The organism is Hymenobacter sp. YC55, assembly GCF_029433095.1.
In the GTDB taxonomy this organism is placed as follows: Bacteria; Bacteroidota; Bacteroidia; order Cytophagales; family Hymenobacteraceae; genus Hymenobacter.
In genome coordinates this window covers 2,707,931-3,169,303 of sequence record NZ_JARNTX010000001.1, presented here as the reverse complement: position 1 = coordinate 3,169,303, position 461,373 = coordinate 2,707,931, and the positions used below count along the sequence as shown (strand labels likewise).

The window sequence follows — 461,373 nt, the reverse complement described above, 5'->3', positions numbered from 1 at the left end:
CCTGCACTCGCTGGCCGGGGTGACGGTGGGTGAGGCGTGCCGCCAACGTATCGGTAAGGTGTTGAATGCCGTTGCGCAGCGTGATAATGCGGCGCCGCCCGGCACTACCCCCGGATTTAGCCAAGCCGCGCAACACCGAGCCGTATTGCTGCTCTAGAGCCGCCACTTTGCTAAACGTCTTGTGAATTAAGAGTTGTGCCGGGTCGCCGGCATAGATACCGGAAATGAAGGGATTGACGGCGTAGTCGACAATCTCGGGTCCGAAGCGGCGGCGAAAAAAAGCGGCTACCGTTTCGTTGGGGTCCAGTGGGGCGGCAGGGCGGTTCAGCTCCCGCAGGATGTTGAACTTTGCTTTCCAACTGAAAAAACCGTTGGTAAGCAGAGCGGGCGGTGAGCTAGGCAGTTGCTGATAACGGCCATTGCGCAGCACGTAGCGGTGCTTGCTTACTTCGGCCGCATCCTGAATTTCGTCGGTTAGGTCTAGCTCGGTAATTAGCTCCAGCAGTTCGTCGCTTAGTTGCAACGAGTTGGGGCCAGTTTCGAGCAAATACCCATCTTGGTGCTGCACCGAGGCAAGCGAGCCACCCGGCGTGGCTTCGGCTTCAAATAAATCGTAGGCAATGCCGGCTTTCTGAAGCTGCCATGCCAGTGTGAGGCCCGAAATACCGCCGCCTAGGATAGCTATGGTCATGGGGAAGTGGTGAGTGATAAAACGGCGAACGAAGGAGGTATTAACAGTGCCGAATGCAAAGCTGCACTACATTTCGTTCTGAGGCGGAAGCTTTCCGTCACAGAACAAAGAAAACAACCAAATTCGCGCTTCGTTTACGACCAAACTTCCGCGTTTCACCAACCCAGCGCCATGCCTGCTACCAACAAAGCCGTTTTCCTGGACCGGGACGGCGTCTTGAACCACGAAATCGGGGATTATGTGTGGCAGCCAGATAAGTTTGTTGTCATGGAAGGAGTGCCCGAAAGTCTGGCGCAACTCAAGCAGGCAGGCTATTACCTAATCGTGGTTACCAATCAAGCAGGTATTGCCAAAGGCCTCTACACCGCAGCCGACGTGCGCGCCTGTCATGCTAAACTGCAAGCGGCTTGTGGCAATTTGCTGGATGCGCTGTATTTCGCACCAGCCCATCCGAGCGTTTCGGAGTCGTTGCTCCGCAAGCCCGATTCGTTGATGCTAGAGAAAGGACTTGCTCGTTTCCACCTCGACCCTGCGCAATGCTGGATGGTCGGCGACCGGTACCGGGATATGGAAGCTGGTAGAAAGGCTGGCGTGCGCAGCATCCTCGTCGGCGAAGAAGAAGTGGTGCAATATCAACCGCGAGTGAAAGATTTGCCAGCGGCTGTGCAGCTAATATTAAGTTCGTAGGCTGTAGCACGAAGCCTGAGCTTCGCGCATAGTTGCACGACTGAAACCACGTCGTAGCATTGTCAATCGTTCCACGAAACGCGAAGCTCAGGCTTCGTGCTACAGCCTATGGCTCTTGTATATGAGAGCAACCAATTCATAACTCCCCATAAGCAGAAAGCCGACTTCTACAACGAGAAGTCGGCTTTCTGCTTTACGTAACGACGTGACTTTTACTGCCGCGCTACAGTGGGTTGAGCGACGCTCGCCGTAACTGGCGAAGCAACCTGCGTAGCGGGTTTAGTGCTGCTGTAAGCAGGACATTTGGTGGTGCAAGAGCTAAGACCAGCAAGGCCTAAGGCAACAAAAAGCAGAGCTGTTTTCATATATAAATGCAATTTTTTTAATGTTCGTGTTAGGCCAAAACGCTATATAGTAACGCTTTCTGTGGAGGTAACGTTAACAAACCCTCGAAATTGTTCTGACCTTCTGAAGATACCAACAAAGTACCAAAAGAAAAAGGTCAGCTTCCGCATAAAGCAGAAGCTGACCTTTTTAGGTTCCGAAACTCGGAATAGTATTTCTACTCGGGCTTACTGACGGGCTGCTGGAGTAGTAGCCGTGGAGGCCGTGATAGGTGTAGAGACGCGGTTGGCGGCTTTCGTGCTAGAATAAGCCGGACAGTGCGTTTTGTTGCATGCGCTCAAACCCAAAACGGCTACGGAAGCCAAAAGGAGTAGCTTTTTCATCATCAAGTAGTTGAATTAGATTTTTATAAAAGAAGATCAGCCTCAAAAATAGGATTTTCCAGCGGGACAGCCAAACCAGCCCGCTGGAAAAATCAACTACTTTATTTATTGATAACCTAAGATGCGCATCATCGAAGCGCTATCCTGTTTTTCCGCAAATACACGGTCGGTTAGGTTGCCTTCTTCGTCCCGATCCAAGATTACTAGCTTAGGAGCCGGAATCAGGCAGTGTTTGATGCCACCGTAGCCGCTCAAACTCTCCTGATAAGCACCGGTGTGGAAGAAGCCTACGTACAGCGGCTTCTCGTCGGCTGGCTTGCGCTCGGGCAGGAAAACCTGATATATATGCTTCTCGGCATTATAATAGTCCTGTGAATCGCAGGTAAGGCCGCCGAGCTGAATGCGTTTGTACTGTTTGTTCCAGCCGTTGAGAGCCAGCATAATGAAGCGCTGGTTCAGAGCCCACGTATCGGGGAGGTTAGTGATGAACGAGCCATCAATCATGTACCACAACTCTTTGTCGTTCTGAAGTTTCTCATCCAGAATAGAATAGATAGTAGCACCCGATTCGCCCACCGTGAAGATGCCGAACTCAGTGAAAACGTCGGGCTCTGGCACGCCCTCTTCTCCGCAGATGCGCTTGATGGTACGCAGCACCTCGGCAATCATATAGGGGTAGTCGTACTCGGGCTGAATCGAGGTTTGGATGGGCAGGCCACCGCCGATGTCAATGGTGGTTAGTGTGTCGCACACCTTGCGCAGCTCGCAATATTTGTGCACAAAGCGGCTCAGCTCCGACCAGTAGTACGACGTGTCCTTGATGCCCGTATTGATGAAGTAATGCAGCATCTTCAACTCGAAGCGCGGATCATCCTTGATGCGCTGCTGATACAGCGGAATAGCATCGGCGTAGCGGATACCAAGGCGCGAGGTATAGAACTGGAAGCGTGGCTCCTCGTCGGAGGCCAGGCGCATTCCGAGGTTGCACTTTTCCCGCACGTGGTCGTGGTAGTACTGCACCTCGTTCGGCGAATCCAGAATAGGCATGCAGTTCACAAACCCATCGTTAATGAGGTCGGTGATATCACGCTTGTATTCCTCGGGCTTGAAGCCGTTGCATATGATGAACGTATCTTTGGAGACCTTGCCTTTGGCGTGCATGGCCCGAATGATGCTGATGTCAAACCACGACGAAGTTTCGATGTGCACGTCGTTCTTGAGCGCTTCTTCTACCACAAAGGAAAAGTGCGACGCCTTGGTGCAATACGCATAAGAGTAGCGTCCCTGGTAGCCAGTTTGCTCGATTCCTTCTTTGAACCACTGTTTGGCGCGCTGAATTTGGGAGCTTATGCGGGGTAAGTAGGCAATACGCAGCGGTGTGCCGTGCTTTTCTACGAGAGCCATCAGATCGATGTCGTGGAAGCGTAGCTCGTTCTGCTCTACGCTAAACTCCTGGCTCGGGAAGTCGAAAGTTTGGGAAATCAGGTCGTGATAAGTATCCATTGAAGGGGTTTAGGGGAGGCTTTTATAAGGGCAGCTGTTATCCTCAACAGTTGCCACATGACTTTCTCCCGCGTGAACACGCCGTTGCCAAGACTTGTTCTGCGGGTAATAATAAGATCATTTGCAAGCGCAAGGTGACCGATGAAAAAGTAGGAAATTGCCGTTGAGGTTGAATTTCTAAACTCGACGGCTTTTGTCGAACTTGCGACCCGCAAAGATACCCCTCCCATGGGGTTTTGGTTGTGCTAAGTTCGTTGGTCCCGGCGGAAGGTCCGTTGGCGCCAAGCCTGACCGGGCCGTGTCCCGCTGTCAATCGGCCAGCATATAAACCACTCTAACTTTTTTTCTGCTATGTAATATGCGACGCATCAAGCTTTTGGAAGTGCGGTCCGAACTCGGAGCCGGTACCCGAGGCGCCAGTATGGGCGTTGATGCCCTGAAGGTGGCTTGTCTCAACAAAGGGTGCGACTACTTCCGCCGGTTTAACTCGGTTGTCGTGCCCGACCTAAACCATGTGCTCTTCGAGCCCAACCAGTTTCCGTACGCCCGCCACATCGATTCGATTTATACCGTGCAACGGGCCGTGGCCAGCGCCGTCGAGCAGACATTGCGCTTCGGAGAGTTTCCGCTAGTGCTATCCGCCGACCACAGCAGCGCCAACGCCACCATTGCCGGCATCAAGGCCGCCTACCCGCACAAAACGCTAGGCGTTATCTGGATTGATGCCCACGCCGACATCCACTCGCCCTACACCACACCCTCAGGCAACGTGCACGGCATGCCTCTGGCCGCGTCTCTGGCCGAAGACAACCGCGAGTGCCAGCGCCAGCAGCCCGACGAGGAAACCGAGTTTTTCTGGCAGCGCCTAAAAAACCTGAGCGTGCCCGGCCCGCGCCTGCGCCCCGAACACCTGGTATACGTAGCCGTCCGCGACACCGAGCCCGAAGAAGAAGCCTTGATTGAGCGCTTGGGCATTCGCTGGATTCGCCTGCCCGAGATTCAGCAGAAAGGCTCCCGCCAGCTCACCCGCGAAATCTATGAGCACCTGCGCTTCTGCGACATGGTCTACATTTCATTTGACGTAGACAGCCTCGACGCGAGTTTCAGCCGGGGCACCGGTACGCCCGTTGCCGATGGCTTGTACTTGTCGGAAGGCGAAAACCTGTGCCAGGACTTGCTGGAAAACGAGCGGGTGGTGTGCTTCGAGATGGGCGAAATTAATCCCACGCTCGATATCGAAAACACCATGGCAAACAACGCTTTCAACATCTTGGAAAAAGCTACTGAAGCCATTGAGCGCCGTCTGCGCATGGAGGAGGTCGTGAGTAGGTAGTAGTGTTAGGGTCTAGCAGCTGCTCAACAAGCATTTCGAAAGACTTATCTGCACAAGTTGATAGTTAACAGTAAAACCGGTTATGCTGAGCGCAGCCGAAGCATCTCGCGTGCTGATGCAGGAGTAGTATATACCACACTAGCGAGATGCTTCGGCTTCGTTGCACTGCGCTCAGCATGACTGTTCTAGTTGGAAAGCCAGCGTTGAGGGGTATTGTATTCGACTTTTTTTAAGGAGAGTCAATATGAGCAAGCACTGGGAGAGCGGCTTGCAGCTTATATCATCTTTTTCCGGGCTATCCGGCCGGGGTTTTTACCTTTGCGGCAGTGGAAGCCCGGCGTGGCAACCCATATACTGTTTATGAAGCCGATTTTCAGGAGCCAAAATCAACGACGACTATAGCGTAAGCCACTTACACCAACCGGGCGCGGAACTATAAAACGGTTCCTGATAGCCTGTGGTGCAAGATGCAGCTTACGCCTCATCCGTAGTTCGTCTCCTAAAATTCATCTTCCCGAAGCTGTTTTAGCTTCTTTTAAGCGTTCCGCTTTTCCGTGCAACAACTCGAACAGAACCTCAAAACCGCGCTTGGCGCGGCTTTCCAAAATGTATTTGGCACCGAGGTGCCCGCCGCCCAACTGGTATTGCAGCCCACGCGCAAAGACTTTGCGGGCTCGTTTACGCTCGTTACGTTCCCGTTCACCAAATCCCTAGGCAAAGGCCCCGAGCAAATTGGGCAGGCAGTAGGGGAGTGGCTAGTGGCCAATGAGCCAGCCGTGAAGGGCTTCAACGTAGTAAAGGGCTTCCTGAACCTGGAAATTGCCGACGCGCAGTGGCTAGCTGTATTCGAGCAATTGCGCCAGTTGCCGGCCGATGCGCCCGTAGCCACGGGTGGCCCACAGAACGTGGTGGTAGAGTATTCATCGCCGAATACCAACAAGCCCCTGCACCTCGGGCACTTGCGCAACAACTTCCTTGGCTACTCGGTGGCCGAAATTCTAAAGGCCACCGGCGCCACGGTTACCAAAGCTAACCTCGTCAACGACCGGGGCATCCATATCTGTAAGTCGATGCTGGCGTACCAGCAGTACGGCCACGGCGAAACTCCCCAAAGCGCTGGTATCAAAGGCGACCACCTCGCGGGCAAATACTATGTTCTGTTTGAGAAGCACTACCGCGAGCAGATAAAGCAGCTAGAAGCCGAAGGCGTGGCCACCGACGTAGCCAAGCGCAAAGCACCCATGATGCTGGAAGCACAGGACATGCTGCTTAAGTGGGAAGCCAACGACGAAGAGGTGGTGGGCCTGTGGAAACAGATGAACGGCTGGGTGTACGAAGGCTTCGATGAGACGTACAAGAACATCGGCGTCGATTTCGACAAGTTTTACTACGAGTCGCAGACCTACTTGCTGGGTAAAGAACGGGTGGAAGAGGGCTTGCAGAAAGGCGTATTCTTCAAGAAGGAAGACGGCTCGGTGTGGGTGGACCTGCAAGCCGAAGGCCTCGACGAGAAGCTGCTGCTCCGCGCCGACGGTACCTCCGTGTACATCACCCAAGACCTAGGCACGGCCGAGCTGAAGTACCAAGACTTCCACTATGATCTGTCCGTGTATGTTATTGCCGACGAGCAGAACTACCATATGCAGGTGCTGAAGGCGGTGCTAGCCAAGCTCGGCAAGCCCTACGCCGATGCTATTTATCACCTCAGCTACGGCATGGTAGACCTGCCTTCGGGCAAGATGAAGAGCCGGGAAGGCACCGTGGTAGACGCCGACGAGCTGGTGCGCGAAGTGGTGGAAGCCGCTAAGCAAGCCACGCTGGAAAAAGGCAAAATCGAAGGTCTCTCGGAAGAGGAAGCCGCGCAACTGTTCCACATGCTCGGCTTGGGCGCGCTCAAGTATTACCTGCTGAAAGTGGACCCCAAGAAGCGGATGCTTTTCAACCCCGAGGAATCGGTGAGTCTGGAAGGCCATACCGGCCCGTTCATTCAGTACAGCCACGCCCGTATTTCCAGCATCCTGCGCAAAGCCGCCGAGCAAGGAGTAGGCGTTGATGCGTCGTTAACCAGCCTCTCGGAGCTGCACGATACCGAGCGGGAAATGATTCAGGAGCTAGGTCGCTATGCCGCCGTGGTGGCCGAAGCTGCCCGCGCGCAGTCGCCGGCTTTGGTAGCGCAGTATGCCTATGACGTGGCCAAGGCCTACAACCGTTTCTACACAGAGGTGCCGATTTTCATCGAGCCTGATGCAGCTAAAAAGGCCTTCCGCGTTGCGCTTTCTGCCCAAACTGCCCGCGCCATCAAGAACAGCATGGGCTTGCTCGGCATTCAGGTTCCAGAGCGGATGTAACGCTGTTCACTTCCTACGGCGAAGCGGAAAGCTGTTCTCCTGCTCTTGCCGAAGGTTTCCTAAACAAGCAAGCCCTTGCTGGTTATGTACTCAGCAAGGGCTTGTTTGCTTCATTGAAGTTTTAATTACAAAGAGGAAGAAGTTAGCATGCTTCGACCTGTTAAAAATAACCTCCTATGAAAAGCGTTGCCGTTTATTGCGGTTCTAGTGCCGGAACAAATGAAATTTACACGCAGCAGGCGCATGAAATGGGCCGTGTACTGGTCGAGCGCAACATGACGCTGGTGTACGGCGGGGGCCGCGTGGGTTTGATGGGCACAGTGGCCGACAGCGTCATGCAGCACGGCGGCAAGGCCATTGGCGTCATCCCCGATTTTTTGGCCAAAAAGGAGTTAGCTCACAACGGCCTAACGGAGCTGCACATCGTGAAAACCATGCACGAGCGCAAACTACTGATGGCTGACTTGGCCGAAGGATTTGTAGCCATGCCCGGCGGCTACGGCACGCTCGAAGAACTATTCGAGGTCCTGACATGGGGCCAACTCGGCTTGCACCGCAAGGCCATTGGGCTGCTCAACGTGGAAGGCTACTACGACCACCTGCTCCGCGCCCTCGACCACATGGTGCAGGAAGGCCTGCTCCGCGGCGAAAACCGCCAGCAACTGCTCAGCAACCCCACTCCCAATGGCATCATCGACCAGATGCTGGCGTATGTGCCCGTAGAAGTGCCCAAGTGGCTAAGCCCGAGCACAACCTGACCGTCGTTTCATGTGTGTTTGCCACCGAAATGCCAAGTTAAAGCAGTAGACTTAGCTGCAAACAAACTTGGAGGCCACTGCGCGGTTTACTGCTGAAATCCAGGTTTCTTTGTTGAGCTGCCGAACTCCTAGTGCGAGGTACAGCTAGCGTCATCAATCAACAATCTGCAACTTCTGTGATATGAAAAGTTTACTACTGCTTGGTGTATTGGCCGCCTGTGGCCTTTCTTCCATTGTTTCCAAACCCACCACTAGCGCCATTGCCATGACCGAAACCACTGCTGCTGCCACCGTGTACGATTTCACCGTTAAGTCCATTGATGGCAAAGATGTGAAGCTAAGCCAGTACAAAGGCAAGAAGCTGCTCATCGTGAATACTGCCTCGGAGTGCGGCTACACACCGCAGTACAAGGAGCTAGAGGAACTCTACAAAAAGCACGGCGACAAGGTGACGGTACTCGGCTTTCCGGCCAACAACTTCGGCGGCCAAGAGCCCGGTACCAACGAGCAGATTTCCAGCTTCTGCGAGAAAAACTACGGCGTAACCTTCCCGCTCTTCTCGAAAATATCAGTGAAAGGCGACGACACGGCACCCCTCTACAAATTCCTGTCTGACAAGGCCAAGAACGGCGCCGTGAGCGACGCCCCAAGCTGGAATTTCTGCAAGTACCTCGTTGACGAGCAGGGCCATGTAGTGGGCTTCTATCCGTCGAAGGTGAAGCCGATGAGCGAAGAATTGGTGGCCGCTATATTGAAGTAATCACCCGCATTACGCAGTACCTTTGCATCCTCGGTTGTGGCTTTTGATCTGACGCTTGCCGGATAAAAAGCCACAACCGAGGATGACGCTTTTTATCCTGTTATGGCTTCCTCCAACACTAGTTCTCCTGTTGCACCTATCAGCCCAGCCAAGGCCTGGGTTTCCGCTTTCCGGCCACGTACGTTGCCTTTGGCGCTGGCTAGCATTCTTACAGGTGGTTTCCTGGCGGCCTCCCACGGTCAGTTCCGGGGCGAAGTAGTGGGGTTAGCGGCCCTCACCACCATTCTGCTCCAGATCCTGAGCAACCTCGCCAACGACTACGGCGACTCGCAAAACGGCGCGGATAGCGTGCACCGCGAAGGGCCGCAACGGGCAGTGCAGAGCGGCGCCATCACGCCCGAGCAGATGAAGCGCGGCATGGGGCTCTTTGGGTTGCTTTCGTTGCTGAGCGGGTTGGCGCTGTTGTGGGTCGCGCTAGGCACGGCGGGTGCCTGGATCTTCGCTACGTTTTTCGTGCTGGGCTTAACTGCTATCTGGGCTGCGGTAAACTATACGGCGGGCTCGAAGCCCTACGGCTACGCGGGCCTCGGCGACCTGTCGGTGTTTATCTTCTTCGGCCTAGTGGGCGTGTGCGGCACCTATTTCTTGCAAACCCGCACGTTGCCGCTGAGTGTACTCTTGCCAGCGGCGGCGCTAGGCTGCTTTGCCACCGCCGTGCTCAACGTAAACAACATCCGCGACATTCGCTCCGACGAGCTAGCCGGCAAAATCACCATTCCAGTACGATTAGGCCCGGCGCATGCCCGCCGCTACCACTGGCTGCTGCTGCTGCTTGGCTTTGGCTGTGCGGTGGTGTACGTGGCGCTGTCGTATCATTCGGTGTGGCAGTGGCTGTTTGTCCTGGCGGCTCCGCTGTTGCTTTTCAATGCCCGTGCCGTGTGGCATCGCCAGGATTCCATGCAGCTCGACCCGCTGCTCAAGCAAATGGCGCTAAGCACGCTAGTATTTACATTGCTCTTCGGGATAGGGCAAGTCCTGTAAGTGAATTAGATAGCAGAAGAGAAACCGGCTACGGCCGGTTTTTTTAGGTTTGAATTTTATTTGCAACATAGTTGCATGTTGTATAGATGGGGTATATTGCATCATTGTTGCATTAAAAGAAAAAACATGAATCCATATGACGTTATTATAGTAGGCGGAAGCAATGCCGGTTTAAGCGCCGCCATGACACTAGGGCGCTCCTTACGCCATGTACTTGTACTCGACAACAACCAACCCTGCAACCGCCAAACGCCCCATTCACATAACTTCCTAACCCGCGACGGCGAAACGCCTGCTGCTATGGCGGCCATTGCCCGGGAGCAGGTACTACACTATCCAACGGTGAAGCTGCAAACTGCTACGGTAGTAGGAGCTACAGCCGTAGAAGACGGGTTTGAAGTGACAACTGCGGCAGGTCAGGTGTTCCAGAGCCGCAAGCTGCTGTTGGCTACCGGGCTGAAAGACGAGATGCTACCTATTCCGGGCTTTGCCGAATGTTGGGGCATTTCGGTGCTGCATTGCCCGTATTGCCACGGCTACGAGGTGCACGGCCAGAAAATCGGGCTCCTCGCCAACGGGAACATGGCAGCGGAATTGGTAAATCTCATCTACAACTGGAGCCGCGACTTGGTGCTGTTTACCAATGGCCCTGCTGATTTCACTGCCGAGCAAGCAGCCATTATGCATGCGCGTAATATTCAGGTTGTAGAAATGCCGATAGCTGAGCTAGAGCATCACAACGGCCGCCTGTACGCGGTGCGCACTACCGATGGTGCCTCGCATGCGTTGGAAGCCGCTTTTGCCCGCGTTCCGTTCCGTCAACACAGCGACTTGGCCGCTAAGCTTGGGTGCACTCTTACCGATATGGGCCTTATCCAAGCCACCGAGTTTGGAGAAACCAACGTGCCCGGGTTGTTTGCCGCCGGCGACAACACAACACTCATGCGGCAGGTTGCCTCAGCCATAGCCAATGGCAGCAAAGCAGCCGCTTGGATCAACAAGGAGCTGATACAGCAGGGGATATACAGCCAAGTTGTCGCACTACAGGAGTAGCAAGCGTGCTACGCTGTGAAGTTGTGAAAACCCTCCTGGAGTGTCTTTCCGGTGTAGAGACGCGACACTTCGCGTTTCTATACCGAGCGGCTATTTATTAACTATTTTAAAATTCTTACTCTTGTTGGGAACAAGCTGCTAATTGCCTTAATACAGCTCTAGATATGGCCAACGTCCTCGACCAACTTGCGACTTTTCACCCGCTGACTTGCTCGGAATGGCGGCAGTGGCTGACCGAACACTACACTAGCTCGTCCGGAATCTGGCTGGTGTATTATAAAAAGGCGAGTGGCAAACCCCGCGTCAGTTATGAAGATGCCGTGGAGGAAGCCCTTTGCTACGGGTGGATTGATGGCCAAGCCCGCCGCCTCGACGGCGAGCGGTCTATGATTCTTTTCACGCCGCGCAAACCGCGAAGCGTGTGGTCGAAGCCAAACAAGGAGCGAGTAGCCAAACTCATAGCAGCAGGGCGCATGCAGGAAGCCGGCTTGCTGAAAATAAACGTCGCCAAGCAAAACGGCTCTTGGGATGCCCTCACCGACAGCGACGCACAACTTGTTCCTGCTGACCTAGCCGAAGCCCTACAGGCAAACCCAACTGCTCAGCAGTATTTTGCGGCCTTCAGCCCGTCAGCGCAGAAAAACATTCTGGCGTGGATTTCCAGTGCTAAGCGCGCCGAGACCCGTGCCCAGCGGGTGCAGGCAACGGTAGCTTCCGCCGCTGAAAACAAAAAGGCTAGTCCTTACTACAAGTGAAATTTTCTGGCTCAACCCTAAAAAGCAAAAGCTCCCGATTTATCGGGAGCTTTTGCTTTTTGATACCTACTCTGCACTTGGAGTTACAGGAGCTGCTGTTGGTGCCTCGGATGCCGTGCTGGCTGCTCCGCCTTCCGGGCGTGGGCCGCGGCCTCCGCGGTTACGGCCACCCCGCTTGCGGCGGCGCTGGCCTTCCTGTCCTTCGGCGCGGGGCTCTCGGGCTTGGCTTACGCCTTCCTTCGATTCGCCTTCGGGGCGAGGGGCCCGAGGTTCACGCGGTGGACGCGCTTCTCTAGCTTCACCTTCTGGCCGGGGCGCACGAGGTGGGCGCTCATAGGGAATAGCTGGCGCTTGGCCGGCATCCAGGGCCGCTAAGGCAGCTTGGGCTTTGGCTATACGCTCCTGGTGCTTGGGGTCCTTGGGGTCGGGAGCACCGGAGCGGGCCGGGCGGTTGCCGTCGCGGCCACCGCTGCGGGGGCCACGGTCGCCTTCCGGACGTGGGCCTCGGTCGCGGTTACCCCCGCCGGAGCGGCCCCCCCGTTCGGGCCGACCGCCCACTTTGCCGTGCAGGCCAGCAAAGCGCTTGGGGTCGAACTCCGGAGCAGGGCCCAAGCCTAGCTCCTCGGTGATGGTTTGCTTTTCTACTTCGCGCTCGATGAGCTTTTCAATCTTCACTACCCGATCCTGGTCTTGGTCGGCAATGAAAGTAATGGCCGTGCCTTTGGTGGCGGCGCGGGCCGTACGGCCAATGCGGTGTACATAATCCTCAGCGGCCCGCGGGATGTCGTAGTTCACCACGTGGCTCAGTGAGTCGATGTCGATGCCGCGGCTCAGCACGTCGGTGGCCACGAGGATGGGAAACTTCTTGTTCTTGAACTCGCGCATGATTTGCTCACGCTCCTCCTGCGTACGGTCCGACGAAATGCCGTGGGCTTCGTAGCCGAGCTTGCTAATAGCCCGCACGATGCCGGCTACTGCTGCTTTCTGGCTAGTGAAGAGTACCATGCTTTGCACATCCTGCGTTTTAAGAATGTGCTCAAGTAGATAGATCTTCTGGCGGTCGAAGGCCATATAGAACTGCTGGTCGATGCCCGCCGCGGGCTTGGATACAGCCAGCCGGATTTCCTCGGGGTCTTGCAGAATCTGCTTAGAGAAGTCCCGGATTTTGTTGGGCATGGTGGCCGAGAACAGCAGCGTCTGCCGCTGCTTAGGCAGCTGACGCACGATGTTCAAGATGTCATCAGAGAAGCCCATGTCCATCATCTTGTCGGCCTCATCGAGCACCAGATACTTCAGGGTGTCGAACTTCACGTACCCCATTTGCAGGTGCGCAATCAGGCGGCCCGGTGTGGCAATGATGATGTCGGCGCCGCTGGTGAGCGCGCGCTTCTGCTGCTCCCAGTTCTCGCTTTTGCCGCCGCCATAGATGGCAATGCTGCTGGCTTCTACAAAGTAGCCAAAGCCGGTTACTTGCTCGTCGATCTGGGTGGCCAGCTCGCGCGTGGGCACCAAAATGAGGGTGGAAGTAGTGCCGTGCTTGGCGTGCGAAATCTTGTCGAGTAGCGGCAGCAGGTACGCGGCGGTTTTGCCGGTGCCCGTTTGCGCGCAGGCAATCAGGTCTTTTCCTTCAATAATTTTGGGAATGGCTTGCTCCTGAATAGGAGTGGCATTCTGGTAATTCATGGCGTCCACGCCGGCCAGTAGGTCGTCGTGGAGGTTGAACTCGTGAAACGTCAAGGTGTAGCTAATTAAGATGAATAAATGGCTGACCTTGCTTTCCCGGTCAGCTGAACCGCTTGTATTCCTGTAACAAAGATACGAGAAACGGCGGCGGCAACGCTCAGCTTATGATTGCAGGATCTCCAGTTGCGTCCGGAGGTCTTCTTCCGTAATTGGATACGGCTGCCCCGCACGTATTGCTTGGTACACCGCTTCGAATAAGCCCATGTAGTTGCCGCGCAATGGCTCTAGGATACTAACAGTTTTTTCGCCGGCCTCGTTCATCAACGTGAGGGTGCCAGCGGCCTCCGCAGGTTCAACTCCGTACGTGTCAGCCAGCGGCGAAAGGCCCCCATCTAATTGAGGCTCCTGCACGTCGGTGCGGCCTTTGCGTAGGCTGCCACGGGTGCCGTGCAGCACGTAGGCCGGGCCAGGGTCGGCTACCAGCAAGCTAGTGGTCAGATATACGTTCAGGCCACTAGGGTAAAGCAGATGCGCCTGGAAGTAGTCGGTCACGCGTGAGTTGGGGCGGAAGCTGCCGAACGTTCTGCGAAACTCCGCAGGAGGGCCAAACAGGCTGAGGGCTTGGTCGAGGATGTGCGGCCCTAGGTCGTAGTTGAGGCCGGCGCCCGGCGTGGTGGGTTCTTCCTTGAAGACTTTGGTATGGATGGCTGCTTTGTATCGGTCGAAGCGGATATGAACTTCAATCAACTGCCCAAGTTGGCCGCTTTCTACCACTTGCCGCACGGCCATAAAGTCGCTGTCCCAGCGCCGGTTCTGGTAGCCAAACACATGGCGATTCATTTCGCGGCCCAATGCGTACAGCGCATCAATGTCGGCGGCCGAAGTGCCTACCGGCTTTTCAATAAGCACATGTTTGCCGGCCCGCAAGGCATCCATGGCCAAGCTGAAATGCGAATCATTGGGTGTATTCACCACGACTAGCTCAATAGCCGGGTCATTGAGCAGGTCTGGTACGCTGTCGTAGCTGATAACGTGCGGATAGGTGGCCTGCATCTGCTTGCGGCTGCGCTCCACCACGGCCCGTAGCTCGAAGCCAGCATGCGCGGCCAGAAAAGGCGCGTGAAATATCCGCCCCGACATACCGTAGGCGAGCAAACCAGTTTGAATAGGGGTCATTTTGTTGAATGCTGGTTGTTGATTGTTTTCAGGGCACCTGTGGCTATTACTTCCACTTTTTCCGGTCGGCCCAATATCGGCAGTCCTGCGTTTCCGTTACTTACTATTTATTGTTAATCATCAACTGCCTCATGCTCGACCGTTTCTCTGCCCAAGCCGAACTCTACGCCCGTTACCGCATCGATTATCCGCCGGAGTTGTACGTGTTTCTACTGGCCCATACAGCGCGCCGCGGGCAGGCATGGGACTGTGCCACCGGCAACGGGCAAGTGGCCGTGGTGCTGGCCGAGCATTTCGCGCACGTACACGCCACTGACATCAGTGCTGCCCAATTGGCGCAGGCCCCTGTGCGCCCCAACATCACCTACCAAGTATCGCCAGCCGAACACACGCCCCTAGCAGCCGCTTCCGTGGATTTGGTGACGGTTGGGCAGGCCGTGCACTGGTTCGATACTGAAGCCTTCAACCAGGAAGTGCGCCGCGTAACTTGTGCGGACGCCACGGTGGCCGAATGGGGTTATGGCCTAGTGCAAGTGTATGAAGACCTGGACCCGCTTATCCGACAGTTCTATTCGGAAACGATGCGGCCGTATTGGGACGAAAACCGGTGGCACATCGACGATGAATATGCGCGCATTCCGTTTCCGTTCGAGGAGGTGCAGCACGCGCAGTTTCTGGTGCAGCGGCAGTGGTCGGCGGAGTGGTTTCTGAACTACCTGCGCACCTGGTCGAGCGTAGTGAAGTACGAAAAGCAGCACGGCCAAGACCCGGTGCTGCTCATTGCCGAGCAACTGACGCAGCTGTGGGGCCAGCAGGAGCGGGAGGTGCGGTTTCCGGTGTTTTTGCGGTTAGGCAAAGTAAGCTAAGACAAGTGCTATCCGCCGATACGAAAGTCGTGCTGCATCTTTGCGTATGCCTGAACTCTCAACGCTACCTTTCCAGGGTCTCTTTGTTCTTGAACTTGCCTCGGTACTGGCCGGACCACAGGTGGGGCAATTCTTTGCCGAACTCGGGGCGGAGGTGCTGAAAGTGGAGCCGCCCGCTGGCGACGTTACCCGCTCCTGGCGCACTCCGACAGAGCCTCAAGGCACCACCGTTTCCGCCTATTTCAGCTGTGCCAATTGGGGCAAGCAGTCCGTGGTGTTGGACTTGACTACTACCGAGGGGCTTGCCGAAGTGCACCGCCTCGCCACCCGTGCCGACATTGTGCTGGTAAGCTACAAGCCCGGCGACGCCGAAAGGCTCGCCGTGGACTACACCACGCTGGCTAGCCTTAATCCACGCCTGATTTACGGCCACCTCACGGGCTATGGGGCTGCGTCGGCGCGGGCTGGCTACGATGCGGTGCTGCAAGCAGAAGCCGGCTTCATGCACCTAAATAGCTTGCCCGGACAAGAACCGCTTAAAATGCCAGTAGCCCTGATTGATTTGCTGGCCGCGCATCAACTCAAAGAAGGGCTGCTGACGGCGCTTTACCAACGTGAGAAAACGGGCACAGGCTCTTTAGTGCAAGTGTCGTTGCTGAACAGTGCCTTGGCCTCGCTGGCCAATCAAGCCGCCACCTACCTCGTGACGGGCAACGACCCACAGCCGTTGGGGTCGGGCCACCCGAGCATAGTTCCGTATGGCACCGTGTACGAAGCAGCGGATGGCGTGCGGCTGTTGCTAGCCGTAGGCGCAGACCGGCAGTTTCAGCATCTGTGTACTGTATTAGGCCGACCAGAATGGGCTCTGGACGCACGCTTTGCCACCAACAACGCCCGTGTAGCACACCGTACGGAACTAGAGCAACTGTTGCGCGAAAGAATAGCCGCAGTGAGTGGCACTCCCTTGCTACAAGAGCTAGAGCAGCGGCTGGTGCCAGCGGGCGCCGTACGTACCGTGGGAGAGGCCCTGAGCCATGAGTCGGCGCAAGATATGTTGCTGCCGCCAACCACTGAGTTTGCGCACCCCGGGCTGCGCACCGTGGCTTTTCAGAGTAGCAGTTGGCCGGTGGCTGAGCGGTTGTCGGCGCCTCCGGCATTGCCCTGATGCGTAGAAGATGCCCAGCAACTGAAACTACTGGTTTACTACTTTGCGTAGGTGAATAGTACTTGCTTAAGTTAATTTCCTGATTCAACTTATCGTGCCGCCGCTTGCTGTGGTGCGTTATTCTCTTACTGCATGGCTAGAAAGAAGAAAGAGCCCGTCCTGATCGACACTCAAACCGACGACGGTACGCCCGGTGCGCCCCAGGCACCCGCTACCACCGGCTCCACCAACACCGACAATGCGGCCCCAAACGCTGCCGGTGAGCCCGCCGATGCGCCCGCCGACCGCCTCGACCAGATTTTCGAGGGCCTCAAGCAGAAATCTTCGGCCAAACAGTCCATCTACCGCAACACCATGTCCACGTTCGACTTGCTGCGCAAGGTGACGCAGGAGCTGGTAGTGGAGCTGAGCCGGAAAATCACGCCCGTCGATTCCACAGTCATCATCGAGTACCGCCCCATCAACGACATGGAGTTCCACATCCGGTTCTCCGGCGACTTGCTGGTGTTCGTCATGCACTCCAACATCGTTACTTTCCCCGAGGATTACGGCCCGATGCCCACCAAGTATGTGGAGGCTGATTTCCGGCGCCGGTTCTTCGGGCACATCATGGCCTACAACTTCATGGCCGACAGCATCAAGTACCAGCGTATGAATGACCCGGGCTACTTAGTCGGGCGCTTGCTCATCAACATCGACAACCACTACTTCCTGGAAGGCGTGCAGCAGCTCGAACTACCTGACAACGATATGTCGGATAACGTGGTGACGGCTGAAGGCATGAAGCTATTTGTGGAAAGCGCCATGATTGCCGCCGTCAACAACGACCTTATAGCGCCGCCGCTCGACGATATTCAGAAAATATCGGTGAAGCAAAAGCTGGAAAACCAGCAGGTTAGCCGCCCAAGTAAAGTAGGTTTCAGCTTCTCCCACGAGCAGCAGCTACACCATATTCTTTAGTGAAAGCAGTGTCTACGTAAAGTAACGGTCATGCTGAGCGCAGCCGAAGCATCTCGCGTGCTGATGTTGCCAAACTATATCGGTCATGCTGAGCGGAGCCGAAGCATCTCGCTCGACTCGTTGAGTTTAGTACCACAACCTCAGCACGCGAGATGCTTCGGCTGCGCTCAGCATGACCGTTACTTTGACGACATCAGCCTGCAAGAGGCTTCGGCCCGCGCTCAGTACAACGGCCTGTTTCACTTAAGGAGTAACTTACCGCCGTAGGTAACCTACTTTCTCGCGCACTTTGTTTAATACCTCCGAGCCATAGGCTTGCGCTTTGCGGGCACCTTCTGCCAAACGGGCGTCTATTTCGGGCAGGTTGTTCATGTAGAAGTTGAACTGCTCCCGCTCGACGGCAAACCGGCGTAGGATCACCTCGTAGAGCGCCTGCTTGGCGTGGCCGTAGCCGTAGCCGCCGGCCAAGTAGCGGCCGCGCATGTCAGCGGTTTCTTCGGCAGTAGCGAGCAGCGAGTACAGCTTGAAGGTGATGTCGGTGTCCGGGTTCTTGGGCGCTTCGAGCGGGGTGCTGTCCGAAATGATGCTTTTGATGCTCTTAAGCAGGGATTTATCGTCAACGAAAATGTCAATGATGTTACCGTAGCTCTTGCTCATTTTCTGGCCATCAATGCCGGGAACGGTCATCAACTGCTCGTCTACCCGCGCTTTGGGCATCACGAAGATTTCACCGTAGCGGTTGTTGAAGGCTGCAGCAATATCGCGGGTGATTTCCAGGTGCTGCATCTGGTCTTTGCCTACGGGCACTATGTCGGTGTCGTAGAGCAGAATATCGGCCGCCATCAACACTGGATACATGAAAACGCCAGCATTTACCTCCGAGAGCCTATCCGACTTGTCCTTAAACGAGTGCGCATTGGCCAGCATGGGGTAAGGCGCAAAACATGATAGGTACCAAGCCAACTCCGCCACCTGCGGTACATCCGACTGCCGATAAAACATGTTTTTCTCGGTATCGAACCCACAGGCCAACCACGAAGCCGCGACGGCATACGTGTTCTGGCGCAGCAACTCCGCGTCGCGGACCGTGGTCAAGGAGTGTAAATCAGCAATAAAGAGCAACGACTCGTTGGCGGCACTCTTCGACAGTTCTACGGCCGGAAGGATGGCGCCGAGCAGGTTGCCAAGGTGCGGGCGGCCCGTGCTCTGAATGCCGGTAAGGATGCGGGACATGGAATAGTTGTTAAGTACTTGTTGTCAATTGGTAGTTATGCAGCTGCTAAACCACTAACATCTGATATCCTACAACTGACAACTTAAGATTTATACGCTGACATTGGCAGCAGCTTCCTGCTGCAGCTCGGTGGTAGCTTCTTCGCCCAGATACCGGTCGATCAGGAAATGGGCGAGGTAAAGCACCGGCGTGAGCAGGATAGCAGCAGCGAATTTATACCAGTAATTCGTGTTCGCCACGCTCAGCACTTGATCCAGTGTCCAGTTGCCGAACAAGTAGAAGGCCACATAGAGCACCACAAACGAATCGACAAGCTGCGAGATAAGCGTGGAGCCGGTTGCGCGCAGCCACACGTAGCGGCCTTTGGTAGCGCGCCGTATAGCTTGGAAAACGGTAGCATCCAGTACTTGCCCAATCCCAAACGCGGTGATGGAACCGGTGATAATACCCAAGCCCTGCCGGAATATGCTTTGATAAGCGAAATCGATGTTGAAAGGCCGTCCTTGCGCATCCGTCTTGTTCACGTCCAGCCAGAATGCGGCGGGAGGGAGCTTGGTGGTGGCGTAAATCACGACGAAGGCAAACAAAATCAGCGCCACCGTAAGGTAGCTCACGCGCAACACTCCGGCCCGCCCGAAATACTCGTTGATAATATCAGTGGTGACAAATACCACAGGCCAGATCAGCACCCCGGCCGTGAGGTTGCCGGGCAAGCCCAGCAGAGCTTCCACCGAAAATATCTTCACCCCAATTATTTCCGCCAACAGCGCATTTACAATGAAAATGCCGCTCAGGACCAGGTAAAGCTGCTGCTTCTTGTGAGACATACTATTTGATATAAAAATCTAGCCGCCAAGCGTAGTCTAGCCTCTTCTTGCCGAGGCAACGCTACGAAAATAATGCTCAACTGTAGCCGTAGCGTTTTCCAGCGCATAGATGCTGAGCGAAGCTTGCTAGTTTCTTGCGCGGTTACACACTCACCGTTAAGCCTTCCGTAGCTAGCTCAGTCCATTCAAACATGGTTTGAGCCTCCATCAACAGGGGCGTTAGGTCGCGGTAGCGGCTGGAAAAATGGCCGATGAGCAGGCGCTGCACTTGAGCCCGGCGAGCCAGCAAGCCAGCCTGGCGAGCCGTGGAGTGATGCGTAGTCTGGGCCCGGTCGCGCATCTCATCCAGAAAAGTAGCCTCGTGATACAGCAAATCGACACCGTGCACTAAGTCGGCGAGGCTTTCGGTGTAAAGCGTGTCGGAGCAGAAGGCGTAGCTGCGGGGCGGTTTGGGCTCAGTGGTTACGTCGAGGTTGCGGATCAGTACGTTGCCGACTTCGTCTAGCACGTCTTCGCCGAGCGTAAGACCCGTGAGCTGGGCGGGGGTGAGGCCAGACGGTAACTTCTCTTTGACCAAAGGCCGCCGCTTGGGCAATTCCCGAAACAGATAGCCACAGCACGGAATTCGGTGCCGCATGGGCAGCGTGTGCACCGTTACGTGCTTGTCTTCGTAAACCAAGGCGTGCTGCGTGGTATCAACGACCGTGAAATTCAGCTCGAAACTCAGTTGCGTAAACGAGTGCCGGAACTGCATGGTCAACACTTCATCGAGGCCGCTGGGGCCAAAGAGTTGCAGCGGCTCGGTGCGGCCGTTGAGGTGCATGGTGCCGAGCAAGCCAAACAACCCGAAGTAATGGTCGCCGTGCAGATGGGAGATGAAAATGGTTTGGATGCGCTGATGGCGTAGCTTGTACTCCATCAGGCGGCTTTGAGTGCCTTCGCCGCAGTCAATCAGGTACTGCGCGTTGCCCACGGTTAGTACCTGCGCCGTTTGGTGCCGGTCGAGAAAAGGCGTCGCCGACGCGCTACCCAAAATTTTCAGCTCAAACTCCATGTAAATTGATGAATGGTTGAATTATTAAATGGCTGCCTGTTCAACGAGCCGTTTGAACGGTCAGCCATTTAACAATTCAACCATGCAGCCATCCAACCATATAAAGCAAATTGGTTGCCTGTTGTCAGTTACGGGAACCTGACAACTGACAACCAACAACTAATACCTTTAAACTCTATTCCTTGCTGGTCAGGTCACGCTCGATGGCGTGCAGGAAAATGCGGTCAATGCCTTCTTCCACGGTGGGTAGGATATGCAGTACCGATTCGAGCTTACTAATGGTGATAAGCTTCATCACGTGGTCTTGCAGACCGGTGAGTACCAGCAAACCACCCGTAGAGTTGCACAACCGGTTGGCAATCAGAATGGAGCTGAGCCCTGACGAATCGGTATACTTCACGTTGGTGAGGTCCAGAATCAGGTTGTTGATGCCTTCGGCATTCAGCTTCACAAATTCCGATTTCAGGTCAGGAGCTACGGTTGTATCTAGCTTCTTCTCGTCAATCGTGATTATCGTGTACGTTTCCTTTTTATCAATCGAGTACTTCATACCGTCGGTGGTTCGGGGTTTTTAGGGAGTTGCGAAGGTAACAAAAAAATGTTCGTTGGCAGCGTGTTGAGGTACCAACGAAAGAGGTTTAAAAAGGCTGCATCAACGGCTGGAAATTCCCCTGAAACCGAACGTAAGGGTGCTCCAATTACTTTGCCAATCCGCTTCTGGCAGCTTGGCAGGCATCATTCGGACGGTACTTACCATAAACTGACCAGGGTTGGTTAATCGAAACAGCACACGGCCGTTTTGGTTACTATAGAGCCGGATAATTTTTACTGGCTGGCCTACCGAGCGTTGCCACACCTGCACTAATTGGCCGGCCTTGGGTTGCCCGTCGGCCAGCACTCGAATAGTGAGCGAACTGCCGGTCCGCAGGGTGTACGGATTTTGCTCGGGTACTAGTTCTAGTGGCAGGCCCGTAGGCCGGCTCCAAGCCCGTGCAGTATCGGAAGCGCCCGGGTTACCAACTTGGACCAATGTTTTAGTACACCGGCTGTAGGCTTCCCGGCCTGGCTTGTTGAGCGCGCCCTGCTGCTGACGCTGCATCAAAATATAATCGAGCCCTTCTTCCTTCAGGTAGGCGTTGAATTTCTCGGCCTCAAGCGTGATAAAAGCATTATTGGTCGCAAGAGCCACCATGTGCGTACCGGGCTGCGCAAACGTGACGTTCGGGTGCAGCGTATCGGCGGTGGTAGCTGTGGCCAGCAGGTCTTCTGGGCCAGTTGGCGCGTAGTGTACCAGTTGGGTAACGCGGCGGCTTTTGCCTGCCCACCGCTCGCCAGTGAAGTTTTCACCCACAAAAACGGGCAGGTTGAGTGTAGTGCCCGGTGCTATAAAAAATTGGGGTGGCATCAGCCAGAACTCGTGCGCCGCGGCCGTAAGGGCGGCTGTGGCGAAAAGCAGGGCAGCAGCGCACTTCTTGTGCAGGTTGGTGGTAGGCAAACGGAAAAGTATGTTGCTACGGCTCAAGAATCCAGTTTGCTTTCAGAGGGGGCTCGGCCTGCTTACGGACAAATTGATAATTTGATTAAATCTGCATCATGAATTAAGTAAAAACAGGAAAGCTGAACAACAAAATTTTATAAGTGCTTATGCAAACATTCAAATAGCGGTATTGATTCTGTTTTCACGTTCTGTTTAACTTTTTAACCTCATAAGTTACACAAATGAAAACAGCTTCCCTTTTCCACTCCTTTCCCTTTTTACGGACGTTGTGTTTGCTGCTCACAGGTATAGCGTTCAGTTTGGGCGTCACATCTTGTGATGATGACGATGACACGCCCTCTGGCGGTTCGCAGCAAAACATTGTGCAGGTAGCCCAAGGAAATGCGGACTTCAGTATTCTGGTAGCTGCCGTTACGAAAGCCGACTTAGCTGGTACGCTAAGCGGTGCGGGTCCATTCACGGTGTTTGCGCCCAACAATGCAGCCTTTGCCAAATTGGCCGGCGGCCCTCTCGATGCCTTCAGTTCAGCCGCTAAGATCAACGCCGTGACGGATGCCAATCAGATTGCGGCCCTCCGCAATGTGCTCCTCTACCATGTGCTAGCGGCCAATGTGCGAGCCGCCGACATTGCCGCCGGGACTAGCACCGCTACTACCGCCAAGCCTGCCAGCGGGAATGGCGTCAACGATAACACGCTCTATCTATCCAAGTCGGGTACCACCGTATCCATAAACGGGGGCACGCGGGTAGTAACGGCCGATATTGCGGCCAGCAACGGCACTATTCACGCCATCGACAACGTGCTGCTGCCGCCTAGCCAAACTATAGCGGCTATAGTAACTGCTAATGCAGCGGCCAATCCGGCGCAGTTCACGCAGTTGTTGCAGGCTCTGCAGCGCCCGGCGGCTTCGGCCCTGCTGGCGGCGGCGTCCAGCAACTCTTCCAACATCACCGTGTTTGCTCCTACTGATGCAGCCTTCCGGGCGGCGCTGACGGCGCTTAATTTGCAAAGCCTGAGCCAAGTGCCGGATGCTACGCTGGTTGCCATTCTGCAGAAGCACATTGTGAGCAGTGGCCGGGTGTTTTCATCGGATTTGGTGCCCGGCAACGTGGCTACCCTCAATGGCAACATCACTGTGGCAGCGGCGGCCAACGGCTTTACTGTACGCGGCGGCACCGGTACAGCTGCCAATATTGCCACCGCCAACGTGCTAGCAACCAACGGAGTAGTGTACATCATTGACCAGGTGCTGCTGCCGTAAGAACTGGCAGACTCAAATGAGTGAAACAAGAAGGCCCGGCTGTATATACAGCCGGGCCTTTTAAATGAAATCAAACGGTGCTAGTTAGTCTTTACTGCCGCTCTAATGCCAAGGTATAAGCTCGGTCGTAGTAAATGCGCAGGTTTTTCCAGTCGAAGATTTCCGAGTTGCTCTCCACCTTGTTGCGCTGCATGATTCGCTCGCGGCGGGAGAGGAGCACGAAATTCCAGAGCATTTCTGTTAGCTCTTCAGCCGACTCGTCGAAGCTCTTTTCCTGGCGCTGCACCACGTATATGCCTTTGTCTTCGTGAGCATCCACGTTTTGCATCACGTAGTCGCCGAAGCCGGAAAGGTCGGAGGTGACGGCTGGTACGCCGCGGGCCACACATTCGAGCGGGGTATAGCCCCAGGGCTCGTAGTAGCTCGGGAACACGCCCAAGTGGCAGCCCCGCACAAACTGCCCGTATTCCATGCCAAACAAGGGCGAAGTAGGTGACACGAAATCGGGGTGATAGACAATCTTCACCCGGTCGTGCTTGTGGTTTATGAGGCCAGCCTGGCGAACAAAATTGAGGATGTCGTCGTTTTTGTCGTCCACCAAGTTGTGCGTGATAACCGAAGGCAGGTTGTTGGTTTTCCAGCTTTGCAGCGTACGGCGGTAGCGCAGCTTCCAGTAATCATCAACCATAGTCGACAGATCGGGCAGGCGGTGGTCGGTGGACGCGGCGGCGGCATAGAACAGCCGCTCGCCTACCTGCCGCTCAATAGCCTCGCAGGTTTCGTGTACCTCGTCGAGGATGGCCCGGTTTTGCAGAATCAGCGGGTTGATGCTGGTGAAGGGACGTTTGGTGATAAAGAACATCACCACGTTGCCTTCCAAACCGCTTTGCTGGAGCCGATAATTCAGGCGCGCCAAGGCTTCCAGCGTTAAATCGAAACCTTTGTTGTGGTACTCGTAGCGGCCACTCGTGAACAGGTACAGCGTCTTGTCCAGATCGAAAGAATAGCTCTGGAAAAAATGCGCCATCACGAATTCGTGAATTTTGGCTTTGTACTGCTGGTGTAGATTCTGGAACTCGTGCCCCGCCACAAACCGCTCGATATTCAGGCCGTTTGGCAACACGGCATCCGGTATTCTGTCGAGCAGATAGATACATTCGCGCACCGTCAGCTCGCTCACCGTTGTAAAGACGTGGGCACCGTGGGCCGCCGCGCGCTCCATCGTTACGGCCGTCTCGATGTTGAAGTGCCGGGCTTCGGGCAGCCAGTCCACTTGCATAAGGTGGTCGTAGAAATTGGGGTCGTTCATGGCCAGATAGCGGCCCAGCAGCGTAGCGTGCGTGGTAAACACGATGTGCAGTGGCGTCTGGTCGCGCCGCAGGCCCGGAATGGCTACGCCCGTCATCCACTCGTGGAAGTGGGCCACTACCCGCTGCGGCGGCACCACTTCGGCGGCCAGTACCTGCAAAAATATCTTGGCCAAGTGGCCGAACGCCTCCACCTGGTGCAGCAAGTCGTCGTTGTCGGGCGTGGGGATACGGTGATGGTCCCAGAGGTCGTATTTGATCTGGCCGAGCTGCGGATACGCCTGGTAGGGGTTGATGAGTACCGTACGTGGCCGGCCCGTCACGAGCCATACGCCCAGGCACACGTCGTAGCCCATTTCGCGCATGCGGCGCACTGCCCCGGCAAACGGGTCGGAGAGAGAATCGAGCTGATAATCGTCGTAGGCCTCGAACTCGCCCTGCGCCTGCTGCGAGAAGTAAGGCCCTAGCAAACAGTAACGGTCTTCCCAGCCTTGCATGGTGGCCGGTACCTTGCTACGAATAACCGTGTAAATGCCGCCGACCTGATTGCAAACTTCCCAGGCTACTTCAACGAGTAAGGCATCGGGTGCAATGGGGGTGGGAGCGGAAGGAGGAACTTGCATACGGTGGACGCTAGAGTGGAAGGCGGCAAGTTAGGTTTCTTGCGGAGTTTACCTACTGTTGCTTTACAGTGTACAGGATATAAAAAGCAGGGTTTCGTGGGGCTTCCAAGAAAAATCTGGAAGCCTCACAAAACCCTGAGTTCTAGGCAGCGCAATCAGGCAAGAAATTCTATCCGGGCTCCTGCGAGATAATCAGCACCGAATAAGGCGCCAGTCCAAACGAACCGTGGAACGGCTGGTCGTCATAAATACCTTCTTCGGCCTGCGTGTCCATGCTCTCGAAGTTACCAAACTCCTCGTCGTAGCCTTCCCAGTCGGAGTTGAACCGCACGCGCCAGTTACCACCGCGGGGCAGGCCAATAGTGTAGGCCTCGTGGGTGCGGTTAGCAAAATTGGCCAGCACAATAGTGGTGTCGCCGGGGCCGCTTTGGTCGCGGCGGATGAACGCCAGCGTTTTGTCGTCGTTGTTGACGTGGTGTACCTCGGTGTGCTGGCCCAACAGGCCGCGCGTGTGGCCGGCCAAGTTGCGGCGTAGCGAAATTAGGTCGCGGTACAAGTGCACCAAGCCGGCGTGTTGTTCGGCGTGCTGCCATTCCAGCGGCAGGTCGTCGGAGAAGTAGCCATCGGCTAACATTTCCTGGCCCTGAAACATCATGGGGATACCGGGCGCGGTGAATACCAGTGCCGCGCCTAGCGTTGCGCGCTTCTTCGGGAACCAGCCGTGGGCGTCGCCGGGCATGATTTCTTCGGTTACGCGGCTTTTGCCGTTGGCTACTTCGTCGTGGCTTTCGGTGTAGATGACGCGCTGAAACGCATCGCCGTTGTAGATGCCGGTAATAGTTTCGGCCACGCGGTGCAGGTCCCGGTCGTCGTCGTTGGGTGTTACTATGGCATCACGCACAATGTTGACGAAAGCCGCATCCCATTGGCTGGAAAAGCCTTGCCCGCCTTCTTCAGGGCTGCGGGTAATGTACTCGTTGCCTTGCAGGTCTTCGCCAATGGTGATTTTCCAAGGCATCCGGTCCCGGATTTCCTCGTTGATCCACTTCATCAAGCTCCAGCCTTCGGGCAGGTCGCGGGTAGGGTCGGACGAGCCATCCACGTTGCGGATGTGGGAAATAGAGTCGCAGCGCAGGCCATCTACGCGGTAGTCCTCCAGCCACATCAGGGCGTTGTCGCGGATGTAGGCCCGCACGGCGTCGCGCCCGTAGTCGGGGCGGTTGTGGCCCCAGGGCGTTTCGGCGCGCCAATCGTTGTAGAAGTAGATACCGCCACCGTCGTTTTCCTGCCAGCCGTCGAATTGCCAGAGGTCCAAGTCACCGGGGCCGAAGTGGTTATATACCACGTCCAGGATTACGGCAATGCCGTGGCGGTGCGCTTGCTTTACAAGTTCTTTGAAGGCCTGCGGTCCACCATAATCGGTTTCGAGGGCGAAGGGGTGCGAGGGGTTGTAGCCCCAGGAGCGTCCGCCCGGAAACTCGGTGGGCGGCATTATCTCGATGGCATTGATGCCCAATTCACGCAGATAATCCAGCTTTTCAATTACGTCGAGGAAGGTGCCGGGCTGCTCGGGATTGGGGGCGTTGAAGGTGCCAACGTGCAGCTCGTATATCACCAGCTCGTTCCAGGCGGGCATATCGAAGTGGTCGTCTTCCCAATCGAAGCTATGGTCGGGCACGATGGAGTTGCCAGCCGAATGCGTGACTTCGCGGGCATAGGGGTCGTTGCGGGTTAACTCACCGGAAGGCGTATCAAGCCAGAACTTGTATTCGTTACCTACTTTTAAGTCAGGAAAATCAGCAGCCCAATAGCCATCGGTTTCGGCGGCAAGTGAGTGGGTGGTATGGTCCCAGTTGTTGAAAGGTCCTACCACAGATACAGCTGTAGCAGCGGGAGCCCAAACGCGAAAAGTTGTGCCGTTGGTATGTGGCAAAGCACCCATGCCGGTTTGCAGCACGGATGCGGAAAGAGGAGCAGTATCAAGCATTGGAGTAGAAGAAAATCAACCTTAAAGGTCGATGGTTGAGTCTTCTACTGTTAAGGTTGGCTTTTTGTTGGGTTTGGCATTATAATCTGTTGGTACTGGACTATATACAGCTGGTTGTTGAGCTGCTGCAGATGCCAGTTGAACATTCAGCTGGCAGCAAACGGAACAGTAGATCCAGCGACATTTACTGAGGTAAGTTCAGAAAGCTGCGAGTTAGGAAAGGCAGTACTCGGGCGGTTTACAGGCGGGAAAATAGAATTGCAGAAGCAAGAAAATATGCTGTGTTTTCCATATGAACAATCCGTCTGCTACTGGCCCTATTACTCTCTACCATAAGCGCCGCGCCCGTATAGAGCGCGCCAAAGGACTAAGCCACGTAGTGCCGGCGCTGGTGTTGCTAAGTGGTGTGTTCGGAGTGATAACCGGCCAAGAGCCGTTCACGCTGCTGCTTGGGTTGGAAGTACTCGTGGGCGCGGCTTACGTACTATTGCTCCTGCGAGAAATTCAGCATTTGCGCCGACACCCGAACCACCATGAACGGGTTGCTTGGTTGGAACTAGCAGCAGCCGGTATTTTCGCCATTGAAGGCTACCACATCTGGCACCGCCACCACGAAGCGGCTTTGCGTACCGGAGAGCACAAATTTCATGTTTTGCCGTGGCTGTATGCAGCGTTGGCCGTCTGGTATGTGGGTATGGCTTTCGGTATTGCCCGGATTTATGAGCGGCGCCACCTACACCTACACGCCAACGGGTTTAGTGGTCGGATGCATCCATTCCGGCGCGGATTTTCTTACACGTGGGCAGAGGTGGACCACCTAGAACCAAGCGGGCCGACCGACGTGCTGGTGCATCGTAGCAACGGCCAGCAGCAGAAAATATCTTTTGCAAACGTGTACAATGGGTCAGCCTTGCGTGACCAACTACTCGCGCACCGACAAGCCAAAACAGCAGATGCAACCTGAGTTATTCATTGTTTGTACTGTTACTTCTTACAGCGTGCTACAATAAAAAGAGCCGCTAGCAACACTGCTAGCGGCTCTTTTCATGGGCACTTACTGCCACATAACTGGTGCGGGTTCAGGAGCCACGGGTTGGGGTGGTGGCGCCTGCGAGGCTTGTTGCTTGGCCGACGTTTTCGTGACGGCCGGGCTCCATTTCGAGTTGTCGCAACGAGGGCAATGCTTGGTTGGCATGTGGGAGGAATGAACTACGTTGCCACACAAGGTGCAAGCAAACTGGTCGGGTACGCGCTGTTGCTGCTGAATGTAGTCTTGGTCCCAATCAGGGGCCAAAGACAGGCCGGGTTGGGGTTCGTCTTGCTCGATAACCGTGAACGAACCATTGGCTTCCATGTAGAGGCGCTGTACTTGGCCTAGGTTATCGAGGCCTTGGCCGCGTAGCTTGGCGAAGATGCGCTCCTGAGAAAGCAGACACTCTTTCATGGCATCGTATTGCAACCGGCCGTCCTCCACCAGAATGCTTACATCAGCCTGCACAATTTTCTCGAAGTAGCTGCTACGAAATGTGGCGCGCGCCAACAAATGCTGGCCGGCCACGATGATAATGGCCGCAATCAGGGGCGCTAGTATGCCCCGGTCGGGGGCTAGCAACGGGACGCCGCCTGCTGCTGCCAACGACACCATGGCGGCCATTTCGGTGCGGTTGAGTTGGCTGCCCATCCGCTTGCCCATTAGGCGCATCGAAAGCAGCAAAATGGCATAGATAGCCGAAACCCGAATAACGGCCTCCAGCATAAAGCTCCAAGGCACATCGCCCAGAGTCATTCGTAGTAAATCGAAAGGCTTGAAATCCGGCATAAAATGGTGTGTTGAAAAGAAGGATTGTGAACAGGTGGCGCGCAACGCTGCCGTACCGCGGGGTTTGCGCAGCGCAAGCGGTTATCGAATAGGGGTGAGGCCTGAAAAAGCAAAGGGTAAAGCAAGCAGAAGAGCTAGTGGGAAGCCCGAGCGTTGCTATCTGCTTTGGTTACTGAACGGCGGTAGTCCACTGCTCTTTGCCGCAGTTAGGGCACTGGTTGCCCGAGTGAACATGCTCATTGGCAGGCTGGCCGCAATTGAGACACACTTTCTGGTTGTCGACGGGCTTGAGCGTCTGGTTCAAGGTCTTGTCTTTGACGGGTAGCACGCTCAAACCAGCTCTTGGCGAATCTGCTTTGAACACACTGAAGGTCCCGTTGCCTTCGAAGTACAACCGTTTTACCTCGCCAAGCTGCTTGATTTTCCGGTCGCGTAGCTGCGCAAATACCTCGTTGTTGGAAATGGAGTCGTTGCGCATGTGGTTGATTTGCAGCACACCATCCTTAACCAAGATGGTTACGTCGCCTTGCACAGCCAGTTCTATCTTGCGCTTTTTGAGCGACAACCAACTCAGGCCCCGCTGATAAAACAGCACGCACAGCAGCACAACTATTGCGGGCAGCAAGCCCCGGTTAGGTATTTGCATGGGCACCGACACGATACCCCCGAGCATAATCATCACGGCCAATTCGGTGATGGTCAGCTGCGCACTCATGCGCTTGCTGAGTAAGCGCATCACCACCAGAAAGAAGAGGTAAATAATAATGGTGCGCACAACTACTTCCCACGAGAAAACGCCGGGCGTGTCACCAAACAAAATCCGGTGCCAGTCGCCCAGATGGATATCTTCCTTTTTCATATAACTCGTTGTAGCACATTGGAATCTATAAGGCTAAACGAGGCCTGTGGAACAGGCGTTACAGCGTAAACAACCGAAAAACGTCCGTATAAACCCTGATTTCATTTCAAGCTTCCGGCTGGCCTTGCTCCACTGGCAACCTGCCGCACGAGTTTTTAGCCGGTTTCGCAACTTGCAGCCGCCGCCAGCGGTTCTTGTATCCCAACTAGCAGTTTTTATCCGTGCCCCGCCCCAAACCTGTCATCTACGGCTTGTATTCCTGGACGCCTGAGTATGGCCTCCGTTACATTCATCCTGCCAACCGCCGCACTTTTGAGTGGCTGGAACCGGTAGGCAAACTTTTCGAGAAAATCGATGAAACCGAAGACTGGATACTGCTGCGCTACGACGAGCAGCAATTCAAAGTCAGCGGTGAATTGTTCAAGGAACTGTACAGCAAACCGCCCTTCAGCTTCGGCGACTTGGTGGAAGAAGTTAGCCCCGAACCCGGCCAGCCCGCCCACGAAGGGCTGGTATCGGATGTATATTGGGACGATGCTACGCACACCGCCCGCTTTCAAATAGTAGAGCGCAAGCGCAAACTGAAGCGCATCTTCGAAGCCGACGAACTGCGGCTTAAGTAAGAGTGAGTAAGGGAGCAGCGGAGTAACTGAGTAGTATCACCGAACAGTTTACTCCGCTACTCCTTTACTTTATAACCCCATTACGATACCCGTGACAATAGCCACTACCGCTAGCAGCAACAATCCTAGGTAAAGCGGCAGCGCGAACTTCAACCATTCGTCGAAGCGGACGCCGCACACGGCCACAATAGCCATGAGGGCGCCGTTGGTAGGCGTAATTAGCTCGCAAAGGCCCGCGCCGTACTGAAAGGCCAGCACCGTAACCTGGCGCGAAAGTCCAATAAGGTCGGAGAGGGGCACCAATAGCGGCATCGTGAGCACCGCCTGCCCGCTCACCGATGGCACCGGCAAGTGCAGCGCCGTGTGCAGCCCCACCATACCTAGCGCCGACAACGTAACGGGCAGCCCCGCCAGCGGCGCCGACAGGGCGTTGACGATGGTATCAACAATCTGACCTTGTTCCAGCACCACAAAAATCGCACGGGCAAAACCAATCAGGATGGCCGAAAACGCCATGTCGCGGCAGCCCGTAATGAAGCTCTCGGCGGTGCCGGTGAAGCCTAAGCCGCCCACCAAACCGGCCGCTATGCCCAACGCGAAAAACAAGGCCGCCATTTGCTCGAAGTCCCAGCCGAGTTGCAGCACTCCGTAGGCGAAGATGGTGAACGTGACCAGCAGTAAGGCCAGCACGAGGCCGTGGCTGCCAGCACGGGTGGCGGCGGTTGTATCTTCTTCCGCCTCGGGGGCTACACGATTGCGCACGGCGTAACGCACGGTCCCAATAATCCAGAAAGCCACGGCTACCAGCAAAAAAGCCAGTCGGAAGCCGCCTCCCGAAAGCAGCGGCAATTGTGCCAGCTTCTGCGCCACGCCCACCTGAAACGGGTTGAGCGGACTAAAGGCCGCGCCTACGGCGGCCGAGCCCAAGCTAACGGCGGCCGCCGTAATGGCCGGATAGCCAATGCGGCGCATAAGCACGAGCAGCACCGGAATCAGCGGAATTATTTCCTCCTGCATATTTTCCAGGGCGCCCATCGTGGCAAAAAGCACCGAAATAATAGGAATGACAATGGCCTCGCGCCCCCGAAACCGGGCCAGCAGCCAATCGACGCCGTGGCGCAAGGCGCCAGTATGGTCCACAACGGTGAAAGCCCCGCCAGCCAAGAATACTAGGAAAATAACGGAAGCCGCATCAATCAACCCCTTCGGAATATCAACCAAGGCTTGCAGGGGACTGACGGGGGAGGCCGCTACGCGGTGGTAGGAGCCCGCCACTACTACGTCGCGCCCCGTGGCCGCGTCGGGGTGGCGCTCAAACACACCGGTTGGTAGCACATAACTTAGCAAACAAGCCAGCAGAATAAACCCAACCAACAAAACCAGCGGGTGCGGAAAGCGAATCGTCTTCATGCCACGAAGGTAGTGGCTGAGGAATGTACAATTAAGTGCCAGTTTGAGGGGCACACGAGCACGGCCAAATCCTTTGGGTTTGTATCTTCGGGTTTCATTACGCCTCTCATGAACCTGCTTGTCTTCAAAAAGCTCCCGATGGGTCAGCAGGCCGACCTCTTGCGTCGGCATGGCCACTTTTTGGCCGAACGGCGGGAAGACAGCTTTCGATTGAGCCTGTATGCGCTAGGTGATTTTTACGCCGAGGAATGGCGCGTCCACGATGAAGACCATATTCTCTTCATCCACCTTTTCCAGCATTCCGGCGGACTGAACGAGTATTTAGCGAAAATCCGGCTGCCGGAAGTGTGAACGGCATGAATTGGAAGTGACTAAGTTGCTGGTGCTTTGCAATGACTATTACTTAGCTCTTCTATGACAACTATACTCTCTTGGTTTGCAAACCTGCGACGTTCAGCAAAGCCAATTGCTTCCCCAGTAGTTTCCTCCCAAGACTCCGAGGTTACAACTGCTGAGCAGGCCAAGTTTCTAGAGTGTATAAAAGCAGAGATTCAAGCACAGCATCCGCACCTCCATATAGAAGAACAAGGAGATGTGCTGCATATTCTGCCTGTTCAACTACAGGTTAGAGCTCAAATAACCACCCGTACAGTCCATGCCGATGCCGTGGTGGAGTGCCAAGTAGTGCGGTTATACCAAGACCAACTAATTCCAGGCTATGTGGAAGACGTGTTTGCTGGTATTGGTGAAAACAGTGTGGATGCCGCTCATAAAGGAGCTTCAGTCTTTACAACAGGAGTCTTTACCACGATACTTGAGGCTCTTGAAGGGCGGCGCCAACCTGAGTATGACTTCTACACGGTTGAAGCTGATCAGCAGATTCAATGGCACCAAATATTTGGGCCTGTGATGGTGCAAGGATTCTGGCGTAACCACATAGAAGAAATTAAAGAAGAATACTTAACTGCTTTGCTACGGCCTCTGCTCCACGACAAGCTGCCGAACCAACTGCTCAGCTGGATGAAGATGTATGTATCTCGGCTACCAAGTGGAGAATTGATAGTTGAGTGCTTGCTGAATAATCAACATTGGCCAGAGGCCGTCACCCTGCTGCGACGTGAAGCCGAAATGTGGCCAACGGTAGATGAATTTATGGCACAACGTCAATTCGTCGCGTTTCGTCGGTGTAGGTAAAAGCAGGACCTGCCATATTTCCGAATACCTATATTGAAGGCATGAAACCGTCTCGCCTTCTGCCTCTGCTGCTCGCGCTACTCAAATTTGTGTCGGGCTACTTACTGGCTAGCCGTGCCTACGAGCTGCACCGCGACGAATATCTTTACCTCAACTACGGCAGGCATTTGGCCTGGGGCTATTTGGAAGTGCCGCCGCTTACGGCGCTGCAAAGTTGGGTGACCTTGGCGCTAGGTGGTGGCTGGGGCTGGGTGAAGTTTTGGCCTTTTTTGTGGGGCAGCCTCACGGTGTATCTGGTGGCGCGGCTGTTGCAGCACGTGGGTGGGGGCTGGTTTGCGGTTTTACTGGCGGGTATCGGCTACATGGTGGCGGCCTATGCGCGGCTCAACTTTTTGTTTCAGCCCAACTCGTTTGAGGTACTGGCTTTCACGGCTGCTTCGTACGCCTTGGTGCGCCACGCGCAAACCAGCCGCCCCCGCTACCTCTACCTGCTAGGCGCGATGCTCGGGCTCAGTTTTCTCAACAAGTACACCACCCTGTTTTATACGGGTGCGTTGCTGGCCGGCTTACTTTTCACGCCGCAGCGCCAACTCCTTTGGAACCGCCATTTGTGGGGCGCAGCCGCCGTGGGGCTACTGCTTTGGCTGCCTAACCTGATTTGGCAACTTGCCCACGGTATCCCGTTCCTTCACCACATGGAGCTGCTCCACGATACGCAGCTCGTAAACATGTCTGCCGCCGACTTTTGGAAAGAACAACTCCTGATGTGTTTTCCGGTGGTGTGGGTCTGGGTGCCGGGGCTGCTGGCGCTGTTGGTTTATCGGCCGTTCCGGCCCTACCGCGCCATTGGGGTCATTTACGTGGCAGGCCTGCTGATTCTAACCGTGATGCACGGCAAAGGCTATTACGCTCTCGGGTACTATCCGGTGCTGCTTTCGTTTGGGGCGGTGTGGCTGGAGCGGCAACTGGCGTCGGTGCGGTTTGGGGTGGTGGCGCGGCCGGTGCTGTTGGTTTTGCCGGTGGTGCCCCTTATCTGGTTTATGCCGTTTGTCTTCACGCTGTACTCGCCAGCGCATATGCAGCGTATCGGGCCGCGCTACGCAAGCCTAGGACTTTTGCGCTGGGAGGATGGCAAGAACCATCCCTTACCGCAAGACTATGCCGACATGGTGGGCTGGCAGGAACTAGCCGACAAAACTTGGCAGGCCTACCAAGCGCTACCGGCCGCCACCCGCGCCAACACCCTCATCAAATGCGACAACTACGGCCAGGCCGGCGCTATCAACTACTACAATCGGGGCCGCGCCTTGCCCGTGGCCAACAGCTTCAATGGTAGTTATTTGTTTTGGTTTCCGCCTCGGCCAACCCAAGCGTTTCGTTATATGCTGCTCGTGGGCGAAGGAGAGCCCGCCAAGCTGGTGCCTCACTTTCGGGAATTTCGCAAGGTGGGTGAAATAACCAACCCCTATGCGCGCGAGAAAGGCACGACCATCCACCTCGGCACCGACCCAGATTCTGCTATTCTAAACTTAGCCTACCGAGAGCACCGCGCCGAGCTGGCCGCCTGGGAAGGGCGCAAGTAACGGCGCGGGTGCAAGGCGTGGCACGATCACAGAGTTGAAGTGGCTGTGTTGACGCCTATTTTGTTTGTGGCAGCAACCAAGTGACTGTATGGCCGTCCAATAACTTTGGCCGAAGCACCCCGTACCTCCACCTACTTGTCAGAGTGCGGTGCTCTCGGCTTCCTTCTTATTGTTGTCACCGACTAGTGCCTAAGCAAGCCGTATGTGGATAGTTTTTTCTTTGCTCGCCGCTTTATCGGCTGCTGTAGTGGTTACGCTCTCCAAGGCGGGCATCAAAAATGTGGATTCGAGCTTGGCCTTCGCTATTCAATCGGTGCTGATTGTGCTGGTGGCTTGGGGCGTAGTGGCCTGGCAAGGCAACCTACCCGACGTAACATCCATTGACCGTCGTAGCTGGACGTTTCTAATTGCGGCCGGTGTAATCACCTGCATTTCGTCCTTGCTGTCGTTTCGGGCGCTTTCGCTCGGCAATGCTTCCCGCGTATCGCCTATCGATAAGGTGTCGTTGGTGTTTGCTATTGTGCTGGCTGCCGTTTTTCTGAAAGAGAAAGTAAGCTGGCAGGTGATGCTCGGGGCCGGTCTAATGGTACTTGGCGCAGTGGTCATTGCCATGGCCAAGCCTGCCGGGGAGTAAAGAGGAAATTGCAAAATAGCTTGCTCTCGGCAAGGCGATTACCCATTTAGGTTAAGCCCAAAACGTGTATTCAAGAAGTGGATTTTAATCGGTATCACCCGCTCTTCACTATACCTATCTAAATAAGTGGATATTTTCCGGCAAGGCGACGTAAGCTGAACTATATTGCTCGCTTCTTGTCCGTTATCCCCTTTCGCGTTCTGTCCTAAATGCTTTCGCGCTTTCGCTGGTTTTCATTGCCTTTGGTTTTGGTGCTGCTGTTGGGATGGAAAGGCAAGGCCAGGGCCCAAAGCCCCGAACTCGAGAGGCTACGTGCCCAAGTACAGCGAGAACAGACGGACAGCAGCCGGGTGCTGCTAATCTGCAAAATCAGCGACCAATATTGGGCTCTCAATACCGATTCGGCCGCGGTGTATGCACAGCAGGCATTGTCGTTGGCCCGTAGCATCGGCTACCGCCATGGCGAAGGCGAGGCGTTGAACCGGCTAGGTGCGGCCCTGCGTGAAAGCAATTTGGCCCGCGCGCTGCAGTTGTTTCAACAATCGTTGCACTTAGCCGAACAAACCCAAGACCGGCCCCTACAAGCCCAGAACCTACGCAGCATCGGCATCATTTACGTGTACCTGCGCGAGCGGCAGCAGGCCATGTCGTACTACTTTCGGGCCTTGCGCATCGGCGAAGCGCTGCACGACGAGCACCGGGTGGTGATTGAATTGAGCAACATCGGGCTGGCGTACGATGTGTTCAACCAACTCGATTCGGCTCAATATTTTCAACAGCGTGCGTACCAGTTGGCTAAGCGGCTGCACACACCCACTAATTACATTCTGTACGGCCTCGCTAACGTAGCCCGCAAGCAGGGCCACCTCGCGCAGGCCCGTGCTTATTACCAGCGCAGCATCACCGAATCCGAGACTTTACACCATTTACGGAGCAGCAATTTCGCGTACGTAGGGTTGGCTACGCTGTACCAGTTGCAAGGCGCCGCCGATTCCAGCCTCTATTATGCGCGCTTGGGCTGTAAGGCTGCTCAGGCCAACGGGTTTTTGCGGGGCGTACTCAATGCCAGTACCTTGCTTACCCAGGAGTTCAAAAGGCGCGGACCCGCCGACAGCGCCCTCAAGTACCAGAGCCTGATGTTGGCCATGAAAGACACTTTGTTTGGCCAGGAGAAAGTGATGCAGCTGCAAAATGTTGATTATCAAGAGCGGCAGCACGAGCAGGAAGTTATCAATGAAAAAGCCATCTTGAGGGCCCGCTACCGCACCTACGGCTTGCTAGCAGGCCTGGTGGGGTTGCTGATTATTATTGGCCTGTTGGTGCGCAACTACCGATTGCAGCAGCGTGCCAATACGGCACTTGAGGCCTCGTTGGCCGAGCTGAAAACCACGCAGTTTCAATTGGTGCAGCGCGAAAAAATGGCGTTTCTGGGTGAGCTGACGGCCGGGGTGGCCCACGAGCTGCAAAACCCGCTTGGGTTTGTCAAGCAGTTTGCCGCCGTTAGTACCGAGCTAATCGATGAAATCAACGGGGCACAACAACTGGCGCGCGACGGCAAGCTAGAACGGGAAATTCTGGATGGCCTCAAGCAGAATATGCTGAGCATCAGCCAGCATGGGCAACGGGCCACCGCCATCATCAAAGGCATGCTGGAGCACGCCCGCATGGGTAGCGGGCAGCGCGAACTTGCCAACCTCAATCAGCTGGCAGAAGAAAGCTGGCAGCTAGCGTACCAAGGCGTGTGGCACGAGCACCCTGCTTTCACGGCCACGCTCACCACTCACCTCGATCCGGACTTGCCACGCATACCCGTCATTGCGCAAGATCTGAATCGGGTGCTGCTGAACCTTTGCACCAATGCTCTTTACGCCGTACGGCAGCGTCAACTCACGGCCGAGGCGGAGTACCAGCCCGAAGTGCGCATAAGTACCCGTTTGCTACCCGGCAGCGTTGAACTCACAGTCAGCGACAACGGTACCGGCATTCGGGAAGATGTTAAGGCGAAGGTTTTCCAGCCTTTCTTTACCACCAAACCGATTGGCGAAGGCACAGGGCTCGGCCTTTCGCTCAGCCACGACATAGTAAGCACGGGCCATGGCGGCACCCTCACCGTAGCATCGGAAGAAGGGAACGGCACCTCCTTCACTATTACGCTGCCACAGAATGCTGTAGCATAAAGTTTATTGTATCTTATAACCGGACCATATGAATGTGCGGAATACCGTCTTCGAGGTAGCCTTCACCGTGCTGCTGAAAGCGGAAGCTTTCATAGAATTCCTTCAGATACAGTTGGGCTCCAATCTGGATGGGTTGCTCCCCGAATAGCTCCGTTACCGCCGCAATAGATTGTTGCAGCAACTCCCGGCCCAAGCCATAGCGCCGAAACTTCGGGCCGACTACCACCCGGCCGATGCTGGCTTCGGGGTAGCTGAGGCCAGCATCGAAAAGGCGGGAGTAAGCGGCTAGCTCGCCGGTTTCGGTATGACCTAGCAAGTGATGGGCTGCTTGGTCTTGGCCGTCTATGTCCTGGAAGGCGCAGGTTTGCTCTACCACAAACACTTCGGAGCGCAGCTGAAGTAGAGCGTAAAGTTCGGATAGGGTGAGGGAGGCAAAGGGCTTGGTAGTCCAGGTGAGCGTCATAAGCGAAAAAGGAAAGTAGGGATGCACAAAGATGCGGGGAATAGCGGAACGCCGGCATGGCCTAGAGCAAGCTCTACCATAGCGCTAACGGTACTTTCTGCGTATAACACGCTCAACTCTGGCCGCTTGACGGCCCCTCAACCACACTTCGCATGGATTATATCCGCTTGGGAGGCACTGGCCTCAAAGTATCTAAAATATGCCTAGGCTGCATGACCTACGGCACCCCCACCGACCGTTGGCCCTGGGCCCTGAACGAAGAGCAAAGCCGCCCGTTCATTCAGCAAGCCTTGGAGCTTGGTATCAATTTCTTCGACACTGCCGATGTGTACTCCAACGGTGCCAGCGAAGAAGTGGTAGGACGAGCCCTGCGCGACTTTGCCAAACGCGACGAAATTGTGCTGGCCACCAAAGTATACAACCCCATGGGGCCGGGACCCAACCAGCGCGGACTCTCGCGCAAGCACATCATGAGTGCTATCGACGCCAGCCTCCAGCGCCTCGGCACCGACTACGTTGACCTCTACCAGATTCATCGCTGGGATTATGATACGCCTATCGAAGAGACCTTAGAAGCACTGCACGACGTCGTGAAGGCTGGCAAGGCCCGCTATATTGGTGCTTCCTCGATGTTTGCCTGGCAGTTTGCTCAAGCACTGTACCTGGCCGACAAGCACAACTGGACGCGTTTTGTGAGCATGCAGCCGCATTATAACCTAGTGTACCGCGAAGAAGAACGCGAGATGCTGCCGCTGTGCCAAGACCAAAACATCGGCGTGATTCCCTGGTCGCCGCTGGCGCGTGGGCTGCTTACGGGTGGGCGAAGCAAGGAGCGCAACGAAACCGAGCGCGCCAAAACCGATGCCTTTGGCAAGAGCCTCTACGGCCGCGACGACGATTTTACCGTGGCCGACCGGGTAACTGAAGTTGCCAAGGAGCGCGGCTTGCCCAATGCCCAAGTAGCCTTGGCTTGGATGCTGTCGAAACCCGTCATTACGGCTCCTATTGTAGGCGCCAGCAAACCTGGCCACTTAGAAGATGCCGTGGCAGCGGTGGGGGTGAAGCTTTCGGGCCAGGAAATCAAGCGGCTGGAAGAGCCGTATCAGCCGCATCCGGTGCTGGGCTTCTCGTAAGGATTAGGTGGCACTTAAGTTATGGGAGTAAGTGGCAGAATGGATTACTGCACTACCTGTTCTTATTGCTTAAGTGCCGCTTACACTAGCAAACTGTTCACTTCAGCTTTTCCTACCTATGAAAACCTTCTTATTGCTGCTCCTAGTGGCCTTTACGGCTTGCTCACCGGTGCGCGTAGAGTCGACCAGCCAAACGCCAGGCGTCAACTTTTCGGCCTACAAAACCTACAACTTCATGGACGTGACGGCCCGTAACGAGGCCGCATTTCAGGGCCCTGGCACGGGCATCGAAGAACTGAAAAGCGCCGTGGCCCGCGAGCTAGAGCGCCGCGGCTACCAGCGTGCCGATTCTCCGGACCTCTTGGTTAACATTGGCGTCGTGACTCAGGAGAAAGTACAGACCCGCGAGACGACGATCTATGAGGCGCCGCGCTACATCGGGCAGCGCCGCTACCGGTGGCAAAGCGAGGAAGTGCCCGTAGGTCGTTATGCAGAAGGCACCGCCACGGTTGATGTGGTGGACGCCACTCGCAACGAGCGTATCTGGCAAGGGGTGGCGGCTAGTACGCTTTCCAAAGACCCCGAGAAACTAGCCTCCCGAATCAACGAGGGCATCACGGAGATGTTCGAGAAGTATCCGGTGACGCCTAAGCAATAGCGTAAAAGGTTATTCTAGTAGGTAGGCGAAGCCCTTTGCCTCGCCAGCTGACGTTGCCAAACTAACGGTCATGCTGAGCGCAGCCGAAGCATCTCGCTAGTGTGGTAACCCCCTTAACAGTGCAACGATTCGAGCAAGATGCTTCGGCTTCGTTGCACTGCGCTCAGCATGACGGTTACTTTAGCAATGGCAGCACGCGAGATGCTTCGGCTGCGCTCAGCATGACCGTTTTTAGGCCGTTCTAACCTCTATCAGTCAACCCTAGCCTTACCGGAAAAAGTGGGGTTGACGATAGATGTGCCTTGGCAGCTTTTTCTGCTTACTTCTTGACGCTTACTTTATCGAAAACGGCCACTACGTCTTTGGTAGAAACTTTCTGGCCGGTTTCGGCGGCGCGGTAAATGGCTTCGATGATCTGCATGTCGCGAAGGCCCATTTCGCCGGGTACGCGGGTGGGCTTGTTGTTGAGAATGCAGTCGGCGAAGTCGTCCATTTGGCGGGCTTGTTGGGGCACGTTTTCGACGTTCATGGGGCCTTGGCTGGTGCGGCCATCGAGGCCCCCGTAGCCGTAGGCGGGTTGCAGTTCCATCCAGCCCTTGGTAGCGTCGGCGCGGAGCAGGCTGTTCATGTTTTCGGCGTAGCTGGTGCGGCAGTTGGCTACGGCTCCGTCGGCGAACTGCATCTGCCAGTTGATGCTGGCCTCCACTTCATTGAATAGCACTGGGTCGGTTTTAGGTCCGAACTTGGCCGTGACGGATACTGGTAGCTCGCCTTTGGTGTAGATGACGCCTTGCACGCAATAGATACCCATGTCCATGAGCGGCCCACCGCCCGCCAGCTCTTTGTCTTGCCGCCAGGTTTTGCTGCCCGCCTGGAAGCCATTATCCGCCGTCAGTTTTTGGATGGGGCCGAAAACCTTCTGCTGGCCTAGGCGCATCATTTCCTGATTGTGCGGCTCGAAGTGCAGGCGATACCCGATGCTGAATTTTTTGCCCGATTTCTGCATAGCCGTTATCATTCGGCGGCAGTCGGCGGCGGTATTGGCCATGGGCTTCTCGCAGATGACGTGCTTGCCAGCCTTAGCGGCCCGCTCTACATATTCGGCGTGCAAGCCCACGGGTAGCACAATGTATATAATGTCGATGGCCGGGTTGTCGGCAATCCGGTCGAAGGTTTTGTAGTCGTAGATGTTCTGATCAGGAATTTGGTACTGCTGTTTCCATTGCGCGGCTTTGGAAGGCGTGCCCGTCACGATGCCGGCCAGCTTGCAAAGCTTGGTTTTCTGCAAGGCCGGGGCCAATTGCCCGGAGCTATAGCCCCCCAAACCAACCAGCGCCACTCCCAACTGCTTGCCAGTCTGCAGCGCCTCTAAGCTGGCTGGCCCGTAGCTAATTTCGTCTAGCCACGACAGCGACCCACCCAAGGCCGACGTGCCTGCCAGCGTGGCGCCAACACCCAACGACAATGTGCGCATAAACTCCCGGCGGGAGGCAGAAGATTGAGGATCAAAGGTTTTCATAGCAGGGTTTTGGAAGTGTCATATAGTAAGCAGAGCTACTTACAAATGTTTGATAAGCAAATGTCTGTACTCAACTCTGGCGGCTTGGTGCTACTAGTTCGTTGCACCACAACAAGGTACCCCAATCAGCAGCCGAGGGTTACGCACAAAGCCCCGGCAGTTTATATAACCGCCGGGGCTTGCGTTGCTTTATAAGGTCAATAAAAGCATTTGCGCTATTTGCTGGTGTCACGCTGGCCTTTCACCAGAAGAGGTAAGAAACTCAAGAGAAGGGTAAGAGCAGTTGGCACATTGGTCGCAGACCTTATGAGTCACGACTTAGACTCCGCCATACACCTCCACTATGGTTACTTCTACTTCTTCAATGGGCGCTGAAGTTGCATCCGTCAGATTGGCTTCGGCCGTGCCGTTTGCCTCAGTCGTAGTGGTAGTTTCGGTCCTACTGGTCTGGCCGTCGCGAGAAGATTTGCCGAGCATCCAGGCGGCGGTACCAAGGCCGGCAACGGCCGCCGCAGCTAGCAGTGGATGTTTTTGCGCTTTCACGTACCAGCTACTCGACCGAAACCACCCTTCGTGGGAGCCTCGTTCGTGCAAGCCATAACCGGCATGATACAAGCCAGAGGTTTCATGGTTGCGCGACGGGCGCTTGGGGTCTATCTGCGTCGGGTAAATGAGGACTTCCATAATCTTGTCCATGAGCCGCGGCGCGAGGTGGCCTACGGCCGCCAGGGCTTTGGCTTGGAAGCCCACGTACATGTCGCGCTTGGGGTGCGCGGCCGCAAACAGAATAGCTTCGGCTACAGTTTCGGGTGGGTACACCATGCCCCGGTGGGCTACTTGGTGCTGGTAGTAGCTTTGGGCGTGCTCGTTGTAGGGCGTATCGATGCGGCCGGGGTGGATGAGTGTAACCGAAACCGGAGCTTTTTCTATTTCCAACTCCATCCGCAGCGCATTGGTCCAGCCGTGCAGCGCGTGCTTGGAGGTGCAATACGTGGATTGTACTGGCGTGGCCCGGTCGCCGAAAAAGCTGCCGATGTTGATGAGCGCACCGGGCTCGTCGCGTTGCTTATAATGCTCCACGGCCAGGCGCGAGCCGTATACTGTGCCCCAATAGTTGGTATCGAACATGCGCTTCATGTCGGGGATGCTCACCTCGTCGCAGTGGCCGAAGATGGATACGCCCGCATTGTTCACCCAGGTATCGAAAGTGCCGAACTCGGTTACGGCCGCGGCCGCCAGCCGGAACATATCTTCCTCGCTACCTACGTCGGTGGGTACAGCTAGGGCACGCCCGCCCTGGCTGATTATTTCGTCGGCAAGTTGCCGGATAGCGTCAGCGTTGCGGGCGGCCAGTACTACCGCCGCGCCTTTCTTGGCCGCCATGCGCGCCGTTACGAGCCCGATGCCGCTGGAGGCTCCCGTAATGACAATTACCTGTTGGTTTAAGGGTTTGAGCTTCATGCTTGATGGAAGTGAAAAGTCTGGTTGGATATAGTGCCTTCCTCAGACCTACGACCTCAAGAACAACTAGTTATAGACGAGTAAGCCGCCAAATAGCCCTAATCTTAACAGTAAGGGCCACACCCTTTTGCAATTGTAAGAATCTATACACTAGGGAATTGACCAACAAAGAAGGCTGTGCTATATACGGTAGCGCACCTTTGATGCAGCTCAAATAAAATCGTGGCCATTTGGCGGACGCAAATCGGTGCCAAGCCTATAGCGCCCGCACATAAGCTGCCATTTTCTCCCGCGTGGCTTCATCCGGCATTTCGCCTGCGCCGGCCAGGAGGTTGTCGGCCAGATGGTTGGGGTTGCGGGTGCCGGGTATTACGCACGTAACGGCGGGGTGGGCAACGATGAACTTGAGTAGAAACTCCGCCCAATTGCTAATACCTAACTCCGTAGCCCAATCTGGCAGGGCTTTGCCGCGCACCCGCGCCAGCAAGTTGCCTTCGGTGAAAGGCCGGTTGATGAGCGTGGCTACCCCGCGCTCTGCCGCCACGGGGAGCAGCCGCTTTTCCGCGTTGCGGTCGAGAATGGAGTAGTTGAACTGCACAAAATCGATGGTTTCAGTGGTCAGGATACGGGCCAGTTCGTCGTGCATGGCGTCGGTGTAGTGCGTGATGCCCACGTACCGAACCTTGCCCGCGGCCTGCCAGTCGCGGAGGGTGGGGAGGTGCGTTTTCCAGTCCACCAGATTATGAATCTGCATCAAATCAATAGCAGGACGGCGCAACTTGCGCAACGAATCTTCCATCTGCCGTATACCCGCTTCGCGTCCCTGCGTCCATACTTTGGTAGCATAGAAAAAGGAAGCTGGATCTTCTGTCTGGCTGGTTAAGTCGCCAACCACTTCCTCGGCCCGGCCATACATTGGCGAAGAGTCGATTACGGTGCTGCCGGCCGCGCGTAGCGTAGCCAGAGTTTGCTGCAACTGCGGATAAGCGGAAGTGCCGCGAACATCAAACGTCTGCCAAGTGCCCAACCCGATAACGGGAAGCGGCTCCTGGCTGCAAGGTATCAGGCGAGTAAGCATGGGAAGTGGTTGGAACGCAAGTAGGGAGAGGCTTAGTACTTAGCCGGAAAACCCAAATACACCAGAAATAGCCTGTCATGCTGAGCGCAGTCGAAGCATCTCGCTAGTGTGGTAAACCCTTTGCCAATGCAACGAGTCGAGCGAGATGCTTCGACTGCGCTCAGCATGACAATAGTATTACAACATCAGCACGCGAGATGCTTCGACTGCGCTCAGCATGACAGGCTTTTTTTACATTGTTACGAAATAGCCGAAGCTCACTGCTGCTGGAGCCCGGCCAGTAAGGCGGGTGCTTGCTGTTGCGCCTCGGCTTTTTCCTGCGCGGTCAGGACGGGTTTGAGCAACAAATCGAATACTGGGCGCTGGGCGGGCGGCAAGCCAGCACGCTTCACGCGGCGGTCCTTGGGCTTGAGCTTCTGCACCATCGTCGTGGCTTCCCGTAAGGCCATTTCCGGGCTTGGCGCCTTCCGATCTGCCACCGAGGGGGTGGTGGCTGAGCCGCCGCTTACATACGTGTATTCCAGGATACAGCCCTTGCACACAGTGCCCTTGGGAGCCTCCTGCGAGGGGCCGGACGTGACGGTGGCGCTGTCGGTGGCGAGGTAGAGCTTGGTGCCGTCGGGCGAAACAGCCAGGTCACGGTACCGCACGGGAGCCTTGAAGTACATTATCGTGTCGCTGGCTACGGCAGTGCCGTTGTCGTTTAGTTTCAGGCGCACCAGCTTGCCTCGTTTCAGGGTCGGAATCAGGAGGGAGTTTTGCCAGCCCGGAATAGCCGTAGCCGTGTATACCGCCAAGCTGCTAGGCGCTTCCGATTTCCAAGTGGGGTCGTCGGGGTCGTGGTTGCGGGTGCGGGTGAGTACGGTGGTCAGAAAATCGTGGCTGAGCGGGTAGAGCGTAGCTAGCGGGTCGCGGTAGGTGGCGCCGAGGGCTTTGGCGTTGGCTTGCTCGCTGGTGATAGTGGGGTAGGTGGTATGCCAGGGGCCCGGCAAATCAGTGTGTTCGGAGGCCGCCGCGGCTAGGCCATCGTAGTTGCCATCGGCAAAACCGAGCACCAGCGGATGCCCATAGTTTTTGCCTTTCTCGATGAGGTTAAGTTCATCATCGGAAAATGGGCCGTGCTCCGATGCGTAGATTCTGCCAGTGCCACCCACCACGGCGTACGCCAGCCCCTGCACGTTGCGGTGGCCGAGGCTCCAGACGGCGCTTTGCTTTTTGGTGTTGAAGGGGTTGTCGTTCGGAATCCAACGCAATTGCGGGTTGGCATCGGCGTCGGGCGCCAGGTTGAAGCGCAGCACTTTGCCTTCGTAGGAATTGATGCTTTGGGCGTGGTTGGCTCGGCCGCCGTTTTCGAACTGACCGGCGCCCAAGTCGCCCACCGAATAAAACAAGTAATTGCGGCCAGCTACCGGAGCTATCAGCAGGCGGCCGGAGTTGTGGTCGTTGCTGGCCGGAATGGTGTCGCAGAGCACGAGGGGGCGCCGGAGCGTTTGGGTGGCGGCATCGTACTCGTAGCGCACCAAGCGGGCCGTGAAAAAGTTGCCGCCGTGGTTGGGGCGGCTGCCCTTACCGGGCTGGTTGGCGCCCTCGAACGAATGGATGTAGGTAAGGTACACGTAGGGCTGCCCTTGCAACAGTTGCGGGTGCAGCGCCAAACCCATTAGGCCGCCCTGCGGCCAGGGCTTACCGCCGTCCAGCGAATCCGGAATTTTGTCATAGCGGGGGAAGTGGCGCTCCTTGCTCAGGTCTAGCAGCACCTTCCGGGTGCCCGTGGCCGGGTCGACGCGGCTGACGCGGTACCCTTTGGCTTCGGTCATCCACAGAAAATTGTCGGGGCCGTAGGTGATTTCCCACGGGTCGCTGAGCTGGCGGGCCACTACTCGCTCGGTGAACTGCTCGCCCTGCGGGCCCGTAACGGTTTGAGCAAGTGCCTGACCGACTAGCAGGCACGCTATACTACACAAAACAACAAGTCGTAGCCGCATAAATTCGTAAGAGGTTCGGATAGGAAGCTTTCTTGAAAGGCGGCTTTCCTTACTCTACGGCAGCTGATTAAGTTATAGTCGAGCCGGCTTTTGGACGAGTTTGTAGGACCAGCCTTCAAACCATTGCCGGCTTCCTTAAGCTTAAGCGATTTTTTGGGAAGTCGCAGAGGGCGACGCTTTTAGGAGCCAGTAGGCTAGAAACAGTGCATTGATTCAGAAAATTGGCATCACAACTGCCGCTGCTGCCGTATAAATTCACCTACAGCGCGGTCGGGAAGGGTTGTTGCGCATTCTGCTGCCTACCGACTACCGCCTGTCACACCTTTGTAACAGGCTTTCTCTACCAAGCCTTCATTCTTAATCAAGCTCTCAGCTCCACCTTATGGCTAAGAAAAAAAACAAGTCCAAAAAAGCAAATGGCCTCGGCAACCTGCCTAACCTGAAAAACTTGAACCTAACCAAAAAGCAGAAAAATGCTTTGGTAGGGGTGGGCGTAGCGGCCGTAACCGCTGGTGCTTATTACCTAACCAAAGGCAAGGTTGACTGGTCGTTCCTGACTGGTAAAGGTGGTGCCAAAGCCTCGGGCAGCCCAACGGCTCCCAACGCTGAAGCTCCCGTAGACGTGGCTCTGAACCAGGAAGTAGCCGAGTCGACCGTGCACAACCCCAACAACGAGGGCGACTTCACCGACGACGGCGCTACCGGCAACGCCGACTAAGTAATCTTGCTAGTCAGGCTCCCTGCTTGGTGGCGTAGTATCTATCACGTCAGCTTGCTACGAACCCGATAACTAGCTAACCCTAGCATACACAACAACGCCCGTACCGCAATGGTATGGGCGTTGTTGTGTGTAAATAACTGGCTTAAAAGCTTCCACCACTCAGGCTTCCAAGGGCAACTCGGTTGTAATGGCAATGCGGTTCCAGACGTTGATGGTGACAATGGCCATGATGGCCTGCGCCAAGTAGTGCGCATCAAACAACGCGGCAGCCTGCTGGTAGGTAGCATCGGATACATGCTGGCCGATGAGGGTTACTTCCTCGGTGAGAGCCAGCAAGGCTCGCTCCTCGGGGGTGAACAGGGTGGTTTCGCGCCAGGCAGATAGCAAATACAACCGCTGCTCGGTTTCGCCGGCTTTGCGCGCATCACGGGAGTGCATGTTGAGGCAGTAGGCACAGCCGTTTATCTGAGAGGCTCGCATCTTGATTAGTTCCTTGTGCGTGCCGCTGAGCTTAGAAGAACCAAGGTACTTCTCTAACGCAAGCATGGCTTTGTAGGCTTCGGGTTCGGTTTGCTGGATGTTGAGACGCATCTTCCTGAACTTTAGTGGGTTGAAGTATGCCTCAAATGTCCGCCGTAGCAGACCGAATAAACTTAATCTAGTTCAAGAAATGGCGGCTTGGCCGTTAGTCCACTTTCGCCCTGATTTTGCTGAGAAATTCCGGCGTAAACCCTAGATAAGAAGCCAGCATGTACTGCGGCACCCGCTGCACAAAGCCAGGAAAAGCGCTGTTGAAATGACGGTAGCGCGCCTCGCCCGACAAGCTAAAGAGAAACTTGATCCGAAACAGCGCCGCGGCGGCCGACTTCTGCAGCAGGATGCGGAAATACCGTTCTAGCTGCGGCAACTGGCTCAGCACTTCCTCCTGCACCCGCTTGTCGAACACGACCACCTCCGTGGTTTCCACCGCCTGAATAAAGAATTGCGACGGCGTCTGCAGATCGAGACTGGCGTAATCGGTTAGCCACCAGTTTTCGATACCGAATTGAATGGTTTGCTCGCTGCCTTTCTCGTTGACGAGGTAGGTGCGCAAGCAGCCCCGCAACACAAAGTAGTTGGCGGTACACACCTGACCTTCAGTAAGTAGATAGTCTTTACGGGCAATGGTCTGCTGCCTTAGATACGTCTGAAGTAAGTCGGCATCGGCAGTAGTCAACGTTACATACCGGGCAATATGCGCAAGCAAAGGGGCATACAAGCTAGACACAGGGCGTATGATCTAGGGTGGTGCAATGCCTCAGCACCGCAACGGAAGGCTACTCATCCTCGGGAAACTTGCCCATGCCACCGCTTTCAAAATCGGCAATGGCTTGCACCAGTTCCTGGTTGGTGTTCATCACAAAGGGCCCATACGTAGCCAGCGGCTCCTCAATAGGCGCCCCGGCCACCACCAGCAAAACGGTTTCCTCGGTAGCCGTAACTTGAATGTCGGGCGAGTCCCACCCGAATACCACCAGTTGTTTGGTAGCGGCGGGTCGGTTGCCGTGGAGCGTAATGGCGCCTTTCACTACATAAATGCCCACGTTGTAGTCAGCGGGCAGGTGTAGGGTGGCTTCAGCGCCTGTGGTTAGGTGCACGTCCAGGAGCGTGATGGGCGAGAAGGTTTCGGCGGGGCCACTCAGGTTTTCATAGGTGCCCGCAATGACGCGGATGTGGCTCTGCCCATCGGGCAGGGGCAGGCTAGGAATGCTGGCGCTCCGAATGTTTTGGTAGCGGGGCGGGGCCAGCTTGTCCTTCTTGGGCACGTTCACCCAAAGCTGTAGCAGCTCCAGCGTACCGCCCTGCCGGGCAAACTCTTTCTCGTGGCGTTCTTCGTGCAGCAGGCCCGCGCCAGCCGTCATCCACTGCACATCGCCGGGGCCAAGGGAGCCGCTGTGGCCAGCCGTGTCGCGGTGGGCGAGGGCGCCCTCATATACCACCGTCACGGTTTCGAAGCCGCGGTGTGGGTGTGGTGGCGTGCCCAAGGGCGCATCGGTGGGCGCAACCTGCATGGGGCCGGTATGGTCGATGAGTAGGTAAGGGCTCAGCTGGCGGATACGTGGGCCCGGCATGGGGCTGGTTACATCGAAGCCGTCGCCGACGAACTTCTTGTTGCCATCGATAACCTGAAAAATGCGGCGAAAGGAAGTGCTCATACAATTGATTAAGGTAGATGTCAAGTAACTCCAACCAAGCCGCCGCGCTATAGCGGGCAACGGCTTGGTTGAGGATACTTACGTCATTCAACAAAAATCAACGACTTGCTTCTAACATCAGCGTGAAGCGCTTGCGCCAAGATGCCGTCAGATACGGCATGTCCAGAATTTCCTGAATCTTGTGCGGGTCGGGGGCCTCGGAAGCACCATTGTCGACTATGTCCTGAATGGTGACGTTGTAGGCGGAGCGCTGCACCAGCGTAATGACGTCACCAGCTTGGACTACGCCTTCCTGCTGCACCCGAAAATAGATGCCGCTGCGTCGCGCCCTTTCGAAGCGCTGTACCATGCTGTCGTCTTGCAGCCGGATGCCCAACTTAAAACAGGGCTGGCGCGGCTGAAAAGCCAATAGCACGGCCGTGCCCATCTGATATAAGTCCCCTATGCGTACTTCGTTTTCCAGCAGCCCAACAGTGGTCAGGTTCTCGCCAAAAGCTCCCGGCACCAGCTTTTCGGCGGGCAGGTACTCTTGCCAGAACGCATAGTGCTCTTGCGGATACGCATACACGGCTTTGTCGGGGCCGCCGTGCACCCGCAAGTCGGCCTGCCCGTCGCCAGCCAAGTGCTCCTGATAGACCTGTACGGGCTCCAAGGTGGGTTGCTTGAAGATGCTGGTTCGGACCAATTTGCTATTCCAGACATATTCCTGCGGTAGTCCGATGTTGAGAGAGGCGATGTGCATGGCGTTACAGTGGTTAGAGGTAAGCTAGCACAAGATAGGGAGCAGGTACGGGATGGTTGAGGTAAAGAAAAAGGCTGTTATGCTTGCTTCGGATTCAATAGCTCCCGCACGCTGGTATAACTGTCGAACAGAACTTCATCACGAATTTTATTGGGTAGCACACCTCTTCTAAGCATTATTTCCACCACTTGTCCCCGGTGAATACCGCAATTCATGCGGTGGTATATTTTATTCAGCGGCTTAAGGCACTGCTTCGTCTTGTGCTTTCGGTAAATAAGGCAGTAGCTGCTAGCTAAGTTTTCTATTTCAAGTTCAGTTTTGGCTTGCTCCGCGAGTTGGTGAAGTAAGGTATGGTCACCTTGGCGATAGTGGTTGATCAGTAAATCAACATATAGGGAAGGAGTTTTAGAAGAGTTTAGAGCTACCAGTGCAAACTCGCGTATGGCTGGTGCTTTAAAGAACTGCAATGCCATAACAGCATCTTCTACTAACCGGTCATTGGGGCGAGGCGGTTGCTGAGCTAGGGTCAGCAGCAACTCGTATCCGTAAGGGAACTTTACGTAGCGAAACACCTGCATATAAATGCTCTGACGAGCCCGGTCAGTTTCTAACATGCAGGCATCAGCTAGCTCGCGTACTTGCTTTCGGGTTAATCTATTAGTCACAGATTTAAACAGACGTTGCTTTAGTTTCTGCGCGATAATCTGTTGGATAAATTGGAAGCCTAATGCCGTTCCCGGGGGCTGTTCACTTTCTTGATGCCGTGATTTGTTAACAGCGACCAGGTACCGAGCAATGTACTCATTGGTTTGAGCTGCCTTATGCAGTTCATCTTCCACCCGAACGCCAGGATTTTCATCCTGCGTGTATTTAATAAGGCTATCATCCTCTGTTTCATTATAATCAGTCGCTAACACCTGCCCTATAACTTCGGCTGCACGCTTCATTCCCTCTATTCCATCAAGCTCAACTGCTTCGTATATGCCCGCGCAAGCATATTCTGGTAGGGAGCCCAACGCCAGCCGTTTGTAGAAGATAGTACGTGCTTCCATATTGCCGGCCTGTGCTAGAATTCGAGCAATATCAAACAGCTGGTCGAGGCCCCACGTATTTTCCTTTTGTTCCAGCAGCTTTTGAAGAACCCGTTGTGTAAGGATTTCCTTCTGCGTGCACATGTTAATTAGCTCGACAATGTAAGGCCCGCGGCTTCCTTCGCATTGCGGGTCATAAGCGTAGTTGTTGACGGCAGCCTTCAAAATTTCGTGCGAGAAATTGACTTTCGGATAATCACGAATAAGTAAATGCGCCCGGCCTGTACCGCGCTGAATAACGTTTCGAAAAATGCGTTTGATACGCGTGGTTTCATTCATTTGCAGTAGCGGAATAGCTGTCTTAGTACAAGCAAAATACGTCTTAAAACCACATCTAATCCGTCTGCCCGACGCTTCATCCCTCTAATCCTACGCTTCGGTAACCGCAAATTTCATTGGCTTCGGCAGTGGCTCACATTTGAGCATCACTTAGCTGTTACCGCCATGAAACGTCTGCTACTCGCGTTGCTTTTGCTGCTGGCCTCCACCTCGGGGCTGCGGGCCCAATCCACTACCATTCTCAGCGGCACCGTCCGCGACGCGGCGGGGCAGGCCCTGCCGGGCGTGAACGTATTCCTGCGTGGCACCTTCGACGGTACCAGTACCGATACGCTAGGCACTTTCCGGTTCGAGACGCAGCAGGCCGGGGCCGCTACGTTGGTGTTGAGCTTGTTGGGGTATCAGCCGCAGGAGTTGCCGCTGGCTTTGAACGGGCAGCCACTGAAGCTGAGCTTGAAGATGAAAGGCACTCCGCATGCCTTGGGCTCGGTGGTGGTAACGGCTGGCGCCTTCGAGGCCAGCGACGAGAAGCGCTCTGCCACCCTCAACACCCGCGACGTGCAAACCACAGCCGGCGCGCTAGCCGATGTAGCGGGCGCGCTCAACACGCTGCCTGGCACCACCAAAGTAGGAGAGGACGGCATGCTGTTCGTGCGCGGTGGGGCCGCCAATGAAACCAAAGTGTACATGGATGGCCTACCCGTGCAGAACTTCTACGCCGGGTCGGTACCCGCTGTGCCCGCCCGCGGCCGGTTTTCGCCCACGCTGTTTCGGGGTACGGTGTTCAGTACGGGCGGCTACTCGGCGCTGTACGGGCAGGCTTTGTCGGGCGTGCTACTCTTGAATTCCACAGACTTGTCGCAGGAAACGCAAACGGGGGTATCGGTAAGCAACTTGTTTGTGGGCGCTTCGCGCACCAAGCGGTGGGAGCAAACTTCGCTGGATGTATCGGCCGATTATACCAACCTAACGCCCTACACCGGGCTGATACCGCAGAACGTGGAATGGGTGCAGGCGCCCCGCTCGGGCAGTGGGTCCGTCAAGGTAGCCCACCGCACTGGCCAGGCGGGCATGTTGAAAGTGTACGGCACCTGGAGTGCGCAACGCTTCATCATCCGGCAGCCTAGCCCCGAGCCCGCCGGCCAGCAGACCGTAGCGCTGCGCAATGGCAATGGCTACCTCAACACCACCTTCCGCAGCCATCTGCGCCGCGGCTGGAGCGTGCAAACCGGCGTAGCCCTGTCGCGCGACGACAAAGACGTGCAACCCGATACCCTGCGACTGCGCACCCTCGAGCAAGCCCTGGTAGGCCGGGTGGTGCTGACCAACGATTCGGCGGGCTCCCGCTGGAACCTCAAGCTCGGGGTAGAAGGCCTAGGACAGCAAGTAACCCAACAGTACCAGCCTCAGGTCATCGACGCCGATACGCGTTACGAAACCAGCTTCATTGAAAAGCGGGCTGCTGGCTTCGTGGAATCGGATTTCCAGTTGAGCGACCGGCTGGCGGGCCGGGTTGGCGGACGGGTGGAGTATTCGGCGCTCCTTGGCAAGGCCAACACCGCTCCCCGCTTGGCCCTGGCTTACCAAACCAGCGAGAATAGCTCGGTGTCAGGTGCGTACGGCCGGTTCTACCAAACGCCCGACAACAGCTTGCTGCTGGTGCAGCCTAGCCTGCGCTTCGAGCAGTCTTCGCACTCGGTGCTCACCTACCAATACAACCACGACGGCAAGCTGCTGCAAGCGGAAGCCTACCACAAAACCTACAATCACCTCACCCGCTACGACGGCCAAGACCTGCGCAACCCCACCACCTACGACAACGGCGGTACCGGCTACGCCCGCGGCCTCGATGTGCTCTGGCGCGACCGGAAAACGGTGAAGAACCTGGAGTATTGGGTGAGCTACGGCTTCCTCGATACCCGCCGCCAATACCGCGCCGACCCCGTGGCTGCCGTGCCCACCTTTGCTGCCCGGCACAACGTATCGGTGGTCGGCAAGTATTGGATGCCCAAACTCAATACGCTTTTCGGGGCCACCGCCTCCTATGGCAGCCCCCGCCGCTACCACGACCTCAACCAGGAAGGCTACAGCCAAAGCGTGCTGCCCACCTATCAGGAAGTTAGCCTGAACGCCAGTTACCTCACTCGCCTGTTCGGCCAATTCACCATCGTCCACGTTTCGGCCTCCAACCTGCTCGGCCGCCAGAACGTGTACGGCTACCGCTACGCCAGCACCCCCGATGCCAGCGGCCAATTCAACCGCGTGGCCGTGACGCCCACGGCGCCCCGCATGCTGTTTGTGGGTGTGTTCGTCTCGATAAACAAGAAAAACTCCGGCGACGTGAACGAGCGGCCCGAATAGGTCAGCTCCGCTAAGTTTTATCTGATAAGCATTCAAATTCCTTTCAGAATAAAGAAGGAACTAGAGGTGGTTGACCCACAGTAGAACATATACATAAACGTCATGCTGAGCGCAGTCGAAGCATCTCGCGTGCTGACACAGGAGTAGTATATACCACACTAGCCAGATGCTTCGGCTGCGCTCAGCATGACCGATATAGTTTGGCAATGGCAGCCACAGTTTTAATTGCCCCTAACCCCCTTCATCATCTGAGAGGGGAGTTAGTATCCTCTACCCTATAGAGCTAGAATTCGCTCGTGGCACTAGCAGCTAGGTCACTTAGGCGAATTGCTAAGTCCCTCCAGGCTACGCTTCATCCTGCTAATCCGACGCTTCAGTAACCGCAAATTTCCTTGAGGTGCGGGGCCGTGCACCTTTACAACAGTCAAACACCATACGCCACTTCAACTTCTTCCGCATCATGAAAAAGCCCTTCCTCGCCCTCGTTCTTTGCGCTGCCTCTTTCGCCGCCGTTGCGCAGGCGCCCGCCACGTCAACTTCCGCAACGACTACTGCTACCTCCGATGTGTACACGCAGATGATGACCGCCACCATCAAGGAACTGTTGAGTACCAGCAACCCCGCCGCTACCCAACAAGCCGTCAGCAAGTTTGAGCGGGCAGCGGCCGTAGCCACCAAAGACTGGTTGCCGCGCTACTACCAAGCCTATGGTTACGTGCGGTTGGGCTTCCTTACCAAAGACAGCGAGCAGCAAGACAAATACTTCGACCAGGCCCAAACGGCGCTAGACCAGGCGCATGCGTTGCCGGCGGCCGATGCATCGGAGCTAGGCGTAATGCAAGCCTACCTCTACCAGGGCCGCATTATGGTGGCGCCGATGACGCGGGCCATCAAGTACACGGCTATGGTGGGGGAAAGCCTCGGTCAGGCCGAGAAGGCAAATCCGCAGAATCCGCGCGTGTACTTGGTACGGGGCAACGACTTCAACTTCCGGCCTAAGATGTTTGGGGGCGGTATGGAAGCTGCCAAGCCGCACTACGAGAAGGCAAAGGCGCTGTTCGCCATGTTCAAGCCAGCTACGGCACTGAGCCCAAATTGGGGCGAGGCGAACGTCAAGGGCCTGTTGGCGGAAAGCGCCGCGCAAACCGCTGCCAACTAATCCTGGCTGACCCGTTGGAGAAAAGCAGCGCACTACGTGATGCTTCCCCAACGGGTCTTTTCCTTTACTTTGATGGAAACTTCCTTGCCGTTGTCCGTGGCGCAATCCAACCCCTCTTCGCAGCTTACCACTGGTTACCAGCCCCTCTCAAATTCATGGGCGACTACCTGGAAAGCGTTCCGGATGTTGGTGCTCATCTCGGCCTTTCTCACGGTGGTGTTGAACCCGGGAGCCCTTACGGATGGAAAGCGCCTAGCCCTCACCTTTATAATCACCTTTGCCTACAGCGCCGGGCTGTGGTTTGTCAACTGGTTGGCAGTTGAATGGCTCAACACCCATATCCCGTGGGCCGAGCGGCCTTTACACCGGATGCTGGTCACCTTGGCTTTGCAAGTAGGTGGGTCAGTGCTGGTTGTTCTGGTAATTCAGACGGCTTATCTACTGCTTTCGCACCAGTCGTTGGCGCTGCTGTGGCGGCCGCAGATGTACGGCCAGGTATTGGTACCATTAGGCGTTACCATCATCATTTCGCTGTTCAACCACAGTCGTTCTTTTTTCCTGAATTGGCGCGAGGCAGCCATCCGGGTCGAGCGGGTGGAAAAGGAAAACGCCGTGGCCCGCCTCGACTCCCTGCGCCGCCAAGTGGACCCGCACTTTCTCTTCAACTCGCTGAACGCCCTAACGTCTCTCATCGAGGAAGAAGACCCGGCCCGCGCCTCGCGCTTCGTCCGCCAGCTGGCCAAAGTCTACCGCTACGTTCTCGACAGCCAAGAGCAGGAAGTGGTGACGCTGGACGAGGAGATGCGCTTTGTGGAAGCCTACGTGTATTTGCAGCGCACCCGCCTCGGTGAAGGGCTGCAAGTGGAAATCAACCTGCCGCCCGCGGCCAACCTAGACGAGCTACTGGTGCCGCCGCTGGCCGTGCAGTTGCTCCTCGAAAACGCCCTGAAGCACAACGCCACCAGCCAAAAACAGCCTCTGCACATCCGCATCACGCTCGATGCGGCGGCCCGGCAGTTGGTAGTAAGCAACGTGCTGCGCTACCGCCGCGTCCCCGACGATGAATCCACCGGCTTGGGCTTGCGCAACCTTTCCGCTCGCTACGCCTTCCTGACCTCGCGCCCTGTGGTGGTAGAGAAATCCGAAACCGAATTCACCGTCACGCTTCCCTTGCTCGAAGTCTCCACCCTTTAACTGTGCCGTTTTTGCACGACATAGGCCCTATATAGAGACGCGACACTTCGCGTCTCGTCGTTGCCGACGTTGTTCAGAATGCAAGTAACAGGTCGTTTAACCTCGAGACGCGAAGTGTCGCGTCTCTACATAGGTAGGATTTGCAAGCTGCTGACAGCGCCGATGAGGTAAGTTTCTTCTTGCCGACTAGTGCAGTAGCTTGCAGTTGCCTAAACTTTCTGCCAATTGGTGGCTGGTTTGTACAAACCAGCCACTTTTACTTCAGCTACAAGAACCTTGGAAATGCGCGCTCTGATTGTTGAAGACGAACCGCTGGCCGCTCGCCGTTTAACTGAGCTATTGAAGAAGCAGTCAACGCGCATGGAAGTGGTAGGCACCGCCGAATCGGTGGCGGAAGCAGAAGCACTCCTCCAAACCCTGCGGCCCGCGCCCGACGTGCTGTTCCTGGACATTCATTTGGCCGACGGGCTTAGTTTCGAACTGTTCGAGCGACTGGAAATTCGTATACCCGTCATTTTCACCACCGCCTACGACAAGTACGCGCTACGCGCTTTCAAGGTGAACAGCGTGGACTACTTGCTTAAGCCCATCGACCCGGAAGAGCTAACGGCCGCCCTTACCAAACTGCAAAAGCTGCGCGAGGCGGCTACGCCCACCTTCGATGCGGCGCTACTGGCCCGAGTGCTGCAACAAGCGCAACCCGCCAAGGAATACAAGTCGCGCTTCGTGGTGCGGGTGGGGGAGCATCTGAAAGCTATTCCGGTAGAGCAAATTGCTTACTTCGCCAGCCTGGAAAAGGTCACGCTGTTGCACACCCGGGAGGGCCGCCGTTTCGTGGTTGATTACACCTTGGAGCAGCTAGAACAGATGCTCGACCCCACCGAATTCTTCCGCCTCAACCGTGCCTACCTGGCCCACGCCGACTCTATCCACGACATCATCCACTACACCAACTCTCGCCTCCAAACCATCCTCAAACCCGCTGCCCCCGAAGGCGAAACCGTGCTGGTAAGCCGCGAAAAAGTGGCCGCCTTTAAAGCCTGGCTGGACAGATAAGAACTGCATGATGATTTCTGCACCCGTGCGCCGTTTGGCGGCGGTAATTTCCTGGGTGGGGCACCCGCTGCTTACAAGCACTGCGTTTGTGAGTTTCATGGCTTGGCAAAAGCTTGACGACGACCCAACGGCCAAATGGAGCCTAGGCAGCGTAGCCATCATGGCGGCACTCATCGGCATCTGGAGCTTCCGCCAAACGTATCGTGGCGCCTACTCCAACTTCGATATATCGCAACAGGAGCAGCGTCGGTCGTTTTATCCAGTGCTGCTCGTGTTGTTGGGGCTGGCCACTGGCGTTCTGTTTTGGCAACAGGCGGGGCTATTCCGGTACGGCCTGTTGACGGCTTGGCTGCTGCTGCTGACTTGCTACGCAGTCAATTTCTGGCTGAAAATCTCGCTGCACGCGGCATTGTCATTTTTTCTGGCCTGCGTAGTGCTGCACTTGTATTCTAAGTGGGGCGTGCTGGCTTTGCTGCTGGCAACAGTAGTAGCGGCCTCGCGGCTGGTGCTGCGGCGTCATACGTTGCCGGAGCTACTGGCTGGTACCGTGGCTGGCGTAGTGGCCGGGGGCGGACTGGCTTGGTTTCTGGCCCATGCAGCAGTCAACGGCATGGGTAGCTAGCCTTCCAGCCACTGCTTCACGGCATTGGCTTTCTCGCGGCTTACCAGTACTTCCTCGGTGGGGGCGGGTTGCAAATCGAGCAGCAGCTTGCCGTTGAAGTGCGGGTGCAGGCGCTGCACAGCTGGCAATTGGGCAATGAACTGGCGGTTGAGGCGAAAGAAGTGCCGCGGGTCGAGCAGGCTTTCCAACTGTTCCAGCGTGTAGTCGACCACGAAGCGGCGGCCGTCGGTGGCAACGAGGGTGGTGTTTTCGTGGCGGCTCTGGAACCATGCTATTTGACTAACAGATAGCGGCAGCAACTGCTCGCCGCTCCGGACGAGAAAGCGGGTTTTGTACTGCCGGTCGGGGCGGGGCAGGCTGTCGAGGAGGCGTTCGAGGCGGCTGGCCGTATCGTCGGCCACGCTGGTAGGTTGCGGCGAAGCCGCGGGGCTGCGCCACTCCCGTAGCTTCGTGAGAGCCGTTTGCAGCTCGGTTAGCTTCACGGGTTTCAGTAGATAATCGACGCTGTTGGCCTTGAAAGCCCGAATGGCATAGGCATCGTAGGCCGTAGTGAAGATGACGGGGCTGCGCACAAGTGTTTGCTCGAACACTTCTAGGCTCAAGCCATCAGCCAGCTGAATGTCAGACAAAATCAGGTCGGGGGCGGGGTGGGCGGCCAGCCAGGTTAGGGCGCTGGCTACGCTGTCGAGGGCGGCTAGCACCTGCGCTTCCGGCGCGGCTTCCAGCAGCAGCCGTTGCAGGCGCTCGGCGGCTGGGTATTCGTCTTCGAGGATCAGAACGGTCATGCGAGGCAGCGAAAGGAGAAGTTAGGAAGGCGCGTTGCTTAGCACAAAGCACGGAGTTGGCGCGCAAACTGGCGGGCCTCTTCCTCGGGAAAGGGTTGCTTGAGCGACCGGTACAAACTGCCCTCAAACGTCATCTTGAAGTACTCCGCTGTCCTCCGGAACGGCACCTCAAACCCCTCCGGCAAGTCTCGGTCGGAGCCAACGGCGAGCAGGAACGCATGCTTGCCGGCCAGCTGGCGGCCTAGCTGCTTGTGCATGTCCGTAAGGTTCGTAAACCGGTCGAAGAATTGTTTCATTACCCCGCTCATGCTATACCAGTAGACCGGCGTGGCGAAAACAATGACTTGGTGCCCGAGCATTAGTTCAGCTAGCTGCTGAAAAGCGTCTTCGCTCGGATAGTCGTTCTGGTAGTTGTACGGCGCTACCGGCCAATCCAGCAGCTCAACGAGTACGTGTGGAACGTCGGTTAGTACCTGCTCTACCAGCCGGTGCGTGTCGCCGGCTTGGCGGGCGCTGCCAAGGAAAACCAAGGGTACAGTATCGGCGGATGCAGGTAAGGACACGGCGAAGGCTAGTAAGGAAGGCTTGCCAGGGGAAGAGCTGCAGGCAAGTGCACGCTAAAATACCAGGTCCAGGCAATGAACAATAGCTGCAGCGGAATCCGGAACCACAAGTAGCGCGGGCCGGGGCCATCGGTGGTGCCTTTTTGGTAGTTGATGTGGTGCATGGCTGCGTAGATGTTGCCGGGCAGTACCAACACAAAAAACGCAATCAGCAACCACCCGACCAGCGGCCGCAAAGCCGGTACGAGCAACCCCACGGCCGCTGCCAGCTCCACCACTCCCGTAAAATAAACCCACGCTTTGCGGCCGGGCAGCCACTCAGGCAGCATCAGTACCATGCCGTTGGTGAGGGCGAAATGCGCGGCGCCCGTAAACAGCAGCATCACGGCCATGGCTACGTTGCCGGCCAGCAGGAAATTCAGGCTGCCCCCGAACAAGCGGGTGGCGCCCAAGGCCAGCAGGAAAGCTCCAAGCAAGACGAATAAGGGTTTCATAAGCGTGTGGTAAGAAAAGAATGCTCCGCGCTTATTCGGCCAGCAGCGGCAATTGCACCCGAAACCAGCCCGCCTCGGTGGAAACGGTGACAGGGTGGGGCGCTTGCAATAGCTCGTAGCGGTGGCGCACGTTGGCTAAGCCCATACCCGTGCCGGGCGCCAAACCCGCCGTACGGGGGCGTAGCGTATTTTCCACCGTGAAATAGCCAGTACCGTCCGCCAGCAGGCGAAGCTCCAGCGGAAACTGCCGCGACGCCACATTGTGCTTCAGCGCGTTTTCAACCAGCAACTGCACGCTCAAGGGGGCCACGCGGGCTGTAAGGGCGGCGGGTGCCACCGTGGTCGTCACCCGGAGGTTGTCGCGGAAGCGGACTTTTTGTAGGGCTAAGTACGTGTCGACAAACGCTAGCTCCTCGGCCAACGACACAGTGGTTTTGTCGCGGGTAAGGAGCACGTAGCGGTACACGTCGGCGAGCTGCTCCACAAACTCTTGGGCAGGCTTGTTGCCCGGCTCGATAAGGGCTGAAAGTGTGTTCAGCGTATTGAACAGAAAGTGCGGGTCGAGTTGGCTTTGCAGGGCTTCGAGCTGGCTTTGGACCCCGGCACTCTGCAACTGCTCGGCCCGGCGCAGGTTCTGCTCCCACTGCCGAAAGAAATAAATCGTTTCGTAGAGCGTCAGCACGGCTAGCGTGGGAAACAAGTTGAAAAACGTGCCCGCCATCTGAGACTGGAAGTCCAGCCCAAAGTATTGGGGAAGTAGCCAGTGCAGCGGTAACCGGAGCAGTACCGTAGCCACACTGGTGCCTACCACCGACAACCCGGCTAGGCTCCAGAGACGCCGCTTGGTTTGATCTACGTGCGGCAGGCGCCGTAGCAGCCAGTTCCACAGGGTTCGGTTGCCAATCCAGAGGAAAGCCGTGAAATACAGTGAAATAGCCCAGCTGACAGAAAACAGCGGTACCGTCCAGGTCTGGTGATCCGGCGCCATGAGCAGCGTGATAATCAGGCTCAAAGAAGGAATGCCAAAGAGCAGGAGGCGACGGTCGTTCATAGTAGCGGGCAAGATACAGGCATTCCATAGCCACCGTACCGGCCGCTTGCCCACATTGCCGAAAGTCGATGGGTACAGAGCAAAGTGTCTCGGTGCACAGAAAGCGGATAGAGCGGGCCGAAGGGTTTATTTGACAGCAATCAGCGGTACGCCCTGCATGGCTTGCACATACAGCGCGGCCACGGCACCAGCATATAATGCGGCGCCAACCCATGTCAGGAGTGTGGCGCGCCGGGGCACGTACCGGCTCAGCCACCAGCCGAGCAACGGCACCAATTGTAGCGCGTGCAGCCCCAGGAAATGCGCAATGCGCAAGTCGCCGGCGCGGGTGCTCCAGCCCACACCGAGTAAGCCAGGGCCACCGTCGGCGGCTCCTACGGTGTGAGCTAAATTTCGGATCATGGCTCCACCTACGGCGCTGCCTACCAAAAACAGCAGCAACCCCAGCCGCACGCCCCACACGTAGCCCGCCGGGCCATGAGGCCGGTGTCGCCACACCAAATACACGGCCCACACAATCAGCACGGTGTTGAGCATGATGAATACGCCCATCAAGCTAAATAGCACGCCGTCAAGTGGCGAAGCAATGTTGTAGTGCGAGGTAGTGCCGCGGGCCGCCTGCAAAAAAACGATAATGATTTCAATCCCAATGGCTACCGCTACGCCCCAGCTAATCCGGCGTACCGCTCGTAGTGCGGCGGCCGGTAAATCGGCCAGTACCCAGCCCAGCCCCCAGAGGTAGATGATGTCCGAGAAAAGGAATTTCAGCGGCTTAATCCACGGATTCACGTTCGTTACCAGCCGCTCATCAAGCACTAAGCCTAGCAGGGCTCCCGGCAGCAGCAGCAGATGCAGCCACCCCGTCCACGACAACACCGGATTAGCGCGGTGCAACACCACAAGCCACGTGCGCACGGCGGCAAACGCCGACGATGAACCAGACTCAGTAACCCCATCAGCAGTGGGGGCAGCGGAAAAGGCGAGTGTTTTCATAGTTGAAAAGGGTAGGGTGGATTACAAAACCAAGTCACTAGCTAGCCAAGGCCGGGGCGGGGTACCAGCGCCGAAGCAGCGCGTACAGCAGCAAACCCAGCGGCCCGAAAAGGAAGGTGAGCAGCAGCGCCGGTACCAGCAGCAAGTGTGGTACTCCGCGTTTCTGCGCGTCGTGAGTTTCCCAGATGCCAATGCTCAGATCGAAGCAGAGGTAGTGCACCCAGCCCGCCAGCAACGCCCACGGGTCCCGGAAGAGGGCCGTTACCTCTTGCAAGGAACTGAAGCCGCCCTCACTGGCGCTGGCCCCGAGGTAGTGGCTGCCAATCAGTAAGACGTAGGCTACTGCCAGCACTAGTGGCAACGCACCACTGAGCACCAAGCGGCGCGTCAGCGACCAGCGTGGCGCTACCAGCAACAACACCCAGCCCACCATAGTAATGGGGTTGGCGAAAGCAAACAGAGAATCGGGGGTGATGGCCATAGGGAGGTGCGCTTAGTTGATGCCTCTAAACTACACGCTACCTGATGCCCTGGCACTCGTAAAAAGGGTGAACCAGCATTCATGGCTTATGAAGCGTAGCCTCTGGTCCGGTGAAGCGTAGGCTATGGTAAGCTCCAACAAGTAGGCTGCAATACAATTTCCCTCGTGTCTGGTCGTAACTTCGCGCCGTGGTACTGTTATTTCAATACAAGTGGCGGTCAGCTCTGCTGGCTTTAGGAGTAGGACTTAGTTTGCCCCAATCTCTGCAGGCAGGCACATCCGATTCGGCCGTGTACCAGCTCCACGACAGCGTAACGGTTCGGCAGCCCCACCGGCGGCCGGTGTTTCAACTCGACATTCGCAACTCCATTGTTAACCGCCGCTTTGTGTCGGTACCTGGGCTAAAGCTCGGAATTGAATGGCGGGGCCGGTTGCGGACCGGTATCGGGGTGTATCTGCTAAGCAATGGCATTCCCTCGCGCCAACCCATCCCAACGGAATTACCGGAAAACACCAAGGCAGAACTACGCCTGCGCTATGTGGCCGGCTACGGCGAGTACGTAGTGCTCGGCAATCCGCGCTGGGAAATAGCCACCCAGCTTCAGTTGGGCGTGGGCAAAACCTATGCCCACTACACCCTCCCCGACGATACCCGGGTTCGCTCGCCTAAACGGGTCATTTGGCTGGTCGAGCCTTCCTTGGCAGCCCAAATGCGTATTTACCGCTGGCTCGCGCTGGGCTCGGGGCTAGGCTGGCGGCAACCCGTGTTCGTCGATAACCTGACGCAGCGGGAACTGAACGGCCCTGTGTTCTACGGCCGCGTTAAGCTTTCTCTTGGCGACTTATACAAAGTGTTCCGGGGCCGCCAACGCCTCTTCACCCAGAAAGGTCTACGCCGCGCCGACTGGTAGTAACGGCTTCAGAAGCCTTCAGGATCAGCAGTGCTGAGCCAGACTTACGGGTGTGATTTGTGCCAACTGCAGCGGAGGAGTAGGCCGTGGCTCTGGCGGCACAGTATTGGCGCGACCCAGCGCAAATCCAAAAATAAAGGCCGTAAGGATAAGACAGGGTAGTAGATATTTTTTCATCAAGCGCTAACTATATACTACAGGTATAATGAAATTTAGTGAGCTTCAACAGTGTAGGAGCCCACATAACTTCGAACTAAGTTCAAGTTATGCGTTGCTGGCGGGTAAACTTATACATCCATAAAACTTATATGAAAAGCCAAGTCGTTTCCTTTTTAGATGCTATTATTTGGTTAATGCACGCCTGCATGTAAACATTTTGCGACACAAGTGGAAGGCGTAGGCAACCGAGGCGAAAAGAAGACATAGTCTATCCTGCGCAGCCGAAAACCGAAAAGCCCCAGCTCTGTCATGACGGAGCCGGGGCTTTTCGGTACTTAGGAATCTTTGGGGTAAGCTATTCCTCGGTTTCGGTGGCTTTGGGGAGGCTTTGCAAAGTAGCTCGTCGGTTGAGCTTACCGGAAGCCGTAGTACGAAACTCCCCGACGTATACCAGCTCGCGGGGCCGTTCGTATTTGCTTAGCCGCTTACGAAGCAAACTCAAAAGCTGCTGCTGCTGCGCTTCGGGCAGTGGTTCGCCTTCCAAGTACGCCGTTACCTGCTCGCCCAAGCGCGCATCGGGTTGGCCAGCTACAAACGCCCTACGGACGGGCAGGTTCAGTTCCAACAGCGCCACTTCCAGCACCTGCTCTACTTTCTCGGCCTGCACTTTCACCCCGCCACTATTTATCACGAAGTCCAGCCGGCCTAACCACTCAAATGTGTGAGGGTCTAGCAGCTTCACGTGGTCATTGGTCGTGATGAGCTGATTGTCGGTTACGTCGGCGCGCACGGTGAGGCAGCCACGGGCGTCCTGCCCGACGTGGATGCCGGGAAGCACGCGATACGCCGTGGTAAGGTCGGGGCCGTTGAGGCGGCGCAGGGCAATGTGCGAGGCCGTTTCGGTCATGCCGTACGTCAAGTACACGGGTACCGTTAGCTGCCGAATTTCTTTGGCCAAGCTCTGCTCCACGGCAGCCCCGCCCACCAAAATGGCTTTCATTTGGTTGAGGCGCGGGGCGTGCCCAGCCGCCAGCACCGCCCGTAGCTGCAAGGGCACAAACGAGGCAAACGTGAATTCTGCCTCGGCCGGTACCAGCGCGAAAGGGTCGGCTTGGGGCTCGACAATGGTGAGGTGCATACGCCGCTCGAAGCCGCGTACCAGCATCATCATGCCGCCCACAAACTCGCAGTTCAAGCATACCAGCATTCGGTCGCCGGGGCCAAGGTCGAAGTAGTCGCCGGTGCGGCGGGCCGAGGCTTCCAGCTGCTGGCGCTTCATCAGCACGGGCTGCGGCTGACCCGTAGAACCGCTGGTATGCAAGGCCACGTCCTGCGTGCCGTTCAGCCATTGCCGGCAGAAGTCGAGCACCTTGGCCTCGTAACCGTTCAAGTCGACGGGCGTAGTGGCCGGGTACTGCTGAATGTCAGTGTATCGGAATTCACGGCCATTAAGCAGCAGCGAATCGGGGAGTAGGTCGGAAGAAGAATTCATAAGAGTAGAAAGAAGTCAGCGAAGTAGCCAATCAGCCAGAATAAGAGGCCCTAACTGAGCAACCAGCGCTGGTAGGCTTTGGCCGAAGGTACCGTGAGCAAACACAATGCTAGTAGCAGCACACCGCACGCTATCAGTTCCAAGGGGCTGCGCGTAAAAACATAGGAAACTAGCAGCGGCAGCCCCAGCAGACTTAATAAGCTGTTGCGTAGCAGCATGCGACTCTGGTACACGCGCAAGTTCTGCTCGGCGGGCCGCCGCAAGTTAGGTGTTAGGCGCCGGGAAATCAGGTACAGAAGCACTCCTGCCAATGGTAGCAACGCGCCCAGCAGCAAGAGCAAAGGCCACGAGGCCAGGGCCGGCTGCGCTGAAGTTACTGCCGCTGCTTTATTGCCACCGGCCAGCACCAGCGCCCCCATGAGCAGAGCCTGGATGGAGTAATGCAGCCAGTGTCGCCAGCGGATACGCCGGATAGCTCGGTGAAAATCAGCGTCGGTCATGGCAGCAAAGAGGAGCCTGGCGGTTTATGGCGTTTGAAATAAACAAGCTAGCAAACAACCAATCAGCATACGAAGCTTCTGCCCGAAAGTCAGAAAAACCGGCGGACCCTTGATATTCAAAGGATTAAAACCGTATCTTATGCTGCTCACCAATCCCCACCGCCATGCAATACACCATCCCAACCCCATTTGTAGGCGTCCGAACCTTTGTTTTCCGGCGCTATATAACGCTCCGTTATCATTTCGTTTCGCCTGCAGCGGAGCTAGCTGCCAAAGCGGCCCGTCGGGCCCGCAAGCTGCGGAAGAAAGATGCCAAAGACGAACGTCTGCGTAATTTTTTCGGATGGTGTGAGGGGTGTGCAGCGTATGCATCAATATTCTAGAGAAATTACTTATAATACAAGAAACGCCGCCTGTAATTAGGCGGCGTTTCTTGTATTATAATGATTGTTTTTTTGCTGTCATAAGCCTGCTGGTTTCTGTTTGATATATATTTAAAATATAATTAGATAGATAATTGAATTTTGTATTGTTCTATAGATTCTCTAATTGTATTTACAAATAGCCAAAAATCAGTATTAGTAGTTGTTCTTCTTTTGCTGCGGCTATTTATACCATGGAGTGATGCGCGAAAAGAGGTTGTTAGCTCAAACTGCGCGCCGGCCTGACGTTTATTTTTGTTGATAATATTTTTAGGTAAGTTGCCGTCAAGCATATTTTGATTGGTAATGTAAGCATTAAAGCCAGCTCCCGACAATTGTGCTTCCAGTAATTCCTTAAATAGCCTATCCACACCTCCGATTAAGCATGCTTTATAGCCAATGCCGGTGCTTTCATTGGGTTGTTCATCAGTACAGCCATGAAAAGAGAGGCTGATAAGGCTGGTTTTTACTAATGCAGTAGCTACAGGGTCATTATAACGAGAAGCGGTTACATGTAATTTGCCATTTTCCTTGTTCGGATTAATGCCATTGAAAATAAAATAATCGTAAGTGTCCGATGTGGTGGGCTGACCATTGAAACCGTTGGTAAAGCCCGCAGTTGCTAGTGTCAGCTCCGTTGTACCACTTTCGATACTGCCACCATGAGGAGCCATGATAAATATTGAATTCTCCTCGTTGTAGTTTTTACCTGTTTCATAGCGCCGAAGGTGTCTGTACCATTCCGTGGTGAAATTAGTGCCTTCAACTTCGTTAGCATACAAGTCTGTCATGCTGCAATAAAAATCACGTCCTTCTGGCATAACTTTAAATTTTATGTGAGGGAGTAGACTCCAATTCGAGGCTGAATGGTTGTAGTGTAAATACTACTTATATCAGGTAGGGTATTTTTGTAAGTAGATGCATGATAATTAATTGAAACAACGATAGTGCTTTCTAGTATTATAATAAGTTGAGGCACTTGTGCATTGCTAAAAGGGTAGCACGAGTAATCCTGATGTTTACATTTTTTCGCCACATACCACTATCGTCCCATAATCAAGGGTAACTTGTTTATTAGGAAATTTTTCGTTTAATAAGTCGAATACTTCCTTCTTGATTTTATCTTTTGTGTTGCTGTCAGTTTTGCTCAAGGCTGCAACTACTGGTGCAGCTACATCATTCATAAAATTCCAATAATTGTCGCTGGTGCCGCAATTAAGTTTGCCGTCTATTCGCTTTTCTGTGATATGCGTAAAGCCAGCTTCAGCAAGCAAACCAGATAATAAACCAGGCGCTGCACAACGGAACATACCTGGTGCGCCCGGTGGGGGCTTAGGCAATTCCACGCTTTTATTAATTGTGCTGAGCGTGGTGGTAATCCATATATTTTTTTCGGGAGTACCCCACACAGCCGCGGCTATTCTTCCGCCTGGCTTAAGTACTCGGGCCATTTCCTTTGCAGCCATCAGCATGTCGGGGAAAAACATGAATCCAAAGCGGCAACTCACGGCATCGAACGTTTCGTCATCAAATGGTAATTCACAAACGTCGCACCTGACAAGTTCGCAATTCGTAATTTCCTTCTTCGAGGCGTTATCGCGGGCAACATCCAGCATGCCCTCCGCAAGGTCAGTTATTACAACTTTTCCATCCCTGACGATAGCGGCTATGGTTAGGCCCGGCTCGCCGGTACCAGCAGCAATATCAAGTACCGTATCAGTGGGCCTCAGCTGCAAGGAATTGATAATCTCAGTTCCCATCGGCCTTAGCCAGTCCATCGTAAAGTCGTCCCATTTGCGCCAGCCCGACGAAAACTTGTTCCAAGTTTCTTTCTGCTGCTCCCGAATTTGTTCTAGTTGTGCTTCCATAGGGCGGGGTTGGTTTGTGGTGATGCGTGGCGATACAGCCAAACTCCAGTCATGTATAGCCTAGCTACATGGTCGCCATCACTGTTCGATCCTAAAGGGCATAGCCTTATCTACTATTAATATAGTAAATACTTAATATTATAACAAGAGCGTGCCGATTTATTAAGCGTATAGTGCCTCTGCAGGCCGAAATACCGCTTTTTCAAACCCCAAAAGCCTACCCACGACAAAGGCGCTACCGCTCATAGGTGAAGCTTTTGCCATGGATAGGCAATACCTGAAAGTAATTGAAGCGCCACCTTTATCTGAAGGCAGCAAGGCCCACAACCAGTGGCAGGAGTTCGCAACTAATCGCCAGGCACCGGGTACAGCTGCCAAGGAATGTCGCGCCACGGGCTGTAGCGTGCCTCTATCAGGTAGCGCGCTGTTTCGGCAATGTGGTCGTGCATGTCATTGTCGGGTGCCCACATGATACGCCCGGCTACGAACCCAGCCGCGAAACTATCCCACGAATCATAGGTGCGTAGGGCCGCTTGAGTGGCATCATCAATGTACTGCCAAGCTTCCTCCCATGTCAAATAATCGTAGTCATAGCACCAGCGTGCCACGTTCACTTGGCGCGCATAATCCCAAGCGGCGACGTTGGTTACGGTGCGGTTCTTAAGAAAAGGATTGTCGACAAATAGTGCTTGCCAGTGCATCGGCTGGCTTTTCAGCTGGCTCTGGTATTTGTGGCGGTGTCCTTCCTCGCGGAGCCATTGCAGGATGTCAAGCGCTTCTTCCGTGTTGCTGATACCCCACCAGTCGGCCGTTGCAGCCTTTCGCTCAGCAAGCGGCTCGGGCTTGATGCGAGGTAACAGCTTAATTGGATTTGCGCCGACAAAAAATAGAATGGCGCCAGTGGCTAAGCCGCGTATTTCGGTAGCAGTAGGCTGCCGGGCCGTTTGGTCTAAGTCGAATTCAGATAAGTCCTGCGCGCCATATCGCCGGATATTCTCGTTTTCCAGCGCTATGGCGGCCATCTTTTTGCTATCCAGCATGGTGGCAATTGTGCGTAGCCATTCAAACATAAAGGAAAGAGTAGGGGTGTTATTCGGAATGCTAAGTGCTAGATCGTAAAGGTGCTAGGTCGATAAATAGCCCTTATCATGCCTTCGAGAAACTAGGCTGGTGCTTTTCAAGGAGGTTGTGCTTGCCTTTAGCTTTTCGGAGGAGCAGCGTAAACACTAGGCAAGGTCCCGGGCCATCATGGGGAGGATTTATTTCTCTGCGTACACTTCCTTGAGCTGCTTGGTCAAATAGTTAAACGAAAGGGGGATGTCGGTGCTTGGGTTACTGGTGTTGCCCTCGATAAAAATATGACCCTTGTAGTTCGCCTTTCTTAAAGCTCTTAAATAAGGTTTGAAATCATCGCCTTGCACACCTGGAAAAGAGCGGCTTTGTTTCTCGGCAATCTCGCAGTGGACTAGCAAATCCTTTGCGTCGATAATGCTTTGTGGCGATTCGCCTCCGCGCATCATGTGAAATATATCGGCGTTGAGCTTGAAGTTGGGATGGTTGACCGCACGTACAACCTCAGCGGCCGACTGTAGGCTAGTCAGAAAATTCGTTTCGGAAGCTTGAAGGCTTTCAATGGCAATCATTATCCGGTGCTTCTGAGCCGCAACAGCCAACTTGCGGCACAAGACCACAAAGTCGGCTTGGGCTTTTTGGGCATCGTAGCCTTCCGGAAGCCTGCGTGCGCCGCCGCTGCCCAAAACGATAACGGGTATACCGGCCTGCTGAGCTCTCGAAAAAACGCTGTCAGCATACGCTACTACCCTGGCATCGTCGACGGTAGGACCAGCAATTTTGATTTTACCGGTGAAGAGAATATTGCAGAGGTATACTTTGCACTTCGCCTTTTTTATGCGGGCAAGATTCAGCTTGAACTGTTCTTCCGATAAAGAAGGCGCAATCATGCGACCCACAGATTCGCCTAGCATTCGAAAACCGGCGGCGTATAGCAGGCTATCCTGCTCGATTGGTGCCACAAGGCCTATCTGCGGAATAGACTCTTTACTTGGGGCGAAGCTAAACGAAGCAGTGAGTGCAACGAAGAAGGCCAACACGGTTATGAATTTCATAGAACAGCTGTGTTTAGATGAATAGCATAAAGTAAATATAAAGTTGAGCCTTTGCGCTATCCGACTGATACGGCCGTAGGATATTGTCTATCACCTGTGTTCCGTTGGTGCTGGTTTGCAGCCTATATCTGCCTACACGACTGATTGAAGAAGCTCTTGCAGAGCGTATACAGTCGCGCTGGCGGGATACGTATTTAAGCTGCTTATTCTTCTTAAAATCAAAAGGCGCCATACCCGCCTGATGGGATATAGCGCCTTTCATGTATTCTGTGAATGCTAGCCGATTACGGAAACTTCGGAAACTTCGAGAAGTCGGGCTTGCGCTTTTCCAGGAAGGCATTCTTGCCTTCTTTGGCTTCCTCGGAAAGGTAATAAAGCAGCGTTGCGTTGCCAGCCAGTTCCTGAATGCCAGCCTGCCCATCGAGTTCGGCATTGAACGACGACTTGAGCATGCGCAGCGCCAGCGGGCTTTTCTCGAGAATCTTGTTGCACCACGCCACCGTGGTTTCTTCGAGCTGCTCCAGGGGCACTACTTTGTTTACGAGGCCCATGTCGAGGGCTTCTTGCGCGTTATACTGGTCGCAGAGGAACCAGATTTCGCGGGCTTTTTTCTGGCCCACCACGCGGGCGAGGTAGGAGGCCCCAAAGCCACCGTCAAACGAACCTACATTGGGGCCAGTCTGGCCGAAACGGGCGTTCTCGGCGGCAATACTCAGGTCGCAGACCACGTGCAGCACGTGGCCACCCCCGATGGCCCAACCGGCCACCATTGCCACCACTGGCTTGGGGATGGAGCGGATCAGCTTCTGCAAATCCAGCACGTTGAGGCGGGGCATGGCATCGTCGCCGACGTAGCCGCCGTGGCCACGCACACTCTGGTCGCCACCCGAGCAGAAGGCTTTGCCCCCCTCGCCAGTCAGGATAACCACGCCAATGTCGGTCCGGTCGCGACAGATGTGCATGGCTTCAATCATTTCCTGCACCGTCAGGGGCGTGAAGGCATTGTGGACCTGCGGGCGGTTGATGCTGATTTTGGCAATGCCGCCTGACTGCGTGAAGAGAATTTCGCGGAACTCTTTGATCGGAGTCCAAGTGAGTTGTTCGGCCATAAGAAGAAAACAAGGAGCTTATCTGTCATCCTGAGCTTGCGAAGGACCTTATACCCACAGAACAAATCGTAGTTACACCTGTCGTTCAATGGTGAGGAGGTCCTTCGCAAGCTCAGGATAACAAATGATTAGTGGGTTAGAGTTAAGCAAAGGCAACTTTTACTGCTGCGCGATACTGTTCGAAAAACTCGGCGTTGGTCTTGCTGTCGGTGGTAATTTCCAGCAAAGCCGCGCCGGTTTCCAATGCAAAGAAAACCGGTAACGCCGACTCTAGTTCGGCGAACGACGAAACTTCAAAGTATCGCAGTCCAAAGTCCCGAGCGGTATTTTCGGCAGTTAGCGTCTGGCGAGTCTCAAAGAACTCATCCAATTCGGGCTGCTGGCGCGGCCCATCGATGATGCGGAAGATGCCGCCCCCATGGTTGTTGAGTAGTACCACCCGCAGGTTGGGGGTAGGATAGTTGTGCCAGAAGGCGTTGCGGTCGTAGAAGAAGGCCACGTCCCCGGTCAGCAACACAACGGGCCGCTCTGGATCTGCCAAAGCCGCCCCAACTGCTGTGGAGTTGCAGCCATCAATACCGCTGGTGCCCCGGTTAGCGAATACTTCTATGTGTAATTCGCTAGGCAGCCCGAGGATATTGGCGTAGCGCACTGCCATGCTGTTGGCAAGGTGCAACGCCGTGCGGTCGGGCAGGGCTTGCAGGCAGCGGTATATGGCCGTAAACTCGTTGAACGGCTGAGTGGGTTGCTGCATAAATGCCTGTAGAAAATCGGTAGCTCGGTTTTCTGCCGCCAGCCATGGCTTTAGGTATTCTGCTCTTGCTGAAGATAGTGCCTGCTGCAGTTGGCCGTTGCTGGACCGGGTTGGGGAGCCAGTCGGAAGCAGAGGCGTTGCTACCCGGGTGGCATCTGGTGCAGCGGTGTGGCCAGGCAAAGCAAGAGGTGCATCAAGAGCCTCTGCAGCTTCTGTACTAGTCTCCGCACTGCGCGCTTCCTCTACTAACAAGGAAGCAAAAAAGTCGGCTGGCTCCATCGGTACCACTTTCGTCAGTGATTGGAAGGTATCGGCTGCGGCACCGGCTGGCTGGACGTGCCAATGTTGGGCGGGCTGTGCATTGCGCAGGTAGAGCTTAAGCGCCTTAGAGATAAGTGACTGCCCGAAGGTGATAAGCAGCTCTGGTTTCAGAGCCTCCTTCAGTTGCTGGTCCGGCGTAGCCATAAGTAAGTCTTGGCGGCCAAATGGACGGGGACTTTGCTCCTTGCCAGACACAGGCAGGTGCAGGTTGGCAATCAAATCACCCACCACGGGCACCTGGAAAGTAGCCGCAAACTGGCGTAGCACCACCAATAGCTCCGCATCGGCAGGATGCTGACCGGCTACTACCAGCACGCGACCAGCGCTCCGAATAGCGTCGAGCAGTTCGCGTAGTACAGCTGCGCTCAACTGTGGTCGGGTGGGTAGCTCGCGCGTGGCTTTCACCTCCTGCTCGTACCGGATTTCCTCGCCCTGCTTTGGGTAGAAAGGCTCTCGCAACGGCACGTTCACCTGCACTGGTCCGGCGGGTCCGACCTGCGCCAGGTTGATGGCCTCGTTAACAATGCGCGCCGCGTGCCATTTGGCGTGCGCGTGCGTGGTATCAACCGGAAACTCGAACGCGCCTTTGGCGTGGGCGCCATACAGATTGTGCTGGCGGATGGTCTGGCCATCGAGCTGATCTATCCACTCCGGGGGACGGTCGGCGGTGAAAACGACCAGCGGAATATGCTGGAAATAAGCTTCTGCTACGGCTGGCGCGTAGTTGAGGCCCGCCGTGCCCGACGTGCACACCAATACCACCGCCCGCCGCTGTGCCTGCGCCATTCCTAACGCAATGAAGGCCGCCGCCCGCTCGTCGGTTACCACCCGCACCCGCAAATCGGGGTGGCGGGCGAAGGCCAGCGTCAGCGGGGCCGAGCGGGAGCCAGGCGACAGCACCACGTCTGTAATGCCATGCCGGGCGCAGATTTCAGCAATATTATGAACAGCCTGCATAAAGTAGCTTAGTAGTAGAGCAATGAAGTGATGGAGGTAAAAGCTGGCCGCTGCTGCATGCTGAGTTACTTACGCAGATCCTGCTCTTCCTAGCTTATACATTCGACGAAACCATAGGGTATAAAACCGCCCCGGCGGTGGTTAGCTTCAATTCGGTTTCTTGCCATTCACGATCTGGGTCGGAGTCGACGGTGAGGCCGGTGCCGGCGTAGAGAATGGCCTCAGTAGGTCGCAGCTGGAGGCAGCGCAGGTTTACGTAAAGCCGCGAGACGCCGGCCACCGGCAAGTTCACAGGGCCTAGGAAGCCGCTATAATAGGCTCGGTCGTAGCCCTCGTGCCGATGCAGAAAATCCAAGGCTGCCTGTTTGGGCATGCCGCCCACGGCCGAGGTGGGGTGCAGCAACCGCAGCATATCGGTGCCCAAATTCGGGAACGGCACTTGGCGCAGGTTGACCTCGAAATCAGTGCGTAAGTGGAGCAGTTCGCCCGCTGCCACGGTACGGGGCCCGGTTTCGTCGTATTCGCGCAGCCGCAACTGCTTGAAGCAACTCACGATATAGCGGGCTACCAAGGCTTGCTCTTCGATTTCCTTTTGCCGCCAAATAGCCGTGTTGGGAGCCTGCCCGTGAACGAGAGGCTGCGTGCCGGCCAGAGCCATGGTGCGGAACGTACCGTCGGCCGTTACTTCGGCCAGTACCTCGGGCGTAGCGCCTAGCCAAGTGCCTACGCCCGGCACGCTCACCAACGACACGAATGCCTGCGGGTATTTTTCGCATAGGTCGGCAAAAGCTACCAGCGGGTCGAAGCCCGACGGCAAGGGCCAGCGGGCCGCCCGCGACGACACCACTTTCCCCAAGATCTTCGCCTCAATGGCAGCCACACCGGCGCGAACCAGCGCCGAGTACTCGGCCTTGGTGGCGGCGTGCGGAACCGGCTGCGTACTGTAAGGCCACACCAACGGCTCGACGGGCGTAATGGCGAGCCAGGCTGTTAGCGCCGGAACCAGCGACCGGGCCGCTGGCGCAACTGCTACTGTATTGGGTTGGGCGGTGTCGAACAGCACATCAGCAGGCAGAAACAGGGCCGGGTTGTGGTCGGAGTCGCGGAAAGGGAAAAAGGCGAAGCCGGCCGGGGCAGTAGCATCAAGGGCAGGGGGGAGGCCCGTATACGCAGCTTCTAATGTGCGAGCTACCACAAGGCGCGGGTGCGTTGTGCCTGGCTCGCGCCACACGGCCAGCGGCCGGCCGGTGCGCAATGCCCCCGTTACAAGGTGGCGCAGCCGGGCCGAGGGGTTCAGGTCCATCGTGGCCACCGGCCAGGGCAGCTGCCGAAGTTCGTTGGGTTGGTTCATGCTTGCGGCTGGGCCGCGGGAGGTAAGTCGACAACGGCCATGGTAATGCGGCTGATACAAACCAGCGCGCCAGTTTCTTCGTGCGTGATGCGAATTTCCCACACCTGTGTGCTACGGCCTACGTGCAGAGCGGTAGCATGCCCCACCACGTACCCCGATTTCACGCCTTTCAGGTGATTAGCATTGATTTCCAGCCCTACGCAGGCTTTTTTGCGTATATCTACCTGCAGGGTAGCCCCGATGCTGCCTAGCGTTTCGGCTAGGGCAACGGAAGCACCCCCGTGCAATAGGCCCATGGGCTGGTGAGTGCGGTGGTCGACGGGCATACGGCCAGTTATCGTCCGCTCACCCACTGCCGTTATCTCGATGCCAAGATGTTCACCTAAGGTGTTCTTAGCCCACGCGTTGATTTGGGCAGGATCGGTAGGGAATTGTGCCATATGCAATGAAAAAGTGTAGCATTGGGGCTTGTAAGGCCAGAAGCAACAATACTTTTAAAGGATAAACAGCAAAGCTAGCCGGAAAGTGAGCGTCAAAAAAATATACCTAATCCGCCACGGCCAGACCGACTACAACGTGCAAAACATTGTGCAGGGCAGCGGCGTCGACTCCGACTTAAACGAAACCGGCCGGCGACAGGCCGAGCAGTTTTTCGCAGCCTATCAACACATGCCGTTCGACAAAGTCTATACGTCGGTACTGCGTCGTACTCACCAATCGGTGCGGGGCTTTCTGGAAATGGGTTTGCCGCACGAGCAAACCACGGCCCTCAACGAGATTAGCTGGGGCGTGCGCGAGGGCACCCGCATCACCGCCGAAGAAGATGCCGAATACCAGGGCGTGCTCGACCAGTGGGACCGAGGTGAAACCCACGCCCGCCTCACCGGCGGCGAGAGCCCCGACGAAGTAGCCGCCCGGCAGCGCCCTTTCATTGAATTGCTGAAAAACCGCCCCGAAGAAGAAAACGTGCTGGTGTGCATGCACGGGCGCGCCATGCGGGTGCTGCTCTGCCAACTGCTTAATTATCCGCTGAGCCGGATGGACGCCTTCGAGCACCGCAACCTGTGTTTGTATAAGTTGCACTACACCGGCTCTATGTTCACGGTGCGCAACTTCCTGGATGTAGCCCACCTCCAATAAATGCGCATCGTGGGCCAGCTTGGTAAAGCTGGTTCTGCTGTTCTTTCGCTTAGTTGCTTAAACAAAACAACTCCATTGCATTTCCAATTATCAACTAGGATGCTTTTGCCAGTTGCCGCCTTGCGTCGGTTGTTGCTGCTGTTGCTGCTGAGTGGCAGTGTGGCTGGTGTTGCGCAAAAAGCGCCGGTACCCGTTGGGCTAGGCTGGGCGCGCAACAACGTGAACGGGGCTGTGTTCCGCAAAAACTCCGTAGTGACGCACAAGCAAACGCAGTACACGGCCTTCTATGATTCGGTGGGCTACGTTGTGCTGGGTCGGCGCACGTTGCCAGCCGGGGCTTGGCAAGTGCAGCGTACGCACTACCAAGGCAAGGTGTCGGACGCGCACAACATTATTAGCTTGATGGTGGATGGCGCGGGCTATCTGCATCTGTCCTTCGACCACCACGGCAACCCCTTGCGGTACTGCCGCAGCGTGGCGCCCAATTCGCTGGAGCTAACCGACCTGCTTCCCATGACTGGTAAGCAGGAATCGAACGTGACGTATCCGGAGTTTTATCGGTATCCCGACGGCGACTTACTATTCGTGTACCGCGACGGAAGTTCCGGCAATGGCAACATGGTGCTCAACCGCTACAGCACCAAAAGCAAGCAATGGACGCGGCTGCACGACGTACTAATTGACGGCGAAGGCCAGCGCAATGCCTACTGGCAAGCCACGCTCGATGCCCGCGGCACCATCCACGTTTCGTGGGTGTGGCGCGAGTCGCCGGATGTGGCTTCCAACCATGATATGGCTTACGCCCGGTCTTTAGATGGGGGCAAAACCTGGCAGAAAAGCACGGGCGAGGTTTATAAACTGCCCATCACTGAAAAAACCGCCGAGTATGCCTGCCGCATTCCGCAGCGCAGCGAATTGATCAACCAAACTTCTATGGTGGCCGACGCGCAAGGCAACCCCTACATTGCCACGTACTGGCGACCTGCTGGTTCCACGGTGCCTCAGTACCAACTCATTTATCTGGCCAACAAGCAGTGGCGCGTGGCGCAAGTTGGGCAGCGCACCACGCCTTTCAGCTTGAGCGGCGCCGGCACCAAGAAGATTCCGATTTCTCGCCCTCAAGTGCTGGTGGGCAACAGCAAAAGCAACCCGCCTGTGTACGTGCTATACCGCGACGTTGAGCGGCAGGATCGGGTTTCGATAATGCAGTGCACCGACTTAAGTAAAAACCAATGGACTACGAAAGACCTCAATGCTGAGCCCGTTGGTAATTGGGAGCCGAGCTACGATACTGAGCGCTGGGTGCAAGCTGGCCGCCTGAATTTGTTTGTACAGCGTACCGGCCAAGGCGACGGCGAAACGCTGGAAAAGCTGGCGCCGCAGCCCGTTTATATTCTCGAATGGGCTCCCTGATTTGCTTGCTGTCGAAAGCACACGAATATTGCCTTAGAGAATTGATGCCCATCAGCTAATTCGAGCTGCAAAACCCTGGCTTAAGCTAGGTGGTATGCATAATCCTGAGTTTCCTAATTGCCCAGCGGTTTGCACCGCCGGATTTTCGGGCTAATTTTGACGCCCACTCATTTCAACAGCAGAAGCAGATGGCCGAAATCATAAAAATGCCCAAAATGAGCGACACAATGACGGAGGGCGTCATTGCTACTTGGCTCAAGAAGGTAGGCGACAAAATAAAATCCGGCGACGTGCTGGCCGAGGTAGAAACCGACAAGGCCACGATGGAGCTGGAAAACTACGAAGATGGCACCCTGCTCTATATCGGCCCGAAAGAAGGCGAATCGGTAGCCGTAGATGGTATTTTGGCCATTGTAGGTAAAGAAGGCGAGGACTTTTCGGGCTTGCTATCTGGTGGCCAAGGCGGTGCCCCTGCGGCGGCTGAGGCGCCCAAAGCCGAAGCAGCTCCTGCACCTCAGGCCCCTGCTGCCCCGGCTCCCGCGCTAGAACCAGTGGCCACTCCGGTTTCTGCACCTGTAGTGGCTGCGCCTGCGGCTCCGGCCGGCAACGGCAAGAAAGCCACCGTGGTGCGGATGCCCAAAATGAGCGACACCATGACCGAAGGCACTATTGCCTCTTGGTTGAAGAAAGTGGGTGACAAAGTGAAGTCTGGCGACGTGCTGGCCGAGGTAGAAACCGACAAGGCCACGATGGAGCTGGAAAACTACGAAGATGGCACCCTGCTCTATATCGGTCCGAAAGACGGTGAGGCTATTGCCGTAGACGGCGTGCTGGCCATAATCGGCGAAGAAGGAGCCGACGTGCAAGCCCTGCTCGGTGGACAGAGTGGCGGTAGCGCCGCCCCGGCGGCTGCCCCAGCACCAGAAGAGGCTGCTCCGGCTGCTACGGCCCCCGCCGCTGCTACCACTACCCAGCAACCCGCTGGTGGTCGTTTGCTGGCCTCGCCGCTGGCCAAGAGCATTGCCAAAGAAAAAGGCATCGACCTGAACACCATCAAAGGGTCTGGCGAAAACGGCCGCATCATCTCCCGCGACCTGGAGAGCGTGCAGCCTAGCGCCGCTCCCGCAGCTCAGCCTGCTGCAACTCCTGCTGCGCAGCCGGCTGCTGCTCCCCAGGCCGCTCCGGCGGCCCCATCCGCGCAGCCAGCACCACAAGCTGCCGCTAGCGCGCCTGCCTCGCAAGACTATACCGACACGCCTGTGTCGCAGATGCGCAAGGTTATTGCCCGCCGCCTCTCCGAGAGCTTGTTTACCGCTCCGCATTTCTATCTGACGATGGAAATTCTGATGGACCGGGCTATGGAAGTACGCACCCAGCTTAACGCCCTGTCGCCGGTGAAGCTTAGCTTCAACGACTTGGTGATTAAAGCCGCTGCAGTAGCTCTGAAGCAGCACCCCGCCGTAAACTCCTCGTGGCTTGGCGACAAAATTCGTCAGAACAAGGTGGTCAACATTGGCGTGGCGGTAGCTGTAGACGAAGGCCTACTAGTGCCCGTGGTGCGCAACGCCGACGGCAAAGGCCTCTCGACCATTGCCACCGAAGTGAAAGAACTAGCCGGAAAGGCGAAGAGCAAGAAGCTGCAACCCGCCGAGTGGGAGGGAAGCACCTTCACCATCTCGAACCTAGGCATGTTCGGCATCGACGAATTCACCGCCATCATCAACCCACCGGATGCGTGCATCCTGGCTGTGGGTGGCATCAAGCAAACCGCTGTGGTGAAAGATGGTGCGCTGACTATCGGCAACATCATGAAAGTAACGCTCAGCTGCGACCACCGCGTAGTAGACGGTGCTACCGGTGCCGCCTTCCTGCAAACGCTGAAAAGCTTGCTCGAAGACCCCATGCGCATGCTGATCTGATAAAAGGTCGACAGTACATGCATTCTAAAAAACCAGCCTGCAAGGGCTGGTTTTTTTATTTATTCACTTTCTTGAGAAATTAATATGTTTTCCTGCCCTGCTTACCTGCACTACCAAACTTTCACTTCATTCATAATCACGCTATGAAACACTTTGTACCAATCGCACTTATGTGCTTGACGAGTATGGCTGCTGTAGGGCAAGGCCAGGCGCTAACGGGGCAGGTGCTCGACGCGGCCGGTAAGCCGGTAGTAGGCGCCACGGTTGTCGAGAAAGGCACCAACAATGGTACGGGCACGGGCGCCGATGGCCGCTTTACGCTCCGTGCCCGCTCCCAGTCGCCAAAACTAGTGGTAAGCTCCATCGGGTTTGCTAGCCAGGAAGTAAGCGCCAGTGGCGGTGCGGTAACCATACGCTTAGCCGAGGCTAGCACCAGCCTCGACGCCGTGCAAGTAGTAGGCTCGCGCAGCCAGAACCGCTCCGTTACCGATTCACCCTCGCCGGTCGACGTAATCGACATTCGGGAGGTGACGGCCAAAACCGGCCAGCTCGATGTAAACCAGTTGCTGCAATTCGTGGCACCGTCCTTCAACTCCAACCGCCAAACCGGCTCCGACGGTGCCGACCACGTAGACCCGGCCACTCTGCGCGGCCTCGGCCCCGACCAAACCCTGGTACTGGTGAACGGCAAGCGGCAGCACCAGTCGGCGCTCGTGAACTTGTTTGGCTCGCGGGGCCGGGGCAACACCGGCACCGACCTGAACGTGATTCCGGCAGCCAGTATCGAGCGGATCGAGATTCTGCGCGATGGGGCGGCTGCTCAGTACGGCTCCGACGCCATTGCTGGCGTTATCAACATCGTGCTCAAGAAGAGTGTGAACGAGCTGACCGTAAGCACCAACTATGGCGCCTACGACGCCAAGTACCGCTTCGACGACAAGAATTTTGATGGCGGTAATTTCAATGCCAACGTCAACTACGGCGTTGGGGTGGGGCAGAACGGCGGCTTCGTAAACGCCACCCTCGACTACAACCAGCGCGAGCACACGCAGCGCGCTAACGTACCCGCCGAGGATGGCATTGCCCGCCGCCAATACGGCGACCCGGAGGTGAAAAACGCGGCGGCTTATGTCAACGCCAAATTTCCGCTAAGCAACAAAGCCCACATCTACACCTTTGGGGGAGTAAACAAACGCGGCGGCGACGCTTATGCTTGGACGCGCTTTGCCGACGATGACCGCAACGTGCCGTCCATCTATCCCAATGGCTACGACCCCATTATTACCAGCGATATTTGGGATGGTTCGGCGGTGGTGGGCTTGCGCCTGCTAGCCGGCGACTGGGACCTGGACCTGAGCAACAACTTCGGTTCCAACCGGTTCGAGTACGGCGTGCGCAACACGCTCAACGCTTCGTTGGGCGCTAGCTCACCGACGTCGTTTGATGCGGGTGGTTTCCAGTTGCAGCAGGATGTGATAGGGCTTAGCGCTACCCGCAACTACAAAACCGTACTGCAAGGCTTGAACGTGGCCGTTGGGGCAGAGTATCGGCGGGAATGGTACTCGTTGTTTGCCGGCGAAGAGGCTTCCTACCGCAACTACGACCCGGCCGGTACGCCTGACTCGCTCAGAAAAGCGGCTGGCTCACAAGGCTTCCCCGGCTTTCAGCCTACCGATGCCATTAAAGCCAAGCGCAGCAACATAGGCGCCTACGTGGATACCGAGCTAAGCGTAACGCAACGCTGGCTACTGGCCGCCGCCCTGCGCTACGAACACTACAGCGACTTCGGGAGCACCCTCAACTTCAAAGTAGCTACCCGCTACAACCTGACTGAGTTTCTGACGCTGCGCGGCACCTACAGTACCGGTTTCCGGGCGCCTTCGCTGGCGCAAGTCAACTTCAACTCCACTTTCACCAACTTCATTGGTGGGCAGCCCGTGGAAGTGCTGCTGGCCCGCAATAACAGCGCCGTCACGCAGAAACTAGGCATTCCAAGACTCAAACAGGAAACCTCGAACAGCGCCAATATTGGCTTAACTAGTCGGTTGGGTTCGTCGTTGAGTTTGACCCTGGACGGCTATTACATCAAGATCGACGACCGGGTGGTACTGACCAGTCAGTTTTCTTCGGAGGACCCCGTAATCGGCGCCGACTTGCAGGCCCTGAACGTAGGGCAGGCGCAGTTCTTTGCCAATGCCGCTTCCACCAAGTCGTTGGGGTTGGATGCCGTATTGAGCCACACGCTTACACTCGGCAGCGGCCGCCTGAATTCCATACTAGCCGCCAACTTCAACCGCCTGCGCATCGACCGGGTGCAGACTTCGGGCCGGCTGGCCGGGCGTGAAGACGACTTTTTCGGTCCGCGCGAGCAAGCCTTCGTGAAGGCCTCGGCCCCGCCGTCCAAAATCAACCTCACCTTCGATTATCAGATGGGCCGCTTTGGGGCGCTTCTGCGGTTTGTGCGTTTCGCCGAGGTGACGCTGATTGACTACGACGGCGAAGAGCAGGTATACACGCCGCGTACCACCACCGACCTTTCGCTCAGCTACGCCCTCACCGACCATTTGCAGCTGTCGGTGGGCAGTTCCAACCTGTTCAATAAATACCCCACGTTCTTCAACCCGCAGGTCACCGAAACCGGTGGCGCTTGGGATCCGGTGCAGATGGGCTCGAACGGCCGGTTTTACTTTGCTAAATTGCAGGCCCGTTTCTAAGCAGGTGCCAGCCAAGAATCATCTGTCATCCTGACGAAGGAAGGACCTTATTCCCACGGAACGACTGTCGTACCAACGACTTGTTCAATGGGGATAAGGTCTCTCCGCTTTATACGCGGAATATTCGTTAGGATGACTGGTATTTTCCAGCTGCTGCCAAACCCAAACTGATAAACTAGACATGAGAATTCGCTCCACTACCGTACTCGGTGTACGCCACAATGGCGAAGTTGCCCTCGGCGCCGACGGTCAGGCGACAATGGATAAGCACGTAGCGAAAAGCAACGTGCGCAAGGTCCGCAAGCTCCAGGATGGCAAAGTCGTGACTGGTTTTGCCGGCTCCACGGCCGACGCCTTCATGCTGCTCGACAAGTTCGAGGAGAAGCTCAACGGCTACGGCGGCAACCTGCGCCGCGCCGCTATTGAGCTAGCCAAGGAGTGGCGCAAAGACCAGTACCTGCGCAAGCTCGAAGCCATGATGGTGGTAGCCGACCGTGACGAACTGCTCATCATTGCCGGCTCCGGCGACGTGCTCGAACCCGATTCCGAAGTGGCCGCCATCGGCTCGGGCGCCATGTATGCCCAAGCCGCCGCGCTGGCCCTCAAGAAGCACGCCCCGCACCTGACGGCGCGCCAAATGGTGGAAGATGCTCTGCACATTGCCGCCGACATCTGCATCTACACCAACCACAATTTAATGATTGAGCAGCCGGTCTAAGGCTGTATTTGCAAGCAACCCAGGCGCAATTGTGCGCTATTCAGAATCTTCGATATACCATTCAAATATTGAACGATTCCACGCTGCAATTTGATTGTATTCCGCACACCCACAATTACTGAACCTACGATTCGATGAACGTAACAAACTTCCTCAAGCACCATTACCGCCACTTCAACGCTGCTGCTCTGATTGATGCCGCCGAAGGCTACAACAAGCACCTCGCCGAAGGGGGCAAGATGATGATAACGCTGGCTGGCGCCATGAGCACCGCCGAAATGGGCATCCAGTTGGCCGAGCTGATTCGGCAGGACAAGGTGCAAATCATCAGCTGCACCGGTGCCAACTTGGAAGAAGATATCTTCAACCTGGTAGCCCACGACTTCTACGAGCGGGTACCGCATTACCGCGACCTAACGGCTGCCGACGAGCAAGCCCTGCTGGAGCGCCACATGAACCGCGTAACTGACACCTGTATTCCCGAAGAAGAGGCCATGCGCCGTTTGGAGCACTCGGTGCTGAAGTTCTGGGAGCAGGCCGATAAGGCCGGCGAGCGGTACTTCCCCCACGAGTTCTTCTACCAGATTCTGCGCTCGGGTGAGCTGGAGCAATACTACCAGATCGACCCGAAGGACAGCTGGATGCTGGCTGCCGCCGAGAAAAACCTGCCGATCATCTGCCCCGGTTGGGAAGACTCCACCCTGGGCAACATCTTCGCGGGTCACGTCATCTCGGGTGACATCAAGAACGTGCACACCGTGCGCACCGGCATCGAGTACATGATTTACTTGGCCGAGTGGTACACCGAGCAAGCCACCGAAGAAAGCAAAGTAGGCTTCTTCCAGATTGGCGGCGGCATTGCCGGCGACTTCCCCATCTGTGTAGTGCCCATGTTGCACCAAGATTTGCAGCGCACCAGCGTGCCGCTGTGGGGCTATTTCTGCCAGATTTCGGATTCCACTACTTCGTATGGTTCGTACTCCGGTGCTGTACCGAACGAGAAAATTACCTGGGGCAAGCTGGGTCAAGACACGCCCAAATTCATCATCGAGTCGGATGCTACCATTGTAGCGCCGCTGGTATTTGCTATGGTGCTGGGGCAATAATTGCTGTCAACGCAATAAGTAAAACGCCCGCCGCTGAAGCTTCAGCGGCGGGCGTTTCTGCGTTTGAGCAGGTAGCCTTGGTCTAGCGGACCCGCGTTGGAGTGGCGGGGCGGGCGCCGCGGGCCTGCTTCTGCATTTCCTGCTTCTGCTGCTTTTGCTGCTTCATGGCGGCCACAAATGTCGACCAGTTGGCGGCGTACATGGTGATGACAAAGACCAAAAAGGTCACTACATAGCCTAGGGCAAATGCCATGAAGCCGCACCACAGACGGCGGGCTAGGCCCAGGGTGGTGTGGGCCAGCACGCTGCTGTAGGCCCAGGTAGAGTAGGCCACCACCGGCACCACAAACCACAGGCTAACCGTGTAATACTGGGGCGTGCCACTGGCCCAGTACAGCACCGGCAGAAACAGCACGGCAAAAAAGTTGCAGATGGCAATAATGAAGGCGGCAATAATGAGGCACTCGGCGTAGTTGTAGCCGCTGCGCCGCAAAAACCAGCGTGCAAACAGCGCCCATACCGGCACCGAAGCCACATAAAACCAACTCAGGTACTTCATCATGAACGTCATAGACGTTTTCTGCATCTGATACACGGCCTCCGGCATGTTGGAGTCTCTGGGCATCACCATCTCTATGTGCAGCACCGAGTGCAGCAGGGCATACAGACCCGTCACCATGAATAGCAGCGATAAGGGCCGGAAATGGTCGACGCGCTTGCCCGCCAAGTAGGCCTGGATGGTGGGGCCGGGCCGAAGCACCATGCATTTAAGCGTATACAGAATGCCCTTGTCCACGTGCCAGATGGAGTGGAGGATGTCGTGGGGCATGTCCTTCAGGGTGAGGCGGTGCGTATGATGCGCATCCTGCCCACAGTGCCCGCAGAATCGGTCAGACACCAGCGTATTGCAATTCAGGCAGGCCGTGGGGACGTGGTGTACAGTGGTGTCTAGAGCTGCACTATGTACCGAGTGGGCTAGTTTAGGGTCGAGAGCAATGGGTACGGTAGAAGTTGGATGCATAGCCGATGTGAGTGAATGTGTTTGAATTAAAGTTACTTAAAGCACAATAGCAAGTAAAAAATCCCGCCCCTGAAATCAGCAGCGGGATTTTTTACTTGCTATTGCAAGCTCATCTATGCAAAGCGGCGTACAATGAAACTAGAAATTGCAGGCGTCATTGGTGTTGGTTAGTTCGGCCTAACGTGCGCTGAGGAATTTGGCGTAGCGCAAAGGAGGCAATCCATAGCTGCCGATGGAATAGCCTTCGTTCATTTCTACCACCAGGGTAGTGCCTTGGTCAGTAACGCCAATATCTAGGGCGTAAGCCTTTGGCGCATCTTGGTAAGCAGCAACGGCCGCTTCCACTACAGCAGGATTGAACTGCACGCGCCAGTCGCCTCGGTAGGGTTGAACTGCTAGCACTTCACCGTAGCGCACAAAGCAGCGCCACTCCGCAAGGAAACGTACCGGCTCGGCACACCATACGGGCGTATTTTCGGCTTGGTCGCCGCAGCCTATTAAGTCGCGGAAGTGCCGAACGAGCACTCCTGTAAATTTCTTGCGGGCCAACACGGGCTTTACAAATACGGGCCACTGGGTAGGGTCGGCAGCAATGGCATTAATGGTTGATTGCCACATGCGCCGGCCCAGAAAAGGCTGCAGACTTTCTGGATAATCGAGTACGGGTGGCACGGAGCAGTTCAAGGCCCGCAAGGCATCTTCTACATCATCAACATGGCTCACAACGATGTCAGCTGGGTCGTCGTGTGGTAGCTCCGTGAGCTTCTCAAACAGAATAACTTCCCAACCCATTTGCTTGAACCCATCAGCCGCGGCATAACAGTTGGTATTGTCCCATTCACCGGAACCGTCTTGCTTGATATAAGCACGCATTAATGACAGAAGTATTGTTTTGAACAAAGAGAATAGGCCTTACTAAACTCAACCACACCAAAGTATGCATATGCGCTGTGCTTGCCGTATTTATAGGGTCATGCGCCAACAAAAAAGCCTCCCTGTGTGTGCGGGAGGCTTTTTTGTATGTCGTTAGTGGCTAGACTTAGATTCCCGAAGTATTTAGCCACAGTTTCAGGCCGGGAGTGGCGGCGTTGGTGCGCTCAACAAAAGCCTGGATTCGTTCAGCCGGACCCTGATAGTTGGCTAGGAAAACCAGCGCCCTCGTTCCCGCTGGAACCTGCGGTGGTTTTAGGAAACCATATTCAGTGATGGTGAATTGCGGGTAGGTACCTGGGGTCAGGGTGAGCGGAGTAGCGCCGAGTTGCAGTAGAGAGTCGCGCAGCACCCTTGCCGATACTTCCGTTGGAGGAAGGGAGGTAGTGGCGTATCCCCAAATGATATGGGGGGGCTGAAACCGCAACTCGGGCGTAGACACTTCCACAACGTCCGGGTCATTGCTGCGCAAGATGAGGTAGTCATCCTGTAGCTCTAGCACGCCCATGGTGCTTTTGTTGCCCACCTTCAACTGCAGCGTGTAGGTGCCAGTAGCCAACTCGGAAATATCAACGGATGAGTTGGCAGGGCCGGTGGACGTGGTGCAGACGCCATTGGGTTCTGTAACTCCACTAAAGGTGAAATTTAGCTGCTTTTCGTCTAGTCTGTAGCCGGTAGTAAGGTTGTAGTTAGCGCACTGATACTGATGATCATCATGAAAATTGAGACGCAGCTGGTGCCCTGGTCCGGCCTTGGCCTCCGTTGCACTCATCCACACACGGCCGCTAATACCCGAATCTGGCTCAGGCGCTGCTGGTTTCTCACAACTGCTAATAAGTAGCGTTGATAAAAGGAGAGAGGGAAAAAGAAAAAGTTTGTACTTGTTAAACATGTAGCTGTTGACTGCTATATAGTGCGGCTAAGGTGCCACGGTGTAGAGCCGAGAATCTGGTAGAAGGTTGCATAGCTACCCCGCAATATTCATTGCTAATGTGCAATCTTCAGGATATCAGGCAATTTGTTTTATAGCAAATCTTCGGCCAGTGTTTTCCAGAAATCGAAAAGAAGATAAAGCTGCCGTATACCCTGTTGCTTAGTAGTCCCCGCTACCTTTGCTTGGCATGCCACCATTGCCTTTCAGCTATGAGCCTCGACTCCGCCAGCTTTTTCCAGTACACGCCCGAAACCGAGAAAACCACCATCTATGTCCAAACCCCCGACGGTGAGGATATGGAGCCGTGTGATGCCTTGCTGGTAGCCCAAACCAAGCACCAGAAACTGTACATCACCTTGGAGAGAAAGCGCCGCTACCTCTTGTACACCCAACTTCCCGACTCCGACGAAATCGAAATGGAGTTTCTGCAGGATTATGAGGAAGTGGAGGTCCTCATGGAAGATGCTGGCCTCGACGGTATCCACGATGGCGAGCAAGGTATCGTCTATCATAATCTGCTATTTCTGTTGATGAACCCGTACTAGCACGAGCAGTTAAGGGCTGATACACCTTACGCACCACCTTCTGGCCAACAGACAAAAGCCCGCCACTGTGCACAGTGACGGGCTTTTGTCTGTTGGCTAGGAGACACTACGCTTCCACGAAATTGGTGGCGGTAGCCTGTTCTTGCCACTGCTGCTTATCCTGCTGCACGGCGGCTATCTTCTGCTCGGCTAGCTGGTAGGCATCTGCGCCCAAGAACAGGTGGAGCGGTTGCTGTTCGGTTTCGCTCATCTGAATCAGGAGGGCAGCAGCTTTTTCCGGGTCGCCGGGTTGATTGCCGTTGATTTGCTGCTGGTGGCTGGCCTGGGAGTCGCGCACGGCCTGGTACTCGTGTATCGGGTGCTGGGGCGTACCCAACGAACCACCCGTCAGGAAATCAGTACGGAAATAGCCGGGATATACCACGCTGGCCTGCACCCCAAATTCCTGCACCTCGGCCGCGTACGATTCGGTAAGGCCTGCAACGGCAAACTTGGTAGCGCAGTAGATGCCCCAACCGGGAAAATTGCCCGTGAAGCCTCCCACGGAAGAGATATTGAAGACGCGGCCCGCGCCCTGCTGCCGCAGGTGAGGCGTGGCTTGGCGCAGCACATGCAGCAAGCCAAACACGTTAACGTCAAAGTTTTTGCGGGACTCTTGGTCGGAAAGCTCTTCTATGGCGCCGAGCTGCCCGTAGCCTGCATTGTTCACTACTACATCAAGCCCGCCGAGGGTGCTGATGGTGGTGGCTATGGCTTGTTGCACGCTTTCCTCGTTGCCGAGGTCCATGTGCAGGGGTAAGAACCGACCGTCACTAGGCGGCACGGCTTGTTTCAGTTCCTCCAGGTTGCGGGAGGTCGCCGCCACCGAGTAGCCATGGGCCAGTAGCTGTTGTACCAAGGTCAGACCTAGGCCCTTCGAGGCGCCGGTCACGAACCAGATGTTCTTGGAATTCATGCTCTTGATAGGTTTCGTTGTAAGAAAGAGAATCGTGTAAGGCTAAGCTTCCGAATAAGTAGAGCATAAGAAAAAGCAATTGAAAAGTGAGCAAGTAGGGGTAGAGACGGTTGGGACTGCTTTTTACCGTACGCGGAAAGCAAAAAGTCAGATTTACCCAGCGCCAGAGGTAGCGCCACTTTTCTAAGCTTGTGTGCTGCTACTCCGCAAATTCAGTGGAGACGGTAAGGGCTTGCCACGCCTGCATCTCCCGTCCGAAGGTTTCGAGCTTCTGCGTGGCTCGCCGGTAAGCATCTGGGCCGAGCAGCAGATGCAGCGGCGGATTAGCTTCGGAGGTAACTTGAATGATGGCGGCGGCAGCTTTTTCCGGGTCGCCAATCTGCGCACCGTTCATGGCTAGGTATTTTTCGTGCGAGGCGCGCACAGTTTCATAAGCTGCAATAGGCTGCTGCGGCAAACTTAAAGACTCAGGCGTGAGGAAGTTGGTGCGGAAGGCGCCCGGCGCCACTACAGTTACCTTAATCCCAAACGAGGCTACGTCTTGCGCCAGCACTTCCGAGAAGCCTTCCATGGCAAACTTGGTGGCCGCATAAATAGCCCAGCCAGTGGCCGCGCTGATACCCGCAATAGAGGAAATATTAATGATGTGGCCCGCACCCGCCTCGCGCAGATGCGGCAGCGCTTTCCGAATGACGTTGAGTGCCCCGAACACATTCACGTCGAAGGCTTGGCGCGTTTCTGCGTCGGTTAGTTCTTCGATGCTGCCGCCAATGCCGTAGCCCGCATTGTTGACTACCACATCTATGCGGCCAAAGGTGCGGATAGCTTGCTCAATGCCCTGCTGCACACTTGCTTCATCGGCCAGATCGATTTGCAGAGGCAGAAAAGCAGGGGAGGCAGTGCCTACTGCCTGCACGAGGCTGGCCTGCTTGCGGGAAGTGGCCGCTACGTGGTGGCCTTCGCGCAGCAGCCGTTTCACCAGCGTAAGGCCAAGGCCTTGCGAAGCGCCGGTGACAAACCAAATTTTGGGGTTGTTCATAGCTTGCTCTGTTTGTACAGTGCAAAACTAGAGCAGTTAGGAGCCTAGGTGCTTACCGCAATCAAACCAATGCTTGCAAAAATCAAACAGTGCGTATGGCCGATGGCGTAGTGCCCGCTCGTTTCTTGAAAAAGTTGCTGAAGTGGGCCGGTTCCTCGAAGCCCAGCGAATAGCTTATCTCCGATACGTTCCAGGCGGTGTGCTTCAACAAAGCGTGGGCTTCCTGCACAAGGCGGTCGGCAATAAGCTGGGAAGTGGTTTTGCCGGTTACTTCTTTCAGCGCCCGGTTCAGGTGGTTGACATGCACGGCCAATTGCCCGGCAAAGGCGTTGGCGTTGCGCAGCCGCACTTGCTGCCCCGGCGACTCAATCGGGAATTGGCGCTCCAGGAGCTCCGTAAACAGCGAAGCAATGCGCGTAGCGGCGCTGCTGTCCTGGTAGAGCGTGGCCGCGGGTTGCAGCTTCATGGCACTGTGCACCAGCTCCAACACATACGCGCGCAGCAAGTCGTACTTGAACGTGTAACTGGACTCTAATTCAACAAACATTTTCTCGAACAGCAGCTTGCATTCTGCTAGCTGCTTGTCGTTCAACGAGTAAAGCGGTTGACCGCCAGGTTTGAACATCGGCAAATCGAGCATGCTGGCGTTCAATGGACGTTGTAAGAAGGCCTCCGTGAAGATGCAGAAGTAGCCCGTTTGCTGATCGTCGAGCGGCTCCCAATCATAGGGTACCATGGGGTTGGCAAACAGCAGCGCGTTGCCCCGAACTTCCACCGTCTTGTCGGCAAAGTGGTAGTTGCTGCGGCCCGTAACGAGCGTGATTTTGTAGAAGTCTTTGCGACTATAGGGCAGGTGGCTGGCTTTGGGCCCCACGAAATCATCGAGCCGAAACACGTTGAAGTGGCCGATATCCTGCTTCAGGTTTTCGGGCATCCAGTGGATTTTGGTTTGGTAGAATTCTTCGAGGCTGATTGGCTTAGACATAAACCAAAGTTACGCAATTCAAACTATAGCAACTTCCTATTGCTTTGCTGGTATCTAACCTACAACCCGCTACCTTGGTTTCTCTAGCTCTATCAGCCTGCTTATGCCCACGACAACCATCCCCAAGAAACTGCTGGCCCGCCAGCACGAAATAACCGCCGATTTTTTGCGCGCCGTGGACCAGCACCTAGCCGATGTGGTGGCCGGCCGCGCCACCGAAATGCTGGAAATCAGAGACTTTGCCGACCAACTGCACATTCATCCCACGCACCTTAGCAACACCATTAAGCTCACTACGGGCAACTCGCCGTGTTACTATTTTGAGGCGCGCATCATGGACGTGTCCCGACAACTCCTACGCGACACCAACCGGTCTGTAGCCGACATTGCCGCTAATCTCACCTACGACCCTTCCAACTTCACCAAGTTCTTCAAGCACTTTGAAGGCTGCACGCCCAAACAGTACCGGGAACAAGTATGGGCGGAGCGCCATACTGGCTTTGTTGGAAGTACCTCCTCTAACGCTATTTAATATGGCGAATAATGAGTGCGAACGATAAATTAGAAGTACGTTTTTAATTACTAAATCGGCTCATGCTAATTCAGTAGTACCTTGAGCTTTTCATTAAATATTTCTAAACAGTGAATTCTGATCTTTTTGACCATGCAGGTGCCTATGTTAAATCAGGCAACTTAAAACAAGCTATTGATCAAGCAGAATTAAAGCTCAGAGGTTTAGACGAAACGTATTTTCATCCTATACTTGGGTCCAATTTGCTTCATCAGAGCGAAGAGGTAGTCAACTGGATTGATAGCTTCTACAGTGAAGTCTCGCAGAAGCGGCCTGTGCATGCCCTGTACTTCGAGATGAACGGGTTCGACATCAATACTGATCAATGGTACATTGATGGATTTGCTTATGAAGAGGCTGGTACAAGTGAAGATGTAGATTGGCTCGCAGATTGGAAGGAAGATATGGCGACACATCAGCCTTTTGTATTAACCGGTTTCGAGCTAATGCAAGAAGCATTTGAAGCTTATATGGATGAGGAGGAGCCTGATGAATTGGAGGAAGCGCGTGACCTAGCCGAACTATTAGTGGTTTTACGGCTACAAGAGCTGCTAGCTCAAGTGCATCAAGTAGCGAAAATTAAAAAGCTAGCATGGGGTATAGTTCCCTTATTTGCCACAGCTCATGACTATGATATAGTATTTGAATCCAAATAGAAAGGTTAGCAATATCCTTTTCCAAACAGTAGTAGAAAAATACGCTATGGGTATGTATTTGTAAAAGCAGCAGTTAAACGGGCGTTTACGAGACAAAAACGGAAACTGTCACCATTTAAACTGAAGCTGTCACCATGCAAACGGTGAGTGGGGGCACCACCTTTGTGCTGTTATCTTAATCCCTGTAAGCATGAGCACAAACAAGATAGCCCTGGTAACCGGCGGGAGCCGCGGCCTCGGCAAAAACAGCGCCCTGAAACTGGCTGAGGCCGGCCATGACCTCATCATCACGTACCGCACCAAAGAGGCGGAAGCCCACGACGTAGTAGCTCAGATAGAAGCCCTTGGCCGTAAAGCCGTAGCTCTGCCACTGGATACCAGCAAAGTTGCTACGTTTCCGGCGTTTGTTGAAGTGGTTACGCAGCACTTGCAGCAAACCTGGAGCCGCAACACCTTCGATTACCTCGTCAATAATGCGGGTATTGATTCCAGTGCTCTTTTCCCAGAAACGACGGAAGAGGCCTTCGACAACCTGATGAACGTGCACTTCAAGGGCGTCTACTTCCTGACGCAGGCACTACTATCGTTGCTAGCCGATGGGGGCGGCATCGTGAACTTCTCTACGGGTTTGGCTCGCTTCACTACGCCGGGGTATTCGGCCTACGCCTCTATGAAAGGCGCGGTGGAAGTTCTGACAAAGTATATGGCCAAGGAACTAGGCAGCCGGGGCATTCGGGCCAACGTGGTGGCTCCGGGCATCATCAAAACCGACTTCACGGCGGCGGCTCGGGAGGCGCATCCAGAACTCGAGCAATATATGTCTTCCCAAACAGCCCTGGGCCGCATCGGGGAGCCCGATGATATTGGGAGCGTAGTAGCTTTTCTGTGCTCCGACGCTGCCCGCTGGGTGAATGCGCAGCGCATTGAGGCATCGGGTGGGTATTCACTGTAAGCTTACGTTGAAGCTGCGTACTGTCGCAGAGTCAGTAGTGGCAGCTGGCGGCATAGTGCATTACTTTCTTAACCATAAAAAAGCCCTCATCCGTAGAAGATGAGGGCTTTTTTATGGTAAGCGAGCTAGCTAGTAGCAGGGGGCGCTTAGAAGCGGAACAGCGGGCGAGCCGGGTTCCAGATGCCCCACGGAATCATTAGGAGAACCAAGATCAGCGCTATTAGAAACCAAGTGAAGGCTTTCTTGTGCTTTAGCACTGGGTCAGTGGCTTTCTTGGAAAGAGTACGACCAATTTGCGCCGCAACTACTGCTAAAATCATAGTGGCAATGTGCTCGACGCCCCAGAAGCGACCCACTGGGTCTTTCATGACTGCTCCACCGGCCGTTTCAAATGCCTTCAGTCCGTAGGGGCTCAAGCCCAGATACAGAATCAGGCCTAGCAGCAGTTGTAGGTGCATCGAGCCCACGAAGGCAGCACCCATGCCATTGTCGGCGCCTACCCACGCCCGGCGGCCCTGCCAGCCTCCAAAGGCCCGGAAAAGGGCAATCAAACCGAAAACGACCACCAGCCAGCGCGACCAGGAGTGTAGAATAAGTACAGCAGAGTACATAAGCGAGAGAATGGTTGTTGGAAGCGGTAAAGGTAAATCACGGATTGCAACCAACTTGGTTGAGCTGCCCAGGCGCAGGAAAAATATCGGTGTCGGCTAGGGCATGCCGCCAAACCGGGCGCGTTGGTATGTCGGCAACCTAGCAGAAGCTTGCTTGGTATTCCGCTTGATTGAACCGAGGCCGAACGCTAAAACAGCAGAGGCGCCTTATTGTGTTTGTGGCCTTCCAGTGTGAAGCACTTCTCACGCACAAACAACTCGTTTTCCTGCCGCAGAATGGTGATGTTGTTGATGCTAATCTTGAGGTTGAAGGTCTCCTGGTTGAGGTATTGCAGCACGGGACCGAGCAGCTCGGGCGTGGTGTCGTGCAGGGCCAGCGAAATATGAGGGAGCCAGCAGTCGGGTCCGCTGAACTTGTCGGTGCGCAGGCAAAGGGGCTTGGTAGCTTGCAGAATGCGCTGGTGCAAGTGGTTGAGCTCGTTGGAGCGCAGCACCGGAATATAGATAACCGGATTGGGTCCCGGAAACAGGCCCAAGCCGGTGGTATGCACCACAAAAGGGGAGGTGTGGCGAGCTACATCGCGCAGCACCTGGTTGAGGGCCGAGAGCTTGCGCACGCCTGCCAGTTGGTACGTAATGTGCGGATCGGCCGTGGCCTGCACATCGTCGAGCCCAAATTCCGTTTCCAGGCTTTTGATAATGCGGTTAATCCGCTCGGCGTTCTGCGGATTTAGCAGGGAGGTTATGGCAAGCATTGGCGCTTCAAAAGCAAGTTCGAGAACAAGGTGGAACGTGAAACGGAGCGGTTCTCCAGTCTGCTGCGTGCGGCAAGATAATGGGCCGCCGTTTGGATGCAAGGATCAAGTTACTGAGTCCCGAAGAAGAGAAATACACGTTGCGTCTGCTACCCTAGCTACTGGCCAGGCTCTCAGCCTGCTCTTTAACTCGAAACACTCACACTTGGTTGGAAGCGTTTTGCATCTGCTGCGTGAATTGTTCGCTCTGCCCACGCGGAATACTAAGCGTTTGCCACTCCGCGCCGCGCAGTGCTTTGGCCTGCACTACAATCTGCCCCACGTGGTAGGCGTAGTGCATTACCTGCCGCTGTATGGCTGCTAGCACGGTATACGCTTCGCCACGAATCCTGACGGTGCGAAGTAAATCGGTGGGTTGCAGGGCATCGAGCAAGTCGAAGAGCAGCAGCCAGGCCTCGGCCCATTGGGTTTGCAGCGTAGCTACAGTTTCCAGCGAGGTAGGCTCTATGAATTCTTTGTCGCGCTGGCGGTTGGGCTTTTCCCCATCGGAGGTAAAAAACTGAGTGAAGCGGGAGTTGAGGTTGCCCACCATGTGCTGCACAATGACGGCAATGCTGTTGCACTCGGGGGCAGGCACGTGCAGCCAATCAACCGGCGAAAGTTGCGCCAGGGCCCGGTCAGCCAATGATTTGTAGCTTCGGAAGCTATGGCGGAACGAGGCAAGAAGAGTTTCGGCAAGCTGGGCAGTATCGGACATGGCGGCTGGCTTAAGAAGTTATCGGTCTATCAGGCTCGAACGTACTAGGCAGCTATTGATGGAGCGCGTGGTAGGATGCGCATGGGAAGAGCCCCGAAGCACGTAGTAGTGAAGATAGCCAAGCGAGACGTAATGCGAGGTAGGCTCGGCGGCGCTTAGTCGCGTAGCTCGACTGTATTCAGTCTGTAGTCCAACCAAAACGCGCTTGTCTTTCGTATGCGCATGCCAACACTGAATCGTGATAGACTCCTCTCTTCCCCCTGTCCGCGAAGTTGCCCGCTCGTCCGGCCCAAAGCCGTGGCTGCGGGCAGGGCTTTGGATAGCGGTGACGTTGCTGGTGGTACTCACTATTGCCCTGTCTATGCTCGACCCTTGGCTGCGCCGAACGCTGGAAAAACAGACAGCCAAAGCCAGCCAGGGCCAATACCATTTGGTAATTGAAGACCTACGCACGCACCTTTGGTCGCGTACGGTGGTGCTCCGGGGCGTGCATCTGCGCTCAGTTGCTGGTGCAAAATCGGGCTCAACCCAACTGCCCGGCCTTTCGCTTGATGTAGCCCGGCTGCGCGTAGCCGGAATAGGAGTAGTAGCGGCCCTGCGCCGGCAGGAGGTACCGCTGGACAGCCTACTGCTAACAGGAGTACAGCTACAGCTAGGAGAGATGCCGCCTACTCCGAAGGACAGGGTAACGCAACCACTCTACCAGCGCCTGCCGCTCGGGCTGCCAGGCCTGCGCGTCGGCTATCTGGCGCTACAACGCCTGAAAGCACGTTACGGCAACCCCCAGCAAACCCAGGCACAGGTAGAGCAAGCCACCCTCATAGCCCACGATGTATACCTAAGCGCCGCCGGTGCGGCCGACACCACCCGGCTTGGGTATGCGGCGGCACTATCAGCGGACGTGCGCACTGTGCTGGCGCGACTACCAGGCCACGTGGTACGGCTGCAACACGGCGGATTCTCTTCCGCTAGCCAGCGCCTCACCCTCGATTCTGTGCGCCTCGTGCCGCTGCAAGCCATCAGCAACCAACGCACCCGCAATGCCCGCGCCGACATAACCCTGCCCCACCTTGTACTTACCGGGCTACAAGCTGCTGGCTTGCCACGGGGCCGCTTTCTGGCCGATGACTTGCACCTGGCGGGGCTGCGCCTGCTGGCAACCATGCCAGGCGTACCGCCGCCACCCTTGCACAAGGTGGTGGCACCGTATCTGCCTAGCTTCCGGCTGCGGCAGTTCCGCGTCACCAACGCCAAGATGCAGTTGATGGGGCTAGAGTTGGCGCCGGCGGTGCGAGGCGTAAACCTCACGGGCACCAACATTCACTTGCAACCCGACATCCAAGGCCAACTCTTCTACGCCCGTGCCTGGACCCTACGCACCGGCCAAGCGCGCCTTGCCCTCGATGCCCCGTATTACCGCTTGGCGCTGCAAGCCATAAGCGCTGACACCCGCCGCCGCCAGTTAGAGCTCACGAACGTAGCCATGGCGCCCACTATGTCGGTGGCGGCATTGGCGCGCGGCAAGGGGCACCAGTCGGCGCACGTGCGGGTACGCGTGCCGCAGATGCGAGTGAGCGGGCTCGATATAGAAGCGCTGCTGGAAAAAGGTGATCTGTTGGCGCAGCAGTTCGAAGTCAGGAAGGCATGGGTACTAACCGAAAGTGACGGCCGATTTCCTCTTAACCCCAACCAGTCGGTGGCGACGCCCGATGCCATTGGGCGGTTACCGTTTCGGGTAGACGTGCGCCAAGTACGCTTCACCGACTTAGGCATCCGAATGAGCTACCGTTCACCCCGAAGTGCCCAGCCCGGCGTAATGGCCATGCAGCAACTCAACGGCGTACTTTCCAACGTCAGCAACAACCCACGCCGCATGAGCACTGCCCATCCCATGACCGGGCAAGTAACGGGCCGGGTACAGCAACTAGGCGCTGCGCAACTCAGCCTGCGGGCCAATGTGCTCGACCCCAGCGGTGTCCATACCATTAGTGGCCGTTTCGCAGGCGTTCCGTTAGCCATACTCAACCCCATGATCCTCCCAACCCGCGGCCTACGCCTGCGCAGCGGGCAAATTGAACAGATGCGTTTTCAAATGCAGCTCAACCGCCAAAAGGCACAAGGCACGCTGTGGGCTGAGTACCACGACCTCAAGCTGCAGCTGCTAAACCGCGAAAACCGCCCCGGCATCCTGCACCGCCTCGAAACATCGGTGGTCAACGGAGTCTTCCTGCGTGACAACAACCCCCGCAAGCCAGGCGAGGAACTGAAGCCGGGAAAGGTGAACTCGCGTCGGGAATTGCGCTACTCGGTGTTCTCGCTGTGGCGGCAGGGACTGGTAAGCGGCATGCTCAACAGCGCGGGCGTGCCCGAGGGACTAGCCAAAAAGCTGAGTGAAATGGAATAGGGGAGTGCACGGGCTCCTACCATACTCATGGGCGCAAGCTGAACAATTACAGTAGTTGTTGCTTTATGTACTGTTCAGTTTTAAACGCCCTCGGTTGCAAGCCTACCTAGTTTCTTATGGCTGTTTTAAGTCCCCCTTGGCACATCCGTTCGAAAGCAAGCCTTGCCCATGCAGGTAGGGTGCTTCGGTGTTAATTTTATAGGTTTTTTAACTGGACTGTTGTTTGTGCACGCACTAATTTTAGCGCCGCAAATTTTATTTTTCAATTCAACTATCTGATTCTAACCCGCAAGCAAAGCAGGGAAGGCTCACAACACCGAATAATTGAACTATTGGTTGTTTCAATCCATTTGCCACATCACCTGGGCGTAACCTTTGTATCGTCCTCAACCGTACTAATTTTTACTTACTACTTCCTCTCTTTGCTTTCTTTCCTGTATGTCTGAACTTCTATTTGACATCAATCTGCAAGAGATGCCTGACGACTATTTGACTGGGGAATGGTGCGTAGAAGACCGTGTGCTGAACCGCAACAATCCGGATAGCCCACTGGCTCGCGCCACCAAACTTTCTTTGCAGCCCGGTAGGTTGCAAGTGCATGCTCCTGATACTGAAAACTCAGGCCAGTGGAGCATGGAGCGCGATAATTTGCTGAATCGTCCTTATCTGGAATTGCAGTTGCTGCAAGAAGAAACTCGGGCTCTTATCACGCGTCTGCGCCGCTCTACCGATGGCTTACAGAGTCAGCTTAACTTGTATTTTCAGTCGGGCATGGAACTCCAGCTTGCCCGTCCTTGCTAATTGCCGTTGTAAATGAGCGCTACCATTTCCACTGAACAAAGCCTGCGCCAGCAGGCCGAAGAGCAATTTCATTTTCTTGCTGATTTCATTCCCCAGCTGGTGTGGTTCACCGACCCCACGGGTTTCCATACCTATTTCAATCAGCGCTGGACCGACTTCACGGGCTACACCCTCGCCGATAGTGTCGGGCCCGATATGTGGAACAACCTGTTGCACCCCGACGACCGGCAGCGGGCCCGCCAGGTGTGGGGCCACTCCCTAGCCACCGGCGAGTTCTACGAAATCGAGTACCGCTTCAAAAGCAAAGACGGTAGCTACCGCTGGTTTTTGGGCCAAGCCCGCCCCCAATTCAACACAGACGGCACCATCAAGCAGTGGTTTGGTACCTGCACCGACATCCAGGAGCAAAAAGAAATTGAGTTTGCCCTGCGCAAACGCGAGCAGGAGCTAGAACGCGCCTATGCTGACTTAGAAGTGAAGGTGACCTTCCGCAACTTGGAGCTAGAGCGCGAAGTGCAAGCCTTGCGTCAGCAAGTAGGCAAGTAGTTTCACCTACAAAGAAAGAGGGCGGTTCCAGCACGGAGCCGCCCTCTTTCTGTGTGATAGGCGTCTTGAAATCCCAAACCAAACAACAGTTCAAGGGGTGGTACCAGTACTTAGCTCAACCTAACGCACGTAGCGGATAGCAGCAGTGTAACGAAGTACTGATTGCAGCTAAGCCGCTTTGATAACTAAAGCAGTAAACATCTAGCAGCGCCTAGCGTTCTGGCTGTAGCTTTTCGTATATGCTATGCCCATTCCTGCCAAACTCACTAAAGGAAACCTGCCAACCAAAATCTGCCTTACCTGCGGCCGGCCTTTCGAGTACCGCAAGAAGTGGCGCAACTCTTGGGACGAGGTGAAGTACTGCGGCGAGAAGTGCCAGCGCAACAAGCCCAAAGCGGGTACTACTGCATAAACGGTAAAGAAAAGCTGCTTTTGGCCTCTCACGCCAATTTATTGACGTGCGCTGTAGCTTCAGGAGCACCCATAGCTGATATTGCAGTTACGAGTAGGCGGCCAAACGCTTACTTCCTTTGGCTATGGATTTATTTGTTGTTGGTGATGTACACGGGTGCTACCACACCTTTTTGGAGCTGCTGCAACACTGGCGGCCCAAAAAAGAACGCCTGATTCAGCTCGGCGACCTAATGGACCGCGGCAACTTCGCGCCCGAATGCGTAGCCTTGGCGATGGAACTCAGCGAAAAGTATCCCGAGCAAGCGGTATTTCTGAAAGGCAACCACGAAGCCGGCATGCTGGACTTCTACAGCCCCGATGACATTCCGACCTCTTGGCCGGAATGGGGCGGCTCCTTAACCATCGACCAGTACGACGCGCAACCCGATTTGCTGGCGCCGCACTTAGCCTGGATCAAGCAACGGCCGTTGTTTTGGGAAAACGACCATGTTTTCGCCAGCCACGCCGGCATCTCGGATACCCTCGACCCCTTCGACGAAGAAAGCTCCGACAGCGTGCTCTGGTACCGGGGGCCACTCCGCAACATCGGCAAATTGCAAGTCATTGGCCATACCCCCATCCTCGACTACGCGCCAACAATTGATAAGGAGTCCAACTCCCTGAACATAGATACCGGCGCTGTGTACGGCCACTTGCTCACCGGTGCCCGCATTTCTGCGGCTGGCAAACTCCGCAAGCTTATTTCGGTGCCCACCCATCGGGAGGATAGTTTGCGGATAAGGCAAGAGAAGTAGCACTGGCGTTCTATCTTACAGCAAAAACGACTTACTCATACTAATGAACAGAAGGCTTTTCCTGCGGAACGGTTCTTTGGCCGGTTTTGCACTTACTACGTTGGGCACCACCGCCTGCACCACCGAGGCCAATACCAAGCCCGCAGCCGGTACGGCCGGCGAGGCAGCAGCAACTCCTGATTCGTTCGAGCTCAACGAAGCTACCATCACCGGGCTGCAAGAGAAAATGGCCAACGGTCAGCACACGGCCCGTTCCCTCACCGAACTGTACCTGAAGCGCATCGACGCCCTCGACAAAGCGGGCCCGAAACTCAACTCCGTTATCGAGGTCAACCCCGATGCGCTGACCATTGCCGACGAACTCGATAAAGAGCGCAAAGCCGGCAAAGTGCGCGGTCCGCTGCACGGTATTCCGGTGCTCATCAAAGACAACATCGACACCGGCGACAAGCAGCAAACCACGGCGGGCTCCTTGGCGTTGGCTGGCCACAAGGCTGCGCAAGATGCCTTTATCGTGAAGCAACTGCGGGCTGCGGGCGCGGTGTTGCTCGGCAAAACCAACCTAAGCGAATGGGCCAACTTCCGCTCGACTCGCTCTACTAGCGGCTGGAGCAGCCGCGGCGGTCAAACCAAGAACCCGTACATCCTCGACCGTACACCCAGCGGGTCCAGCGCCGGCTCGGGCACTGCGGTATCGGCCAACTTGTGCGCCGTGGCCATCGGCACCGAAACGGATGGCTCTATTGTGTCGCCGTCGTCGTGCTGCGGGCTGGTGGGCATCAAGCCGACCGTGGGGCTGCTGAGCCGGAGCGGTATCATCCCAATTTCCGCCACGCAAGACACTGCCGGCCCCATGGCCCGCAACGTCCGCGACGCGGCCATTCTGCTCGGCGCCCTGGCTGGCCAAGACCCCACCGATGCCGTGACCAAGGAAAACACCGGCAAGATTCAGCCCGACTACACCAAGTTTTTGGACGCCAATGGGCTCAAAGGCAAGCGAATCGGGATTGAAAAGCGGCATCTGGAAGGTGCTTCCGGCGCTATACCGCTGTTCAAGCAGGCCGTGGAGCTACTCAAAGCCCAAGGTGCCACGGTGGTAGAAGTGGAGGTAGACAAGCCCTGCGACGCCCTCGGCGAAGCCGAATACGACGTGCTGCTCTACGAGTTCAAAGACGGCGTAAACAAGTATCTGGCCACGGCCAACACGCCCGTCAAAACGCTGGCCGACGTCATTGCCTTCAACACCCAGAACAAACCGAAGGCTATGCCCTTCTTTCAGCAGGAAATCTTGGAAGCCTCGCAAAAGCTGGAAGACCTGAACAGCCCCAAGTACCAAGCGGCCCTGCGCAAGTCGCACCTCGGTGCCCGGCAGATTCTGGATGCCGCCATCAGTTCCAACAAGCTCGACGCCATTGTGGGCATCACCACCGGCCCGGCCCGCGTTATCGACTTAATCAACGGGGATGCGGGCGGCGGACCTGGTTCGTCGTCGCCGGCGGCTATGGCGGGCTACCCGCACATCACCGTCCCGATGGGTGCCGTTAATGGGCTGCCCGTGGGCTTGTCGTTTGTGAGTGGTGCGTACACCGAGGGCCCGCTGCTGACTGTGGCGTATGCCTACGAGCAAGCTTCGAAAAAACGAATTGCGCCTCAGTTTCAGCCACCGTTTGTGGGGTAAAGAACCTGCCATCAGAAAGCCTCCCGAACTTAATTCGGGAGGCTTTTTTGTATCTCGCACCAGTAATTCCTAATTACTTTCCACCCGAGCAGTGCAAAAGATGAAAACAACAGAACTGGCTATTGTCGGACTTGGGGGAGTTGGCGGGTATTTCGGATTTAAGCTGGCGCAGTTTTATGCTCCTGATCCTGCCGTCAACATCACCTTCGTAGCCCGCGGCGCCACCTACAACGCCGTGAAAGAACACGGATTGACGCTGCTTTCGCCCGAGCATCCCAACAGCGTAACCCATCCGACAAAGTTGCTGGAAACCGTTGCAGAGCTAGCAGATGCCGATGTAATAGTTATCTGCGTGAAAGAATACGACTTGGAGAAGGTGTGCACCGAGCTAAAGCCAAAGCTGCACGACAACGTAGTGCTGCTGCCGCTCATGAACGGCGTGGACATCTACGACCGAATCCGGCGCAATATCCCGACGGCTATTGTGCTGCCCGCCTGCGTGTACGTCGCCTCGCACATCAAAGAAAAGGGTGTGGTAGAGCACAAAGGCAACCCGGGTAGAATCATTGTCGGCCAAGATCCGCAGCGGCCAGCCTATCAGCCGCAGGATTTGGTTAACCTCCTGGCTGATGCTGGCATTGCCATCGAGTATCAGCCGGATGCCTTTCCCGCTATCTGGACGAAATTCTTCTTTATCGCCAGCTTCGGGCTGGTATCGGCGCGCTACAACAAGTCGATTGGGCAGGTGGAGGAAGAGCCCGCCCTACATGAGCGGGCCCACGCCATCATGCAGGAAATACAAGCTATTGCCCACGAAAAAGGCATTGCGCTGCCCACCGACATCATCAACCAAACCTTCCAGAAGGCTCGGTCTTTCCCGTATCATACGCCCACTTCCCTGCAACTGGACGTCAATTCCAGCAAGGTCCATACCGAACTGGAGCTATTCGCCGGCGCCATCCTGACCTATGGCGAAGCTCTCGATGTTGAGGTCAAGGAAACCCGTAAGATTTACGAGGAAATAAAAGAAAGCCAACTGCAAAAGATCAGCAGCTAAACACCCCAAAAAAGAAGCAGCGCGAAACCTAAGTTTCGCGCTGCTTTTGGTTGCATTCGTGCTTGAGTAGCGTACTCTATTTATCGTCTTCCGACGACTCGTGTGGGGCCAAAAGCATTGGTTGATCTAACAGCAGTTAGTCAACAAATTTTAGCTGAAGTGCCTCACTAACTTGTTCGGCCGGAATGGCAAAGCCAATGCCCTCGATGCCACGACCCACGAGCTTAGCATTGACAATGCCTACTAGTTGGCCCGAGCGTGCAACCAAGGCGCCACCGCTGTTGCCACCATTAATGCTCACATCCGTTTGCAAGAAGGCGTGACCTTCAATTTTGCGGCGTCCGCTGATGATTCCCTTCGTGATACTCTGGCCTAGTTCTTTATCGGCTGGTGTCCCAATGGCAAACACATCGGCCCCTAAATCCGTGCTGGCGGCGCTTGGTAGTTGGAAAGCTGACAGCCCATCAACATCCACTTTCACCAATGCCAAGTCCATGTTAGCATTTACCCGGACCACTTTGCCTTTGGCTTCAATGCCGTCTGCCATATGAATTTTCACTGTTTCTTCATCACCCACAACGTGTGCGTTGGTAATGAGGTACCCATCAGAGGAAATAACACAACCACTACCGTGTCCGTCAGTAGTTTCAACTGTTACCACGCAACGTGCGGCGGCGCTAACGCCGTTGTCACCTACCGGCTTGAGAGGAGCGGCCCGGCGCATTGCAATTGGTGCTAGTTTTTCTTCCTCAGCCAAGTTGCTGTTAGTACTAGTGCTGGCGGTTACCCCGGTTGGCTTCGCGAGAGCGGCGGTAACTTCTTTGTTGGATAGAAACGTGTAGAGGGAATTTTCGAAAGCGTCTTCGAAAGCGGCGCTGCCGCCTTTTTCAAACTTGATGCTTGAACCACTCGCTTTATGCTCAAGCACAGTCTGACGGTTTTGATTAACCAATTTCCAAGTTACTTCTACCGTGCAGTGGGTTTCGAAGCGAGCCCGAGATTCATATTCGTGCGTAGCATGAATGTCGTACTTAATGTCTCGCATCTCGCCTTGCAGGGTGTAGCGCGAATTAACACCAGTTGTGAATACGCTTTTGCCTTCGGTAGTCGGTACGCTATAACCTAAATCTTTCAACGTGCTATTCACGTTGCTCTTCAAATGCTCGGCATCGACATCGAGTGATTTACCGAAATAGAGAATCTCTGTGGGATTTTTGCGAATGATAAAATTCCCCATCTTGTCGCCGCCTTTTATGCGCACATTTACCGGCCCACATTGCACCGTTTGGCTGCCCGCAACAGCCTTCGGCAAGCGCATCATATCCGGCTTTATTTCACTTTTGTTGAGCTGCATTGCAGAACCAGTAGCACGGTCGACAATAAAACCGCCAATTCCAGCTATCCAGCCATAGCCTATCACTGGGCTTACCTGCCCTTCGACGCTGGAAGCTCCAATACCGTAAAATGTACCCGCAACCGGCAACCAGTTTAAATAGACTAAAGCATTCTTTTTGTCTGGATATACAACTTCAGAGTAGTCCTTATAGCCATCGTGCTTGATCTTAATTTCAGAGCTCTTCTTGCGCCGTACCTTGATCTTAACATCAGAGCTACCCGCAATCGGTTTGGCTTTTACTTCTTTATCGTTGATGTAAATAGTGCTACCGGCAGGTTGCCCTACTACCTTCACAGTCTGCGAAGGAGTCGCAATAATAGTGGCGCATCCTTGTAACAAGGTGGAACTGAGAAGCACACTGTAGACAACTGGAGTAAAGAGTTTCTTCATATTAGAAGGAGAGAAAAATATGACAATAGAACTTTGTTAGATCAGATAACTTCTCTCAAAACTAATGATAAAATCATAGAATGGCATATTGAATCAAAGGCAATTAATTCCTTGTTTCTATAGAAATTGTTAAATAGTGAATAAAGTAAAGCTTGCTGAGTGTAAGATCAAGCGTCATTGGTTTAGTACTGAATACAACTAATTTTAATGAGTATGTCATTGGTTTGCAGTGATATGTGTTGTACTGTTGATTTTGATGGCATTTAGTTGCATCACTTAAGGCATAATTTTATTTATGTGTCTAATTGAAATAATACAAAATTTAAAATTAGTGATTGGTGTTTCAATGGGAAAGAACTAGCATTTTAGTTATAAAGAATTTATGGTGAGTTTTTGCCGGCGCCATAGGACGCATTGTGTTTTTGAAAGTTGCGTTACAAGGGGTATAATAAACAAAAAAGCTCCTTGAAACTGAAGTTTCAAGGAGCTTTACAGAGGTTCTCAAGCTGTTTACTTATCGTCTTCCGACGACTCATGTGGGGCTTTGCTGGTCGAGGAAGAAGCGCTGGCGGAACCGCCTTGGTCGCCGGCTTCATCGTCTAGGTTTAGTTCGTAGCCGCCGGTGCCGTACGTGGGCTTGCCGCTGCTTTGGCCAACTACGCCGGCATCTTGCTTGCCTTGCGCGGCATTGGTTGCACGTTCGTCAAGCGGTTGGTCGGTATCGGCGGGTGCTTTGGTGGTTGCCATGGTTGGGAACAGTTAAAGTGAGAAACTCTTCCTTGTACGACAACGGCACGCATAAAGCCGAACCAGTTGCCAGATGCTAGTCGCCAGGCTCTTGATACAGACAATTCAGAACCGGTAACTGGCTCTTTATTCGGCCCGCAGTTCCAGTACGTGGCTGGTAAGGGCGGGTGCGTTGCCGGGCGACACCAGAATGCCCGCTTTCATAAGGAAGTCGCCGGAGTAGGTTTGGTTGTTGGCGGCCAACTGAGAATTGCTGCCGGGCATTAGGTTGATTTCCGTGATGCGGTAGCGCCGGGCAGGGTCGAGGCCTTGGAGCTTTAGGGGCAGCACCGCTTCGTTGTAGCGCGTGTGCAGGTTATAGGCGAACAGCACCGCCTGCTGTTGGGTGGGGTCCACATAGACCAGAGCCGCCTGGTTGCCGTCGTAGGGCGAACGGAGCCGGAACAAGTCGCCCTGCCAGATAACCGGGCTCAGGCGCTTATAGTCCTTGATGGCTTGCTGGCTGAACGCCAGTTCCTCAGGCTGCAGCTTATCCACCTCGATGTCATAGCCAAGCTTGCCCATCATAGCTACATCGGTGCGGAACTTGATGGACTGCTGTCGGTTCCAGTTGGTGACGTGGTTGGACACTGTTAGCGACGGGAAGAAGTTGGAGTAGCCCCACTGAATAAAGATGCGCTCGAAAGCGTCGGTGTTGTCGCTGGCCCAAAACTCGGTGAAGTACTTCAAGCCACCGTAATCGGTGCGGCCGCCGCCACCCGAGCACAGCATCATGGGCACGTGCGGATACTTCTGGCGCACCCGGTCCAGCACCTTGTACAAGCCTCGAACATAATCGACAAAGACATGGCTCTGGTTTTTGCCTAGGTAGGGCGAGTACGTGTTGGTCATCATGCGGTTGCAGTCCCACTTCACGTACGCCACGCCCTTAGACAGCTCCTCATCTACCACGTTGAACACGAAGTCCTGCACTTTGGGGTTGGTCACGTCGAGCACGAGTTGGTTGCGGCTCAGGTGTTCGGGGCGGTTGGGCAGCTTCAAAATCCAGTCGGGGTGCTTTTCGTACAGCTCGCTCTTGGGGTTCACCATTTCGGGCTCCAGCCAGATACCGAACTTCACGTTTTCTTTTTGCGCGGTTTGCACTAAGTGCCCCACGCCGCTCGGGAGCTTGGTTTTGTTGGCCTGCCAGTCGCCAAGCCCGGCTTGGTCATTGTTGCGGGGATATTTGTTGCCGAACCAACCATCATCGAGCAGAAACAAATCCACGCCGAGCTTGCTGGCCCCACCAATCAGGTTGTCGAGCTTGGCTTCGTTGAAATCAAAAAAGGTGGCTTCCCAGTTGTTGAGTAGTGTTAGGCGGGGCTGCGTGCCATCGAGCACGCTGTATTGCCGCGCCCACCGGTGCAGGTTGCGGCTGGCCTGGCCCTTGCCTTGGTTGGTATAGGTGAACACAAACTCGGGCGTGACAAAGGACTGGCCAGCCGGCAGCGTGTACTCCGAGGCGTACGGGTTGATGCCCGCTGAAATACGCAAGGCATTCTGCTGATCCAGCTCGAAGGCAAAGCGGAAGTTGCCGGTCCAGCTGAGGGTGCCGGCTATAAGTTCGCCGGTAACTTCGTCGGCGGGCTTGTTGAGGGCCAAGAAGAAAGTAGGCGTCTGAAACTGGTTGGCCCGCGTGCCGAGCTTGCTGTCGATAACCTTCACGCCGCTCGTAAGCTGGCTTTCCTGCATGCGTACCTCTTCGGCCCAGTCGCCGTGAAACTGCGTGAGCCAGTAGTTGCCGGCATCGAAGTGCAGCATAGTGGAGGCGTAGTTGGTGAGTAGTACTGGCCGCTTCTCTTGGTGCCGGATTTCGGTCCACGTCTTGATGACATCTTCCTTGAAATACGCCGTAAAATGCAGCGCCACTTCCACCGGGTACTGCGGGTCCTTCAGCCGGATGGTGGTAGTTACGTTGTCGCCCACTTTGTTGGCTTCCACCCCCACGAACGCCAGACTAAGGGACGGGTTGCCATCGGGGTGCACCACCCGAATAGCCGGCTCAAACAAATTGTCGGTGCCAGCGGGGGCGTAGGCTTCGTGGTTGTTTGGCAGGGTTTTGTAGTCCTGCTGATTGGCAAGCTTGGCACCTATATAAGTTTGATAGAGCTTTTTATTGTCGCCCACCGCGAAGACCAGGCTCGTATGGCTGGTTTCGATAACAATGGGAGCGGAAACTGATTGCGCCGCGGCCTTGGTCAGGCCAAGCGGCAGAAACAGCAAGCACAGGAGAAGTTTGCGCATAAGGGGAGAGTAGCTTAAGAATAATAAAGCTGGCCGCTGCACGTAACGGCCAAGGTTTGCATGAGCCGCAAGTTGCTGGTTTCACTGCATTTGTCAGTGAAAAATATCTGTAGAATGCGGTGCTCGGTAGTCGCTGCCAGCAGCCATCAGACCTTAGAATTCAGGAACTGCTTGTAATGCTGGTAAGCTCCGCGTTTGAAATAGACTCTATAACCACTTCAAATGCAGTTCGACGCCCTGTTTCCTTATGGAGCCGGCTTTGTTTGCTTAGTGGAGCTACGCTACGATGAGTGGCAACCTGTGCGGCACCTACTTTCGGCCACTCTGTTATGCGTGCAATTCTTAAGCGTGTAGCGGGCGTCCGGCCTAACGTCACTCGATGTGTATTACGGCACGTATTGCTCCGTGATACTTGTAACCCGGCCTTGGGTGGTTTCTACAATGAAAGGCGCGTAGCGGAACAAGCTTTTGCCTTTGTCGAGTAGTTGGGCCGGCGTAACGCTGTACTGACGCAAGTCGTCGGATGTATCCCAGAGGGTGATGGTAGCTTGCTCGCTCAGCGGAAAAGTACGGGGCGCAGCTATATCGTTGACGATGTAGTGGTCGTCGAACACCGAATAGATGGAGTCGCCGTTTACCACTTCCACTTGGGCGTCGCCCTTGCGCCGAGCTGCTGCCACTGCGGCCTTGCCAGTCAGAAACTGGATGTAATCCAGCGTCACGTAGAAGCGGCCCTTGCTCATATAGAAGCGTCGGATGTAGGCGTGGTTGCGGCCGGTTGCGCCTACGCGTTCCGTTGTAGATACCTCGCTCTTCACCGCGGCGGGCACCACTTCCTCCTGCTTCCGCCCCGCCGATTCGCGTTCGGAGCTACAAGCGGCTAGCGCCAGCAAGGCGAAAAGTGGAAGGAGAGGCTTCATGCCGAAGTGTACGGCAGGCGCGAAAGGTAGTTAGCCAACGCATGCTGGCTGGACTTCAACAACCTCCGTTGCCCTTGGGCTACCGCCGATTCTTTTTGTATAGGGTGCTCGTGTTGTTGGTAGAAGCCTGGAATACCTCGTCTTGATACAGCGACTCACGCCTGTGCTTCCACAGGATGCCCTGGAAAGTACCTAGGCTGATGGGGCTATCGAGTAACTGCCAGCGGCTGTTGTTGGGGAGATGGGTGGTCACCAAAAACTTAGGTTCAGCAAACAGATAGCGCAGGTCCAAGCGCTTAACGTACCGGTCAGTTTGGTCTACGGTGCCGCCGCTTCCCCACGTGGCATCTACCAGCAGCCATTGCTTATTAATGTATACCGCGTTCCAAGAGTGCATACCCTCGCCGAAACGATTTGCGGCGGTGCCTGCTACCGTTTGGCACGCTATTCCTGCATACGCGGCCATGGTGGCGTACAAGCGCGCATAACCCGAGCAGATGGTTTTCTGCCGTCTCATGATGCTATCAATGGAAACTGCCGCAGGCGTGATATACGCCTGTTTTTCAAGCTCACAGTCGTAGCTAATGTGGTCGGCTATCCAGTAAAAGATGATTTCGGCCCGTTCCCGCTCGGAAGTAGTGCCCTGCTTAAGATAGGCTACCAGGTTGCGGACGTTGGTAGTTGGTGGGGCCTGTTGAGCGTGCTGATAAAGGCGCGTATTCAGCGTATCAGTGCCAGTGGCTGAAGCCGCCGCAGGCAGCAGTAAAAGCAGCCAGGCAAACAAGGTTTTCATCGGTACGCTGCTGGAGTTGCAGGTGGAATAGAAGGAAATAGTTATTCGGGTGTAAGCAAGCGTATCCTAGAAGTGTTACTTAATTCACCAGTAAGGGCTACGCGGTTTTGCCAATCTCTTTTCTCAATGGATCGAACGTTGTCTACATCCTTGAACTGAGCTAAATAGCGTAAGAGCAGGATTAGTTCGTTGTCGTGCAATTGCCCGTGGTATTCCCTTGGATAGATGGCGTTGCCATAGTTGCGCTTGGCCTTTGAAGGTGTGTCATCCACTATCAGCACCCTATCCAAATCGTAGCCGCGCCGCCGAAGTTTCTTAAGCACCTTGACGTAGTCGTAGTGATTGTAGTAGCCGGTGTATCCCGAGTCTTCGAAAGCGGCATTCTTGAAATCGAAGCAGTAAGTGCAGCGGCTCCGGCCCCAAACAAAGTCGAGGGGGATGGACGCCGGGATAATGCGTTTGGTCACTTCCGCCACGTAATCGTCGGAAGCCGACGACCAGATGGCCAGCCTGAAATGCTGGCTGCACCCAACTAGAAACTCTGCTAGATAAGGCCGTATATAAATATGATAATCGAATAAGGTAAAATCAGCTGGTCGGTCTAATTCCTTGCTTGAAGCGTGAATCAGGGTTTCATCTAGGTCGAGGATAAGAAGTAGTTTGTCTTTAGTATCCATTCAGTTCATAGCAATTGCGCTTTCATAATTCGTTCTTTCGGAAGAATAGTCCCCCGTTAGTTATGCTTTTTTACTAGGTAGAGATGATGGGATTTTTTACCAGAGCATTATGTTCTAGTCTTCAGCATGAAGCAAATAAAGCTCTGCTTAAACCTCGTACCTTTGCAGCTTCATAGCAAAGTAGGATGATTTCGATTAGCGACCTAGACTTTCATTTTGGCTCCCGTACGCTCTACGACAAAGCCAACCTCCACATAAAGCCCAAGGATAAAATTGGCCTCATCGGGCTCAATGGCCGGGGCAAATCCACGCTGCTGCGCATTCTGGTGGGCGAGTACAAGCCCGACGGGGGAAGCATCTCCATGAGCAAGGATGTCAGCCTTGGTTTCCTGAACCAGGACCTGCTTTCCTACGACTCGCACGAGCCCATCTTGGTGGTGGCCATGCAGGCCTTTGCCGAGGCCCTGGAGCTCCAAAAGAAGATAGATCAGGTGCTGGTGGAGTTTGAAACCAACTACACCGACGACCTAGTAGAAAAGCTGGCCGACCTGCAAGAGCGGTTCGAGGCTTTGGGGGGCTACACCATGCAGGCCCGTGCCGAAGAGATTTTGGAAGGTCTCGGCTTTACCACCGAGGAGCTGCAGAAGCCGCTGAAGCAGTTCTCGGGAGGCTGGCGCATGCGCGTGATGTTGGCCAAGATTCTGCTCCAGCAACCCTCGCTGCTGCTGCTCGACGAACCAACCAACCACTTGGACTTACCGTCTATCAAGTGGATAGAAAACTACCTGGCCGGCTACGAAGGCGCTGTTATCATCGTGAGCCACGACCGGGAGTTCCTAGACCGGACCACCAACACCACCGTGGAAGTGACGGGCGGCAAGCTGGTGCCGTATGCCGGCAACTACTCGTATTACCTAGAAGAGAAAGAGGAACGCAACGCTATTCAGAAGGGCGCTTTCGAAAACCAGCAAGCCCAAATTCGGCAGGCGGAGCGCTTTATCGAGCGGTTTAAGGCCAAGGCCAGCAAAGCCAAGCAGGCCCAAAGCCGCGTGAAAGCGCTGGATAAGCTGGAGCGCATCGAAGACGTAGCCGGCGACGATGCCCGCGTGAACATCAAGTTCAACTTCACCGTGACGCCCGGCCGCCACATCCTGCGCATGGAGCACGTGGGCAAGAAGTACGGCGAAAAGCTGATCTTCCGCGACACCCACGTGCACATCGAGCGGGGCGACAAAATTGCCCTCATTGGGGCCAACGGCAAAGGCAAATCCACGCTGATGCGTTTGGTAGCGGGCCAGGAAGCGCCTACCAACGGCAACCACCAGTTGGGCCACAACGTCATCATGTCGTTTTATGCGCAGCACCAGTTGGAAAGCCTGCGCATCGAGAACGAGATTTTGCAGGAGATGATAGAGGCTGGCTCGCGGCGCACCGAAATGGAGCTGCGGTCGGTGCTCGGTTCGTTCCTGTTCACGGGTGAGGAAGTGTACAAGAAAATCAAGGTGCTCAGCGGGGGCGAGAAAAGCCGCGTGGCCTTGGCCAAAACTCTGATTTCGGAAGCCAACTTCCTGCTGCTCGACGAACCGACCAACCACTTGGACATGCAGTCGGTGAACATTCTGATTCAGGCACTGGACCAGTACGAAGGCACCTACATCGTCATCAGCCACGACCGGTTCTTTGTGGAGAATGTGGCCAACAAAATCTGGTACATCGAAGACTATCAGCTGAAAGAGTACCCCGGCACCTACGCCGAGTACGAGCAGTGGCAGGAAGACCGGGAGAAGACGGCCAAGAAAGCTGGTCTGCCCTCACCTTCGGCTCCTAAGCCGCTACCGAAGGAGGAAAAGAAAGTGGAAGCCGCACCGGCCAAAACGCCTTCGCCCGACCAAAAAAAAGCCTTGAAAGAGCTGGCTGAAGTGGAAAAGAAAATTGATGAGCGGGAAAAAGAACTGGCGATTTACGAAAAGCAGCTCGCCGACCCGCAGATTTACCAAAACACCGCTCAGCTAAAAGATGCCACCGTCAAGTTTGAGCAGGTGAAAAAAGAACTGGCTCAACTCAACGACCGTTGGGAAACACTGGCAGAGATGTAGACAGTCGTTTTGCCTAGTAATAAGCCCCGCCCGAAGCACGTAGCTTCGGGCGGGGCTTTTATTTTTTCAATGCTTAGCATCTTGCTATAGTACCATTCTGTGCTGCATGGCTTAAGTTTATACATGCATAACTATAGTTCCAGGTGTAGGGCCAATGTTCGTCAGCTGCTATTGCAAAAAGCTGATGTTGTAAGCCGTTATTTCTTATCTGGATGGATTGACTAATGCCACACTATATGCGCCTGTTCAGGGGTGTGGCGGAACGGGTACGTTGGCTTTAACGTCGACATTGTGGTAAACAATTATTTTCCAGGCTCCTGCCTGCTTTTGAAAGACTTGGAGAAGTCGAGTATGTAAGCGGCCTCTGTCGTCAATGTTAATTCCTTTTGGTAACGCGTCTCTTCTAAGCCCTGTAATCCAAGTAAGCGTTTCCACAAGGGCTACATCAGCGGCAAGGAAGCGAAAGGAAACAACTTCTTGATTCAAAACAGTTTTGGAAAACATGCCTTTGAAAATCTCGGCATGCCGGTCTAAGAATCCCTGATGGCCGGTGAAAAACATACCGCGAATATTTGTGAATGTCCCATTATCAGCGAAATGCTTTGAGTAAGTTAGCGCATCACTGTTGTTCCAGGATGTTACCTCTTCTTGCAGAATCTTTTGAATCGCCGTTGAGTCTGCATTATGCTGCGCAACCGTTGGTATTGAAAAAAGCATCGACAGGGTTGCACCCGAGATAATCATGAGATGTTTCAAGGCCATGGCTATTGAAGTTGTGGATGTATGTTACCAATTACTTCCGGTTCGAGGCTTTGCGACGAGTAGTAGATTTAAGCAAAAAGCTTCCGTTTATTATCAAATATAAAATTTCAAGTTTGCACTTTATACCACATGCTGCAAATCCTGTGTTAGGTTCCTTTCTTTATTAATTTCAGGAATTCAATCTTGTCGCCATTAAATACGTTGAGGTCAACATATCCATCTATACCTTCTATGTGCCCTCTGTTAGCAAATTGCCAAAAAACCCAGCTTCTTCTATCAGGTAGCTCAGGCCTAGTAGATATGTCGCGTATCCATATAGGGTAATCTGTGAAGCGGTTTTGTAAATATTTCTCGTAAAACTCTATTGTTACATAAAAAATAGGTGTTTGACCGTAGTATTCTTTTACTATGTCAGTATAATCCTGAACTTCCTGAATTATTATTTCATCAGTCTTATCAGTTTGGCAATTCCCGCCGAATTCTAAATCAATCACTGGTGGAAGATTCCCGTCATTCCTTGGGACGGTTGAAATAAAATTGTCCGCTTGTTCGGTTCCAGTCTTGCAAAGCCTATAAAAATGATATGCGCCAACTGCAAGTCCTGCGTTTTTAGCATTCACCCAATTTATTTGAAATTTAGGGTCTTTATAATCTCCGCCTTCTGTTGCTTTTATAAATACAAATGAAATTTTTTCATTCGTTAATTTATCCCAATTAATATCGCCTTGATGGTGAGAAATGTCAATACCCTGAACGGGAAACTCCTTATAAGAAGGATAATTGAGCCTTAGTAGTCCTTTGTAGAACATAACTATTACTGACATTATTGTCAGTACCCCAAGGGTCACTATTATCCAAAGCTTTTTGTTCATTTTGTATTAAATGGTGGCCAACATATGGAGTGCTGAAACTTGACATGGGTGCAAGCTTCGGCAAACTACGCTATGTGCGCAACAAGCCTTCGGGAAGCACACCAAGTTAAGTATGCTTCCCGAAGGCTTGGTTTATAGCTTCAGTGTATCAAGTGACGAAGCGGAGCTGGTATTCAGCGCCACATACGTATAGATTTCGGGAGTTCTGCTCTTGTTGCGGCTAGTAAACACTAAACGATGCGAACATGAGTGCCCACTTCAAGCAAAAGTGTGGTAGGAGGGAAGCGGCATCGGAAGAATAACTAGGATGCTGTTGCTAATGGATTGTGCGTCAGCAACTACAACCAAGTAGGAGCTTGTTGTTAGGTTAATACGCTACCTCCCGCGTGTCATTTAATGCCTTGATGAAGGCAATAATAGCCTGCTGCTCGGCCGTACTTAGGCCTAGCTTGTCTTCGGCTAGGGTTTGATTGGGTATGTTCAGGCCCATGCCCGCGCCGCCGCCTTTGTTATAGAAATCCAGCACCTGCTCCAAGGTTTGGTACACGCCGTTGTGCATGTAGGGAGCGGTGAGGGCAGCGTTGCGGACGGTAGGAGTTTTGAAAGCGTGCTTCTGGTGGGCAATGCCGTAGAGCAGGAATTTACCTTGGTCTGCGTCTAGTGTAGGGTGCAAGGTGTCGGCGGTGGCCGGTACGCCTAGAATTTCGCTTTCGGTTTTGTCGTAAAGAGGCGGGACCGTGCCACTGAATAAGGGCATGTAGTGGCAGGTGCCGCATTGCGCTTTGCCCATGAACAGGTTGAAGCCCAAAACCTCCTGGGAGTTGAGCACAGCGGTGTCGCCGCGCAGGTACTGGTCGAAGCGGCTGTTGAGGCGGACCAGAGAGCGGACATAGGTAGCCACGGCGCGTCGGATGTTGTGCTCTGTGACAGGTTGCTTCTCGTTGATGAAGGCCTTGGCAAACAGCTTGGCGTAACTGCCTTTCTTGCGTAGTAGCGCAGGCGCTTCACTTAGTTGGCCGCCCATTTCGGCTTTGTTGGACACTACAGCGTGTACTTGGTCTTCCAGGTAATGCACCCGGCTGTCGTAGAACTGGTCGGGTTGCAGGGCAGCATTGAGCAAGGTAGGGGTGTTGCGCTCCAGGCCGGCGTCAGCCAGCAACGAACTATTCACCTTCAACCCGTCGGTGTAGGCCCGGCCCGGAATGTGGCAGCTGGCGCACGAGCGTCCTGCCTTACCCGACAGTACAGGCTCTTTGAAAAGAGCTTCTCCCAAGGCCAGCACCGCCGGCGTAGGCGCTGCAGCATTGGCAGGCGCGAAAAAGGATGCGTCGAAGGCATCGGCCACAAAGTAGCCAGCGGCATCGACCCGCACCGCACGTTTGGCTGCAACAAACGGAATGTGTAGTTGCAGTTGCACTTGCCGCAGCGTAGCCAGGGCCGGGTTGAAGAAGCGCACCAAGAACCGGGCCCGGTTGAAGCTGTTGAAGTCTTGGTTGGGGGCGGCTACGGCGGCTGCGCAGCGCTCTAATTGCGTGGTGAGAGCCTGCGGCACGTCAAACGAAGCCAGCACTTCCCGGCTGGCTTTCAGCGTAACCGCTGCTTCCGGCAACGACGCATGGGCAGCCGGCGAGTCAAACCCCGATATGCCTTTGGCCGCCAAACGGTACAAATTGAGCCGCACGGCGTCGAATACTTCAGCGTCGGAGAAGGCTAGGTAGGGTGCTTGCTGCTCCAAATGGCGTATCTGATAGAGCACGTTGTCTAGTTCCTGATGAATCAGGTCCCGGTTTGCTCGAGAATCGGGTGCGGCGTACACGTATTCTTCCAGCACCTGAAAGCCGGTGGGCGGAATGACTTCGCCAGGCTCACCAGGCTCGGTTTCGGGCAGGGCCGCGCCGTTGACGCGCGAGGCTGCGTGCGGGTAGTAGTATTCCACCGCAAACTCCAACTGCTTGTATTCTGCCCGGCACGCAGCAAACTGAGTTCGGAGGGCAGTGGTATCGGCTTGGTAAGTGACTTCCTGGAAGCGGGTGAGGGCAGAATGAAGTTGGTGGAGGTGGTTGTTATAGTAATCCTTTACTTGCTCAACCGGCGTTTTGCGCAGGGCCGCAAACGAGAACAGCAGCACCGCCAACCCGAGCAGCAGCGGCCGGCCGACCGCTTGAAAACGAGAAAGGAGGCTGTTCATTGAAAATAGAATTTCGTGTCGGGCAAGGCAGCTTCCGCTTGGCGGCGGGCTTCCGGCGTGAAGGCGTTCTGCTTTACAATAACCGTTTTGAGTTTCTTCAATTTCGCTAGCGAGCTGGGTAGCGCCGTCAGTTGGTTGTCGTTGGCAATCAGCATTTCCAAATTACTCAGCTTGCCGATACTCTTGGGCAGGCTCTTAAGCTGGTTGCCCGACAGGATAAGAATCTTCAGGTCTGCGCAGTCGCCGATGCTGGCCGGCAGTTGTTCCAGTTGATTGTTGCTAACGTTCAGTTCCTGGAGCTTGCGCAGCGCACCAAGTTGCGCGGGTAGGCTTTGCAGCTTGTTGTCGTTGAGGTACACGTAGCGCAGTTCGCGCAGGTTGCTCATAGTATTCGGCAAGAAAAGCAATTGGTTGTGCGAGGTGTCGAAGTACTGCAGCTGCGTTAGGTTGCCGAGCTGCTCCGGCAACGACGCGAAGTTGTTCCAGGCACAAACCAAATAGCGCATGCTGTCCAGGTCGCCAATGCTGGGCGGAAGTTCAGTGAGCGAGTTCTGGTCGATTTGCAGTTGACCTAGCCGGTGCAGCTTACCGATGCCGGCTGGCAGATCCAGCAGGCTGTTCTTGTTCAGAAACAGCACCCGCAGGCTATCCAGTTGCCCAAGTTCTTCGGGTAGGTGGCGCAGATGGTTTTCGTGGGCGTAGAGACGCCGCAGCCGCGGCAACTGCGCCAAGGAAGGCGGCAGTAGTTCCAGATTCTGCCCCCGCAGGTTCAGCTCCTGGATACAGCTTGGCCGGTTGAGCGCATCAGTAAGCGTAAAGGACGCCGACGTAGCGCACGGCGCAGATTGGGCCAAACAAGTGTTGCCCTGCAAAGCCTGCAGGGCAACACCAAGAATAGTTAGTAGGATGATTTGGCCTGGCCTCACTGCTTGATAAAAGGACGAGTGGTAGAGGTAGTAGCAGTTTTGATAACCAAGTTGTAGTGCCCGCTGCGCAGCTTACCAACTGGCACGTTGATGCTGTTTTCGCCCTGGTTCAGTACCGTCGACTGCTCCCAAACGCGGGCGCCCACCGTGTTGAACACTTGCAGCGTAGCCGCTTCTTTCCGGGCGTTGGTCAACTGAATGCTTAGCTCCGTGCCCACTGGGTTTGGATACACATCGGCTTTCGATACTTCTTTCTTGCTTTTGGTGGCCAAAGGAGCCCCCAACGTGCCTTTGCGGGCAATAACGATGGCTGTCGACTTATTGAATACCACCGACTGACCCGCGGCATCAATTGTGGCGAGGGTATTGGCCGGGTCGGGCGACTGGATAGATATAAACATGAACTTTTCGTCGGGCGACAAGGTCATGCCGGTTGGTTCGCAGCCAGCGGGCGTTACGGCGAACAGCTCCACGGCTGGGTTTTCCTGCGTGTGGCATGGGCGCACCAACCATACGTGGTTGCGGCCACCATCTTGCAGAATATACAAGTTGCCCTGCGAGTCGAAGGTGAGGTTGTCGTTGCCAGTGCCCCACGCTTCGGACATAGTGCCCGTACCGTAGTTGATGGTGTAAGCCCGGTTGGTGACGCCTGGCGAGTTGCCTACAAATACTTCGAACTTGCTGATGGTAGTGCCCGTCGCGCCCGAGTCGGTGAAACGGTACGTGGTGCCCGGACCCTTGGCGGTGAAATAGATTTGGCCGGTGAGAGGGCTGATATCAACGTCTTCTACGCCGTTGAAGCTCGTGGCGCCCAAGGCCAGTGCGGCGGGCGTGGTGTTGTTGCACTCAGCGGGCGTACTGTTAGGAACCGGAATCCAGGTGCCGGTGGTAGCCGTGGCAATAGGGCCGTCGAGTTTCAGTACGTACAGCGTGCCATCGGTCAGCTGACCGGGCGTGTTGGCTACGTACTTGTATACGAAGCTGTTATTGGCGCCATCATCGGCTCCTTCGTACACCGTGCGGCGGTCGGGAGCTACTACTACGTTTTCGTGCTTCATCCGGCCCATGCGCCAGAGCTTATCGGGCTTGCCGTCACCATTCTGGTCGCGCACGGCGTGGGTAGCAGGGTCAAGCTCCACCGTCCAACCGAAGTCGAAGTAGCCGTCACCGTTGCTATCCGTAACCTGACCGGCGGCCGTAGGCGTGTTTTCTTCGCAGGTGATGATGGTGTTCCAGGGCGTAACGCCGCCCGAGCAGTTGTTGTAGGTGCCTACTACGGGCCCGAAGTTCACCGGATTTTTAGCGGCTACCTTCCACACCCGGCTGGCAGGATTGAAGTTCAGATTCAACATACTCACGCCCGAGGTGGCCGTCGACGAACCTTCGTGGTTGATAGACAAGTAGCCGTTGGTGCTGCTGGCGTCGATGGGCACGTAGCCCGTGAAGTCGAAAGCTTCCTTCACGTTACCGTCAGCGGACGTAGAGTACTGCTCGCCGCCTTGCACCAGCATCTGGAAGGTGTGCGTCGAAGGAATGCGCAAATCCTGCGGCTGGGTGGAGGGCATCACCGACGTGAAATTGCTGATGTAGTCGTTGGGCAGGGTAGGGCAGGTGCTTTGCGCTAGTGCTTGACCACCGCCAAACAAGGCAGCAAGAAGAAGGGTAGGAGTCTGTTTCATAGGATTTGTAGGCTGTGGAATTAGGTCGCAATTTCAAAACGTACTATTTCGTCTGGTTTACGTCTACATTACCTCTATGTGAACACATGATTAGTGAGCACTATGCCGCTTTAGTAAGCAACTGCGTTACTACCTTGTCTCGTTCATGTAGGCAGCCATAAACTGAAAGTTCGCGCTACATTCGCCTTTATGCCCCGTTACTCTTACCTCGTTTCCCTGCTGTTTTTTGCCGCGGCCTGCGTGCCGCTCGGTACGCCCATCACCGACCCCAATGCCGCCCGCCGGCCCGCCGGTTCCGCGCAGCCCGCTCCGGAGTACTATGCCGACCGGACCCTGCGCTACCAAGATTACACCTACGACCCCAACGTGCGGACCGTGCAGTGCTATGTAGCTTCCGGCAGCACCAACGAAATCTTCACGCCGCCCGTGGTGCCCATCACGCAGGAACAGCCTATTCTCTTGGAGTTTGATATAGTGGGCGAGCAAAGCCAGCGCCTTACTGCCAAGCTCGTGCACTGCGACGTGGACTGGAAGCCGTCTAACCTGACGGATATGCAATTCTTGAGTGAAATTAACGAGTTTCTCTTTACCAACTACCGCACCTCCGTCAATACCAAAGTGCCGTACTTCCACTACCGCCTGCAAGTGCCGCGGGTGAAGCTGTCTGGCAACTACTTGCTGGTAGTGCAAGGCCCCGGCAACACGCCGCTGCTCAGCCGGCGGCTGCTCGTCTACGAAAACGGCGTGCAGATAGCTTTGAAGCAAGGCATTCCGGTGGCTGGCACCGAGCGCTACACCTTGCAGCAACTCGACTTCGGCATCCGCTACAATACACAGCTGGTAAACCCGGCGCAGGAAGTAAAGGTGGTGCTGCGGCAGAATTTTCGGTGGGACAATGCTAAATATGGTCTGCGCCCCACCTTCGTGCGCGACGCCGAACGTCAACTCGACTACCAGTATTTCAACTTCGAAAACGCCTTTCCGGCCTTAGGTGAGTTCCGCTTTTTCGATTTGCGTACGTTCCGTTCCCTCGGCATCGGCGTGGCGCAGATTGATGCCAACGCTTCGCCCCGCACCGCGCTGCTTCAACTCGATGCGTCCCGCGCTGGCCAGGCCTACTCCCAATTCGACGACATCAACGGCCAGCGCGTAATTGAGAGCCGCGAATACGGCAACGGTGCCACCAATGCCGACTACCTCAATGTCACGTTTCAGTTGAAAGCAGAGCAGCCGGCCGCTGGCCCTGTTTATGTGCTCGGCGCCCTCACCGACTGGCAGTTCAAAGACGAGTTCAAACTCACCTATAATCCCGACACGCAGCTGTATACCGGGCAGGCACTGCTCAAGCAAGGTTACTACAACTACATCTACGCCACCCAAACGCCGCAAGGGCCCAACAGTGCCGTCTGGGAAGGAAGCCACCAGGAAACGGAAAACCAATACGACCTGCTCGTGTACTACCGCCCGCCCGGAACCCGCGCCGATTTGCTGATTGGCTATCAGGCCCTAGACGTAAACCGGCGGCCGTAACAGGTGCCGCCAAGCAGCACGTTGTAGGTCGTTGCCACTACCACCCTATAAGCTGGCACGACAATGGGTATACAGTGGAAGCCATCAATCGGGCCACGTAACCTTTGCCTAGCTGAGGTTCGTTGCAGGCCTATCTATTTCTCGCTCTACTCTCCCCGCATATGCAACCCACTCTCACTCCTGTTCTGCGTACCGGCCTCACCTTGGCGCTTCTGCTGCCACTGGCTGGATCACGCTTAGCTGCCACCGAATCCGCAGTTCTACCCGCCCCGCCACCAGTGCAGGGTGCCCAGCCCGACCCGCAGGTTATTGCCCAATTTGGCCTGCTCAACAATAATAGCCTTCAGAGCTACATCGACAACAAAGGCATGCAGATGGGCCGAATTTCCGACCGTCCCGCCGATGTGAAGGGCTTCACTATTGTCGATTCGCCCATCATCAACGCCTTTGCCACCCCCGACGGCCACGTGTATTTCACCCGGGGTATTATGGCGCATTTCAACAACGAGGCGCAGTTCAGCGGTGTACTCGGGCACGAAATCGGGCACATTACGGCCCGTCACGGCCGAAAGCAGCAAACCCGCTCCACTATCGCCAACGGAGCCATTTTGCTAGGCTCAATTTTTTCGCGCCGAATTGCTTCCATTGCCGAACCAGCCACGCAGGTAGTGGGCTTAGGCTTGCTCAAATACGGCCGCGACGACGAGAATGAATCCGACCAGCTAGGCGTGAAATACTCCAGTAAAATTGGCTACGACCCGGCCTCCATGGCCGACTTCTTCCTGACGTTGCAGCGCACTGAGCAAAGCAGCGGCGCCGCCACAGTGCCGACTTTCCTGTCATCGCACCCTAACTCCGCCGACCGCTACCAGAACGTGAAAAGGCTGGCCCAGCAGGCCGAGCAGCAAGCCGGCCGCCAACTGGCTACCAACCGCGACCAGTACCTGCGCATGATTGAAGGCTTGCCCTACGGCGACAATCCGCGCGAGGGTTACGTAGAAAACAGCGTGTTCTATCACCCCGACCTCAAGTTTCAGTTCCCGGTGCCGCAAGGCTGGAAGTCGCAGAACTCGCCCAGCCAGTTTCAGATGGCCGAGCCCAACGGCAAAGCTGTTATGATTTTGCTGCCCGCTGGCAATAAGTCGCTCGACGAAACGGCCCAGGCCTTGGCTCAGCAATTGAAACTACAGAACGCCCAAGCCAGCCGCACCACCATCAACAACTTCCCCGCCATTGCCATTCAAGGCGACCAAGTAGGGCAGGACCAGCAGACCGGCCAGCAAGGCATTACGGCTAGCAGCCTATCGTATGTTATTCAGGACGGCCAGACGCTTTACGCCCTCGTGGGTCTCTGTGGTCCCGGTACTCTTAATAGCTACGGCGATACCTTCCAGAGCGTAGCCAAAGGTTTCCGCCGCCTCACCGACGCCAACAAGCTCAACCGCCAGCCCGAGAAAGTCCGCATCAAAACCGCCAAAGCCGGCCAGACGCTAGCTCAAGCCTTAGCCTCCAATGGCATTGCTTCCAAGCGCTACGAAGAAATGGCTATCCTCAACGGTATGAAAACCACGGATAAGCTGACTGCCGGGATGTTGTATAAGGTGGTGGGGAAGTAGATATAAGGCTAACAGAAGACTTGCTACGGCAAGTCTTCTACGCTTCTTTATGACCAGTTATTCAACCAGAATAATCTTCTTTGCGCGCACTATTCGATAATATCCTGGATGGAATTGGTTGACGGTGATTGTACCTGCTAAGTGTATAGGATCTATGTCTTGTCTTGTGTCTACTGACATATCATCTTCTCGCTCGAGAGTGAGTTCAACAGCCGATAAATACTGTCTAGCTTGATAGCCTCTCACGTAGAACGAATCAGCAGAGCAAGGCCAGGATGCATTCAATAGGGCGAATTCAAGTTGTTTTGGAGATACATGACGTGCTAGGTGTGAGTTTACTGCTTGAACATTCTTCCCAAGTGTGAGTGTGTCGTTGATACTACATGGTATAAAGTAGTCAAAGCTCGTACAGTTTCGAGCGTTGTCTAAAACCAGAAAGCCTGTCTCCTGTACTATAACAGGCTTTCGTTTGCAACTTCCTAGCAGAGTAGCTACTGTGAAAAGCCAAAATATTGCTCTCATTGATATTGAAATAAAAAACGCTCTGATCGAACAACGACCAGAGCGTTTATATTATATACACGCTATTGAAGAAACTGCCGTGTTAGGCCTTCTTCAGAAACTCGGTTTTCAGTACCATCGTGCTACCACCAGCGCGGCCTTCGATTTCGGCGGGGCTGTTGGTGAGGCGGATGTTCTTCACCATCGTGCCGCGTTTGAGCGTGAGCGACGACCCTTTTACTTTCAGGTCTTTGATGAGCGTCACTGAGTCGCCTTCGGCGAGTTGGTTGCCGTTGCTGTCTTTTACTTCCATGAGGAGCATGACTTAAGGATGGCGCAAAGTTGCGTCTTACCCGTCATCCTGAGCTTGCGAAGGACCTTGCCACGCCCAAACGGTAGTTGTTCACGTGTAATAAGGTCCTTCGCACGCTCAGGATGACAAGTACAAAAGGACGTTAAGCTTGAGCTAATTATACGTTGAAGCGGAAGTGCATGATGTCGCCGTCCTGCACCACGTAGTCTTTGCCTTCCACGGCCATTTTACCTGCTTCCTTGATCTTCACTTCCGTCTTATATTCCTGATAGTCGGCCAGTTTAATCACTTCGGCGCGGATAAAGCCTTTCTCGAAGTCGGAGTGGATAACGCCCGCGGCGGCTGGTGCCTTGTCGCCCTTATGGATGGTCCAGGCACGTACCTCCTGCACACCGGCCGTGAAGTACGTAATCAGGTTGAGCAGCGAGTATGAAGCTCGAATTAGGCGGTTCAAGCCCGACTCTTTCAGGCCGTATTCAGCCAAGAACATTTCTTTTTCCTCGGGATCTTCCATTTCGGCAATCTGCGACTCGATAGCCGCCGATACCAGCACCACTTCGGCGCCTTCTTGCGCTACGTGGGCTTGTAGCGCGGCCGTGTGTGCGTTGCCATTCGTGATGCTGGCCTCGTCCACGTTGGCCACGTAGATAACCGGCTTGATGGTGAGCAACTGCAAATCCGCTACAGCTTCCAATTCTTCGGGGGTAGCCTGCAGGGCCCGGGCGTTTTGGCCGCCCTCAAGTGCTGCTTTGAAGCGCTGCAGAGCAGCTACTTCCTTCTTCGCCTGCGCGTCGCCGCCCTTGGCACTGCGCTCCGACTTCGCCAGCTTCTTGTCGATGCTCTCTAAGTCTTTGATTTGCAGCTCGGTGTCGATAACGTCTTTGTCGAAAACCGGGTCAACCCCGCCCGCTACGTGCACAATATTAGGGTCGTCGAAGCAGCGGATAACGTGGATAATAGCGTCTACCTCCCGGATGTTGGCCAGGAATTTATTGCCAAGGCCTTCACCCTTGGAAGCGCCCTTCACGAGACCTGCAATGTCTACAAACTCGATAATGGTCGGTAGCACCCGCTTGGGGTTTACCAGCGCCTCCAGAATCTGGAGCCGCTCGTCGGGCACGGTAATCACGCCCACGTTAGGCTCGATGGTGCAGAAAGGATAGTTGGCCGATTCGGCTTTAGCGTTGGAAAGGGCGTTGAAAAGCGTGGATTTGCCGACGTTTGGCAGGCCGACGATACCGCAGCGGAGACCCATAAGGTGAGATAGTGAAGTGGTGAAATAGTGAGTTGCCGTTTAGCCGCGCAATTCGGGTGCAAAGGTACGGCGTTTTAAGCGGCTTTGCTGCGGCATGTTCCAGCAAGGAGCGCAAAGGGCACCTTACGCGCATTCCGTATCAACTCACTCAATTAAGAGTAGTTGCCGGCTTGCTCGACTTGGTGTCCGCTTACCAGCGAAGCTTGCGTGTTTTAAAAGTAAAGTTGCAGCCCCCAAATAAAAAATGGCGCGCACCAACCCGAAGGTTAATGCGCGCCGCATAGGATAACGATAGATTATTGAGTAAAGAGTGTTTCGGTAGCGTCAGGGGTTAATACTGGTCATCAGCGCGGTTCGGGTTGAAGCCGTTTTCACCGTCGTGGTGGTGGTCATAGGCGGGACGCGGACGGTCGAGCTCAGCGACTTCCTCGGGGGTTAACAGCTCTTCACGTACAAATTCTACGGCATCTTGCAGAGCGTCAACGAATTTCAGAAAGTCTTCCTTGTAGAGGAAGATTTTATGCTTCTCGTAAGAGAAGGTATCGTCGTCGCGGAGCTTGCGTTTGCTTTCCGTGATGGTTAGATAATAATCCTGGCCGCGAGTAGCTTTCACGTCGAAGAAATACGTGCGTTTGCCAGCCTTAATACGTTGCGAATAGATTTCTTCTTGGTCGTGACGGTCTTCCACAGTGCCTTCTGTAAAGTTATGTTATTCTAAGATGATTGAAGTGTTCCGGAAAAATACGAGCTTCCATTCAGATATAAAAATTTAAAGGCAAGCTTTTTTGAACCACCTCCGGGTATGTTTGTTAAGTAACCTAGTTCGTTGTTCTGAAAAAGGGCCTTTTTGATCTTAAAACCGCGTATCAAGGATTTGCCAAGGCAAAGCAGTAGCTTTAAATATTCCGTACCACGGGGGCCCTGCGCTCCACTTGATTTTTGAACCTTCTGCCTATGTCTCAGCCGCTCGACCTGGCCGCCGTTCGTTCCTTCGAAAATTTAGAATTCCTAGCCCGCCAGCTTGTTGAGGGGTTTATCACGGGCCTGCACCAGTCGCCATACCACGGGTTTTCGGTTGAGTTTTCCGAACATCGCCTCTACAACCCCGGTGAAAGCACGCGCCACCTCGACTGGAAGGTGTTTGCCCGTACCGATAAGCTGTTTGTGAAGCGCTACGAAGAGGAAACCAACTTGCGCTGTCACCTATTGCTCGACGTAAGCCCAAGCATGTATTACCCGGCGCCTGGCCACGATAAGCTGCGTTTTGCGGTGCTATGTGCGGCGGCCATCACCACGATGCTCCAAAAGCAGCGTGACGCCGTAGGGCTCGTAACCTTCGCCGATCGGGTGGAATTGCAGACGCCTGTGCGTAGTACCAGCACCCACCGCCATACGTTGCTGCTCACGCTCCAACAGCTGCTGGAGCGTCCGCCCACGCCGCGCCGCGCCACTACTGATGTGTCGGGCGTCATTCACACCATTGCGCAGCAAATCCCAAAACGCTCGTTGGTAGTGCTGTTTTCGGACATGCTAGGCCGGGCGCCCGAGGAGCAAACGGCTACGCTAGCGGCCTTGCAGCACCTGCGTCACCAGAACCACGAAGTACTGCTCTTCCACATCATGGACCGTGCTACCGAAGCCGATTTTGCTTTTCAAGATCGGCCCTATGTGTTCGAGGATGTGGAAACCGGCGAAACGGTAAAGCTGCAGCCTTCGCAGGTGCGCGAACAATACCGCGCCGCCATGCAAAAGTATGAGCACGAACTCGTGCTTCGGTGCGGACAATACAAAATCGATTTTGTGCCAGTCGATATTCGGGAGCCCTTCGATAAGGTTCTGTATGCTTACTTAGTAAAGCGAGGAAAAGTACGCTAGAACCAAGATGGCCGCGTGAGCTGGTGTTTGTGCTGCAATAGTATTTTTTATAACAAAACGATGGCTGCCTGGTATTGCCGTGTGTGCGGCCTCGACTACGATGAGTCGCCTTGGGGGCCAAACGGAAACGCGCCGGATCATAGCATCTGCGAGTGTTGCGGGGCAGAGTTCGGCTACCAAGACCACACGCCTGATAGTGCTCGGCAGTATCGGGCTGCTTGGCTAGCTGGCGGCGCCCAATGGTTCTACCCTAAACTGAAACCGGAGGGCTGGCTTCTAGCAGACCAGCTGGGGCAAGTTCCTGACCTGTACCTCTAGCCACCTCCTTTAGTGCCCTTTTTCCATGCTTATTGACATCATCTGCGCGCTGCTCTTTCTGTGCATTCCCTCGGCGCTAATCACCGCCTACATTGCCCACATGAACGACCGGTCGTTGTGGCGGTGGATGGCGTTTGGCTTCTGTGTGCCGTATGTGGCCGCCGTAATAGCCATGGTCGTGACATACTTCGACCAAAAACGGTCGGGGGAGCTAGACGAGTAGTACTGCTTTATTATATGCGGCAAACTCTTGTGCCCCCGCTGCCTAAGCGGCAGGCTGATTGTCCAACGACTGCCACAAGTACTTACACGCCAAGGAGCGGTACGGACGCCAGGGCTCCGCAATTTCGGTCATGCGGCGGAGCAGGGCTTTGCCGGTTTCTTCCAGTCCATAATGCTTGCGCATAGCATTCTGAACGCCCAAGTCGCCCTCGGCAAATACATCAGGCTGGTCGAGTGCAAACATCTGGAGCATTTGGGCAGTCCAGCGGCCCACACCTTTTATTTGGGTAAGATGACGGGTAAAGTCGTCTTCGGAAAGCTGGCTTAGGTGCGCGTGGTCGAGTTGGTCGCGCTGGGCAAAATCGGCAATGGCCCGCAGGTAGCCCGCTTTCTGCCTCGATAAGCCGGCAGTGCGCAAGTCTTCGTCGGTGAGTGCAAGCAGGGCGGCCGGCTCAGGATAGCCATCGGGCGGAAACAGCGCTTGTACTTTGCGCCAGATAGCCGCGGCGGCTTTGGTTGAAATCTGCTGACTGACAATGGCCCGGAGCAGCGCCAGGTATAAGTCTTCGTGCGCCGAAGGCTGAATAGGCCGGCCCCGTTCGATAATGGTTGCTAACACCGGATCAGCCGAACGCAAATGCGTGAGGGCGGCCGCAGAGTCGCTGGCGGGAAGAGTGGGAGGGAAAGCGGGTTTGCGCGGAGCAGAAGGCATAAGCAAATGAGAACGGCAGTGAGCGAGCAGGTACAGCAAGGGCCTCCTGACAGCTACGTGAACAGCTGCTGAAGCTTAATTGATATCAACGGGTAAAGCTGGAACGAGAAACTCGTTGAGAAAATCCCCCGTCTGCGACATCAGGACCCCGGCTAGGTTCTGCCCAAGATAAGCGCCGGTATCAATGTTGAGTACATCGGCCTGGGCATCATAAGTAGGTTCGCCGTAAGGGGTTGGGGTGTGGCCAATAACTTGGCGCTTACCGATGTTGAGCAGAGGCCCGCGCCGCCACAAAATACCATCGGGATGGTCTTCATCGAGCGGATTGGGGGTGTCGGCAATGCCAGCATGGCTGATAAGCAGATGGGCGTTTTCCCAGAGCAGCGGCCGACGAGCAAGCCACCCTAAATGCGAGACAAGCAACGAGCGGCGACCAGTATACTGCTGGGCCGTGGATCGGCCACCCCATTCCAGCCAGGGAGGGTAGGGGCCACGCGGACCATAGTGCGTAAGCATAGCCGCTTCATGATTGCCTTTCAAAAACACGGTGCGGCCCGGGTATTGCGCTTCCAGCTCCATGGCTAGCGCTATGCACTCCGGCGCAAAGTTGCCCCGGTCCACTAAATCACCGGTTTGAACCAACAGTTCTTGGTTGGGTTGCCAGTGCTGCAACAGCTTATCGAAGGTGTGAAAACAGCCATGTACATCACCTATCACAAAGAGGTTCATAAACAGAGATACGAGAAAAAACAGCGGGGCGAGGCTATGCGTGCTAAGCCGCCGCTAATGACCGTCGCCCGCGGGCGACGTATCTGTACTTAGCCCGAGTTTCTTTACTAGCAGGCCAATACTTAAACCCTGCGCGATAATGCTGAACACCACTACCACATACGTGATGCCTACCAGCAGGTCGCGGGGCATGCTATTGGGTAGCGACAACGCAAGGGCCACGGAGATACCGCCGCGCAGCCCACCCCAGGTGAGCACCCGTAGCGTAGGCCGGTCGAACGGGTAATACTTCTTCAGCAACGTCAGGGGGAGAGCTACCGATACCAAGCGGGCTAGCAGTACTACCACAACGGCCACCGCGCCAACTAGCAGCGTCGTGCGGCTGATGTTGAGCACTAGCATTTCCAGGCCAATCAGCACGAAGAGCACGGCGTTTAGTATCTCATCCAGTACTTCCCAGAACTTATCTAGATACTCGCGGGTCAAGTCGGACATACCTTTCTTACGGCCCTGGTTGCCCACAATTAGGCCCGCTACCACAATGGCCAGTGGCCCCGAGGTGTGCAGGGTAGTGGCCAAGGCCGTGCCGCCCATCACCAGGGCTAAGGTTAGCAGCACTTCTACTTTGTAGTTATCAATAGAGCGCAACGCCCAAAAGGTGACATACCCTAGAGCAGCGCCAAGCACGATACCACCCACAGCTTCGCGCAAAAATAGCTCACCGATTACGGCTGGTGTAGCCTGTTCCGCCCCAAACTGCGCGATTTGAAACAAGCTCACAAATATCACTACTGCCACGCCGTCGTTAAACAGCGATTCGCCTACAATCCTTATTTCAAGATTTGGAGCAATACGAGCCTCTTTCAGAATACCGAGCACGGCAATAGGGTCGGTGGGGGAAATCAAGGCGCCAAACAGCAGGCAATAAATGAACTCAATAGGCTGCCCGAATAGCGGAAAAATGTAGTACGTGGCCATAGCAACCAGTACAGTGGACAACAGTGTGCCTGCCGTAGCCAACGATAGTACTGGCGCCAACTCTCGGCCTAAGGCCCGCACGTCCACGTGAATGGCCCCTGCAAAGAGCAGAAAGCTGAGCATCACCTGCATGAGGATTGTGTGGAAGTCGAGGCCGCGCAGGAGTTGGCTGGCCGTTAGCACCCACGGCACTCCCAACCGGCCTAGCCCGATAGCAATGAGCGAAGAGACTAAAGCCAGTATCATTAGCCCGATTGTGCCTGGCAGCCGCAAAAAACGATGATTGAGGTAGCCAAAAGTTGCGGCGGCCACAATGAGTATGGCAAAGGTGTTGTATAATTCCATTGACTAGGCAAAAGAGGAGCTGCCTCGCAATAGCAACAAGCTCAATCGAACTTGTGGAAAGTGGCCACTAGGAGCCACCTGTTATTGGGAGCCATGGGGCAGAAAATTCTGTGGTAGTCTGGGCGAGTTAGCAAATAGCTCGCCCAGACTACCACAGAATTTTCTGCCCCAAGCTATTGCTTTAAAATGTGAAAGGCCGGTATGGCAGAAAGATTCATTAGCTGCCTGCCGCCTGCCCCATTGCTAGCACGTTTTCGAGGCGCGCAGTCATGGCATCATCAACGTCCAAGTGCGTTACAAAGCGAATCATTTGGGGACCAAACGAGGCCGCTTTGATGCCTTGCTCCTCTAGCCGCGCCAGAAACTGCTCGGCTGGCATCTCAGGACGCAAACGGAAAATGACGAGGTTGGTTTCCACGGGCAATACCTCGGCCACGTAGGGCTGAAGGGCCAGGGTAGCCTCTATTTGCTTGGCGCGACGGTGGTCGTCGGCTAGGCGGTCTACGTTGTTTTCCAGTGCGTACAAACCCGCGGCCGCCAAGTAGCCTGCCTGCCGCATGCCACCACCCAGTACCTTACGGATGCGCTTGGTTTTCTGAATAAACGCCTTGCTTCCCAATAGTACAGAGCCGACCGGTGCCCCAAGGCCCTTCGACAAGCACACGGAAATAGTATCGAAGATGCGGCCATAGTCAGCAGCTTGCTGGCCGGTAGATACCAAGGCGTTGAAGACGCGGGCCCCATCGAGGTGCAACGGAATGCGGTGCCGCCGCGCCACCTCGGCAATAGCTTCCAGCTCGTGTAAGTCGTAGCAGCTGCCCCCGCCCCGGTTGTGGGTATTTTCAAGCGAAATCAGGCTGGTAGTGGGATAATGCACATTCACGGGGCGAATAGCGGCCTCCACCTGCGCAGCAGTGAGGCGGCCCCGTTCGCCCGGCAGCAGCGCCACCGAAGCTCCTGAGTTGAAGGCAATACCACCTACTTCCCACAGATAGATGTGCGAATTTTGTTCGCACACCACTTCCGACAGCGGTTCGGTGTGTGCCTTGATGGCAATCTGGTTGGTCATGGTGCCGGAGGGGCAGAACAAACCAGCCTCCAGCCCAAACCGAGCGGCAGCTTCTTGTTCCAATGCCCGCACCGTGGGGTCTTCTTCGTATACGTCGTCGCCAACAGGAGCTTTAAACATAGCCTCCAGCATAGCGGAGGTAGGACGCGTGACCGTATCCGAGCGTAAATCAATCAACGAATTCATCATCAGTGGAGAAGGTAAAAAGAGGAAAGGTTTTCCGGTTTCAAATTTATGACTTACTTTTGCCCCTCCTTTACAGAAAGACCTTAACCGACCCGGAAAAAATGAGCGTTACCCGATTGAAGCGCAAGCACCGCAAGAACATTGCCCGCGCCAACAACAAGCAAACCGTTATCAAGCAACTGTTGCTGACTCCCGTTCTCAAGAACGTTGACATCGAAGAACTGAAAGCCCGTTTCTCGAAAACTGGCACCACCAATACCGAAGCCGCGGCCTAAGCTGCGCATCCTCTGGCACACCCGACCCCGGTGTCGGTGGGTTTGGTCAGAATCATATGAAAGCGTCTTTCCTGGCAAAGGGAAGACGCTTTTCTATTTCCAGCCCCATCATGGATGCTGTCTGGCACTGTTGTAACGGGGCGGCCTGGCAAGTACAGTTTATTTAGGGCCTAGCTCTACAACCTGAAGCTGCTGCACTTTGCCATCGGCTACTTGGAAGCGCAGCATGGTACGGACTTTGTGAAAGCCGTGGCGGCCAGCTGCCCCCGGGTTAAGGTGCAGCAAGCCGAGCTTAGCGTCGGGCATAACCTTGAGGATGTGCGAATGCCCACTGATGAACAGGCCAGGGCGCTCTTGCTGAAGTAAAGGCCGCGCAGCCGGACTGTAGTGCCCCGGATAGCCCCCAATATGCGTCATTAGCACCCGTAAGCCCTCTATATCGAAAGCTTGCACCAGCGGCTGGGTGTCGCGCACGTCGCGGCCATCGATGTTGCCGTAGACGCCGCGCAGCGGCGCCACCTCCGCGAGCTGCTCCGCGACGGCCGCAATTCCAAAGTCGCCGGCGTGCCATATTTCGTCGCAGCCGCTCAAGTGGTGCAGAATTCGTTCGTCGAGGTAGCTATGGGTGTCGGAGAGCAAGCCGATTTTCTTCATCAGGCGAAGGTAGGAGAGGGCAGGAAATAGTAAAGACCGTGAAACAAGGATTTTACTGTTGTGTTGATGCATTTCAGGCCAGTAGAGCAAGCTTTTACTTGTTTGAATAGCCTACGTAGTGCACTGGTTTCGTATCGCGCAATTTCCTCTTCTCGCCTCGTCTAACAACTCAACTGACAGTAGCCCGTATCTTGCCGTTCACCTTGCACTTTCGTTTGCGAAGATTTATGTTGTGCTTTGCAGCGGGCCGTGTCCTGTATTTCTCATTGTTTGTACCCCTCCAGATTACCCCGCGATGAACGTCTTCATCAACGATATTCCGCTGATCATCAAGAAGAACAGCGATAAAGTGTACAAGCACAAGTACGACCTGATTCTGAATCCGGAAGACGAGTTTACCTCCAAGGATCTAGTAGGTGACGTTCTAGTGCGCGACGTCACGGATGTGTTCGTGGACCGGCTGCTGCGGCTCATGGAAGTGAAAAAGCTGAAGAAGCTAACTTCTCTGACCATGCTGGCGCGCAAAAAAAGCCGCCTTATCCTGCACCTAAAAGACCAGTTTCGCATCGTGAAGGCCGCCGGTGGCCTCGTGGTGAAACAAGGTAAGGTGCTGATGATCTACCGGTTAGGCAAATGGGATTTGCCGAAAGGCAAGCTCAAAAAAGAAGAAGATCCTGGTCTTGGCGCTTTGCGCGAGGTCGAAGAGGAATGCAACATCAAAGTAGAGCTTGGCGACAAATTGCCGAGCACGTGGCATTCCTATGCCTACAACGGCAACAAGATCCTTAAGAAAACCAACTGGTACGTGATGCGCTGCCTCGACGACACGTTGATGAAGCCCCAAGCCGAAGAATACATTGAAGAAGTGCGCTGGATGACGCCCCAAGAGGCGCTGACGGTTCTAGAATCGTCGTATGCCAGCATTGCACTAGTGATGCGCCATTACCTAAGCGAAATGGCGGGTCATTCGATCAAGAACTAACATTGCAATAAGCCACAACGAGAAGGGGCGTGCCAAATACAATTGGTACGCCCCTTCTCGTTGTGGCTCTATAATTATTGCGTGGCTAGCTTTGGAATGGCGGCAATTCAAATGGAACGAAGCTATTAACGTTGCCACCGAAACGGTGAATTTCCCGAATAATCGTGCTGCTGATGGCAGCAAGTGCGGGAGAAGTAATCAGGAAGACCGTTTCCAGCTCTGGGTTGACGTGGCGGTTGGCTTGCGCAATGGTGTTTTCGTATTCGAAATCGGTGGTGTTGCGCAGGCCGCGTAGCAGGTAGCGGGCCCCAACCTCCCGGGCAAAGTCGGCGGTAAGGCCTTTGTAGGCCCGCACTGACACGCGCGGCTCTTCGCGAAACACTTCCTCAATCATGGCTATCATCTGCTCCACGGGCAAATAGCGGGTCTTGCTACTATTGTTGCCGATGGCAATGATAATTTCATCGAATAGGTCCGCGCCGCGCCGCACCACATCCAAGTGGCCGTTGGTGAACGGGTCGAAGGAACCAGGGAACAGAGCGATGCGCATAGGGAAGTAGGAGTAGTAGTTGAGTTGCAACCTAACTCAGTGGCTCGTATTCGTTGAACAGTATTCCTTGATTACTCCGCAAACTCCGTTACTCGCATAGATGAAGGCTGTAGAGCTCGAAGAAGCGGTATTCGAACAATTCATTAAGGCGGTAGCTGTAGCTTAGATCGAAGGGGCGGTTACCGAACTTGATATAGCGAATGTACTTGCGCAGGATGGTGAACAGTTCAGAGTCATGCATCAAGTCGCCCCACACCACTACGGGGTCCTGGTCGGGGTTGAGCTGCAACTCCTGCATCACCAGAATGGTGTAGTAAATCAAATCTTCGGGCGAACTGAAAGCGAAGACGTTGCAGAACTCCGGGCGCTTGTCGCGGATTACGGCAACCGTTACCTCTTGGTGCCCAATGCTCAGGTACAAGCGACGCGTAGTAGTTGACTCGCTCTGGTGAATAAGGCCTTCGAGCAAGGCACTGGTTTGGTGCAGTAATGAGCCAGCCGGGTAAATGGACTTAAACCAAGTGGTCATCTCGTTTTCGGCCGCGAATACACTCGCTAGCTCCAGGCTGGCATGCGTATATGAAAATACGGTTTCGTGCTGAGCATCAACGGTGTGGTGCAGGCGCAGATAGGTGGCCTCGTCGCCGGGGCGCAGGAGCGGCGCGGGCAGCAGCGTAAAGTGACGATTTTGGATGGACAACCGCACATGATTCCAGCCAGTTAGCCCAACCAAATCGTGGTGAGCTGCCAAAGCTTGCAGCTGCCCGCCGTAGGACGTAGCGGCCAGCGGTGCATAATCTTCCAGCACCACAAATTTGTTGCGGCGCACATCGGCCACGCCCACGCGTAGGCCAGCTGGGCTAGCGGTTAGATAGAGGTTATAAGCAGATAGGGTAGTAGGGTCCAGGGTCTCGTCGCGCAGGCGGTGCAGGGCTGTAGGGGCCGGCAATTGCGACGAGGAAATAGACATAGTAGTAGTAGCAAATGAGTCGGAGGCCACAGGCAAATACGGGTAGGGAAGAAGACCAAAGGTACTCAGGCCAACTTAATTGGCGTCTGCCTGACTTCAGTCAATTCACTTTCGTGGGCTGTTTGGGCTACTTTAGTATCAAAATTTATCAACTTCTGTAAATGCACAGAATTGCTGTCCGTCTAATCCTAAAACTCTTTTTGATTTTCTGTTTATAACGAAAGTTCGGGGTAGCACTAGGTTGGCGGAAACAGGTGCCGCACCGTTCACAGGAATCGGTTCCTTGCGAGCATAAGTCACATGTAAAGTGTCTCTGATAATCTGGTATGTGCCGTAATGGAAATCAAATCCATTCATCATCAATCTGAAGTGGCCATCAGGATACACTTGTAGCATGTGTAGTTCATCGTAGGCAGAGAACAATACAGGCTTTTCCTCACGGCATGCCGTAAGCAAGGCAGAAGCCGTTATAAGACCGCTAAAAAGTCGCAGCAAAGTCACTTCTGAAACCGGATTTGCGGGATGAACACATCATCGGTGCTAATAATCTGGCGTAGTACGGGGTGCACTTGGGCAGCTGGCAACCGGATGAGCTGCCGGGGTGCTACGAAAGCCAGTTTGGTAAGGAGTTGATTGTCGGCGGCGTGTTCTGGGTCGTGGCCCAAGCGGGGTACTACAGTGGCATCCTCCGGTGTTACTTCAAAAAACAACTCTAAAGCCTGCAAGTCGGCGCTGCCGTACTCGTGCAGATGCAAAAACCGGCCTATAACTACATCCAAACCTGTTTCCTCCCGAAACTCGCGCCGCAAACAGTCCTGTATGGTCTCGCCAAACTGCCAGCCTCCACCGGGTGGCGACCAGAAAGGTGCATCATCGGGGAGCAAGCCACGGTGGGCGGTCAGGAGCAGGGCGCCTTCCTGCACGAGCAGGCCGCATACTCGTACGCGGACGAGACCAGTATAAGAGTCGAGGGACGGGCCAGCGGAAAGAGGATTAGGAGCGGACATTTAATGGTATATGACTTAACAGAAAGCCTCAGTGTTGGACTAAGGGAACCACTGAGGCTGGTTTGCGGCCCTTACGGCGCTGCCGCCAGCGCCGCAACCGGGTGGCAATATACAGCACGAGTACCAGCACCAAGCCGGCGGCCAGCAGTGGCAGTAGCAATGCTAGCACGGTACCAAGCACGGCTAGCGTATTTTCGGCAGTAGCTAGCACAGGGTTGCCAAGGCCGGCCGTTCCCATCGTGGACCCTGCGCGCAGCAGCGTAGTGCCTGTTTGGATGATGCCCGCCGTGCCGCCGCCCACCAGCACCCCCAACCCCCACCGTACCACTGGGTCGAGGTCGGGTAAGGCAGCCGTCATGAGTACAGTACCGGCTATAAACGACGCCGGCGTTGTTATCGTATCCAGTAAGTTGTCAACTACCGGAAAGTAATAGCCCAAGACTTCCATAACCGTAGCCGTGCCTAGCGCCCCTACGGCCGCCCAACTACCTAGCCAGGCAAACCCCGGGGAGGGGTGCAGCACGCCCGTATGATACGCAATACTGGCGGCCAGCAGCGGCACAAACACCCGAAAGCCACTGCACGCGGCAAGGGCTAATCCTAACGCGCCACTCAAAAGGTATTCCATGGTGCAGGTTGCTGATTGATGGTTGCTATTGATCGGACCTTGGTCAATTTAACCAGAAACCACCAGCAAGTAGCAATCAACAACCTGCAATTCGCGGCCCTATCTTTGGCCCCGATGACTACTCCCGAAACACCCGCCCCATCCGCATCTGCCAACGACTCGCTCGAAGCCCGCATCCGCCGCAAACTCAAGCGCCAGCACTTCATGCACCTCATCGGCGCCGACCTCACCCGCATCGAGTCTGGCCGCGTAGAGGCTGAATTACTCCTCCAGGAGCAGCACCAGCAGCAACGCGGCTTTGTGCACGGTGGCCTCACCGCCACCATGGCCGACTTGGTGGCCGGTTTCGCTGCCGTTACCCTCGTGCCCGACGATACGGGCGTGGTCACGGTGGAGCTAAAAACCAGCTACTTACACCCCGGCATAGGTAAAAAGCTGCGTGCCGTAGGTTGGGTGTTGAAGGCCGGACGCCGCCTGCATTTTTGTGAGGCCGAAGTATGGTGCGACGAGCTGCTAATAGCCAAGGCAACGGCTACTATGGCCGTGGTAGAGCCGCAAGGCTGAGACCAATCAACTTCAAGAGCGGAAGGCGCTAAAGTACTTACTGCAAGAAGGCTTCCGCATGTGACAGAAATATGTGTACTGGCCGGGAGGGAATCTTGTGCCTTCGGGGACCTGAAACGGGCGTAGATTTGTTACCAGACAATACGCTATGCTTTCTCTTCGTACTCCCTCCGTCCGCGACCATTTTCCCTACGAACCCACTCAGGATCAGTCCACGCTTTTCCATAAGCTGGATCTGTTTTTGAAAGACGACTTGCCTGGTCGTAAAGCGTTTGTGCTGCGGGGATATGCCGGTACCGGCAAAACCACCGTAGTCAGCGCGCTGGTACAGTGGCTGCACAAGCTTGGTCGCAAATACGTGCTGATGGCACCCACCGGCCGCGCCGCTAAGGTGATGAGCGCCTACGCCGGCGTTTCGGCCAGCACCATTCACAAGAAAATCTACCGCCAAACCAGCGGCACACCTTCCCAGGGCCTCTCGTTTCAGCGCCAGCCCAACCGGGCCCAAGACACGCTTTTTATTGTGGACGAGGCCTCGATGATTTCCGATGAAAAAGCCTTCGGAGAAAACGGTCTGCTCGACGACTTGATGAATTACGTGTTCGAGAAGCCTTCGAACCGGCTGTTGCTCATCGGCGATACGGCGCAGCTGCCGCCTGTGGGTCAACTCCTAAGCCCAGCCCTCGACCCTGAGCTACTGCGGCACCGCTTCCGGGCCACGGTAGATGGGGTGGAACTGCGGCAGGTAATGCGTCAGGCCGAGCAGTCGGGTATTCTGATGAACGCTACGGTGCTGCGCGAGGAGCTGCGGCAAGAGCAGCCCAATATTCAGTTTGTGACGAGCGGCTACCCCGACCTGTTTAAGATGGGCGGCGACAAGCTGGAGGACGGCTTGCGCTGGGCGTATAAGAACTTTGGGCACGAGAATACGACTATCATCTGTCGCTCCAACAAGAACGCCAACCAGTACAACCAACTGATTCGGCGGGTGCTGTTTGAAGCCGAAGACGAAATAGAGTCGGGCGACTACCTCATGGTGGTGCGCAACAATTACTTCTGGCTGCCCAAGGATTCGGAAATGGGCTTTCTGGCCAACGGCGACTTTGTGCAGGTGGTTAAAATCATCCGGCGCACCGAGGAGTTCGGATTTCATTTTGCCGATGCCCGCGTCCGCCTCGTCGACTACCCCGACGAGCCAGACATGGAAATTAAGCTCCTACTCGACACGCTGCACACCGAAAGCCCCGCCCTGCCCGCCGACCGCAGCAAAGAACTGTACGAGGCGGTAGGCAAAGATTACGAACACCTTACCACCAAGCGCGACAAAAGCGCGGCGCTCCGCAAAGACCCGTTCCTGAACGCGCTGCAAGTGAAGTTTGCTTATGCCCTTACATGCCACAAAGCACAGGGCGGACAGTGGCAAGCCGTATTCGTCGACCACGGTTTCCTGAAGGAAGACATGGTGAACTCCGAGTTTGCCCGCTGGCTGTACACTGCCGTCACGCGAGCCTCAGAAAAGCTGTTTTTACTGAACTTCAATCAGAAGCTGCTGGCCGAGAAACCGGAATAGCAGGGCCGCTAGAGAAGTCGCATTTCAATGAGGCAGAAAAGGTAGAGGTTAAATATCTGTTTGGCATAATATTAGTTTAGAGGCTTTTTACTTCCTTTCGGAAGTCAATTAAATCTTTCCATCTTCCAAACTAATTAGTCATGAGAAAACTAGTATTCGCCCTGCTGCTAGTTGCGCTTCTGCCTTTCACCACATTGGCCCAAACGCGCGAGATTTACACTAACACCAATTTTCGGACGTTGGCTCAGAATCATAAAATTCTGGCCATCATGCCATTTGGCGCCCATCTACAGCTTCGGCCACAGGAAGTAACCAAAAACGGCGGCCCTGAAGGAGTAGCCCGCTTGGAGCAGCGCGAGGGCTTGGATGTCCAGCAAGCGTTGCACTCGTACTTCTTGAAGCAAAAATCTTCCAATGACCTAACCGTTGATGTGCAAGACCCAGCCCGTACCAACGCGTTGCTGGCCCAAAGTGGCCTCACGCCAGCTCAACTTGCCACCCAAACCCCCGAGCAATTAGCTAAGCTATTGGGCGTAGACGGCATCATATCAGGTGAGTTTTCTAGCACGCAGCCTATGTCTAATGGGGCCGCAGTAGCACTGAGCTTGGCCGTTGGATTCAGTGGTCCCACAAATACGGGCAAGCTCCTAATTAATATTCACGACGGTAAATCTGGTGAGTTGCTGTGGAAGTACGACAAAAGTCTTTCCCGTGGCTTCGGTAGCGACACCAACTCCATTGTGACCACTATTATGCGGAAAGCTTCCCGCCAATTTCCTTATTCCAAAGAATTTAAGAGCTAAGCACTTAGTTGTTTTGGCATGTACGGCTCCGGGACAGGCAAATGCCTGTCCCGGTTCATTTAATGTGATACAACAGGAACGATCCTCACGGGCTTATATGTCTATCTTTGTATTACTTGCATCTGCTTGATAAGGAAAGCTGGCACTCAACTTGCCACGCCCGTTGAAACACGTATTTTTGTTTATCTCAACTCATAATGCAGTACCACCTCATGAAAAAAGCATTCGTACTTGCCCTGTCGCTGGCTTGCGCTGGCTTCGGCGCCCAGGCCCAGACGGCCGCCGTAAAGCCTGCCAATGCCCAGGTGAAGCCAGCTGGTCCGCAAATCCAGTTCGATGAAATGAAGTACGACTTCGGTTCCGCCAAGCAAGGTGAAGTGGTAACCCACGTCTTCAAATTTAAGAACGTAGGCACTCAGCCCCTCGTAATTTCCAATATTCAGGTAAGCTGCGGCTGCACCACACCCGAGTGGACGAAAGACCCCGTAATGCCCGGCAAAACCGGTACCATCACGGCTAACTTCAACACCACCGGCAAAATGGGCATGCAGAACAAAGTGCTGACCATCGAGTCGAACTCGGCAGCTGGCAACGCTATGGTATCGGTAGTAGGTGAAGTAAAAGAAGCCTCTACCGTATCTGCCGAGAAAACCGAATCCGCTGCTGCTGGCGACAAGACCAAGCTGAAAGTTGACGACAGCAAGATGAAAGCAAAGAAGAAGTCGTAAGCTTCTTTTCCTTGCTGTTAGCATAAAAAAGAGCGGCCCGCTACATGCGGGCCGCTCTTTTTTGTAGGATTGTTAGTGAGCTTACACCTGCCGGGCTGCTAGCAGCAGCGTAATCCAACCGGCAATGAGCAGCAGGCCTCCAATGGGCGCAACGGCACCTAGCTTGGTGATACCAGTGAAGCACAGCAGGTAGAGCGAACCGCTAAACAAGAGCACGCCGCCTAGCCATAGCCAAGCCGTTGTGCTCAGCAGCCGCAATTCGGGTCGGGCGTGGAGCAAGATGCCCACGGCCAGCAAGCCCAGGGCATGATAAAACTGGTAGCGTACAGCGGTTTCAAAGGTGTCGAAGCGGCCAGAAGCCTCTAGCATCGGACGTAGGCCGTGCGCCCCAAAAGCGCCAATGCCTACGCCTAATGCTCCTAACAAGGCGGCCAGCTGCAGAATGATTCGTGCGGTCATGAAGGAAAAATTGAAGTGGTAAATGGTTGATGATGATGCTAGCGGGAGGTCGAATGGCCAACCATTTAAGCCATTCAACTACTAAGGCGTTAGTTTCTACTGCCAAAAATAGCGCTGCCCACCCGGATGAGCGTGCTGCCTTCGGCAATGGCCAACTGGTAGTCGGAGCTCATGCCCATCGATATTTCCCGGAACGCCTCTTCGCCAGCGAAGTAGCGAGATTTCAACTGTTCGAAATACCCCCGCAACTCACTGAATTCACGGCGTAGCTGGGCTTCGTCGGGGGTGTTGGTGGCAATAGCCATCACCCCGGTTAGGCGAACGTGCTGCAAGCCTTTAAAGGCTTCTGACTGCAAGATTTCCTCTGCTTCCGCGAAGGTGAGGCCGGTTTTGGTTTCTTCGGCGGCAATGTGAAACTGAAGTAACCCGTTGATGACGCGGTTGTGCTTGGCCGCCTGCTTTTCCATTTCCAAAAGCAGCTTCAGACTGTCCACGCTTTGGATGGTGTGCACGAACGGCGCAATGTACTTGACCTTGTTGGTTTGCAGATGCCCAATAAGGTGCCACTCGATATTAGCGGGTAGCTCGGGCTGCTTGGCGGCCATTTCCTGCACTTTGTTTTCGCCGAAAAGCCGGGCACCCGCGTCGTAGGCTTCCTGCAGGCGCTCTACCGGGTGCGTTTTCGTGACGGTGACCAAGCGGCAATTGGTGCCTGCTAACTGGCTTTCAAAAAACTGAATTTTGTCGGATATGGACATTCGGTGGTGAAAATCAACCTTGGGCTGCCCAGATGAAAAGCAACCCAAGAAGTTGGCTAATCCTCTAAAGCATTGGTAAGAAACGTGTTTTTCAGCCCGAGCCAGAGTAGCCACAAGCCTACGCACCAAAACAAATAGATACGGTAATAGTCCCGGGTATTACGGAAACGAGTCTGCTTGATTTCCGATTTCTCGTAGCGGTTGATGCGCTGAAACACCTGGCGGAGCGCGGCGTTGTCGGTGGCGCGGAAGAACTGGCCTTCCGCGGCTTCGGCAATCTGGCGCATCGTGGTTTCGTCGAGACGGGTGTTGACGTAGTTGGTGCGGCCAAAGCCGTCGGTACCGAAGGGCACCACGCCATCTTGCCCCAGCCCGATAGTGTAGATTTTCAGGCCGTAGGCATGCGCCAGCTGGGCCGCCGTGAGCGGGTCGAGGCTGCCCGCCGTGTTTTCTCCATCGGAGAGCAGGATGCAAACCCGCGTACGGCTGCGCGAGTCGCGCAACCGGTTAGTGGCCACCCCGAGCGCCGTACCAATGGCGGTGCCGTCGTTGGCAATCATGCCGAGCTTCAGCCCGTCGATGCTTTCGCGCAACAACTCATAGTCAGTGGTAAGGGGAGCAAGCGAGTACGCCTCGCCCGCGAAAACCACCAAGCCGAGTCGGTCGCCGGAGCGGCCATCCACAAACTCGTGGGCCATGCGTTTGGCAGCCTCCAGGCGGTTAGGGCGCAAGTCGCCGAGCTCCATCGAGCCCGATACGTCGAGCACAAGCACAATGTCGATACCCTCACCCGACTGCACCACCCGCTCGTCGGTGCGCTGCGGGCGGGCGAGTGCCACCACCCCAAACGCCATGCTCAGGGCCAGCACCACATCCGGAATAAAGCGCAACCCCGCCGTCCAGTCGCGGCGGACCTGGCCCTGCACGAAGGCCACACCTAGCTTGCTCCGCCGCCGGTACGCCAGCAGCCAGCGTGCCACAAATAGCAGCGGAATGCCCGCAATCAGAAACAGCAACCGCGGCATTTCCCAGGCATAACTGGCTAGCGTGGCATAGCGCAGGCTATCCACCATGGGGCCAATAATCTGTTGCCAAAGCTGCATTTATGGGTGATTAATTCAAGGGTGAAAACGAGCCCTAGGATGTTGTTGGTGCAATGTTAACGCACATCTGATATTGTCAGCACACCACACACTCAATGCTAGGGTTGCAAAACAACCGTTTTACTTCGCAACTCGTGCTTGCTCTAGCTCGAACCGACGTTGGGCAAAATCGCGCAGGAGGCCGAAAGCCAGGTCAGTTTCGACCTCGTCTTCGGTGAATCGGTTGCCGTAGATAACCCGGTCGGCGAGGCGAAGGGCCAAGCTTACATCGGTATCGTTGTCGTAGTAAGCCACAATTTCGCGGGTGGTAAGGCTATTGATAACGTTGTTTTCGAGGGTGGTGAGGTAGTTTTTCCAGAGCGTAATGGCCCGCTCCATGTTGGTGAGCGAGCGGCTAAGCGTGAACCGCTCGACGTGGCGGGCATATTGGGCCAGGAAATAGACGTGGTTCTTGCGCAATTTGTACAACTGATACCGCTGCCGCCAGCGGCGCCCAAAGCCCCACGCCACGCCGCCCAGCACCACAACCAAAATACCGAAACCCGCCAGCCAATACGGATAGTTGAAGGCCGGCTCGACGGGCAGCAGCGTAGTGTTTTGCCGCAATATGGGCACCGCACCCGTAGCTAAGGGAGGCACCACCCGCTCCAGCCGTACAGCAGCCACCGTAGTCGGGACGGTCAGCGTGTCGCGGCCGCGCAGGATGGTGACCGGTACGGCCAGCCGTTGCACCGAATCGAGGGCGAAGGTGCGCAAGTGGTACACCGTTTCGTCGAGGCTGCGGCCCTGGCGGGTACGGGTGGGGCGGTACGTTTTGCCTACAAACTCGAAAGGGGCATAGTTGGCCGTAGAATCAGGAAAAATAACGTTCAGCCCCGGCGCGTGGCTATAGCTAAGCTCGTAATCAACGATTTCGCCAACCCGAACCGACGGCTGCAAAAACCGGCCCCGTGGAGGACCTGCTTGGTCTTGCGCCGCAACTAGATAAGGCAAAAGCAGTAAACACAGTCCCGTCAGCCAACGGAACGCGTTGTGTTGCCCGGAAGCACTTTTCAACGTCTTGGTGATCTTACCCACGTCCCGCCCGCAAATTACGCCGCCGAAACAGCCGGATAAGCTGAGGAACATAGTCGGCGTCGGTGGCAATGGAAAGGTATTCGGTGCGGTGCCGGCGGCAGATCTGACCGATTTGCGAGCGGTTTTGCTCGTAGGTGGCGCGGTAGCGGGCCCGGAAGCTAGCCGACGACGTATTGGTCCAGACAGTGCGGCCCGATTCCTGGTCGTAGAGGGGCACGATACCCAAAGGCGGAAATTCCCGTTCGCGCTGATCGAGCAGCTGCACCACTACCAAGTCGTGCTTACGGGCCAGCATGGTTAGCTCCCGCTCGTAGGCGGTATCAATGAAATCGGAAATCAGAAGGATAATGCTGCGCCGTTTTAGCAGCCCCAGGGCCTGTTTGATACCAGCCCCAACGGCGGTTTGCCGGGACTTTGGCTCTAAGTTGAACAACTGCTTAATGAGGGCATACGCGTGGCGCACTCCTTTGCCGGGCGGCATGTACAGCTCTTTCTGGTCGGAAAAAGCCAGCAAACCAAGTTGCGCGTCTTGGCGGGCAGCGGCCAAGGCCAGAATTCCGCAAATTTCGCGGCCTACATCCAGCTTGCGGCGATTGGCTGCCCCTACCTGCTGAGACCCACTCACGTCGAAAAGCAGCAGCACTTGTTGTTCGCGCTCTTCCTTGTAGGTTTTGATGAACGTGCCGTGTCCTTTGCTCGACACGGCCCAGTCAATTGCCCGCACTTCGTCGCCGTATTGATAGAGGCGGACATCATCGAATTCGAGGCCTGTACCTTTAAATACGGAATGGAAATTGCCTTGCAATTGCGCATCCACTGCTTTCAGCATCCGGATTTCCACCTGCCGAAGCTTGCGCACGAGCAACTGAAACGGAGTGGGAGTGGGGGAGTTCATATCAGCTAAACTACGTGAATCGCGTTAGGGTTGGCACTCGTATGAAAGGAAAACCCGCAGGAAACCGCGAGAATTCAGAGGAAGCCACAAGAATCAACAGCGAAGCCCCAAGGAAATTGTATTTTTGCGCCGTGAAAAACTTGCTATTTCGTGCTTACTCGTTCAGGTTTAGCCTACTGCTTGCCGGGATGCTATTCGGCTGCCAGCGCCAAGATGATGTGCCGCCGCCCCAGCCCCTTATGCCCCGCGAGCAGCTAGTTAGCGTACTAGCCGACTTGCATTTGCTGGAAGCAAGGGTGGAAACCTCTCGCCTTTCTCCTGATTCGGCCCGGGCTCTTTACTTGCAACAGCAAAAAGAAGTATTCTGGCGCCGAGAAATAAACGATTCGCTGTTCCAGCGCAGCTTCCGCTACTACGCCAGCCACGGCAAAGACCTCGACGATATCTATGGCATCGTTCTAGATACCCTGGCAGCGCGCCAAGCAAAGCTTGGTCCTCCAAAGTAAGCCCGACGACCCAATAGAAAGCGAAGCTGCTGCTATGCAAGCAGCAGCTTCGCTTTTTCGCGTTATATCAATCGGCTGCCATTAGGAACGGGAGCCGCTAGCGTGGCCAGCACAATGTCACCTTGCGCATCGGCGGCACCCGTTACCAGCACTTCCGACATAAACTTGCCGATTTGCTTGGGCGGAAAATTAACTACGCACAGTACTTGCCGGCCTATCAGATCGGTGGGCTGGTAATGGCGAGTAATCTGGGCGCTAGACCGTTTGTGGCCTATTTCGGGGCCTAAGTCAACGAGTAGCTGGTAAGCAGGACGACGCGCCTCCGGAAACTCACGGGCTTCCAAGATGGTACCAACCCGTACATCAACTCGTTCGAAATCAGCCCAGGTGATAGTAGAAGACATAAACAACAAGGTTGTGGCGCAGCTGTATCACTTAGAGGCTATTCTAGTGACGGCGCTATAATACGATTACTGAGCGAAGGCAACCAGTTGGGTTAGGCGCACTTGTACTTGCGCTTCCCAGAACTTTTGCTTGTCGGCGTTGAGGCCGTGGTTGGTTTCCGCGTCGTAGCGGGCTTCCTCGCGCTGCCAAGCCGAGAAAGCAGCTCTGGTGAGGTTGTTGAACGCCGGGTTGAGATGCTGGCAGTTGAGCTTGACCAAACTAAGTTTCTGCCGCAGCATACGGGCGTGTAGCTCCGTGATGTCGAAGTGGAGTTGCTCGTGCCGCAAGAGGGCCGGCGTGGCCTTGGCCGCGTCGCGCACCCACGACTCCTGGGGCAGAAATACCGCTTTGACGCTGGAGCTAAACACGAAATCGGTGCAGCCTACCTGCACATCGATATTGCCGGAGGTGAGAGCCGCCAGCCGGTCGGCGGGCATGGGCTTGCTTTTGAAGTCGGTCCAAGTGAGGGGCCGCTGTGCTGACCAAGCGATGGTTTCTTTAACGGGAGTTGCTTGCGCGGGCTTCGGAGCCGTTGGATTCTGAGAAAGCAGAAGCAGGAGAAACGAGAAAAAAGTCATTTTCAAAGATAAACGATGAACAGCCGCGCCGGAAAGCCAGTGGCTTAGCCTGCTACATCAAATTGATAACGTCTTGTTCCCAAAGCTCGGCATACACCCGTACTCGGTAGCTGAAATAAAGTGCGGCGCTACCATGCAAAATCATCTACCCGCTAATACGGCCGTCGGCGGGACAGCAACGACCCTATGCTGCCGGAAGCGCCATAGCAACACGCCGGCTACCAGGGTCAGGCCCGTGAGCAAGCCCAGCCACACGCCAATACTCCCCAGTTTCAGTAGGAAGCCTAGCCCGTAACCTAGCGGCAGCGCCACAACCCAATAAGACAGCAATGCTACCAAAGACGGTATTTTCACGTCTTCGAGGCCCCGCAACGCGCCAAGCCCTACCACTTGCAAGCCGTCGGATACCTGGAAGGCCGCTGCTATAAGTAGCAGCGTGGCGGCCTGGGCTACCACGGCAGGGTCGTGGTTGTAGAGGTGCGGGACATAGTGGCGGGCCGCCACCAACAGCAAGCCCATAGTAGCCATAAACAAAAAGGCCAGTAGATATGCCGCCAGACCGGCCTGCCGGGCCCCGTACGCATCGCCGAGGCCCCGTAAGTTGCCGACCCGAATAGTGGCTGCCGCCGCAATGCCGCTGGCAGCCATGTACGTAACCGATGCCACGTTGATGGCAATTTGGTGCGCTGCTTGCGGCGTGACGCCTAGCCAGCCAATCATGATGTGGGAGAAGCTGAAAGCGCCCATTTCAAACATCATCTGGAAGCCAATAGGCGCCCCAATGCCCACCAAGCGCTTCAAGGTGGTGCCATCGGGTCGGAGCCAGGAGGGCACTGCCTCGCGGTAAGGGCGCAAGCGGGCCGCTCGCAGCACGTACGCGCCCATGAGCAGCGCCATCAGGATGCGCGCCAGTAGCGTGGCCCAGGCCGAGCCAATCATGCCAAAGGCCGGAACCCCAAGCTTGCCAAACACCAACATCACGCAAAGGCCAGCGTTGACGATGTTAGCCAAAACCGACAAATACATGGCTTGCCGCGTGAGGCCTAGGCCTTCAGCGAACTGCTTGAAGCCCTGAAACACCATGAGCGGCAGAAAGGACAGAAACATAATTCGTACCCACGGCGCGGCGAGAGCCACCACTTCGGCCGTTTGCCCCAAGTATCGGAGGAGAGATGCAACGCCGGTGCCGGCTACGGCGAGAACCAATCCGGCTAGCGTGCTCAGCCATACCCCAGCTACCAGCAAACGGCCGAGTTGTTGCACGTCGCGTTTGCCGTTGGCGGCGGCAACTAGGGGCGTAATGCCCATGGATAGCCCAAGCCCGAAAATCATGACCACCGTGCTTACACTCACCCCAACTCCTACGGCCGCCAACGGCACCTTGCCCGTCTGCCCGACTACTACTGAGTCGCAGACGTTGACCAGCACGTGCCCTAGTTGGCTGAGCACAACCGGATAAGCCAGTAAAAGAAGGGGTTTGAGGTGGGGGCGGAGGGCAGTAAGCGGCATGACTACAAAGCGAAGGAATTCCGCAAAGGTAGCCCAGTTGCCGCCAGCAACTGGGTTTATCATGAGGCATCCGCCAGTTAATGTGCGGATGGTGCTCTACTGAAGAACAGCCGCAAGCCTGCGAATAGCCTCGGTTAGTTCCGCTGCCGGTACGGCGTACGAGAGCCGCGCAAAGCCGGGCGCCCCGCAGGTTGCGCCATCTACCACAACTACGCCAGCGGCTTTTAATTTCGTCATCAATTGTGCCGAGGCTTCAGCGGGCGCTAGGTCGGGGGCGATAAAGGCGCGCAAATCGGGGAAGGCGTAGTAGGTGCCACCCGGAGCGTGCGGCAAGGCTCCGGGTAGTGTGGCTAGAAAGTCGAGCAGGCGCTGCCGGTTCGGGAGCAGCTGTTGCCGCAGGGTGGTCGTGATGCTTGGCCGGGCTTCGGTGGCGGCTAGAGCCGCTATTTGGCTAGGCACGGCTACAGCGCCACCGGTGGCAAATTGCTGCTGTGCACAAGCCCGCGCTACCGCGGGCGGTGCCACAAGATACCCGACGTTCCAGCCCAGCAGCGTCAACGACTTGGAGAAGCCGTTTACCACCAAGTGTTGGCCGTTGGGGTCGGGGAAAGAAAGCAGCGAAGGCACCACTTCCGAATCAAAGCAAATGCCATCGTAAATCTCATCGGACAGCACAAAAAGCTGCGGGTGCTGGCGCGTAACAGCTAGCAGGGCTTCAACTTCGGTGCGCTGGTAGATGCGACCTGTTGGATTGTTGGGATTCGTGAATAGTAACACCCGCGTTCTAGGGGTCATAGCAGCCTGCAAAAGCTCTGGCGTCAGCGCGTAATCATCAGCAATGCTTAATGGCAGTTCGCGTATCACGCCGCCCGCGCGTTCTATTAACTCCCAAAAGCCAAACCAGTTAGGAGTGGGTAGCAATACTTCGTCGCCGGGGTGTAGCACGGCGCACAGCAATGCAAACAGAGCCGCTTTGGTGCCTGGCGTAACGACAATATTCATTGGCGTTATAGGTGGCCCACCCTGCTGATGATAGTTGGCGGCTAGTGTCTCACGCAACGTTGGTAACCCTTCTACCGGACTGATGGGCAGGCGGCCCACATGCAGCAGGTTCAGTACGCGGGAAGTGACTTCGGATGCCGGCAGGAAATTGCCGTAACCAGAGGCAAGGCTGATAAGTGACATAGAGCGAAAAGAACAGCAGCCGATAAGGTAGGCAAAGTAGGTCGCCTTTCGCAAGCGCAATTCGCAGCAAAGCAGCCACACTTAGCAACATTTGCTTGGGTCTGCGTGCTCTTGAGGTCAACCCAGCATCTTTCTGCAAGCATGGCCCTAGAATCTGCTTTGATGCCACAAAGGAGCATACAGCAACTCAAGCAAATGGTGTTAGGCACTCGTCGTCAGAAAGAATCTGCTTAGATAACTGCCAACCATCATGCAGGCCGGAGCACTACGTCGGCAAAGTAATCTTGCTCGTCGGTGAAGAAATTGGTGACGGTGAGGCCCGCCTCAGCAGCCAGCGCTTCGATTTGTGGAGCAGTGAACTTGTAGGAATTCTCGGTATGAATTGTCTCCCAGGCGGCAAACTCGAAAGTCTGTTTGAGAGTGCTGACGTGCACGGCTTGGGCGCGGGTGCTAACCAGAAACGAGCGGACTGTGCCAGCCAGCGGGTCGTAGTCGGTGTAGTGCTGCCAGTGGGCGAGGTCGAAGTCGGCGCCTAGCTCCCGGTTGAGGCGCGCGAGTAGGTTGAGGTTGAAAGCGGCTGTTACGCCCTGCGCGTCGTCGTAAGCGGCCCGGATGATGCGCGGATCTTTCTGCAAGTCGAAGCCGATAAGGAGCCGGTCGTTGGGGCTAAGGGGAGCAGCCAAGTTGCGCAGAAACGTGAGGCGGTCGGCAGGCAGGAAGTTACCGATGTTAGACCCCAGAAACAGCACCACTTTGCGCCCCGGCCGGGCCGCCATCAAGCGCAAAGCTTCCGAATAATCGGCCACGATGGGCTCCACGCGCAGATCGGGTAATTCTTCGCGTAAGCTGGCCGTCAAACCGTCGAGGGCGGCCCCGGAAATATCCACGGGTACGTAAGTGAAAGCCGCATTCGTTTCCAGCAGGTGGCGAAGCAGAATTTTGGTTTTCAAACCATCGCCGGCACCTAACTCCAGCAGAAAGAAGGGTTCTTGCGTGGCCGTGGGACGCAAAGCTGTAGCCAAGGCCGACTGGTGCCGGGTGAACAACTGAAACTCGGTGCGCGTGGGATAGTACTCGGGTAGCGCCATAATCTGCTGAAACAGGCGGCTGCCTTCGTCGTCGTAGAAATACATCGACGACAACGTTTTTTGCGGGCGTCGTAACCCTTCGGCTACGTGGCGCTTCAAGGTTTCTAGTTCCTGGTTTTGCGTTTCTGAGGGCAATTCAGAAGACGAGGACAAGGCGGCAAAATCAAGTGTGGAAGCAGAAGGAACCGGGGCGGAAGAGGGCATAAGCGACGCGCAAACAAGAAGTAAATCAACACAATAACGGCATTGCAGCGCACCAAGTAAATTCCCGGTGCGCTGCAATGCCTATCTGGCCAGGCGAATGCCAGTGAATTGCCAGCGTTTGTCGGCGTGAAAGAAATTGCGGTACGTGAGACGAATATGGCTGATGGGCGTAGCGCAGGAGCCGCCACGCAGCACCAACTGGTTGACCATAAACTTGCCGTTGTATTCGCCTAACGCGCCGGGCGCCCGATTGTAGCCGGGGTAGGGGTGATAGGGCGAGTACGTCCACTCCCACGCATCGCCAAGCAGCTGGTGGCAGCGGTTGGGGTCGGCGTCAGAGGGCAGCGGCTGGGGGTCGAGGAGGTTGCTTTCTAGGAAGGTGCCTCCTACGGGAGAAGCCTGGAAGTGACGGGCTGCTACTTCCCATTCCTGCTCGGTAAGCAGGCGTGCGCCCGCCCAGGTAGCATACGCCTGTGCCTCATAGAAGCTCACGTGCGTAACGGGGGCCGCCAGGTTTACAGGCTGCAGGCCGCGGTGCGTGAAGCGGTGCCATTGGTTTTCTTTCTGCACCCAGTACAGCGGCGCTTCCCAGCCCATGCTTTGCACCAAGTCCCAGCCTTCGCCTAGCCAGTGCCGGAAATCCTGGTAGCCGCCGGCTTTTATGAATTCCAGGTATTCGCCGTTGGTTACCAAACGGTTCTGGATTTCAAAGTCAGTGGTCAGCACTTCGTGGGCATTCAACTCGTTGTCGAAGCAGAACCCTGTGCCTTCGTAGCCGATGCGCGAAATACCGCCTGGCACCGGCAGCCAAGCGGCTTGAGGGGCTTCCACAACACGCGAAGCAGTTTCCGTGTCCTTCTTGAAATAAGACGGGGCCAGCGGACTCGTACTAAGAATGTATTTGATATCGGTGGCTAGCAATTCCTGGTGTTGCTGCTCGTGCTGTAGCCCAAGCTCAAACACCTCGTGGAAGGCGGGCGGCAGCGTGTCGGCCAGGGCCAGGAGTTGCGGCATGTGCTGGTCTACGTGGGCACGGTAGGCATACACGTCGGCCAGCGCGGGCCGCGAAATAGTGCCCCGGTCGGCCCGGTTCACGCGGGAGCCAAGCGAGTTGTAGTACGAGTTGAACAGAAACGCGTAGTCGGGGTGAAATACCGTGTAGCCGGGCAGGTGTTCTTTCAGCAGAAATGTTTCCCAAAACCAAGTGACGTGGGCCAGATGCCACTTGGGCGGGCTCACGTCGAGCATGGGCTGCACTACGGTGTCTTCGGGCAGCAGCGGAGCACACAGCAGCTCGGTACGCTCGCGCACTTCCTGAAAGCGTTGCGCTAATGACGACCCAGCGGTAGCCGGTGGAGCAGGGGCAAAGGAGAGAGGAGACGACGACATAGCAGCAAGGGAAAGAAAATGCTTGGCAAATAACTGCATTTCTCTGGTTCAGGTTTTAACCCGCCTTCAAACATCGTGCAGTTGGGGCCGCAAGCTCCTCCGTATTTGTCGCAAAGCCAGTGTTATATATCGCGCAAGCTCCTCCGTAAAAAGCGGTATTTTATAGCGCTTTCCCTATTTCTTATCGGTTTTAATTAGCCCAATGTCAAGGACCTGCGTTTCTTGCTTACACAAAGCAACCACACGGACATTCCTTTTCCACAACCACTACCACTATGCAAAACAATCTGCAAGCCACCCCAGCATCACGTCCGGCTGCTAAGTCTAAAGCTGCCACCACCGAGTCTAAGCCAAAGCGCCCACGGGGCTTTGCAGCCATGGACCCCGAGCAGCAGCGTCGTATTGCTAGTGAAGGCGGACGCGCTTCGCACGAGAGTGGCCGCGGCCACCGCTTCACGGCCGAAGAGGCCCGCGCTGCTGGTCGTAAAGGCGGCCAAGCAACCCGCAAAACTTCAACTCCAAAAGCGTAAGCTGGAGTTATAAGAGGCCTACTTCCAACTATGGTCTTTGAAAAGCCGCTTCCGGAATAACTCCGGAAGCGGCTTTTTTATGCCGCTTTGTTAGTAGCAGGTTGTTATCAAAGCTAAATGGGCCGTGACCAGGGGCTAGCGTCGTGCCGCGGCTTGCGTACTTTCAAGCCCTCCAACGGTTTGCTTGTACTGCCGTATTATCGCCCATGCTTCAGCTTCGCTATTCACAGCGCGTTTTGCGCTTCAACTTCCCGGCCCGCACCTCGCGCGGAGCCCTCACCGAGCACGTAGTTTGGTACCTGCACCTCACCGACACGCAACAGCCGGGCTGCACCGGCCTTGGCGAAGCAGCCCCGCTAGCTGGCCTCAGCCCCGATTACCGTCCTGATTTCGAGGCCCGACTAACCCAGCTTTGCATTGAGTTCAACAGCCGAAAGTTTACTGCTGATGCGGCTCCGGAAGATGTGCTGGCCCTTGTTGGCTTGGACTGGCCTGCCTTGCGTTTCGGCCTCGAAACGGCCCTGCTCGACTTGCACCACGGCGGCCAACGCCAGCTTTTTAATAATCCGTTCAGCCGCGGCGAGGCCGGTGTACCCATCAACGGACTCGTTTGGATGGGGGATGCCGCCTTCATGCGGGAGCAGATTCGCAAGAAGCTAACCGAAGGCTATTCGTGCCTGAAGCTGAAGATCGGCAGCCTCGATTTTGCCACCGAGATGGAGCTCCTGGCCGAAATCAGGGCGGAAGCAGGTCCTGCTGAACTCACGCTCCGCGTAGATGCCAACGGGGCATTTGTGCCCACCGAGGCAATGGCTAAGCTAGAGCAGTTGGCGCAGTTTCAGCTACACTCCATCGAGCAGCCGCTAGCGGCCGGCCAGTGGGCCGCAATGGCCGAAGTGTGCCGCCATTCGCCGGTGCCAGTAGCGCTAGACGAAGAGCTAATCCGCGTTACAAACCCCGCCTTGCAAGAAGCCTTGCTCGAAGAAGTGCAGCCCGCCTACATCATTCTCAAACCCACGCTGGTCGGTGGCTTGGCCGCGGCGGCTTCGTGGTGGCAACTAGCCGAAGACTGGGGCATCAGCTGGTGGCTTACATCGGCGCTGGAGTCGAATGTAGGTCTGAACGCCATCAGCCAACTAGCCGGGGAGTATGCCCTTCCAAACTTCCCGCAGGGATTGGGCACTGGGCAGCTTTACCACAACAACTTGCAGGCGCCCTTACGCATTGAAGGGGGAAACCTGCACTACAACCCAAGCGGGGAATGGGAACTGCCAGCGCTTAACGACGAAGGTGGGAGCAGCCTAGAAGAGCATAGGCAAAACTAAGGTTTGCCTAGAGTGCGGGCGCTACTCTTATAACCATGGCGATAAAGGCGGTTTTTGGCTATATTTCCAATCCCGCCCCGCCCTCCTATGTCCGCCCCTTGGTTTTGTACGCTTGCTCTGTCGCTCTGCCGTTGCTGGTTAGGATGGCAATGGTGTAGGCCGTTGGTACTGGTGCTAGGAATGCTCCCGGCCATTGCGCAGTCCCAACCCGAGGTTCAACCGCTCCGAATCATCAAAGAGGAGAGGGCATTTCACTTTGTGAAATCAGGACAGCGCAAGGTTCGGATGCCGTTCGAATTTCAGCGCAACCTCATCATCGTACAGGCCCACCTCAACGGCCAAGGACCTTACAATTTCTTGCTCGATTCGGGTGTAGGTATTTCGCTTATCACCGATCCTACGCTCATCGAGCCTCTCAAGCTACGTCGGGGAGCCAACTACAACGTGATGGGGGCCGGACAAGAGAAGCCGCTGGAAGCCTTTTTTTCCGACAGCGTCAACGTTACGATGCCCGGCGTGGTAGCGCCTACCTTGTCTTTTTTGGTACTTTCTTCCGATGTGCTCAACCTCTCGGGCTACGTGGGTCTGCCCGTGCATGGCATCCTCGGCTACGATGTCTTCAATAGCTTTGTGGTACAGGTAGAGCCCACAGCGGCCCAGCTGTGGTTTCATGCCCCCAACACGTATGAACCACCACGGGGCCGCCGCTGGACGCAGCTTCCCATCGATATAGAAGGCCGTAAGTCCTACCTCAACGTGCCCGTAAATATTAACGATTCGCTGGCTCTGCCGCTCAAACTCGTGCTCGACACTGGGGCCGGGCATGCGTTGTCGCTGGAAACCTCTTCCGACGCGCGTATGCGGGTGCCCGCCAAGCGGCTACGGGCGCAACTAGGGCGCGGCCTGAGCGGGGCCATCAACGGGTATTTGGGGCGGGTACAAAGCATGCAGCTCGGCCGCTACCGCCTCAACGCCCCGCTCACGTCGTTTCCCGATGCCGATAATGGAGCCTTGCGCGTGGAAGTACCGCGCAACGGCAACATAGGCTTCGAATTACTAAAGCGGTTTGAAGTGGTCATCGATTACACCCACAACACGCTCTGGCTACGCCCGAACTCCTTGTTTCGGGACCCTTTCGAGCACGATATGTGCGGCCTGGAACTGCTGGCCTCCGGGCCCGACTACCGCCGCTATTTTGTGCTGCGCTTAGAGCCCAACTCGCCGGCCGTGGAAGCTGGCCTTCAACCCGATGATGAGTTGCTATCTATTAATCTGATTCCCGTCAAGAGCATGAGTCTCACCCAAATCAGCCGCATTTTCCATTCCGGCGACGGTAAAACGCTCTTCCTACTGTTGCAGCGCAATGGTCAGCTCGTATCGGCTTTTATCCGCCTGAAACGCCAGATTTAGGGCGGAAAGCCCAAATTATATGGCGAAGAAAGCAGGAGTATCCCCTGCGAAAATTGGTACTATTGAACCGGCATCTAAAATTCCTACATTAGAAGCTGGTCCTAGCGGCGCCCCTCGTTCACGCTTTACTCCGCCAATTCCACCCAATGCCCACGCCCCCCGTGCTGCCGTCGCCGCCACCTTCCATTCAGGCCAATCAGCACATTTACTCTGATTATTTTCGGGCAGATTTCGTCGAGACACTCGACCGTAATATTCTGCAACTGCTCGACAGGGTGTGGTTTCGCTCGCGCCTGATTGGGTTCGAGAACTTTCCGGAGCGCAACAATCCCGAGCGGCCCCTCATTTTCGCCTCCAACCATTCCGGTATGGCTTTCCCCTGGGATGCCATTGTAGTGCTGGCCCACATGTGGCGCACCTTGCCCGGCCAACGGGGGCTGCCCCGGCCGCTGTCGGCGCCGCTGCTCTCGCAGTCTACGCTCATGAATCCTTTCCAGATCAAGGATTTCTGGAAGAAGTGCGGCTGCGTCGATGCCACTACGCTCAACTTCGAGACGATGATGTATTATCAGGACCACAACCTGATGCTTTACCCGGAAGGCGTGCCGGGCATCGGTAAGGGGTTCAACAACAAGTACAAGTTGCAGCGGCTGGCCAGCAGCATGGTGCGCCATAGCATAAACCACCGCACCGACATAATGCCGTTCTACACCATCAACGGGGAATACCTCAACCCCTACGCCTATAGCTGGGAGTGGCTCAACAAGCTGAGCAAGAAAATAGGTATTCCGTTTATCCCGATGGGGCCCATAGTGCTGTTGGTGCTACTGCAGCCCTGGTCGTTCTATATGGCTTATCCCGCTCAGCTCTCGTACGTGCTCGGCTCGCGCATTCGGCCCTACGAGATGATCGACAAGGACCCTGCCGACCTTACCCGCGAAGATTACACGGCGCTTTCGGAGAAGGTACGCCAGCTTATGCAAACTGAAATGGATGCGGCAGTAGTCAAATATGGCCAGCAGCCCTACCGGTGGCGCGACTTGTGGCAGCGCATGAAAGAGAACTGGCGCTACTTTCCTTTCTTTTTGCCTATTGCCTGGCCCGCTCTATTTCGAGAGTTCGAGCGCCTTTACGTGCACGAAGGCCGCCGCGACTTCAAGATGAAGCTCGACAAGCCTGGCGCGTGGCTCCGCATGGTATGGCGCAACCCGTTTACTATCACCTTTTTTATTCCCATCCTCGGCTGGATTCCCATTGCTATCCGGGGCTACAAAGGCCACAATATTGGAGGAAAGAAATAGGTGGTGTTACAGCCATCTGCAAGCTGACTGCCACTAACAAGTTAGAAGCCCGCTACACACAATTAACAGGGGTGCTACTTAGCGTTTATTTCTTTAGTGAAAGAAATAAACGTGTTTCTATTGATACTCCAATCAGGTGCTGCTATCTGGCCCCAAGCTTTCGGATTGTCAGCTAAGTTGAAATAACAAGCTCCAATTATTTCCTTGTGATTATTGATTACGTTGGCCGCATCATCCAACCATTTCATTTGTAAATCTTCCGGGCCCTTTACACCGAATTCGGTTACAAAAATAGGTTTGTGCGCAAAGCGCATACGATGATGTTTGCGAGCGTAAATTGTGCTAAACGATTCTTGCTTTTGGGGGTCGGTTATATTTTTATCGGGCAAGCCATAAATAGCTACGCTAATATAATCTACCACGTCGCCACCCGGCCACCACTCCACAGAACCCCGGTCGCCGGCCGGACCCCATATTCGCTTCACGTTTTTTAGCCTAACTGAACCGTAATTCATAAAATGCCGGAAAGCTTTACTGTATACTACCGGATCTTGGCTCTGCCATGGATAACGTTCGATCGGTATTTCCATTTCGTGAGCAAACCTGAGATACACAGTTTGCTTGGAATTAGATAACACTGAATAAAGCTTTTTAAATATAGAGTCGTACTTACCGTTTATGGTATTCAATAATACATTATCCCCCTTTTTATAGCTTTTGTCTTTCCAAGGCTCCACGGTCAAAATCACATCATGCTTGCGCGCTGTAATAGCCGTGAATTCTTTTAGAAATAGTCCGTCTTCAACATTGCCGAGGTCAATAAACAGGTGCTCGACTTTTACTGGCTCAGCCGTCAGCAGCAACTGCTTAGGGTCATAAACTCCTATGACTGGATTCGCAGTTCTGGTGGCAACAGGCGTTGAAATGGCTGAATCAGGGGCTATGGTTGCGTAAATAGTGGCCTGCTCGCGTTCCGTTTCGTTGATGGCAACTGGTAGAAATTCCTTAACGAGGTTGTTTGTATTCGTGTCTTCTGTCCCAAGGATCAGGATTGGCTTATTCATAAACCGCACCCTGTGGATTTTTCGCTTAAGCAAGACCGTCATATCCTTGGTGTGTGGATAACCAGTTGCCTGAAGTTCTGATTTACTGTTTACGGTTAGGCTTATTACATCAACCACATCATTGCCTGGCCAATATTCTTCTGCTCCCGGATAGCCAGCTGGTCCCCAAACTATTTGAGCATTCGGCAATAATTGCTTGGTTAGCTTCGCAAACCGGCGAAAGGCTTCGGCATAAAGTGCAGACGATTGAAACTGCCAAGGATAAAGGGTGACTGGTACTTCCATTTCTGGATTCCAGCGTAAATAAATGGGCTGCTGAATTTCGGCTAGCGAAGTACAGATAGTTTTAATCTTCGCGTCGAAATTGCCATCAACAAATTTCTGCAGAATATTCTCCTGATTAGCCCCTACTGTTTTTATGGTAATCAGATTCGGCTTTGTGGAAGCTAAAGCAGTAAGTGCTTGTTGAATTACTTCGTCACTGGTTTGTTCGGCTATAGTAATTGCTGAATGCTGAAAATTAATTGCGTCTTTAACAGAAGCAGTAGTATCGTGTGCATAGGAGCCAATAATAGGCTCCGCAAAATCTTTCTTGATTTCAGTGTTCGATACGCTTCTTGCTGAAGACGATTTAAAGTATTCGAACCCTACTAGAGCGGCAAAGGCAACAAAGAATATAATTAAAATGTAGAAAACAGTTCTATTGTTCATGCAAAAGGTGTGTTAATAGCCTTAGCACCAGGCAAGTGCTAGGCAGGCGGCGAGTAGGAGAGCGGAGAAGAAACGTGCAGGTGGTGATTATGTATTTTTAGGTGGGCGAACTAGCACCAACCAGTCATTGGGTCTAACCTGCATGGGCAAGTTATAGGGTTGTTATTGACCGTGCAATTCGCGCCGTACTTCTATTTGATCTTGCTATTTTACAGTTTGTGCCTTGTGTAGACAGCTAGCAACTACGTAGATTCTTACTTTTATGTCTCTCCCGCTACGGGTAGCCTGCTCAGGAATGCTGATAAACAGTCTGTTGCTTGTGCTAGAATTGTTGATTTCGTTACTGAGGTTCTTGCCCCCAATGATGTACTATGGTGCGAAGCCTAGTCGCGGGAAATGTAGGCTATACAATAAGCTAGTGTTCTACTAATTCAAGCGGCTTCAACTTCGGCTGAGCGGGTTTGCTACTGATCAGCTAGGATCGAGCAAGGAAGGCGCAATTGGTTTTTTCAAGCAAACTTCAGCCAAATCAGTATCTTACCATTGCTGCTCTGCGTATTCAGTGAGCAGCGCATTTGCTGCGGCGTTGCGCCGCTGTTGCCGCCCTGCTCCCCGCCCCAATTCCCACGTTTGTTCTTCCAATGCCGTCTTCTCAGCATTTGCTGCTTAAGCAGTTTCTGACTGCCGCCACGGGCCCAATAGCCCGCCACCGACCCCAACTACCCGCCATACGGCTGGCTGCGGAAGCGGCTGCGCTCTTCCAATTTGTGCCCTGGAATGTATTCCTGGAGGATGCCGACGTAGAAGGAATGGCCGCCGAGTGGCTTCGGCCCGTGGGTGCCCATCCGAAGCGGGTATTGCTGTATTTGCACGGCGGAGGCTACGTAATTGGCTCCCTGAACACACACCGAGCCTTGGTAGGCGCCTTGGCGGAAAGCTGCCAGCTAAACACGCTGGCTATCAACTACCGCAAGGCGCCAGAATATCCGTTTCCGGCGGCTCTCGAAGATGCACGCTTGGCTTACGATTGGCTGCTCAGCCAAGGCTACCACGCCCAGGACATTATGATAGCCGGCGATTCGGCGGGAGGGGGCCTTGGGCTGGCACTGCTGCTACACCTGCGCGACGCGGGAATACCACTGCCTGCCGCGGCCATCGGCCTTTCCCCCTGGATTGATTTGGCTATGCCCAGTGGGGTGCAGCGCCAAGCTTGTTACGAGGAGGCGCGGGTGTTGGAAGCTCTTGAAATGCAAACCTGGGGCAGCCTCTACGCCGCCGATACGCCGCATACGCACCCGTTAGTTTCGCCTGGTAAAGGCAAGTTGCACAACCTACCCCCGCTACTGATTCAGATTTCGGATGCCGAAGTGCTGCATGATGATGTAATGCGCTTCTGCCAGAAAGCCCAGTCGACTGGTGTACCCATCACGCTGCAAGTATTTAATGGGTTGGTGCATTGGTGGCACCTGTTTTGGCGCTTCGTGCCAGAGGCCCGGCAAGCACTCAACCAGGTAGGTGAATTTACCCGCGGCATTTGGGCAACTCAGATGCCTGCCACGCGGTAAAACAACATGGCTGTCAAGGCCGCTGGTTTTCAGCCGAGTGAAAGTAGAAAGCGAAAGACAGGACTGAGAGTTGTTGGACAGCGTTTTTGCCTTTAAAAGCCAATTGCCGATGAATATCTTGTCTTCAGCATCAACTATATAGCAGCCATTTTGTAGGTTTGTAGCAAATGGTAGGCTTGCATACTATTTTTCTCGGCCAGCGAGTCCGCAAGGCCATTTTTTACTTCTCTCACTCTCTTTTAATCACTCAGCTTTATGGAAGATTTGTTTAAGAAGTTCATCAATGCGGGCGTTGGCTTCGTTTCTCTCACCACCGATCGGGTACAAAAAACCATTGATACGCTGGTGCAAGAAAGCAAGCTATCGGAGCAGGAGGGAGCTAAGATCATGGACGAACTGAAGCAAAACGGCGAAACCAAGCGCAAGGAGCTGGAAAAGCAGGTTCAAAGTATTGCTTCGCGCGTCATGAAGAGTGTAGGAGTAGCTCCAAACGCTGAGGTGGAAGAACTAAAGCGCACCGTGAAAGGCGGGAGCAAGTCTGCAACTGAGCCCAAAGCGGCCGCGGCCCCTAAGGCGAGCAAGCCTACTGTCAACTCTATGGTTGGCACCACCAACGTAAGTAGCTCGGAAGGTAGAGCTGCCGCGGCCAAGAAAACCGTAACCACTCCGGCAACTAGCTCGGCCGGTAAAGTGAAAAACTCCAGCGACGACAGCAAAGAAACCAAAGCCAACAAAACGGCCGCTAAAAAAGCCATTTCACCAAACGACAACACGTCCAGCACGGGCAGCACGTTGTCGTAGTGTGGTGTTGTGATGCTTAAAAACCCCGTTCGGATTGTCCGAACGGGGTTTTCTGTATTCTTACACGATTGTTTGAGTGGCCGCTGCTGTATGAATTTTGCTACAGCAAGTTTGGCGCGCTGGCCACTCCACAACAACGTGGTCCGACGTATTTGCACTGCTATACTGCGGTACGAAGGGTTTAGTACAATGAATTGAGGTAATTAGAAGCGTCGGGGATACCAAGGAATCTTACAAAATGCCGAAGTGTTTTTGTGCTGCTAGCTTGCAACTCGGTTATAAGCCTGGCAGTTTTCGTTGCTTTTTGCGAGCGACAAATTGAATCTTGTCGGAAATGTTGAGTTATTCAACTGCCCGTTTATCTGATGCTTGATGTTTAAAAACACGATTTCCAACCTGACTCGCATTCGGCAGGTAGCGGAGGTGCTTATTCGCTATGGCTTCGAAGATGCTGTAACCAGCACGCCTTTGCGGCGGCTGGTGCCTAAAAGCCGGCGTGCTTCGTGGCAGGAGGGCGAGCAGGCCGTGTTTGAAACCACACGCTGGCAGCGGATCCGGATGATTATTGAGGAGCTGGGGCCTACCTTTATCAAGCTGGCGCAGGCTATGAGCAACCGCGCCGACCTGCTGCCCCAACCCCTGATCGACGAGTTCGAGAAGCTGCAAAGCAATGTGCCGCCCTTCGATGTGCAAGTAGCCAAGGACATTATCGAGCGGGAGATGGGCCAACCAATCGATGAGGTGTTTTCCGAGTTTGATGACGTGCCGCTGGGCTCTGCCAGTATTGGGCAAGTGCACCGGGCGCGGTTACTTTCGGGCGAGGAAGTGGTGGTGAAAGTGCAGCGGCCGGGCGTGCAGGAAAAAGTGCGCTCCGACCTGGCCTTGCTGCACGAACTGGTACGGCTCACGGGGAATTTCCTGCGCAAGCAAGGGCTGAGCAACCCACAAGACGTGGTAGATGCCTTCGAGCGGAGCATGACCAAAGAGCTGGATTATACCTCCGAGGCCCGCAGCATGGAGCAGTTTCGCTCGCTCTACGCCACCTACGAGACCTTCTATATTCCTAAGCCGTACCGCGACATCAGCACGTCCCGGATTCTGGTGATTGAGTTTGTGAGCGGCTGCAAAATCACCGATAAGCCGCAACTGCTGGAGTGGGGTCTAAGTCCGGAAAAAGTGGCCGAAACGGGCATGGACATTTATCTGACGCAAATATTCGAGTTCGGGATGTTCCACGCCGACCCGCACCCGGGCAACGTGCTAGTGCGCCCCGATGGCACACTGGTGCTCATCGACTTTGGGATGGTGGGCAAGATGAGCAAGCAGCAGAAGTACGCTTTTGCTGGAGTATTTATCGGGATGGCTCGGCAGGACCCCCGCGGTATGGCCCTGAGCTTCCGCCGCTTGGCCATCACCTCCGACATTCCCGACATGCGCGCCTTCGAGGCTTCGCTGAGCGAGCTAATCGAAGATTTTGCTAGCCTCGACGTCAAGGACATGAGCATGTCGGATTTGGCGGAGGCGCTGCAAGGCGTTATTTATACGTATAAGCTGCAAGTGCCCGGCGCGGTATTCCTGATCCTGAGGGCCCTTGTTATTCTGGAAGGTATTGGGAAGGTGCTGCACCCGCGCTTCAATACGTTCGAGTTTGTGCGGCCTTACGGGGCACGCATCGTAGCCGAACAGTACTCGGCCGAAAACATCCTCAGCGAAGCTGAATATACCGGCACCCAACTGCTCGCCCTGATCCAAACGCTGCCCGCCGATATTCGTCAAATCGTGCGCAAAATCTCGCGCGGCGACTTGCGCGTGCGCGTCGAATTGAGTGGCTACCTATTGCTGCTGCGCAAGGCCGACCAACTGGTAAGCCGCGCAATTCTGGCGGCAGTCTCGGTGGCCATGATTCTGTTTGCGGGTTTGAGCTTGCTCGGAACGTACCCCGCCGGCCAAATGCCTTACTACCGCGGCTTGCCTGTGGTGACGTGGTACAGCCTGGGTATAGCGGCCTTTCTGCTGCTGATTCTCTTTATTCTGGGTTCCAAGAAAGAGCAGCGCGAGCAATAAAAAGGCCTAGCTACGCAAGCAGCCAGGCCTTTCTTAGTTAAGAGCTAAATCTGATCCAACTAGTTTACTACCATGGTCATAATGGAATGGGGGCGGCTATTGGCGGCAGCAGCTTGGCCTTTGATCCAGAGCTGAAACGGTTGCTCTTGGTCGGTGCTGTTCATGACCACTACCGCCACTTTGCCATCGGTATTGAGGAAGGCCGTGGTTTGCAGCACGTCGCGGCTGGCGGCGGTGGCAATGCGCTTGGCGCCGGGTCGGATGAACTTCGAGAAGTGGCCGATGTAGTAGTAGCTGTTAGTATAGAGCAGCTTGCCGCTCTTGGTATCGCCGATGATGGGAGCATAGCAGAAGTTGCCGACGTGGTTGGGGCCACCCGTCTCGTCGAGTAGCACATTCCAGTCGGTCCAGGCTACGGTACCGGCGTTGAAGTCGTTGATCATGGAATGGCCGTACCGCTCGCCTAATTTCCAGTCGTTGATGCCATTGAACTGAAAGTTCTCGACGCAGCCCTCGGTGAAGATCAGGTTTTTGGTGGGGTAGGTTTCGTGCACGCGGCGCAGGTTGTCGAACTGCATGGCCGAGCCGGTCCACGTTTCGTACCAGTGGAAACCCAGGCCCCAGTAGTATTGGCTGGCTTCGGGGTCATCGAAGAGGGTGCTAGCCCGTTGGTACATCAGGTCGCGGTTGTGGTCCCAGCCGATAAGCTTCTTATTGCTCATGCCGGCTTTCTTCAGTGTGGGGCCGAGGTAGCCCTTCACGAAGTCGCGCTCATCTTCGGCCGTGAACAGGCATGACTCCCACTTCTGCTTGGCCATGGGCTCGTTCTGCACCGTCAGGCCCCAGATTGGAATGCCCTGCTGCTCGTAGGCCTGAATGAACTTGATGTAGTAGTCGGCCCAGGTTTGGCGAAATTCGGGCAGTAGCTTGCCGCCTTGCAGCATGTTCTTGGTGTCTTTCATCCAGGCCGGCGGGCTCCACGGACTTACGTACATTGTCAGCTTGCCGCCCGCCGCCGCTTGGGCCTGCTTGATAAACGGAATCCGATACTGCTCGTCGTGCTTGACACTGAAAGTTTTCAGGGTCTTGTCGTTGTCGGCTACGTAGGTGTAGCTCTCACTCGAAAAGTCAGTGCTATGAATACTGGTGCGGGCCAACGTATAGCCAATACCCGCGGTAGGACTATAGTAGGCCTGCATAAACTCTTGCTGCTGCGCCTTAGGCAGTTTGGCAAAGGTTTCGGCCGAGGCATCGGTCATGGCGCCCCCAATACCGAGCATGGTCTGAAAGGTGTGGTTGGGGTCAACAAAAACCGTGGGCTGCGTTTCCAAGGGCTGCCCTACTTCCTTGAAGGAAAGTTTGTCGGTAGCCGTCAGGTGCAGTGCCGTATTGCTAGCGGTAGTATATACCTGCACCTGCTTGCCGGCGGCCGAATACGGCTTGGCAGGGAAAGCGGCTTTCTGGGCCTGAGCAGAAGTGACAAAAATACCAGCCAGCAGCGTGAGAAAGGCTGTTCGGGAAGGAAGCATCATGAGTAAAAAATCAAAAGCAAAGGAAGAGGCCACCTCGCGGCACCTCAGTTGTGCTCACCGGAGTAGGAGGGCTGCGCCACCTCATTGCCGGAGTCGGAAGAGGAGACAAGAAGGGTCTGGAGTCGTTGTAGCGCCTTGCCCACTGTAACCGGGCAAATTGATTTAGCATGGCCTTTTTCAACCAGGTAGTTTGCCAGCTGACGCAGCGTCCAGTAACGGGCCGAGTCGGCATTGCGGCGGGAAAGCAGGGCGAGCAGGGCCGCTTCCACAGTGGGAGTAAGCTTGGTGGGGGCACCTCCCTGAGGATGCGTGTTCAAGTAAGAAGTAAGCCCCTGACGCTGGTAGGCCCTCCGTAGCGCATACACCCGACCTTCGGTCATGGTTAGGCGCTGGGCGGTTTCAGTGGCTGAGTAACCCGCATGCCAGTCGAGCAGCATCTGCGCCCGGTTGATCTGCCGACGCACCAACTGCTCTTGTTGCAGGTAGTGCTGCACCTCCTGATGCTCGGCAGCCGACAACCGAAAAAACTGTTTTTGACGGCCCATATAAGTCGTATGAAAAGTGCATGAAAAGCAAGCCGAACCCCATTGCAGGGGCCAGAGCAGTAGCGGAGTAGTAAGAAATAAGTGTCAATAAGTAGGTTGCATAGCTGCCTCTACCCTTGGTATTGGCGTTGCTCTACTTACTATTTAGCTAGGGGCTGCTACTTATGAGGAACTGAAGAGCGGTGCTGAAGCATGCAGTTGTTACTGCTGCTTGAGCTTATAAAAACGCACATAGTCCACCAGCATTTGCTGTGGAAAGGCTGTTTCATCGATACCTTTTTTACCGCCCCACTCACCGCCCACTGCCACATTCAAAAGCAAGTGAAACGGATGGTCCCAGGGCCATGCTTCCCACCCGCTGTGTTCGTTGCGGCTAGTGAAGTAGGCTTTGTCGTCCACGAAGGCCGTAATGGTTTCTGGTGTCCACTCAATGGCGTACACGTGGAAAGCCTTAGTAGCGGTAGGAACGCTGATAGAGTCGGTTTTCTGGTTGTTGGTGCGGAAGTAATACTTTTTGCAGTGCGTGGAAGCCTGCACAACGGCTGGCCGGTAGCCCACATACTCCATAATGTCGATTTCACCGTTGGCGGGCCAGCCTTTGTCGCCGTACTTCCAGTCGTCGGGCAGCATCCAGATAGCGGGCCACGTGCCACGAGCAGCGGGTAGCTGGGCGCGTACTTCCACACGGCCATAAGTGAGGCTACCACCGCCTTTGGCCCTCGACACCAGCCGTGCCGATGTGTAGGGGTTTGGTGGGTTCAGGGCCTCGCGCCGCGCCTCAATGACCAGATTCCCTTTCTCAACGCGGGCGTTTTCCCGGCGTGCTTTGCTATAAAACTGCGCTTCCTTGTTGCCCCAGCCACTGCCGCCTACATCGTACGACCATTTCACGGAATCCGGCAAGCCAGTGTAATTGAACTCGTCGCTCCACAGTAACTTTTTGAAGGAATACTTGGGTGACTTGCTAGCATTGGGCTTGCTGACGCCAGGTGCCCCAAAAGCGCAAACCAGCAGCAAGAGCCCGGCACCAGATGAAAGCAACAGTTTGTTTGAAAGCAATTTCATGACAAAGAGTAAATCGTCAAGCCCGGTAAAGTGGCACAGTGCCTGCTATGGCCGAAGTAGTAGCCGCAAGGCAGGCTGCTTTAGGAGCTATTTGCGGATTTCTGCCGAAGGCTATGCACCGGCAGCCTCTGGCAGTGGCTTACTTGTACTGGTAGTAGCGTACATAATCCACCTGCATCTGCTGAGGCAGCACCGTAGTGGCATCGGGGTTACCGTCGAAGTTGCCACCAATAGCCAAGTTCAGCACAACAAAGAACGGGTTGTTGAAGGGGTACGGGCTGGCGTCGCTGCTCGTGAAGGTGTAGTACTGCTGCCCATCCAGAAAGAAGCGCAACAGGTCTTTGCTGCGCACCACCGAAAAGACGTGGAAGTCGTTGGAAAGGTCGTTGGCTAGTACTTGCGTAGTGCCTTTGTAGACGTGCTCGGCAGGGCTATTGCCGAAGTGCATGGTAGAAAGCAGCTCTTTCGGGCGGCTGCCCCGCAGCTCCATAATGTCGATTTCGCCGCAGCGGGGCCAATTGTTCTGGTCTATATCAGAGCCTAGCATCCAGATAGCGGGCCACACCCCTTTGCCTTTGGGTACTTTGGCTCGCACATCGATACGCCCATATTGGAAGCTTTGCTTGCCCTTGGTAACCAGGCGGCCCGAGGTGTAAGCGTTGCCCGCTTGCTGCGCCTGAATTATCAAGTTGCCACCGGTCACGTTTACGTTGTCGGTAGAATTGGTGTAGCTCTGTAACTCGTTGTTGCCCCAGCCACCGCCGCCTAACTCATACGCCCATTTGTTTTGATCGAGAGGACCCGCATCAAATTCGTCGCTCCACGCCAGCGTGGTGTACTGGCTGTAGTCGCGTGCCTCCTCGTTGAGGGCGGGTACGGTAGGAATAGGAGCAGGGATGTTCTTGGTTTTGGATTCGGTGCAAGACAGCAAGGTTGTAGTCAGCAAGGATAGGGCTAGCAAAATGCTAGCCCTATCCTTGTTCTGCAGCAGCCCAAATACGGGACGTGAATTCATGAAGTAGCGGTTTTTGCTACCTAAGATTAGGAGCTTAGGCAGGCAATCATCTTAAAGGTAAATGCTGTTTCACCAGCCCAATTGCTGCTGCGGCCTGTCAATTATTTGGCAATCATTTTGTACTGAAATACTGTGCCGCCAGGTTTGCCAGCCCGCAACACCATTTTCGTCGCGCTGATGTCAATGATGCGGTAGGTCTGATCGGGTACATCAGTTACTCCGATAAACGAGCCGGCCCGCTTTAGTTCAAGCATGGCATATCCCTGACCAGTGGCTGGTCCGAACGTAAAGTCGGAAGTGCCAGAGCGCGGCGCCTCGCAGGTTTGGGCCGGAGCTACCAACGTCCCGGTCTTGGCATCGTAGGTGAGAACATTAGCCGCCGTGAAAGTGTACTCATCATCGGACTGGCAGGTGGGCAGACCGTTGGCGGGTCCACCTGCGTAATACTGTCCCGGATTACCTTCGGTTCCCACTATAATGGGGGCTTCGGCTGCATTATCAAATTTCCAGGTCTTAGTTGAGCCACCCGTTAACAACTGCTTGACAATGTTGGCAATCTCAGGGAGTGCCACATCCTGTTTGTTGGAAACAGTATACCCTCTTGGTCCGGCAGCAGTAAGCTGTGCCTGAACGGTGCCACCTCTCTGATACTTGTGGGTTATGGTCTGACCTACGCCGGTTGTGCCATCACCAAAATCCCATTTGTACAAGAAAGCATCAGTACTGGTACTGGTGAAAGTGACTTCATTCGTAAGCCCAACTGTTTTGACAGCCGAAACAGTGAAGCTGGCTGTAGGCAAAGGACCTTTCAGTTCCCCTTGATCTTCTTTATCACAAGAAGCAACTAGCACCGAACTGCCGGTTAGCATCCAGACTGCCGCTTTGTTCCACGCATTTTTCATAAAAGTCAAATTGAAGTCGTTGTACAAAGCAGCCTAGTAGCCAGGGTTCTGGACCAAGCCAGGGTTAGCATCAATTTCCGACTGCGGGATAGGCAGTAATAAATTGTTTTCGGTTGGGGTCCCGTGCGGACTAGATTCGTAGCCTCTTAGCAACGCTGCCTGTTCTGTCATACGCTGAATGGTATAGGCATTGCCTCTGCGTTTGAGGTCAAACCACCGGTCAAACTCGAAGGCTAACTCGTACTTACGCTCCCGAAATACAGCCTCGGTGAAGTTAGCAGCAGGCATAGCTGTCAGGTCATGCGCGCTAGATGGTGTATTATAATCCAAGCCAAACGAGCGACGCCTTACCTTGTTGATGGCCTCTAAACCTTCTGTAGTAGGCCCGACAGCCTCTGCCAAAATCAGGTACACTTCGGCCAGGCGCATAACTGGAACATTCAGGCCCGAATCCCAGATATTAGTGTTCACCTTACCTACAAACCACTTCTTGCAGTTGTAGCCCCGCCGCGAACCGGTTGCCTTTTCTGACTGTTTGCCGCCATCAGGGTAGACATCGCCAGGCACCCAAACAGTAACGGCCTTGCGAGTGTCACCGGGCTCATAACCATCCACAAAATCTGGGTCTGGGATATTAAAGCCGTAGCCGCTACCAGGTGTCTGGTTTGCACCACGAGGACCAAAGAACTCGTTCATAGCGGAGCCGACAGTGTTTCGGACGTATGGATTATCGCTCGGATTCCGGCCGTTAACAAACTGCACTTCAAACAGCGACTCCTTATCATTCCGATTCTCGTTCGCCACTTTGAAATTATCGCCGTAGTTAGCCCACATGGTTTTGCCGGAGGTGTTAATTAGCTCACGGGCCCGTTGAGCCGCTTCAGTTTTCTTGCCTTCGGTGATGTAAACCTTCGCCAGTAGGCCCATAGCAGCCCACTTAGTAGCCCGCCCCAGGTTTACTCCAGAATAAGAAGGCTCGAGGTTGCCGATGGCATCAATTAAGTCTTGCTCAATCTGAGCATACACCTGCGCTGCAGGTGTCCTCGGAATATTTACAGCTGCCGGATTAGTAGGTGGGGCTGTGAACAGGGGCACGTCGCCGTAAGCTCTAACCAAGTCGAAATAATACTTAGCACGCAGAAACTGGGCCTCGCCGAGGCAGCGCTTTTGAACTGTGGGGTCCATATTCTGAATGCCTGGCACCTTTTGCAGCACAATGTTGGCCCGCTGGATACCAATAAACGAACCGCCCCACAGCCGTGTAGCTACAAAATTGGTGGTTGGGATGCTAAAGGCCTCAAGCTGCTTGTACTCGATACCATCATTGCCATCATCGCCTCCAGCGCTGGAAATATCGGCCCACATATCGAAAGCCCACATGGAAGCATTGTACTGGCCCTCTTTTGTCAACTCACTATAGGCAGCCGTTACGGCTTGAACAGCATCCTGCTGCGTTTGGTAGAAGGTGGCGTCTGTTACTTGGTCAACGGGAGCTTCCTCCAGAAATTCCTCGTCGCAGCTAGTTAGCAGTCCTAGCGTAAGTAGGAAAGCACTGCCAATCGTTTTTGGATTATTCATAAGTAAATAGGTGGGAATTAGAGGGAATTAGAATCCGATGCTGAGGCCGCCTGTGAACACGCGCGCTTGCGGATAAATACCTAGATCAACGCCGCTGCCGCTAACCTCTGGGTCGTAACCAGTGTATTTGGTTAGGGTCAACAGGTTCTGGGCTGTAAAGTACACGCGCAGTTGTGAGGCCGAAATTCGGTTCATAACGCTCTTAGGTAGCGTGTAGCCAAACGTTAGGTTTTTCAGGCGCACAAAGGAACCGTCCTCGATGTAGTGGGTCGATACCCGTAAATTGTTGTTAGGGTCACCAACGATAGCACGTGGTACGTCATTGCTAGTCCCCGGACCAGTCCACCGATTTAAGATGCGAGTCGTGCCATTGGTAGTGCCATACAAGGCATTCTCTGTGATGTAACGGTTGAGGTTGTAAATGTCATTCCCTTGCGAACCCTGAATAAAGAAGCTTAAGTCAAAGTTCTTGAATGTCAGTGTGTTGGTTACACCAAAGGTGAAATTAGGGTTCGGATTGCCGATAAACGTGCGGTCAGCATCGGTGATAGTCCCATCGCCATTTACATCCCGGTATTTAATGTCGCCAGGTGCCGTAGCAGCTCTTTGATAGAATTCGGCTTTGGCTGACCCTGCTTTGGCACTCTCATTGAGGGCGTTTAGCTCTTCCTGAGTCTGAATTAAGCCATCAGCTACATAGCCATAAAAAGAGCCGAAGGCCTGGTTCACATCATAGCGCACAATAGTGCCGCTCAACGAGCCCAGACCGTTGTACGGGACGCCGGTACCCAGAGACTCTAAGCTGGTCTTGTAAGCAGATACGTTCAGAGTAGTCGTCCAGCTTAAGGCTTGGTCGGAACCAGTGAAGTTGCGCGTAGTCAATGAGAAATCAATACCACGGTTGTAGGCCGAAGCGGCATTGGTATTTACTGACTCATAGGTGCCCGACACAAGGGATTGAGGTACTCCTGCAATCAAGTTAGGCGAGTTACGGTTATAGAGGTCGATGCTTGCCTCTATCCGGTTATCCAGGAAACCTAGGTCCACACCAAAATTTGCTTGGTCGTTGTATTCCCAGCGCAAATTAGGATTGGCCAAACGAGTTGGGGCTCCACCTGTATTAATGGCTCCATCTGGGCCGAGTGGATAAGTAGCCCCAAAGTTGATAGAATATAAGTAGGCGAAGCGACCAGCGTTCAACTCGTTGCCTACCCGGCCGTAGCCAGCCCGTAGCTTCAAGTTGCTGATTGTGCTATTACCTTTTAAGAAGTCTTCTTCGGAAATACGCCAGCCCACTGACGCACCAGGAAAGAAGCCAAATTTCTCGCCGGGTTGAAACCGAGAAGAACCATCGTAGCGAGCAACAGCTTGAAAAATATACTTGCCACTAAACTCGTAGTTAAGGCGAGTAAAGTAACTGGCAAGGCGCCGGGGGCGGTCAACAGTACCCCCGTTAGTCAAGAGCGTATTAATGGGGCCAGAATTGATAGTTTGCAGGTCGTTGCGTAAATATTGGTCGCGGCTAGCCGACACGTTGCTAAAATTGAACTCCTGAGCCGATTGTCCGAGCAGCAGCGTTACCTGATGTTTCTCTGCAAACGTATGGTCATAGGTTGCAGTGTTTTCAATCAGATAAGTCGGCGCGTAACTTGAGTTAGCGTTACCCCCAGCGTTGATGTAGCGCTGCGTATACCCTCTCAAGTCCGGACCTTTAGGGGAAAACTGATTGAAATTGTCGAAAATGAAGTCTGCCCCGACGTTCGTGCGGAAACGCAGGCCTTTCAAAGGCTCCAACTCGGCGTAAAAAGTGGTGAGGGCCCGGTTGCGGGTAAATTTCTGGTTGGCACGCAGAGCCGTAGCCAATGGGTTTTCCTCTGTGAAGTTGTCTGCGTCGTTGTTTGGCTGGTACCAATAGCCATCAGGTCGATAAGCCTGCACAGTAGGAGGAATGCGTAGCAGTTGTTGCACCGCACCGTACTCGCCGTTGTTAGTTGAAACTTGGCGGTCGTTTAAGTGAGTTAGCTGAATAGTATTGCCAACTCTGAAAATTTTGTTTAATCGCACATCGCCATTAGCACGGATCGTAAAACGCTCGAACTTAGACCCTAGAATGATACCATCTTGCTGAAAGTAAGTGCCCGATAATGCATAGGTGGCTTTCTCACTGCCGCCTGTAGCAGAAAGGGAGTAATTCTGGATTTTGGCTCGCCGGAACAGCAAGTCTTGCCAGTCAGTGCCTCCATTTAGCGAATCATTTAGAGCAGCAGGATTGCGTAACTTGGGCAGCGCAATGGGCTGGCCAGCCGCAATGCGGGCCTCGTTGTTGATCGTAGCATACTCTTCAGCATTGAGCAGGTCCAACCTGCGAGCTACAGTCTGTACTCCTCGATAAACATCCAGGTTAATGCTCGTTCGACCAGCTTTGCCGCGCTTAGTGGTGATAATGACTACTCCATTGGCGGCTCTTACACCATAAATAGCGGTAGCAGAAGCATCTTTTAGAACGTCAATAGTCTCGATATCATTGGGGCTGATGCTGGTTAATTCACTATTCGTTGCATTACCATTACCATCCACACCAGTTGGTAATGGGAAGCCATCTACTACATATAGTGGAGAATTAACACCTGACGATGTGATACCACGCACGCGTACCGAAGTACCCGCCGCACCACCAGGAGCCCCCCCATTTGAGGTAATAGTAACCCCTGATACCTTACCTTGAATAGCTTGCGTTGCGTCAGCTACTGGTTGGCGCGTTATTTCTGCTGCCCCAACCGACGAAATAGCCCCCGTTACGCTCCCTCGCTCTTGAGTGCCATAACCTACTACAACTACCTCGCTCAGCGCGCGGGTGTCTTCTATTAAGCTAACGTTCAGGCTGGTAGTAGCACCTGAAATCGTTACTTCTTTGCGGCCGAAACCTACATAGCTGAATATCAGCGTAGAGCCTTCCGGAGCGTTAAGTGTGAAGCCGCCATCAGAGTTGGTGGTTATACCCTGCGTGGTGCCTTTCACGATGATGGTAACACCTGGTAAAGGGTCGCCATTTTCCCCCGTTACGCGGCCCGATACCGGAACATCAGCTACTGTGGTGAGAGGTGAGACGGAAGTAGCGTTTCGCGCTTCCGCGAAAGAGGCAGACAGCGTTAGCAACCCGCAGGCTGCCAGTGGTACTGCGCGCCGTAATCCCAAATACGAGTATTGCGTACGATTCATATGTGGTGGAGAAAAGTGTGGGAATTAAATAGCGCTGACTTTCCCTGCTGGAAGCAAAAGCCAGTCGTAAAAAGAAGTGGATCAGGATAGAGCGCAGCGGGCATACCCTTGCCGCTGCGGCAGCAAGCTTGCGGGCCACTGCAGTACGCAGCGGTCAATTGTAGCTCAAGAATGGTAGTGGGGTAGTACTCTTTCGCAGCTTGAATACTGCTGTAAAACAGTAGCAGCTGTGAGGGCAAAGTAGTTGCTACCGCAGGCAACCTCAATGGGGTTGAGCCTGTCTAGTGAGGCAGCGGATACGAACACTTGCTTGCGGGCTCCTTGCTTGCTATGTGCAATTGAGCGAGACTGGTGCGGACCGAAAATTAGCTGTGGCTGATGTGAGTGCTCACTCACAATGCAGCGAAGAGAGGAATAGGTGGGGCAGAACATAAGAGCGATGGGATGCCCAAATATACCCGACCTTATTTCTAAAAATCAAGCGAAAACCCCGCCCCAAACGTTTGCAAAGGGCGTTTTCGTTTACATCGCAAAAAAGTTTGTACGCTTACATCACCCACTTTACAGCCGCTTTCTGCGTCCCTTGCCCTTAAATGTCACATCTAACTTGATGACAGCTGACGTGTAAAAAACAAGTAAAAAAATGAAGATTTTATCCACTTTTTTTCTCGTTTCTAACTCGACAGCTTTAGCTGTTCGGCTAGTGTGAAGTTCCCGCCGCTAAGGCAGCTGCTTCGTCGCTGCTTTCGTCGTTCTCGTTGCCGGAATCATCTAGCAGCAAACGGGTCCAGCTTTCATCCTCGGGATGTTCAGCGGTCTGCCGGCGAATAGCATCGCCTACCTTCTGACTGAAGCTCCAACAAGTCGCTCGGCGCAGATCAAGCACCCGAGAAAGCTCTTGGGCCGAATAGTTGCCTTTGTGCGTGTGCAACAAAAACACCGCATAAAATGCCTTTACTATGGAGAACTTACACTTCTGTAGCAGCGTGTACGCTGTGGCCGATTCCACGTAGCGGCAGCGGGTACAGCGGCGCGAATGGGGCTCCCGTCCTTCGCAATAGTTGTCGTGACCACACTTGCGGCAGTGGTAGCCATGTGCCCATTTCAAGTCAGCGAGGTAGGTTAGGCAGGCATCTTTGTCAGGATAAATTTGGCTGAATTCGCCGAAGTCCACTTCTTGTGAAAGAACTCGTGCCGTCTGAGCCTTTTGCAAATCCAGCTGCAAATCGGCGTTTAGCTTTTCGATGGCTGCTGATTGCAGTGCTAGTAACCCGTTGGCTTGCAGCAATTCCCGATTCTGCGCCGCAATAGTTTCGCCTTGCAGCTGCAATTCCTGCGTGCGCTGCGCCACCAACTTTTCCAACTCGGAGTTCAACTGATCTTTCAGCTCCTCGTTTTGGCGAAGCTGTTCCACAAGTTGCTCTTGCACTTCCTGCTTTTTGCGCAACTGCTTCACTAAGCGGTGTTGCGCCCGCAGCGTTGACTCCTGAATCGTTTTGATTTTGCTGCCTAGCGCATAGGAAAGCACCACCACTTCTAGCACAAAAGCTGCATTCATGCTGTACACCGTGTAGGTGTTAGTGAACGTATTGATGCCAAGCTTACGCAACAGCAGGAACAGCACGCTAACGGCTACCAATGAGTGAGAAAGCAGTATGAAGCGCGCCGGCTGGAATCCGCGTTGCCACACTCTTAGGGCGGCATAGAAAAGCATACCATAGGGCAGTGTGTATAGCCAGATGCCTACGTCTGTTTTCCACCACAGAGCATCTATTAGCAGCACCACTACGCTAAACTGAATGACGGTGCGCAACCAACGGTCGTACTGTGGCAGGCGCTGCGCCGTATCCAGGAACTGGCGCGCATAATAACCAAACGTAAGCAGCAGCAGCGGCGGCGACCCTACCTCCACCACTTTGTTGAGCCACGGATACTCTGGCCACAGATATTGGAACCCCAAGCCGTCTTCTGACAGGAATACAAGGCTGCAACTCAGCACGTATCCCACGTAGCGCAAGTATGTTTGCTCACCCGTGAAAAAGAACAAGCAGAAGTTGTACACCACCATGATCAGCAGGATACCATAGAAGCCGCCCAGCAACCCGTACTCGGTCTGGAAGTGCTCGGCAATACCCTGTTCGGTGCGTAACCGGGACAGAAAGCTGGTCTTACTACTAGATTGAAGCCGCAAATAGTACGTCTGTACCTGGTCTGTGCTGAGCGGCAACCGCATCAGGTAGTTCTTGTACCGGTACGGCCTCGACGTGAACGGCCAGTCGGCACCGGTGTGCACCTCGCCTTGCTCACTAGCCGCGTCAGGATAGAAAATGATGTTGTTGAGGTGAGAATCGAACAACTCTAGGTACCAGTGTTGAGGCTGCGGCCCCTTCGCTAATACCTTCAGGCGCAGCCAATAGGCAGAACCTGGATGCTCCATATTGGTGGCAGTACGCGACCCGAGCACGAAACGCGCTTGATGTTCGGGCAGCTGAACATCGTGTAGGGTTAGGCGCCCAGTGGAATCTTCGAGCACACTATAGTTATAGGGCTCAATGAAGAGTTCGGCGCGACTAGCCTCTACTTGGAGAGGCTGCTCAGGACCTAGGAAAGGCGCACCTGAGCCGGGGGTAGCAGAAAGAAGAGCCGTGAAAGAAAGCCACAGCCAGTGCCAGACATAAGTCAGGCTGCGAGGGTTGGGGGAATTGATAGTGCGGAGCATGGGAATTCTAAGTTAAAGAAAGTCCCGCACTAGTAAATACTATTGGCCTCCTTGCGAAGCGGTGCCCGGCGTTGCAAATCGTAACCAACTGATTACTGCCCCCGGCTGCTCTACATAAAGTTGCAGGGTATGCTTTCCGGCAGGCAAAGTCACTGTCCCACCCGATACAGTTTGCCACGCGTCGCCGGGAACGGCCGTAATGGTCGTTACAGCCTCTTTGCTGTCTAGCTTGAGGGAAAGTTTCGCTGGCGCCTTTGTGGTATTTACTACGCGTGCCTGGACAGCAAAAGTGCCTGCTTTTGGGATAGTTACGGTGTAGTTAAGCCATTCGCCGGCGGTGGTATGGCCTACGGCAAAGCCGTTGGATGCCGCATCGGTAACGGCTTCAATATCTACGCCGTCATTGCGGTAGGCGCGGCCTTGGTTGTGCGGGGTATGCTTGGTAAAGTCGGTGCGAGCTGCATACTCATCGAAGTATGCTGTACCGTTGCGGCCTAAGTCGTAGTCAGCCGCCTGAATGGTGCCGGGTAGCGCGTGAGTGGTAAAGGGTTGCGTCGCGGTGGGCTGCATAAGGGCCGTTATGACGTCCTTATTGATGGTGCAGTTGCTAAATAAGCTGTTGCGCAACAAGGCGGTGCGGCCTTCGGCCGTGAGGATACTGCCATAGGCAGGCACTCGCAGTAGGCTAGTTGGGCCGGCTACGCGCTTTAGGGTCCAATGGCACCACCCAATGTTGCGTGCGTTCAATTCCTGCACCGCTGCCGAAAACCATTCATTGGAATTCTCGCCAGTTTCCCCTACCCACACGGGCACTTTCCACTGGTCACGGAATGCAACTAGGTTATGGATAAGATTGATCTGCAACGGATTGGGGTCGCCGGTTTGTGGATCGTTGGGGCACCAGTAGCGGTGTGCATTATATACTAGGTTGCGCTTGTCTTTGCTTTGCAGCTTATCTGGGGTAAGGTTGGTGTACTCGTTGCCGTAGCCGTTGCCTTCCAGCATCAGCAGGTGCTGGTCTCCTTGTTTGCGCACAGCGTCAATCAGGCGGCTATAGAGCACGTTCAACTCCGAATTGTTGCCAGTGAGGCCGTTGGCAGTGGTCATGCCGTTGGGCTCATTGATGAAGTCGTACATAGCCACCCGCGCGTCGGCTTTATAAAGGGCCGATAGTTTCTCCCACAAACGCACGGTCAGGTCCTGATAAATCAGGCGGCCTTTGGCGTCGCGACGCTTCCAAAGATCCAGCGGCACCAGACAGTCGCTGATGTTGCGGTCGGCACCTTGGCCGCCGGGCGCGGCATGTAAATCCAGGATGACATAGAGCTTGTTGGCGGCGCACCAAGTAAGTACATCGTCAATGATGCGGAAGCCATCCAAGGCCTTGGGGTCGGTGAACAGCTGATTTTGGTCGTACCAGGTGCTAAGGGCTTGCACGTAGCCATCCACATCCTTCGGATTTTGCAGGGCCTTGGTACGAGCCCGACGCTGCTCAGCTGTGAGGAACAAGTCGTAGTGAAATGGCAGGCGCACGCAGTTAAACCCCTGCTTGGCAATGAAATCAATATCCGCCTTGGTAACATAGTTGGCTCGATACTGACGGTAAAAGTCTTCTACTGCCGCCTCGGGCATGCTGCGGAGCATGGCTTGCTGAATGCGCCACTGTGAGTTAAGAGAATCGGTTTCGAGGATGTAGCTTTCCTGTAGCAGCCAGCCCCCAACGTTTATTCCGCGCAGCACCACCGGGCGGTTGCTGGCATCCACAATAGTTGGCCCATCGGCCCGCAACATGCTCAGCGCCTGAGCCGCTGCGTTAGAAATCAGTAGGTGCCAACCACAGGACAAGAAGAATAGCACACGCAAAATCTGCCGCGTGTTAGCGCCGGAAACCAGTAGCTTACTCATAAATAAGGTGGGAAAGGAGAGTACGAGCGGTACACGAAGCAGGAAGTGACTTACTTCGCTTGGATTTCGGCAGGGTAGGGCTTGGTGCATTTCAAGACCAAGCAAAGCGTAGCAGATGAAGGCCTATTTGTTTCTACCAGCGGAATGGCAGAGAAAGTGAGGCTTCAGTAGGAAGGCGGCGGACAGTGAGCCCGTTTTTGGGAACCGGTATAGGCGGCTGTTGAAACCAAATCTATAGGCACGAACCACCAAATACAAATACTAAATGTGCCTTCAACTACGTGAAACGCACTATAATGCGCTTCCTCGTACGCTTAGTACACACGAATCAACGGCACTTTCTTGGTGTACATATCTCGCAAGTGCAGGTGTTGCAGATCACCTAAGCAGCTAACAAACAATCAAAAAAAGCAGATACTTAATCGGTAAAGGGGAAGGCTTGGTCTTGGTCAAAGAATGGAAATTCCTCGTTGCGAAAGCAGTGTACCGTTTCAGTGCTTTCGGCAAGGCTGCCACAAGTTCTAATAGATTAGTGTGTATATACTAAAAGGGCCGAGCAGTATACTGCTCGGCCCTTTTAGTATGTAAAAACAAGATGCTTATTTCAGCTGCATATCCTCAATAACGGCAGTAATCCGTTCGCTAAGCTGCTGCTCTCCCTTCTCGAAATCGGCGGCAGAGGCCAGCGGGGCCTTCATGCTGAAGTAGAACTTGATTTTCGGCTCGGTACCGGATGGGCGGGCTGAGATTTTGCTGCCGTCGGCAGTGATGAACTGAAGTACGTTGCTGGTTTCGAGGCCGGTGGGCTTCTCCTGGCCTGTGCGCAAGTCCCGGATTTGACCGGTTTGGTAATCGCGCAGTTCCACCACTTCCGAGCCGGCAATAGTAGCTGGGGGGTTGGCCCGCAGGTCGCGCATCATCTCCTGAATCTCTTCGGCACCGCGCTGACCTTTCTTGGTGAGCGAAATTAGGCTTTCGCGGTACAAGCCGTAGGTGGCGTACATCTGGGTCATTTCCTCGTAGAGGGTGCGACCGTTGTCCTTGGCTACCGCTGCCATTTCGGCTATCATGGCGCAGGCAGATATAGCATCCTTATCGCGCACGAAGTCACCGATCATGAAGCCGTAGCTTTCTTCGCCGCCACCAATGTAGGTTTCCTTGCCTTCCAACTCGCGGATCAGGCCTGCAATGTATTTGAAGCCCGTCAGGGTCTGGTAAGACTTCACACCGTAGGAATTAGCAATGTCGCCGAGCACTTCGCTGGTCACAATGGTGTAAACGATGAAGTCTTTGTCGGTCATCTTACCGGCTTGCTTGCGGGCCGACAGTAGGTAGTAGGTTAGCAGGGCAGCCGTTTGGTTGCCGTTCACGAGCACCCACTCGCCAGCGGTATTTTTCACGGCAATACCTACCCGGTCCGCGTCGGGGTCGGTGGCTAGGATGATGTCGGCATCGAGTTCCTTGGCTTGGTCGAGGGCCATTTGCATAGCCACCTTCTCCTCGGGGTTAGGCGAAAGAACCGTGGGAAAATTGCCGTCTGGCGTGGCTTGTTTCTCTACAATATGCACGTTGGTGAACCCTAACTGGGCCAACGCCTGCGGTACCAGCGTAATGCCCGTACCGTGAATTGGGGTGTACACGATTTTAAGATCGTGCTGGCGCTGAATGGCCGCGGGGTTTATGCTGAGCTCCTTTACCTTAGCCAGGTATTTAGCGTCGATGTCAGCACCGATGATGTGCACTTTCGATTCGTCGGCCTGGAACTTCACTTCATCTACGGAGTGGATGGCTTCTACCTCCCGGATGATGTTCTTGTCGTGCGGTGCTACCACCTGAGCTCCGTCGTTCCAGTATACTTTAAAGCCGTTGTACTCCTTAGGGTTGTGCGAAGCCGTAACAACGCAGCCGCTCTGGCAACCCAATTCTCGAATAGTGAACGAGAGCTCTGGTGTGGGGCGTAGTGCCTCGAATAGATACACAGTAATGCCGTTGGCCGAGAAGATATCGGCCGCAATCCGAGCAAATTCTTTGCTGTTGTTGCGCGAGTCGTGCGCTACAGCCACCTTGATTTCCTGACCGGAAAACTGCTGTAGCAAGTAGTTGCACAAGCCCTGCGTGGCCATGCCGAGGGTGTAGCGGTTCATGCGGTTGGAACCGGCACCCATCACGCCTCGCAACCCACCCGTTCCAAATTCCAAGTCCCGGTAGAAGGCATCGGACAGGAAGTCTTCCTGATTTTGAGACTGTAGTTGACGAATTTCGTCTTTGGTGGCGGCGTCGTAGTTACCGTTGAGCCAAGTATCTATTTTTTGGAGAACTGCGGAGGTCAGAGCCATAAAGAATAAGCTGAGTTAGGAGAGAGGCAATGGTACGGCAGTAAAGAAAACAGGTTTGCATGAAAAAACAGGCAAGCCACTGCAAGCATAGCAGCCGACTTGTCTTTATTGAATTATCGTTTTTCTGAGAATAATACCGGCCACAAAGCTGAGTGTCAAAGGTGTAAAAACTGGTAAGTCAGACAAAGCCATGTAAAGGCATCTTTATAAAAGACAATTATAAATTAAAATTTATATTCAGGCATAACATTATAGTAGCAATAAGGGAGCAACAGAAGCAAAAGCACACTTAACTATTTTGAGCCTAAAAGTGGCGAAGTTGCTATTAGGTATATAGCAAGAAGAAGCGTCGACAGGCATGATTAAGAAACTCCTCTGTGGAAGTTTTTTAGGCGTGCCTGCCGACGCTTCTTTATGGTACGGCTACTCCAGCTGCAATAAAAAGCTACAGCCTTATGAACTGCTTACAAGTTGCCACGTAAGCCTTGCTCACGCTCAATGGCTTCGAACAGAGCCTTGAAGTTGCCTTTGCCGAAGCTTTTGGCGCCTTTGCGCTGAATGATTTCGAAGAACACGGTGGGCCGGTCTTCCACTGGCTTAGTGAAGATCTGAAGCAAATAGCCCTCTTCGTCGCGGTCCACGAGTAGGTTCAAGTTGCGCAAGCTGTCTAGGTCTTCATCAATATGTCCGACGCGGTCCAATAGGTCCTCGTAGTAAGAAGCAGGCACGGTTAAGAACTCTACGCCGCGGCGGCGCAACTCCGAAACGGTAGACCGAATGTCGTGGGTGATGAGGGCCATGTGTTGCACCCCAGGCGAGTGATAGAAATCGAGATATTCCTCGATCTGGCTTTTCTTTTTGCCTTCGGCGGGTTCGTTGATAGGGAATTTCACGAAGCCGTTGCCATTGCTTACCACCTTGCTCATCAGAGCCGAGTATTCGGTGCTAATGTCGTCGTCGTCGAAGGTGATGAGGAGCTTGAAGCCCATCACGTCTTCGTAAAACTTCACCCACTGGTTCATTTCGCCCCACCCAACGTTGCCCACGCAATGGTCAACGAATTGTAACCCAACGGGTGTGGCCTGCGGCACATTGCTGGTACGCGCCACAAAGCCAGGTAGGAAGGGGCCACTGTAGTTGCTGCGCTCAACAAATGTGTGCACAGTTTCGCCATAGGTATAGATGCCGGCCAGCGTTACAGTGCCGTGCTCGTCTTCCAAGGTGTAAGGCTCGAAGGCGACTTTTGCCCCGCGCTTGGTGGTTTCTTCAAACGAGCGGCGGGCATCGTCCACCCACAGCGCCATTACCTTTACGCCGTCGCCGTGCTGGGCCACGTGCCGCGTGATGTCGGAGTCGGGTAGCAGGGAGGTGGTCAGGACGAAACGGATTTTATTTTGCTGCAGCACGTAGCTGGCCCGGTCGCGCACACCAGTTTCGGGACCAGCATAGGCCACCAGCTCGAAGCCGAAAGCGGCCTGGTAGAAATAAGCCGATTGCTTGGCATTACCGACGTAGAATTCGATGTAGTCGGTGCCGTTCAGGGGCAAGAAATCCTGAGCGGAATGGGCCTGTACGGCCGGGGAGGTCATGGTTTGCATACTATTGGGTGGGGATGGGTGGACAGATGCAGGTAAAAATAATGCTTTGGTAGAGATTGACGGAACAACAAGTAATTGCCTGCAAGAGTCAGCGTACTTTGCTAAGGCGTACTTCAACAAAAGGGCACCGAAAGGACCTTAAACTTTCATAACCAACAGCTACTCTCTGCCCTAACCTTGCACTATTCTTCGTAAAATTGTGGTGAGGAAGGGGCACTGCACAGAAATCAGTGAAAGCTCCCCACCTTTTTTACTTAACCTATTGCCTTACGCTTATGAATTTGGAAGAGCTGAACAGCGCCCTCGTTACCCTGATCGAGAAAAAGCAGGTGCTACACGACATGAAGTACGACGATGCTCGTTACGACGATGTAGAAGAGGAGCTGCACGATCTGGAAGACGATTTCAATGAAGAGTATGGGGCCTACTTGGAAGCTGCACTCGACAAAGTGCACACCGACCTCAACTCCGACACCGATGTGCTGCTGCCCACGGCTTATCTGCCCTCAAGCATCGGTGGCACGCCCTCACCCAAAGAGGGTGTGTGGGTTGATTCAGAAAAATATCCGGGTAAGGAAGCCCGCATAACGCTGGTGCCTAACCCAACCCGCATTGTGTTAACTGTTGGCAAGGCCGTGCAGCAGGAGCTGTGGAAAGCTAGCTAATCAGTTTAATAGGTGAATTTCTTGGACTGCTAAATGGTTGGCCGTTATGTTATCAACCGTTTAGCAGTCCAATTAGTGTAACATGCTGTACCGCATAGCCGAGCCACTCGACTGGCAACACGCCCAGCAAACAGGCTTCTTCGCCAGCGCCGACTTAGCTGCCGAAGGTTTTATTCATAGCTCCGAACGCAGCCAAATTCTAGAAACCGCGCGCCGCTATTATGCTGGCCGGATGGATCTTATGCTGCTGGAGTGGGATGAGCAGGCGTTAGTCACCGCGGGCACGCGGGTGGAGCGGGAGTGGGTCGAAACCCGCCAAGAGCACTTTGCCCACATCTTTGGTCCGGTGCCGCTGGCGGCTATTCGACGCCATTGGCCTTTTGCCGCCGATGCTGCTGGCAATTTTCATTTGCCGGAAGGGCTGTAGAGAAGAAACTGGTTGGCTATACAACCATTGGCGAGATTGTTGCCCCTGTTAACTATGCAAAACGGTTATACTGGGCTACTATGCGTCAAATTATACTACTAAGTTGCCTGGCAGGGCTAACGAGCTGCGGCTCCACTTCTTTTTTGACCATGGCACCAGCCCAAGTAAATGGGCCTGGACGAAACGGCCATCCCACAAGTCTTAGCTACCACCCCGACAGCGTGGAGGTGCAGGTAGGATTCGTGCGCTACGAGCCTACAGAACTGGTATTCGAGGTGGAAATCGGCAACGACTCTAGTCGGCCCGTGCTAGTATCGCCGGAAACGTTTTTTTATGCGCCCGTCGATACCGCGTCGGCTACTACTACTGCGGCGCTGCAGCCCCGTGTAGCTGCCGTCGACCCCGAGCTTCACTTGAAGCAGTTGGCAGTTCGCCTCAAGCAAGAAGCAGCCAAGGCAGAGAAGGTCAGCTGGTTTGAGATTCTGACCACCGTATCGAATGTGGCAGAAGATATATCAAGCATTAAAAAGAAAGAAACCGACGAGCAAGTGGCTGAACGCGAGGAGCGCCATCAGAGCACCGAAGCCTATTTCGACGAGCAGCGTGAGCAACACGCCCAGCAGGCCGACAACTTGTACTCCCAGCACCAAACTATACAGGAAGTAGCGCTACGCAAAACCAACATTAAGCCCGGCGAGTACGTGCGGGGTTACGTATACTTCCCCCGCACCGATATGGCCCGGCGGTTGCGCGTTGTGGTCTTCTTCAACGAGCGGCCCGTCACTTTCGACTTCACGCAGCAATCTGGCTTACAATACAACAGCTCAACTGCGGCTACCGCTACGGCGCGCTAGGAACTTCAAGACCGAGTAGAAGCAACTAGTAAACTTCCTGTTACCTGCTAGAAAGATAGCATAGTGGCCGGCCATCGTGTTTCATCTGATTTCGTGCAAAAAGTTGGTATACAGCAGGAACAGCCAGTGAACCTAGCTGTTGAAGCCAAATAAAATGACAACCACCTCACAACAAAGGCCAGCCGACAATCGGCTGGCCTTTGTTGTGAGAGGACAATAAGCGTTACGGTTATTGCTTGCTGAATTTGGTGACCTGCTTCTTCTGGTCGGCGCCTATGACCACCAAGGTGTAAAGCCCCGGCTGTAGCTTCGAGATGTCTAAGGCTTTGCCAGTGTAACGGCCGCTCCATACTTGCTGGCCTTGCATATCGAGGATGCTGACTTCACCATCCGTAAGTCCACTAACCGTCAGCTTATCCGCCACTGGATTAGGATACAGTGATAAACTACTCACCTTTGCTGGATCTGCGAATTGAGTAGTGGTCTGCGCTGTAAGCGCAGAGCTTTGCTTGGTGATGCGCAGCCAGTTGAAGTTCCAACCGCCGGCCTGGGCAAACACACCAAAATTGTAAGTGCCTGCATTCACAAACACAGTATGCGAAACCGTGGTCCAGTTTTGCCAGCCGCCCGTAGCGGGAATGGTTACGGTGCCGAGTTGGGTGGAACCAGCATTAAGGTCGGCTGACAAGCGGCTGCCGCTCGGGCTAGCCACGCGGTACTCGATGGTGTAGTTGCCCGAAGTAGGGAAGTTAACACTGTTATAAGCCATCCAGTCGCCAGCATCAATGTAGGCTACGTTCTGGCCGCCGCCCGTATCAGCGCAGTTTTCCAGTTGTACCCCATTCATAGAGCCGTAGCTTTCCGCCTGAATTTGGGTTGCGGTTGGCGTTGGCGTAGTGGTGCCGGTTTTCTGGTAGACCCGCACATAATCGACATACATGGTGGCAGGAAGCTTGCTTTCATCTACGGTCTGACCGGGCCAGTTGCCAGCTACCGCTAGGTTCAGGAGCAGGAAAAATGGCCGGTGAAATTCCTCGGTGCTGCCCGTGTTGTTGAGGATGCTCATGACATGGTACTGCGTGCCATCCAGAAACCAGCGGATAGAGCTAGCATCCCATTCCACGGTGTACACGTGGTAGTCCTGAGGCGTTGTCACTACGCTGCCGCCATACTCGGCGTGGCCGTTGCTGTCCCAGTGAGGCGTGCCATAAATCTTGTTTTCCGAGTTGATGTGCTCCATCACATCAATTTCGCCGCAGGCCGGCCAACTCACAGTATTGATGTTGCCGCCCAGCATCCAGAACGCTGGCCACAAGCCTTGGCCGAGGGGCAGTTTCATACGGGCCTCGATTTTGCCGTAAGTGAACTCCTTGCGGCCTTTGGTAATCATGCGCGAAGAAGTGTACGGCATGCCGCCCACCGTTTGCTTGCGGGCCGTGATGAGCAGATTGCCATTGGCGACCGAGGCATTAGCCGCCTGATAATATTGCTTTTCGTTGTTGCCCCAGCCGCCGCCGCCCGTCTCGAACTGCCAATCGGGGCTGATGCTGCCGTTGAACTCGTCGGCCCAGACGAGTTGATAGGTTTGGGCTTGTGTGGCAATATGACTTAGCAGCACACAAGCTGCTGCGCCAAATAAAGAGCGTAAAGTGGTTTTCATGGTGGTAGAGGTAAGTTGGTGGGAAGAAGAAGGAACAAAAAGTAAGTAGCGCCTATGGAAGCGTCCAGCAATTCAGCGTGCCAAGTAGTCTTGGCTCTTATACATTGCCGGAACTATTGCAGTTGAATCATCCTGCTATAGTGCAAGGAAGTAGAGGCACTACGTATGCGGGAGCCGCCGCCGGTACTGCCTAAATGTTTGGACTATGTCCACTAAATGCAAGCCCCAAAATGGCCCCCTGGTTCTCAAAAAGAGTTATAAGATCCAGGACTTAGCACAAAGTGTACACCTACTGCACAAGGCACAAAGCTGCTAAAGCGGTAGTATACTGCTGATGCTTGTGGCACTACGCAACAAAATTGTCGCTTAAACAACAAGCTACTCCACGGCTAGCTAGTAAGGCTTTGGTGCAAATGCCAAAATGTTATTTGCTCCCATCAGGCTACCATGTCATTGCTAAAGCCAAAAGTTAGCAGCTTAGTGTGCCTAAGCTGAACGTTCTTCGAATACAAATGCCCTTGGCTACGTTATATAAAGTAGTAAGCATTTCTTGGCTTTACCCATTGTACAACACCAACATAAACGACAAGCGGCCCTAGTACTACCAGGGCCGCTTGTCGTTGAGGATAACTGTGGATTGGGCCTAAGCCTTACACGAAATCGGCAAGCTCCAGCCACCTTTCGCCTTTCGTATCCAACTCGGCGTCGGTGCGCTTAAGTTGGGCCGCCCAGTCGGCTAGCTCGGTATGGGAGCCGGTGCCGGAGTTCAGCTTCTCGATGAGTTGCTGTTTGAGAGCTTCTAGCTGCTCCAGCTCTTTTTCCAGCGTTTCATACTCTTTCTTCTCAGCGAAGCTAGCTTTGCGCTTCGCTGAGGCGGCCGCTGGTGCAGGTGCCGGAGCAGTTGTTTGATTTACCGACTTCAGCGCTTTTTCGGCGTCGCGGGCACCGGTGTTGGCGGGTTGCTCTTGCAGCCACTCGCGGTAGTCGGTGTAGTTGCCGGGGAACTGGCGAATTTTGCCGCCGGGTTCCAACGCAAACACCTGTTCCACCAGTGCATCCATAAAGTACCGGTCGTGCGACACGATGATTAGGCAGCCCGCAAACTGAAGCAGAAAGTCTTCCAGAATGTTGAGCGTGATGATGTCAAGGTCGTTGGTCGGCTCGTCGAGAATCAAGAAGTTAGGGTTCTTGATAAGCACCCGCAACAGTTGCAGCCGGCGCTTTTCGCCTCCGCTCAGCTTGCTAACCAGCGTGTATTGCTGCGCCGGCGGAAACTGGAAGTGCTGCAAGAACTGCGAAGCCGTTACGATGCTGCCATCGGCCATTTCTATCACTTCGGCCACCTCCTTCACAATATCGATTACACGCTGCGTAGGGTCGAAGGTCAGTTCGGTTTGGGTGTAGTAACCGAATACAGTGGTTTGGCCGGCATCAACAGTACCCGAGTCGGGAGCTAACTGCTTGGTGAGCATGTTGAGCAGCGTGGTTTTGCCCGCGCCGTTGGGTCCTACCAAACCAATCCGGTCCTTCTTCTTGAACACGTAGCTGAAGTCGTCGAGCACTACTTTGTCGCCGAACTTCTTGCTTAGGTGCTCCACCTCGATGATTTTGCCACCCTGGCGGGTGGTCTTCACCGAAAGCTCCATTTCGGGGCCTTTGAGCTTGGTTTTGGCCTTTTCCTGCGTTTCGTAGAAGGCGTCGATGCGAGCTTTTTGCTTGGTACCGCGGGCCTGCGGCTGGCGGCGCATCCACTCTAGTTCTTTGCGGAGCAGATTACGGGCTTTTTCCACTTCGGCGGTTTCCATCTGCTCGCGCTCGGCTTTCTTCTCCACGAAGTAGGCGTAGTTGCCCTGGTAGCGGTGTACCCGGCCCTGGTCGAGCTCGACAATTTCGTTGGCCACCCGGTCTAGGAAGTACCGGTCGTGGGTGACCATCAGCAAGGTAAGGGAAGGGGAGGCCAGCCGGTTTTCCAGCCACTCAATAGTGGCAAGGTCCAGATGGTTGGTCGGCTCGTCGAGAATCAGTACGTCGGGCTCCTCAATCAGCACGCGAGCCAAGGCTACGCGCTTGCGCTGCCCACCCGAAAGCTTGCTTACGTTGCGCTGCAACAGCTCGCCCAGAATACCCAGCTTCCCCAGAATCTGTTGCACCTGCGACTCGTAGTCCCAGGCGTTGTACGAATCCATCAGTTCCATTACCCGCTGCAAGTCGGCAGGCTTATGGTTCGGGTCATTCACAACGTGCTCGTAGTCGCGGATGGCTGCTAGCGTGTCGTTTTGGCTGGCAAAGATGGTTTCTTCCACCGTCAGCGTTTCATCGAACACTGGCTGCTGGCCCAGGAAAGCCACGCGGGTGTCTTTACGGGTGCTCAAGCTGCCCGTATCTGGTGGTTCGATACCGGCCAAAATGCGCAGCAACGTGGTTTTGCCTGAGCCATTAATGCCCACCAAGCCCACGCGCTGGCCTTGCAACAAGCCAAAATTCAATTCCCGGAAAAGCCACCGGTCGGCATAATTCTTCGAAAGGTTCTCAGCAGAAAGCAGATTCATAGTGCAAAGGTAGCCAGGGCTAAGTAGCCAAGAAGCACAACCCAGTAATTCCTGTAGTTAGTTGGTGCTATAACACGCCTTGGCAGCGTTTTGTGCGGCCTTTCAGCTTATTGTCTAGCGTGACTTGCAACAAGTTATGGCTCCTGCTTTTTCGCAATCTTATCCAGACGGTCACTATTCATTTGAATGATTACTTGCTGAAGTAACCCAATCACCTCTTCAATAAGGGGCGGCAACACCTCCATGTCGAATGCAGCATGCCACTTGTCTAAGTGCTCTACAAGTGGTAGCAGTTGGTGCATGTGCAGGTGGTCGAGGCTAGGCTTGAGCTTGTGCGTAGTGGCACGCAACTTCTTGACATCTTGGGTGCGAAGCGCGGCTCCTAAGTCGACTACCGCTTCCTCGCAGCTCTCGATAAAGGATTCAAGCATGAGCACCACAAAGTCCTCGTCGCCTTGCCCAATCTGGTATAAGAGGTCGAGTTTGTAGAGGGCAGTGGGCGGGGTGGTAACTGCTGCTGGAGCGGGACGGGGTGGGGTTGGGTCTTGTTGAGCCGTGCCTAGCACCCAATCCCCAATCAATTTCAGCAGCTCATCTTCCTGAAACGGCTTGGCTAGATAATCATTCATGCCAGCCGCTATGCATTTTTCCCGCTCGCCTTTGATGGCATTGGCCGTGAGGGCAATGATGGGTGTAGTAAGAGCCAACTCTTGGCGCAAGACGCTGGTAGCTTCCAGGCCATTCATTACGGGCATCTGCACATCCATCAAGATTAGGTCGTACTGGTGCATGCGAGCCATTTCTACGGCCAGAGCCCCATTCTCTGCCTCTGCAACTTTGATGTGCGCATTGGTGAGCAAGGCTTTGGCAATCTGGCGGTTGAACTTGTTGTCTTCCACTACCAGCACTTCTTTGCCCCGTAGCTTTTCCCGGAACCGATGATCAGCTACCTCTTTGCGTGGCATATCCGCTTCCGTGCCCTCCGTCAGAAAGAGAGTGAAAGTGCTGGCCGTGCCTATGTTTTTCTCGCTGGTGATTTGCAGTTCGCCGCCCATCAAACCAACCAAGCTTTTGCTGATGCTCAAGCCCAGGCCAGTCCCCCCAAACTTTCGGGTCACGGACGAATCTTCCTGGCTGAATTCTTTGAAGATATTATCTAGGTAGGCCGGGTCGATACCGATGCCGGTGTCAGCTACTGTAAACTTGATTCCTACCCCGTTGGCTTCGTGGCCGACCAACTCGCAGGAAATAGAAACGCAACCTTTCTCCGTGAATTTGATGGCATTGCCAGCCAAGTTCAGCAGCACTTGTGTGAGGCGGTATGGGTCGCCGAGTACCACTTGCGGCAACTCAGGCGCAACTTCCGTTACAAAAGACAAGCCCTTTTCCTCTGCCTTGTAGAGCAGCGTTTTCTCGATCTGTGCCATAAGCTGACCGGCATCAAAGCCGATCTTCTCGACTTGTAGCTGGCCGGCTTCGATTTTGGAAAGGTCCAAAATGTCGTTGATGATGACCAGCAGGTTTTCGCCCGAAGTCGTAATGGCTTGCAGATAATCGTCTTGGTCGGGGCGGAGAGGAGTTTTGGCTAGCAGCTGGCTCATGCCCAGAATAGCGTTCATGGGCGTGCGAATCTCGTGGCTCATGTTGGCCAGAAACAGCTCTTTTGCCCGCGACGATTCTTCGGCGTGCTCCTTGGCTTTGCGCAGCTTGTTTTCCAGTTCCTTCTGGTGCGTGATATCGAGCGTGATGCGGATAGTGCCGATAACCTGCTTGTCGTCGTCGTACACCGGGGCCCGGCTGACTTGCAGCCACTTCTGGCTGCCGTCCTGGCTGCGCGCCGACAGTTCGTAGGCGTCTTCCCCTTCGCGCGCTACTTGCGAGGTTTCCTGCGTTAGCAGAGGGCGCAAAAACTCCTGCGTAACTGTTTCGCTGGAGATGCCAAGCGTGTCACAGAAGACCTGGTTGACGTACACCACTTCATCGGCTAGGTCGGTTTCTACCAAGCCTAACTTCATTTGCTCGATGATGCGCCGATACTTCTCTTCCCGCCGTTTGAGGGCTTCTTCCGCGTCTTTCTGTTCGGTAACGTCCTGAAACTTCCAGAGGTAGCCCAGAGAGGCGTTGTTGCTGTAGATAGGAATAAAGTCGCGCTGAAATACCTGGCCATTTTTGCGCGGGAGCAGTTCGCCAATTATAGCGGTCTGCTTTAGCCTTTCACCGTCCCTACCAATCAGCCAATTGGGCTCCGTTGAAGTGGCCGTCCTGGCTGCTGTTAATGATATCGTCTCCACCCCGACTAGTTGCTCTGGAGTTTTGTCCAGATTGAGCATGCGGCAGAACGCCTCGTTCACTAGTACCACTCGACGGTTTTCATCTTCCAGCAAAATGCCTTCCTGAAAGTTGGCAATAGTGGTTGATAAGCGCCGCGTTGTGGCTTCAATGGCTATGTTGGCTTTCTTTATTTCGGAAATATCGGTATGCATGCCCGTCATGATGAGCGGGTTACCTTCCGAATCATATTTGGTTATAAGGCCGCGGGTGAGCACCCATTTGTATTCGCCATTGCGGCACAACAAACGGCGTTCTACCGAATAAATAGGCACATCACCGCGCAGATAAGCGTCAGAGGCCTCCGTACTGGCCGCAATGTCGTCGGGGTGTACATGGTTGTGCCAGGCATGGAAACCGTCCGGAAGGTCTTCGTCGGGATACCCGAGCATGGCCCGATAGGCATTCGAGAAATAGTCGTCTCCGGTCTGGTAGTTGAATTCCCAGCCGCCGTCGCCGAAACGCTCGATGGCCAGAAGCCACCGGTGCTCGTTGTCTTGGATGGCTTCCTCGGCTGTTCGCAACGGCGTTTCGTCAAGCAGAATGCCGCTGTATAGTATTCCCTCGGCATCATGAGTTGATGCTTGGTACTTACCGCTGCACCAGCGCAAGGGCTGATCGGGCACCAGAAAGCGTCCCTCAAAGGAATTTGTAGCCGCTTTGTTAGTGGAAGGGGATAGAAATTTAGCCCACGCCTTCTGGTCATCGGGGTGAACTACCTCCTTCAACTCATCTAGCTGTGTCGGCAGAAAACCGAAGATTTCCTGTGCAGTATTGCTAATGAAACTAAGGTGAGAAGTGCCATCGTAGTTGGCCCGCCACTGAAACAGCACGCCCGGCACTTGCTCGTTCAGGTAACGAAGTTGGGCTTCACGAGCCGTTCGGGCATCTTCCGCTTGTTTTTTGCTGGTAATATCCTCCAGAAACGCGAAGTAGTAGACGCGGCTTTCAGAAATAGGCGAGGGAGCAGGCTGTAATTTTATGTGTATCCAGCGGGCAGGATGTATGCCGTCGCGCGCTACGCCATCGTATTCAAAAGCTGACAGAGAAGCCAAGCTTTCCGATGGATTGAAGACCGGGGCAGTGTTGCTTGGTTCGGGCGGCAATATGGCCCATAGTGGTTGCCCGAGAAGTTTATAGGCCGCAGTGCTAGTTAACCCAGCAAAGCCGTCATTCACCCAAGTAAGTTGCCCATGCTCATCTAAGAGTGCCACTGCCGTGAAGGCATGTTGCACCATTTGAAGAGCCTGCGTCAGTTGATCAGGTATATGGGTAGAAAGTAAAGTGGATTCGGCCTGCTGCTCCGGCCACGTCTGTGCATTTGTTGGGGACGTATGAACACCGGCTTCTTCCATAGCACTAATTGCACATTATCCTTAAGTATAAAGTTAGTAAGCTAACTTTAGACACTTATAAGGCAGAGTGCAAGTTTAACTTTTTGCTGTTCTATCAAGATTGATACTATACTCTAAGCTAATAAAAATTAAATTTTTGATGGTCTTAAAGATGCAGTAAGCTCAGCAGGAGAAGAGTAGGCGCTGGTTCAGCTAAAGTGGTAGGCTGCCGGCAATAATGTAGCGTAAGTAGTACTACGTGAGCATATTAAGCCTAGAATGCATGCGCAAACACAAGGTGTAATTTTATATCACTCGTACTCGATCCACATGAATATCGTCGCGCAGAATTTCCAGCCCTCTATAAGCCAGCGGCCGTCCGGTATTGTGCGTCAAGTCACCACCGGCAGCATGCAAGTGCGCCACGTCCAGGATAAGTTGGGTGTACTTTCGCTCACCTAGCTCGATGGCAACCGGACGGCCCTGGGTTGAATCGAAAGCGGCCAGGGCGCGGTCAATTTCTGCCAGAATAATGCTCATAGAATCAATGAATTTTCAACGAGCAATTAACAATTAATATTCAAGCAATAAGGAAGAATTCAGCGTGAGTTATTAGAAAACGACAACTTTGCGCACGCAATAGCTTTCTAAGCTTACAAGTGGCACCCCCTATTTTCTACTTCCGGCTTCTTTACCCGTCACCTATATTATGAACCTCACTACCCGTCCCATCGGCGTATTCGACAGCGGTATTGGTGGGCTTACGGTGGCGCGCGCCGTAGCCCGCGAGTTGCCTCATGAGCGGCTCGTGTACTTTGGCGACACGGCCCACCTGCCCTACGGCGACAAGTCCACGGCCGCCATTCAAGCGTACTCGGTGAAGATCTGTGACTTATTGCTTAAACAGCAGTGCAAAGTCATTCTTATTGCCTGCAATTCCGCATCGGCCGCGGCTTATGAACTAGTGCGTGAGTATGTAGGCTCTAAAGCACGGGTCCTTAATGTCATTGACCCCATTGTGGCACACGTAGGAGGTGCTTACGCTGGCCGCACCGTGGGCCTGATTGGCACCAAGCAAACCGTGAACAGCAACGTATACCGCAAAAAGATAGACGACTTAGACGCCGGAGTGCAACTCCAAAGCTTAGCCACACCGCTATTAGCGCCTATGATAGAGGAAGGGTTTTTTGCTAATACTATTTCTGACAGCATTATTCGCTCCTACCTCACCAACCCCGCCCTCGACGGTATTGAGGCCCTAGTGCTGGCTTGTACGCACTACCCATTGATAAAAAGGCAGATTGCCGAGTACTACCAAGACCAGGTGGAGGTACTGGATGCCTCGGATGTGGTGGCTGCCCACGTCAAAAAATACCTAGAGGAAAACCAGTTGGCGGCCTTGCCTAGCTCGCAGCCTCCTGCTCACCATTTTTACGTTTCCGACTTCACCCGCTCGTTCGAAGAAAGCACGCGTATCTTCTTCGAGCAGGAAGTGCATCTGGAACATTATCCGCTGTGGGAATAACTGTAAGGCCGCGGGTAACTTGGTCGGCTGCACTGCCCGCACGTCTGTCGAGGCGTACTTATAGCGTGGATTAAGTGCGCAGATGAATACCATATGCAACTGAATAGGGCCAGCGAAAGGGGTTTTCGTTGGCCCTAGCTGGTTAGCTTCGGCGGCAACTCCGATGGGTTCGGTTGACGCTACTGTTGATTTCTACTTCCAGAAAGGCTTTGCCTTGAGTTGAGCGGTTGGTACCTGCCATTGCTTGCGCAATAGCTGATATGTTTCGACGCAGAACTCCTGCGCCCCACCTATATAATACAGACAGTCCGTTGCCGAACGCAAGCCCTGTGCTGCTACCGCCGCCAACACTTCAGGAGCAGATAACTGGTCGGCAACGGCGAAATGCAGCAGGTAGCTGCCATCCAGGTCGGGAAAGCAGTCGTCTTGACTCTGGACATGCACCAAGCTGAAAACTGGTTTAGTTTGCGGTATTTGGCGGCGCAAGGCATACAAGTGCGACAACGTGGACACATCACCGAGCAAGCAATAGCTGGCAGCCGTGGCGTCGAGCACAAACTTGCCACCCGGACCATTGAAGTACACTTCGTCGCCGGGGCGGCAGTGCTGGGCCCAACGGGCGCCGGGGCCATTTGAAAATGTGCATACCGCTAGTTCCAGCGTTAGGGCCTTGGCATCATACTGCCAGATTGAATAGGTGCGCTTGCGCAGCGCGGCTTCGGGCCCACTCAGGTCGAAGAACACGTTCAGCGTTTGACCGGGCTTGTAGTTCAGATTAGCCAAGTCGGGGCCTTGGAGCGTGAGGTGGTAGGTATGGTGGGCAATGGGTGCTACGCGGGTGATGGTAGCACGCTTAAGCACTTGCTTGGCTAAGGAATCAAGTAAACCCATGAGGGAGTAAAGAATACAGCACACCAAAGATGGGGTGCCAACTCTAGCGCTGACGATCAAACAACGCCTGTACTTTATAGAAGCCGTGCTTTTGTTCCCAAGAGCCCAAAGCCTGCTGGCTTAAGTTGCTGTTAGGGTAGAGTATGGCGCTGCCCTTCAACGACCTTTGCGTGAGCTTTCCAACAAACCAACTTTGAGCTTTTCAACAAAGTAGCCGCCTCTTTCCTGCCAGACCTTTGTCATGTACTTAAAGCCCTCAAAAACATGAACAAAGTGTGGTTTATCACCGGTAGCTCGCGCGGCTTGGGCCGTAGTTTAACAGAAGCCGTGTTGGCAAGTGGTGCCCAAGTGGCTGCTACAGCTCGTAATCCCGAGCAACTTGCGCCCCTCGTGGCTCAATATGGCAGCCAGATTCTGCCCTTAGCATTAGACGTCAACAGCTCAACACAAATCACCGAGGCGGTAGCTGCTGCCGTAGCGCACTTTGGGCGTCTGGATGTGGTAGTCAACAACGCTGGTTTTGGTATCACGGGGGCGGCCGAGGCCTTCACGGAAGAGCAGGTGCGCGCGCAGCTCGAAACCAACTTGTATGCGCCTATTGCAGTGACCCGCGCCGTACTTCCATATTTGCGTAAGCAGGGTTCGGGGCGTATCCTACAAATCAGCTCCATAGGCGGCCGGGTAGGCAATGCTGGCATTACGATATATCAGGCGGCCAAATTCGGGTTAAGTGGTTTCAGCGAAGGGTTGGCCAAGGAAGTAGCGCCGCTCGGTATCTACGTTACGTCGGTAGAGCCGGGCGGCTTCCGCACCGATTGGGCGGGTGCCTCCATGAGCTATGCCCCCACAATAGAAGGCTACGATCTGGTTAACTCGCGGGCCGAGTTCTTTTCCAGCGGCCAGTTCGTCCCGGTGGGCGACCCTGGCAAGGCGGCGCAGGTAATGCTAGCTTTAGCTGAACATCCTTCCCCGCCGGTACACCTCGTGCTCGGCAGCGAAGCCGTAGCCTTCCTAAAACAAGCCGACGCCAACCGGCAAGCGGAATTCGAGCAGTGGCTGCCCGTCAGTGTATCCACCGACCACGATGAGGCGGAAAACTTTCTGGAAACCGAGTTTGGGAAATCTTATATTAACAAGTAGAGTATTGCCCTGCACTATTGCATTCCCTCAATGCGCTTAACATTCCTAGGCTAAGGCATTGCCAAACCAAGGAAATATCCTTACTGACACGATGGCTTGTCGGAGCCACCGCTAAACTGTTGCTAACAAGGGTAGTAGTTATGGGTAAGCAGCTTCCGCTGTTGCTGGTGGCACTGCTGTGCTACCTTGCGTGATACCGCAACAAGAACTGCATCAACACCGAGCCAACTACCAGTTGTTAGAAGTGCGGGAGTTTTGTTCGACACGCCTGCGAGCAGTTCCTCTAGCAGGATTACAGCGCTTTAAAGGACTTGTCGAGCACTTACTATTATATAAAGCAGCAGTAGATGCTTAGCCAAAAAGAAAACCAGAAGCGCCCACCAATTCTGTATTCCTGTTACTACAGCAGAAGTAAGGAAGGCGAGCAGTTTGTGCCGGAGCACGTTCTTAGTTTTCAGATAGCTGGCACGCTTATCACCAACGACGGTAACCAGCAGCAAATCTTCAAGGAAGGTTCCATCCGCTTTATCAAGCGCAACCATCTGCTCAAGTTTGAGAAACGGCCGCCCGAGCACGGCGAGTTCAAATCCTTGTCGGTTTCCTTGGATCAAGAAACATTGCGCAGCATCAGCCTGGAGTATGGCTACCACGCCAACAAGCATTTGCCTCCCGGCGAGGCCACCGTGGAACTGGTTTCCAACCAACTCTACAAAAGTTACCTCGATTCGTTGAGGCCGTACGAGCAACTGGCCGAGCCTGGCAATGAGGGCTTGCTGGCGCTGAAGTTGCGGGAAGCGGTTATGCTACTACTCAAGTCTAATCCAGCGTTGAAAGACGTGTTGTTTGACTTTTCTGATCCTGGTAAGCTAGACTTGGAAGCCTTTATGAACCGGAATTTCCATTTCAAAGTGGAGCTGAAGCGGTTTGCCTACCTGACGGGTCGCAGTCTAGCCACCTTCAAGCGCGACTTCGAAAAGATATTCCGCCTGTCGCCTAGCCGTTGGCTGCAGCAAAGACGACTACAAGAGGCTTATTACTTAATTAAGGAGAAAGGCAAGGCCCCCTCGGAGGTATACTTGGAATTAGGCTTCGAAGACCTCTCGCACTTCTCTTTTGCTTTCAAGAAGATGTACGGGTTGGCCCCATCTAAGATTTAGAAGAGTACATGCCCTATAAAAGCTCACGACTATCCAGTCGTGGGCTTTTATGTTAGTTTAAAGTGTGTAATGAAACCATGGAGTGTGCGATTAAGCAACGGATACCAGCAGCCGGTGCAGTGCGTCGAAAGGCTTGCAGTACCTGGCTCTTTCTCTTTTGAAATACCTTTACTTCAAGGTTTATAAAGGAATTTACCGGTAAGCTTCAACCGCTTGCCTTAAATTTCTGTATTGCCTGTTAGTACTAGTGAAACCCACTTGCAACAAGATCAACCAGCCATGAATAAACCGTACTTCCGCCTTGGCGACTGGCGCCGCAACGTATTGATGGTTGCTGCAGCGGCCAGTTTGGGCATCGGCCTGCCTGCCTGTTCCAGCAATTCCGACTCGCAAACTGGCACCGCGGAAGGCGACTGGACCAGTGGTAATACTAGCTCTGATTCGTATTCGGAAGGCGTCATCACCGAAATGACGGAAGTGCAGCCCGGCCAATGGAAGATTACGGCCGAACGGCCCGCTGGCAAAGAGCAAGTAGCTGCCGTGCTCAAGCATTTCGACGGCAAAGTGGACACCTTGCAAGGCCAAGCCCTTCAGAAACAGATGCAAGACTACAGCCGCGCCTATCCTGAAAACCGTGCTGGCGGCACCAGCATGATGGATATTCTGATGTGGGGCGGTATTGGCTACATGGCTGGCCGCTTCCTCACCCCTAATGTTGGGGCCTACGCCAATCCGGGCATTATTCAGCAGAATAATGGCTGGCGTAGCCGCGTTGCGCAAGAGCGGGGGCAAGGGCGGGGCTTTTTCGGACGCGGCTTTGCGGGCAGCCGAACGTCGCCTTCAGCAGGTATTCGGCCTAGCACTAGCGTTACGCGTACCACCGGCTTCGGCCGGAGCAGTGTGCGCAGCACCGCACCTTCAGGGCGCAGCTCCGGCTTCGGTAGCCGCGCGAGCAGCCGGGGCTTCGGCGGATTTGGGGGCTAATAGCTTTCCAACTAATTATTAGAGACGCGCATGGTATATGCTTGATGATAAAGCAGGCATACGCTACGCCGAGGCCAGACCTATTCTGTTGTTTCTCACATCCTGGACTTCGTTGCTAGTCCACTCCTTGATTGAAGATGATAAAGCTGCTGCCCCTCTCCGGCGATGTTAGTCCTGCTGTGCGCGGCCTTGGTTGGGATTGGGCCATCGAAGATGCTTGCCAAAACTATGTAGCTCGCGAAGCACTGCAACTGCCAGAAGCCACCGCCGATGCCCTGCTACAAGCGGCTGATTCGCTTTACGATATGCTGGTGCAGTCTATTCCTGATGATATTCCCGACGACTTACTGCGTCTGCTTGCTATTCCTGAGAACTTGTGGGCTGCCATCCGTCACTCCTGGAACGACGACCGGCATTGGCACCTCTACGGCCGCTTCGACCTGGCCGACACTCCTGATGGCCCTAAACTAATCGAGTTCAACGCCGATACTGCCACCAGTTTACCTGAAACCGCTGTGGTACAATGGGCTAGCTTAGTAGCCGCTGGCCAAGCCGAGGACGACCGGCAAGTGAACGGCCTCTTCGAAGGCCTGCAAAATCAGCTAGCCCAGTGGCTGGAACTCAACAACGATTTAGAGCCTACACTTCTCCTGGTTCACCTCCCCGGCAGTGACGAAGATGCCGCCAACTGTGCCGTAATAGCTGAAGCTGCCACGGAAGCTGGCTTCGAGATGGTACATATTTGTTCCGTCGATGCTATGCAGGTGTCGGTGCAAGGGGAGGAGCGAGGCGCTTGGGCCGAGGTTGAGCCCAACAAATGGCAGCGCTTCGGCTTTCTGTTCAAACTTGTGCCTTGGGAAATCCTAGCCGACGAAGAGCCTGAACTAACTGCCGACCTTACCCAATTACTGCAAAGCCGCGACTTGATTATTGCTAATCCACCCTATACACTGCTGTTTCAAAGCAAAGGTATTCTGGCATGGCTGTGGCAGAATTTCCCGCATCATCCACTACTCCTCGAAGCCTCTTTGCAAGATTTGCCAGGCCATTACGTCCGTAAGCCTCTATTAGGCAGAGAGGGCCAAAATGTAGTGGAAGTGAACGATGGGCATACAGGGCAAGCTGTAGACGGTGATTTTGCCCACCAGGCCCAAGTACGCCAACGTTTCGCCGAACTTCCACAAGATACAGAAGGCCGCCGCTACCAAGCTGGTGTGTTTTGGGCTGGTGCTGCCTGTGCCATCGGTTTTCGCCGTGAAGCCGGGTTCATCACAAACTTATCGGAGTTTGTACCTCATATTATTCTATGAGAGAAGAGGAGTTGCTTAGCATGCTGATCTTATCAATAGCTAGTTGATTATTAAATAGATAATAAGTTAAAGTTGCTTATGCTAACGAAACCATAGCTGTTAATCTCGATGCCGATTGATAGGCATTAGTTGAGGTAGCATTCTTTTAGCTTCTGCGCTAGACTGCTACAGAAGCGAGGCAGTTATTTTTAATATGTCACTGATTTGAAGTAGTATAGCTGTTTTATAATAGTATGTATGAGTAGAGGAGAAACATCAGTTTATACTGCCTTTTAATTTTTGAATAACACTAGTGTACAGCAGTTTAGATGTTATCTGACTCATTTTTTACAGGTGTGTCTGTGTGAGAAAGGCTCAGCGTATATAAAGCTGTTTAGCTAATTGCCATTCAGTTCAGCTAGTAGAAAATTCTTTATATGCGAAGGCGAGCAAGCACGTTGATGTCTTCCCTGCCTGATAAGGTTTCTACACTTGTTAAAATTTGGATTATAAGCGTATTCGATTGATAAGGTAAATCGTATATTTTTCTTGTTATTCTGTAATTGGTTATAGAAAAATTAAGTGCAAATTTGTGCAGTATAGAAGGCGCTTAGGAGGATTGTGTTATGTATTGGTTTGCCGGTTTGGTGGTGTGGGATAATGGATTAGTCTTCGTAAATAGGCTCTCAAGGGTCGATTTGACCTATTCTCTTGGTATAGTATATGGTAGGCAGCAATTGCAAGACTTCCACATGTTTTATGATATAATTGTATAAATACAATTTTAAATTAGAATGTTGATCTTATTATCATTCAATTGCTTTGTGCATTGTGTATAGTTCGCCACTAAATTTGTAATCGTACTTTTCTTAGCTTCTATTCTACGCTCCACTCGAAAATTTCAACTTTCCATACGCTTATGAAAAATTTGTACACTCGCCAGGGTCAACCACCCTACCTCAAGCAGGTGTGGCCGCTGTGCTCAACGCTGAGTAGCCGCCTTTGGGCATTGTTACTCATGCTCTTCACCATACCGGGAACTGGTATGGCACAAACCTTTAGCGAGGGTATGGGCTCCACAGCACTATCCCGCGAATTAATCAGTTCTTACTACGGCAAGGGGGGATTTAATAATGATACGGAAAGAGGCTTTGTCTATTCTGGATCGGCAGTTATGGCCAATAGTCCTAGTGTAGTATCTACCAACCAATACCCTGGTGCTTCTGGATCGAACACTGTTTTTTTCGGACCAGGATACGTTAGTGGAAACTCAGGACCAGTCAGGAATGATCCGCCTCCTTTTAATTTTCAGATTGCAAACATCAATACGGCATCTCTGACTACGCCTGCTTTCACTTTTGGCTTGTATGCTCCCACTGCATTAACTATTGCTACTATACGTTCGCAGTTTACCGTTGAGTTTAGCGCTGACGGCACTAACTATATTACGGCTACTTATGCGGCAGTTACAACCAACTCACAGGGGAATGCTGCCTTCAATCAGTATCGTATTACCTCAACTATTCCGCAGGTAAATAATTTGCGAATTCGTTTTACCCGGCAGAGTGGTAATACCAATGAGTTTCGCCTCGACGACGTAGCACTAACTGCTGCTGCCGCGCCTACTATTTCGGTATCGCCTGCTACCCTTATCTACAGCAACACAACCACCGGCACGCAAAGTGATTCGCAGCAAATTACGGTGAGCGGAGAAAACTTGACCAACAATATCACAGTGACTGCTCCGAGCGGTTTCCTAATTCGTAGGGATAACAATGCGTATGCTTCCTCTTTGACTTTGGTCCAAACGAATGGTACAGTTGCTAATACCACTATTGATGTAGTATTCGCTCCTACCGCCAATCAATCGTACAGTGGTAGTATCACTCTGACAAGTACAAATGCAACAACTCGCACGGTAGCCGTATCAGGCACTGGCCAAGCACCGGTTCCTGTACTGTCTGTTTCGCCTACGGCATTATCTGACTTTGGCCTTGTGCAGGTCGGACAAACTTCTGGTTCGCAATCATTCACTGTCTCGGGCAGTAACCTCACCAACCCGGTGACAATAAATGTACCCGACGGTTTCCAAATTCGGCAGGGTTCAGATCAGTTTAGCTCGGCTACTATTACGCTTACGCCTTCTAATGGCTCTGTTAGCTCTACCATTGACGTTCGATTCGTGCCAACTACAGATGCTGATTATGCTGGTACAATAAACTTGGTATCTACTGGCGCTGCTGATGCGGGCGTAGACGTAAGCGGAACAGGTACACCACCTCCCACAGGTCCTTACATCACCGCCAATCCAACTTCACTGGACTTTCAAACTGTATCGAGCAGTGGTTCGGCACAAACCTTGACCTTTGAAATTAGTGCTAATAACCTGACAGCCCCACTGGTTTTGACCAGTTCTAATAGAAACATTGTATTCCGTGATGCATCTGCTGGTGGTAGCTTTGTTGATAGCACTTTAAGTATTGCTCAGGTGAATGGTGCAGTGTCGTTGCGAACTATTGAAGTTCGTTTGACAGGTCCGGTAGCTAACGGGGAGTTCAATGGTAACATTACACTTTCTAGCAACGATGCGACGGATGTAGTAGTTGACATTACGGCTAACAACTCAGTTGGCGGTGAGTCTACTATCAACACCTCGGGTAACCTCTCTCAGTTTTCAACAGTGCCAGGCCTTGCTTCCGCCGTACAGTCCTTCCAACTAGCAGCTAGCAATCTGCTACAAAATGTGACTGTGCTTGCTCCCCAATACTTTCAGGTTTCCCTCGATGCATCTTTTGCCGGGATAGTAGGTACGGGCAATTCAATCACCGTGCCTCGTAATGCGGGGGGTAACGATATTAACCCATCAGTAACGGTATATGTGCGCTTTTTGCCACCGTCGGCGCTTAATGTGTCTTCGCTCATTCGAGTAGATAGTAATCCAGCTACATCGGTTGGTATTCAAGTAGCCGGTACTAGCGAGCCTTCGATTCAGATTCTGGCAATGCCTCAGTTGATTAGCAAGGTAGTTATTAACACTACTTCAGGAGCCCAATCGTTGGTTGTGAAAGCCGAACGAGTGCAGCAGAATATCACTGTTTCCAAGCTTTTGGCAACCAACCCCCTGAACCCTGGAAATGCCGAGCAGTTCGAGATTTCGGCTGACAATGTAACCTTCGGCAATACCCTGACGCTAGTGCCTAACCAAGGGACTTATGATGTAAATCAATCAATTTATTTCCGCTACAAGCCTACCTACCTTGGTACTGCTCAGTCAACATTGCGGTTCCAAAGCAATGATTTCACCAATAAGGCCGCTCAGCCATTTGGGGCTAATGACTTGCTGTCAGCTAGCTCAATTGATACAGAGCCTACATTGCGCAGTTCGGCTACCGTATCGCGCACTAGCACTACAGCTACTGTTAGCTTCAATTTGCCACCTAACTATGCTGCACAAGGCTATGGCGAGGCTCGATTAATTGTAGCTAGTACTAATGCTACATTGCCAGCAGGCAGCCAGCCTCAGGACGGTAATTCTTATGTAACTGGTAACCAAACATATGGTCAAGGCCCAGAAATTGCTCCTGGTTACTACATTGTCTATTCAGGAGCCAATCAGACAGCTACCATCGAAGGATTAAATCCATCGGTAACCTATTATTTCTACACTTTCGAATACAATAACATTGATAATGGCTTTAATATCAGTGTGCAAAATGCTGAAAACTATTTGTCACCACCCGTTCCCAACTTTATCAACGGCATTGTAGCACCAGCTCAACCATTGCCGGTGTCGTTGATATCCTTTACTGCTACTCTGAACAAAGGGCGAGTAGCCTTGAATTGGACAACAGCTTCGGAGTCGAACAATAAAGGTTTCGAAGTACAACGCAGCGCAAACGCGCAGGAATTCCAAACTATTCTTACGCGTGAGGGCAAAGGCACTACGGCTCACCGTTCTACATATGATGCCGTTGACCAACAGCCTCTAGTTGGTGTTAGCTACTACCGTCTTAAGCAACTTGATGCCGATGGAAAGTTCACTTACTCGCCTGTTGTCATCGTCACGAATGCTGCTCAGGGAGAGGTAAAGTTCTATCCTAATCCGACTTCGGGTAAATTAGCCATCAGCTTGCCTCAAAACCCTCATGTAACTACCGTCAAAGTTCGTGTTACCGATTTAAGTGGCCGTGAAGCTAAAGTCTTTTTATTGACTTCAGCCAATGAAATTGACTTAACAGAATTGAAGGCAGGCACATACTTGGTAACAGTAGAAACTGGCAATCAGCAAGTCACGCGACGGGTAGTTAAAAACTAGTAGTTAGCTCCCCTGCAAACATAAAAAAGCCTCCATCTTCTGATGGAGGCTTTTTTATGTTTACTACTTATAGCTAAGTAGGTTAGGTATTCGATAAAGTGATAAAACAAAAGAGGTGGGTACTTTATACTATACACGATTTTCACTCCGTCATGACATTGACGTGTTATTGAGCAGATGACTGCAGCGACGGTTGCGGTAGGATTGCACAAAGTGAACCAGCTACCCTAAGCTCCTAACTACACTTTAAGAGCAAATAGAGATTCCCGCGAAACAGCATAGCCTCCATTTGGGAGACAGGTGCTGTGAAAGTATTGGTTCTACTCGTAATAGTTGAAGTTAAGCTAAGTAAGCTCACGCAAAGCATATATTTCACTAAAAGTCAATGATATTGGAGCAACGAACTAGTTAAATAAAGGCAGCAATAAAGCTACTGTCTCCTTAAAAATTTCTGTGTTGTTATATGATTATAAGTTTATGTCAGTTGTGACAAAAACCAATTTCATTGACTTATTAATGGTGGAGCTCTACTTAAACGTGGCACTTACCTGCGTTACATAGTTTCAATATGACCAGATTGATTAAAAATATTACAAGATAATTTCTTGTGTAATTAGTTGATTATTAGACCAAAGTATTAAAAGTAGAATTAAATCTTAAGATAATTATAAGATAATATTGCTAATCGCACTTTATTTAACTTTATTTATAAAAAATTGGCTCTTATCATATATGCCTTTATGAAACCCACCTTCACTTCTAAACAAGCTAAAACTTGTATTTCTCTACTTTCCGCGGTATTTGTGGGCTTAGTAAGTTTAAATACACAAGCTCAAACTGCAGTTGTCCAAAGCTTTAATAGAACTAATAACAACAATGATACTGAGCTTGGGTATGATGGTAATCCAACCATTGTCGAAGGAAATGCTCGTTCTGGCGCCACTAATGGACCTGCAGGGTCAATGGTGACAGGGTCTCCTTTCTATGCTCCCACTACTAATGGCACAACGAGTACCTCTGCTTGGGGAGTGTCTAACGCTACGGAAGGAGTGCTGTTTCGGGGTAGACAGACAGCAGCAGCATCAACTGGTAATTATATTCAATTTCGAGTTGCTGCTTGGGGATTGACTGATAATGAAGGCATGGATGAGAATGATCAAGTAGATGTGTTTGTAAGTGTTGATAATGGTCTTAGCTATTATAACATACTACGAATAGCAGGGAAGTCATCAGGCGGAGGAGAAGGAGGAGGAGGAAACAACAATTTTTGGGATTACAGAGCAGCTATTCCAAAATCAGTGCCCTTTAGTACAACAGCTGAAACTACAGTTGTCGGGCCTGATAACCGAACAGGACAAGGGCAAGGAAGGCGCAATCAAAACGGCTTTGGTTTTGATAACCTTAAGATTACCCTTCCAGATGGTGCCCAATATGTTCGGTTTTATATTATCGCCAAATGTGACGCAGATGAACTCTGGACAATTGATGAGGTAACGCTTGGTAGCACTAGCGCTACCCCACTACCCGTAGCACTAAAGAGCTTTTCAGCAGCAGCTTCAGCTAAGGGCACGCAGCTACACTGGGCAACGGCGTCGGAAAAGAATAATGCTGCTTTTGAAGTGCAGCGTGGAAGTACAGCCGAGCAGTTCCAAACCATTGGCCGCGTCAGTGGGCAAGGCACCACCAGCCAAGGTCATACGTATTCTTGGATAGACAAGCAGCCGCTACCCGGCCTAAGCTACTATCGTCTGCGTCAGCTCGATTATGACGGCACTGAGTCATTCTCACCGGTAGTTGTGGTGCAGCAATCTACTGAGTTGGCTGCTAGTTTCTTCCCAAACCCAAGCTCGGGACTAGTCACTTTAGCTCCGGTTCTTGGTGAGGTGCAGTACCGGGTTATTAACACATTGGGGCAAACTGTGCTGACAGGCAGAAGCAGCGGTGGTAGCACCGTAGATGTACAGTCTTTGCGTGCTGGTTCTTATTTCCTAGAACTACAGTCAGCCAATGGTCGCACCGTTGAACGCTTCTCACGCGAATAACAAAATAGATTGTATTACAAGAAAGCCCCTCTCCACGATAGGAGAGGGGCTTTCTTGTGATGAGATGTACTGCCTTGAGTTGGCAGTGAGACTAGCTTTATACCGAGAAGCTCTCGCCGCAACCGCAAGTACGAGAAGCATTAGGGTTGTCGAAATAGAAACCTTTGCCGTTGAGGCCGTCGGAGAAATTGAGTTCGGTGCCGGCTAAGTAGAGGAAGCTTTTCATGTCCACTACTACGCGTACGCCTTTGTCTTCGAACTCCTGGTCCATGGGTTTCACTTCGTTATCGAAGTCGAGCTTGTAGCTCAGGCCCGAACAGCCGCCGCCGGCCACCGAGGCACGCAAGCGGAAGGTTGAATCCAGCTCAGCATCGTGCATGAGCTTCTCAACTTTTTCTTTGGCTTTTTCAGAAACGGTGATCATGGGATTGGTATTCGGTAATTAGGTAGTTAAACAGTAAACAGTAGTTACAGCAAAAAAGTACCCGCTTCAACTACTTATGATGATGGATTTAAAACCACGCTGAATACGGTAATGGTATTCAAATCGCGGCCGTAGTAGAGCTTATCAAGAGCTTCGTAGGCATTGTGGGCGCGGAAATAAGAGGTTTGCAACTCTTTGTCGCCGCGGGCACGCCATTGAATGGTATACGAGCTTTCGGTGTCGCGGTAGCGCTGTACGTAAGCTAGCATCTTGCGCAGCGCGTCCAGCTTATCATACCCTGTCTCGTAGCGAAACAAGAAGCTCTGCTGGTGGCGCGGATTCACCGTGATAAGATCTAGCCGAGTTAGCCCATCTAACTGTCGGAACTCGAAAAGTAAGCTGCCAGGGCCTATGCCCAAATACTGCTCTATCTGCTGCTGAATACGAGCACTCTCAACGTGTATGTCGGAAGCAGAAACATCCATTGTTATGGGCTAAGTCTTAGAAGCTAAGAGCTAGAAAATAGTGTAACAGCTCGGTAAGCTATATACATTCTATCTCCTAGCTCCTAAAACTCCTAGCTACTTTATTAGTGATGCGACTTAGCTTCTTCCAGAGCAGGCAAGCCGTTCTTCACGCGGTAGTCGTTGATAGCCGATTTGATGGCATCTTCGGCTAGCACGGAGCAGTGAATCTTAACGGGTGGCAAAGCCAGTTCTTCTACAATCTCCATGTTGTCGATGGCTAGTGCCTCGTCAACAGTCTTGCCTTTCAACCACTCCGTAGCCAACGACGACGAGGCAATGGCGGAGCCACAGCCAAACGTCTTGAATTTGGCATCGGTGATGGTGTTGGTGGTTTCGTCCACCTCGATTTGCAGGCGCATTACGTCACCGCACTCAGGAGCACCAACTAGGCCGGTGCCTACGTTTTTCTTGCTCTTGTCCAGCGAGCCCACGTTGCGGGGGTTGCTGTAATGGTCAATTACTTTATCGGAGTAAGCCATGGCTTTATTAGGAATTAGATTTCAAATTTTGGAGTCGAGACGGTAGAACGGAGAGCAACAGAATCGTTGAGACTCTGAGTTCTCCGTTCGAAGTTCCGAATTTTAATGTTCAGCCCACTCAATCTTGCTCAGGTCAATGCCCTCTTTGAACATCTCCCAAAGCGGCGACATCTCGCGGAGCTTGGTTACTGCTTCTTTTACGTGGTTGATGGCGTAATCGATTTGCTCGTCGGTAGTGAAACGGCTCAAACCAAAGCGGAGGGAGCTATGGGCGAGGTCGTCGCTCAGACCTAGTGCCTTCAATACGTAAGAAGGCTCCAAAGAAGCTGAAGTACAGGCCGAACCCGAAGATACCGCCAAGTCTTTCACACCCATCATCAAGCCTTCACCTTCCACATATTTAAAGGAAATGTTGGTAACGTGCGGCAAGCGGTGCTCACGCGAACCATTGACATAACTTTCTTCGAGCGTCAGCAGCTCACGCTCTAGACGGTCGCGCATGGCGCTTAGCCGAGCGGTGTCAGCTGCCATTTCCAGGCGAGCCAACTCGCAAGCTTTGCCTAAGCCTACAATGCCAGGTACGTTCAACGTACCCGAGCGCATGCCGCGCTCATGGCCGCCACCGTCCATCTGGGCGGTAACCTTTACCCGTGGGTTTTTGCGACGCACATACAGCGCGCCTACGCCTTTGGGGCCGTACATTTTGTGGGCCGTGAAAGCCATCAGGTCGATGCCGTCGGCAACTACGTCCACTGGAATCTTACCCACAGCCTGGGTACCATCCGTCATGAACAGGGCGCCGTGCTTGTGAGCAATAGCAGCAATTTCACGGATCGGCTGAATTGTGCCGGTTTCGTTGTTGCCGTACATGATGGTCACCAGAATGGTCTGGGGAGTCATGGCAGCCTCTAGGTCTTCGAGGCTAATGAGGCCTTCCGAGTTTACGGGCAGATACGTAACACGGCCACCTAGCTTTTCGATGTGCTTGCAGGTGTCAAGTACCGCTTTGTGCTCGGTGGTAGCGGTGATGATGTGATTGCCTTTCTGGGAATACATCTCGAACACCCCTTTGATACCGAGGTTATCGGACTCGGTGGCACCGGAGGTGAAGATGATTTCCTTGGCATCGCAGTTGATCAGCGCGGCAATTTGGTCGCGGGCATAGTCAACGGCTTCTTCAGCAGCCCAGCCAAAAGGGTGGTTGCGAGAAGCAGCGTTGCCGAATACTTCCGTCAAGTAGGGCATCATCGCCTCCAAAACCCGAGGGTCGAGGGGCGTGGTAGCGTTGTTATCGAGGTAGATAGGGAGCTTGAGCATGGCGCACAATCAGGTTGCAGTGGAAATCCGGTAATCAGAGGCAACCAAAGAAAACCAGTGTAGAATCATTCGAAAGTAGAACACAGAAATCAATGAAGTGGTTTTACTTTGCTGATGCAAAAGTAGAACAAATCCAAAGAAGCCGTACTATAATTAGCGGCCCCTCGTATGCTAACGAATCTCGAACACGTAGGCCTGGCCGTGCAGGACCTCGAAAAGGCTACTGCTCTGTATGTTGCCTTACTAGGGCAAGAGCCTTATAAGCGCGAATACGTAGCAAGTGAGGCTGTTGATACAGTTTTCTTTCAAGTAGGAAATTCCAAGATCGAACTGCTAGCTGCAACCTCGCCCGACAGCGCCATCAGCAAGTTTTTAAGTAAGAAGCCGGAAGGCATCCATCATATTGCCTTCGAGGTAACCGACATTCGAGCCGAAATGGCACGGCTACGCGAAGCAGGCTTCGAGTTGCTTAACGCAGAGCCCAAGCCAGGCGCTGACAACAAGCTCGTGTGCTTTGTGCACCCGAAAAGCGCCAATGGCGTATTGGTGGAGCTGTGCCAGTCGATCTGAGTTGCTGATTGCTGGTTGTCAATTTTTGCATGTTGGTTGTTAGAAAAACTACTAACCAACAAATCAGCAGCCTTCAGTCAATAGTCATCAATTAACAACCAGCAACCAACCTAACCTATGAGTAGCTTTTTCCGCCAGGAAGTGGATGCCGCCGTGGATGCCCTGCTGCTTCAGCAGGTAATTCTTTATCCTACCGATACGGTGTGGGGGCTAGGCTGCGACGCAGAAGTGCCGCCAGCCGTAGAACGCTTGTACAAGCTAAAGCAGCGCCCGCCCGAAAAGTCATGCATTGTGCTGGTAGCGGACGAAATAATGTTTGCGCGATACGCCTCTGTTGTGCCATCGCACCTGCCGATGCTACTCGCGGCGCAGTCTAAACCAACTACGTATGTAGTGCCAGCCAGCCGCCATCTAGCGCCCAACCTATTGGCTGCCGACGGCACGATTGGGCTGCGGGTGGTGCTCAACGATGAATTCTGCCACAAAGTGGTGCGGCGACTAGGGCACGGGCTGGTATCTACCTCGGCAAACTTAAGCGGCGAACCTACGCCGGGGCTATACTCGGAAGTAAATCCGGCCCTGGTACGTGGTGCCGACTATGTAGTAAACTGGCGCCAAGACGAGACAACCCGAACCACACCCTCGCGGGTGGTCCGGGTGCTAGACGATGGGGCACTAGAGGTATTACGGGACTAGAGCAGGCGGGCAGATACTTCTTCTGGTTCGAGTAAAAGGCTAGTGTGAGGTGCACTCTAGCTACACGAGCGACAGACAAGGCCAGTGAATTACTAGGGCCTTGAAGTCTGGGCAACTACAACTGGCCGCTAGCAGCAAATAGCTACTCTGTTAGAGATGGGGTAGGTAACAGACGGTTCAACTTATCTGCCTGCATTCGAGCCCGGTACCGCCGCACCGTGCGAGAAATAAGAATAGTGCCAAGCAGCGTAGGAACGATCCAGCCTGCCAGTCCAACCCAGCGGGGGGCTTCGGCGGGTAGCCAGCGGCCTAAATTCACCACAATAAAGGCCGTTGCCGCGGATATATAAGATCCGCCCATGCGAACAAAGTGGCGAAATATCCAGGGTTCGGGGGTAGCTACCGGTTGAGCGCGCAGTCCACGCCACGTGTCAAGGCCCGCAAACAGGCAGATCAACGCTCCGAAGAAGGCAAAGAGTATTGCCTGTAGCCACACACCAGCCGCTACCATAAGCAGGCCTACCACTGACGAGCCGGCGCTTAGAGCTAAGTCAGCAACTTCGAGCCCGGAGCTGTGTCGGCGGGCAGCTCGCCAACCGGTGAAACTTAAGTAGAAGCTTAGAACGGCCACGCCCGTTAAAAACAAACGGCCCTGCGTAAGAGGTTGAAATAGGCAAAGCAGCACAGCAGTAAGGGCCACTGCTACCATACAATACGTGTATACCCGGCCAACCCGCACGTGCGTTGAACCTCCTTTGCGACCTAGCATGGGCACAAGACCCGCGAGCAGAGCAATTGTGCCTGCCATAATATGGGCGCCTAGCACCAAGCGAACAAACAAGGAGGTAGTGGGCAGGGCGAAGAATAGGGCGAAGTCCATAACGTGCATACTAATCAGCGGTGAACCAGAAGCGAATGATGTGAACTTCCACTTCTGCTGTCCGCTAACCAATTGGAAGTCTCTGAAGCGTAGCTTCTACTGGATGAAGTGTAAAGACTAGCTACTGAGTTTATTGAATTCCTATTGCACAGAGGCAGTGGCTAGCTAAAGACTAAAGCATATAAGTGAGTGCTAAAAAGACACTGACCGATGGTAGTTAAGCCGCGCAAGTCTGACTACTTCCTGCTTTGCATTCGATACTTAGCGGACGGTTGCCGAACTTTGCCGCATGAAAACCCCGCAGCTACCCGACCTTCCCTTGTTCCGAACTATAGCTGATGCCGCCGGCGAGCTAGGGTATCCAGCTTACATTATTGGCGGATTCGTGCGCGACTTGGCGCTGGCGCGCGAAAGCAAGGACGTGGATGTAGTCTGTGTGGGCGACGGTATTCGGCTGGCGCAGGAGGTAGGGCGCAAGCTGCCTGGCCGGCCCCGCGTAACGGTGTTCAAGAACTTCGGGACGGCTATGCTGCCCACACCAGAAATAGAAGTGGAGTTTGTGGGTGCCCGCAAGGAAAGCTACCGCGCCGAAAGCCGAAAGCCCGAAGTGGAAGCTGGCACCCTAGAAGAAGACCTCGCTCGCCGCGACTTTACCATCAATGCCCTCGGCCTTAGTTTAAACCCCGCCGACTTTGGCGCCCTTGTGGACCGCTACGATGGCATGGGCGACTTGCAGCGCCGCACTATTCGCACCCCCCTCGACTCCGACATCACCTTCTCCGACGATCCGCTACGGATGCTGCGCGCAATCCGCTTCGCTACGCAGCTGGATTTCGACATCGAGCCCGACACGTATGATGCACTTGCCCGCAACAAGGAGCGCATCAAGATTGTGTCGCAGGAGCGGATTACCACCGAGCTCAACAAGATCATAATGGCGCCGAAGCCAAGCTATGGCTTCAAGCTGCTGTTTCAGTGCGGTCTGTTGCACCTCATCTTCCCGAAGATGGCCCAACTGTATGGAGTAGAGAAAGTGGGCCAGCATGCTCACAAAGATAATTTCTACCACACCCTGCAGGTACTCGACAACGTGGTAGCGGCCGGCGGTGACTTGTGGCTGCGCTGGGCGGCTATTCTGCACGACATTGCCAAGCCCGCCACCAAACGCTACGACAAGCGTGTGGGCTGGACCTTTCACGGCCACGAAGACAAAGGCGCGCGCTGGGTGCCCGGCATCTTCACCGACCTTAAACTGCCTCTAGGTGAGGAAATGCGCCAAGTGCAAAAGCTGGTGCGGCTGCACCTGCGCCCCATTGTGTTGTCCAAGGATGTGGTGACCGACTCGGCAGTGCGCCGCCTGCTCTTCGAGGCCGGCGACGACATCGACCGTCTTATGCTGCTTTGCCGTGCCGACATTACCAGCAAAGACTATGACCGCAAAAACCGCTACCTGCGCAACTTTGATGTGGTAGAGGAAAAGCTGAAGGAAGTAGAAGAAAAGGACCACTTACGCAATTTCAAGCCGGTTATCACGGGCGAGGTTATCATGCAAACATTCGGCTTGAAGCCTTCCCGCGAAGTAGGTGAGTTGAAAGATGCAGTGTTGGAAGCCATTTTGGACGGCAAAGTTCGCAACGAATACAACGACGCGTTTGCGCTGCTGGTTGAGCTAGGGCAGCAGAAAGGCCTGGAAATAGTGAAATAGCAAAGCGGTGAATGGAAGGATTCAAACTCTTCTATTCACCGCTTTGCTATTTCACTAAATAATTGAGGAAGCCTTTCGCCGTTCGGTTGCAGCACAAACGGCGAAAGAACTTCCTCGGGGGTCTGCCTTTCACTCACCAGAAAAAATGGACCCTCTTTTTCGTTTCATCAGCAACATAGATGCTGATTCTTAGTGAGCGTTGCCTCACTCACCAGATATTTTTTGTAGACAGCTTTTCAAGTGCAAATTGCTTGCAGCAAATGGCAGTTCAATGAAGACGGCCAGGCATTAGTCTTCGACCGAGCGCACGCTGGAAGCACCGGTAGCGTCTTTCGTTACGTCGGAAGGGTTGCCGCTGTACTCGATTACGCTAGCTCCGATGGCATCAGCTTTCAGGCTTTCGGTTACGCGCAAACGAGCCTTGCTGCCGCCTACCATGTCAATGTCGGCTTTACTAACGGTGAATTCGGGGGCATCTAGCTCGCAGCCGCCAGCTCCGTCAACGCTCAGGTCATCCGCTTTTCCTTGCAATGAAGCGCGGCAGGCACCAGCTAAGTCTATGTCTAAGCTGTTGAAGTCGCCTTGCAGACGGAGTTGGCTGGCACCCGCTTGCTTTACTTGCAAGTCGCCAGTGCTGAAGCCCTGCACGTCGGCCTGAGAAGCACCCACCAATTCCAGCTGGTCCAGCTTGGGCGTTTCGATAGTCACCAACACTTTGTCGGCACCTCTCCATTTGCCGCCGCTCATGAAGTTGCGGTTGCGCGACCGAATAACCAGCTTACCCCCTTCGCGCTCTACACGCAGATCGTCGAGGTGAGAGGTGCTGCCGGCGGCCTTTACCTGATAGGTGCTGCCAGCCCGAATAACCACGCGGTAGGGACCTATGACGCTCACTCCGTCGAAGCCCTCCTCATCGTAGGTGCGACGGCCTGTGCCGTAGTTGTTTTCGTCGGTGTCGAACTCAGTGGCACCGCCGAAGTCGAGGTTTATGTTTGCTTCGTCGTTGTCATCGTCGGTGTCATTGCCACTATCATCGACGCTGCCTCCCATTTCTTCTAAGGTGCAATCAATGCAGTCCAGCTTGTTGCCACGCATCCGAAACGAGTGCTCTTCCACGTTTTCGGGGGTGTGGTTGCCTACGAAGTCTTCATCGTCTAACCAGTTGGCAAAGCCTTCACTGAGGTGGAAAGTACGGTCGCGGGGCAAGCGGATGGTCAGTTCCAAGTCCTGGTCGCGGTAGCGAGCATTAGGTTGGAAAGAGAAATGGTCGTCGAAAATCAGTGTGGAGTCGCTGCGGGTCCGAACAGTATAGGCCACAGTGGTAGCAGCCGTGTTGCTGGCTTCGGCTTCGGAAGAGCCTTTAGCGGAGAGGCGGCGGATTACTTCCACTGCTCGGCCGCTGTCGGCGGCGGCTAAGTCTACATCCACCCACTGGTCCCACTCACGGTCTACTTGGCGGGTTTCGAGGCGCAGTACACGGGCCTTGAGGGCAGGATACTGCTGGCTTTGCTCCACGTCGGCCTCATACTGAAACTCCCGGCTCTGGCGAGCTGCGGCCACCGTCACCCCAATGATGCTCAACAACCACAACCCGAACAACGACCAGCCCATGGTGCGGCTCAGAACGGCGCGGCGCATCAGCAACCCGATACCGAGCAGCAGCATAGCTAGGGTAGGAATGCCGAAGGCCACGAAGCCTGATAGCAAGGCCCAACCGGGTATACCATTAAGAAACACATGAGCGGGCACGTCGCCGGCCATGATGTTTTGCGAGTCTGGAATTAGGCCTATGCCCACGCCCAGGAGAACAACCAAGGCTAGCAGAAAGCTAAACCCGAGTATGGCGAGTAGCACCCCGGCCACGATGCGAATGGCGCTGCCTACGAAGTTGAGCAGGGGGTTTAGGGCGCTGGCTAAGTCCTCGAAAAAGGTGCCCACGGGGCGGTTGTTGCCCGTTCCGGCCTCGAAGGCGTTGTTGCGCACGTTGCTATCAATGCCCGACAGCGTTACGGCGTCGCCGCGCATGCGCATCTTTTCCGAGATAGTCTTGGCCTCAGGAACCAGAATCCAGAGCAGCGGATACAGGATGAAAGAAATGCCGCCTATAAACAAGCCTGCAATAAACAGCACCCGAATCAGCGTCACATCCGAGTTGAGGTAAGCGGCTAAGCCGGCCGATACGCCCCCGACTTTGCCGTTGTCGGTGTCGCGGTAAAACTTCTTGTAGCTCCGGTCTTCCTGCTCGGGCGTGTTGTCATAGCGCTTGGGAAGAGCAATCCACAGGATGATGTAGGAGATGACAGATAGCGCAGCTAGCTTTTCGCCAACTTCCTCTAGCCAGCCAAGGTCATTGAAAGCCAGGGGCACTAGGATGAGCAGCCCCAGAAAACCCAACCGAATCCAGAGAGGGTTGATAGCGAAATAGCGAGCAATACCGCCAGCTACCCCCGCCACTTTGCGGTTGGCCATGTCGCGGTAGAGGCGACGGGGCTCGTCGGTAGTGGTGGTAGTGGTATCGGTGGCCGTGCTGGTGTAGCTGGTTTTGGTGCCAGTGCTGGTGTAGGTACCCGCAGCTGTGCCGCTAGCTACAGCGTCGGCGAGCAACTCGTCGTCGTCCTCGGCGTCTTCGGCGCTTTGGAAGTCGCTCACGCGGCCCATTTTGGCGGTCATGGCCTGCACGTCGTCCAGCGAAATCACCTGCTTGACGCCGGAGAGGCGGGCGGCAAAGATTTCGGCAATACGGCCTTCGATGTCAGCCACTATTTCTTCGTGGCCACGGTAGCCGCTGAAGTGGGCTTTTACTTCGGCCAAATAGCGGCTCAAAACTTCGTAGCCGTCTTCTTCGATGTGGAAGATGATGCCTTGGAGGTTGATGCTGATGTTCTTTTTCATCTCAGTCAGGGGCTGCAACTAGTCGGAAAAAAATCGGGAGGAAGGGCGGGGTGCTACAGCACGACCGGTACAGTGCTCCCGTTGGCGGAAGGCTTTTGGCGAATGATGCGGATGGAGTCCTGTACTTCTTCCCAAGTAAGGCGCAACTGTTGCAGGAAATCCTGCCCGCCATCGGTGAGGGTGTAGTACTTGCGCGGCGGGCCACTCATCGATTCCTTCCAGGTATAATCGAGCAAGCCAGCATTCTTGAGGCGCGTGAGCAGCGGGTAGAGCGTCCCCTCCACCACAATCATGCGGGCTTGGGTTAGTTCTTCGAGCATGTCGGACGCATATACCTCGCCGCGGGCGATAATCTCCAGGATGCAGAATTCCAGAATTCCCTTCCGCATCTGCACTTGGGTGTTCTCTACTTTCATGGGCTTGAGGCGGTAGTCGGTGAAGAATGAGTCAAAGATAATGGAAGGTACTATGTAACGCAAGGTACTGTTGAAAATAATTTCTTAATACTCACTTTTTTAATCCTGGGAAGTATAGAAAAGGTCAGATTTAAGCTCTGCAGGCTGTTTTGGATAACTATTGTGCTAGCGCGAAAACTGCCAAGCGCAAACTGAAACAAAACTTCTACCTGTCTTACGGCAGCTAACAAGGTGTTCTGCTACCCACGGGCGACAGATAAGCTGCCCGATCAAGTTCTCACCTTAACCCATTGATAATAGGCTAATTTATGAGCCATGTAAAGCGTCACGTACTAATATGTAGTACCTTGCGTTGAAAAGCGGACTACTCGTTTTTAGCCCATTTTTCTATGAAACACTTCTTCTATACTACTGCGCTGCTATTCGGTGCCAGCGGCTTGCTGTTTCTTGCTCCTACCGCTGCTTCGGCCCAGGATACAACCCCAAAGTATAGCAACGAATTTCTGAATATCGGTGTCGGGGGCCGGGCACTAGGTATGGGTAAAGTACAAGTCAGTCTTGCCCAAGATGCTACTGCCGGCTACTGGAATCCAGCTGGGCTACTCAACCAAAAAGCAAAATACGATGCCGTTCTGATGCACTCCGAGCTGTTCTCGGGCATCGTCAAGAACGACTATGCGGCCTTCTCCATGCCGCTCGACGACAAAAGTGCCATTGGCATCAGCGCTATGCGCCTAGGCGTCGACGACATAGCCGATACCCGCAACCTAATCAACGAGTACGGCTACATCCAGTACGACCAAATCCGCTACTTCTCCGTGGCCGATTATGCGGTGCTGCTGTCCTATGCCCGCCGCATCGGCAACATTGAAGGGCTTAAAGTAGGCGCCAATGCGAAAGTCGTGTATCGCAACGTCGGCGATTTTGCCAATGCCTGGGGCTTCGGTATTGATGCCGGGGTGCAGTACGACAAAGACGACTGGCATTTCGGCCTCACGGCCCGCGACATTACGACTACCGTTAACGCCTGGACTATTAACTCTGAAAATTTAAGTCCCGTACCGGGCGACACTACGGCAATACCATCTAACAGCACCGAAGTAACGCTGCCCCGCTTTGTGCTCGGTGCGGCCCGGCTGGTGAAGCTGCCCGGTGAGTTTACCGCATTGGCTGCCATCGACCTGGAAATGACTACCGACGGCCAGCGCAATACGCTAGTATCAAGCAAGGTAGCCAACATCGACCCACGGGCAGGCTTGGAAGTTGGCTATAAGGACTTGGTTTTCTTGCGGGGTGGGGTGAGCAACTTCCAGAAGATTAAATCATTCACCGGCAAAGAGGAGTGGAAAATGCAGCCTAGCCTTGGGGTGGGATTGGCGTTGAGTGGCCTGCGCCTCGACCTGGCCTTGTCGCAGTTGGCCATTGAGAAGCTTGGTGGTCGCACCCAAACCAACAACATTATTGTGTCGCTGGGTTACGGTATTAAGTAAGTGATGTACGATAGGGGAGAAGTCTGCCTGTAAATCTTTCAGTAGATATCGAGTAGCTAAGCTATTACCCAGTTTACTCTATGAAGAAACAATACTATTGCAAGCAGCTTCTGGGAATGTGCAGCTTGCTACTAATGTGGCTGCTAACCGCGAATCCAGCAGTAGCTCAGAACGCAAGTCTGTTTGGCAATGAATGGATTGTGCCGAGCCAGCAGTACTACAAAATCAAAGTAACCAAAGACGGTCTTTACCGCCTCGATCAGCAGTACCTAGCTCAGGCAGGCATAACGGGCGTGAACCCCCAGCGGATTCAGTTGTGGCGGCGGGGCCAGGAGGTGGCTATCTACGCCGGTGGCAACCAAAGCACGCTTGATGCCACTACTTTCTTCGAGTTCTACGGCCAGCGCAACGATGGTAAGCTCGACCGCGCCTTCTACAAAGGTGGTTCGGCCGCCCAACCCCACGACCTTTATAGTCTCTACACCGATACCGCTGCGTATTTCCTTACATGGTCGGCCACGACCAATGGGAAGCGGATGACGCAAGTAGCCACGACCCCTACCGCCGCGCCACATCCCACCCGACTGGCTCAGCGGCAAGTGCTGTTCAATGGCAACCCGGTTCAGGGACAGTTTGCTTACGTCAACGACGAGCCGTTTGTGAATGTGTACCAACCCTGGGGCGAGTCGGGGGAGGGTTTCTTGTCGGTCCGGTTTGGAGCCAATGGCCCATTCCAACTAGCTGGCATGGCAACTGACTCTGCTTGGGCAATCAACCGTACAGCTAACAGATTACCACAGGTGGAGCTGTTGTTTGTTGGTGCCTGGAGCGGGCCTCATACCGTGCAGGTAAGTGTTGTTCAGCCAGGTACCAACACTGAACGCATACTTGGTACTGTTTCTTTCAATGGCTACGAGAAACGTTTGTTTCGCTACCCGTTGCAAAACTCCGATATCAATTCCAACGGAACAGTCATTACATACGCCCGTGATCCGGCTCCTAAGATTCCAAACCAGCAACATGGTTTTCGGGTAGGCTTTGTTCGCTACACTTATCCGCAAACCAGTCGGTGGCGCTCCGGGCTAAAGCAGATGGCATTCCTCAACGACTCCACGCTAACAGAGCCAGCCTACTATACAGTGGACAGTTTGCCTTCCACTGTACGTGGTTTCGACCTAACTGATATCAACAACTTGCAGCGCGTGGAAGGCATAGCATTAGCTGGTCAGCAGCGGGGCTATAGCTTCCCTAGTGCTACCGCCAACCAAACGCGCCGCCTGTTGCTCGCCGACGAAGCGCAAGCTGCTGTACCACGGCCAGCTGTGCGCGTACGTTTCCGAACCCTGAATGCCGCTACCTCCAACTTTCTAATTATCAGCCATACCGCGCTGATGCGGCCAGTAGGCAATATCGCCAATCCGGTACGTGCCTACGCCGAATACCGCCACTCAACAGCGGGCGGCCGGTACGATACGGCGGTAGTTACTTCCGAGCAACTCTACAACCAGTTTCATTACGGCGAGAAATCGGTGATGGCTATGCGCAACTATGTGCGCTGGGAGCTAGCTAATTCGCCGGCCAACCAAACCAACTATTTGCTTTTACTGGGAAAAGGCCTAATAGTAGGCGAATACAGTCGAAGCCGATTGGCACCCGCTATTGATTTGGTGCCTTCTACCACCCGCAGTGGCTCCGATAATTTTCTTTCCGCTGATTGGGAAAACAACCAGTACGTCCCCCGAATGCCGACAGGGCGTTTGTCGGCCACACAGCCCCAGGAGATTATTCGGTATCTAAACAAGCTGAAAGAACACGAAGCTTTAGGCGCAGCACCCTGGCGCAAGCACATTGTGCACATGGGCGGGGGAGAAAATGCAAGCGAATACTCACAGTTCGAGAGCTACATAGATAAGTATAAACAGTTGGCTGAAAAGCCGCTATTCGGTGGCCAGGTAGTCAATACGTACCGCCGCCGGTTGTCTGGGGGTACCAACTTCCCGGTGAACATCACGCTGGCACCAGAAGTGAATGCGGGGGTGGCACTGGTTACTTATTTTGGCCACGGATCAACCTCAACTTTTGACCTCAACTTCGGTGATCCTACCGAGCCGGGCAAAGGCTATAACAATCCCGGAAAGTATCCGGTGTTTCTACTAAACGGTTGCGCTGCCAACGCAGTGGACCGCAATACCAATGTCAAAACACTCTCAGAAAACTGGATTTTCGCCGAAAACAAAGGCGCAGTAGGCTTCATGGCAGCATCTGATGAAAGCTTTGCCTATGACCTTGATGCTTTTACGACGGAATTCTATAAAGTAGCCTTCAACGAGCCCGCTTGGTACGGCAAGCCGATACCTGTGTTGCAGGCCGAAGCTGCTCGACGCATGCTGATTACAAACGCTGGTGCTCCTTCAACCATCGCACAAGCTCTTATTAATACGTGGCTTGGGGACCCCGCCTTGCGCTTTTTCTCGCCCGAGCGGCCTGACTTCATTACCAGCAACACCGACTTGCAGATTCAAGCTAACGGTTCCGGGGCGGTACAGGCTTCTTCTCCCAATTTCAAGCTTCTAGTCCACGTCAGCAATCCAGGCAAAATTACCTATGATGCGCTGGACATCCGTATTACGCGTACCTATCCGGCAACCAGCACAGGCACACGTCCCCCGGATATTATCACGCGTACGGTGCGCCAAGCCTGGCATGATACTACCTACACATTTATACTAGATAACACTGGCAATGTATTCGGCGACAACCGATTTGAAGTAGCCCTCGATTATAACAACCGGGTTGCGGAAATAAGCGAGACAAACAACAGCGGCCAGATTACTTTCAACTTCCTGCAAGGCGGCGTAAGGACTATCTGGCCCCCAGATTTTGCCATTGTGCCTGCAACCAACCTGCGCTTAGTAGGCCAAACCAACGACCCCCGGGGTGCCTCCCGGACTTATGAAATGGAACTGGACACGGTTCCTACCTTCAACAGCGCCCTCAAGCAAGCCCGTACCGTTACGACTACCTTGGTCCCTGACTGGCGGCCGACGCTGCCTACCACAGCCGGGCGCGATAGTGTAGTATGGTACTGGCGCTTGCGCTTCCAGACACCCACCGGAGACGAAAGTCCAGACTGGGCTACTAGCTCGTTCCGAGTCATCCCGGGCAGTGCCGGCGGCTGGTCGCAGAGCCACCACGGACAGTTCAAGCGCGACCAGTTGGCGGGTGTGACGGTGGCCGCGCCATCAGGGCGTTGGGATTTCGACGACGTGCAGGAGCCTATTGTCTTGACCACCCGTGGCGGCGGTACCGGCGCACCTACCTTCAATCAGGTGACCGACGGCATCAGCACTTCCACTTCTCCTAACGTGGTCGACTGTGCTACGGCGCAGCCTAATATGATGGTAGCCGTATTTAGTGGCCGTACCCTGCGTCCGGTGCGCAACGTAGCTGGTAGCTACGATTCTTGCGGCCGAGGCAACCTCCGCTTCTACCATTTCGCCAGCAGCGCTTCCGACAACATCAACACCCCAGCCCGACAGGCACAGCTGCAAGCTCTGCTAACTAATGTGCAGCCCGGCGACTATGTGGCGCTGATTTCAATGAACAAAGTGAACTTCTCTACGTTCCCTGCTTCGTTGAAAGCGGCTTTCACTTCTTTGGGCGCGCAACGCATCAACCAGTTGCAAGACGGTGAGCCCTATGCCTTGCTAGTACAAAAAGGACCTAATCCGCGGGTGGTGCGCGAAGCAACGGCTGACCCCGCTAGCTCCACCCCGCCCGTCAATCAAGTATTGATCCTGAACGATACGCTCCTAACCAGAGCAAGCAGCGGCAGAATCACGTCAACCCAAATCGGGCCGGCGCGGCAATGGCTGAACCTCTACCATACAGTCCGCACCCCTGACGCATCAGATAATTACACGCTGAAGCTGATCGGTATTGATAGCACCAATACCGAGCGGGTGCTCGACGCCAATGTCACAAGCCGTAGCCTCGCCTTGGCCAATATCTCGGCCCAGCAGTATCCGTATTTGCAGTTGGTACTGGAACTGCGCGACACCTTGAACCGCACGGCACCACAGCTAGAGCAATGGCTGGTAACTTATCAGGGTGTGCCCGAAGGCATTGTACGCCGCGACTTGGCCACGCCCGCTTCTGTGTACGACCCGGCCAATCTGGCCAAGCAAGCAGCTGAAACGGGCTTTATCACGGTTCCGGTGGTATTTCAGAACGTGTCGTCGATTGACTTTAGTGGCCCGATGAAGGCCAGAATTCAGGTGCGCAACGATGGTACCGGCGTCAAGGAGGCCTTGGTAGATGTGCCGGGCGGGGCTTTGCGCGCTGACAGCCAAGTAAGTTTCGAGGCCAAAGTGAATGTGGTAGGGCTAACCGGAACGCTGCGCGGCAACGTGGTAGTCAACCCTAGTCCGCGGGCTTTGCCAGAACTGTATGCCTTCAACAACGAACTGGTGCTAGACCCCTTCCGCGTAGACGAACGCAACGTCCCGCCTACGTTGGATGTGGCCTTCGACGGTATTCATATTCTCAACGGAGATATTGTGTCGCCCTCGCCGACTGTGATGGTGCAGCTGCGCGATGATGATCGGTTGCGCAAGATTCAGGGCGTTAGCAACTTTGATGTGTTGTTGACGTCACCTGCCCAAGCGACCACTCGAATTGATTTAGCAGGTACTAATGCCCGCTTCTCTTCTGATTCAACCAAAGGCACCGCTCAGCTAGAATTACGAATGGGACAGACGGCCCCCCTTGAAAATGGTATCTATACCCTAGAGGTACAGGGCCGCGACGCTACTGGTAAACCAGCAGCTCTCGAGCCGTACCGCATTACTTTCGAGGTAATCAACGAGTCCACCATCAGCAATATTTACCCGTATCCGAACCCTGTTACCAGCAAAACCAAGTTTGTGTTTACGCTAACCGGTAAGGAGACGCCACGCGACATGAAAATTCAGGTGCTGACGCTAACGGGTAGGGTAGTACGGGAAATCATGATGGCCGAACTAGGGCCTTTGCGGATCGGCAACAACATCTCGCAGTACGCCTGGGACGGTACCGACGAGTACGGCGACAAACTTGCCAACGGTACCTACCTCTACCGCGTCATCCTCGACGAGCCGCAAGACAAGTTCAGCCGCCGCCCTACTTCCGGCGACAAAGCTTTCAAAAAGGACTGGGGCAAGCTGGTGATTTTGCGCTAGTGAGTCCTATCTAACTGAACGGAGAGTTCAAAAATAAGCCCTTGCTGCTCGAGCAGCAAGGGCTTATTTTTTGAAATGCATTCTACCGGCGGCGTAGCGTGACGAAGGTAAACGGGTAAGCGTGCTTGTCGTCGGCCTCGTGTCGTTCCCGGGTTTCCTCACGCCACACGGCGCGGTCAAGGTCGGGGAAGGTGACGTCGCCCTCGAAACTGCGGTGAACCTCCGTCAAATAAATGGTATCGGCAGCGGGTAGGGCTTGGCGGTAAATTTCGGCACCTCCAATCACGAACACCTGCTCGTCGAGTTGGCTGGCAAACTCTAACGCTTCTGGCACCGAGCGTGCTGTCTCGCAACCGTCGGCCTGCCAGTCGGCTTGCCGCGTCACAACGATGTTGGTACGGTTTGGGAGCGGCCGGCCGATGCTCTCGTAGGTGCGCCGGCCCATCACGACAGGGTGGCCCTGGGTGAGTTGCTTGAAGTGCTTCAAGTCGGCGGGTAGGTGCCAGATAAGCTGATTGTCGCGCCCAATTACACCGTTTTCAGCGGCGGCTACTACAAATGCAAGCATCAAGTATTGGTTGAATTGTGAATGATTTAATAAGCAGAAGAATATCTGACGGCCAAGCCAAAATCAGAAGAACCGACAAACTGCGTACGCAGCTAGCCGCCTTTTGCCTATCAACTCTTGAGCAATTCAACGTTGAACCCACGGAGGAAGTCGGCTATAAGCATGCGCTTTTTGCCTTCCAGCTGTACGTCCAGCAACTCGAGCAGGCCATTGCCGGTTTGCACCCGCAAATACGTGCGGCCGTCGGTGTACCAACGGCCAGCGCCACCGCTGTCGGGGCCGCTAGCTTCCTCGTCGTCGAAGGGCTGGGCTTTGAAAACCTTGAGGGTGCGCCCGTCGGGGAGCTGGGTGAAAGCAGTGGGAATAGGAGAGAGGCCGCGTACCAGATTAGCCAGCGCCGTGGCCGACTGAGTGAAATCGAGGCGGCCCGTTTCCTTTTGGATTTTGGGTGCTGCCCGTAGCGTGACACTTTCCGCCTGTGGCAAGCTAGGCGCGGTGCCAGCGGCAATAGCTTGCACGGTGCGCAGCGCCAAAGCGGCACCAGTGGTCTTCAGTTTTTCGTAAAGCGTCCCGAAATCATCATCGGGAGTGATGGGCACCACATCCTGGAAGATCAGGTCGCCGGTATCAATTTCGTGCCGCAGAAAGAAGGACGTTACGCCTGTTTCGGTTTCGCCGTAGATAAGGGCCCAATTGATAGGTGCCGCGCCGCGGTACTGCGGCAGTAACGAGGCGTGGATGTTGATGGAACCCTGCGGTGGCATGTTCCAAACCGCCTCCGGCAGCATCCGAAACGCCACCACCACCTGCAAGTCGGCTGCGTAGCCTTTAAGCTCCGCCTGAAACTCTGGCGACTTAAGATTGGTGGGTTGCAGCACCGGCAGCCCGTGCCGCGTAGCCGCTTGCTTCACGGCCGACTCTGCCAGTTGCCGCCCGCGCCCCGCCGGTTTATCCGGCGCCGTGACAACGGCCACTACCTCACAGCCCGACCAGGTCAGCAACGATTCGAGGGTGGGCACCGCAAACTCGGGGGTACCCATGAAGATGATTTTTAACATTCGTTCGAGTGTTTTTGCCCGCAGCAGTCACGTGACGTTCTGCAACTTCAGCGCAAACTTCAGCGCCACCTGCGGACTAAGGAAGCCTGTAAATCAGTTGAAATCCGGGTACAGCAAATATTTCTTCCGCAGTGCCTTGTACTGAGCTAGTCCCGGCTCCCACGACTTCCGAATTTCCGCTTCCGACTTGCCGGCAATAATTTGCTCGCGCAGGGTGCGGGTACCCGTCAGCTGCTCGAAGTATTTGCCGAAAAACTTGTCTTTGGCTGTGCTTTGTTGATAGAAATCAATCAGGTACTTCGGGGTGAAGCCTATTTCATTGCCAACGGCGCGCAGGTCGAGGCCGTAGCAAGTTTTGCCGTTTTGAGGTGGCGTAGGTGAGCCGGCGTTGGGCTTGGGGGTGAAGCTGAACGGGCGGGTAGTGGGTTGCGTAGGTGCCCCAACTACTTCGAATGGTGTGTCGGTGCCGCGGCCTACGCTCACATCAGTACCCTCGAACAAGCAGATGGTAGGGTAGAGCAGGATGGAATGCTGATTAGGCAGGTTGGGCGAAGGCGCAATCGGTAAGGTGTAGCGCGTAGCGTGAGTGTAGCCCGCTACGGGTACTACCGTCAAGCGGCACTGCTTGCCACCGGCCAGCCATTTCTCGCCGTTAATCATCTTGGCTAGCTCGCCTACGGTCAGGCCATGCACTACCGGAATGGGGTGCATGCCCACAAACGACTTGTGCGCCGGCTCCAGCACCGGACCATCCACGTACCAGCCGTTAGGGTTAGGACGGTCCAGAATCACCACTTCCTTGTTCTGTTCAGCAGCGGCTTCCATCACGTAATGCATCGTGCTGATGAAAGTGTAAAAGCGCGTGCCTACGTCCTGAATGTCAAACACCAGCACGTCTACATCGGCCAGCATTTCGGGGGTGGGCTTCTTGGTGGCCCCATACAACGAACGCACGGGCAAGCCGCTCCGAGCGTCCTTGCCATCTTTGATGGTGGCTCCGTCGGCGGCTTCGCCCCGGAAGCCGTGCTCGGGTCCGAAAATTACCTTTACCGGGACGCCCTTCGCCAGCAGCGTGTCCACTAGAAAAGCCTTGCCCACCCGAGCCGTTTGGTTGACTACCAAGCCCACCCGTTTGCCCTTGAGTTGCGGCAGGTAAAGCTGAAACTGCTCGGCTCCTACGCGCAGCACCGGGGCTGCAGGTGGAGCATCCAGTACTACCTGCGGCGGCGACGAAACAACTACTGTAGCGGGTACTGTAGTGGGGGCAGAAGAGGTAGCAGGGGCTTTGGTGCAGTCGGAAAGCAGTAGCGGGACGCTTAGCAGTACGGCGAAGTTGAATATAGGCATCAGAAAACGAAGCTAGAAAACTGGCCGCAGACACGTAGCTTTACGGCAGTGAACGTCTCGCGGTACATATCCCACAAGATTGACGGAGCCGACTCGGGGTCTTTTACTTCGTCGGTGACAAAGATAGCTATCATCAGCATTGCCCTCGGGCTGGCTGTCATGATTGTGTCATTTTCTATTCTCGAAGGTTTTCGCAATGAAATTCAAAGCAAAATCTTCTCGTTCGGCGCGCACCTAACGGTCAGCAAGTACGACACCAACAACTCTATTGAGATTGAGCCCATCAGTGGTCCGGGCTTGGTGAAAGATTTGCGCCGCTTCCCGCAAGTGGCCACTATTCAGCCTTTTGCGCGCAAAACGGCCATCATCAAAACCAAGGACGAGGTACTTGGGGTGGTACTCAAGGGTATTTCGGAGGTGAATAGCCGCTCCCCCATGCGCAACAATCTGGTGGCTGGCTCTTTTATCAGCTTCCCCGACTCGGCGTCCAGCGACATCCTGCTTTCGCGCAAAGTGGCCGATAAGCTGCGCCTCAACGTTGGCGACCGGGTGCTGTTCTACTTCATCCAGAACCCGCCCCGCGTCCGTCCTTTCCGCGTGAGTGGCATCTACCAAACCGGCCTCGACGAGTTCGATGAAGTGTACGTCATCGGTGATTTGCGGCAGATCAGAGAACTGAATGCCTGGCCCGATTCGCTGGTGGGCGGGGTGGAAGTGGTGCTCAAGGACTTCGAACGCCTCGACCCGGTGTCGGAGGACATGTACGAAAACCTGCGTTACGACCTCAAACTCGACAAAATCACCGAGCAGTACGCGCAGCTCTTCGATTGGCTGCAACTGCTTAACCGCAACGTGGTAATCTTCCTGCTGCTCATCATCTTCGTTGCGACGTTCAACATGGTGGCCACTATTTTCATCATGATTCTAGAGCGCACCAACATGATTGGCATCCTGAAGGCCGTGGGCGCCACCGACCAGCAAATTCGAAGTATGTTCTTCTTTCGAGGGCTCAGCCTGACGGTGCGCGGCATGATATTCGGCAACGTGGTGGGCCTCGGCTTCTGCGCGCTGCAGTACTACACCCACCTTATTCCGCTCGACCCCGAGAACTACTACATGGACCGGGTACCTGTGTTCTGGGACCCCGCCATCCTGGTGTTGCTCAACGTCGCCACTTTTGCCACTTCCCTGCTGGCCGTCTTAATCCCGACCTACCTGATTTCGCGCATCAAGCCAGTGGCAGCCATCAAGTTCGACTAAGAACGTAATAGCCGGCTGTCATTCCGACGCAGGAGGAATCTGAGTTTAGCTGTTGAACGGCTTTGATCTAGATTCCTCCTGCGTCGGAATGACAGCCGGCTTGCTTAGATAATCTCAAGAAACTGGTGTCTTCACCACAAGCTGACTATCTAAAAGCTAGTCGGAAAGCCAGCGGCTTTGCAAAATCAGGTTTGGGTTGGGGCACAGAACGGCCCATTTCTCCAACTCTTCGGGAAGTGCTACGCCAGGAAAATCGCCAGAGAGGCCTTGCATATCGGCAATAACCTGGAAGTGCAGGTGCGGAGGCCAGTCGCCGTTTTCGGGGGCGGGGCCTACCTCGGTGAAGATGGTGCCTTTCTCGATGATCATGCCGGGGCGAAGCAAGGCCGTTTCGCGGCGGGTGAGGTGGCCGTAGAGCGTATAGAACGTTTCGCCTTCCAGTTCGTGCTGCAAAATGACGGTGGGGCCATAGTCGCCGAAGTTGTCGTTGTCCTGCGTACTGTGCACAATGGCATCGAGCGGGGCCATAACGGGTGTGCCCGCCCGGAGCCACACATCCACACCCAAGTGCAAAGACCGGGCGGCTAAGGTCGGGCTGCCAAACAAACCGGGGCTGCGACGGTAGATAATACGATTTTCGAGGTAGCCGCCCACGCCAATGTGCGCTTCTTGCTCGGCTAGTAACTGAGCTACCAGCGCCTCGAAGTCGGCGGTGTCGCGCAGGTCGGCGTCGTGTAGCAAGGGGTTTTTGGCGGTAAAGTCGAGGCGGGCCACGTCGGGCGCATTCAAATCGACGGGCAGAATAGCGTGAAATTCGTGCTGATGACGCTCAAGAAGTTCGGCGAGCATAGTAGATCAAGAAGTAAGCAAAGGATGAAGGTCTTACCATACGCTGAAATAAAGGTGGCGGGCAGTACAACATCTTGTACAGGGCATCGTAGGGCTGCAAGCTAAAGCATCCGATACAGAATCCCGTACTTTGCAACTCCTGCAAACCCTTCGGGGTAAGGCATAGTTATTATCCTGCTTCAACAACAAGCCCCTAGTTTTTGCGCACCCAATGAGCACACCGTACTTGTCCCTCAACGTTGTCGAACTCACCCGAGAAACCGACGACGCTGTTACCATTCATTTTGAACATCCTAGCCGCCAAGTAATTGCCAGCGAAGCTGGTCAGTTCCTGACCCTGATACTTCCTTGTGGCCCTGGCGGTAAAAAAGAGCGTCGGGCCTATTCGCTTAGCAGCACCCCAAGCGAAGCACCGCGTTTGTCGGTCACGGTGAAGCGGGTAACGGGTGGGCTCGTCAGCAACTATCTGCTCGACACCGTGCGGGTCGGCCAACAACTAGAGGCTATGGCGCCGCTAGGCAACTTCACGCTCAAAACCAGCCCTAAATCGGCGCGCTCGTTGGTGCTGGTAGGCGCTGGCTCGGGTATCACTCCGTTGATGAGCATGCTGAAAGCCGTGTTGCGCGAGGAGCCACAAAGCCACGTACTGCTTGTGTACGGCAACCGCAACGAGAAATCAGTGATTTTCAGTGAGCAGCTTCGGCAGCTAGAAGCGCAATACGCCGGCCGTTTCCAGGTTGAGCACGTATACAGTCAGCCGGTTGGGCCCGTATCGGCGCATCAGCACGTAGGCCGTCTGAACCGGACCACGCTGCTGCGCATTCTCGAGCAGCGTCATCAGTTTCCGGCTTCGCAGGCCGAATATTATTTGTGCGGCCCGGAAGGCATGATGCTGGAAGCTAAAGCGGCCCTCGACTTGCTGGGGGTGCCCGACAACCGTGTTCGTCGCGAAAGTTTTGTGGCTGCCGCCGAAACGCAGGAAACCACGGCCGCCCAGCCCAATGGCCACGGTGACGTATCGGCCGATGATGACGACCAAATCAAGACGCGTAACGTAACCATCAACTACGAAGGCTCGGAATATCAATTCGAAGTGACGCCCAACCAAACCATATTGGAAGCGGCTCTCGATCAAGATATTGACTTGCCTTATTCTTGTCAGGCAGGGCTATGCACCGCGTGCCGAGGCAAATGCCTCTCGGGCAAAGTGCACCTTGATGAGCGGGAAGGATTGTCGGATTCGGAAATGAAACAAGGCTATGTTCTTGTGTGCGTTGCCCATCCACTCACCAGCGACGTAGTAATCGAAATCGACTAAAATCTAACTTGGCGCGTTGCTGTAAGAGGCCGAAGATTTCGCTTGCATCTTTGGGCTGCATATCCGCCATATTAATCCCACCACACTAGCGTTAGTCTAAGGTCTGCTGCTGCTCGCAGGACCAAACTGCACCGTACCGGAAAACTTTCCGTATATTCTTTTCTTATGACGCCTACTACTGAACTTGCTGCCGCTTCGGCCACCGAAACTCAGCGTCCGCCCCGGCACTACCTACCTGAAGATTTCCACGTGACTGATTGGGCAGCGCTGGAGCCCTTCTTTGTGGAGCTACGCGAGCGGACCATTACTTCTGGCGTGGAGCTGGAGCGCTGGCTGCTCGATCGTTCGGAATTGGAAGCGGCCCTAAGCGAAGACCTGGCCTGGCGCTACATTCGCATGACCTGCGACACCCAGGACGAGGAACGGGCGGCCGCTTTTCAGTATTTCGTGAGCGAGATTGAGCCCAACGTAGCCCCTCATGACCACGCCCTCAACGAGAAAATGATGAGCTCGGACTTTCTGCCCGAACTTGATCCTCGCAAGTACCGAGTGTTTCTGCGCTCGGTACGGCAGGCACTCGAAATTTATCGGGTAGAAAACATTCCGCTCAAAACCGAAATCAGCACCAAGCAGCAGCAGTACGCCGCCATTGCCGGTGCCATGACGGTGACGCTCGATGGGGAGGAAATGACCTTGCCGCGCGCCGCCGACCGCCTCAAAAGCCCCAACCGTGCCGTGCGGGAGGAAGCGTACCGCTTGATTCAGGCACGCCGCCTGCGTGATGCCGAGCCACTCGACTCCTTGTTTACCGAACTCGTGAGCTTGCGCCATCGGGTAGCGCTAAACGCTGGCTTTGCCAACTTCCGGGATTATATGTTCGCCGCGCTTGGCCGTTTCGACTACACGCCCCAAGACTGCTTTGCCTTCCACAAAGCTATCCGCGAGACGGTGGTGCCACTCATCGACGACTTGGATCTGGAGCGGCGGCAAGACCTAGGGTTGGCTGAGCTGCGGCCTTGGGACCTAGACGTGGATGTGTCGGGCAAAGCGCCGCTGCGGCCTTTCGACACCGGGGAGGAACTGCTAGAAAAAACCATTACGGTATTTCAGAACCTAGATCCTTACCTGGGCGACTGTTTGCGAACTATGCGCCACATGGGCCAACTCGACCTAGAGTCGCGCAAGGGAAAAGCCCCCGGTGGCTATAACTACCCCCTCGACGAAACGGGCGTGCCTTTCATCTTCATGAATGCCACTAGCTCCCTGCGTGACGTGGTAACGATGTTGCACGAAGGCGGCCACGCCGTCCACTCGTTCCTGACCCGCAACCTCCCGCTCGGAGCCGACAAACACCCACCATCCGAGGTGGCAGAGTTGGCTTCGATGAGCATGGAGTTGATGAGCATGGACCACTGGGGCGTATTCTTCACCGACCCCGAGGACCTGCGCCGCGCCAAGAAGACGCACCTGGAAAGCGTGCTCGAAACCTTCCCGTGGGTGGCTACCATTGATAAGTTTCAGCACTGGGTGTACGAAAATCCGCAGCATACCGAAGCGGAGCGGCACCAGCGTTGGACGGCCATCTTCGATGAGTTCAACCAGCGTACCGTAAGCTGGAAGGGCCTGGAAGGCTTCAAACCGTATTTGTGGCAGAAGCAGCTGCACCTATACGAGGTGCCGTTTTACTACATCGAATACGCTATGGCGCAACTCGGTGCTATTGCGGTGTGGCGCAATTTCCGTCAGAACCCGCAAGAGGGCCTCGAAGCATATAAGCGCGCGTTGGCGATGGGTTACACCGCGCCCATCGGCGAAATCTATGCCGCCGCTGGTATCCGCTTTGATTTCAGCACCGATTATCTGCGGACGCTAGCTGACTTTGTCCGCGAAGAAATGGCCAAGCTATAGTGAACTGATAGCAGAGAGCTAACAAGAGAAGGCCCGGCAGTCATGACTGCCGGGCCTTCTCTTGTTAGCTCTCTACACTTAGAATAACGCAGGCTTACTAGCTAATCTTCACGCATAACTAAACACATTTATTTCTATCCTAAACTTTTGTGGTGTTGCAAGCAGCATGATTAGGTAGGGTAAAAAAAGCGGCCGGAAGTTTCCGGTCGCCTTTCCACAACCAACTCAACCAACACCAGTGGCACAGAAGACCACTGGCTGTATTAGGAAGAGCTTACGAACTACTTATCGGTTGCATAATAATTTGCATAAACTTACTTGCCGCTGATAGTCAGGGTATTAAAATTAAAAAACCCTGCTCAGTACGAGGCTGAGCAGGGTTTTAGAGTATATAAGTTCCTTTATTCAGGCAGCTCGAAGAGCGGAAGGGGAGCTAGCTGCTTGTACTTCCCTCCTAAACTCTGTAGCTCGGCTTGGTGAAGCTGAATGTAGTTGTTGAATTTTTTGGCGGCCTGATCATATTTCACCCGGTACCCTACTACTTGCCCATCGTACTGGCCAATGGTGTCAAGCGTGTTCAGGACGGTGCTGCTAGGAGCGGGGCCGTCGGGGCGGGAGGTCATGGTTCGCAGTACGGTTAACAGCGAATCTTGGGCCGTATCATACTGGTCAATTTGAGTTGACTGCATGGTATACTGCTGATAGCGCAGCTTTTTGAGGCGGTTATTGGCTTGGGTAAGCTGCTGAAGCTGTTGCTTATCGGCGGCGGGCCAACGCTCTAGCTCGTTCAGCATCTGGTTGGTCGCTGTGATTTTGGCATCGTCGCTGGCAATCATCTCGCTCCAGCGGATATTTACGGAGTCGCGCAATACCTCAAGTTGTTGTTTGGCGGCGGTGGCCGAAGCTGGGTCGAGGGCTTTGGGGGTGCGGTTGCAGGCAGCTAAGGCAACTAGCAACAACACAAGCCAAGTAGTTTGTTTAAGCACAGATTTCACGTATAAAAGCAACTAGTTAGTGAAGCAAGAACAGCAACGGAAAGCGAAGTAAGCGGGTTAACGTGATAATTATTTGCCTTCGGGTACGCATCTGCCAATTCGCTCTGAGCCACAACGCATAGTCAGGGCTGGATAGTGCCCCCGAGTACAACCAAGTCTGCTAGCTTGGGTGAGACTATGGTAGAGGCTGCCCATTGTTGCTAGCAGTTAGGGAGGAATTGCGCACAAAAGTTGTTTCTCTGCCAACCAGCTGAGCGCTCTTACTAGCGCTTGCCTACCTTTGCGGCCCGTCCGCGTCGGCTGTGCCTAAAGGTAGGGCTCGAATCAACGGAATCAGTTTAATCAGCGCCAACCATTGGGTTTATGAGTGACATCACACCTCTCGATAGTGTAGGAGAATTTGGCCTTATCCGCCGCATCCAAGATACCATCACGCTCCGCCAGGCAAGTACCAAACTCGGCATTGGCGACGATGCCGCCATTTTGGCCCCACCGGCTGGTCATGACCTTGTAGTGAGCACCGATATGTTGGTGGAGGGGGTGCACTTCGACCTTACTTTTTGCCCGCTCAAGCATCTGGGCTACAAGGCAGTGGCCGTCAACGTATCGGATGTGGCCGCCATGAATGCTACGCCTACCCAAATTGTAGTAGCAGTAAGTATCGGGGCTCGGTTCTCGGTGGAAGCGGTGCAGGAACTCTACGATGGTATGCGCTTGGCCTGCGAGGCCTACGATGTAGACATCGTGGGCGGCGACACCACTGCCAGCCGTGGTGGCCTCACCATCAGCATCACGGCGATAGGGCACGTAGCTGCTGGCAAGGCAGTGCGCCGGAGCGGAGCCAGCCCCAACGACCTGATTTGCGTAACCGGGGACCTTGGCGGTGCTTACCTCGGGTTGCAAGTGCTAGAGCGTGAGAAACAAGCCTGGCAAGCCGACCCCGAAACCCAACCCGAACTCAGTAAATATCCCTATGTGCTCCAGCGCCAGCTGCGCCCCGAAGCCCGCATGGACGTCATCCACGAGCTGCGCGACTTGGGCATAGAGCCGACCAGCATGATTGACATTTCCGACGGGTTGGCTTCGGAGGTGCTGCACCTCTGCCAAGCCAGCGGCATTGGAGCCCGGATATTCTCGGAAAACCTGCCTATTGCTAATCCCACGCTGGAGGTAGCTGAGGAGTTTAACCTGGACCCCATCATGTGCATGCTCAACGGGGGCGAAGATTACGAATTGCTTTTCACCGTTCCGCTCGCCGCCCACGCCCTCCTCAAAAACCACCCCGATATCACCATCATCGGCCACATGGTAGAGAAGAGCGAAGGAGCCAACCTTATTACTAAGTCCGGTCAGCCCGTGCCACTTCGGGCGCAAGGGTTCAACCACTTTCAATAGCTACCTATAAGCACGGCTTTCGTGAAAAGTCGAAAGAAAAAGGCTTGCCATGTGGCAAGCCTTTTTCTTTCATCTCGAAGCAAACTAATCAGTCGCCTACAAAATCCGTGATTTAGTCCTCTGGATAGGGGATGTACACGAAGTTGGTAAATTCCTCGTCTAGCACGAAGAGACAGCAGTATTCGTTGGGCTCTTTATAAGTCTGTTGGAAGGCTTCAATACCATCAGTGCCTACTATGCCTTGCTGCACAAATAGCTCCAAGTACGAGGCGAAAACGTGCCACTCCAGATTCAGTTCGTCGGCGTTGATAAGCAAGCCGCCGAGCGGTACTTCTTGGCGGGCAAACACGAAAATGGGGTACTTGGAAATATCCCGCTTCCGAATCTGCGCGGAAGCTTCTTGTAGCGTATCGGAAACGGTGGCGAAATCCTTGGTGATGGTGCCGAGGTATTTGCCATTCAGTTCGGGGTCGTTGGCGTAATCCATGTTCAATCTAGGTTGTTCTAGCTTATTATGATAAACTCATTAGAGCCTTCTACGCGTTCTAACTCGGATCCGACAGGGTAATTCAAATAAGGAATGATAGCTGGATCATAGTTAGCGATGGTGTTAACTGCATAGAAAGCAGAGTTGCTAGAATCGTCAACATAAGCTTGGGTCTCGGTTCCAGAAAAGAATTGCCAGCCACTATCGGTTTCATTAAGAGGTTTCTCTCGATACATGAAGTGCACCGGTAGACCATCAACAGTGATTTTGTCAGTAGCTATACAAGCGCCCATAGGAGCAATGAGCTGCTTGAAATCACCAGCCTTTATTCTATAGCTCTTCATCTCAACTCCAGCGCCACCACATTCTCTACGTGGTGGGTGTGGGGGAACATGTCTACGGGCTGCACGCGCGTCACCTTGTAGGCTTCGTCGAGTAGCTCTAGGTCGCGGGCCTGGGTGGCGGGGTTGCAGCTGACGTATACGATGCGGGGGGCACGCATTTCCAGCAGGCGGCGCACTACATCTTCGTGCATGCCGGCGCGTGGCGGGTCGGTGATGACCACGTCGGGGCGGCCGTGCTGGGCAATGAAATCGGCGTTGAGCACGTCTTTCATGTCGCCAGCGTAAAACTCGGTGTTGGTCACGCCGTTGATTTCCGAGTTGATGCGGGCATCGGCCACAGCTTGCTCCACATACTCGACGCCTACTACGTGCCGGGCCTGCCGGGCCACAAAGTTGGCAATGGTGCCGGCGCCGGTGTAGAGGTCATACACCAGTTCGTTGCCGGTGAGCTGGGCAAAGTCGCGGGCCACCTTATAGAGATTGTAGGCGCCTTCGGAATTGGTTTGGTAAAAGGACTTCGGGCCGACTCGGAAACGCAGACCTTCCATTTCCTCGTGGATGTACGGCTCACCTTTGTAGCACACCACCTCCAGATCGTGGAAGGTTTCGTTGCCTTTGTCGTTGAGGACGTAGTTGAGGGAGGTGATTTGTGGAAACCGTTCGTACAGATAGTCCAGCAGCGGCTCGATGGCTTGGTGCTGACGGTAGCACTGCAAAATCACCATGATGTCGCCGGTGTTGGCCGTGCGAATGATGAGGTTGCGCAACAAACCGGTTTGCTTGATGATGTTGCCGAAGCGCAGCATGTTTTCGCGTGCATAGTCGCGTACGGCTAGCCGGATTTGGTTGCTAGGGTCGGGTTGCAGCCAGCAATGGTTGACGTCCAGAATCTTGTCGAAGCGGGCGGGCGTGTGGAAGCCGAGCACGCGCCGGTCGTACTGAGTGGTTTCGTCTTTGATTTGCTCCTCAGTTAGCCAACCCATAAAGCTGAAGGTGTACTCCAGCTTGTTGCGGTAGTAGGTTTGAGAAGGTGAGGGCAGGATAGGCTGGATTTCGGGCAGAGCTACTTTGCCGATGCGCTGAAGCGTGTCGGCCACCTGCTGGTGCTTGTACTGGAGCTGGGTATCGTAGCCGATGTGCTGCCATTTGCAACCGCCGCAAGTGCCAAAATGCTCGCAAAACGGCTGCACGCGCCGTTCCGAGTATTTATGGAAGTGCGTGGGTACGGCTTCCAAGAAGCTCTTTTTGCTGCGGGTAATGCGCAGGTCGACCACGTCGCCGGGGGCTACCTGCGACACAAATACCACGAGGTTTTCAATACGCACGAGGCATTTGCCCTCGGCGACCATGTCTTGAATTTCAACTTCGCGCAAGGCCTGCGCGGGAATGTTTTTAGCGGCTTTATTCACGCGGCAAAGGTAATCACGGATTGAGCCGGATTTCTGGGATTTCACGGATTTTGTCGGGTGGCATAAACCAGCACTGCTGAATTCGGCCACCTGCTTGGCTAACAGCTCGTTGCTGCAGGAGTTCATGCGCGTACTAGTAACGCGAGTTAATAACTGTTTTACCACAAGGCCAGATACTAAAAAAGGCGCTTCACTGGAAGCGCCTTTTTCAAGCTAGTAGAAACTAAATACGAGTTGTGTTGGCCGCAAAACCGGCTACCCCGGTGGTTTACTTCACCACTTCAAACCACCCTTTGTACGACCGGCCACCCGCCAATTGAAGCTGGTAGTAGTACACGCCCGCTGGTGAGTTGGCGCCGTCGAAGGTGTTGCGGTAGTTGTTGGTCTTGTATATCTCCTTGCCCCAGCGGTTGAACACAGTCAGGGTAGTGCCGCTGTAGAGCTCCACGTTCTTCACAATAAACTGGTCGTTGAGGCCGTCGCCGTTAGGCGTCACCACGTTGTAGAATACCAGGTCGTTGGCAAACTCCACGCAGGCCGAGTTGGAAGATGAAACCAGCGAACTAGTAGTGGCACTTAGGGCCTGGACCCGGAAGCACTGGTCGAAGCCGGCACTGCCGGTTGTGAGCGTGATGCTAGAAGCGGTGGCGGCTACAGTTTGCACTAGTTCCTCGGTGCCGTTGCTGACGCGCCGGAAAATCTGGTATTCCCGCACCGCAAAGCCCACGTACGGACTCCACGTTACGGTCACTTTACCCTCGTCCCGGCCAGCCCCACCTTCTACGGCGGTAGCCACAGCGCGAATGGTGGTATGCTGCGTGCTGCTGAGTAGGGTGCCGCAAGCATTGGTTAGCTCCAGGCGATACTCGTAAGCGCTGGCATCGGTATCCACGCCCGCATCGGTGAAGCTAGTGGCAGTAGTGGCCGCGTTGCCCACCGCCACAAAGGCGCTGGTGCTGCCCGCCGGCCGACGCATGATGTTCAGGCGGTTGGTGTTACCGGTATTGTTGGGCACGTTGAGCGTAAGTGTAACCCGGCGGTCATCCTGCGGCTCGACTGACGCTACCACCAAGTTGGTGCTGGAATTATCAGGACGCACGGTAAGCGTGGCAGCGCAGCCATTGCTGGTTGTCTCGGTTACTTGGATAGTGGCCGGGGTGGCTCCCGCGGGGAAGTCAACCCGGATAGTAGCCGAATTCTGGCCGCTGACGATGGTGCCACCCGTTACGGTCCATTGATAGATAGCGCCGGGCAGGCCAGAGCCTACGGTGTAGCTAAGGCCGGTGCGTGCTTCGGGGCAGTAACTGGCCGGACCATTGATGGCGAGGGCGGGCACTACCGTGAAGGTTTTGGTGTAGAGCGGGCCGGCACAGAGGCTGGCGTTGGTTTCGCGAACCGTAAGCGTGTAAGAACCTACCGCCGGCGTTGGCAACGTGACCGTATTGCCGGCGCTGGCAATGGTAGCGTTGTTTAGCTGGAATTGGTAGTTGGAAGTGGTTGCGCCGGGCAAGGAGAAGGTCAGGTTGCCACCTGCGGCGCACGCCTGCGTAGGCCCGCTGATAGCTAGGTTAGCGGCCGGGGAAGGCCGCACCGTAACATACAGCGTATCGCTCTGGCCCAAGCAGCGACCCCCAGCCGGGTTGCTGGATTCCGTCACGACGAGCTTGGCAATACCGGGGCGCGTGAAGGTCACCTGAACTGTATTCTGGTTGGTGCTTACCTGAGTGCCTCCCACAATCTGCCAGCCGTAGGTGGAGCCGTTCGTGAGCAAAGTTTGATACGTGAACGGCCCATCAGCTAAACACACATTCAACGGGCCGGTTGGCCGCTCGGTGATGAGCTGTTGATTGACGCGCACCGGGAACGTAATTGTATCTGAAGAGCAGCCGAGCGAGTTCAAGCGGAAGGCCTTCACGCTAGCCATGGTTGAGGCCGTACCCCAGTTCACGGTAATAGCCGCTGTGCCCTGGCCGCTAGCAATAGTGCCGCCCGTCACCAACCATTGATAGCCAGTGCCCCGCGCATTGCGAATGGAGTACGCCACGCCTTGGATTGTGGGGCACACCGAAGCAGAACCCTGAATACTGTCGGGCAGGGGGCGCGGGTTCACTGTGATGCGCACTGTGTCGCGGCCGACGCAATTCTGAGCCGTCGTGGCCGTCACCACATACGTGAGGGTAAGCGGGTTTTGGGTACTATTCACCCTAGTGAAGGTGGGCTGAGCAGCCGTAGCGCTGCTCAGGTTAGTGGCCGGGCTCCACTGGTAGGTATAACCCGTCAGGGCGGTAGTGCCCAAGGTCGTACGTTTCCCGTCGCAAACGGCAGCATCGGCGCCGGCATTGGCTACGGCTGCGGGGTTGACGGTTACGCGTACTGTGCTGGTACTCACGCATCCTTGGGCGGTAGTGGCCGTGAGGGTGTAGGTAAGAATCTGCGGTGTGGTGCCCGTGTTGGTTTGCGAGAAAACAGGTTGGGCAGCGGTGGCACTACTCAAGCCAGTAGCCGGACTCCAGCCATAGGTGTAGCCCGCTAGAGATGCCGAGCCCAGGGTCGTTTGGTCGCCGGAGCATAGGGCGCGGTCGGCACCGGCATTAGCTACGGCAGCGGGGTTGACGGTAATCCGCACGGTGTCCCGGGCCACGCAGCCGTTGCCGGTCGTGGCCGTCACGATGTAGCTCAGCACCTGTGGTGTGGCACCGATGTTCGGCAAGGTCAGGGTGGGGTTAGCATCAGTAGCGCTGCTCAGCCCGGTGGCTGGGCTCCAAGCGTACGTGTAGCCGGTTAGGGCTGCTGCGCCAAGCGTGGTAGCTACGCCTGAGCAAACCGTTCGGTCGGCCCCGGCATTGGCAACCGCGGCAGGATTCACGGTAATGCGCACCGTGCTGGTAGTAGTGCAGCCCTGCGCCGTGGTTGCTGTTACGGTGTACGTCAAAACTTGCGGCGTGGGACCGGTGTTGGTGAGCGTCAGGGTTGGCGTGGCGGCGGTGGCGCTGCTTAAACCCGTAGCGGGGCTCCATTGATAGGTGTAGCCAGTAAGACCCGACGTGCCGAGCGTAGTGGCTATGCCCGAGCACACGGCCCGGTCAGTGCCCGCATTGGCAACGGCCGCAGGGTTCACCGTAACCCGCACCGTGTCACGGTTTACGCAGCCGTTGCTGGTTGTTACGGTCAGAACATACTGGCTGACAATAGGCGCCGCTGTGGTGTTGGTTAGCGAAACAGTGGTAGTAACGCCACTCGCAGAACTCAACCCGGTGGCTGGGCTCCAGGCGTATGTGCTGCCTGCCACGGCACTAGCGGCGTTGCCCAAAGTAGCGGTGCCACCCGAGCAAAATGTTTGGTCAGTTCCTGCTTGCGCTACGGCCGCGGGGGTAACTAGCACCGTCACGGTGTCGCGGGCTAGGCAGCCAGAGGCAGTGGTGGCTGTTAGCACATATCTCAGCGATTGAGTTGTAGTGCCGGTGTTGGTGAAGGTCAGGGTTGGCTGCGCGGCGGTGGCACTGCTCAGGCCGGTAGCGGGGCTCCACTGGTAGGTGTAGCCTGTCAGGGCTGCCGTGCCAAGCGTGGTAGCTACTCCCGAACACACCGTAGCATCGGCCCCGGCATTGGCAACGGCCTGAGGGGTTACCGTCACGGTTACCGTCCGCGAGGCAGTGCAGCTTCCATCGGTAGTTGCCACGGTGTAGGTGGTAGTAACGGCAGGCGTTACGGTGATGCTGGTTCCCGTGAAGGTTTGACCCGTGCTGCTGGTCCAGGTGTAGTTGGTGCCGCCGGAGGCAGTAAGGGTGGTAGAAGCGCCCTGGCAAATGCTAGGACTAGCGGGCGTGACAGTCAACGCACCAATGGGCCGTACATCAATCGTGCGCGACACCGAATCGGTGGGGCAGTTGAGCGCTGATACGCCGCGCACAGTCACGCGGCCCGCGCCGGTGCCGTTCCACAACACCTGCACGGTACTGCCAGTAGTAGAGCCTTGAATAGTACCACCTTGCACGGTCCAGCGGTACGAGCTAGCAGTAGGACCAGCTACTGTGTAGGACCGCGGAGTGTTTCGGTCGCAGATAACGGTTTCACCGGTGATGCTTGTTGGGCCAGCCGCTTTCGTTACCAGAATCTGAAACACTTCGGCCACCGTCTTGGCACCGCAGGCTACGTCGGTAGCGGTTACTACCACATCGTAGGGCGTGCTGCGGGCGTTGCCGCACTGGCTGTTGAACACGAACTGGCTATTGACGCTGCCACTGGGGCCCTGCACAGTAGCACTGCCCGTAGGGGCGCCTGGTAACACCGTTCCCTGACTACCCCCGAAGGTGGCGTTGAACGGCCCCATCCCATCGAGCAGTACGCTGTTAGCCCTCAGGTTGATTGGGTTGCCATCGGAGTCGGTAGCGGCTAGGTTGAAGCTCAGGGATTGGCCTTCCTGAATAGTGAACGTGCGGGTAGCAACGGTGGACGGCGTGAACTGCGGCGAATTATTGGGCTGACACGTTCGGGACACCAACTGAATCTCGCGGCGCGTGGAGCCAATCAACACTTCATTGCCATTGATAGAGCGGTACTCTTTCACTTCTACCGCCACCACAAAGCGCCCCACCCGGGAGGTGGCGTAGCGGCTGATGCCGTTGCTGGCATTCAGGAAGGCATAATTGCCGGGAGCCGTACCGAAAGGATTCGTGGCCGAGTAGCCGGGCGCGTACAAGACGCTAGGCGGGGGCGGAGTAAATGTTGTGGCTGGGAAGTTGTTTTGAACGTCGTTGTAGGGCGTGCTAAACGAATAAATCAGCCGGTCACCATCCGGGTCAACGGCGTTGTTGACCAAGATGCTGGTGTCGCCCTGGCAGATAACCACTACAGCCGTATCCGAGAAAGTAGGCGACGAGTTGGGCAGCAGCGGCGGGGCCATGTCCACATACAGGGTTTGGTTCTGGCCGCTGGGGTTGGTGAGGTTGTCAATGTTGAAGTTGCGCGTGCCGTCGGTGTACACCGCGTAGTATCCGGCCAGCGACACGGGCAGGTTGATGATGGCCTCGTAGCGAGCCAGCCGCACCGAGGGCAGTGTGCCTGCCGGAATGCTACACCCACCGGGTTGCGGCGGCGTGATGCTCGGATTGGAAATTCGCGGCAGCCGAAACGTACCGGCTGGCTGCTGGTCGAACTGCGTAGCGCCGCCGCACACTACCTGCGCGCAGGCAAAGCTATTGGAGCCTTCGCCGCTGTTGATGCGCTGGCCCGTGGTTTTGTTGTAAAGGTTCAGAAAAATGTTGCAGCGCCCATCTGGTACGTTCGACACCGTCTGGGAAGGCACTCCCGGAACCGAGCATTCCGAGTTCAAGTAAATGAATACCGTGACCCGATAGCGAAACTGGGTTCCCTGCGGGCCATTGGCATCGAGGTACTGGTAGGTCATTTCGCCCCCCAACAGGTGAGAAGCTACCGCCGAACCTGAACGCAGCCCCATGAGCAGGAGCAGCAGGAATAAGGCGCGGAGTATAGGTTTAGCCATATAGCAAGTTTAGGATTGATTACTACTGATTAGCGACCGATCAACGGCCAGTAACTAACTCGACAGCAAATTCAATAGGTAAGTGAGCAGCCCGCAATTAGTAGCCAACCTGAATGCGGCGCGCGGCCATTTTCCCTTCGGCGTTTTGCAGGCGCACGATGTACAGGCCGCGAGGCAGCCCGGAAAGGTTGAGCGTAGCTTCCTGATTGGGGCCTAGTTTCACCGAAGTCTGCATCACCTGGGCACCCACTGCGTTGGCTATGCGCACGGCATAGGTGCCAGCCGCGGCAGGGTCGGGGAGGCGCAGGCGCAATTGCCCATCGGTGGTGGGGTTCGGAGAGATGGTCAGCGCCGGCAGTGTCCGCGCCTCAACTGTAGCTAGCACTTGGTTTACTTGCACCGAATATTCTTCGGTTTCCGAGTTGTTCTGATTGATCTGGCAGGCGGTAGGCGTAGGCTGGTTGTTGAGTCGCACCATCACCCGCATCCGCGTAAATCCTGCACTGCTCGCCGCGGCCGGAACAACGAGGGGCGCTGTGAACACAGAGGCGGAAGTCACCCCGTTCATTACCAGCTCCGACGTCTCGTAGGTGCCGTTGCGGTTCCAGTCGATCCAGGCCCATAGTACGTGCTGGAAGAAGTTGGCATTCACGGTCAAGCTAAGCGTAGTGCTCTGCCCCGGGTACAGGTTCACTACTTGGTCGATGTAATTGCCGAAGCCGTTGGCCGAAGCCGCCGAGGTATTGTCGAGGTCGGTGGCGGCGCCGCGGCGGACGGCTACGTTGGTCAGCCAGATATTGGCGGTTGTGCTCGTGGCCGTGCAGTACGATACGCAGGGCTGCATGAAGACCACGTAGCCGTTGCGCGTCACCACGTTATTGCCAAAGGCATTGGTTGCCGTTAGGGTGACGTTGAACACCCCTGCCGTCGAGTAGATATGCGAAGGATTCTGCTGCGTACTGGTGCTGCCATCCCCGAAGTTCCAGAGCCAACTGGTAGGGGCGTTGTTGCTTTGGTCGGTGAACTGCACCGGATTTTGGCAGTTTCCTAACACGTAATTCGAGGTAAAGGCCGCTACAGGAGGATTGGTATTCGGCAGCACCGTCACGGTGTAGTCTTCCACCTGGCCGAGTTGCGGGTTGGCGCAGGGCCCACTGGCTCCGCCCACAAAATCGGCCAGCACCCGCAGGCGCAGCGGCACGTTTTTCACGGCCGAGCCTGGAACACTCAACGTGCCCGAAGGGCTGGCGCGGTTCAAGGCGGTGTACAGCAGTTCTCCAGCTGCAAAAGCCCCGTCATTGTTTAAATCCAGCCACACGCGGGTATCATGCGGGGTGGTGCCGCCGGTGGTGATGCTGATTGGAATGGCCATGCCTTCGGTGAGCTGTACTCGGCTGCTGCAAGTGAAATTCTCGTAGCTAGCTTGTCCGTTCAGCGAGGTTTTCACGAGCGTACCGAGTGCAAAGCGCGTGATGCCATAGTCGCAGCAGTAGGCCGTGGTGGTGGGCGTGCATGTGGCTGCTACCGGCACTGTGCTGTTGTACTCGATGTAGCTCGTGCGGGTGCGCACATTGGAGCCAGTGGCATTGGTGGCCGTTAGCGTTACGGTGTAGGTGCCGGGCGTGGTATAGCAGTGGTTGGGGTTTTGCAGGGTGCTGGTGGTATTGTCGCCGAAGTTCCAGAGCCAGCTAGAAGGGGCGTTCTGTGATTGGTCGGTGAACTGCACGCAGCCCGAACAAGTCAGGGTTTGGTCGGCTACAAACTCCGCTACGGGCGCCGCCGTGTTCGTTACGGCCGTTATGGCGTAGTCTTCGGTTTGCGAATACTGGGGAGTGGAGCACGGAGTAGGTATCGGCGAGTTTTCCCAATCGGCAGCAACGCGCAGCCGGAGCCGGGTGCCAAGCACCGTGTTGGCGGGCAAGGAGATGGTGCCAGTGTGCAGTTTTTTGGCGTTGGAAGAGAAAATCAGCTCCGAGGTTGGATTGAGCGTGCCATCGTTGTTGACATCCAGCCAGACGCGGACTGTTTCATTAACTCCCGTGTTCGTGCTGATGCTAATGGGGTAACTCTGGCCTACCGTCAGGGAAGCCCCAACAGTACAAGCGTAGTCGCGGTACCCATCTTGCACGCCCGGCGTGGTATTGTTGATTGAGCCTAGCGTCACGTTCAGAATACCCATCCCGAAGGCGTAGCCCGAAGCCGGAGCTGAGCCTGGCGTGCAAGCACTGGTAGCCGGCGGGCACTGTGATTGGGCCCATGCAGCCAGCGGCAATATGTATAAGCTAAGTAATAAAGCGCCGAACCAGAAGGATGCCGGTGGGCGCTGCGCACGTAAAATTAGGGGCATAGAATAAGGTAGGAGAGGTAGCCAAACAAGCTCTAAATGTAGGCACTATGCCCCGACAAAGTGCAGGTTCTTTCGCAGGGTTAACACCCCTTTAGGTAGATAACCTCTAAGGGTGAAAGAAATAGGTGAATTAGTACCAAATACCAACCACTTGCCTTGAAATAAGTAGTTTTGCCGCGCCTGCGTTCAGGCAGGTTACGCATTTAGCTAGGCATGAAAAACAAAGTAGTTCTTATCACTGGTGGTACGTCCGGCATCGGCCGGGCCTGCGCCGTGGCTTTTGGGCAGGCGGGGGCCCGCGTCGTTATTACGGGCCGCGACGAAGCACGCCTTCAGGATACCGCCCGCGAGCTAACCAAGCTCGGAATCACGCACCACACCGTGCGCGCCGACGTAGGAGTGGAGGCCGATTCCGAGCGCGCTGTAGCCGAAACCATTCAGGCTTTCGGCCAGCTGGATGTGCTGCTCAACAATGCCGGTATCAGTATGCGCGCCCGTTTTCAGGACGTAGACCTTGAGGTTATCCGCCGATTGATGCAAACCAACTTCTTTGGTACGGTATACACCACCAAGTTTGCGCTGCCCCACTTGCTGGCCAGCAAGGGCTCAGTGGTAGGGGTGAGCAGCATTGCCGGTTACCGGGGCTTGCCTGGGCGCACCGGTTACTCGGCTTCTAAGTTTGCCATGCACGGCTTCTTGGAAGCCTTGCGCACCGAACTGCTACCCCAGGGCGTACACGTGCTGCTAGCCTGCCCTGGTTTCACAGCTTCCAACATTCGCCAGGTTGCCTTAGCCGCCGACGGCTCGGCCCAGGGTGAGTCGCCACGCGACGAGCAGAAGATGATGAGCAGCGAAGAAGTGGCCGGGCACATCCTGGCCGCCGTCCGTCACCGCCGCCGCGACTTGGTGCTCACCAGCCAAGGTAAACTCACGGTCTTCCTCAACAAATGGCTCCCCGGCCTGACCGATAAGTTAGTGCTCAGCCATTTCCGCAAAGAGGAAAAAGGAGAGCTGTAAAAAGGCGAAATTGTGAAGTGGTGAGTTGGTGTCTAGCTGCACAATTCGCGCAAGCTGAACACCAGACGCATCACTTCACTAGGCCATCATTACTTTACCAGCAGCAAATCGTCAGTGCGGATATAGGCTTCCTGGCCCTGCCACTGGACCTGGTACCAGGCGTCTTGCTGGCCTTGCACAACTAGCCGGTCGCCGGCAGCTGCCGTGGTGAGCCATGCCGACCCGGCACTAGGACCAGCCATAACAGCGGCTCGTGGCCGCACCACCAAAGCAGCGCGCTCAGTACCTAGCAGGTTGAGATACACCGCCGTAAGCACCAGATAAGAGCCATAGGCTACCCACCAGCCGCGCGTTAGCTGCCGTCGGCGCACCAGTAGCAAGGTGCCGCCCACTACAGCCCCAAGTAGCAGTCCTTGCAACCCCCAATAGTAGTAGCGTCGGAAAGTAAGCTGCAAGTCTTGCCGCCAGGTTTCGGGGTACCCCGCTAGGCGTTGGTCGCGGGCTAATTCCGCCATTTTGTGCCAGGTGGCGAGGCGGGGTTGCCGAGCCAGCGCCATGTTTAGGTAATAGAGTGCCGCCGGATAATGCCCTAATCCCTCTTGTACGTACGCCATGCGTACGAGCAGGCGGGGCGAGGCTACGGCTTCCTGCCGCAGCAGTCCTCGATATTGCCGATAGGCTAGCTGATAGGCTCCGGCATCGAAGGCAGAGTCGGCGCGGGCGAGTGCCGAACTAACTTTCTGGGCCGTAGTGGGTTGAGAGAGCCAGAGCGAAATCAGAAAAAAAAGAAGAGGCTTTTTCAGCAAAACGTTTGGAGCGTAGAAACTGGTCGGCTACTTTTGTGCCACCATTAGCCAACCAGGCAAGTTTTGGTTGCAAAGTAATTGATTCTGTAGCTCAGCTGGTAGAGCAATACACTTTTAATGTATGGGTCCTGGGTTCGAATCCCAGCGGGATCACCACAAAGCCTCAACGAAAGTTGAGGCTTTTTTATTTGCTTAGTTTTCAAGTAAAGCGCAATTCAGTTGTGCAGCCAAAGCAGTAGCCATGCTTCGGAAGAGCTGTGGTACAAAGCAAACAGTTGAACAAATGCTTAGCTGCCTGCTTCTCACAGTTGACTAACTGATTGCTTGGCAGAGCAGTGGCGGCTTGTTTGGGTTGTGCCCAATCTATAGCGCGAATCGTTTACTTGAAAGTGTAGTGCGGCATGTGCTCCGATTTGGCAAGGAAGCGCGTATGTTCAACCCAGAAGCAGGTTCCACCCTTTAGCAAGATCCAACCCAATGGCCCCCATAAAAGATAAAGAGCTACTAGATCAGGAAAAGCAGGTGGCAGCCCGGGCAGCGTTGCAGTGGGTGCGCGACGGAATGTTGGTTGGCTTAGGTACTGGCAGCACGGCGGCACACTTCATAAAGCTACTCGGCCAAAAGGTGCAAGCCGGTGAACTACGCATTCAAGCCACTGCTACCTCAATAACCAGCGAGAATCTGGCCCGCCAACTTGGTATCCCGTTGGTAGAGCCCCACCGTGGCTTGCGCTTCGACTTGACTGTGGACGGAGCCGACGAGCTAGACCCGCAGTTAAACCTGATAAAAGGCGGCGGCGGGGCGTTGCTGCGGGAAAAAGTGCTGGCTACAGCCTCCAACTACATGCTCGTCATTGCCGATTCATCGAAAGCAGTGGCGGAGCTTGGCCAGTTTCCGCTGCCACTAGAGGTCGTTTCGTTTGCGCTGCCTTGGGTCATGGATGCCGTAGCAGCCATAGGGGGAAACCCGGTGGTGCGGATGGACCGAAACGAGCCGGAGAAGTACGCCCACTCCGACCAGGGGAATCTGCTGGTCGACTGTCACTTTGGGCACTTGCCTAATCCCGCCGAGCTAGCGCAGCAGCTCAAAACCATTCCCGGCCTGGTAGAGCACGGCTTGTTTCTTGGTTTGGCCAAGGCCGCTTTAATTGTCCGCGACGGACAGGCGCAGGTGTTACGAGCCGGAGCAGCACCTCAGCCAGCCACCGATTTCGCAGAACTGCCTTAGCTCGGCAATATCGATGCTAACGCTAAACAAAGAAGGTCCTGCCACGGCAAGCGTAGCAGGACCTTCTTTGTTGTTGCTGATACCAAGCTTAGGTAGTCTGCTGTTCTAGCTTAGAGGCAGCGGCCGTATCTAGAAACCAGTGCAACTCGCCAGTAACTGGCGCAATCAGCTGCGCGGGGAAACTCTCGATGTCGCGTGGGTCTTCGAGAATGTGCTTCACGGCGGCGGCCTTGTCTTCGCCGAAAACTAGGAAGGCAATGGCTTTGGCTTGGTTGATGAGCGGAGCCGTCAGCGTAATCCGGTCGGCCTTTATTTCCTCTACATACACCTCTTTTGCCCCAACAGACTCGTCGTGGAGCACGGGCGTGTGCGGGAACAAGGAAGCCGTGTGCGAATTGTCGCCGAGGCCGAGCAGCACCAAGTCGAAGCGGGCTGGCTCGCTGCCAAAGAGCTGATTGATGGCCGTGGTATAGGCTTGGGCAGCTTCGGCAGGAGAAAGGCTGGTGTCTACCGGAAAAGTCTGGGCCGCGTCGATGTGCAGGGGCTCGAACATGGCGGTTTTCGCCATCAGGTAATTGCTCTGCGAATCGGTGTGCGGCACATTACGCTCATCGCCGAAAAAGAAATATACCTTGGTCCAATCGAGCTGGCCTTTGAACGCATCGGACGCAAGCAGCTCATAGAGCTTTTTGGGCGAGCTGCCACCCGAGAGAGCCACGGTGAACCGGCCGTGCGTGGCAATAGCCTGCTTGGCTGTAGCCACAAAATAATCGGCCAACTCACGCAGCACTTCGGTGGTAGCCGGAGAAATGTGAAGCTTCATTAGGCCGGTTTTTTCTTGTTGTTGACGGGAAGCGTAAACCAGTGGAAGCCTTCACGGGCAATAAGAGCTTCCGCCGATTCCGGGCCCCACGAATCGGCTGAGTAGTTGGGGAAGTTGAGGCTCTTACGGCCTTGCCAGGTGTTCAGAATCGGCATAATCAGGTCCCAGGCTTCTTCCACTTGGTCGCCGCGCATGAACAACGTTTGGTCGCCGAGCATGGTGTCGAGCAGCAGCGTTTCGTAGGCTTCGGGGGCTTGGTTGGTATAAGTGCCTTTGTAGTCAAACACCATGTCCACGGTGTTGAGCACCATATCGAGTCCGGGGCGCTTGGCTTGCACTTGCAGCCGAATGCTCATTTCGGGCTGAATGCTGATGATGAGGCGGTTGTGGCTGATGCTGTCGGCCGCCGCGGCCGGGAACATGAAGTGCGGTACGTCTTTGAACTGAATGGTAATGACGGAAGCCGACTGGTGCATCCGCTTGCCGGTGCGCAGATAGAACGGTACGCCTTCCCAGCGCCAGTTGTCCACGAAAAACTTCACGGCAGCAAAGGTTTCGGTGTTGGAGTCCGAGCCTAGCTCGTCGCGGTAGCCGGGTACTTCTTTGCCTTCAATCCAGCCGCCGCCGTACTGCCCGCGCACCGTAGACAAGCGCACATCTTCGGGCGAAAACCGGCGCATGGCCCGCAGCACGTCCACTTTGCGGTTGCGCACTTCCTCGGCGTTGAAGCTGACGGGCGGTTCCATGGCCACGATGCACAGCAGTTGCAGCAGGTGGTTCTGAATCATGTCGCGCAGGGCGCCGGACCCGTCGTAGTAGCCGGCTCGCTCGCCAGCGCCGAGCTGCTCGGTAACCGAAATCTGCACGTGGTCGATGTAGTTGCGGTTCCAGGTGGGCTCCAGGATGGAGTTGGCGAACCGGAACGCCATGATGTTCTGCACGGTTTCCTTGCCCAGGTAGTGGTCGATGCGGTAGATCTGCCGCTCGTTGAAGATGCGCATCAACAACTGATTCAGAGCCTTCGCCGACTCTAAATCGTGCCCAAACGGCTTCTCAATCACGATGCGGGTGCGCTCCGCGTCCCTGGTGAGCTTGCTCTTGGCCAGGTTTTCGGCAATGATGGGGAAGAAGTTGGGCGCCACCGCCAAGTAGTAGATGACGTTGGCGCGCGTGTGCCAGTCGGTTTCGTGCTGCTGAATGCGGGTGCCAAATTCCTTGTAGGTTTCGGCGTCGTTCAAGTCGGAAGCCTGGTAAAACAAGTTTTGGGAGAAGATTTCCCACTGTTCTGGCTTCACCTTGCCGCTGCGCGAAAACTGGTTGATATCCTTCAAGAGGTTGTCGCGGAACTCCCCGTCTTGGAGCTTGGTACGGCCTGTACCAATAATGGAAAACTGCTTGGGCAGCCAGCCTTCCAGATACAGATTATAAAGCGCCGGGGCCAGCTTGCGCGCGTTCAGGTCGCCGGTGCCGCCAAAGATGACGAAGATGGTCGGCTGGATTTTCTCGTTGGTGTTCATGCCGTTTGCTTAACAGATGGGGGAGGACTACTTGTTCGGAGTTACCGGCTGCTGGCTTTGGGGTTCCTCTTCCACCTGCGCGCCCTTCTTGAAGGTCGCATCTTCGTGCTTGGGCGTCCATTGGGTGTGGAAAACGCCTTCGTGCCCAATCAGTTCGTATGTGTGCGCCCCGAAATAATCCCGCTGCGCCTGAATCAGGTTGGAGGGCAGGCGTGCCGTCCGTAGCGCCTCGAAGTAGCTCAGCGAAGCCGAGAAGGCGGGTACTGCCATACCAGCCGCTACCGCGGCTCCTACTACAGTGCGGGCACCAGGCAGCACGCTCGTTACTTGTTTTTGCACGTTTGGATCAAGCAGCAAGTGCTCTAACTCCTTGTTTTGCTCGAAGGCATTGAAAATATCGTTCAAGAACACCGACCGGATGATGCAGCCGCCACGCCAGATTTTGGCAATAGTAGCCAGCTGCAAGTCGTACTTAAGGTCTTTCGATGCGCTAGCTAGCAGGTGCATGCCCTGCGCATACGTGACCACCATGCTGAAGTAAAGCGCCTCTTCTAGTTGGCGAAGCAACTCTTCTTTGTCGCCGGAAAGTGGCGAGGCAACCGGTAGATACAGAGCGGCCAGTTGTTCGCGTAGTGCCTTGAACTTCGACAGGTCACGCATCGACACGGCGTTGTCGATGGTTGGGATGGGTAAGGCCACGTCCATTGCCGATTGCGAGGTCCACTTACCGGTGCCTTTGGACCGGGCTTCGTCGCGGATGTCGTCGAGCAGCAGATGGTCGGTGTCGGGGGCTTTGTAGGCGAAAATATCCTTGGTAATATCGACCAGGTAGCACTGGAGCCGGCCTTCGTTCCACTTCGTGAAGGTCTGGCGGATGGCTTCGTTATCCATACCGAGGCCGTTTTTCATCACGCCGTAGGTTTCGGCAATCAGCTCCATCAGGCCATACTCGATGCCGTTGTGCACCATTTTCACGTAGTGACCCGCTGCGCCTGGACCCATGTAGGCCACGCAGGGGGCTCCGTCAACTTTAGCCGCAATAGCCTCGAACACGGGCTGCATCACCTTGTAGGCTTCCCGGTCGCCGCCGGGCATCATGCTTGGGCCGAAACGGGCACCTTCCTCGCCGCCCGAGACGCCCATCCCGAAGAAGTGCAGGCCAACCTTTTCCAGGGAAGTGGCGCGGCGTTCGGTATCGGTGAAGTGCGAATTGCCCCCGTCGATGAGGATGTCGCCGGGGCTTAAGTACTGCTGCATCTCCACAATTACGGCGTCTACGATGGGGCCCGCGGGCACCAGCATCATGATAGCGCGCGGAGTGGCAATGCTTTGTACGAAAGCTTCCGGGTCGGAAAAGCCTTCTACGGCTTTGCCCTCGCTCTCCTCCCGTAACAGGTCTACTTGTTTTTGGCTTTTATCATAGCCCGCCACGGCAAAACCGTGGTCAGCAATGTTCAGCAGGAGGTTGCGACCCATCGTTCCTAGGCCGATCATGCCAAAGGAGTACTTGGTTGGCGTTTCGCTCATCGTTTTATGAGTTTGGTTTCGGGGCTAGCCCTAGTTGTGTGGAAGTAGGAAAGGCAGTAAGAGCGCCGAAAAGGTACATTCCTTTTCTTTGATTGAACTGACTTCTACCACTAAGATGCCTTCATTGTTTAGAAAACAACAGTAAGGAGAAGCTAGACAGTGGTACGGCAACAGCAGATTGGCGGTGACTTCTGTATTTCAGAGCGCGGCCAGAGGCCTACCGAAGAGTACAGGAGGGTTTGGGGCTGCCATCGTGCTTTCTTGTTAGGTCTTCCACCTTGATTTTGGTAGCAGTGGCGCAAACTTCCCAACGAGTTTTCTGGCTGATGGTGGCGTGGTGGCTGGCAACAGCTTCCGGTGCCCACGCGCAGGTGCTCCGGCAGCCCATTCCTGACAAGCTAGTGGTGCTCACCTTCGATGATGGCGTGGTGAGCCACGCCACGGTGGTGGCCCCGCTTCTGAAAAAGTACGGCTTCGGCGGCACGTTCTACGTGTGCGAATTTCCGCCCGACTTTGCCGACAAAACCAAGTACATGAGCTGGCCGCAGATACAGCAATTGCACCAGGCAGGCTTCGAGGTAGCGAGCCACACGCTCACGCACCGGCACGTAAACAAGCTGACGCCCGCCCAATTCAAGACTGAGCTAGATTCGATAGAGAAGCGCTGCGCCACCTACCGCATCCCTAAGCCTACCACTTTCGCCTATCCCGGCTACGACACGCACCCTGCTTCGCTGGCAGTGTTGCAGGCGCAAGGCTATCAGTTTGCCCGCGCCGGTGGCCGCCGCGCCTACGACCCCACCACCGACCACCCGTTTCTGATTCCGAGCTTCAGCACTGCTATTGCCGATAAGCTCGACATCAAGGCGGTGGTGCAGCAAGCCCGCAACGGCAAAATTGTGGTGCTCACGGTGCACGGCGTCCCCGACAACGCGCACGACTGGGTGACGACCCCACCGGCTCTGTTCGAGGAGTATCTGAAGTATCTGCACGACAACCACTACCAAGTCATTGCCCTGCGCGACTTGGCCCGCTACGTGAACGTGCCGGAGGCGCTGCGGACCCTGGCGCCGAACTACGAGCACCTGAAATGACCACCAACCTCTTTCTTCTTCCCACCCATGAAAACAACCCGTTCCCTTGCCTTGCTCAGTGGCCTTTTGCTGCTAGGAATAGGGGCTCAAGCCCAAAAAACCCTTGTTACCGGCTCGGAAAAACCCATGGCGGCGGCCGAATGGGTAGACCAAGCAACGGGGCATAAAGTTGTGCGGCTAAGTGCCTTGGCAGGAGATAATGAGAGCTTCTACTTTCACAACAATCCCTTTGTGAAGCAATTAGGCAAGGAGGGCGACAAGATGGTGTACTACCACAAGAGTCTGCAGGGCAAGCAGCTGTACGTGGTAAACTTGAAAACCCGGCAGAGCGAACCGCTGACGCGGGCCTTTGCTGCGGTGGGCGGGGAAATTCTGGCACCTAAGCGCCGGGAAGTGTTTTATCAGACCGGCGACAGTGTGTATGCCACGCACGTCGACACCAAAAAGACCCGGCTGGTTTTAGTGTTTCCCGCCGATTTCAAAGCCAGCATTACCACCCTCAACGCCGACGAAACGCTACTCGGCGGGGCTTGGTCGACGGATGAGGAAAAGGAAATATCCCGGAAATATCCGGCCAAGAGCGACTTTTTCAACCGGATTTACGAAGCGAAACTGCCGCGGACTCTCTTCACGGTGAACGTGCAGAATGGGCAGCTAACCAAGCTGTTCACTGACAACGCCTGGCTGAACCACGTACAATTTTCGCCTGCCGATCCGCAACTGCTAATGTTTTGCCACGAAGGCCCTTGGCATAAAGTGGACCGCATCTGGACTATCGATACGAAAACCAAGGACGTGAAGCTGGTGCACAAGCGCACGATGGATATGGAAATTGCCGGCCACGAGTTCTTTGCACCCGACGGCAAAACCATTTGGTTCGACCAGCAACTCCCGCGCGGCGCCACTTTCTACGTAACTGGCACCGACCTGAAATCGGGCCAGGAAAAGCAGTACCAGCTGGACCGCAACGAATGGTCAGTGCACTACACTATTTCGCCCAACCAAAAGCTGTTTGCCGGCGACGGGGGCAACGAAACCGCGGTGGCCAAGGCACCCGATGGCAAGTGGATTTACTTGTTCCGACCCGAGGGCAGCAAGTTCAAGTCGGAGAAGCTAGTAAACATGAAGCAGCACCAGTACGCCCTAGAGCCGAACGTGCACTTTTCGCCCGATGAGAAGTGGATTATTTTCCGCGCCAACTTCGAGGGAAGCAGTCAGATATACGCGGTGGAAATTGCCAAAGCCACTTTATAGATGCTAAGTCGGAGAGCTTTCTTAACAGGGCTGGTACTGGCACCGTTTGCACGGGCGGCAGCAGGTTTTTCAGCAGGCCGTTTACTCGACTTGCCGAAGCACAGCTTGTCGAAATTCAGTAAGCACCTGAAGCTCGTTGGGCGGGCGTTGGAACTGCCAGATTGGTACGTGTGGTGCAACTCGCCGATTTACGGGCCCGATGGTAAGGTGCACGTTTTCTTCTCGCGTTGGCCGAAGGCCAAAGGCATGGGCGGCTGGCTCAACAGCTCGGAAATTGCCCACGCCGTAGCTGATTCGCCAACCGGACCGTTCGAGTACCTTGAAACGGTGCTGGCGCCGCGTGGGCCCGGCTATTGGGACGCCACCACCTGCCACAACCCGAGCATTCAGTTCGTGGACGGCAAGTACTGCCTGTTTTTTATGGGCAACTCCAACGGCAAAACCGACACCAAGCGCATCGGTCTGGCCACCGCCAACTCGCTCAACGGCCCCTGGCAACGCCCCGACCAACCCCTGCTCGAAGCAGGGGAAACCGGTGCCTGGGACGACCATTGCACCACCAACCCGGCCTTTATCAAGCACCCCAACGGGCAGTATTGGCTGTACTATAAGTCGTGGAATACGCAGGACTACCTTACGGCCACAGACCCTACCATTCGGGGAAATCGGAAATATGGGTTGGCCGTGGCCGAGCAACTGGAGGGCCCCTACGTGAAGTACGCTGGCAACCCGGTCATCGACTTCTCGAAACAGGGCAGCAACAAGCAGTTCGAGGATGCCTTTGTGTGGCGCGAGCAGGACCGGTTCAAGATGCTGGCCCGCGACATGGGCGTATATAACCACGAAGTAGGGCTGTACCTAGAATCCAAAGACGGTAAGGAGTGGACCTTCCCAAAAGTGGCTTTCCTGCCCTTGCGCGAATACGGCGTGCAGGAGCCGCCCGCCCCCAAAAACCTGAAACGCTATGGCCGGCTCGAACGCCCGCAGTTGCTTATGCGCAACGGCAAGCCAGAATACCTGTTCGGCGCCTCGCAAGGCGGCAAGAGCATGACAGCCTCAGCCTTCGTGTTCAAGATTGCTTGATCCTCGGTGCACGACTACTACCTAGTAAAAGGTCACTATCAAGTAAAGGCCGTCATGCTGAGCCTGTCGAAGCAGTTGGTATACGGACATTGCCAAAGTAGCTGTCCTGCTAAGCATGTGGCGCCTCAAGCCAGGGGGCGAAGCATCTCGCGTGCTGATGTTGCTAAAGTAGCTGTCATGCTGAGCGGAGCCAGAGGCGCAGTCGAAGCATCTTGCGTGCTGCCGTTGTAATACTATTGTCATGCTGAGCGCAGTCGAAGCATCTCGCTTGAATCGTTGAGCTGACAGAAGGGTTTACTACACTAGCGAGATGCTTCGACTGCGCTCAGCATGACGTTCTTATTACATCTTTTTGAGGTTTTCTCATTCTCATAATCTGTTAGAATTCCCCTGCGATATGCGCCACAAGTTGCTCTTGCTACTCTTGCTAGCCCCCTTTGCCTCCCGCGCCGATGTTACGCTGCCGGCGCTGATGACCGACAACATGGTGCTGCAGCAGAAAACAAATGTGGCGCTCTGGGGCTGGGCCGCGCCGGGCGAAGCCGTAACCGTGACAGTTGGCTGGCAGAAAGCACCGCGCAACGTGGTAGCCGACAAAGAAGGTAATTGGCTGGTGCGTGTGCCTACCGGCAAAGCTGGCGGCCCTTACACTATTAAGGTGCAAGGCAAAAAGCAGTTGACCATCCACAACGTGCTGCTTGGAGAGGTATGGCTGTGCTCGGGCCAGTCGAACATGAACTTCCCGGTAACCAAACGGCCCAACAGCGGCTCCTACACGGGCATCATCAACACCGAGGAAGTAATTTCGAAAGCCAACTACCCCAACATCCGGATGTTTACGGTGGTGCAAAAGGTGGCCGACACGCCGGAGCGCGACGTGCAAGGTAGCTGGGCGGTGTGCAGCCCCGAGACGGTCGGCAATTTTTCGGCCGTGGCGTACTTTTTTGGGCAGGAAATCCACGAGAAAACTAAGGTGCCGATTGGGCTGATTCACTCGTCGTGGGGAGGGACGCCAGCCGAATCTTGGACGCGCAAAGACGTGCTGGAAAAAGACCCGGAGCTGCGCCCGATTCTGACCCGCTACGAGCAGGGCCTCACACAGCGCCCCGCCTACGAAACCGCATTGGCGGCCTGGAAGCAGGAGCGCGAAGCCAACCCCCAAACCACCCGCCCTAAGCCCGCCGAACCGCTTAGCGCCACCAGCAACAAGTCGCCCTACAAGCTCTACAACGGCATGATCAAGGGTCTGATACCGTACACGCTGCGCGGGGTTATCTGGTACCAGGGCGAGAGCAATGCCGAGCGCGCCTACCAGTACCGCAAGCTGTTTCCGGCCCTGATTGCCAACTGGCGTCAAGACTGGCAGCAACCCAACCTGCCATTCTACTTCGTGCAAATAGCCCCCAACCGCAGCCAGAACCCTGAAATTCGGGAGTCGCAGCTGGTGACCATGCAAACCGTGCCCCACACCGGCATGGCCGTCATCACCGACGCCGGAGACTCGCTCGACATCCATCCGCGCAACAAGCAGGTGGTGGGACACCGGCTGGCGCTGTGGGCCCTGAGCCACGAGTACGGTGAAACCAAGCTGCCTTATTCGGGGCCCATCTATGAATCCATGAAAGTGGAAAACGGCAAAGCCCGCCTGCAGTTCAAGTACGCCGACGGCTTGCAAGCCAAAGGCGGGCCGCTGCGCAAGTTCTCGGTAGCAGGGCCTGACAGCGTATTTGTGCCCGCGCAGGCCCAAATAGAAGGCAATACCGTGGTGGTGTGGAGCGAGAAAGTAAAGCAGCCGGTGGCCGTGCGTTTCGGGTGGAGCATTTCGCCGGAGCCTAATTTCTACAACGCCGCTGGCTTGCCAGCCTCGCCTTTTCGCACCGATACGTGGCCCACTCCAACTCAGGGGAAGAATTAGGCACTGCGACTTGCGGCTATTCTGAAGCTTGTAGTGCGCAGGGTAGGGCGGAACAATAGCAAATAGAAGGCCCCCTATTTCCAAACTTGGTGTAGCTAGCAAGCACGAATGTGCTGCAGATAGGAGGTAACAAGTTGAATAACTATATACTTTATTGAATAATTAATTTCACTAGAAACGCCGCAGACGGTACGGTACAGGAGAGTTTCGGGCAGGTCATAAAATAGCTTAGGGTCGACTAGAGAAGTCATTAACAGCTCTTTGCTTCTAAACCCTACCCATACTGCTCATGAAAAAAAACTACAAGCGGCAGCACGGCCGGTTCGCGGTGTGTTTGCCCCTGTTGCTCCTGGCAGGGCCAGGAGTAACCGCAGTACAGGCTCGCCCATCAACCAAGATGGTGGCCGAATGGCAGATAACCGGCCGCGTGGTTTCTAAAACCAACGAAGGCTTGCCAGGCGTTACGGTGGTGCTCAAAGGCACCACGGTTGGCACGTCTACGGGCGCTGATGGCACTTTCACGCTGTCTGTGCCCGAGAAAGCGGGCACCCTGGTATTTAGCTACATTGGGTTTCAAACCAAAGAGCAAAGCTTTACGGGTCCCGGACCCGTTACGGTTACGCTCGGCGAAGACGTTAAGAACCTCGATGAGGTAGTGGTGGTTGGGTACGGCACGCAGAAGCGGGGCGACGTAACCGGGGCTATTGCATCGTTCAATGCCGAGAAGCTAACCGAGCGGCCCGTGACCCGCGTCGATCAGGCGCTGGTGGGGCAGCTGGCGGGCGTGCAAGTGAAGCAGACGACGGGCGTGCCCGGCCGTGGCTTTTCGGTGCAGGTGCGGGGCTCGGGCTCCATCACCGCCAACAACGAGCCCCTGTACGTTATCGACGGTTTTCCCTTGGAGGCAGCGTCGCAAAACTCGTCGGGCCGTTTTGGTACGGGTAGTCCGCTCGACAACATCAACCCCAACGACATCGAGAATATCGAGGTACTGAAGGATGCCGCGGCGGCGGCCATCTACGGTTCGCGGGCGGCCAACGGCGTGGTGCTCATCACCACCAAGCGCGGCCGGTCGGGCAAGCCGAAAATCAACCTCAATACCTACGCGGGCTTTGTGCAGGCCGTGCGCAAGCTGGATATGCTGAACTCCGAGGAGTGGGTGGACCGCTCTATCGAAATTATCAACGCCAACTGGGTGAACTCCGGCCCTGGCCGCTTAGCCAGCCAGACCACCGCCGAGCGCCAAGCCATTCTGCGCGTAAACACCATCAACCCCACGCTGATGATCGACGACCGGTGGCTGCAACCCGGCCACCCGGGCCTCGACTACGTGGATTGGCAGGACGAGGCATTCCGGACCGGCTTCACTCAAGACATTCAGCTCTCGGCCAGCGGCGCCAGCGACTTTGTGAACTACTACGTTTCCGGCGACTACCAGAAGCAAGACGGCGTGGTGATTGGGCTAGGCTACAAGCGCTACTCGGCCCGTGCCAACGTGGAAGTGAAAGCCAGCGACAAGTTTAAGTTTGGCTTGAATATTTCTCCGTCTTATGCCATCAGCCAGGACCCTGGCGTGGAAGGCAAAGACAACCTGATGCAAAACATCATTTCCACGTCGCCGGTGGTGGAAAGCGCGGCGGGGCTGAACACCAATACCGGCGACTTCACCAACTACGCCTGGGGCTTCACGCGCAACAGCCCGATTCGGGTGCTGGAAAATGCCATCGGGGACACGCGTAGCCTGCGCACGCTGGGTACCATCTACGCCGAGTTTCAGCCCATTAAAAACCTGGCTTTCCGCTCCACGGCCAACTTCGACAACACCGACTCCGAGTCCAAGTCGTACAGCCCAGCCTTCGTGAACGGCAGCCTCGGCAACCGGCAGTCCACGGGTTCGTTCAGCTCGTTCCGCAAGCAAACCTTCGTGAACGAGAACACGCTGACCTACAACCGGACGCTGGGCGGCAAGCACGACCTGACGGGCTTGGCTGGCTACTCTTATAACTTCACCAAGCTGAATGCGCAGGCCTTGGCGGCTTCCAACGGCTTCGTGAACAGCGCCGTCACGACACTGAACGCCGCTACCACCATCAGCGGCACAGGTAACAACTACACCACTGAAACCCAAAACGTCCTGATTTCATACTTCGGGCGCTTGCAGTACGCCTTCGGTGGCAAGTACCTGGCGTCGGCCAGTATCCGGCGCGACGGCTCGTCAAGGTTTGGTGAGAATACCAAGTTTGGCGTCTTCCCGGCGGCTTCGCTGGGCTGGCGCATCTCGCAAGAGAATTTCATGCAAAACCTGACCCCCATCAGCGACCTGAAACTGCGGGCCAGCGTGGGCTACTCCGGCAACAACGGCATCGGCGACTACAGCAGCATTCCCACGCTCGGCATCTACAACTACCCCTTCGGCGGCACGCAGTTCAATGGCCAAGCCCCGAACCGCGTCAACAACCCCGATTTGAAGTGGGAACGGTCGCGCACCTACGACGTTGGCTTTGACTTTGGACTCTTGAAAAACCGCATCACGGGCTCGTTCGACTACTACACCAAAACCAGCAAAGACCTGCTGCTCAACATTCCGGTGTTGGCCGGGACCGGCTTTGCCACGCAGCTTACCAACATTGGGGAGGTGCTGAACCGGGGGCAGGAACTGGAGCTGACTACCCGCAACTTTGTGGGTGCTTTCCAATGGACCACTTCCCTGAACGTGAGCCACAACACCAACAAGGTAGTGCACCTGGGCGAAGGTGACGCGCCAATTCAGGTGCTTTCGGCCTTCGATATTCCCAACAACATCTTGCAAGTAGGCCAGCCGCTCTACAGCATCTACGTGGTGAAGCAGGATGGTATTATCTCGCAAGCCGACATCGACAACGGAGTGGCCCGCTACGGCGCGCAAACCGTGGGCGACCCAAAGTATGTGGACTACAACGGCGACGGTAAGATTGACGCCAACGACCGCCAGATTGTGGGCCACCCCAATGCCGACTATAGCTGGGGTATCACGAACAGCTTCAAGTACAAAGGCTTCGATTTGAGCGTGCTGGTGCAGGGCCAAAACGGCGGTTCTATCTACTCGCTGTTCGGTAGGGCCGTAGACCGCACCGGTACCGGCCAGCCCGACAACGTGTTGGGCCTGTACCGTGACCGGTGGCGTTCCCCCGAGGACCCAGGCGCCGGCTTGCGCGGCAAGGCGTACTCCACCTTCGGCCGCATCAAAAACACCGACTGGCTGTACTCGTCGGATTACTACCGCATCCGCAACATCACGCTGGGCTACGATCTGGGGCTGCTGATCAAGAAAAGCGTTGCGCAGGGTGCCCGCATCTACGTAACGGCCGAGAATTTCTTCGGGCACGACAAGTACAAGGGCGGCCTCAACCCCGAAGCCGTGAACACCGCCGGCGGCGACGACAGCTTCCCCGTGGGCGTGGACTACGGCGGCCTACCGCTAACCAAGTCGTTGATTCTGGGGCTTAACGTCACTTTTTAAGCTTCGCCTTACTTCTCCTGCAACTCATGAAAAAGACGATATATCTGCTAGCGGCAACTACTTGGCTTACGCTAAGCGGCTGCGAGAAAGAGCTCGATCAAAATCCCCTTTCCAGCGGCTCGACTCCTACGTTCTACCGCAGCCAGGCTGACTTCGATCAGGCCTTGGCCGCGGCCTATCAGCCGCTCACGGGCTATCCCACTCGGGCCCTGAACCTCTCGGAAACCCGCTCCGACAACATCTACGGTGTCGATGACCTGGGGGTGCGCGACTGGGCCCCGGTCAATAACTTCTCGACGGCGCTGGTCAACAACCCGTACGTGGCGGAGGCCTGGACCACCAACTACCGCGGCATATTCCGGGTGAATACGGTGCTCGACCAACTGGCCGCCAATGGCAGCGTGGTTAATGATGCCAGCCGCACGCGCCTGGAAGGCGAGGCAAAGTTTCTGCGCGCCTTTTACTACTTCGACCTGGTTCGGTTTTTCGGTAAGGTGCCGATTTATGAAGCGGCGCTGCTCCCCGATGCCGTAGCCAAAATTCCGCGCAGCCCGGTGGAAGACGTGTACAAGCTGATTATTGCCGATCTGCAAGCGGCCATTAGCGCGCTGCCCGCCACCTACGACAACGCCGTATCGGCTGACAAGCCCAACGTAGGCCGGGCCACGGCCAACGCGGCCAAAAGTCTGCTGGCGCTGGTGTACCTGACCCGTTCAGGGCCGACCTATGGCATCGAAGGGCCGGGCCTGAACACCAACGAGTATAATCTGGCTTTGCCGCTGCTCAACGACGTGCTCAACAGCGGGAAATACTCGTTTCTAGCTTCATACCCCGACATCTTCTCGTACACCAATGAAAACAACCGGGAGGTTGTCTTCGACATTCAGTTCCAGGGTGGGGGCACCGGCCTTGGCAGCGACTTTCCTGGCCTGCTGGTACCGGATGCGTACTTCACCTTCCTGAAAATCCCGTACGCGTCGGGTGGTCTGGAAATTCGGCCCATTGCCAACGACCTGCTGAACTCGTATCCGGCCGGCGACGTGCGCAAGACTTTCAACTTCGCCGAAGGCTACGTGAGTACCACTGGCTTCCGCGAAACGCGCTGGCTGATGAAGAAGTACCTCAACGAAAACCTGCGGGGCCCCGGCCGCCTCGATTGGCCCATCAACTGGATTGTATTGCGCTATACCGATCTGCTGATGATGAAGGCCGAGTGCATTCTGCATGGCGTGGGCGGCACCCAAACTGACGTGGACAATATTGTAAACCAAGTGCGGGCCCGCGCCGGCGTGACCACTAAACTCGCCAACGTGACCCTGCCGCAACTCATGGAAGAACGCCGCCGCGAGCTAGCCGGCGAAGGTTCCCGCTGGCACGACCTGGTGCGCGAAGGGCTGGTATTGACCCGCATGAACGCCTGGATTCCGGTGGAAGACACCCGCAACCGCATGGCCCGGAACATCGATGCCAATCAAATCATCTACCCAGTGCCACAGTCCGAGCTGAGCGCCGCGCCCGGCCTCTACGACCAGAACCCGGGGTATTAGATACCACCAACGCTGAAACCAAAAACGTCATGCCGGGCAGAGCCAGCATGACGTTTTTGGTTTCAGGTTCTGCTGCCTAGAGCAGAACTTGAAACCAAGGCCTGCTAGCCTCTACAATACGCCGACATTCACTGGCTTCGCTCTTTCATATTCTACGCGTCTTCAAGTTGTGAGAAAGAAGCTAGCGCGTGGACAGTAGTAAAAAGCCCGTCATGCTGAGCGCAGCCGAAGCATCTCGCGTGCTGACACAGGAGTAGTGATTACCACCCTAGCGAGATGCTTCGGCTTCGTTGCACTGCGCTCAGCATGACAGCTACTTTGACAACGGCAGCACGCGAGATGCTTCGACTACGCTCAGCATGACGGGCCTTTGTTTTTGTTTTCGGCGCCTGCATGCCTGTTCAGTAGTGCGCAGAGAAGGATTAGTACAGAAAAATTGGGGCAGACCTAAATTCCTCTGCTCCTGGATTGGAATGATACGGGCTGCTTGCCAGTGCCAAAACAACCCGTCAATACCATTTGGCAGAGCTGATAGGCAAGGCAACGTCTTTGTCAGTTAATAACTAAGACTTGAGCAGGCACCACGGAAAGACGGATTACCCGGAAAAGTGGCCTTAGGGCAATACCTTGTGAACAAACTATTGCAAAATCACTCTGCTAGGCGGTACGGTACAGGAGAGTTACGGGTGAGTAAGGGCATACTTTTAATGTAAACCAGGGTTACAGGCTGGTTTACATATAAACCCATTCCCACCTATTGCTCATGAAGAAAAACTACACATGGCGGCGTGGCCAGCTAGTGGTCTGCCTGCCTTTGCTACTAGCAGGACCCGGTATTACCTCTCTACAAGCCCGCCCTCTAACCAAGACAGTAGCTGAATGGCAGCTAACGGGTCGGGTGGTTTCTCAGAACAACGAAGGCCTGCCCGGCGTGACCGTGGTAGTGAAAGGTACTACGATTGGCACCACTACCGGCGCCGATGGCAGCTTCACCTTACCCGTTCCCGAAACAGCAGGTACCCTCGTTTTCAGCTTCATTGGGTTCCAGACCCAAGAGCATCGGTTTGCTGGGGCTGAAAAGCTCAGCATCAAGCTTACCGAAGACACTAAGAGCCTCGACGAAGTAGTGGTAGTCGGGTACGGTACGCAGAAGAAAGCTGACGTTACCGGCGCAGTAGCCACCTTCGACGCCAGCCGGCTCGAGGAGCGTCCTATTGCTCGCGTCGACCAAGCATTGGTAGGCCAGTTGGCGGGCGTACAGGTGAAGCAAAATACCGGTGTACCCGGGCGCGCATTTAGTGTGCAGGTACGTGGTGCGGGCTCCATTACGGCCGGCAATGAGCCGCTGTATGTTATTGATGGTTTTCCCCTCGACAACGTGTCGCAGAACGGGGGCGGCCGCTTTGCTAACGGTAGCCCGCTCGACAACATCAACCCCAACGACATCGAGAATATCACGGTATTGAAGGATGCTGCTGCCGCCGCCATCTACGGTTCGCGGGCGGCCAACGGCGTGGTGCTGATTACCACTAAAAAAGGCCGCTCCGGTAAGCCGCAAATCACGCTCAACACCTACGCCGGAATTTCCCAGGCCGCTAAAAAACTCGATCTGCTGAGCAGCGAAGAATGGGTGGAACGAGCCATTGAAGTTATTAATACCAACTGGGTGCGCTCGACGCCCGCCGCGGGGCCAGCTCGCACGGCCAGCCAAACCACTGCGGAGCGCATGCGCATTCTGGGCGTAACGACTATTCAACCCTCCCAAATGATTGATGAGCGGTGGCTGCAACCCGGCCACCCCGGCCTGCAGTACATCGATTGGCAAGACGAAGCATTCCGCACGGGCGTTACGCAGAGCTATCAGGTAGCTGCCAGCGGGGCCAATGAAAACGTGAACTACTACGTTTCTGGCAACTATACCAGCCAGCAAGGCATGGTAGTCGGGCTGGGGTATAAGCGCTACTCGGCACGGGCCAACGTGGAAATAAAGGCCAACAACCGCCTCAAGTTCGGCTTGAACATGTCGCCCACGTATTCGGTGACCGACGACCCGGGCGTAGAAGGCAAAGACAACCGCCTGCACCAACTGGTTTCGATGGCGCCGGTGGTGGAAGACACCGCTGGCGTATACACGGGGTACGGCAAGAACGAAGCGTACCGGTGGGGCACTTCAACGTCTAGCCCAGTAGCGGTAATGGAAAATGCCATTGCCAAAACCAATGCTTTCCGAACCCTAAGCACCGTTTTCGCCGAGTACGAGCCTCTATCTGGCTTGCGGCTGCGGTCTTCCCTCAACCTCGACAACAACGACGTAACCGCCAAGTCGTACCAGCCCCCTGGGCGTACGTTGGCTACCTCGCAGGCTTCGGGCTCCTATAGTGGCTACCGCCGGCAGACGTTGGTTAACGAGAATACCATAACCTACTCGAAAGTGCTTGGCGACAAGCACGATATTACGGCCTTGGCGGGCTATGCCTACAACGTCTCGAAGCTGGATAACGTGCGCCTGGCGGCCTCAGGGGGCTTTATCAACAACACCGTCACGACGCTCAACGGAGCTACCAATATCACGGGCACGGGCAGCAACAACACCACCGAAACCAAGAACATCCTGATTTCTTACTTCGGCCGTTTGCAGTATGCTTACGAAGGCAAATACCTGCTCTCAACCAGTATACGGCGCGATGGCTCGTCGCGGTTTGGTAAGGAGAGACAGTTCGGTGTTTTCCCGGCGGCTTCGCTCGGCTGGCGCATTTCGCAGGAGAATTTCATGCAAGACGTATCCGAGCTGAGCGAATTGAAGCTTCGCAGTAGCATTGGTTTGTCGGGCAACAACAGCATCGGCGACTACAATAGCATCGCCACGCTCGGCTTCAACAACTACACGTTCGGCGGCAACGCGGGCACGTTGGCAACGGGCCAGGCCCCGAACCGGGTGTTCAACCCCGAGCTAGGATGGGAAAAAAACCAAACGATAGACTTTGGCATAGACGTAGGCTTGCTTAAAAACCGCATTTACGCCTCGTTCGACTACTACACCAAAACCAGCAAGGACTTACTGCTGAACGTACCCATACCAACGGCTTCGGGCTTTGCCACCAACCTCGTCAACATTGGGGAAGTGGTAAACAAAGGCTGGGAAGTGGAGCTCAATACCACCAACCTCAACAATGCCTTAAGCTGGACCACGTCCATCAACTTCAGCCACAATGCCAACAAGGTAACCAGGCTAGGCGAGGGCCAGACCAAGATTGAAGTGCCCTCGGTCACCAACGAGCCCAACAACGTTATTCAGATCGGCCAGCCGCTGTACGCTATTTATGTGGTGCGGCAAAACGGTATTCTGAGCCAGTCGGATATCGACAACGGGGCACCGCGCTACGGCAACCAGACCGCCGGCGACCCCCGCTACGAAGACGCCAACGGCGACGGTAAGATTGACACCAACGACCGGGTGATAGTAGGGCAGCCGAGCCCCAAATATACTTGGGGCATCACGAACAACTTCAAATACAAAGGATTCGACCTGAGCTTCTTGATTCAGGGACAGAATGGCGGCTACATCTACTCGCTGCTTGGTCGTGCCATCGACCGGACGAGCGTGGGCTTTCAGGAAAATGCGTTAGGCCGTTCGCGCGACCGGTGGCGCTCCGAAGAAGATCCGGGTGCTGGCATCAAGGGCAAAGCGGCCACCAACTTCGGCTTCCTCAAAAACACCGACTGGCTGTACTCGTCGAATTACTACCGCGTGCGCAACATCACCTTGGGCTACGACCTCGGCCGCGTTATCAACAAGCAAATAGCGCAGGGCGCCCGCGTGTACGTGACGGCCGAAAACTTCTTCGGCCACGATAAATACTACGGTGGCTATAACCCTGACGCCGTGAACACCGACAATGGCGGCGGCTTCACGTCAGGAGTCGACTACGGCGGATTGCCTTTGGCGAAATCATTGATTTTGGGCCTTAACGTCACTTTCTAACTAGTAGAAATGAGAGCCAGCAGCCAGAATGCATAGCGTTCCAGCTGCCCGTCGTCCTTATTTCTCCTTCCTTGCTTCTCTTCGATATTCCCATGAAAAATATATGTTTCCTTCTGCTCTCGGCCTGCATGCTCACGCTGGGTAGCTGTGAAGAAGATTTGAATCTCACCCCGATTTCCAACGGTTCAGTACCCGATTTCTATAGAACCGCCGCCGATTTCGAGCAGGCCCTAAACGCAACGTACAATCAACTGCGGGGCTACCCCGACCGCATCCTGATTATGTCGGAGCTTCGATCCGACAACATCTACGGCGTGAGCAGCCAAGGCGTGCGCGACTGGGATGCCATCAACAACTTCAATCCCACGCTGGCGGGCAACCCGTATTTGGCCGATACTTGGGCCTCAGACTTCGGGGCTATTTTCCGGGCCAACACTTTCCTCGATCAGCTTGCACTCAATGGTGCTGTGGTGGGCGGCGAGGCGCTGCGCAATCAGTACGAAGCCGAGGCGCGGTTCCTGCGGGCTTTCCATTATTTCGACTTGGTGCGCATGTTCGGAAAAGTACCTGTCGTGGATAAGGCGCTAATTCCGCAGGAAATACTGAAAATTCCGCGGGCTCCGGTAGCCGAAGTGTACGACCTGATCATCAAGGATCTGGAATTTGCCAAAGACAACCTGGCCACCAGCTACACGGGCACCAACGTGGGCCGGGCTACCACTGGTGCCGCCAAGGGCCTGCTCGCGCTGGTCTATCTGACGCGCTCTGGCCCAACTTATGGCATTGAGGGTCCTGGCCTGGGTCTAAACGAGTACGACAAGGCGGCGGCGCTGCTAGATGAAGTTATCAACCGCACCAATACGGCTACGTATTCGCTGGTGCCCAGCTACCCAAACGTCTTCTCGTACACCAACGAAAACAACTCGGAAGTGCTGTTTGATGTGCAGTACATCGTGGGCAACGGCGCTACGCACCCCGGCGTGATGGTAGCCCAGAACTTTTTCACCTTCCTGGGTATTCCTTTCGACTCTCGGGGCATCGAGAACAAGCCTGTTTCCACGGATTTAGTTAATTCCTACGCCAGCACTGATGCCCGCAAAACGTTCAGCATCCAGCAGGGCTACACACAGGCCGGGGTGGTAGAAAACCGAGCCGTACTCAAGAAGTACATCAGCGCTGCGGGCCGCAGCACCGGGGGCACCGACTGGCCCATTAACTTTATTGTGATGCGCTACGCCGACATTCTGCTCATGAAAGCCGAGTGCATCCTGCGTGGCAATGTAGGTGGTACACAAGCCAATGCCGTGGCGCTGGTTAATCAGGTGCGCACCCGGGCTGGCCAGCCTGCCATCACCAGCATCACGCTGCCCCAGCTCATGGAAGAGCGGCGCCGCGAGTTTGTGGGGGAAGGCCTGCGCTGGCACGACTTGGTGCGCTCGGGCTTGGTACTAGACGTAATGAATACTTGGATTGCGAAGGAGGACGTAGCCCAAAAAATTACCCGCAACATCACGGCCAACAGCATTATCTACGCGGTGCCGCAGTATGAAATGTCGTCTGCACCTGGTTTGTACGACCAGAATCCTGGCTACTAGGCATCAGAGAGGTAGCGCATCGAATTGTGCCTGCTTTTCTTAGCTGGGCAGCCAACTTGAAAAGCTGAATATGAGCGCAAAGCGTTTGCGCTTGAGTTTGAAGGGAATACCGTAAGCTCGGTTTTCACGGACGCGTTGTCTGGGAGAATCGGGCTTACGAGCTACGTGTATGTACTTGAACACTAAAGCACTGCCGGTGAAAAGCAACTTTGTTGAACGTCTTCGTGGCTCCCGGCAAATTCGCCGCCTGCTGGCGTCAGCATTGCTAGGGGTTGGAACTCTGATAGGTTGGGACGCACTGGCACAGTCGGAAGCGCCTGTTGCACCTGAGTTGCCGCTTTGGCACGGCCAGCAGCGCGCCCTCCGCTATCAGCCCGACGGCACCGACTTCGTAATCCGAAACGGCACCAAGCGCTTCACCCGAGCTCTCTACGGCACCAACACCGCCTTCCGGGTGGAAACCGGCGACCTGCCGGAGTTTGCGCTGTACTTACCGGGCATGGGCGGCAACCTGAAATTTGGGCTGCTGAGCACCGACGGGCGCAGCAAGTGGCTTATCACCGCCGACAACATCGTGGCCCGCTATCGGCCGGGCGCCATGCTCTACGAAATTTCTGACCCGCTGCTAGGCAAAGGCAAGCTGCAACTAGAAGTGCAAGCCATGGCCGCGGCCGAAGGTATGCTGGTGCGGGCGCAGTTCACAGATGTACCCGCGGGGCAAGTACAACTGTTGTGGGCCTTCGGCGGCGTTACGGGCAAGAAGTTCAGCCGCGACGGCGACATAGGGGCCGACCCGGAGTCCAGCTTTTACCTGAAGCCGGAGTACTGCCAAGGCAATGCCTTTCAGTTCCAACGCAACGCCTTCACGCTCACCTACGGCGTAGCGGCCAAAAAGAAAGAAGGCGAAGCAGTAGCCCGAGTTGACCAAAAAAGCCTGATAGGCGTGGTGCCGCCCGGCGCTACGCTACACGTTGCCGACGCCACGCAGCAAGAGTCGCCGACGCAGTTTGCTGCTTCCAAGGGTTCTACTGCGCCCGCACTAGCGGGCACCCTGAAAGTGAAGGCAGGGGAGCCGCTGTATTTCGCGGTGCAGATTCCGCAACAGGGGGCCGCCCTGCGTTATGCTGATTTGCCGAAAGCCCTAGAACAGGCCGAAGCCGCCCGGCAGAAACTGGCAGGTCGCATCAAGGTCAGTACGCCCGATCCGTACATTAATACGGTGGGCGGAGCGCTTGGTATTGCGGCCGATGCCATTTGGCAAGACCCTGGCTTTATGCACGGCGCTATAGCCTGGCGCATGCCCCTCAACGGCTGGCGCGGCGCCTACACCGCCGACCCGCTCGGCTGGCACGATCGGGCCCAAACGCACTTTCGCGCCTACGCTAAGTCGCAGTTGACCAGCCCCGAAACGGGCCCGGTGGTGATGGATACGGCCCTGCACCTAGCGCGCCACCAAGAGAAGCTAGGCACATCGGTATTCAGCAGCGGCTACATCAGCCGCAACCCCGGCGGCGACTTCCGGCCCCACCACTACGACATGAACTTAGTGTTCATCGACGAGCTGCTGCGGCATTTCAACTGGACCGGTGACCTGGCCTTTGCCAAAGAAATGTTCCCGGTGCTGCAACGGCATCTGGCTTGGGAAAAGCGCAACTTCGACCAAGACAACGACGGCCTCTACGACGCCTACGCCGCCATTTGGGCCTCCGATGCCCTTCAATACAGCGGCGGTGCCGTCACGCATTCATCAGCGTATAACTACCTGGCCAACCTACTGACGGCAGAGCTAGCGCAGCGCATCGGCGAAAACCCCGCACCGTACCAACAGGAGGCCACCCGCATCAAACAAGCCGTTGATCAGCGACTCTGGATGCCCGCCAAAGGCTGGTACGCTGAATACAAGGATGCCCTCGGCCTCAAGCAACTGCACCCCGCCGCCGGCCTCTGGACCGTCTACCACGCCCTCGATTCGCAGGTGCCCGATGCCTTTCAGGCCTACCAGGCGCTGCGCTATGTGGACGCCGAGCTACCGCACATTCCCGTCCGAGCCGCGGGCCTGCCCGATGAAGGCTACTACCTGCTCTCGACCACCAACTGGCAGCCCTACGACTGGTCAATCAACAATGTAGCCATGGCGGAAGTGCTGCACACCACGTTGGCCAATTGGCAGGGTGGCCGTACTGAAGAGGCATTCAAGCTTTGGAAAAGTGCGTTGCTGGAAAGCATGTACTTAGGCTCGAGCCCCGGTAACTTCCAGCAGGTGTCCTTCTACGATGCGCACCGCGGCGAACTGTACCGCGACTTTGCCGACCCTGTGGGCATGGCCTCCCGCTCGTTGGTGGAAGGCTTGTTCGGTATTGTACCTAACGCGCTGGAGGGCGTGCTCACCGTTCGCCCTGGCTTGCCGGCTGCTTGGAATGAAGCCGCGCTATCTGTTCCCGACGTGGCGTTTGATTTCCGCCGCAACGGTCAACAGGACGTGTACACCATCACGCCCACCTTCGCCAAGCCCTTGAAGCTGCGCCTACAAGTGCAGGCCCGCGCCGCAGTTGCAGCCGTAACGGTGAACGGCCAGCCGGTGCCGTGGAAGAGCGTAGCGGAAGCCGTGGGTCAACCCGTCATCGAAATCAACAGCGAGCCAGCCGCGAAGTATGTGGTGCAGATTCGGTGGCAAGGCGATGCGCCGGATGCCGTTACGCTGGCTCCAGCCTATGCTCCTGGCTCCGCCCTGGCGCTTCGTTTTCCACACGCTACCGTCACGAAAGTATTCGACCCGCAGCAGATTCTTGGTGGTGCCAAACCCAATCAGACGACCCTGACGGCGCAAGTAGGAGGCGAGTTAGGCAGCCGCACGGCCTTTGTGCAGCTCCAGCAGGGCAACTTATCCTGGTGGGCGCCCTTGCCAATCGACGTAAAGACGGCCGTTAGCATCGTGCCCGTGAAAGAATCGGCGGGCGGACTGCGTTTTCGGTTGCAGAACCATACTGGTGAGGTCATAAGCGCGAAAGTGGCGGTCAATGCCGGCCAGAACGCCTTGGAAACTACCGTGGAAGTACCCGCCAACGCGGTGTCCGCTGAAGTGCAGGTGCCTGTTGCCAATACCGTAGTTGGCAGCAATGCAGTACGAGTGGAGTGGGGGCAAGGTCAGCGCATTTCGTCCATGCTGATGGACTGGAATGGCAGCGCCTCGCCCACCACCGCCAACACCCGCTACGAAACCGTAAACCTGTCTTCGTACTTCAACGATAAAGTGACGCAGATTTTCCAAAACAAATACCTTTCGCCCCGCCCCGCTGGCCCCACCTTACAGCTCCCCACGCAGGGCATCGGCAACTGGTGCTACCCGCTCACGCAAGCCACTATCGACGATGCTGGTCTGCGCCAGCTAGCCGGCGCCCGCAACGAAATCAAGTTGCCGTGGGGTGTGCCCCTGCGCACGCCAGGCACGGCCGGGGAGAAGAACATTCTGTTTGTGTCGCAGTGGGACAACTACGCCGAGCAGGCCACCGTGCCGCTCCGCGGTAAAGCTTCCCACGCCTACCTACTCATGGCGGGTTCTACCAACCCCATGCAAAGCCAACTCATCAATGGCGAAGTAGTGGTTACCTACACCGACAAATCCACCGAAACACTGCTGCTGCGCAACCCCGACAATTGGGCACCCATCGAGCAAGACTATTTGCAGGACGATTTTGCCTTCACCACCGGGGCGCCCAAGCCCTTTCGCGTGCACCTCAAAACCGGCCTCATCACCCGTGACTTCAAACAGTACACCAGCATCAAAGGCTTCAGCACCCGCGCCATCGACGGGGGTGCCGCCAACGTGCTCGACCTGCCTCTCAACCCCAAAAAGAAGCTCAAAAGCCTCACCTTAAAAGCCCTTTCCAACGACGTGGTAATTGGGCTGATGAGTGTGACGCTGGTACGCGAATAATCATGTTGGCCGCTATATCAAAACCACAAGCCAAGACTAAAGAGTCAGTTCCCCTCAGCTGCTGTTGCGCATCTGGCAAGATGGAGCTAGAAGTAGTTGAATAACCGTTGTTCACCTCGACCGTCATGCTGAGCGCAGCCGAAGCATCTCGCTAGTGTGGTACACCCTCTTAGCAGTGCAACGATTCGAGCGAGATGCTTCGGTTGCGCTCAGCATGACGGTCAATCATTGTTATTCATGTGTTCGTCAACCACCTCTAACCGCTCCTTGCTAAATGCGCAACAACAGCTGAGGGGAACTAGCCTAAGTCACGTTGCAGAAAATTCTATGCCTCAATTTGCGCAGTACGAGAACTTAATGTCGTTGAAACTTCCATCTATGCCACCTCGCCCCCAACTGCTTTCAGGCCTGTTGCTACTTGCCACCATTCAGCCATTGATGGCGCAAAAAACACCCATCGACCGGAAGGCGCTGGTGGAGCGCCACACGGTAGTACTTACCAATACCGACACACTGTCGTCGCTGTCGGTGGGGAATGGGAGGTTTGCTTTCACTGCCGACGTGACGGGTTTGCAGACCTTCCCAACGTACTATGAAAAGGGTGTACCGCTGGGGACGCAGTCGGAGTGGGGGTGGCACAGCTTTCCGAACAAGGAAGGGTACAAGTTCGAGCAAAGCCTGCGCGACTATGACCTGAACGGCCGCAAAGTCAGCTACTCGGTACAAGTGAAAACGGCCGGCAACAAGGAAGCCGTAGATTTTCTGCGGGCAAACCCGCACCGGTTGCAGTTGGGCAACCTAGGATTTGTGCTGGTGAAAAAGAGCGGGAAGCCGGCCACCATTAAAGACCTGCGCAACATTCGGCAAACCCTCAACCCCTGGACCGGCGAAATCAAAAGCCATTTCACGCTGGAAGGCATACCGGTGGACGTGGTAACGGTGGGACACCAGCAGCAGGATGCCGTAGCGGCTCGCGTAGAATCCAAGTTGCTGCAAACCGGGCAGCTGAAAGTGGCGTTGCGCTTCCCGTGGCCCACTGCAGGCTGGGCCGACATGGGCACCGATTACACCCACACCGACCAGCACAACTCCAGCATCATTGAATCGAAAAAAGGCGCGGCTCTGCTCACGCACCAACTTGATACCACCAAGTACACAGTGGCGCTAAGTTGGCAGCAACCCGCCACGCTAGCCGCCGGGCAGGCGCACGAATTTATCCTCACACCGGGCAAGCAAGGAGCGGTGCTGGAATTCGGCTGCCGCTTTTCGCCGCGGCCTGCCGAAGCGGCTACATTTACTGCCACGCGTACCAACAGTCAGCAGCAGTGGCCGACGTTTTGGAAGAGCGGCGGAGCTGTGGATTTCAGCGGCAGCACCGACCCACGGGCTAAGGAGCTTGAACGGCGTATCGTGTTGTCGCAGTACCTAACCAAGCTGCAAGGCGCCGGTTCGCAGCCGCCGCAGGAAACGGGCTTGGTGCTCAATAGCTGGTACGGCCGCCCGCACCTGGAAATGCATTGGTGGCACTCAGCGCACTTTGCCTTGTGGGGCCGCCCCGAGTTGCTGGAGCAAAGCCTGGTCTGGTATGCCCGCCCCGACGTACAGAGCGTGGCCCGCGGCATCGCGCAGCGCCAAGGCTACGATGGCGTACGCTGGCAGAAAATGACCGACCCCTGGGGGCAGGAAGGGCCCTCATCGGTGGGGGCGTTTTTGATTTGGCAGCAACCCCACTTCATCTATTTCGCCGAGGAAAGTTACCGCGCCCACCCCAATCCGGCGACCTTGAAGCTGTACCAAGACCGGGTAGCGGCCACCGCCGATTTCATGGCGTCCTTTCCGTTTTATGAGAAAAGCAAAGACCGGTATATCCTCGGCAAAGGTGTGATTCCGGCGCAGGAGCGTTTCAAAGCCGAGGAAACGTTTAACCCCACTTTCGAACTAGTGTACTGGAACTGGGCCCTGAACACGGCGCAGCAATGGCGCATTCGGCAAGGGCAGCCGCGCAACCCGAAGTGGGATGCCGTACTGCAAAAGCTCTCGAAGCTGCCGCAGGCTGGCGGCGTGTACCTGGCCACCGAAAGCGCCCCCGATTCTTACACCAACCCCGAATTTAAAACCGACCACCCCTCGGTACTAGGCGCGTTGGGCATGATGCCGGCCACCGGCCAAGTGGACCCGGCCACCATGCGCCGCACCTTCGACCTGGTTTGGAAAGACTGGAGCTGGGACAAAACCTGGGGCTGGGACTTCCCCATGACCGCCATGACCGCCACCCGCCTCGGCATGCCCGACAAAGCCGTGGACGCCCTGCTGATGAAGGTGCAAAAGAACACTTACCTGCCCAACGGCCACAACTATCAGGAAGACCGCCTTCCCATCTACCTGCCCGGCAACGGTGGCCTGCTTTCCGCCGTGGCCCTCATGTGCGCCGGCTACGACGGCTGTAAAGAAGAAAACCCCGGCATCCCCAAAACCGGCTGGAAAGTGAAATGGGAAGGCCTGAGCAAAATGCCATAAGCGGAATGCAGCCTCAGGTGAGTAAGGGCTAGGGGTGGTTAATTACCCCCGAATCATCCATAACAACGGTCATGCTGAGCGGAGCCGAAGCATCTCGCTAGTGTAGTAAACCCTCTTAGCAGTGCAACGAGTCGAGCGAGATGCTTCGACTGCGTCTCCGGCTCCGCTCAGCATGACCGTTACTTTAGCAACGTCAGCACGCGAGATGCTTCGGCAAGCTCAGCATGACACATAGAGTTTGATAAAATACCAGTACGCCAATTGATTCCTGCGTCAGCAGGGCAGGAGCGAAATGTGCAACAATTGATCAACCACGGACCAATTAGCTTTCTAGCATCCGGCCTTAGCTCTTTGATTCGGATTATAGCTTTAGGCTCGATAATCCTTCTGTTTCCACCTAGTAGTATGATAAAATCCTTCGCTTTCCTTTCCTTACTCGCACTTCCTGGCTTGGCTGCGGCTCAGCAGTCCGCTTTGCCGGCAGTCAAGACCACCGCTTTTCGCGCCGATACGTTTTCCATTGCCAAGTACGGCGCGGTAGCCGATGCCGTAACCTCAAACACCGCGGCCTTTCAAAAAGCCATAGACGAATGCAGCCAGAAAGGCGGCGGGGTGGTGCTGGTGCCGCGTGGGCAGTGGCTAACCGGCCCAATTGAAATGCGCAGCAATGTGAACCTGCACGTGGCAACTGGGGCCCTCGTACAGTTCAGCAATAAGCGTAGTGACTATAAGCTCCACAAAACCAATTGGGAAGGCCTCGACGCGGTGCGCAATCAAGCGCTGATTTACGGCCGGAACCTGGAAAACGTAGCCATAACCGGCGGCGGCATCCTCGACGGGGCCGGCGAAGCGTGGTGGATGGTGCAGAAAGGCCGCTCCACGGAAGGTGAGTGGAAGCAACTGGTGGCATCGGGCGGCTTTCTCAACGAAAAGCAGGACCGGTGGTACCCTTCGGCCCAAAGCCTGAAAGGTACCACCGTGAAGGAAGCCGGCGTGCTTACCGAAGAGAAGTCGGAAATCAAGGACTTTGAGGAAATCAAGGACTATCTGCGGCCCGATTTCCTGGTGCTCGACCAGTGCAAGCGGCTGCTCTTTGAAGGCGTCACGTTCCAAAATTCCCCGGCCTGGACCGTGCACCCCATGCGCAGCGAAGACGTCATCGTGCGCAACATCAACGTGCTCAACGGGCCCTACACGCCCAACACCGACGCCTTGGATCTGGAATCCTGCAAAAACGGCATTGTGGAAGGCTGCACGTTCAGCGCCGGCGACGATGCTATTTGCATTAAGTCGGGCCGCAACGAGCAGGGACGTAAGCGCGCCATGCCCACTGAGAACTTTATCATTCGCAACTGCAAGGTGTACCGCGGCCACGGCGGCTTCGTGATTGGCAGCGAAATGTCGGGCGGGGCGCGCAACCTGTACGTGAGCAACATTACCATGATTGGCACCGACATCGGGCTGCGCTTCAAAACCACGCGCGGCCGGGGCGGCGTGGTGGAAAACATCTTTATTCAGGACATCGACATGAAAGACATTCCCGGCGAGGCCATCTTGTTCGACATGTACTATATGATCAAGGACCCAACGCCGCAGGTAGCTGGCTCCAAGGAGCGCCCCGTATCGCCGGCTAAACCGGTGGATGAGGGCACGCCGCAGTTTCGCAAAATCCAGATTCGCAACGTGACCTGCAACGGCGCCAAAACCGGCATCATGGTGCGCGGCCTACCTGAAATGGCCATCAAGGACATCAGTATCGAAAATGCCGTACTGCAAAGCGACAAAGGCCTCGTGTGCATCGAAGCCGACAATATCAGCCTGAAAACCGTGACCCTGCTGCCCACCAGCACCGACCCCGTCATGGAAGTGCACAACAGCCAGAACATCACCCTCGACAACATCAAATACGCCCCGGGCGCCACCACGCTCCTGCGCGTATCGGGCGCCGAAAAAGCCAAGAACGTCCGCTTGCTCAACACCGACGCCTCCAAGGCCAAGCAGTCGCTAGAGCTAGGTGAGAATGTAAAGAAGAAGGCCGTAACAATGTCCAAGCGCTAACACCCAATAAAATCGACCGTCATGCTGAGCTTGTCGAAGCATCTCGCGTGCTGACGTTGTCAAACTACCTGTCATGCTGAGCGGAGTCGAAGCATCTCGCTTGACTCGTTGAACCGACAAAAGGGTTTACTACACTAGCGAGATGCTTCGGCTGCGCTCAGCATGACGGGTGGGCTTTTTTCAGATAGGTCGTAGAAAACCAAAACTGCAGTTGCTAGCAGATTCTGCTAGTTTCCTACTGAATCCAGTTAAAAAGCTACAAGCTGTCGGGTGGTTGCCAGCGTACTATTGGACCGTTGAATCCATGATGAATCTTATGAAGTTGAACACATTACTGCGTTTCTGCTTGCTGGTGGTTTTGGTAGCCTTTAGCTCCGGCTTGTATGCACAGAACAAACCCAAAACTGCGTTGCCATTGTCGCAGCAAATGGCCGACTCGTTTATGCAGCTCTATCCCGATTCGGTGCCGGCCAGCCGCAACAAGGCCGCTCGTTGGGGCTACGAGCACGGGCTGATGCTGAAGTCGATTGAGCGGGTGTGGCAGCGTACTGGCGACAAAAAGTACCTCGACTACATCGTGAAAACGATGGACTACTCGCTGCCCGCCGACGGGTCCATCCAGTATTTCAAGATGGCCGACTACAACCTCGACAACATCAACGCGGGCCGCGTGCTGCTCACGCTCATGCAGCAGCCCGGCCTTGATAAAGCGAAGTATCAGCACGCCGCCGAGCTGCTGCACAAGCAGTTGCAGGACCAGCCCACCACCAAGGAAGGCGGCTATTGGCACAAGAAGCGCTACCCCTACCAAATCTGGCTGGATGGCCTGTACATGGCCGAGCCGTTTTCGGCCGAGTACAGCAAACTGTTCAACGAGCCCGCCGGCTTCGACCACGTAGCCCAGCAATTTGCGCAGGTGGAAAAACACCTCGTAGACCCCAAAACCGGCCTGCTCTACCACGGCTACGATGAAAGCCGGGAGCAGAAATGGGCCAACAAAACCACCGGCCTTTCGCCCAACTTCTGGAGCCGCGGCATCGGCTGGTACGCCATGGCCCTGGTGGATGTGCTCGACTATTTCCCGAAAGACCACCCGCAACGCGGCCAGCTCATCAAGAATTTGCAGCGCCTGGCGCCCGTGCTGGTGAAGTACCAAGACCCCAAAACCGGCGGCTGGTGGCAGGTCACTGATCAAGCCAACCGCAAGGGCAACTACATCGAAACCTCGGGCTCCTGCATGTTTGTGTACGCGCTGGCCAAAGGTGTGCGCATGGGCTACCTCGACAAGAAGTTTGCCGCGCCCGCCCAAAAAGGCTACCAGGGCATCGTAAAAGAGTTCGTAGCCACTGAACCCAACGGCCTGCTGGCCCTGAACGGCACCGTCAGCGTCGGCGGCCTCGGCGGCGACCCGTACCGCGACGGGTCGTACGAGTATTACCTGAGTGAGCCCATCAAAAAGAACGACTTCAAAGGCGTTGGCCCGTTCATCATGGCCAGCATAGAAATGGAAATGGCGAAAGGCAAGAAGTAAGGCGGCAGCCCCCGATAAATAAAGCCGCATCCACAACAAGGAAAGCAGCATTAGCCTGCCTTGTTGTGGATGCGGCTTTTGTGTGCCGACTAGGTTCGTGGTGAATCCGTTACGTGTTGTGTTGCTGCTCGTGCAAGGTTTGAGGCGTTGGCTGATGCTGTGCTTCAACAAACAGCGTCAGCTTTTCCTCCTCCAGGTCCAGTTGGGCCTCTAAGTGGCGAATTAGCTCGTCGTTGTACTCTTCCTGTCCGCGGAGCCTGCGCAGTTCCTCGCGTTGGGCGTGCAACAAATCGGTGTAGATGTGCTGGTATTCGGTTACCTGGCGTTCGATGTGGGGGTGGTCTACCGGCTGCATCTGGTGCGTAATCAGGTAAAGATCTTTCTCTAGCTTCTTTTGCAGCGTGTCAAGTAAGCCGTTGTGGCTGCTCTGGTGGGGGTGATAGAGGGTGCGCAATCGGCTTAGGGCCACAGTGGTAAGATGATGGCGGGCGGCGTTGCGCTGCTCGTGTTCGGGGCGCAGGTTGTCACGGTCCTCGACCCCAATCCAGCGAATGAGCAGCGGCAGCGTAAGGCCTTGACCGACCAGCGTAACCAAAATCACGACGAAGGTGATGAACAGTATCAGGTTGCGCTCCGGAAACGGCTGCCCGTTGGTACCCACCAGCGGAATAGACAAAGCGGCCGCCAGTGACACCACCCCGCGCATGCCCGCATAGGCCACAACAAGGGGGCCGCGCCAGCCCGGATTGGCGTCACTGACTTCAATGAAGCGGCTAATCCAATGGCTGAAAGGAGAGCCCAACAAGCCAACAACAAGGCGCGTGATAATTACTACCGCGCTAATCAGCAAGCCGTAGCCAACAGCCTCGAGTTTGGAATAGCCTCCTAGGGCACCCGTGATGACGGGCAATTCCAGCCCAATGAGCATAAATACGGCCCCGTTCAACACGAAACCAACGGTGGTCCAGGTGCTGATACCCTGCCGCCGGTTGATGGGCGAGAAGATGCGCGAGCTATGGTACGACATAAACAGGCCCCCGCTCACCACCGCCATCACGCCCGAAACGTGCCACGTTTCGGCCGTTACGTACATCACATAAGGGGTAACCAGCGTCAGAACGGTGTGGATGCTAGGCGTAGTAGGCAGCCAGCGGTGAATGGTATAGAACACCAATCCTACGGCTAGGCCAACGGCAATACCAAGCAGCGTGACGAGCAGAAAACTGCCCGCCACCTGCTGCCACACAAACGTGCCCGACAATACCGCCGCTAAGGCAAACCGAAACACGATCAAGCTGGAAGCGTCATTCACCATACTTTCCCCTTCCAGAATAGCAGTAATGCGCCTCGGTAGCGACATATCACGCATAACAGAGGTTGCTGCCAACGCATCGGGTGGCGACACGATGCCGCCTAATAGAAAACCCAACGCCAACGTGAAGCCCGGAATCACGGCCCATGAAACGTACGCCACAATACCGGACGTAAGGAACACCAAGCCAAAGGCCAGAAAGCTGATGATGCGGCGCCATTTCCAAAAGTCCTTCCAGGAAGTGAACCAGGCAGCTTCGTAGAGAAGCGGCGGCAGAAAAATCAGGAAGATGAGGTCTGGTTTAACCTCTAACAAGGGCAGGCCGGGGATGAAGCTGATGGCTAGCCCTGCCAGTACCAGCAGAATAGGATAAGGGACGCGTAGGCGCTGGCTCAAACTAAAAAGCAAGCAGATAGCCAGTAGTAGCCCAAGGCAAAGCAGTAGCGTATGGTGCATAAACGACCGAGAAAGTGACTACGATTGTAACTGTCGGGGCCACCAAGGTAGCGTAAATAGTGAGCGAGTGTTCAGCTAGATAGCCCGGGTGCTGCTTGCGGTAGCATGAGCTATGCGTAGCCTGCGCTTAAGTTAAACTTCACTTTCAGCATAGAAGAATAGAGCATCTGCGAAGTGCTTTGGGTTGGGGAGTATCTGGCTGATACCGAAACGTGTTCAGCTAAAGCCAAATGGTGCGCTGGTATCCTATTGTCGGTACAAGCAGGATACTACAGGTTACTGATAGAAAAATTCCATGGTAAGTTGGGACGATTATGAACTCCTCGACTTCCTTGAATCATCTTCTATGAAGACCAATCTACTGTCTTGGCTGGCCTGTGCGGCGTTGTTTTGGGGTGGCGATGCGGCGGCGCAAGCACCAGTCCGCAAGCAGGTGCAGTACCTCTCCGGCACCGACAACACGCACACCGCTACGTGGGACTTTTACTGCACCGGTGGCCGCCGTAGCGGCGCCTGGACTACCATTCAGGTGCCTTCGAGTTGGGAGCAGCAGGGGTTTGGCAGCTACAACTACGGCCGCGACTACAAAACCTACGGCAAAAACTTCCGCTTCGCCGACGAGAAAGGGCAGTACAAGCACCAGTTCAAGGTGCCCGCCGCCTGGCAAGGGCAAGAGATATTCATCGTGTTTGAGGGCTCGATGACCGATACCGAGGTGAAGGTGAACGGCCAACTGGCCGGCCCCATTCACCAAGGCGCCTTCTACCGCTTCAAGTACGACCTCACCGACAAGCTGAAGTATGGGCAGGACAACCTGCTGGAAGTAACCGTAAGCAAGATGTCGGCGGAGCCGACCGTGAACAACGCTGAGCGGCTCGCCGACTATTGGGTGTTTGGCGGCATCTTCCGGCCGGTGTATCTGGAGGCGTATCCCAAGCAGTTCATTCCGCACACCGCCATCAATGCCCGCGCCGATGGCTCGTTTGCCGTGAATGTCGCCCTCAAAGGTTTGCGCCAAGCCACCGACGTGAAGGCCGATATTCTGGACGCCCAAGGCAAGGTGGTCGGCACTGCCCAAGGCCGCGCCGCCGCCAACGATACGCTGGTGAAACTCAGCACTACGGTTAGCAAGCCGCTGCTCTGGAACTCCGAGAAGCCGAACATGTACCGCACCAACATCCGCCTGGAAGCGGGTGGCCAGACGCTCTACCAAACCACCGAGAAGTTCGGGTTTCGCACCATCGAAATCCGGCGCGGCAAGGGCATCTACGTGAATGGCACGCAGGTGAAGATGAAGGGCATCAACCGGCACAGCTGGTGGCCCGAAACGGCCCGCACCCTCAACGACTCCATTCACTTGATGGACGTGAAGCTCATCAAGGAAATGAACATGAACGCCGTGCGCATGTCGCACTACCCACCCGACGCCAAGTTCCTGGACCTCTGCGACTCGCTCGGCCTGTATGTGCTCGACGAGCTAGCCGGCTGGCAGAAAGCGTACGGCACCAAAGTAGGGGAGAAGCTGGTGCGCGAAATGGTGATAAAAGACGTCAACCACCCGAGCATCATCTTCTGGAGCAACGGCAACGAAGGCGGCACCAACAAAGAATTGGATGACGACTACGGCCGCTACGACCTCTCGAACCGCCCCGTTATCCACGCCCACCACCGCCCTGGCAATGCCTTCAACGGCATCGACTGCAACCACTACGAGAACTACTACAGCACCCAAAAAATCCTCGCCGATTCGCTCATTTACATGCCCACCGAGTTTCTGCACGCGCAGGACGACGGTGGCGCTGCCGTGGGCCTGGCCGACTTTTGGGACCTGCACTGGAAGTCGCAACGCTCCGGTGGGGGCTTCCTGTGGGCGCTGGTGGATGAAGGCATCGTGCGCACCGACCAGAACAACATCATCGACGTGAACGGCGTGAATGCGCCCGACGGCGTGGTAGGTCCGCACCGCGAGAAGGAGGGGAGCTTCTACGCTCTGCGGGAAATTTTCTCACCCATCAAGATTGACATGAAGGAGCTGCCCGCCAAGTTCAAGGGCACCATTCCGGTAGAAAACCGCTACCACTACAACAACCTCAACGAGTGCTTTTTCCAGTGGGAGTTGGTGAACTACCGCCAGCCCGGCGAAGTTTTCACCGGCTCAACTACCATGCAGAAAAGCCGCGCCATCTCGCCGAAAGTAGCGCCACTCGGCCGGGGCGAGGTGAAGCTCAAATTGCCTAAAAACTGGCAAGACTACGACGCCCTGGTGCTCTCGGCCTTCGACCCGCAGAAGAACCTGGTGTACAAATGGACCTGGAAAACCAGTGACAACACCCGCCTGCTCCGCAACATCCTGCCCGGCGCGGAAAAGCAACCAGCCGTAGCCGCCACCGAAACCGACAGCACCCTCACCCTGCAAGCCGCCGGAATCACGGTTAGCTTCAACAAGAAAACCGGCGAAATCCAGGATGTGAAAGGCAACAGCGGCGACAAACTCAGCTTCGGCAAAGGCCCCGTGCTAGTGAGCGGCAACGCCACCTTCACCGGCCTGAAACGCCGCACCGAGCCCGATGGCGAAGTAGTGGAAATGACTTACCAAGGCGACCTGAAATCGGTGCGCTGGAAGATGGACGGCAACGGCTGGCTGCGCCTCGACTACGAGTACGCCGTGAGCGGCGACTTGCCCTTTACCGGCATCAGCTTCACCTATCCCGAAAACTACGTGCTCGGCGCGAAGTGGCTCGGCAAAGGCCCGTACCGCGTCTGGAAAAACCGCATGCAGGGCGTGGGCGAAAGTGTGTGGGAAAACGCCTACAACAACACCCAAACCGGCGCTGCCCCCTGGATTTATCCCGAGTTCAAAGGCTACTTCGCCGACATCACCTGGATGGAAATGAACACCGTGGAAGGCAAGTTCCTGGTAGCCAGCCCTGACAAAGGCTTGTTCGTGCGCCTCTTCGATTTCTATGGCTTATCCGGCGTGAAACCCTACCCGACGCTGCCCGTCGGCAACCTGTCTTTCCTGGAAACTATTCCGCCGCTCGGCACCAAACTGGCCCTCAACATCGACTCTAATACCAAAAACCTAGGCCCCAACAGCGAGTTAAACCACGTCAGCGGCCCCGCGAAACGCACGTTATACTTCTTCTTCGGCCTCCCCAAATCCAACGCCACCCCGCAGCCCTACAAGGCGCCCGCCAAAGACGAGCTGTTTTAAAACCGAAGGTTTAGACATCGTTTTCAGCTAGTCTGAAGAACTTACCTGCTGCTTAAAAATCCATAAATCATCTGTCATCCTGAGCTTGCGAAGGACCTTATCCAGTTACAACGACTCGTGTTGACAGATAAGGTCCTTCGCAAGCTCAGGATGACAGATTAGGCAGTCTAGGTATATAGACTAAAGACGCCAGCGGAGTACTTCGTGATGATAATGGCACTTCAAGTCCAGTTGAATCAACGTGCACCGAAGAGTACAGGACGGCTAGCGCGGGCGGATTCACCTTCTTGAACCTATTCTTCGCTACCCACCACTAAGCAGCAGCTACACGAGCCCATTCAACAATGCTAAAAGTGAAACCGAGTGTTTTGAAAAACCATTTTCTAAGCTGGAAAACCCTGTTAGTAGGGTTGCTGATTGCGTCCTCGGTGAATGTATCGGGGCAGAAGATGCCCAACAAGAAGGCGGTGCTGAAAACCATGCGCCTCACCAACGACTACTTCATGAAGCTCTGGCCTGATCCAGGCAAAGACATCATGACCAACAAGCTCCGCCCGAGTCACATCTGGACGCGCGCCGTGTACTACGAAGGCCTAATGGCCCTCTACGGCATCGATAAGCAACAGCGCTACTACGACTACGCCGTCGATTGGGGCACCAAGCACCAGTGGGGCATCCGCAACGGCATCACGGACCGCAACGCCGACAACCAGGCCTGCGGCCAAACCTACATCGACCTCTATAACATCGACCCCAAGCCGGAGCGCATCCGCGACATCAAGGCCAGCATCGACAACATGGTGCAGACACCTAAAGTGGACGATTGGAACTGGATTGACGCCCTGCAAATGGCCATGCCCGTGTACGCCCGCCTTGGCGTGCTCTACAAGGATACCGCCTACTACGAGAAGATGTACCGCATTTACAACTACTCGAAAACCGTGCACGGCGGAAACGGCCTTTACAACCCGCAAGACCAACTCTGGTGGCGCGACAAAGATTTCGTGCCGCCCTACAAAGAGCCCAACGGCGAAGACTGCTACTGGAGCCGCGGCAATGGATGGGTGGTAGCCGCCCTAGTCCGCGTGCTCGACATTATGCCCAAAGACGCCCCGCACCGCGCTGAATACGAGCAGATGTACCTGAGCATGATGAAGGCCCTGCCGCCCTTGCAGCGCCCCGACGGCTACTGGAACGTCAGCCTCCACGACCCAACCAACTACGGCGGCAAAGAGCTAACCGGCACCGCCCTCTTCATCTACGGCATGGCGTGGGGCCTCAACCACGGCCTGCTCGACGCCAAGCAGTACCAGCCCATCATTGCCAAATCCTGGACCGCCATGGCCAAGGAATGCGTGCACCCCGACGGCTTCCTTGGCTACGTGCAAGGCACCGGCAAAGAGCCCAAAGACGGCCAGCCCGTCAGCTACACCAGCAAACCCGACTTTCAAGACTACGGCCTCGGCTGCTTCTTACTAGCAGGCACCGAGATATACAAGATGAAGTAACGCGAAGCTCCAGCTTGGCGAATCGTCGCCGGTATCGGAGTTGAAACTAGAGCTAAGAAGCTTAAGGAGAAGACTAGTTCCCCTCCTCAGCTGAGGAGGGGCTAGGGGTGGTTGATAAACGTCAGAACTATCCATAAGACCGTCATGCTGAGCGCAGTGCAACGAAGCCGAAGCATCTCGCTAGTGTGGTAGACCCTAACGCTTACCCTACGATTCGAGCGAGTTGCTTCGACAAGCTCAGCATGACGGGCGCCATAAACAATAGCAGGTCAACCACCCCTAACCCATCATCTGGAAAAAGCTGGTCTTCTAACCTTCTTGCCATAGCCTGTAGTGTCCTAAACCCCTCGCCTTTCCACCTTATGAAAACACCCCTCGCTCTTTCCCTGCTTTTCGCCGCTGCGCTAACCCAAAGCTCTGCCCTGGCGCAGGGCCCGAAGTGGCCGGAAATCACGCAGCAGACCAAGCCCTGGACGCGCTGGTGGTGGGAGGGCAGCGCCGTCAACAAAGAAGACCTGACGCGCCTGCTCACGCAGTACCAGCAGGCCGGGTTGGGCGGGGTGGAAATTACCACGATTTACGGGGTGAAGGGTGCTGAGAATCAATTCATCAACTTCCTGGAGCCGAAGTGGATGGATATGCTCACGCACACCCTCACGGAGGCGGGCCGGTTGGGCATGGGCGTAGACATGGCGCAGGCTTCCGGGTGGCCGTTTGGCGGGCCGTGGGTAACGCAGGAAGACGCCTGCAAATACGTGGCCTCGCAGACTTACTCGCTCAAAGGCGGCGAGCAGCTACAAGAGCCGGTGCGCCTCATCCAGCAGCCCATCCTGCGCATTATCGGCCCCCGCGTCGACATCAAGCAGTTGGTGGAGCCGATTACCAAGAACCCAGATTTGCAACTCCGCGCCTTCGACCAAGTACGGTTCGAGAAGCCGCTGCCGCTGCAGGCGCTTATGGCCTATTCCGATAAAGGTCAAACGCTAGATTTAACCAGCAAAGTAGCCGCCGACGGCAAGCTGAACTGGACCGCCCCCGCCGGCAACTGGACGCTCTATGGCGTGTTCCAGGGCTGGCACGGCAAGATGGTGGAGCGCGCCGGCCCTGGCGGCGAAGGCGACGTTATCGACCACTTCTCGAAAACCGCCACCGATAACTACCTGCGTTATTTCGATCAGGCATTCAAGGGGCGCGACGTGAAACCCATCCGGGCGTTTTTCAACGATTCCTACGAGGTAGACGACGCGCAGGGCGAGAGCAACTGGACGCCGCAGCTATTCGCCGAGTTTCAGAAGCGCCACGCCTACGACTTGCGCCTGCACTTGCCGGCGTTGTTTGGCAAGGCATCAGAAGACGAAAACAAGCGCGTCCTGTCGGATTATCGGGAAACCATTTCCGAGCTGCTGCTTGAAAACTATACCAAAACATGGGCCACGTGGGCGAAAACCCACGACGCCCTGATTCGCAACCAAGCCCACGGCTCGCCGGCCAACATCCTGGATTTGTACGCCGCCACCGATATTCCAGAAACGGAAGGGCAGGACTTGGTGCGCATCAAGTTTGCTTCCTCGGCGGCGCACGTGACGGGCAAGCCGCTCACGTCGGCGGAAACGGCCACGTGGGAAAACGAACATTTCCTGACTAAGCTCAGTGACGCGAAAAAGGCCATGGACCGGATGCTGCTTGGCGGCGTCAACCACACGTTCTACCACGGCACCAACTACTCGCCACAGGCCGCCGCGTGGCCCGGCTGGATATTTTACGCGGCCGTGCATTTCAACCCTAACAACTCGTTCTGGCCCGATTTCGGCCAGCTCAACAAGTACGTGGCGCGCTGCCAGTCGTTTATGCAAGCCGGCAAGCCCGCCAACGACGTACTGGTGTACCTGCCCATGTACGATGCCTACGTGCGGCCCGGCAAGGTACTCTTGCAGCATTTCGACGGCATCGACCACGGGTTCAAAGGCATGCCCGTTGAAGAAACCAGCGCCACTCTCCTCAAGCGCGGCTACGGCTTCGACTACATTTCCGACAAGCAGCTGCTAGGCGTGAAAGGCGTAGGCAACTCCCTCCAAACGGGCGGCGCCACGTACCGCACCGTTCTGGTGCCCGACGCCAGCCTGATGCCGCTGCCCACCCTGCAACAGCTCGTGAAGCTGGCGCAAGGCGGAGCCACCATCGTGATGGAAGACCAACTGCCCGCCGACGTGCCCGGCCTCGGTAGTCTCGACAGCCGCCGCAGCGCCTTCCGTAAGCTGCTTGCGAAGATAAAGCTAACGCCCGGCAAGCAAGCTGGCATGCAGCAGGCGCAAGTAGGCAAGGGCCGCATTTTGGTAGGCAAAGACGTCGATCAACTCCTGACGCAGGCCGGCGTGAAGCGCGAAAAAATGGTGGATACCGGCCTGGAGTTCGAGCGCCGTCGGCATGCCAAGGGACATTATTATTTCGTGGCCAACTGGAGCGACAAGGCCATCGACGGGTGGTTGCCGCTGCAAACCGCGGCCAAATCAGTGGCTCTCTACAACCCCATGACCGAAAAGCTCGGCATGGCTTCCACCCGCACCGTTGCGGAGGGAATGCCGGAAGTGTACGTGCAACTGGCGCCGGGCGAGTCGTGCATTCTGGAAACCAACGAAGCGGTTACTACCGGCCCGGCCTACGCCTACGTGAAGCCAGCCGGCGCCCCGCAACCCATCAGCGGTACCTGGAAAGTAGCCTTCGTATCGGGTGGGCCGACGCTGCCGGCGGCGCTGCAAACGCAGAAGCTGGACTCCTGGACCACTCTGGCTGGCGAAGCGGGCCAGAAGTTCTCGGGCACGGCCACCTACACCACGTCGTTCCCCGCGCCGCAGGGCACGGGCACCGGCTGGCTGCTCGACCTTGGCCGTGTGGCGCAGAGTGCCCGCGTGCAACTCAACGGCAAAGAACTCGGCACGCTCATCGGGCCGGTGTATCAGGTGTACGTGCCGAAAGAACAGCTGCAAGCCACCAACAACCTGACCGTCACGGTTAGCAACGGCATGGCCAACCGCATCATCGACATGGACAAGAACCATATCGACTACAAGAAATTCTACAACGTGAACGTAGCCGCCCGGCTCAAAGAAAACCGCACCCCCGAAGGCCTCTTCACCGCCGAGAAATGGACGCCGCAGGAATCAGGCCTGCTAGGCCCCGTAACCCTAACCCCCACCGCCTCCGCCACGCAACCCGCTAAAGTGCAGTAAGGGACAACGAATAAAAAACATCTAATAAGACCGTCCTGCTTGATCTAGCGTCCGCTTGCCGAAGCAGTTCACGTACTGACATTGTAGCAAAATTTAAACCGTCATGCTGAGCGCAGTCGAAGCATCTCGCTAGTGTGGTACACCCTTTATAGGTTCAACGATTCGAGCGAGATGCTTCGACAAGCTCAGCATGACAATAGTACCACAACCTGAGCACGGGAGATGCTTCGACTACGCTCAGCATGACGGTGACGGCCTTTGAAATACTAGAGCATTAGCTTTCCTAAGAATCCTGCACTATCAGCGAGAACCGTCGTCCACTCAACCTCACCCAACCATATGGAAGAAGTAGCTTTTACTATGCAACTCAAGCCCGGCAACGTGGCCGAATACCAGCGGCGGCACGATGAAATCTGGCCGGAACTGTCGGAGGCGTTGGAAAGGGCCGGCATTCGGGATTATTCCATCTTCCTCGATCCGGCCAGTGGTACGTTGTTTGCCGTGCAAAAGCGCACCCTCGACCATACCGCCGACCAGTTGCCGGGTTTGCCTGTCATGAAACGCTGGTGGGACTACATGGCCGATCTGATGGACACCAACCCCGATAATTCTCCCGTAGCCAAGCCTTTGCAGCGGGTGTTCCACATGGACTAAAAGGCACTACTGTCCCTCCGACGCCGGAGGAATCTGAGGATAATTGTTTAGCAACTTCACTCAAAGTCCTCCAGCGTCGGAAGGACAGTTTTTAGCTTAAAAAAAACCTTTTAGCAGGAGGGTACGGGACAGTTCTGCGGAAGTAATTCGACAGCTTTGGAATGTGAGTGAAGTACATTTTGACTGACGCGTGGCGGAACCGGGAATTGCGGCCGTGGGAATCCGTCTTGCCTAACCCCGCCACGCGTCACGTCAACTTACACCGAAGTCATGCTGCCCGAGCACTGAAATGATGCTAGCTAAGGGAAGCCCCGAGCAAGACAGTCCGCACTCTCGCACCGTGGCCATCCGCAACCCACAAGCTGCTTCCACCAGCAAAGCCATTGCAGCCGAGGATTGCCTACTTCAGACTCGAATACTTTATCTATCAATGGCGGCAAAATAACCACTACAAATTAGAGCATTAGTGGCCTCAATAGCACAGCCCAACGTCAGGCGCCAATAGTAGTGCAGAACAGCACCAGCAACGAAATTTTAAAGTGAAGTGAAGAATAAGGCTAGAGAAGCGGCTTCCACTTGGAGGCCGCTTCTTTTTTGCATCATAAACGGTCGGCTACCCAAGTGACAAATTCAATAATAGCTCTGCGCATCTAGCAAGGGGGGACTAAGAGTAGTTGACGAACGTCAGAATTTCCTAAGACCGTCATGCTGAGCGCAGCCGAAGCATCTCCCGTGCTGACGTTGTAATACTATTGTCATGCTGAGCGCAGTGCAACGAAGCCGAAGCATCTCGCTAGTGTGGTAAATTCTAACGCTTACCCTACGATTCGAGCGAGATGCTTCGGCTGCGCTCAGCATGACGGTTACTTTAGCAAACGCACGATCTGCACAACGCATAAGCTGCCGGATGCTTCACCCACTTCGTTGGTGGTCTAAAGCGTAGCGTTAGACTAATACAGCAACACCACTAAACTGCGGGCGCCGTGCGCGCCAATCACCAAGGACTGCTCGATATCGGCAGTCTTGGAAGGGCCCGCTATAAAGGCTCCGTAGCCGCCTGTAGAAGGCAACTGCGCATAGGCTTGGTGCATGGTGGCCACGATGCGGCGGTGGTCGAGCACCAGCACCAAGTGTTGGGTGATGGTGGGCAGGGCCCGGTGCAGCATGTTGGCTTCTGGCAGCCAAATACAGCCGTTTTCCGCCACCCCAATTTCACCGGGCAGCACCGCCAAGTCAACATCAGCCAAGACTTCCGTGGACGTTAACGCATCAACGGGTACGGTGCCTGAAAATAGGGGAGAGGCCGAAAGCCGAGACTCTGGATACAACTGCTTCAATACCGGCTGCAACTGCTCGGGCCCGTCAATCCACACCACTTGGCCGCCGATGCTGGTTAGCACTTGCGTGAACCGCTCGGTGGAGTCGTCGCCGCCAAAATCCGGGACGGTGGGTAGGGGTTTTTCGTCGGGTTTGTTGGCGCGGGCGGCGGCCAGGATTTTTTCGCGTGAACTGCTCATGCAGGGTTTTTAGCCTGTTGTTGATACCACTCGCGGAAGCTTTGCTTGGGCGGCGTGGGAAGCTCGCGGGCCACGGCCCACACGTTGAAGTGCCGAGCGTGGGTGAGGCTGTAGGGAAGATACTTGATGCCTTGGCGGGCCAGCTTTCCGCTGACGCCGAAAACCTTTGGGCTAGTCAACAAGCGGCCCATGAGCTTCATGCTCCACTTCTTGGAAGCCGGTATTTCGTTGGCTTCGCCGAGCACCTGCCGCCACTTGTAGAGCTGCGTGTGGATGTCAATCTTGACGGGGCACACATCGGAGCAGGAGCCGCAAAGCGTAGAAGCAAACGGCAACGAGCTGTGCTTCTTCATGTCGATGTTCGGCGACAGGATGGCCCCGATGGGGCCGGGCACGGTGAAGTCGTAGGAGTGGCCGCCGCTGCGCCGGTACACGGGGCAGGTGTTCATGCACGCACCGCACCGGATGCACTTCAGCGAGGCTCGGAAATCGGGCCGGCCGAGCTGCTTGGTGCGCCCATTGTCCACGATGACGATGTGCATTTCCTTGCCAGCCGCGGGCTTGGTGTAGTGCGAGGTGTAGGTGGTAACCGGCTGCCCGGTGGCGCTCCGAGCCAGCAGGCGCGTAAACACCGCCAAGTCGGAGAGGCGCGGAATCAACTTCTCGATGCCCATGGCTGCAATGTGCACGTGCGCTAGATTCACGCCCAAGTCGGCGTTGCCTTCGTTGGTGCACACCACCACGCCGCCGGTTTCGGCCACTGCAAAGTTGACGCCCGAAATGGCCACTTCCGCCGCCAGAAACCGAGCGCGCAGGTGCTGGCGGGCCGCTTCGGTGAGGACTTGCGGATCTATTTCGCCTTTGGCCGTGCCGAGGTGCTGAAAGAACGTTTCCCCCACATCTTCCTTTTTCAAGTGAATGGCCGGCAGTACCAAGTGGCTCGGCGCTTCGTCGCGCAGCTGAATGATACGCTCGCCCAAGTCGGTATCCACCACTTCAATGCCGTTGCTCAGCAGATGCGGGTTCAGGTGGCATTCCTCAGTCAGCATCGACTTGCTTTTCACCACCCGCGTAGCATTGTGCTTCCGGATGATGTCGAGGATGATGGCGTTGTGCTCGGCCGCATCGGCCGCCCAATGGACGTGCACGCCGTTGCGCTTGGCTTGCTCCTCGAACTGCTCCAGGTAGGTATCGAGCTTGCTGAGCGTGTGGTCTTTGATTTGGGAAGCCAGCTCGCGTAGGTCCTGAAACTCAGGCACGGCGTACACGGCTTTGTCGCGCTTGGCGCGCACAAACCAGAGGGTTTCGTCGTGCCAAGTGGTACGGTCGGCATCGCCAACAAATTTGGCGGCTCGGGTGGCGTGGTTCATGAGAGGGTGCCGTTAAGAATTTCGGCAGCGTGCAGTACGCGCATCGGCAACTGCCGCCGCCGCACGATGCCTTCGAGGTGCATCAAACACGACATGTCGCCGCCGGTCAGTACGGTGGTGCCGTTGCGTACGTGGTCGGCCACTCGATCTTGCCCCATCCGGGCCGAAATAGCCGCTTCCGACACGCAGAACGTGCCCCCAAAGCCGCAGCATTCGTCGTTGCGGTCCAGCTCGGTTAGCTCGATGCCGTTGAGCGAGCCGAGGAGCCGGCGTAGCTGCCCGTCGCGGACCGGCGTCATCTCCGATTCGTTGGCTTGATGCAGGCCGCGCTGGCCGTGGCAGCTCAGGTGCAAGCCCACGCGGTGTGGAAATGTGCCAGGAATCTCGGTTACGCCAAGTACGGTGGTAATGAAGTCAATCAAGTCGTAGGCGGAAGTCCGGACCTGCTGTACTTCAGGGGTCTGCTCTAGCTTGTCGAAGTGCTTGCGCACATGGTACACACAGCTACCCGAGGGCGCTACCACGTAGTCGTAGTCGGAAAAGGTATCGACGTAGTGTCGGTAAATGGGCAGTGCATCCTTCTCGCAGCCGCTATTAGCCAGCGGCTGGCCGCAGCACGTTTGCGCGGCTGGGAATTCTGCCTTCACGCCCAACTTCTCCAAGAGCTGCAACGACGCAATACCTACCTGCGGGTAGAACTGGTCGACGTAGCACGGCACGAATAAGGCGACTTTCATTTGCAATGGGTAACAGGTAAAGAGGTAACAGGGAACACGAGGAAACGATTATGCTAAGCTTCCACCTAGCATACTCACATCATAAGACCGTCATGCTGAGCGCAGTCGAAGCATCTCGCTCGAATCGTTGGGGTAGAAGGAGTTTACCACACTGGCGAGATGCTTCGGCTTCGTTGCACTGCGCTCAGCATGACGGGTACTTTAGCAACGTCAGCACGCGAGATGCTTCGACTGCGCTCAGCATGACGGGCAGGATGGGCAATCAACAAGCATTACGTGAACAGCAACTGCGTCTTTTTCCAGGCTTCGCCTTGCTCGAGGTGCACTAGGGCGCCTAGTGCCGTGGCTTGCGGCACTTCTAATGTTCGGATTTCGGCACCGGGGAAGTTCCAGCTCAGGGTTTGCATGAACAACGGATTGCGCGCGAATCCACCATCAACGTAGATGATTTTCTCGCCCTGCCACACCAAGTGAATGGATTCGAGCAGCAGGTTAATGAGGCCGTGCATCAGGTGCTGGTACGCATCAGAGGCAGTACGGAAGCCGGTGATGTCCCACTCGGCGGCAGGCCGGTCGGGGAAGGGTCCGGTGCCCGCCATGCAAGCCGGCTGGAAGCTGGCCGAGGCTTCGTCGTAGGGGCGGGCCAACACGAGGGAACGGTAGAAATCAGGTTTTACGTGAAAGTGCTTGGCAATGCGGTCCACCTGATAGTCGTGTTCCCGGCCTAGGAATACGCGGGCGGCGCGCATGGGCTGACCGCCAGGCGTAAGGAAGCTCAGACTATCGCGCTTCAATAATTCCGGTGTGAGGGGCTGGCTGTTGAATGGGTTGATGGTTACCGACCACGTGCCCGTCGAAACCAAGACGAATGGTTCGTCGGTTTCGGCCAGGTAGGGCATCACTGCCGCAGAGCTGTCGTGCAAACCCACGCCCACCATGATGCCGTCTACCACCGAGGCAATAGAGTCTTTGGTGAGCGGCGCTAGCTTTTCCTCGATGCCCTCGCGGCGTACCCAATCGTGGTACTGCCCCCGCTCGAAATCCCACAGGTTGGTGTGGCAGCCCACCGAGGTATAGTCGCTGAATTTCTCGCCCGAAATCAGATACGACAGGTACTGCGGCAAATGCAACGAGGTGTGAATGCGCGCGAACAGCTCGGGCTTGGTGTGCTTCAGCCAATACAGCTGCATCCCCGAATTGAGCATGCCGAGTTGCGGCGAGCAGGTTTCGGCGGCAAAGTCCTCGGGCGCTTGGCCTAGCATCGAGTAGAAGCGCTGCATCACTTCCTCCGGCATCGGCTTGAGGTAGTTGTAGAGCGGCAGCATCGGCTGGCCCTCGGCATCGAGGTGCACAAAGCTGGCGCCGTAGGCCGTGAAATTGACGCCCTTCACCGTGTAGTGCGGGTGGTGGCGCAACTGCTGCCAATGGTCTTGCACCCACTGCGTCAGGCGCGGCAGATGGTCACACACAAACCCATCATCGTCGATGGAATCGGTGCAGATGTGTTGGTTTTCGTCAATAATCTGCCGGTCCTCATCAAAGAGGATCAGTTTCTTATTGGTCTTGCCAATGTCGAATACCGCGTAGATAGATTTTTTCATCATCGGGCTGAGGTTAGGGCTACCGGCTTGGGGCAGCGCGATGGGTCTACAACGCGCCGCCTGGGGCCAGCTGCTTGATTACAAACCAGTGGACAAGCTGAGTTTACCGCGCTGCTGAATCAGCTGCTCGCGGATACCAGCGGCGCGGTAGGCCGTTACCGGCCGCAGGGCGCCACCCGCCCGGCGGTACGCCTCGGCTACCAGCGGCCGAACGTCCAGCAGGAAGGCGTCGCGCATGATTTCCTCGGCCCGTACTACGTCGTTTTTCTCTTGCGCCTCATACAATGCCGTGCGGTCTACGAGCAATGCTTTGGCGTAAGCACTTAGGATGTTTTCCACCGATTGCAGCAAGTCTTCCAGCGGATCTTTTACGTTGTGGCTGGCGTCAATCATGTAGGCCACCGTCGGGTTGGTCACGGTCTGGTCGCGGGCGGCGTCTACTAGCTCGTTGAAGATGAGAAACAACTGGAACGGCTTGGTGCTGCCGGTCGTCAGGTCGTCGTCGCCGTACATCGAGCCGTTGAAGTGGAAGCCCCCGAGGCGCCCGAACTGCTGCAAGCGGCCCACAATCTGCTCGATGTTGGTGTTGGGCAAGTGGTGGCCCAAATCGACGAGCACGTTGGCGTTCTTGCCCAGCGACTGGCATAGCGAGTAGGAGGTGCCCCAATCCGGAATCACTGTGGAATAGAAATTGGGCTCGTAGGGCTTGTATTCGATGAGCATGTTCCAGTCGGAAGGCATGGCCTCGTAGATGGCCGCCAACGACTCCTGCGTGCGCAGGTAGGCGCGGCGCAAGTGCTGCTGGCCCGGAAAGTTAGAGCCATCGGCCAGCCACACAGTCAGGGTTTTAGCGTTGAGGGCCTGGCCGTGCCGAATGCAGTCGATGTTGTGCTGAATGGCCTGCTGACGAGCCCCGGCTTCGGTGTTGCTCAGCGAGCCGAACTTATAGGAATAGTGCTGGTCTTTCTGGTCTTGGAAGGTGTTGGAATTCACCGAGTCAATCACCAGTTTCTGCTCGCTAAGCTGCTGCTGCAAGCCCGGAATGTCCTGTGGTATATCCCACGGAATGTGCAGCGAAATAGAGTTGGACGAGCCGTTAAGCTGATGAAGCAAGCCTACGTCGTTGATTTTCTCTTCTAAGTTGCGCGGCTCGCCGCCTAACGGAAACCGCCCAAACCGCGTGCCGCCCGTACCAAGCGCCCAACTCGGAATAGCCACCTGAAAATCGACGAGCTGCTGCACCACTTGCCCGGCATCCAATTGGCGGCGCGCCAGCAGATCGGTCAGAAAGTTGAACTGCAACTGATGTTCTTCCAGCAATGGCTGGTTGAGGTCTTGAATGCGGGATTCGGAAAGCATAAAGGTCGAGGTTTGGGAGGCAAGGGTCTTTGGTCAGCTACAAACCGGCCAGTTCGTTTCCCCTCCAAGTGGTGGAAGCTTTATTGATACAAGCAAATTAGTTGGGCAACCCCTGCCGAACTGTTCTGAACTCTCCTGTCTATCGTGTTTTTTCTGGCCGTAATACCAATGCTACTCAAGTTGGGTAGCTGTAGCCGGGCAGGAACGCTAGATGTAAGGCGCTGTTACAGAATTTAGATAGCCGTGCATTAGCACAGCATGAAGAGCGGTAGTAGCAACATACTTTGCTGATTGCCAGGGTTGCGTGTAAGCAAAAACTCTGCTTGACAACCCGTGAAACCATGGAGGCCGGTTAGTACCGGTTGGTTGATCTGGTGGGTCGCCAAGCAGAGCTTCGCGGTGTATAGCAAACTTGCTGCTTAAGCTCCAACTGAGCTTATGGTGAAACTACTTACAACGAGCCGCGGCGAATGGTGTAGAAGGGGTTCTTTACTTTCTCGCGCTTCTTTTCGAGTAGCATCGTGGCGGCGGTGCGGCCCATAGCCTCGAAGTCGGTGGTGATTACCGTCATGTTGAGCAGCTCCTTTAGCGGGGTTTCGTTGAACGAAATAATGCCCACTTCGCGGCCAAGCAGGTAGCTGGTTTGCCGCATTTTCTTGACTAGTTCCACCAAGTCGGTTTCGCGGATAACCACGTAGGCCGTACCCACTTGCAGGACTTCGTTCATGGCGTTTTCAACTACGGCAAACGTCTTGTTGTGCAGCAAGCAGAACGAGCGGAAACCCCACGGCAACTCTTCGGGGTGGTTGGCGTCGCTGGGCAGAATCAGCACCAAGCGCGAATACTTTTCCAGCAGGTCGGCCGCGTTTTCCAGGGCGTTGAAAATGTCCTTGTCGAAGTCCTGGAACACCCGCAGGCAGTCGTGCTTCAATTCCGGAATATCCTTGTCGAGCAGCACCAATTCCTGCGAGGGAATTCTGTTCAGAATGTTCTGGTACGTGGCTTTTTCGGTGTCCAGGGTGAAGTGCGGCATCACCACGTAGTAGTTGTACTTGCCGAGGCTTTTTTCAATGATTTCCTCGAACAAGTGCACGTTGTAGTGGTGGATTTGGAGGTCCACCGTGGCCTCTTCGCCTAGGGCTTCAAGGAAAGCGTAGTAGATAATCTTCTTATAGGAGCTCAGTTTATTGAATACGAGCAAGATTTTAAGTTTGGTGGTATCGTTGGCCTGCACGTAGTAGCCCTTGCCTTGCACCGACGTAATGAAGCCTCGCTCGCGCAATTCGCGGTAGGCTTTCTCTACCGTGTCGCGAGCAATGTAGTATTCCACGCTCAATTCGCTTATAGAAGGAAGCTGGTCCCCATTTTTAAGTAAGCCCCGCTCGATGTCGGTAATTACTGACTGCACAATTTGCTTGTATTTCGGGGTTTTGTCTTGGGGCTTTAGTTGAAGTTTATAGAAGTCAGGGGCAACCATTAACTCGCGAGGTTCGGCCAGACCGATACTCGGGTTTCGGTCACGGGAGGCAGATTTGTAGATCATGGTGGAGGAAGAAAATAGGTGGGAATTTATGGAGCGGGGTACTCTGGGTCAGAGGCTTAGCCAATGTGTATCAGCTACGCAATCGATTGTATGATCGAGAATCTGATGCATGAACCGTGCCTCGAACTTGCAGCGTCTCCAAGTGGAACCGGAAGGCGGAAAAACTCCAAGTGGTTGAAAATACTGAAAAAAGCTCGCTTTAATAGCTGGAAAGACAATTTTTCCTGGTAAAAATCATCGGGAACGTTGCCGGAACTCCCGCTTAAGACGCACTTAACAGTCTACATTTCTGAAAAGCAAAAGACCTGATGGGTTGATTTTGCAATCAACCCATCAGGTCTTTTAAGTGGTAATTGTATGTCCGGCTTCGATGGCTTATAGTCGAGTCAGTCGAAGCTGCTCAAACTAAGTTGCTTACGACGCCAGTCGACGCTTAGCGCACGAAGGCCATGGCCACGCCACCATCCACGTTGAGCACGTTGCCGGTGCTCTTGCTCAGCGAGCCATCCACAAACACGCGCACGGCCTTGGCAATGTCTTCGGCTAGCAGCTCTTCGCCGAGCAACGTGCGCTTGGCGTAGTGAGCGGGCAGTTCTTCCACCGAGATACCGTAAGCCTTAGCCCGACCCGCGGCCCACTCGCCTTCCCAAATCTTAGAGCCGCGCAGTACGGCATCGGGGTTGACGGTATTAACGCGGATCTTGTCGGCGCCGAGCTCGGCAGCCAGCAGTCGGCTCATGTGCAGCTGAGCTGCCTTGGCCGTGCCGTAGGCTACGTTGTTCGGGCCTGCCACCAGTCCGTTCTTGCTGGCAATATTCACGATGTCGCCGCCCAGAGCCTGCTGGCGCAGGATCTCCACGGCTGCTTGGCTGACCAGGAATTGGCCTTTTACCAGCACGTCGTTAAGAATGTCCCAATCCGCTTGCGTGGTATCAGCCAGCGGCTTAGAGATAGACAGGCCGGCGCAGTTGACGATAATGTCGACGCCGCCGAACTGTAGAATGCTGGCTTGCAGCGACTCGGCGATGCTGTCCGCATCCGTCACGTTGATGGCCGCGCTCAGGGCGCTGTCTTTGCCGAACTTCTTGCGCAGCTCGTCTTGCGTTTCTTCCAACCGGTCTCGGTCGACGGCTACCACGCAGGCACCGAACTTGAGCAGTTCCTCGCAGATGGCTTTGCCGATGCCGCCGGTGCCGCCCGTTACGTAGGCGATTTTGCCGGACAGCGCTTTCGGCGGAGCCATGCGCTGGAGTTTGGCTTCTTCCAGCAACCAGTACTCGATGTTGAAGGCTTCCTGCTCGGCCAGGCCCGTGTACTCACTCACGGCCTCCGCGCCCTTCATCACGTTGATGGCGTTGGTGTAGAACTCGGCGGCTACGCGAGCGGTCTGCTTGTCTTTGGCGAAGGCGAACATGCCCACGCCGGGCCACAGGATGATAACCGGGTTGGCATCGCGCATGGCCGGCGAGTTGGCGTGCTTGCTACGCTCGTAATAGGCGGCGTAGTCTTGGCGGTACGCCGCAAATTGGCTTTCCAGATACGTTTTCACGCTGGCCGCGTCGCCCTGCATTACGTCGGCGTCGAGTACGAGCGGGCGAATCTTGGTGCGCAGGAAGTGGTCGGGGCAGGAGGTGCCTTTCTGCGCCAGGCGGGGCAGGTCGTTGGAATTAACGAACTCGAGCACGCGGGCGTCGTCGGTGTAGTGGCCGAGCATGCGGCGCTGGCTGCTGGCTAGGCCGCGCAGCACGGGCATCACGGCAGCGGCTTGCTGGCGCCGCTGCGTGGCATCCAGCGTCTGCTCGCGCTTCACACCGCCGAATACGGGGCCTTTCTTGCCGTAATTAGCTTCGAGGTAAGCGGCAGCCTGCTCGATAACTTCTAAGGTGTTGAGGTAGCAGGAATAGGAGGTTTCGCCCCAGGTGAAGAGGCCGTGGCCGCCCAGGATAACGCCGCGCAGGTGCGGGTTGTCGGCCACAATCTTCTCAAGTTGCAGGCCTAGGTCGAAGCCTGGCTTCTGCCAAGGCAACCAGCCCATGGTGTCGCCCCAGATGTCGTGCATGATTTGCTCGCCGTCTTTGCTGGCGGCAATGGCAATGAGGGCATCGGGGTGCAGGTGGTCGATGTGCTTAAAGGGCAACAGGCCGTGCAGCGGCGTATCAATAGAAGGCGTGGCGCACTTGGGGTCGAAGAGGCAATATTCAAATAAGCCCACCATCTCGTCTTCGTGGGCGAGGCCGCGGTAGCGGTTCTTAAGCTGGTGCAGCTTTTCAACGTAGAGGTTGGCGCAGCCCGCCTTCGTCAACGTGCCGATGTCGCCGCCCGAACCTTTCACCCACATCACCTCGGCGGCTTCGCCCGTGACAGGGTTTGTTTCCTGGATTTTGCAGGAGGTGTTACCCCCGGCGTAGTTGGTCAGGCGCAGATCCGCGCCGAGCAGGTTGGAGCGGTACAGGAACAGGGCGACTTCGTCGCCGCTCAACTCCAGCGCCTTCGCCTCGTCCCACAAATAGCTGACGTGCTGAAAGGTTAGCGTTTTTTCCATAGTGATGCTTCTGTGAAGTTGCCAGAAAACAGTAAGAGATGCTTTTCATCAAAGTACGCTGATTGGCGAAGGGCGAAACTCCTGCACTCTCCTGTTCAAGGGTAAATTATTTATTATCTCTGGTACTTTGCCTGCACTGGAAAGAAACTTTCCAGGCTGCTCAGGAGAGCACAGGACTGTTTGTAGCAGTATATAAAGCACGTTTGGTAAAAATCTCACACTATGGCAGTTATTTGGGGAGTCATTTTTCACGCTCTGGGGGGCTTTGCGTCCGGCAGTTTTTACCTGCCCTACAAGAAAGTAAAAGGTTGGTCTTGGGAGAGCTACTGGTTAGTAGGCGGCATTGTATCGTGGCTGCTGGTTCCGTGGCTATTAGGCTTTCTAACCATTCCAAACTTGATGGAGGTGCTGCGCCAGACGGATAACTCTACGCTGTTTTGGGTGTACTTCTGGGGTGTGCTCTGGGGCTTTGGGGGCCTGACTTTCGGGCTAGGCATGCGCTATTTGGGCTTGTCGTTGGGTATGGCCGTTATCATGGGGCTTTGCGCCTTGGTTGGCACGCTAGTACCACCCATTTGGGGTGGCACCATGTCGCAGCTAATGAGCACTGCTTCGGGACAAGTGACGCTGTTTGGCTTGCTTGTGTGCCTGGTAGGTATTTTGATTTGTAGCCGGGCCGGTATCATGAAGGAAAAGTCCTTGTCGGCTGAGGCAAAAGCGGAATCGATTGCAGAGTACGACCTGCGGAAAGGGCTGCTGGTGGCCGTGTTTTCAGGAATTATGAGTGCCTGCTTTGCCTTCGGGTTGGAAGCCGGACAGAAAATTGCTGATCTGGCGGTGCAGCAGGGCGCCGACCCACTGTATAAAAACAACGCCATTCTGGTGGTGATTTTGCTTGGTGGCCTTACCACCAACGCGGTGTGGTGCTTGTATCTCAACCTCAAAAACCGCACGTACACCGACTATGTCAATCCGTCGTACCCGGCGCTGCGCAACATTCTGTTTTGCGCCCTCGCAGGCACTTTGTGGTACTTTCAATTCTTCTTTTACGGCATGGGCGACACTCGGCTAGGCGTTTACCGCTTCTCGGGCTGGACGCTGCACATGGCGTTTATCATTGCCTTCAGTTCGATGTGGGGCCTGTATTTACACGAGTGGCGGGGCGCTAACCGCGCGACCATGCGCACAGTTTCATTGGGAATCCTGACCGTGGTGCTATCCACGGTGATAGTGGGCTATGGTAACTATTTGGGGTCGGAAAAAGCAGAAGCAACCGTGCCTGCACCAGCAAAACCCTTGACGCAGGTTTCGGCAGAACCCCAACCAGCACAGTAAATTTCTACTTGATGGCTACTACGTAAGCAGTGGCAATCGGCTGCCAAAAGATTTTTGCGAACAGGATGTTTCCAACAAGCTGTAGCTTTAGGTGCAGTCTTAAATAAGCGCTTGAAGCCGTGTATATCACGCAAATACAATATTTGAGCGTTACAAAAAGAGCCCGGTTAGTTACCGGGCTATTTTTGTATCTATCAGAGAAGCTAAATAATTATGGCAAGCAGGTAAGTACGGGAAGGAACGCGCAGAGTGGGATAATACCTTCATGGACTTTTCATAATTCGGCAAGTCATCTGCTTAACCCTTACCTACCTACCGTATGAGACAGCTATACCGCTTAGCTAAGCTGGTACCCCTGCTGGTACTGCTCCTCTTCGCCCGGTCTTTGTTTGCTCAGTCGCAATCGATTTCCGGCAAAGTCACCACTGCCGATAAGAACGAGCCGTTGCCCGGCGTGACCGTGGTAGTGAAAGGCACGACCATTGGGGCAGGTACCAATGCCGATGGTTCGTTTTCGCTGAGCGTGCCCAACGGGACGGGTACGCTGGTGTTTTCTTTTGTGGGTTACGTCACGAAAGAGGTGCCAATTGACGGCAAAACCACCATCAACGTAGGCCTCTCCGCCGACAATAAAGCGTTGGAGGAGGTAGTGGTAGTAGGGTACGGCACCCAAAAGGCCGGCAATGTAACGGGTGCCATTGCGGGCGTTACGGCTAAGGAAATCGAGGAACGACCCGTCAACCGCATTGAAAATGCTCTGGTGGGCCAGATGCCCGGCGTATACGTGCAAACCCCTACGGGCGAACCAGGTGCTGATTTGCAGATTCGGGTACGAGGTGCGGCTTCTATTAATGCCTCCAACGATCCGCTGTACGTAGTGGATGGAGTGCCTGTAGAAAACCTGCGTGGCATCAACCCAACTGACGTAGCCAATATCGAGGTGCTGAAAGATGCCGCTTCGGCGGCTATTTATGGGTCGCGTGGTTCCAACGGCGTTGTGCTAGTAACTACCAAACGCGGCAAGAAAGGTGCACCCCGGCTGCAGTTTTCGGGCTTCACGGGTATCCAGCGAGTGGAAAGCAAATTGGATGTGCAGTCGGCCGAGGAATGGATTCAGATGCGCAAAGATGGTATTGATGAGGCCTGGGTAGCCCGCGGCCGGACAGCTGCCGTCAACAAACCCTACAAAGCCAGCGATTCGCAAGAGTACCGGGCCGCGGAGCTAGGGGTAACGCTACGTAATCCTAGCACTAGCCTTATGTATGACCCCAAATGGCAGTATGGCGAGGACAGTCTAGCGTACACAGACTGGCAGGACGCCATATTTCGTCAAGCCATTATACAGCAGTATACGGTGGGCGTATCTGGGGGCACCGACAACGTGAATTACAACATCAATGGGTCTTATCTAGACCAAAGCGGGGTAGTTATTGGGACTAACTTGAAGCGGGCTACTCTCAGAGCTAATTTGGACGCTCAGATTCGTAAGGGCATCAAATTGACCATGACACTGGCGCCGAGTATGGAATGGACCAACCTGGGCCGGGTTGATGGCGACGGCCAAGCCCTGAACGCCGCGCAAATGCCGCCCGTGGGACCCAAGGAAGCAGGCGTGTATGTGGGCGCTCAGCCTTACCGGACCTATGCTTGGTCGGGAAACTACATCAGCCCGGTGGCTGTGATGGAGCGTAGCCAGGTGAAAGGTACCCGCACCCGCCTCAATGCCAACATGGGGTTGAATTTCGACCTCGTTAAGAACTTGCAGCTGCAACTGCTCGGGGCCATGGACAACGGCTACTATCAGGATCAGCAGTTTTTCCCGACCAGTTCCAACCGGGAATGGTTTAATGCTGCTTATGATGGCCAGCTAAGCCGTTCGCGCTATTACCAGGATTTCAACACGCGCTACCTCTTTCAAGGCGTATTCAACTACACCAAAACTTTCGGCGACCATAACCTGAATGCCATTCTTGGCTATTCGGTGGAGCGTACTCGTTTGGATCGGTCGCAACAGCAAAATACCTTTCTGCCCAACGACTGGACGTATTTGTTTGACCGCGGCAATTCCACCACCGACCAGAACAACATCAGTTCGGGCAAGGATGCGCTACTTTCCTACTTCGCCCGGGCACAGTACGACTACAAGCAGAAGTACTTGGTGTCGGCCAGCCTGCGACGCGACGGCTCCTCGAAGTTTGGCAACAACCGGCCCTTCGGTTACTTCCCGGCAGTTTCGTTGGGCTGGCGCGTATCCGGGGAGGATTTTATGCAGGGTGTTAGCGCAATTAGCGACTTAAAACTCCGAGCCAGCTGGGGTGTGACAGGCAACAACCGCATTCCCAACAACTCGCAGTTTGCTACGCTTCGCGTAAGCAACTATTCGTTGAACGGCGCGGCCGTTACGGGCTATGCACCCGGCAACTTCCAGAACGATGAGCTAGGCTGGGAGCAAACCGCCAGCTTCAACTATGGCTTCGATTTCAATATGCTCAGCAATCGGATTCAGGTAACGGCCGATTACTATACTAAGAAGACCACCGACTTGCTCTACACGGTGCCGGTTTCATCGGTAACGGGCTTCACGACCAGCTTCCAAAACATCGGCAATGTGGAGAATCGGGGCGTGGAACTGGGCTTAAATTCGCAAAACCTGCAAGGTGGTAATTTCGAGTGGAGTACCTCATTTAACGCCTCCTACAACGACAACAAAGTGACCAAGCTAGGCAACGCCAACACGCCGGTGCCTGGTGGCTTCAACTCCCTAACCAGCATTCTGCAGGTGGGGGTGCCCATCAACTCGTTCTTGCTCTATGAAGCCATTGGGGTGTACCAGACCCAGGCCGAAGTGGATAGTGAGCCGAAGATGCCCACCACGCGGGTAGGTGACTCGAAATACAAAGACCAGAACGGTGACGGCGTCATTAATAACGACGACCGGGTTATTGTGGGCAACCCACAGCCGAAGTTCAATTTCGGTATGACTAATACGTTCCGTTACAAAGCTTTTGATTTGACTGTGCTCGTGAATGCCCAAACTGGCGGAGATCTGTACTCGCTCATTGGGCGCTCCAATGACCGGCCGGGCATGGGCTACCTCTACAATCACTCGTCTCGCTGGAATACCCGCTGGAAGTCGGAAGAAGAGCCCGGCGACGGCATGACTCCGAACATCAATGCGGGAACCGGGGCCTTCTTTGATACCCGCTGGCTGTACAGCTCAGACTACCTGCGCATCAAGAACATCAACTTGGGCTATACGCTGCCCAAGACCAGCTTCTACGCTGGAGCCCGCGTGTATCTGGCTTTGGAAAATGCTTATATCTGGCACAGCTACACCGGCGGTTTCTCACCGGAAGCGCTGCAAAATGGCGGGTACGACCGGGGCAGCTACCCGCAGGCGCGTACCTACACTATTGGCTTCAACCTGTCGCTGTAAGCCTACCCCTTATCGATAAAATCATTCCAATGAAAGCCTTAAAACTCTTCATGTATTCAGCCGCCTTGAGCGTAAGCGGACTGCTGACTACCGCGTGCAGCGAGGATATTCTGTATATACCACCGGTGGCCAACAACACGGCCGACGAATTTTACAAAGACGAGTCGCAAATCAACCAAGCCGTCATTGCCATTTACAACGGCTGCTTGTCGTTTCCGCAAAGCTCGCACTGGAATATGGCGGAGATACGCTCCGACAATATTCAAGTGAACATTGCCTTGGTGCAGCGCGACTACAGCGACATCAGCAACTATTCGGCGTCGTCGCAAACCGTGCAACTGCAAGCCACCTGGACCGACCTGTTTGAGGTGGTGTATCGGGCCAATATTCTGCAGCAAAAAATAGAGCCTTTCACCTTCGCGCGGGTAGAGCAGTTTAAGGCCGAAGCCCGGTTTTTGCGGGCCCTAGCTTATTTCGATTTAGTACGCTATTGGGGACCCGTGCCTATTGCCGATAAAGTATATGGCATCGACGAATCGAAGAACATACCACGGGCGCCCATTGCGGATGTCTACCAATTTATCATCGATGACCTGAAATTTGCGGCCGACAACCTACCAGCCAGCTACGCCGCCGTAGACAAGGGCCGTGCTACTAAGTGGGCCGCAAAGGCACTCCTAGCCAGAGTATACTTGACAGGTTATGGCTATCCACTGCGCGATGCTTCCATGCTGCCCCTAGCCAAGCAGCAACTCATGGACGTGTATGCGGCCGAGAGTCCTGCTACTTTCTCGGTAGCGCAGAATTTTGCTGATCTGTTCAAGACGCCAAACGACAACAAGTTTGCCGTTTTCGAGATTCAATACATTTCGGGTGGTACAGGCTTGGGTAGCACCGTGGCCTGGGACCAAGGCAATACCTTCCCGCCGTTCTGGTCGCCCTACAACGCCGGCGGCCCCGACATTCAGGTACCCATTGCTTTCATGGGGGCGAACTGGCCAAAAATAGACCGCCGCAAAGCTGCCACTTACGACTCCGTTATTCGTAACCCGACTACCGGTTTAATTCAGTCTGGTCGGCCGCAATTCACCAAATTTTTAGAGAAAGGCACTACGGCTCCGCAAAACAACCGCGACTATCCTAACAACTTCCCCATCATTCGCTTCGAGGATGTAGTGCTCATGTATTCGGAAGTGCTAAACGAGGAAAGCAACAGTGGAGTACCGACCATGGCGCTCACACTCATCAACCGAATTCGCACTCGTTCGGGTTTGCCTGCTTACACAGCTACATCGCCGGAAGCTGCCAACAAAAACGCTTTCCGGGCGGCTCTTTTGAAAGAGAGACGCTATGAGTTTGTGTGTGAAGGGCACCGGTGGTTTGACCTGGTGCGCACCGGCAATGCTATACCCGTGATGCAGCAGTTCAAGAATGCAACGGTCACCAATTTCCCGCGGACGCTGGACGAACACGACCTGCTCTTCCCGATTCCGCTGCTGGAGCTACGCATCAACCCCGGCTTCTGGGAGCAGAATCCGGGCTATAACTAACGCTTTTGGTATATCGCAACGGGCAGCCTGGCAAAAGCTGCCCGTTATTTTTTAGGCTATTTCAAGCAATCATTCTTTCTCATATGACGGGTAGATTTTCCTGGATGCTGTGCGCAGCAGGCTTGTTAGGGGCTGGAAGTGTAAAGCCAAAAACCGCCTCCGCGCCGGTGGCAACGCAGCGCCAAATGGAGCGGCTGGGTCGGGGCGTGGTGGCTGTGCAGCAGGAGGGAGGCGGCATTTTTGTGAGTTGGCGGCTGCTAGATTCGGACCCGCAGGGCGCGGGTTTTTTGGTGTTTCGTCAGGCGAAGGGAAGCAAGCCCGTGAAGCTGACCAGCCAGCCCGTAACTACTAGCACCAACTGGGTTGACAAAACGGCCGATGCCGCGCAGGCAAACACGTATTCGGTTCAACTGGTTGCCGGCAAAGCCGGTACTCGTAGCGCCCAAGATGCCCCGCCTGAGCAGGCCGCTGTGTGGGCGCAGAACTATTTGCGGGTACCCCTGAAGCGCCCAGCGGGTGGCAGCGTAAGCAGCGGCTCCGAGGTGAGCGACTACACCTACAGCGCCAACGACGCCTCGGTGGCTGATTTGGATGGCGATGGGCAGTATGAGATTGTGCTGAAATGGGACCCTTCCAACAGCCGCGACAATGGTTCGGCGGGCATGGCGGGGCCGGTGCTGCTCGACGCCTACAAGCTTGACGGTACCCATCTGTGGCGCATCAACCTCGGGAAAAACATCCGGGCGGGAGCCCACTACACGCAGTTTCTGGTGTATGACTTCGACGGAGACGGCAAAGCCGAACTAGCCTGCAAAACCGCCGATGGCACCGTGGACGGCAAAGGCACCGTCATTGGCGACGCCAACAAGGACTACCGCACCCTCACGGTGCCCACCGATGCCCCGCCCGTAGCCAGCACCCGCGACAGTAAGTACGGCCGGGTGTTGGCAGGCCCCGAATACTTCACCGTGTTCAACGGCCTGACCGGGGCGGCTATGGCTACGGCGTCCTATGCTCCGGGTCGTGGCGACTTAGGCGGCTGGGGCGGCATCGGGGGCAACGGCGGCAACGACAGCCATGGCAACCGCGCCGACCGGATGTTGGCCGCCGTAGCGTATCTGGACGGCGTACACGCCAGCGCCGTGATGTGCCGCGGCTACTACGGCCGCTCGGTGCTGGCCGCCTGGGACTGGCGCGACGGCAAGCTCACCTCTCGTTGGGTGTTCGACTCGCAGGATGCTAAAAACCCGTTTTCGGGCATGGGCAACCACGGTTTGAGCGTCAACGACGTCGATTTCGATGGCAAAGACGAAATCGTGTACGGCTCGATGGTGGTCGACGACAACGGCAAAGGCTTATTCAGCACCGGCTTGCGCCACGGCGACGCGCTGCACGTCAGCAACTTCGACCCCACCACGCCCGACCTGGAGGCGTGGGGCGTACACGAAAACGAAGAGAAAGTGCCCGGCTACGAAAACGGTCCTGGGGCAGCCCTCTACGATGCCACCACGGGCAAAGTGCTGTTTGCGGGCGTACCTGGCCAGGACGTCGGCCGGGGCATGGCCGCCGACATCGACCCGCGCTATCTGGGAGCCGAAATGTGGGCCAGCAACTCGGAGTTGGGGCTTCTTTCCAGCAAGGGCGAGAAAATTGGACCTGCTCCGCGCGCCGTCAACTTCGGCATCTGGTGGGACGGGGACTTGCTGCGCGAATTGCTGGATGGCACCACTATTTCCAAGTGGGACTACAAGGCCGGAACTACCAGCACGCTGCTCGACGGCAAGCCCTTGGGGGCAATGTCTTGCAACGGCACCAAAGCCACGCCCTGCGTCAGCGCCGACTTGTTTGGTGACTGGCGCGAAGAAGTGGTCTGGCGCAACGCCAACAACGAAGAGCTGCTGATTTTCACGACTACCATTCCTACCACCCACCGCTTCGTGACCCTGATGCAAGACCCCGTCTACCGCGTGGCAGTAGCGCGCGAAAACGTGGGTTACAATCAGCCCCCTCACACCAGCTACTACCTAGGCGAAGGTATGAAGCCGGAGTCGGCCAAGGTGGGGAAGTAACCACATCTAAAATGTAATAACCTGTCCTGCTGAGCATGTGGCGCATCAAGCCAAGCACCGAAGCCTCTCGCCTGCTCACGTTGCCAAAGTAATCCTGTCATGCTGAGCGGAGTCGAAGCATCTCGCGTGCTGATGTTGGAATAGTAATCCAGTGTCAGCACGCGAGATGCTTCGACTTCGGCTGCGCCTACGCTCAGCATGACGATAGTGCTACAACCTCAGCACGCAGCTGCTTCGGCCACTCAGCAACAACCAGACGGAAACCTTCGCGTCTCTACACCCATCGTTCGCCAGATACCACCATGCGCATGAAAAACCTACTTGCTCTGCTCGCTCTGTTTTGCGCGCTCACTGCTTTTCTGAAGCCTCCCAAGCCTACGCTTTATCTCATCGGCGACTCCACGGTGCGCAATACCAACGCCCCGCAAGCCGGATGGGGCAGCCAACTCGCCAGCTACTTCGACACCACCAAAATCAGCATCAACAACAGCGCCATGGCCGGCCGTAGCACCCGTACGTTTATCTCGGAGGGCCGGTGGGAGAAGGTGCACAACGCCCTCAAGCCCGGCGACTTTCTGATTATGCAATTCGGCCACAACGAAGGCAGCGCCCCCGATACCACCAAGGCCGGCCGCCGGGGCGTGCTCAAGGGCACCGGCGAAGAAACCAAGGACTTAGTATGGCCCGATGGCCGCCAGGAAACGGTGCACACCTACGGTTGGTACCTGCGCAAATTCATAAAAGAGGCGAAGGCCAAAGGCGCGACGCCCCTGGTTGCCTCCATGATTCCGCGCAACGAGTGGAAAGAAGGCAAGGTCATTCGGGCCACCAACGACTACGGCAAGTGGGCCGCCGAAGTAGCCAAGCAGGAAGGGGTAACGTTCATTGATTTGAATAGCATAACCGCCGATAAATACGACAAACTCGGTCCCGACGAAGTGAAGAAGTTCTTCCCCGGCGACCATACCCACACCAACGAAGCCGGTGCCCACCTCAACGCCGAATCAGTGGTCGATGGCATCAAAGCCACCAAGAATTTGCCCTTGAATAAGTTCTTGGCTAAAAAGCGCAGCTAAGAGGGGCCTCTCTTGCTGAGGCAACAAAGTCTTGTATGCTGACATTGCCAAAGTAACTGTCCTACGGAGCATGTGGCGCCTCAAGCCAGGCACCGAAGCCTCTCGCCTGCTGACGTTGCAATTACAAGGGGTTACCACACTAGCGAGATGCTTCGACTGCGCTCAGCATGACAGATAAGCTCAGTAGACAGATAAATAGCTTGTATAGAGACTAAAAATTAATACAATGAAACACCAACCACACGAAAGCACGCCGCGCAGCAAAGGAATTTTAACCTATGGCTTGTTGCTCGTGCTACTTGCCCTTTCCGCTTTCACCATCCTACCGCAAGCCTCCAAGAAACCGACGCTGTTCCTGATTGGTGATTCGACGGTGAAAAACGGCAAAGGCAAAGGCGACGGTGGCCTGTGGGGATGGGGCAATTTCCTGCCCGCTCACTTTGATACCACCCGCCTTGCGGTGCGCAACAACGCCCTCGGCGGCACCAGCAGCCGCACATTCCGGACCAACGGCCTGTGGGACAAAGTGCAAGCGAACATCAAGCCCGGCGACTTCGTGATCATGCAGTTCGGCCACAACGACAACGGCCCGCTAGCCGACACGGCGCGGGCGCGGGGCACCATCAAAAGCAACGGCGAGGAAAGCCAGGAAATCTACAACCCCATCAAAAAGCAACAGGAAGTGGTGCACAGCTACGGCTGGTACCTGCGGCAGTTCATCAAAGAAGCGAAAGCCAAAGGTGCCACCGTGTATGTTTGCTCGCCCATCCCGCGCAACACCTGGACAGCTGGCAAAGTGAACCGCGCCACCGCCGATTACGGCCAGTGGGCCTCGGAAGCAGCCAAGCAAGGCGGCGCCTACTTTATAGACCTCAACAAAATCATTGCCGACAAATACGACAAGGAAGGCGAGGAGAAAGTGAAAAGTACGTATTTCAACACCACCGACCACACCCACACCATTGAAGCCGGCGCCCGCCAAAACGCCGAATCGGTGGTCGATGGCCTAAAGAGTATCAAGAAGAATCCGTTGGCGAAGTACCTAGTAAAAGCCAGCTAGCGTAGCGCGCAAGCAGCGGCCTAACTACTCACTAAACAGGTAGAAACCAGCGCCGGGTAGCGGTGCCAGGAGTGTTGCTTCTGGTGCGGCTGCCCGGCGCTGTTGTATTAAGTATGGGCTCGGGTTGCAACAACGGCGACGTTCAGCGGTAGATATACCTAGTTTACCACCTACTTCCGAGCCTCGAAACAGGGGAGTGTCTATCCTTTTCTCGAGTTTCCTTTCACCTCCGGCGCATGAATATCACCTTCTTCAATGCCAAACCCTATGACCACGAGTTCTTCGTAGAAATCAACCAGCGGTATGGGCACCAGCTGCGGTTTTTGGAAGTGCCGCTGAACGCCAGCACCGCCTTGTTGGCGCGAGGTGCCGAGGGCGTGTGCGTGTTTGTCAATGATGTGGTGGATGCCGAGGTGCTGCACCAATTAGCCACCAACGGGGTGCGGCTGGTGGCCCTGCGCTGTGCGGGCTTCAACAACGTAGACCTGAAAACGGCCACCGAGCTCAACTTGCCCGTAGTGCGCGTGCCGGCCTACTCGCCTTACGCCGTGGCCGAGCATACCCTGGCCCTGATTCTGACCCTGAACCGCAAAACCCACCGCACCTACAACCGTGTTCGGGAGGGCAACTTTGCCCTTACTGGCTTGATGGGCTTTGATTTGCACGGCCGCACCGTCGGGCTCATTGGGTTGGGCGCTATCGGGTTAGTGACGGCCCGAATTCTGAAAGGGTTTGGCTGCCGGGTGCTCGGCTATGATGTGCAGTTCAGTGCCGCTGCCAAAGAGTTAGGAATAGAGTTTACCGACCTGCCAAGCCTGTACGCACAGTCCGATATCATTTCGTTGCACTGCCCGCTTACGCCCCATACCTACCATCTCATCAACGAGGAGTCGATAGCCCAAATGAAGGACGGTGTAATGCTCATCAACACCAGCCGCGGCGCCCTCATCGATGGCCGGGCGGTAATCGAAGGCCTCAAGTGCGAAAAGATTGCCTATTTGGGGCTGGATGTGTACGAGGAAGAAGGGGACCTATTCTTTGAAGACATGTCGGGGAAAGTCATTCAGGACGACGTGTTTATGCGCCTGCTCTCGTTCAACAATGTGCTTGTCACCGGCCACCAAGCCTTTTTCACCGCCGATGCCATGCACAACATCGCGCACATCACCCTGCAAAACATCACCGACTTCGAGCAAGGCAAGCCGCTCGCAAATGCCGTGCAGCCCTAAGCAAAAGCTATATCGATGCAAAAGTCAGCTAACACCCTCCGAAACGTCCTGCTGAGCATGTGGCGCATCAAGTCAGGCACCGAAGCATCTAGCCAGCTCACATCGCCAAACCAACCGTCATGCTGAGCGGAGCCGAAGCATCTCGCGTGCTGAGGTTGTGCTACTATTGTCATGCTGAGCGGAGTCGAAGCATCTCGCTCGACTCGTTGCGCAGGCATCAGACTATACCACACTAGCGAGATGCTTCGACTGCGCTCAGCATGACAGTCGTATTTCTTAAACCGCGTCAGTGTAATTTTCCTTTTACTGCTTTAGCAGTACGCCAAGCTCCTTTTCTGTAACCGGGAAAACGGTGCCGTGGCGCAGGCCTTTCGGGAACTGCACTTTGTCGGATACGTCGGTCCAGGTTTGGAGGTCGGTGGATTGCACCGCGCCGTATTTGTGCTCGGTGTACTTGTCGAAATACACCAGCCACTCCTTGCCGAGCTTAACAGCCGTGGGGCCTTCTGCCCAATACTTGCCCGTGATAGGCGCCGAGGCTTTGCCATACGGACCCGTGATGCTGTTGCTAAACGCGACGCGCAGGTTCTTTTGGGCCGGCTCGCGGGTTTCGTCTTTCAGAAACATCACGTAGCGCTTGCCGTCGCGCTGAATGGTGGCGTCGATGACGTTGAAGCCGGGTTCGTAGAGCAGCTTGGTGTCAGAGTAGGTGTTGAAGTCTTTGGTCGTGACGTAGTAGATGCGGTGGTTATAGGCGGCGTCGGCGGTGCTTTGTGTTTCGGGAAAGCGACCCTTGATGGTGGTAGCCCAATAAATGACGTAGGCGCCGTTAGCATCGTCGTACGTGATTTCCGGGGCCCAGCAGTTGCGGGCTTCAGCCTCCTTTTGCATCACCGGCACAAACTGCTGCGCGCTCCAGTTAATTAGATCTTTAGAGCTTGCATAGCCGATGCCTTTGTCGTTCCAACTGACGGTCCAGACCATGTGAAATAGGCCATCCTTGCCCCGGATGATGCAAGGGTCGCGCATGAGCTTGTCTTTCGACACGGTGGGGCGCAGAAAGGTGCTGTCTTTTTTCAGGGAAGTCCAGGTATAACCGTCGCGGCTATAGGCGAGGTGCAGCCCGTCTTCGCCATTGCCTTTGAAGTAGGAAAACACCAGCGGTTCGCCTTTCTTAACTGGCTGCTGTGCGAAAGCCGGCAGGGCCGCCAAGGCAAGCCCAATAATACCTAGCGCGGTGTGGATACTTGCGGCAATTCGGGAGGTGCTTCTGTGCATGGAAATTAGGATGAGAAATAAAGAGCAAGCGCCACGTCCTGCTGAGCAGGTGGCGCCTCAAGCCAGAAACTAAAACAGCTCGCGTGTTAAGGTTGTGATGCTATCTGTCATGCTGAGCTTGCCGAAGCATCTCGCGTGCTGAGGTTGGAATACAATTGTCATGCTGAGCTTGTCGAAGCATCTCGCTCGACTCGTTGCGCAGGCATCAGACTATACCACACTAGCCAGATGCTTCGACTCCGCTCAGCATGACAGGTGGTTTGGCAACGGTAGTATGCACAGCAAGGTGTTTCCAACCCCATTTAATTGGTTATCTGGACGGAACTGTCGTTGATTTCGGAGGGGTGGGTTTTCAGTAAGCGGATGATTTCGGCACCCGCCAGGATTACCGGGCCGTAGCCGTGGGCGGCGTACACGTTCACGGGGCGGTAGTAGTAGAAGGCCGGATCGAAGCCCATGCCGGTGCCCACGCAAGTGCCTTCCACTTGGCCTTTGGTGGTGACTTTGGTGCTCACGGCGTTCCAGCCTAGCAGAGCCATGGGGCCATAGGCCTTGGTGTCGAGCCAGCCCTTGTTGATGCCGTGGGCAATGGCATAGGTGTAGATGGCGGTGGCCGAAGTTTCCAGGTACGAATCGTTGCGGTCCAGGAGCTGGTGCCAGAAGCCACTGCCAGCTTGCAGGGCAGCCAGGGCTTTTACGTGCGCCTTTAGTTGCGCGAGCATGGCGGGGCGGCCCGGATGATCCTCGGGTAGCACGTCCAGAATATCAACCGTAGTCATCAGGGCCCAGCCATTGGCGCGGGCCCAGTGGAACTCGGGGTGCACGCTCATTTCCTGCACCCAGCCGTGCATATACAGCCCCTTTTGCTGGTTGAACATGCGCTGCGAGAACTGCGTGTACTGCTTCACTACTTCGTCGTAGTAGCGCTTCTCGCCGGTCAGTTTGCCCATCTGCGCCAGGGCCGGAATGCCCATGTACATATCGTCGAGCCAGAGCGTGTTGGGCTGCGGCCGGTTGCGCGCCAAGGTGCCATCCGTCAGCCGGAATTCCTTGGTCATGATGTAATTGACGAAGCTGTCGATGAGGGGGCGCAATTCAGCGGACAAGCCGGCCCGTTGTGCTTTAATCATGGATGCTGCTAGGGCGCCACCATCATCGAGGGCATGCGGATTCATGAAGCCCCGCATGGGCGTGGGCGCCTTGGGGTTGGCGTTCTGGTAATCCTTGTAGTACGGCGCCAGTTCCGACAGAAACTTCAGCCGGTCGAAGGTGTAGGCGGTATATTTCTTGTCGCCGGTTACTTCGCCCGCCAGCAGCATGCCCGAGTACGTAACGCCCCATTCGTAGCTGGTCAGGCGAAAGTCACCAGGCTTGATGACGGCGTTGGGGTTGAACTTAGCGCTGGTGCTGACAGCAGCATTGGTTTGCTTATCGACTAGTTGGGCGGGCGTGGCCGCATCCAAGTAAGTATACACCCGGTCCAATACCTGCTTCACTTCCTCGGCCTTGGTTTTGCCGTATGGCACCGGATAGTCGGGCTGCAAGAGGTGCAGCGGCGTGGTGGTGTCGTTGGCTTTCACCGGGGCTGTTTTGGTCGGGGCTTTTTGGGCCAGCAGCGGCGTGTTAGCCAGCAGGGTCAATCCTAGTAAACCTACTGTCAGGTGCCGAGAAGAAGTTCTGTTCATGGGAAGAAAAGTAGGGTGGAAGGGGCGCTTGCGGTTAAGAAGCTACTTGGGTTGGGCCCTAGTTGCCGTCGGGCTTTAGCACTGTATTGCGAGGACTATCGGCCCACGCCAGCTTGTCCAAGGCATCGGGATATGCGGGGTCGAAAGCAGGGAGGTCGGTTTTAAGGTATTTCGTGAGGTCTAACTTATTGGCCTTGATGCCTTCCACCACGCATTTCGCAATTTCGTAGGCGCCGTAGGGATTGAAGTGGGTGTTATCGGCCAGCGCCTTGTCCTGACCAGGGTAGGTGTTGGCCGGGTAGTGCACGAAGGCTTTCATTGAGGCTTGTACGCCTAGCGCTTCGTAAAGCGTGGTGGTCATGGCGTTCAAGTCAATCAGTGCCACGCCCTCTTCTCGGGCCACTTTACGGGCCGCGTCGGGGTAGTCGCCGAGGCTGTTCACGTTTTTGCCAGTGGCCTCATCGAAGTTGCGGCGGGCCGTGGACGTAACGATAACCGGAATGCCGCCCTTCTTCTTGGTTTCCCGCACGAACAACTGCAGCCGCTCGGTGTAGGACTTGTAGGCGCCGTCGTTGGGGCCTTTTTCCTTCTGGTCGTTGTGGCCAAACTCCACGAACAGGTAGTCGCCCGGCTTCATCACGCTCAGTATTTTGTCGAGGCGTCGGGAACCGAGGAAACTACCCAAACTCAGCCCCGATTCGGCGTGGTTGGCAATGGCTACGCCTGGCTTGAAGAAGCGCGGAATCATCTGGCCCCACGCCGCCCACGGCTCATCGTCCTGGTTGACGACGGTGGAATTGCCGGCCAGAAATACCGTTGTGGCGTTGGTGGCCGGCGTTATTTCCAGGGCGTTGAGGCAAGTGGCCGCGCCGTTGAATTCCAGCGTCAGCTTGTTGTCCCAATCCAGTTTGCCCACTTCCCGCGGCTTCAAGCCCACTGTCAGGGTGTCGTTGATGCGGCGATTTTTGATATTGACGGTGAAGGTTTCGGTAATGAATTTGCCGGGCGCGGTTTCCGTCTTTTCCAGCAGCAAGCGGCGCGATTCTGCCTTCACCATCGTGGAAGCCCGCTTCTTTAAGTCGCCGAGCGTGACGGTGACGTTGTAGTTGCCTTCCGGCAAATCCACCGAGAAGTAGAAGGGCTTGTCACTGGTCACGAAGTCACTTTTCAAGGCATCCTTGCCCTTGCGGTCCACGGCCGAAACGGTGGTGTTGAAGTCGAAACCGTAGCCTCTCTCTTCGGAATACGTAGCCGTAGGCAGCACCTGCCGGTAGCCAGGCGCCACGCTGCCCGCGCCAAAATCAAACTTGTAGCTCGTCTTGCCCGACTGCGCCGCAACGCCCGAAGTAAAAAGCACACCAAGGAATGCGGCCGGCAGGAAAAGAGTACGGTTCATGGAAGAGTGGTAGGTGGCGTCACTAAAAGTACTATCTGCCCTGTAGTCCGCCTGCCTGTACTGTCATGCTTGGCGTAGGGGCCTTGTGAGCAAGAAACAGGTGAGTGCAACTCGTCCGCTGAGCACGAAACGCGAACTTCATGTAACCTACAGCCCAATAATCTAGTCTTGAGGTATTCATCAACCCGCAATACTATGTCTTCGCCTGCTGCAACCCCACGTTTGCAAAACCAAGTAGCCCTAGTAACCGGAGCCAGCTCCGGCATCGGAGCCGGAGTAGCCATAGCCATGGCCGCCGAAGGAGCCACGGTCGTTGTCAACTATGCCCACAGCCCCGAAGGAGCCGAAGAGGTAGTAGACCAAATCACGAAGGCTGGCGGCAAAGCCATTGCCATCAAGGCCGACGTCAGCAAAGAAGACGAGGTGCTGGCCATGTTCGACCAAATTCGCAAGGAGTTTGGTACGCTGCACATCCTCGTCAACAACTCCGGTATTCAGGTGGACGCGCCCCTGCTGGACATGACGCTGGAGCAGTGGCAAAAGGTGATTGACGTAAACCTGACCGGTCAGTTCCTGTGCGCCCGCGAAGCCGCCCGCGAGTTTGTGAAGCGCGGTCCGCAGCCCGAAATTTCCAAGGCCACCGGCAAGATTATCTGCATGAGCTCCGTGCACGAGGTGATTCCGTGGGCCGGCCACGTCAACTACGCTACCAGCAAAGGCGGCATCATGCAGCTCATGAAAACCATGGCGCAGGAGCTAGCACCCCACAAAATCCGGGTGAACAGCATCGGGCCCGGCGCCATTGCCACCCCCATCAACGAGTCGGCGCGCGACACGCCCGAAGAAGAGAAGAGCCTGCTCACCCTTATTCCCTACGGCCGCATCGGCGACCCCGCCGACATCGGCAGCGTAGCCGTCTGGCTAGCCTCCGACGAAGCCGACTACGTCACCGGTATCACCCTCTTCGCCGACGGCGGCATGACCCTCTACCCCGGCTTCGCCGACAATGGCTGAGTCAGGAAAGCCCTTACACTCATCAAAGTTAAGCGAGCTGCGAAAGCTAGTTCCCCACCTCAACTGAAGTGGGGCTAGGGATGGTTTATTAATGCATGAACGATCTATAAGAACAGTCATGCTGAGCGGAGTCGAAGCATCTCGCTAGTGTGGTAAACCCTCTTATCAGTTCAACGAATCGAGCGAGATGCTTCGACTCCGCTCAGCATGACGGTTACTTTGGCAACGTCAGCACGCGAGATGCTTCGGCAGGCTCTGCATGACAGGCGCGGGTTGTTCTTGCGTTTGTCAGCTATTTTCAGTTCCTCACTTGAAGATATTTAACCCTTCTCGCACCAGCTATTTGCTGCTCTTTTAGAGAAGAAGAATAGCCTTTGTCGGTAATTCATCAAAACTTAACGCCGAGCTTTTATCTTCTTGTGAATGGAAAATTTAGGGTGAGGTCCATGACGAAAGAGCAAGAACGGCAACACGAAGAACACAAAGGGAAAGCGCGCTGGCACCAATTTGGGCCCTATGTAAGTGACCGGCAGTGGGGAACGGTGCGCGAAGACTACAGCGCCGATGGCCAACCCTGGACCTACACCACCCACGACCAAGCCCGCAGCCGCGCCTACCGGTGGGGCGAGGAAGGCATCGGCGGTATTTGCGACCAAAAGCAACTATTGTGCTTGGCGCCCGGCTTCTGGAACGGCCACGACCCAATCTTAAAAGAGCGTTTCTTCGGCCTCAGCGGGCCCGAAGGCAACCACGGCGAGGACGTCAAGGAACTGTATTACTACCTCGACAATACCCCCACGCATTCCTACATGCGGATGCTCTACAAGTATCCGCACCACACGTTTCCGTACGAGTGGCTAGTACATGAAAACGCCCGCCGGGGCCGCCTGAAGCCGGAATTCGAGCTCAATGACACGCAGATATTCCACAACAGCCGCTACTTCGACATCTTCCTCGACTACGCCAAGGCCGACCCCCACGACATCCTGCTTCAGATAACAGTGCACAACCGCGGCGAGCAGGATGCGCCGCTGCACGTGCTGCCGCAGCTCTGGTTTCGCAACACGTGGAGCTGGGGCTACGACAACTACAAGCCCGAACTCCGGGCCACGGAAGCTGGGCAGGTGCAGATTCAGCACGACAACCTGCCCGACCTCATGCTGCACTGCGAGCCGCTAGACGGCGAACTGCCAGAGCTACTTTTCTGCGACAACGAAAGCAACTTAGAGCGGCTGCACAATTGCCCGAACGTGGAGCCTTACCAGAAGGACGGCATCAACGACTACGTGGTGCACGGGCGGCATCAGGCTGTGAACCCGGAAAAGTGCGGCACCAAAGCCGCCGCTCATTATGTGCTGCACATACCGGCCGGGCAAAGCCGGGTGCTGCGGTTGCGCTTGGCCTCGCCGAAGCTGAAAAACCCCTTCGCCGATTTCGAGCACGTCATGAAGCTGCGCCGGCAGGAAGCCGATGCGTTCTACCAGCACTTGCAAACCGACCTGCACGACGTAGACGCCCGCAACGTGCAGCGGCAGGCGCTGGCCGGCATGCTCTGGAGCAAGCAGTTCTACTACTACGACGTGTGGCAGTGGCTGCACGGCGACCCCGCCCAACCGACCCCGCCAGCCCAGCGCCGCCAAGGCCGCAACTCAGCTTGGGAGCAACTCAACAACTTCGACGTCATTTCGATGCCCGACAAGTGGGAGTACCCTTGGTACGCTGCTTGGGACCTCGCTTTTCACTGCATTCCGCTGGCGCTAGTGGACGTGGAGTTTGCCAAAAGCCAGCTTTTGCTGCTCACCCGCGACTGGTACATGCACCCCAACGGCCTGCTGCCGGCCTACGAGTGGAACCTGAGCGACGTAAACCCCCCAGTGCACGCCTATGCCACCTGGCGCGTGTACCAGATGGACCGCAAGCACAACGGCCCCGCCGATACTGCCTTTTTGCAAACCATGTTTCACCGGCTGCTGCTCAACTTCACGTGGTGGGTGAACCGCAAAGACCTGAACGGCCGCAACGTTTTCGAAGGTGGCTTCCTCGGGCTCGATAATATTGGGGTATTCGATAGAAGCGCCCCGCTGCCCACCGGCGGCCACATCGAGCAAGCCGATGGCACAAGCTGGATGGCCATGTTTGCCTTGAATATGATGCGTATTGCGCTGGAGCTGGCTAAAACCAACCCAGTGTATCAAGACATGGCCAGCAAGTTCTTCGAGCACTTCCTCTACATCGCCTACGCCATGGCCAACGTGGCGGAGTTGCAACTAGATCTGTGGGACGATCAAGACGAGTTCTACTACGACGTGCTGCTCAACGAAGACAACAACAAGCGCACGCCGCTGCGCCTGCGGTCCATGGTGGGGCTGGTGCCGCTGTTTGCGGTGGAAGTGCTGGAAGAAGACGCGCTGAAAAATGTGCCGCAGTTTGTAAGCCGTATGAACTGGTTTCTGGAAAACCGCCCCTTGCTGGCCACTATGGTTTCGCGCTGGCAGGAACCCGGCAAAGGGCAAACGCACCTGCTGTCGTTGCTGCGCGGGCACCGCATGAAAAAGCTGTTGCGCCGCATGCTCGACGAGGCCGAGTTCTTGTCGGAATACGGGGTGCGCTCGATGTCGCGCTACCACCAGCAGAACCCTTATGTGTTCGAGCACTCCGACGGCGCCAACTCCCGGGTCGACTACGAGCCGGGCGAATCTAGCACGTCCTTGTTCGGGGGCAACAGCAACTGGCGCGGCCCCATTTGGATGCCCATGAACTTCATGATAGTGGAGTCGTTACAACGCTTCTACCACTACTACGGGCCCGATTTCAAGGTGGAATATCCTACCGGCTCGGGGCAGTACTGCACCCTGCTGGAAATCTCGCATGCCCTCACCAGCCGCCTCACCAAGCTGTTCTTGCGCGACAGCAACGGCCACCGTCCGATCTACGCCGACGACAAGCAGCTCCAGCAAGACCCTAATTTCCGTGACTACCTGCTGTTCCACGAGTATTTCCACGGCGACAACGGCAAGGGTCTTGGGGCCAGCCACCAAACCGGCTGGACGGGCCTCATTGCCAAGCTACTGCAACCTAGGCTAGGGGAGTAGGAGTAGCCGAACGGCCATGCTACCACGGGCAAACGCCAGAGTTGGCTCTGCTTTCTATGGAACGTGCAGTCGTGCTCGTCCGTAACCGATATATGCAACAATGCGCGAAGCGGAGGCTTCGCGCTACTTCTGTCATGCGCACCAACTCAAAAGCTGGTGCTATACCTTGTTTTGTATGTCCGGCTGGCTTGACCTCACTACCCCGATTTCCGATGGCATGGCCTACTGGCCTGACAATGCGCCCGTTCACATCAAAAAGACGCTGAGCATTCAGCGCGGCGATGCGGCCAACGTCACGGAAATGAGCCTCAGTGTACACACGGCCACCCACGTCGATGCGGCCCTGCACTTCCTCGACGACGGCGCCGATGTGGCCGCGCTGGATCTGAGCACGCTTATGGGGCCAGCGCATGTGGTAGCCATTCAGGACCCGCACTTCATCACGCGCCCCGAGCTGGAAGGCTTGCTGCTGCAACCAGGTGAACGGTTGATTTTCAAAACCCGCAATTCCGACCGGGAGTGGGCACAAGCCCCCTTCAACCCCGATTTTGTGCGCGTCCGTGCTGATGCGGCCGAGTGGCTGCGCGAGCAAGGCGTAGTATGCGTAGGCGTCGATTACCTGTCTGTGGGCCCCGCCGACACGCACAATATTCTGCTCCGAGCCGGCATTAGCATCATCGAGGGCCTGGCATTGCAACACGTGGAGCCCGGCCTCTACGACCTGATTTGTCTGCCCCTGAAAATCACCGGTGCCGATGGCGCCCCCGCCCGCGTAATTGCCCGGCCACGGCTAAGCAGTGATGCGCCTTCTGTTTAAAAAGCTTGACTAGTTAAGTCACCATATAAAGTTTCTCCACTCACTGCATTTGCCGAAGCCTTACGTGCTAACCGTCAAACTGAGCAGGTGACGCAGTCAAGCATCCCATCAGTTGCCGTTGCGACCACTACCGGTCCTACCGGTCATGCTGAGCGCAGCCGGAGGCGCAGTCGAAGCATCTCGCGTGCTGACGTTGCTAAAGTAACCGTCATGCTGAGCGCAGCCGAAGCATCTCGCTAGTGTGGTAACCCCCTAATGAGCTCAACGAGTCGAGCGAGATGCTTCGACTGCGCTCAGCATGACAATAGTACCACAACCTCACCACGCAAGATGCTTCGGCTGCGCTCAGCATGACCGGTCGTGGTGGCAACATAAGCATACCAAATGCTTTGACAACGCGGATGTCCGGTCAGGCATAGTTATTACTGCGAGGAGTATAAGTTGCTTTACCAACTCAGGGGTGGGGCTGATACGGCCATAAAGTAGAAGCCTTAGAAAAAGAAAAAAGATTACTCGATTAGTACTTACCGACTGATGATAAACACCTTATCAGTGACCTTGAAATGGCAGCGCTAGTACGCCTTGCCGCATTTCCTGAAAAAGCCTTATCATTAGTAGAACCCTCCTTTCCACCGGAGCCTTTTCAGGACAATCGTTGTTGCTTCCCCGTGACTGAACCGAACCCCACCCCGCGTCCCGAGCTGCTACGCGTCCCCTACGACGATTACCGAGCACTGCCCGCCATTGCCAACTCCGACCTTTCGCGGCTGCGCGATGCCCTCCACGGCCGCCCGCCCCGCTCCACTAGTTCACAAGGCGCCTTAGGCTTAGGCACGGCATTCCACACCGCGCTGCTAGAGCCCGACCTGTACGAACCGGGCCTGCCGGGCATCAACGACAGTTTGATTTGGTGGATGGTAGATGGGGTGAAGCTCAATCCCGAGCTAAATAAGCTGCTGGAAACGGGCATGCCCGAGCCGAGCTGCATCTTTACCGAGCCCACCACGGGCACCCTCTGCAAGCTCCGCGCGGACCTCATCATCGACCAGCCCGGCCAACCCTACACCATCGTCGATTTTAAAACCACCTTGGCCCGCGACCATGACCACTTCTACTCGCAGTGCACGGGCTACGACTACGACCGCCAAGCCGCTTTCTACTCCGACGCCCTAAATGCCGACCGTTTCTTGCTGGTAGGCGTGCAGAAAGTGGAACCGTTTAGCTTGTTCGTCATTGAAGTGCCGCCGCATATGCTGGCCGAAGGGCGCAGCAAGTACCTGCGACTCCTCAAGCTGCTGCACCCCGATACCCTAGTGCCAAGCGCCGTTGCCGGGGCTATCCGCGAAGTGCGCGACTCGTTGCTAGGAGACGACTAGCGAAGTGTAAGCAGTGTTCCGCTGCAACCTGCCGACAAAGTATCTATGATTTTGCTTGGAATTGCTTAACCCGCACTTTATACTTGCGTAAACGTCAGCAAAACGAGTAGCCAAATGCGTCTTTTCTGCAATAATATTTCCAACAATAATTCGAACAATAATTCGGTTCGAGCTTGGAAGGCTATTGCACCATTGGAAATATAAAATCATCAATTGATTTTCCTTTGAAAGCCTTCCACTCACCTGGAAGGCTTTTTTTATGCCTGCTGCCTTAGTTTTTTACTAGGGCAAGGCGCGAAAGCAAGGCAACCCAAAGAGGTTGTTGAAGAAAACAGCTGGGGGATGCGCGAAGCTCGCTGCAAAGCAAGCCAAGTGCACCCGAAACAGCGCAGGTGGGGAAGCAGGCTCGGCGGCCGTACTTCTCCACCTGTTTCTTTTTGCGCCTGACTTAGTGAACGACCTGTTTTAAAGTGCCGCTTTTCATTCCGACCAGAGGGAGGAATCTAGAGTAACCCGTTCAACAAGTTAAAGTAGATTCCTTCCTCCGCTCGGAAGGATATTTTTCTGCTTGTGCAGGCTTTAGTCGGCAAGTACATCAAGCGTCCAGTAGCTGGCGGGCCGCGTCGGCACCGCTGGTGAGTGCGGCTTCCACAGTGCCAATGTAGGGTCCATCATATACGCCTTCGCCGGCAATGAAAAGTGTATTGGCAACCGGTGTACCCAGCGTGGTCCGTTGTTCGCTGGCGCCCACAGTAGTATAGGCATATGCCCCAAGCGCATAAGGATCAGCAGCCCAATTAACAATGCGGTGCGCTAGAAGCTGACTGCGCAAAAACGCAGGCGTAGTACCGAGCAGACCGGCCAACGAGTCCAGCGCCTGGGCAAGCAGTGTTTCGGCGGGGGTGGTGCGGAGGCGAGTGGCGGCGGGACCAGCCAGCCAACCCGTGAGCAAGGGGCGCGGGTCGGGCAATTGCGACCACCAAGTAGGGAAGGGCGCATCCGAAAACAGAAAGCTCAAATCGGGCATCGGTTGCGTTAGCTGCGGCGAGGCCTGCTGCCAGAAAGCGTCCTTGAATTCTAGTAGCACCTTGATAACGGCCCCGTATCCCAAGTTGGCCGCTGCTGCCCGGTGCTCCGGCAATTCCGGCTCGATGCGGATGTAGCTCGGGCTGTCGGGTGGTGCTTGCCAGATGCCTAGCGGCACAGTAAGCAGCACCTGTGCCGCCTGAAGGCGGCGCCCGTCGGCGGTGCGAATGTCCACTTGGCCGGGCTGCCAGCGTATTTCTTGCACGACGGTGGAGAAGTGGAATGTACCTCCTGCTGCCTCCACTTCTGCAACGAGTCGTGCCATCAGGTTGCCGTAGGTGCCTTCGGGGTGGGGCGAATCGTCGAAGCCGCCGCCGCTTAGTTCTTCGCGCAAAGCAAACGAGCTGGCCCGTTGGGCATCGGCGGCGTCATAGCCTTCCGCGAAGCGCGTGACTTGCTCGCGCATAGGGGCGTACTGTTCCTCGCCGAAGTATTCGGTAAGAAAGTCGGCTAGGGGCATGTCGTGGGGCAGGGCGTGCAACTGTTCGAGTAGCTGTGGCACCTCCTGAATGAAATCTTCGGATTCGTGGAGGTGCCCCTTGATTACTTGGTAAGTGGAGCCGGTGGTAGGGAAGCTGGTCAAGCCGGCTTCGTCGAGCAAGCCTCGCGTCAGGGGTACGGCCCCATGCATAAATTCGGCTCCCGCCTCGGTGGGGGCCGAAAAGCCCGCGTCGGTGAACGTGTGAATCCGGCCGCCGGGGCGGTTGCGGGCTTCGAGCACCACCACGCTGCGGCCCGCTTGGACTAGCGTACGGGCGGCATACAACCCGGCGGCGCCGGCCCCAACAATAAGCACTGTATCAGTCATACAACTTGTTTTATGCGCTAGCTACCGTCCCGAGCCAGTAATTGTTGGGGCTGCGCACAAAATCCAAGGCTTACCGCTGACTCTTAGTAACTTAAACAATGCCACAAAACGGACTCTAGCAAATTATGCCCACCCCGTTCTGCTACCTGTCTTCACGCCTTGCCCCCGGCCGACCCCACGAAACGCTGCGGTAGTGTCAGCCGGGGGCAAGTACGGTTATTGACTGCCGCTTACTTGCCCCAGAACCGGTCTTCCTGCGTAAGATCGGCGGAATACACGGTGGCTTGCGTAATCTGGCCGTTCTCTACAGTGTAGACGTCGATGTTATCGACGTCCAGCACGTCGCCGGGAGGTTGGGCGCCTTTCCAGTGCAGCAGGCAAGCAACCCGGTTGCCGTTCACGGCCATCACATCGACAGCGGTAAGAGCCAGCGTATTGGCCGACATTTCGTACATGCCGCCCACCATTTGAAACACCTCTGCTTTCGATTTTTTAAGTCCCGCAAACTTGTTGTTGCCGGGCTGATGCCACTCAACGTTGTCGTGGAGGGAGGATGCGAGTTGCGCTTGGTCGCCTTTCTGCACGGCGGTAAGGAATTTGCGGACGGTTTGCTCGGCTTGTTGTTCCATGGAGGTAAGGGGTTGGGGCGAAGAAATGAGGAATGAAGGGTAGGCAGCCTGGTCAGAAGCAGCCTTGGACGATGGGGGCGCGAAGAGGCCGTGTACAGCCACCAGCAGCGCGATAGTGAGTGTTTCCATGACAGCGAAGGTATAGCAGACCCTGGCCGGCCATCTTACCCTTGGGCGCCAACCTCTTACCACTTCACGACAAGCGCATACAGGTCGTGTTAGCAACTGATATCTTCAAACCATGCAAGACAATCACCAACGAGTGGCCCTGCAACTGCTAGCCTACGCCGCGCAAAAGGACGTGCCCGTAACCCGGCTCTGCCAACTGGCCGGCATCGAATTTGAAGCGCTAAAGCAAGGCCAAGGTCCCACCCTAACCTCCAAGCAAATCAGCGACTTGTGGCGCAACGCGGTACACCTAAGCGGCGACGAGCTGCTGGGGCTACACTTAGGTGAAGCACTGCAAGTAGCTGCGCTAGGCATTGTCGGCGAGTTGGTGCGCAGCAGCCGCACCGTAGGTGAAGCCCTAACGCATGCGGCTGTCTACATCCACCTGCTCACCGACCTGTTCACGATGGAAGTGCGCACTACGGCAGGCAGTTTTGAAGTACAACTAGTGCCCACCTCTGAACAGGAGCAAGAAGACACATTTGTGGTGCGGCAACTGCGTGATGTGCTGCTGGCCCTCGTATTGCACGAAGTAAACGGGCTGGTGCTGGCCAAAATCCAGCCGCGGCAAGTGCGGCTGCCAGTCAGCGCCGCCGAACTGCCGGAATACCAGCGGGTATTGCGTTGCGAAACCATAACCGCCGCCATTGACGACATCAGCCTGGTTTTCGAGGAGCACTACTGGCACGAGCCCATCCTGACGGCTAATTATGAATTGCAGCGGCTTCTGCTGGAAAAGGCGGCCTCCTTGCAAACGACCTTCGCCGAGCACCAACCAATAGGCGACCGAATAAGCCGGTATCTGCTGGCCAATGCCAACATGGGTGTCCCTACGCTAGAAGATATTGCTGCCAACTTCAACACCAGCGTCCGTAACATGCAGCGCAAGCTGCGTGAGGAAAACCTAACCTACCAGCAGCTAGCCGACGATGTGCGCAAGGAATTAGCCTTGCACTACTTGCACACCAGCGCGCATCCGCTCAAAGAGGTGTCATACATGCTTGGCTATAATGAGTTAAGTGCTTTCTCTAGAGCCTTCAAACGCTGGACCGGCCACACACCGGGCGGTTACCAAAAACGCAGCGCTTTGCTCTCGTGACCGTGAGCCAGGTAGAAATATAAAGCACAAAACCGTCCTACTGAGCCCGCTAGAGGCATCAAGCGTACTGATACTGCCAAAGTACCGGTCCGCTGAGCATGTAGCGCATCAAGCCAGGGACTGGGACTAAAGCAGCTCACGTGCTAAGGTTGTACAGATGACGTTGCAACACTAACCGTCATGCTGAGCGCAGTCGAAGCATCTTGCTAGTGTGGTAAACCCTTTAGCCATTGCAACGAGTCGAGCGAGATGCTTCGGCTTCGTTGCACTGCGCTCAGCATGACCGTTAGTTTGGCAACGTCAGCACGCGAGATGCTTCGACTGTGCTCAGCATGACCGTTATTTTGGTCGTGTCAGTAGGCTTGATGCTTTGATAAGCTTTATATGATGGGTTGTTATATGGTTTGTGTTGCTGTCGTGGCTGCACAACATAAAATTGCTTGCTAAGTATTGCTTTAAATATTGATTTTTTCTAATATTAAGTATGCACTTGGAATATAAGGTATTGCGACTGATCTGGATGCTGCTGACCTGTTGTGTTGATATCCAGTTTACATACCGACTTATGCTATGGCAACGCTTCCCCAGAAGTATCAGTGGTTAAGAGAAGAAACCGGGCCCCGCATGATTAAAGAAGCGCTGGCCGAATTAGGCACCGTCGAGTTGGCGGGGGCAGCCAACAACCCTACCATCATCCGCTGGGCACAAGAAACGGGCATCAAAAGCGTAGCGCAGATGTACGTGGCCGACAGTATTCCGTGGTGTGGGCTGTTTATGGCGGTAGTAGCCAGGCGGGCCGCTAAATCACCGGTAAAGGACCCGCTGTGGGCCCTGAACTGGGGCACGTTCGGTGTATTCACCAAAACGCCCATGCTCGGCGACGTGCTGGTATTCGTGCGGCGTACTGCCGATGGCAGCCGCGCCGGTCACGTCGGCTTGTACGTGGGCGAAGATGAAACCGCCTACCACGTGCTCGGCGGCAACCAAGGCGATTGTGTATGCGTGACCCGCATGCCCAAACAACGCCTCTACACGGCCCGCCGCCCGAGTTACAAAGTGCAACCCGCCAATGTGCGCCCCATCCTTTTGGCTGCCACGGGTGTCATGTCGCACAGCGAAGCTTAATAAAGAGCTAGCAAGGTTTGCGCAGTTGCGCGAAAGCCCCAGCTACAAGCAGTAGTTGGGGCTTCGGATGTAGTTCACTTAATCAAAGTGCTAACCGGGAAACATGGGCTCGTCGGCGGAAGGACCGTAGATGGCGGGTACGGGTACATCGAGCAAACGCAGGTACACGCTGAGCTGACCACGGTGGTGGGCCGTGTGGCTAATGAGGTGCCGCACAACCTCGGCGCGGGTGTTGGTCATGAGTATTTGTTCGCCGTGGCGCATCGTCCAGAGCTGCTCGAAATCATCGGGGGTGGCTGCTAGAAGGGCGGCCCGAGCGGCAGCGCCCTGGGTGTCGAGGCGTTGGAGTAGCTCGGCGGTGGTAGTGGCCGGGTGCTCTTCCTGTTCCAGAAAGTGAGCCAGGTCTACCTCGGTGGTATGGAGGGTGTGGGCAATGCCGCCTATCAGGTCGGTAATGTGTGTAGCCAAGTGCCCGAGAGCCATCGACTTGGGGTGAGGCTGCCAGGAGAAGTGTGCTTCGGGGGCGCGCTCCAGCACGCGGCGGGTGGTTTGCAACTCGTCGTCGAGTTCAGTTACCAGGGCTTGGGCAAAGGGGGCTAGCGTGTCGGTTAGCATAACGGAAAAGAGGTTTGGTGAATGATATTCCAAACCTACTAGCCACCACTGACAGCCCTATGTCAGTAGGAAATGCCGCCAGTCAACTTTATTTGAGCGCTCCACTTTCTCCGGCTACTCTTGCCCAAACGACTCGTAGGCGGCCACCGCTAGCTCGCGTAATTGCTGGTGCAAGGCCGGCGGCGACACCACTTTGGCCCGGCCAGTGAAGAGAAGCAGCCAGCAAGCCAAACTCTTTAATTGACCAGTTAGGAACGTGACTTCCAACCAGCCGTCGGGCAGGGTTTGCTCGTGCGCCCAACCGTAGTAGTGCTTGTTTTCGTGGAAATGAGGCAGGCAATCCGGCGCGAAGCGCACCACGGCAGGGTACTGCTGGCGCCGTTCCGCTAGCTGCTGCCAGTACGAGTGCAGCGTTTCGGGGCGGGGTGCAAACTGCTCGTCGAGAAGGCGAAGCTGTGCTATCCGGTCGAGGCGAAAGTCGCGGTACTCTTGGCGCAGGCGGCAAAACGCTACCACGTGCCAGTTCTGCCCGAAATAGATGCCAATAGGCTCGACCTCGCGCTGGGTGGCCGCCCCGTGGTAGCCCGCTCGATAATCCAGCGAAACCACTTGCCGGCTCACAATGCCCGTGAGCAGCAACTGATGAACGTTAGGGGCCAGCGGCATAGCTGTCGGCTGCGTCCGGTTTGCCAGAATGGTGATGCGCGGGCTCACTTCTTCGATATAGTCTCGGTCGGTGCGGCGCAGCACGGCGCGCAGCTTGTCCATGGCGCCGCGGCTGAGCTGCGCGGTATGCGCGTCGGTGAGCTGTGCTACCAGCTTTTTGGCGGTGACGAGGGCCGTGGCTTCTTCGCGCGTAAACATGACGGGCGGCAGCCGATAGCCATCGGCCAGGCAGTAGCCTACGCCCGCCTCGCCGCACAGCGGCACGCCAGCTTCTTCTAGGGTGCGTAAGTCGCGGTAAATGGTGCGCAGGCTAACCCCAAACCGCTCCGCCAGGTCTTGCCCCTTCACCATGCGCCGGGCCTGGAGCTGTATCAGAATAGCCGTTATTCGATCAAAACGATTCATAGCCCCAGCAAAATAGCCATTGCCAGCCAGTTTAGAGGCAGCAATGGCTATTATAAGAACGTGTCTCGGCGGTTACCCACCGGAGCAGATAATCGGTCTTTAGCTGGCGTCGGCCTGAATGTTAATCACCGAAAAACCGGCCGCTTCCAACGTGTCGTGAATGCCATCTGCTCCCGGATTAACCCCCTGGCTTACGGCAACTTCAATCTCGCCTTGCTCGATGCGGTCGACCAACAACCCCAGACCCGTGAGTTGCTCGCGCGCCTCACCGATACGCTCGGGCGTGTCCAGACCGTCTACCTGCACGATGTAGCGTAGTAACTGGCTTGGGTTGATGTCGGGGCTGGAAGAAGTTGTCATAGCGCAGACGGTTAAGGTGATGAGAAGAAAAGCTACGGGAGCATGTCGGCGCGGCAGGGCTAAGCTGTATGTTGAGGTGTTGCCGCGGGCGTAGCCGCAATAGAGGTGGCTGCTTTGATGTTGCCCGCCGCATCGCAGTAGCAAACTACGTATTCGGGTTGCGAATCTCTAGCAATAGGGGTGTGGTCGAAGTAAGGACTGCACGCATTGCGGGCTACGCACTGCCACGCCTGCTGGTGCTGGCGGCGGTAGACGTAGGCAAAGCAACCAGGCACAACCTCGAAGTCGAGGCGACGACCAGCCGGCACCAAATGAAGTTGCAGTACTGCTGTTGAGTTTTGAGTAGGTGTAAGCATAGGAGTTGGTTGGTAAGGTGGCATGGAAAGCAAGGACCTAGGAATGGAAGGATAAGATAGTTACCTCAACGGCCAGAACCAGGGGTTTAGGTCCCGGATTAGTACGGGTTTCTGCTTGAACAAACCCTGATTTTTCTGTTTGGTAGATAGCCTATGCACTAGCACAACACGCATGCTCGCCGGGGAAAATACGGTCTGACACGAAGCTCCCGGAGCACTTAGAACACCCTGCGGAGCCGCTGAAGCCACAACCGGCTCTTGCCGACACTCCCCGCTGTTCTCACAACCCGTTAGCTACGGTTTAGCTTCCCTGTCACCTGTAGGCTTATACGCTAATAAATGCCTTTCCGATGTGCTAAACGAGGATTAGCCACTCGTCGTAAACCAAAGTCTGACTGAACCCAACAACCAAAACGCTATGACAGACAACCAAAAATACGCCCTCATAACCGGGGCAACCAGTGGCATTGGCTACGAACTCGCCAAACTTTTCGCGCAGGACAACTACAACCTCGTGTTGGTGGCCCGCAACGAGCAAGAATTGGAAAGCAAGGCCGCTGAATTTCGGCAGCAATACGGTGTAGAAGTGGTGCCCATTGCCCGGGACTTGTTTCAGCGGGAAGCTCCTTTTCAGGTGTACGAGCAGGTACAAGGCTTAGGCATTCAGATAGATGCCTTGGTAAATGATGCCGGCCAAGGCCAATATGGCGAGTTTGTGGAGACGGATATCTACCGCGAACTGGACATCATTCAACTTAACATTGGGGCCTACGTGGTCTTAACCAAATGCTTCCTAAAGGAAATGGTGGCCCGTGGCTATGGTAAGATTCTGCAAGTATCCAGCATCGGTGGTGAGTTGCCGGGGCCATTGCAAGCAGTGTACCACGCCACCAAAGCCTTCGTAACGTCGTTTACAGAAGCCATTCGGGAGGAAACCAAAGACAAGGGCGTAACTATCACGGCCCTGCTGCCCGGCGTAACCGACACCGACTTCTTCAACAAAGCCGACATGAACCAGTCGAAGCTGGTAGCTGAAGGCAGCAAAGCCGACCCCGCCGAAGTAGCCAAAGACGGCTACGAGGCTCTGCTGGCTGGCAAAGACAAAATCATTTCGGGCCTGAAAAACAAGGCCATGGTGTACAGCAGCAACCTAATGCCCGACGACCTAGTAGCCGCCAACATGCACCAGCAAGGCAAACCCGTAGACGAAAGCAAGTAGCAGCTTCTGTAAACACTGTTAAGTGTTATATAATCAGATATAAAAAAGGCTCTGGCACCTGCCAGAGCCTTTTTTTGCTGCTCTAGGCGGGTGGAGAAAGAGCTAGAAGCCTGCAAGCTAGTTCAACTCAGCTGCTGTTGTGCATCTAGCAAAGCGGCCTAGGAGTGGTTGACCAATCGTAGAACAACTTGCGCTTGTCATGCTGAGCGGAGTCGAAGCATCTCGCATGCTGACGTTGTAGCGGTATTGTCATGCTGAGCGCAGTCGAAGCATCTCGCTAGTGTGGTAATCACTACTCCTGCATCAGCACGCGAGATGCTTCGACTTCGGCTGCGCCTCCGCTCAGCATGACAATACCACTACAATGTCAGCATGCGAGATGCTTCGACTCCGCTCAGCATGACGACCTAGTTGTCGTTCTAGCAGCCTCACATTCACCTAAGCCCTGCTTGCTCGACGCACAACAGCTGAGGAGGCAAATTGCCTGCTAGGCTTGTAGTTAGTTTTCTCCTTGGCTTTAGCAGCCAGGAAGAAAAAATTACGGGTAAGCCGCAGAGTACAGGAGGGAAGCGTTGTTGCGCATCATTTTCTTGGAACACACCCTGCCACTCAACTACCCGTTCCTATGTCTTCAGCTTACTACCCTGAACCACACTCAAGACGCTATTGGTTAGCTATGGTTTGTTTGCTGGCGGTTGCCGGGCAGGCGCAAGGAGCGGAGCCCACCAGTGCGCGCACCAAATACAACTTCAATCCGGCCTGGAAGGTGTACGTGGGGGAAGCAACGGGTGCCGAGGCGCCAGCTTTCGACGACAAACGCTGGAAAACGGTGACGCTGCCTTGGGCCTGGAACGAAAACGACGCCTTCAAAAAGGACATCAAGGACCTGTCTACGGGTATTGCTTGGTACCGCAAGCACTTCCGGCTACCTGCCAAAGATGCCGGCAAGAAAGTGCTAGTCGAATTTGAGGGGGTACGGCAACACGGTCAGGTTTACGTGAATGGCCAGTTGGTGGGGGAGCACGAAAACGGTGTAATGGCCTTTGGCTTCGACATCACCAAGTATCTAAAGCCCGCCCCGCAGGAAAACGTGCTGGCCGTGCGCACCAACAACGACTGGGACTATAAAGAGAAAAAGAGCGGCCAAACCTACCAATGGAGCAACCGCAACTTCAACGCCAACTACGGTGGCATTCCCAAAAATGTGTTTCTGCACGTAGTAGAGCCCCTGCATCAAACCCTGCCGCTGTTCTCGGGCTTGGGCACCACGGGCGTCTACGTCTATGCCCGCGACTTCAGCATCCCAACCCGCGAGGCCACGGTTACGGCCGAAGCGCAAGTGGTCAACGAGGATGCTACCGCCCGCACCTTCGAGTACGAAGTGCAAGTGGAAGATGCCGACGGCAAACTAGTGAAAACCTTTGCGGGCAGTGCCACCACCTTGCAGCCCGGCGAAACCAAAACAGTTTCGGCCAGCGCCCGCCTAAGCGGCCTGCACTTCTGGAGCTGGGGCTACGGCTATCTGTACAACGTATACACCGTGCTCAAAGTAAACGGCAAGCCGCTGGACGTGGTGCGCACCCGAACCGGATTTCGCAAAACCGAGTTCGGCAATGGCGTGGTGAAACTCAACGACCGAGTGATGCAGATGCACGGCTACGCGCAGCGCACCAGCAACGAATGGCCCGCCGTGGGTCTCTCCGTACCGGCCTGGCTGTCGGACTACAGCAACGGCCTGATGGTGGAAAGCAACGCCAACCTGGTACGCTGGATGCACGTCACGCCCTGGAAACAGGACATCGAGTCGTGCGACCGAGTGGGCTTGCTGCAAGCCATGCCTGCCGGCGACGCCGAGAAAGACGTGACGGGTCGCCGCTGGGAGCAGCGCACCGAATTAATGCGCGACGCCATCATCTACAACCGCAACAACCCAAGCGTGGTCTTCTACGAGTCCGGCAACGAGTCAATCAGTGCCGAGCACATGCAGGAAATGAAAGCCCTGCGTAACGCGTACGACCCCTACGGTGGCCGCGCCATCGGCTCGCGCGAAATGCTCGACATCGACGTGGCCGAGTACGGCGGCGAAATGCTGTACATCAACAAGAGCGCCAAGCATCCCATGTGGTCCATGGAGTACTCGCGCGACGAAGGCCTGCGCAAGTATTGGGACGAATTCTCGCCGCCTTTCCATAAAGACGGCGACGGGCCGCTCTACAAAAACGCCAGCGCCGCCGAATACAACCGCAACCAAGACACGCATGCCATGGAGGACGTGAAACGCTGGTACGACTACTGGCACGAGCGGCCCGGCACCGGCAAACGGGTGAATTCGGGCGGCGTCAACATCGTGTTCAGTGATACCAACACCCACTACCGCGGCGCCGAAAACTACCGCCGCAGCGGCGAGGTGGATGCCTTGCGCATTGCCAAAGACGGCTTCTATGCCCACCAGGTGATATGGGACGGCTGGGTGGAAACCGAGAAACCGCGCACGCACATCATTGGCCACTGGAACTACAAGGATGGCGTCAAGAAAGACATAACTGTGGTGTCGAATGGCGACAAAGTGGAGTTGTTTCTCAACGGCAAGTCGTTGGGCTTTGGCACACAGAGCCACCGGTTTCTCTACACGTTCAAAGACGTGGTATGGCAGCCCGGTACCCTGCGGGCCGTTGGCTACGACGCACGCAACCAGAAAGTAAGCGAGGCCGAGCACCAAACCACTGGCGCCCCCGTGGCCCTTAAGCTAACCACCCTCACGCACCCCGCCGGCCTGCAAGCCAACGGCGCCGACCTCGCCCTGGTGCAGGTGGAAGTAGTGGACGCCCAGGGCCGCCGTTGCCCCACCGCCCTCGACCTAGTACACTTCGCGCTCAGCGGCCCCGCCGAATGGCGCGGCGGCCTCGCTCAGGGCCCCGACAATTATATTCTGGCTAAAAGCCTGCCCGTGGAAGGTGGCGTGAACCGCGTACTCGTTCGGACTACCACCCAAGCTGGCACCATCAAGCTCAAAGCCACTGCTACGGGGTTGAAAACCGCCGAAGCAAGCTTGAAATCCAAAGCCATGCCCCAGAAAAACGGCTTGGCCGAGCAACTGCCCGGCGCTGACTTGGCCGGTAGCTTGCAACGTGGCCCCACGCCCGTCACGCCTTCCTTCACCGCATCGCGCTTCCCGGTGGCCATTACCAGCGTCACGGCCGGTTCCAATGCCGACAAGGCCAAGCTTACGTTCGACGACAACGAGCTATCGGAGTGGAACAGCGAGGGCCCCGTTGCCGCCGCTTGGATTCAGTATGAGTTGGAGCGCCCCGCCGCCATAAGTGAAGTCGCCATGAAACTCGTGGACTGGCGCTCTAGCCAGTATCCGATCCGCATTCTTGTCGATGGGAAGCAAGCTTTTGCGGGTACCACGGAGCGCAACCTGGGGTATTTCACGGCCACCTTCCCCGCCCAAACCGGAAAGACATTGCGCATCGAACTGACCGGTGCCAGCAAAAGCCAGGACGCCTACAACATTGTGGAAATAACGGGCCAAAAAGACCCTGCCGCCGGTGGCGACCAACCAAAAGCGAAGGCCACATTAGGCATTGTGGAAGTGGAAGCCTACGAAAAAGCAGCCGGCCAGCTGGCGAAGTAATACTGTAGTCCTACGACTTGCTCGCAGGGCTTCGTAAGACCACAGCCTTGCCTGCTAGCGTAAGTAGAAGGCTCTAAACCGTCATGCTGAGCGGAGTCGAAGCATCTCGCTAGTATGGTAAACCTTCTTAGAAGTGCAACGATTCGAGCAAGATGCTTCGACTCCGCTCAGCATGACAGTTACTTTAGCAACATCAGCACGCGAGATGCTTTGGCTGCGCCTATGCATGACGGTTTTTCGGCTAGGATTAATAAGCACACAGCCTAGCGAGGGACGTGTATATAAGTATGGCTTTTTTACAACGGTTTCTTGCGCAGTAACATTGCGTGCCTATATTTACGGCACGCTCCTTCACCGGAGCACTTATCAAGAAAGGCGGAGGGACAGGCCCTATGATGCCTTAGCAACCAGTAGTGATACCAGGTGCTAAATCCTGTTCCAAGACGGCTGCGGCCGGTTTGGGAGAAGATAAGTTGAAAGATGCTCATCGAAACGGCGCTGCTCTTCTGACTTGTCGGGAGGGCTTTTTTTATGCTCTTTCGATAAGCTTTCTTGATCGAGTGCTTGCAGGAAAAGAGGCGTTTTAAGTTGTCAACCACCTTAATTCTTGCCGATATGTCCGTTGCTACCTGCGCCCCTCAAGCTGTACCCGTTTCTTTTCTCACCGGCGTGCGCGCCACCTCCGCCCGATGGTCATCCAAGGGCGGAACCGAGTTCATTGCTAGCCCCAAGGCCGTTCGGGCAGAAGAGCTGGAGCATCCGGCCACTGCCTGTTGTCTGTCTCCTGAGTTAGCCGAGAAGTTCAACCACTTGTGGCATTTGGTGGGCAACACGCCCATGCTGGAACTGCACTACCACTACCAGGGCCAGCCCGGCCGCATCTACGTAAAGTGCGAGCACTACAACCTGACGGGTAGCCTCAAGGATCGGATGGCCCTGCACATCTTGCAGGAAGCCTACAAAAGCGGCGACATTAAGCCCGGCGACACCATTGTGGAAGCTACTAGCGGCAACACGGGCATTGCGTTTGCCGCCATCGGGCGGGCGCTGGGCCACCCGGTCCGCATCCTGATGCCCGACTGGCTGAGCGCCGAGCGGGTCAACATCATCCGGAGCTTGGGTGCCGAAATAACCTTGATTAGCAAAGCTCAAGGTGGTTTTCTGGGCAGCATTCAACTGGCCGAGGAAATAGCGGCTTCGCGCTCCGACGTGTTTCTGCCCCGGCAATTCGAGAACAAGCTCAACGCCCAAGCGCACGCCCGCACCACGGGCGTCGAGATATGGCAGCAGCTAAGCGGCTTGGGTCGCACCCCCGACGCTTTTGTGGCGGGCGTGGGCACGGGCGGCACCGTAATGGGAGTGGGTAGCTATTTGCGGGGCAAGGACGCGAAGGTGCGCATTCATCCCTTAGAGCCGGCCGAGTCGCCAACGCTTACTACCGGCTATAAAGTAGGCTCGCACCGCATTCAGGGCATTTCCGACGAATTTATTCCGGCCCTGGTGCACCTCGACAAGCTAGATGCCGTGGTGCAAGCCAACGATGGCGACGCTATTCTGATGGCGCAAAAGTTAGCCACGCAACTCGGCTTAGCGGTCGGCATATCGTCGGGGGCCAACGTCATAGGCGCTATCCGACTGGCCGCGGAGCTTGGCCCGGATGCCACTGTGGTTACGCTGCTTTGCGACAGCAACAAGAAGTACCTAAGCACCGATTTGTTGCGCGAGGAGCCTATTCGTGCCGGATACCTAGCTCCCGGAATAGAGTTTACGCGCTACCAGCCCATCAGCCGGCTTGCTGTGGTGTAAGACGTAGCGTAGAGTAAGGACACAACAAAAAAGGTGACCCATATGGGTCACCTTTTTGCGTTTTATAGGCTCGCTGGATTAGCGGCGAGTGTTCAAATCGTCAGCGTCGTAAGCAGTACCGGTGGTGCCGGTAGTGCCGGTCGTACCCGTAGTGCCTTCGATGCGCTCTACGTCTACTTCAGTTTTGCGTACGGTGTCGTGGATGGTTTCTTCACGCTCGGTTACTTCTTTGCCGAGGGTTACTTCTTCTACCACGCGGGCTTCTTTGCCCACTACAGCGCGCTCAGCGCTTTCCGTTACTTCAATATCGCCTTCCCGGAAGGTGTTGAAGTCGGCTTCTGTAGCCGGACGGTTCACTGGGTTGCGCTGTACCGTTACGTGCTCTTCGCGCAAACGTACGCTGGCTTCTACTGGACGCTCCACGATGCGGCTGCGCAGACGAGCACCGCCCGTTTGCTCTACCCGCTTGCCTACCTGCAGGTTTTCTTCGATAACCTTGGCCGACATTGTGTCGCCGGTGTCAGCGGTAGTAGCACCGGTGTAAGCCTGACCGCCCGTAGACTGGTAGCCTGACTGGGAAGCGCGCTCGTCTACGTTGATAGCACCAGCAGCGTCCAAGATTTCGGCGGCGCGTTGTGCGTTTTCAGCGGAATGAGCATGCACGGTTACAATAGAACCCGCCGAGCGAGCTACGTGCGAATAGCGGTGCGTATCGTCGTACTCGTCGCCACCGAACAGGTTGCTGAAGAAGTTGCTGATACCATCGCCGGTGCGGCCTGCTGCGTCAGCAACACCTTCCGTAGCGGTGCCGCTCGTGTTGGTATAGTTGCTTGAATCGGAGCTTGAAGCGGATTGCGAGCCGCGGTTAGATACGTCTACACTATCGAGGCTGAAACCAGCGGCTTGAAGTTGCTGGGCGGCGTTCTGCGCTTCGGCAGCTGTGTCGAAAATTCCTACTACTGTCTGGCTCATTGCTTTGGAAGATTAGTGAACAATTAAAGGGTTTGGTTAGGGGAATTGGGAAGGGAAGACGTTGTATTATCGGGAGCTATACGCTCCACATGGACTTGCTCGCTCCGAAGCGTAACGTTTTGCGTTTCGTGGGTTTCCACTCGGTGCTTGGTTACGCGCAGCTCCTCTACAAGTAGCAGACGCTTTACTACGACTTCGCGCACCACCGGAATTACCAAGGTGTCGCCTTCGTAGCGGACGGCAGGAGCAGCAGCCTCATCAGCTACGTACTGGTTGAGGGGCACACGCTCTACATTCACTTCTTCGTGTTGCAAAGCAAGGTCGATGGCTTCCTCGTGCTCTTGCACGGTTTTAGACAAGCGCACCCGCCCGCTTTCCACCACTTCGCGGTGAACTACAGCATGCTCCTCTATAACCGGAACCACTAACGGAGTGGTCAGAGGAGTGTCAGGTAGCCGATCAGAAGCGTCGGCGGATAAAGGGTTGGTTGAGGTATCCATTTGGATGAGACTATACGCCGACCCAAATGGTGAGTTTCAAGTATTTTATATGTAATTTTTGTTAGCTAAAAAATAACTACTGGACTAAACAAGTATAGTCAAACGCTTATCCTTGAGCTTAAAATAGACACTGAGATGCTGTAAAGTCCTTTTTTGTTTGCTGAAACTCGTCAGTAAATAATTTAAATTATTCCATGATGAGTGAGTGCTAACTACTGTTTCGAGGTGAAATAAAAAATTCGGGCTTAACATAGGCCGCCTAACCCCGTAAAACAGAAGTTTTTGCCTTTCCGCTAGTTGCCATCAAAAGCCGTCGGGGTAGGAATAAAAAACTGTATTGCGTGCTGATGCGGCGAGCAGTACGCAGCAAACCAATCCACTACCGAAGCAAATATGCGGTGCTCGTTTTTGTGTTGCTGGGCTACTCTGGTACTTTCAGATACAGCTGGAAAGTAGTGCCGACGCCCACGGTGCTATCGACTTCGATGTGGCCGCCGGCTTGCTGCACAATCCGGTTGACGAGGTAGAGGCCCATGCCGGAACCGGCCACGTGGTCGTGGAAGCGGCGGAACATCTTAAATAAATCTTCGCCGTAGCGCGACATATCAAGCCCGAGGCCGTTGTCTTGCACAAGCAGCACAGGCGTACCATCTGCCGCCAATTCACTGCTGACGCGGACTACTGGCTTGCGGTCGGGGTGGGCGTACTTGAGGGCGTTGCTGAGTAAGTTGTAAAGGATGCTTTGCAAGTTCAACTGCGCAAACCGTATGGAGGGCACAGCTTCAAAATCCAAGATAAATTCGGCTTGGGCCGCGTCTACCTGGCTTTGCATGCTCTGGATTACGCCGTTGGTGAGCGGGAGCAGGGCCACTGGCTCGAGCGGGGTATCATCGTTGCGGCGCTCTACGTGCACGACTTCCGCCAACCCCTGGATGGTGCTGTGAATCTGGTTGAGGGCCCCTTCAAACATTTCCACCAGTTGCTCGGCCTCGGGGTCGTGAAACGTAGCCGTGCGCTTTAGCTCCTCGAACACACCCGCCAGGTTGTTGACGGGCTGCCGCAGGTCGTGCGAGGCAGTGTAGACGAAGTTGTCGAGGTCTTGGTTGATGCGCGTGAGCTGCTCGTTGGTGAGGGCCAGCTCGGCGTTGGCTTGTTCGCTTTGCCGGTTGGCGGTGCGCAGCTCCTTGTTGGTGGTAGCCAGCTTTTGGCTGGCAAGCCGCAGGGCCTGTTCGGCCATTTTGCGCTCATGAATATCGACTACCGTACCTACAAAACCTTCGTACTCGCCCGCGGAATTGAATTTTGGTTGGCCCATGTCGGCAAACCAACGGTAGGAGCCATCCTTGCATTTGAGGCGATACACAAAATTAAACGGCACCTGGCGCGTATTGGCATCCCAAAATACCGTACGGGCCTGCGCAACTTCTTCGGGATGAACCACATCGAGCCAGCCAAAGTCGAGTGCCTGTGCCTCGGTTTGGCCGGTGTATTCGTACCACTGCTGGTTGAGGTAGGTGCAACGGCCATCGGCGCGGGTTATCCAGATAACCACCGGTACCCGGTCGGCCATCACGCGGAAATACTGTTCACTTTCCAGCAGTGCCTGTTCCAAGCGCTTCTGGTCGTGAATGTCGGTGTCGGCTCCGTACCACTTGGTGATGATGCCCTGCTCGTTGCGCGCCGGGGTGGCGCGTATCAAAAACCAGCGGTGGGTACCCGCCGCGCTGCGCAATCGGGCTTCTATCTGGTACGGCTTGCCGGTTTCCAGGGCAAACGCCCACTGCTCCTGCACAGCCGGTAGGTCGTCGGGGTGAATGTACTGCTGCCACCCTATGCCTTGCGCTTGTTCGAGTGTGCTACCCGTGTAGGTGTACCATTGCTGGTTGAAGTATTCGGTTTCGCCAGTTGGGGTACTAGCCCATACCAAGTGCGGAATGGCATTGGTTAGAGTTTCGAGGGCGCGCATGCTTTGCGCTTCTTGCTGCCGGGCTTGCACCTGGGCAGTCACTTCGTAGGCAAATACCAAGATGCCGTCAATGGCACCACTGACGTTGAAGCGGGCCTGCTGGATATAATTGAAATAGACCGTTTTCGGCGGACCGTCATTCTTGGACTGTACTGTAAAGGGCAGCTCTTTTTCTTCGTGGGTTACGCCGGTTTTGTAGACTTGACGCAGCGTGTGCATGGCCGTATGATCGGCCAATTCCGGTAGGGCCTCTTCCAGAGGCCGGCCCAGCAACCGGCGGTGCGGGAACAGCTGCTGGTAAATCGGATTAACTAAGTCGAACACAAAGTTGGGACCTTCCAGAACGCAGATGGCGGCCGGTGCCTGCATAAAAAAGCGTTCCAGCCGCGCCCGTTGACGCTCAGCTTCCCTCTGCGCCACTTCCAACTCCTGGGTTCGTTGTCTTACCCGCAGCTCCAGTTCCTGGTTGAGAATGCGCAGTTCCTGCTGGGTGCTGGAAAGCTCGGCGTTGCTAGCCAGGTACTCTTCATTAGAAGCGTACAGCTCTTCGTTGGTGGTAGCTAGCTCCTCGTTGGTGGTGGCAAGTTCTTCGTTGGCGCTTTGCAATTCCAGCTCACTTTGCTTTAGCTGCTCGCGCGCCAGTACCTGCTCGGTAATCTCGTAGGCAAACACGAGTACGCCTTCCACCTGGCCCGCTGCGTTGCGAATGGCCTGATAAATAAAATCGAAGTAGTAGGGAGAAAGGCGCCCGGTATTGTTCCGGTCAATGTAGGCTTGCTGTTCCCGCCCATAGAAGGTTTCGCCGGTTTTGTAAACCATATCGAGCTGGTCGAAAAACAATTGGCCCTGCAACTCGGGGATTCCTTCTCGGAAGGTTTTGCCGAGCAAAGGCCGAGTTCCTACCAGCTGCTGAAAGCGGGGATTAACTAATTCCAACACGTGCTCGGGGCCTACCAAACTGGCTACGGCGGCCGGTGCCTGCATAAACAAGGTATGAAGACGGTCACGCTGTACGTCTACATTAGTCAGAGCTTGTTGCAGCGTCAGGTTGGTGGAATCGAGTTGCTGCTGCAATCCCAACAGGGAGGAAGCACTGTCGATGGGCGCAACGGGCGGAGTTAAGGGCGCTATTTCAGGCTCTAGAGAAAGCAAAAAGTGAAGCAACTGGCCTTGCGCATCAACCAACGGGCTGCACGTGAAGCGCGGGGAGCGGACAATGGGGGAGGCTTCGGTGGAAAGCGAGAGAGTTTGGGGTTGGCTGGTACGGCGGGCTTGCTCCAACAGGTCAGTTAGGCGCACCACCAACTCGGGCGCGTGCGACCAGACGGCGGCAATACTGCCGCCGACCAAGCTTTCGGGTGGGCGCCTAGCTACCGAAGCGAAGCCAGCCGAACATTCCACTATTGTACCATCGGGGTTCAACAGCAAATAGTTGCCGGGTAAGGAGCGAAATATGAGCTGATAATCCGGTGACGATGACACAATAGACATAACCAGGTGAGCTACTTTAAGCACTAACCAACAAGGCTTGGTGGGAAGCTCAAGCTCATCGGATACAGCGAAATACTTCTCTGTAGGCAGAAAGGTTGTTGTCTAGCCTGCCAGCAGAAGGCATCAGAGGCCTAAGCCGAAGTGTTGGTTGCTGCGTTCAGCTTAAACGCAACGGCATTGGCAATGCATATACGAGCAATTCAGAAACGCGCCCGCTAGACTTGCTAGAAGAACCTTCTACGGTCTAGGTTGTTTCGATGCCTCCTCTATATAGCCATCTTGCGGAAGGTTGTAGGTTTCAAAAGCCTTGAACCAAGGTTTGCACGCGACATAGAAAGCTGCCGGAGGCAATATAGAGGGTGCGGCCGTCGTCGCCCCAGGCGCAGTTAGATACCACCTCACCCGTATCGATGGTGCCCAGGTGCTGCCCCCGCGCCGACACCACTACTATTCCACCGAAGCCGGCCGCCCATACGTTGCCGTTGCGGTCGGTTTTCAACCCATCAGGAGTTTCTTTGGGCCGTGGCCGGTCGAGCTTGCTCATGTCGAAGAACACGCGCCCTTTGCCTAGCTGGCCGTTGGCGCGCACGTCGTAGGCCATGATGAGCGGGCGCAAGGAGTCGGATTGCGAAACGTAGAGGGTGCGCCCGTCGGGGCTGAAAGCAAGACCGTTGGGCAACGCCAGTTCCTTGATTTCCTGCGACACTTTGCCGTCGGGCGCTAGGCGGTACACGCCGCAAACGGGTAGCTCGCGGTTGGCCACATCTTGGGTTTGCTGGGGTAAGCCGTAGGGCGGATCGGTGAAGTAGATACTGCGGTTGGTAGGATGCACGACCACGTCGTTGGGGCTGTTGTAGCGCTTGCCCTCGAAGTTGTCGGTGAGGGTGCGTTTGCCGCTTTTGCCGCCCAGGGGCAGTAGGGCCAGTCGCCGGTCGCCGTGGTCACAGATGAGTAGGTTGCCGCGGCCGTCGAGGGCGAGGCCGTTCGAGCCGGGCTCTTTGCCGTAGGGCATGCGGCCGGTATAGCCGGTGTGCTCCAGAAACTTACTTAGCCCACCCGTTGCCGACCACCGGTACACGGTGCGGGTGGGCGCATCGGTGAAAAGCAGCATGCTGCTGTCGGGTACCCACACGGGCCCTTCGGTGTGGCCGAGCCCGGCCGCTACAATCTCGATGCGGGCATCAGGCGCCAGTAGCTGGTCTAGGCCGGGCGCTTGGCGGATGATGCGGCCTATGGTGGTAAACCGGGGTGGTGGAGTTTGGGCCGCAGCAAAATAGAAACTCGATAAGAAAAGCAGCAAAAGCAACGAAAGGCGCATGAGCAGTAGGGTAGAGGCTGCTTGTTCCAACTAACCGTTGCCGGGAAGGTTGTGAACAAGCACTTAACCTAGCTGGACCTCAAGCGTACGATAAAGCACCAAGTCTGCATTTCACGCTGCTTGCACACGCATTGTATTGCGCGCTAAATGTAGCGCAAGCTTTGGGCCGTACCCCGGCCAACCATACCCATTGACTACTTCTCACTGTGAAATACTTCTTCCTGCTGCTTTTGACTCTGGCCGGCCACGCTGCCTTCGCGCAAAACACAGAAACGCCGGTAATCGAGGTTGCCGAATTCGGACGGCACCAGCCCATCGGGTTAGCGGTGTCGCAAAAGGGGCGCATCTTCGTTACGTTTCCAAAGCGCAAGACCGACTACGACTATGGCCTAGCAGAAATCGTGAACGGCAAGCGGCAGCCCTACCCAAACGCGGAGTGGAACCAGTGGGACTCGCTGCAAGCTACCAGCCGGTTCGTGAATGTGCAGGCGCTGTTTGTGGACCAGACCGATGCGCTGTGGGTGCTCGACCCGGCCAATCCCGCCGATGAGCCGCCGATGTTGGCGGGCATCAAGCTGCTGAAAATCAACCTCGCCACCAACAAAGTAGAGCGCATCTACCGGTTCGACGACTTGCCGCGCGAGCGGTCCGGCCTCAACGACGTGCAGGTGGACACGCGCAACCAAGTGGCGTACCTTTCCGACCCCAAACTGGCCGCGCTGGTGGTGCTCGACCTGCGCACGGGTAAGAGCCGCCTTCAACTCCAGGGCCACAAATCGACGGCTGCGGCGCCGGGCTTCGTGTTGCGCATCGACGGCAAGGAAGTGCGCGACAAAGCCGGTAAACCCTTCAGCAGCAACGTCAACGGTATTGCCCTCACCCACGACTTCAAGTACCTGTACTACCGCGCCATCAACCAAACCAAACTCTACCGCATCGAAACCGAAGCATTGCGCAATGCTGCCCTCAAGCCCACCGAGGTAGCCGCCCGCGTAGAAGAAGTAGGCGAAACCGGCATTTCGCACGGCATGATAGCCGATGCCAAGGGCAACGTCTACCTCACCGATTCGCCCAACCACGCCGTGCGCCGTGTCACGCCCGAGGGCCGTTTCGAAACCGTAGCCCGCGACCCGCGCCTGCTTTGGCCCGACTCGTTCGGCCTCGGCCCCGACGGCTACCTCTACCTCACCGCCGCCCAAATCGAGCGCACGCCCAAGTGGAACAACGGCCAGGACCGAGTGCAGTACCCGTTTCGGCTCTACAAAATGAAGCTGCCATAGGAGGTACTTCAAGATGGAACCTTAACTGGTATGCTGTAGTCGTCTTGACGATATAGTTGTTACACAGGTGACATTGTAGCGGTATTGTCATGCTGAGCGCAGTCGAAGCATCTCGCGTGCTGACGTTGCTAAAGTACCCGTCATGCTGAGCGCAGTGCAACGAAGCCGAAGCATCTCGCTAGTGTGGTAAACTCTAACGCTTGCCCAACGAGTCGAGCGAAATGCTTCGGCTGCGCTCAGCATGACAATAGTAGCACAACATCAGCACGCGAGATGCTTCGACTTCGCCTCCGGCTTCGCTCAGCATGACAGGAAATTTGGTGAGTTAGGACAACATCGGCACATGAGCTGCTTCTTCAAGCGGACGCTAGGTCAAGCAGGACGGTCTTACAGTGATGCGAGTGTGCACTTCGTCTAAATAGCTACCACAATCACAGCCTCACCTACCATTTTCAAGCGTTGAGCTTGCTCGTTCGATAAGCTCAACGCTACAGCAAAAAGGCTCAGCAGCTATTGCCAGAGCCTTTTTTGATTTTATGACGCTAAGGTGAAGAACCGGAAACATGCGCGCCTAATCAGCGTTAGCCAACTTGCCGCGCACTGCCCGCGGCGACCTGAAATCACTCTCTCCCATCAAGCACCCTAATTGCCCTTGAGTTATGGCCACACACGTTGAACCTCTAGAGCAAGTTACGTTTCACAACTCTTTCGTGGAGGAGCTGCGCGGCGAAGTAGCCCCCGATAAACGGCCGCGCCAAGTGCCGGGCTACCACTACTCCCGCGTGGAACCCACGCCCGTACCCGATCCGCATCTACTGGCCTGGTCCGATGACTTGGGCTCGTATCTGGGGCTGCACCGGCCGCCAGAGCGTGGCCCGGCCGTGGAGGCGCTGGCCGGCAACCGCGTCACGGATACCATGAAGCCTTTTGCGGCCCGGTACGGCGGGCACCAGTTTGGTAGCTGGGCCGGCCAACTCGGCGACGGGCGGGCTATTTCGCTGGGCGAGGTAACGGCCACCGACAATTCCACCTGGGAAATTCAGCTGAAAGGCGCCGGCCCCACGCCGTACTCGCGCCGGGCCGATGGCCGGGCCGTATTGCGCTCCTCGTTGCGGGAGTTTCTTTGCAGCGAAGCCATGTACTACCTCGGCGTGCCTACCACCCGGGCTTTGAGCTTGGTGGCCACCGGCGACATTGTGGTGCGCGACATGTTCTACAACGGCAACCCTCGCCCCGAGCCCGGCGCCGTGGTGGCCCGCGTGGCCCCGACCTTTATTCGGTTCGGCAACTTCCAGATCATGACGGCCACCGGCGAAATGGACAACCTGCGCGCCATAGCCGATTACGTGATTCGCCACCATTACCCCGAGCTTGGGGAGCCAGGGCCGGAAGTGTACCTGCGCTGGTTCGAGGAAGTATGCCGCCGCACCGCCGTCATGATTGCGCACTGGATGTCGGTGGGCTTTGTGCACGGCGTGATGAACACCGATAACATGTCCATTCTCGGCCTCACCATCGACTACGGCCCGTATGGCTGGCTGGAACCCTACGACCCCGACTGGACGCCTAACACCACCGACTTTGGCTCGCGGCGGTACGCTTTCGGTCAGCAGCCGCACGTTGGCCTCTGGAACCTATACCAGTTGGCGCGGGCGCTGGCCCCAATCGTCGAGAATGTGGAGGGCTTGAACCAGGGCCTCGAACAATACCGCACCACCATGGCCGACACGCAACACCAGATGATGCTGCGCAAGCTCGGCCTGACCACGCAAGCCGAGGAAGAAGACCGCGCCCTCGTCGAGAGCCTGCACGAAGCCCTGGCCGAGTCGCAGGTGGACATGACCATCTTCTTCCGCCGCCTTTCTCACGTAGCCTATGACTTGGTGACTAACCCTGGCAACGAGGATGGGTTGTTTCAGGAATTGTTGGCGGCCGCGGGCTACCCCGAGCTAGGGGGCCAGCAGCAACCCCTGCTCGACTGGCTCCACCGCTACAGCAGCCGGCTACGGCAAGAATTTGTTGGCGCGGACGCTATTCGGGAAACGATGCTGCGCGCGAACCCCAAGTACGTGCTGCGCAACTACCTCGCGCAGCAAGCCATTGAGGCTGCAGAAGCCGGCGACCTATCGTTCCTGAACCGGTTGATGCAAGTACTCAAAACCCCCTACGACGAGCAGCCCGAGCACGACGACCTCGCCGCCAAGCGCCCCGCCTGGGCCAGTGACAAACCCGGCTGCGCAACGCTTTCGTGCAGCTCGTAGCATCAAGCCTATCTAACTAGAGCAGAGCGCTGTCATTCCGACGAAGGAGGAATCTGAGTTAAACCATTCAACGGTGATACCCAGATTCCTCCTTCGTCGGAAGGACAATGTCAGGGTTGGTACTACAAGAACAGGTGTAGAGACGCCATACTTGGCGTCTCGTCGTTGAACGATTGGTTCGAGCAACCAATCTATGCAGGCTAAACAACCTCAGCAACGACGAGACGTCAAGTATGGCGTCTCTACATCTGTGTGCAGACTTATAAAGCCTGAAGCCATGCTATATTTCCAACAGGGATAAAATGTCCCGTGGTGAAACTCCATCAATTCTGGCTGGCTATGTGGCGTGTAGTAATAATATGGATAGGAGCAGTGCTTTTGGCGCAGCCGAGCACTGCGCAGCAGCGCGCCGACTTGCTTATCCGCAATGGCCGCGTGCTCGATGGCACTGGCAATGCCTGGTTCTACGCCGACGTGGCCGTGCAAGCGGGCCGCATTCTGGCCGTGGGCCGACTCCCCAAAAACTATCCTGCTGATACCGTCCTCGATGCCCGCGGCCTGATGGTGGCGCCCGGCTTCATCGACGTGCACACCCACATCGAAGACGATGAAGTACGCCAGCCCACCGCCGACAACTTTATCTACGACGGCGTAACAACGGTTATCACCGGCAACTGCGGTTCCTCGCGCCCCGACCTGCGCCGCTATTTCACCTTCCTCGACAGCCTGCATCTTTCCGTAAACGTGGCTTCGCTAATTGGGCACGGCTCAGTGCGCAAAGCTGTAATGGGCCGCGCCAACCGCGGCCCCACCGAAGCGGAGCTAGGGCAAATGGAAGCCTTGGTGGAACAAGCCATGCAGGCCGGGGCCGTGGGCATGTCGTCGGGGCTGATTTACATACCAGGCACCTACACCCGCACGCCTGAGCTGGTACGCCTAGCGCGCATGGCCGCCCGCTACCGTGGCCTCTATGCCACCCACATGCGCAACGAAAGCGACAGTGTGAAACAGGCCATTCAGGAGGCCTTGCTAATCGGGCGCGAAGCCAACCTGCCGGTGGAAATTTCGCACCTCAAACTAGGTGGCCAGCAGAATTGGGGCCACGCCGCCGACCTGCTGGCACTCCTGGAAACGGCCCGCCAAAACGGCCAGGAAGTCACCATCGACCAATACCCCTACACCGCCAGTTCCACTTCCCTAAGCACCCTGCTCCCCGACGCTGTGCAGGCCGATGGCCGCGACTCGCTCCAAGCTCGGCTGGCCCGCCCGAAAGTGCGGGCAGCCGTGGAGGAGGCCATGCTCAAGCGCCTGCGCCAAAAGAAGCTGCGCCACTTCGCCTACGCCGTGGTAGCCAGCTTCCCGCCCAACCCGAGCTACAACGGCCTCAGCATCGAGGCCATCAACCAGCGCATGAACCGTCCGCACAAGGCTCGCGCCGAAGTAACGACCATTCTGGATTTGGTGCTCCAGCACGATGCGGGCATGGTATTTCATGGCATGGGGGAGCCCGATGTGCAGCAAATCATGCGCTACCCCTTCAACATGGTGGCCTCCGACGCCAGCATTCGGGTATGGCAAGAGGGGGTGCCGCACCCGCGCGGCTACGGCTCCAACGCCCGGGTGCTCGGCCACTACGTGCGCGAGCTGCACGTCATCAGTTTGGAAGAAGCTGTCCGCCGCATGACCTCGCTGCCCGCCCAAACCTTCGGCCTCACCGACCGAGGCCTTCTACGCCCCGGCCTCGCCGCCGACCTAGTGGTGTTCGACCCCAAAGAAGTAGCCGAGCGGTCCACGTTTACGCAGCCGCACCAGTACAGCGTGGGCATGCGTTACGTGCTGGTCAACGGCCAACTCACCGTCCGCGAAGGCCAGCACACCAAGCGCCGCGCCGGCCAGATCCTCTACGGCCCGGGCCACCAATAAAAGGAACTGACACTACTTGTATGCTTGATGTAGTTTCCTCTTGTCGAAGCATCTCGCGTGCTGACCGTGCTGCCGTAGCTAACACCAACCAGAACGTCATACTGAGCGCAGTCGAAGCATCTCGCGTGCTGACATTGCAACACTAAATTCAACGACTCGAGCGAGATGCTTCGGCTGCGCTCAGCATGACCGTCCCTTTTAACCATAATGAATCGGCGGCATGCCCGTCCTTTTAATCTAACGGCGGCTTTGCAATTGCTGACCTATCACCAGGCGTAAGAAAAATAAATGTTGAATTTCGCGCCATGAAGTATAGTCCACCTGAACTGCGCACCGTGGAGGTGACGCGGTATGTGAAACCGTTGCGCGAGGGCGGCTCTTTGCCGGGCTTGGTAGAGGCCGAAGACGGGTTCCTGTACGTGCTCAAATTCCGGGGCGCCGGGCAAGGCGCCAAGGCACTGATTGCCGAACTCCTGGCTGGCGAGTTGGCGCGCGCACTCGGCCTGCGGGTGCCCGAAATCGTATTCATCACCCTCGACGAAGCCTTTGGCCGCACCGAGCCCGACGAGGAAATTCAGGATTTGCTGCGTGCCAGCGAAGGCCTCAACCTGGCCCTGCACTACCTGTCCGGGGCCATTACCTTCGATGCGCTGGTGACCACCGTGGAGCCCAAGCTGGCGTCCCAAATTGTGTGGCTAGATTGCCTGGTTACCAACGTTGACCGCACCCCGCGCAACACCAACATGCTGATGTGGCACAAGGAGCTGTGGCTAATCGACCACGGCGCGGCGTTCTACTTCCATCATGCATGGTCCGATGTGGCAGAACAGGCCCGCCGCCCATTCGCCCAAGTCAAAGATCATGTGCTGCTGCCCCAAGCCACCGAGCTAGAGGCTGTCGATGCCGAATACCGCGCCATTCTCACACCGGAGCGGATCCGGGATATTGTGGCGTTGATTCCCGACGAGTGGCTGACCGGCGATTCGCCATTTGCCTCGGTGGAGGAGCACCGCCAAGCGTATGTTCAGTTTTTAGAGACCCGCCTCGCGGCGTCCGAAATCTTTGTTAATGCCGCGCAGCATGCCAGAAAAGCACTTGTTTGAGTATGCCGTGATTCGCGTCATGCCTCGGGTGGAACGCGAAGAGTTTCTGAATGTTGGAGTCATTTTGTATTGCGCCGGGCAAGGGTTTCTGCAAACCAAGTTCGAGCTAAACGAAGCGCGGCTGCTCGCCTTTGCCGCCGACTTAGACTTGCCGGAGCTGCACGAGCGGCTGCGCGCTTTCGAGCGGATTTGCGCGGGCCGCAGAGAGGGCGGTGTTATTGGGCAGTTGCCCGTTGCCTCCCGCTTCCGCTGGCTCACTGCCACGCGCAGCACCATTGTGCAAACCTCGCCCGTGCACCCCGGCCTCTGCCAAGACCCCGCCGACACCCTGGCCCGGCTCTATGCGCAACTAATTAGTTGTTAGTATCCGGCGCTCTGTAGCCTAGAGAAGAACGTCATGCAGAAGCGTAGCCGCAGCATCTCGCTTGATGTTGCTAAATAACGCCCCACCTCGTCTGTCATCCTGAGCTTGCGAAGGATCTTCTCACACTAGAACAACTGGCATACCAACGACTCGTGCCGGTGGGAGAAGGTCCTTCGCAAGCTCAGGATGACAGACGAGGGGAAGCGGAAAGGTAGCTGACTTGTTTGTGTAAGCTGTTCGATCCAACTCTGTATTTGCCGGCTGCGAACTGCGCTACGTGGTGAAGTTTAGGCGGCGCTGGAAGGCTTCCAGAAACAACCCCACATGATACCCGTCGCCTAAGCCGTGGTGCAGATTCACGGATACTGGCATTCGTGTAATGGCACCGTCCTGGTAGGTTTGGCCCACCGAAATTTTGGGGGAACTGTCGGGGTGTTGGAAGCTGCGGGCGTGGGTGAGGCCCGTGAAACGCACCCACGGAATAGCCGAGAAATGGATGACATCGGGCCGGGCGGTTTGCTCGCTTAGGCGCAGGCCGGTGCTGTTCTGCGTCGCGTCGATTTCCGCGTTAGCGCCTACCACGAAATCGGCCAGGCTATCCCGCTGCTCGATAAAGGAGAAGCTGAAGGTGCGGTCGGGGCGGCCGAGGGTGGCGGAGGCGTGGATCCGGTCGTAGCGGTACACTTGGCCCTGCTCGATGCGGTAGCGAAACTCTTCTACTTCGTTGGCGGCTTGCAGTGCGCAGTGCAGGTAATACAGGAAAAACGAAACCCCCGACTGCTTGGCGGCGGCTTGTGCCTGGGTGCAATCTACATCGACTACTAAACCAAAAAAGGGTTCGTCGAAGGCGGAAAAGAAAGTGAAATGCTCGCGGCGGGGCCAGGTCGTAAGGTCAATCAGTTGCTTCATAGAGGCGCAAGTTCGGCAACTTTGCCGGCTCTCCTCGCGGGCTAGATCAACTTGTTTCAGCTATGCCGGAGCGCAATTCTACCCGGCCGTACGGTCGAGGCATAGGCGGTTGTGGTGGCAATGCAAGAGAAGCGCGAAAAGAAACAGCCCGTATACCAGCTGCGTGCCCACCGTGTCCCACTGCTCCAGCATGCTACTGCCGAATACCAGCGCCGTCATCAGCAGCATAGCGGCCGCCAGGGCAGGTCGAGTAAATAGGCCGATAATCAGCAGCAAGCCAATGCCGCCTTCCACAAACGGCAACACCGCCGCAAACGGCCGCACCAGCACTTCGGGTAGCATAGAGACAGCAAACTGCTTTACGATGCCCGCTTGAAACGCGGCCAGCTTGGGCAGCCGCACCAAGAAATGCGCTAGAAAAGCCACGCCCACTAGCAGGCGGCCCAGCACAAAGGCCAGTTCGGAGTTAGTTAATCTCATGGAATCGAAATACAGAAGAGAAAAGCCAATCGTGCTTGCGTCAACGCAGTTTGCTGGTGGCGGGATGCGTTGCGCTTCACTTCCAGCTGGCGGCCACGCGTTTTTCCAGATGGGTTAGGAGCAGCACGCTGCGTTGGACGTCAACTCACCTGATCTTGTTTAAATGCAGAGCTGTGGCGCTTTGTTTTGCTGCCAGAGCTGCGCTGCTGGTCCTACCTTTGCCCGATGCATACTCTTGAACAGCTCCGCGCCGGGCAGCTAGCCGGTGTCCAACGCCTCGACTTGTCTTGTGGCCTCACCGAATTTCCTGCCGAGATATTCGACCTAGCCGACTCCCTGGAAATCCTTAATCTATCGGGCAATGCGCTGTCGGAACTGCCTGCCGACCTGCCCCGGCTGCACAAGCTGCGGGTGCTGTTCTGCTCCGACAATCAGTTCACTACCGTGCCCGAAGTGCTTGGTCAGTGCCCGCAGCTGAGCATGGTAGGCTTTAAAGCCAACCAAATTCATACGTTGCCTGCCGCGGCCCTGACCCCGGCTTTGCGCTGGCTAATTCTCACCGACAACCAACTGCGCGAACTACCCGCGGAAATAGGCGCCTGCACGGCCATGCAAAAGCTGATGCTGGCCGGCAACCAGCTTCGGCATCTGCCCGAAACCATGCAAGCCTGCACCAACCTAGAGCTATTGCGCATCGCCGACAACCAATTCACGGCCTTGCCGGCGTGGCTGCTTGCCCTGCCCCGGCTGTCGTGGCTGGCGTACGCGGGCAACCCGTTCAGCGCCCCGGCCGAAGCATCGGCAGTAGCATCTGCCGCTGCCCGCACCATAGAATGGAGCAGCCTCGAGGTACAGCAGAAGTTAGGCGAAGGCGCGTCGGGTGTTATTTATCAGGCGCAGTGGCAACGCTCGGAGGTCAATCTGCAGCCGGTTGCCGTCAAGCTCTTCAAAGGGGCCCGCACCAGCGACGGCCTACCCGGCAGCGAAATGGCCGCCTGTCTGAGTGCTGGCACGCACCCCAACCTGATTGCGGTGGAAGGCAAAATCAGCAACCATCCCGAGGGCACCGACGGGCTGGTGCTGCAACTGATAGCGCCCGAGTTTCGCAACCTAGGCGGCCCGCCCAGCTTAGCTTCCTGCACCCGCGACGTATATGCAACTGGCACCAGTTTCTCCCTGGAAATGATACTGCGCGTTGCCCGCGGTATTGCCAGTGCTACCCAGCATTTGCACAGCCGCGGCATTATGCACGGCGACTTGTACGCTCACAATATCCTAACCACCGATGACGGCCAGTGCCTGCTCGGCGACTTCGGGGCCGCTTGTTTCTTCACTCCCGACCAGCCAGAAACGGCCCAGTCCTTGCAGCGCCTGGAGGTGCGGGCCTTCGCCTGCCTGCTCGACGATTTGCTGACGCACTGCGCCGAGCCAGATACCTCCGCTACGGTACAAGCCCTTCGGAATTTGCAACAGCAGTGCGCGCAGCCAGAGGTTGCAGCCCGGCCATTGTTTCCAGCAATTCAGCAGGTACTGGCGGGGTTGCAATAACTCGTGTAGTGGGTCCATCTGTGGTGCACTTGCGCGCCAATACACTGTCGAGACGCTACACTATGCCCGATGCGTACCTACAACACAGAAAGCCACTAGCGGCGGTAGGGGTATGCTTACCCTTGCCGCCGCTAGTGGCTTTCTGTGTTTAATGAATTCTACTTAAAGTACTGCGCGTATTGGGCGGGCATGGCGTCGATTTCCTTGATCATAATGCCTTTGTAGAACACTTCGGCGGCCTCGCTTTGCAACTGAATTTTGCCGTGCGTGAGCGGCTGTGGCTGCCCGTTGACCACGTAGCGCGAGTTGTCCACGGCCAGTACCACATGGCCATTCACAATGTGCACGCTTTTGCCGTTGACGTTAATCAACTCCAACTCGTTCCATTGGCCGTTGGGTACTTCGTAATTGGCGGCGGCTTGGCAGAAGTTGGCGCCGCCGCTGCCCATTTTCACGGGCGCGGCCTTGGGGTCGTACTTGTAAGCTTCCTGCCCTGGCGCCTTCGTGGCCCGGATGTCGGCCGATGAGTTGGCAATGCACCAGAAGTCGCCCATGGCGTTGCCAGCAGCGTATTCCGATACTTGAAACTCCTGGCTGAGCATCCAGCTGCGCCAGTAGTCCACGCCGCACTCGCCCTGGCTGTTGTAGAGGATGCCGCTGTCCAGGGGCTCATCGAGGCGGGGTACCCACTTTTTGGTGCCCCATTTCACCTTCAGCTTCAGGTCGTAGTTGCTGAAATCTTGCTTGGTGAAGACGCAGCCGTAGATTTCGCCGCTGATGCGCAGTACCGGCTCACCGTCCTGCATCACCACCGAAAACACGTTTGCCTCGTTTTTGTCGTAGCCGATAGGAGCTATGGGCTTGCCTTGGGCATCGAGGGGCTGCTTGCCTTTATAGCCGACTTGGTGCCGGTAGCTTTCATAGTTGCGCCACTTGCTCAAGTTCTTGTCCAGCAGAGGCACCCAGGCATCGGGGGCTTTCGAAGAGGTAGAGGTGAAGAGGAGAGTGGCGCCGAGCAGCAACGCAGTAATAGTCTTCATAAATGTGAGGGAATTTAAGAATAGTGGAGGCTAAATCTAACGATTTCACGGTAACAGCCTATTTCGCGGGTAAGTCTAGACCTGCTCTTCGTGTGGCGTACACAAAATGCTTCTCTGAAAAGTGAAAATGTGAGCCTGGAAAACCGCGTATGTAGGCAAGAGATGCGTGGCAGCGCAGTCAAGGACGTTTGATTGCGGCTACTTAATTTCGCGGGCCCGTTTGCCTGCGGTGGCAGCTAAAAATAGGTGCGGGTTATATCTGCCGCTAACTGCTCATGACTACTCCTCAACTTATTGCCTTCGACGCCGACGATACGCTGTGGCCCAATCAGCCCCACTTCGATCAGGCCGAGGCCGAACTTTCGGCCCTGCTCACTCACTATGCCGATGCCGAAACGCTGTCCAACCGTTTCAATGAGGTGCATCGCCAGAACATGCATTTGTTTGGCTACGGGGCCAAGTCGTTTATGCTCTGCATGATCGAAACCGTGATTCAGCTTACCAATGGCAGCGTAACGGGTACCGAAATCCAGCAAATCCTCGACAGCGGCAAGCGGCTGCTTAGCTTTCCCATCGAGTTGCTCCCGCACGTAGATGCGGTGCTAAATGAGTTGAAAGAGCGCGGCATACCGTTGATGCTTCTCACCAAAGGCGACTTGTTCGACCAGGAAAGCAAACTGGCCCGCTCTGGCCTCGGCGACTATTTCGACTACGTGGAAATAGTGAGCGAGAAAAACGAAGCCACGTACCGCCGCATTCTGAACCGCTACCAAGTGCAGGCCGAAAACTTTGTGATGATCGGCAACTCGCTGAAATCCGATATTCTGCCCGTAGCTAAACTAGGGGCGCGGGCAATTTACGTACCCTTCTACACCACCTGGATTTACGAGCAAGTACCCGCCGACGAAGTAGGGAAAGTAACTTTCCATGAAGTTGCGTCTCTTAAAGAAGCGCTGGCCCATTTGTCTTAAAAGAGTAGCAGGACAGCGCAAAGAACAACGGCAGCCCTACCTACAAAACCTGCATGCTAAGAGCGCATTTCAATTCTAAAATCAGAGCTATAGGTTAGAGCACTAGTTCCCTCAGTTGCTGTTGAGCATCAAAGAAGTGGGGCTATAAGGTAATGCTAGAGCAACTTAAAGGACTGTCATGCTGAGCGCAAGCGCAGCATCTCGCGTGCTGCCGTTGTGGTGCTATTGTCATGCTGAGCGCAGTGCAACGAAGTCGAAGCATCTCGCGTGCTGAGGTTGCTAAACTAACCGTCATGCTGAGCGGAGTCGAAGCATCTCGCTCGAATCGTTGAACGGATGAAAGGGGTACTACACTAGCGAGATGCTTCGGCTGCGCTCAGCATGACCGTTAGTTTGACAACGTCAGCAGGCGAGACGCTACTGTCCCATTTCTCATTAGGTCCTAGACGTGGGTTAGGTTCAACCACCCCTAGCCCCTCAGATGAGGAGGGAAACTAGCTTATAGCTCCACTCTAATTAATGCACAGCTTCGGCGAGTTGCCCTTCTGCTACCGTAACGGGTGCCGTGATATTCTTGCGGCCAATCAACAGGATGAGCAACGCCAAGACGGAGGCGCCTGCCATGACCCCCACCATCGGCACGGCCGTGTGGTTGTTGAGCGCGCTTACGGCTACTGAAGCCAAGGCTCCCATGCCCATGCGAATGGCGCCCAGCAGGGCGGAGGCACTACCCGCATTTTTCTCGAATGGCGCCAATGACAAGGCCGAGGTATTGGGGTTGCTGAAACCGAGGCAGCACATGAAAAGGAATTGCAGCGCAATGGTGCCCGCCAAGCCGATCCAGCCGTTGAGGGTCAGCACCAGAAATACCACGCTGACCAGAACCTGACAAACAAGGGAGGTGTACACCAGTTGCTCGTTGGAGAAGCGCTGCAGCAGCACACTATTCACTTGGCTGGCACCAATCAAGCCGATGGAGAGGAAGGCAAAGATCCAGCCGTAGGTTTTGCCATCAACCCCGAAAATATCCATGAATACCAGCGGCGAATCGGCCACGTAGGCGAAGAGTCCGCAAAACGCCATGGCCCCTGTGAAGGTGTAGGTGTAGAACTGCGGCTCGCGTAGCACCGTCCAGAAACCCCTCAGAATGGGCAGAGGCTTTAGGGAAAGCGTGGTGTCGGGGGTATAGGTGTCGGGCAGCCACAGCACGCAGGCGGCCAGCATGGCAGCACCCATGAAGGCCAAGGCAATAAACACGCCCTGCCAGCCGAAGGCCTCGGTAACGTAGCCGCCGATGGTGGGGGCCAGCATAGGTGAGAGGCCTACTATCAGCATCAGCGTCGCGAATACCTTGGCACTGTCTTTTACCGGAAACAAGTCGCGCACCATGGCTACCGAGGCTACGCCCGCGGCGCAGCTCCCGACGGCTTGCACCAATCGTAGCGCAATCAGCCCGTCGATGGTGCGGACGGCCGCGCAGCCAACTGAGGCGACAATGTAGACGGCCAGCCCGATGTAAAGCGGCTTTTTCCGGCCGAATCGGTCGAGCAAGGGGCCGTACAAGAGCTGACCCGCCGATATCCCGATAAAGAAACTCGATAAGGAAAGCGCAACGCGGGCCGCGGTGGTATTGAGGTCGGTGGCAATGGCCGGAAAGCCCGGCAGGTACATATCAATGGAAAAAGGACCGAGTGCCGTGAGGCTACCTAAAATCAGAATGAGGAAAATGTATTTCTGCTTGGACATGAATTCTACCGCGTGCTTGTAGTGCGCCGTTAACTGAATTTTCTGCAAAAGTACCGCAACTGGTAAGCTGAAGCTATTTCCAGACTGCGCCCCCGTGCAACGTAGATGAAGTCAGGGTACGAAAGAACGAGCGCACAGTCTGGAAATAGCGTGACAAAAGCCTGTTAAGAAATTTCCTGCGTCCAGTGAAATCCTTCTTTGCGCGACACGAATAAGGTTTGAAGGCGTGGCCACGCGTGGCGCGGCCCGTGTACGCACCTCATTTTATACTTCGGTTGCCTACATCGGTACTGGCCGAGAAACTTGCCGGTGAAGTCTAGCAACGCGTGGTTGGGCTAATAGCCAAGCTGATCTATCGGCTATGCTACACTTCAGCTGGGTAGGGCTTGCTAAGGTTGAGCTAGCTGATTTTTAGGGCCTTAACTGTGCTGATTGCGGGGGGCAAAGCCTGTACTTTCCGCCCGGGGTTGCGTATCAAGGGGCATACCACTAGAGGCCACCTTAACCAATGAACGAGAACCCTAAAATAGAACTGCCCTTTTACGCCAAAGCACCCCTGGTGCTCCTGGGCCTGGCGTTGTTTGTACTAACGATTTACCTAGCCGGCGACATCCTGTTTCCGCTGTTCTTTGCCGCCATCTTCGCCATTTTGCTGCTCCCCATCGAGCAATGGCTGCTGCGGCGCCGGGTGCCCGAGCTGCTGGCCATCACCCTAACCGTACTGCTGGGAGTGGCGGTGTTGCTAGGGATACTTTACTTCATCTACCTGCAAGCCGGGGAGCTAGCCACACAGATGCCACTCTTCAAAACCAAGCTGCTACAAGCGCAGCGGCAACTGGTGGGGTGGCTCGATGCACGGTTTGGCATCACCAACGAGCGGCTGCTCGGCTGGCTCCAACAAGCCACAAGCCGCGCTACGGCTCTGGCGGGGCAGGCCCTTTCCACGGTATCGGGGCTGCTGGTAGTGTCTACATTGGTGCCGGTGTATATCTTCTTGCTGCTTTTGTACCGCGAGCGGCTCGTTAACTTCCTGATTCAGGTGTTTTCGGGTCGGCGGCACGACCCGGAGGTGGAGGAAGTGCTGCACGAAAGCAAAAGCACTATCCAAAGCTACATGACGGGCCTGCTAATTGAAGGCGCTATTGTGGCCGTGCTCAACGTAACGGGGCTGCTGATTCTGGGTATTCCGTATGCACTGCTGCTGGGCGTGCTAGGCGCGTTGCTCAACTTTATTCCGTACGTAGGTGGCCTGATTGCCATTCTGCTGCCCGTGCTGATGGCATTTATCACCAAAGAAAGCTACCTCTATCCGCTCGGGGTAGTGGGGGTGTACATGGTCATTCAGTTTATTGATAACAACCTGCTGGTGCCACGCATCGTGGCCGGCAAAGTACAGGTGAATGCCTTGGCCGCCGTGGTAGGGGTACTGGTTGGTAATGCCATCGGTGGCATTCCGGGCATGTTTTTGGCGCTGCCCGGCATGGCCATCCTTAAGATTGTGTTCGACCGGATAGAAGCCCTCAAGCCCTGGGGTATGCTGCTCGGCGACGACGACCGGCCACGCAAAGTCAAAGAAACTAATAGCAAAAAAGTGCTGACCTAGCCTCTGAAATTAGAGGTTAAAAGAAGTGACTTTCAACGCTATAAACATTAACGCCTTATCTATAGTAACGGTCATGCTGAGCGCAGCCGAAGCATCTCGCTAGTGTGGTAAACCCTTATGAGTTCAACGAGTCGAGCGAGATGCTTCGGCTTCGTTGCACTACGCTCAGCATGACCGTTAGTTTGGCAACGCCAGCACGCGAGATGCTTCGACTCCGCTCAGCATGACAGGAATGAGATGCGTTAGGGCAACGTCAGCACGCGAGATGCTTCGGCTGCGCTCAGCATGACGGCCGGTTTAATACCCTACAGCGCCCACGGGCCGCCACACGCATGCGTATGGCGGCCCGTGGGCGCTGTTTTTAAATTGACTTCTACTTAGCCGGAGTTGCCGGAGCTGGGTATTTGCGTTTCAGCCAGGCTTCCGGCACGGGCACAATGCAGATATTCATCGAGCGGTTGTCGGCCGAGAGCATGGCCGATTGGATCTGGATTTTGGTGCCGTCGGGGCTGAAGGTGGGGTGGGGGTGGTCGGCGGCGGTTTCTTTGTGGCCGGTGGTCAGCAGCAGCATTTCGCGGGTGTGCCGGTCGATGAGGTAGAGACTGCGCGAGAAATCGTCGCCGACGGCCCAGCGGCCATCCGAGGAGCCGTGTACGTGCCAGAGGCCGCTGCCGCTCGGCGTTTGGCCAGCAATGGTCATCTCGCGGGTGCGCAGGTTCACGATGCCGAGGCCAGTGGGTTTCTCGCGGGTGCCCGAGGGGCCCCAGGCGTTTTCCTGGCCGGGGTTGCGTTGGTCGGGGGTGGTAGCTTGGGCGCTGGTGCTGGCCGTGGCGTTGGCGGTTTCTTTGTTGAAGTTGATTTTGCGGTGGCCCATGATGGCAATAGCCACTTCATCGGGCGCAATAACCGCCTCGTGCGTCACCCATTCAAAGTCGGCTTCGGGGTAGAGGGGGCGCAGGCCAGTGCCATCGGCCAGCACCGTCCAGGTCCGTTGGGGCGACTTGCCGCCCGTTTCCCAACAGAAGATAATCTCGCCGGGCACCCAAGGGTTGGTTTGCACGTGCCCAATCTGGAACGGCACCGACACCACGTGTTTGATGGCCCCGGTTTTGATGTTCATGCTAGCCAGCCCCGCCGGACCCGCGCCCATGTTGCGCGGCCCAAAGGCGCTGGCAATTTTGGTGTCGGGAGGCAGATGCTTGGCGGCTTCGGCTTTGCCTACCCGGAAGTACACCACGTCTTCGTTGCCGTCGAGGGCCATGTCGCCGCCGGCGCCGATTTCGGGTGGGGTGGTGCCGCACACCCGCTGGTACACCGAGGCAGGCTGCATCTTGCCGGCTTTGCTGTCGGCGAACAGCTTGGCCAGGTCCACCTCTATGATTTGCACGCTACGGGCAGGATCGGGGGCGGCGTTGGGTGCTGTTTCGGCGCCCACGTTGCGCATGAAGTAGAGCTTCATCGACTTGCGAGCTATGTTGAGCATGCCCGTGTAGCTGCCTTCCGTCACTTGCACCATCTCGCCGGTCTTCTCGTTCACGGCCATGGCTTCCTTGGGCACGCGGCCCGAGCGAAAAATTAGCCATTGCCCATCGGAAGTCCACTGGTTGTGGGTTTGATAAATCTTGGCGTCGCCTTTGGGGGTGCTGGTCAGGAAGGTGAGCATGGTACCCGTGACAGGGTCTTTCACCACTTTGCGCTCCGAGGGAAACCGGGTGCCAATCTGGGCCGAAGCCGGCGCCGCCCATAGCAGAGCGGTGCCAAGCGCCGCAAACAAGAGTACAGAGTTGCTTTTCATAGCGCGCATTTTTGGGGTGGGGCCTTTGCCGGTTCGTGAGGGCACAGGTACCGCCTGCTTACCAGCTACCTAAAGACGCCACCTTGCGCGGCCATTCCGTCCTGCACCCTCCTGTGAAGCGCTGTAGAAACGCAACAGGTCGCGTCTCGGCGTTGCTGAGACTGATTGGCTAGACTGTTCTAGGAGGGCACTAGCTCTAAAGCTAGTCTTCCTCAGTTGCTGATGCGCATCTAGCAAGGAGGGGGCAGGGATGGTTGACCATTATCTGAACAGTTCGTTAGAACGTCATGCTGAGCTTGCCGAAGCATCTCGCGTGCTGACGTTGCAGTGCTATTGTCATGCTGAGCGCAGTGCAACGAAGCCGAAGCATCTCGCGTGCTGATGTAGGAGTGGTATATACCACACTAGCGAGATGCTTCGACTGCGCTCAGCATGACCGGTATAGTTTGACAATACTATTTATGTTGCTTGACTGGCAAAACGGTGATCAAAACAACCCGACGGCACAACTAAGCGGCTTTCAATATGCTCTAAGCGCATATGGGCTTATTCCCAATCTTTGAGCATGCGCCGCAGCAAGATGATCTGGCCGGTGTGATAGGCAGTGTGGTCGCCAATCAAGAGGGCTTCCCGGAAAAGCGTCTGGCCGGTGCCATGCGGAAAGGGTGCAAACAAGTCTTGCGAAGTGTCTTCGAGCACGCCGATAAACCGGTCCCGGTCGTGCTTGATTTGCGTTAGCGTGGCCTGCCAGCTAGCCGCGTCACCTTTCGATTCGGTCGCGGGCCAGTAGTCATCAGGCCACTTGGGCGAGGTATGATTCGGATCGAGAGAGAATTCAACAATATCCCACTGGGCAATCCGAATGTGTTCGGCCAATTGCCAAACGGTGTACGGCAGGCCCGGAACAGCCTCGTTCAACAGGTGTGGCGGAACATCCGCGCAGGCATCCTCGAAAGTAACGTGGGCATTGCCCTGCACGAGCAAGTTGCTCAATTCTTCAACCATACGTTCGCGGATTTGCTGTTCCATAGCTGCTGATGCGGTTAAGTGAAAGTGGTGTACGCAACTTCGGCAAACCAGCTGATATAGCTCTTGTTGCACGCAAAATGTGGCTACACGGAGTTGTGGGAGTAGCTTTACTGGAGGCGGAAGATTCATGCTATTGCCCCTGAAGCTGCTTTCAACCTGATACAGGATTTGGCCCTGTTGAAGTAAGAAAAGCCGACTGCTTCCTACCGATTCAAGGAAAGTCTATGCTAAGCCATGCTACATAGGAGCATATATATTTGTGCGGATTCTACTCCCGCATCGAGCTAGAATGTGGAGTAGGAGCCAATAATTCACACCCTTTCCTTCATCAACCGTTTATGCACCCCAGCCGTCACCCTTTTGCAGCCGTGTTGTTTCTTCTTACAGCTTCTATGGCTGCGGCCAACTATTTGCCGGGGCAGCCCACAGTAGCGCCTGCACCCGCAAACTTCACCGAAGGTATTATCACCACCCGTGTTTCATTACCCGGCAACCCCTTCGACAAAGTGCTAAGCCAACTCGATCCGGTGAAGGGCAACCCGCAAGAGCAGATGCAAGGCATTATTGGCGCCATGTCGCCGGCCGAACAGCAGCAAATGCAGGCTTCGGCCGAGAAGAGTCCGCCCGCTATGACGATGGGGGCCATGATGCTCCCCCGCAAAGGCACCATCTATTGCCGCAACCAGGAGGCCCGCGTCATCACCGACGCCCTAATGTACCACCTCGAAAATTACTTCAACGGTACCAAAAACACCGGCTTGCTGCTGATGGCTGCCCAAGGTCGCCCCGACCAAGTAGCCTACACCTATAATGCGGGTAGCGTCAAGAATGTGTGGCAAAGCATATCCGTCACCGAAGCGGACTACACCATGAAAACCACCGCCGAAACGGCGCTGGTAGCAGGCTACCCGAGCACGAAAACTACCTACACGCTCAAGCCGAACGCCTCTTCGGCACCCGCCGACCCCGCACTTGGAGGGATGTCGGAGAAGCCAGAAGCTCTGGACGTCTGGACCTCGCCTCAGATACCGCAGATGCTGAATTTTGCTCACCCGGTATACGTCAAGGAAAAGCAGGGCATCACGAAGCTGGTCGTTTATTTTGACAAGGAGCGCAAGCACAAGCTGCTCTATGAGTTTGCGAGCGTGCAGCTGAAGCCCGTCACGCCGCAAAACATGCAAATCAAAACCACCGGCCAAGTTCTCGACTACGGCAAGGATGTCATGCAAATAGGGGCCAAAACGTTGGCCATCATGTTTGGAGGTGGCCCTCAAAGACCTGGCAAAAGCGACGACGAGTAAGCTTGGTTTGAAGCCTCAGCGAGGCCCGGACAATCAATCCGGTGGGTTGTTCCTCGGCAGCGTTGCTTGTTTTTGCGTACCAGAGTGCACTGGCTACTTTTAAGTTGCGCGGCACTTTATGGCGAAAAACACTCAACCCAATATCCCACAAGAGTTTAGCGGCTTCGTCCACGTTCGAGGGGCGCGTGAGCACAATCTGAAAAATATCAACGTCGACATTCCCCGCGACGCGCTGGTTGTGTTTACGGGCGTGTCGGGCTCGGGCAAGTCGTCGTTGGCTTTCGGGACACTCTATGCCGAGGCGCAGCGCCGCTACTTGGAGTCGGTGTCGCCGTACGCGCGGCGGCTGTTTCACCAGATGGCGGTGCCCGAAGTGGATGCCATTGACGGTCTGCCACCGGCCGTGGCCTTGCAGCAGCAGCGCGGTACGCCCACCACCCGCTCGTCGGTGGGCAGCGTCACCACGCTTTCCAACCTGGTGCGCATGCTCTACTCGCGGGCGGGCGACTACCCGGCGGGGCGGGGCATCATCTACGCCGAAGCCTTTTCGCCGAACACGCCCGAAGGCGCCTGCCCCACCTGCCACGGCCTGGGCCGCATCTACGAGGTAACCGAACGCTCCATGGTACCCGACGACTCGCTCACGATTCGGGAGCGGGCCATTGCGGCCTGGCCGCAAGCCTGGGGCGGCCAAAACCAGCGCGACATCCTGGTCACGCTCGGCTACGATGTAGACCGCCCTTGGCGCGATTTACCCCAAAAGGACCGGGACTGGATTCTGTTCACCGAGGAGCAACCGGTGGTGCCCGTGTACCCCGGCTACTCGCCCGCCGAAACGCAGCGGGCCCTTAAGCGCCGGGAGCCGCCAAACTACATGGGCACCTTCACGAGCGCCAAGCGGCACGTGCTGCACACCTTCGCCAATACCCAAAGCCCGCTCATGAAAAAGCGGGCCTTGCAGTACATGCTCAGCACCGAGTGCCCGCTTTGCCACGGCAAGCGCCTGCGGCCCGAGTCGTTGTCGGTGACGTTTGCGGGACTGGATATTGCCGAGCTGTCGTATCTGCCGCTGAAGCGGGTGGCAGGCTTGCTGAAGCCCTACGCTGATGGTACGGCGGCGAGCCGAAAAAAGCACGATGCTGCGCACCCCGAGCAAGTTATTGTTGCGCAGCGCATCGCCGCTGACCTGTGCGCCCGGCTGGCCGTGCTGCTGGATTTGGGGCTGGGCTATCTGGCGTTGGAGCGCAGTACGCCCACGTTGTCGCCGGGTGAATTGCAGCGGCTGCGGCTGGCCACGCAGTTGTATTCCAACTTGTTTGGGGTGGTGTATGTACTCGATGAACCCTCGGCTGGCCTGCACCCCTCCGACACGGAAGCCTTGCTGGCGGCTCTTGCCGCGCTGAAGCGGGCGGGCAACTCGTTGTTTGTGGTCGAGCACAACCTGGACGTGGTCCGGCAGGCCGACTGGCTAGTAGACGTGGGGCCAGCCGCCGGCGAGCAGGGAGGGGAGGTGCTCTACAGCGGCCCACCCGCTGGTTTGGCCGACGTGCAACCCTCGCAGACCCGGCGCTACCTGTTCACTGCCGACAACAAATCGACAGCGCATGGGCCGCGCACCCCTACCAGCTGGCTGCAACTGCAAGGCGTCACGCGCAACAACTTGCAGCAGCTTGACGTGGCCTTCCCGCTGGGCGTGTTTACCACCGTCACGGGCGTATCGGGGTCCGGCAAGTCGAGCTTGGTAAGCCAGGTGCTGGTGGAGCTGGTGGCCGAGCAACTGGGCCTCGACGTGACAGCCAGCGAAGAAGACGAGGCCGACCCGCTGGAGCGCGCCGCACTTCCCGAAACCGGGGGCCGCATCGTGGCCGGCATGGAGCACATCAAGCGGCTAGTGCGCGTCGACCAGAAGCCGATTGGCCGCACGCCGCGCTCCAATATGGCCACCTATACCGGCCTCTTCGACCACGTACGCAAGCTGTTCGCCGCTACCCCCGCCGCCCGCAAGCGCCGCTACGACGCTGGCCGCTTCTCGTTCAACGTAGTGAAAGGCCGCTGCGAGAACTGCCAGGGCGAAGGCTTTGTGATGGTGGAGCTGCTGTTTCTGCCGAGTGTGTACGCGCCGTGCCCCGTATGCCACGGCGCGCGCTACAACGCCAAAACCCTAGAAGTCACGTACCGCGACAAAAACATTGCGGAAGTATTGGGCTTGACTGTGGATGCCGCCTGGGAGTTCTTCGCCGATGAGCCGCCCGTACACCGCGCCCTCACGGTGCTGCGCGAAGTCGGCCTGGGGTACCTGCGCCTCGGCCAGCCCGCCACCGAGCTATCGGGCGGCGAAGCGCAGCGCATCAAGCTGGCCACTGAGCTACAGCGCGCCCAACGCGGCAACTCGCTCTACGTCCTCGACGAGCCCACCACTGGCCTGCACCCCGCCGACGTGGAAAAGCTGCTGGTCCAACTCAACGGCTTGGTAGAAGTCGGCAACACCGTCATTGTGGTGGAGCACGACATGCGCGTAGTAGCCGGCAGCGACTATGTGCTCGACATGGGCCCCGGTGCCGGCGACGAAGGCGGCCAAGTGGTAGCCGCCGGCACGCCCAAGCAAGTCATCAACACCAAAGGCAGCCGCACCGCCCCGTACCTGGCGCGTTTCCTAGGAAACCAGAGCTAGGGTACACGTAAGGGCCCCCTTGCAGCTGTGTAGAAGGATTTTAGTCTACGTAAAACATTTGTCATGCTGAGCTTGTCGAAGCATCTCGCGTGCTGAGGTTGCCAAACTATATCGGTCATGCTGAGCGCAGCCGAAGCATCTCGCTCGACTCGTTGCAATGGCTAAAGGGTGTACCACACTAGCGAGATGCTTCGGCTGCGCTCAGCATGACAATACCGCTACAACGTCAGCACGCGAGATTCATTGATTTTGTCTACTGCTTATCCTTGGCTTGATGCGCCACATGCTCAGCATGACGGTCGAGCGTTTTACTTGCTATTTGCTGTTCTCACAGGCTAGCTCAGGTTGATGACCGAAGCATAGTAGACTAAGGTTTGTAGCCTGTCTCATTCCGCAGAAGTGGTTGCTGCTGGCGAGGGTGAAGTTGAACGTTGCCGCAAGGCGTAGAAGCCTGCAGCGGCGGTTGCCAGAGCTACGGCGGCGTTTAGCCACTTCGAGTTGGAACTACCGGAAGAGGAAGCTGGCCGTCGCCAGCCGCCTGATATGTCTGTGCCGTGGCGGGCGGGAGTAGGCGTGAAGAGGCTGCCGTCGGAGATGGGTGCACGCTCCGCTTGCTGCAGATACAGCTTAAGCAGCCGCATACCGCTCCAGCGGGTGGCGGCAGGGGCTAGGTTGTAAATCAACCGAAACGCCGAAGCTGTCCAGCCGACCATTGTGGTAGGGCGGGGGTGACGAACCAGCTTCACGATGGTATCGGCTACTTTCTGCGCCGGAAAAACGGGTGGGGCAGGCTTGATGACGCGACCAGTATAGTTGGCGCCGTGCTGAAAGCCGGGCGTGTCGATGTAGGCGGGGTGTACGTCGCAGACGTGGATGTGCGGCTCGGTGCTTAGCTCGGTACGCAAAGTATCCATGAGGCCGCGCAAGCCGTATTTGCTGGCGCTGTAAGCCACGGTGTAGGGCTCGGGCAGCCAGGCACCCAACGATATGACGTTGATGAGCGTGCCCTGGCGCTGCCGCCGGAAGATGGGCAGCACAGCGTAGGCGCCGTACAGGTAGCCAAACAAGTTGATGCGCAACACCTGCTCGTGGGTCGCCAGCGGAATAGCTTCAAACGGCCCAATGGCGCCCCCTCCGGCGTTGTTGACCCACACATCAACCCGCCCCCCAAACGCAACGGCGGCTTCGGCCAGGCGCTGCACGGCGTTGGCATCCGTAACGTCGGTGGGAACGGCCAGGGCCTCGGCGCCTACCTCTTCACATTCGGCTACCACTTCGGCCAGAACGGCGGCCCGCCGGGCGGCCAAAACCAAACGAGCCCCCTGGCGCGCAAAAGCCAGGGCCGTTGCCCGCCCAATGCCGCTGGAAGCGCCGGTGATAACCACGGTGGTGTGGTGCAAAGAGTTGTTTTTCATACGCTGAGAAAGCCAAGTAAGACGTCCGTTGTATACCGCATGCTTCGTGCTCGAGTTGTAGCCGAGCAGCCACTTGCGGCATCATTTTTTAAATCAAACCGGTGGCAAATAGTCGAGCGCTGGCGCCTGCCGCCTGGCAGTGTTGCGTTAGGCGGCAATACGTAACTAATTGTAACTGCTACCTTAGGGCCGAGAGATGGTGCCGCCAACCTCGGTCGTAGCGCCGTCAGGCTTCAAGGACTTGTTATGCGGATTAAGGGAAGATGGATATTCTAAAGCGTCATCATGTTTCCATTTCCGGGGCGGGAACACAGACGATGGTGTTTGTGCACGGCTTTGGTTGCGACCAGCGGATGTGGCGGCGCGTGACGCCGGCTTTTGAGAGCAATTACCAAGTGGTGCTGCTCGATTTGGTGGGGGCAGGCAAGTCAAACTTGAAAGCCTACGACCCCGAGCGCTACAGTTCCTTGGTGGCGCATGCCGAGGATGTGCTAGCCGTGCTGCGCCACTTACACCTGCACGATGTGGTAGTGGTGGGCCATTCAGTTGGCGCCACCATTGCTATGCTGGCCGCTATCGAAGAGCCAGCGCGCTTCCGCCAACTGGTGCTGGTAGCGCCTTCGCCCCGCTTCATCAATGATGTGGGCTACCACGGCGGGTTCGAGCGGTCCGACATCGAGGAGCTGCTGGCCGCCATGAACGACAATTACCTGGGCTGGTCGAGTACCATAACCCCGGTTATTATGGGCCACCCCGACCGGCCCGAGCTGGCTACCGAGCTCAACAACAGCTTCTGCAGCACCGACCCCACCATTGCTCGGCATTTCGCCCGCGTCACGTTCCTGTCCGACAACCGCGCCGATCTGCCCTTGGTGCAGACGCCGAGCCTGATTCTGCAATGCGCCAACGACGCGCTAGCGCCTTTGGCGGTGGGCAAGTATATGCACCAGCAACTGCCTGACAGCGAATTAGTGATAATCGACACCTCGGGGCACTGTCCGCATTTGAGTGCGCCGGAGGCTACAATCTCGGCAGTTAGTCGTTTTATCGATTTCACGCGTATCCCTACCTATGAGTAACGCTGACGATGAGCGGCTACCCGAGTTGGACCTACGCCTAACGGAGGAGAACCTCAATGATTTCTACGAGCACGCACCCTGTGGCTACTGTTCCTGCCTGCCCGATGGTACGCTCGTAAAGGTCAACCAAACCTTGCTCGATTGGCTCGGCTATACGCGCCAGGATTTAATAGCTCGTCAGTGTTTGCAGCAGCTGCTGACTATTGGGGGGCGCTTGCACTACGAAACGCACTGCGCGCCCTTGCTGCTGTTGAAGGGCCAGGTGCGGGAACTCAGCTACATGCTGCGGCGCAAAGACGGCACCACGCTGCCCGTCCTGATGAACTCGGTGCTGCTGCGTGATACCAACGACCAGCCGCTAGTCGTGCGCGTCACCTTGTTCGACATTACCGACCGGCGCAAGTACGAGCAGGAGCTACTGCGAGCGAAAGCGGAAGCCGAGCAACAACGCGAGCAACTAGCCCGGGCCAACGAGCAGCTGGCCAGCGTCAACGAGCAACTGCTGGTGAAAAACGAGCAGCTCACCCGCATCAATGCCGACCTCGACAGCTTTGTGTACACGGCCTCGCACGATTTGCGGCAACCCATCGACAACATGGCGGGGCTCTTTGCCGAGTTCAAGCGCAGCGCCACCATTCATGATGCCGAGGCCGCGGGCATGATGAAGATGTTTGAAGACGCTCTGCAACAGATTCTGGGCACCATTGAGAGCTTAACGGCCGTGGTGCAGCAGCAGCGGGAGCTAGAGCAGGTGCCCGAAGAGGCCGTAGCCTTGCAGCCCCTTACCGAAGAAATTGTGCGTGTGTTGCAGCCCCAAGGCCAAAGCGGGGCTTTCACGCTGGACTTCACGGCCGCGCCCACGCTGCGGTTGGCCCGACCCAGCTTGCACAGCATGCTCTACAACTTGCTCAGCAATGCCCTCAAGTATGCCGAGCCCAGCCGCCCCCCAAGCATCCAAGTAAGCACGGCGCTGGCCGACGGAGTTTCGGTGCTCAGCGTGCAAGACAACGGCCGCGGCATCGACCTGAACCGCCACGGGTCGGAGCTGTTCCAGTTGTTTCGGCGTTTTCACCCCGAGGTAGCGGGGGCCGGTATGGGCTTATACTTGGTCAACCGCTTGGTAAATCAGGCAGGCGGGCGCGTGGAGGTGGATAGCACGGTGGGGCAGGGCAGCACATTCCGCATCTACCTACCCCGCTAACTGGCCGTGGTAGCGCCGCGTTGCTGAACCGGCATAGAATTACAATTCGAAGAAGCTGACACTATTTGTGCCTTTGCTTAGGTCTATTCATTCAAGGATTATTTATTTTTATTTTTCTATACCCCACCCTTATTCCGAACTCTATGGAGCAACCTTCTACCCCCAACTTCAAAGCCCGTACTCCTTTGCTACGGGCCCTGCAACGGGCTTTCGGGCTGGCTGTGGCCGCCAACGAACCGGGCGCCCCCACAGCCGAAGAGCTGGCCGACCTGGCCACTAGCCAAAGCCGGCGCGACTTTCTGGCCACTACCGCCAAACTGGGCCTGCTGGTAGGTGCCGGAGGCCTGCTGGCCGCTTGCGAAGCCGAGGTAGCAGAACCTACTGGGCTCGATACACACGCTACCTTCGATGCCAAAGGATTGCAGCCGCGCATTGTGATTGTAGGGGCCGGTATGGCCGGCTTGAACTGTGCCTACCAGCTGCGCAAAGCCGGTTTGCGCGCCCAGATTTACGAGGCCAGCAACCGTACCGGTGGGCGCATCTTCACCCAGACCGACCTAATGGCCCCCGGCCTCACCACCGAGCTAGGCGGCGAGTTCATCGACAGCGGCCACCGCGACATGCTGCAACTAGTCCGGGAGTTCAGCCTGCCGCTCCTCGACGTGGAGGCCCCCAGCGAAACCGTACTCCGAAAGGATGCCTACTTTTTCAACGGCCAGCACTACACCGTAGCGCAGGTGATTCAGGCATTCCAGCCGTATGCCCGCCAGATAACGGCCGATATCCGCGCCCTGCCCAACACCATCACCTACGACAAGCTAACCCCCGCCGCGGCCCGCTTCGACCAACTCTCCATTGCTGGCTATTTCAATTCATTGCAGATGACCGGCTTGATTCGGGAGCTGCTGGACGTAGCCTACCTCACCGAATACGGCCTGGAAATAACCGAGCAGTCGGCCATCAACTTCCTGTGGCTGTTTTCCTCCGACACGCACAAGGGCACCTTCGACATCTTCGGGGAAAGCGACGAGCGGTACAAGATTCAGGGCGGCAACCAGCGCCTCACCGATGCCCTGACGCAGCAGCTCCCCAACCAAATCCAGCTCAACCACAAGCTGCTGCAAATCACGCAGAACGCGGCCAAGGAATACGTGCTGACTTTCCAAGCGGGCTCCAGCCAAACCCTAGTGGTAGCCGACTACGTGGTGCTTACCATCCCGTTTACGGTGCTCCGGCAAGTGAATTTGCAAGTGCCGCTACCGAGTTGGAAAACCAACGCCATCCAACACCTCGGCTACGGCACCAACGCCAAGCTGTTCCTTGGCTTCAACAGCCGCCCCTGGCGCAAAAACGGGTACACGGGCTACCTCTTTTCCGATACACCCGTGCAAACCGGTTGGGACTCGGGGCAATTGCAGCCCACCACGCAGTCGGCCTACACGGTGTACTTGGGTGGGCAAGAAGGGCTAGCAGTAGGTCAAGGCACACCAGATTCGCAAGTGAGCCGCTACTTGCCGGCACTGGAAGCTGCCTGGCCAGCCGCTAAAGGGCAGTACAATAAACGAGTGGAGCGTATGCACTGGCCTACGCACCCGTACACGCTGGCTAGCTACGCTTGCTACCGGCCCGGGCAGTTCAGCACCATTGCCGGGGCCGAGCGCAAACCCGTCGGCAACCTGTTTTTTGCCGGGGAGCATTGCAGCGCCTGGTACCAAGGCTACATGAACGGTGCCGCCGAAACCGGCCGCATGGCCGCCGATGATGTACAAGCCGCGTTGCGTGGTACCCGCACCGCCTTGCAGCGTCGGCTGAGGCAGCGGAAGTCGGCACTAGTATAGCGGTGCTGCGCCGCCGGCAGGGCCGGTCGATACGCAAGGGTACTCTATGTGGGTGCCCTTGCATATCGGCTGGCCCTGCTTGCGGATTACGGAAACCTCAACCCCGTTTTCTGCTGTGGAAAAGTAGGTTTTGTAACGAGTTGTGTCCGTGACGGAAGACTTTTTCAAGCACAAGCGTGGTAGGTGCTTGAGCTAGACAGTAGCTGCTAAGGATGGCGCGCGTGGCAAGCTGAACCCTATACCTCCAAGTAAAATAGGCCGTACAAGCTGCTGAGGCCACTTTGCTGGCTGTCATCCACTCTAGTCACTGCCACGCATGCTACCCATACCTTCTTTTGTAGGCGAGTTTTTTCGCAACCCCGCCACGGTCGGCTCCCTGATACCGAGTTCCAAGGAGCTAACCAATAAAGTAACCGAGCCCATCGACTTTGCCAATGCTAGCTGCATCGTCGAGTACGGCCCTGGCACGGGGGTATTTACCGACATTCTTATCCAGCGCCGCAAAGCAGAAACGGTGGTTGTGCTGGTTGAAGTGAACCGGCGGTTTGCGCAGCTGCTCCGGGAACGGTACGCCGGCCAACCGAATGTGCACGTCTTCCACGGTTCCGCCGACCAAACCGGGCAGTATTTGCAGAAGATAGGCTTCGTCGGCCAGGTCGACTATGTGTTGTGCGGCCTGCCTTTTTCGTCGCTGCCCCGGCGCTTAGGCTGGCGCATTCTCGAGCACACCCGCCAGATCTTGCTGCCGTCTGGCAAGCTTATCCTTTTTCAGTATTCCCTCCAGAATAAGAGACTGTTCGGTAAGTTCTTCCATCAGCTCGATGAGGCCCATGTCCTGCTCAATTTACCTCCGGCTTACGTGCTGGTGTACGAGCCAACTCCTGAGGTGCCAACTGCTCCGGCCCGGGCAGAACAGGAAAAACTGGTGAGCAGCAACGCAGGTAGCTGAAAGCCCGACTCCAATCTTTTAGCGCCGGGGTTAAGCCTAGTTGAAGCTAAACGCTGAGCGTGCTTCTGGTTCTGCTACAAGCTGGACGCTAGCGGGTTAGCAGTGTTTTTATCTAAACTACCGGGACGTGTCGACGTAGAGGACAACAGGCAGAGTGTTGAATCAGCGACGAGCACGACGGCAACATTCGATACTCTCAAAGCTCCTTATCCACGCATAACGTTGGGCGAAAGCCGGGCGAGAACAAGGTATTATGACAGGCAAAAACATTCTTTACGGGCTGGCAGCCGGTGCTGCCGGAGTGGCCGCCATGACGCTGGCCGAAAAAATCGAGCAGCAATTCACCAAGCGCCCCGATTCGTACGTGCCTGCTCACGTGCTGGAAAAGCTACTCGGGTTGCAACACAAGCCCGACGAACAACGGCTGGGGCTGAACTGGACCATGCACTGGGGCCAGGGCATTTTGATGGGAATTGCGCGGGCTATGATGGCCGAGCGCGGCCTGCGCGGGCCAGTAGGCTCCTTCCTGTTTATGAATTTGCGCCTGCTCAACGACCAGACGCTGGAAAATGCCACCGGCGTAGGCGCGCTGCCCTGGACCTGGCCCCGCGACGAGCAAGCCATCGACCTACTCCACAAAGGCATCTACGCCTTTACCACCGGCGCTGTTCTCGACAAGCTTATTCCTGGTCCTGACCAAACGCCCGTGCCCCGCGAAGGCTGGACGATGGGGGAGAAGGCCTAACGAAGCGTTGGCAACTGGTCTGCCTCTGCGTAACTGGTTTTGCCAGCAACATCCCATATGATTGTCAGGGAAACCCCTTCCAGCTTCTACTACATCAACCAGCACGATCATGCGCGGGTGGCCGGTGTGCTGATCGAGCACTGGCAACCCGCCTACTTCGAAGGCGCGGCGCTGCGGCCCGAAGTGGAGCTGGCAATTCAGCAACACGACCGGGGGTGGATTCCGCTGGATGCCGCGCCAAGCTGGAACGAGCAAACCCAAGCGCCTTATTCCTTTCTTGATTTTCCGGCGGAACCCAAAGTCCGCCATTACCAGCAGGGCATCACCGAGGTAGAGGACATGTCGCCCTACGCCGGGCTGCTGTGCAGCCTGCACTACACAAGCTTCCCTGACCTAGCCAAAACCGAAGTAGGCCAGCACTTTCTTGCAGCCGAGGAGCAGCGCCAGCAACGCTTGCAGCAGGCGCTTGGCCTGAGCACAAACGCGCAGCAGCATATTCTCGACTTCCATGTGCAACTCCTGAAGTTCGCCGACCGGTTGTCGCTTTACTTCTGCCTCAATGAGCCCGGCGCCGACAAAGCCCACGAGCACCCCTGGTACCGCGACGGTATTCCGTTTTCCGACTTCTTTCCCTTCACCCATCACCAACTGGTGCAGGCGCATTGGCTAAGCAGCAACCAAGTGCGAGTACAGCCCTTCCCCTTCGACGAGCCTTTCAGCATCAAGCTTCGCTACAAGGAATTGCCGAAAGAGCACCTCGCTGCCGTGGGACTAGCAGACTGTTTTCAACAAGCACCAACGCAGGTGTTGGAAGTACATATCGCAGGGCAGGCTTGGGACAGTGAAGCTTGTTGTTACAGGCCCGTCTGAGTTTTCGGCACTCAACAGCTCTAGTGCGCTGAATTGCAGTGAGAAGGGATAGACAAAATCAAGGTATTTGATTGGAAGAATCTAGAATGTGATTCTGTAGGAGTAAAATTCTTTTTAATGCTCTATATGAGGGTATGAGTTGTATTAATCCAGTATACTGTTGGGCTTAAGCTGTGTATAAACATTCGTGATTTTGTCCTAATCGGATTTTTATTCTTACTTTGATCCTAGTATATCACCTTATTATATTGTACTTATGTAGGAAGATTGGATTTAAGACAACTTTCTTTTTGCAATCCGTATACGCCCTCGAACGATAGTATTCCTTTAGCCTTTATTCTATGAAGCACTTTTCTACCCACTTTTTATCGTTAGCAGCCGGCTTGTTGGTTTCTGTATCAACCTTACAGGCCCAGTCCATTGGCATCCAGCAGGTTTGGGCTACTCCTTATACCAATAGCAAGGCAGGCGACAACAACGACGTGGCCAAAGATGTGGCCGTAGACGCGGCCGGCAACGTGTACGTGACCGGCTACTCGCTCGGCAGCGACAACCTGTACGACTTTATCACCACCAAGTACTCGGCCAACGGCCAGCAACTGTGGGAAGCCCGCTACAACGAGCCCGGCAGCCACTACGATAAGGCAACTAGCGTGGTAGTAGATGCGGCAGGCAATGTGTACGTGACGGGTGCCAGCCACACCGATTATGTTACCATCAAATATTCTACTATCGGTCAGCAACTCTGGACCGCCCGCTACAACGGCCCTGGCAACGGTAACGATGAGCCTACTGACCTGGTCCTAGATGCGGCCGGCAACGTGTACGTGACGGGCGCTTCGGTTGGAGCTGGTAGCGGCAGCGACTACGCCACGCTCAAGTACGACGGCGTTAGCGGCAAGCAGCTCTGGGTTACGCGCTACAACGGCGCGGGCCGCAGCGAAGATCAAGCCAGCTCTCTGGCGCTCGACGCCGCTGGCAACGTGTACGTGACGGGTTCTTCCTACGGCTACTCCGATTATGTGACGCTTAAGTACTCGGCTACTGGCCAACAGCTGTGGGAAGCCCGCTACAACGGCATCAGCAACGGCGGGGGCTCGGCTACCGACATGGCCGTAGATGCCGCTAGCAACGTGTACGTGACGGGCTATTCCTTTGGCAGCAGCACCGGCTACGACTACGTTACGGTGAAGTACTCGGTTACCGGCCAACAGCAGTGGGCGAGCCGCTACAACGGAACCAACGGCCGCAACGATTGGGCCACCAACCTCGCCGTAGACGCCGCCGGCAACGTGTTCGTGACGGGCCGCTCCTACAGCGGCGCCAGTCTGAGTTCCTCCGACTACGCCACGCTCAAGTATTCGGCTAACGGTCAGCAACTGTGGGAAGCCCGCTACAACGGCTCGGGCAACGGCGCCGATGTAGCCACCGACCTCGCCGTAGACGCGGCCGGCAACGCCTACGTAACCGGCTACTCCGACAGCAGCAACAGCGACAGTTACGATTATGCCACGCTCAAATATGCTGCTACCAGCGGCCAGCAACTCTGGCACATTCGCTACAACGGCGACAGCAACGGCGTAGACCAAGCCAACAGCATTGTAGTAGACGCCGCGGGCAACGTGTACGTAACCGGCTCCTCGGTAAGCAGCGGCACCAACTCCGACTATATCACCGTCAAATACGCTCAGACGGGTTCTTCCCCGCTGGCGGCTGCCCCGGCACAGAAGTCGCTAGAGGAACTAGCGGTGTACCCCAACCCAACTGCCACGCAAGCCACTGTGAGTTTCCGCGCGCTTGCGAGTGGGGCGGCGCAGGTGCAAGTCTACAATCAGCTTGGGCAACAAGTAGCCACCTTGTATCAGGGCACGGTGAGCCAAGGCCAGCGCTACACGCTGCCACTCAATAGCCAGACGCTGGCTTCGGGTTTGTACACCTGCTCTTTGCTAGTGAACGGCCAACGCGAATCTGTTCGGTTACACGTCGCGCATTAGCCTTAGTCAACTGCTTGCGAAAAAGGCGCCCTCAAACTCGAGTTTGAAGGCGCCTTTTGTATGTATTACGAGAAGCTTCTACTATGCTTCTATATTATTTAAGTTTTGTGTTGCATTAGCTGGATAAGCGAGTTGACTAAACTTTAATATTTACAATTTGAAATTCAACAAATAGGCTGCAACAAAATCTTGTAATTATCTGTATAAGGCCGAGATTATTTTATTATTAATTCATGGATAATTTTACTTTTTTACAGAATTCAATGCTAAAATCTGCGCGCTTGTTCGGTAATTGCAGGCACTGCGAAGCTTTAGGGAAAGACGGGGTAGTAGCCTTGTGCTTTCTTGTTTTCCTATTATATCTATTTGGCTGATTAGCAGGGTAGTTCCGCTTTATTTATTTCCAACCTTTCCTTTTCTATGAAACAGACGTTTACCCGTTTGCTGCCGCTGGCAGCAGGCCTGCTCCTGTGTGTGCCTGCCAGTCAGGCCCAAGTAACACCCTCAATCTCGGCTAGCAAAGCCCCAAAAGGCCTGCCTACGCAGCTCCAGTTCTCGCTGCCAGCTGGTGCGCCAACCCTGCGCCACGCCATCACTACTCTAGGGGTAGGACCCACGAAGCGCCTGGCTCAGCAGCGCGGCCTCGTCCGTTCTGGCAGCAAGCAAGTAGCCCTAGCTGGGGCCGTGCAAAGCCAAGCCCGGACCAGCGCTGCCGAAACAACCAGCCAAGTGTGGGCGACTCGCTACCGGGAAGGGGCCAACTCCGCGGCTTTCACTCGGGTCGACATGGAGGTGGACGCTGCTGGTAACACGTATGTGCTAGGCCATAATTCGTCGGGCGAAGATTACGTGACGTCAAAGTTCTCGCCTAGTGGCCAGCTGGTTTGGGAAGAGTACTACAACTCGCCCGGCCGATACGGCAGCGTCGACCGCCCCGTTGATCTGGTGCTCGACGCAGCGGGGAACGTGATTGTAACCGGTACCTCTACCGTTTTCGCTGCCACGAGTGGTACTCCAACTTCCCGTGCAGACTTTCTTACAGTTAAGTATTCACCTAGTGGTCAAACCTTGTGGGTTAATCGCTTTGATAGAGAAAGCAATAATGATGTAGCGGAAGCCTTGGCCGTAGACGCGGCGGGTAATGTGTACGTGACGGGCACTATTATTTTTGCCGGCACCAACCCCCCCCGCAACGCCGATATGGTCACGGTCAAGTACTCGGCCAACGGCACACGGTTGTGGAGCACTGCGTATACTAGTAACAACGGAGGACCTAATGCCGTAGCCGCGGATGCCGCCGGCAATGCGTACGTATCGCGGGACCGGACTATTTTCAAGTACGACAAAGCTACCGGCCAACTGGTATGGACTGCCTCCAACCAGGGAAACATTTTTCCTGTTCTTGATAAGTTAATGGTAGATGGCGCCGGCGACTTGCTTGCTATCGGCTACTACGCCACCACCACTAGCAGCACCAACTATGCCACCCGAAAGTACGCTGCGGCCACCGGGCAGCAATTGTGGGAAGCAGTCTACAACGGCCCCGCCAACGGCGCAGACGAGCCCACGGCCCTGGCTGTGGATGCCAACAACAACGTGTTTGTAACAGGCTCCTCGAGTAGCGGCGCTAAAGACGAATTTGCCACCATCAAGTATTCGCCGAGCGGCCAGCAACTCTGGCTGGCACGCTATAACGGTCCGACCGGTAACGGCGCTCAAGGCTTCGATAATGTGCTCGTTGATATGGTGCTCGATGCAGCTGGCAACGTATACGTGGCCGGAACCTCGCAGGGCCTGAGCACCAACAACGACTATGCGACGGTAAAGTACTCGGCTAGTGGCCAGCAGGTATGGGAGGCTCGTTACAACGGCCCGGCCAACAGGGCGGATATGGCTAAGCACATCGGCCTAGATACCGCCGGCAACGTGTACGTGGGCGGCGACTCTGGAAAGGCTCCCGATGGAACTAGCTTTACGCTCGTCAAATACGAACAAAACAGCGTACAGGAGGCGTGGGAGGCACGGTTCACGGGCACGGGCAACAGCGCCGAAGTAGCCAAAGATGTAGTCAGTGATGCGGCCGGCAACGTGTACGTAACGGGCTACGCCTACAACGGGCGCAACTACGACTACGCCACGGTGAAGTATAATGCCAACGGGCAGCAGCAATGGGAGGCGCGCTACAATGGCCCGGCCGACAATGAGGACCTGCCTACCAACGTGGTAGTCGATGCCGCGGGCAACGTCTACGTTTCAGGTACATCGTACAGTGCCACCGAGAGCGACTACGCCACCATCAAGTACTCGCCCACGGGCCAGCAGTTGTGGGTGAAGCGCTACAACGGCCCCGCCAATGGCTATGACTTAGCTTCCAAAGTGGAGGTTGATGGAACAGGCAACGTGTACGTGACCGGCTCCTCCGACAACGGCAGCACCAGCAGCTACGACTACGCCACCGTCAAATATGATACGAATGGCCAGCAGCAGTGGGCCACCCGCTACAACGGCCCGGCCAACAGCTTCGACCTCGCGGCGGACTTGGTGGTGGACCCGGCGGGCGACGTGTACGTGACCGGCACCACTTACACCGACACACAAAGCGACTATGCTACCGTTAGGTACGACGCCAATGGGCAGCAGGTGTGGGAGACGCGCTACAATGGCCCGGCCAACGGCTATGATGAGGCCGCTAGAATTGCCCTTGCCAACGGTTTTCAAAGCAGTGTCGTGGTGACCGGCACCTCCGATGGGGGCACTAGCACGGGCTTCGACATTGCCACCAGCGAATACACCAGAAGCACGGGCCAGCAGCAATGGGTAGGCCGCTACAATGGACCCAGCAATGGTGATGATGTGGTAGCGGATATGGTGACGGGCCTGCGTAATGAGTTTGCGTATGTAGTAGGTACCTCGTTCAGCAGCACGGGCGCTGACTATGTTACTATGATGTACCAGATGGGAACCGGGCGCCTCGCATGGACGATTAACTACAATGGTCCCGACAATAGCTATGAGGAAGCCAAGGCCGTAGCCGTAGACGCGGCTGGCAACGCCTATGTAACGGGTCTGTCGTACAACAGCGATGGCACCGATGACTATGCGACCGTCAAGTATGCCGTCTGGCCAAATGCTAATCCTAGTCTGCAGACCGGTCGGCAACTCTGGGCGGCGCGCTACGACGGAACTGGTAGCTACGACGAAGCGGCGGCCATCACGGTAGACGCGAGCAACAACGTGTACGTGAGTGGCTACTCGCAAGGCACAGATACGGGCTACGACTTCGCCACGCTCAAGTACAGCCAGAACAACGGCGGCGGGCCACTGGCGCTAGCCACCAGCACGGCCTCCGTCGGATCCATTAGTTCACCACTTGCAGTGGCGGCTCCAAGTCGGCAGTTACACGAGCTAAGCGTGTATCCGAACCCGACCACAGGCCCGATTACCGTCAGTTTCCGGCCGGTGCAGGACGGGGCGGCACAGGTGCGGGTCTACAACCAACTCGGCCAGCAAGTGGCCAGCTTGTACGAGGGCAAGGTGCGCCAAGGTCAACACTACGAGCTGCCGCTCCACAGCGAGAAACTGAGTGCGGGCCTCTATACCTGCTCCTTGCTCGTCAATGGCCAACGCGAATCAGTACGGCTGGTTATAACTCACTAAAACTCTATCGCTGCTGCAGGCGCTGGCACCTATAGCCAGCGCCTGCATACCTGTAAGCCGCCCGTAGCTGCAGCGCTTGTTTGTGCTTGCTTCTTAACTACGCCGCCACACCAATTAAGTGCCTTTATTATTTCCAACCTTTCCTTTTCTATGAAACACCTTTTCACTCGCTTGCTGCCAGCAGCAGCAGGCGTACTCCTCTCTGTGCCTGTCAGTCAGGCTCAGGTTTATCAACCCCAAGCGGCGGGCAGAGCTACAAGGGCCCTGCCGACCCAAATACAGAACTTATTGCTGCCACTCGGTCCCCCGGCTTTGCAACACGCGTTGCCTGGTACCAAGCGGGAAGTAGGGACCAGCAAAATAGCCAAGAAGCTAGAGCGGCCGGTAGTTCGTCGGGATGAGGTAAGTGCAGTTGGGGCAAAAACTTCAGGGGTTGTCGATGGACCAGTCAGCGAAGAATGGGTAGCTCGCTATGCCGGGCCGGGCAACAGTTACGACGCAGCTACCGACGTAACAGTGGATGCAGCGGGCAACACGTACGTCACAGGTTACTCCTTCGGTAGTATTACCCGTTATGATTACCTTACCATCAAGTACTCGCCTAATGGTCAGAAACTCTGGCAAGCTCGCTATGATGGACCCAACTATCCGGGCGTTGGTGATGATGATGTGCCGGCCAGTATTGCGGTAGATGCGGCCGGCAATGTCCTAGTGACGGGGTATTCCTATAATGCCAACGGACGGACGTACGATTATCTGACCGTCAAGTACTCGCCTAGTGGACAGCAGCTCTGGACCGCGCGCTATAACATCAATAACAAGGAGGATGTAGCAACAGATGTAGCGGTGGATAGATCCGGGAACGTGTATGTCACCGGTACCTCTAATAGCAGCGGCAGTAGCTACGACTACGTTACGCTCAAGTACACTCCCAGTGGCAATCAGCTCTGGCAGGCGCGCTACAACAACACAGGTACTAGCGATGAAGTACCTACTAATTTAGTCGTGGACGCCACGGGCAATGTAGTGGTGACGGGTACCACCTCTACGGCGAATCAGAGCGATTATGCTACCATCAAGTACTCGACTACCGGTGTGCAGCAATGGCAAGCACTTTACAATGGACCAGCTAACAGTTGGGACTTAGCGCGGGACCTGGCTGTAGACGCCAGTGGCAATGTGGCCGTGACGGGTACTAGCGACGACGGCACCGGCAACTACGACTATGCCACCGTGCGCTACTCGACCAGCGGTCAGCAGCTCTGGGCAGCCCGTTACAATGGCGCCGGCAACAGCTACGACGAAGCTACCAGCGTAGCCGTGGATGCGACAGGTACTGTGGCCGTGACGGGCTATGCCGACATTGGCGGTGGCAACTGGGACTACGTCACGCTCAAGTACGCCGGCGCTAGCGGTCAGCAATTGTGGGAAGCGCGCTACAATGGCCCAGCCAACAGCTACGATGAAGCCCGGGATATAGTCGTGGACGGATCAGGTAATGTAACCGTGACAGGCCGCTCCTATAACAGCAGCGGTACCAGTGACTTCTCCACCGTAAAGTACAGTAACTCTGGCCAGCAACTCTGGGCTAGCCGCTACCACGGCACGCGTCTTGGCGATGACGCACCGGCCGCTATAACCGGCGACGCCTCCGGCAACGTGTTTGTGGTGGGGGCCTCCAGCGGCGAAGGCTTCAACGACACCAACTATACCACCATCAGATACAACGCCAGTGGGCAACGAGTATGGGAGGCTAGCTTCAATGAATATATCAGCTCCTACTATGAAGCGGCCGACATGGTTGTGGATGCAACCGGCAACGTATATGTAACAGGCAGAAATTTGGAAAGCAATAACCGCTACGACTACGTCACTATCAAGTACTCGGCCAGTGGTCAGCAACTCTGGGTGGCCCGCTATAATGGACCTGCCAATGGGTCCGATAATCCTACCGCCATAGCCTTGGATAAAGCGAATAATGTGGTGGTAACGGGCTCTTCCGAGGGTAGCGGCAGCGGCTATGATTACGCCACCATCAAGTATTCAACTGATGGCCAGCAGCTGTGGATAGCCCGCTACAACGGAGGTGGCAATCAAAATGATTTGGCTAGTAGCATAGCCGTGGATGCGGCGGGCAATGTGGTCGTGACAGGTACTTCTTTCAAAGCTACGGACGATGGCGACTACGCCACGCTCAAGTATGATGGAACTAATGGGCAACAGCTTTGGGAATCGCGCTACAATGGGCCGGACAATCGCACTGAACGTGCCATTAGCCTCGCGGTGGATGCGGCTGGTAACGTGGCCGTAACCGGCAACTCCTATAGGATCATCAGCCCCGGTATTCTTGAGCACGACGCGTACGCCACGGTCAAGTACGACGCGAATAGCGGCCAGCAACTGTGGGTAACCCGCTACACATCCGCCGTATCTGGCTATGGTAATGTTAATGACATCGTAATTGATGCCGCGGGCAACGTATACGTAACCGGCACCTCTTCAACAGGCCGCCTCTCTTCTAGCTTTACTACCCTCAAATACTCGGCTAGTGGTGAGCAAATGTGGGTGGCCTACTACGCGGGCAATGGACCAGGTATTATTGAGAATGAAGCCACAAAAATTGCCGTGGATGCCGCGGGCAATGTGGTTGTAGCCGGCTATACTTATAATTACGACCAGACTACTTATTCAGGTCATGACTATGCTACAGTGAAGTATTCCCCCAACGGCCAGCAGTTGTGGGAGGCTCGCTACAACGGTGAGGGAAGTAATAATGATGATGTGAAGGACTTGGTTTTGGATGCAAATGGCAACGTGTACATAACCGGGACTATCACCCGGTTCTTGTATCCTGACTATAACATCGTCACAATTAAGTATGCCGGAGCTAGTGGCCAGCAAGAATGGCAAGCCAGCTACGATGCCGGTGGAGATTACGCGGCAGCACTAGCTGTCGATGTAGCGGGCAATGTATATGTGGCCGGAAGTTCTAGTGGGAGTTATACCACTATTAAGTATAACCAAGCTGGCGGCTCAGCTTCAACGGCTCCTGTAAGAACCATTAGTTCACCACTAGCCGTTGCGGCCTCCAAGAGAGGGGCCCAAGAACTGTCCGTGTACCCCAACCCAACGGCTGGCCCAACCACCATCAGCTTCCGGCCGGTGCAGGATGGGGCGGCACAGGTGCGGGTTTACAACCAACTCGGCCAGCAAGTGGCCAGCTTGTACGAAGGCAAGGTGCGCCAAGGTCAACACTACGAGCTGCCGCTCCACAGTGAGAAGCTGAGCGCGGGCCTCTATACCTGCTCCTTGCTCGTCAACGGCCAGCGCGAAGCGGTACGGCTGGTTGTAACGCATTAACCAAGCTTGTATTTCGCTTCGTGAAAAAAGCGTCGCCAGACTTTTTCTGGTGGCGCTTTTTTGCGGCGTAGCAGCACGACTGTAGCTGCCAATTTAGGTCTAGGCGTGGCCTAGAAATAGTTCTTTTCTTTTTTGAAGGCGGTTTCCTGCCCTAAGGAAAGAGAAACAGCCTCTAGTATAGGTAATTGTACGACTTGCCAGAAAACAAGAAGATAATTGATGTCGTAGTATATATAGAATAATTAGTATTAATTCGTTAATTTACTGGTAGACCGGTACCCGCCTTTGTACCGCCGCTAGCTGCCCCTGCATACCCGGTGCTGCCTACTTCCAACTGAAGCGCCGAAATGAGACGTTGAGTTTTTGCCATTCCGCAGGTTTCGACCTGCTTTTTGTTTTCCTAACCATTATCCCACCGTATGAAACAAGCTTTTACGCGTTTGCTGCCGCTGGTGGCAAGCCTGTTGTTCCATGTGTCAACTGCCCAGGGGCAGGCGGACCTAACTCGGGCGTCGAGGCGCGTCGAGCGGCAACTGCCCCCGCTGCCTCAAGCGCTGCTGTTGTCACCGGGAGCCCCGTCCTTATCCCACGCGCGGCCTGGCGACAAGGCCGCGCTACTGACGCGCCGACCCACACCTGTCAGGTCCGTCCAGCAACCAGCTACATCCGCAAGGGGAACGAGCACCCAGGGCGTCACCGCCGGTTCGGTCACCGAGGCCTGGGTGGCCCTCTACGATGGGCCTAGCATCAATGTGGCCAGCAACTTGGTAGTGGATGCGGCCGGCAATACTTACGTGACCGGCTACTCTACAACGGCTATCACTACCGGCCGCGGCAACGACTACGTGACCATCAAGTACTCGCCCAGTGGCCAGCAGCTCTGGAGCGTTTTGTTTAACTCCGGGCCCGGCAACACCGATGACCGGGCGACGGATCTGGCTGTGGATGCCACCGGCAACGTGTATGTAACGGGCTACGCCACCCGTGGCAACAGCAACAACTCCGTGGGGACCACCGTCAAATACTCGGCTACCGGCCAGCAGTTGTGGACGGCCAGCTACAGCGGTGGCGGCGTAGGCGCTTCTTTGGCGCTCGATGCCACCGGCAACGTATACGTGGGCAGCGGCGCCAACAACCTCGTCAAATACGCCGCAAGCACCGGCCAGCAATTGTGGCTGCTATCGCTCTTTGGCTCGGTGAAGGATCTGGCCGTAGATGCGGCCGGCAACGCCTACGTAACCGGCACGGCTACGGGCAACGGCACGGGCAACGACTATAGCACGGTAAAGTTCTCGCCCGCGGGACAGCAGCAGTGGAGCGCCCTCTACAACTCGGGACCGGGCAATAGCGACGATCAGGCCACTGAAATTGCCGTGGACGCGGTAGGCAACGTGTACGTGACGGGGCGGTCCGAGCTAGTCGGTCAGCTTTCCGACTACGCCACCCTCAAATATTCGGCTAGTGGCCAAGAGCTGTGGAGCAGTCGGTTCAGTGGTTCCAGCACCAGCTTGGATGTGCCCACTGCCTTAGCCGTAGACGCCGACGGCAATGTGGTTGTGACCGGTACGTCTTTCAATAACTTTCTGAGCAGCTACGACTATGGCACGGTGAAATATTCGGCCAGCGGGCAGCAAGTGTGGCAAGCCTTGTACAACGGCAACGGCGGGATTAGCGTCGACGAAGCCTACGCGTTGGCGGTTGATGCAGCCGGCGATGTATATGTGACCGGCTACTCGGGCCTCACGCAATCCATCAGCGAATACGCCACACTCAAGTACAATGGCGCCAGTGGCCAACAGGTTTGGCAAACGCGCTACGCCGGAACAGGGCCCTTGCCCACCAGTGAGGTAGCAGTAGCGGTGGTGGTAGGGCCAACCGGCAGCGTGTACGTCACCGGCGCTTCGTCCAACAACATTATCATAACCACCAACTCTGTGCTCGCTACCATCAAATACGAGCAAAATAATGTGCTGCAAGTGTGGGAGGCGCGCTTTACCCCGCCCGCCAGCAGCAGCAACGAGGTGGCCATTAGCCAGGCAGCCGACGCGGCGGGCAACGTGTACGTGACGGGCTACGCCTACAACGGACGCAACTACGACTACGCCACCGTCAAGTACGCCGCCAGTGGGCAGCAGCTCTGGGAAGCCCGCTACAACGGCCGGGGTAATGGCGACGAGATACCCGAAGCCCTGGCCTTGGACAGCGCCGGCAACGTGTACGTGACGGGCACCGCCTACGATAGTATTAGTGGGTTCGACTATGCCACCGTCAAATACTCACCTACGGGCCAGCAGATCTGGGAAGCCCGCTACAACAGCAACGGCGACGAAGCCGCAACGGCTCTGGCCATAGACGCCGCCGGCAACGTGGTAGTGACGGGCACCGCCATAGCCGCCAATTTTCGCGACTACGACTACGTCACGCTCAAGTATGCTGCCGCCACCGGGCAGCCCGTATGGGAAGCGCGTTACGCCGGAATCGGCAACAGCAACGAGGTAGTATCGGCCGTGGCCCTCGATTCGGCCGGCAACGTGTACGTGACCGGCGCGGCCACCAATGCCACCCCAAACGACTACGACTATGCCACCCTCAAGTACGCAGCCGCTAGCGGCCGCCAACTGTGGGAGACCCGCTACACTGGCACCGGCAGCGGCAACAGCAATGAAGTGCCAACGGCCATGGTGGTGGACGATGCGGGCAACGTAATAGTAACGGGCGCTGCCACCAACGGGCGTAGCAACTACGATTACGTAACCATCAAATACCTCGGTGAAAACGGGGCCGCAGTGGTCTTCAGCAGCTACAATGGAACTGCCAACAGCGATGATATTCCGACGGGCATTGCCTTGGATGCCACAGGCGACGCCGTTGTGACGGGCTTCTCGTTTGGCACGGGTGGCACCTACGACTATGCAACGGTGAAGTACGACTACATTGCGCCCTACTATGGCGGCCGACAAGTGTGGGCCACCCGCTACAACGGGCCCGACAATAGCTACGACCAAGCCGCGGCTCTCGCCATCGACCCGGCCGGTAACGTGTACGTGACGGGCTCGTCGTTCAACCGCGACGGCACCGACGACTATACCACGCTCAAATACTCCGGTACCAGTGGGCAGCAGCTGTGGGAAGCGCGCTACGACGGACCCGGCAATAGCTACGACGAGGCCGCCGCTCTTTCCCTCGACGGCGCTGGCAACGTGTGCATCACCGGTTTCTCGTTCGGCGCCAGCACCGGCTATGATTTCGCCACGCTTAAGTACGGCCAGAACACCGGCGTAGGACCGGTGGCGCTGGTGGGTGTAGCCCCCGCGGCAACCCTCAGTGCGCCGCTAGCCGTAGCGGGCCCTACCAGGCAACTGCACGAGCTAGCCGTGTATCCCAACCCGGCCTCCGGCCCGACTACCGTGAGCTTTCGTCCGGTGCTCGACGGATCTGCTCAGGTAAGCGTTTACAACCAGCTCGGCCAGCAGGTCGCCACCTTGTACGAGGGCAAAGTGCGCCAAGGCCAGCACTACGAGTTGCCGCTCCACAGTGAGAAGCTGAGCGCAGGCCTCTACACTTGCTCGTTGCTCGTCAACGGCCAGCGCGAAACCGTGCGCGTAGTGGTCAGCCACTAACTTCATAGTTTAGTAATACGCTTGAAAAGCGTCTTCTGCCTTGTGCGGGAGGCGCTTTTTTGTAGGTAGTAGAAGCGCCTGCCCGTTGAGTGGAGCTTGCTTTTCAAGTTTCTCACGGCTCTTGCTTACGGGGTCGAGGGCCACGAACTGCCGGGAAACAGCGTGTATAAGATATAGCACATATACAGTGTCTGTAGATTTAATTCACTTATTTACTGAGGCTTGCTGCTATAGTGCAGTGGCCTGCTACCGGAAGCTCAGCAGTAGCTAGGAGCCACTAGAAGTAATTAGAAGTAGTACGACCCGCTGTGTGCCCGGCGGGCTATGGCTTGCTTTTGTTCTTTTTCAACCCTAACCCACTCTCTATGAAACAGGCTTTTACGTGGTTGCTATTCTTGGCTGCAAGCTTACTGCTGCACCCATCGGGCACCTTAGCGCAGGTTGGTTCGCCTCAACTTTCCAGCAAAGTGCAACGAACCTTACCCGCGTTGCGGCCGCAGGTGGCACTGCCCGCCGGAGTGCCCGCTTTGCGCCACCCGCTACCCGGTGCCAACGAGTCCTTATCAGCCAACCGGCCAGCACCTGCTAGGCCCCCCCAGAAAATAGGCGCATCAGCAAGAGGAACAAACGCTCAGTCTAGCACAACCGGCTCAGCCACGGAAGCGTGGGTAGCCCGTTTCAGTGAATCGGGTACCGTTGAAAACGAGGCAAAGGACATGGTGGTAGACGCCGCCGGAAATGTGTATGTAACGGGTTATTCATTCCGAAATGGTAGCAACGACTTTGCTACGGTCAAATACTCGTCGGATGGCCAGCAACTCTGGAGCGCCCGCTACAACAGTGCTGGCAATGGCAATGATGTGGCCACTGACATGGCCGTGGATGCCGCCGGCAACGTGTACGTAACAGGATACTCGGCCGAAGGTGGCAGTAGGCTTTCGCGCTATGTTACCATCAAGTACGCGGCCAATGGTCAGCAACTGTGGGTTAGTCTTGGCACCGTTAGTAGCATCATCGTAGATGACCGACCCACCGATGTGGTCGTGGACGCAGCGGGCACGGTGTACGTGACCGGCAGTGGCTACTCCGCCGAACGGCGCTATTACTACACCACTTTGCAGTACTCCGCGAGTGGCAATATCCTTGGTACAATCATATTTACGGGAGACGAAAACTACGGCTTTGGCTCTCGCTTAGCCCTTGACGCCGCCGGCAATTTTTATGTAGTTGGGAGCAGCAATTCTGATTATTTCACTCGCAAGTACTCGGCTGCTGGCCAACTTCAGTGGACCGCCAGCTACAATGGCCCCGATAACAGTATCGATAATGCCACAAGCGTGACAGTAGACGCGGCCGGCAACGTGTACGTGAGCGGCGCCTCCAAAAGTATAACTAGCGCCAACGACTACGCCACGGTGAAGTATTCGGCCAGTGGGCAGCAACTCTGGGCTGCGCGCTATAATTCGCCCAACCTTTTCAGCGATGATCAACCCACGGATCTGGCTGTAGATGCGGCTGGCAACGTGTTCGTAACCGGCACCGCTTACGGTGGCCCAACCCGCTTCGACTATGCCACCGTGAAGTATTCAGCCACTGGTGAACAGCAATGGGCAGCCCTGTACGGCGGAGTGCAAAATGACGGTGTTGAACAGGCATACAGTCTCGCCCTAGATGCCGCCGGCGATGTGTACGTAACGGGTTATTCCAGTGTCACGTCTAGTGCACTAGGTAGTAATTTAGCAACCGTGAAATATGCCAGCGCTACCGGCCAGCAGCTTTGGGAAGCCCGCTACACTGGAATAGGCTTCAATGGTACCTACCATCCGGTAACTGTTGCGGTTGATGCTACTGGTAGTGTCTATGTGACCGGTACCTCGGGTAGCTCCGCTTATACCACCATCAAATATCAGCAAAACGATGTGCAGCAACTCTGGGAAGCGCGCTTCAACGCGGCCGCCAACGGGGCAGAAGTAGCCAAGGACATTGCCACCGATGCCGCGGGCAACGTGTACGTAACGGGCTACGCCTACAACGGGCGCAACTACGACTATGCCACCGTCAAGTATTCGCCCACGGGTCAGCAACTTTGGCAAGCGCACTACGATGGCCCCGCCAACGGCGACGAAGTTCCTACTGACCTGGCCGTAGACGCGGCAGGCAATGTAGTAGTGACGGGCTATTCGCTTGGTACTGGCAGCAGCTACGACTACGCCACCGTCAAGTATTCATCGAGCGGCCAGCAACTGTGGAGCGCCCGGTTGAACGGGCCCAGCAACAGCGAAGATTTTGCCTTCAGTGTGGCCCTGGATGCCACCGGCGGCGTGTTCGTAACCGGCGCCGCGCGGGCCAATGGCAAAGGTCCGTTTCCGGGAGATTTCGAATACTTAACGGTTAAGTACTCGGCCAGTGGCCAGGAGCTTTGGATGTCTCAGTACATCGGACAGCCCTATGCTCCGAATGTAGCTACGGCGGTAGTCGTTGACGCCGCTGGCAATGCCTACGTGACCGGCTACTCTCAGCGCAGCAGCCTGGATTATGTCACCATCAAGTACGCTGCCAATGGTCAAAGTCTGTGGATTGCTCGCTCCGGGGGATTCGGCAACGACATTGCTACTGCGGTGGCTGTGGATCTGCTGGGTAACGTCTACGTCACGGGTAGCTCGGACCCTAGTGGCGACGGGCGCAACTACGACTATGCTACCTTCAAATACTCGCCCAGCGGGCAGGAACTGTGGGAAACTCGCTACAACGGTTCGGGCAACAGCCATGACTTGGCAGCTGACTTGGCGTTGGACGCAGCGGGCAACGTGTACGTAACCGGTACGTCGGATAGGGGCGGCAACTGGGACTACGTCACGCTTAAGTACGCCAGCGGTAACGGCCAGCCACAGTGGGAGGCCCACTACGATGGACCCGATAGCAGCTATGACGAAGCCGCAGCCCTGGCCCTCGACGGCGCAAACAATGTGTACGTGACCGGCTTGTCCTACAACCGCGACGGCACCAATGACTACGCCACGCTCAAATACGCAGCTACCGGCCAGCAATTGTGGGAGGCCCGTTATAACGGCCCCGGCAACAGCTACGACGAGGCTGCCGCCCTAGCCGTAGACTCCAGCAACAACGTGTACGTAACCGGCTTTTCGCACGGTAGCGGCACTGGCTACGACTATGCCACCCTCAAATACAGCCAGAGCACTGGCGCCGGACCCGTGGCCTTGGCCGGCGCAGCTCCGCTTGTAGCAGCTAGCGCGCCACTGGCCGTAGCGGCCCCTACCAGGCAACTGCACGAACTGTCTGTGTACCCTAACCCAGCCACAGGCCCAACCACAGTTAGCTTCCGGCCGGTGCAGGATGGGGCAGCGCAGGTGCGGATCTACAACCAGTTGGGTCAGCAAGTAGTCATGCTCTACGAGGGCAAAGTGCGCAAGGGTCAGCACTACGAACTGCCGCTGCACAGTGAGAAGCTGACGGCCGGCCTTTATACCTGCTCGTTGCTCGTTAATGGCCAGCGTGAAACCGTGCGGTTGCTAATCAACCGATAAGTGTTTAGGCACCTGAAATTACTGAAAGCGCCTCTGGACTCGTTCCGGAGGCGTCTTTTTGTGGGGTAGGGGAGCTTACTGCGGTAGATTGGTGAGGTAAGAGAAGGGCCGGGCCGGAACCTGCCACGTGGCTGTTCGTCAAGCTTAGAGCCCCATCCGGCGGCGTCTGTCGGTAGATTTCAACGATAACAAGGTAGATGGTTGAGCTGTCAGGGAAAGCGTGTAGTTTTATTGCTAGGCCTTGTTGTGGTAGGCTTATTTTCCGGTACTTGGCGCCGGTTTTCGTGCTGTTGATTGTGCGTTTCGGGCAGTGCTCGGACCTAAAAAAGAGAAACTAGGGCTACTTATTCTTGCCTCTATTAAGGTCGCTTTTCTTGTTCTACAGGCCGGTAATGGCCTTTTATTTCCAACCCCTTACCCTATGAAACAATCTTTTACTTGTTTGCTGCCGCTAGCAGCCGGCTTGCTTTTCGTGGTGCCAACCACCCAGGCGCAGACCAGGCTAGCTCCTGCTTCCATTAAAAAGCAGAAGCCGCTGCTTGCACCGGTCCAAGAATTTGTGCTGCCCCCCGGCGCGCGGGCCCTGCACCATGCGTTGCCAAAAGGTACAAGCGCCGTCAGCAAACGGACAGCCACCAACCAGGTAACACAAGACGCACAAGTAGCTGCCAGCAAAAGTATACAGGCGCCAGCAGCCGGCCCGGTTGCGGAGGCATGGGCCGCCCGCTACAGCGGCCCCACCGCCAGCTACGATTTGGCCGCCGCTACCACCACCGACGCCGAAGGCAACGTGTACGTGACGGGCACCGCCAGCAGCGTCTTCTCCATCGACTACGACTATGTCACGGTGAAGTACTCGGCCACCGGTGAAGAGCTGTGGAACGTGCGCTACAACGGGTCAGGCAATAGCGACGATGTGCCGAAAGGCATTGCGGTAGACGCGGCAGGCAATGTGTACGTGACAGGCGGCTCGTTTGCGCGCACCGGCAACTACGGCTACGCCACGGTCAAGTACGACGGGGCTAGTGGGCAGCAGCTATGGGCCGCGCGCTACGATGGGGCGGCCAACAGCGACGACCTGGCCACGAGCCTGGCCGTGGACGGAGCCGGTAACGTGCTGGTAACGGGCGCCTCCTACAACGGCCCGGCCAGCAGCTACGACTACGTGACGGTGAAATACTCATCGGTGGGAGCCCAGCTCTGGAGTGCGCGCTACAGTGGCAGCGGCAGCAGCGACGAGCTGCCCACCACGCTGGCCGTGGATGCGAGCGGCAACGTGTACGTGACGGGCAACGCTTACGCGGGCAACCAAGGCGACTACCTGACCCTGAAGTACTCTACCGCTGGCGGGCAGCCCCTGTGGGTGGCGCGCTACAATGGCCCGGCCAGCGGCTATGACCTGGTGCGCGACCTGGCCGTGGATGCGGCCGGCAACGTCGTGGTGACGGGTACGTCCGATAATGGTAGCAGCTACGACTATGCCACCGTGCGCTACTCGAGCAGTGGGCAGCAGCAGTGGGCGATGCGCTACAACGGGGCCGGCAACAGCTACGACGAAGCCAGTGGCGTAGCCCTGGATGCCGCGGGCAACGTGGCCGTGACGGGCTTTGCCGACGTGGGCGGCGGCAACTGGGACTACGTCACGCTCAAGTACGAAGCCGCCAGTGGGCAGCCGCTGTGGGAAGCGCGCTACAACGGCTCTGACAGCAGCTACGAGGAAGCCAAGGACGTGGTAGTCGATGCGGCGGGCAACGTGGCCGTGACGGGGCGCTCCTATAACAGCGCTGGCCAGAGCGAGTATGCTACGGTCAAGTACGCCGGAGCCAGTGGGCAGCCGCTGTGGGCCAGCCGCTACAACAGGGCAACAGCGGGCGACGAGCAGGCCGTGAGCTTGGCCGTGGATGCGGGGGGCAATGTGGTGGTCACGGGCATCTCCAACACCAGCACTATCGATGCCGACTATGCCACGCTCAAGTATGCCGCCGCCAGCGGCCAGCAACTCTGGGAAGCCCGCTACACCGATGCGCAAGCCATCAACAACGACGACCAAGCCAAGGACATAGCGGTGGATGCGGCCGGCAACGTGTACGTGACCGGCTCGTCGGCGGGCAGCGGCAGCCGCTACGACTATGCCACCATCAAGTACTCGGCGAGCGGCGCCAAATTGTGGGAAGCCCGCTACGACGGCCCCGGCGACAGTTTTGATACGGCCATTAGCGTGGCCGTGGACGCGGCAGGCAACGTGTACGTAACGGGCACCAGCAACTCCGATTACGCAACCGTCAAGTACTCGCCTAGTGGCCAGCAGCTGTGGGTGGCCCGCTACAACGGGCCGGCCAATACCATGGATGCTCCCAACGAGGTAGTGGTCGATGCGGCCGGTAACGTGTACGTGACCGGCTTTTCCATTGGCACCGGTACCAGCTACGACTACGCCACCATCAAATACGCACCCACGGGCGAAGAGCTGTGGGTGGCGCGCTACAACGGCGCCGGCGCCAGCAACGACCAAGCCAGTGCCCTGGCCGTGGATGCCACCGGCAACGTGTACGTGACTGGTGCCACCTACGGCCGTTTCGATTACCTCACCGTCAAATATTCGGCCAGTGGTCAGCAGCTCTGGGAAGCGCCGTATAGCGGGGTAGGCAATGGCAATGGCACGGCCACCGACATAGCCGTGGACGCCAGCGGCAACGTGTTGGTAACCGGCCAGTCGATTGGCACCACCGGCAGCTACGATTACGCCACCGTGAAATACGCATCCAGCGGCCAGCAGCTCTGGGCCACGCGCTACAACGGCCCCGGCAACCGTAGCGACCAAGCGGCCAAACTAGCCGTCGACCCCACCACCGGCCACGTGTACGTGACGGGCCGTTCCTACAGCGGCCCGGCCTTCAGCAGCTCCGACTACGCCACGCTCAAGTACGACGGGGCCAGTGGCCAACAGCTGTGGGTAACGCGCTACAACGGCCCCGGCAACGGCGTGGATGTGGCCACCGATGTGGCGCTGGATGCCGCTGGCAATGCCTACGTAACCGGCTACTCTGACAATACCAGCAGCTCGGAAAGCTACGATTATGCCACCCTCAAGTACGAGGCGGCTACCGGTCAGCAGCTCTGGGATATTCGCTACGATGGCGTCCCCGACCGTGTCGATCAGGCCAATGGCCTTGCCGTAGACGCGGCGGGCAACGTGTACGTAACCGGCAGTTCCTACAGCCTCTACGTGAACACCGACTTTGCCACCATCAAGTACGTGCAGACGAGCACTACCGCTTCCGCTGGTGTAGTAGCCGCCACGCGTTCGGTTCTGGCCGCCGCTGGTAGCAACGTGCAGGAGCTAGCCGTATATCCGAATCCGGCTGCTGGTCAAGCTTCAGTAAGCTTCCGGCCGGTGCAGGATGGGGCGGCGCAAGTGCGGGTCTACAACCAGCTCGGTCAGCAGGTAGCTACCTTGTATGAAGGCAAGGTGCATAAAGGGCAGCACTACGAGCTGCCACTCCACAGCCAAAAGCTGGCGCCCGGCTTGTACACTTGCTCGCTGCTGGTCAACGGCCAACGTGAAACGGTACGGGTGGTGATAAGTCATTGAGGCTACCACGCATTTCATTTTTAGCAAGCGTCCTTGGAGTAGCTCCAAGGACGCTTTGTTTTAATAAAAACAGCCCTCTATAGGCTAGGTGCCTCTCATAAAAAGGAGCTCTATCACTATGGTATATAACGGAGTTATTTTATGATTATACGCTAGTCGTTCCCGTTTCTTTTTAGGTACTTCAGGTTGAATTTGGAGCCTAGCGGCAGTTAGTTGTTGAGTGAAGCTCATACCCAAAACTGCAAGCTGCGCGTACGTTATGCCCGTTAATTGATCGGCCTATTTTTAGCATTCTTCCTGTTATAGACAGGCCGTAGCCATCTTTTCTTTCCTTATCACCGCTTCTCTATGAAACAAGCGTTTACGCGTTTGCTGCCGCTGGCAGCATGCCTGCTCCTTTATGGGCCCGCTGCGCAGGCACAGACCCACCAGCTTCAAGCTTCAACTAGAGCTCAGAAGTCTTTGCCTGCTGCGCCACCATTGCCCGGCGGCGTACAGTCCCTGCACTTGCCATCGCCCGGTAGGGCTAACGTCGTAGGTAAACTAGGAGCTAACCAGCGCCTACTTGCTCCTTCCAGCGCCCGGACAACAGTTCCGGTAGCAGGCGCTCTTGCCCAAGAGGCTACCAGCGGCCCCGTTAGCGAAGCGTGGGTTACGCGCTACAATGGAGGCAGCAACAGCTATGATGGGGCAGAGTCGGTGGCCGTGGATGCCCTGGGCAATGTCTACGTGACCGGCTACTCTTTTGGCAACGGCAGCAACTACGACTATCTCACGGTGAAGTTGTCACCCACGGGCCAGCAGATTTGGGAAGCGCGCTACAACGGATCAGGTGACGACGTGCCGACCAACATCGCCGTGGATGCGGCCGGCAACGTGTACGTGAGCGGCACCAGCTACAGTGCCACCGGGAGCGACTATGCCACCATCAAATACTCAACCAATGGCGAAAAGCGCTGGGAGGCGCGCTACAACGGTCCCGCCAACAGCTACGACTACGCCTCCAAGGTAGCCGTAGATGCGGCGGGCAATGTGTACGTGACGGGCTCTTCCGACAACGGCTCTACTAGCAGCTACGACTACGTCACGCTCAAGTACAACACCAACGGCCAGCAGCTCTGGGAAGCGCGCTACAACGGGCCGGCCAACAGCTTCGACCTCGCCGCGGATCTGGCCGTTGACAAAGATGGAAATGCAGTCGTAACCGGTGCCACCTACTCCGCCACCCAAAGCGACTATGCCACGGTGAAGTACTCGCCCACGGGCCAAGTGCTCTGGGAAGCATTTTACAACGGTCCTTTCAACAGCTATGACCTCGTGCGGGCGTTGAGCATTGATGCCAGCGGCAATGTGGCCGTGACCGGCACCAGCGACAGTGGCACCAGCTACGACTATGCTACCGTCCGCTACGATGGGGCCAGCGGGCAACAAAGCTGGGCAATGCGCTACAACGGGGTCGGCACCAACTACGATGAGGGCACGGCTATAAGCACGGACAACGTTGGCAACGTGATTGTAGCTGGCTACTCGCTCGGCAGCGGCACCAACTCCGACTACGTTACCCTCAAGTACGACGCCGCCAGCGGCCAGCAACTCTTGCAACTGGTAGCTAACCCAGGCACTAACGACTACGATGAGCCTAGTGCTGTGGTAGTGGACCGCACGAACAATATCATCGTGACGGGACGCAGCTACCGGGGAAAGAACTTCGCTTATATGACCATCAAGTACGACGGAACCTATGGGCAGCAGCTCTGGCGTACGTATTATGACGGATTCTACAACAACAACGATGCAGCTAAGGCCGTAGCCGTGGACGCAGCCGGTAACGTGTACGTGACGGGAGTTGTCGACGCCGAATTCTTTACGACCAAGTTGGGGCAGCAATACGGCGAGACAAGTTGGGCAACGCAGTACAAAGGGCCGTATAATATCCCGGATTATGCCACCGACATGACGGTGGACGCCGCCGGGAATACCTACGTTACCGGAACAAGCGCGGGGAAGTTCGTGACAATTAAGTACTCGCCAACTGGTCAGTATCTATGGAGTGCCACTTACCAGCTTTATCTGGTTTCGGGCCTGACTATCCAGCCAGCTAGTATTGCTGTAGACGCGGCCGGCAATGTGTTTGTGGCAGGAGTTAGTAATAGCCAGTACATCATCTTCAAGTATTCGCCTAGCGGTCAGCTGTTGTGGGTGACCAACAACAACGGATCAAGCTTTAGCGAAGGTGTCAGCCTCGCCCTCGATGCCGCCGGCAACGTGTACGTGACGGGTACTACGGGTCGTACTTCCTCTATTATCCTTACTATAAAGTATGACGGAAGCAACAGCCGCCCGCTATGGGAGGCTCGGTACATCGGAAACGGTAATAACCGTGCCAGCGACATCACCGTTGACCCGGCGGGCTTCGTGTATGTGACGGGTCGCTCATACGGCCTCAGCAGCTACGATTATGTGACCATCAAGTACACGGCAGCCACCGGCCAGCAGCTCTGGCTTGAACGCTACAACGGCCCCGGAACCGGCAATGACTTTCCAACAAACATAGCAGTGGATGCTGCTGGCGATGCAATCGTGACGGGTTGGTCTGCTGGCGGAACCGGCCAACTCGACTATCATTATACCACTATTAAGTACGCCGGAGCCAATGGCCAGAAGCTATGGGAAATCAGCTACGAGGGTCCCGACAAATCAGAAGAGGTAACCACTGATTTAGCCCTGGACGCGGCCGGGAATGTGTACGTGACGGGTTACTCCTCCGACCAAACCGACCGTAACCGCGGCACTATTTACGAGTACGCTACCGTCAAGTACTCGCCGAGCGGCCAACAGCTGTGGGTGGCCCGCTTCAACGGGGGCAACAACAACAGCCGGGCTACTAGCTTAGATGTGGATGCGGCCGGTAGTGTTTACGTAACCGGCTCTTCAGAGGGAAGCACTGCCGACTATGCCACGGTGAAATACTCGCCCAGTGGTGACTTGGTGTGGGAGGCGCGCTACAATGGCCCCAGCAATGGCAGCGATGTGCCAAGAGCCTTGGCCGTAAGCGCCGCCGGAGATGTGTATGTAACGGGAAATTCCGTTAGCGCCAACAACAACAATTACGACATCGTCACTATCAAATACACCCAAACCAGCCCTTCGGCCCCAACGGCCCTAGTAGCCGCCACCCGCCCCACGCTGACCGCTTCCGGCAAGAACGTGCAGGAGCTAGCCGTGTATCCCAACCCGGCCACGGGCCCAACTACCGTTAGCTTCCGGCCGGTGCGAGATGGGGCGGCGCAAGTGCGGGTCTACAACCAACTCGGCCAGCAAGTAGCCAGCTTGTATGAAGGCAAAGTGCACAAGGGCCAGTACTACGAGCTGCCGCTGCACAGCGAAAAGCTGACGGACGGCCTGTATACCTGCTCGTTGCTCGTCAACGGCCAGCGGGAGACTGTGCGCTTGCTAATTGCGCATTAAAACCCGCAAACATTCTTGGCAAGTACCGAAAGCGCCTCCAAATATTTTGGGGGCGTTTTTTTATGCTATCAACGAGGGCTGTGGCAGTTGATTAGGTAAGGGGAACGGCTATTCTATGCGGTGTCTTTACAAGGAATTGTGTCCCAAATTATGTATAGAATTTTACCGACTATTTATTGATCTTTTGCCTTAAACCAGGTGCTGATAGAGACGTGTAAATAGCTAGCTATGAGCAAACTAAGTTAAATAGCTGGAAAGGTAGTGTTTGAGGCAGAAGCCCCCTTTTTTGTGATGCTCTTTGTAAGTAAAACTTGTCATTTCCCCTCTTATATCCCTCAATTTTTATCCCTCATTGCATGAAACACTTTTTTACGCGCATGCTGCCACTGGCATCCGGGTTGCTGGCTCAAATGCCAGCTACTTACGCGCAAACTACCCCAGTCGCCCCGACTGTCAAGGCACAGCGGCCAATTCCAGTTCTATCTCGTGTACAAGCACTGCCTCCAGGTGCTCCGGCTTTGCTTCAGTCGTTGGTTGCTGCCAAGGCATCGGGTGGGGTAGCGCAAGTAGCGCAGCTCCATCAACGCCCCCAAACGAAGCGGCTGTCGTCACTCGCTGCCCCAATGCGCACTGCCCAAGAGTCGGCGCTGGTAAACGAAAGGGTAATCCAAGCAGGAGTATTTACCTATCGGGGGCCGCGTGGCCAAATTGACCGGGCTGTAGGGGTGACCGTGGACGCTGCCGGCAACTTTTATGTGCTTGGCTATGGGCCTCGTCTTGAACTGGCCTCAGGGCAGGACTTTATCACCATCAAATACTCGGCCAGCGGCCAACAGCAGTGGATAGCACGTTATAACGTGGCGCCAAGATCGGGCAGTAACCAGCCTACGGATGTAAAGGTGGATGCCAATGGCAACGTCTACGTGACCGGCTACACCTTCACGGAGGCATCTACCACTTCCAACTATGCTACGATAAAGTACTCGGCTAGCGGCCAGCAACTATGGGCCGCCGCTTACAGCGAACCGGGTGACAGCAATGACCGGACAGCAGAAGTGATGCTTGATAAAGCCGGCAACGTGTATGTGGAAGGCACCACTACGGTTAAGTACTCGCCCGATGGGCAGCAACTCTGGACGGCGCCTGGTGGGGATCTAGCGCTCGACGCGGCCGACAACGTCTACGTGAGTAGGAGTAACGGCATCACCAAATACACCGCCACAGGGCAACAACTTTGGAACACGCCTGGGCCAGGAGGAGCCATTGACTTGGATGCCGCCGGCCAAGTGTACATAACTGGCACTGTGGATGGGGGCAGCGGCAATACGGATTATGTAGCACGCAAGTACGACGGAGCTACGGGTCAGCAGTTGTGGGAAGCGCGCTACAACAACTCCTCCAACGGCCGAGACGAGATGGTCGATGCGGCGGTCGATGCCGCGGGCAACGTGTACATCACCGGCAATGCTTACCGCAGCAGCAATGGCTCTACCGACTACGCAACGGTGAAGTTTTCAACTACCGGACAACAGCTCTGGGCAGCTGTCTATAATACAGTAGGCACTGATATTCCTGGCTACAGCATAGACGTGGTTCGGCGCTTGGTCCTGGATGGGGCGGGCAATGTGTACGTGACCGGGAATACACAACCCCTGGCCAGCGTCCCCACCGACTTCCTCACCGTGAAGTATGCCGGGGCCAGTGGGCAGCAGGTGTGGGACACGCGCTACAACAGTGTCGGCGGTCCTCGGAATGGCATAGATGAGGTGGCAGACCTCGCCGTTGATGCAACCGGCAATGTATACGTAACGGGAACGTCTCTTTTCAGCGGCGTCTTCACCGGCAATTTCACCACCGTCAAGTACGCTCAATTTAAAGTGCAGCAGGTGTGGGAAGCGCGTTTTACGGGCACAGGCAGCAGCGCGGAAGTAGCCAAGGATGTGGCGACGGATGCTTCGGGCAACGTGTACGTGACGGGCTACGCCTACAACGGGCGCAACTACGACTATGCCACGGTAAAGTACAACGCCAGTGGCCAGCTACAGTGGCAAGCGCGCTACAACGGCCCGGCTGACAACGAGGATTTGCCCACCAATGTGGTGGTAGATGCCGCAGGCAACGTGTACGTGAGCGGCACGAGCTATAGTGCTACCGAGAGCGACTATGCCACCGTCAAATACTCGCCCACGGGCCAGCAACTGTGGGTGACGCGCTATAATGGCCCGGCCAATGGCTATGACTTAGCGGCCAAGGTAAAGGTAGATGCCGCCGGCAACGTGTACGTGACCGGCTCTTCCGACAACGGCAGCACCAGCAGCTATGACTATGCCACCCTCAAGTATACTACCAACGGCCAACAGCTCTGGGCTACTCGTTACAACGGGCCCGCCAACAGCTTCGATCTGGCTGCCGACCTAGGAGTAGACAATGAAGGCAACGTGTACGTGACGGGTACAACCTACACCAGTTCGCAAAGCGACTACGCCACCCTCAAGTATGACACTACGGGCCAGCAGCAGTGGGAAAAAATCTACAATGGCACTGGCAATGGCTATGATGAGGCCGCCAAGATTGTTGTCGTGTCGTTAAACAATGTCGCCGTGACGGGCACCTCCTACGGTGGCACTAGCACGGGCTACGACTTTGCGACCATCCGATACGGAGTATTTGACGGCTTCCAGAGCTGGGCGAGTCGGTATAATGACCCAGCCAATGGAGATGATGTAGTGGCCGACTTGGCCGTTACTAGCCAAGGCGACGTGGTGGTAGCGGGCACGTCGTATGGTGGCCCCAGCGCCGACTATAGCACTGTGCGCTACTCCGGCAGCAACGGTCAACTTATCTGGAATAACCGCTACGATGGCCCCGCCAACAGTTACGACGAAGCCAAGGCCGTCGCCGTCAACGCAGCGGGCAATGTTTATGTCACGGGTTTGTCGTACAACAGCGCCGGCACCAATGACTATGCTACAATTGAGTATGATTCCAATCCTAACCCGAATACCACCACGAGTCGGCTGCTGTGGGAGGAGCGCTACAACGGGTCGGGCAACAGCTACGATGAAGCAGTGGCTATAGCCGCAGACGCCAGCAACAACGTGTACGTGACCGGCTACTCGCTCGGCAGCGGCACCGGCTACGACTTTGCCACCCTCAAATACGGTCGGGTTAGCATCAACACAGGGCCGGTAGCCTTAGCGGGAGCAGTTCCGGTAGTGGCTGCCAGAGCGCCACTAGCCCTAGACGCTCCTGGCAAGAACGTGCAGGAGTTAGCCGTGTATCCCAACCCGACCACTGGCCCAACTACCGTTAGCTTCCGGCCGGTGCAGGATGGGGCGGCGCAAGTGCAGGTCTACAACCAACTCGGCCAGCAAGTAGCCACGCTCTATGAAGGTAAGGTGCGCCAAGGCCAGCACTATGAACTGTCACTCCGCAGTGAGAAGCTGGCCCCGGGCTTGTACACTTGTTCCTTGCTCGTCAATGGACAGCGCGAAACCGTGCGCGTGCTGATCGGACACTAGACTACTATTAATTCTGCAAAAGCGCCTCTGGAATACGTCCAGAGGCGCTTTTTTGTAGGCAATAACCGCATCCTTGCCATGACTGCTTGTTTCTGCGTAAAAGGTGCTGGCCAATTTCCATTCTAAGCATAGTCGGTTTTACTAGGGAGAACAGCCGCTATGTCGTACGGCTGGAACAACTAATATTTCAATGCATATAGGAAAACTGTATTTATAACGAAACGCTGTTTTGAGTTCCTGGTTTTTATTACTTTATATCCACCTAACGCGCTGTTGCTATATAACTCGGCTGTATGAATCGAGGCGCTGGGTGGAGTTGTGAGCGGGGCGGAAGGGGGTAAGTAGGCTTCAGCTTCGAGATATAAGACGAGATGTGAGAGTTAGACTCTGTTGCTAAATAGCTAATAGCCTTTCTTCCCTTTTTCCATCCTTTTCGCTATGAAACACATGTTTACCCACTTGCTGCCGTTGGTGGCAGGCTTGCTTCTGCATAGCCTATTTACGCAGGCCCAAGCAATTGATTTTCCCGGTGTTCCTAGTGGCTTAACGCAACCGACTGCGTTGCCGGCCTCGGCTCTGCGCCACGCCTTGCCCTCCACCGGAAAGGCATCCGCTACTCAACTACCCAAGTTGCCTGTTTCAGCAACATCTCGGGCATCACGAGCTGTTCGCCTGGGCGCAACGGGTAGCCAAGCGCAAGCTTCGGGCGCGGTGAGCGAGCAATGGGTGGCGCGCTACACTACGCCCGACAACAGCTACGACGTCGCTACTGGCACTGCTGTGGATGCGGTGGGCAATGTGTATGTAACCGGCTATTCTTTTCAAGATGCCAGCAACCATGTCAGCTACGACTACCTCACAATTAAGTATTCTGCTGAAGGAGCAAAGCGGTGGGAGGCGCGCTACAGTGGATCAGCTAATGGCGACGAGGTAGCCAAAGCCATTGCCGTAGATACAGCGGGCAATGTGTACGTAACGGGCAGTTCCTACAACGGCACCAATTATGACTACGCCACGGTCAAGTACGACGGGGCCAGTGGGCAGCAGCTATGGGCCGCGCGCTACGATGGGGCCGCCAACAGCGACGACCTAGCCACGAGCCTGGCCGTGGATGCAGCGGGCAACGTGCTGGTAACGGGGGCCTCCTACAACGGCCCTACCACCAGCTACGACTACGTGACGGTGAAATACTCATCGGTGGGAGCCCAACTCTGGACTACGCGCTACAGTGGCAGCGGGGCCAGCGACGAGCTGCCCACCACGCTGGCCGTGGATACGAGTGGCAACGTGTACGTGACGGGCAATGCCTACGCGGGCAACCAAGGCGACTACCTGACCCTGAAGTACTCTACCGCTGGCGGGCAGCCCCTGTGGGTGGCACGCTACAATGGCCCGGCCAGCGGCTATGACCTGGTGCGCGACCTGGCCGTGGACGCGGCCGGCAACGTCGTGGTGACGGGTACGTCGGACAATGGTAGCAGCTACGACTATGCCACCGTGCGCTACTCGAGCAGTGGGCAGCAACTGTGGGCGGCACGCTACAACGGGGCGGGCAACAGCTACGACGAAGCTACAGGAGTGGCTGTGGATGCCGCGGGCAACGTGGCCGTGACGGGCTTTGCCGACGTGGGCGGTGGCAACTGGGACTACGTCACGCTCATGTACGAAGCCGCTAGCGGGCAGCCGCTGTGGCAGGCGCGCTACAATGGGTCTGACAGCAGCTACGAGGAAGCCAAAGACGTGGTAGTGGATGCGGCGGGCAACGTGGCCGTGACGGGACGCTCCTATAACAGCGCTGGCCAGAGCGAGTATGCCACGGTAAAGTATGCCGGAGCCAGCGGGCAGCCGCTGTGGGCCAGCCGCTACAGCGGGGCAACGGCGGGTGACGAGCAGGCCGTAAGCTTGGCCGTCGATGCGGGGGGCAATGTGGTGGTCACGGGCATCTCCAACACCAGCAGCATCGATGCTGACTATGCCACGCTCAAGTATGCCGCCGCCAGCGGCCAGCAGCTCTGGGAAGCCCGCTACACTAGTGCTCAAACGATCAGCCATGCAATCCAAGCCACAGATATGGCGGTGGATGCGGCCGGCAATGTGGTGGTGACGGGACATCCTCCAACAACCGTTGGCAGCAGCTACTACGCCACTGTTAAGTACTCGGCTAGTGGGCAGAAGCTCTGGGAGGCGCGCTATGCTTCCGGATTTATAAGTAATAATTCGTTGGCCGTTGATGTCGACGCGGCGGGCAATGTGTACATAGCCGGCAGCTTCAATTACGAATACACTACCATTAAATACGACGGCGCTAGCGGGCAGCAGCTCTGGGTTAGACGCTACTTTCCGGGGGGTATTAACCGTGGCAATTATGTAACGGACTTGGCTGTCGATGCGGCCGGCAATGCCTACGTGACCGGGGCCTCGGTTATGGGTATTACAACAGGTTACGATTACGCTACCATTAAATACTCGCCTACCGGTGAGCGGCTCTGGGCAATGAGGCACGTAAGCGCCCGCAACGATATACCATCGAGCTTAACCTTGGATGTGGCGGGCAACGCGTACGTAACCGGCATTTCTTATTCAGAACAATTCAATAGGATAGAATGCATCACCATCAAGTACTCGCCGAACGGCCAACAGCAGTGGATAGCCCGCTACAACGACCCCCTGCGGGAAGACAAACTCACGGCAATAGCCGTAGATGCGGTGGGCAATGTGTACGTGACGGGCTCCAGCACGCTTAAGTATTCGCCTGGTGGCGAACTTCTCTGGACTGCCCAATACTTTGCCGACGGCACTGCTTTAGCCATAGATGCCGTCGGTAATGTGTTAGTAACCGGTACGGGCTACCTCGACGCTAACGTTAGCCAGGGTGTTTGGGTGACAGCTAAGTGCGACGGAGCCACCGGCCACCGACTCTGGCAGGTCTTCAACGGACCTGGTAACACCACAGATCAGGCCGTTGATATGGCCCTAGACGCGGCTGGCGACGTGTACGTGACCGGCATATCCGTTGACGGCAGCACCGACTACAATACCATCAAATACGCTGGATCTAGTGGCCAAGTGCTATGGAAAACCAGCGACAACAGCCCCAGCATTAGCAGCAACCGGCCGGTTCGGGTGGTCGTGGATGCGGCGGGCAGCGTGTACGTGGCCGGTACCACGTTTGCCAATCCTTCCGACCCCGACTATCTCACCATCAAATACAGCCAATCGAGCCGCCCCGCCTCGGCAGCCGTTTTAGCAACTGCCCGTCCAGCCCTGGCCGCCTCCCGAAGCAATGTGCAGGAGCTGGCGGTGTATCCCAACCCGGCAGCCGGCCTAGCGTCAGTGAGCTTCCGGCCGGTGCAGGGGGGAAGAGCGCAGGTGGTGGTTTACAATCAGCTGGGTCAGCAGATGGCCATCTTGTACGAGGGCACCGTGCACAAGGGCCAGTTCTACGAGCTGCCACTCCATAGCTGGAAGCTACCTGCTGGCTTGTACACTTGCTCCTTGCTCGTCGATGGTCAGCGTGAAACCGTGCGCTTGTTGGTCACGCAGTAGCCTAGTCAGTTCTGCAATTGAAAAGCGTCCTCAGCTCTAGTCTGAGGACGCTTTCTGTGTAGGCGCACGCTGCCAACCCCGGCCTCTGTGCCTTAACTAAACAAGTCCAGCAGTTCCTGTTGGGTTAGGGACTTGATGAAACCGGTGTCCGTTTTGATGAGGCCGTCGGCTAGCTCGCGCTTGGCGTCCTGTAGCTTCATGATTTTCTCTTCAATGGTATCGGGGCAGATCAGGCGCACGGCTACTACTTTCTTGTCCTGCCCGATGCGGTGGCTACGGTCGATGGCTTGGTTTTCCACGGCGGGGTTCCACCACGGGTCCACGAGGTACACGTAGTCTGCTTCGGTGAGGTTGAGGCCGGTGCCGCCAGCTTTCAAACTCACCAGGAACACGCGCACGGCTTCGTTTTGCTGAAAGTTATTGACGGTAGCGGCGCGGTTTTTCGTTTGGCCGGTTAGGTACTCGAAGGGAATATTGTGGGTTTCGAGTTCGTGCTTAATTAGGTCGAGCATGGTCACGAACTGCGAGAAAACCAGGATTTTGTGCTGCGGAGCTTTGTTGCGGATTTCTTCGAGCAAGGCGTCCAGCTTGGTGGATTGCTGGCCGTAGTTGGCTTCGTCGGGGAGCAGGGCGGGGGAGTTGCAGATCTGGCGCAGCTTGGTGAGGCCTTGCAGAATGTGCATGCTGCTTTTGGGCAGGTTTTCCTCGTTAATGCCCATCAGCAGGTCGTGGTAGTCTTTTTTGCAGGCCTCGTACACGCGGCGCTGCTCGGCGCCCATTTCGCAGTAGAGCACCATTTCGGTTTTGTCGGGTAGCTCGCGGGCCACCTGGGCTTTGGTGCGGCGCAGCAGAAAAGGGCTGATTTTGCGTTGCAGCGCCCGCGCCTTCTTGTCGTCCTTGAACTTGTCGATGGGGCTGCCATAGATGTCGTTGAAGTGCTGCTTGCTGCCGAGTAAGCCAGGGCAGGCAAAGGAAAGCTGCCCGTACAAATCGAACGTATTGTTCTCGACCGGCGTGCCCGTAAGCACCACCCGGTTGCGGGCTTGCAGCAAGCAGGCCGCCTTGTAGCGCTGCGAATCCGGATTTTTGATGGCTTGGGATTCGTCGAGGAAAACGTAGTTGAAGCAATACTCTTTCAGCTGCCGAATATCCGAAACCATCGTGTTGTAGGTGGTTAGCACGATGTCGAAGGCGTTGAAATCCCGCAGGGTTAAGCTGCGGGCGGCGCCATGCTGCACGTGTACGCGCAGCGAGGGCGCAAACTTCCGCACCTCGGCTTGCCAGTTGAACACCAACGAAGTCGGGACGACCACTAGGTTGGCAGCGGAGTGGCCCTTGGCGCGCTGAAGCAGGATAAAGGCCAGCACTTGCAGCGTTTTGCCGAGGCCCATATCGTCGGCCAGGCAGCCGCCAAAGTTGAACGTGTCGAGAAAATTCAGCCAGTTCAGGCCCTGCCGCTGGTACTCGCGCATAGTGGCCTGCAAATCGGAAGGCACCGGCACGGGCTCGATGGCGCTGAAATCGGCCACGGCGCCCTGGTAGATGGCTAGTTTGGCTTGCGCTTCGGCGGCCACAGCTTCGGGGTCGTACAGCTCCTGAATGGCCGAAAAGTTAATGCTCGGCGTACGGATGCTTTCCTCGACCACGTAACCGGCCGCGAAGTAGTGCGCAAATTTTTCGAGCCACTCCCGGGGCAAGATGCCGCGGGTGCCATCGTCAAGGCGCACGTAGTGGCTTTTGTTGCGAATGGCTTGTTGCAACTGCCGCATCGAGGCGCGCTGCTTGCCAAAGCGCACCCGCAGTTGGGTATCGAACCAGTTGGTTTCGCCGGTAACGCGCACCGAGATGCGTGCCCGGTTGGGGTTGAGGTCGTTTTTCTTGAGCTGGTTGAAGCCGAGAATGTCAATCTGTTCGTTTTGCCAGTCCTCGAAAGCCGCCAGAAACCATTCTTCGTCCAGGAATAGCGCCTTCGGTACGTGCAATACATCGTGCTGCATCTGCTCCTGGAAGTCGGGGTAGTGGCGCAGCAGCAGCATGGCAAAGCGCCGTTCTGCCGTATCGTCGCGCTCCAGGGCAAAGGGGGCGCCCAACTCATCTACCGCGAAAAGCTGTTTGCGCGACAAAATGGACACTTCCATAGTGCCGTAGCGCATCACGGGCAGCACCTCCACGTGTGCCCCGGCATCGGAGAGGTACAGCAGCTTCTGCGGAGCCTGATCAAAACCGTAAGACACCAGTTGCTGCGGCGTCGCGAGCCGGGCGTAGGAGTAGCTAATGCGGACCCGGTCTTCGAGGTTGGCCAGCACATCCTGCTGAAACTCCGCAAACTTGCTTTGGTGAATCAGCAGCGTGTTGTTGCGCTTGGTGAAAAACTCGATAACGCGCCAGATGTCGGGGTCTTCAATCAGAAACAGCACGTCCTGCACCGCCACAAAATACTCGTAGCGGACCGTCAGCGTCTTCAAATCCACTGGCAGCTCTTGCAACACCAGCAGACCCTCCAGTTGGTAGAACTCACCCTTCAAGGTTACCGACAAACGCAAATCACCCTGCGTACTGCGCACCCGCAGGCGTGCGAGCGAGGGCGCGGTAAGCTTGTCGGATACGGCCGGGTTATGGCCGAAAATAGGCAGGCCAATAGGGTTGTGCAGCACGGCTTGCAGCGCCGCTATGGCTGCCGTGGAGCGAGTGTCGTCGTAGTTGTTTTGGAAGCGGGCCAGACCGGTGTAGAATTTCAATTCCGCCGCGTCGGTGATCTTCCAGATGTCGTCCAGCGGGTTAAGTACGGTTACTGGGTTCTTGACTTTGCCGGCCGAGGTAAAAGCCGCTTCCGCTAGCTGAATCGTGAGGTGGCCGTAGTATTTGTGTTTGCCAAACACCACAAACCGCTGCGTTTCCACGGCTGCGGGCGCCCCGCCCCGGCGCTGCGGTTGCAACTGCCCCATTAGTTCCTGCTTGGTAGCCGCCGTAACCGGGTAGAGCCCCGCTTGCCGCGGACTCACCACGACCGAGGGCCGCACGTAGGTTAGCTGAAAATGCGCATCAAGGTCGGGGGCGTGCTCCAGGCCATAGTCGCGGGCCGTGGCGAGCAGCAAGGCGCGCCGCTGGCTTGCATCAAAGAACACGCGCAGCTCTTTGCGGCGCAATATGCTGAGCAGTACCTGCGCCTGATGCTCGCACAGCGTAGTTTTCGGGGCGGCGCAGGCGCAGGAAAGCAGCAAACCCTCTGGCAGCTGCTCCACCACCACACTAGGAAACTTCGGGAGGCCGGCCGGAGGAATCGAACTGGAAAACGAGCCAAAATCCAGGGTTATACTTTCGGGCTGAACAGCTGTCAACAGGTGCGTGTCGGCCACAAACAGCGCCGGATAATGTCCGGCAACGTCGGTGCCACTCAGCATGGAAATGGTGGCCCCTGCCAAGAAGTATTGATGCGGATGCAGGTCGCCGTGGGGCGGAGGCAGTGTTTCCGTTGGCTTCGACATAAACAGGAGTTGCAGCCCCGAAAGGTAGCTAACTATTCTCTTTAGTCGAATTTATACATTTAGCTAAAGAGAATAGCGAAATTTCAGGCCAGCTCATTATTTGCTACCTAAGCATTTCTCCTGTTTTCTTGCATCACTCGCTTACTAATCTTACCCCCACCCTCTGTCATCCTGAGCTTGCGAAGGACCTTCTCACGCGAGAGCAAATCGTTGGTAAGACAATCGTCGTGCAGGCATAAGGTCCTTCGCAAGCTCAGGATGACAGAGGGTGGGGGTAAGATTAGCAAGTGAGTAGCTTCGGCAAGCAGAAGCCAGATGAAGCGGGATGGACCGGTGGTATTGTTCGGTCGCGTTTCCGATAGTCACCTGCAAAGCTCTCAAAGCCAAAGAAGCCCTGGCTGCTGATGCAACCAGGGCTTCTTAAGTAGGGTTGCGCGATTTCGGCTGCTACGGAAAAAGGAGTGCTTAGCTCTTCTTAGTAGCTGGTTTCTTCGTAGCAGGTTGGTTAGCTTTCGCGCCTTTCATTGGGAAGCCTCGCTCGCGCATCAGGGCATCAATTTTCGGGTCGCGGCCGCGGAAGCTGCGGTAGGCGTCGGCGGGGTCTACGGTGTTGCCGACCGAGAAGATGTACTTAGTCAGGCGCTGGCCCACGGCTTTGTCGTAGGGGCCGCCGGCTTCGGTGAAGGCACCGTAGGCATCGGAAGCCAGCACCACCGACCATAGGTAGCTGTAGTAGCCAGCTGAGTAGCCGTCCGACGAGAAAACGTGGCTGAACTGCGGCGTGCGGTGGCGCATCACAATCTCGCTCGGCATGCCCAGCTGGGCCAGGGTTTCGCGCTCGAATTTGTCGGCGTCAATCTTTTGGTCGCCGGCTAGGTGCAGCTTCATATCGATGAGGGCACTGGCCAAGAACTCGGTGGTTTCGAAGCCCTGGTTGAAGGTCGAGGCCTTTTCAATTCGGTCCACCAAGACCTGCGGAATGGGCTTGCCGGTTTGGTAATGCACCGCGAAGCGCTGAAGCACCTGCGGCGTGGGCAGCCAGTTTTCCAGCACCTGCGACGGGAATTCCACGTAGTCGCGCACCACGCTCGTACCCGAGAGAGTTGGGTAGGTTACGTTGGAGGAGAGGCCGTGCAGGGCGTGGCCGAACTCGTGGAACAGCGTGGTAGCGTCGGTCCAGGAAATGAGCGTAGGCGCGCCGTCCTTGCCTTTCACGAAGTTGGAGTTGTTGGACACGATGGTGCTGACCTCGCCGTTCATGCGCTCCTGCTTGCGGTAGGCGTTCATCCAGGCGCCGGAGCGTTTGCCGGGCCGGGCGTAGGGGTCGAAGTACCACAAGCCCACATGCTTGCCGCTGGTCTTGTCTTTCACTTTCCACACCTTCACGTCGGGGTGGTACACGGGCACGTCGGTGACGGGGCTGAAGGTGAAGTTGAACAGCTCACCCGCCACCCAGAACATGCCTTCGCGCATCTTATCGAGCTGCAAGTACTGCTTCACCTCGTTTTGGTCGAGGTCGTAGCGGGCTTTGCGCACCTTCTCGGCGTAGTAACGGTAGTCCCAGGGCTCAATTTTGATGTTGGCGCCTTCCTTTTTGGCCAGCGCCTGCATGTCGGCCACTTCTTCTTTCACGCGGGCCACGGCGGGCGCCCAAACCTGCTCCATGAGTTGCATGGCGGCTTCGGGCGTCTTGGCCATGGTGTTGTCGAGGCGCAGGTGGGCGTGGGTGGCGTAACCGAGCAGTTTGGCGCGCTCGGCGCGCAGCTGCAGAATTTCAGTAATCAGGGCGTTGTTGTCGTGCGGGCCACCGTTGTCGCCGCGGTTGTAGAACATGCGCCAGGCCTTCTCGCGCAGCTTGCGCTGGTCGGAATACGTCAGAAACGGCTCGATGGACGAGCGGGTGTTGGTGATAACCCCGGCGGCCGTAATCTTGCGGGCGGTGGCCGTATTGGCCGCATCGTCGCGCAACGAAGTGGGCAAGCCACTCAGGTCGGCGGGCGTTTTCAGCACCAGTACTGAGTCGGTTTCATCGGCCAGCACGTTTTGGCTGAAGCGCGTGAACAGCCCCGCCAGTTGCTGGTTGATTTCCGACAGGCGGGTTTTGGCCTTGGCATCCAGCTTGGCCCCGGCCCGCACGAAGTTGTTGTAGTACACAAACGTGAGGCGCTGTTGCTCGGGCGTGAGCTTCTTCTTGTCGGGCGAGTTATAAACAGCCTCAATGCGCTTGAAAAGCGGTTCGTTCTGCGTGATTTGGTCGCCGAAAGCGGCCATACGGGGTGCCATTTCGCGCTGCACGGCCTGCACTTCGGGGTTGCTCATGGTGCCAGACCACACGCCATACACCGTCTGCACCCGATCCAGCGAGTGGCCAGCCCGCTCTAGGGCCGCAATGGTGTTCTCGAAAGTTGGGGCCTGCGGGTTGCTGGCAATAGCTTGAATTTCCTGCAGGTTTTCTGCCATAGCTGCTTCCAGTGCCGGCTTGAAGTGCGACACCTGCACTTTATCGAAAGCCGGGAAGCCTCCATACGGTCCCGCCCAGGTAGCTAGCAGGGGGTTGGAATCGGGGCGGACGGCGGCCACTGCCGACGCCGTTTGGGCACTAGTAGGGGTTGGGTTCACGTAGGCAGCTAGGGTAAAAGCGAGCAAGGCATGGGTAAACAGCCGCCCACCAGAAAAAGGAGTAGGATTGGATATGAGCAAAGAGCAGGTTGTGGCAATGGTGCAAGCGTGAAAGTACTACCTAAGCCCAATTCGCTCCAGTGGGTTCCATTCGGGGTGCTTGCTACGCAGCCTTACTGGCTCCTTGCAACCAGAACTGCACTACGGAAGAGGTGTAAGCGTGCTTAGAACGAGGGAGGTTGTAATCAAAAATAAGAAGCCTGCGCTTGACGCATCGTTAGACGAAGCCGTTGCCGCTACGCGGTTCCAGTCGTGCAAAACGATGCGCCAAGCGCAGGCTTCTTAGTTACAGCCGCGGAAAATCGGGCTTAAAAATCAGAGTATGCGACGGGGTACAAAAACGTCTGCTGGTTTCTGGAAACGTTGTTCTGATACTCGGGCATGGCCGAAAGCTTTTTCCACTCCGGGTCGGAGCCAAACGTTTTCCAGTGCTCGTCGCGGGCAGCTTTGTTTTCGAAGCTAGTCATGTACATCAGGTTGGGCATGTGGCTGCCCGCTATTACCCGGCCATAGAACACGCCATTAAACCCCAGGCGCTTGAACAAACCTATTTCGTTGCCTTGCACAAACATCTGCACCTTGTTCATGTGAATCTTCTCGTTAGGGCTTTCATAGCTGCGCAACTCGTACACCCGCTCCGCCCGTGGGCCTTTCAGAGGCGGCTCCTGCAACTGCAGCTTATCGGACATAGACTGAATCTGAACAACTTCGAGGCGCGCGTAGGGCGGGTTGTTATAGGCGGCCGTCCAGTATTGGCTGTTGTTCTCAAAGCTTTTGTCTTGCTCCAGGCGGTCAGTCACACTCAGGAGCTGGCCGTAAGACTTGAACGGAACCAGCACCATAATCCGGCGGTCGGCGGCTGTGTCATTACCGATAGGCTTGAAAACGCCGATTTTCTGAAGGCCAAGCTTGTGCAAGGCGGGCAGGTAGGCATCCTTCAAAAAAGCATCGACTCGGTCTTCCTGCTGCTTGTCTTTTAAATGGTAAATCCTGAGCTGATAAAGTTCTTTGTCAGCAGCGGCGGCTACAGTAACCTGTAAGGTCAGCAGCGCCATAACAATCAAAGAAAGCAAACCGACCTTGTGTGGCCGCTCGGATGCTAGCAAGTGCTTCATTAGTTAAGTGAGTAGGGGTTGGAATTTTCTGCGTTAAACCTAACAAAAATTCTATGCGCAAGCAGAAAATTCCTACTTGCTGATGAGCTAGGTTCACTGTTGCAGATCTGCGTAAGCTCATCAATACGTTATAAACCCACGCTACTTCTCCAGGCTCTGTGCTCTACAAGCAAATCAAGAAGGAGCAGCATTTGAGTTGTTGCAGTAAACGTGTTGGGGCAACCGCAGCTTGAAAAGACGGAAATAACCAGCAGTAACTTTGCGGTTACACCCGAGTATATACCTTGATGTTGCGCTGGATTGATGTCTTGAAATTTGCCAAGTACAGCAACCCCGAGCCGCCGCGCCGGGTGGAGAAGTCGGAGGCGGAGTGGCAGGCCTACCTGACGCCCGCGCAGTTTCGGGTGTTGCGCCAGAAAGGAACCGAGTCGCCTTACCGCAATGCGTATTGCCGCTCCTACGAGCCCGGCGTATACGCCTGCCGTGGCTGCGGTAGCCTATTATTCAATTCCTCGGAGAAATACCACGCCATATCGGGCTGGCCGAGCTTCACGCAGCCACTAGCCAAAAACGTCATCAAGTATGCCTTCGACGAAAGCTTCAACATGCAGCGCATAGAAGCCCTCTGCAACGTTTGCGACGGTCACCTCGGGCACGTATTCCCGGACGGCCCGGAGCCAAGCGGCTTGCGCTACTGCATGAATTCGGAAAGCATGATTAGGCAGTAGTACGAAGCTCAGGTTTCGCGCTATAGTTTATTTATTTCGGTAATCTGCCAAAATACCCTCGTACATCCAGTTAGCCAGGGCTTGGCGGTTGTCGGGGATGAGGAAGCGGCGCTGGTCTTTGTTGTTGCGGATGTTGCCTAACTCCATAAATACGGCCGGGGCGTGGCTGTTGCGAACCACATACAAGGAATTGCGCGGTGATACCGTGCCGGAGTAAGGGCGGTTGGGCTGCGCCCGCTTGTAGCGAGCCGTGAACATCTTATGAATGTTTTGGGCCAGCCGCTTGCCAACCGCGCTATTGGAGTTGTGGTAGAAGAACACGTCGATGTTTTTGCCTTCGCTGCGGCTATCCACGTGCAAGCCTAGAAAGCGCTGATAAGCACCCTTATGGCGTGGATAGATGGCATTCACGGCGTTGATGCGCTGGCGCAAGCGGGCTAGCTGGCTGCGCGGAATGGTCAGGCTCGGGTACGTGACTTCGTCGTAGTCGGGGAGAAGCACGGGCTGGTCGCGGATGCCGTCGTTGGGGTCCCGGATAATAAGGTACACCAGCGCCCCATGCATGTAGAGCACCCGCGCAAGCCGCAGCGTTACGTCGTAGGCGTACTCATCTTCGGCCAACGAGTAGCTGCCGTACTTGCCGATGGCTCCAGGGTCGGGCCCGCCGTGGCCGGAGGAAAGGTAGAAGACCGCGCCCCGCAACAGTCCGTCGGAAGGGCGGGTTTGGGCGTAGGCTTTACCGAAGAAGGAGGTCAGCGGCAATACCACCTTGTTTGGTACTGCCGTGGCGGCGCGGGGAGCTATCCGCGGCTTGAGGGGGCGGGTAGTGCTGGCTGTGCGGCGCACAACGGAGGGAAGACGGTATTTGCGGCCCGCAACCAGCGTTTGGTTTTTGCCGAGCGCCCCCCGGTTCAAAGCCAGGAATGAGCGCAGATACGTGGCTGGGTCCAGGCCGTAACGGCGCAACAAGTTTTGGGTGCCATCGCCACGGCGGGCTACTACTTGCCGGTATTTGGTTTGGCTAAAGGCTAGGGCAGAAGCCAGCAAAAGCAGGAGAGAGAGAAAGGCCGTTCGCAAAGCAACTAGGTAGCGGTAATAAGGCAAGGAGTTCTAAACAACAAGAGTACTAAAAAACAAGCCGGAATACATGGCTGGAAGCAGTATTCAGGCTGAATGTGGTACAACTGTGCAATCGGAGATAAGAAAGTACCTCTACTCCTAAGGCTCTGCAAGGGTTTTGCGACCAATGAGCGAAACGGTTAGTTAAGTATAAAATTCAGAGAATATTTGCTTACTTACTACTAAGTAAGTACGTTTGACCGTCATGTCAAATCAGCCGCAAGTACTTGTTCCCGATACCCGAACCCGCATCCTCGATCTGGCTCAGCAACTGTTGCTTAGCCGCGGATTCAATGCCTTTAGCTACCAGCACATTGCCAAGGAGCTGGCGGTGAAGCCGGCCGCCATTCATTATCACTACCCAACCAAGGAAGACCTAGGAGTAGCCATCATCCAGCGGCAGCGCCGGCGGCTGCATAAGTGGCGCGGCCTGCCCCGCCTAACCGATTTGCTTCCTCAGCAGCAGCTAGAGGCGCTTTTTGAAGTTTACCTTGGGCATTTGCAGAACGAGCAGCGCGTGTGCTTGTTTGGCTCGTTGGCCGCCGAGTTTAGGACCCTCCCGGAGGCCATGCAGCAGGAGCTGCGCCTCCTGACGCTGGAACTAACCGACTTTCTGGCCGGTGTGCTCGAAGCAGGTCGCGCCGCCGGTACCATAGCGTTCAAAGGTCAGCCAACGGCCAAAGCCGCGCAGGTGCTGACTACGTTGGCGGGGGCGCTCCAAATGGCCCGCGTCCATGATGAACGCCAATTCCACATGATTTTCGAGCAGCTGCGCTTGGAATTGCTGCCAGAGTAACTCGTTTCTCAACCCTCTAACTGTGTTCGTTATGGTTAACGCCTTTTCGCCCGCCTCCGACCTCTACCCCTTGGAAACATTGTACGAGCCTGCTCCCGTCCGCCCCGCGAAGGTGTTGTATCCTTCGGTGCCACCCGGCCTGAAGTTCTTGCGCCTGAAGTTGCAAGTGCAAGCAGCTATATCAAAGGAGTGGGCGTTCCGCTCGACTTGGCAGTTGTTTATTACCCCGCGCCGGTTGCCGGTGAAAACTTGGGAGGCCGCGGCGCTGGCGGCGGCGCAACCCCATTCGGTGCAGGCCAGTAGTGGGCGTGTGGTGTATTATGAGTGGAACCCTGCGGGGGCGCGGACGGTGCTGCTGGTGCACGGGTGGGAGCACCGGGCCAGCTTTTGGGGGCAACTGGCGAAAGACCTGGTGCGGGCCGGCTATCGGGTGGTGGCCCTCGATGCCCCCGCACACGGCGCCTCCGACGGGCAGCAGGTTACGCTGGTAAGCTTTGCCGAGGCGGTGCAGGCGGTAGCTGATGCCATAGGGGCGGTATATGGCGTGGTGGCGCATTCTTTTGGCGCAGCGTGCACGGCCGGGGTGCCCGTACAATTCAAGCAGCCTGATGGTAGCGAGCTGCCGCGGTTGGTGCTGATGAGCGTCCCAAGCAGCACCCGCAATGTAGCCGAGCGGTTTGCCGACTTGCTCCGCCTGCCGCACAGCGTAGTTGACCGCATGGGCCTGTTCATTCAACAGCAGTTCAACCGCAACGCCGAAAGTTTCAGCTTAGTGGAAACCGGCCGCCGCTTGCCCGTGCAACGCGCCCTCCTTCTCCACGACCACCAAGACCTAAACGTGCCCTTCTCCGACGGCGAAGCCATTGCCGCGACCTGGCCATCCCTGGACTTCCGCCCCACTACCGGCTTAGGTCACAACCGCATCATGCGCGACTCGGGCGTGATAAAGCAAGTAGTGGAATTCCTAAATTGAAGCCGTAAAGGCTTTTGAAACATTACACCGTTTCGTGGCCGCTGGCGGCTAGCTCGCGCAGCACCTCGCGTAAGCCCTCGGGCTCCTGAATCAGCCGGCAGATATGTTCCAAGTATTCGGCCTCGGCGCGTAGGTGGCGTTTCAGTTCGCGCAACTCAATTTCACGCTTTTTGCCGCTGTTGCCACTGAAGCCGTTGTCGCCGTATTTCAACTCATTGAGCTGTTGCTTTAGCTCTAGCTGCTGCTGGTGCAGTGCCTGCGTGTAGCGGGTTAGCACGTCATCGTCGGCGCCAGCGGTAGGCCCCGATTCGGACAGGAGTTGGAGCAGCGTGTAGAGGTCGTTGGCTTCGTAGGCTTCGGTGATGCGCTGCATCAGGGCCGTTTTGTGGGCTTGGGTGGCGGGGTCGCGCTCCAGGTCGGGGTGATGCGTGCGGGCCAGCTGCCGGTACAGCGTTTTGGTGTTGGAGAGCAGCTTTTGTTGTTCCTCGCGGGCAGCTTTCTCGGCAGTTTCCTGCGCTTTCTGGGCTTTGGTTTTGCGCCGGGCACGGGCATGCGCCGCCGCTTGCTCGTGCGGCGGCAAGTCGGAATCAGGGTCTGGTACGAAGGCAGTTGTTTTTTCCTCAGTAGGTGCGGTTTCCGCTTCGGCAGCCGCCCGACGGCTCGGCGCATATTTCAACACGATGTCGGACGTATCCTCTCCAAACCGATTATGCAAGGAGCGAGCATTGCCCACAATGAACTCCGTGATTTGGCGCTCTTCTTTACGGCTGAAGTAAGGCAGCAGCAACGCGTCTTCCAGCGGAGCAAACAACGCCCGCCGCGCCTCCACTACTGCCCGCGCCCCCGGCCCGACTTGCTGCCAGTAGCGCCGCCGGGCATCGGCCTGCTCCGCCTGTAAGTCGCGCAGCCGCTGGCGCAGGCTTTCCACCTGTTGCACGGCCTCCCGAAACGCCTGTTGTGCTGGCGTTCCTACCGCTTCGCCCGAGGCCAGCGTGGGTAAGGAATTAGCGGCAGGCAAGTCAGTTGTGGGGTTGTGCAGATTCATGAGGCAAAGGTAGGGTGCGTGTCATCGAACAGGATGGAAGTGGTTTCAGGTTCACCCGAATACTTCATACGCTACCCGAAACGTGTTGCAGTGCGCATCCACAATGTCGGAGAGCCGCTCGGAGTAGCCACCACCCATGCTCACGGCCACTGGCAATTGGTGCTCGTGGCACAGACGCAGTACGTATTCGTCGCGCTGGCGGCAGCCTTCGGGCGTGAGAGCCAGCTTACCGAGCTTGTCGGTAGCCAGCACATCTACCCCGGCTTGGAAGAAGATGAAATCGGGCTGCACCCGCGCAAGCAACTCTGGCACATTGCTGCGCAGGATGTTTAAGTACGTGGCATCATCGGTGCCCAACTCCAGCGCCACATCCCGGTCCGACTGTTCTTTGCGCAATGGATAGTTGGCGCCCGCGTGCATCGAAAACGTGAATACGCGCGGCTCGTCCTGGAAAATACTGGCCGTGCCGTCGCCCTGGTGTACGTCCAAATCAACCACCAAAATCTGCTTGGCTAGCTCATGATGCAGCAAATGCATGGCGGCCACGGCAATGTCATTGAGCACACAAAAACCTTCGCCCCGGTCTCGAAACGCGTGGTGCGTGCCACCTGCCAAACTCATCCCTATGCCGTCGCGCAGGGCCCGCCGCGCCGATTGTACCGTGCCCGCCACGCTGCTTAACGAGCGGCGCACCAGTTCTGGGCTCTGCGGCAAGCCAAGCCGCCGTACCTCGGCAGGGGAGAGCTGCAAATCGCGCACCCGGTGCCAGTACTCCGTGGAGTGCACGCGCAAAATGTCTTCCTCGGGGCACAAGCCCGGGTCATAGAAATCTTCCGCCGGCGCTATGCCCTGCCACAACAGCTGCTCCCGAATCAGTTCGTACTTGGCAATCGGAAAGCGGTGACCATTCGGCAAGCTGATGCTGTAACGTTCGGAAGTGGCAAGGCGGGGCATGCAGGCGGCTGGAGTGAATACGCAACTGAGTACGTAAAAAAAACACCGACGCGGATTAGAAGGGAATCATTTGGATGCCTCAAGACTGATATGCCGGGGGGGTGAGGAGCTAAACGGGAAGCTGCTCAGGCATGAACAAGTGAAAGAATATTGTACTAGTTGAAAGGCATTTTAATAATGCTATCCCTTCATCTGTCATCCTGAGCTAGCGAAGGACCTTAGGGGATAAGAACAGCAGGCGGCACCACGACTCATACTTACGTCATAAGGTCCTTCGCAAGCTCAGCATGACAGATGAAAGGAGGATACATATAATAGCGACTCGCTCAGTGGACATTACTCCGTAAGTGGAAATATTATTTGGGTTAACAATTAGCTTTAATTTTTCGAGGTAATTATGTGTGTGGGGATGTATTTGATTGGTATTTGTAGTTGTTGAATAATTCTAAATAAAAAATAATTTAAAATATTTTTGAATGTATTTTGGTGAATACAAAAACTCCTTTCATATTTGTCACACCAAACACAACAACCCCATGCTACGCCACTTTAATTATATCAGTAAGCAAGACGACAAGGAACCAATGGTTTCATGCGCGGTTCGGTATAGCTAAGTAGTAGCAGACTTCCTCTGATACTTCCGCCACCCGGACCCAGAAGGTTCGGGTGGTTTGTTTTCAGCCCTTTATCCCCTTTGGCCATGCGCCTGTTACACAACAGTTTTCTCTATCAATCACCGGGTCGGCGGCCAATTGGCCGCAAGTGGGATTGGTATGGCCGGGATTTTTCGTTGAACGATTCGCGTAGGTAAATTCCTCGTGACGTATCCATGAAAAAGCCCGGCTTCACCTAGAAGTCGGGCTTTTTTCATACTATTTATTCGCTGAAAATTAATTTCATGCGGTCTGGAAATGCTATGCCTTTTCGGTAATAATTAATTAATAACTAAAAATTGCATTTGCTCTAAATGCTTAATTAAAGTCTCCACTCTTTATAATTTCTGTCATGTACGAAAGCTTCCGGATACTGCTTAGTGTACCCGCCTCCGGGTCCGATGCTCAATTTGATTTTTCAATCGGTAACCGCCCTCGTGAAGGGAATCTACCCCGATGTCCAACCGTCTCAAACCCTTGTCCTACGCCGCCTGGCAAGCCCAGCAAGCGCGCATAGTACTCTCTGCGGCCAAGCGCCTCGACTGGCGCCGCTGGCCGCTTCCCCAACAGGTGGAATACCTGTTTTCACTCTACGGCTCCCTGCCCGTTATCAATGCCCAATTGGGCGAGAATTCAGCGCTGGCGCAGTTTTACCGGCACTGCATTCACGAACAGAAAGACACGCAGCGCAGTCAATGTGCCAGTCTATTGCGCGGCTTGGCCACTAAGCGTACCGAACTACTTTGGCGCCCCAAACTGGCCCCGGCCTTGGCGGCAGTGGCCCGGTGGTTGCCGCAGCGCTGCCGGGAACTCACCGACTGGCAGCCCCGCAGCCGGAACCCCTTCCGGCAGCTGGAAAGCCTGGTGCGCCACCTCTTCGACCAATATGGCGACGTACCAGCCTGGATTATCAACTCCTGGACTGCGGGCCGCCTGCACGACGGCCTCGACATTGCCGAACTGACCGTGCACCTGGGCCGGGGTGGAGCACTACGCACCTTTCGTAGGCTGCCGGTGCCAATTAGCCGCAAAATAGAGCATCACTTGCGCCTAGCCCCAGCGAACTATTCCTTTCTGCATGCGCTACGTTACGCCCAACTCGCTGCCCGCGACCAACTAGCCTGGCTAGGACCGGTGCTCGACTCTCGCTTGAGCCGCTATCTGGGGCGCGACGACGAGTTTTGGCTGCGGGTGGTGGACTTTTTTGCCACTGCTTCTATGGTCGACCCCTACCAGCTAGGACCCGTGTGCGACTGGATTCATCAGAAGCGCGCGGTGGGCATCAACGGCGAACCAGCCCAGCCGGGCTTTTCATTGAAGGGCCGCTCGATGAGCAGTGTACTGACGCAAACGGCGCAGTGGCACCGCCAACTAGCCCAAGCTCTGTACCGGGTGCCTGAAACCAATATGATGCAGGATACCACCTGGGTGCCGCTGCCAGTACCGGACTTTTCCGGGGGTAGCAAGTGCCCGGTGCGCATCACGCAGTTGCGCACCTACCGGAACCTGCTCGACGAGGGGCGCACCCTACGGCACTGTGTGGCTTCCTACTTCGAATCGTGTCGGCGGGGGCGCAGCGCTATTTTCTCGCTCACCCTCAACGGTACCCGCGCCGTGACGCTGGAAGTGCAGGCCAACCGCACGATAGTGCAGGCTCGGGGGCTGTTCAACCGTCGCCCCAACGACGAGGAAGGTGCCTGGATACAGCGTTGGGCCGCCGACAACCGCCTGCTAATTCCTAAGCATTTGCTTAGTTAAACCAAGAAGCTGGCGGAAGAGAACACCAAACCGCCCGCTACGCACCGCACCAAATGGTGCCAGCTAAACAATCAACTATTCAACCAGCAACAACTAGCCGCCATGCGCTTCAACTTTACTTTCCGCAAAGCCCAACCCAATACCGTGAACCATGAGGGCGCTGCTGCCTTCACGCTCACGCCGCAGTTGGAGCTGTACGCCGCCGTGGCTACGGCCGCCCTCAGCGACCAGTACTACGAGAAGGCCGACACGCGGCTAGATCGGTTGCGTGAGTTGGTGGCCCGCAACGACCCCACGTTTGTGGCGCAACTGGCAGTATATGCCCGCGAGCAGATGTACATGCGCTCGGTGCCCTTGGTGCTGGCCGTGGAGTTGGCGCGGCTGCACCGCGGCGACAACCTTGTGAGCCGCTTGGTGGCCCGCATCGTGCAGCGCCCCGACGAAATCACGGAGCTGTTGGCTTGCTACGCCCAAGCCAACCAGCGGGCAGGGGTGAAAACTCTCAACCGCCTCTCCAAGCAGCTCCAGAAAGGCCTGGCCGTCAGTTTCAACCGTTTCGACGGCTACCAGCTGGCCAAGTACGACCGGGCTGGTGCCGTGCGGTTGCGCGACGCGCTGTTCCTGGTGCACCCTACGCCCCGCAACGAGGCGCAGCAAGCATTGTTCGACCAACTGGTAGCTGGTACTTTGCCCACGCCTTACACCTGGGAAACCGAGTTGTCGGCGCTTAGGCAGGCTACTTACGCCACGCAAGCAGAGCGGGCAGCGGCTTTCCGCGAGAAGTGGGAAACGCTGATTGCCAGCGGCAAGCTTGGCTACATGGCCTTGCTGCGCAACTTGCGCAACATCCTCGAAGCCGACGTGTCGGCCGAGGCGGTGGTGGAAGTGTGCGCTACGCTCTCCGACCGGACGGCGGTGGCGCGCAGCAAGCAGTTGCCTTTCCGCTACCTGGCCGCCTACCGCGAGGTGAAAGCCTTGCAAAACGGCCACGTAGCAGCGGTGCTCACGGCGCTAGAAGATGCCATCACGCACAGCACCGCCAACCTGCGCGGTTTCGGCCCCGCCACCCGCGTGGTGGTTGCCTGCGACGTGTCGGGCTCGATGCAGCAGCCGGTGTCGGCGCGCAGCAAAGTGCAACTCTACGACGTCGGTTTGGTGCTTGGGATGTTGCTGCAAAGCCGCTGCCAGCACGTAACGGCCGGCATGTTCGGCGACACGTGGAAGCGCCTGAGCCTGCCCCGCGGCCCCGTGCTCGGCAACGTAGACGAGTTCTACCGCCGCGAGGGCGAGGTGGGCTACAGCACCAACGGCTACCTAGTGGTGCGCGACTTGCGTCAGCGCCGCGAGGTGGTCGATAAGGTGATGTTGTTCACTGACTGCCAGCTCTGGAACAGCCACGGCAACGGTACCTCCTTAGCTCAAGAATGGGCTGAGTACCGCCGCACAGTGGCCCCGCAGGCTCGCCTGTACCTCTTCGACCTCGCCGGCCACGGCACCGCTCCCCTCGACGTTCGCGCCGAAGACGGAGTGGCCCTGATAGCCGGCTGGTCCGACAAAGTTTTCAGCGTGTTAGAAGCCCTCGAAAACGGCGGCTCCGCCCTCACTGAAGTCCAGTCTATCAATTTTTAACATCATGCGGCCCCGGGAGTGGCATTCAACCTAGTGAAAGCTGCCGCCACTCCCGGGTTACTGCCCGCACTCTTCATCATTTCATTCATGAACCGTCGTCATATAGCCCGCGAAACGCTGGAAGCGCTGCAACGCGGCAGCTACAGCACCTCCGAGGGCGAAACCATAGAGCTGACGGCTTGGCAACAAGCGGCAGAACAAGGCAGCGTGCTGCATCGACCGGCCGACGTGCCGCAGCTACTCCAAGTATTCAAACAAGCAGCAGGCGAACCAGCTGAAATTCAGGTTTATCAAGCTACTACGCTGGAAGCCGTAACCAAACTGGCCGCGGAATTTAAGCGGGTGGGATGCTTGAACTTTGCTTCGGCGCGCAATCCAGGGGGCGGTTTTTTAGGCGGTAGTCAAGCACAAGAAGAAAGCCTGGCCCGTTCTTCAGGACTGTATCCGTGTCTGGTGCAGTTTCGGGAAATGTACGACCACAATACCCGTACAGCCCGCACCGGCCTCTACAGCGACTACGCCATTTATTCGCCGGGCGTACCCGTCTTCCGCGACGATGCAGGGAATTGGCTGCCGCAACCAGTGCGAGTGGATTTCATTACATCCCCAGCTGTCAATGCGGGGGCCTTAAGTCGAAACAACCCTGAACTACTGCCCGAACTGGTTTCTACCATGCAGCGGCGCATTCGGCAGGTGTTGGCTATAGCAGCTCTCCACAAGTGTGAGGTACTCGTGCTAGGTGCTTGGGGCTGTGGGGTTTTCCAAAACAACCCGCACCAGATAGCCAGTCTATTCGCTGAAGCCCTGGCCGAGGCCAACATTCGCGGCCGTTTTCAGCGCATTGATTTTGCCGTATTCGACTCCAAACCACCGCACGAGACGCTACGAGCATTTGAAAAAGCCTTTGCAAAAGAGAGTAAGGTACTTACGCCCGATGCTGGATTAGCCCTAAAGGCTTCCTAGGTACAAGCTTCAACCTCGACAGAAGCCAATGGCAACATTTTTTTCATAAAACACTCAATAATCATGAATTTTCTTGCGTTATTATAATTGGGAAGGCGGCTGACCAGCTTACGGCAGCCGCCAGCCGGAACGGCAGGTAGCCGGAGCATACGGCTTCGGCTCGCCGTTCCAAACAGCTGAGCCACCACTTCGGGTGCCGTAGGCGGGCGTTACTTCGCTGGTGAAGCAAACTCTCTTCGGAAAGTTTGCCGGGTTCGAGTCCCACTCCACGGCTTCGGCTGTGGACAATACGCCAGCCGCCTGTTGCCCCGGTTAAAATTCATAGAAACCGAGTTATAGTAGTGGGTGTCGTAGGTAGCCGATACTTCGGTGTAGTTCCGTAAGGACGTGCAGGTTCAAGTCCTGCCTCGGGGCTGAAAGCCGTGAGTGGCGAAATTGGTAGACGCGCTATAAAAACGGCCGCCGCATTTTACCCCACTATTAATTAGCCTTGTACGGGTGCCGTGGCCGGGCCATACTTCGCATTTCGATTGCCCAGGTTGCAGGTTCGAGTCCTGCTGGCGCTGCCTCCGGTGGTGCTGTAGCTCAACAGGTAGAGCAGGTTAAATAGGAGGCTTGGCGTTAGTTGCCCTGTACATAGATAGTGCCTGACAGGTGCCGTAGCGAAGCCATACTTCGCTTGGGGCAATGGGGTCGTGGGTTCGAGTCCCACCTGCCGCTACCAGGCAGTAGCTCAGTGGTTAGAGCACATTTTGGAGGCTTCGCGGCTTGTTGCCCTGTCAGGTTTCGAATACAGGAGATAGGGAAGGTGTCGTAGGCTAGCCTTACTTCGTCTGAAAATCAAAGCGGCTTTCCGTTTTTCACCCTTCCCGATTCCCTTTCTCTGCTCCGGATGCCGTAGGTGCGCGCTACTCCGACTTTCCTCGTCGGGCCGCTTGGCCCGTTGCGCGGACCGTCTGTTGCTCCGGAGTTTCAGGGGATTTTTCAAGTGCCAGTAGTACAAAGCTGTAGCGAGAGGTCTGCACTTCGCGTGTCATTGAGCGACTGAAATAGCTGACGTTACAATGATTGACATTCACACGACGCGAAGCACAGGCTTCGCGCTACAGCCGCTGGTAAGTCGCAGCTAACAATCAACATTAACAACTAACAACCCTCTATATGGGCAATCTTTTACGCGGCAACGACCTCCGGCAGCTTGGCTTCCCGGAAGGCCGGGCCATCGGGCTGGCGCTAGCGCAATTGCAGCGCAAGCACCTCAAAAAACTTTCTAAAACCGACCAACTGGCGCTGTTGCAGCGCCTAGTAAATACCCCCAACGATTTCCTCACCGACCTGGACTGGAGCCATACGGCCGCCGCCTTGCTGCCACCGCCCAGCCGCCACATTGCCCTTGCCGAGCGCAAGGAATACGCGGTGTTTGGCGCCGAGTACATCGAGCACGGTGCCATCCACCAAATGGAAACGGCTATGAAACTGCCCGTGACGGTAGCCGGTGCCCTCATGCCCGACGCCCACCACGGCTACGGCCTGCCCATTGGGGGCGTGCTCGCCACCGACAATGCCGTCATTCCCTACGCCGTGGGTGTGGATATTGGGTGCCGGATGGCGCTTTCGGTGTTTGCCTTACCGCCTAAGCATCTGGAGCAGCGAATACAAGAGCTGCGCAAATTGCTTGTCGACAACACCCGCTTCGGCAACAAGCAGGGCTTTCAGCGCGGCCAGAAGCTCGACCACGCCGTGTTGGACCGGGCCGAGTTCCAGGACATCGGGTTCCTGCGCAACAAGCAAGCCACGGCCGCCGAGCAAATCGGTACGTCGGGTGGCGGCAACCACTTCGTGGAGTGGGGCATCGTCGACATCACCGATCCGAGCAACGAACTCGGCGTGCCAGTAGGAGAGTACCTGGGGCTGCTTTCGCACTCCGGCTCCCGGGGCTTGGGCGCCAGTGTGGCCAATCACTACACCAAGCTCGCCAAAGACGTGTGCCAGCTACCTTCCGAAGCGCAGCATCTGGCTTGGCTTTCCCTCGACAGCGAAGCCGGGCAGGAATATTGGGCGGCTATGAACCTGGCCGGTGACTACGCTTCGGCCTGCCACCACCAGATTCACCAGCGCCTAGCCAAAGCCCTCGGGGAGCGGCCCCTGGCGAAAGTGGAAAACCACCACAACTTCGCTTGGAAAGAGCGCCTAACCGACGGCCGGGAGGTAATCGTGCACCGCAAGGGCGCGACACCCGCCGGCCAGGGCGTACTCGGCATTATTCCCGGCTCGATGACGGCTCCTGGCTTTATTGTGCGCGGGCGGGGCAATTCAGCGTCGTTGGCTTCGGCCTCGCACGGCGCCGGCCGGGCCATGTCGCGGACGCGGGCCAAGTTGGAGCTAGGCGAAGCCGAGGTGAAGCGCTACCTCCAGCAGCACCACATCGAGCTGATTGGGGGCGGCCTCGACGAAGCGCCACAAGCCTACAAGGACATTCGGGCGGTCATGGCGAGCCAAACAGACTTAGTAGATGTGCTCGGTTCTTTCACACCACGCATCGTTAGAATGGAAGGGGGTGCCTAATAGGCAAAAGAGGCCTCAGCTAGCAGCTGAGGCCTCTTTTATGTTTAAACGGAAAGCAAGACGTAGCCTTCGTACGTACCAGTTAGCAACTTCCGAACGGCATCGTACCAAGTCCCTGCCAACTGCCAGATATATTTGCAATGGCTGCCAATCAGCTCTAAGCTCTTATCGAAGGGAGTTGCGAAACTGGAACTATAAAACGCCTGGAGCTGCTTGTTGCCATTTCAATGTCTTGGTTTCCTGTCTGCTTGCCAGTCTTGGACCGCTTGCCCTTTTCAATGAATAGACACTTCCTCGTTGCAAGTTTGGCTATCGTGCTACTTGCCAGTGCCACCCAACCCGCCTTGGCGCAAGTACCTTCTAACCCCGAACAACCTTGGGGAAGCTGGTTTATTGGGACGTTACAGCTACCCGGCAGCGCCGAGAGCCGATGGGGAGGATTTGCAGAGGCTCAGGCGCGCACTAATGCATTGTTTCGGCAGTACTTCTACAATGAGCTGAAGGGCGGCGTGAGCTTCGACCTCGACAAAAACTTCACGGTGCTGCTCGGCGGCGGCCGCTACGCCACCTCCGACTACCAGGACCGTCCGGCGGGCCCCCTGAATGTAGAGAAGCGCCTATGGGGGCAAGTTGTACTGACGCAGTACTCGAGCCGCATGAAAATAGAGCATCGGTACCGGGCCGAGCAGCGCTGGTTTCGGTTTCGCGACGATAGCACCTCGTCGCGCCAGCGACTACGCTACCGCCTTAATGCTTTTTACCCGCTCAATAAAAAAGCTATTGGCCCTGGCACCGTATTTCTTTCCGCTTACGACGAAATCTTTCTTAACCCCAAAGGTCCGGTGCTTGAACGCAACCGCATCTACCTCGGGGCCGGCTATCAGTTCAACAATCATCTGACGCTTCAAACGGGCTGGGTAAATCAAGCCAACTACAACCAGCCCGCTATCAAGCAAGGCCAATTTATCCCGCAAAACACTTCGGCCAAGCGCAACATTGTGGTGGCACTCACTTATCGGATTACGCGCAAGACTACCGTGGCTGCTCCCGAACGGCTCCCCTCGCAGCAGGATTAACAGTGTTGAAGCACGCGCAAATAGCTTGCGAAGTGTAGCGCTTAAGGCACTAAATGCTATTCTGCGGCTGGCGGGGCTGCTACCACCCGTACCTCGTCGCCGACACGGAGCACACCGCCCTGCACGATGCGGGCCGTGATGCCGCCGTGGCCGCGCATGGCATTGTAGCCGCCAGGTCCTAGCTCTTCTTCCATGCGGGAGCAGGGGTGGCATTCGCCGGTGATGTCGAGCACTACTTCCTCCCCGATCTGAATACGCCGGTTCTTGAGCGCCAGCAGATTCAAGCCGCCTATTACGAGGTTGCGGCGCAGGCGGGCAGGATCGAGCGGTGCATCGTGGCCGAGGTAGCCTGCTACGGCAGCTAAGTGCTCTTCCTGAATAAGCGTAACCTGGCGCTTGCCACCCGCTTTTGGCCGGGCATGGTCGCCTTGCAAGTGCCGGTCAGTTTCGGCAGTGGCCTCGGGCACCGAAACCACCGCTTCCCGCCGTACGGGCCGTAAGCCTATCCAGGCCAAGCGGCCGGTTTGGGGTAAGGTGCCTAATAGAGTGGCAATTGTGGACTTATCGTCGCCGAAGAAAGGAAAAGGCATATACGTAGCCGTGCAGGCTGCTCAAGAGTTGTACGAATGTGTCAGGTCGAAGAACATCGGCAGTAGGGGAGGGCCGGAGCAGTTTCTAAGATACCGACCAAAACCTATCTGCAATGTAGCGCGACCATAGCATCAGCTTTGGAAAGGGCAAATAGGATAGCGGGGTTCCACCCGAGTAACTTACGTCGAAATTAATTTGGCAACCCAGAAAGCAGCGGCGGCAGCTAGTGCTCCAATACCGGCCATCTTGAAAGCGCCACCGATAGGCGGCTGACCCGTCAGGCGGCTTTTAAGGTAGCCAAACAAGAGCAAGCACAGCAACGTGATAACCGCCGACCAGAGTAAGCCTTGGTTGGGAGTGGCCGTAAAGAAGTAGGCACTTAGCGGAATTAAGCCACCCGCTGCGTACGCCATGCTAATTGTAGCCGCACTTTTAGGTGCTTGCTTAGGATCGGGCTGCTCTAAACCAAGCTCGTATTTCATCATAAACCGCACCCATTGGTCGGGGTCGGCCGTTAGCTCGGCTACGGCCAGCTTACGGGTACTTTCCGAGAGGCCAATTTCAGCTAATAGATCTTCCACTTCGGCCCGCTCTACGTGCGGCACCTCACGCACTTCCTGATACTCGCGGGCTAATTCAGCTTGGTAATGGTCTACCTCGGTGCGCCCCGCCAAATAGCCGCCCAGCCCCATGGCAATGGAGCCGGCTACAATCTCAGCGAGGCCGGCCGTTATCACCAAATTCGAAGAGTCAACGGCGCCGCTCAGGCCTGCGGCCAAGGCAAAAGGCACAGTAAGCCCATCGGAGAGGCCGATAACAATATCCTGTAACATGGCCGAACTAGCTAGGTGCTGCTCGGGGTGCGGGTGTGGATGAGGGTGCGGCATAAGGAAGTAAATATAGCCAGTACGCTAACCTGCAGCTTATTTGTGCGTACTACCACTAACTGTGTGGTTGAGTAAAACCAACTCACAGCATATTCTTCTGACTACAATCTTCTCTTCTTTTAAGTACCATGGCCAAAGCTCCCGCCACCAAAACTTCAGCTGCCGTAGCAGCTCCTAAAGTTTCTGCTGCCAGCAAAAAGGCGGCCTCCTCTGATGGACAGGCATCGTCTAACGGTCGTACAACTCCTATACTGCAGCCGGTATTGAACCAGCAGTTCGACGCTCCTGCGGCGTTGCAAAAATTTGGCACCGTGTCGCAGCGCCTGCCTATCGGCCTTGACACCGACACCCGCCAGCAAAGTGTAGCCAACCTCAACCAGCTGCTGGCCGACACCATTACGCTACGCGACCTGTACAAGAAACACCACTGGCAGGTAGTAGGCCCAACTTTCTACCAGCTGCACCTGCTCTACGACAAGCATTACGAAGAGCAAAGCGGCCTAGTTGATATCATTGCCGAGCGCATCCAGATCCTAGGCGGCGTAGCAGTAGCAATGGCCCACGACGTAGCCGAACTCACCAGCATTCCCCGTCCGCCCCGCGACCGGGAAGAAGCTCCCGTGCAAGTGTCGCGCTTGCTGGAGGCCCACCAGATCATCCTCAAAAACTGCCACGAATACGCCAAAACAGCCGCTGATGCCGGCGACGATGGCACCAACGATGTAGTAGTGAGCGACGTAATGCGCACCAACGAGCTGCAAGTATGGTTTGTGTCCGAGCACGTAGTTGACACCCCACTAGTTCGCGCTGAATAGCACAGTCGTCTTCTAAAAATACGAAAAGGCTTTGGTCATAAGACCAGAGCCTTTTTTGTTGGTGCCTTTTGACTCAACTTAAAGCTGATTTCAATAAGCAACAAGCAAAATGAGCCTGAGTGAAGGCCTAAAAGTGCCGCTGGTGCAAAATATTTTAAATTTTTATGAAGAGGCGGAATTTACTTTTCCGGCTGACAATGAGGATACAACCTCGTTGATGTGAGACGAAGCGGGCTGCTAAGAGCAAAAAATACGCAACTGGATTTGGAGCAAGCGCACCGGCTACCTACTTTTGTCCTCGCTCTGCCGCCTCAGCAGGGCCGAAAGCCTCGGTTTTCGACGAATACAAGGAGTGCTTGCCGTCATCTGCGCACGTGGTGAAACTGGTAGACACGCCATCTTGAGGGGGTGGTGCCTTCGGGTGTGGGAGTTCGAATCTCCCCGCGCGCACTCCAAAGCAAAGAGCCCGTTTCAGCTACCTGAAACGGGCTCTTTGCTTTTAGCAACGGTCGTATAGCTCACTTATAAAGTTCCGTTTCGCTCAAACGGGTTAGCTGGTACCACCAGCACCACCTTCTCACGCTCTACTAGCACCTGGCCCGGCAACGCCCCTTTGGGTTTGCGCACGAACTTCTTCGGCGTGACCGTAACCGGACACAGCGAATCGTTTTGCCGACGCGAGTACCACGCCGCTAGCTGGGCCGCGTGCTCCACCACGGGTTCCGGCACAGGTTGGCCCGCCCGGTGCCGAATAACTACGTGCGAACCGCTTACATCCTTTGCGTGTAGCCACAAATCGTCTTTGTGAGCATAGCGTTGCGTGAGTAGGTCGTTGTTTTGCGCATTGCGGCCCACAAGGATCGTAAAGCCAGCATCCTCAAACACTTTGAAGGGCAGTTCTTGAGCAGCTTTCGCTTTGGTTTCGGGTTCGAGTTGGTGCTGCTTGCGCCAGGTTCGCAACGTGCGTAGGTCAGCAGGGAGATTTTCAAGTTCTTCCAGCCGCTCCAGGCACCACAGCGCTTCCGCTTCGCGTCGTTCCACTCGCTCGGTTAGCTGGCGGGTTTCGATTTGCTGGTTCTTCGCCTTCCGATACAGATTTTGTGCCGTACGTTGCGGCGTTTCAGTTGGCTTTAGTTTGATGGTACGTGGCTGGTTGTCTTGGTAGAAATCTACTACATCCACACTACTAGCTCCCGCCGGAATCTGACTTAAGTGCGCCATAATAAGGTCAGCGGTTTGGCGGTAGCCGGCCGTATGCTCCAAAGCATACAGCCGCGTACGGGCCATGCTGGCACTCGTGGTGGCCTCGTCGGCACGACGCTCTAACAACTGCCGTACTTGCCGCAGCTCCATTTCGTAGGCGCGGCGCCCTAAGGTCAAAGGCACGAAGAGGCGCAGTGCGGCTAATGGGTCGGGCGGAAGAGTACGTTCCACTTCCCCCACGGGCAATAAGCTCAAGCGGGTGCGTCCCTCCACCGCGGTTAAGTAGAACGCCTTAGGCTTTTCCAGCAGAAGCAGTACTTCTCGAACTAGTTGCTCTTTAACAGCCAGCGGTGCCGGGTCATAGCCGTGGTCACGGAGGTAACGGGTGGGCAAGTCGGCCAAAGCTGGATAGCGCTTAAATGGATTTACCGCTTCTTTCGTTGCCAGTATTTCGGTGCTTGGCTTTTCCGGCTCTATTGTGTTTGCGTTGCTACTAGCAGCCGATTCGCTTTCATGCGTAGCACCCAAGGTAGAACGTGAGTTCTCATCTTCTAACAGAGGCTGAATTTCAGCGTCGGCGGTGTAGCGTTGATGAAACAGTTCAACCGGTGCATCGGGGGTGAGGCGGAAGATGGCGTTAGGGCGAGGGCCGTAGAGCTTAAACAGCAACGTGGCATTGCTCCGGAAGCGCAGCTGCAGCACCCGATCGTTGGGTAGGGCGCTTACTTCTGCAACTTCTTGGCCTAGTAGATCAGGTAGTAGGTCGACGGAGTTAGCGCGTGCCCGGTGGAAGGTTTCGGGCAGCGCTAAGACTGTAAAAGTTACTGAAAGCTGAGCCCGCAGCCAGAATTCTGCCGTGCCATTGGTCAAGCCTATTACCAACTCATCTTTCTCCTGCGAAAAGCACGTCACTACCCTGTAGCCAGCCAACTGCTGTGTGAGAGCCGGGGCCAACTGGCGCAGGAAATAGTAGTTGTTGTGCATGATGTGTTATTCAAAGCAATGCAAGCCTAGTAGTGCCTGCCAGTACAATGGGTAAAGGTATAACAGCAAGTTTACGGCAGCTGCTTGCAACCATCGGCAGATGGTATAGCTCCAGTATTTATAAACTGCCGTCCTACCTATCTGCCTTTTCTAAACATGAGAAAATACCTACTTCTTAGCGCACTTGTAATAAGCTTAACCGCCTGCTTGAAAACAGAAGATGAAAACGAAGTGACGCCCGCCGCTATTAATACGATCTTCGACCAAGACTTTAACTTAAATTATAGACAACAAGCAACACTATCGTCTGCAAGTCAAACGGAATTGACAGTGGCGGTGGAGGAACTGCATTATACGTTTTGCCCTAAGAATGCCAATTGCTTTATAGGTGATTTTGTGAATCCAACGATGAGTGTGACCGATACGAAAGGCCAAACTCAGGAAGTAAAGCTGTCGATGCATAGAGCAACTAGCAACTACCCTAATTGGATGGATACAATCAGTGTGCGAGCTAACGGTACCCGATACTTGCTTTATTATAAAAAATACGATGTGAAAGCAGGATGTGACAATCCAGCGAAAAAAGACATTTCCGTTCAGCTGCGCATTACAAAGCCAACCAACAACTAGGACGTGCGCCAACTAAAAAGGTACGGAGGCAGAAGTTAGGCTTGGAGCTAAGCCTAACTTCTGCCTCCGTACCTTTTATTACTGTATCGCTAAGCTGCCCCTTTGCTGTAGGCTAATACTTTTGCTAATAGTTACACTTCCACCCGCAGCCCATCATAAGCCAGCCGAATAAAATCAGGCAGCGTAGCCTCTACTTCGCGGTGCTTACCTAACAGATGGCTGATGTGCGTGAGATAGGCTCGACGAGGAGCGAGGTCTTCGAGAACAGCAATGGCCTCCGTTAAGGAAAAGTGTGAGATGTGCGGCTCGTGGCGCAAGGCGTTCAGCACAATGATTTCCGAACCCCGCATCCGTTCCAATGACTCTGGCTCTAGGTGATTGGCATCCGTCACATAGGTGAAGTTGCCCACCCGAAATCCGAGCACCGGCAGCTTGTAGTGCAAGGCCCGGATAGGATGGAAGGTTACTCCCTGCACATCGAAGGAGGTAGTATCGTCGAGAATTGGGATAGTTTGCACTTGTGGCACCCCGGGGTACTTGTGTTCGGCGAAGATATAGGCGTATTCACGCCGGAGTTGGTCTAGCACCCGTGGCTCGGCGTACACGGGCATGTCTTGCCGCTGCTTGAAATTGTAGGCCCGGATGTCGTCCATGCCGGCCGTGTGGTCTTTATGCTCGTGCGTAAACACCAACGCATCCAGCCGGTCGACCCGTTCGCGCAGTACCTGCTGGCGAAAATCCGGCCCCGAATCAATAATAATGCTCTTGCCCTGAGTTTCGAGGTGCACCGATACTCGTAGCCGCTTGTCGCGGTAGTCAAGAGAGCGGCACACTGCACAGTGGCACCCAATCACAGGCACGCCTTGCGACGTGCCCGTGCCGAGAAAGGTGATTTGCATGGGCTAATTGTTGAATAGCTGAATGGCGAAATGGTTGGTTGTTCTACGAATTATCGGAACAACCAACCATTTCGCCATTCAGCTATTCGGGTATTTATCCTACGTACTGCTTTACTACGCGTACAAGTGCATCAAAATCAAGAGGTTTAGGTAGGTAATCGGTTACGCCAGCCTCGCGGAATTGCTCCATAGAATAGTTGTTGGCGTTGCCGGTGATGGCAATAATTGGAATTTTAGAAATCCGCTCGTCCTGGTGAGCACGGATTTCGCGGGTGCATTCCATACCGTCCTTCACTGGGATGTTGATGTCCATCAGCACGCAGTCAATGGGCTGACTTTCCACTTGCTTGAGAACTTCGCCCCCGTTTTTGGCCGACACAATGCGGTATTTCTGCAGCTCAAGAATCTTTTTAGTCAAGTTCAGGATGACGGAGCTGTCTTCGGCAATTAGTATTGTTTTCGCGTCGCTCATGAGAGAGAGAAAGTAATGATGTAGGGGTTCGGGTTGAAAAGGTAAAATTAAAAAGATGTTTTCGGGCACTTACAAGTCACTCGTCACGCCCGGATAGACTGCTTTAAATCGAGTGAAGTAATCCATTAACTTTTGAAAATCCTGCTCTACGTTGCTCTGGTCGCCTTTTTTCAAATTGTGCTCTATCTCCTTGGCACACTCTGCTAGCAAAGTTAGACCTAAAGTAAAGCCAGTTCCCTTTAATTGGTGCAAATGTGGTAAAATCTGTTCGTACTGCCCACTCTGCACCAATATTTGGGCTTCATCAAGGAGCTGCGTTACTTCTACCTCGAAGTCTTGGTAGAGCTGAGCCGCAAATTCGGCACCACCCAGTTGCCGCAGTTGCTCTATTACATCCGGATCAATAAATGGCGGTTCTTCCGCGGCAGCAGGAGCGGCTTCAACTGCTGCGGTAACCGCCGTGGCGGCGGCCGCCCGCATGGCTGGCCCTGCTGTTACCCAACGCCGTAGCACCGAGTGCAAATCCTGGCTTTTCACGGGTTTGGAAACGTAGTCGTCCATGCCCTCGCGCACAAACCGTTCGGCGTCTTCCTTCATGGAATAGGCCGTCATGGCCACCACGGGCGGGCATGCAGCGCCTAAGCGACGCCGGATTTCCTGCATGGCCGCTACGCCGTCCATTTCCGGCATCTGAATATCCATGAACACTAAGTCGAACTTAGAGCCAGGCGCCGTGGCTTTGCTGATGGCTTCAAAGCCGTTGTCGGCCACGGCCACTTCACAGCCTAGCTTGTCGAGCAGGCGGATAGCCACTTTCAGGTTGATGGGATTGTCATCGACGAGCAAAACGCGCGGTGCTGTATCGAAGCGGGTGATGTCGGGAGCCCGCTCGCGCGAGGCCAGCCGCTCCTGCACGATTTCGTCTTCGTTGTAAGCTGCGCGGCAGCGTAGCGTAAACCAGAACGTGCTGCCGTCGCCTTCGTTGGAGAGTACCCCAATGTCGCCGCCCAACAACTCAGCTAGTTGCTTGCTGATGGCGAGACCTAAGCCTGTGCCGCCAAACGCCTTGGTAGGTGTCGTATCGAGCTGCGTGAAGTTGGTGAACAGCAGTTTGGCATTTTCCGTGGAAATACCAATACCAGAGTCCTGCACCGCAATGCGCAGTTTGTACTCGTCGTCCTCGCGCTTATCCGTCGACACAATAATACTCACCGTGCCCTGCGACGTGAACTTGATGGCGTTGGAAGTGAGGTTGCTGAGTATCTGCAACAAACGCGTTTCATCGGTCACGATGAAGCGCGGGGTGTTAGGCGCGATATGGTACGAGAACGTAAGACGCTTTTGCTGCGCCCGGTTCGCAAACAACGAGTGGATCTTCTCCAGCGTGTAGTGCAAGTCCATGCCCTCCTCGTTGAGCTGTAGCTTGCCCGCCTGAATCTTGGAGAGGTCCAGGATGTCGTTCAGAATAGCCAACAGCGCGTCGCTGGACTTCCGCAGAGTGTCAACGTATTCTTCCTGCTCTTCGCTGCTCACCGTTTGGTGCAGCAAGTCAATCATGCCGATGATGCCGTTCATAGGCGTCCGCAACTCGTGGCTCATATTGGCCAGGAATAGCGTTTTGGCTTCCAACGCCGATTCGGCTTCATCCTTGGCCCGCCGCAGGTCAAGCTGCATCTGGTTGAACGTGGTGATGTCACGCGCAATGCCTTCGGTACCAGTTGTGCCACCAGTAACCAGTCGTGCATTCACCAACATGCTTACGCTGTGGCCCTGCTTGTGGCGCATTTCGATTGGGAAGTTGCGCGCGTCCCCATTCATCTGAATAACGCGCAACAGGTTGTCGCGCTCTTGAGAGTGAATGTAGTAGTTGGAAATAGGCGTACCCACCACTTCCTCAGCGGCGTAGCCTAACACGTCCAGCACCGAAGGGCTGACCAAGGTTAACATGCCTTGGTCATCGGTACGATAGTAGACGTCCTGGAACGACTCGAAAATGGCGCGGAACTTCTCTTCCTGCGCGGCTAACTCCAGTTGCGAGTGTTTCTTTTCGGTAATGTCGTGGGCAATACCCGAAATTTCCTCGAACGAGCCGTCATCAAGATAGATGGGGTTAAGGAAGATTTCGCGCCACGAATCGGCGCCGCGGGCGTCTTGCAGACGTACCTCGAAGCGCTGAGGCTGTCCCTGAAACGCCTTGCGGTAGTTTTCTACAAACAGTTCGCGCGCATCTTCCTCCATCATGGCCAAATCGGCCTGGAACAAGTTCACGTTCGGCGCCGGGTACACCCCGTTGCGCCGCAAGAAATAAGCGGCGTAGTTGCGGTTGAAAGAAGTGAGGCGCGAGTGCGTATCCACGGACCACATCAAGTGCGAGCCGCTTTCGAAAATAGCATTCAGACGTGCGTTCTGCTTCTGAATTTGAACCTCGTTGCGCTTGCGCTCAATGGCCAACGCTACCTGGTTGGAAATAAAGTGCAGAATCTCGAGGTCGGTAGGGGCGTAGGCATCGGCCTTGTGATAATCCTGCACGGCAATTACCCCGATAATCCGTTCCCCGATGCTCAATGGGGAGCAGAGCATTACTTCGGGTATTAGGCCATACGCCGTGATGGTGCCGCTGCTAATGAGCTCTTCCAACTCGTGGCGCAGCATATACTGCGGCCGCCCCGTCCGGATAATGTACTCCGACATGCCCGAAGAGAAAGGCCGCGACACGGCTCCTACTTCGCCCGGCGTATTCTGGTCAACGAAGTAAGCAAACTGCAATTGCGTCCGCGCTTCGTCGCAGAGAGCAATGTAGAAGTTGTTGGTTTCGATGATCTTGCTCAGCTCCCGGTGAATAGCACCGTAGAGGGAATGCAAGTCTTTCGAGCTAATGGCCAGGTTAGCAATGCTGTAGTACACCTTCTGCAAGCGTTCGGCCTTGATGCGGTCGGTGATGTCGTGCAGAATGGCGCGGGTGCTTACGGGCTCGTTGTCTTGCCAGGAGCAGGAAATCGAACCAATCAGGTGAACAGGTTTGCCCGTCTTGGTTAGGAATACTGTTTCGAGCTTGTTGACTTTTTCGCCCTTATACAAGTTGCGCAGCTGATACAGCAGCTTGGCTTTGTAGTAGGGGTGCACCACGTCCGAAAGGCTGAGGTTGGGCAGGTCTTCGTCGCTGTAGCCGAGCTTTTCCTTCCAGGCTTTATTGACGAACAAGAGCCGGTTGTCGATGCTCAGGTTCTGGATAAGGTCGTGGGCGTTGTCGAGGAAGTCTTGGAGGCGGTTGCGGTTGTCAGTGAGGGCGCGGGCCGCTACGTGGCGCTCCGTAAAGTCGCGCCCGACCAAGAAGATGCCCGTAATGGCGCCTGCGGCATCGTGCGCAAACTCGGCGTGCCAGTGCACCATGCGCGTCTGGCCGTTCTTGGTGAGCAGAGAGCGTTCGTAGAAGTCCTGCAACCGCTCTTCCCGAATGCAAGTCAGGAAAGACTGCAACCGTAACTCACGCTCAGCCGTCGGCGAGAACGTGGTATGGTAAGGCTTATCAAGAACCTCGTCGCGGGTGTACCCGGTGAACTCCAGAAAAAAATCGTTGGCGTCCACCACAAAGCCTTCCCGGTCGAGAAGTACATAGCTCAGCGTGGTGCGCGAAAGCAAGTCGCGCAGCTGCTCCTGCGTGCGGTCGAGTACCAGTTGCTGCACCTCGGTGTCGGCCGGCCGACTAGCGGGGGCAGTTTCGCGAAGCCCAAGCAGGACCTGTACCTGGCCATTAGGTAAAGTCAAGCGGCGCAGCGTAATCTGAGCCATCAAGTTCCGCTGATTAGGACGGCGCGCTTGCCAAGGCCGCGACGCTTCTTTGCCCGTGCGGGCCGTGTACCGGATAGCTTCGCGCAGCGTGGCTTCGGTGTGCCACTGCCCGTTGGTGGTAGTCGGCACAGTTAAGGCCATCAGGCCATTGGTCTGCAAGTCGGTACGGCTAATGCCAAGCAGATGCAGCGCAGCTTTGTTGCAGTCGACTAAGTTGCCTTGCTCGTTGTAGAGCAACTGAGCATCATAGGCGTCTTCGAAAAGCGCACGGTAGAAATCTGTCGGCATGGCCACGGCAGCAGTGGACGTCGGAGCAGCAGAATGAGGCATCAGGGTAAAGAAGGGCTGAAACAAGAGCAAATTGGAAACTCCTGCGGGGGCCGGGTTTAACCCCTAAATTTGACGAAAATATCCCGAACCTCCACGATTCTAACCACTGATATCACCGGGAAGTTGCACGACGTGTACTATGACTGTTCCATGCTTGTATTTTGCCGTTACCACTGATCTTAACTATGACCAACGCATGCAGCGGATTTGCAGCAGCTTGGCCGAGGCAGGATACGAAGTACGGTTGATTGGGCGGCAATGGAATAATTCGCAGCCACTCGTGCCGCAACCCTACCAACAGCACCGCTTGCAGTGTTGGTTTCAACGCGGCAAGCTGTTTTACCTCGAGTATAACCTGCGCCTGTTGCTGTATCTGCTGCCGCGCCGCGCTGCCGTGTGGTGCGCCATCGACCTTGATACAGCATTGCCAGTATGGCTGCGGGCGCGGCTAGGTGGGCAGCCCTTCGTGTATGATGCTCACGAGCTATTTACGGAGGTGCCCGAGGTGGTGGCACGGCCGGCCGTGCAGCGAGTGTGGCGGTGGGTGGAACGCTTCATAGTGCCTCGTGCCAACTTGGTTTACACCGTCGGGCCGGCATTGGCGCGGGTGTTCGAGGAGCGCTACGGGCGGCCGGTAGAAGTGGTGCGCAACATCAGCCGGCTGTCGGAGACAGCCCTGCCGCCAACTCCTAAGGCGGCGCCTGACGCGGGCTACATTTTGTATCAGGGGGCCCTCAACGCGGGGCGGGGGCTAGAGGCGCTGCTCGAAGCCATGCCGCAGGTGGCGGGTCGGCTGGTTATTTGTGGGGAGGGCGACTTGTCGGAAAGCTTGCGGGCGCAGGCGGCAGCACTCGGGCTGCTGGCGAGCGGGCAGGTGGAATTCCGCGGCTTCGTGCTGCCCGACGCCCTACGTGAAGTGACGCGGAACGCGGGATTGGGAGTGATGTTGCTGGAAAACCAGGGCCTGAGCTACTACTACTCCCTCGCCAACAAGTTTTTTGATTATCTCCACGCCGGCATCCCGCAGGTGGTGGTAGACTTCCCGGAATATCGCGCCCTCAACGACCAGTACGACGTTGCGGAAATCGTACCTAACCTAGAGCCAACCACACTAGCAGCGACGCTCAACTATCTGCTGCGCGACAATCCCGCGCGTTATCAGCAGCTAGCAGAAAATTGTCGGCGGGCCCGCCGCGAGTTGAGCTGGCAACACGAGGAGCAGCACCTACTGGCGCTGTATACCGGCTTGGTTGACAGCAAATCGTAGTATCCCTCGACATTAGGTCACTTACTTTCTTTGCTCTTGCTACCATGAGTACACTTTCCGAGCTGATAACTTTCCTGGAAGCCGATTTGGCAGCACAGCCCAACCAGCCGACGCTAGTGGTAGTGGCGGGCCCTACGGCCGTAGGCAAAACCGCGCTTTGCGTACAATTGGCGCAACACTTTCATACCGAAGTAGTATCGGCCGATTCGCGGCAGTTTTTTCGCGAGATGAGTATTGGTACGGCCAAGCCCACTCCCGAAGAAATGCAGGGCGTACCGCACCATTTCATTGATTCGCACAGCATAACCGAAGACTACAGCGCCGGCCGCTACGAAGCGGACTGTCTAACGCTGCTCAACGCGCTTTTCCAGCGTCACCACGTGGTAATACTGACGGGTGGTTCCGGACTCTATCTGCAAGCCGTAACGGATGGGCTCGACGAACTGCCCACCGCCGACCCCGCCGTGCGGGTGCAATTGCAGCAAGAACTGGCCGCGCACGGTCTGGAACCTCTGGTAGCCGAATTGGCCCGCCTGGACCCTGTTGCATACAACCGCATCGACCGGCAGAATCCGCAACGGGTGTTGCGGGCCGTGGAGGTATGCCGCGCCACCGGGCAGCCCTTCTCCAGCTTCCACACGGCTGGCCGCTCGGCTCCGGAGCGGCCTTTCCGCATCATTAAACTGGCTCTCACGCGGGAGCGGGAAGAACTCTACCAGCGCATCGACCTACGGGTAGATCAAATGTTGGAAGCCGGTCTGCTGGCGGAAGTGGAGTCGTTGTTGCCTTTTCAGCACCACAACGCCCTGCAAACGGTCGGGTACCAGGAAATCTTTGATTATCTGAATGGCCTGCACGACTGGCCAGAGGCAGTACGCCTGCTCAAGCGTAACACCCGCCGCTACGCCAAGCGCCAGCTAACCTGGTTGCGCCGCGACCCGCAGTACCAGTGGGTAACGGTGAAGTAATACCTAAGTTCAATGCGCCGAGGGCACAAAGGGCGCACCCTGAGCAACCAACTCACCAAGCACGGCTGACTTGGAACTGAGCACCTGGCAGAATGTTAGCGCGAGTATCGTTCTGCAAGGATAGTTTGCCTCCCACTCGCCACGTGCGAGCCGGGTCTATGGCAACATCAACGTTTAGAGAGGCAATGTAGCCTGCGTGAAATCCTCGCTCATCCGAGGGAGCATAGGAAAACTCTAGTTGGTTGGTGGCCTGGTTCAGGCTGAACCCACCATACGTAAGTCCTTTTGAACTGCCATACCCACCAAAGGCGCCGACGCCAACACTGAACTCCACTGTCTTATCTGTTCCGAAAGGCAGCCAGTACACTTCTTGTTCTAGATTCACTGCCCGGTAGGACTCCTTGACTGTGTAGTTTCTACCGTTGTAGTCCTCACCAAAATCAATGTGGTTTGAGCCACTGATGACGGCCAATCGAGACCCTAACCGCAGGTGCTTCCCAAACTGCGGGGCGTATTCCAGGTACGTTTTCATTACGCCATAATCACCGGAACCATTCAGGCAGCTACCCAAGCCTAAGCGCAGCAATGCGGGGCGGTGGGCTGTAGGACCGGGTTCCGATTGAGCTTGCGCGGGCAGGGTAGAGGCTGCCAATAAGATTGTGAGAGAAATTACGGGGTAATGATACTTCATACTGATAGGCAAATAAGTAAGGATGAGAGTAATAAAAGCGAAATGCTAGTATACACAAAAGGGGCCGCAACTAACCCGAAGGTTGGTTGCGGCCCCTTTCTTCTTGCTAAGAAAACTTACACGCTCAGGATTTCTACCATGCGCATAAAGCTCTGGTTGATAAGCTTCTTCTTGTAAATAGTGTCATGGAAAGGGGTGTAAACCAACTGGCGGTTCATGATGCCGGCCATTACGTTGCGCATCCCGTTCAGCAAGCCCTCGACAGCGGCAATACCGATCTGAGAGGCCAGCATACGGTCGGCGGCGGAAGGCGAGCCTCCCCGCTGAATATGGCCAATAACCGTTACGCGGGTGTCGAGCTGCGGAATAGCCTCTTTCACGCGTTGCGCCACAATCTGCGCATTGCCTTCCACCTCGCCCTCGGCCACAACAACAATAAACGAAGTTTTGGAGCGCTGCCAGCTGGATTGCAAGGTGTCAATTACCGACTCGGTCGACATTTGAGTTTCCGGCACCATCACAATTTCGGCGCCGCCCCCAATAGCGCACGGAATAGCAATGTAGCCCGAGTCGCGGCCCATCACCTCCACAAAAAAGCACCGGTCGTGCGAGTCGGCCGTGTCGCGGATCTTGTCGATGGCTTCGAGGGCGGTGTTGACGGCGGTGTCGTAGCCGATGGTGTAATCGGTGCCGTAGAGGTCGTTGTCGATGGTGCCGGGTGCCCCTACGGTCGGAATGCCGAACTCCTGCTCGAAGATGGTGGCTCCTGTGAAGGTACCGTTGCCGCCGATGGCTATCAGACCCTCAATGCCATTGTTGACCAACTGGTCGAAAGCCTGTTGCCTTCCTTCCTTGGTTGTGAATTTTTGGCTGCGGGCCGATTTGAGGATGGTACCACCTTTTTGGATGGTATTGGCCACGGAAGCCGAGTCCAGCCGGACGAACTCCCCTTTGATCATGCCGCTGTAGCCGCGCATGATGCCATACACTTCAATGCCGTGGTACACAGCCGTACGTACTACGGCGCGGATGCAGGCGTTCATACCCGGCGAGTCGCCGCCGCTAGTGAAAACTGCGATGCGTTTCATCATAACTCTTATGCTTCAGAAGGCGCCTGCTATAAACCAGACGCACGGAACGGGCAAAGGTGGTAAATCGTTAGCAAATGGCCGCCCGGTTTCTAAAATCGGTCTGTTAAATTTCCTAGCTTCAATACGACTATTTTGTTTTCACTTGCGTAAGCGGCTTATTGGAAACCAGCGCACGGCCGAGTATCTTACAACTCGCCGTGGCCAATAAGTGGCTTTCGTGCTCTCGTTCTTTGTTCCCCGTTCCCTCATATAGTCCCTCCCTTATGTTCGGTTTTTTTGAAAATGAGCAGACTCGGAAAGTAAAAAGTCACATTCAGAATCTGGCTGCGCTGGCCAAAGCCGACGGTCACCTTGATGAACGGGAAATGAGCTTCATCGTGACGGTAGGCAAGCGAAACGGCATGCGGGCCGACCAAATTCGGTCTATCGTAGCCAACAGCAACCTGAACCGACTAGTCGTTCCCGATAATGATTCGGAGCGCTTCGACCAAATATTTGACATGGTGGACATGATGCTAGCCGACGGCATTGTGGACGACAGCGAAATGGACTTCTGTACTATCATGGCCGAAAAGCTAGGCTTCCGCAAAGACATTGTGGGCTTACTGGTAAAGAAAATTTCGCAAGGCGTAAAAGATGGCATGGATCGGGAGGTAATTAAATCGGATACGCAGGCTTTTTTGAAGAGAGCGTGCGGATAATCTGCTAGCGACCGGCCTTAGTTACAAAACAAGTGGCCCTTGCCAATATCTCTCGGAGATAGGGGCAAGGGCCACTTGTTTTATTTCTGACTCTCCACCCCGCAAACAAACTCTATGGCCCGCAGCAAGGCGGCGCAGGCCTCGTCAATTTGGGTGTCGGTGATGATGAGGGGCGGGGCCAAGCGCAGGGAATTGTCGCAGAACAGAAACCAGTCGGTCAGGATGCCTTCGTGGGCAAGTGCCCGGTCGATGATGGGCTTGAGCACCTCGAACGAATCAAACTCGACGGCCATCAGCAGCCCGCACCCCCGTACGTCTCGAATGGCGGAGTGCACGAGCTGCCGCCGAAAACGAGCGGCCTTTTCGGCTACTCCCGCCAACATGTTTTCCTCCTGAATAGCACGTAACGTAGCCAGCGAGGCCGCGCACGACACCGGGTGACCGCCAAACGTGGTACAGTGCCCCAAAATGGGGTTGGTTTTGAACCCCGCCATAATTTCTTGCGAGGAAATAAAGGCCCCAATAGGCATACCGCCGCCCATGCCCTTGGCACACACCAGAATATCGGGGGTGACGCCGAACTGCTCGAAAGCCCAGAAGGTTCCAGTGCGCCCAAAACCGCACTGGATTTCATCTAAAATCAGCAGCGCACCCACCTCGGTACAACGCTGGCGCAAGGCCGGCAAATAGCCTGGTTCGGGCACCCGCACGCCTGCTTCGCCCTGCACCGTCTCCATAACCACGGCCGCCGTGTGCTCGTCGATCAATAGCAAGTCGTCGAGCTGGTTGTAGCGGATGTGGCGCACATCGGGGAGCAGGGGGCGGTAGCTGTTCTTGAAGTTTTCGGAGCCAGTGATGCTTAGGGCGCCGTGGGTGGAGCCGTGGTAGGCATTGAAACTTGATACGAAGCCCGTCCGGCCTGTGTGGCGCTTGGCAAGCTTGAGGGCGCCTTCGATGGCCTCGGCACCCGAGTTGGTGAAGTACACGCTGTCGAGGTGGACGGGCAGGGTTTCGTGCAAGGCATGAGCGAGCTGCGCGGGAGGAGCCTGCACTAGTTCGCCGTACACCATCAGGTGCAAATATTTGTCGAGTTGGTTTTTGATGGCCTCGATGACGCGCGGATGGCGGTGCCCCACATTGCTGACACCAATGCCGGAAATCAAATCAAGGTAACGTTGGCCATCTGGCCCATACATGTACACGCCTTCGGCCTGCTCGATTTCGAGCAGCAAAGGAAAATCAGAGGTTTGGGCTTGGTGGCGCAGAAAAAGCTGGCGAGGAGTAAGCATGCGGCAAAGGTAGGGGTAGCAGTAGCTCGAAACAGATTTCCGGCCGACTCGGTGCTGCCAACAACAAAAAAGGCTGCCGAAGCAGCCTTTTTATTTAGTTTATGGCCCCTGTGCCGGGTCCTGCGGGCGGCCCACCGGGGCGGTCGGCTACTCGGCGCAGCACTTCCTTGGTGAATTGGCGCTCGGCTTGGAACAGCTTGCCTACCTGCCGAATAGAGAGCAGCTTCTGAAACTTGTTGAAATAGTCTTTCTCGAGGTCCACTTCTTGTTGGCGCAAGGCTAATGCCTTGGTTAAGTTTTCCTTGACTTGCGCATCAGTCAGCGCAGATTCGTCGTCAACGCGGAGTTTACGCATGGTGTGGTACAGTTCTCGGCGTTTGGCCGAATACTCGTTGTACACGGGCCAGAAGCGCTGTGCTTGGTCTTGCGTCAACGAAATCTTCTCGGTGATATAGGCAATCTTGGCATTTTCGATCTGGCTCATGCGGCCTTGCCGACCTCCCGGGCCGGACTGAGCCGCGGCGGGGAAGGTTGCCAGCAAGCAAAGCAGAAGCAAGCTACGGAGCAGGAATTTCATGAAGCTAATAGGGTGAGACGGTGACAAAGTACAGATTTATAGATAGATGTCTTCAACAGGCTGCGTGTCCAGCACTTCCTGCAATTCATCGGGCGAAACCTGCAGGGGCGTTTCGGGTAGGGCTTGCTCGGTGACAGGTAGTTCCGCCAAGTCAGTAAGGGTTACGGGTTGCTCACTGGCCAGCAGGTATTCCACCATTTCGGTGCGCGGCACGGCGGCCAAGTGGGTAGTAGTGGTTGAGGAGTTTTCACTTAAAAGAAAGGAGCCAACAAAGCCACTCAACACCACACCAGCGGCCAAAGCCGTGCGCACAGGCGCCGACAAAGCGCTCAGCCAGCGCAGACCCGCCCAGCTGCTAGCAGCCGAACCTGGCTCTACCCGCTTCATTATTTGCATGGGCAGTCGGTCGAAGTAGCCGTCCGGCGGCGGAGCCAACGGCTGTGGCCGGCGCGGGTGTTCATCCAGACGAAAAGGAGTTTTCATAATGGTTTAGAGGCAGTAAAGCCCTCAAGGTTTAATACGATATCAGACTTTTTCACTGAGTCCAGCAGCCAGTCTTTGCCGACAAAATCAGCGGAAAACATGTTCTATGCTTGTTCATTGATGTACTGTTCTATTTTCTTGGCGGCGTGATGATACGAGGCTTTCAGGGCCCCCACGCTGGTTCCGGTTACTTCGGCCATCTGCTCGTAGGGCATTTCGTCGTAGTAGCGCAAGTTGAAAACCAAGCGTTGCTTGTCGGGTAGCTTGAGGATGGCTTTCTGCAGGCGCAACTCGATATCGTCGCCAGCTAGGCTAGGGTCAGCTTCTATCTTGGCGGCCAATTCTGCTCCTACATCGTTGAGAGGCAGAAAAAACTTACGCCGCTTGCTGGCCAAAAAACTCAAGCATTCATTGGTGGCAATGCGGTAAATCCAAGTGTAGAGGGATGCATCTTGCCGGAAACTCTCTAGGTGTTTCCACACCTTCACAAACACGTCCTGCGTCAGGTCGTCGGCATCATCGTGGTCGACGACCATCTTGCGAATGTGCCAATACACTTTCGTTTGGTACTTGCGCACCAGTTGATTAAAAGCCACGTTGCGCGCGGCCGGGTCGGCAAACTTGGCAAGGATGTCTTGGTCTTCCAAGCAGGGGAGGTGGGTTAGGAGCGGCGTAGTGACGGGTTAGAGGCGTGCGAATAAGCCAGGTTTAATCACGGAAATGGGTACCTTGAATTTCAATATAATACTAATAGATTATGAGGTGGTTAGCTTTTGTGTTAGTGGTGAGTTTGGTATGTGGCTGCTTGCAAGCTAGTGCTCAAATCAAAGTAGAAGAAGTAGAAGTATGGGGCCTGCCGGTAGGAATGTCCGCTCAAAACTTAGTAGACGCCCTAAACCGCAACAAGCAAACAGTGTGTGAAGCGGCTATTCGACCAATGGGCTTTAAAGAAGCTAATGTGTTTGGAATGGACCATATCAGCTTAGTAACGCTACGCTCGGCGGAAAGCCAGCCTTGTGAGAAAGGTAGTACGCCAAACGTGGCGATAAGCCATCAGCTTAACAATACGTTTATGATTAAGCAGCTACATACAGCAGAGTTCCAGCAAGCCCTTACTAGTCTTTATGCCAACCAAGCCAACGATTCGGCGGCAGTGCGCGCAATCCAAAAACGATTTGTCCGCACTACTACTTCGATCTATCAGGCTATGCTCCGGAAATTGCAGACTCCCAACCAACTGACGATTCCGCAGTGTATGGCTGTGTTGTGCAGTACTGCTGCCGACACCGTGCGGGAAAAAGCCTTGGTTCAAATAGCCACCAAGCTACGAGTTGAAGCCGATGCACATCAGCTAGTGCCTTTTATGCAAGACCCACTGATAGGTACATGGGCTATGCAAGCCGTCAGAGGGTATTTCAAGTACCACTCTGTTCCACCAACCAATTGGGCGAAAGTTTTGCCTGCTTATATACAAGCGTTAAATGCTCCCAATCCGACTGTTACTACTATGCTGGCCATTATGTTGGCGCAACACCAAATACCTCGGCAGCTGGCGCCAAGAATACTGACTAATGGTGCTGTTACAATGCATGAAATCCTCCACGGCAAGCATCCAGAGCTTGTGGTGTTCAAGCAACAACTGTATCCGCTGCTGAGCTATTTATCGGCAACTGAAATACGTGATGAAACGGCAGCCCTGGCCTATCTGAGTCAGTTTCAGAAGAAGTAAAGTAATAGCTGCAGCTTTATGGCGTACTGAATGCTACGCCCACCGTCAGGTTGGTATTGTCGTTGGGTGCGCCCTCCAGCACGCGGCTTTCGTGGGTGTAGATGTAGCTGGCCGTTATGGAAAAACGAGTGGTAAAGTGCAGCGCCAGCGTAGTTAGCTGATTGACGCGGTAGTCGCCAAAGCCCGCGAGGTTGGGCTGGTAGAACGTGGTCGAATTAAGGGCAAGCACGCCCTTCGAGTACACCAAGCGTAGCCGCAATGAGCTGCGCGAGACAATACGCTGGCTGCCGTCCCGAAAGTAGGTGGCCTCCCGGATGAAAAGGTTGCTCACGGATACTTCGCGCCCCAACGAGTCGGTATAGAAAGCCCAGCCTGGCCCTAATCCCAGTTGAATACGGTGGTCGATGCCCCGCAGGTTGCTCCGTTCGTAGCCCCCAATGCCGTAGGCTCGGAAGTGGCTGAGCCGGTAGTAAGGGGTGGCGTTGAACAGAAACTCCCGCTCTTTCAGCAACTGGTCTTGTTTGCCATACGTGAAGCTGCCACTCACCGGTGCCCCGAAATGCTGGCCGCGTAAAAATGTGACGGAGTGCGTGGTAGCTAACAACGTTCGGTTCACTCCACCCGAGGTATACTGGCCGCTAAGCTGCCCAACGTAGCGAATAATGGTGGTATCGGAGCGTTGTGCATGCGTGGAAACCACGGATAACAGCAAGAGCAACACAGTACTAGACCAGGAAAATACTAAACCCATCAAATAAACTTAGAAACCAGCGCAAGCAGTAAGAAGATGGAAAGGGCTGGTTATGAAGTGAAAAGAAAGCAAGGGCTTTCCTGAGCGGAATTTTGTCTACAATCAGAGATACTCTGTGCGACGAATTTCTTCGTTGCTTGCAAGTTGATTTATTTGTTGCTGCTCATGCGTTTCTTGTTTGTCTTATGGTTTTGGCTAGTGCTGGTGCCATCAGCCTGGGCGCTACAGATTCGGGAGGTGCGCCAGGTTGGTAACACAACTCCAGCCCGCTTTCAGAAGCTAGAGCTCGGACTGTCGTTGGCAACTGCCCCGGTTGGCAATCCATACGATCCAAACGAAATTACGGTACGAGCTGAGTTTGTATCGCCCCAGGACAGCGTGTATCAGGCGCTAGGTTTCTGGTATCAGGATTTCAAGCGGTGTACCACGTGTGCCCCTTTTCCGCGAATGAGCGCCACTGATACTTGCTTATACTGCCCTACGTGTCCAGAAGATCCAAAATATCTTACGCCGATAGCCACCCGGCTACCTTGGCGCATTCGATTCGCGCCACCTACCGCTGGGCGCTGGCGCTACCGAATTGTGGTGAATCGTAACGACTCAACCATCTACGGGCCTGTTACTTATGTGACGGTGGCAGCTTCCACCAATACGGGTTATATAGGCAAGCACCGGAATGGGCGCAACTTTGCTTATGCGGATGGTCGTGTCTTCTTTCCACTGGGTATGAACCTAGTAAACAACGGAAAAGCAGATGCTTATACCCGCTTGCCTTATCTGGATGCACGCATGGGCATTGCGCGCATCGCCAACAGTGGGGGTAATTTTGCACGGGTTTTCATGACGCCCACGCAATTTGGTATTGAAGCAGCAGGTGACCAGGCGGGACGTTACGACAACCGTCAAAATCGGGCTTACGACTTCGATGAGGTAGTGGAGTACGCTGCTCGTCGTCGTGTGTATCTGCAGGTAGCACTCATGACGCCCGACGAAATAACGGATACCGAGCAATTCGGACACAATTGGCGTCAGCATCCCTATTGGGCTCTATTGCCTGCTGATACTCCACCGTCGCGTTTTTTCACGGACTCGTTGTGCCGGCAACTGCTGCGCCAGCGTATTCGCTACATAATGTCTCGTTGGGGATATTCTCCCGCGTGGTTTGCCACCGAGCTAATGAATGAGGTGGACGGCTACCGTTCACCGGTTCCGTACGATAATTATTGGGACATTAAAAACCCGCTCCATGTGCGCCACTGGACCGACGAGATGCTGGGTTATGCTCGCTCCCTGGCGCCGCAGCATCTCTACACCACCAACACAGGGTATGCATTCAGCAGCTTTTACCCCCGCGACACAGCAGTAGCGCTTTACACGTCACCGGAGGTGGATTTTGTGCAAGACCACTATTACAGTTCCGACCTTAACGTGGAGCATCAGCGGGCATTTATGGCGCGCCGAGCCGCTAACTTGTTTCCCGGTAAGCCCTACCAATTAGCCGAGTTTGCTTTGGGACTGGAAAACGACTGTTGGTATGGCACCTCTAGCTTCACGGCCAAGCGTTACCCACCCAACCAACTCTTCCACGACCTCAACGAGATGCACAACACCTTGTGGTCGTCGACCTTCAATGGCTCGGGGGGAGCCGCCATGTATTGGTGGGCCAATCAAGTGTTTGGGCTCTGCCAAGGCGGGCAATACCATTATTTCCGGCCTCTAAGCACGTTTCTAGCAGATTGCCCCATTTTCGAAGAAGCAAACGAACCTGTAGCCAGTCCATGTCCAGGTACTGCTGGCCCTAAGGACGTGGTACACTCGCCTACAACAGTAGGTAATTGTATTCCGGTGTGGGCCGTTGAAAAAGACGACTCCGAAAATTCTGCTTTCGTGCCTTCCGGTGCTTCCACTACGGATGCTGCGCTGGAAGTATTTGCTCTCCGCAGTTCGGCTCGTGTGGTCGGCTGGGTGCACAACCGCCATAATTATTGGTACAATTTGCCGCACTCAACCGGTTCAACTACCAGTACTTACTGCGCTACACTCAATGATAACCAACCTGCCTCACCCGATAGTATTCCGGCCCTGATTAATCAGCAAGTAACCATTCTAAATGTAGCGCGTCCCGGTCGGTATAAGCTGGAGTTTTTCAGTACCTATCCGTTCTATGACCTCAATGGTGATGGCAAAGACGAGCAGGGAGGAGTTATTGCAAAATTCACTAGCGAAGCACGCGCCGCCGATGGCAAGCTCACCTTCACGGTGCCTCCCCTCCGGCCCCTAGGCACACCGCCTTACGCACCCGACTACGGGTTTAAAGCAACTTGGCTACCTGAACCTACTCCTAAGCCGAAGCTGCCTGTGAAGAGCCCTGTTAAATCGCCGGTTAAAACCGCACAGAAAGCACCAACGAGAAGCACGCCGAAAACACCCATAAAAGCTGTGCCTAAAGCACCTGTGAAAACTATACGTAAGGCGCCAATCAAGAAATAAAGCTAGAAAGTATGGGCTTTATTGCGCCCCCAGCTGACTGCTTGTAGAAATGAATATGCAGATATGCTATTTTTAGGGGAAAACCACGCCTACCTATGAGCAACATGATTCAGTTTGTCGCCAACCACGACGACTTATCGACTGACAAAGGATTCCAATTCAAGTTCTACTGCGACAAATGCCGCAACGGCCACATGTCTCGCTTTCAGCCCAATGCGGTTGGCATTGCCGGAAGCTTGCTTAATGCTGCGGGTAGTTTGTTTGGAGGCATGTTCCATGAGGCTGGCAATGCCGCCTACCATGTGCAGCGGGCTATTGGCGGCAAAGCGCACGACGAGGCAATGGAGAAAGCGGTACTTGAAGGCAAGCAATACTTCAAGCAATGTACCCGCTGCGGCCACTGGGTTTGCCCCGATGTATGCTGGAATTCCAAGGCGGGCCTCTGCGAAGACTGCGCCCCCGACGAGCACGAAGAGCTAGCTGCCCAACAGGCTCAGGCCAGTCGCGAGCAGATCTATACTAAAACGCGCGCTCAGGACTATACCAAAGAACTGGACTTCCTCAATCGGGGCGGGATAGTGCAGTGCCAAAGCTGCAACACTAAACTCAACCCAGGGCAGAAATTCTGCCCCCAGTGCGGCACCCCCAATGCTGCTCTCGCACAAACCAAGGAAAAATTCTGCGTGGATTGTGGCGCGACAATGAAAGCCGATCAGCGGTTTTGTGCCGAGTGCGGCACCAAGCAATAACAGCAGCAATTTCCGTCCTCACGGCAACAAGCAAGTAGCGCCTACTGTCTTGGCAGTAGGCGCTACTTGCTTGTTGCCGAAAACTAATGTGGTAGGCACGCTTCCGAACACGGCCAAGCTGCGTATTGGGCTAACAAATATCCTTACAGCGGAAGGAGAAAGTAGCCATGAATCTGGATAGCGAATTTCGGGGAGTACCTGTAGAGGAAGCTGTTTTCTATGCTCGATTGGGCTTGCAACTAGAGTTGTTCACCTTAGCCGATATCAGCGACTGGGTGGACGAGGTGCTTCTGCACGAAGAAAATCCCGAAGATTTCTTTATTGGCTTTTACCGTATTCTGCACACCAATAAGCTGGAGGTGCCAGCCTACCTCAAAAACTTGTTTCCAGATACTTTCTTTACCGTGCGGCCTGCTTTAGGCTGGTTGCACCGGCAGTTGATTAGCGGTGCTTGGCCTATGAGCCAACTTATCAGGTCTCTCTACCGGCTGCGAACGTTGGTAAGAGCCGATGTAGAAGTCGGCTGGATCTACGGATTAGCTGCCGATTACGACCGGGCGGTTGCCGCCGCGCCCGAGGCCATGCTGGAAGTAGAGCAAGACACGGAAGCTTTCCTGGCTTGCTACCAAGACTATACATTTGGCAACCGCTCGTACTGGCAGAGCCTAGACTTGCTGCTTGAGCAACGATGGGCTAATCTTCGGCATTAGCAGCTAGTGCCAAGCACTGTTCAATGCAAGAGTGAAAAACTGACAGGATAAGGGAGCTTACATAAAAGCCTCTGCCACAACTAAAGTGGCAGAGGCTTTTATGTAAGCTCCTACTTTCCGCTAATTCCGGCGGGCCATTACTTTCTCTACGGCACGCACAATAGCGGCTTCGTTAAGCTCGTATTTCTCCATCAGCTGGTCGGGGGTGCCACTTTCGCCGAATGAGTCGTTGACGGCTACCATTTCCAGGGGCAAGGGTTCTTCGCGCGCCAGCAGCTGCGCGATAGAGTCGCCGAGGCCGCCGTTCATCTGGTGCTCTTCGGCCGTTACCACGCAGCGTGTTTTGCGCACCGATTCCAGAATCAGCTGTGCGTCGAGGGGCTTGATGGTGTGGATGTTGATGATTTCAGCGTTGATGCCTTTGTCAGCCAGCAGCTTGCCCGCCAAGATGGCTTTCCATACCAAGTGACCCGTTGCGAAGATGCTCACATCGGTGCCTTCGTTGAGCACAACGCCTTTGCCAATTTCAAACACTTGGTCGGCAGGGGTGAAGTTGGGAACAACCGGCCGACCGAAGCGCAAATACACCGGGCCTTCGTACTCGGCAATAGCCAAGGTGGCGGCTTTGGTTTGGTTGTAGTCGCAGGGGTTGATGACGGTCATGTGGGGCAGCATTTTCATCATGCCCACGTCCTCCAGAATCTGGTGCGTAGCGCCATCTTCGCCGAGCGTAAGGCCGGCGTGCGAAGCACAGATTTTCACGTTCTTGTTGGAGTACGCAATGCTCTGCCGAATTTGGTCGTAAACGCGGCCCGTGCTGAAGTTGGCGAAGGTGCCCGTGAAAGGAATCTTGCCACCAATGGTAAGGCCCGCTGCTAGGCCCATCATGTTGGCTTCGGCAATGCCCACCTGGAAAAACCGCTCGGGGTTGTCCTTGATGAACGCATCCATTTTCAATGAGCCTACCAAGTCGGCGCACAGGGCTACTACGTTGGGGTTGGTTTTGCCTAGCTCGTGCAAGCCCGCGCCAAAGCCGCTGCGGGTATCCTTTGATTCGGTGTAGGGGTAGTCTTTCATGTATGGAGGTTGGAGAGTGTAGTGTTTCTAGTTGTTGTCTCGCGTCAAGCTGACACGTAGGCTTTCTTGGGTAAGGAAATATCCTGCCGCTCGCGCCACTGCAAACCCTGCGGCAACTCGGCGGCGCTGAACTCCAGGTGAATAACGCGCCGTGGGCGGGTGCTTGTGCTGCGGTTGGAGGCGTGAAGCGTTAGGGGCTTCATTAGCATTACGCCGCCAGCAGGTACCGCACAGGTTATGACGTGCGGCGTGTAGGCTGGGTGCTGATCGTTGGGAATTACACCGTGTTGGTGCGAGCCGGGAACCACTTTAAGCGCGCCGTTGGTGGCGTCGCAGTCGTCGAGGTGCAGCCGAATGGTGACGATGCTTTCCAGAATCTGACGGGGTGGCAGCACGGTTGTCTCACCCTGCTTATTGGTCCAGGGGCCATAACCGGGCAAGTCGAGTTGGCCGTCCACGGCTATCATCACATCTTGATGCCAGGCCACCAGCCAATTGGAGCCGGCTGGCTTATCGAAGTATATAGCCTTGGTTAGATGAGGTGTAGTGCTGGGGAAAAGCACTGCCAATAACTGCCGCAACTTTGGCGTCAATAATTGCTCCTTCAGGGCTGGAATTTCACCGAGCAAGTTGCGGATGGCAAACACATCTTGGCTGCGGCGGAAATTAGGGGAGGTGGTTTCGGCAGCTTCTACAGTGCGCAGTAGAGCGGCAACTTCTTCGGCCGAGAAAATGTCAGGCAGTACGCCGTACCCTACGGTAGCAAGCAGCTTAGCCTCTTGCTCAAAGGTTTCTAGGGTATCATCAGGATGCTGCAAATGAGCATGTTGTAATGGTGCTTCGGCAAGCGTGGCATGACTGTTCTTGTTCATTCCTGATATTATCATTTACCAAACAAACTCACTGAAGTGGTTTGGCCGGGGCGGATGGTGAAGTTGCGTACGTCGGTGAATTTGCTGCCGGTAGCGTTTTTGGTGCGGAATACCAAGCGGTAAGCCCCTGGCTGCATGGGCACGTTCACTTTGCTGCTACCCCCGTCCGAGAGGTTGTAAATCCAGGTCTGCGACTCGTCATCGTTGAGGCGGTAAATGCTGCCGTAGCCTTTTAGGTCGGTGATGATGTTGAGGGTGCCAGGGGCAACATATGTGACGGCCGTTTCCTGCCCTTGCTTGATGGTGATGCGCCGCAGCTGGCGGGGCAAGGTTAGTAGCTCCACCTCGTAGTTGCCTGCCAGCAGCTTCTGTCGCGCCCCGAAGGGGAGAGCCAGCAGCGTATTCTCGTTATCGGCCTGTCGGATTACGGCTTGCACCGTGCCGTAGGGGTTGCCCAGTGTGTTCGGGCTTTGGAGCCACAGCGTGCCTTGAGGCGTTTTGTAGGTGAATACGTTGGCCTTGCCGGGCTTGATGGGCAGGTTTTGCTGACGTACGGGCGGCACCGTGTTGATAACCAAGTCGTAGCTCTGCAGGGCATCAACGTCGAGCACATCGGGTTTGCCTTGGGCGTCGCGGTAGTGGACGTAGTTGAATTCGGGCTGCTCCGTGATGTTGTTGATGAAGGTCATATTCACGTTCGACTCCACGGGTTTGCCGGCTTCATCGGTGAGGTTGATGGCCACGGTGGTTTTAGCTAGCGTCTGAGTCACCACATCGTTGAGAATGGTGCGGAAGGTTTTTACGTCGGCCGCATTATAGTACTGACCCAGGCATTCCAGCTGCTTGCCAAACTCCTTTTCCGCCCCGATGCCAATCACAAACGGCTTCAGAAAGACCCGTTTGCGCTGCAACGCCAGCGACGTAGCACACGGGTCACCTTTGCACGACTCCAAACCGTCGGTAATGAGAATCAGCACGTTGCGGGCCGTGTTGTCGGTGGGGAAGTCACCGGCTGACTGTAGCAGGGAGAAGGTGATAGGCGTGTTGCCTTTGGGCTCGATGGTTTTGAGACGGTTCTTAATGGCTTCGGCGTTCTTGGCCGCAAAAGGCACTTCCAGCTTGGAGTCTTCGCAGTTGTTTTCCGACTTGTCGTGTAGGTGGCCGTAGGCCCGCAGCCCAAGTTCTAGGTTCGGGTACGTGTTCAGCGAGTCCACCATCTTGGCCAGCAGGCTTTTGGCTACGTCCATGCGTGGGCGGCCTTCCCACGGCGCCAGCATCGAGCCCGAGGCATCCAGCAAAAACAAGATGCGCGTAACCCGCGGCTTTCCAGGCGGCACGTTCTGAGCGTGCAACCCCGTTTCGGCCCCGCTAACCAGCCACAACATCCAGCACAGAAGAACAACTAACCGGCCCATCGAGAGAAACTAACTCTGGCCTTTCCCCTTGTTAGTCGGTCTGCCAAACGGCAGTACAGACGCAAGAGGAAAGGCCAGAACGCTTTGCAGTAGGGAAAGAACTCTGTTAGTGCAACGCAATACCAGTCTGGCTTTGTATAAAAACAACGCCATTACCACCCAAATAAGCGCTTAGTAGTCGCTGGCCCGTTCTACGCTCAATTGCTGCAGGGCTTTTTCCAGTTGCTCGTCGTTGGGCGCTACGCCGTGCCATTTGTGTGAGCCCATCATGAAGTCAACCCCGAAGCCCATCTGCGTATCCATCAGCACCATAATCGGCTGGCCCTGACCAAGCAGCGACTGCGCTTCTTCAAGGGTTGGCAATAGCTTTTCGAGGTCGTTGCCGTCGGTTTCGAGCACGCGCCAGTTGAAGGCTTCGAACTTGGCGCGCAGGTCGCCGAGGCCACCAATTTTTTCGGTGGGGCCGTCGATCTGCTGGCCGTTGCGGTCCACGAAGGCTATGAGGTTGTCGACTTTGTGGTGCGGGGCGTACATGGCGGCCTCCCACACTTGGCCTTCTTCCAGTTCCCCGTCGCCCATAAGCACGAACACAGTCTGGTTGTCGCCGTTGAGTTTTTTGGCTTGCGCAGCACCAATGGCGACGCTCAGACCCTGGCCCAACGAGCCAGAGGCCACCCGGATGCCGGGCAGGTGCTCGTGGGTGGCCGGGTGGCCTTGCAGCCGCGAGTTAAGCTTGCGGAAAGTAGCTAGCTCGCTTACCGGGAAATAGCCCGAACGAGCCAGCACCGAGTAGAATACCGGCGAGATATGCCCGTTGGAAAGAAAGAACAGGTCTTGCCCGACCCCGTTCAGATCGAACGGCTCGGGGGTGTGCTTCATCACCTTGAAGTAGAGCGCCACCAGCAAGTCGGTGCAGCCGAGCGAGCCGCCGGGGTGACCGGAATTGACGGCGTGCACCATGCGCAAGATGTCGCGCCGCACTTGGGAGGCAATCTGTTTTAGCTCCGCAACTGACTTGGTGGCTTCGGGCGTGTGCGTTTCGGAAGAAGCAGCAAAAGACGTGTCCTGCGACATAGATTCGAGTAAGTGAAATGAGGAATAAGGTAAAGGAGGAAGTGGCTGGGCGGCTTGCCGTTCCGCTTCGGGCTGACGTAAAATGGGCCGTGCCCGAAGGCTACAGCAGCTGCGCGGCGTGGTTCTTGGTGTCGACTTTGGTAATCACCTTCTCGATTTTGCCTTCGGCATCAATGAGGAAGGTGTAGCGCATGGTACCCATGTACTTGCGGCCGTACATCGATTTTTCCTGCCACACGCCGTAGTCTTCTACCAGCTTCTTGTCTTCGTCAACAAGTAGCGGGAACGGTAACTCATACTTCGCGGCAAACTTTTGGTGCGACTTCTCGCTGTCGATGCTGACGCCAAGCACCTGAATACCGGCGGCCTGTAGGCTTTGGTAGTTGTCGCGCAAATCGCAGGCTTGGGCGGTGCAGCCCGAGGTGTCGTCTTTGGGGTAGAAGTAGAGCGCCACCCGGCGGCCTTGGTAGTCGGCGAGGCGGTGCGTGGTGCCGTTCTGGTCTTTGGCAGTGAAATCGGGGGCGAGGTCGCCAACTTGGGGAAGTGACATAGACAAAGTGTTTCGGCAAATGTAGCAGGAGCGCGGAAACACAGGAAGCTTGGCCGCAGTCTTAGCCAGCAAAGTCGGCGCAGCCGCAGCGGTTCGCTGCACATCTTACCGCCAGCAGGCGGCTTGGAACACGGTAGCTGCGGCAGCTAGGCCTGATAGGTTTAGCCCAGACTGCCGCGAGTACGCTACGGCTTTTCATCCATGGGTTGCGGGGTGAACAGCAATTTCTCTACCGGAAAGCCTAGTTCACGGGCCTTGCCAATAAGATGGTCGCGGCGGCTGCGCTCAAGGTGCGGGGTGCGGCTCAGGATCCATAGGTTTTCGCGGCTAGGCGTGCCGACCAAGGCATACTGATAGTCGGCGTAGTCGAGGTCCAGAATCCAGTAGTCGCCTTCGAAGGGCCAGAAGAAGCTAACCTTCAGCTTGGAGTACGTGGCATCCATGGTGCGGGCAATGCCCTTGGCGGTTTCAACGGGGCCGTTGAGTCCTTCTTTATGGCAGGTGTTGAGCACGTCGACTTTGCCATCGGGGCGTACTTTGTACTCAGCCGTAACGTGCTGGCAGCCTTTTTCGAAGCGAGTAGGCAGCCGGGCCACTTCGTACCACAAGCCACTGTACTTGTGCAGATTCACGTGCGGTACCGTGGGCAGCGGCGCGTACATTTTGCGGCGGACGTAGCCGTAGGCCGCTACTCCGGTAGCCACTGCGGCTACTGCCGTTGCAAACAAAACAGGTTGGCGGACTTTATTTAGCTTGGTCATACTAGACGAGTTGGAATGTACGCTTGCTGTACGCGCCAGCTTAACGGTGGGATGTGCAAGTGGAGTTGCTTGGCCTCCAGCTGTCTGCCCAAAAGAAAGGGAATTAGTATTTAAAGCCAGAAAACCAGTTGCTCCCTGTTCCAAGTTCAGCGCATCAAGCGGCCTAGCTTGAGGGTGCTTAACTAGAACACCAGAGCTAGCTGGCTGTAAAGTGGAAGAAGTAGGCGCGGGCGGCAAAATAGATTTAATTTATTGCTTGATCTAAGGGTGATAGTTGACACAAAGTCGGATTAACCAGTAGACTTCGCACTCCGATGAAAACACTAAACCTTCTGCCGCATTCGTCTCCGCAAGCTGCTGTGCAGCTCCGGCACGCGCTGCAAACCAACCGCGACCAGACCCTTACGCAGCTCTACCAGCACACTTTCCCCATGGTGCGGCACCACGTGTTGCAGCATGGCGGTACTGCGCAGGACGCCAAGGATGTGTTTCACGATGCCCTGATTGTGTTTTACGAAAAAGCCGTGGCAGGCACGCTGGAACTCACGGCCTCGGCTAGTACCTACTTGGTGGCCGTGGCCCGCAACATCTGGCGCCGGGAAGTGGACCGTCGGCAGCGCTGCAACCTCGCCGACCTCAACGAGGAGCACCTGCAGATGCCTGACCAAGGCGAACCAGCCGAGGCGGGGGCAGCAGCCGAGGAAGTATCGGTGCTGGACTATGTGGAGCGGCTAGGGGAGAAGTGCAAGAGCATTTTGCTGTCTTTCTACTACTTCCAGCAACCCTTAGAGCAAATCGCCAGCACCCATCAGTACCGCAACGTGCGCTCTGCCACGGTGCAAAAGTTTAAGTGCCTAGAGCGGCTGCGCAACTCGGTGCGCAACGTGCTAACCGAAACCTTCAGCCACTAAGTCTATGCGCCCGGAGTTGAAACGTCTGCAGCAAATCGAGCAGCATCTACTCGGTGTTCCACAACCAGGCCAAGCCGAGGAATGGGCATTGCAGCAGCTACTCGATGCCGACCTGGAAACCGACACCGAGGCGCAGCGGCGCGTGTACCAAGGGCTGTATGTGGCAGGCCAGCGCCAGCTGCGGCGTGAGCTAGAGGCTATCCATGAGCGGCTCTACGGGCCGCGCCCGGGCCGTTGGCGCCAGTTAGCCGCGGCAAGTCTGCGGGTTGTCTGCACCGGCTGGTCGCGGTTCTCGGGCAACCACTAACCTCTCGTTTTCTATTTCATCAGGGCTATCCTGAGTGCTAGGCTTTCGAGCCGAAGGGCACCGGCATGCCCATTATTTCCACTTTCTTATGCTGTCAACCAAGCAGGAATTCCGAAAATTTGCCGTGCAGGCACAGGGCCTCAGCGGCCTGAGCGTCGACCGATATGTAAGCCACATCGAAGGCCAGGGACGCACGTTTGTCCACAACATGACCCGCTCCGTTATCGAGGAGCGGCCCACTCGTTTTGCTGAAATTGACGTGTTTTCGCGGCTGATTATGGACCGGATTGTGTTTCTCGGTACGGCCGTCGACGACAACATTGCCAATATTCTAACAGCGCAAATGCTGTTTCTGGAGTCAGTAGATGCCAAGAAAGATATTCTGCTCTATATCAACTCGCCCGGGGGCTCTGTATATGCCGGGCTTGGCATCTACGACACCATGCAGTACGTCGGGCCCGATGTGGCTACTATCTGCACCGGGCTGGCGGCCTCGATGGGCGCCTTTCTGCTGTGCGGCGGGGCCATTGGCAAACGTTCCGCCCTGCCCCACGCCCGCGTCATGATTCACCAACCTAGTGGCGGAGTGCAGGGCCCATCAGCCGACATTGAAATTACGGCTCGCGAGGTGGTGAAGCTGCGCCAGGAACTCTACAGCATTTACGCCGAACGCACCGGCAAAACCTACCAGCAAATCCACGACGATTCGGACCGGGACTACTGGCTGCGCGCCGACGAAGCCAAAGAGTACGGCCTAATTGACGAGGTGCTGGAAAAGAAATAACAATGTAGACCAGAGAGCTTAAAATGCTGCAGCGTGAGCTACCATCGTGCCATTGCGTTGCACTAAGCTCTTAGGTCTACTAATCCAAGCGCTACTTGCTTACAGCACCACGTGTACGGCCTTTTCGTTGCCGGCTTGGTCGCGGAGGTAGAGAGTGGCGGGGCCACGCAGGGGTGGCCCAAGCTTATCGGAATTCTCTGAGAAAAGGGTGGCGTTCTTGTGCTCGAAACGAAGCAAATGAAACTGTCCGTTTACTTCCAACTTGTAGGACGCCAAGCCCGAGAGGTCGTCGCCAACCTTGAAAACTACGCCAGCCGGGCCTTTGCGTAGCAAGCGGGCCGAAGGCGGAATGGTGTCGGTGAGGAGCTTGAACTGGCCGAACGCTTTGATGGGCGCCGTAATAGAATTGCCTTCCCATTTGCCACCCACGTAGGCCCGGCCGCCCTTGGCCGTGACACTGTAGATGGCCGTTCGGGTCTTATCAGCAACTTCGGTTTCGGGCCGTAGGGTGAGGCTGAGACTGTGATAGAGCGGAGTGCGCGGCTGCTGTACGGTCCAGATGCCCGCCTTGTAGCTGGTCTGCACAAAGAGCGTGTCAAACAGAGTTTTAGGGCCAAAGCCGAGCTGCAAATTGCCGGTGGTGAAGGCGAAGTCGCGGCCGGAGGGGATAAGGGCCTGCCGGTCGAAGCGTTTGGTGATACCGCCGAACTGCATCGAATCGGGGAGGCCGGCGCGCAGGTCGTAGAGGTAGGTGTTCTGGCTGAGCACCGTGTAGCTCGGGCGCAGCGTCAGGCGGCGGTTGCCTTTGAAGAGCGTAAGCGGCCCACTCGTGGCGGCCGTGTCGGGGTCGGCGGCTACGGCTACCAGCAGGTTACGGCTGAGGTCGTAGCGTAGCGCCGGTTTTTTCACCAGTGCCGAACGCGTTTTGTAGTACACTGGCTGCTTGCCGCGTAGCACGAAGCGTAACGGCGTAGTGTTGCCGTACGAGTCGGCCAGCAGGATTTCCACAGTGTACAGCTTGCCGTCTTCCACGCGCAGGCGGCCTTTTTCGGGGCCGGTGGTATACATCGTCAGGTCGTTGCCGTCATCCACAAACAGCTTCTCGAACTGCCGCCCCTGCATGAAGCGCCACTCATAGTCCATGTGCTGGTTCACTTGGCGCGTGCCCTCCGGAAACGGCACATCGTCAACCACGTGGCGGTAGAAAGGCTGCCCGTTGACTTGGATTTCCACCCGTTGCAGCCCGTTCTTGTTCCACACCCCATCAAACCGGTCGAAACCCTGTACTAAGAGGCCAACCGAACCGAAAGCAGAAATAGTATCGGCCCATACGTAGCCCCCGCCGTTGGGCAAGGGCGGCGTTTTAGGCACAAACACCGATTTGCCGAACACACCCTGTACGCGCGCTTCGATGCCCAACGCCTCTACCGCAAACGCCTGGAGCATGGGCGCAACGTGGTCCTGAATTTCAGCGAAGCCACCCCACTGCAGCGGATTCAGTTGGTGGTCTTGGGCATCGCGCACTTCCCAGTGCAGGTGCGGCCCCGCCGAACCGCCCGTGTTGCCCGATAAGGCTACTACTTCGCCGCGCTTCACCGGAAATTGGTCGGGCTTGAAAAATAGCTCTAGCTCGTAGCTCTGCTTTTCGTATTGGCGGCGTAGCAGCTCGGCGGCCGTGGCTCCCTGGAAGTGGTTGAGGTGGCCGTACACGGTAGTCAGCCCATTGGGGTGGGTGATGTAGAGCACGTTGCCGTAGCCGAAGCTACTTTGTTTGAGCCGCGAGATGTAGCCGTCGGCGGCGGCGTACACGGGCAAGTCTACCCGGCCGTCGGTCTTGATGTCGAGGCCGCCGTGGAAGTGATTGGGCCGCAGCTCGCCCATGCTGGCAGCCAGGAAATTGATTTTGCCTGGCTTGATGGGAAACAGGAAGTACCCGTTGGGCACCGCGGGCCGCGGGCCAGCCGGAGTTTCAGGGGTAGGAGCCGGGGAAAGAGAATCTGGCTCTTGCCCACCGCAGGAAGCCGGCTGGAGCCCTAAGAACAGCAGAAACAGGGGAAGCAATGAGATACTCAACAACCGCCGGGGCGGGGCAATCAACTTATCGGGCATTCGTAAATCAATCAGCAAGTACAAAAACTACAGAAGCAAACGCCAATAACGGCGTCCCGCTGACGGAGTTATTCAATCAATAGGTGGGAGCAAGGCCAAAAGCCTCGAGCCAATCGGCCTGAAGCTACACGCAGCCAAGGCGCAGGCACAGCCAGCCGGAGGCCACCGACCAACTGATACCGCCCCGAAAATTAACGCAACGAAATAAGCTGATTGAAACCCAGCTACTTATTTCACTGCCAAGTCCAGCATTTTTTCGTCGCCGATGTAGCCGGTCAGCTGGTCACCGATCTTCACCGGTCCCACCCCGCTCGGCGTACCCGTGAAGATAAGGTCGCCCATTTTTAGGGTAATAAACTTGGAAATGTAGCTGATGATGGCATCGAAGGGGTGCAACATCAGGCCTGAGTTGCCTTGCTGCCGCACTTCGCCGTTCACTTCCAGCCGGAAGTTGATGTCTTTTAGATTCGAGAAGTCACTTACTGGCTTAAACGTTTCGCCGAGTGGGGCCGAGCCGTCAAAGCCTTTGGCTAGTTCCCACGGTAAGCCTTTGCTTTTCAGCTTGCTTTGTAGGTCGCGAGCCGTAAAGTCGATGCCCAAACCGATGGCGTCGTAGTAGGTATGCGCAAACTTCTCGTCGATGTTCTTGCCATTCTTGCACACCCGCAGCACCAACTCGATTTCGTGGTGAATATCCTGCGAGAAATCGGGGTAGAAGAACGGTTGGTTGCGTTGGAGCAGGGCGGTATCGGGCTTGGCGAAGATGACGGGCGCGTCGGGTGTTTCGTTTTGTAGCTCGGTGATATGGTCGGCGTAGTTGCGGCCGATGCAGAGGATTTTCATGTAGCGGTTGGGCTTGTGAGGCTGGAGTCTGGAAGACAAGAACGTGCTGTAGGCAATGCGAAGCATCTCGGCCACCCAAGAAATTTAGTGGGAGCCTATGTGGAAGATGCCGCGGTAATTGCCACAAAACAACGAATTCAGAGCGCTCAAAATTAGCGGTTAATTGACGGCACGAAAATTAGATCAACAATTAGATGCTTTACCTACTGCATTAAGGAAGGGTTCAAGCAAACATTTTTTGTGCGCTTCAACGTATAGGAAAATAGCTTCCCAAACAATGTACCGCCGAGCTTAAGCGAGGCGGTGCTCTTTTGTACTTGTTCTGTTCTTCCTAACGCCACCACACTTATGCTCAAGAAAATAGCTCTGGCCAGTTGCCTGTTCATGGCCGCAGCCTGCTCCACCGTTCCTATCACCGGACGCCGTCAGCTCAGCCTCGTTTCCGATGCTGAAATGAACTCGATGGCCGCCACCGAATACCAAAAAGTACTTGCTACCAGCAAGGTTATCAGCAGCGGCACGCAAGCGGCCATGGTGAAGCGTGTGGGGCAGCGTATTCAGCAGGCTGTGGAAACGTATTTCCGGCAGCAAAACCAGCAAAGCCAGCTCGAAGGCTATGCTTGGGAATACAACCTACTAGATGATAAGCAGGAAAACGCCTGGTGTATGCCGGGCGGCAAAGTGGCCGTATACAGCGGCATCCTGCCCATCACACAAGATGAAACCGGTCTGGCCGTAGTGCTAGGCCACGAAATTGCGCACGCCGTAGCCAAGCACAGCACCGAGCGGATGAGCCAGCAGATGGCTACGCAAGGCATTGGCAGCTTGGCATCGGCCGCCGTGGGTCAGGCACCTACCGCAAGCCAGAGCGTGTTTTTGCAGGTGGTTGGGGCTGGTTCGCAGCTCGGTTTGTTGAAGTACGGCCGGAGCCAAGAGTCGGAAGCCGACCACCTTGGGCTGATTTTTATGGCTATGGCAGGCTATGACCCCGACAAAGCCGTGGATTTCTGGCAGCGTATGGATGCCCGCGAAGGAGGTGCTTCACCACCGGAGTTTCTCTCAACTCACCCATCCAATGGCACGCGCGTAGCGGCTATTCAGCGAGAATTGCCGGAGGCTCGCAAGTACTATAAGCGTTAACTCGGACCGACCAGTTACCTTTCCGGCATGATAAGTACTATGCCCCGTTTTTTGCGTTTGTTACTGGCTTTTGCACTGCTCACCGTTGTGCTGCCAGCCTGCGAAACCACGAAGAAAGGTATTCCGGAATTTACATCGCCCGATAAGAGTGATATAAGCCGCAAGCAAGAGCCTAGCAGCAAAATAGTGGCTACGGTGGGCGAAAAGGGCTTGATCAAGTACTTGGTACCCCGTGAGCAGCTAGCTCAAGCCTTCACCCGCCAGTTCGGCGACGGTACCACCATCGACAAAACCATGGTGCGCAAAGTACAGGGCGGCCCCAAAGACCAACCTTCTTACTTTCTGGTGGGCTTAGGCTTGCGCAACGGCATGTTCCGGGGCATGGCCATCCCACTCACACTGGTTTCCGACTCGGAGCTGCTGCTACGCTCCAATGCCTCTCGCTACATCATTTCGGGCGTGGGGTGCACGTTTTGCTTTTTCAACTTCGAAAACAACGATATTGTGGGTACCACCTGCGAAGAAAACTCGGGTGGTAGCAGCTGCGACTTACGCATAGTAGACAGCAATACCTTCTTTCCCCGTTAGTTATGCTCAGCCGCAAATGGATTATGCGTCTCTCTTTCACGGCCTTGGCCTTGCTGCTCGCCACTGACCGGCGCCGTCCGAAGCCCGAGCATCTTCCCAAGCCAACGGAGCCCGAGAAATAAAGAAAGCCCGCCATTGGCGGGCTTTTTCATACCGGTTAAGGTGGTTGCCACTCCGGTTACGCGGCAGTTTCTATAAACCGGGCAATGCGGTTAACCAGCAAGTCGGGGTTTACGCGCTCCAGGGGGTGGGGCGTGTTCATTAGGATTTCGAAAGTGGCGTGGGTCATATGGTCGGTGAAGTGGCGGGAGGCATCTACGCCGGCAGTTTTGTCTAGCTCGCCTACCATCACCTGCACCGGTACATCGAGCGTGGCCAGAACAGCGGGCGTAAGCAGCGGAGCCGTGCCGAGGCGGCGCATCATGGTGGCGGTAGCCGCAAGCAGGTCGGGGAGGGGCGTAGGGGCGTGCTGCTGCTCGAGCTGAGCCACATACTGCGGCACTTTCGCGCGCATGGCGTCGAGGTCCAGCATGCGCGTTTCCAGCGCTGCCGTTGCCGGCGACCAATCAAGCTTGGTGCCGAGCGTGGTGATGCTACGGATAAGGCCTGGGGTAGCTGCTGCTGCCGCTAATGCTGCGTAGCCGCCCATACTGTAGCCAAAAACGTGGACCGGCGGCAAACCTTGCTCCTGAACGAACTCCCGTACTTCCGTGGCAAAGCTTTGCATCGAAAAGCCGTCTTGCTGTAGCGCACGGCCGCCATGCCCGCTAAACGAAAAAGTATGGACGTTGTAATGCGCCGATAACTCGCGAGCCAATGGCTTTACCTGCGCTTCACAGGCCAAGGCACCATGCAGCAAGAGCAAGGATTGTTTCATAGAATGTAGTGCTTAGTGCCTAGGACTTGTGTTTCGGAGCCTCCAATAGGTAAAACTGGAAGCCTCTGCGTACACATACTAAGCACTAACAACTTCCGCGGCCAACTGCTTTAAATCTAATCCATCAAACGTGCCCGACGACATCATGAGCAGGTTAGCGTCGTGCCAATTCTGCGTGTGCAGGTAGTGCGCGAGCTGCTTGCTGTCGGTGAAAACGCGCAAATCGGGGCGGTTGAAGGCCTGAGCGACTTGCTCGGGCGCCAGCGGCGGCAGGCGCTTATGTTCCAGCACGTGCGGGTTGAAGTACACCACGGCCACGTCGGGCGCATCGAAGGTGTGGGCGTATTGGGGCAGGAAAGCCGGGTTCAAACTGCTGAACGTGTGCAACTCCAAGCAGGCCACGAGGCGGCGCTTCGGAAACTGCTTTTTGAAAGCCGTAGCCGTGGCCTTCAGCTTGCTTGGTGCGTGGGCAAAGTCTTTGTACACAACCGAGTCGTCGCCTTCAGCTACCAGCTCCAGTCGGCGGGCCGCCCCTTTAAACGTGGCCAAGGCCTCGTAAAAGGGCTTGCCCTTAATACCCAACTGCTTGCAGACTTCTTTGGCAGCCGAAATATTACGCAGGTTATGTTCGCCGAATACCTGCACGGGTACCTTCTCGTCTTTCTTGTTGAGCAAGAACGTTTTTCCGTCCTTGATGACGTGCTCGTGGGGGCCGTAGCCGATGTACTCCACGTCGGGGTTGCTGGGCACCGTCACCAGCTGTACCTGCTCGTCGTCTTGGTCGTAGATGAGCGTGCCGGCTTTGGGCGTCATCTCGGCGAAAATCTTGAACTGTTCCCGATAAATTTCCTCGGTTGGAAACACATTGATATGGTCCCAGCTGATGCCAGATATCACACCAATGTGGTGCTGGTAGAGGTGAAACTTAGGCCGACGGTCAATCGGGGACGATAAATATTCGTCGCCCTCGATGATGATGATGGGCGCATCCTCGGTGAGCTGCACCATCAAATCGAAGCCTTCTAGCTGAGCCCCCACCGCATAGTCGAACTTGCGGCCGTGGTAGCGCAGTACGTGCAGAATCAGGGACGTGATGCTGGTTTTGCCGTGCGAGCCGCCAATCACCACTCGCTGCTTGTCTTTGGAAGCTTCGTAGATAAACTCGGGAAACGAGTACACCCGCAGCCCTAGCTCCTGGGCCCGCAGCAGCTCCGGGTTGTCGGCCCGGGCATGCATCCCGACAATCACGGCGTCCAGATCAGCGGTTATTTTCTCGGGAAACCAGCCTTCGGCGGCAGGTAGCAGCCCGGCGGCTTGCAAACGGCTTTTGGCGGGCTCGAATATTTCGTCGTCGGAACCCGTAACGTGGGCGCCGCGCCGGTGCAAGGCCAAAGCCAGATTGTGCATGATGCTGCCCCCAACGGCAGTCAGGTGAAGGCGTTGAAGGGAAGAGGTGGGCGTAGCGGCCATTCAGGTTAGTGGGTAAGCGGGCGGCAAAGGTAAGAAGCAGCCAGGAGCTAGAAGATAGAAGCTAGGAAACACAACTTATTTTCACGGTTTACTTATGCCTTCTAGCTTGAGTCTGCTAGCTTCCGGTGCTTCCCCTCATCATACACAAAAGAAACCATTTGTACCACTTCCGGATTGTAAGGCCCAGCCGTTAGCTTTGTGCCCCTTTGACAAAATATCGGGCCGAGAAAACGGTTGAATAGAAGGAAAGCCTAACTAGCTCCAGCTGAAAACTCCCCGAACCTGCTTACATTGTATTGCTTACCTCAGTGATGAACGACCGGATGGATGACCGCTTGAAATTATCAGCCTCGCGTGCTAAGGCCGCCTGGAACAGCCGTGCGGCGGTGGTTCCGGCGGGCGGGCCGTCGGGCAAGCTGCCGCCACAGGCCCTGGAGTTAGAAGCCGCCGTACTGGGCGCGCTCATGCTCGAAAAGGATGCCCTGACCACCGTAATCGACATTCTTAAAGAGCAGAGTTTCTACAAAGATGGGCACCAGCGCATCTTCAAGGCCATTCTCAATCTGTTCGATAAGTCGGAGCCCATTGATATTCTGACTGTCACGCAGGAGCTGCGCGAGATGGGTGAGCTAGAGGCAGCCGGCGGGGCGCACTACGTAGCCAACCTCACGTTCAAGGTCAACTCGGCGGCCAACGTGGAGTACCACGCCCGGATCATCACCGAAAACGCTATTAAGCGCGAGCTGATCAACATAGCCAGCACCATCCAGCGCGACGCTTTCGAAGATACCACCGACGTATTCAACCTGCTCGACAGCACCGAGCAGGCGCTGTTTGAAGTGTCGGAATCGAATATTCGGAAGAACTTCGACGACATGCGCAGCCTGATGGGCAAGGCCATCAAAGAGCTGGAAGAAAAGAAAAACCAGAAGGATGGCCTCACCGGTGTGCCATCCGGCTTCTCGGCCCTAGACCGGGTGACCAGCGGCTGGCAACCCTCTGACCTTGTGATTATTGCCGCCCGCCCTGGTATGGGTAAAACCGCCTTTGTAGTGTCGGCGATGCGCAACGCGGCGGTGGAGTTTAAGAAGCCGGTGGCCATTTTCTCGTTGGAAATGTCATCGCTGCAACTCGTGAATCGTCTGATTTCGGCGGAAGCTGAACTGGATTCCGAGAAAATCAAAAAGGGCAACCTCGCCGACTACGAGTGGGCCCAGCTCAACCACAAAATTTCGGCATTATCGTCGGCGCCCATCTACATTGATGATACGCCCGGCCTGAGCATTCGGGAGCTGCGCACCAAGTGCCGCCGCCTGAAAGCGCACCACGATATTTCGATGATCATCATCGATTACTTGCAGCTGATGACGGGCAACACCGACGGCAAGGGCATGGGCAACCGTGAACAGGAAATTGCGAGTATCTCGCGGGCACTCAAGGGCATTGCCAAAGAGTTGAACGTGCCGGTTCTGGCGCTGTCGCAGCTTTCGCGCTCCGTAGAAACCCGCGGCGGCGACAAGAAGCCTCAACTAAGTGACCTTCGCGAATCGGGTTCTATCGAGCAGGATGCCGACATGGTAGTGTTCTTGTACCGTCCGGAGTACTACAAGATTACCGAGGACGAAATGGGTAACCCTACCCAAGGTACCGGCGAAGTTATTATTGCCAAGCACCGGAACGGCTCCCTGGAAACGGTGCAGCTTAAGTTCATCGGCAAGTTCACCAAGTTCGCCGACCTCGACGGTGCCGGTGGCTTTGGCGACGCGGGCAGCTACAACACGGGGGCCTTCCCCAGCAGCACGTTCGATGATGACGCCTCGGCCTTTGCCCCGAACACCATCCGGCTGGGCTCGCGCATCAACAACGACGGTCCGCCGCCCGCGCAGCCTTTCCCCCGCAGCAACTTCGACGATGGTCCGCCACCGTTTTAAAGTAAAGTCAAAAGAAAAGCACCAACCGGATCCGGTTGGTGCTTTTCTTTTAAGCTGATAAATCAGACTGGCTTAGATGCCGGTATCGTAATCAGAGTCGGCATTGCTGGAGTAGGAGCCTGAGCTGCCTTGCGAACCTGCGCCACGGTAGGTGGAAGAGGATTGATTGGAAGAACCAGCGCCGTAGTTGGAAGCGCTAGAATCGGGGGAGTAAGTACCGCCTGAGCGGGATACGTTTTCGCGGTCGAAGCTGCTGGCGTCTGCGCTGGGACCCATGTCCATGCGGCGGCTGGTATCGGGGCGCGAGCCTGCCGAGTAGTACTGTCCACTGCTGGAATAGCCGGTGCCAGAGTAGTAGTTCTGCTCTGGGCGCTGGTACGAGCGGTTCGTACTAGGCGACGACTTGTAGCGTCCCGACTCTTTCTTGGACGATTTGCCCGAGCGCATAGCCAAGTAACCGATGCCAACCAATGCGGCGGCGCCTGCTACTTTTTGCGTGGTGCTCATTTTGCCTATCTGTTGGCCGGCTTGGTCCCAGCTCTTACCTACTTGGGCCCAAGAGTTAGTGAAAAAGTCACGCACACCTTGGGGAAGCTGATCGACTACTTTTTGTGGGTTGGCATATTCCGTCCAGCTCGTGCTGTCAGTGGACCGTTGACCGGTGCCATTTGAGGTTTTGGAGGCAGCGGAGCCGCTGGTTTCGGCGCTGGTAGAAGCGGTTGGTTGAGTGTTCTGGTTCTGGTCGGTGGATTGCGTAGGTTCCATGGATTGGCTTTCAAATTAAGAGTACACGATAGAAGCAGCCTGCTTGACTGCCGCATAGCTATCCGCAAGGAAGGGCCGGTAGGTTGCAGAGGAGTTTGTAGTTTTTAGAATTTGGCCATGATTTTATTGGTGATAATCAAGCTCTAACGTGTTGCCTGTGGGGTTGACGGCGTTTTTTGTAAGATTACGGGCATGAAAAACTTGCTGCGCGCTGACCTTGTCTTTCGCCTCAACGGCCGCTTGTGGGTGGAAACCAACGACGACCGGTTTATGGGCATCGGTCGGCTGGAACTCCTAACGCAGATTGACGCACTCGGCTCTATCTCGAAAGCGGCGCAAGCTATGGGCATGTCATACAAGCGCGCCTGGGACCTGATTAGCTCCCTGAATGCGCAAGCAGCCAGCCCCTTGGTGCTCACCCAAACCGGCGGCAAGCGTGGCGGTGGCGCCGAAGTAACCGCCGAAGGCCGCCAGCTGATGCAAGAGTTTCAGGCACTCCAAGAGCGGTTTCAGGAGTTTATACGAGCAGAACAAGCCCGGCTGTTGTAAGAACTAAGCCTTGCGTTTTCAACTCTGCCTCTGCATGCACAGCGTTATTAGCTGGCTGTGGTGCCTTCTGCTGATTCTGTGAAGGCGCAAAAAAGCCTCCCTTTGCTTGCTGGAAGCAACTGCTAACAATTTGCGTTGGCATGCGTTATGTTTAGAGAAATATAACGACCTGCATGAGGAACTTTACTTACCTAGGAGCGGGCCTGCCGCTGTTGCTGCTTTCGCTATGCATGACGCCGAAGTCGGTGTCGGCTCAGCAGCCAACCCGGCTCCCGGCGCCGGCCGATACGGCTCGTCAGAACGTCTCGCTCGGGGAAGTGGTGGTGGCGGCTTCCAAGGTGGAGGAAAGCTTTTTGCAGTCGCCGGTGACGGTGGAGAAGCTAAACGCGAGGGCCTTGCGCCTCACACCGGCCCCCTCATTTTTCGATGCTATCGAGCACCTGAAGGGCGTGCAGGTGATTACGCCAAGCTTGAGCTTCAAAGTGATAAATGCCCGCGGCTTCACCAATACCACCAACGTACGGTTTGCGCAGCTCGTGGATGGCATCGACAACCAAGCGCCGCACATCGGCGGGCCAATTGGAAATGTGTTGGGGCCGAGTGATTTAGATATCAACACGGTAGAGATTGTGCCGGGTACGGCCGCGGCGCTCTACGGGCTAAATGCCATCAATGGACTAGCCAATTTTAGTACCAAGAATCCGTTTCGGAGTGATGGGCTGAGTGTGCAGCAGAAGACGGGCGTTAACCACGTAAACAACCCTAACAGCGGCGCCAAGCTGTTTTCTGAGACGAGCATTCGCTATGCCAAAGTGCTGACGCCCAAGCTAGCCTTCAAAGTGAACGGCACCTATCTGCGGGGATATGACTGGATAGCCAACGACCAAACCGAGCTCAACCCCAACGGCAACGCCACCACTGCGCTTTTTGGGCCCGAGAACCCTGCCCAAGACCCCGTAAATAGCTACGGCAACGAGTCCTCGAACCGCAGCACCCTGACCTTGGGCGGCAAAAGCTACTCGGTGGCCCGCACCGGCTACAACGAAAAGGACGTGGTGGACTATCACCTGCAAACCATCAAGTACGATGCTGCGCTGCACTACAAGCTTGGCACCTCTACCGAGCTGGCGTACACCTACCGGGGCACCATACTCGACAACGTGTATCAACGCTCCAACCGCTTCCGGCTAGAGGATTACCACCTGCAACAGCACGCCGTGCAGCTAACCAACCCGGTGGTGCAGGCCCGGGCGTATCTTACTACCGAAAACACTGGCAAGAGCTATAATCTGCGCTCGGCGGCCGAAAACCTAGACCGCAGCTACAAGCCGGATGCCGTCTGGAACCAAGACTACACCACGGCCTGGAACGCCGCTACTGCGGCCGGCCAAACCGTAGCGCAAGCCCACGCCGCCGCTCGGATTGCCGCCGATGCGGGCCGCTTGCAACCTGGTACGCCCGAGTTCAAACAACGGTTGAGCGAGTTGGCAGCCATCAACAACTGGGACCAAGGCGCCGCCCTGCGCGTGCAGGCTGATTTGGTGCACGCTGAAGGCCAGGTGAACCTAGCCGAAGCTCTGCGCCGGAGTGGCAACCAGTGGCCCGCTGCCCTCGACCTGCTAGTAGGCGCCGACCACCGCACCTACATCATCAAGCCCGACGGCAACTACTTCATCAACCCCGAAAAGAACAAAGACCCCCTCAACGACAACCTGACGTACAGCAAAACCGGCGGCTTCGTGCAGGCCGGCGCCCGGTTGCTCGACGAGCGAATCCGGCTCACAGCCACGCTCCGCGCCGACAAGAACGACTATTTCAGCACCCGCTTCAATCCGCGCTTCACGGGGGTATACTCGCCTACCCGGCAGCACAACTTCCGCGTGAGCTACCAGAGCGGCTACCGGTTCCCGAGCTTGTTTGAGGGCTTCTCGAACGTGAACAGTGGGCAAGTAAAGCGCATTGGCGGGCTGCGTGTGATGTCGGATGGGGTGTTTGAAAACAGCTACCTGCGCAGTTCTATCGATGCTTTCAACACGGCCGTGACGGCCGCCGTCAACGCTAATACTAGTGCTGCCAGTGCGGCCGAGAAACGACGCCTGGCCATCGAGCAGAACAAGAATCGTTTGGTTAGGACGCCCTATACGTATCTGAAGCCCGAATACATCAAGTCGTTGGAGCTAGGCTACAAGGCAGCGCTGCTGCCGGGTGGGCAATTGTTGCTCGACCTGGATTTCTACTATAATTCCTACCGCGACTTTATTGCGCAGGTGGAGGCCTACGTGCCCAAAACCAACAACCCCGACTCGGCTGCTATTTACCTCAGCAACCGCGCCACCCAAAACCGTTACCGGCTCTGGACCAATGCCCAAAGCCAGGTCTACAACTACGGCGGCTCCCTCGGATTACGCTACGAGCTACCCGGCAACTACTTGGCTGGCGGCAGCGTCACCTACACCCGCCTCGACCGCACCGAATCCGGCGACGGTTTGGAGGATGGCTTCAACACGCCCCGTTGGGCCTACAACTTAAGTTTGGGCAACGAAAACGCCTACAAGAACTTCGGCTTCG

General features: G+C 55.8%; 347 protein-coding genes, 2 tRNA genes and 1 riboswitch (2 of these 350 only partly in view). Of the genes, 170 read left to right on the top strand and 179 right to left on the bottom strand.

What is annotated here, in order from left to right; translation table 11 throughout:
- Nucleotides 1-691 carry the 5' portion of a protoporphyrinogen oxidase gene (hemG, locus tag P1X16_RS13165; RefSeq protein ID WP_277229389.1) on the bottom strand. Its footprint begins 677 nt before the window's first position, so only the first 691 of its 1,368 coding nucleotides appear in the window; its start codon is at nt 689-691; the stop codon falls past the left edge of the window.
- Nucleotides 692-862: 171 nt separating this feature from the next.
- On the opposite strand from hemG, the gene P1X16_RS13160 reads away from it, so the two are divergent.
- A complete protein-coding gene (locus P1X16_RS13160) occupies nt 863-1,378 on the top strand; it encodes an HAD family hydrolase (protein WP_346771246.1) in 516 nt (171 codons plus the stop codon).
- Nucleotides 1,379-2,211: 833 nt separating this feature from the next.
- Here the strand turns inward: P1X16_RS13160 and P1X16_RS13155 are convergent.
- Nucleotides 2,212-3,609, bottom strand: coding sequence for an arginine decarboxylase (locus P1X16_RS13155; protein WP_277229386.1), 1,398 nt, complete (start codon nt 3,607-3,609; stop codon nt 2,212-2,214).
- A gap of 358 nt (nt 3,610-3,967) precedes the next feature.
- On the opposite strand from P1X16_RS13155, the gene P1X16_RS13150 reads away from it, so the two are divergent.
- The 7 genes from P1X16_RS13150 to P1X16_RS13120 all read left to right on the top strand — a co-directional run bounded on the left by P1X16_RS13150 (nt 3,968) and on the right by P1X16_RS13120 (nt 11,657).
- Nucleotides 3,968-4,942 carry an arginase gene (locus P1X16_RS13150; protein ID WP_277229385.1) on the top strand — a complete coding sequence of 325 codons (975 nt, stop codon included), beginning with the start codon at nt 3,968-3,970 and terminating at the stop codon, nt 4,940-4,942.
- Between the two features lie 554 nt (nt 4,943-5,496).
- Nucleotides 5,497-7,290, top strand: coding sequence for an arginine--tRNA ligase (gene argS, locus P1X16_RS13145; RefSeq protein WP_277229383.1), 1,794 nt, complete (start codon nt 5,497-5,499; stop codon nt 7,288-7,290).
- Between the two features lie 176 nt (nt 7,291-7,466).
- Nucleotides 7,467-8,048, top strand: coding sequence for a TIGR00730 family Rossman fold protein (locus P1X16_RS13140; RefSeq protein WP_277229381.1), 582 nt, complete (start codon nt 7,467-7,469; stop codon nt 8,046-8,048).
- A 181-nt stretch (nt 8,049-8,229) separates the two neighbouring features.
- The gene (locus P1X16_RS13135) at nt 8,230-8,808 is read left to right on the top strand and encodes a glutathione peroxidase (RefSeq protein ID WP_277229379.1); all 579 of its coding nucleotides are present in this window, start codon (nt 8,230-8,232) and stop codon (nt 8,806-8,808) included.
- A 102-nt stretch (nt 8,809-8,910) separates the two neighbouring features.
- Nucleotides 8,911-9,849, top strand: a complete 939-nt coding sequence (locus tag P1X16_RS13130) for a 1,4-dihydroxy-2-naphthoate polyprenyltransferase (protein WP_277229377.1) — start codon at nt 8,911-8,913, stop codon at nt 9,847-9,849.
- 126 nt (nt 9,850-9,975) lie between these two features.
- Nucleotides 9,976-10,902: an NAD(P)/FAD-dependent oxidoreductase gene (locus tag P1X16_RS13125; protein ID WP_277229375.1), complete on the top strand. Its 927-nt coding sequence runs from the start codon at nt 9,976-9,978 to the stop codon at nt 10,900-10,902.
- A gap of 164 nt (nt 10,903-11,066) precedes the next feature.
- Nucleotides 11,067-11,657: a YdeI/OmpD-associated family protein gene (locus P1X16_RS13120; protein ID WP_277229373.1), complete on the top strand. Its 591-nt coding sequence runs from the start codon at nt 11,067-11,069 to the stop codon at nt 11,655-11,657.
- A gap of 66 nt (nt 11,658-11,723) precedes the next feature.
- On the opposite strand, the gene P1X16_RS13115 is transcribed toward P1X16_RS13120, so the two are convergent.
- Together P1X16_RS13115 and P1X16_RS13110 are read right to left on the bottom strand one after the other, a co-directional pair.
- Complete coding sequence (locus P1X16_RS13115; protein WP_277229372.1) at nt 11,724-13,394, bottom strand: DEAD/DEAH box helicase; 1,671 nt, start codon at nt 13,392-13,394, stop codon at nt 11,724-11,726.
- Nucleotides 13,395-13,502: 108 nt separating this feature from the next.
- Nucleotides 13,503-14,516: a Gfo/Idh/MocA family oxidoreductase gene (locus tag P1X16_RS13110; RefSeq protein ID WP_277229370.1), complete on the bottom strand. Its 1,014-nt coding sequence runs from the start codon at nt 14,514-14,516 to the stop codon at nt 13,503-13,505.
- Nucleotides 14,517-14,647: 131 nt separating this feature from the next.
- Here P1X16_RS13110 and P1X16_RS13105 point away from each other — a divergent pair, with 131 nt between their 5' ends.
- From P1X16_RS13105 to P1X16_RS13095, 3 genes are all read left to right on the top strand, one after another.
- Nucleotides 14,648-15,382 (top strand): class I SAM-dependent methyltransferase, encoded by a 735-nt coding sequence (locus P1X16_RS13105; RefSeq protein WP_277229368.1) that lies wholly within the window; start codon nt 14,648-14,650, stop codon nt 15,380-15,382.
- A 46-nt stretch (nt 15,383-15,428) separates the two neighbouring features.
- Nucleotides 15,429-16,547 (top strand): CoA transferase, encoded by a 1,119-nt coding sequence (locus P1X16_RS13100; protein WP_277229366.1) that lies wholly within the window; start codon nt 15,429-15,431, stop codon nt 16,545-16,547.
- Between the two features lie 132 nt (nt 16,548-16,679).
- Nucleotides 16,680-17,507 carry a hypothetical protein gene (locus P1X16_RS13095; RefSeq protein WP_277229365.1) on the top strand — a complete coding sequence of 276 codons (828 nt, stop codon included), beginning with the start codon at nt 16,680-16,682 and terminating at the stop codon, nt 17,505-17,507.
- Between the two features lie 255 nt (nt 17,508-17,762).
- Here the strand turns inward: P1X16_RS13095 and trpS are convergent, their stop codons facing one another.
- From trpS to P1X16_RS13070, 5 genes are all read right to left on the bottom strand, one after another.
- Nucleotides 17,763-18,740, bottom strand: a complete 978-nt coding sequence (trpS, locus tag P1X16_RS13090; protein ID WP_277229363.1) for a tryptophan--tRNA ligase — start codon at nt 18,738-18,740, stop codon at nt 17,763-17,765.
- Between the two features lie 90 nt (nt 18,741-18,830).
- Nucleotides 18,831-19,568, bottom strand: coding sequence for a queuosine precursor transporter (locus P1X16_RS13085; RefSeq protein WP_277229361.1), 738 nt, complete (start codon nt 19,566-19,568; stop codon nt 18,831-18,833).
- 142 nt (nt 19,569-19,710) lie between these two features.
- Nucleotides 19,711-20,622, bottom strand: a complete 912-nt coding sequence (locus P1X16_RS13080) for a ribonuclease Z (protein WP_277229359.1) — start codon at nt 20,620-20,622, stop codon at nt 19,711-19,713.
- 175 nt (nt 20,623-20,797) lie between these two features.
- On the bottom strand, nt 20,798-21,172 hold the full coding sequence (locus P1X16_RS13075) for an STAS domain-containing protein (protein ID WP_022825949.1): 375 nt from the start codon (nt 21,170-21,172) through the stop codon (nt 20,798-20,800).
- A 102-nt stretch (nt 21,173-21,274) separates the two neighbouring features.
- Nucleotides 21,275-22,117, bottom strand: coding sequence for a DUF4198 domain-containing protein (locus tag P1X16_RS13070; protein ID WP_277229356.1), 843 nt, complete (start codon nt 22,115-22,117; stop codon nt 21,275-21,277).
- 224 nt (nt 22,118-22,341) lie between these two features.
- Between P1X16_RS13070 and P1X16_RS13065 the strand changes: the two genes are divergently transcribed.
- Nucleotides 22,342-23,382, top strand: coding sequence for a fasciclin domain-containing protein (locus P1X16_RS13065; RefSeq protein WP_277229354.1), 1,041 nt, complete (start codon nt 22,342-22,344; stop codon nt 23,380-23,382).
- 91 nt (nt 23,383-23,473) lie between these two features.
- Here P1X16_RS13065 and P1X16_RS13060 read toward each other — a convergent pair whose 3' ends face one another.
- On the bottom strand, nt 23,474-25,312 hold the full coding sequence (locus P1X16_RS13060; protein WP_277229351.1) for a glycosyltransferase: 1,839 nt from the start codon (nt 25,310-25,312) through the stop codon (nt 23,474-23,476).
- Nucleotides 25,313-25,481: 169 nt separating this feature from the next.
- Nucleotides 25,482-27,299 carry an alpha-amylase family glycosyl hydrolase gene (locus P1X16_RS13055; protein WP_277229349.1) on the bottom strand — a complete coding sequence of 606 codons (1,818 nt, stop codon included), beginning with the start codon at nt 27,297-27,299 and terminating at the stop codon, nt 25,482-25,484.
- 292 nt (nt 27,300-27,591) lie between these two features.
- On the opposite strand from P1X16_RS13055, the gene P1X16_RS13050 reads away from it, so the two are divergent.
- On the top strand, nt 27,592-28,263 hold the full coding sequence (locus P1X16_RS13050; protein ID WP_277229347.1) for a hypothetical protein: 672 nt from the start codon (nt 27,592-27,594) through the stop codon (nt 28,261-28,263).
- A gap of 90 nt (nt 28,264-28,353) precedes the next feature.
- On the opposite strand, the gene P1X16_RS13045 is transcribed toward P1X16_RS13050, so the two are convergent.
- Together P1X16_RS13045 and P1X16_RS13040 are read right to left on the bottom strand one after the other, a co-directional pair.
- On the bottom strand, nt 28,354-29,118 hold the full coding sequence (locus P1X16_RS13045) for a YetF domain-containing protein (protein ID WP_277229345.1): 765 nt from the start codon (nt 29,116-29,118) through the stop codon (nt 28,354-28,356).
- 169 nt (nt 29,119-29,287) lie between these two features.
- Nucleotides 29,288-29,977 carry a YetF domain-containing protein gene (locus P1X16_RS13040; protein WP_277229343.1) on the bottom strand — a complete coding sequence of 230 codons (690 nt, stop codon included), beginning with the start codon at nt 29,975-29,977 and terminating at the stop codon, nt 29,288-29,290.
- 221 nt (nt 29,978-30,198) lie between these two features.
- On the opposite strand from P1X16_RS13040, the gene P1X16_RS13035 reads away from it, so the two are divergent.
- Entirely contained in the window at nt 30,199-30,600 is a 402-nt protein-coding gene (locus P1X16_RS13035) for a hypothetical protein (protein ID WP_277229342.1), read from the top strand.
- Nucleotides 30,601-30,669: 69 nt separating this feature from the next.
- Here P1X16_RS13035 and P1X16_RS13030 read toward each other — a convergent pair whose 3' ends face one another.
- Nucleotides 30,670-32,010, bottom strand: coding sequence for a YfcC family protein (locus tag P1X16_RS13030; RefSeq protein WP_277229340.1), 1,341 nt, complete (start codon nt 32,008-32,010; stop codon nt 30,670-30,672).
- A 108-nt stretch (nt 32,011-32,118) separates the two neighbouring features.
- Between P1X16_RS13030 and P1X16_RS13025 the strand changes: the two genes are divergently transcribed.
- The 5 genes from P1X16_RS13025 to P1X16_RS13005 all read left to right on the top strand — a co-directional run bounded on the left by P1X16_RS13025 (nt 32,119) and on the right by P1X16_RS13005 (nt 37,598).
- Nucleotides 32,119-32,361 carry a hypothetical protein gene (locus P1X16_RS13025; RefSeq protein WP_245119055.1) on the top strand — a complete coding sequence of 81 codons (243 nt, stop codon included), beginning with the start codon at nt 32,119-32,121 and terminating at the stop codon, nt 32,359-32,361.
- Between the two features lie 63 nt (nt 32,362-32,424).
- The gene (locus P1X16_RS13020; RefSeq protein ID WP_277229338.1) at nt 32,425-33,204 is read left to right on the top strand and encodes a DUF6348 family protein; all 780 of its coding nucleotides are present in this window, start codon (nt 32,425-32,427) and stop codon (nt 33,202-33,204) included.
- Nucleotides 33,205-33,245: 41 nt separating this feature from the next.
- On the top strand, nt 33,246-34,787 hold the full coding sequence (locus tag P1X16_RS13015) for a glycosyltransferase family 39 protein (protein WP_277229336.1): 1,542 nt from the start codon (nt 33,246-33,248) through the stop codon (nt 34,785-34,787).
- Between the two features lie 202 nt (nt 34,788-34,989).
- A complete protein-coding gene (locus P1X16_RS13010; protein WP_277229335.1) occupies nt 34,990-35,421 on the top strand; it encodes an EamA family transporter in 432 nt (143 codons plus the stop codon).
- Nucleotides 35,422-35,630: 209 nt separating this feature from the next.
- The gene (locus P1X16_RS13005; RefSeq protein ID WP_277229334.1) at nt 35,631-37,598 is read left to right on the top strand and encodes an ATP-binding protein; all 1,968 of its coding nucleotides are present in this window, start codon (nt 35,631-35,633) and stop codon (nt 37,596-37,598) included.
- A 13-nt stretch (nt 37,599-37,611) separates the two neighbouring features.
- On the opposite strand, the gene P1X16_RS13000 is transcribed toward P1X16_RS13005, so the two are convergent.
- Nucleotides 37,612-38,061, bottom strand: a complete 450-nt coding sequence (locus P1X16_RS13000; protein WP_277229332.1) for a GNAT family N-acetyltransferase — start codon at nt 38,059-38,061, stop codon at nt 37,612-37,614.
- A 152-nt stretch (nt 38,062-38,213) separates the two neighbouring features.
- Here P1X16_RS13000 and P1X16_RS12995 point away from each other — a divergent pair, with 152 nt between their 5' ends.
- Both P1X16_RS12995 and P1X16_RS12990 read left to right on the top strand, forming a co-directional pair.
- Nucleotides 38,214-39,194: an aldo/keto reductase gene (locus tag P1X16_RS12995; RefSeq protein ID WP_277229330.1), complete on the top strand. Its 981-nt coding sequence runs from the start codon at nt 38,214-38,216 to the stop codon at nt 39,192-39,194.
- A 118-nt stretch (nt 39,195-39,312) separates the two neighbouring features.
- Nucleotides 39,313-39,852 (top strand): DUF4136 domain-containing protein, encoded by a 540-nt coding sequence (locus P1X16_RS12990; RefSeq protein ID WP_277229328.1) that lies wholly within the window; start codon nt 39,313-39,315, stop codon nt 39,850-39,852.
- Between the two features lie 319 nt (nt 39,853-40,171).
- On the opposite strand, the gene P1X16_RS12985 is transcribed toward P1X16_RS12990, so the two are convergent.
- The 4 genes from P1X16_RS12985 to P1X16_RS12970 form a co-directional block, all read right to left on the bottom strand.
- Complete coding sequence (locus P1X16_RS12985; protein ID WP_277229326.1) at nt 40,172-41,371, bottom strand: Gfo/Idh/MocA family oxidoreductase; 1,200 nt, start codon at nt 41,369-41,371, stop codon at nt 40,172-40,174.
- A 318-nt stretch (nt 41,372-41,689) separates the two neighbouring features.
- Nucleotides 41,690-42,832: an SDR family oxidoreductase gene (locus tag P1X16_RS12980; protein ID WP_277229324.1), complete on the bottom strand. Its 1,143-nt coding sequence runs from the start codon at nt 42,830-42,832 to the stop codon at nt 41,690-41,692.
- Nucleotides 42,833-43,088: 256 nt separating this feature from the next.
- Nucleotides 43,089-43,910: an aldo/keto reductase gene (locus P1X16_RS12975; RefSeq protein WP_277229323.1), complete on the bottom strand. Its 822-nt coding sequence runs from the start codon at nt 43,908-43,910 to the stop codon at nt 43,089-43,091.
- 257 nt (nt 43,911-44,167) lie between these two features.
- Nucleotides 44,168-45,895, bottom strand: coding sequence for a PQQ-dependent sugar dehydrogenase (locus P1X16_RS12970; RefSeq protein WP_277229321.1), 1,728 nt, complete (start codon nt 45,893-45,895; stop codon nt 44,168-44,170).
- A 382-nt stretch (nt 45,896-46,277) separates the two neighbouring features.
- Here P1X16_RS12970 and P1X16_RS12965 point away from each other — a divergent pair, with 382 nt between their 5' ends.
- On the top strand, nt 46,278-46,613 hold the full coding sequence (locus tag P1X16_RS12965) for a hypothetical protein (RefSeq protein WP_277229319.1): 336 nt from the start codon (nt 46,278-46,280) through the stop codon (nt 46,611-46,613).
- Nucleotides 46,614-46,775: 162 nt separating this feature from the next.
- Here P1X16_RS12965 and P1X16_RS12960 read toward each other — a convergent pair whose 3' ends face one another.
- The 5 genes from P1X16_RS12960 to P1X16_RS12940 all read right to left on the bottom strand — a co-directional run bounded on the left by P1X16_RS12960 (nt 46,776) and on the right by P1X16_RS12940 (nt 50,923).
- Nucleotides 46,776-47,207 (bottom strand): carboxymuconolactone decarboxylase family protein, encoded by a 432-nt coding sequence (locus P1X16_RS12960; RefSeq protein ID WP_277229317.1) that lies wholly within the window; start codon nt 47,205-47,207, stop codon nt 46,776-46,778.
- A gap of 94 nt (nt 47,208-47,301) precedes the next feature.
- Nucleotides 47,302-47,862, bottom strand: a complete 561-nt coding sequence (locus P1X16_RS12955) for a Crp/Fnr family transcriptional regulator (protein ID WP_277229315.1) — start codon at nt 47,860-47,862, stop codon at nt 47,302-47,304.
- 70 nt (nt 47,863-47,932) lie between these two features.
- Complete coding sequence (locus tag P1X16_RS12950) at nt 47,933-48,811, bottom strand: pirin family protein (protein ID WP_277229313.1); 879 nt, start codon at nt 48,809-48,811, stop codon at nt 47,933-47,935.
- Nucleotides 48,812-48,908: 97 nt separating this feature from the next.
- Complete coding sequence (locus P1X16_RS12945) at nt 48,909-49,553, bottom strand: MOSC domain-containing protein (protein ID WP_277229311.1); 645 nt, start codon at nt 49,551-49,553, stop codon at nt 48,909-48,911.
- 77 nt (nt 49,554-49,630) lie between these two features.
- The gene (locus P1X16_RS12940) at nt 49,631-50,923 is read right to left on the bottom strand and encodes a hypothetical protein (protein ID WP_277229309.1); all 1,293 of its coding nucleotides are present in this window, start codon (nt 50,921-50,923) and stop codon (nt 49,631-49,633) included.
- 165 nt (nt 50,924-51,088) lie between these two features.
- On the opposite strand from P1X16_RS12940, the gene P1X16_RS12935 reads away from it, so the two are divergent.
- From P1X16_RS12935 to P1X16_RS12915, 5 genes are all read left to right on the top strand, one after another.
- Nucleotides 51,089-53,284, top strand: coding sequence for a TonB-dependent receptor (locus P1X16_RS12935; protein ID WP_277229307.1), 2,196 nt, complete (start codon nt 51,089-51,091; stop codon nt 53,282-53,284).
- Between the two features lie 460 nt (nt 53,285-53,744).
- Nucleotides 53,745-54,443, top strand: coding sequence for a hypothetical protein (locus P1X16_RS12930; protein ID WP_277229305.1), 699 nt, complete (start codon nt 53,745-53,747; stop codon nt 54,441-54,443).
- A 72-nt stretch (nt 54,444-54,515) separates the two neighbouring features.
- Nucleotides 54,516-55,637: a histidine kinase gene (locus tag P1X16_RS12925; RefSeq protein WP_277229304.1), complete on the top strand. Its 1,122-nt coding sequence runs from the start codon at nt 54,516-54,518 to the stop codon at nt 55,635-55,637.
- Nucleotides 55,638-55,919: 282 nt separating this feature from the next.
- On the top strand, nt 55,920-56,693 hold the full coding sequence (locus tag P1X16_RS12920; RefSeq protein WP_277229303.1) for a LytTR family DNA-binding domain-containing protein: 774 nt from the start codon (nt 55,920-55,922) through the stop codon (nt 56,691-56,693).
- Nucleotides 56,694-56,700: 7 nt separating this feature from the next.
- The gene (locus tag P1X16_RS12915) at nt 56,701-57,315 is read left to right on the top strand and encodes a hypothetical protein (protein ID WP_277229302.1); all 615 of its coding nucleotides are present in this window, start codon (nt 56,701-56,703) and stop codon (nt 57,313-57,315) included.
- On the opposite strand, the gene P1X16_RS12910 is transcribed toward P1X16_RS12915, so the two are convergent.
- From P1X16_RS12910 to P1X16_RS12885, 6 genes are all read right to left on the bottom strand, one after another.
- Entirely contained in the window at nt 57,312-58,100 is a 789-nt protein-coding gene (locus P1X16_RS12910) for a LytTR family DNA-binding domain-containing protein (protein ID WP_277229301.1), read from the bottom strand. The two genes, P1X16_RS12915 and P1X16_RS12910, sit on opposite strands and share 4 nt — an antisense overlap.
- A gap of 38 nt (nt 58,101-58,138) precedes the next feature.
- Nucleotides 58,139-58,663 (bottom strand): NAD(P)H-dependent oxidoreductase, encoded by a 525-nt coding sequence (locus P1X16_RS12905; protein WP_277229300.1) that lies wholly within the window; start codon nt 58,661-58,663, stop codon nt 58,139-58,141.
- An 8-nt stretch (nt 58,664-58,671) separates the two neighbouring features.
- Nucleotides 58,672-59,157, bottom strand: a complete 486-nt coding sequence (locus P1X16_RS12900; protein ID WP_277229299.1) for a DoxX family protein — start codon at nt 59,155-59,157, stop codon at nt 58,672-58,674.
- A gap of 31 nt (nt 59,158-59,188) precedes the next feature.
- Nucleotides 59,189-60,208, bottom strand: coding sequence for a histidine kinase (locus P1X16_RS12895; protein WP_277229298.1), 1,020 nt, complete (start codon nt 60,206-60,208; stop codon nt 59,189-59,191).
- A gap of 126 nt (nt 60,209-60,334) precedes the next feature.
- Entirely contained in the window at nt 60,335-61,201 is an 867-nt protein-coding gene (locus P1X16_RS12890) for a hypothetical protein (RefSeq protein ID WP_277229297.1), read from the bottom strand.
- A 37-nt stretch (nt 61,202-61,238) separates the two neighbouring features.
- On the bottom strand, nt 61,239-61,682 hold the full coding sequence (locus P1X16_RS12885) for an ABA4-like family protein (protein WP_277229296.1): 444 nt from the start codon (nt 61,680-61,682) through the stop codon (nt 61,239-61,241).
- A 251-nt stretch (nt 61,683-61,933) separates the two neighbouring features.
- Between P1X16_RS12885 and P1X16_RS12880 the strand changes: the two genes are divergently transcribed.
- On the top strand, nt 61,934-62,593 hold the full coding sequence (locus tag P1X16_RS12880) for a hypothetical protein (protein WP_277229295.1): 660 nt from the start codon (nt 61,934-61,936) through the stop codon (nt 62,591-62,593).
- 514 nt (nt 62,594-63,107) lie between these two features.
- Here P1X16_RS12880 and P1X16_RS12875 read toward each other — a convergent pair.
- The 10 genes from P1X16_RS12875 to P1X16_RS12830 all read right to left on the bottom strand — a co-directional run bounded on the left by P1X16_RS12875 (nt 63,108) and on the right by P1X16_RS12830 (nt 74,092).
- Nucleotides 63,108-64,244, bottom strand: a complete 1,137-nt coding sequence (locus tag P1X16_RS12875; protein WP_277229294.1) for an AMP-binding protein — start codon at nt 64,242-64,244, stop codon at nt 63,108-63,110.
- Nucleotides 64,245-64,294: 50 nt separating this feature from the next.
- The gene (locus tag P1X16_RS12870) at nt 64,295-64,744 is read right to left on the bottom strand and encodes a hypothetical protein (RefSeq protein ID WP_277229293.1); all 450 of its coding nucleotides are present in this window, start codon (nt 64,742-64,744) and stop codon (nt 64,295-64,297) included.
- Between the two features lie 505 nt (nt 64,745-65,249).
- Nucleotides 65,250-65,987 carry a poly-gamma-glutamate hydrolase family protein gene (locus P1X16_RS12865; RefSeq protein WP_277229292.1) on the bottom strand — a complete coding sequence of 246 codons (738 nt, stop codon included), beginning with the start codon at nt 65,985-65,987 and terminating at the stop codon, nt 65,250-65,252.
- Between the two features lie 198 nt (nt 65,988-66,185).
- Nucleotides 66,186-67,034 (bottom strand): class I SAM-dependent methyltransferase, encoded by an 849-nt coding sequence (locus P1X16_RS12860; RefSeq protein WP_277229291.1) that lies wholly within the window; start codon nt 67,032-67,034, stop codon nt 66,186-66,188.
- A 347-nt stretch (nt 67,035-67,381) separates the two neighbouring features.
- Nucleotides 67,382-68,104: a DUF1266 domain-containing protein gene (locus P1X16_RS12855; protein WP_277229290.1), complete on the bottom strand. Its 723-nt coding sequence runs from the start codon at nt 68,102-68,104 to the stop codon at nt 67,382-67,384.
- A 189-nt stretch (nt 68,105-68,293) separates the two neighbouring features.
- Nucleotides 68,294-69,160: a sugar phosphate isomerase/epimerase family protein gene (locus tag P1X16_RS12850; protein WP_277229289.1), complete on the bottom strand. Its 867-nt coding sequence runs from the start codon at nt 69,158-69,160 to the stop codon at nt 68,294-68,296.
- A 284-nt stretch (nt 69,161-69,444) separates the two neighbouring features.
- Nucleotides 69,445-70,269: a 1,4-dihydroxy-2-naphthoyl-CoA synthase gene (gene menB / locus P1X16_RS12845; protein WP_277229288.1), complete on the bottom strand. Its 825-nt coding sequence runs from the start codon at nt 70,267-70,269 to the stop codon at nt 69,445-69,447.
- A gap of 142 nt (nt 70,270-70,411) precedes the next feature.
- A complete protein-coding gene (menD, locus tag P1X16_RS12840; RefSeq protein ID WP_277229287.1) occupies nt 70,412-72,301 on the bottom strand; it encodes a 2-succinyl-5-enolpyruvyl-6-hydroxy-3-cyclohexene-1-carboxylic-acid synthase in 1,890 nt (629 codons plus the stop codon).
- Between the two features lie 94 nt (nt 72,302-72,395).
- Nucleotides 72,396-73,652 (bottom strand): chorismate-binding protein, encoded by a 1,257-nt coding sequence (locus P1X16_RS12835; protein ID WP_277229286.1) that lies wholly within the window; start codon nt 73,650-73,652, stop codon nt 72,396-72,398.
- Nucleotides 73,649-74,092 carry a hotdog fold thioesterase gene (locus P1X16_RS12830; RefSeq protein ID WP_277229285.1) on the bottom strand — a complete coding sequence of 148 codons (444 nt, stop codon included), beginning with the start codon at nt 74,090-74,092 and terminating at the stop codon, nt 73,649-73,651. Before P1X16_RS12830 ends, P1X16_RS12835 begins: the two co-directional genes overlap by 4 nt.
- A gap of 85 nt (nt 74,093-74,177) precedes the next feature.
- On the opposite strand from P1X16_RS12830, the gene P1X16_RS12825 reads away from it, so the two are divergent.
- The 6 genes from P1X16_RS12825 (at nt 74,178) to P1X16_RS12800 (ending at nt 82,662) form a co-directional block, all read left to right on the top strand.
- Nucleotides 74,178-74,792, top strand: coding sequence for a histidine phosphatase family protein (locus P1X16_RS12825; RefSeq protein ID WP_277229284.1), 615 nt, complete (start codon nt 74,178-74,180; stop codon nt 74,790-74,792).
- A 99-nt stretch (nt 74,793-74,891) separates the two neighbouring features.
- Nucleotides 74,892-76,205: a BNR repeat-containing protein gene (locus tag P1X16_RS12820; protein ID WP_277229283.1), complete on the top strand. Its 1,314-nt coding sequence runs from the start codon at nt 74,892-74,894 to the stop codon at nt 76,203-76,205.
- Nucleotides 76,206-76,393: 188 nt separating this feature from the next.
- A complete protein-coding gene (locus P1X16_RS12815; RefSeq protein ID WP_277229282.1) occupies nt 76,394-78,124 on the top strand; it encodes a pyruvate dehydrogenase complex dihydrolipoamide acetyltransferase in 1,731 nt (576 codons plus the stop codon).
- A 185-nt stretch (nt 78,125-78,309) separates the two neighbouring features.
- Nucleotides 78,310-80,838 carry a TonB-dependent receptor gene (locus P1X16_RS12810; RefSeq protein WP_277229281.1) on the top strand — a complete coding sequence of 843 codons (2,529 nt, stop codon included), beginning with the start codon at nt 78,310-78,312 and terminating at the stop codon, nt 80,836-80,838.
- A gap of 181 nt (nt 80,839-81,019) precedes the next feature.
- Nucleotides 81,020-81,556 carry an ATP-dependent protease subunit HslV gene (gene hslV / locus P1X16_RS12805; RefSeq protein ID WP_277229280.1) on the top strand — a complete coding sequence of 179 codons (537 nt, stop codon included), beginning with the start codon at nt 81,020-81,022 and terminating at the stop codon, nt 81,554-81,556.
- 134 nt (nt 81,557-81,690) lie between these two features.
- Complete coding sequence (locus P1X16_RS12800; RefSeq protein WP_277229279.1) at nt 81,691-82,662, top strand: deoxyhypusine synthase family protein; 972 nt, start codon at nt 81,691-81,693, stop codon at nt 82,660-82,662.
- 82 nt (nt 82,663-82,744) lie between these two features.
- On the opposite strand, the gene P1X16_RS12795 is transcribed toward P1X16_RS12800, so the two are convergent.
- From P1X16_RS12795 to P1X16_RS12785, 3 genes are all read right to left on the bottom strand, one after another.
- Nucleotides 82,745-83,683, bottom strand: a complete 939-nt coding sequence (locus P1X16_RS12795; protein ID WP_277229278.1) for a DUF3667 domain-containing protein — start codon at nt 83,681-83,683, stop codon at nt 82,745-82,747.
- 177 nt (nt 83,684-83,860) lie between these two features.
- Nucleotides 83,861-84,556, bottom strand: a complete 696-nt coding sequence (locus P1X16_RS12790) for an ATP-grasp domain-containing protein (RefSeq protein WP_277229277.1) — start codon at nt 84,554-84,556, stop codon at nt 83,861-83,863.
- A gap of 166 nt (nt 84,557-84,722) precedes the next feature.
- Nucleotides 84,723-85,385: a hypothetical protein gene (locus P1X16_RS12785; RefSeq protein WP_277229276.1), complete on the bottom strand. Its 663-nt coding sequence runs from the start codon at nt 85,383-85,385 to the stop codon at nt 84,723-84,725.
- 371 nt (nt 85,386-85,756) lie between these two features.
- Between P1X16_RS12785 and P1X16_RS12780 the strand changes: the two genes are divergently transcribed.
- Nucleotides 85,757-86,092 carry a hypothetical protein gene (locus tag P1X16_RS12780; protein WP_277229275.1) on the top strand — a complete coding sequence of 112 codons (336 nt, stop codon included), beginning with the start codon at nt 85,757-85,759 and terminating at the stop codon, nt 86,090-86,092.
- 106 nt (nt 86,093-86,198) lie between these two features.
- On the opposite strand, the gene P1X16_RS12775 is transcribed toward P1X16_RS12780, so the two are convergent.
- From P1X16_RS12775 to P1X16_RS12765, 3 genes are all read right to left on the bottom strand, one after another.
- A complete protein-coding gene (locus tag P1X16_RS12775; RefSeq protein WP_277229274.1) occupies nt 86,199-87,047 on the bottom strand; it encodes an SDR family oxidoreductase in 849 nt (282 codons plus the stop codon).
- 199 nt (nt 87,048-87,246) lie between these two features.
- A complete protein-coding gene (locus tag P1X16_RS12770) occupies nt 87,247-88,086 on the bottom strand; it encodes an oxidoreductase (protein ID WP_277229273.1) in 840 nt (279 codons plus the stop codon).
- A gap of 82 nt (nt 88,087-88,168) precedes the next feature.
- Nucleotides 88,169-89,071 carry a helix-turn-helix domain-containing protein gene (locus tag P1X16_RS12765; RefSeq protein WP_277229272.1) on the bottom strand — a complete coding sequence of 301 codons (903 nt, stop codon included), beginning with the start codon at nt 89,069-89,071 and terminating at the stop codon, nt 88,169-88,171.
- A gap of 103 nt (nt 89,072-89,174) precedes the next feature.
- Between P1X16_RS12765 and P1X16_RS12760 the strand changes: the two genes are divergently transcribed.
- From P1X16_RS12760 to P1X16_RS12750, 3 genes are all read left to right on the top strand, one after another.
- Nucleotides 89,175-89,603 (top strand): AraC family transcriptional regulator, encoded by a 429-nt coding sequence (locus tag P1X16_RS12760; protein ID WP_277229271.1) that lies wholly within the window; start codon nt 89,175-89,177, stop codon nt 89,601-89,603.
- A gap of 110 nt (nt 89,604-89,713) precedes the next feature.
- Nucleotides 89,714-90,298: a hypothetical protein gene (locus P1X16_RS12755; RefSeq protein ID WP_277229270.1), complete on the top strand. Its 585-nt coding sequence runs from the start codon at nt 89,714-89,716 to the stop codon at nt 90,296-90,298.
- 190 nt (nt 90,299-90,488) lie between these two features.
- Complete coding sequence (locus P1X16_RS12750) at nt 90,489-91,250, top strand: SDR family oxidoreductase (RefSeq protein ID WP_277229269.1); 762 nt, start codon at nt 90,489-90,491, stop codon at nt 91,248-91,250.
- 146 nt (nt 91,251-91,396) lie between these two features.
- Here P1X16_RS12750 and P1X16_RS12745 read toward each other — a convergent pair whose 3' ends face one another.
- From P1X16_RS12745 to P1X16_RS12735, 3 genes are all read right to left on the bottom strand, one after another.
- Nucleotides 91,397-91,861: a hypothetical protein gene (locus P1X16_RS12745; protein ID WP_277229268.1), complete on the bottom strand. Its 465-nt coding sequence runs from the start codon at nt 91,859-91,861 to the stop codon at nt 91,397-91,399.
- A gap of 188 nt (nt 91,862-92,049) precedes the next feature.
- The gene (locus P1X16_RS12740) at nt 92,050-92,616 is read right to left on the bottom strand and encodes a 2'-5' RNA ligase family protein (RefSeq protein ID WP_277229267.1); all 567 of its coding nucleotides are present in this window, start codon (nt 92,614-92,616) and stop codon (nt 92,050-92,052) included.
- 199 nt (nt 92,617-92,815) lie between these two features.
- Nucleotides 92,816-93,373 carry a DUF1572 family protein gene (locus tag P1X16_RS12735; protein ID WP_277229266.1) on the bottom strand — a complete coding sequence of 186 codons (558 nt, stop codon included), beginning with the start codon at nt 93,371-93,373 and terminating at the stop codon, nt 92,816-92,818.
- Nucleotides 93,374-93,611: 238 nt separating this feature from the next.
- Here P1X16_RS12735 and P1X16_RS12730 point away from each other — a divergent pair, with 238 nt between their 5' ends.
- The 7 genes from P1X16_RS12730 to P1X16_RS12700 all read left to right on the top strand — a co-directional run bounded on the left by P1X16_RS12730 (nt 93,612) and on the right by P1X16_RS12700 (nt 101,067).
- Nucleotides 93,612-95,777, top strand: coding sequence for a DUF748 domain-containing protein (locus P1X16_RS12730; protein ID WP_277229265.1), 2,166 nt, complete (start codon nt 93,612-93,614; stop codon nt 95,775-95,777).
- Nucleotides 95,778-96,215: 438 nt separating this feature from the next.
- The gene (locus P1X16_RS12725) at nt 96,216-96,578 is read left to right on the top strand and encodes a hypothetical protein (protein ID WP_277229264.1); all 363 of its coding nucleotides are present in this window, start codon (nt 96,216-96,218) and stop codon (nt 96,576-96,578) included.
- Between the two features lie 12 nt (nt 96,579-96,590).
- The gene (locus P1X16_RS12720; protein ID WP_277229263.1) at nt 96,591-97,124 is read left to right on the top strand and encodes a PAS domain-containing protein; all 534 of its coding nucleotides are present in this window, start codon (nt 96,591-96,593) and stop codon (nt 97,122-97,124) included.
- 244 nt (nt 97,125-97,368) lie between these two features.
- Nucleotides 97,369-97,536, top strand: coding sequence for a DUF2256 domain-containing protein (locus P1X16_RS12715; protein ID WP_277229262.1), 168 nt, complete (start codon nt 97,369-97,371; stop codon nt 97,534-97,536).
- A 124-nt stretch (nt 97,537-97,660) separates the two neighbouring features.
- Nucleotides 97,661-98,332 carry a metallophosphoesterase family protein gene (locus P1X16_RS12710; RefSeq protein ID WP_277229261.1) on the top strand — a complete coding sequence of 224 codons (672 nt, stop codon included), beginning with the start codon at nt 97,661-97,663 and terminating at the stop codon, nt 98,330-98,332.
- Between the two features lie 43 nt (nt 98,333-98,375).
- The gene (locus P1X16_RS12705; RefSeq protein ID WP_277229260.1) at nt 98,376-100,010 is read left to right on the top strand and encodes an amidase; all 1,635 of its coding nucleotides are present in this window, start codon (nt 98,376-98,378) and stop codon (nt 100,008-100,010) included.
- 100 nt (nt 100,011-100,110) lie between these two features.
- The gene (locus P1X16_RS12700; protein WP_277229259.1) at nt 100,111-101,067 is read left to right on the top strand and encodes a 2-dehydropantoate 2-reductase; all 957 of its coding nucleotides are present in this window, start codon (nt 100,111-100,113) and stop codon (nt 101,065-101,067) included.
- 136 nt (nt 101,068-101,203) lie between these two features.
- On the opposite strand, the gene P1X16_RS12695 is transcribed toward P1X16_RS12700, so the two are convergent.
- From P1X16_RS12695 to P1X16_RS12670, 6 genes are all read right to left on the bottom strand, one after another.
- A complete protein-coding gene (locus P1X16_RS12695) occupies nt 101,204-102,853 on the bottom strand; it encodes a trypsin-like peptidase domain-containing protein (protein WP_277229258.1) in 1,650 nt (549 codons plus the stop codon).
- Between the two features lie 510 nt (nt 102,854-103,363).
- Nucleotides 103,364-103,600: a hypothetical protein gene (locus P1X16_RS12690; protein ID WP_277229257.1), complete on the bottom strand. Its 237-nt coding sequence runs from the start codon at nt 103,598-103,600 to the stop codon at nt 103,364-103,366.
- A gap of 126 nt (nt 103,601-103,726) precedes the next feature.
- A complete protein-coding gene (locus P1X16_RS12685) occupies nt 103,727-105,883 on the bottom strand; it encodes an alpha-galactosidase (protein WP_277229256.1) in 2,157 nt (718 codons plus the stop codon).
- Between the two features lie 386 nt (nt 105,884-106,269).
- Nucleotides 106,270-106,803 (bottom strand): hypothetical protein, encoded by a 534-nt coding sequence (locus P1X16_RS12680; protein WP_277229255.1) that lies wholly within the window; start codon nt 106,801-106,803, stop codon nt 106,270-106,272.
- Nucleotides 106,804-106,882: 79 nt separating this feature from the next.
- Entirely contained in the window at nt 106,883-107,596 is a 714-nt protein-coding gene (locus P1X16_RS12675) for a transglutaminase domain-containing protein (protein ID WP_277229254.1), read from the bottom strand.
- Nucleotides 107,597-107,637: 41 nt separating this feature from the next.
- Nucleotides 107,638-108,273, bottom strand: a complete 636-nt coding sequence (locus P1X16_RS12670) for an HAD family hydrolase (RefSeq protein ID WP_277229253.1) — start codon at nt 108,271-108,273, stop codon at nt 107,638-107,640.
- A 185-nt stretch (nt 108,274-108,458) separates the two neighbouring features.
- Between P1X16_RS12670 and P1X16_RS12665 the strand changes: the two genes are divergently transcribed.
- Nucleotides 108,459-110,369 carry an ABC-F family ATP-binding cassette domain-containing protein gene (locus P1X16_RS12665; protein ID WP_277229252.1) on the top strand — a complete coding sequence of 637 codons (1,911 nt, stop codon included), beginning with the start codon at nt 108,459-108,461 and terminating at the stop codon, nt 110,367-110,369.
- Nucleotides 110,370-110,615: 246 nt separating this feature from the next.
- Here P1X16_RS12665 and P1X16_RS12660 read toward each other — a convergent pair whose 3' ends face one another.
- The 5 genes from P1X16_RS12660 to P1X16_RS12640 all read right to left on the bottom strand — a co-directional run bounded on the left by P1X16_RS12660 (nt 110,616) and on the right by P1X16_RS12640 (nt 116,796).
- Complete coding sequence (locus tag P1X16_RS12660) at nt 110,616-111,131, bottom strand: SgcJ/EcaC family oxidoreductase (RefSeq protein ID WP_277229251.1); 516 nt, start codon at nt 111,129-111,131, stop codon at nt 110,616-110,618.
- Nucleotides 111,132-111,277: 146 nt separating this feature from the next.
- Nucleotides 111,278-112,003: a GH25 family lysozyme gene (locus tag P1X16_RS12655; protein ID WP_277229250.1), complete on the bottom strand. Its 726-nt coding sequence runs from the start codon at nt 112,001-112,003 to the stop codon at nt 111,278-111,280.
- Nucleotides 112,004-112,370: 367 nt separating this feature from the next.
- Complete coding sequence (locus P1X16_RS12650; RefSeq protein WP_277229249.1) at nt 112,371-114,191, bottom strand: cytochrome c peroxidase; 1,821 nt, start codon at nt 114,189-114,191, stop codon at nt 112,371-112,373.
- Complete coding sequence (locus tag P1X16_RS12645) at nt 114,188-115,045, bottom strand: leucine-rich repeat domain-containing protein (RefSeq protein ID WP_277229248.1); 858 nt, start codon at nt 115,043-115,045, stop codon at nt 114,188-114,190. Before P1X16_RS12645 ends, P1X16_RS12650 begins: the two co-directional genes overlap by 4 nt.
- Nucleotides 115,046-115,113: 68 nt before the next feature.
- Nucleotides 115,114-116,796, bottom strand: a complete 1,683-nt coding sequence (locus P1X16_RS12640) for an alkaline phosphatase PhoX (RefSeq protein ID WP_277229247.1) — start codon at nt 116,794-116,796, stop codon at nt 115,114-115,116.
- A 189-nt stretch (nt 116,797-116,985) separates the two neighbouring features.
- On the opposite strand from P1X16_RS12640, the gene P1X16_RS12635 reads away from it, so the two are divergent.
- Nucleotides 116,986-118,326, top strand: a complete 1,341-nt coding sequence (locus tag P1X16_RS12635; protein ID WP_277229246.1) for a DUF5103 domain-containing protein — start codon at nt 116,986-116,988, stop codon at nt 118,324-118,326.
- Between the two features lie 161 nt (nt 118,327-118,487).
- A complete protein-coding gene (locus tag P1X16_RS12630) occupies nt 118,488-119,942 on the top strand; it encodes a M48 family metalloprotease (RefSeq protein WP_277229245.1) in 1,455 nt (484 codons plus the stop codon).
- 604 nt (nt 119,943-120,546) lie between these two features.
- Here P1X16_RS12630 and P1X16_RS12625 read toward each other — a convergent pair.
- The 3 genes from P1X16_RS12625 to P1X16_RS12615 form a co-directional block, all read right to left on the bottom strand.
- Nucleotides 120,547-120,756 carry a zinc ribbon domain-containing protein YjdM gene (locus P1X16_RS12625; protein WP_277229560.1) on the bottom strand — a complete coding sequence of 70 codons (210 nt, stop codon included), beginning with the start codon at nt 120,754-120,756 and terminating at the stop codon, nt 120,547-120,549.
- 157 nt (nt 120,757-120,913) lie between these two features.
- Nucleotides 120,914-122,011 carry a redox-regulated ATPase YchF gene (ychF, locus tag P1X16_RS12620; RefSeq protein WP_277229244.1) on the bottom strand — a complete coding sequence of 366 codons (1,098 nt, stop codon included), beginning with the start codon at nt 122,009-122,011 and terminating at the stop codon, nt 120,914-120,916.
- Between the two features lie 331 nt (nt 122,012-122,342).
- Entirely contained in the window at nt 122,343-122,699 is a 357-nt protein-coding gene (locus P1X16_RS12615) for a DUF3276 family protein (RefSeq protein ID WP_277229243.1), read from the bottom strand.
- Between the two features lie 266 nt (nt 122,700-122,965).
- Here P1X16_RS12615 and P1X16_RS12610 point away from each other — a divergent pair, with 266 nt between their 5' ends.
- From P1X16_RS12610 to P1X16_RS12600, 3 genes are read left to right on the top strand one after another with little or no spacing between them, the layout of a single operon-like run.
- Nucleotides 122,966-123,886 (top strand): DUF58 domain-containing protein, encoded by a 921-nt coding sequence (locus P1X16_RS12610; RefSeq protein ID WP_277229242.1) that lies wholly within the window; start codon nt 122,966-122,968, stop codon nt 123,884-123,886.
- Nucleotides 123,887-123,946: 60 nt separating this feature from the next.
- Entirely contained in the window at nt 123,947-124,204 is a 258-nt protein-coding gene (locus P1X16_RS12605; protein ID WP_277229241.1) for a hypothetical protein, read from the top strand.
- A gap of 25 nt (nt 124,205-124,229) precedes the next feature.
- Entirely contained in the window at nt 124,230-124,427 is a 198-nt protein-coding gene (locus tag P1X16_RS12600; RefSeq protein WP_277229240.1) for a hypothetical protein, read from the top strand.
- 42 nt (nt 124,428-124,469) lie between these two features.
- On the opposite strand, the gene P1X16_RS12595 is transcribed toward P1X16_RS12600, so the two are convergent.
- From P1X16_RS12595 to P1X16_RS12580, 4 genes are all read right to left on the bottom strand, one after another.
- Entirely contained in the window at nt 124,470-125,138 is a 669-nt protein-coding gene (locus P1X16_RS12595) for a DNA-3-methyladenine glycosylase 2 family protein (RefSeq protein WP_277229239.1), read from the bottom strand.
- 75 nt (nt 125,139-125,213) lie between these two features.
- Nucleotides 125,214-125,867, bottom strand: a complete 654-nt coding sequence (locus P1X16_RS12590; protein WP_277229238.1) for a metallophosphoesterase — start codon at nt 125,865-125,867, stop codon at nt 125,214-125,216.
- A gap of 54 nt (nt 125,868-125,921) precedes the next feature.
- Nucleotides 125,922-127,190: a sodium:proton antiporter gene (locus tag P1X16_RS12585; RefSeq protein ID WP_277229237.1), complete on the bottom strand. Its 1,269-nt coding sequence runs from the start codon at nt 127,188-127,190 to the stop codon at nt 125,922-125,924.
- Nucleotides 127,191-127,407: 217 nt separating this feature from the next.
- Entirely contained in the window at nt 127,408-128,448 is a 1,041-nt protein-coding gene (locus tag P1X16_RS12580; protein ID WP_277229236.1) for a GntG family PLP-dependent aldolase, read from the bottom strand.
- Nucleotides 128,449-128,546: 98 nt separating this feature from the next.
- Here P1X16_RS12580 and P1X16_RS12575 point away from each other — a divergent pair, with 98 nt between their 5' ends.
- Nucleotides 128,547-128,720, top strand: coding sequence for a hypothetical protein (locus tag P1X16_RS12575; RefSeq protein WP_277229235.1), 174 nt, complete (start codon nt 128,547-128,549; stop codon nt 128,718-128,720).
- Between the two features lie 159 nt (nt 128,721-128,879).
- Here the strand turns inward: P1X16_RS12575 and P1X16_RS12570 are convergent, their stop codons facing one another.
- Nucleotides 128,880-129,374 carry a metallophosphoesterase family protein gene (locus P1X16_RS12570; RefSeq protein ID WP_277229234.1) on the bottom strand — a complete coding sequence of 165 codons (495 nt, stop codon included), beginning with the start codon at nt 129,372-129,374 and terminating at the stop codon, nt 128,880-128,882.
- A gap of 295 nt (nt 129,375-129,669) precedes the next feature.
- Here P1X16_RS12570 and P1X16_RS12565 point away from each other — a divergent pair, with 295 nt between their 5' ends.
- Nucleotides 129,670-130,356 carry an NUDIX hydrolase gene (locus P1X16_RS12565; RefSeq protein ID WP_277229233.1) on the top strand — a complete coding sequence of 229 codons (687 nt, stop codon included), beginning with the start codon at nt 129,670-129,672 and terminating at the stop codon, nt 130,354-130,356.
- Between the two features lie 85 nt (nt 130,357-130,441).
- On the opposite strand, the gene coaD is transcribed toward P1X16_RS12565, so the two are convergent.
- The 4 genes from coaD to P1X16_RS12545 form a co-directional block, all read right to left on the bottom strand.
- Nucleotides 130,442-130,906: a pantetheine-phosphate adenylyltransferase gene (coaD, locus tag P1X16_RS12560; protein ID WP_277229232.1), complete on the bottom strand. Its 465-nt coding sequence runs from the start codon at nt 130,904-130,906 to the stop codon at nt 130,442-130,444.
- 88 nt (nt 130,907-130,994) lie between these two features.
- On the bottom strand, nt 130,995-131,876 hold the full coding sequence (locus P1X16_RS12555; protein ID WP_277229231.1) for a DUF3822 family protein: 882 nt from the start codon (nt 131,874-131,876) through the stop codon (nt 130,995-130,997).
- Between the two features lie 497 nt (nt 131,877-132,373).
- Complete coding sequence (locus P1X16_RS12550; protein ID WP_277229230.1) at nt 132,374-132,883, bottom strand: NUDIX hydrolase; 510 nt, start codon at nt 132,881-132,883, stop codon at nt 132,374-132,376.
- Between the two features lie 28 nt (nt 132,884-132,911).
- Nucleotides 132,912-133,511: a DUF4126 domain-containing protein gene (locus P1X16_RS12545; RefSeq protein ID WP_277229229.1), complete on the bottom strand. Its 600-nt coding sequence runs from the start codon at nt 133,509-133,511 to the stop codon at nt 132,912-132,914.
- A gap of 114 nt (nt 133,512-133,625) precedes the next feature.
- Here P1X16_RS12545 and P1X16_RS12540 point away from each other — a divergent pair, with 114 nt between their 5' ends.
- From P1X16_RS12540 to P1X16_RS12525, 4 genes are all read left to right on the top strand, one after another.
- Nucleotides 133,626-134,075 carry a PaaI family thioesterase gene (locus P1X16_RS12540; RefSeq protein WP_277229228.1) on the top strand — a complete coding sequence of 150 codons (450 nt, stop codon included), beginning with the start codon at nt 133,626-133,628 and terminating at the stop codon, nt 134,073-134,075.
- Between the two features lie 148 nt (nt 134,076-134,223).
- Nucleotides 134,224-135,645 carry an AAA family ATPase gene (locus P1X16_RS12535; protein WP_277229227.1) on the top strand — a complete coding sequence of 474 codons (1,422 nt, stop codon included), beginning with the start codon at nt 134,224-134,226 and terminating at the stop codon, nt 135,643-135,645.
- 140 nt (nt 135,646-135,785) lie between these two features.
- Complete coding sequence (locus tag P1X16_RS12530) at nt 135,786-136,448, top strand: hypothetical protein (protein ID WP_277229226.1); 663 nt, start codon at nt 135,786-135,788, stop codon at nt 136,446-136,448.
- Between the two features lie 212 nt (nt 136,449-136,660).
- On the top strand, nt 136,661-137,176 hold the full coding sequence (locus P1X16_RS12525; RefSeq protein ID WP_277229225.1) for a DUF1573 domain-containing protein: 516 nt from the start codon (nt 136,661-136,663) through the stop codon (nt 137,174-137,176).
- An 81-nt stretch (nt 137,177-137,257) separates the two neighbouring features.
- Here the strand turns inward: P1X16_RS12525 and P1X16_RS12520 are convergent, their stop codons facing one another.
- From P1X16_RS12520 to P1X16_RS12500, 5 genes are all read right to left on the bottom strand, one after another.
- Nucleotides 137,258-137,635, bottom strand: a complete 378-nt coding sequence (locus tag P1X16_RS12520; RefSeq protein ID WP_245118955.1) for a DUF423 domain-containing protein — start codon at nt 137,633-137,635, stop codon at nt 137,258-137,260.
- A gap of 89 nt (nt 137,636-137,724) precedes the next feature.
- Nucleotides 137,725-138,393, bottom strand: coding sequence for a YggS family pyridoxal phosphate-dependent enzyme (locus P1X16_RS12515; protein ID WP_277229224.1), 669 nt, complete (start codon nt 138,391-138,393; stop codon nt 137,725-137,727).
- Nucleotides 138,394-138,449: 56 nt separating this feature from the next.
- Entirely contained in the window at nt 138,450-139,496 is a 1,047-nt protein-coding gene (locus P1X16_RS12510) for a VWA domain-containing protein (RefSeq protein ID WP_277229223.1), read from the bottom strand.
- Between the two features lie 120 nt (nt 139,497-139,616).
- Complete coding sequence (locus P1X16_RS12505; RefSeq protein ID WP_277229222.1) at nt 139,617-140,489, bottom strand: hypothetical protein; 873 nt, start codon at nt 140,487-140,489, stop codon at nt 139,617-139,619.
- Between the two features lie 76 nt (nt 140,490-140,565).
- Nucleotides 140,566-141,468, bottom strand: a complete 903-nt coding sequence (locus P1X16_RS12500) for a DUF58 domain-containing protein (protein WP_277229221.1) — start codon at nt 141,466-141,468, stop codon at nt 140,566-140,568.
- 188 nt (nt 141,469-141,656) lie between these two features.
- On the opposite strand from P1X16_RS12500, the gene P1X16_RS12495 reads away from it, so the two are divergent.
- Complete coding sequence (locus P1X16_RS12495) at nt 141,657-141,974, top strand: DUF4296 domain-containing protein (RefSeq protein ID WP_277229220.1); 318 nt, start codon at nt 141,657-141,659, stop codon at nt 141,972-141,974.
- A 62-nt stretch (nt 141,975-142,036) separates the two neighbouring features.
- Here P1X16_RS12495 and P1X16_RS12490 read toward each other — a convergent pair whose 3' ends face one another.
- From P1X16_RS12490 to egtB, 6 genes are all read right to left on the bottom strand, one after another.
- Entirely contained in the window at nt 142,037-142,378 is a 342-nt protein-coding gene (locus P1X16_RS12490; RefSeq protein WP_277229219.1) for a tRNA-binding protein, read from the bottom strand.
- A 66-nt stretch (nt 142,379-142,444) separates the two neighbouring features.
- Complete coding sequence (locus P1X16_RS12485) at nt 142,445-142,996, bottom strand: DUF922 domain-containing protein (RefSeq protein ID WP_277229218.1); 552 nt, start codon at nt 142,994-142,996, stop codon at nt 142,445-142,447.
- Between the two features lie 141 nt (nt 142,997-143,137).
- Nucleotides 143,138-144,568: an MATE family efflux transporter gene (locus P1X16_RS12480; RefSeq protein ID WP_277229217.1), complete on the bottom strand. Its 1,431-nt coding sequence runs from the start codon at nt 144,566-144,568 to the stop codon at nt 143,138-143,140.
- Nucleotides 144,569-144,601: 33 nt separating this feature from the next.
- The gene (locus P1X16_RS12475; RefSeq protein ID WP_277229216.1) at nt 144,602-145,690 is read right to left on the bottom strand and encodes an aminotransferase class I/II-fold pyridoxal phosphate-dependent enzyme; all 1,089 of its coding nucleotides are present in this window, start codon (nt 145,688-145,690) and stop codon (nt 144,602-144,604) included.
- Between the two features lie 248 nt (nt 145,691-145,938).
- Nucleotides 145,939-146,982, bottom strand: a complete 1,044-nt coding sequence (egtD, locus tag P1X16_RS12470) for an L-histidine N(alpha)-methyltransferase (RefSeq protein WP_277229215.1) — start codon at nt 146,980-146,982, stop codon at nt 145,939-145,941.
- A gap of 81 nt (nt 146,983-147,063) precedes the next feature.
- Nucleotides 147,064-148,371 (bottom strand): ergothioneine biosynthesis protein EgtB, encoded by a 1,308-nt coding sequence (gene egtB / locus P1X16_RS12465; protein WP_277229214.1) that lies wholly within the window; start codon nt 148,369-148,371, stop codon nt 147,064-147,066.
- A 275-nt stretch (nt 148,372-148,646) separates the two neighbouring features.
- Between egtB and P1X16_RS12460 the strand changes: the two genes are divergently transcribed.
- The 4 genes from P1X16_RS12460 (at nt 148,647) to P1X16_RS12445 (ending at nt 152,937) form a co-directional block, all read left to right on the top strand.
- The gene (locus P1X16_RS12460) at nt 148,647-148,901 is read left to right on the top strand and encodes a KGG domain-containing protein (protein WP_277229213.1); all 255 of its coding nucleotides are present in this window, start codon (nt 148,647-148,649) and stop codon (nt 148,899-148,901) included.
- Nucleotides 148,902-149,107: 206 nt separating this feature from the next.
- Nucleotides 149,108-150,226, top strand: coding sequence for an o-succinylbenzoate synthase (locus P1X16_RS12455; RefSeq protein ID WP_277229212.1), 1,119 nt, complete (start codon nt 149,108-149,110; stop codon nt 150,224-150,226).
- Between the two features lie 180 nt (nt 150,227-150,406).
- Complete coding sequence (locus tag P1X16_RS12450; RefSeq protein ID WP_277229211.1) at nt 150,407-151,636, top strand: aspartyl protease family protein; 1,230 nt, start codon at nt 150,407-150,409, stop codon at nt 151,634-151,636.
- A 146-nt stretch (nt 151,637-151,782) separates the two neighbouring features.
- Complete coding sequence (locus P1X16_RS12445) at nt 151,783-152,937, top strand: hypothetical protein (protein WP_277229210.1); 1,155 nt, start codon at nt 151,783-151,785, stop codon at nt 152,935-152,937.
- 74 nt (nt 152,938-153,011) lie between these two features.
- Here the strand turns inward: P1X16_RS12445 and P1X16_RS12440 are convergent, their stop codons facing one another.
- Nucleotides 153,012-154,712 (bottom strand): hypothetical protein, encoded by a 1,701-nt coding sequence (locus tag P1X16_RS12440; protein ID WP_277229209.1) that lies wholly within the window; start codon nt 154,710-154,712, stop codon nt 153,012-153,014.
- Nucleotides 154,713-155,353: 641 nt separating this feature from the next.
- Here P1X16_RS12440 and P1X16_RS12435 point away from each other — a divergent pair.
- From P1X16_RS12435 to P1X16_RS12425, 3 genes are all read left to right on the top strand, one after another.
- The gene (locus P1X16_RS12435; RefSeq protein WP_277229208.1) at nt 155,354-156,277 is read left to right on the top strand and encodes an alpha/beta hydrolase; all 924 of its coding nucleotides are present in this window, start codon (nt 155,354-155,356) and stop codon (nt 156,275-156,277) included.
- A 255-nt stretch (nt 156,278-156,532) separates the two neighbouring features.
- Entirely contained in the window at nt 156,533-157,078 is a 546-nt protein-coding gene (locus P1X16_RS12430) for a hypothetical protein (protein WP_277229207.1), read from the top strand.
- A gap of 372 nt (nt 157,079-157,450) precedes the next feature.
- On the top strand, nt 157,451-159,142 hold the full coding sequence (locus P1X16_RS12425; protein ID WP_277229206.1) for an AarF/ABC1/UbiB kinase family protein: 1,692 nt from the start codon (nt 157,451-157,453) through the stop codon (nt 159,140-159,142).
- 59 nt (nt 159,143-159,201) lie between these two features.
- Here the strand turns inward: P1X16_RS12425 and P1X16_RS12420 are convergent, their stop codons facing one another.
- The 11 genes from P1X16_RS12420 to hppD all read right to left on the bottom strand — a co-directional run bounded on the left by P1X16_RS12420 (nt 159,202) and on the right by hppD (nt 177,556).
- The gene (locus P1X16_RS12420; RefSeq protein WP_277229205.1) at nt 159,202-160,674 is read right to left on the bottom strand and encodes a glycoside hydrolase family 30 protein; all 1,473 of its coding nucleotides are present in this window, start codon (nt 160,672-160,674) and stop codon (nt 159,202-159,204) included.
- Nucleotides 160,675-160,718: 44 nt separating this feature from the next.
- Nucleotides 160,719-161,219 (bottom strand): helix-turn-helix domain-containing protein, encoded by a 501-nt coding sequence (locus tag P1X16_RS12415; protein WP_277229204.1) that lies wholly within the window; start codon nt 161,217-161,219, stop codon nt 160,719-160,721.
- Between the two features lie 201 nt (nt 161,220-161,420).
- The gene (locus P1X16_RS12410; RefSeq protein ID WP_277229203.1) at nt 161,421-162,284 is read right to left on the bottom strand and encodes a glycoside hydrolase family 16 protein; all 864 of its coding nucleotides are present in this window, start codon (nt 162,282-162,284) and stop codon (nt 161,421-161,423) included.
- A 139-nt stretch (nt 162,285-162,423) separates the two neighbouring features.
- A complete protein-coding gene (locus P1X16_RS12405; protein WP_277229202.1) occupies nt 162,424-163,299 on the bottom strand; it encodes a glycoside hydrolase family 16 protein in 876 nt (291 codons plus the stop codon).
- Between the two features lie 101 nt (nt 163,300-163,400).
- Nucleotides 163,401-164,201 carry a PKD domain-containing protein gene (locus tag P1X16_RS12400; protein WP_277229201.1) on the bottom strand — a complete coding sequence of 267 codons (801 nt, stop codon included), beginning with the start codon at nt 164,199-164,201 and terminating at the stop codon, nt 163,401-163,403.
- Between the two features lie 33 nt (nt 164,202-164,234).
- Nucleotides 164,235-165,779, bottom strand: coding sequence for a RagB/SusD family nutrient uptake outer membrane protein (locus P1X16_RS12395; RefSeq protein ID WP_277229200.1), 1,545 nt, complete (start codon nt 165,777-165,779; stop codon nt 164,235-164,237).
- Between the two features lie 27 nt (nt 165,780-165,806).
- Entirely contained in the window at nt 165,807-168,998 is a 3,192-nt protein-coding gene (locus P1X16_RS12390; protein WP_277229199.1) for a TonB-dependent receptor, read from the bottom strand.
- 700 nt (nt 168,999-169,698) lie between these two features.
- A complete protein-coding gene (locus P1X16_RS12385; RefSeq protein ID WP_277229198.1) occupies nt 169,699-171,717 on the bottom strand; it encodes a 7TM diverse intracellular signaling domain-containing protein in 2,019 nt (672 codons plus the stop codon).
- A 39-nt stretch (nt 171,718-171,756) separates the two neighbouring features.
- A complete protein-coding gene (locus P1X16_RS12380) occupies nt 171,757-173,622 on the bottom strand; it encodes a cellulase family glycosylhydrolase (RefSeq protein WP_277229197.1) in 1,866 nt (621 codons plus the stop codon).
- A 599-nt stretch (nt 173,623-174,221) separates the two neighbouring features.
- Nucleotides 174,222-175,958, bottom strand: coding sequence for a phospho-sugar mutase (locus P1X16_RS12375; RefSeq protein ID WP_277229196.1), 1,737 nt, complete (start codon nt 175,956-175,958; stop codon nt 174,222-174,224).
- A gap of 464 nt (nt 175,959-176,422) precedes the next feature.
- The gene (hppD, locus tag P1X16_RS12370; protein WP_277229195.1) at nt 176,423-177,556 is read right to left on the bottom strand and encodes a 4-hydroxyphenylpyruvate dioxygenase; all 1,134 of its coding nucleotides are present in this window, start codon (nt 177,554-177,556) and stop codon (nt 176,423-176,425) included.
- A 275-nt stretch (nt 177,557-177,831) separates the two neighbouring features.
- Here hppD and P1X16_RS12365 point away from each other — a divergent pair, with 275 nt between their 5' ends.
- From P1X16_RS12365 to P1X16_RS12355, 3 genes are all read left to right on the top strand, one after another.
- Nucleotides 177,832-178,221, top strand: coding sequence for a hypothetical protein (locus P1X16_RS12365; RefSeq protein ID WP_277229194.1), 390 nt, complete (start codon nt 177,832-177,834; stop codon nt 178,219-178,221).
- 82 nt (nt 178,222-178,303) lie between these two features.
- Entirely contained in the window at nt 178,304-178,648 is a 345-nt protein-coding gene (locus tag P1X16_RS12360) for a DUF952 domain-containing protein (RefSeq protein WP_277229193.1), read from the top strand.
- 149 nt (nt 178,649-178,797) lie between these two features.
- Complete coding sequence (locus P1X16_RS12355; RefSeq protein WP_277229192.1) at nt 178,798-179,502, top strand: hypothetical protein; 705 nt, start codon at nt 178,798-178,800, stop codon at nt 179,500-179,502.
- 229 nt (nt 179,503-179,731) lie between these two features.
- Here P1X16_RS12355 and P1X16_RS12350 read toward each other — a convergent pair whose 3' ends face one another.
- The 4 genes from P1X16_RS12350 to P1X16_RS12335 form a co-directional block, all read right to left on the bottom strand.
- Nucleotides 179,732-181,162, bottom strand: a complete 1,431-nt coding sequence (locus tag P1X16_RS12350) for a carbohydrate-binding protein (protein WP_277229191.1) — start codon at nt 181,160-181,162, stop codon at nt 179,732-179,734.
- Between the two features lie 650 nt (nt 181,163-181,812).
- Nucleotides 181,813-183,711: an ABC-F family ATP-binding cassette domain-containing protein gene (locus P1X16_RS12345; protein ID WP_277229190.1), complete on the bottom strand. Its 1,899-nt coding sequence runs from the start codon at nt 183,709-183,711 to the stop codon at nt 181,813-181,815.
- A 134-nt stretch (nt 183,712-183,845) separates the two neighbouring features.
- The gene (locus tag P1X16_RS12340) at nt 183,846-187,394 is read right to left on the bottom strand and encodes a PAS domain S-box protein (protein WP_277229189.1); all 3,549 of its coding nucleotides are present in this window, start codon (nt 187,392-187,394) and stop codon (nt 183,846-183,848) included.
- Nucleotides 187,395-187,679: 285 nt separating this feature from the next.
- Complete coding sequence (locus P1X16_RS12335) at nt 187,680-187,913, bottom strand: hypothetical protein (RefSeq protein ID WP_277229188.1); 234 nt, start codon at nt 187,911-187,913, stop codon at nt 187,680-187,682.
- A 169-nt stretch (nt 187,914-188,082) separates the two neighbouring features.
- Here P1X16_RS12335 and murI point away from each other — a divergent pair, with 169 nt between their 5' ends.
- A complete protein-coding gene (gene murI / locus P1X16_RS12330; protein ID WP_277229187.1) occupies nt 188,083-188,898 on the top strand; it encodes a glutamate racemase in 816 nt (271 codons plus the stop codon).
- A gap of 192 nt (nt 188,899-189,090) precedes the next feature.
- Here the strand turns inward: murI and P1X16_RS12325 are convergent, their stop codons facing one another.
- The gene (locus P1X16_RS12325) at nt 189,091-189,789 is read right to left on the bottom strand and encodes a siderophore-interacting protein (protein ID WP_277229186.1); all 699 of its coding nucleotides are present in this window, start codon (nt 189,787-189,789) and stop codon (nt 189,091-189,093) included.
- Nucleotides 189,790-190,053: 264 nt separating this feature from the next.
- On the opposite strand from P1X16_RS12325, the gene P1X16_RS12320 reads away from it, so the two are divergent.
- From P1X16_RS12320 to P1X16_RS12295, 6 genes are all read left to right on the top strand, one after another.
- Nucleotides 190,054-190,929 carry an SDR family NAD(P)-dependent oxidoreductase gene (locus tag P1X16_RS12320; RefSeq protein WP_277229185.1) on the top strand — a complete coding sequence of 292 codons (876 nt, stop codon included), beginning with the start codon at nt 190,054-190,056 and terminating at the stop codon, nt 190,927-190,929.
- Between the two features lie 347 nt (nt 190,930-191,276).
- Nucleotides 191,277-192,086 (top strand): AraC family transcriptional regulator, encoded by an 810-nt coding sequence (locus P1X16_RS12315; RefSeq protein ID WP_277229184.1) that lies wholly within the window; start codon nt 191,277-191,279, stop codon nt 192,084-192,086.
- 279 nt (nt 192,087-192,365) lie between these two features.
- Nucleotides 192,366-193,070, top strand: a complete 705-nt coding sequence (locus tag P1X16_RS12310) for a hypothetical protein (protein ID WP_277229183.1) — start codon at nt 192,366-192,368, stop codon at nt 193,068-193,070.
- 137 nt (nt 193,071-193,207) lie between these two features.
- Entirely contained in the window at nt 193,208-194,380 is a 1,173-nt protein-coding gene (locus P1X16_RS12305) for a glutathionylspermidine synthase family protein (RefSeq protein WP_277229182.1), read from the top strand.
- Nucleotides 194,381-195,377: 997 nt separating this feature from the next.
- On the top strand, nt 195,378-198,674 hold the full coding sequence (locus P1X16_RS12300; protein ID WP_277229181.1) for a T9SS type A sorting domain-containing protein: 3,297 nt from the start codon (nt 195,378-195,380) through the stop codon (nt 198,672-198,674).
- A gap of 740 nt (nt 198,675-199,414) precedes the next feature.
- Complete coding sequence (locus P1X16_RS12295) at nt 199,415-200,716, top strand: T9SS type A sorting domain-containing protein (RefSeq protein ID WP_277229180.1); 1,302 nt, start codon at nt 199,415-199,417, stop codon at nt 200,714-200,716.
- A 97-nt stretch (nt 200,717-200,813) separates the two neighbouring features.
- Here P1X16_RS12295 and P1X16_RS12290 read toward each other — a convergent pair whose 3' ends face one another.
- The 4 genes from P1X16_RS12290 to P1X16_RS12275 form a co-directional block, all read right to left on the bottom strand.
- Nucleotides 200,814-201,140: an iron-sulfur cluster assembly accessory protein gene (locus tag P1X16_RS12290; RefSeq protein ID WP_277229179.1), complete on the bottom strand. Its 327-nt coding sequence runs from the start codon at nt 201,138-201,140 to the stop codon at nt 200,814-200,816.
- A gap of 74 nt (nt 201,141-201,214) precedes the next feature.
- Nucleotides 201,215-201,625: a hypothetical protein gene (locus tag P1X16_RS12285; RefSeq protein WP_277229178.1), complete on the bottom strand. Its 411-nt coding sequence runs from the start codon at nt 201,623-201,625 to the stop codon at nt 201,215-201,217.
- A 104-nt stretch (nt 201,626-201,729) separates the two neighbouring features.
- Nucleotides 201,730-202,146 (bottom strand): Fe-S cluster assembly scaffold IscU, encoded by a 417-nt coding sequence (gene iscU / locus P1X16_RS12280; RefSeq protein ID WP_277229177.1) that lies wholly within the window; start codon nt 202,144-202,146, stop codon nt 201,730-201,732.
- A 102-nt stretch (nt 202,147-202,248) separates the two neighbouring features.
- A complete protein-coding gene (locus P1X16_RS12275; protein ID WP_277229176.1) occupies nt 202,249-203,463 on the bottom strand; it encodes an IscS subfamily cysteine desulfurase in 1,215 nt (404 codons plus the stop codon).
- A gap of 168 nt (nt 203,464-203,631) precedes the next feature.
- On the opposite strand from P1X16_RS12275, the gene mce reads away from it, so the two are divergent.
- Both mce and P1X16_RS12265 read left to right on the top strand, forming a co-directional pair.
- Nucleotides 203,632-204,033, top strand: a complete 402-nt coding sequence (gene mce, locus P1X16_RS12270; protein WP_277229175.1) for a methylmalonyl-CoA epimerase — start codon at nt 203,632-203,634, stop codon at nt 204,031-204,033.
- Between the two features lie 117 nt (nt 204,034-204,150).
- Nucleotides 204,151-204,729, top strand: a complete 579-nt coding sequence (locus P1X16_RS12265) for an L-threonylcarbamoyladenylate synthase (RefSeq protein WP_277229174.1) — start codon at nt 204,151-204,153, stop codon at nt 204,727-204,729.
- A gap of 142 nt (nt 204,730-204,871) precedes the next feature.
- Here P1X16_RS12265 and P1X16_RS12260 read toward each other — a convergent pair whose 3' ends face one another.
- Nucleotides 204,872-205,609: a DUF2306 domain-containing protein gene (locus tag P1X16_RS12260; protein ID WP_277229173.1), complete on the bottom strand. Its 738-nt coding sequence runs from the start codon at nt 205,607-205,609 to the stop codon at nt 204,872-204,874.
- Nucleotides 205,610-205,898: 289 nt separating this feature from the next.
- Between P1X16_RS12260 and P1X16_RS12255 the strand changes: the two genes are divergently transcribed.
- Nucleotides 205,899-207,314: an HD domain-containing protein gene (locus P1X16_RS12255; protein ID WP_277229172.1), complete on the top strand. Its 1,416-nt coding sequence runs from the start codon at nt 205,899-205,901 to the stop codon at nt 207,312-207,314.
- 288 nt (nt 207,315-207,602) lie between these two features.
- Here the strand turns inward: P1X16_RS12255 and P1X16_RS12250 are convergent, their stop codons facing one another.
- On the bottom strand, nt 207,603-210,206 hold the full coding sequence (locus tag P1X16_RS12250) for a DUF2807 domain-containing protein (protein WP_277229171.1): 2,604 nt from the start codon (nt 210,204-210,206) through the stop codon (nt 207,603-207,605).
- A 53-nt stretch (nt 210,207-210,259) separates the two neighbouring features.
- On the bottom strand, nt 210,260-210,622 hold the full coding sequence (locus P1X16_RS12245) for a PadR family transcriptional regulator (protein ID WP_245125756.1): 363 nt from the start codon (nt 210,620-210,622) through the stop codon (nt 210,260-210,262).
- 389 nt (nt 210,623-211,011) lie between these two features.
- Between P1X16_RS12245 and P1X16_RS12240 the strand changes: the two genes are divergently transcribed.
- On the top strand, nt 211,012-212,112 hold the full coding sequence (locus P1X16_RS12240; RefSeq protein ID WP_277229170.1) for a PorV/PorQ family protein: 1,101 nt from the start codon (nt 211,012-211,014) through the stop codon (nt 212,110-212,112).
- Nucleotides 212,113-212,246: 134 nt separating this feature from the next.
- Nucleotides 212,247-217,331 carry a C25 family cysteine peptidase gene (locus P1X16_RS12235; RefSeq protein ID WP_277229169.1) on the top strand — a complete coding sequence of 1,695 codons (5,085 nt, stop codon included), beginning with the start codon at nt 212,247-212,249 and terminating at the stop codon, nt 217,329-217,331.
- 82 nt (nt 217,332-217,413) lie between these two features.
- Here the strand turns inward: P1X16_RS12235 and P1X16_RS12230 are convergent, their stop codons facing one another.
- The 3 genes from P1X16_RS12230 to P1X16_RS12220 form a co-directional block, all read right to left on the bottom strand.
- The gene (locus tag P1X16_RS12230) at nt 217,414-217,899 is read right to left on the bottom strand and encodes a dihydrofolate reductase (protein WP_277229168.1); all 486 of its coding nucleotides are present in this window, start codon (nt 217,897-217,899) and stop codon (nt 217,414-217,416) included.
- Between the two features lie 110 nt (nt 217,900-218,009).
- Complete coding sequence (gene fmt / locus P1X16_RS12225) at nt 218,010-218,957, bottom strand: methionyl-tRNA formyltransferase (RefSeq protein ID WP_277229167.1); 948 nt, start codon at nt 218,955-218,957, stop codon at nt 218,010-218,012.
- Nucleotides 218,958-219,050: 93 nt separating this feature from the next.
- Nucleotides 219,051-220,304 (bottom strand): DUF1343 domain-containing protein, encoded by a 1,254-nt coding sequence (locus P1X16_RS12220; protein WP_277229166.1) that lies wholly within the window; start codon nt 220,302-220,304, stop codon nt 219,051-219,053.
- A gap of 114 nt (nt 220,305-220,418) precedes the next feature.
- Between P1X16_RS12220 and P1X16_RS12215 the strand changes: the two genes are divergently transcribed.
- A complete protein-coding gene (locus P1X16_RS12215) occupies nt 220,419-221,564 on the top strand; it encodes an FtsX-like permease family protein (protein ID WP_277229165.1) in 1,146 nt (381 codons plus the stop codon).
- A gap of 156 nt (nt 221,565-221,720) precedes the next feature.
- Here P1X16_RS12215 and P1X16_RS12210 read toward each other — a convergent pair whose 3' ends face one another.
- Entirely contained in the window at nt 221,721-222,413 is a 693-nt protein-coding gene (locus P1X16_RS12210; RefSeq protein ID WP_277229164.1) for a peptidoglycan DD-metalloendopeptidase family protein, read from the bottom strand.
- Nucleotides 222,414-222,624: 211 nt separating this feature from the next.
- Between P1X16_RS12210 and P1X16_RS12205 the strand changes: the two genes are divergently transcribed.
- Both P1X16_RS12205 and P1X16_RS12200 read left to right on the top strand, forming a co-directional pair.
- Complete coding sequence (locus tag P1X16_RS12205; protein ID WP_277229163.1) at nt 222,625-223,731, top strand: ferredoxin--NADP reductase; 1,107 nt, start codon at nt 222,625-222,627, stop codon at nt 223,729-223,731.
- 165 nt (nt 223,732-223,896) lie between these two features.
- On the top strand, nt 223,897-225,639 hold the full coding sequence (locus P1X16_RS12200; protein ID WP_277229162.1) for a M3 family oligoendopeptidase: 1,743 nt from the start codon (nt 223,897-223,899) through the stop codon (nt 225,637-225,639).
- Nucleotides 225,640-226,040: 401 nt separating this feature from the next.
- On the opposite strand, the gene P1X16_RS12195 is transcribed toward P1X16_RS12200, so the two are convergent.
- Nucleotides 226,041-226,601, bottom strand: coding sequence for a hypothetical protein (locus P1X16_RS12195; RefSeq protein ID WP_277229161.1), 561 nt, complete (start codon nt 226,599-226,601; stop codon nt 226,041-226,043).
- A 396-nt stretch (nt 226,602-226,997) separates the two neighbouring features.
- Here P1X16_RS12195 and thiL point away from each other — a divergent pair, with 396 nt between their 5' ends.
- On the top strand, nt 226,998-228,029 hold the full coding sequence (gene thiL, locus P1X16_RS12190) for a thiamine-phosphate kinase (RefSeq protein WP_277229160.1): 1,032 nt from the start codon (nt 226,998-227,000) through the stop codon (nt 228,027-228,029).
- A 112-nt stretch (nt 228,030-228,141) separates the two neighbouring features.
- On the opposite strand, the gene P1X16_RS12185 is transcribed toward thiL, so the two are convergent.
- The 5 genes from P1X16_RS12185 to P1X16_RS12165 all read right to left on the bottom strand — a co-directional run bounded on the left by P1X16_RS12185 (nt 228,142) and on the right by P1X16_RS12165 (nt 238,119).
- A complete protein-coding gene (locus tag P1X16_RS12185) occupies nt 228,142-228,516 on the bottom strand; it encodes a hypothetical protein (protein WP_277229159.1) in 375 nt (124 codons plus the stop codon).
- A gap of 17 nt (nt 228,517-228,533) precedes the next feature.
- Entirely contained in the window at nt 228,534-228,809 is a 276-nt protein-coding gene (locus P1X16_RS12180) for a DUF2185 domain-containing protein (protein ID WP_277229556.1), read from the bottom strand.
- Nucleotides 228,810-228,856: 47 nt separating this feature from the next.
- The gene (gene rlmD / locus P1X16_RS12175) at nt 228,857-230,269 is read right to left on the bottom strand and encodes a 23S rRNA (uracil(1939)-C(5))-methyltransferase RlmD (RefSeq protein WP_277229158.1); all 1,413 of its coding nucleotides are present in this window, start codon (nt 230,267-230,269) and stop codon (nt 228,857-228,859) included.
- A gap of 268 nt (nt 230,270-230,537) precedes the next feature.
- Nucleotides 230,538-235,772, bottom strand: coding sequence for a gliding motility-associated C-terminal domain-containing protein (locus P1X16_RS12170; RefSeq protein ID WP_277229157.1), 5,235 nt, complete (start codon nt 235,770-235,772; stop codon nt 230,538-230,540).
- 97 nt (nt 235,773-235,869) lie between these two features.
- A complete protein-coding gene (locus tag P1X16_RS12165; protein ID WP_277229156.1) occupies nt 235,870-238,119 on the bottom strand; it encodes a GEVED domain-containing protein in 2,250 nt (749 codons plus the stop codon).
- Between the two features lie 213 nt (nt 238,120-238,332).
- Between P1X16_RS12165 and P1X16_RS12160 the strand changes: the two genes are divergently transcribed.
- A complete protein-coding gene (locus tag P1X16_RS12160) occupies nt 238,333-239,136 on the top strand; it encodes an SDR family oxidoreductase (protein WP_277229155.1) in 804 nt (267 codons plus the stop codon).
- Between the two features lie 89 nt (nt 239,137-239,225).
- On the opposite strand, the gene P1X16_RS12155 is transcribed toward P1X16_RS12160, so the two are convergent.
- Nucleotides 239,226-239,942 carry an SH3 domain-containing protein gene (locus P1X16_RS12155; protein WP_277229154.1) on the bottom strand — a complete coding sequence of 239 codons (717 nt, stop codon included), beginning with the start codon at nt 239,940-239,942 and terminating at the stop codon, nt 239,226-239,228.
- Nucleotides 239,943-240,022: 80 nt separating this feature from the next.
- Between P1X16_RS12155 and P1X16_RS12150 the strand changes: the two genes are divergently transcribed.
- Together P1X16_RS12150 and rpiA are read left to right on the top strand one after the other, a co-directional pair.
- Nucleotides 240,023-240,098, top strand: a tRNA-Lys gene (locus P1X16_RS12150).
- Nucleotides 240,099-240,419: 321 nt separating this feature from the next.
- Nucleotides 240,420-241,169 carry a ribose-5-phosphate isomerase RpiA gene (gene rpiA / locus P1X16_RS12145; protein ID WP_277229153.1) on the top strand — a complete coding sequence of 250 codons (750 nt, stop codon included), beginning with the start codon at nt 240,420-240,422 and terminating at the stop codon, nt 241,167-241,169.
- Between the two features lie 88 nt (nt 241,170-241,257).
- Here rpiA and pgl read toward each other — a convergent pair whose 3' ends face one another.
- Genes pgl through gndA form a run of 3 tightly spaced genes read right to left on the bottom strand, consistent with a single transcriptional unit; the run spans nt 241,258 to nt 245,036 of the window.
- Nucleotides 241,258-241,992 (bottom strand): 6-phosphogluconolactonase, encoded by a 735-nt coding sequence (gene pgl / locus P1X16_RS12140; protein ID WP_277229152.1) that lies wholly within the window; start codon nt 241,990-241,992, stop codon nt 241,258-241,260.
- The gene (zwf, locus tag P1X16_RS12135; protein WP_277229151.1) at nt 241,992-243,509 is read right to left on the bottom strand and encodes a glucose-6-phosphate dehydrogenase; all 1,518 of its coding nucleotides are present in this window, start codon (nt 243,507-243,509) and stop codon (nt 241,992-241,994) included. Before zwf ends, pgl begins: the two co-directional genes overlap by 1 nt.
- Nucleotides 243,510-243,536: 27 nt before the next feature.
- Nucleotides 243,537-245,036, bottom strand: a complete 1,500-nt coding sequence (gndA, locus tag P1X16_RS12130; protein WP_277229150.1) for an NADP-dependent phosphogluconate dehydrogenase — start codon at nt 245,034-245,036, stop codon at nt 243,537-243,539.
- Between the two features lie 293 nt (nt 245,037-245,329).
- Between gndA and P1X16_RS12125 the strand changes: the two genes are divergently transcribed.
- The 12 genes from P1X16_RS12125 to P1X16_RS12070 all read left to right on the top strand — a co-directional run bounded on the left by P1X16_RS12125 (nt 245,330) and on the right by P1X16_RS12070 (nt 271,045).
- Nucleotides 245,330-246,130 (top strand): polysaccharide deacetylase family protein, encoded by an 801-nt coding sequence (locus P1X16_RS12125; RefSeq protein WP_277229149.1) that lies wholly within the window; start codon nt 245,330-245,332, stop codon nt 246,128-246,130.
- A 27-nt stretch (nt 246,131-246,157) separates the two neighbouring features.
- Nucleotides 246,158-247,384, top strand: a complete 1,227-nt coding sequence (locus P1X16_RS12120; RefSeq protein ID WP_277229148.1) for an oligogalacturonate lyase family protein — start codon at nt 246,158-246,160, stop codon at nt 247,382-247,384.
- 105 nt (nt 247,385-247,489) lie between these two features.
- Nucleotides 247,490-248,467 (top strand): glycoside hydrolase family protein, encoded by a 978-nt coding sequence (locus P1X16_RS12115; protein WP_277229147.1) that lies wholly within the window; start codon nt 247,490-247,492, stop codon nt 248,465-248,467.
- 397 nt (nt 248,468-248,864) lie between these two features.
- On the top strand, nt 248,865-250,382 hold the full coding sequence (locus P1X16_RS12110) for a sialate O-acetylesterase (RefSeq protein WP_277229146.1): 1,518 nt from the start codon (nt 248,865-248,867) through the stop codon (nt 250,380-250,382).
- 289 nt (nt 250,383-250,671) lie between these two features.
- Complete coding sequence (locus tag P1X16_RS12105; protein WP_277229145.1) at nt 250,672-253,881, top strand: TonB-dependent receptor; 3,210 nt, start codon at nt 250,672-250,674, stop codon at nt 253,879-253,881.
- A 26-nt stretch (nt 253,882-253,907) separates the two neighbouring features.
- A complete protein-coding gene (locus P1X16_RS12100; protein WP_277229144.1) occupies nt 253,908-255,428 on the top strand; it encodes a RagB/SusD family nutrient uptake outer membrane protein in 1,521 nt (506 codons plus the stop codon).
- 763 nt (nt 255,429-256,191) lie between these two features.
- A complete protein-coding gene (locus P1X16_RS12095; RefSeq protein ID WP_277229143.1) occupies nt 256,192-259,410 on the top strand; it encodes a TonB-dependent receptor in 3,219 nt (1,072 codons plus the stop codon).
- A 92-nt stretch (nt 259,411-259,502) separates the two neighbouring features.
- The gene (locus P1X16_RS12090; RefSeq protein ID WP_277229141.1) at nt 259,503-261,005 is read left to right on the top strand and encodes a RagB/SusD family nutrient uptake outer membrane protein; all 1,503 of its coding nucleotides are present in this window, start codon (nt 259,503-259,505) and stop codon (nt 261,003-261,005) included.
- Between the two features lie 169 nt (nt 261,006-261,174).
- Nucleotides 261,175-264,939 carry a DUF4450 domain-containing protein gene (locus tag P1X16_RS12085; RefSeq protein ID WP_277229138.1) on the top strand — a complete coding sequence of 1,255 codons (3,765 nt, stop codon included), beginning with the start codon at nt 261,175-261,177 and terminating at the stop codon, nt 264,937-264,939.
- Between the two features lie 378 nt (nt 264,940-265,317).
- Nucleotides 265,318-267,456, top strand: coding sequence for a hypothetical protein (locus P1X16_RS12080; RefSeq protein ID WP_277229136.1), 2,139 nt, complete (start codon nt 265,318-265,320; stop codon nt 267,454-267,456).
- A 405-nt stretch (nt 267,457-267,861) separates the two neighbouring features.
- On the top strand, nt 267,862-269,514 hold the full coding sequence (locus tag P1X16_RS12075; protein WP_277229134.1) for a glycoside hydrolase family 28 protein: 1,653 nt from the start codon (nt 267,862-267,864) through the stop codon (nt 269,512-269,514).
- A gap of 316 nt (nt 269,515-269,830) precedes the next feature.
- Nucleotides 269,831-271,045: a glycoside hydrolase family 88 protein gene (locus tag P1X16_RS12070; protein ID WP_346771245.1), complete on the top strand. Its 1,215-nt coding sequence runs from the start codon at nt 269,831-269,833 to the stop codon at nt 271,043-271,045.
- Between the two features lie 109 nt (nt 271,046-271,154).
- On the opposite strand, the gene P1X16_RS12065 is transcribed toward P1X16_RS12070, so the two are convergent.
- Nucleotides 271,155-272,813, bottom strand: a complete 1,659-nt coding sequence (locus P1X16_RS12065) for a Na+/H+ antiporter (RefSeq protein WP_277229131.1) — start codon at nt 272,811-272,813, stop codon at nt 271,155-271,157.
- Between the two features lie 346 nt (nt 272,814-273,159).
- Here P1X16_RS12065 and P1X16_RS12060 point away from each other — a divergent pair, with 346 nt between their 5' ends.
- From P1X16_RS12060 to rhaM, 4 genes are all read left to right on the top strand, one after another.
- The gene (locus P1X16_RS12060) at nt 273,160-276,027 is read left to right on the top strand and encodes a glycoside hydrolase family 2 TIM barrel-domain containing protein (RefSeq protein ID WP_277229129.1); all 2,868 of its coding nucleotides are present in this window, start codon (nt 273,160-273,162) and stop codon (nt 276,025-276,027) included.
- Between the two features lie 449 nt (nt 276,028-276,476).
- Nucleotides 276,477-277,535 carry a glycoside hydrolase family 88 protein gene (locus tag P1X16_RS12055; RefSeq protein ID WP_277229554.1) on the top strand — a complete coding sequence of 353 codons (1,059 nt, stop codon included), beginning with the start codon at nt 276,477-276,479 and terminating at the stop codon, nt 277,533-277,535.
- Nucleotides 277,536-277,897: 362 nt separating this feature from the next.
- Complete coding sequence (locus P1X16_RS12050) at nt 277,898-280,762, top strand: glycosyl hydrolase (RefSeq protein ID WP_277229127.1); 2,865 nt, start codon at nt 277,898-277,900, stop codon at nt 280,760-280,762.
- Between the two features lie 339 nt (nt 280,763-281,101).
- On the top strand, nt 281,102-281,416 hold the full coding sequence (gene rhaM / locus P1X16_RS12045) for an L-rhamnose mutarotase (protein WP_277229125.1): 315 nt from the start codon (nt 281,102-281,104) through the stop codon (nt 281,414-281,416).
- Between the two features lie 950 nt (nt 281,417-282,366).
- Here the strand turns inward: rhaM and P1X16_RS12040 are convergent.
- From P1X16_RS12040 to P1X16_RS12010, 7 genes are all read right to left on the bottom strand, one after another.
- Nucleotides 282,367-282,933, bottom strand: a complete 567-nt coding sequence (locus tag P1X16_RS12040) for an LUD domain-containing protein (protein ID WP_277229123.1) — start codon at nt 282,931-282,933, stop codon at nt 282,367-282,369.
- Nucleotides 282,930-284,303, bottom strand: a complete 1,374-nt coding sequence (locus P1X16_RS12035; protein ID WP_277229121.1) for a lactate utilization protein B — start codon at nt 284,301-284,303, stop codon at nt 282,930-282,932. Before P1X16_RS12035 ends, P1X16_RS12040 begins: the two co-directional genes overlap by 4 nt.
- Nucleotides 284,300-285,040, bottom strand: coding sequence for a (Fe-S)-binding protein (locus P1X16_RS12030; protein ID WP_277229119.1), 741 nt, complete (start codon nt 285,038-285,040; stop codon nt 284,300-284,302). Before P1X16_RS12030 ends, P1X16_RS12035 begins: the two co-directional genes overlap by 4 nt.
- Nucleotides 285,041-285,312: 272 nt before the next feature.
- Entirely contained in the window at nt 285,313-286,644 is a 1,332-nt protein-coding gene (locus P1X16_RS12025; protein WP_277229117.1) for an FGGY family carbohydrate kinase, read from the bottom strand.
- A 75-nt stretch (nt 286,645-286,719) separates the two neighbouring features.
- On the bottom strand, nt 286,720-288,000 hold the full coding sequence (locus tag P1X16_RS12020; RefSeq protein ID WP_277229115.1) for a TIM barrel protein: 1,281 nt from the start codon (nt 287,998-288,000) through the stop codon (nt 286,720-286,722).
- A 451-nt stretch (nt 288,001-288,451) separates the two neighbouring features.
- Entirely contained in the window at nt 288,452-289,477 is a 1,026-nt protein-coding gene (locus tag P1X16_RS12015; protein ID WP_277229552.1) for a GntR family transcriptional regulator, read from the bottom strand.
- A 499-nt stretch (nt 289,478-289,976) separates the two neighbouring features.
- Nucleotides 289,977-292,085 (bottom strand): bifunctional aldolase/short-chain dehydrogenase, encoded by a 2,109-nt coding sequence (locus P1X16_RS12010; RefSeq protein WP_277229113.1) that lies wholly within the window; start codon nt 292,083-292,085, stop codon nt 289,977-289,979.
- 222 nt (nt 292,086-292,307) lie between these two features.
- On the opposite strand from P1X16_RS12010, the gene rhaT reads away from it, so the two are divergent.
- From rhaT to P1X16_RS11975, 7 genes are all read left to right on the top strand, one after another.
- Nucleotides 292,308-293,420 carry an L-rhamnose/proton symporter RhaT gene (gene rhaT, locus P1X16_RS12005; protein WP_277229111.1) on the top strand — a complete coding sequence of 371 codons (1,113 nt, stop codon included), beginning with the start codon at nt 292,308-292,310 and terminating at the stop codon, nt 293,418-293,420.
- A gap of 319 nt (nt 293,421-293,739) precedes the next feature.
- Entirely contained in the window at nt 293,740-296,856 is a 3,117-nt protein-coding gene (locus P1X16_RS12000) for a TonB-dependent receptor (RefSeq protein WP_277229110.1), read from the top strand.
- A 29-nt stretch (nt 296,857-296,885) separates the two neighbouring features.
- Entirely contained in the window at nt 296,886-298,406 is a 1,521-nt protein-coding gene (locus tag P1X16_RS11995; protein WP_277229108.1) for a RagB/SusD family nutrient uptake outer membrane protein, read from the top strand.
- 83 nt (nt 298,407-298,489) lie between these two features.
- On the top strand, nt 298,490-300,475 hold the full coding sequence (locus P1X16_RS11990; RefSeq protein ID WP_277229106.1) for a rhamnogalacturonan lyase: 1,986 nt from the start codon (nt 298,490-298,492) through the stop codon (nt 300,473-300,475).
- Nucleotides 300,476-300,783: 308 nt separating this feature from the next.
- Nucleotides 300,784-301,551 carry a rhamnogalacturonan acetylesterase gene (locus tag P1X16_RS11985; RefSeq protein ID WP_277229104.1) on the top strand — a complete coding sequence of 256 codons (768 nt, stop codon included), beginning with the start codon at nt 300,784-300,786 and terminating at the stop codon, nt 301,549-301,551.
- 226 nt (nt 301,552-301,777) lie between these two features.
- A complete protein-coding gene (locus tag P1X16_RS11980) occupies nt 301,778-302,611 on the top strand; it encodes a rhamnogalacturonan acetylesterase (RefSeq protein WP_277229102.1) in 834 nt (277 codons plus the stop codon).
- A 236-nt stretch (nt 302,612-302,847) separates the two neighbouring features.
- Nucleotides 302,848-303,840 (top strand): 2-hydroxyacid dehydrogenase, encoded by a 993-nt coding sequence (locus P1X16_RS11975; protein WP_277229100.1) that lies wholly within the window; start codon nt 302,848-302,850, stop codon nt 303,838-303,840.
- A gap of 303 nt (nt 303,841-304,143) precedes the next feature.
- Here P1X16_RS11975 and P1X16_RS11970 read toward each other — a convergent pair whose 3' ends face one another.
- From P1X16_RS11970 to P1X16_RS11960, 3 genes are all read right to left on the bottom strand, one after another.
- On the bottom strand, nt 304,144-305,118 hold the full coding sequence (locus P1X16_RS11970) for a glycoside hydrolase family 43 protein (protein ID WP_277229098.1): 975 nt from the start codon (nt 305,116-305,118) through the stop codon (nt 304,144-304,146).
- 302 nt (nt 305,119-305,420) lie between these two features.
- Entirely contained in the window at nt 305,421-306,803 is a 1,383-nt protein-coding gene (locus P1X16_RS11965; protein ID WP_277229096.1) for a glycoside hydrolase family 88 protein, read from the bottom strand.
- A gap of 58 nt (nt 306,804-306,861) precedes the next feature.
- On the bottom strand, nt 306,862-308,199 hold the full coding sequence (locus tag P1X16_RS11960) for a GDSL-type esterase/lipase family protein (protein WP_277229094.1): 1,338 nt from the start codon (nt 308,197-308,199) through the stop codon (nt 306,862-306,864).
- A gap of 195 nt (nt 308,200-308,394) precedes the next feature.
- Between P1X16_RS11960 and P1X16_RS11955 the strand changes: the two genes are divergently transcribed.
- The 4 genes from P1X16_RS11955 (at nt 308,395) to P1X16_RS11940 (ending at nt 314,498) form a co-directional block, all read left to right on the top strand.
- Nucleotides 308,395-309,213, top strand: coding sequence for an SDR family oxidoreductase (locus P1X16_RS11955; RefSeq protein WP_277229092.1), 819 nt, complete (start codon nt 308,395-308,397; stop codon nt 309,211-309,213).
- A 446-nt stretch (nt 309,214-309,659) separates the two neighbouring features.
- Complete coding sequence (locus P1X16_RS11950) at nt 309,660-312,305, top strand: glucosidase (protein WP_277229090.1); 2,646 nt, start codon at nt 309,660-309,662, stop codon at nt 312,303-312,305.
- A gap of 175 nt (nt 312,306-312,480) precedes the next feature.
- Nucleotides 312,481-313,122 (top strand): cyclase family protein, encoded by a 642-nt coding sequence (locus P1X16_RS11945; protein WP_277229088.1) that lies wholly within the window; start codon nt 312,481-312,483, stop codon nt 313,120-313,122.
- A 668-nt stretch (nt 313,123-313,790) separates the two neighbouring features.
- Entirely contained in the window at nt 313,791-314,498 is a 708-nt protein-coding gene (locus P1X16_RS11940) for a PD-(D/E)XK nuclease-like domain-containing protein (protein ID WP_277229086.1), read from the top strand.
- Between the two features lie 595 nt (nt 314,499-315,093).
- On the opposite strand, the gene P1X16_RS11935 is transcribed toward P1X16_RS11940, so the two are convergent.
- Entirely contained in the window at nt 315,094-316,392 is a 1,299-nt protein-coding gene (locus P1X16_RS11935) for an NAD(P)/FAD-dependent oxidoreductase (RefSeq protein WP_277229084.1), read from the bottom strand.
- A 230-nt stretch (nt 316,393-316,622) separates the two neighbouring features.
- Nucleotides 316,623-317,150, bottom strand: a complete 528-nt coding sequence (locus P1X16_RS11930) for a nuclear transport factor 2 family protein (protein WP_277229082.1) — start codon at nt 317,148-317,150, stop codon at nt 316,623-316,625.
- 112 nt (nt 317,151-317,262) lie between these two features.
- On the opposite strand from P1X16_RS11930, the gene P1X16_RS11925 reads away from it, so the two are divergent.
- Both P1X16_RS11925 and P1X16_RS11920 read left to right on the top strand, forming a co-directional pair.
- A complete protein-coding gene (locus tag P1X16_RS11925; protein ID WP_277229080.1) occupies nt 317,263-318,288 on the top strand; it encodes an AraC family transcriptional regulator in 1,026 nt (341 codons plus the stop codon).
- Between the two features lie 570 nt (nt 318,289-318,858).
- Nucleotides 318,859-319,413, top strand: coding sequence for a TIGR02594 family protein (locus tag P1X16_RS11920; RefSeq protein WP_277229078.1), 555 nt, complete (start codon nt 318,859-318,861; stop codon nt 319,411-319,413).
- Between the two features lie 90 nt (nt 319,414-319,503).
- On the opposite strand, the gene P1X16_RS11915 is transcribed toward P1X16_RS11920, so the two are convergent.
- The 4 genes from P1X16_RS11915 to P1X16_RS11900 all read right to left on the bottom strand — a co-directional run bounded on the left by P1X16_RS11915 (nt 319,504) and on the right by P1X16_RS11900 (nt 321,815).
- A complete protein-coding gene (locus tag P1X16_RS11915) occupies nt 319,504-320,028 on the bottom strand; it encodes a DinB family protein (RefSeq protein ID WP_277229076.1) in 525 nt (174 codons plus the stop codon).
- Nucleotides 320,029-320,142: 114 nt separating this feature from the next.
- Nucleotides 320,143-321,099: a YafY family protein gene (locus P1X16_RS11910; RefSeq protein WP_277229074.1), complete on the bottom strand. Its 957-nt coding sequence runs from the start codon at nt 321,097-321,099 to the stop codon at nt 320,143-320,145.
- 99 nt (nt 321,100-321,198) lie between these two features.
- Entirely contained in the window at nt 321,199-321,459 is a 261-nt protein-coding gene (locus P1X16_RS11905; protein ID WP_277229072.1) for a hypothetical protein, read from the bottom strand.
- 59 nt (nt 321,460-321,518) lie between these two features.
- Nucleotides 321,519-321,815, bottom strand: coding sequence for a hypothetical protein (locus tag P1X16_RS11900; protein ID WP_277229070.1), 297 nt, complete (start codon nt 321,813-321,815; stop codon nt 321,519-321,521).
- A gap of 418 nt (nt 321,816-322,233) precedes the next feature.
- Here P1X16_RS11900 and P1X16_RS11895 point away from each other — a divergent pair, with 418 nt between their 5' ends.
- From P1X16_RS11895 to P1X16_RS11885, 3 genes are all read left to right on the top strand, one after another.
- On the top strand, nt 322,234-323,034 hold the full coding sequence (locus P1X16_RS11895) for an SDR family oxidoreductase (RefSeq protein ID WP_277229068.1): 801 nt from the start codon (nt 322,234-322,236) through the stop codon (nt 323,032-323,034).
- A gap of 676 nt (nt 323,035-323,710) precedes the next feature.
- A complete protein-coding gene (locus P1X16_RS11890; protein WP_277229066.1) occupies nt 323,711-326,671 on the top strand; it encodes a DUF4982 domain-containing protein in 2,961 nt (986 codons plus the stop codon).
- A gap of 360 nt (nt 326,672-327,031) precedes the next feature.
- A riboswitch (SAM riboswitch) is annotated at nt 327,032-327,146 on the top strand.
- A gap of 140 nt (nt 327,147-327,286) precedes the next feature.
- Entirely contained in the window at nt 327,287-328,477 is a 1,191-nt protein-coding gene (locus P1X16_RS11885) for a PLP-dependent cysteine synthase family protein (protein ID WP_277229064.1), read from the top strand.
- Between the two features lie 78 nt (nt 328,478-328,555).
- Here P1X16_RS11885 and P1X16_RS11880 read toward each other — a convergent pair whose 3' ends face one another.
- From P1X16_RS11880 to P1X16_RS11865, 4 genes are all read right to left on the bottom strand, one after another.
- Nucleotides 328,556-329,449, bottom strand: coding sequence for a YsnF/AvaK domain-containing protein (locus P1X16_RS11880; protein WP_277229062.1), 894 nt, complete (start codon nt 329,447-329,449; stop codon nt 328,556-328,558).
- Between the two features lie 23 nt (nt 329,450-329,472).
- Nucleotides 329,473-329,949, bottom strand: coding sequence for a YsnF/AvaK domain-containing protein (locus P1X16_RS11875; RefSeq protein WP_277229060.1), 477 nt, complete (start codon nt 329,947-329,949; stop codon nt 329,473-329,475).
- A 421-nt stretch (nt 329,950-330,370) separates the two neighbouring features.
- Nucleotides 330,371-333,406 carry a PAS domain-containing protein gene (locus P1X16_RS11870; protein WP_277229058.1) on the bottom strand — a complete coding sequence of 1,012 codons (3,036 nt, stop codon included), beginning with the start codon at nt 333,404-333,406 and terminating at the stop codon, nt 330,371-330,373.
- Between the two features lie 298 nt (nt 333,407-333,704).
- Nucleotides 333,705-334,724 (bottom strand): SMP-30/gluconolactonase/LRE family protein, encoded by a 1,020-nt coding sequence (locus P1X16_RS11865; protein ID WP_277229057.1) that lies wholly within the window; start codon nt 334,722-334,724, stop codon nt 333,705-333,707.
- 206 nt (nt 334,725-334,930) lie between these two features.
- On the opposite strand from P1X16_RS11865, the gene P1X16_RS11860 reads away from it, so the two are divergent.
- From P1X16_RS11860 to P1X16_RS11840, 5 genes are all read left to right on the top strand, one after another.
- Nucleotides 334,931-336,004, top strand: coding sequence for an L-dopachrome tautomerase-related protein (locus P1X16_RS11860; protein ID WP_277229055.1), 1,074 nt, complete (start codon nt 334,931-334,933; stop codon nt 336,002-336,004).
- A gap of 659 nt (nt 336,005-336,663) precedes the next feature.
- Nucleotides 336,664-338,265, top strand: coding sequence for a protein adenylyltransferase SelO (locus P1X16_RS11855; RefSeq protein WP_277229053.1), 1,602 nt, complete (start codon nt 336,664-336,666; stop codon nt 338,263-338,265).
- Nucleotides 338,266-338,577: 312 nt separating this feature from the next.
- Nucleotides 338,578-340,188: a D-aminoacylase gene (locus P1X16_RS11850; RefSeq protein WP_277229051.1), complete on the top strand. Its 1,611-nt coding sequence runs from the start codon at nt 338,578-338,580 to the stop codon at nt 340,186-340,188.
- Nucleotides 340,189-340,493: 305 nt separating this feature from the next.
- Nucleotides 340,494-341,291 (top strand): HipA family kinase, encoded by a 798-nt coding sequence (locus tag P1X16_RS11845; protein ID WP_277229049.1) that lies wholly within the window; start codon nt 340,494-340,496, stop codon nt 341,289-341,291.
- On the top strand, nt 341,269-341,655 hold the full coding sequence (locus P1X16_RS11840) for a DUF3037 domain-containing protein (RefSeq protein ID WP_277229047.1): 387 nt from the start codon (nt 341,269-341,271) through the stop codon (nt 341,653-341,655). Before P1X16_RS11845 ends, P1X16_RS11840 begins: the two co-directional genes overlap by 23 nt.
- Before the next feature lie 273 nt (nt 341,656-341,928).
- On the opposite strand, the gene P1X16_RS11835 is transcribed toward P1X16_RS11840, so the two are convergent.
- Both P1X16_RS11835 and P1X16_RS11830 read right to left on the bottom strand, forming a co-directional pair.
- Entirely contained in the window at nt 341,929-342,564 is a 636-nt protein-coding gene (locus tag P1X16_RS11835; protein WP_277229045.1) for a chloramphenicol acetyltransferase, read from the bottom strand.
- Nucleotides 342,565-342,642: 78 nt separating this feature from the next.
- The gene (locus tag P1X16_RS11830) at nt 342,643-343,044 is read right to left on the bottom strand and encodes a MauE/DoxX family redox-associated membrane protein (RefSeq protein ID WP_277229043.1); all 402 of its coding nucleotides are present in this window, start codon (nt 343,042-343,044) and stop codon (nt 342,643-342,645) included.
- A gap of 225 nt (nt 343,045-343,269) precedes the next feature.
- Here P1X16_RS11830 and P1X16_RS11825 point away from each other — a divergent pair, with 225 nt between their 5' ends.
- On the top strand, nt 343,270-344,592 hold the full coding sequence (locus P1X16_RS11825; RefSeq protein WP_277229041.1) for a leucine-rich repeat-containing protein kinase family protein: 1,323 nt from the start codon (nt 343,270-343,272) through the stop codon (nt 344,590-344,592).
- Between the two features lie 158 nt (nt 344,593-344,750).
- Here P1X16_RS11825 and P1X16_RS11820 read toward each other — a convergent pair whose 3' ends face one another.
- Nucleotides 344,751-345,632 carry a DUF1080 domain-containing protein gene (locus P1X16_RS11820; RefSeq protein WP_277229039.1) on the bottom strand — a complete coding sequence of 294 codons (882 nt, stop codon included), beginning with the start codon at nt 345,630-345,632 and terminating at the stop codon, nt 344,751-344,753.
- 275 nt (nt 345,633-345,907) lie between these two features.
- Between P1X16_RS11820 and P1X16_RS11815 the strand changes: the two genes are divergently transcribed.
- A complete protein-coding gene (locus tag P1X16_RS11815; RefSeq protein ID WP_277229038.1) occupies nt 345,908-346,603 on the top strand; it encodes an HAD family hydrolase in 696 nt (231 codons plus the stop codon).
- Nucleotides 346,604-347,119: 516 nt separating this feature from the next.
- Here the strand turns inward: P1X16_RS11815 and P1X16_RS11810 are convergent.
- Nucleotides 347,120-348,397 (bottom strand): multidrug effflux MFS transporter, encoded by a 1,278-nt coding sequence (locus tag P1X16_RS11810; protein WP_346771244.1) that lies wholly within the window; start codon nt 348,395-348,397, stop codon nt 347,120-347,122.
- A 460-nt stretch (nt 348,398-348,857) separates the two neighbouring features.
- Here P1X16_RS11810 and P1X16_RS11805 point away from each other — a divergent pair, with 460 nt between their 5' ends.
- On the top strand, nt 348,858-349,952 hold the full coding sequence (locus P1X16_RS11805; protein WP_277229036.1) for an AI-2E family transporter: 1,095 nt from the start codon (nt 348,858-348,860) through the stop codon (nt 349,950-349,952).
- A 373-nt stretch (nt 349,953-350,325) separates the two neighbouring features.
- Here P1X16_RS11805 and P1X16_RS11800 read toward each other — a convergent pair whose 3' ends face one another.
- Entirely contained in the window at nt 350,326-351,747 is a 1,422-nt protein-coding gene (locus P1X16_RS11800; RefSeq protein ID WP_277229034.1) for a hypothetical protein, read from the bottom strand.
- Nucleotides 351,748-352,293: 546 nt separating this feature from the next.
- The gene (locus P1X16_RS11795; protein ID WP_277229032.1) at nt 352,294-352,776 is read right to left on the bottom strand and encodes a DinB family protein; all 483 of its coding nucleotides are present in this window, start codon (nt 352,774-352,776) and stop codon (nt 352,294-352,296) included.
- Nucleotides 352,777-353,168: 392 nt separating this feature from the next.
- On the opposite strand from P1X16_RS11795, the gene P1X16_RS11790 reads away from it, so the two are divergent.
- Nucleotides 353,169-354,077, top strand: coding sequence for a hypothetical protein (locus P1X16_RS11790; RefSeq protein ID WP_277229030.1), 909 nt, complete (start codon nt 353,169-353,171; stop codon nt 354,075-354,077).
- Between the two features lie 118 nt (nt 354,078-354,195).
- Nucleotides 354,196-356,748, top strand: coding sequence for an excinuclease ABC subunit UvrA (locus P1X16_RS11785; RefSeq protein WP_277229028.1), 2,553 nt, complete (start codon nt 354,196-354,198; stop codon nt 356,746-356,748).
- Nucleotides 356,749-357,134: 386 nt separating this feature from the next.
- On the opposite strand, the gene P1X16_RS11780 is transcribed toward P1X16_RS11785, so the two are convergent.
- On the bottom strand, nt 357,135-358,163 hold the full coding sequence (locus P1X16_RS11780; RefSeq protein ID WP_277229026.1) for an SDR family oxidoreductase: 1,029 nt from the start codon (nt 358,161-358,163) through the stop codon (nt 357,135-357,137).
- 263 nt (nt 358,164-358,426) lie between these two features.
- Between P1X16_RS11780 and P1X16_RS11775 the strand changes: the two genes are divergently transcribed.
- The 15 genes from P1X16_RS11775 to P1X16_RS11705 all read left to right on the top strand — a co-directional run bounded on the left by P1X16_RS11775 (nt 358,427) and on the right by P1X16_RS11705 (nt 395,148).
- The gene (locus tag P1X16_RS11775; RefSeq protein WP_277229024.1) at nt 358,427-359,242 is read left to right on the top strand and encodes an alpha/beta hydrolase; all 816 of its coding nucleotides are present in this window, start codon (nt 358,427-358,429) and stop codon (nt 359,240-359,242) included.
- On the top strand, nt 359,235-360,443 hold the full coding sequence (locus P1X16_RS11770; protein WP_277229022.1) for a PAS domain-containing sensor histidine kinase: 1,209 nt from the start codon (nt 359,235-359,237) through the stop codon (nt 360,441-360,443). Before P1X16_RS11775 ends, P1X16_RS11770 begins: the two co-directional genes overlap by 8 nt.
- 143 nt (nt 360,444-360,586) lie before the next feature.
- Entirely contained in the window at nt 360,587-362,281 is a 1,695-nt protein-coding gene (locus P1X16_RS11765; RefSeq protein ID WP_277229020.1) for an NAD(P)/FAD-dependent oxidoreductase, read from the top strand.
- Between the two features lie 316 nt (nt 362,282-362,597).
- Nucleotides 362,598-363,230, top strand: coding sequence for an rRNA adenine N-6-methyltransferase family protein (locus tag P1X16_RS11760; RefSeq protein WP_277229018.1), 633 nt, complete (start codon nt 362,598-362,600; stop codon nt 363,228-363,230).
- A gap of 253 nt (nt 363,231-363,483) precedes the next feature.
- Nucleotides 363,484-363,975 carry a hypothetical protein gene (locus P1X16_RS11755; RefSeq protein ID WP_277229016.1) on the top strand — a complete coding sequence of 164 codons (492 nt, stop codon included), beginning with the start codon at nt 363,484-363,486 and terminating at the stop codon, nt 363,973-363,975.
- Between the two features lie 57 nt (nt 363,976-364,032).
- Nucleotides 364,033-364,845 (top strand): DUF3891 family protein, encoded by an 813-nt coding sequence (locus P1X16_RS11750; protein WP_277229014.1) that lies wholly within the window; start codon nt 364,033-364,035, stop codon nt 364,843-364,845.
- Nucleotides 364,846-365,186: 341 nt separating this feature from the next.
- Nucleotides 365,187-366,839: an SBBP repeat-containing protein gene (locus P1X16_RS11745; RefSeq protein ID WP_277229012.1), complete on the top strand. Its 1,653-nt coding sequence runs from the start codon at nt 365,187-365,189 to the stop codon at nt 366,837-366,839.
- Between the two features lie 420 nt (nt 366,840-367,259).
- Nucleotides 367,260-370,496: a T9SS type A sorting domain-containing protein gene (locus tag P1X16_RS11740; RefSeq protein ID WP_277229010.1), complete on the top strand. Its 3,237-nt coding sequence runs from the start codon at nt 367,260-367,262 to the stop codon at nt 370,494-370,496.
- A gap of 150 nt (nt 370,497-370,646) precedes the next feature.
- Nucleotides 370,647-373,856: an SBBP repeat-containing protein gene (locus P1X16_RS11735; protein ID WP_277229008.1), complete on the top strand. Its 3,210-nt coding sequence runs from the start codon at nt 370,647-370,649 to the stop codon at nt 373,854-373,856.
- Between the two features lie 419 nt (nt 373,857-374,275).
- Nucleotides 374,276-377,476 (top strand): SBBP repeat-containing protein, encoded by a 3,201-nt coding sequence (locus tag P1X16_RS11730; RefSeq protein ID WP_277229007.1) that lies wholly within the window; start codon nt 374,276-374,278, stop codon nt 377,474-377,476.
- 365 nt (nt 377,477-377,841) lie between these two features.
- Nucleotides 377,842-381,021 (top strand): SBBP repeat-containing protein, encoded by a 3,180-nt coding sequence (locus P1X16_RS11725; RefSeq protein WP_277229004.1) that lies wholly within the window; start codon nt 377,842-377,844, stop codon nt 381,019-381,021.
- Nucleotides 381,022-381,442: 421 nt separating this feature from the next.
- A complete protein-coding gene (locus P1X16_RS11720) occupies nt 381,443-384,613 on the top strand; it encodes an SBBP repeat-containing protein (protein WP_277229002.1) in 3,171 nt (1,056 codons plus the stop codon).
- A 348-nt stretch (nt 384,614-384,961) separates the two neighbouring features.
- On the top strand, nt 384,962-388,081 hold the full coding sequence (locus P1X16_RS11715; protein WP_277229000.1) for an SBBP repeat-containing protein: 3,120 nt from the start codon (nt 384,962-384,964) through the stop codon (nt 388,079-388,081).
- 356 nt (nt 388,082-388,437) lie between these two features.
- Entirely contained in the window at nt 388,438-391,602 is a 3,165-nt protein-coding gene (locus P1X16_RS11710) for a T9SS type A sorting domain-containing protein (protein WP_277228998.1), read from the top strand.
- Nucleotides 391,603-392,040: 438 nt separating this feature from the next.
- Complete coding sequence (locus P1X16_RS11705) at nt 392,041-395,148, top strand: SBBP repeat-containing protein (protein ID WP_277228996.1); 3,108 nt, start codon at nt 392,041-392,043, stop codon at nt 395,146-395,148.
- Nucleotides 395,149-395,240: 92 nt separating this feature from the next.
- Here the strand turns inward: P1X16_RS11705 and P1X16_RS11700 are convergent, their stop codons facing one another.
- From P1X16_RS11700 to P1X16_RS11690, 3 genes are all read right to left on the bottom strand, one after another.
- On the bottom strand, nt 395,241-398,633 hold the full coding sequence (locus tag P1X16_RS11700; protein ID WP_277228994.1) for a DEAD/DEAH box helicase: 3,393 nt from the start codon (nt 398,631-398,633) through the stop codon (nt 395,241-395,243).
- Between the two features lie 465 nt (nt 398,634-399,098).
- Nucleotides 399,099-401,279 carry a M3 family metallopeptidase gene (locus tag P1X16_RS11695; RefSeq protein ID WP_277228992.1) on the bottom strand — a complete coding sequence of 727 codons (2,181 nt, stop codon included), beginning with the start codon at nt 401,277-401,279 and terminating at the stop codon, nt 399,099-399,101.
- A 341-nt stretch (nt 401,280-401,620) separates the two neighbouring features.
- Nucleotides 401,621-402,427 carry an NIPSNAP family protein gene (locus P1X16_RS11690; RefSeq protein WP_277228990.1) on the bottom strand — a complete coding sequence of 269 codons (807 nt, stop codon included), beginning with the start codon at nt 402,425-402,427 and terminating at the stop codon, nt 401,621-401,623.
- A 287-nt stretch (nt 402,428-402,714) separates the two neighbouring features.
- Between P1X16_RS11690 and msrB the strand changes: the two genes are divergently transcribed.
- The gene (gene msrB, locus P1X16_RS11685) at nt 402,715-403,155 is read left to right on the top strand and encodes a peptide-methionine (R)-S-oxide reductase MsrB (RefSeq protein ID WP_277228988.1); all 441 of its coding nucleotides are present in this window, start codon (nt 402,715-402,717) and stop codon (nt 403,153-403,155) included.
- A gap of 27 nt (nt 403,156-403,182) precedes the next feature.
- On the opposite strand, the gene P1X16_RS11680 is transcribed toward msrB, so the two are convergent.
- The gene (locus P1X16_RS11680) at nt 403,183-404,202 is read right to left on the bottom strand and encodes an N-acetylmuramoyl-L-alanine amidase (protein ID WP_277228986.1); all 1,020 of its coding nucleotides are present in this window, start codon (nt 404,200-404,202) and stop codon (nt 403,183-403,185) included.
- A 277-nt stretch (nt 404,203-404,479) separates the two neighbouring features.
- Between P1X16_RS11680 and P1X16_RS11675 the strand changes: the two genes are divergently transcribed.
- The gene (locus P1X16_RS11675; protein WP_277228984.1) at nt 404,480-405,070 is read left to right on the top strand and encodes a TetR/AcrR family transcriptional regulator; all 591 of its coding nucleotides are present in this window, start codon (nt 404,480-404,482) and stop codon (nt 405,068-405,070) included.
- Nucleotides 405,071-405,101: 31 nt separating this feature from the next.
- On the top strand, nt 405,102-406,043 hold the full coding sequence (locus P1X16_RS11670; protein ID WP_277228982.1) for an alpha/beta fold hydrolase: 942 nt from the start codon (nt 405,102-405,104) through the stop codon (nt 406,041-406,043).
- A gap of 22 nt (nt 406,044-406,065) precedes the next feature.
- Here P1X16_RS11670 and P1X16_RS11665 read toward each other — a convergent pair whose 3' ends face one another.
- Together P1X16_RS11665 and P1X16_RS11660 are read right to left on the bottom strand one after the other, a co-directional pair.
- Nucleotides 406,066-407,088, bottom strand: coding sequence for a J domain-containing protein (locus tag P1X16_RS11665; RefSeq protein WP_277228980.1), 1,023 nt, complete (start codon nt 407,086-407,088; stop codon nt 406,066-406,068).
- A gap of 51 nt (nt 407,089-407,139) precedes the next feature.
- The gene (locus P1X16_RS11660; protein ID WP_277228978.1) at nt 407,140-408,042 is read right to left on the bottom strand and encodes a histone deacetylase; all 903 of its coding nucleotides are present in this window, start codon (nt 408,040-408,042) and stop codon (nt 407,140-407,142) included.
- Between the two features lie 1,109 nt (nt 408,043-409,151).
- Between P1X16_RS11660 and P1X16_RS11655 the strand changes: the two genes are divergently transcribed.
- The 5 genes from P1X16_RS11655 (at nt 409,152) to P1X16_RS11635 (ending at nt 416,686) form a co-directional block, all read left to right on the top strand.
- Entirely contained in the window at nt 409,152-410,453 is a 1,302-nt protein-coding gene (locus P1X16_RS11655; protein ID WP_277228976.1) for a PcfJ domain-containing protein, read from the top strand.
- 102 nt (nt 410,454-410,555) lie between these two features.
- Nucleotides 410,556-412,082, top strand: a complete 1,527-nt coding sequence (locus tag P1X16_RS11650; RefSeq protein ID WP_277228974.1) for a TROVE domain-containing protein — start codon at nt 410,556-410,558, stop codon at nt 412,080-412,082.
- A gap of 87 nt (nt 412,083-412,169) precedes the next feature.
- Nucleotides 412,170-413,045, top strand: coding sequence for a TIGR02452 family protein (locus tag P1X16_RS11645; RefSeq protein WP_277228972.1), 876 nt, complete (start codon nt 412,170-412,172; stop codon nt 413,043-413,045).
- Between the two features lie 1,161 nt (nt 413,046-414,206).
- On the top strand, nt 414,207-415,610 hold the full coding sequence (locus P1X16_RS11640) for an RtcB family protein (protein WP_277228971.1): 1,404 nt from the start codon (nt 414,207-414,209) through the stop codon (nt 415,608-415,610).
- Nucleotides 415,611-415,888: 278 nt separating this feature from the next.
- Nucleotides 415,889-416,686, top strand: coding sequence for a DUF2490 domain-containing protein (locus P1X16_RS11635; protein WP_277228969.1), 798 nt, complete (start codon nt 415,889-415,891; stop codon nt 416,684-416,686).
- 56 nt (nt 416,687-416,742) lie between these two features.
- Here P1X16_RS11635 and P1X16_RS11630 read toward each other — a convergent pair whose 3' ends face one another.
- Together P1X16_RS11630 and P1X16_RS11625 are read right to left on the bottom strand one after the other, a co-directional pair.
- Complete coding sequence (locus P1X16_RS11630; RefSeq protein WP_277228967.1) at nt 416,743-417,276, bottom strand: MOSC domain-containing protein; 534 nt, start codon at nt 417,274-417,276, stop codon at nt 416,743-416,745.
- A 180-nt stretch (nt 417,277-417,456) separates the two neighbouring features.
- The gene (locus tag P1X16_RS11625) at nt 417,457-418,164 is read right to left on the bottom strand and encodes a VIT1/CCC1 transporter family protein (protein WP_277228965.1); all 708 of its coding nucleotides are present in this window, start codon (nt 418,162-418,164) and stop codon (nt 417,457-417,459) included.
- A gap of 128 nt (nt 418,165-418,292) precedes the next feature.
- Between P1X16_RS11625 and P1X16_RS11620 the strand changes: the two genes are divergently transcribed.
- Together P1X16_RS11620 and P1X16_RS11615 are read left to right on the top strand one after the other, a co-directional pair.
- Nucleotides 418,293-418,979 carry a DNA starvation/stationary phase protection protein gene (locus tag P1X16_RS11620; RefSeq protein ID WP_277228960.1) on the top strand — a complete coding sequence of 229 codons (687 nt, stop codon included), beginning with the start codon at nt 418,293-418,295 and terminating at the stop codon, nt 418,977-418,979.
- A 368-nt stretch (nt 418,980-419,347) separates the two neighbouring features.
- Nucleotides 419,348-419,429 (top strand) — tRNA-Leu (locus P1X16_RS11615).
- A 72-nt stretch (nt 419,430-419,501) separates the two neighbouring features.
- On the opposite strand, the gene P1X16_RS11610 is transcribed toward P1X16_RS11615, so the two are convergent.
- Nucleotides 419,502-421,166, bottom strand: a complete 1,665-nt coding sequence (locus P1X16_RS11610; RefSeq protein WP_277228958.1) for an NFACT RNA binding domain-containing protein — start codon at nt 421,164-421,166, stop codon at nt 419,502-419,504.
- Nucleotides 421,167-421,322: 156 nt separating this feature from the next.
- Between P1X16_RS11610 and P1X16_RS11605 the strand changes: the two genes are divergently transcribed.
- Nucleotides 421,323-421,796 carry a hypothetical protein gene (locus tag P1X16_RS11605; protein ID WP_277228956.1) on the top strand — a complete coding sequence of 158 codons (474 nt, stop codon included), beginning with the start codon at nt 421,323-421,325 and terminating at the stop codon, nt 421,794-421,796.
- Nucleotides 421,797-421,927: 131 nt separating this feature from the next.
- On the opposite strand, the gene P1X16_RS11600 is transcribed toward P1X16_RS11605, so the two are convergent.
- From P1X16_RS11600 to P1X16_RS11590, 3 genes are all read right to left on the bottom strand, one after another.
- Nucleotides 421,928-422,695 (bottom strand): MBL fold metallo-hydrolase, encoded by a 768-nt coding sequence (locus P1X16_RS11600; protein ID WP_277228954.1) that lies wholly within the window; start codon nt 422,693-422,695, stop codon nt 421,928-421,930.
- A gap of 94 nt (nt 422,696-422,789) precedes the next feature.
- On the bottom strand, nt 422,790-423,167 hold the full coding sequence (locus tag P1X16_RS11595; protein ID WP_022824573.1) for a response regulator: 378 nt from the start codon (nt 423,165-423,167) through the stop codon (nt 422,790-422,792).
- Between the two features lie 69 nt (nt 423,168-423,236).
- Nucleotides 423,237-427,286, bottom strand: a complete 4,050-nt coding sequence (locus P1X16_RS11590; protein ID WP_277228952.1) for a PAS domain S-box protein — start codon at nt 427,284-427,286, stop codon at nt 423,237-423,239.
- Between the two features lie 139 nt (nt 427,287-427,425).
- On the opposite strand from P1X16_RS11590, the gene P1X16_RS11585 reads away from it, so the two are divergent.
- Entirely contained in the window at nt 427,426-428,553 is a 1,128-nt protein-coding gene (locus P1X16_RS11585; protein ID WP_277228950.1) for a glycosyltransferase, read from the top strand.
- Nucleotides 428,554-428,597: 44 nt separating this feature from the next.
- Nucleotides 428,598-429,521 (top strand): tRNA (adenosine(37)-N6)-dimethylallyltransferase MiaA, encoded by a 924-nt coding sequence (miaA, locus tag P1X16_RS11580; RefSeq protein ID WP_277228948.1) that lies wholly within the window; start codon nt 428,598-428,600, stop codon nt 429,519-429,521.
- Nucleotides 429,522-429,573: 52 nt separating this feature from the next.
- Here miaA and P1X16_RS11575 read toward each other — a convergent pair whose 3' ends face one another.
- A complete protein-coding gene (locus P1X16_RS11575) occupies nt 429,574-430,212 on the bottom strand; it encodes a hypothetical protein (protein WP_277228946.1) in 639 nt (212 codons plus the stop codon).
- A gap of 116 nt (nt 430,213-430,328) precedes the next feature.
- Nucleotides 430,329-431,300, bottom strand: a complete 972-nt coding sequence (gene pfkA, locus P1X16_RS11570; RefSeq protein ID WP_277229547.1) for a 6-phosphofructokinase — start codon at nt 431,298-431,300, stop codon at nt 430,329-430,331.
- Nucleotides 431,301-431,566: 266 nt separating this feature from the next.
- Between pfkA and P1X16_RS11565 the strand changes: the two genes are divergently transcribed.
- The gene (locus P1X16_RS11565) at nt 431,567-432,004 is read left to right on the top strand and encodes a TerB family tellurite resistance protein (protein WP_277228944.1); all 438 of its coding nucleotides are present in this window, start codon (nt 431,567-431,569) and stop codon (nt 432,002-432,004) included.
- 80 nt (nt 432,005-432,084) lie between these two features.
- Here the strand turns inward: P1X16_RS11565 and P1X16_RS11560 are convergent, their stop codons facing one another.
- From P1X16_RS11560 to P1X16_RS11545, 4 genes are all read right to left on the bottom strand, one after another.
- On the bottom strand, nt 432,085-433,293 hold the full coding sequence (locus tag P1X16_RS11560; RefSeq protein ID WP_277228943.1) for an aspartate aminotransferase family protein: 1,209 nt from the start codon (nt 433,291-433,293) through the stop codon (nt 432,085-432,087).
- 94 nt (nt 433,294-433,387) lie between these two features.
- Entirely contained in the window at nt 433,388-433,870 is a 483-nt protein-coding gene (locus P1X16_RS11555) for a Spy/CpxP family protein refolding chaperone (RefSeq protein WP_277228941.1), read from the bottom strand.
- A gap of 36 nt (nt 433,871-433,906) precedes the next feature.
- On the bottom strand, nt 433,907-434,353 hold the full coding sequence (locus P1X16_RS11550) for a hypothetical protein (protein WP_277228940.1): 447 nt from the start codon (nt 434,351-434,353) through the stop codon (nt 433,907-433,909).
- Nucleotides 434,354-434,457: 104 nt separating this feature from the next.
- Nucleotides 434,458-435,000, bottom strand: a complete 543-nt coding sequence (locus tag P1X16_RS11545; protein WP_277228938.1) for an RNA polymerase sigma factor — start codon at nt 434,998-435,000, stop codon at nt 434,458-434,460.
- Nucleotides 435,001-435,110: 110 nt separating this feature from the next.
- Here P1X16_RS11545 and P1X16_RS11540 point away from each other — a divergent pair, with 110 nt between their 5' ends.
- Nucleotides 435,111-436,082: a hypothetical protein gene (locus tag P1X16_RS11540; RefSeq protein ID WP_277228936.1), complete on the top strand. Its 972-nt coding sequence runs from the start codon at nt 435,111-435,113 to the stop codon at nt 436,080-436,082.
- A gap of 16 nt (nt 436,083-436,098) precedes the next feature.
- Here P1X16_RS11540 and P1X16_RS11535 read toward each other — a convergent pair whose 3' ends face one another.
- Nucleotides 436,099-436,782 carry a DUF481 domain-containing protein gene (locus P1X16_RS11535; protein WP_277228934.1) on the bottom strand — a complete coding sequence of 228 codons (684 nt, stop codon included), beginning with the start codon at nt 436,780-436,782 and terminating at the stop codon, nt 436,099-436,101.
- A gap of 216 nt (nt 436,783-436,998) precedes the next feature.
- Between P1X16_RS11535 and P1X16_RS11530 the strand changes: the two genes are divergently transcribed.
- The 3 genes from P1X16_RS11530 (at nt 436,999) to P1X16_RS11520 (ending at nt 440,782) form a co-directional block, all read left to right on the top strand.
- A complete protein-coding gene (locus P1X16_RS11530) occupies nt 436,999-439,323 on the top strand; it encodes a DUF5060 domain-containing protein (protein ID WP_277228933.1) in 2,325 nt (774 codons plus the stop codon).
- A gap of 104 nt (nt 439,324-439,427) precedes the next feature.
- Entirely contained in the window at nt 439,428-440,072 is a 645-nt protein-coding gene (locus P1X16_RS11525) for a zinc ribbon domain-containing protein (RefSeq protein ID WP_277228931.1), read from the top strand.
- Between the two features lie 167 nt (nt 440,073-440,239).
- Nucleotides 440,240-440,782 carry a hypothetical protein gene (locus P1X16_RS11520; protein WP_277228929.1) on the top strand — a complete coding sequence of 181 codons (543 nt, stop codon included), beginning with the start codon at nt 440,240-440,242 and terminating at the stop codon, nt 440,780-440,782.
- Between the two features lie 120 nt (nt 440,783-440,902).
- Here the strand turns inward: P1X16_RS11520 and P1X16_RS11515 are convergent, their stop codons facing one another.
- The 6 genes from P1X16_RS11515 to P1X16_RS11490 all read right to left on the bottom strand — a co-directional run bounded on the left by P1X16_RS11515 (nt 440,903) and on the right by P1X16_RS11490 (nt 446,531).
- Nucleotides 440,903-441,859 (bottom strand): transketolase C-terminal domain-containing protein, encoded by a 957-nt coding sequence (locus P1X16_RS11515; RefSeq protein ID WP_277228927.1) that lies wholly within the window; start codon nt 441,857-441,859, stop codon nt 440,903-440,905.
- Between the two features lie 44 nt (nt 441,860-441,903).
- Nucleotides 441,904-442,731, bottom strand: a complete 828-nt coding sequence (locus tag P1X16_RS11510; RefSeq protein ID WP_277228925.1) for a phytanoyl-CoA dioxygenase family protein — start codon at nt 442,729-442,731, stop codon at nt 441,904-441,906.
- 11 nt (nt 442,732-442,742) lie between these two features.
- Nucleotides 442,743-444,116, bottom strand: coding sequence for a VWA domain-containing protein (locus P1X16_RS11505; RefSeq protein ID WP_277228923.1), 1,374 nt, complete (start codon nt 444,114-444,116; stop codon nt 442,743-442,745).
- 201 nt (nt 444,117-444,317) lie between these two features.
- Entirely contained in the window at nt 444,318-445,220 is a 903-nt protein-coding gene (locus tag P1X16_RS11500) for a transketolase (RefSeq protein ID WP_277228921.1), read from the bottom strand.
- A gap of 100 nt (nt 445,221-445,320) precedes the next feature.
- The gene (gene bcp, locus P1X16_RS11495; protein ID WP_277228919.1) at nt 445,321-445,770 is read right to left on the bottom strand and encodes a thioredoxin-dependent thiol peroxidase; all 450 of its coding nucleotides are present in this window, start codon (nt 445,768-445,770) and stop codon (nt 445,321-445,323) included.
- A gap of 185 nt (nt 445,771-445,955) precedes the next feature.
- A complete protein-coding gene (locus P1X16_RS11490; RefSeq protein ID WP_277228917.1) occupies nt 445,956-446,531 on the bottom strand; it encodes a lipocalin family protein in 576 nt (191 codons plus the stop codon).
- 314 nt (nt 446,532-446,845) lie between these two features.
- Here P1X16_RS11490 and P1X16_RS11485 point away from each other — a divergent pair, with 314 nt between their 5' ends.
- The 3 genes from P1X16_RS11485 (at nt 446,846) to P1X16_RS11475 (ending at nt 448,533) form a co-directional block, all read left to right on the top strand.
- Entirely contained in the window at nt 446,846-447,442 is a 597-nt protein-coding gene (locus tag P1X16_RS11485) for a sigma-70 family RNA polymerase sigma factor (protein WP_277228915.1), read from the top strand.
- A gap of 4 nt (nt 447,443-447,446) precedes the next feature.
- Nucleotides 447,447-447,749: a hypothetical protein gene (locus P1X16_RS11480; RefSeq protein WP_277228914.1), complete on the top strand. Its 303-nt coding sequence runs from the start codon at nt 447,447-447,449 to the stop codon at nt 447,747-447,749.
- Between the two features lie 88 nt (nt 447,750-447,837).
- A complete protein-coding gene (locus P1X16_RS11475; protein WP_277228912.1) occupies nt 447,838-448,533 on the top strand; it encodes an ATP-dependent Clp protease proteolytic subunit in 696 nt (231 codons plus the stop codon).
- 99 nt (nt 448,534-448,632) lie between these two features.
- On the opposite strand, the gene P1X16_RS11470 is transcribed toward P1X16_RS11475, so the two are convergent.
- Nucleotides 448,633-450,642: a M23 family metallopeptidase gene (locus P1X16_RS11470; protein WP_277228910.1), complete on the bottom strand. Its 2,010-nt coding sequence runs from the start codon at nt 450,640-450,642 to the stop codon at nt 448,633-448,635.
- Between the two features lie 228 nt (nt 450,643-450,870).
- Nucleotides 450,871-451,485 carry a fumarylacetoacetate hydrolase family protein gene (locus tag P1X16_RS11465; protein ID WP_277229544.1) on the bottom strand — a complete coding sequence of 205 codons (615 nt, stop codon included), beginning with the start codon at nt 451,483-451,485 and terminating at the stop codon, nt 450,871-450,873.
- 348 nt (nt 451,486-451,833) lie between these two features.
- Between P1X16_RS11465 and P1X16_RS11460 the strand changes: the two genes are divergently transcribed.
- Complete coding sequence (locus P1X16_RS11460; RefSeq protein WP_277228908.1) at nt 451,834-452,625, top strand: M48 family metallopeptidase; 792 nt, start codon at nt 451,834-451,836, stop codon at nt 452,623-452,625.
- A gap of 39 nt (nt 452,626-452,664) precedes the next feature.
- Complete coding sequence (locus tag P1X16_RS11455; RefSeq protein WP_277228906.1) at nt 452,665-453,213, top strand: hypothetical protein; 549 nt, start codon at nt 452,665-452,667, stop codon at nt 453,211-453,213.
- 178 nt (nt 453,214-453,391) lie between these two features.
- On the opposite strand, the gene P1X16_RS11450 is transcribed toward P1X16_RS11455, so the two are convergent.
- Both P1X16_RS11450 and P1X16_RS11445 read right to left on the bottom strand, forming a co-directional pair.
- Complete coding sequence (locus P1X16_RS11450; RefSeq protein ID WP_277228904.1) at nt 453,392-454,090, bottom strand: alpha/beta hydrolase; 699 nt, start codon at nt 454,088-454,090, stop codon at nt 453,392-453,394.
- Between the two features lie 78 nt (nt 454,091-454,168).
- Nucleotides 454,169-455,560 (bottom strand): Mur ligase family protein, encoded by a 1,392-nt coding sequence (locus P1X16_RS11445; RefSeq protein WP_277228902.1) that lies wholly within the window; start codon nt 455,558-455,560, stop codon nt 454,169-454,171.
- Nucleotides 455,561-455,871: 311 nt separating this feature from the next.
- On the opposite strand from P1X16_RS11445, the gene dnaB reads away from it, so the two are divergent.
- The gene (dnaB, locus tag P1X16_RS11440; protein ID WP_277229541.1) at nt 455,872-457,491 is read left to right on the top strand and encodes a replicative DNA helicase; all 1,620 of its coding nucleotides are present in this window, start codon (nt 455,872-455,874) and stop codon (nt 457,489-457,491) included.
- Nucleotides 457,492-457,563: 72 nt separating this feature from the next.
- Here dnaB and P1X16_RS11435 read toward each other — a convergent pair whose 3' ends face one another.
- On the bottom strand, nt 457,564-458,256 hold the full coding sequence (locus tag P1X16_RS11435) for a hypothetical protein (RefSeq protein ID WP_277228900.1): 693 nt from the start codon (nt 458,254-458,256) through the stop codon (nt 457,564-457,566).
- 192 nt (nt 458,257-458,448) lie between these two features.
- On the opposite strand from P1X16_RS11435, the gene P1X16_RS11430 reads away from it, so the two are divergent.
- Nucleotides 458,449-458,805: a LysR family transcriptional regulator gene (locus P1X16_RS11430; RefSeq protein WP_277228898.1), complete on the top strand. Its 357-nt coding sequence runs from the start codon at nt 458,449-458,451 to the stop codon at nt 458,803-458,805.
- A 173-nt stretch (nt 458,806-458,978) separates the two neighbouring features.
- On the top strand, nt 458,979-461,373 hold the 5' portion of the coding sequence (locus P1X16_RS11425; RefSeq protein WP_277228896.1) for a TonB-dependent receptor. Its footprint extends 227 nt past the window's final position; 2,395 of the gene's 2,622 nt are visible here — the first part of the coding sequence; it begins with the start codon at nt 458,979-458,981; its stop codon lies off the right edge, out of view.

Bases quoted from the DNA above. Each gene is read 5' to 3' on its own strand.
- P1X16_RS12230 (WP_277229168.1), bottom strand. From the start codon at position 217,899: ATGCTTGCATTTGTAGTAGCCGCCGCTGAAAACGGTGTAATTGGGCGC.
- menB (WP_277229288.1), bottom strand. From the start codon at position 70,269: ATGGCCGAACAACTCACTTGGACTCCGATCAAAGAGTTCCGCGAAATT.
- P1X16_RS13040 (WP_277229343.1), bottom strand. From the start codon at position 29,977: ATGAAAAAGGAAGATATCCATCTGGGCGACTGGCACCGGATTTTGTTT.
- P1X16_RS12815 (WP_277229282.1), top strand. From the start codon at position 76,394: ATGGCCGAAATCATAAAAATGCCCAAAATGAGCGACACAATGACGGAG.
- P1X16_RS12530 (WP_277229226.1), top strand. From the start codon at position 135,786: ATGAGAAAACTAGTATTCGCCCTGCTGCTAGTTGCGCTTCTGCCTTTC.
- P1X16_RS12250 (WP_277229171.1), bottom strand. From the start codon at position 210,206: ATGAAAAAGAACATCAGCATCAACCTCCAAGGCATCATCTTCCACATC.
- P1X16_RS11705 (WP_277228996.1), top strand. From the start codon at position 392,041: ATGAAACACATGTTTACCCACTTGCTGCCGTTGGTGGCAGGCTTGCTT.
- P1X16_RS12450 (WP_277229211.1), top strand. From the start codon at position 150,407: ATGCTCCCGGCCATTGCGCAGTCCCAACCCGAGGTTCAACCGCTCCGA.
- coaD (WP_277229232.1), bottom strand. From the start codon at position 130,906: ATGCGCATCGCTCTGTTCCCTGGTTCCTTCGACCCGTTCACCAACGGC.
- P1X16_RS12090 (WP_277229141.1), top strand. From the start codon at position 259,503: ATGAAAAATATATGTTTCCTTCTGCTCTCGGCCTGCATGCTCACGCTG.
- pfkA (WP_277229547.1), bottom strand. From the start codon at position 431,300: ATGAAACGCATCGCAGTTTTCACTAGCGGCGGCGACTCGCCGGGTATG.
- P1X16_RS12120 (WP_277229148.1), top strand. From the start codon at position 246,158: ATGAAAACAACCCGTTCCCTTGCCTTGCTCAGTGGCCTTTTGCTGCTA.
- P1X16_RS12255 (WP_277229172.1), top strand. From the start codon at position 205,899: ATGAAAACCCCGCAGCTACCCGACCTTCCCTTGTTCCGAACTATAGCT.
- P1X16_RS12000 (WP_277229110.1), top strand. From the start codon at position 293,740: ATGAGACAGCTATACCGCTTAGCTAAGCTGGTACCCCTGCTGGTACTG.
- gndA (WP_277229150.1), bottom strand. From the start codon at position 245,036: ATGAGCGAAACGCCAACCAAGTACTCCTTTGGCATGATCGGCCTAGGA.
- P1X16_RS13015 (WP_277229336.1), top strand. From the start codon at position 33,246: ATGAAACCGTCTCGCCTTCTGCCTCTGCTGCTCGCGCTACTCAAATTT.
- P1X16_RS11560 (WP_277228943.1), bottom strand. From the start codon at position 433,293: ATGCTTACTCCTCGCCAGCTTTTTCTGCGCCACCAAGCCCAAACCTCT.
- P1X16_RS12900 (WP_277229299.1), bottom strand. From the start codon at position 59,157: ATGAAACCCTTATTCGTCTTGCTTGGAGCTTTCCTGCTGGCCTTGGGC.
- rhaT (WP_277229111.1), top strand. From the start codon at position 292,308: ATGGCAGTTATTTGGGGAGTCATTTTTCACGCTCTGGGGGGCTTTGCG.
- P1X16_RS12300 (WP_277229181.1), top strand. From the start codon at position 195,378: ATGCTCTTCACCATACCGGGAACTGGTATGGCACAAACCTTTAGCGAG.
- P1X16_RS12420 (WP_277229205.1), bottom strand. From the start codon at position 160,674: ATGATGCTTCCTTCCCGAACAGCCTTTCTCACGCTGCTGGCTGGTATT.
- P1X16_RS12170 (WP_277229157.1), bottom strand. From the start codon at position 235,772: ATGGCTAAACCTATACTCCGCGCCTTATTCCTGCTGCTCCTGCTCATG.
- P1X16_RS12640 (WP_277229247.1), bottom strand. From the start codon at position 116,796: ATGAAACAGACTCCTACCCTTCTTCTTGCTGCCTTGTTTGGCGGTGGT.
- P1X16_RS12015 (WP_277229552.1), bottom strand. From the start codon at position 289,477: ATGGTTGCCCCTGACTTCTATAAACTTCAACTAAAGCCCCAAGACAAA.
- P1X16_RS11955 (WP_277229092.1), top strand. From the start codon at position 308,395: ATGTCTTCGCCTGCTGCAACCCCACGTTTGCAAAACCAAGTAGCCCTA.
- P1X16_RS12605 (WP_277229241.1), top strand. From the start codon at position 123,947: ATGGCTGCCTGGTATTGCCGTGTGTGCGGCCTCGACTACGATGAGTCG.
- P1X16_RS13000 (WP_277229332.1), bottom strand. From the start codon at position 38,061: ATGACGCTCACCTGGACTACCAAGCCCTTTGCCTCCCTCACCCTATCC.
- P1X16_RS11550 (WP_277228940.1), bottom strand. From the start codon at position 434,353: ATGAAAACTCCTTTTCGTCTGGATGAACACCCGCGCCGGCCACAGCCG.
- P1X16_RS12385 (WP_277229198.1), bottom strand. From the start codon at position 171,717: ATGCTCCGCACTATCAATTCCCCCAACCCTCGCAGCCTGACTTATGTC.
- menD (WP_277229287.1), bottom strand. From the start codon at position 72,301: ATGCAGGCTGTTCATAATATTGCTGAAATCTGCGCCCGGCATGGCATT.
- P1X16_RS11735 (WP_277229008.1), top strand. From the start codon at position 370,647: ATGAAACACCTTTTCACTCGCTTGCTGCCAGCAGCAGCAGGCGTACTC.
- P1X16_RS11890 (WP_277229066.1), top strand. From the start codon at position 323,711: ATGGTTTGTTTGCTGGCGGTTGCCGGGCAGGCGCAAGGAGCGGAGCCC.
- miaA (WP_277228948.1), top strand. From the start codon at position 428,598: ATGAGTACACTTTCCGAGCTGATAACTTTCCTGGAAGCCGATTTGGCA.
- P1X16_RS12565 (WP_277229233.1), top strand. From the start codon at position 129,670: ATGAACGTCTTCATCAACGATATTCCGCTGATCATCAAGAAGAACAGC.
- P1X16_RS12745 (WP_277229268.1), bottom strand. From the start codon at position 91,861: ATGTACTCTGCTGTACTTATTCTACACTCCTGGTCGCGCTGGCTGGTG.
- P1X16_RS11755 (WP_277229016.1), top strand. From the start codon at position 363,484: ATGACAGGCAAAAACATTCTTTACGGGCTGGCAGCCGGTGCTGCCGGA.
- P1X16_RS11780 (WP_277229026.1), bottom strand. From the start codon at position 358,163: ATGAAAAACAACTCTTTGCACCACACCACCGTGGTTATCACCGGCGCT.
- P1X16_RS12545 (WP_277229229.1), bottom strand. From the start codon at position 133,511: ATGGAATACCTTTTGAGTGGCGCGTTAGGATTAGCCCTTGCCGCGTGC.
- P1X16_RS12050 (WP_277229127.1), top strand. From the start codon at position 277,898: ATGAAAACACCCCTCGCTCTTTCCCTGCTTTTCGCCGCTGCGCTAACC.
- P1X16_RS12220 (WP_277229166.1), bottom strand. From the start codon at position 220,304: ATGCCTATATTCAACTTCGCCGTACTGCTAAGCGTCCCGCTACTGCTT.
- P1X16_RS11915 (WP_277229076.1), bottom strand. From the start codon at position 320,028: ATGCTAACCGACACGCTAGCCCCCTTTGCCCAAGCCCTGGTAACTGAA.
- rhaM (WP_277229125.1), top strand. From the start codon at position 281,102: ATGGAAGAAGTAGCTTTTACTATGCAACTCAAGCCCGGCAACGTGGCC.
- P1X16_RS11600 (WP_277228954.1), bottom strand. From the start codon at position 422,695: ATGCAAATCACCTTTCTCGGCACGGGCACGTCGCAAGGCGTGCCTGTG.
- P1X16_RS12935 (WP_277229307.1), top strand. From the start codon at position 51,089: ATGAAACGTCTGCTACTCGCGTTGCTTTTGCTGCTGGCCTCCACCTCG.
- P1X16_RS13010 (WP_277229335.1), top strand. From the start codon at position 34,990: ATGTGGATAGTTTTTTCTTTGCTCGCCGCTTTATCGGCTGCTGTAGTG.
- P1X16_RS11460 (WP_277228908.1), top strand. From the start codon at position 451,834: ATGCTCAAGAAAATAGCTCTGGCCAGTTGCCTGTTCATGGCCGCAGCC.
- P1X16_RS12415 (WP_277229204.1), bottom strand. From the start codon at position 161,219: ATGGGCCGTCAAAAACAGTTTTTTCGGTTGTCGGCTGCCGAGCATCAG.
- P1X16_RS13130 (WP_277229377.1), top strand. From the start codon at position 8,911: ATGGCTTCCTCCAACACTAGTTCTCCTGTTGCACCTATCAGCCCAGCC.
- P1X16_RS12690 (WP_277229257.1), bottom strand. From the start codon at position 103,600: ATGGCAACCACCAAAGCACCCGCCGATACCGACCAACCGCTTGACGAA.
- P1X16_RS13030 (WP_277229340.1), bottom strand. From the start codon at position 32,010: ATGAAGACGATTCGCTTTCCGCACCCGCTGGTTTTGTTGGTTGGGTTT.
- P1X16_RS11725 (WP_277229004.1), top strand. From the start codon at position 377,842: ATGAAACAGGCTTTTACGTGGTTGCTATTCTTGGCTGCAAGCTTACTG.
- P1X16_RS11590 (WP_277228952.1), bottom strand. From the start codon at position 427,286: ATGCCTCATTCTGCTGCTCCGACGTCCACTGCTGCCGTGGCCATGCCG.
- P1X16_RS13085 (WP_277229361.1), bottom strand. From the start codon at position 19,568: ATGTCTCACAAGAAGCAGCAGCTTTACCTGGTCCTGAGCGGCATTTTC.
- dnaB (WP_277229541.1), top strand. From the start codon at position 455,872: ATGAACGACCGGATGGATGACCGCTTGAAATTATCAGCCTCGCGTGCT.
- P1X16_RS12110 (WP_277229146.1), top strand. From the start codon at position 248,865: ATGCGCCACAAGTTGCTCTTGCTACTCTTGCTAGCCCCCTTTGCCTCC.
- P1X16_RS11840 (WP_277229047.1), top strand. From the start codon at position 341,269: ATGCCAGAAAAGCACTTGTTTGAGTATGCCGTGATTCGCGTCATGCCT.
- P1X16_RS12580 (WP_277229236.1), bottom strand. From the start codon at position 128,448: ATGATGAATTCGTTGATTGATTTACGCTCGGATACGGTCACGCGTCCT.
- P1X16_RS12205 (WP_277229163.1), top strand. From the start codon at position 222,625: ATGAGCACACCGTACTTGTCCCTCAACGTTGTCGAACTCACCCGAGAA.
- P1X16_RS12515 (WP_277229224.1), bottom strand. From the start codon at position 138,393: ATGTCCATATCCGACAAAATTCAGTTTTTTGAAAGCCAGTTAGCAGGC.
- hppD (WP_277229195.1), bottom strand. From the start codon at position 177,556: ATGCAAACCATGACCTCCCCGGCCGTACAGGCCCATTCCGCTCAGGAT.
- P1X16_RS12685 (WP_277229256.1), bottom strand. From the start codon at position 105,883: ATGCGCAAACTTCTCCTGTGCTTGCTGTTTCTGCCGCTTGGCCTGACC.
- hslV (WP_277229280.1), top strand. From the start codon at position 81,020: ATGAGAATTCGCTCCACTACCGTACTCGGTGTACGCCACAATGGCGAA.
- P1X16_RS12800 (WP_277229279.1), top strand. From the start codon at position 81,691: ATGAACGTAACAAACTTCCTCAAGCACCATTACCGCCACTTCAACGCT.
- P1X16_RS11630 (WP_277228967.1), bottom strand. From the start codon at position 417,276: ATGCCTTTTCCTTTCTTCGGCGACGATAAGTCCACAATTGCCACTCTA.
- P1X16_RS11740 (WP_277229010.1), top strand. From the start codon at position 367,260: ATGAAACAGACGTTTACCCGTTTGCTGCCGCTGGCAGCAGGCCTGCTC.
- P1X16_RS13075 (WP_022825949.1), bottom strand. From the start codon at position 21,172: ATGAAGTACTCGATTGATAAAAAGGAAACGTACACGATAATCACGATT.
- P1X16_RS11465 (WP_277229544.1), bottom strand. From the start codon at position 451,485: ATGAAAATCCTCTGCATCGGCCGCAACTACGCCGACCATATCACCGAG.
- P1X16_RS13020 (WP_277229338.1), top strand. From the start codon at position 32,425: ATGACAACTATACTCTCTTGGTTTGCAAACCTGCGACGTTCAGCAAAG.
- P1X16_RS12760 (WP_277229271.1), top strand. From the start codon at position 89,175: ATGCCCACGACAACCATCCCCAAGAAACTGCTGGCCCGCCAGCACGAA.
- P1X16_RS12965 (WP_277229319.1), top strand. From the start codon at position 46,278: ATGGCTAAGAAAAAAAACAAGTCCAAAAAAGCAAATGGCCTCGGCAAC.
- P1X16_RS11855 (WP_277229053.1), top strand. From the start codon at position 336,664: ATGGCCACACACGTTGAACCTCTAGAGCAAGTTACGTTTCACAACTCT.
- P1X16_RS12705 (WP_277229260.1), top strand. From the start codon at position 98,376: ATGAACAGAAGGCTTTTCCTGCGGAACGGTTCTTTGGCCGGTTTTGCA.
- P1X16_RS12335 (WP_277229188.1), bottom strand. From the start codon at position 187,913: ATGAGCATTATTCTGGCAGAAATTGACCGCGCCCTGGCCGCTTTCGAT.
- P1X16_RS11985 (WP_277229104.1), top strand. From the start codon at position 300,784: ATGAAAAACCTACTTGCTCTGCTCGCTCTGTTTTGCGCGCTCACTGCT.
- P1X16_RS12830 (WP_277229285.1), bottom strand. From the start codon at position 74,092: ATGGCACAATTCCCTACCGATCCTGCCCAAATCAACGCGTGGGCTAAG.
- P1X16_RS11950 (WP_277229090.1), top strand. From the start codon at position 309,660: ATGACGAAAGAGCAAGAACGGCAACACGAAGAACACAAAGGGAAAGCG.
- P1X16_RS12945 (WP_277229311.1), bottom strand. From the start codon at position 49,553: ATGCACATCGCCTCTCTCAACATCGGACTACCGCAGGAATATGTCTGG.
- P1X16_RS11790 (WP_277229030.1), top strand. From the start codon at position 353,169: ATGGCTGCGGCCAACTATTTGCCGGGGCAGCCCACAGTAGCGCCTGCA.
- P1X16_RS12990 (WP_277229328.1), top strand. From the start codon at position 39,313: ATGAAAACCTTCTTATTGCTGCTCCTAGTGGCCTTTACGGCTTGCTCA.
- P1X16_RS12315 (WP_277229184.1), top strand. From the start codon at position 191,277: ATGCTTAGCCAAAAAGAAAACCAGAAGCGCCCACCAATTCTGTATTCC.
- P1X16_RS12325 (WP_277229186.1), bottom strand. From the start codon at position 189,789: ATGGGTTTACTTGATTCCTTAGCCAAGCAAGTGCTTAAGCGTGCTACC.
- P1X16_RS11605 (WP_277228956.1), top strand. From the start codon at position 421,323: ATGAGAAAATACCTACTTCTTAGCGCACTTGTAATAAGCTTAACCGCC.
- P1X16_RS12740 (WP_277229267.1), bottom strand. From the start codon at position 92,616: ATGCTTGCCATAACCTCCCTGCTAAATCCGCAGAACGCCGAGCGGATT.
- P1X16_RS11645 (WP_277228972.1), top strand. From the start codon at position 412,170: ATGAACCGTCGTCATATAGCCCGCGAAACGCTGGAAGCGCTGCAACGC.
- P1X16_RS12925 (WP_277229304.1), top strand. From the start codon at position 54,516: ATGGAAACTTCCTTGCCGTTGTCCGTGGCGCAATCCAACCCCTCTTCG.
- P1X16_RS11745 (WP_277229012.1), top strand. From the start codon at position 365,187: ATGAAGCACTTTTCTACCCACTTTTTATCGTTAGCAGCCGGCTTGTTG.
- P1X16_RS11675 (WP_277228984.1), top strand. From the start codon at position 404,480: ATGTCAAATCAGCCGCAAGTACTTGTTCCCGATACCCGAACCCGCATC.
- P1X16_RS12795 (WP_277229278.1), bottom strand. From the start codon at position 83,683: ATGCATCCAACTTCTACCGTACCCATTGCTCTCGACCCTAAACTAGCC.
- P1X16_RS12695 (WP_277229258.1), bottom strand. From the start codon at position 102,853: ATGAAGAAACTCTTTACTCCAGTTGTCTACAGTGTGCTTCTCAGTTCC.
- P1X16_RS13080 (WP_277229359.1), bottom strand. From the start codon at position 20,622: ATGGAGTTTGAGCTGAAAATTTTGGGTAGCGCGTCGGCGACGCCTTTT.
- P1X16_RS13155 (WP_277229386.1), bottom strand. From the start codon at position 3,609: ATGGATACTTATCACGACCTGATTTCCCAAACTTTCGACTTCCCGAGC.
- P1X16_RS12550 (WP_277229230.1), bottom strand. From the start codon at position 132,883: ATGTCCGCTCCTAATCCTCTTTCCGCTGGCCCGTCCCTCGACTCTTAT.
- egtD (WP_277229215.1), bottom strand. From the start codon at position 146,982: ATGCCCTCTTCCGCCCCGGTTCCTTCTGCTTCCACACTTGATTTTGCC.
- P1X16_RS11625 (WP_277228965.1), bottom strand. From the start codon at position 418,164: ATGCCGCACCCTCATCCACACCCGCACCCCGAGCAGCACCTAGCTAGT.
- P1X16_RS12865 (WP_277229292.1), bottom strand. From the start codon at position 65,987: ATGCCAGAAGGACGTGATTTTTATTGCAGCATGACAGACTTGTATGCT.
- P1X16_RS12340 (WP_277229189.1), bottom strand. From the start codon at position 187,394: ATGGAAGAAGCCGGTGTTCATACGTCCCCAACAAATGCACAGACGTGG.
- P1X16_RS11635 (WP_277228969.1), top strand. From the start codon at position 415,889: ATGAATAGACACTTCCTCGTTGCAAGTTTGGCTATCGTGCTACTTGCC.
- P1X16_RS11935 (WP_277229084.1), bottom strand. From the start codon at position 316,392: ATGACTGATACAGTGCTTATTGTTGGGGCCGGCGCCGCCGGGTTGTAT.
- P1X16_RS11875 (WP_277229060.1), bottom strand. From the start codon at position 329,949: ATGGATACCTCAACCAACCCTTTATCCGCCGACGCTTCTGATCGGCTA.
- P1X16_RS13105 (WP_277229368.1), top strand. From the start codon at position 14,648: ATGCTCGACCGTTTCTCTGCCCAAGCCGAACTCTACGCCCGTTACCGC.
- P1X16_RS13140 (WP_277229381.1), top strand. From the start codon at position 7,467: ATGAAAAGCGTTGCCGTTTATTGCGGTTCTAGTGCCGGAACAAATGAA.
- P1X16_RS11815 (WP_277229038.1), top strand. From the start codon at position 345,908: ATGACTACTCCTCAACTTATTGCCTTCGACGCCGACGATACGCTGTGG.
- P1X16_RS12725 (WP_277229264.1), top strand. From the start codon at position 96,216: ATGTCTGAACTTCTATTTGACATCAATCTGCAAGAGATGCCTGACGAC.
- P1X16_RS12365 (WP_277229194.1), top strand. From the start codon at position 177,832: ATGAATTTGGAAGAGCTGAACAGCGCCCTCGTTACCCTGATCGAGAAA.
- P1X16_RS11450 (WP_277228904.1), bottom strand. From the start codon at position 454,090: ATGAAACAATCCTTGCTCTTGCTGCATGGTGCCTTGGCCTGTGAAGCG.
- P1X16_RS12425 (WP_277229206.1), top strand. From the start codon at position 157,451: ATGTTTAAAAACACGATTTCCAACCTGACTCGCATTCGGCAGGTAGCG.
- P1X16_RS11620 (WP_277228960.1), top strand. From the start codon at position 418,293: ATGGCCAAAGCTCCCGCCACCAAAACTTCAGCTGCCGTAGCAGCTCCT.
- P1X16_RS12445 (WP_277229210.1), top strand. From the start codon at position 151,783: ATGCCCACGCCCCCCGTGCTGCCGTCGCCGCCACCTTCCATTCAGGCC.
- P1X16_RS12885 (WP_277229296.1), bottom strand. From the start codon at position 61,682: ATGGCCATCACCCCCGATTCTCTGTTTGCTTTCGCCAACCCCATTACT.
- P1X16_RS12355 (WP_277229192.1), top strand. From the start codon at position 178,798: ATGGCACCAGCCCAAGTAAATGGGCCTGGACGAAACGGCCATCCCACA.
- P1X16_RS11490 (WP_277228917.1), bottom strand. From the start codon at position 446,531: ATGACCAAGCTAAATAAAGTCCGCCAACCTGTTTTGTTTGCAACGGCA.
- P1X16_RS12570 (WP_277229234.1), bottom strand. From the start codon at position 129,374: ATGAAGAAAATCGGCTTGCTCTCCGACACCCATAGCTACCTCGACGAA.
- P1X16_RS12040 (WP_277229123.1), bottom strand. From the start codon at position 282,933: ATGAGCAGTTCACGCGAAAAAATCCTGGCCGCCGCCCGCGCCAACAAA.
- P1X16_RS12495 (WP_277229220.1), top strand. From the start codon at position 141,657: ATGCTATTCGGCTGCCAGCGCCAAGATGATGTGCCGCCGCCCCAGCCC.
- P1X16_RS12625 (WP_277229560.1), bottom strand. From the start codon at position 120,756: ATGGAAGTAAAAGACAGCAACGGCAACCAACTCGCCGAAGGCGACTCA.
- P1X16_RS12850 (WP_277229289.1), bottom strand. From the start codon at position 69,160: ATGAAATTCATAACCGTGTTGGCCTTCTTCGTTGCACTCACTGCTTCG.
- P1X16_RS12710 (WP_277229261.1), top strand. From the start codon at position 97,661: ATGGATTTATTTGTTGTTGGTGATGTACACGGGTGCTACCACACCTTT.
- bcp (WP_277228919.1), bottom strand. From the start codon at position 445,770: ATGTCACTTCCCCAAGTTGGCGACCTCGCCCCCGATTTCACTGCCAAA.
- P1X16_RS11970 (WP_277229098.1), bottom strand. From the start codon at position 305,118: ATGCACAGAAGCACCTCCCGAATTGCCGCAAGTATCCACACCGCGCTA.
- P1X16_RS12735 (WP_277229266.1), bottom strand. From the start codon at position 93,373: ATGTCCGATACTGCCCAGCTTGCCGAAACTCTTCTTGCCTCGTTCCGC.
- P1X16_RS12835 (WP_277229286.1), bottom strand. From the start codon at position 73,652: ATGAACCAACCCAACGAACTTCGGCAGCTGCCCTGGCCGGTGGCCACG.
- P1X16_RS11655 (WP_277228976.1), top strand. From the start codon at position 409,152: ATGTCCAACCGTCTCAAACCCTTGTCCTACGCCGCCTGGCAAGCCCAG.
- P1X16_RS12260 (WP_277229173.1), bottom strand. From the start codon at position 205,609: ATGGACTTCGCCCTATTCTTCGCCCTGCCCACTACCTCCTTGTTTGTT.
- P1X16_RS12970 (WP_277229321.1), bottom strand. From the start codon at position 45,895: ATGCGGCTACGACTTGTTGTTTTGTGTAGTATAGCGTGCCTGCTAGTC.
- P1X16_RS12310 (WP_277229183.1), top strand. From the start codon at position 192,366: ATGAATAAACCGTACTTCCGCCTTGGCGACTGGCGCCGCAACGTATTG.
- P1X16_RS12575 (WP_277229235.1), top strand. From the start codon at position 128,547: ATGAGCGTTACCCGATTGAAGCGCAAGCACCGCAAGAACATTGCCCGC.
- P1X16_RS12380 (WP_277229197.1), bottom strand. From the start codon at position 173,622: ATGAGTAAGCTACTGGTTTCCGGCGCTAACACGCGGCAGATTTTGCGT.
- P1X16_RS11895 (WP_277229068.1), top strand. From the start codon at position 322,234: ATGACAGACAACCAAAAATACGCCCTCATAACCGGGGCAACCAGTGGC.
- P1X16_RS12020 (WP_277229115.1), bottom strand. From the start codon at position 288,000: ATGCTTTCCGAATCCCGCATTCAAGACCTCAACCAGCCATTGCTGGAA.
- P1X16_RS13025 (WP_245119055.1), top strand. From the start codon at position 32,119: ATGAACCTGCTTGTCTTCAAAAAGCTCCCGATGGGTCAGCAGGCCGAC.
- P1X16_RS12600 (WP_277229240.1), top strand. From the start codon at position 124,230: ATGCTTATTGACATCATCTGCGCGCTGCTCTTTCTGTGCATTCCCTCG.
- P1X16_RS11555 (WP_277228941.1), bottom strand. From the start codon at position 433,870: ATGAAATTCCTGCTCCGTAGCTTGCTTCTGCTTTGCTTGCTGGCAACC.
- P1X16_RS11610 (WP_277228958.1), bottom strand. From the start codon at position 421,166: ATGCACAACAACTACTATTTCCTGCGCCAGTTGGCCCCGGCTCTCACA.
- P1X16_RS11795 (WP_277229032.1), bottom strand. From the start codon at position 352,776: ATGGAACAGCAAATCCGCGAACGTATGGTTGAAGAATTGAGCAACTTG.
- P1X16_RS11785 (WP_277229028.1), top strand. From the start codon at position 354,196: ATGGCGAAAAACACTCAACCCAATATCCCACAAGAGTTTAGCGGCTTC.
- P1X16_RS12930 (WP_277229305.1), top strand. From the start codon at position 53,745: ATGAAAAAGCCCTTCCTCGCCCTCGTTCTTTGCGCTGCCTCTTTCGCC.
- P1X16_RS11700 (WP_277228994.1), bottom strand. From the start codon at position 398,633: ATGTCGAAGCCAACGGAAACACTGCCTCCGCCCCACGGCGACCTGCAT.
- P1X16_RS12750 (WP_277229269.1), top strand. From the start codon at position 90,489: ATGAGCACAAACAAGATAGCCCTGGTAACCGGCGGGAGCCGCGGCCTC.
- P1X16_RS12440 (WP_277229209.1), bottom strand. From the start codon at position 154,712: ATGAACAATAGAACTGTTTTCTACATTTTAATTATATTCTTTGTTGCC.
- P1X16_RS11525 (WP_277228931.1), top strand. From the start codon at position 439,428: ATGATTCAGTTTGTCGCCAACCACGACGACTTATCGACTGACAAAGGA.
- P1X16_RS11565 (WP_277228944.1), top strand. From the start codon at position 431,567: ATGTTCGGTTTTTTTGAAAATGAGCAGACTCGGAAAGTAAAAAGTCAC.
- P1X16_RS12655 (WP_277229250.1), bottom strand. From the start codon at position 112,003: ATGAACAAAAAGCTTTGGATAATAGTGACCCTTGGGGTACTGACAATA.
- murI (WP_277229187.1), top strand. From the start codon at position 188,083: ATGAACCTCACTACCCGTCCCATCGGCGTATTCGACAGCGGTATTGGT.
- P1X16_RS12780 (WP_277229275.1), top strand. From the start codon at position 85,757: ATGAGCCTCGACTCCGCCAGCTTTTTCCAGTACACGCCCGAAACCGAG.
- P1X16_RS11520 (WP_277228929.1), top strand. From the start codon at position 440,240: ATGAATCTGGATAGCGAATTTCGGGGAGTACCTGTAGAGGAAGCTGTT.
- P1X16_RS11575 (WP_277228946.1), bottom strand. From the start codon at position 430,212: ATGAAGTATCATTACCCCGTAATTTCTCTCACAATCTTATTGGCAGCC.
- P1X16_RS11710 (WP_277228998.1), top strand. From the start codon at position 388,438: ATGAAACACTTTTTTACGCGCATGCTGCCACTGGCATCCGGGTTGCTG.
- P1X16_RS12285 (WP_277229178.1), bottom strand. From the start codon at position 201,625: ATGGATGTTTCTGCTTCCGACATACACGTTGAGAGTGCTCGTATTCAG.
- P1X16_RS12275 (WP_277229176.1), bottom strand. From the start codon at position 203,463: ATGCTCAAGCTCCCTATCTACCTCGATAACAACGCTACCACGCCCCTC.
- P1X16_RS11765 (WP_277229020.1), top strand. From the start codon at position 360,587: ATGGAGCAACCTTCTACCCCCAACTTCAAAGCCCGTACTCCTTTGCTA.
- P1X16_RS12185 (WP_277229159.1), bottom strand. From the start codon at position 228,516: ATGGATTACGCCAACGACCCCGAACTGAATGGCAAATACCTCGGCACC.
- P1X16_RS12770 (WP_277229273.1), bottom strand. From the start codon at position 88,086: ATGAACAACCCCAAAATTTGGTTTGTCACCGGCGCTTCGCAAGGCCTT.
- P1X16_RS12950 (WP_277229313.1), bottom strand. From the start codon at position 48,811: ATGAGCACTTCCTTTCGCCGCATTTTTCAGGTTATCGATGGCAACAAG.
- P1X16_RS12235 (WP_277229169.1), top strand. From the start codon at position 212,247: ATGTGGCTGCTAACCGCGAATCCAGCAGTAGCTCAGAACGCAAGTCTG.
- P1X16_RS11775 (WP_277229024.1), top strand. From the start codon at position 358,427: ATGGATATTCTAAAGCGTCATCATGTTTCCATTTCCGGGGCGGGAACA.
- P1X16_RS12475 (WP_277229216.1), bottom strand. From the start codon at position 145,690: ATGTCACTTATCAGCCTTGCCTCTGGTTACGGCAATTTCCTGCCGGCA.
- P1X16_RS12210 (WP_277229164.1), bottom strand. From the start codon at position 222,413: ATGCTCGCCGAACTTCTTGAGCGTCATCAGCACGAATTTCACGCTATT.
- P1X16_RS11665 (WP_277228980.1), bottom strand. From the start codon at position 407,088: ATGAATCTGCACAACCCCACAACTGACTTGCCTGCCGCTAATTCCTTA.
- P1X16_RS12920 (WP_277229303.1), top strand. From the start codon at position 55,920: ATGCGCGCTCTGATTGTTGAAGACGAACCGCTGGCCGCTCGCCGTTTA.
- P1X16_RS12820 (WP_277229283.1), top strand. From the start codon at position 74,892: ATGCTTTTGCCAGTTGCCGCCTTGCGTCGGTTGTTGCTGCTGTTGCTG.
- iscU (WP_277229177.1), bottom strand. From the start codon at position 202,146: ATGGCTTACTCCGATAAAGTAATTGACCATTACAGCAACCCCCGCAAC.
- P1X16_RS12080 (WP_277229136.1), top strand. From the start codon at position 265,318: ATGCCACCTCGCCCCCAACTGCTTTCAGGCCTGTTGCTACTTGCCACC.
- P1X16_RS11925 (WP_277229080.1), top strand. From the start codon at position 317,263: ATGCAAGACAATCACCAACGAGTGGCCCTGCAACTGCTAGCCTACGCC.
- P1X16_RS11820 (WP_277229039.1), bottom strand. From the start codon at position 345,632: ATGAAGACTATTACTGCGTTGCTGCTCGGCGCCACTCTCCTCTTCACC.
- P1X16_RS12535 (WP_277229227.1), top strand. From the start codon at position 134,224: ATGCTTTCTCTTCGTACTCCCTCCGTCCGCGACCATTTTCCCTACGAA.
- P1X16_RS12485 (WP_277229218.1), bottom strand. From the start codon at position 142,996: ATGACTTTTTTCTCGTTTCTCCTGCTTCTGCTTTCTCAGAATCCAACG.
- P1X16_RS12390 (WP_277229199.1), bottom strand. From the start codon at position 168,998: ATGAATCGTACGCAATACTCGTATTTGGGATTACGGCGCGCAGTACCA.
- egtB (WP_277229214.1), bottom strand. From the start codon at position 148,371: ATGTCGTCGTCTCCTCTCTCCTTTGCCCCTGCTCCACCGGCTACCGCT.
- P1X16_RS12085 (WP_277229138.1), top strand. From the start codon at position 261,175: ATGTACTTGAACACTAAAGCACTGCCGGTGAAAAGCAACTTTGTTGAA.
- P1X16_RS11505 (WP_277228923.1), bottom strand. From the start codon at position 444,116: ATGTTGTGGCTGGTTAGCGGGGCCGAAACGGGGTTGCACGCTCAGAAC.
- P1X16_RS11995 (WP_277229108.1), top strand. From the start codon at position 296,886: ATGAAAGCCTTAAAACTCTTCATGTATTCAGCCGCCTTGAGCGTAAGC.
- P1X16_RS13150 (WP_277229385.1), top strand. From the start codon at position 3,968: ATGCGACGCATCAAGCTTTTGGAAGTGCGGTCCGAACTCGGAGCCGGT.
- P1X16_RS13125 (WP_277229375.1), top strand. From the start codon at position 9,976: ATGAATCCATATGACGTTATTATAGTAGGCGGAAGCAATGCCGGTTTA.
- P1X16_RS12810 (WP_277229281.1), top strand. From the start codon at position 78,310: ATGGCTGCTGTAGGGCAAGGCCAGGCGCTAACGGGGCAGGTGCTCGAC.
- P1X16_RS11480 (WP_277228914.1), top strand. From the start codon at position 447,447: ATGCGCCCGGAGTTGAAACGTCTGCAGCAAATCGAGCAGCATCTACTC.
- P1X16_RS12520 (WP_245118955.1), bottom strand. From the start codon at position 137,635: ATGACCGCACGAATCATTCTGCAGCTGGCCGCCTTGTTAGGAGCATTA.
- P1X16_RS11885 (WP_277229064.1), top strand. From the start codon at position 327,287: ATGTCCGTTGCTACCTGCGCCCCTCAAGCTGTACCCGTTTCTTTTCTC.
- P1X16_RS11825 (WP_277229041.1), top strand. From the start codon at position 343,270: ATGCATACTCTTGAACAGCTCCGCGCCGGGCAGCTAGCCGGTGTCCAA.
- P1X16_RS12785 (WP_277229276.1), bottom strand. From the start codon at position 85,385: ATGAGTGCAACGGAGGCCAAGGCCGGACCAGGGCACCAGCTGCGTCTC.
- P1X16_RS12160 (WP_277229155.1), top strand. From the start codon at position 238,333: ATGAAAAACAAAGTAGTTCTTATCACTGGTGGTACGTCCGGCATCGGC.
- P1X16_RS11435 (WP_277228900.1), bottom strand. From the start codon at position 458,256: ATGGAACCTACGCAATCCACCGACCAGAACCAGAACACTCAACCAACC.
- P1X16_RS11485 (WP_277228915.1), top strand. From the start codon at position 446,846: ATGAAAACACTAAACCTTCTGCCGCATTCGTCTCCGCAAGCTGCTGTG.
- P1X16_RS12035 (WP_277229121.1), bottom strand. From the start codon at position 284,303: ATGAACCACGCCACCCGAGCCGCCAAATTTGTTGGCGATGCCGACCGT.
- P1X16_RS12860 (WP_277229291.1), bottom strand. From the start codon at position 67,034: ATGGAAGCACAACTAGAACAAATTCGGGAGCAGCAGAAAGAAACTTGG.
- P1X16_RS11800 (WP_277229034.1), bottom strand. From the start codon at position 351,747: ATGAAAAGCAACTCTGTACTCTTGTTTGCGGCGCTTGGCACCGCTCTG.
- P1X16_RS12635 (WP_277229246.1), top strand. From the start codon at position 116,986: ATGCCCCGTTACTCTTACCTCGTTTCCCTGCTGTTTTTTGCCGCGGCC.
- P1X16_RS13050 (WP_277229347.1), top strand. From the start codon at position 27,592: ATGAACAATCCGTCTGCTACTGGCCCTATTACTCTCTACCATAAGCGC.
- P1X16_RS11760 (WP_277229018.1), top strand. From the start codon at position 362,598: ATGCTACCCATACCTTCTTTTGTAGGCGAGTTTTTTCGCAACCCCGCC.
- rpiA (WP_277229153.1), top strand. From the start codon at position 240,420: ATGGCCCCCATAAAAGATAAAGAGCTACTAGATCAGGAAAAGCAGGTG.
- P1X16_RS11990 (WP_277229106.1), top strand. From the start codon at position 298,490: ATGACGGGTAGATTTTCCTGGATGCTGTGCGCAGCAGGCTTGTTAGGG.
- P1X16_RS12875 (WP_277229294.1), bottom strand. From the start codon at position 64,244: ATGAATTCTTCTTCCGACCTACTCCCCGATTCGCTGCTGCTTAATGGC.
- P1X16_RS12665 (WP_277229252.1), top strand. From the start codon at position 108,459: ATGATTTCGATTAGCGACCTAGACTTTCATTTTGGCTCCCGTACGCTC.
- P1X16_RS12650 (WP_277229249.1), bottom strand. From the start codon at position 114,191: ATGAACAGCCTCCTTTCTCGTTTTCAAGCGGTCGGCCGGCCGCTGCTG.
- P1X16_RS12455 (WP_277229212.1), top strand. From the start codon at position 149,108: ATGCTTCAGCTTCGCTATTCACAGCGCGTTTTGCGCTTCAACTTCCCG.
- P1X16_RS11670 (WP_277228982.1), top strand. From the start codon at position 405,102: ATGGTTAACGCCTTTTCGCCCGCCTCCGACCTCTACCCCTTGGAAACA.
- P1X16_RS12295 (WP_277229180.1), top strand. From the start codon at position 199,415: ATGAAACCCACCTTCACTTCTAAACAAGCTAAAACTTGTATTTCTCTA.
- P1X16_RS11770 (WP_277229022.1), top strand. From the start codon at position 359,235: ATGAGTAACGCTGACGATGAGCGGCTACCCGAGTTGGACCTACGCCTA.
- P1X16_RS11430 (WP_277228898.1), top strand. From the start codon at position 458,449: ATGAAAAACTTGCTGCGCGCTGACCTTGTCTTTCGCCTCAACGGCCGC.
- P1X16_RS12460 (WP_277229213.1), top strand. From the start codon at position 148,647: ATGCAAAACAATCTGCAAGCCACCCCAGCATCACGTCCGGCTGCTAAG.
- P1X16_RS12670 (WP_277229253.1), bottom strand. From the start codon at position 108,273: ATGGATACTAAAGACAAACTACTTCTTATCCTCGACCTAGATGAAACC.
- P1X16_RS12510 (WP_277229223.1), bottom strand. From the start codon at position 139,496: ATGCAGCTTTGGCAACAGATTATTGGCCCCATGGTGGATAGCCTGCGC.
- P1X16_RS13110 (WP_277229370.1), bottom strand. From the start codon at position 14,516: ATGACCCCTATTCAAACTGGTTTGCTCGCCTACGGTATGTCGGGGCGG.
- P1X16_RS11905 (WP_277229072.1), bottom strand. From the start codon at position 321,459: ATGACAACTTCTTCCAGCCCCGACATCAACCCAAGCCAGTTACTACGC.
- P1X16_RS11510 (WP_277228925.1), bottom strand. From the start codon at position 442,731: ATGAACAAGAACAGTCATGCCACGCTTGCCGAAGCACCATTACAACAT.
- P1X16_RS12240 (WP_277229170.1), top strand. From the start codon at position 211,012: ATGAAACACTTCTTCTATACTACTGCGCTGCTATTCGGTGCCAGCGGC.
- P1X16_RS12405 (WP_277229202.1), bottom strand. From the start codon at position 163,299: ATGAATTCACGTCCCGTATTTGGGCTGCTGCAGAACAAGGATAGGGCT.
- P1X16_RS12435 (WP_277229208.1), top strand. From the start codon at position 155,354: ATGCCGTCTTCTCAGCATTTGCTGCTTAAGCAGTTTCTGACTGCCGCC.
- P1X16_RS12590 (WP_277229238.1), bottom strand. From the start codon at position 125,867: ATGAACCTCTTTGTGATAGGTGATGTACATGGCTGTTTTCACACCTTC.
- P1X16_RS11960 (WP_277229094.1), bottom strand. From the start codon at position 308,199: ATGAACCGTACTCTTTTCCTGCCGGCCGCATTCCTTGGTGTGCTTTTT.
- P1X16_RS12375 (WP_277229196.1), bottom strand. From the start codon at position 175,958: ATGGCTCTGACCTCCGCAGTTCTCCAAAAAATAGATACTTGGCTCAAC.
- P1X16_RS11515 (WP_277228927.1), bottom strand. From the start codon at position 441,859: ATGAAAGACTACCCCTACACCGAATCAAAGGATACCCGCAGCGGCTTT.
- P1X16_RS11830 (WP_277229043.1), bottom strand. From the start codon at position 343,044: ATGAGATTAACTAACTCCGAACTGGCCTTTGTGCTGGGCCGCCTGCTA.
- P1X16_RS12430 (WP_277229207.1), top strand. From the start codon at position 156,533: ATGGAAGATTTGTTTAAGAAGTTCATCAATGCGGGCGTTGGCTTCGTT.
- P1X16_RS12940 (WP_277229309.1), bottom strand. From the start codon at position 50,923: ATGAATGAAACCACGCGTATCAAACGCATTTTTCGAAACGTTATTCAG.
- P1X16_RS11660 (WP_277228978.1), bottom strand. From the start codon at position 408,042: ATGCCCCGCCTTGCCACTTCCGAACGTTACAGCATCAGCTTGCCGAAT.
- P1X16_RS11650 (WP_277228974.1), top strand. From the start codon at position 410,556: ATGCGCTTCAACTTTACTTTCCGCAAAGCCCAACCCAATACCGTGAAC.
- P1X16_RS12960 (WP_277229317.1), bottom strand. From the start codon at position 47,207: ATGCGTCTCAACATCCAGCAAACCGAACCCGAAGCCTACAAAGCCATG.
- P1X16_RS11750 (WP_277229014.1), top strand. From the start codon at position 364,033: ATGATTGTCAGGGAAACCCCTTCCAGCTTCTACTACATCAACCAGCAC.
- P1X16_RS12775 (WP_277229274.1), bottom strand. From the start codon at position 87,047: ATGAATTCCAAGAACATCTGGTTCGTGACCGGCGCCTCGAAGGGCCTA.
- P1X16_RS11910 (WP_277229074.1), bottom strand. From the start codon at position 321,099: ATGAATCGTTTTGATCGAATAACGGCTATTCTGATACAGCTCCAGGCC.
- P1X16_RS12490 (WP_277229219.1), bottom strand. From the start codon at position 142,378: ATGTCTTCTACTATCACCTGGGCTGATTTCGAACGAGTTGATGTACGG.
- P1X16_RS12025 (WP_277229117.1), bottom strand. From the start codon at position 286,644: ATGATGAAAAAATCTATCTACGCGGTATTCGACATTGGCAAGACCAAT.
- P1X16_RS12100 (WP_277229144.1), top strand. From the start codon at position 253,908: ATGAAAAAGACGATATATCTGCTAGCGGCAACTACTTGGCTTACGCTA.
- P1X16_RS12715 (WP_277229262.1), top strand. From the start codon at position 97,369: ATGCCCATTCCTGCCAAACTCACTAAAGGAAACCTGCCAACCAAAATC.
- P1X16_RS13160 (WP_346771246.1), top strand. From the start codon at position 863: ATGCCTGCTACCAACAAAGCCGTTTTCCTGGACCGGGACGGCGTCTTG.
- P1X16_RS13045 (WP_277229345.1), bottom strand. From the start codon at position 29,118: ATGCCGGATTTCAAGCCTTTCGATTTACTACGAATGACTCTGGGCGAT.
- P1X16_RS12915 (WP_277229302.1), top strand. From the start codon at position 56,701: ATGATGATTTCTGCACCCGTGCGCCGTTTGGCGGCGGTAATTTCCTGG.
- P1X16_RS12910 (WP_277229301.1), bottom strand. From the start codon at position 58,100: ATGACCGTTCTGATCCTCGAAGACGAATACCCAGCCGCCGAGCGCCTG.
- P1X16_RS11530 (WP_277228933.1), top strand. From the start codon at position 436,999: ATGCGTTTCTTGTTTGTCTTATGGTTTTGGCTAGTGCTGGTGCCATCA.
- mce (WP_277229175.1), top strand. From the start codon at position 203,632: ATGCTAACGAATCTCGAACACGTAGGCCTGGCCGTGCAGGACCTCGAA.
- P1X16_RS12320 (WP_277229185.1), top strand. From the start codon at position 190,054: ATGAACAAAGTGTGGTTTATCACCGGTAGCTCGCGCGGCTTGGGCCGT.
- P1X16_RS11720 (WP_277229002.1), top strand. From the start codon at position 381,443: ATGAAACAATCTTTTACTTGTTTGCTGCCGCTAGCAGCCGGCTTGCTT.
- P1X16_RS12630 (WP_277229245.1), top strand. From the start codon at position 118,488: ATGCAACCCACTCTCACTCCTGTTCTGCGTACCGGCCTCACCTTGGCG.
- P1X16_RS12200 (WP_277229162.1), top strand. From the start codon at position 223,897: ATGACGCCTACTACTGAACTTGCTGCCGCTTCGGCCACCGAAACTCAG.
- P1X16_RS11835 (WP_277229045.1), bottom strand. From the start codon at position 342,564: ATGAAGCAACTGATTGACCTTACGACCTGGCCCCGCCGCGAGCATTTC.
- P1X16_RS12350 (WP_277229191.1), bottom strand. From the start codon at position 181,162: ATGAAAACCACTTTACGCTCTTTATTTGGCGCAGCAGCTTGTGTGCTG.
- P1X16_RS12895 (WP_277229298.1), bottom strand. From the start codon at position 60,208: ATGAACGACCGTCGCCTCCTGCTCTTTGGCATTCCTTCTTTGAGCCTG.
- P1X16_RS12675 (WP_277229254.1), bottom strand. From the start codon at position 107,596: ATGAAAACCTTGTTTGCCTGGCTGCTTTTACTGCTGCCTGCGGCGGCT.
- P1X16_RS12980 (WP_277229324.1), bottom strand. From the start codon at position 42,832: ATGAAGCTCAAACCCTTAAACCAACAGGTAATTGTCATTACGGGAGCC.
- P1X16_RS12360 (WP_277229193.1), top strand. From the start codon at position 178,304: ATGCTGTACCGCATAGCCGAGCCACTCGACTGGCAACACGCCCAGCAA.
- zwf (WP_277229151.1), bottom strand. From the start codon at position 243,509: ATGAACACCAACGAGAAAATCCAGCCGACCATCTTCGTCATCTTTGGC.
- P1X16_RS12410 (WP_277229203.1), bottom strand. From the start codon at position 162,284: ATGAAATTGCTTTCAAACAAACTGTTGCTTTCATCTGGTGCCGGGCTC.
- P1X16_RS12030 (WP_277229119.1), bottom strand. From the start codon at position 285,040: ATGAAAGTCGCCTTATTCGTGCCGTGCTACGTCGACCAGTTCTACCCG.
- P1X16_RS12595 (WP_277229239.1), bottom strand. From the start codon at position 125,138: ATGCCTTCTGCTCCGCGCAAACCCGCTTTCCCTCCCACTCTTCCCGCC.
- P1X16_RS11945 (WP_277229088.1), top strand. From the start codon at position 312,481: ATGTCCGGCTGGCTTGACCTCACTACCCCGATTTCCGATGGCATGGCC.
- P1X16_RS12075 (WP_277229134.1), top strand. From the start codon at position 267,862: ATGATAAAATCCTTCGCTTTCCTTTCCTTACTCGCACTTCCTGGCTTG.
- P1X16_RS11540 (WP_277228936.1), top strand. From the start codon at position 435,111: ATGAGGTGGTTAGCTTTTGTGTTAGTGGTGAGTTTGGTATGTGGCTGC.
- P1X16_RS12995 (WP_277229330.1), top strand. From the start codon at position 38,214: ATGGATTATATCCGCTTGGGAGGCACTGGCCTCAAAGTATCTAAAATA.
- P1X16_RS11595 (WP_022824573.1), bottom strand. From the start codon at position 423,167: ATGAGCGACGCGAAAACAATACTAATTGCCGAAGACAGCTCCGTCATC.
- P1X16_RS12720 (WP_277229263.1), top strand. From the start codon at position 96,591: ATGAGCGCTACCATTTCCACTGAACAAAGCCTGCGCCAGCAGGCCGAA.
- P1X16_RS11920 (WP_277229078.1), top strand. From the start codon at position 318,859: ATGGCAACGCTTCCCCAGAAGTATCAGTGGTTAAGAGAAGAAACCGGG.
- P1X16_RS12610 (WP_277229242.1), top strand. From the start codon at position 122,966: ATGTCTCAGCCGCTCGACCTGGCCGCCGTTCGTTCCTTCGAAAATTTA.
- ychF (WP_277229244.1), bottom strand. From the start codon at position 122,011: ATGGGTCTCCGCTGCGGTATCGTCGGCCTGCCAAACGTCGGCAAATCC.
- P1X16_RS11690 (WP_277228990.1), bottom strand. From the start codon at position 402,427: ATGAAGCACTTGCTAGCATCCGAGCGGCCACACAAGGTCGGTTTGCTT.
- P1X16_RS12585 (WP_277229237.1), bottom strand. From the start codon at position 127,190: ATGGAATTATACAACACCTTTGCCATACTCATTGTGGCCGCCGCAACT.
- trpS (WP_277229363.1), bottom strand. From the start codon at position 18,740: ATGTCCCGCATCCTTACCGGCATTCAGAGCACGGGCCGCCCGCACCTT.
- P1X16_RS12400 (WP_277229201.1), bottom strand. From the start codon at position 164,201: ATGAAAAATGCGTGGAACAAAGCGGCAGTCTGGATGCTAACCGGCAGT.
- P1X16_RS11880 (WP_277229062.1), bottom strand. From the start codon at position 329,449: ATGAGCCAGACAGTAGTAGGAATTTTCGACACAGCTGCCGAAGCGCAG.
- P1X16_RS12555 (WP_277229231.1), bottom strand. From the start codon at position 131,876: ATGTCTATTTCCTCGTCGCAATTGCCGGCCCCTACAGCCCTGCACCGC.
- P1X16_RS12010 (WP_277229113.1), bottom strand. From the start codon at position 292,085: ATGGAAAAAACGCTAACCTTTCAGCACGTCAGCTATTTGTGGGACGAG.
- P1X16_RS12525 (WP_277229225.1), top strand. From the start codon at position 136,661: ATGAAAAAAGCATTCGTACTTGCCCTGTCGCTGGCTTGCGCTGGCTTC.
- P1X16_RS11900 (WP_277229070.1), bottom strand. From the start codon at position 321,815: ATGCTTACACCTACTCAAAACTCAACAGCAGTACTGCAACTTCATTTG.
- P1X16_RS12660 (WP_277229251.1), bottom strand. From the start codon at position 111,131: ATGGCCTTGAAACATCTCATGATTATCTCGGGTGCAACCCTGTCGATG.
- P1X16_RS12890 (WP_277229297.1), bottom strand. From the start codon at position 61,201: ATGAAAACACTCGCCTTTTCCGCTGCCCCCACTGCTGATGGGGTTACT.
- fmt (WP_277229167.1), bottom strand. From the start codon at position 218,957: ATGTTAAAAATCATCTTCATGGGTACCCCCGAGTTTGCGGTGCCCACC.
- msrB (WP_277228988.1), top strand. From the start codon at position 402,715: ATGTTGCGCTGGATTGATGTCTTGAAATTTGCCAAGTACAGCAACCCC.
- P1X16_RS12305 (WP_277229182.1), top strand. From the start codon at position 193,208: ATGATAAAGCTGCTGCCCCTCTCCGGCGATGTTAGTCCTGCTGTGCGC.
- P1X16_RS13120 (WP_277229373.1), top strand. From the start codon at position 11,067: ATGGCCAACGTCCTCGACCAACTTGCGACTTTTCACCCGCTGACTTGC.
- P1X16_RS11975 (WP_277229100.1), top strand. From the start codon at position 302,848: ATGAATATCACCTTCTTCAATGCCAAACCCTATGACCACGAGTTCTTC.
- P1X16_RS12680 (WP_277229255.1), bottom strand. From the start codon at position 106,803: ATGAAGCCTCTCCTTCCACTTTTCGCCTTGCTGGCGCTAGCCGCTTGT.
- P1X16_RS11965 (WP_277229096.1), bottom strand. From the start codon at position 306,803: ATGAACAGAACTTCTTCTCGGCACCTGACAGTAGGTTTACTAGGATTG.
- P1X16_RS11470 (WP_277228910.1), bottom strand. From the start codon at position 450,642: ATGCCCGATAAGTTGATTGCCCCGCCCCGGCGGTTGTTGAGTATCTCA.
- P1X16_RS12700 (WP_277229259.1), top strand. From the start codon at position 100,111: ATGAAAACAACAGAACTGGCTATTGTCGGACTTGGGGGAGTTGGCGGG.
- P1X16_RS12855 (WP_277229290.1), bottom strand. From the start codon at position 68,104: ATGTTTGAATGGCTACGCACAATTGCCACCATGCTGGATAGCAAAAAG.
- P1X16_RS13005 (WP_277229334.1), top strand. From the start codon at position 35,631: ATGCTTTCGCGCTTTCGCTGGTTTTCATTGCCTTTGGTTTTGGTGCTG.
- P1X16_RS12540 (WP_277229228.1), top strand. From the start codon at position 133,626: ATGACTACTCCCGAAACACCCGCCCCATCCGCATCTGCCAACGACTCG.
- P1X16_RS12165 (WP_277229156.1), bottom strand. From the start codon at position 238,119: ATGCCCCTAATTTTACGTGCGCAGCGCCCACCGGCATCCTTCTGGTTC.
- P1X16_RS11475 (WP_277228912.1), top strand. From the start codon at position 447,838: ATGCTGTCAACCAAGCAGGAATTCCGAAAATTTGCCGTGCAGGCACAG.
- P1X16_RS12060 (WP_277229129.1), top strand. From the start codon at position 273,160: ATGAAGACCAATCTACTGTCTTGGCTGGCCTGTGCGGCGTTGTTTTGG.
- P1X16_RS11870 (WP_277229058.1), bottom strand. From the start codon at position 333,406: ATGTCTATTGTGTCATCGTCACCGGATTATCAGCTCATATTTCGCTCC.
- P1X16_RS11455 (WP_277228906.1), top strand. From the start codon at position 452,665: ATGCCCCGTTTTTTGCGTTTGTTACTGGCTTTTGCACTGCTCACCGTT.
- P1X16_RS12870 (WP_277229293.1), bottom strand. From the start codon at position 64,744: ATGACCGACGCTGATTTTCACCGAGCTATCCGGCGTATCCGCTGGCGA.
- P1X16_RS12095 (WP_277229143.1), top strand. From the start codon at position 256,192: ATGAAGAAAAACTACACATGGCGGCGTGGCCAGCTAGTGGTCTGCCTG.
- P1X16_RS12480 (WP_277229217.1), bottom strand. From the start codon at position 144,568: ATGATAAACCCAGTTGCTGGCGGCAACTGGGCTACCTTTGCGGAATTC.
- P1X16_RS12975 (WP_277229323.1), bottom strand. From the start codon at position 43,910: ATGCTTACTCGCCTGATACCTTGCAGCCAGGAGCCGCTTCCCGTTATC.
- P1X16_RS13055 (WP_277229349.1), bottom strand. From the start codon at position 27,299: ATGCTTGATACTGCTCCTCTTTCCGCATCCGTGCTGCAAACCGGCATG.
- P1X16_RS11930 (WP_277229082.1), bottom strand. From the start codon at position 317,150: ATGGAAACACTCACTATCGCGCTGCTGGTGGCTGTACACGGCCTCTTC.
- P1X16_RS12790 (WP_277229277.1), bottom strand. From the start codon at position 84,556: ATGCGTGCTTATATCAAGCAAGACGGTTCCGGTGAATGGGACAATACC.
- P1X16_RS11805 (WP_277229036.1), top strand. From the start codon at position 348,858: ATGAACGAGAACCCTAAAATAGAACTGCCCTTTTACGCCAAAGCACCC.
- P1X16_RS11500 (WP_277228921.1), bottom strand. From the start codon at position 445,220: ATGTCGCAGGACACGTCTTTTGCTGCTTCTTCCGAAACGCACACGCCC.
- P1X16_RS13100 (WP_277229366.1), top strand. From the start codon at position 15,429: ATGCCTGAACTCTCAACGCTACCTTTCCAGGGTCTCTTTGTTCTTGAA.
- P1X16_RS12500 (WP_277229221.1), bottom strand. From the start codon at position 141,468: ATGAACTCCCCCACTCCCACTCCGTTTCAGTTGCTCGTGCGCAAGCTT.
- P1X16_RS12265 (WP_277229174.1), top strand. From the start codon at position 204,151: ATGAGTAGCTTTTTCCGCCAGGAAGTGGATGCCGCCGTGGATGCCCTG.
- P1X16_RS11585 (WP_277228950.1), top strand. From the start codon at position 427,426: ATGACTGTTCCATGCTTGTATTTTGCCGTTACCACTGATCTTAACTAT.
- pgl (WP_277229152.1), bottom strand. From the start codon at position 241,992: ATGAAGCTTCACATTTCTCCGGCTACCACCGAAGTGCTGCGTGAGTTG.
- P1X16_RS11980 (WP_277229102.1), top strand. From the start codon at position 301,778: ATGAAACACCAACCACACGAAAGCACGCCGCGCAGCAAAGGAATTTTA.
- P1X16_RS13065 (WP_277229354.1), top strand. From the start codon at position 22,342: ATGAAAACAGCTTCCCTTTTCCACTCCTTTCCCTTTTTACGGACGTTG.
- P1X16_RS12180 (WP_277229556.1), bottom strand. From the start codon at position 228,809: ATGGGCGCTTGTATAGCTACTGACAAAATCACTGTTGATGGTCTACCG.
- P1X16_RS12985 (WP_277229326.1), bottom strand. From the start codon at position 41,371: ATGAAAACCTTTGATCCTCAATCTTCTGCCTCCCGCCGGGAGTTTATG.
- P1X16_RS12395 (WP_277229200.1), bottom strand. From the start codon at position 165,779: ATGAATAATCCAAAAACGATTGGCAGTGCTTTCCTACTTACGCTAGGA.
- P1X16_RS11445 (WP_277228902.1), bottom strand. From the start codon at position 455,560: ATGGCCGCTACGCCCACCTCTTCCCTTCAACGCCTTCACCTGACTGCC.
- P1X16_RS13095 (WP_277229365.1), top strand. From the start codon at position 16,680: ATGGCTAGAAAGAAGAAAGAGCCCGTCCTGATCGACACTCAAACCGAC.
- P1X16_RS11865 (WP_277229057.1), bottom strand. From the start codon at position 334,724: ATGCGCCTTTCGTTGCTTTTGCTGCTTTTCTTATCGAGTTTCTATTTT.
- P1X16_RS12105 (WP_277229145.1), top strand. From the start codon at position 250,672: ATGAAAAAAAACTACAAGCGGCAGCACGGCCGGTTCGCGGTGTGTTTG.
- P1X16_RS12765 (WP_277229272.1), bottom strand. From the start codon at position 89,071: ATGTCTAAGCCAATCAGCCTCGAAGAATTCTACCAAACCAAAATCCAC.
- P1X16_RS12245 (WP_245125756.1), bottom strand. From the start codon at position 210,622: ATGAAAGTAGAGAACACCCAAGTGCAGATGCGGAAGGGAATTCTGGAA.
- P1X16_RS13060 (WP_277229351.1), bottom strand. From the start codon at position 25,312: ATGCAAGTTCCTCCTTCCGCTCCCACCCCCATTGCACCCGATGCCTTA.
- P1X16_RS13135 (WP_277229379.1), top strand. From the start codon at position 8,230: ATGAAAAGTTTACTACTGCTTGGTGTATTGGCCGCCTGTGGCCTTTCT.
- P1X16_RS11730 (WP_277229007.1), top strand. From the start codon at position 374,276: ATGAAACAAGCTTTTACGCGTTTGCTGCCGCTGGTGGCAAGCCTGTTG.
- P1X16_RS12290 (WP_277229179.1), bottom strand. From the start codon at position 201,140: ATGATCACCGTTTCTGAAAAAGCCAAAGAAAAAGTTGAGAAGCTCATG.
- thiL (WP_277229160.1), top strand. From the start codon at position 226,998: ATGAGTGACATCACACCTCTCGATAGTGTAGGAGAATTTGGCCTTATC.
- P1X16_RS12070 (WP_346771245.1), top strand. From the start codon at position 269,831: ATGAAGTTGAACACATTACTGCGTTTCTGCTTGCTGGTGGTTTTGGTA.
- P1X16_RS12065 (WP_277229131.1), bottom strand. From the start codon at position 272,813: ATGCACCATACGCTACTGCTTTGCCTTGGGCTACTACTGGCTATCTGC.
- P1X16_RS11845 (WP_277229049.1), top strand. From the start codon at position 340,494: ATGAAGTATAGTCCACCTGAACTGCGCACCGTGGAGGTGACGCGGTAT.
- P1X16_RS12345 (WP_277229190.1), bottom strand. From the start codon at position 183,711: ATGAATCTGCTTTCTGCTGAGAACCTTTCGAAGAATTATGCCGACCGG.
- P1X16_RS12055 (WP_277229554.1), top strand. From the start codon at position 276,477: ATGCCCAACAAGAAGGCGGTGCTGAAAACCATGCGCCTCACCAACGAC.
- P1X16_RS11715 (WP_277229000.1), top strand. From the start codon at position 384,962: ATGAAACAAGCGTTTACGCGTTTGCTGCCGCTGGCAGCATGCCTGCTC.
- P1X16_RS11640 (WP_277228971.1), top strand. From the start codon at position 414,207: ATGGGCAATCTTTTACGCGGCAACGACCTCCGGCAGCTTGGCTTCCCG.